Annotated in this window: 425 protein-coding genes, 4 tRNA genes, 3 rRNA genes and 3 pseudogenes (2 of these 435 only partly in view); 172 read left to right on the plus strand and 263 right to left on the minus strand. The window is 67.4% G+C overall.

Features of this window, described 5'->3' with window-relative positions:
• Nucleotides 1–508 carry the start of an asparaginase gene (locus ACEN9N_RS21390; protein WP_007836147.1) on the minus strand. It extends 563 nt beyond the left edge of the window, so the window shows 508 of its 1071 coding nt (coding positions 1–508); its start codon is at nucleotides 506–508; its stop codon lies beyond the left edge, outside the window.
• 195 nt (nucleotides 509–703) lie between these two features.
• On the opposite strand from ACEN9N_RS21390, the gene ACEN9N_RS21395 reads away from it, so the two are divergent.
• A complete protein-coding gene (locus ACEN9N_RS21395; protein ID WP_007836145.1) occupies nucleotides 704–1336 on the plus strand; it encodes a TetR/AcrR family transcriptional regulator in 633 nt (210 codons plus the stop codon).
• A 15-nt stretch (nucleotides 1337–1351) separates the two neighbouring features.
• Here ACEN9N_RS21395 and ACEN9N_RS21400 read toward each other — a convergent pair whose 3' ends face one another.
• The 6 genes from ACEN9N_RS21400 to ACEN9N_RS21425 all read right to left on the minus strand — a co-directional run bounded on the left by ACEN9N_RS21400 (nucleotide 1352) and on the right by ACEN9N_RS21425 (nucleotide 6523).
• Nucleotides 1352–1663 (minus strand): hypothetical protein, encoded by a 312-nt coding sequence (locus ACEN9N_RS21400; RefSeq protein ID WP_413315569.1) that lies wholly within the window; start codon nucleotides 1661–1663, stop codon nucleotides 1352–1354.
• Between the two features lie 119 nt (nucleotides 1664–1782).
• Nucleotides 1783–3906: an SdrD B-like domain-containing protein gene (locus ACEN9N_RS21405; protein ID WP_413315570.1), complete on the minus strand. Its 2124-nt coding sequence runs from the start codon at nucleotides 3904–3906 to the stop codon at nucleotides 1783–1785.
• A complete protein-coding gene (locus ACEN9N_RS21410; RefSeq protein WP_413315571.1) occupies nucleotides 3903–4730 on the minus strand; it encodes a COG1470 family protein in 828 nt (275 codons plus the stop codon). The genes ACEN9N_RS21405 and ACEN9N_RS21410 overlap by 4 nt, the downstream gene beginning before the upstream one ends.
• Nucleotides 4727–5191, minus strand: coding sequence for a hypothetical protein (locus tag ACEN9N_RS21415; protein ID WP_495654474.1), 465 nt, complete (start codon nucleotides 5189–5191; stop codon nucleotides 4727–4729). Before ACEN9N_RS21415 ends, ACEN9N_RS21410 begins: the two co-directional genes overlap by 4 nt.
• Nucleotides 5188–5823 (minus strand): hypothetical protein, encoded by a 636-nt coding sequence (locus ACEN9N_RS21420; protein WP_495654475.1) that lies wholly within the window; start codon nucleotides 5821–5823, stop codon nucleotides 5188–5190. The genes ACEN9N_RS21415 and ACEN9N_RS21420 overlap by 4 nt, the downstream gene beginning before the upstream one ends.
• 67 nt (nucleotides 5824–5890) lie before the next feature.
• The gene (locus ACEN9N_RS21425) at nucleotides 5891–6523 is read right to left on the minus strand and encodes a hypothetical protein (protein ID WP_413334957.1); all 633 of its coding nucleotides are present in this window, start codon (nucleotides 6521–6523) and stop codon (nucleotides 5891–5893) included.
• A 416-nt stretch (nucleotides 6524–6939) separates the two neighbouring features.
• Here ACEN9N_RS21425 and ACEN9N_RS21430 point away from each other — a divergent pair, with 416 nt between their 5' ends.
• The 6 genes from ACEN9N_RS21430 (at nucleotide 6940) to ACEN9N_RS21455 (ending at nucleotide 13183) form a co-directional block, all read left to right on the plus strand.
• Nucleotides 6940–8211: an amidohydrolase family protein gene (locus ACEN9N_RS21430; protein WP_495654476.1), complete on the plus strand. Its 1272-nt coding sequence runs from the start codon at nucleotides 6940–6942 to the stop codon at nucleotides 8209–8211.
• 25 nt (nucleotides 8212–8236) lie between these two features.
• Nucleotides 8237–9100, plus strand: a complete 864-nt coding sequence (locus ACEN9N_RS21435) for a creatininase family protein (protein WP_007836131.1) — start codon at nucleotides 8237–8239, stop codon at nucleotides 9098–9100.
• A gap of 71 nt (nucleotides 9101–9171) precedes the next feature.
• On the plus strand, nucleotides 9172–10155 hold the full coding sequence (locus ACEN9N_RS21440; protein ID WP_495654477.1) for an ABC transporter substrate-binding protein: 984 nt from the start codon (nucleotides 9172–9174) through the stop codon (nucleotides 10153–10155).
• A 12-nt stretch (nucleotides 10156–10167) separates the two neighbouring features.
• Nucleotides 10168–10998, plus strand: coding sequence for an ABC transporter ATP-binding protein (locus ACEN9N_RS21445; RefSeq protein ID WP_413334952.1), 831 nt, complete (start codon nucleotides 10168–10170; stop codon nucleotides 10996–10998).
• On the plus strand, nucleotides 10995–11804 hold the full coding sequence (locus tag ACEN9N_RS21450) for an ABC transporter permease (protein ID WP_007836125.1): 810 nt from the start codon (nucleotides 10995–10997) through the stop codon (nucleotides 11802–11804). The genes ACEN9N_RS21445 and ACEN9N_RS21450 overlap by 4 nt, the downstream gene beginning before the upstream one ends.
• A gap of 8 nt (nucleotides 11805–11812) precedes the next feature.
• Nucleotides 11813–13183: an FAD-binding oxidoreductase gene (locus tag ACEN9N_RS21455; protein ID WP_495654478.1), complete on the plus strand. Its 1371-nt coding sequence runs from the start codon at nucleotides 11813–11815 to the stop codon at nucleotides 13181–13183.
• 3 nt (nucleotides 13184–13186) lie between these two features.
• On the opposite strand, the gene lnt is transcribed toward ACEN9N_RS21455, so the two are convergent.
• The 4 genes from lnt to ACEN9N_RS21475 all read right to left on the minus strand — a co-directional run bounded on the left by lnt (nucleotide 13187) and on the right by ACEN9N_RS21475 (nucleotide 17043).
• Nucleotides 13187–14755: an apolipoprotein N-acyltransferase gene (gene lnt / locus ACEN9N_RS21460; RefSeq protein ID WP_495654479.1), complete on the minus strand. Its 1569-nt coding sequence runs from the start codon at nucleotides 14753–14755 to the stop codon at nucleotides 13187–13189.
• Nucleotides 14755–15633 (minus strand): CorC family transporter, encoded by an 879-nt coding sequence (locus tag ACEN9N_RS21465; protein ID WP_007836122.1) that lies wholly within the window; start codon nucleotides 15631–15633, stop codon nucleotides 14755–14757. The genes lnt and ACEN9N_RS21465 overlap by 1 nt, the downstream gene beginning before the upstream one ends.
• A gap of 98 nt (nucleotides 15634–15731) precedes the next feature.
• Entirely contained in the window at nucleotides 15732–16460 is a 729-nt protein-coding gene (locus tag ACEN9N_RS21470) for a GNAT family N-acetyltransferase (protein WP_007836121.1), read from the minus strand.
• A 109-nt stretch (nucleotides 16461–16569) separates the two neighbouring features.
• A complete protein-coding gene (locus ACEN9N_RS21475; protein ID WP_007836115.1) occupies nucleotides 16570–17043 on the minus strand; it encodes an Lrp/AsnC family transcriptional regulator in 474 nt (157 codons plus the stop codon).
• A gap of 142 nt (nucleotides 17044–17185) precedes the next feature.
• Between ACEN9N_RS21475 and hppD the strand changes: the two genes are divergently transcribed.
• The 5 genes from hppD (at nucleotide 17186) to ACEN9N_RS21500 (ending at nucleotide 22788) form a co-directional block, all read left to right on the plus strand.
• Nucleotides 17186–18313 (plus strand): 4-hydroxyphenylpyruvate dioxygenase, encoded by a 1128-nt coding sequence (hppD, locus tag ACEN9N_RS21480; RefSeq protein ID WP_413315582.1) that lies wholly within the window; start codon nucleotides 17186–17188, stop codon nucleotides 18311–18313.
• A gap of 31 nt (nucleotides 18314–18344) precedes the next feature.
• On the plus strand, nucleotides 18345–19148 hold the full coding sequence (locus ACEN9N_RS21485; protein ID WP_495654480.1) for a transporter substrate-binding domain-containing protein: 804 nt from the start codon (nucleotides 18345–18347) through the stop codon (nucleotides 19146–19148).
• Nucleotides 19149–19167: 19 nt separating this feature from the next.
• Nucleotides 19168–20043, plus strand: coding sequence for a phenylalanine 4-monooxygenase (phhA, locus tag ACEN9N_RS21490; RefSeq protein ID WP_495654481.1), 876 nt, complete (start codon nucleotides 19168–19170; stop codon nucleotides 20041–20043).
• 120 nt (nucleotides 20044–20163) lie between these two features.
• The gene (locus ACEN9N_RS21495) at nucleotides 20164–21855 is read left to right on the plus strand and encodes an AMP-binding protein (protein WP_495654482.1); all 1692 of its coding nucleotides are present in this window, start codon (nucleotides 20164–20166) and stop codon (nucleotides 21853–21855) included.
• Entirely contained in the window at nucleotides 21856–22788 is a 933-nt protein-coding gene (locus ACEN9N_RS21500; RefSeq protein ID WP_413315586.1) for an MBL fold metallo-hydrolase, read from the plus strand.
• An 82-nt stretch (nucleotides 22789–22870) separates the two neighbouring features.
• On the opposite strand, the gene rrf is transcribed toward ACEN9N_RS21500, so the two are convergent.
• The 5 genes from rrf to ACEN9N_RS21525 all read right to left on the minus strand — a co-directional run bounded on the left by rrf (nucleotide 22871) and on the right by ACEN9N_RS21525 (nucleotide 28125).
• Nucleotides 22871–22983: ribosomal RNA gene (gene rrf / locus ACEN9N_RS21505) — 5S ribosomal RNA — on the minus strand.
• A 128-nt stretch (nucleotides 22984–23111) separates the two neighbouring features.
• Nucleotides 23112–25987, minus strand: a 23S ribosomal RNA gene (locus ACEN9N_RS21510).
• A gap of 321 nt (nucleotides 25988–26308) precedes the next feature.
• Nucleotides 26309–26384 (minus strand) — tRNA-Ala (locus ACEN9N_RS21515).
• A 39-nt stretch (nucleotides 26385–26423) separates the two neighbouring features.
• Nucleotides 26424–26500: transfer RNA gene (locus ACEN9N_RS21520), tRNA-Ile, on the minus strand.
• Nucleotides 26501–26590: 90 nt separating this feature from the next.
• Nucleotides 26591–28125: ribosomal RNA gene (locus ACEN9N_RS21525) — 16S ribosomal RNA — on the minus strand.
• Together the 16S, 23S and 5S rRNA genes with 2 tRNA genes alongside form the textbook arrangement of a ribosomal RNA operon.
• A 720-nt stretch (nucleotides 28126–28845) precedes the next feature.
• On the opposite strand from ACEN9N_RS21525, the gene ACEN9N_RS21530 reads away from it, so the two are divergent.
• Nucleotides 28846–30744 carry an ATP-binding cassette domain-containing protein gene (locus tag ACEN9N_RS21530; protein ID WP_495654483.1) on the plus strand — a complete coding sequence of 633 codons (1899 nt, stop codon included), beginning with the start codon at nucleotides 28846–28848 and terminating at the stop codon, nucleotides 30742–30744.
• Nucleotides 30745–30832: 88 nt separating this feature from the next.
• The gene (locus ACEN9N_RS21535) at nucleotides 30833–32599 is read left to right on the plus strand and encodes a phospholipase D family protein (protein WP_495654484.1); all 1767 of its coding nucleotides are present in this window, start codon (nucleotides 30833–30835) and stop codon (nucleotides 32597–32599) included.
• 6 nt (nucleotides 32600–32605) lie between these two features.
• On the opposite strand, the gene ACEN9N_RS21540 is transcribed toward ACEN9N_RS21535, so the two are convergent.
• From ACEN9N_RS21540 to ACEN9N_RS21555, 4 genes are all read right to left on the minus strand, one after another.
• The gene (locus ACEN9N_RS21540; RefSeq protein WP_413313199.1) at nucleotides 32606–33517 is read right to left on the minus strand and encodes a copper chaperone PCu(A)C domain-containing protein; all 912 of its coding nucleotides are present in this window, start codon (nucleotides 33515–33517) and stop codon (nucleotides 32606–32608) included.
• A gap of 29 nt (nucleotides 33518–33546) precedes the next feature.
• Entirely contained in the window at nucleotides 33547–35832 is a 2286-nt protein-coding gene (locus ACEN9N_RS21545) for a TonB-dependent receptor (RefSeq protein WP_495656410.1), read from the minus strand.
• A 117-nt stretch (nucleotides 35833–35949) separates the two neighbouring features.
• Complete coding sequence (locus ACEN9N_RS21550; protein WP_495654485.1) at nucleotides 35950–36321, minus strand: DUF2946 family protein; 372 nt, start codon at nucleotides 36319–36321, stop codon at nucleotides 35950–35952.
• Between the two features lie 11 nt (nucleotides 36322–36332).
• Nucleotides 36333–37484: a TraB/GumN family protein gene (locus tag ACEN9N_RS21555; protein ID WP_495654486.1), complete on the minus strand. Its 1152-nt coding sequence runs from the start codon at nucleotides 37482–37484 to the stop codon at nucleotides 36333–36335.
• 64 nt (nucleotides 37485–37548) lie between these two features.
• Here ACEN9N_RS21555 and ACEN9N_RS21560 point away from each other — a divergent pair, with 64 nt between their 5' ends.
• Both ACEN9N_RS21560 and ACEN9N_RS21565 read left to right on the plus strand, forming a co-directional pair.
• Nucleotides 37549–37962, plus strand: coding sequence for a VOC family protein (locus tag ACEN9N_RS21560; RefSeq protein ID WP_007835960.1), 414 nt, complete (start codon nucleotides 37549–37551; stop codon nucleotides 37960–37962).
• A gap of 1 nt (nucleotide 37963) precedes the next feature.
• Nucleotides 37964–39127, plus strand: a complete 1164-nt coding sequence (locus tag ACEN9N_RS21565) for a toxin-antitoxin system YwqK family antitoxin (RefSeq protein ID WP_007835961.1) — start codon at nucleotides 37964–37966, stop codon at nucleotides 39125–39127.
• 86 nt (nucleotides 39128–39213) lie between these two features.
• Here the strand turns inward: ACEN9N_RS21565 and ACEN9N_RS21570 are convergent, their stop codons facing one another.
• Genes ACEN9N_RS21570 through ACEN9N_RS21580 form a run of 3 tightly spaced genes read right to left on the minus strand, consistent with a single transcriptional unit; the run spans nucleotide 39214 to nucleotide 42179 of the window.
• Nucleotides 39214–40188 (minus strand): Bug family tripartite tricarboxylate transporter substrate binding protein, encoded by a 975-nt coding sequence (locus ACEN9N_RS21570; protein WP_007835962.1) that lies wholly within the window; start codon nucleotides 40186–40188, stop codon nucleotides 39214–39216.
• A gap of 3 nt (nucleotides 40189–40191) precedes the next feature.
• The gene (locus tag ACEN9N_RS21575; RefSeq protein WP_007835963.1) at nucleotides 40192–40428 is read right to left on the minus strand and encodes a hypothetical protein; all 237 of its coding nucleotides are present in this window, start codon (nucleotides 40426–40428) and stop codon (nucleotides 40192–40194) included.
• The gene (locus ACEN9N_RS21580; protein ID WP_495654487.1) at nucleotides 40425–42179 is read right to left on the minus strand and encodes an FAD-dependent monooxygenase; all 1755 of its coding nucleotides are present in this window, start codon (nucleotides 42177–42179) and stop codon (nucleotides 40425–40427) included. Before ACEN9N_RS21580 ends, ACEN9N_RS21575 begins: the two co-directional genes overlap by 4 nt.
• Nucleotides 42180–42277: 98 nt before the next feature.
• On the opposite strand from ACEN9N_RS21580, the gene ACEN9N_RS21585 reads away from it, so the two are divergent.
• Complete coding sequence (locus tag ACEN9N_RS21585) at nucleotides 42278–43060, plus strand: helix-turn-helix transcriptional regulator (RefSeq protein ID WP_007835965.1); 783 nt, start codon at nucleotides 42278–42280, stop codon at nucleotides 43058–43060.
• Between the two features lie 9 nt (nucleotides 43061–43069).
• Here the strand turns inward: ACEN9N_RS21585 and ACEN9N_RS21590 are convergent, their stop codons facing one another.
• A complete protein-coding gene (locus ACEN9N_RS21590) occupies nucleotides 43070–44170 on the minus strand; it encodes a fumarylacetoacetate hydrolase family protein (protein WP_007835966.1) in 1101 nt (366 codons plus the stop codon).
• A 140-nt stretch (nucleotides 44171–44310) separates the two neighbouring features.
• On the opposite strand from ACEN9N_RS21590, the gene ACEN9N_RS21595 reads away from it, so the two are divergent.
• From ACEN9N_RS21595 to ACEN9N_RS21605, 3 genes are all read left to right on the plus strand, one after another.
• Entirely contained in the window at nucleotides 44311–45501 is a 1191-nt protein-coding gene (locus ACEN9N_RS21595) for a DUF3108 domain-containing protein (RefSeq protein WP_495654488.1), read from the plus strand.
• Nucleotides 45502–45606: 105 nt separating this feature from the next.
• Nucleotides 45607–45918 carry a BTH_I0359 family protein gene (locus ACEN9N_RS21600; protein ID WP_007835970.1) on the plus strand — a complete coding sequence of 104 codons (312 nt, stop codon included), beginning with the start codon at nucleotides 45607–45609 and terminating at the stop codon, nucleotides 45916–45918.
• A gap of 167 nt (nucleotides 45919–46085) precedes the next feature.
• Entirely contained in the window at nucleotides 46086–46937 is an 852-nt protein-coding gene (locus ACEN9N_RS21605; RefSeq protein ID WP_495654489.1) for a ChaN family lipoprotein, read from the plus strand.
• A 310-nt stretch (nucleotides 46938–47247) separates the two neighbouring features.
• Here ACEN9N_RS21605 and aptA read toward each other — a convergent pair whose 3' ends face one another.
• The gene (gene aptA, locus ACEN9N_RS21610) at nucleotides 47248–48582 is read right to left on the minus strand and encodes an omega-aminotransferase AptA (protein WP_495654490.1); all 1335 of its coding nucleotides are present in this window, start codon (nucleotides 48580–48582) and stop codon (nucleotides 47248–47250) included.
• Between the two features lie 70 nt (nucleotides 48583–48652).
• Between aptA and purU the strand changes: the two genes are divergently transcribed.
• Nucleotides 48653–49519: a formyltetrahydrofolate deformylase gene (purU, locus tag ACEN9N_RS21615; protein ID WP_007835977.1), complete on the plus strand. Its 867-nt coding sequence runs from the start codon at nucleotides 48653–48655 to the stop codon at nucleotides 49517–49519.
• A 9-nt stretch (nucleotides 49520–49528) separates the two neighbouring features.
• Here the strand turns inward: purU and ACEN9N_RS21620 are convergent, their stop codons facing one another.
• The 4 genes from ACEN9N_RS21620 to ACEN9N_RS21635 all read right to left on the minus strand — a co-directional run bounded on the left by ACEN9N_RS21620 (nucleotide 49529) and on the right by ACEN9N_RS21635 (nucleotide 56343).
• On the minus strand, nucleotides 49529–49900 hold the full coding sequence (locus ACEN9N_RS21620; protein ID WP_413313218.1) for a YXWGXW repeat-containing protein: 372 nt from the start codon (nucleotides 49898–49900) through the stop codon (nucleotides 49529–49531).
• Nucleotides 49901–50029: 129 nt separating this feature from the next.
• Complete coding sequence (locus ACEN9N_RS21625) at nucleotides 50030–51349, minus strand: SGNH/GDSL hydrolase family protein (RefSeq protein WP_495654491.1); 1320 nt, start codon at nucleotides 51347–51349, stop codon at nucleotides 50030–50032.
• A 64-nt stretch (nucleotides 51350–51413) separates the two neighbouring features.
• Nucleotides 51414–54707 (minus strand): carboxyl transferase domain-containing protein, encoded by a 3294-nt coding sequence (locus ACEN9N_RS21630; protein WP_495654492.1) that lies wholly within the window; start codon nucleotides 54705–54707, stop codon nucleotides 51414–51416.
• 10 nt (nucleotides 54708–54717) lie between these two features.
• On the minus strand, nucleotides 54718–56343 hold the full coding sequence (locus ACEN9N_RS21635; RefSeq protein ID WP_413313224.1) for an AMP-binding protein: 1626 nt from the start codon (nucleotides 56341–56343) through the stop codon (nucleotides 54718–54720).
• Between the two features lie 85 nt (nucleotides 56344–56428).
• Between ACEN9N_RS21635 and ACEN9N_RS21640 the strand changes: the two genes are divergently transcribed.
• The 3 genes from ACEN9N_RS21640 (at nucleotide 56429) to ACEN9N_RS21650 (ending at nucleotide 61771) form a co-directional block, all read left to right on the plus strand.
• A complete protein-coding gene (locus tag ACEN9N_RS21640) occupies nucleotides 56429–57118 on the plus strand; it encodes a TetR/AcrR family transcriptional regulator (protein WP_413313226.1) in 690 nt (229 codons plus the stop codon).
• A 26-nt stretch (nucleotides 57119–57144) separates the two neighbouring features.
• Nucleotides 57145–58398: a branched-chain amino acid ABC transporter substrate-binding protein gene (locus ACEN9N_RS21645; protein WP_495654493.1), complete on the plus strand. Its 1254-nt coding sequence runs from the start codon at nucleotides 57145–57147 to the stop codon at nucleotides 58396–58398.
• 154 nt (nucleotides 58399–58552) lie between these two features.
• Nucleotides 58553–61771 (plus strand): bifunctional cytochrome P450/NADPH--P450 reductase, encoded by a 3219-nt coding sequence (locus ACEN9N_RS21650; RefSeq protein WP_495654494.1) that lies wholly within the window; start codon nucleotides 58553–58555, stop codon nucleotides 61769–61771.
• A 15-nt stretch (nucleotides 61772–61786) separates the two neighbouring features.
• Here ACEN9N_RS21650 and ACEN9N_RS21655 read toward each other — a convergent pair whose 3' ends face one another.
• From ACEN9N_RS21655 to ACEN9N_RS21675, 5 genes are all read right to left on the minus strand, one after another.
• On the minus strand, nucleotides 61787–62566 hold the full coding sequence (locus tag ACEN9N_RS21655) for an esterase/lipase family protein (protein WP_007835991.1): 780 nt from the start codon (nucleotides 62564–62566) through the stop codon (nucleotides 61787–61789).
• 89 nt (nucleotides 62567–62655) lie between these two features.
• A complete protein-coding gene (locus ACEN9N_RS21660) occupies nucleotides 62656–63291 on the minus strand; it encodes a TetR/AcrR family transcriptional regulator (RefSeq protein ID WP_007835992.1) in 636 nt (211 codons plus the stop codon).
• A 22-nt stretch (nucleotides 63292–63313) separates the two neighbouring features.
• Nucleotides 63314–63742, minus strand: coding sequence for a phasin family protein (locus ACEN9N_RS21665; RefSeq protein WP_413313231.1), 429 nt, complete (start codon nucleotides 63740–63742; stop codon nucleotides 63314–63316).
• 52 nt (nucleotides 63743–63794) lie between these two features.
• On the minus strand, nucleotides 63795–64349 hold the full coding sequence (locus ACEN9N_RS21670) for a hypothetical protein (RefSeq protein ID WP_495654495.1): 555 nt from the start codon (nucleotides 64347–64349) through the stop codon (nucleotides 63795–63797).
• A 163-nt stretch (nucleotides 64350–64512) separates the two neighbouring features.
• Nucleotides 64513–66195: a WS/DGAT/MGAT family O-acyltransferase gene (locus ACEN9N_RS21675; RefSeq protein WP_495654496.1), complete on the minus strand. Its 1683-nt coding sequence runs from the start codon at nucleotides 66193–66195 to the stop codon at nucleotides 64513–64515.
• A 362-nt stretch (nucleotides 66196–66557) separates the two neighbouring features.
• On the opposite strand from ACEN9N_RS21675, the gene ACEN9N_RS21680 reads away from it, so the two are divergent.
• Both ACEN9N_RS21680 and rocF read left to right on the plus strand, forming a co-directional pair.
• The gene (locus tag ACEN9N_RS21680) at nucleotides 66558–68615 is read left to right on the plus strand and encodes a prolyl oligopeptidase family serine peptidase (protein WP_495654497.1); all 2058 of its coding nucleotides are present in this window, start codon (nucleotides 66558–66560) and stop codon (nucleotides 68613–68615) included.
• Between the two features lies 1 nt (nucleotide 68616).
• Nucleotides 68617–69537 carry an arginase gene (gene rocF / locus ACEN9N_RS21685; RefSeq protein WP_413313236.1) on the plus strand — a complete coding sequence of 307 codons (921 nt, stop codon included), beginning with the start codon at nucleotides 68617–68619 and terminating at the stop codon, nucleotides 69535–69537.
• On the opposite strand, the gene ACEN9N_RS21690 is transcribed toward rocF, so the two are convergent.
• The 15 genes and pseudogenes from ACEN9N_RS21690 to ACEN9N_RS21760 form a co-directional block, all read right to left on the minus strand.
• Nucleotides 69534–70076 carry a DUF805 domain-containing protein gene (locus ACEN9N_RS21690; RefSeq protein WP_495654498.1) on the minus strand — a complete coding sequence of 181 codons (543 nt, stop codon included), beginning with the start codon at nucleotides 70074–70076 and terminating at the stop codon, nucleotides 69534–69536. The two genes, rocF and ACEN9N_RS21690, sit on opposite strands and share 4 nt — an antisense overlap.
• Nucleotides 70077–70120: 44 nt before the next feature.
• Entirely contained in the window at nucleotides 70121–71482 is a 1362-nt protein-coding gene (locus tag ACEN9N_RS21695; RefSeq protein ID WP_495654499.1) for a DUF58 domain-containing protein, read from the minus strand.
• Nucleotides 71483–71600: 118 nt separating this feature from the next.
• Nucleotides 71601–72596 carry an AAA family ATPase gene (locus tag ACEN9N_RS21700; protein ID WP_007833282.1) on the minus strand — a complete coding sequence of 332 codons (996 nt, stop codon included), beginning with the start codon at nucleotides 72594–72596 and terminating at the stop codon, nucleotides 71601–71603.
• Between the two features lie 14 nt (nucleotides 72597–72610).
• On the minus strand, nucleotides 72611–73849 hold the full coding sequence (locus ACEN9N_RS21705; RefSeq protein WP_495654500.1) for a DUF4350 domain-containing protein: 1239 nt from the start codon (nucleotides 73847–73849) through the stop codon (nucleotides 72611–72613).
• Nucleotides 73846–74592, minus strand: a complete 747-nt coding sequence (locus ACEN9N_RS21710) for a DUF4129 domain-containing protein (RefSeq protein ID WP_413313243.1) — start codon at nucleotides 74590–74592, stop codon at nucleotides 73846–73848. Before ACEN9N_RS21710 ends, ACEN9N_RS21705 begins: the two co-directional genes overlap by 4 nt.
• Before the next feature lie 103 nt (nucleotides 74593–74695).
• Complete coding sequence (locus ACEN9N_RS21715) at nucleotides 74696–75433, minus strand: hypothetical protein (RefSeq protein ID WP_495654501.1); 738 nt, start codon at nucleotides 75431–75433, stop codon at nucleotides 74696–74698.
• On the minus strand, nucleotides 75417–76415 hold the full coding sequence (locus tag ACEN9N_RS21720; RefSeq protein ID WP_495654502.1) for a stage II sporulation protein M: 999 nt from the start codon (nucleotides 76413–76415) through the stop codon (nucleotides 75417–75419). Before ACEN9N_RS21720 ends, ACEN9N_RS21715 begins: the two co-directional genes overlap by 17 nt.
• Nucleotides 76412–77143, minus strand: coding sequence for an RDD family protein (locus ACEN9N_RS21725; RefSeq protein WP_413313248.1), 732 nt, complete (start codon nucleotides 77141–77143; stop codon nucleotides 76412–76414). The genes ACEN9N_RS21720 and ACEN9N_RS21725 overlap by 4 nt, the downstream gene beginning before the upstream one ends.
• A 16-nt stretch (nucleotides 77144–77159) precedes the next feature.
• Entirely contained in the window at nucleotides 77160–77678 is a 519-nt protein-coding gene (locus tag ACEN9N_RS21730) for an RDD family protein (protein WP_007833288.1), read from the minus strand.
• A gap of 54 nt (nucleotides 77679–77732) precedes the next feature.
• A complete protein-coding gene (locus tag ACEN9N_RS21735; RefSeq protein WP_495654503.1) occupies nucleotides 77733–78164 on the minus strand; it encodes a hypothetical protein in 432 nt (143 codons plus the stop codon).
• Nucleotides 78154–78738 (minus strand): annotated as a pseudogene (locus tag ACEN9N_RS21740) (FUSC family protein); the annotation flags it as partial. The gene ACEN9N_RS21735 and the pseudogene ACEN9N_RS21740, both read right to left, overlap by 11 nt.
• Nucleotides 78735–79205 (minus strand): MarR family winged helix-turn-helix transcriptional regulator, encoded by a 471-nt coding sequence (locus ACEN9N_RS21745; RefSeq protein WP_495654504.1) that lies wholly within the window; start codon nucleotides 79203–79205, stop codon nucleotides 78735–78737. The pseudogene ACEN9N_RS21740 and the gene ACEN9N_RS21745, both read right to left, overlap by 4 nt.
• A 43-nt stretch (nucleotides 79206–79248) precedes the next feature.
• Nucleotides 79249–79923, minus strand: coding sequence for a DUF2242 domain-containing protein (locus tag ACEN9N_RS21750; RefSeq protein ID WP_495654505.1), 675 nt, complete (start codon nucleotides 79921–79923; stop codon nucleotides 79249–79251).
• 82 nt (nucleotides 79924–80005) lie between these two features.
• Entirely contained in the window at nucleotides 80006–80659 is a 654-nt protein-coding gene (locus tag ACEN9N_RS21755) for a nucleoside/nucleotide kinase family protein (RefSeq protein ID WP_495654506.1), read from the minus strand.
• 33 nt (nucleotides 80660–80692) lie between these two features.
• A complete protein-coding gene (locus ACEN9N_RS21760) occupies nucleotides 80693–81967 on the minus strand; it encodes a Glu/Leu/Phe/Val family dehydrogenase (protein WP_007833298.1) in 1275 nt (424 codons plus the stop codon).
• Nucleotides 81968–82211: 244 nt separating this feature from the next.
• Here ACEN9N_RS21760 and ACEN9N_RS21765 point away from each other — a divergent pair, with 244 nt between their 5' ends.
• Both ACEN9N_RS21765 and ACEN9N_RS21770 read left to right on the plus strand, forming a co-directional pair.
• Nucleotides 82212–82544: a DUF4148 domain-containing protein gene (locus ACEN9N_RS21765; RefSeq protein ID WP_413313256.1), complete on the plus strand. Its 333-nt coding sequence runs from the start codon at nucleotides 82212–82214 to the stop codon at nucleotides 82542–82544.
• Between the two features lie 147 nt (nucleotides 82545–82691).
• The gene (locus ACEN9N_RS21770) at nucleotides 82692–83159 is read left to right on the plus strand and encodes an Lrp/AsnC ligand binding domain-containing protein (protein ID WP_007833308.1); all 468 of its coding nucleotides are present in this window, start codon (nucleotides 82692–82694) and stop codon (nucleotides 83157–83159) included.
• Nucleotides 83160–83171: 12 nt separating this feature from the next.
• Here the strand turns inward: ACEN9N_RS21770 and ACEN9N_RS21775 are convergent, their stop codons facing one another.
• Nucleotides 83172–83876 carry a YggS family pyridoxal phosphate-dependent enzyme gene (locus tag ACEN9N_RS21775; RefSeq protein ID WP_007833309.1) on the minus strand — a complete coding sequence of 235 codons (705 nt, stop codon included), beginning with the start codon at nucleotides 83874–83876 and terminating at the stop codon, nucleotides 83172–83174.
• Between the two features lie 51 nt (nucleotides 83877–83927).
• On the opposite strand from ACEN9N_RS21775, the gene ACEN9N_RS21780 reads away from it, so the two are divergent.
• From ACEN9N_RS21780 to ACEN9N_RS21790, 3 genes are all read left to right on the plus strand, one after another.
• Nucleotides 83928–84971 (plus strand): type IV pilus twitching motility protein PilT, encoded by a 1044-nt coding sequence (locus ACEN9N_RS21780; RefSeq protein WP_007833310.1) that lies wholly within the window; start codon nucleotides 83928–83930, stop codon nucleotides 84969–84971.
• Between the two features lie 136 nt (nucleotides 84972–85107).
• Nucleotides 85108–86244, plus strand: coding sequence for a PilT/PilU family type 4a pilus ATPase (locus tag ACEN9N_RS21785; protein ID WP_007833325.1), 1137 nt, complete (start codon nucleotides 85108–85110; stop codon nucleotides 86242–86244).
• 162 nt (nucleotides 86245–86406) lie between these two features.
• Nucleotides 86407–87315, plus strand: coding sequence for an NAD(P)-dependent oxidoreductase (locus tag ACEN9N_RS21790; RefSeq protein ID WP_042673388.1), 909 nt, complete (start codon nucleotides 86407–86409; stop codon nucleotides 87313–87315).
• A 147-nt stretch (nucleotides 87316–87462) separates the two neighbouring features.
• Here the strand turns inward: ACEN9N_RS21790 and ACEN9N_RS21795 are convergent, their stop codons facing one another.
• The 3 genes from ACEN9N_RS21795 to ACEN9N_RS21805 all read right to left on the minus strand — a co-directional run bounded on the left by ACEN9N_RS21795 (nucleotide 87463) and on the right by ACEN9N_RS21805 (nucleotide 89417).
• Nucleotides 87463–88269, minus strand: a complete 807-nt coding sequence (locus ACEN9N_RS21795) for a BON domain-containing protein (RefSeq protein ID WP_007837336.1) — start codon at nucleotides 88267–88269, stop codon at nucleotides 87463–87465.
• On the minus strand, nucleotides 88266–88910 hold the full coding sequence (locus ACEN9N_RS21800; protein WP_007837337.1) for an SIS domain-containing protein: 645 nt from the start codon (nucleotides 88908–88910) through the stop codon (nucleotides 88266–88268). Before ACEN9N_RS21800 ends, ACEN9N_RS21795 begins: the two co-directional genes overlap by 4 nt.
• A 129-nt stretch (nucleotides 88911–89039) precedes the next feature.
• On the minus strand, nucleotides 89040–89417 hold the full coding sequence (locus tag ACEN9N_RS21805; protein ID WP_007837338.1) for a YraN family protein: 378 nt from the start codon (nucleotides 89415–89417) through the stop codon (nucleotides 89040–89042).
• 46 nt (nucleotides 89418–89463) lie between these two features.
• On the opposite strand from ACEN9N_RS21805, the gene rsmI reads away from it, so the two are divergent.
• Nucleotides 89464–90414, plus strand: a complete 951-nt coding sequence (gene rsmI / locus ACEN9N_RS21810) for a 16S rRNA (cytidine(1402)-2'-O)-methyltransferase (RefSeq protein WP_413331627.1) — start codon at nucleotides 89464–89466, stop codon at nucleotides 90412–90414.
• Here the strand turns inward: rsmI and ACEN9N_RS21815 are convergent.
• From ACEN9N_RS21815 to ACEN9N_RS21840, 6 genes are all read right to left on the minus strand, one after another.
• Nucleotides 90411–91139, minus strand: a complete 729-nt coding sequence (locus tag ACEN9N_RS21815) for a glutathione S-transferase (protein ID WP_007837340.1) — start codon at nucleotides 91137–91139, stop codon at nucleotides 90411–90413. The two genes, rsmI and ACEN9N_RS21815, sit on opposite strands and share 4 nt — an antisense overlap.
• 83 nt (nucleotides 91140–91222) lie before the next feature.
• Nucleotides 91223–98131, minus strand: coding sequence for a beta strand repeat-containing protein (locus tag ACEN9N_RS21820; RefSeq protein ID WP_495654507.1), 6909 nt, complete (start codon nucleotides 98129–98131; stop codon nucleotides 91223–91225).
• Nucleotides 98112–105344: a hypothetical protein gene (locus tag ACEN9N_RS21825; protein WP_495656411.1), complete on the minus strand. Its 7233-nt coding sequence runs from the start codon at nucleotides 105342–105344 to the stop codon at nucleotides 98112–98114. The genes ACEN9N_RS21820 and ACEN9N_RS21825 overlap by 20 nt, the downstream gene beginning before the upstream one ends.
• A gap of 208 nt (nucleotides 105345–105552) precedes the next feature.
• The gene (locus ACEN9N_RS21830) at nucleotides 105553–108465 is read right to left on the minus strand and encodes a beta strand repeat-containing protein (protein ID WP_495654508.1); all 2913 of its coding nucleotides are present in this window, start codon (nucleotides 108463–108465) and stop codon (nucleotides 105553–105555) included.
• 128 nt (nucleotides 108466–108593) lie between these two features.
• A complete protein-coding gene (locus ACEN9N_RS21835) occupies nucleotides 108594–109187 on the minus strand; it encodes a hypothetical protein (RefSeq protein ID WP_495654509.1) in 594 nt (197 codons plus the stop codon).
• Nucleotides 109188–109643: 456 nt separating this feature from the next.
• Complete coding sequence (locus ACEN9N_RS21840) at nucleotides 109644–110624, minus strand: LysR family transcriptional regulator (protein ID WP_495654510.1); 981 nt, start codon at nucleotides 110622–110624, stop codon at nucleotides 109644–109646.
• A gap of 208 nt (nucleotides 110625–110832) precedes the next feature.
• Here ACEN9N_RS21840 and ACEN9N_RS21845 point away from each other — a divergent pair, with 208 nt between their 5' ends.
• Both ACEN9N_RS21845 and ACEN9N_RS21850 read left to right on the plus strand, forming a co-directional pair.
• Nucleotides 110833–111567 carry a response regulator transcription factor gene (locus ACEN9N_RS21845; RefSeq protein WP_495654511.1) on the plus strand — a complete coding sequence of 245 codons (735 nt, stop codon included), beginning with the start codon at nucleotides 110833–110835 and terminating at the stop codon, nucleotides 111565–111567.
• Nucleotides 111568–111642: 75 nt separating this feature from the next.
• A complete protein-coding gene (locus ACEN9N_RS21850; protein WP_495654512.1) occupies nucleotides 111643–113991 on the plus strand; it encodes a CHASE2 domain-containing protein in 2349 nt (782 codons plus the stop codon).
• A 15-nt stretch (nucleotides 113992–114006) separates the two neighbouring features.
• On the opposite strand, the pseudogene ACEN9N_RS21855 reads toward ACEN9N_RS21850, so the two are convergent.
• A pseudogene (locus tag ACEN9N_RS21855) lies at nucleotides 114007–114126 on the minus strand (tripartite tricarboxylate transporter substrate binding protein); the annotation flags it as partial.
• Here ACEN9N_RS21855 and ACEN9N_RS21860 point away from each other — a divergent pair.
• The 3 genes from ACEN9N_RS21860 to ACEN9N_RS21870 all read left to right on the plus strand — a co-directional run bounded on the left by ACEN9N_RS21860 (nucleotide 114104) and on the right by ACEN9N_RS21870 (nucleotide 117383).
• Nucleotides 114104–114382 (plus strand): helix-turn-helix domain-containing protein, encoded by a 279-nt coding sequence (locus ACEN9N_RS21860; protein WP_495656412.1) that lies wholly within the window; start codon nucleotides 114104–114106, stop codon nucleotides 114380–114382. The pseudogene ACEN9N_RS21855 and the gene ACEN9N_RS21860 sit on opposite strands and share 23 nt — an antisense overlap.
• 256 nt (nucleotides 114383–114638) lie before the next feature.
• A complete protein-coding gene (locus ACEN9N_RS21865; protein WP_495654513.1) occupies nucleotides 114639–115715 on the plus strand; it encodes a hypothetical protein in 1077 nt (358 codons plus the stop codon).
• A 129-nt stretch (nucleotides 115716–115844) separates the two neighbouring features.
• Nucleotides 115845–117383: an IS3 family transposase gene (locus ACEN9N_RS21870; protein WP_495654514.1), complete on the plus strand. Its 1539-nt coding sequence runs from the start codon at nucleotides 115845–115847 to the stop codon at nucleotides 117381–117383.
• Between the two features lie 332 nt (nucleotides 117384–117715).
• Here ACEN9N_RS21870 and ACEN9N_RS21875 read toward each other — a convergent pair.
• Together ACEN9N_RS21875 and ACEN9N_RS21880 are read right to left on the minus strand one after the other, a co-directional pair.
• Nucleotides 117716–117790, minus strand: a tRNA-Arg gene (locus ACEN9N_RS21875).
• Nucleotides 117791–117833: 43 nt separating this feature from the next.
• The gene (locus tag ACEN9N_RS21880; RefSeq protein ID WP_495654515.1) at nucleotides 117834–118508 is read right to left on the minus strand and encodes a TetR family transcriptional regulator; all 675 of its coding nucleotides are present in this window, start codon (nucleotides 118506–118508) and stop codon (nucleotides 117834–117836) included.
• Nucleotides 118509–118684: 176 nt separating this feature from the next.
• On the opposite strand from ACEN9N_RS21880, the gene ACEN9N_RS21885 reads away from it, so the two are divergent.
• From ACEN9N_RS21885 to ACEN9N_RS21900, 4 genes are all read left to right on the plus strand, one after another.
• Nucleotides 118685–119962 (plus strand): efflux RND transporter periplasmic adaptor subunit, encoded by a 1278-nt coding sequence (locus ACEN9N_RS21885; RefSeq protein WP_495654516.1) that lies wholly within the window; start codon nucleotides 118685–118687, stop codon nucleotides 119960–119962.
• A gap of 18 nt (nucleotides 119963–119980) precedes the next feature.
• Nucleotides 119981–123145, plus strand: a complete 3165-nt coding sequence (locus tag ACEN9N_RS21890; RefSeq protein ID WP_478179190.1) for an efflux RND transporter permease subunit — start codon at nucleotides 119981–119983, stop codon at nucleotides 123143–123145.
• On the plus strand, nucleotides 123138–124559 hold the full coding sequence (locus tag ACEN9N_RS21895; protein ID WP_495654517.1) for an efflux transporter outer membrane subunit: 1422 nt from the start codon (nucleotides 123138–123140) through the stop codon (nucleotides 124557–124559). The genes ACEN9N_RS21890 and ACEN9N_RS21895 overlap by 8 nt, the downstream gene beginning before the upstream one ends.
• Before the next feature lie 115 nt (nucleotides 124560–124674).
• Entirely contained in the window at nucleotides 124675–125277 is a 603-nt protein-coding gene (locus ACEN9N_RS21900; RefSeq protein ID WP_007837382.1) for a c-type cytochrome, read from the plus strand.
• A 75-nt stretch (nucleotides 125278–125352) separates the two neighbouring features.
• On the opposite strand, the gene ACEN9N_RS21905 is transcribed toward ACEN9N_RS21900, so the two are convergent.
• Genes ACEN9N_RS21905 through ACEN9N_RS21915 form a run of 3 tightly spaced genes read right to left on the minus strand, consistent with a single transcriptional unit; the run spans nucleotide 125353 to nucleotide 127416 of the window.
• Entirely contained in the window at nucleotides 125353–125916 is a 564-nt protein-coding gene (locus tag ACEN9N_RS21905) for a DUF2946 family protein (protein ID WP_007837384.1), read from the minus strand.
• A 19-nt stretch (nucleotides 125917–125935) separates the two neighbouring features.
• Nucleotides 125936–126964 (minus strand): YheT family hydrolase, encoded by a 1029-nt coding sequence (locus ACEN9N_RS21910; protein ID WP_413331644.1) that lies wholly within the window; start codon nucleotides 126962–126964, stop codon nucleotides 125936–125938.
• A complete protein-coding gene (locus ACEN9N_RS21915) occupies nucleotides 126964–127416 on the minus strand; it encodes a YybH family protein (protein WP_007837388.1) in 453 nt (150 codons plus the stop codon). Before ACEN9N_RS21915 ends, ACEN9N_RS21910 begins: the two co-directional genes overlap by 1 nt.
• Before the next feature lie 217 nt (nucleotides 127417–127633).
• On the opposite strand from ACEN9N_RS21915, the gene rutA reads away from it, so the two are divergent.
• The 6 genes from rutA to rutF are packed head-to-tail and all read left to right on the plus strand — an operon-like array spanning nucleotide 127634 to nucleotide 131940.
• Nucleotides 127634–128746 carry a pyrimidine utilization protein A gene (gene rutA, locus ACEN9N_RS21920; protein WP_007837390.1) on the plus strand — a complete coding sequence of 371 codons (1113 nt, stop codon included), beginning with the start codon at nucleotides 127634–127636 and terminating at the stop codon, nucleotides 128744–128746.
• A 14-nt stretch (nucleotides 128747–128760) separates the two neighbouring features.
• Nucleotides 128761–129552: a pyrimidine utilization protein B gene (gene rutB / locus ACEN9N_RS21925; RefSeq protein ID WP_495654518.1), complete on the plus strand. Its 792-nt coding sequence runs from the start codon at nucleotides 128761–128763 to the stop codon at nucleotides 129550–129552.
• 23 nt (nucleotides 129553–129575) lie between these two features.
• The gene (rutC, locus tag ACEN9N_RS21930; protein WP_007837393.1) at nucleotides 129576–129968 is read left to right on the plus strand and encodes a pyrimidine utilization protein C; all 393 of its coding nucleotides are present in this window, start codon (nucleotides 129576–129578) and stop codon (nucleotides 129966–129968) included.
• A 5-nt stretch (nucleotides 129969–129973) separates the two neighbouring features.
• Complete coding sequence (gene rutD, locus ACEN9N_RS21935) at nucleotides 129974–130780, plus strand: pyrimidine utilization protein D (protein ID WP_495654519.1); 807 nt, start codon at nucleotides 129974–129976, stop codon at nucleotides 130778–130780.
• On the plus strand, nucleotides 130777–131379 hold the full coding sequence (locus tag ACEN9N_RS21940) for a malonic semialdehyde reductase (RefSeq protein ID WP_007837396.1): 603 nt from the start codon (nucleotides 130777–130779) through the stop codon (nucleotides 131377–131379). The genes rutD and ACEN9N_RS21940 overlap by 4 nt, the downstream gene beginning before the upstream one ends.
• A gap of 12 nt (nucleotides 131380–131391) precedes the next feature.
• Complete coding sequence (rutF, locus tag ACEN9N_RS21945) at nucleotides 131392–131940, plus strand: NADH-dependent FMN reductase RutF (protein WP_413313302.1); 549 nt, start codon at nucleotides 131392–131394, stop codon at nucleotides 131938–131940.
• 155 nt (nucleotides 131941–132095) lie between these two features.
• Here the strand turns inward: rutF and rutR are convergent, their stop codons facing one another.
• Complete coding sequence (rutR, locus tag ACEN9N_RS21950) at nucleotides 132096–132800, minus strand: HTH-type transcriptional regulator RutR (protein WP_495654520.1); 705 nt, start codon at nucleotides 132798–132800, stop codon at nucleotides 132096–132098.
• 193 nt (nucleotides 132801–132993) lie between these two features.
• On the opposite strand from rutR, the gene ACEN9N_RS21955 reads away from it, so the two are divergent.
• From ACEN9N_RS21955 to ACEN9N_RS21985, 7 genes are all read left to right on the plus strand, one after another.
• Nucleotides 132994–133995: an isopenicillin N synthase family dioxygenase gene (locus ACEN9N_RS21955; protein ID WP_007838509.1), complete on the plus strand. Its 1002-nt coding sequence runs from the start codon at nucleotides 132994–132996 to the stop codon at nucleotides 133993–133995.
• Between the two features lie 4 nt (nucleotides 133996–133999).
• A complete protein-coding gene (locus ACEN9N_RS21960; RefSeq protein WP_413331651.1) occupies nucleotides 134000–134386 on the plus strand; it encodes a VOC family protein in 387 nt (128 codons plus the stop codon).
• A 68-nt stretch (nucleotides 134387–134454) separates the two neighbouring features.
• On the plus strand, nucleotides 134455–135564 hold the full coding sequence (locus ACEN9N_RS21965; protein ID WP_413313306.1) for a BMP family ABC transporter substrate-binding protein: 1110 nt from the start codon (nucleotides 134455–134457) through the stop codon (nucleotides 135562–135564).
• A gap of 23 nt (nucleotides 135565–135587) precedes the next feature.
• Nucleotides 135588–137114, plus strand: coding sequence for an ABC transporter ATP-binding protein (locus tag ACEN9N_RS21970; RefSeq protein WP_495654521.1), 1527 nt, complete (start codon nucleotides 135588–135590; stop codon nucleotides 137112–137114).
• A complete protein-coding gene (locus tag ACEN9N_RS21975) occupies nucleotides 137107–138231 on the plus strand; it encodes an ABC transporter permease (protein WP_495654522.1) in 1125 nt (374 codons plus the stop codon). Before ACEN9N_RS21970 ends, ACEN9N_RS21975 begins: the two co-directional genes overlap by 8 nt.
• A complete protein-coding gene (locus tag ACEN9N_RS21980; RefSeq protein WP_495654523.1) occupies nucleotides 138228–139160 on the plus strand; it encodes an ABC transporter permease in 933 nt (310 codons plus the stop codon). Before ACEN9N_RS21975 ends, ACEN9N_RS21980 begins: the two co-directional genes overlap by 4 nt.
• Nucleotides 139157–139831, plus strand: coding sequence for a cysteine hydrolase family protein (locus ACEN9N_RS21985; RefSeq protein WP_478179197.1), 675 nt, complete (start codon nucleotides 139157–139159; stop codon nucleotides 139829–139831). The genes ACEN9N_RS21980 and ACEN9N_RS21985 overlap by 4 nt, the downstream gene beginning before the upstream one ends.
• Here ACEN9N_RS21985 and ACEN9N_RS21990 read toward each other — a convergent pair.
• Nucleotides 139811–140587, minus strand: a complete 777-nt coding sequence (locus tag ACEN9N_RS21990) for a hypothetical protein (protein ID WP_007838490.1) — start codon at nucleotides 140585–140587, stop codon at nucleotides 139811–139813. The genes ACEN9N_RS21985 and ACEN9N_RS21990 overlap by 21 nt on opposite strands.
• A 46-nt stretch (nucleotides 140588–140633) precedes the next feature.
• Between ACEN9N_RS21990 and ACEN9N_RS21995 the strand changes: the two genes are divergently transcribed.
• The 3 genes from ACEN9N_RS21995 (at nucleotide 140634) to ACEN9N_RS22005 (ending at nucleotide 142767) form a co-directional block, all read left to right on the plus strand.
• Entirely contained in the window at nucleotides 140634–141233 is a 600-nt protein-coding gene (locus tag ACEN9N_RS21995) for a LemA family protein (protein ID WP_007838488.1), read from the plus strand.
• A gap of 86 nt (nucleotides 141234–141319) precedes the next feature.
• Nucleotides 141320–142231, plus strand: a complete 912-nt coding sequence (locus ACEN9N_RS22000; RefSeq protein WP_157632150.1) for a TPM domain-containing protein — start codon at nucleotides 141320–141322, stop codon at nucleotides 142229–142231.
• Nucleotides 142232–142236: 5 nt separating this feature from the next.
• Nucleotides 142237–142767 carry a TPM domain-containing protein gene (locus tag ACEN9N_RS22005; RefSeq protein WP_007830225.1) on the plus strand — a complete coding sequence of 177 codons (531 nt, stop codon included), beginning with the start codon at nucleotides 142237–142239 and terminating at the stop codon, nucleotides 142765–142767.
• A gap of 45 nt (nucleotides 142768–142812) precedes the next feature.
• Here the strand turns inward: ACEN9N_RS22005 and pdeM are convergent, their stop codons facing one another.
• A complete protein-coding gene (gene pdeM, locus ACEN9N_RS22010; RefSeq protein ID WP_495654524.1) occupies nucleotides 142813–143490 on the minus strand; it encodes a ligase-associated DNA damage response endonuclease PdeM in 678 nt (225 codons plus the stop codon).
• A gap of 77 nt (nucleotides 143491–143567) precedes the next feature.
• Between pdeM and trxC the strand changes: the two genes are divergently transcribed.
• A complete protein-coding gene (trxC, locus tag ACEN9N_RS22015) occupies nucleotides 143568–144017 on the plus strand; it encodes a thioredoxin TrxC (protein WP_007830221.1) in 450 nt (149 codons plus the stop codon).
• A 5-nt stretch (nucleotides 144018–144022) separates the two neighbouring features.
• On the opposite strand, the gene ACEN9N_RS22020 is transcribed toward trxC, so the two are convergent.
• The 20 genes from ACEN9N_RS22020 to ACEN9N_RS22115 all read right to left on the minus strand — a co-directional run bounded on the left by ACEN9N_RS22020 (nucleotide 144023) and on the right by ACEN9N_RS22115 (nucleotide 164980).
• On the minus strand, nucleotides 144023–146776 hold the full coding sequence (locus ACEN9N_RS22020) for a ligase-associated DNA damage response DEXH box helicase (RefSeq protein WP_495654525.1): 2754 nt from the start codon (nucleotides 146774–146776) through the stop codon (nucleotides 144023–144025).
• Nucleotides 146773–148428: an ATP-dependent DNA ligase gene (locus tag ACEN9N_RS22025; protein WP_495654526.1), complete on the minus strand. Its 1656-nt coding sequence runs from the start codon at nucleotides 148426–148428 to the stop codon at nucleotides 146773–146775. The genes ACEN9N_RS22020 and ACEN9N_RS22025 overlap by 4 nt, the downstream gene beginning before the upstream one ends.
• Nucleotides 148425–149552: a ligase-associated DNA damage response exonuclease gene (locus ACEN9N_RS22030; RefSeq protein WP_495654527.1), complete on the minus strand. Its 1128-nt coding sequence runs from the start codon at nucleotides 149550–149552 to the stop codon at nucleotides 148425–148427. The genes ACEN9N_RS22025 and ACEN9N_RS22030 overlap by 4 nt, the downstream gene beginning before the upstream one ends.
• A gap of 91 nt (nucleotides 149553–149643) precedes the next feature.
• A complete protein-coding gene (locus ACEN9N_RS22035) occupies nucleotides 149644–150171 on the minus strand; it encodes a DUF3617 domain-containing protein (RefSeq protein ID WP_007830215.1) in 528 nt (175 codons plus the stop codon).
• 77 nt (nucleotides 150172–150248) lie between these two features.
• The gene (locus ACEN9N_RS22040) at nucleotides 150249–150953 is read right to left on the minus strand and encodes a phosphatase PAP2 family protein (RefSeq protein WP_495654528.1); all 705 of its coding nucleotides are present in this window, start codon (nucleotides 150951–150953) and stop codon (nucleotides 150249–150251) included.
• Nucleotides 150954–150978: 25 nt separating this feature from the next.
• Entirely contained in the window at nucleotides 150979–152142 is a 1164-nt protein-coding gene (locus ACEN9N_RS22045) for a Gfo/Idh/MocA family protein (RefSeq protein ID WP_495654529.1), read from the minus strand.
• Between the two features lie 109 nt (nucleotides 152143–152251).
• Nucleotides 152252–153214: a substrate-binding domain-containing protein gene (locus ACEN9N_RS22050; protein ID WP_056589335.1), complete on the minus strand. Its 963-nt coding sequence runs from the start codon at nucleotides 153212–153214 to the stop codon at nucleotides 152252–152254.
• 61 nt (nucleotides 153215–153275) lie between these two features.
• Entirely contained in the window at nucleotides 153276–154307 is a 1032-nt protein-coding gene (locus ACEN9N_RS22055) for an ABC transporter permease (RefSeq protein ID WP_007830211.1), read from the minus strand.
• Nucleotides 154270–155808 carry a sugar ABC transporter ATP-binding protein gene (locus ACEN9N_RS22060; protein WP_495654530.1) on the minus strand — a complete coding sequence of 513 codons (1539 nt, stop codon included), beginning with the start codon at nucleotides 155806–155808 and terminating at the stop codon, nucleotides 154270–154272. The genes ACEN9N_RS22055 and ACEN9N_RS22060 overlap by 38 nt, the downstream gene beginning before the upstream one ends.
• Nucleotides 155805–156974, minus strand: coding sequence for an ROK family protein (locus ACEN9N_RS22065; protein WP_478179224.1), 1170 nt, complete (start codon nucleotides 156972–156974; stop codon nucleotides 155805–155807). The genes ACEN9N_RS22060 and ACEN9N_RS22065 overlap by 4 nt, the downstream gene beginning before the upstream one ends.
• 225 nt (nucleotides 156975–157199) lie before the next feature.
• The gene (locus ACEN9N_RS22070; protein WP_007830205.1) at nucleotides 157200–157619 is read right to left on the minus strand and encodes a F0F1 ATP synthase subunit epsilon; all 420 of its coding nucleotides are present in this window, start codon (nucleotides 157617–157619) and stop codon (nucleotides 157200–157202) included.
• 12 nt (nucleotides 157620–157631) lie between these two features.
• Complete coding sequence (atpD, locus tag ACEN9N_RS22075; protein ID WP_007830203.1) at nucleotides 157632–159032, minus strand: F0F1 ATP synthase subunit beta; 1401 nt, start codon at nucleotides 159030–159032, stop codon at nucleotides 157632–157634.
• 134 nt (nucleotides 159033–159166) lie between these two features.
• Entirely contained in the window at nucleotides 159167–159553 is a 387-nt protein-coding gene (locus ACEN9N_RS22080; protein ID WP_007830202.1) for a hypothetical protein, read from the minus strand.
• 89 nt (nucleotides 159554–159642) lie between these two features.
• Nucleotides 159643–160518, minus strand: coding sequence for a F0F1 ATP synthase subunit gamma (gene atpG / locus ACEN9N_RS22085; RefSeq protein WP_007830201.1), 876 nt, complete (start codon nucleotides 160516–160518; stop codon nucleotides 159643–159645).
• Between the two features lie 33 nt (nucleotides 160519–160551).
• Nucleotides 160552–162165: a F0F1 ATP synthase subunit alpha gene (gene atpA / locus ACEN9N_RS22090; protein WP_007830199.1), complete on the minus strand. Its 1614-nt coding sequence runs from the start codon at nucleotides 162163–162165 to the stop codon at nucleotides 160552–160554.
• 39 nt (nucleotides 162166–162204) lie between these two features.
• Nucleotides 162205–162735, minus strand: a complete 531-nt coding sequence (locus tag ACEN9N_RS22095) for a F0F1 ATP synthase subunit delta (protein WP_007830197.1) — start codon at nucleotides 162733–162735, stop codon at nucleotides 162205–162207.
• 8 nt (nucleotides 162736–162743) lie between these two features.
• Nucleotides 162744–163214, minus strand: coding sequence for a F0F1 ATP synthase subunit B (locus ACEN9N_RS22100; protein WP_007830193.1), 471 nt, complete (start codon nucleotides 163212–163214; stop codon nucleotides 162744–162746).
• A gap of 81 nt (nucleotides 163215–163295) precedes the next feature.
• Nucleotides 163296–163559 (minus strand): F0F1 ATP synthase subunit C, encoded by a 264-nt coding sequence (gene atpE / locus ACEN9N_RS22105; RefSeq protein WP_007830191.1) that lies wholly within the window; start codon nucleotides 163557–163559, stop codon nucleotides 163296–163298.
• A 61-nt stretch (nucleotides 163560–163620) separates the two neighbouring features.
• Nucleotides 163621–164490 (minus strand): F0F1 ATP synthase subunit A, encoded by an 870-nt coding sequence (atpB, locus tag ACEN9N_RS22110; protein WP_007830189.1) that lies wholly within the window; start codon nucleotides 164488–164490, stop codon nucleotides 163621–163623.
• Between the two features lie 4 nt (nucleotides 164491–164494).
• Nucleotides 164495–164980 (minus strand): ATP synthase subunit I, encoded by a 486-nt coding sequence (locus tag ACEN9N_RS22115; RefSeq protein ID WP_007830187.1) that lies wholly within the window; start codon nucleotides 164978–164980, stop codon nucleotides 164495–164497.
• A gap of 157 nt (nucleotides 164981–165137) precedes the next feature.
• On the opposite strand from ACEN9N_RS22115, the gene ACEN9N_RS22120 reads away from it, so the two are divergent.
• The 9 genes from ACEN9N_RS22120 (at nucleotide 165138) to ACEN9N_RS22160 (ending at nucleotide 173879) form a co-directional block, all read left to right on the plus strand.
• Nucleotides 165138–166031, plus strand: a complete 894-nt coding sequence (locus ACEN9N_RS22120; protein WP_478179202.1) for a D-amino acid aminotransferase — start codon at nucleotides 165138–165140, stop codon at nucleotides 166029–166031.
• The gene (locus ACEN9N_RS22125; RefSeq protein ID WP_007830185.1) at nucleotides 166028–166336 is read left to right on the plus strand and encodes a YbeD family protein; all 309 of its coding nucleotides are present in this window, start codon (nucleotides 166028–166030) and stop codon (nucleotides 166334–166336) included. The genes ACEN9N_RS22120 and ACEN9N_RS22125 overlap by 4 nt, the downstream gene beginning before the upstream one ends.
• A gap of 31 nt (nucleotides 166337–166367) precedes the next feature.
• On the plus strand, nucleotides 166368–167084 hold the full coding sequence (lipB, locus tag ACEN9N_RS22130; RefSeq protein WP_413313334.1) for a lipoyl(octanoyl) transferase LipB: 717 nt from the start codon (nucleotides 166368–166370) through the stop codon (nucleotides 167082–167084).
• A gap of 7 nt (nucleotides 167085–167091) precedes the next feature.
• Nucleotides 167092–168093 carry a lipoyl synthase gene (lipA, locus tag ACEN9N_RS22135; protein WP_007830183.1) on the plus strand — a complete coding sequence of 334 codons (1002 nt, stop codon included), beginning with the start codon at nucleotides 167092–167094 and terminating at the stop codon, nucleotides 168091–168093.
• A gap of 101 nt (nucleotides 168094–168194) precedes the next feature.
• On the plus strand, nucleotides 168195–169556 hold the full coding sequence (locus ACEN9N_RS22140; RefSeq protein ID WP_495654531.1) for a glycosyltransferase: 1362 nt from the start codon (nucleotides 168195–168197) through the stop codon (nucleotides 169554–169556).
• The gene (locus tag ACEN9N_RS22145; protein ID WP_413313338.1) at nucleotides 169553–170329 is read left to right on the plus strand and encodes a hypothetical protein; all 777 of its coding nucleotides are present in this window, start codon (nucleotides 169553–169555) and stop codon (nucleotides 170327–170329) included. Before ACEN9N_RS22140 ends, ACEN9N_RS22145 begins: the two co-directional genes overlap by 4 nt.
• Before the next feature lie 19 nt (nucleotides 170330–170348).
• Nucleotides 170349–171302 carry a Gfo/Idh/MocA family protein gene (locus ACEN9N_RS22150; RefSeq protein WP_495654532.1) on the plus strand — a complete coding sequence of 318 codons (954 nt, stop codon included), beginning with the start codon at nucleotides 170349–170351 and terminating at the stop codon, nucleotides 171300–171302.
• Nucleotides 171299–172405, plus strand: a complete 1107-nt coding sequence (locus ACEN9N_RS22155) for a DegT/DnrJ/EryC1/StrS family aminotransferase (protein WP_495654533.1) — start codon at nucleotides 171299–171301, stop codon at nucleotides 172403–172405. The genes ACEN9N_RS22150 and ACEN9N_RS22155 overlap by 4 nt, the downstream gene beginning before the upstream one ends.
• Nucleotides 172406–172451: 46 nt before the next feature.
• Nucleotides 172452–173879, plus strand: a complete 1428-nt coding sequence (locus ACEN9N_RS22160) for a glycosyltransferase family protein (protein ID WP_495654534.1) — start codon at nucleotides 172452–172454, stop codon at nucleotides 173877–173879.
• Nucleotides 173880–173894: 15 nt separating this feature from the next.
• Here the strand turns inward: ACEN9N_RS22160 and ACEN9N_RS22165 are convergent, their stop codons facing one another.
• Nucleotides 173895–174389, minus strand: a complete 495-nt coding sequence (locus ACEN9N_RS22165; protein ID WP_007830173.1) for a hypothetical protein — start codon at nucleotides 174387–174389, stop codon at nucleotides 173895–173897.
• 13 nt (nucleotides 174390–174402) lie between these two features.
• A complete protein-coding gene (locus tag ACEN9N_RS22170; protein ID WP_413313359.1) occupies nucleotides 174403–174645 on the minus strand; it encodes a GlsB/YeaQ/YmgE family stress response membrane protein in 243 nt (80 codons plus the stop codon).
• Nucleotides 174646–174840: 195 nt separating this feature from the next.
• Here ACEN9N_RS22170 and ACEN9N_RS22175 point away from each other — a divergent pair, with 195 nt between their 5' ends.
• The 9 genes from ACEN9N_RS22175 (at nucleotide 174841) to ACEN9N_RS22215 (ending at nucleotide 184722) form a co-directional block, all read left to right on the plus strand.
• On the plus strand, nucleotides 174841–176370 hold the full coding sequence (locus tag ACEN9N_RS22175) for a class I adenylate-forming enzyme family protein (RefSeq protein WP_495654535.1): 1530 nt from the start codon (nucleotides 174841–174843) through the stop codon (nucleotides 176368–176370).
• On the plus strand, nucleotides 176367–177827 hold the full coding sequence (locus tag ACEN9N_RS22180) for a sensor histidine kinase (protein WP_495654536.1): 1461 nt from the start codon (nucleotides 176367–176369) through the stop codon (nucleotides 177825–177827). Before ACEN9N_RS22175 ends, ACEN9N_RS22180 begins: the two co-directional genes overlap by 4 nt.
• Nucleotides 177812–179167 (plus strand): sigma-54-dependent transcriptional regulator, encoded by a 1356-nt coding sequence (locus ACEN9N_RS22185; RefSeq protein WP_495654537.1) that lies wholly within the window; start codon nucleotides 177812–177814, stop codon nucleotides 179165–179167. Before ACEN9N_RS22180 ends, ACEN9N_RS22185 begins: the two co-directional genes overlap by 16 nt.
• Before the next feature lie 149 nt (nucleotides 179168–179316).
• Complete coding sequence (locus ACEN9N_RS22190; protein WP_495654538.1) at nucleotides 179317–180069, plus strand: hypothetical protein; 753 nt, start codon at nucleotides 179317–179319, stop codon at nucleotides 180067–180069.
• An 18-nt stretch (nucleotides 180070–180087) separates the two neighbouring features.
• Entirely contained in the window at nucleotides 180088–181341 is a 1254-nt protein-coding gene (locus ACEN9N_RS22195; RefSeq protein WP_495654539.1) for an MFS transporter, read from the plus strand.
• Nucleotides 181338–182489 carry an SLC13 family permease gene (locus ACEN9N_RS22200; protein WP_495654540.1) on the plus strand — a complete coding sequence of 384 codons (1152 nt, stop codon included), beginning with the start codon at nucleotides 181338–181340 and terminating at the stop codon, nucleotides 182487–182489. The genes ACEN9N_RS22195 and ACEN9N_RS22200 overlap by 4 nt, the downstream gene beginning before the upstream one ends.
• 84 nt (nucleotides 182490–182573) lie before the next feature.
• Complete coding sequence (locus ACEN9N_RS22205) at nucleotides 182574–183284, plus strand: helix-turn-helix domain-containing protein (protein ID WP_495654541.1); 711 nt, start codon at nucleotides 182574–182576, stop codon at nucleotides 183282–183284.
• Between the two features lie 198 nt (nucleotides 183285–183482).
• On the plus strand, nucleotides 183483–184322 hold the full coding sequence (locus ACEN9N_RS22210) for a DMT family transporter (RefSeq protein WP_413316136.1): 840 nt from the start codon (nucleotides 183483–183485) through the stop codon (nucleotides 184320–184322).
• Between the two features lie 76 nt (nucleotides 184323–184398).
• Nucleotides 184399–184722, plus strand: a complete 324-nt coding sequence (locus ACEN9N_RS22215) for a hypothetical protein (RefSeq protein ID WP_007830158.1) — start codon at nucleotides 184399–184401, stop codon at nucleotides 184720–184722.
• Nucleotides 184723–184729: 7 nt separating this feature from the next.
• On the opposite strand, the gene ACEN9N_RS22220 is transcribed toward ACEN9N_RS22215, so the two are convergent.
• The 15 genes from ACEN9N_RS22220 to ACEN9N_RS22290 form a co-directional block, all read right to left on the minus strand.
• Nucleotides 184730–185731, minus strand: a complete 1002-nt coding sequence (locus tag ACEN9N_RS22220) for a fimbrial protein (RefSeq protein ID WP_495654542.1) — start codon at nucleotides 185729–185731, stop codon at nucleotides 184730–184732.
• The gene (locus tag ACEN9N_RS22225) at nucleotides 185728–188391 is read right to left on the minus strand and encodes a fimbria/pilus outer membrane usher protein (protein WP_495654543.1); all 2664 of its coding nucleotides are present in this window, start codon (nucleotides 188389–188391) and stop codon (nucleotides 185728–185730) included. Before ACEN9N_RS22225 ends, ACEN9N_RS22220 begins: the two co-directional genes overlap by 4 nt.
• A 20-nt stretch (nucleotides 188392–188411) precedes the next feature.
• On the minus strand, nucleotides 188412–189167 hold the full coding sequence (locus ACEN9N_RS22230) for a fimbrial biogenesis chaperone (protein ID WP_495654544.1): 756 nt from the start codon (nucleotides 189165–189167) through the stop codon (nucleotides 188412–188414).
• Nucleotides 189168–189318: 151 nt separating this feature from the next.
• A complete protein-coding gene (locus ACEN9N_RS22235; protein ID WP_007830143.1) occupies nucleotides 189319–189888 on the minus strand; it encodes a fimbrial protein in 570 nt (189 codons plus the stop codon).
• A gap of 170 nt (nucleotides 189889–190058) precedes the next feature.
• Nucleotides 190059–191102, minus strand: coding sequence for an NADP-dependent oxidoreductase (locus tag ACEN9N_RS22240; protein WP_495654545.1), 1044 nt, complete (start codon nucleotides 191100–191102; stop codon nucleotides 190059–190061).
• 118 nt (nucleotides 191103–191220) lie between these two features.
• Nucleotides 191221–192576: a HAMP domain-containing sensor histidine kinase gene (locus ACEN9N_RS22245; protein WP_007830141.1), complete on the minus strand. Its 1356-nt coding sequence runs from the start codon at nucleotides 192574–192576 to the stop codon at nucleotides 191221–191223.
• Nucleotides 192577–192614: 38 nt separating this feature from the next.
• A complete protein-coding gene (locus ACEN9N_RS22250; RefSeq protein WP_007830136.1) occupies nucleotides 192615–193313 on the minus strand; it encodes a response regulator transcription factor in 699 nt (232 codons plus the stop codon).
• A 50-nt stretch (nucleotides 193314–193363) separates the two neighbouring features.
• Entirely contained in the window at nucleotides 193364–193756 is a 393-nt protein-coding gene (locus ACEN9N_RS22255) for a hypothetical protein (RefSeq protein WP_007830132.1), read from the minus strand.
• The gene (locus ACEN9N_RS22260) at nucleotides 193750–194151 is read right to left on the minus strand and encodes a DUF4260 domain-containing protein (RefSeq protein WP_495654546.1); all 402 of its coding nucleotides are present in this window, start codon (nucleotides 194149–194151) and stop codon (nucleotides 193750–193752) included. The genes ACEN9N_RS22255 and ACEN9N_RS22260 overlap by 7 nt, the downstream gene beginning before the upstream one ends.
• 94 nt (nucleotides 194152–194245) lie before the next feature.
• Nucleotides 194246–194710 (minus strand): Spy/CpxP family protein refolding chaperone, encoded by a 465-nt coding sequence (locus ACEN9N_RS22265; protein ID WP_007838159.1) that lies wholly within the window; start codon nucleotides 194708–194710, stop codon nucleotides 194246–194248.
• A 53-nt stretch (nucleotides 194711–194763) separates the two neighbouring features.
• Nucleotides 194764–195138, minus strand: coding sequence for a hypothetical protein (locus ACEN9N_RS22270; RefSeq protein WP_007838158.1), 375 nt, complete (start codon nucleotides 195136–195138; stop codon nucleotides 194764–194766).
• 133 nt (nucleotides 195139–195271) lie between these two features.
• A complete protein-coding gene (gene ptsP / locus ACEN9N_RS22275; RefSeq protein WP_495654547.1) occupies nucleotides 195272–197080 on the minus strand; it encodes a phosphoenolpyruvate--protein phosphotransferase in 1809 nt (602 codons plus the stop codon).
• A 10-nt stretch (nucleotides 197081–197090) separates the two neighbouring features.
• A complete protein-coding gene (locus ACEN9N_RS22280) occupies nucleotides 197091–197360 on the minus strand; it encodes an HPr family phosphocarrier protein (protein ID WP_495654548.1) in 270 nt (89 codons plus the stop codon).
• Entirely contained in the window at nucleotides 197329–197784 is a 456-nt protein-coding gene (locus ACEN9N_RS22285; RefSeq protein ID WP_007838155.1) for a PTS sugar transporter subunit IIA, read from the minus strand. Before ACEN9N_RS22285 ends, ACEN9N_RS22280 begins: the two co-directional genes overlap by 32 nt.
• Nucleotides 197785–197916: 132 nt before the next feature.
• Nucleotides 197917–198462: a hypothetical protein gene (locus ACEN9N_RS22290; protein WP_495654549.1), complete on the minus strand. Its 546-nt coding sequence runs from the start codon at nucleotides 198460–198462 to the stop codon at nucleotides 197917–197919.
• 91 nt (nucleotides 198463–198553) lie between these two features.
• Here ACEN9N_RS22290 and ACEN9N_RS22295 point away from each other — a divergent pair, with 91 nt between their 5' ends.
• On the plus strand, nucleotides 198554–199051 hold the full coding sequence (locus ACEN9N_RS22295) for a TlpA disulfide reductase family protein (protein ID WP_495654550.1): 498 nt from the start codon (nucleotides 198554–198556) through the stop codon (nucleotides 199049–199051).
• A gap of 66 nt (nucleotides 199052–199117) precedes the next feature.
• On the opposite strand, the gene ACEN9N_RS22300 is transcribed toward ACEN9N_RS22295, so the two are convergent.
• Nucleotides 199118–199564, minus strand: a complete 447-nt coding sequence (locus ACEN9N_RS22300) for a c-type cytochrome (protein ID WP_495654551.1) — start codon at nucleotides 199562–199564, stop codon at nucleotides 199118–199120.
• Between the two features lie 158 nt (nucleotides 199565–199722).
• Between ACEN9N_RS22300 and ACEN9N_RS22305 the strand changes: the two genes are divergently transcribed.
• Together ACEN9N_RS22305 and ACEN9N_RS22310 are read left to right on the plus strand one after the other, a co-directional pair.
• On the plus strand, nucleotides 199723–200433 hold the full coding sequence (locus ACEN9N_RS22305; protein WP_007838150.1) for a cytochrome b/b6 domain-containing protein: 711 nt from the start codon (nucleotides 199723–199725) through the stop codon (nucleotides 200431–200433).
• Nucleotides 200430–201017: a GNAT family N-acetyltransferase gene (locus ACEN9N_RS22310; RefSeq protein ID WP_007838148.1), complete on the plus strand. Its 588-nt coding sequence runs from the start codon at nucleotides 200430–200432 to the stop codon at nucleotides 201015–201017. The genes ACEN9N_RS22305 and ACEN9N_RS22310 overlap by 4 nt, the downstream gene beginning before the upstream one ends.
• 84 nt (nucleotides 201018–201101) lie before the next feature.
• On the opposite strand, the gene ACEN9N_RS22315 is transcribed toward ACEN9N_RS22310, so the two are convergent.
• The 23 genes from ACEN9N_RS22315 to ACEN9N_RS22425 form a co-directional block, all read right to left on the minus strand.
• Nucleotides 201102–201608, minus strand: coding sequence for a peroxiredoxin (locus ACEN9N_RS22315; protein ID WP_007838146.1), 507 nt, complete (start codon nucleotides 201606–201608; stop codon nucleotides 201102–201104).
• A 75-nt stretch (nucleotides 201609–201683) separates the two neighbouring features.
• A complete protein-coding gene (rpsQ, locus tag ACEN9N_RS22320) occupies nucleotides 201684–201953 on the minus strand; it encodes a 30S ribosomal protein S17 (protein WP_007838145.1) in 270 nt (89 codons plus the stop codon).
• A gap of 9 nt (nucleotides 201954–201962) precedes the next feature.
• A complete protein-coding gene (gene rpmC, locus ACEN9N_RS22325; RefSeq protein WP_056589463.1) occupies nucleotides 201963–202172 on the minus strand; it encodes a 50S ribosomal protein L29 in 210 nt (69 codons plus the stop codon).
• A gap of 55 nt (nucleotides 202173–202227) precedes the next feature.
• On the minus strand, nucleotides 202228–202644 hold the full coding sequence (rplP, locus tag ACEN9N_RS22330) for a 50S ribosomal protein L16 (RefSeq protein ID WP_007838137.1): 417 nt from the start codon (nucleotides 202642–202644) through the stop codon (nucleotides 202228–202230).
• 29 nt (nucleotides 202645–202673) lie between these two features.
• A complete protein-coding gene (gene rpsC, locus ACEN9N_RS22335) occupies nucleotides 202674–203585 on the minus strand; it encodes a 30S ribosomal protein S3 (protein WP_007838135.1) in 912 nt (303 codons plus the stop codon).
• 17 nt (nucleotides 203586–203602) lie between these two features.
• Entirely contained in the window at nucleotides 203603–203935 is a 333-nt protein-coding gene (gene rplV, locus ACEN9N_RS22340) for a 50S ribosomal protein L22 (RefSeq protein WP_007838134.1), read from the minus strand.
• Nucleotides 203936–203944: 9 nt separating this feature from the next.
• Nucleotides 203945–204223, minus strand: coding sequence for a 30S ribosomal protein S19 (gene rpsS / locus ACEN9N_RS22345; protein ID WP_007838132.1), 279 nt, complete (start codon nucleotides 204221–204223; stop codon nucleotides 203945–203947).
• Nucleotides 204224–204233: 10 nt separating this feature from the next.
• A complete protein-coding gene (gene rplB / locus ACEN9N_RS22350; RefSeq protein ID WP_007838130.1) occupies nucleotides 204234–205058 on the minus strand; it encodes a 50S ribosomal protein L2 in 825 nt (274 codons plus the stop codon).
• A 2-nt stretch (nucleotides 205059–205060) separates the two neighbouring features.
• Nucleotides 205061–205396 (minus strand): 50S ribosomal protein L23, encoded by a 336-nt coding sequence (gene rplW, locus ACEN9N_RS22355; RefSeq protein WP_007838129.1) that lies wholly within the window; start codon nucleotides 205394–205396, stop codon nucleotides 205061–205063.
• On the minus strand, nucleotides 205393–206013 hold the full coding sequence (gene rplD, locus ACEN9N_RS22360) for a 50S ribosomal protein L4 (protein WP_007838126.1): 621 nt from the start codon (nucleotides 206011–206013) through the stop codon (nucleotides 205393–205395). Before rplD ends, rplW begins: the two co-directional genes overlap by 4 nt.
• Entirely contained in the window at nucleotides 206013–206693 is a 681-nt protein-coding gene (gene rplC, locus ACEN9N_RS22365) for a 50S ribosomal protein L3 (protein ID WP_056589466.1), read from the minus strand. The genes rplD and rplC overlap by 1 nt, the downstream gene beginning before the upstream one ends.
• Before the next feature lie 224 nt (nucleotides 206694–206917).
• Nucleotides 206918–207472 (minus strand): hypothetical protein, encoded by a 555-nt coding sequence (locus ACEN9N_RS22370; protein WP_413316123.1) that lies wholly within the window; start codon nucleotides 207470–207472, stop codon nucleotides 206918–206920.
• Between the two features lie 21 nt (nucleotides 207473–207493).
• Entirely contained in the window at nucleotides 207494–208882 is a 1389-nt protein-coding gene (locus ACEN9N_RS22375; protein WP_495654552.1) for a hypothetical protein, read from the minus strand.
• A 388-nt stretch (nucleotides 208883–209270) separates the two neighbouring features.
• Nucleotides 209271–209585 carry a 30S ribosomal protein S10 gene (gene rpsJ, locus ACEN9N_RS22380; RefSeq protein ID WP_007838118.1) on the minus strand — a complete coding sequence of 105 codons (315 nt, stop codon included), beginning with the start codon at nucleotides 209583–209585 and terminating at the stop codon, nucleotides 209271–209273.
• A 21-nt stretch (nucleotides 209586–209606) separates the two neighbouring features.
• Nucleotides 209607–210800 carry an elongation factor Tu gene (gene tuf, locus ACEN9N_RS22385; RefSeq protein WP_108143266.1) on the minus strand — a complete coding sequence of 398 codons (1194 nt, stop codon included), beginning with the start codon at nucleotides 210798–210800 and terminating at the stop codon, nucleotides 209607–209609.
• Between the two features lie 142 nt (nucleotides 210801–210942).
• A complete protein-coding gene (gene fusA / locus ACEN9N_RS22390; protein ID WP_007829590.1) occupies nucleotides 210943–213042 on the minus strand; it encodes an elongation factor G in 2100 nt (699 codons plus the stop codon).
• Nucleotides 213043–213138: 96 nt separating this feature from the next.
• Nucleotides 213139–213612 carry a 30S ribosomal protein S7 gene (gene rpsG, locus ACEN9N_RS22395; RefSeq protein WP_007829591.1) on the minus strand — a complete coding sequence of 158 codons (474 nt, stop codon included), beginning with the start codon at nucleotides 213610–213612 and terminating at the stop codon, nucleotides 213139–213141.
• Nucleotides 213613–213762: 150 nt separating this feature from the next.
• Entirely contained in the window at nucleotides 213763–214140 is a 378-nt protein-coding gene (rpsL, locus tag ACEN9N_RS22400) for a 30S ribosomal protein S12 (protein ID WP_013543948.1), read from the minus strand.
• Nucleotides 214141–214343: 203 nt separating this feature from the next.
• Nucleotides 214344–215513, minus strand: a complete 1170-nt coding sequence (locus tag ACEN9N_RS22405; RefSeq protein ID WP_495654553.1) for a D-alanyl-D-alanine carboxypeptidase family protein — start codon at nucleotides 215511–215513, stop codon at nucleotides 214344–214346.
• 40 nt (nucleotides 215514–215553) lie between these two features.
• Nucleotides 215554–216186 (minus strand): alpha/beta hydrolase, encoded by a 633-nt coding sequence (locus ACEN9N_RS22410; RefSeq protein ID WP_413315658.1) that lies wholly within the window; start codon nucleotides 216184–216186, stop codon nucleotides 215554–215556.
• A gap of 36 nt (nucleotides 216187–216222) precedes the next feature.
• Nucleotides 216223–216576, minus strand: coding sequence for a (2Fe-2S) ferredoxin domain-containing protein (locus tag ACEN9N_RS22415; RefSeq protein ID WP_495654554.1), 354 nt, complete (start codon nucleotides 216574–216576; stop codon nucleotides 216223–216225).
• A 44-nt stretch (nucleotides 216577–216620) separates the two neighbouring features.
• Nucleotides 216621–217751: a VanZ family protein gene (locus tag ACEN9N_RS22420; protein WP_413315656.1), complete on the minus strand. Its 1131-nt coding sequence runs from the start codon at nucleotides 217749–217751 to the stop codon at nucleotides 216621–216623.
• Nucleotides 217752–217763: 12 nt separating this feature from the next.
• Entirely contained in the window at nucleotides 217764–218192 is a 429-nt protein-coding gene (locus ACEN9N_RS22425) for a CopD family protein (RefSeq protein ID WP_056522085.1), read from the minus strand.
• A 365-nt stretch (nucleotides 218193–218557) separates the two neighbouring features.
• Here ACEN9N_RS22425 and hemB point away from each other — a divergent pair, with 365 nt between their 5' ends.
• Entirely contained in the window at nucleotides 218558–219544 is a 987-nt protein-coding gene (gene hemB, locus ACEN9N_RS22430) for a porphobilinogen synthase (RefSeq protein WP_413315660.1), read from the plus strand.
• Between the two features lie 11 nt (nucleotides 219545–219555).
• A complete protein-coding gene (locus tag ACEN9N_RS22435) occupies nucleotides 219556–220698 on the plus strand; it encodes a magnesium transporter CorA family protein (protein ID WP_413315655.1) in 1143 nt (380 codons plus the stop codon).
• Nucleotides 220699–220789: 91 nt separating this feature from the next.
• Here ACEN9N_RS22435 and ACEN9N_RS22440 read toward each other — a convergent pair whose 3' ends face one another.
• Nucleotides 220790–221155 (minus strand): DUF4148 domain-containing protein, encoded by a 366-nt coding sequence (locus ACEN9N_RS22440; protein WP_495654555.1) that lies wholly within the window; start codon nucleotides 221153–221155, stop codon nucleotides 220790–220792.
• A 303-nt stretch (nucleotides 221156–221458) separates the two neighbouring features.
• Here ACEN9N_RS22440 and ACEN9N_RS22445 point away from each other — a divergent pair, with 303 nt between their 5' ends.
• Nucleotides 221459–222364, plus strand: a complete 906-nt coding sequence (locus ACEN9N_RS22445; protein ID WP_413315653.1) for a LysR family transcriptional regulator — start codon at nucleotides 221459–221461, stop codon at nucleotides 222362–222364.
• Nucleotides 222365–222382: 18 nt separating this feature from the next.
• Here ACEN9N_RS22445 and ACEN9N_RS22450 read toward each other — a convergent pair whose 3' ends face one another.
• Together ACEN9N_RS22450 and ACEN9N_RS22455 are read right to left on the minus strand one after the other, a co-directional pair.
• A complete protein-coding gene (locus tag ACEN9N_RS22450) occupies nucleotides 222383–223066 on the minus strand; it encodes a dienelactone hydrolase family protein (RefSeq protein WP_007829612.1) in 684 nt (227 codons plus the stop codon).
• A gap of 50 nt (nucleotides 223067–223116) precedes the next feature.
• Entirely contained in the window at nucleotides 223117–223722 is a 606-nt protein-coding gene (locus ACEN9N_RS22455; RefSeq protein ID WP_007829614.1) for a 2-hydroxychromene-2-carboxylate isomerase, read from the minus strand.
• Nucleotides 223723–223795: 73 nt separating this feature from the next.
• Between ACEN9N_RS22455 and ACEN9N_RS22460 the strand changes: the two genes are divergently transcribed.
• Both ACEN9N_RS22460 and ACEN9N_RS22465 read left to right on the plus strand, forming a co-directional pair.
• The gene (locus ACEN9N_RS22460) at nucleotides 223796–224542 is read left to right on the plus strand and encodes an SDR family oxidoreductase (RefSeq protein ID WP_007829617.1); all 747 of its coding nucleotides are present in this window, start codon (nucleotides 223796–223798) and stop codon (nucleotides 224540–224542) included.
• Nucleotides 224543–224544: 2 nt separating this feature from the next.
• Entirely contained in the window at nucleotides 224545–225198 is a 654-nt protein-coding gene (locus tag ACEN9N_RS22465; RefSeq protein ID WP_007829619.1) for a MarC family protein, read from the plus strand.
• A gap of 5 nt (nucleotides 225199–225203) precedes the next feature.
• Here ACEN9N_RS22465 and ACEN9N_RS22470 read toward each other — a convergent pair whose 3' ends face one another.
• From ACEN9N_RS22470 to purT, 10 genes are all read right to left on the minus strand, one after another.
• Nucleotides 225204–225665, minus strand: coding sequence for an EVE domain-containing protein (locus ACEN9N_RS22470; RefSeq protein ID WP_413315651.1), 462 nt, complete (start codon nucleotides 225663–225665; stop codon nucleotides 225204–225206).
• 167 nt (nucleotides 225666–225832) lie between these two features.
• Nucleotides 225833–226999 carry an ABC transporter substrate-binding protein gene (locus ACEN9N_RS22475; RefSeq protein WP_007829622.1) on the minus strand — a complete coding sequence of 389 codons (1167 nt, stop codon included), beginning with the start codon at nucleotides 226997–226999 and terminating at the stop codon, nucleotides 225833–225835.
• Nucleotides 227000–227032: 33 nt separating this feature from the next.
• Nucleotides 227033–228889, minus strand: a complete 1857-nt coding sequence (locus tag ACEN9N_RS22480) for an AMP-dependent synthetase/ligase (protein ID WP_495654556.1) — start codon at nucleotides 228887–228889, stop codon at nucleotides 227033–227035.
• A gap of 5 nt (nucleotides 228890–228894) precedes the next feature.
• On the minus strand, nucleotides 228895–229668 hold the full coding sequence (locus tag ACEN9N_RS22485) for an ABC transporter ATP-binding protein (RefSeq protein WP_007829626.1): 774 nt from the start codon (nucleotides 229666–229668) through the stop codon (nucleotides 228895–228897).
• Complete coding sequence (locus ACEN9N_RS22490; RefSeq protein WP_495654557.1) at nucleotides 229665–230483, minus strand: ABC transporter ATP-binding protein; 819 nt, start codon at nucleotides 230481–230483, stop codon at nucleotides 229665–229667. The genes ACEN9N_RS22485 and ACEN9N_RS22490 overlap by 4 nt, the downstream gene beginning before the upstream one ends.
• A gap of 145 nt (nucleotides 230484–230628) precedes the next feature.
• Complete coding sequence (locus ACEN9N_RS22495; protein WP_413331669.1) at nucleotides 230629–231705, minus strand: branched-chain amino acid ABC transporter permease; 1077 nt, start codon at nucleotides 231703–231705, stop codon at nucleotides 230629–230631.
• 6 nt (nucleotides 231706–231711) lie between these two features.
• Nucleotides 231712–232587, minus strand: a complete 876-nt coding sequence (locus ACEN9N_RS22500) for a branched-chain amino acid ABC transporter permease (protein ID WP_413315647.1) — start codon at nucleotides 232585–232587, stop codon at nucleotides 231712–231714.
• Between the two features lie 15 nt (nucleotides 232588–232602).
• Entirely contained in the window at nucleotides 232603–233433 is an 831-nt protein-coding gene (locus ACEN9N_RS22505; protein ID WP_413331670.1) for a helix-turn-helix domain-containing protein, read from the minus strand.
• A 111-nt stretch (nucleotides 233434–233544) separates the two neighbouring features.
• Complete coding sequence (gene lipP1 / locus ACEN9N_RS22510; RefSeq protein WP_495654558.1) at nucleotides 233545–234486, minus strand: LipP1 family hormone-sensitive lipase; 942 nt, start codon at nucleotides 234484–234486, stop codon at nucleotides 233545–233547.
• Between the two features lie 83 nt (nucleotides 234487–234569).
• Nucleotides 234570–235772: a formate-dependent phosphoribosylglycinamide formyltransferase gene (purT, locus tag ACEN9N_RS22515; protein ID WP_478180168.1), complete on the minus strand. Its 1203-nt coding sequence runs from the start codon at nucleotides 235770–235772 to the stop codon at nucleotides 234570–234572.
• A gap of 186 nt (nucleotides 235773–235958) precedes the next feature.
• Here purT and ACEN9N_RS22520 point away from each other — a divergent pair, with 186 nt between their 5' ends.
• The 3 genes from ACEN9N_RS22520 to ACEN9N_RS22530 all read left to right on the plus strand — a co-directional run bounded on the left by ACEN9N_RS22520 (nucleotide 235959) and on the right by ACEN9N_RS22530 (nucleotide 239113).
• Nucleotides 235959–236807 (plus strand): 3-hydroxybutyryl-CoA dehydrogenase, encoded by an 849-nt coding sequence (locus tag ACEN9N_RS22520; RefSeq protein WP_007829644.1) that lies wholly within the window; start codon nucleotides 235959–235961, stop codon nucleotides 236805–236807.
• A 130-nt stretch (nucleotides 236808–236937) separates the two neighbouring features.
• Nucleotides 236938–237753, plus strand: a complete 816-nt coding sequence (locus ACEN9N_RS22525; RefSeq protein ID WP_413331673.1) for a crotonase/enoyl-CoA hydratase family protein — start codon at nucleotides 236938–236940, stop codon at nucleotides 237751–237753.
• 22 nt (nucleotides 237754–237775) lie between these two features.
• Nucleotides 237776–239113, plus strand: coding sequence for a serine hydrolase domain-containing protein (locus tag ACEN9N_RS22530; RefSeq protein WP_495654559.1), 1338 nt, complete (start codon nucleotides 237776–237778; stop codon nucleotides 239111–239113).
• 13 nt (nucleotides 239114–239126) lie between these two features.
• Here the strand turns inward: ACEN9N_RS22530 and ACEN9N_RS22535 are convergent, their stop codons facing one another.
• Nucleotides 239127–239912: a type III pantothenate kinase gene (locus tag ACEN9N_RS22535; RefSeq protein ID WP_056516467.1), complete on the minus strand. Its 786-nt coding sequence runs from the start codon at nucleotides 239910–239912 to the stop codon at nucleotides 239127–239129.
• A gap of 135 nt (nucleotides 239913–240047) precedes the next feature.
• Here ACEN9N_RS22535 and lysM point away from each other — a divergent pair, with 135 nt between their 5' ends.
• Nucleotides 240048–240509, plus strand: coding sequence for a peptidoglycan-binding protein LysM (gene lysM, locus ACEN9N_RS22540; RefSeq protein WP_413315642.1), 462 nt, complete (start codon nucleotides 240048–240050; stop codon nucleotides 240507–240509).
• 178 nt (nucleotides 240510–240687) lie between these two features.
• Here lysM and ACEN9N_RS22545 read toward each other — a convergent pair whose 3' ends face one another.
• From ACEN9N_RS22545 to ACEN9N_RS22560, 4 genes are read right to left on the minus strand one after another with little or no spacing between them, the layout of a single operon-like run.
• Entirely contained in the window at nucleotides 240688–241098 is a 411-nt protein-coding gene (locus ACEN9N_RS22545; protein ID WP_413315641.1) for a rhodanese-like domain-containing protein, read from the minus strand.
• 34 nt (nucleotides 241099–241132) lie between these two features.
• A complete protein-coding gene (locus ACEN9N_RS22550; RefSeq protein WP_413315640.1) occupies nucleotides 241133–241561 on the minus strand; it encodes a DUF6691 family protein in 429 nt (142 codons plus the stop codon).
• 20 nt (nucleotides 241562–241581) lie between these two features.
• A complete protein-coding gene (locus tag ACEN9N_RS22555) occupies nucleotides 241582–242019 on the minus strand; it encodes a YeeE/YedE family protein (protein WP_495654560.1) in 438 nt (145 codons plus the stop codon).
• A 2-nt stretch (nucleotides 242020–242021) separates the two neighbouring features.
• Entirely contained in the window at nucleotides 242022–242345 is a 324-nt protein-coding gene (locus ACEN9N_RS22560; RefSeq protein ID WP_413315639.1) for an ArsR/SmtB family transcription factor, read from the minus strand.
• A 75-nt stretch (nucleotides 242346–242420) separates the two neighbouring features.
• Between ACEN9N_RS22560 and ACEN9N_RS22565 the strand changes: the two genes are divergently transcribed.
• A complete protein-coding gene (locus tag ACEN9N_RS22565; protein ID WP_007829654.1) occupies nucleotides 242421–243332 on the plus strand; it encodes an MBL fold metallo-hydrolase in 912 nt (303 codons plus the stop codon).
• A 4-nt stretch (nucleotides 243333–243336) separates the two neighbouring features.
• On the opposite strand, the gene ACEN9N_RS22570 is transcribed toward ACEN9N_RS22565, so the two are convergent.
• Entirely contained in the window at nucleotides 243337–245391 is a 2055-nt protein-coding gene (locus ACEN9N_RS22570) for a PEP/pyruvate-binding domain-containing protein (RefSeq protein ID WP_495654561.1), read from the minus strand.
• Nucleotides 245392–245534: 143 nt separating this feature from the next.
• On the opposite strand from ACEN9N_RS22570, the gene ACEN9N_RS22575 reads away from it, so the two are divergent.
• Nucleotides 245535–247466, plus strand: a complete 1932-nt coding sequence (locus tag ACEN9N_RS22575) for a DUF6600 domain-containing protein (protein ID WP_495654562.1) — start codon at nucleotides 245535–245537, stop codon at nucleotides 247464–247466.
• A gap of 77 nt (nucleotides 247467–247543) precedes the next feature.
• Nucleotides 247544–248902, plus strand: coding sequence for a glutathione-disulfide reductase (gene gorA, locus ACEN9N_RS22580; protein ID WP_495654563.1), 1359 nt, complete (start codon nucleotides 247544–247546; stop codon nucleotides 248900–248902).
• Here the strand turns inward: gorA and ACEN9N_RS22585 are convergent.
• Together ACEN9N_RS22585 and ACEN9N_RS22590 are read right to left on the minus strand one after the other, a co-directional pair.
• Nucleotides 248899–249795 (minus strand): ketopantoate reductase family protein, encoded by an 897-nt coding sequence (locus tag ACEN9N_RS22585; protein ID WP_495654564.1) that lies wholly within the window; start codon nucleotides 249793–249795, stop codon nucleotides 248899–248901. The genes gorA and ACEN9N_RS22585 overlap by 4 nt on opposite strands.
• A gap of 54 nt (nucleotides 249796–249849) precedes the next feature.
• Nucleotides 249850–250764: a LysR substrate-binding domain-containing protein gene (locus ACEN9N_RS22590; RefSeq protein ID WP_413315634.1), complete on the minus strand. Its 915-nt coding sequence runs from the start codon at nucleotides 250762–250764 to the stop codon at nucleotides 249850–249852.
• Nucleotides 250765–250933: 169 nt separating this feature from the next.
• On the opposite strand from ACEN9N_RS22590, the gene ACEN9N_RS22595 reads away from it, so the two are divergent.
• The 8 genes from ACEN9N_RS22595 to ACEN9N_RS22630 all read left to right on the plus strand — a co-directional run bounded on the left by ACEN9N_RS22595 (nucleotide 250934) and on the right by ACEN9N_RS22630 (nucleotide 259062).
• Nucleotides 250934–251719: an ABC transporter permease gene (locus ACEN9N_RS22595; protein WP_413315633.1), complete on the plus strand. Its 786-nt coding sequence runs from the start codon at nucleotides 250934–250936 to the stop codon at nucleotides 251717–251719.
• Nucleotides 251716–252744, plus strand: coding sequence for an ABC transporter ATP-binding protein (locus ACEN9N_RS22600; RefSeq protein WP_495654565.1), 1029 nt, complete (start codon nucleotides 251716–251718; stop codon nucleotides 252742–252744). The genes ACEN9N_RS22595 and ACEN9N_RS22600 overlap by 4 nt, the downstream gene beginning before the upstream one ends.
• Nucleotides 252745–252766: 22 nt before the next feature.
• A complete protein-coding gene (locus ACEN9N_RS22605) occupies nucleotides 252767–253846 on the plus strand; it encodes an extracellular solute-binding protein (RefSeq protein ID WP_413315631.1) in 1080 nt (359 codons plus the stop codon).
• A gap of 5 nt (nucleotides 253847–253851) precedes the next feature.
• Complete coding sequence (locus tag ACEN9N_RS22610; protein ID WP_413315630.1) at nucleotides 253852–254673, plus strand: ABC transporter permease; 822 nt, start codon at nucleotides 253852–253854, stop codon at nucleotides 254671–254673.
• On the plus strand, nucleotides 254624–255172 hold the full coding sequence (locus tag ACEN9N_RS22615) for a TIGR00725 family protein (protein ID WP_495654566.1): 549 nt from the start codon (nucleotides 254624–254626) through the stop codon (nucleotides 255170–255172). Before ACEN9N_RS22610 ends, ACEN9N_RS22615 begins: the two co-directional genes overlap by 50 nt.
• A gap of 117 nt (nucleotides 255173–255289) precedes the next feature.
• A complete protein-coding gene (locus tag ACEN9N_RS22620; protein ID WP_042672838.1) occupies nucleotides 255290–256807 on the plus strand; it encodes an AMP nucleosidase in 1518 nt (505 codons plus the stop codon).
• Between the two features lie 125 nt (nucleotides 256808–256932).
• Nucleotides 256933–257943: a Bug family tripartite tricarboxylate transporter substrate binding protein gene (locus ACEN9N_RS22625; RefSeq protein WP_495654567.1), complete on the plus strand. Its 1011-nt coding sequence runs from the start codon at nucleotides 256933–256935 to the stop codon at nucleotides 257941–257943.
• Nucleotides 257944–258054: 111 nt separating this feature from the next.
• Entirely contained in the window at nucleotides 258055–259062 is a 1008-nt protein-coding gene (locus tag ACEN9N_RS22630; protein ID WP_007829680.1) for a Bug family tripartite tricarboxylate transporter substrate binding protein, read from the plus strand.
• A gap of 12 nt (nucleotides 259063–259074) precedes the next feature.
• On the opposite strand, the gene ACEN9N_RS22635 is transcribed toward ACEN9N_RS22630, so the two are convergent.
• A complete protein-coding gene (locus ACEN9N_RS22635) occupies nucleotides 259075–259767 on the minus strand; it encodes an ArsR/SmtB family transcription factor (protein WP_413315627.1) in 693 nt (230 codons plus the stop codon).
• A gap of 82 nt (nucleotides 259768–259849) precedes the next feature.
• Here ACEN9N_RS22635 and ACEN9N_RS22640 point away from each other — a divergent pair, with 82 nt between their 5' ends.
• Nucleotides 259850–261034: a cytochrome P450 gene (locus ACEN9N_RS22640; protein ID WP_413315626.1), complete on the plus strand. Its 1185-nt coding sequence runs from the start codon at nucleotides 259850–259852 to the stop codon at nucleotides 261032–261034.
• Here the strand turns inward: ACEN9N_RS22640 and ACEN9N_RS22645 are convergent.
• Both ACEN9N_RS22645 and ACEN9N_RS22650 read right to left on the minus strand, forming a co-directional pair.
• A complete protein-coding gene (locus ACEN9N_RS22645) occupies nucleotides 260992–261993 on the minus strand; it encodes a flavin-nucleotide-binding protein (protein ID WP_495654568.1) in 1002 nt (333 codons plus the stop codon). The two genes, ACEN9N_RS22640 and ACEN9N_RS22645, sit on opposite strands and share 43 nt — an antisense overlap.
• Nucleotides 261990–262640 (minus strand): glutathione S-transferase family protein, encoded by a 651-nt coding sequence (locus ACEN9N_RS22650; RefSeq protein ID WP_495654569.1) that lies wholly within the window; start codon nucleotides 262638–262640, stop codon nucleotides 261990–261992. The genes ACEN9N_RS22645 and ACEN9N_RS22650 overlap by 4 nt, the downstream gene beginning before the upstream one ends.
• A 114-nt stretch (nucleotides 262641–262754) precedes the next feature.
• On the opposite strand from ACEN9N_RS22650, the gene ACEN9N_RS22655 reads away from it, so the two are divergent.
• Entirely contained in the window at nucleotides 262755–263645 is an 891-nt protein-coding gene (locus ACEN9N_RS22655; RefSeq protein WP_413315222.1) for a LysR family transcriptional regulator, read from the plus strand.
• Nucleotides 263646–263657: 12 nt separating this feature from the next.
• On the opposite strand, the gene ACEN9N_RS22660 is transcribed toward ACEN9N_RS22655, so the two are convergent.
• From ACEN9N_RS22660 to ACEN9N_RS22670, 3 genes are read right to left on the minus strand one after another with little or no spacing between them, the layout of a single operon-like run.
• The gene (locus ACEN9N_RS22660; RefSeq protein WP_495654570.1) at nucleotides 263658–264239 is read right to left on the minus strand and encodes a hypothetical protein; all 582 of its coding nucleotides are present in this window, start codon (nucleotides 264237–264239) and stop codon (nucleotides 263658–263660) included.
• Nucleotides 264236–264916 carry a hypothetical protein gene (locus tag ACEN9N_RS22665; protein ID WP_413315223.1) on the minus strand — a complete coding sequence of 227 codons (681 nt, stop codon included), beginning with the start codon at nucleotides 264914–264916 and terminating at the stop codon, nucleotides 264236–264238. Before ACEN9N_RS22665 ends, ACEN9N_RS22660 begins: the two co-directional genes overlap by 4 nt.
• A complete protein-coding gene (locus ACEN9N_RS22670) occupies nucleotides 264913–265755 on the minus strand; it encodes a hypothetical protein (protein ID WP_413315224.1) in 843 nt (280 codons plus the stop codon). Before ACEN9N_RS22670 ends, ACEN9N_RS22665 begins: the two co-directional genes overlap by 4 nt.
• Nucleotides 265756–265940: 185 nt before the next feature.
• On the opposite strand from ACEN9N_RS22670, the gene ACEN9N_RS22675 reads away from it, so the two are divergent.
• Both ACEN9N_RS22675 and ACEN9N_RS22680 read left to right on the plus strand, forming a co-directional pair.
• Nucleotides 265941–266888, plus strand: a complete 948-nt coding sequence (locus ACEN9N_RS22675; protein WP_007829692.1) for an ATP-binding cassette domain-containing protein — start codon at nucleotides 265941–265943, stop codon at nucleotides 266886–266888.
• A gap of 118 nt (nucleotides 266889–267006) precedes the next feature.
• Complete coding sequence (locus ACEN9N_RS22680; RefSeq protein ID WP_495654571.1) at nucleotides 267007–267834, plus strand: ABC transporter permease; 828 nt, start codon at nucleotides 267007–267009, stop codon at nucleotides 267832–267834.
• A 21-nt stretch (nucleotides 267835–267855) separates the two neighbouring features.
• On the opposite strand, the gene ACEN9N_RS22685 is transcribed toward ACEN9N_RS22680, so the two are convergent.
• A complete protein-coding gene (locus ACEN9N_RS22685) occupies nucleotides 267856–269463 on the minus strand; it encodes a glycosyltransferase family 39 protein (protein ID WP_042674346.1) in 1608 nt (535 codons plus the stop codon).
• A 123-nt stretch (nucleotides 269464–269586) separates the two neighbouring features.
• On the opposite strand from ACEN9N_RS22685, the gene ACEN9N_RS22690 reads away from it, so the two are divergent.
• The 4 genes from ACEN9N_RS22690 to ACEN9N_RS22705 all read left to right on the plus strand — a co-directional run bounded on the left by ACEN9N_RS22690 (nucleotide 269587) and on the right by ACEN9N_RS22705 (nucleotide 272905).
• Nucleotides 269587–270042 carry a MarR family winged helix-turn-helix transcriptional regulator gene (locus ACEN9N_RS22690; protein ID WP_413315229.1) on the plus strand — a complete coding sequence of 152 codons (456 nt, stop codon included), beginning with the start codon at nucleotides 269587–269589 and terminating at the stop codon, nucleotides 270040–270042.
• Nucleotides 270043–270134: 92 nt separating this feature from the next.
• Nucleotides 270135–270560 (plus strand): organic hydroperoxide resistance protein, encoded by a 426-nt coding sequence (locus tag ACEN9N_RS22695; protein WP_007838334.1) that lies wholly within the window; start codon nucleotides 270135–270137, stop codon nucleotides 270558–270560.
• 160 nt (nucleotides 270561–270720) lie between these two features.
• Nucleotides 270721–271836, plus strand: coding sequence for a DUF2855 family protein (locus ACEN9N_RS22700; protein WP_495654572.1), 1116 nt, complete (start codon nucleotides 270721–270723; stop codon nucleotides 271834–271836).
• 34 nt (nucleotides 271837–271870) lie between these two features.
• Complete coding sequence (locus tag ACEN9N_RS22705) at nucleotides 271871–272905, plus strand: serine/threonine protein kinase (protein WP_007838336.1); 1035 nt, start codon at nucleotides 271871–271873, stop codon at nucleotides 272903–272905.
• On the opposite strand, the gene ACEN9N_RS22710 is transcribed toward ACEN9N_RS22705, so the two are convergent.
• Complete coding sequence (locus ACEN9N_RS22710; RefSeq protein ID WP_413315231.1) at nucleotides 272902–273882, minus strand: LysR family transcriptional regulator; 981 nt, start codon at nucleotides 273880–273882, stop codon at nucleotides 272902–272904. The genes ACEN9N_RS22705 and ACEN9N_RS22710 overlap by 4 nt on opposite strands.
• A 92-nt stretch (nucleotides 273883–273974) precedes the next feature.
• Here ACEN9N_RS22710 and ACEN9N_RS22715 point away from each other — a divergent pair, with 92 nt between their 5' ends.
• The 3 genes from ACEN9N_RS22715 (at nucleotide 273975) to ACEN9N_RS22725 (ending at nucleotide 277930) form a co-directional block, all read left to right on the plus strand.
• The gene (locus ACEN9N_RS22715; RefSeq protein ID WP_413315232.1) at nucleotides 273975–275669 is read left to right on the plus strand and encodes an acyl-CoA dehydrogenase family protein; all 1695 of its coding nucleotides are present in this window, start codon (nucleotides 273975–273977) and stop codon (nucleotides 275667–275669) included.
• A gap of 36 nt (nucleotides 275670–275705) precedes the next feature.
• Complete coding sequence (locus ACEN9N_RS22720; RefSeq protein WP_495654573.1) at nucleotides 275706–276683, plus strand: Bug family tripartite tricarboxylate transporter substrate binding protein; 978 nt, start codon at nucleotides 275706–275708, stop codon at nucleotides 276681–276683.
• 107 nt (nucleotides 276684–276790) lie between these two features.
• Nucleotides 276791–277930, plus strand: a complete 1140-nt coding sequence (locus ACEN9N_RS22725) for a CaiB/BaiF CoA transferase family protein (protein WP_413315234.1) — start codon at nucleotides 276791–276793, stop codon at nucleotides 277928–277930.
• Here the strand turns inward: ACEN9N_RS22725 and ACEN9N_RS22730 are convergent.
• Complete coding sequence (locus ACEN9N_RS22730; RefSeq protein WP_495654574.1) at nucleotides 277916–279262, minus strand: UDP-glucose dehydrogenase family protein; 1347 nt, start codon at nucleotides 279260–279262, stop codon at nucleotides 277916–277918. The two genes, ACEN9N_RS22725 and ACEN9N_RS22730, sit on opposite strands and share 15 nt — an antisense overlap.
• Nucleotides 279263–279359: 97 nt before the next feature.
• Here ACEN9N_RS22730 and ACEN9N_RS22735 point away from each other — a divergent pair, with 97 nt between their 5' ends.
• The 4 genes from ACEN9N_RS22735 to ACEN9N_RS22750 are packed head-to-tail and all read left to right on the plus strand — an operon-like array spanning nucleotide 279360 to nucleotide 283321.
• A complete protein-coding gene (locus ACEN9N_RS22735; protein ID WP_495654575.1) occupies nucleotides 279360–280385 on the plus strand; it encodes a glycosyltransferase family 2 protein in 1026 nt (341 codons plus the stop codon).
• Between the two features lie 34 nt (nucleotides 280386–280419).
• Nucleotides 280420–281439: a hypothetical protein gene (locus ACEN9N_RS22740; RefSeq protein ID WP_495654576.1), complete on the plus strand. Its 1020-nt coding sequence runs from the start codon at nucleotides 280420–280422 to the stop codon at nucleotides 281437–281439.
• Nucleotides 281429–282196 carry a hypothetical protein gene (locus ACEN9N_RS22745; RefSeq protein WP_007838046.1) on the plus strand — a complete coding sequence of 256 codons (768 nt, stop codon included), beginning with the start codon at nucleotides 281429–281431 and terminating at the stop codon, nucleotides 282194–282196. Before ACEN9N_RS22740 ends, ACEN9N_RS22745 begins: the two co-directional genes overlap by 11 nt.
• Nucleotides 282197–282199: 3 nt before the next feature.
• The gene (locus ACEN9N_RS22750; RefSeq protein ID WP_495654577.1) at nucleotides 282200–283321 is read left to right on the plus strand and encodes a glycosyltransferase family protein; all 1122 of its coding nucleotides are present in this window, start codon (nucleotides 282200–282202) and stop codon (nucleotides 283319–283321) included.
• On the opposite strand, the gene ACEN9N_RS22755 is transcribed toward ACEN9N_RS22750, so the two are convergent.
• The 6 genes from ACEN9N_RS22755 to ACEN9N_RS22780 all read right to left on the minus strand — a co-directional run bounded on the left by ACEN9N_RS22755 (nucleotide 283311) and on the right by ACEN9N_RS22780 (nucleotide 290893).
• Entirely contained in the window at nucleotides 283311–284969 is a 1659-nt protein-coding gene (locus tag ACEN9N_RS22755; RefSeq protein ID WP_495654578.1) for a hypothetical protein, read from the minus strand. The genes ACEN9N_RS22750 and ACEN9N_RS22755 overlap by 11 nt on opposite strands.
• 150 nt (nucleotides 284970–285119) lie before the next feature.
• Complete coding sequence (locus ACEN9N_RS22760; RefSeq protein ID WP_495654579.1) at nucleotides 285120–286106, minus strand: Bug family tripartite tricarboxylate transporter substrate binding protein; 987 nt, start codon at nucleotides 286104–286106, stop codon at nucleotides 285120–285122.
• A gap of 77 nt (nucleotides 286107–286183) precedes the next feature.
• The gene (locus ACEN9N_RS22765) at nucleotides 286184–286741 is read right to left on the minus strand and encodes a hypothetical protein (protein WP_495654580.1); all 558 of its coding nucleotides are present in this window, start codon (nucleotides 286739–286741) and stop codon (nucleotides 286184–286186) included.
• Nucleotides 286738–288774 (minus strand): molecular chaperone HtpG, encoded by a 2037-nt coding sequence (htpG, locus tag ACEN9N_RS22770; RefSeq protein ID WP_495654581.1) that lies wholly within the window; start codon nucleotides 288772–288774, stop codon nucleotides 286738–286740. The genes ACEN9N_RS22765 and htpG overlap by 4 nt, the downstream gene beginning before the upstream one ends.
• A gap of 117 nt (nucleotides 288775–288891) precedes the next feature.
• On the minus strand, nucleotides 288892–289926 hold the full coding sequence (locus ACEN9N_RS22775) for an ABC transporter substrate-binding protein (protein WP_495654582.1): 1035 nt from the start codon (nucleotides 289924–289926) through the stop codon (nucleotides 288892–288894).
• A gap of 52 nt (nucleotides 289927–289978) precedes the next feature.
• The gene (locus tag ACEN9N_RS22780; RefSeq protein ID WP_495654583.1) at nucleotides 289979–290893 is read right to left on the minus strand and encodes a LysR family transcriptional regulator; all 915 of its coding nucleotides are present in this window, start codon (nucleotides 290891–290893) and stop codon (nucleotides 289979–289981) included.
• Between the two features lie 99 nt (nucleotides 290894–290992).
• On the opposite strand from ACEN9N_RS22780, the gene ACEN9N_RS22785 reads away from it, so the two are divergent.
• Nucleotides 290993–292006, plus strand: a complete 1014-nt coding sequence (locus ACEN9N_RS22785) for a zinc-dependent alcohol dehydrogenase family protein (RefSeq protein ID WP_478180380.1) — start codon at nucleotides 290993–290995, stop codon at nucleotides 292004–292006.
• Between the two features lie 183 nt (nucleotides 292007–292189).
• Nucleotides 292190–292897, plus strand: a complete 708-nt coding sequence (gene aqpZ / locus ACEN9N_RS22790) for an aquaporin Z (protein WP_042674266.1) — start codon at nucleotides 292190–292192, stop codon at nucleotides 292895–292897.
• A gap of 32 nt (nucleotides 292898–292929) precedes the next feature.
• Here aqpZ and ACEN9N_RS22795 read toward each other — a convergent pair whose 3' ends face one another.
• The 5 genes from ACEN9N_RS22795 to ACEN9N_RS22815 all read right to left on the minus strand — a co-directional run bounded on the left by ACEN9N_RS22795 (nucleotide 292930) and on the right by ACEN9N_RS22815 (nucleotide 297488).
• Nucleotides 292930–293268 carry a hypothetical protein gene (locus ACEN9N_RS22795; RefSeq protein ID WP_007838066.1) on the minus strand — a complete coding sequence of 113 codons (339 nt, stop codon included), beginning with the start codon at nucleotides 293266–293268 and terminating at the stop codon, nucleotides 292930–292932.
• A 142-nt stretch (nucleotides 293269–293410) separates the two neighbouring features.
• Nucleotides 293411–294790 carry a sensor histidine kinase gene (locus ACEN9N_RS22800; RefSeq protein WP_495654584.1) on the minus strand — a complete coding sequence of 460 codons (1380 nt, stop codon included), beginning with the start codon at nucleotides 294788–294790 and terminating at the stop codon, nucleotides 293411–293413.
• A gap of 28 nt (nucleotides 294791–294818) precedes the next feature.
• Nucleotides 294819–295475, minus strand: coding sequence for a response regulator (locus ACEN9N_RS22805; protein ID WP_007838070.1), 657 nt, complete (start codon nucleotides 295473–295475; stop codon nucleotides 294819–294821).
• 85 nt (nucleotides 295476–295560) lie between these two features.
• Nucleotides 295561–296688 (minus strand): winged helix DNA-binding domain-containing protein, encoded by a 1128-nt coding sequence (locus tag ACEN9N_RS22810; RefSeq protein WP_495654585.1) that lies wholly within the window; start codon nucleotides 296686–296688, stop codon nucleotides 295561–295563.
• Nucleotides 296655–297488: a pseudouridine synthase gene (locus ACEN9N_RS22815; RefSeq protein WP_007838072.1), complete on the minus strand. Its 834-nt coding sequence runs from the start codon at nucleotides 297486–297488 to the stop codon at nucleotides 296655–296657. The genes ACEN9N_RS22810 and ACEN9N_RS22815 overlap by 34 nt, the downstream gene beginning before the upstream one ends.
• Nucleotides 297489–297571: 83 nt before the next feature.
• On the opposite strand from ACEN9N_RS22815, the gene ACEN9N_RS22820 reads away from it, so the two are divergent.
• From ACEN9N_RS22820 to ACEN9N_RS22845, 6 genes are all read left to right on the plus strand, one after another.
• The gene (locus tag ACEN9N_RS22820; RefSeq protein WP_495654586.1) at nucleotides 297572–298642 is read left to right on the plus strand and encodes a bifunctional nicotinamide-nucleotide adenylyltransferase/Nudix hydroxylase; all 1071 of its coding nucleotides are present in this window, start codon (nucleotides 297572–297574) and stop codon (nucleotides 298640–298642) included.
• 67 nt (nucleotides 298643–298709) lie between these two features.
• Nucleotides 298710–300155, plus strand: coding sequence for a nicotinate phosphoribosyltransferase (locus tag ACEN9N_RS22825; RefSeq protein ID WP_413315248.1), 1446 nt, complete (start codon nucleotides 298710–298712; stop codon nucleotides 300153–300155).
• 90 nt (nucleotides 300156–300245) lie between these two features.
• A complete protein-coding gene (locus ACEN9N_RS22830) occupies nucleotides 300246–301400 on the plus strand; it encodes an MGDG synthase family glycosyltransferase (RefSeq protein WP_495654587.1) in 1155 nt (384 codons plus the stop codon).
• On the plus strand, nucleotides 301397–301900 hold the full coding sequence (locus tag ACEN9N_RS22835) for a hypothetical protein (RefSeq protein ID WP_413315249.1): 504 nt from the start codon (nucleotides 301397–301399) through the stop codon (nucleotides 301898–301900). The genes ACEN9N_RS22830 and ACEN9N_RS22835 overlap by 4 nt, the downstream gene beginning before the upstream one ends.
• Nucleotides 301897–302469: a dual specificity protein phosphatase family protein gene (locus ACEN9N_RS22840; protein ID WP_495654588.1), complete on the plus strand. Its 573-nt coding sequence runs from the start codon at nucleotides 301897–301899 to the stop codon at nucleotides 302467–302469. Before ACEN9N_RS22835 ends, ACEN9N_RS22840 begins: the two co-directional genes overlap by 4 nt.
• 87 nt (nucleotides 302470–302556) lie before the next feature.
• The gene (locus ACEN9N_RS22845; protein WP_007838086.1) at nucleotides 302557–303687 is read left to right on the plus strand and encodes a zinc-binding dehydrogenase; all 1131 of its coding nucleotides are present in this window, start codon (nucleotides 302557–302559) and stop codon (nucleotides 303685–303687) included.
• A 31-nt stretch (nucleotides 303688–303718) separates the two neighbouring features.
• Here the strand turns inward: ACEN9N_RS22845 and kdpE are convergent, their stop codons facing one another.
• Genes kdpE through ACEN9N_RS22890 form a run of 9 tightly spaced genes read right to left on the minus strand, consistent with a single transcriptional unit; the run spans nucleotide 303719 to nucleotide 312501 of the window.
• Nucleotides 303719–304417, minus strand: coding sequence for a two-component system response regulator KdpE (kdpE, locus tag ACEN9N_RS22850; protein ID WP_413315252.1), 699 nt, complete (start codon nucleotides 304415–304417; stop codon nucleotides 303719–303721).
• A gap of 4 nt (nucleotides 304418–304421) precedes the next feature.
• Nucleotides 304422–307178 carry a DUF4118 domain-containing protein gene (locus ACEN9N_RS22855; protein WP_413331702.1) on the minus strand — a complete coding sequence of 919 codons (2757 nt, stop codon included), beginning with the start codon at nucleotides 307176–307178 and terminating at the stop codon, nucleotides 304422–304424.
• A gap of 12 nt (nucleotides 307179–307190) precedes the next feature.
• On the minus strand, nucleotides 307191–307322 hold the full coding sequence (locus ACEN9N_RS22860; RefSeq protein ID WP_007838092.1) for a hypothetical protein: 132 nt from the start codon (nucleotides 307320–307322) through the stop codon (nucleotides 307191–307193).
• Nucleotides 307312–307689: a hypothetical protein gene (locus tag ACEN9N_RS22865; RefSeq protein ID WP_007838094.1), complete on the minus strand. Its 378-nt coding sequence runs from the start codon at nucleotides 307687–307689 to the stop codon at nucleotides 307312–307314. Before ACEN9N_RS22865 ends, ACEN9N_RS22860 begins: the two co-directional genes overlap by 11 nt.
• Nucleotides 307690–307705: 16 nt before the next feature.
• Nucleotides 307706–308344 (minus strand): potassium-transporting ATPase subunit KdpC, encoded by a 639-nt coding sequence (gene kdpC, locus ACEN9N_RS22870; protein ID WP_495654589.1) that lies wholly within the window; start codon nucleotides 308342–308344, stop codon nucleotides 307706–307708.
• A 13-nt stretch (nucleotides 308345–308357) separates the two neighbouring features.
• Nucleotides 308358–310457, minus strand: a complete 2100-nt coding sequence (gene kdpB, locus ACEN9N_RS22875) for a potassium-transporting ATPase subunit KdpB (RefSeq protein WP_495654590.1) — start codon at nucleotides 310455–310457, stop codon at nucleotides 308358–308360.
• A 10-nt stretch (nucleotides 310458–310467) separates the two neighbouring features.
• Nucleotides 310468–312267 carry a potassium-transporting ATPase subunit KdpA gene (kdpA, locus tag ACEN9N_RS22880; RefSeq protein ID WP_495654591.1) on the minus strand — a complete coding sequence of 600 codons (1800 nt, stop codon included), beginning with the start codon at nucleotides 312265–312267 and terminating at the stop codon, nucleotides 310468–310470.
• 1 nt (nucleotide 312268) lies between these two features.
• Nucleotides 312269–312367 carry a K(+)-transporting ATPase subunit F gene (gene kdpF, locus ACEN9N_RS22885; protein WP_019657711.1) on the minus strand — a complete coding sequence of 33 codons (99 nt, stop codon included), beginning with the start codon at nucleotides 312365–312367 and terminating at the stop codon, nucleotides 312269–312271.
• Nucleotides 312364–312501: a hypothetical protein gene (locus ACEN9N_RS22890; protein WP_495654592.1), complete on the minus strand. Its 138-nt coding sequence runs from the start codon at nucleotides 312499–312501 to the stop codon at nucleotides 312364–312366. The genes kdpF and ACEN9N_RS22890 overlap by 4 nt, the downstream gene beginning before the upstream one ends.
• Nucleotides 312502–312744: 243 nt before the next feature.
• Here ACEN9N_RS22890 and ACEN9N_RS22895 point away from each other — a divergent pair, with 243 nt between their 5' ends.
• Both ACEN9N_RS22895 and ACEN9N_RS22900 read left to right on the plus strand, forming a co-directional pair.
• Nucleotides 312745–313410: a helix-turn-helix transcriptional regulator gene (locus ACEN9N_RS22895; protein WP_495654593.1), complete on the plus strand. Its 666-nt coding sequence runs from the start codon at nucleotides 312745–312747 to the stop codon at nucleotides 313408–313410.
• A gap of 31 nt (nucleotides 313411–313441) precedes the next feature.
• Nucleotides 313442–314023 carry a superoxide dismutase gene (locus ACEN9N_RS22900; RefSeq protein WP_495654594.1) on the plus strand — a complete coding sequence of 194 codons (582 nt, stop codon included), beginning with the start codon at nucleotides 313442–313444 and terminating at the stop codon, nucleotides 314021–314023.
• A 25-nt stretch (nucleotides 314024–314048) separates the two neighbouring features.
• On the opposite strand, the gene ACEN9N_RS22905 is transcribed toward ACEN9N_RS22900, so the two are convergent.
• From ACEN9N_RS22905 to ACEN9N_RS22925, 5 genes are all read right to left on the minus strand, one after another.
• Nucleotides 314049–314426 carry a VOC family protein gene (locus ACEN9N_RS22905; protein ID WP_413315263.1) on the minus strand — a complete coding sequence of 126 codons (378 nt, stop codon included), beginning with the start codon at nucleotides 314424–314426 and terminating at the stop codon, nucleotides 314049–314051.
• Nucleotides 314427–314572: 146 nt separating this feature from the next.
• Entirely contained in the window at nucleotides 314573–315118 is a 546-nt protein-coding gene (locus tag ACEN9N_RS22910) for a hypothetical protein (protein WP_157632289.1), read from the minus strand.
• 90 nt (nucleotides 315119–315208) lie between these two features.
• A complete protein-coding gene (locus ACEN9N_RS22915; protein ID WP_495654595.1) occupies nucleotides 315209–315760 on the minus strand; it encodes a hypothetical protein in 552 nt (183 codons plus the stop codon).
• Nucleotide 315761: 1 nt separating this feature from the next.
• Nucleotides 315762–317612 carry a LysM peptidoglycan-binding domain-containing protein gene (locus tag ACEN9N_RS22920; protein WP_495654596.1) on the minus strand — a complete coding sequence of 617 codons (1851 nt, stop codon included), beginning with the start codon at nucleotides 317610–317612 and terminating at the stop codon, nucleotides 315762–315764.
• Between the two features lie 15 nt (nucleotides 317613–317627).
• Nucleotides 317628–320390 carry a type VI secretion system Vgr family protein gene (locus ACEN9N_RS22925; protein WP_495654597.1) on the minus strand — a complete coding sequence of 921 codons (2763 nt, stop codon included), beginning with the start codon at nucleotides 320388–320390 and terminating at the stop codon, nucleotides 317628–317630.
• A 323-nt stretch (nucleotides 320391–320713) separates the two neighbouring features.
• Between ACEN9N_RS22925 and ACEN9N_RS22930 the strand changes: the two genes are divergently transcribed.
• On the plus strand, nucleotides 320714–321691 hold the full coding sequence (locus ACEN9N_RS22930; protein ID WP_413331710.1) for a Bug family tripartite tricarboxylate transporter substrate binding protein: 978 nt from the start codon (nucleotides 320714–320716) through the stop codon (nucleotides 321689–321691).
• 132 nt (nucleotides 321692–321823) lie between these two features.
• Here ACEN9N_RS22930 and ACEN9N_RS22935 read toward each other — a convergent pair whose 3' ends face one another.
• The 4 genes from ACEN9N_RS22935 to ACEN9N_RS22950 are packed head-to-tail and all read right to left on the minus strand — an operon-like array spanning nucleotide 321824 to nucleotide 324169.
• Nucleotides 321824–322081: a hypothetical protein gene (locus ACEN9N_RS22935; protein ID WP_495654598.1), complete on the minus strand. Its 258-nt coding sequence runs from the start codon at nucleotides 322079–322081 to the stop codon at nucleotides 321824–321826.
• A 26-nt stretch (nucleotides 322082–322107) separates the two neighbouring features.
• Nucleotides 322108–322872 carry an SDR family NAD(P)-dependent oxidoreductase gene (locus tag ACEN9N_RS22940; protein WP_495654599.1) on the minus strand — a complete coding sequence of 255 codons (765 nt, stop codon included), beginning with the start codon at nucleotides 322870–322872 and terminating at the stop codon, nucleotides 322108–322110.
• Nucleotides 322873–322931: 59 nt separating this feature from the next.
• Nucleotides 322932–323402: a hypothetical protein gene (locus ACEN9N_RS22945; RefSeq protein ID WP_495654600.1), complete on the minus strand. Its 471-nt coding sequence runs from the start codon at nucleotides 323400–323402 to the stop codon at nucleotides 322932–322934.
• Nucleotides 323399–324169: a Crp/Fnr family transcriptional regulator gene (locus tag ACEN9N_RS22950; protein WP_007830562.1), complete on the minus strand. Its 771-nt coding sequence runs from the start codon at nucleotides 324167–324169 to the stop codon at nucleotides 323399–323401. The genes ACEN9N_RS22945 and ACEN9N_RS22950 overlap by 4 nt, the downstream gene beginning before the upstream one ends.
• Nucleotides 324170–324211: 42 nt before the next feature.
• Here ACEN9N_RS22950 and ACEN9N_RS22955 point away from each other — a divergent pair, with 42 nt between their 5' ends.
• From ACEN9N_RS22955 to ACEN9N_RS22985, 7 genes are all read left to right on the plus strand, one after another.
• The gene (locus ACEN9N_RS22955; protein WP_007830561.1) at nucleotides 324212–326209 is read left to right on the plus strand and encodes an AMP-binding protein; all 1998 of its coding nucleotides are present in this window, start codon (nucleotides 324212–324214) and stop codon (nucleotides 326207–326209) included.
• Nucleotides 326206–327039: an ABC transporter ATP-binding protein gene (locus ACEN9N_RS22960; RefSeq protein WP_495654601.1), complete on the plus strand. Its 834-nt coding sequence runs from the start codon at nucleotides 326206–326208 to the stop codon at nucleotides 327037–327039. Before ACEN9N_RS22955 ends, ACEN9N_RS22960 begins: the two co-directional genes overlap by 4 nt.
• A gap of 15 nt (nucleotides 327040–327054) precedes the next feature.
• On the plus strand, nucleotides 327055–327984 hold the full coding sequence (locus ACEN9N_RS22965; protein WP_495654602.1) for a branched-chain amino acid ABC transporter permease: 930 nt from the start codon (nucleotides 327055–327057) through the stop codon (nucleotides 327982–327984).
• 3 nt (nucleotides 327985–327987) lie between these two features.
• On the plus strand, nucleotides 327988–329052 hold the full coding sequence (locus tag ACEN9N_RS22970; RefSeq protein ID WP_495654603.1) for a branched-chain amino acid ABC transporter permease: 1065 nt from the start codon (nucleotides 327988–327990) through the stop codon (nucleotides 329050–329052).
• Between the two features lie 54 nt (nucleotides 329053–329106).
• The gene (locus ACEN9N_RS22975) at nucleotides 329107–330438 is read left to right on the plus strand and encodes an ABC transporter substrate-binding protein (RefSeq protein WP_007830557.1); all 1332 of its coding nucleotides are present in this window, start codon (nucleotides 329107–329109) and stop codon (nucleotides 330436–330438) included.
• 87 nt (nucleotides 330439–330525) lie between these two features.
• Nucleotides 330526–331338: an ABC transporter ATP-binding protein gene (locus tag ACEN9N_RS22980; RefSeq protein ID WP_007830556.1), complete on the plus strand. Its 813-nt coding sequence runs from the start codon at nucleotides 330526–330528 to the stop codon at nucleotides 331336–331338.
• Between the two features lie 252 nt (nucleotides 331339–331590).
• Entirely contained in the window at nucleotides 331591–332841 is a 1251-nt protein-coding gene (locus ACEN9N_RS22985) for a phenylacetate--CoA ligase family protein (protein WP_495654604.1), read from the plus strand.
• On the opposite strand, the gene ACEN9N_RS22990 is transcribed toward ACEN9N_RS22985, so the two are convergent.
• Both ACEN9N_RS22990 and ACEN9N_RS22995 read right to left on the minus strand, forming a co-directional pair.
• Nucleotides 332832–333839 carry a hypothetical protein gene (locus ACEN9N_RS22990; RefSeq protein ID WP_495654605.1) on the minus strand — a complete coding sequence of 336 codons (1008 nt, stop codon included), beginning with the start codon at nucleotides 333837–333839 and terminating at the stop codon, nucleotides 332832–332834. The two genes, ACEN9N_RS22985 and ACEN9N_RS22990, sit on opposite strands and share 10 nt — an antisense overlap.
• A gap of 122 nt (nucleotides 333840–333961) precedes the next feature.
• Nucleotides 333962–334531, minus strand: coding sequence for a type 1 glutamine amidotransferase domain-containing protein (locus ACEN9N_RS22995; protein WP_007830552.1), 570 nt, complete (start codon nucleotides 334529–334531; stop codon nucleotides 333962–333964).
• A gap of 305 nt (nucleotides 334532–334836) precedes the next feature.
• Here ACEN9N_RS22995 and ACEN9N_RS23000 point away from each other — a divergent pair, with 305 nt between their 5' ends.
• Nucleotides 334837–335811, plus strand: a complete 975-nt coding sequence (locus tag ACEN9N_RS23000; protein ID WP_007830551.1) for a tripartite tricarboxylate transporter substrate-binding protein — start codon at nucleotides 334837–334839, stop codon at nucleotides 335809–335811.
• Between the two features lie 109 nt (nucleotides 335812–335920).
• Here the strand turns inward: ACEN9N_RS23000 and ACEN9N_RS23005 are convergent, their stop codons facing one another.
• The gene (locus tag ACEN9N_RS23005; protein ID WP_495654606.1) at nucleotides 335921–338035 is read right to left on the minus strand and encodes a PQQ-dependent dehydrogenase, methanol/ethanol family; all 2115 of its coding nucleotides are present in this window, start codon (nucleotides 338033–338035) and stop codon (nucleotides 335921–335923) included.
• Between the two features lie 143 nt (nucleotides 338036–338178).
• On the opposite strand from ACEN9N_RS23005, the gene ACEN9N_RS23010 reads away from it, so the two are divergent.
• Nucleotides 338179–339450, plus strand: a complete 1272-nt coding sequence (locus ACEN9N_RS23010; RefSeq protein ID WP_007830549.1) for a helix-turn-helix domain-containing protein — start codon at nucleotides 338179–338181, stop codon at nucleotides 339448–339450.
• A gap of 4 nt (nucleotides 339451–339454) precedes the next feature.
• Here ACEN9N_RS23010 and ACEN9N_RS23015 read toward each other — a convergent pair whose 3' ends face one another.
• From ACEN9N_RS23015 to ACEN9N_RS23035, 5 genes are all read right to left on the minus strand, one after another.
• Nucleotides 339455–340618 carry an ROK family transcriptional regulator gene (locus ACEN9N_RS23015; RefSeq protein WP_007830543.1) on the minus strand — a complete coding sequence of 388 codons (1164 nt, stop codon included), beginning with the start codon at nucleotides 340616–340618 and terminating at the stop codon, nucleotides 339455–339457.
• A 1-nt stretch (nucleotide 340619) separates the two neighbouring features.
• The gene (locus ACEN9N_RS23020) at nucleotides 340620–341417 is read right to left on the minus strand and encodes an ATP-binding cassette domain-containing protein (RefSeq protein WP_007830541.1); all 798 of its coding nucleotides are present in this window, start codon (nucleotides 341415–341417) and stop codon (nucleotides 340620–340622) included.
• Between the two features lies 1 nt (nucleotide 341418).
• The gene (locus ACEN9N_RS23025) at nucleotides 341419–342609 is read right to left on the minus strand and encodes a sugar ABC transporter permease (RefSeq protein WP_007830539.1); all 1191 of its coding nucleotides are present in this window, start codon (nucleotides 342607–342609) and stop codon (nucleotides 341419–341421) included.
• A gap of 96 nt (nucleotides 342610–342705) precedes the next feature.
• Entirely contained in the window at nucleotides 342706–343728 is a 1023-nt protein-coding gene (gene xylF, locus ACEN9N_RS23030; protein WP_007830537.1) for a D-xylose ABC transporter substrate-binding protein, read from the minus strand.
• 188 nt (nucleotides 343729–343916) lie between these two features.
• Nucleotides 343917–344681, minus strand: coding sequence for an SDR family oxidoreductase (locus ACEN9N_RS23035; RefSeq protein ID WP_042673002.1), 765 nt, complete (start codon nucleotides 344679–344681; stop codon nucleotides 343917–343919).
• Nucleotides 344682–344804: 123 nt separating this feature from the next.
• Between ACEN9N_RS23035 and ACEN9N_RS23040 the strand changes: the two genes are divergently transcribed.
• On the plus strand, nucleotides 344805–345731 hold the full coding sequence (locus ACEN9N_RS23040) for a LysR family transcriptional regulator (protein ID WP_007830533.1): 927 nt from the start codon (nucleotides 344805–344807) through the stop codon (nucleotides 345729–345731).
• A 66-nt stretch (nucleotides 345732–345797) separates the two neighbouring features.
• The gene (locus tag ACEN9N_RS23045) at nucleotides 345798–346826 is read left to right on the plus strand and encodes a Bug family tripartite tricarboxylate transporter substrate binding protein (RefSeq protein ID WP_413315511.1); all 1029 of its coding nucleotides are present in this window, start codon (nucleotides 345798–345800) and stop codon (nucleotides 346824–346826) included.
• Between the two features lie 119 nt (nucleotides 346827–346945).
• On the opposite strand, the gene ACEN9N_RS23050 is transcribed toward ACEN9N_RS23045, so the two are convergent.
• Nucleotides 346946–347269: a DUF1840 domain-containing protein gene (locus ACEN9N_RS23050; RefSeq protein WP_495654607.1), complete on the minus strand. Its 324-nt coding sequence runs from the start codon at nucleotides 347267–347269 to the stop codon at nucleotides 346946–346948.
• A gap of 11 nt (nucleotides 347270–347280) precedes the next feature.
• Complete coding sequence (locus ACEN9N_RS23055) at nucleotides 347281–348549, minus strand: class I SAM-dependent methyltransferase (RefSeq protein WP_413315510.1); 1269 nt, start codon at nucleotides 348547–348549, stop codon at nucleotides 347281–347283.
• A 131-nt stretch (nucleotides 348550–348680) separates the two neighbouring features.
• Here ACEN9N_RS23055 and ACEN9N_RS23060 point away from each other — a divergent pair, with 131 nt between their 5' ends.
• From ACEN9N_RS23060 to ACEN9N_RS23085, 6 genes are read left to right on the plus strand one after another with little or no spacing between them, the layout of a single operon-like run.
• Nucleotides 348681–351056, plus strand: a complete 2376-nt coding sequence (locus ACEN9N_RS23060) for a bifunctional salicylyl-CoA 5-hydroxylase/oxidoreductase (protein WP_495654608.1) — start codon at nucleotides 348681–348683, stop codon at nucleotides 351054–351056.
• 1 nt (nucleotide 351057) lies between these two features.
• The gene (locus tag ACEN9N_RS23065) at nucleotides 351058–351540 is read left to right on the plus strand and encodes a MarR family winged helix-turn-helix transcriptional regulator (RefSeq protein ID WP_009124835.1); all 483 of its coding nucleotides are present in this window, start codon (nucleotides 351058–351060) and stop codon (nucleotides 351538–351540) included.
• Nucleotides 351537–352391, plus strand: a complete 855-nt coding sequence (locus ACEN9N_RS23070; protein ID WP_495654609.1) for an enoyl-CoA hydratase family protein — start codon at nucleotides 351537–351539, stop codon at nucleotides 352389–352391. The genes ACEN9N_RS23065 and ACEN9N_RS23070 overlap by 4 nt, the downstream gene beginning before the upstream one ends.
• A 4-nt stretch (nucleotides 352392–352395) precedes the next feature.
• Nucleotides 352396–353589, plus strand: a complete 1194-nt coding sequence (locus ACEN9N_RS23075; RefSeq protein ID WP_009124831.1) for an acyl-CoA dehydrogenase family protein — start codon at nucleotides 352396–352398, stop codon at nucleotides 353587–353589.
• 5 nt (nucleotides 353590–353594) lie between these two features.
• Complete coding sequence (locus ACEN9N_RS23080) at nucleotides 353595–355217, plus strand: AMP-binding protein (RefSeq protein ID WP_495654610.1); 1623 nt, start codon at nucleotides 353595–353597, stop codon at nucleotides 355215–355217.
• Nucleotides 355214–355612 carry a RidA family protein gene (locus ACEN9N_RS23085; RefSeq protein ID WP_056516702.1) on the plus strand — a complete coding sequence of 133 codons (399 nt, stop codon included), beginning with the start codon at nucleotides 355214–355216 and terminating at the stop codon, nucleotides 355610–355612. Before ACEN9N_RS23080 ends, ACEN9N_RS23085 begins: the two co-directional genes overlap by 4 nt.
• Before the next feature lie 107 nt (nucleotides 355613–355719).
• Here the strand turns inward: ACEN9N_RS23085 and ACEN9N_RS23090 are convergent.
• The 18 genes from ACEN9N_RS23090 to rplN all read right to left on the minus strand — a co-directional run bounded on the left by ACEN9N_RS23090 (nucleotide 355720) and on the right by rplN (nucleotide 364650).
• Nucleotides 355720–355796: transfer RNA gene (locus tag ACEN9N_RS23090), tRNA-Met, on the minus strand.
• Nucleotides 355797–355814: 18 nt separating this feature from the next.
• Nucleotides 355815–356213: a 50S ribosomal protein L17 gene (rplQ, locus tag ACEN9N_RS23095; protein WP_009124828.1), complete on the minus strand. Its 399-nt coding sequence runs from the start codon at nucleotides 356211–356213 to the stop codon at nucleotides 355815–355817.
• A gap of 91 nt (nucleotides 356214–356304) precedes the next feature.
• A complete protein-coding gene (locus tag ACEN9N_RS23100; RefSeq protein ID WP_009124827.1) occupies nucleotides 356305–357294 on the minus strand; it encodes a DNA-directed RNA polymerase subunit alpha in 990 nt (329 codons plus the stop codon).
• 142 nt (nucleotides 357295–357436) lie between these two features.
• On the minus strand, nucleotides 357437–358060 hold the full coding sequence (gene rpsD, locus ACEN9N_RS23105; RefSeq protein ID WP_009124826.1) for a 30S ribosomal protein S4: 624 nt from the start codon (nucleotides 358058–358060) through the stop codon (nucleotides 357437–357439).
• A gap of 130 nt (nucleotides 358061–358190) precedes the next feature.
• On the minus strand, nucleotides 358191–358595 hold the full coding sequence (gene rpsK, locus ACEN9N_RS23110) for a 30S ribosomal protein S11 (protein ID WP_009124825.1): 405 nt from the start codon (nucleotides 358593–358595) through the stop codon (nucleotides 358191–358193).
• A 12-nt stretch (nucleotides 358596–358607) separates the two neighbouring features.
• Nucleotides 358608–358973, minus strand: a complete 366-nt coding sequence (gene rpsM, locus ACEN9N_RS23115) for a 30S ribosomal protein S13 (RefSeq protein WP_013544105.1) — start codon at nucleotides 358971–358973, stop codon at nucleotides 358608–358610.
• A 23-nt stretch (nucleotides 358974–358996) separates the two neighbouring features.
• Nucleotides 358997–359110 carry a 50S ribosomal protein L36 gene (gene rpmJ, locus ACEN9N_RS23120; RefSeq protein WP_013544106.1) on the minus strand — a complete coding sequence of 38 codons (114 nt, stop codon included), beginning with the start codon at nucleotides 359108–359110 and terminating at the stop codon, nucleotides 358997–358999.
• Between the two features lie 64 nt (nucleotides 359111–359174).
• Nucleotides 359175–360488, minus strand: coding sequence for a preprotein translocase subunit SecY (secY, locus tag ACEN9N_RS23125; protein ID WP_009124822.1), 1314 nt, complete (start codon nucleotides 360486–360488; stop codon nucleotides 359175–359177).
• Nucleotides 360489–360515: 27 nt separating this feature from the next.
• Nucleotides 360516–360947: a 50S ribosomal protein L15 gene (gene rplO / locus ACEN9N_RS23130; protein ID WP_009124820.1), complete on the minus strand. Its 432-nt coding sequence runs from the start codon at nucleotides 360945–360947 to the stop codon at nucleotides 360516–360518.
• An 11-nt stretch (nucleotides 360948–360958) separates the two neighbouring features.
• Complete coding sequence (gene rpmD / locus ACEN9N_RS23135; protein ID WP_009124818.1) at nucleotides 360959–361144, minus strand: 50S ribosomal protein L30; 186 nt, start codon at nucleotides 361142–361144, stop codon at nucleotides 360959–360961.
• A 35-nt stretch (nucleotides 361145–361179) separates the two neighbouring features.
• Nucleotides 361180–361698: a 30S ribosomal protein S5 gene (gene rpsE / locus ACEN9N_RS23140; RefSeq protein WP_009124813.1), complete on the minus strand. Its 519-nt coding sequence runs from the start codon at nucleotides 361696–361698 to the stop codon at nucleotides 361180–361182.
• An 18-nt stretch (nucleotides 361699–361716) separates the two neighbouring features.
• Nucleotides 361717–362082 (minus strand): 50S ribosomal protein L18, encoded by a 366-nt coding sequence (gene rplR / locus ACEN9N_RS23145; RefSeq protein ID WP_042672913.1) that lies wholly within the window; start codon nucleotides 362080–362082, stop codon nucleotides 361717–361719.
• A 14-nt stretch (nucleotides 362083–362096) separates the two neighbouring features.
• A complete protein-coding gene (gene rplF / locus ACEN9N_RS23150; protein ID WP_009124809.1) occupies nucleotides 362097–362630 on the minus strand; it encodes a 50S ribosomal protein L6 in 534 nt (177 codons plus the stop codon).
• Between the two features lie 24 nt (nucleotides 362631–362654).
• Nucleotides 362655–363050 carry a 30S ribosomal protein S8 gene (gene rpsH / locus ACEN9N_RS23155; protein ID WP_009124808.1) on the minus strand — a complete coding sequence of 132 codons (396 nt, stop codon included), beginning with the start codon at nucleotides 363048–363050 and terminating at the stop codon, nucleotides 362655–362657.
• Nucleotides 363051–363070: 20 nt separating this feature from the next.
• Nucleotides 363071–363376, minus strand: a complete 306-nt coding sequence (gene rpsN, locus ACEN9N_RS23160; protein WP_009124806.1) for a 30S ribosomal protein S14 — start codon at nucleotides 363374–363376, stop codon at nucleotides 363071–363073.
• Between the two features lie 8 nt (nucleotides 363377–363384).
• A complete protein-coding gene (rplE, locus tag ACEN9N_RS23165; protein ID WP_009124804.1) occupies nucleotides 363385–363924 on the minus strand; it encodes a 50S ribosomal protein L5 in 540 nt (179 codons plus the stop codon).
• A gap of 11 nt (nucleotides 363925–363935) precedes the next feature.
• Nucleotides 363936–364268 (minus strand): 50S ribosomal protein L24, encoded by a 333-nt coding sequence (gene rplX / locus ACEN9N_RS23170; RefSeq protein WP_009124803.1) that lies wholly within the window; start codon nucleotides 364266–364268, stop codon nucleotides 363936–363938.
• A gap of 13 nt (nucleotides 364269–364281) precedes the next feature.
• On the minus strand, nucleotides 364282–364650 hold the full coding sequence (gene rplN / locus ACEN9N_RS23175; protein WP_009124801.1) for a 50S ribosomal protein L14: 369 nt from the start codon (nucleotides 364648–364650) through the stop codon (nucleotides 364282–364284).
• 227 nt (nucleotides 364651–364877) lie between these two features.
• On the opposite strand from rplN, the gene ACEN9N_RS23180 reads away from it, so the two are divergent.
• Together ACEN9N_RS23180 and proC are read left to right on the plus strand one after the other, a co-directional pair.
• Nucleotides 364878–366029 (plus strand): esterase-like activity of phytase family protein, encoded by a 1152-nt coding sequence (locus ACEN9N_RS23180; protein WP_495654611.1) that lies wholly within the window; start codon nucleotides 364878–364880, stop codon nucleotides 366027–366029.
• Nucleotides 366026–366883 carry a pyrroline-5-carboxylate reductase gene (gene proC, locus ACEN9N_RS23185; RefSeq protein ID WP_009124798.1) on the plus strand — a complete coding sequence of 286 codons (858 nt, stop codon included), beginning with the start codon at nucleotides 366026–366028 and terminating at the stop codon, nucleotides 366881–366883. Before ACEN9N_RS23180 ends, proC begins: the two co-directional genes overlap by 4 nt.
• 2 nt (nucleotides 366884–366885) lie before the next feature.
• Here proC and ACEN9N_RS23190 read toward each other — a convergent pair whose 3' ends face one another.
• From ACEN9N_RS23190 to ACEN9N_RS23220, 7 genes are all read right to left on the minus strand, one after another.
• Nucleotides 366886–367356 (minus strand): MaoC/PaaZ C-terminal domain-containing protein, encoded by a 471-nt coding sequence (locus tag ACEN9N_RS23190; protein WP_413331880.1) that lies wholly within the window; start codon nucleotides 367354–367356, stop codon nucleotides 366886–366888.
• 10 nt (nucleotides 367357–367366) lie between these two features.
• The gene (ubiA, locus tag ACEN9N_RS23195; protein WP_495654612.1) at nucleotides 367367–368266 is read right to left on the minus strand and encodes a 4-hydroxybenzoate octaprenyltransferase; all 900 of its coding nucleotides are present in this window, start codon (nucleotides 368264–368266) and stop codon (nucleotides 367367–367369) included.
• The gene (locus ACEN9N_RS23200; protein ID WP_009124795.1) at nucleotides 368256–368831 is read right to left on the minus strand and encodes a Dps family protein; all 576 of its coding nucleotides are present in this window, start codon (nucleotides 368829–368831) and stop codon (nucleotides 368256–368258) included. Before ACEN9N_RS23200 ends, ubiA begins: the two co-directional genes overlap by 11 nt.
• Before the next feature lie 140 nt (nucleotides 368832–368971).
• A complete protein-coding gene (locus ACEN9N_RS23205) occupies nucleotides 368972–369937 on the minus strand; it encodes a LysR substrate-binding domain-containing protein (protein WP_009124794.1) in 966 nt (321 codons plus the stop codon).
• A 193-nt stretch (nucleotides 369938–370130) separates the two neighbouring features.
• The gene (locus ACEN9N_RS23210; protein WP_495654613.1) at nucleotides 370131–371453 is read right to left on the minus strand and encodes a hypothetical protein; all 1323 of its coding nucleotides are present in this window, start codon (nucleotides 371451–371453) and stop codon (nucleotides 370131–370133) included.
• Between the two features lie 95 nt (nucleotides 371454–371548).
• Nucleotides 371549–373765 (minus strand): LamG-like jellyroll fold domain-containing protein, encoded by a 2217-nt coding sequence (locus tag ACEN9N_RS23215; RefSeq protein WP_495654614.1) that lies wholly within the window; start codon nucleotides 373763–373765, stop codon nucleotides 371549–371551.
• Between the two features lie 7 nt (nucleotides 373766–373772).
• Entirely contained in the window at nucleotides 373773–374006 is a 234-nt protein-coding gene (locus tag ACEN9N_RS23220; protein WP_413316455.1) for a hypothetical protein, read from the minus strand.
• 499 nt (nucleotides 374007–374505) lie between these two features.
• Here ACEN9N_RS23220 and ACEN9N_RS23225 point away from each other — a divergent pair, with 499 nt between their 5' ends.
• From ACEN9N_RS23225 to dctA, 5 genes are all read left to right on the plus strand, one after another.
• Nucleotides 374506–375366 (plus strand): HTD2 family dehydratase, encoded by an 861-nt coding sequence (locus ACEN9N_RS23225; protein ID WP_495654615.1) that lies wholly within the window; start codon nucleotides 374506–374508, stop codon nucleotides 375364–375366.
• A 30-nt stretch (nucleotides 375367–375396) separates the two neighbouring features.
• Entirely contained in the window at nucleotides 375397–376587 is a 1191-nt protein-coding gene (locus tag ACEN9N_RS23230) for a CaiB/BaiF CoA transferase family protein (RefSeq protein WP_495654616.1), read from the plus strand.
• 10 nt (nucleotides 376588–376597) lie between these two features.
• Nucleotides 376598–377602, plus strand: a complete 1005-nt coding sequence (locus ACEN9N_RS23235; protein WP_495654617.1) for an HpcH/HpaI aldolase/citrate lyase family protein — start codon at nucleotides 376598–376600, stop codon at nucleotides 377600–377602.
• Nucleotides 377487–378794 (plus strand): class-II fumarase/aspartase family protein, encoded by a 1308-nt coding sequence (locus ACEN9N_RS23240; protein ID WP_495656413.1) that lies wholly within the window; start codon nucleotides 377487–377489, stop codon nucleotides 378792–378794. The genes ACEN9N_RS23235 and ACEN9N_RS23240 overlap by 116 nt, the downstream gene beginning before the upstream one ends.
• A gap of 86 nt (nucleotides 378795–378880) precedes the next feature.
• Nucleotides 378881–380215, plus strand: a complete 1335-nt coding sequence (gene dctA / locus ACEN9N_RS23245; RefSeq protein ID WP_413316391.1) for a C4-dicarboxylate transporter DctA — start codon at nucleotides 378881–378883, stop codon at nucleotides 380213–380215.
• Between the two features lie 22 nt (nucleotides 380216–380237).
• Here the strand turns inward: dctA and ACEN9N_RS23250 are convergent, their stop codons facing one another.
• Nucleotides 380238–381191, minus strand: coding sequence for a LysR family transcriptional regulator (locus tag ACEN9N_RS23250; RefSeq protein WP_413316393.1), 954 nt, complete (start codon nucleotides 381189–381191; stop codon nucleotides 380238–380240).
• Between the two features lie 150 nt (nucleotides 381192–381341).
• Here ACEN9N_RS23250 and ACEN9N_RS23255 point away from each other — a divergent pair, with 150 nt between their 5' ends.
• The gene (locus tag ACEN9N_RS23255) at nucleotides 381342–382313 is read left to right on the plus strand and encodes a tripartite tricarboxylate transporter substrate binding protein (protein ID WP_495654618.1); all 972 of its coding nucleotides are present in this window, start codon (nucleotides 381342–381344) and stop codon (nucleotides 382311–382313) included.
• A gap of 2 nt (nucleotides 382314–382315) precedes the next feature.
• Entirely contained in the window at nucleotides 382316–384340 is a 2025-nt protein-coding gene (locus tag ACEN9N_RS23260) for a 4-oxalomesaconate tautomerase (RefSeq protein WP_495654619.1), read from the plus strand.
• Between the two features lie 71 nt (nucleotides 384341–384411).
• On the opposite strand, the gene ACEN9N_RS23265 is transcribed toward ACEN9N_RS23260, so the two are convergent.
• The 8 genes from ACEN9N_RS23265 to ACEN9N_RS23300 form a co-directional block, all read right to left on the minus strand.
• Nucleotides 384412–385203, minus strand: a complete 792-nt coding sequence (locus ACEN9N_RS23265) for a transporter substrate-binding domain-containing protein (RefSeq protein ID WP_413314009.1) — start codon at nucleotides 385201–385203, stop codon at nucleotides 384412–384414.
• A gap of 220 nt (nucleotides 385204–385423) precedes the next feature.
• Nucleotides 385424–385681, minus strand: coding sequence for an MbtH family protein (locus ACEN9N_RS23270; protein WP_413314010.1), 258 nt, complete (start codon nucleotides 385679–385681; stop codon nucleotides 385424–385426).
• A 24-nt stretch (nucleotides 385682–385705) separates the two neighbouring features.
• Nucleotides 385706–387436 carry an acetyl/propionyl/methylcrotonyl-CoA carboxylase subunit alpha gene (locus ACEN9N_RS23275; RefSeq protein WP_495654620.1) on the minus strand — a complete coding sequence of 577 codons (1731 nt, stop codon included), beginning with the start codon at nucleotides 387434–387436 and terminating at the stop codon, nucleotides 385706–385708.
• Between the two features lie 10 nt (nucleotides 387437–387446).
• Nucleotides 387447–389039 (minus strand): 5-oxoprolinase subunit B/C family protein, encoded by a 1593-nt coding sequence (locus tag ACEN9N_RS23280; RefSeq protein WP_495656414.1) that lies wholly within the window; start codon nucleotides 389037–389039, stop codon nucleotides 387447–387449.
• A 2-nt stretch (nucleotides 389040–389041) separates the two neighbouring features.
• On the minus strand, nucleotides 389042–389809 hold the full coding sequence (locus tag ACEN9N_RS23285; protein ID WP_495654621.1) for a LamB/YcsF family protein: 768 nt from the start codon (nucleotides 389807–389809) through the stop codon (nucleotides 389042–389044).
• Between the two features lie 17 nt (nucleotides 389810–389826).
• Entirely contained in the window at nucleotides 389827–390498 is a 672-nt protein-coding gene (gene pcp / locus ACEN9N_RS23290) for a pyroglutamyl-peptidase I (protein WP_495654622.1), read from the minus strand.
• Nucleotides 390499–390507: 9 nt separating this feature from the next.
• Entirely contained in the window at nucleotides 390508–391464 is a 957-nt protein-coding gene (locus ACEN9N_RS23295; RefSeq protein WP_413314014.1) for a DUF979 domain-containing protein, read from the minus strand.
• Nucleotides 391465–391466: 2 nt separating this feature from the next.
• Nucleotides 391467–392207 carry a DUF969 domain-containing protein gene (locus tag ACEN9N_RS23300; RefSeq protein WP_413314015.1) on the minus strand — a complete coding sequence of 247 codons (741 nt, stop codon included), beginning with the start codon at nucleotides 392205–392207 and terminating at the stop codon, nucleotides 391467–391469.
• A 292-nt stretch (nucleotides 392208–392499) separates the two neighbouring features.
• Between ACEN9N_RS23300 and ACEN9N_RS23305 the strand changes: the two genes are divergently transcribed.
• Together ACEN9N_RS23305 and ACEN9N_RS23310 are read left to right on the plus strand one after the other, a co-directional pair.
• Nucleotides 392500–393204: a GntR family transcriptional regulator gene (locus tag ACEN9N_RS23305; protein WP_495654623.1), complete on the plus strand. Its 705-nt coding sequence runs from the start codon at nucleotides 392500–392502 to the stop codon at nucleotides 393202–393204.
• A 44-nt stretch (nucleotides 393205–393248) separates the two neighbouring features.
• The gene (locus tag ACEN9N_RS23310) at nucleotides 393249–393881 is read left to right on the plus strand and encodes a LysE family translocator (RefSeq protein ID WP_413314017.1); all 633 of its coding nucleotides are present in this window, start codon (nucleotides 393249–393251) and stop codon (nucleotides 393879–393881) included.
• A 6-nt stretch (nucleotides 393882–393887) separates the two neighbouring features.
• On the opposite strand, the gene recG is transcribed toward ACEN9N_RS23310, so the two are convergent.
• The 3 genes from recG to ACEN9N_RS23325 are packed head-to-tail and all read right to left on the minus strand — an operon-like array spanning nucleotide 393888 to nucleotide 398192.
• Nucleotides 393888–396068, minus strand: coding sequence for an ATP-dependent DNA helicase RecG (recG, locus tag ACEN9N_RS23315; RefSeq protein ID WP_495654624.1), 2181 nt, complete (start codon nucleotides 396066–396068; stop codon nucleotides 393888–393890).
• The gene (locus ACEN9N_RS23320) at nucleotides 396028–397521 is read right to left on the minus strand and encodes a TIGR01777 family oxidoreductase (protein WP_495654625.1); all 1494 of its coding nucleotides are present in this window, start codon (nucleotides 397519–397521) and stop codon (nucleotides 396028–396030) included. The genes recG and ACEN9N_RS23320 overlap by 41 nt, the downstream gene beginning before the upstream one ends.
• The gene (locus ACEN9N_RS23325) at nucleotides 397518–398192 is read right to left on the minus strand and encodes a DUF4166 domain-containing protein (protein WP_495654626.1); all 675 of its coding nucleotides are present in this window, start codon (nucleotides 398190–398192) and stop codon (nucleotides 397518–397520) included. Before ACEN9N_RS23325 ends, ACEN9N_RS23320 begins: the two co-directional genes overlap by 4 nt.
• Before the next feature lie 126 nt (nucleotides 398193–398318).
• Here ACEN9N_RS23325 and queA point away from each other — a divergent pair, with 126 nt between their 5' ends.
• On the plus strand, nucleotides 398319–399362 hold the full coding sequence (gene queA, locus ACEN9N_RS23330) for a tRNA preQ1(34) S-adenosylmethionine ribosyltransferase-isomerase QueA (protein WP_495654627.1): 1044 nt from the start codon (nucleotides 398319–398321) through the stop codon (nucleotides 399360–399362).
• Nucleotides 399363–399367: 5 nt separating this feature from the next.
• Nucleotides 399368–400540, plus strand: coding sequence for a tRNA guanosine(34) transglycosylase Tgt (tgt, locus tag ACEN9N_RS23335; RefSeq protein ID WP_009124762.1), 1173 nt, complete (start codon nucleotides 399368–399370; stop codon nucleotides 400538–400540).
• Between the two features lie 9 nt (nucleotides 400541–400549).
• Here the strand turns inward: tgt and ACEN9N_RS23340 are convergent, their stop codons facing one another.
• Nucleotides 400550–400915, minus strand: coding sequence for a hypothetical protein (locus ACEN9N_RS23340; protein WP_413314022.1), 366 nt, complete (start codon nucleotides 400913–400915; stop codon nucleotides 400550–400552).
• A 137-nt stretch (nucleotides 400916–401052) separates the two neighbouring features.
• On the opposite strand from ACEN9N_RS23340, the gene ACEN9N_RS23345 reads away from it, so the two are divergent.
• Nucleotides 401053–401829, plus strand: coding sequence for an SDR family NAD(P)-dependent oxidoreductase (locus ACEN9N_RS23345; RefSeq protein ID WP_495654628.1), 777 nt, complete (start codon nucleotides 401053–401055; stop codon nucleotides 401827–401829).
• Between the two features lie 132 nt (nucleotides 401830–401961).
• On the opposite strand, the gene ACEN9N_RS23350 is transcribed toward ACEN9N_RS23345, so the two are convergent.
• From ACEN9N_RS23350 to ACEN9N_RS23380, 7 genes are all read right to left on the minus strand, one after another.
• Complete coding sequence (locus ACEN9N_RS23350; protein WP_009124759.1) at nucleotides 401962–402339, minus strand: DUF3597 domain-containing protein; 378 nt, start codon at nucleotides 402337–402339, stop codon at nucleotides 401962–401964.
• A 92-nt stretch (nucleotides 402340–402431) separates the two neighbouring features.
• A complete protein-coding gene (locus ACEN9N_RS23355; RefSeq protein ID WP_009124758.1) occupies nucleotides 402432–403547 on the minus strand; it encodes a K+ transporter in 1116 nt (371 codons plus the stop codon).
• A gap of 18 nt (nucleotides 403548–403565) precedes the next feature.
• Nucleotides 403566–404357: a DUF2145 domain-containing protein gene (locus tag ACEN9N_RS23360; RefSeq protein WP_495654629.1), complete on the minus strand. Its 792-nt coding sequence runs from the start codon at nucleotides 404355–404357 to the stop codon at nucleotides 403566–403568.
• Nucleotides 404354–404812 (minus strand): hypothetical protein, encoded by a 459-nt coding sequence (locus ACEN9N_RS23365; protein ID WP_413314025.1) that lies wholly within the window; start codon nucleotides 404810–404812, stop codon nucleotides 404354–404356. The genes ACEN9N_RS23360 and ACEN9N_RS23365 overlap by 4 nt, the downstream gene beginning before the upstream one ends.
• A gap of 27 nt (nucleotides 404813–404839) precedes the next feature.
• Nucleotides 404840–405346, minus strand: a complete 507-nt coding sequence (locus ACEN9N_RS23370) for a YiaA/YiaB family inner membrane protein (RefSeq protein WP_009124752.1) — start codon at nucleotides 405344–405346, stop codon at nucleotides 404840–404842.
• A 150-nt stretch (nucleotides 405347–405496) separates the two neighbouring features.
• Nucleotides 405497–407452, minus strand: coding sequence for an MFS transporter (locus ACEN9N_RS23375; RefSeq protein ID WP_413314026.1), 1956 nt, complete (start codon nucleotides 407450–407452; stop codon nucleotides 405497–405499).
• Nucleotides 407453–407466: 14 nt separating this feature from the next.
• Nucleotides 407467–408330, minus strand: coding sequence for a hypothetical protein (locus ACEN9N_RS23380; protein ID WP_413314027.1), 864 nt, complete (start codon nucleotides 408328–408330; stop codon nucleotides 407467–407469).
• A gap of 146 nt (nucleotides 408331–408476) precedes the next feature.
• On the opposite strand from ACEN9N_RS23380, the gene ACEN9N_RS23385 reads away from it, so the two are divergent.
• Nucleotides 408477–409211: a helix-turn-helix domain-containing protein gene (locus tag ACEN9N_RS23385; protein ID WP_009124743.1), complete on the plus strand. Its 735-nt coding sequence runs from the start codon at nucleotides 408477–408479 to the stop codon at nucleotides 409209–409211.
• Between the two features lie 106 nt (nucleotides 409212–409317).
• Here the strand turns inward: ACEN9N_RS23385 and pyrF are convergent, their stop codons facing one another.
• From pyrF to ACEN9N_RS23410, 5 genes are all read right to left on the minus strand, one after another.
• Nucleotides 409318–410139, minus strand: a complete 822-nt coding sequence (pyrF, locus tag ACEN9N_RS23390) for an orotidine-5'-phosphate decarboxylase (RefSeq protein WP_009124742.1) — start codon at nucleotides 410137–410139, stop codon at nucleotides 409318–409320.
• A gap of 115 nt (nucleotides 410140–410254) precedes the next feature.
• Complete coding sequence (locus tag ACEN9N_RS23395) at nucleotides 410255–411037, minus strand: uracil-DNA glycosylase family protein (RefSeq protein ID WP_495654630.1); 783 nt, start codon at nucleotides 411035–411037, stop codon at nucleotides 410255–410257.
• Nucleotides 411034–411576, minus strand: coding sequence for a ribosomal protein S18-alanine N-acetyltransferase (rimI, locus tag ACEN9N_RS23400; protein ID WP_009124740.1), 543 nt, complete (start codon nucleotides 411574–411576; stop codon nucleotides 411034–411036). The genes ACEN9N_RS23395 and rimI overlap by 4 nt, the downstream gene beginning before the upstream one ends.
• Before the next feature lie 4 nt (nucleotides 411577–411580).
• Nucleotides 411581–412291 carry a tRNA (adenosine(37)-N6)-threonylcarbamoyltransferase complex dimerization subunit type 1 TsaB gene (gene tsaB / locus ACEN9N_RS23405; protein ID WP_495654631.1) on the minus strand — a complete coding sequence of 237 codons (711 nt, stop codon included), beginning with the start codon at nucleotides 412289–412291 and terminating at the stop codon, nucleotides 411581–411583.
• 34 nt (nucleotides 412292–412325) lie between these two features.
• Nucleotides 412326–413093 (minus strand): DeoR/GlpR family DNA-binding transcription regulator, encoded by a 768-nt coding sequence (locus ACEN9N_RS23410; protein ID WP_495654632.1) that lies wholly within the window; start codon nucleotides 413091–413093, stop codon nucleotides 412326–412328.
• Between the two features lie 79 nt (nucleotides 413094–413172).
• On the opposite strand from ACEN9N_RS23410, the gene ACEN9N_RS23415 reads away from it, so the two are divergent.
• The 3 genes from ACEN9N_RS23415 (at nucleotide 413173) to ACEN9N_RS23425 (ending at nucleotide 416922) form a co-directional block, all read left to right on the plus strand.
• Nucleotides 413173–413760 carry an NUDIX hydrolase gene (locus ACEN9N_RS23415; protein ID WP_009124720.1) on the plus strand — a complete coding sequence of 196 codons (588 nt, stop codon included), beginning with the start codon at nucleotides 413173–413175 and terminating at the stop codon, nucleotides 413758–413760.
• 7 nt (nucleotides 413761–413767) lie between these two features.
• Complete coding sequence (gene dacB / locus ACEN9N_RS23420; RefSeq protein WP_478178915.1) at nucleotides 413768–415189, plus strand: D-alanyl-D-alanine carboxypeptidase/D-alanyl-D-alanine endopeptidase; 1422 nt, start codon at nucleotides 413768–413770, stop codon at nucleotides 415187–415189.
• A gap of 170 nt (nucleotides 415190–415359) precedes the next feature.
• On the plus strand, nucleotides 415360–416922 hold the full coding sequence (locus tag ACEN9N_RS23425) for an alpha/beta hydrolase family protein (protein WP_495656415.1): 1563 nt from the start codon (nucleotides 415360–415362) through the stop codon (nucleotides 416920–416922).
• Between the two features lie 222 nt (nucleotides 416923–417144).
• Here the strand turns inward: ACEN9N_RS23425 and ACEN9N_RS23430 are convergent, their stop codons facing one another.
• From ACEN9N_RS23430 to purE, 3 genes are read right to left on the minus strand one after another with little or no spacing between them, the layout of a single operon-like run.
• Nucleotides 417145–418146: an L-threonylcarbamoyladenylate synthase gene (locus tag ACEN9N_RS23430; protein WP_413331899.1), complete on the minus strand. Its 1002-nt coding sequence runs from the start codon at nucleotides 418144–418146 to the stop codon at nucleotides 417145–417147.
• Nucleotides 418143–419345 (minus strand): 5-(carboxyamino)imidazole ribonucleotide synthase, encoded by a 1203-nt coding sequence (locus ACEN9N_RS23435; protein ID WP_495654633.1) that lies wholly within the window; start codon nucleotides 419343–419345, stop codon nucleotides 418143–418145. Before ACEN9N_RS23435 ends, ACEN9N_RS23430 begins: the two co-directional genes overlap by 4 nt.
• The gene (purE, locus tag ACEN9N_RS23440) at nucleotides 419342–419893 is read right to left on the minus strand and encodes a 5-(carboxyamino)imidazole ribonucleotide mutase (RefSeq protein ID WP_007829046.1); all 552 of its coding nucleotides are present in this window, start codon (nucleotides 419891–419893) and stop codon (nucleotides 419342–419344) included. Before purE ends, ACEN9N_RS23435 begins: the two co-directional genes overlap by 4 nt.
• 36 nt (nucleotides 419894–419929) lie before the next feature.
• Here purE and ACEN9N_RS23445 point away from each other — a divergent pair, with 36 nt between their 5' ends.
• Nucleotides 419930–420850: a tetratricopeptide repeat protein gene (locus ACEN9N_RS23445; RefSeq protein WP_007829048.1), complete on the plus strand. Its 921-nt coding sequence runs from the start codon at nucleotides 419930–419932 to the stop codon at nucleotides 420848–420850.
• Nucleotides 420851–420981: 131 nt separating this feature from the next.
• A complete protein-coding gene (locus ACEN9N_RS23450) occupies nucleotides 420982–421434 on the plus strand; it encodes an META domain-containing protein (RefSeq protein WP_007829050.1) in 453 nt (150 codons plus the stop codon).
• 19 nt (nucleotides 421435–421453) lie between these two features.
• Here ACEN9N_RS23450 and ACEN9N_RS23455 read toward each other — a convergent pair whose 3' ends face one another.
• From ACEN9N_RS23455 to ACEN9N_RS23465, 3 genes are all read right to left on the minus strand, one after another.
• The gene (locus ACEN9N_RS23455; RefSeq protein ID WP_007829052.1) at nucleotides 421454–422359 is read right to left on the minus strand and encodes a phosphoribosylaminoimidazolesuccinocarboxamide synthase; all 906 of its coding nucleotides are present in this window, start codon (nucleotides 422357–422359) and stop codon (nucleotides 421454–421456) included.
• Nucleotides 422360–422547: 188 nt separating this feature from the next.
• The gene (fba, locus tag ACEN9N_RS23460; protein WP_007829054.1) at nucleotides 422548–423612 is read right to left on the minus strand and encodes a class II fructose-bisphosphate aldolase; all 1065 of its coding nucleotides are present in this window, start codon (nucleotides 423610–423612) and stop codon (nucleotides 422548–422550) included.
• A gap of 117 nt (nucleotides 423613–423729) precedes the next feature.
• On the minus strand, nucleotides 423730–424215 hold the full coding sequence (locus ACEN9N_RS23465; RefSeq protein WP_042672759.1) for an Lrp/AsnC family transcriptional regulator: 486 nt from the start codon (nucleotides 424213–424215) through the stop codon (nucleotides 423730–423732).
• Between the two features lie 136 nt (nucleotides 424216–424351).
• Here ACEN9N_RS23465 and ACEN9N_RS23470 point away from each other — a divergent pair, with 136 nt between their 5' ends.
• On the plus strand, nucleotides 424352–425368 hold the full coding sequence (locus ACEN9N_RS23470; protein WP_007829058.1) for a 1-aminocyclopropane-1-carboxylate deaminase: 1017 nt from the start codon (nucleotides 424352–424354) through the stop codon (nucleotides 425366–425368).
• A gap of 79 nt (nucleotides 425369–425447) precedes the next feature.
• Here ACEN9N_RS23470 and pyk read toward each other — a convergent pair whose 3' ends face one another.
• The 3 genes from pyk to ACEN9N_RS23485 all read right to left on the minus strand — a co-directional run bounded on the left by pyk (nucleotide 425448) and on the right by ACEN9N_RS23485 (nucleotide 429175).
• Nucleotides 425448–426896 carry a pyruvate kinase gene (gene pyk / locus ACEN9N_RS23475; protein ID WP_007829060.1) on the minus strand — a complete coding sequence of 483 codons (1449 nt, stop codon included), beginning with the start codon at nucleotides 426894–426896 and terminating at the stop codon, nucleotides 425448–425450.
• Nucleotides 426897–426984: 88 nt separating this feature from the next.
• Nucleotides 426985–428178 (minus strand): phosphoglycerate kinase, encoded by a 1194-nt coding sequence (locus tag ACEN9N_RS23480; protein ID WP_495654634.1) that lies wholly within the window; start codon nucleotides 428176–428178, stop codon nucleotides 426985–426987.
• A gap of 91 nt (nucleotides 428179–428269) precedes the next feature.
• Nucleotides 428270–429175, minus strand: coding sequence for a LysR family transcriptional regulator (locus tag ACEN9N_RS23485; protein WP_495654635.1), 906 nt, complete (start codon nucleotides 429173–429175; stop codon nucleotides 428270–428272).
• Nucleotides 429176–429268: 93 nt separating this feature from the next.
• Here ACEN9N_RS23485 and ACEN9N_RS23490 point away from each other — a divergent pair, with 93 nt between their 5' ends.
• The 6 genes and pseudogenes from ACEN9N_RS23490 (at nucleotide 429269) to ACEN9N_RS23515 (ending at nucleotide 434772) form a co-directional block, all read left to right on the plus strand.
• Complete coding sequence (locus ACEN9N_RS23490) at nucleotides 429269–429805, plus strand: VOC family protein (protein WP_413314042.1); 537 nt, start codon at nucleotides 429269–429271, stop codon at nucleotides 429803–429805.
• A complete protein-coding gene (locus ACEN9N_RS23495; protein ID WP_495654636.1) occupies nucleotides 429798–430919 on the plus strand; it encodes an alpha/beta hydrolase family protein in 1122 nt (373 codons plus the stop codon). Before ACEN9N_RS23490 ends, ACEN9N_RS23495 begins: the two co-directional genes overlap by 8 nt.
• 7 nt (nucleotides 430920–430926) lie before the next feature.
• Nucleotides 430927–432580, plus strand: a pseudogene (locus tag ACEN9N_RS23500) (FAD-dependent oxidoreductase).
• A complete protein-coding gene (locus ACEN9N_RS23505; protein ID WP_495654637.1) occupies nucleotides 432577–432795 on the plus strand; it encodes a DUF2783 domain-containing protein in 219 nt (72 codons plus the stop codon). Before ACEN9N_RS23500 ends, ACEN9N_RS23505 begins: the two are co-directional and overlap by 4 nt.
• Entirely contained in the window at nucleotides 432792–433757 is a 966-nt protein-coding gene (locus ACEN9N_RS23510; protein WP_495654638.1) for an MBL fold metallo-hydrolase, read from the plus strand. The genes ACEN9N_RS23505 and ACEN9N_RS23510 overlap by 4 nt, the downstream gene beginning before the upstream one ends.
• A 40-nt stretch (nucleotides 433758–433797) precedes the next feature.
• Nucleotides 433798–434772: a Bug family tripartite tricarboxylate transporter substrate binding protein gene (locus tag ACEN9N_RS23515; protein WP_413331905.1), complete on the plus strand. Its 975-nt coding sequence runs from the start codon at nucleotides 433798–433800 to the stop codon at nucleotides 434770–434772.
• A gap of 96 nt (nucleotides 434773–434868) precedes the next feature.
• Here ACEN9N_RS23515 and ACEN9N_RS23520 read toward each other — a convergent pair whose 3' ends face one another.
• The 5 genes from ACEN9N_RS23520 to def are packed head-to-tail and all read right to left on the minus strand — an operon-like array spanning nucleotide 434869 to nucleotide 437941.
• Nucleotides 434869–435180: an AzlD domain-containing protein gene (locus ACEN9N_RS23520; RefSeq protein WP_126021278.1), complete on the minus strand. Its 312-nt coding sequence runs from the start codon at nucleotides 435178–435180 to the stop codon at nucleotides 434869–434871.
• A 32-nt stretch (nucleotides 435181–435212) separates the two neighbouring features.
• Nucleotides 435213–435953, minus strand: a complete 741-nt coding sequence (locus ACEN9N_RS23525) for an AzlC family ABC transporter permease (RefSeq protein ID WP_495654639.1) — start codon at nucleotides 435951–435953, stop codon at nucleotides 435213–435215.
• Complete coding sequence (gene fmt / locus ACEN9N_RS23530) at nucleotides 435953–436912, minus strand: methionyl-tRNA formyltransferase (RefSeq protein ID WP_495654640.1); 960 nt, start codon at nucleotides 436910–436912, stop codon at nucleotides 435953–435955. The genes ACEN9N_RS23525 and fmt overlap by 1 nt, the downstream gene beginning before the upstream one ends.
• On the minus strand, nucleotides 436909–437418 hold the full coding sequence (locus ACEN9N_RS23535) for a hypothetical protein (RefSeq protein ID WP_413334302.1): 510 nt from the start codon (nucleotides 437416–437418) through the stop codon (nucleotides 436909–436911). The genes fmt and ACEN9N_RS23535 overlap by 4 nt, the downstream gene beginning before the upstream one ends.
• Nucleotides 437419–437422: 4 nt before the next feature.
• Complete coding sequence (gene def, locus ACEN9N_RS23540) at nucleotides 437423–437941, minus strand: peptide deformylase (protein ID WP_056592978.1); 519 nt, start codon at nucleotides 437939–437941, stop codon at nucleotides 437423–437425.
• A gap of 159 nt (nucleotides 437942–438100) precedes the next feature.
• On the opposite strand from def, the gene ACEN9N_RS23545 reads away from it, so the two are divergent.
• From ACEN9N_RS23545 to ACEN9N_RS23555, 3 genes are all read left to right on the plus strand, one after another.
• Nucleotides 438101–439318, plus strand: a complete 1218-nt coding sequence (locus ACEN9N_RS23545; RefSeq protein ID WP_007829086.1) for a LysM peptidoglycan-binding domain-containing protein — start codon at nucleotides 438101–438103, stop codon at nucleotides 439316–439318.
• 34 nt (nucleotides 439319–439352) lie between these two features.
• Entirely contained in the window at nucleotides 439353–440498 is a 1146-nt protein-coding gene (dprA, locus tag ACEN9N_RS23550) for a DNA-processing protein DprA (RefSeq protein ID WP_495654641.1), read from the plus strand.
• A 150-nt stretch (nucleotides 440499–440648) separates the two neighbouring features.
• Nucleotides 440649–441167, plus strand: coding sequence for a Smg family protein (locus tag ACEN9N_RS23555; protein WP_007829088.1), 519 nt, complete (start codon nucleotides 440649–440651; stop codon nucleotides 441165–441167).
• Between the two features lie 19 nt (nucleotides 441168–441186).
• On the opposite strand, the gene ACEN9N_RS23560 is transcribed toward ACEN9N_RS23555, so the two are convergent.
• Nucleotides 441187–443563: the 3' portion of a DUF1631 family protein gene (locus ACEN9N_RS23560; protein ID WP_495654642.1), read on the minus strand. The gene runs 2 nt beyond the window's last position; only the last 2377 of its 2379 coding nucleotides appear in the window; its start codon straddles the right edge of the window (only 1 of its three bases is visible, at nucleotide 443563); its stop codon occupies nucleotides 441187–441189.

Below are 443563 nucleotides of genomic sequence, written 5' to 3' on the forward strand. Positions count from 1 at the left end.
TGCTGCCCGCCACGTTCACCGCGTTGTACAGGTTGAGCGCGCCGTCGGCCGACAGCGCCGTGCCCGGACGCATCGAGCCGACGACGATGATCGGCTTGCTGGTGTGCACCGTCAGCGTCAGGAAGTAGGCGGTTTCTTCGAGCGTGTCGGTGCCGTGCGTGATGACGATGCCGTCCACGTCGGCTTGCTTCGACAGCGCCGACACGCGCTTGGCCAGCGTCAGCAGGTTGTCGTTGGTGAGGCTTTCCGATGCGACCTGGAACACCTGTTCGCCGCGCACGTTGGCCACCTTGGAGAGCTCCGGCAGGCCGGCGATCAGCTTCTCGACGCCGACCTTGGCGGCCGCGTAGGTGGCGCTGTTGACGGCCGAGGCGCCGGCCCCGGCGATGGTGCCGCCGGTGGCGAGGATCACCACGTTGGGCAGCGCCTGCTGCGCCTGCGCGAGCGCGCTGGCCGCCAGCATTGCGGCGCCGGCCGCAAAGGCACGGAAACGGGGAGAAAGGTACATGGAGAACTCCTGTGTTGAGGTGGAATCTTTCGAGGCGGCGAGGAAGATACATGAATCGTGCCGGCATGCCCTGCGCGTTCATGCCGGCATGGCATGTGGTCATGCGCGAGGGATTACCATCGGCCGCGCGCACCGCGCCTTCCCGCCATCATGACCGCCGATCCAGCCGCCCTCCCCGTTTCGACCGCCCGGGAAATGCCCGCCCCCGACGGCCCGCTGTCGCGCGCTCGGCCCGGGCGCGAACGCATCATGGCGGCGATCCGCGCCGCGGCGGTCACCGAGTTCAGCCTGCACGGGCTGAAAGGCACCTCGACTCAGGCCATCGCAGCGCGCGCCGGCCTCACCAAGCCCCAGCTGCACTACTACATCGCCGGCAAGGAAGAGCTCTACGAAGAGCTGCTGATGCAGGTGCTGCATGCGTGGAAGGTGGTGTTCTCCTTCGAGGACGCGAGCGACCCGGCCACGGTGCTCGGCGGCTACATCCGCAAGAAACTCGACCACGCCTTCGACAGCCCCGAGATGTCGCGCATCTTCACGCGCGAGATCCTCGACGGCGGCCGCAACCTCGACCGCTACTGGCCCAACGCACGGGCCTGGACGCAGAAGAAGATCGACGTGATCAACGGCTGGATCGCGCGCGGGCAAATGCGCCCGCTCGACGCGCGCATCCTGCTGATGCACATCTGGGCCATGACCCAGAGCTATGCCGACTACGCGATCCAGACGCGCGTGATGCTCGGCCTGCCGCCCGACGCGCCGATCGATCGCGAGCCGATCGCACGGGAACTCGTGGCCTTCGTGTTGAACGGTTGCGGCATCGAGGGCTGAGCGGACCGCCCATTTCTACAGCCCGTGAACAATCCACGCGCCCGCCGCCGGGTTGCGCAGGCTCAGCGTGTTCTCGCCGAGATTGGAAAAACGGTACTCGCGCCCGCCGAGCATGATCGACTTCATGTTGGTCCAGACGCGGTATTGGTAGCCCTCGGCGGTCGGCGTGACCTGCAGCACGCGGAACACGGGCGGCACGGTCACGGTGATGCGCAACCGCGCCGTCGCGGCATTGCTCCCAGAGCCGTTGTCAGCCACGCACAGCATTGGCGCGAGCAGCAAGGCGGCCAGCGCGCCGCGCCCCGAGTGAAGCCAGCTTCCCGTCATAAGGCCCGATCCCTCGTAAGAACATGGGGGTCGGGCGCTGCATGGGCGCCCGATCTCCGGATATCGGCAGCAACGGGGGGAAATATAGGCCGGGAACGGCTTTCTTGCTTGGGTCTTTGCTAGCGGTCCTTCTGGATCGCGAAATCGGACACGGCGGTGCCGCGCACGCGGATGTCGACGCGCTGCGTGGACGAACCCGGGCTGCTCCAGGGCAGGGGCAGGGTGTCCTGGACCAGTTCGACCTCGTGGCTGCCGCCGGCCACCGACGGGAAGCTGTAGAAGCCCTGCGCATCGGTCTGGGTCACGTAGCGGCGATCGATGCGCACGGTGACGCCGCCCACACCGCCCTCGTTGGCTTCGCGCCGGCCGTTGTTGTTCTGGTCGAAGAACACGCGGCCTTCGAGCCGGCCGTCGCCGAGGCCTGGCGCGCCGCCGATGGGGGCGCTGGCCGAGCCGGCGCGGCCTTCGTAGCGCAGCACCAGCATGAACGAGCGGGTGGAAGGCACGATCAGCGTCGGCTGCAGCGTGGCGGCCGTGAGGGCCGAGACCACCGCAGGGTCGAGCGCCTCCTGTCCGCGCGACGCGGTGGCCTGGGTGATGAACGACCAGCCGCGGCCCAACGGCCAAGCCAGCCGCGCGTTGGCGCTGAGAAAGCGCGTGCTGTTGCCGCCGAGACCGTTGCTGCCGCGCAAGCTCAGGTCGAGCCTCGCACCGGCCACCAGCGGAGTCGTGCCGAGCACGCCCCAGTGCACGGTGCGCAGGCTCCCGCCCGATCGGTTCGATTGCTCGACGGCCAGCGAAGTCGAGAACGTCTGCGCCTCCCCGACGCGCCAGGCGTGGTCGATGCCGGTGCGCAGGACGCGCAGGTCGACGCCGTGGGCCGCGTCGGTACGCCATTGTGTATAGCCCCAGTCGGACTGGTGCTCCCACGTCACCTGCGCCGACTGCGCGGCGAAGGAGCCGCTGCGTGCGGCCACGTTGCCCGAGACCGCATCGCGCGAATCGAAGCGGTAGCGGCCGAACATGTTGGCGTAGAGCGAGCGGCGCTGAGTGCCGCTCACGCTGTCGCTCAGTTCGACATTGCCGCCCAGTTGCCATTGGCGGGTGGAGATGTCGCCGCGCCACGAGGCGCCGCGCAGATTGTTGGGCAGCGTGTCCGAGCCCCAGCGCAGCGAAGGCTGGAAATAGAACATCGAGGCGCTCTGCTGCAGCCAGTCGGTGCGCCAGGCCGCGTCGAGCCAGCCGCCTGTGGCCGAGTCGAAGGGCGCTTGCGAAGACGCGTCCGACGGCCGCCCCGCGCTGTGCACGAGGTTGGCCTGCACGCGCATGCCACCGATGCGGTCGCCGATACCACCGGTGCCGCTGCCGATCGTGTCGGCCCAGGGCGCGAGGCCCTGCCACGAGACTGCGCTCCACAGCGTGCGGGTATCGCGCGCGTATCCGGTCAGGCCGCTGGTGTTGACGTTGCGCGCCTCGACGAACTGCACCGCTGCGTCGGTGCGCCCCAGAGCCATGGGGCCGTCGCCGCCAGCGATCTGCGTCTGCGCGCCGACACTGGCAGCCGTACCGCGGCCGGCCGAGAAGCCTTGGAAGGCCAGCCCGTCGAAGTAGCCGAGCCGCCCGGCCGAGGCATTGAACTGCGTGCGGCCCGGCTGCTCGATGCTCACGGACGCGCCCTCGATCGGCAGGCTCGGCAGGAACACCCGGCCGATGCCGCGTGCCAGCGGCGTGCTGCCCATGTTGATGTTGCCGACCGAACTGTTGCCGAACCAGCCGCCGTCGAAGGGCATCGCGCGCTGATCGACGCGCCAGGTGCTGCCGTTGCGTGCGGTGAAGGGCACCACGCTGTACGGCGAGCCGCTGCTGCCGAACACGCCGTAGCCGTACACCGGTGCCGGGTTGCGGTTCAGGTTGAGGTTGGCGGAAAAGGCGCCGTAGTTGGGCGTGTCGAGGAAACCGGAGAAGGTCAGCGTCTGGCTCTGCGTCTTGACGGCGCTGTTGCTCTGCCGGTTGGATTGCAGCTCTGCGCTCCAGCCGCGCGGCCAGCCGGTGCTGGGTTCTTCGGCCTGCGGGGCCTCGGGCACGACGGGACCCTCTTCGAGCACGCGATCGACATACGCGGCGGCGACGGCCGGAGGCGGGTTGCCCGCCGTTGCCGGCACCTGGGCCCACGCCCCCGCGCCGGCCAGGGCGGTGCCCGCGCCGCAGAGTCCTAGCGCGGTTTGCAGGGCCCGCTTCTTCATTGACCGAAGCGTTCGTTGACTTTGAATGAGCCGCTCTTGCCCCATTCGAGCGAACCGGTCACGGTGACCGGAAAGCGCACCGTGACGGCCGCATCCGTGTCGCCAGGCCGGGTCGCGGTGAGCGCAATCTCGCGTGTCTCGCCCGGCATGACCGGCGTGGTGGCAGGCTGGAATTCGAGCCGCGCGCCGCTGGCATCGGTGCCGTTGAGGAAGCCCGCGAGCCGGCCGTGCGCCGTGCCGGTGTTGCGGATGCGCAGCACCGGCAGGTCCTTGCCGTTCACGGTCTTCACGGCAGTGCCGGCGATGTCGAGCACGGGCTGAACATCGCCGATCGCCACGTAGGCGATCACGCCGATGCGCGCGGCCATCGCCACCGGCGTGCCGGGCGCGTTGGTGTGCTCCTTGCCTTCGATCAGCACGGCGAAGCGGCACTCCACCGGCGGCGTACCGGCCGGCGGCGTGACCTCGAAACGGTAGCGATAGGGTTTGCCCGCGGCGATGCTGAGTTCGCGGCGCTCGATGGCCACCCAGGGCCGGCAGCTGCCCGGCGCCAATTCGTCGCTGAAGTCGACCGAGCCGTCGGGCTTGAGCGTCCAGTCGGCGGTCTTGAAGGTGTATTCGCCCTGTCGAGCGTCCGAGTGGCTGAGCTCGATCACGTCGCGCACGCGCTCGCCGGGCTTGCCGCTCAATTCGAAGCGGGGGGGCGAGACGGCCAGCGCGAACTGGGCCTGCGCGCCGGTGCCCACGAAGGCGGCCGAGGCGGGGAATGCCACCAGCGCCAGTACGCGCAGGAGGCGGGAAGAAAAGCCGATCGCGCGCATCATGGCGTCATCTCGATCTCGAAGTTGAATTGCAGCGACTGGGCGCGCTCGAGCGCGCGTCCGTCGGCCGTGAGATTCAGCAGGATGGTTTCCTGCAGGAAGGGTTCGCGCACCATGCCCTCGAAGACCAGCACGCGGTCGCCGCCGCGCATGGAGCCCGGCAGCAGCCGGCCCTGGGTGCGCCAGGTGGCGACCAGCCGTTCGTTCTCGGTGGGAGCCAGCAGCATGTAGATGCGGGCTTGGCGCATCACCCACTGCGACAGGTTCAGGCGCAGTGCGACGGAGACCTGTCCCTCGACGGTGTTGTCCGCAACGCGGCCGGGCACGGGCTGGCGCCAGCGCATCGGCGTGACCGGCTGACCGACCACCGTGCCGGTGTCGTCGACGCGGTAGGTGGCAGCGCCGGCCTGTGCGGCGAGCAGCGCCAGCAGGGCGGCGGCGAGCGCGCGGCATGCGTTCTTCATGGGGCCGTCAACGTGTAGGTTGCGGTGCCGGTGAAGGTGCCGGACGGCACCATGCCGGGATTGGTGTAAGTGAACAGCAGGCAGCTTTCAGACCAGGTGTTCTTGGCCACGGAGACCAGCGTGAGCAGGGTGCTGCTGAACGAACCGCTCGGAATCTCCGAGTCGTACTGGCCGCTGCCGGTGCCGGTCCAGGAGATGGTGCTGAATGGAATGGTGGCGCTGCCGCTGGACAGGTTCGCCGGCGTGCTCACGGTCAGCGTCGCGCTGTTGTTGGAAGAACCGGTGGTGCGAAAGAAGCTGCCGACATAGACCTTGCCGGCCGGGGTGCAGTAGGCTGCGCCGTCGATCGGGCTGTTCATGACGGTGCTGTCGGTGTTCATCGTCTGCGCGGCGCCGCTGGTGAACAGTGCCGCCACAGGCACGGTCGCGGTCACGTTGTTCTGCGTCGAGTTGTTGCCGGCGGAGTTGGGATTGCCCTGAGCCATGTTGCCCGCGCCGACTTGCAGGTACAGCGAGCGCGATGCGGAGGCAATGCCCACCGTGTAAGCGTGCGCAGGCATCAGCGCGCCGGAGGCGGCCACGAGGCACGCCGCGAGACGGAGCTGTTCGAAGGAGGGACGGCGCAATGTCAAGGGGTTCTCCCGAGGCTGGAAAAAAGGCGGCGCCAGGCCGCCTTTTTCCCATGGCGACGGCGCAGGGTCAGGGCGAGGTGAGCGTGTAGGTCACGACGCCGTTGTTGGCCACCGTGGCACCGTACGTACCGGGCGCGTAGACGCCGGTATTGTCGTACGCGAAGGTCCACTTGCTTTCCTGGCGCACCACCGTGTTCACCGAAGTGAAGGTCGTGGCGGTCGGACCCGCGCCCGAGGTCGTGCTGAAGGCCGGGTGGGTGATGGCTGCGTTGGTGAAGCCCGCGGTCATGCCGGCGGTGAGCGGCGCCGCCGTCACGGTGATGGCGCTCCAGGGGATGGTGCTGCTGCCGTTGCTCAGCTGGCCGGTCACGCCGGATTTGAGCGACAGGTCGCCGGCATTGCCAAGCACGCGAACCGTAACCGCGCCCGCACCCAGATCACCGCCCGTGCCGGCGATGGTGCCGCCCGCGCCGACCGATGCGCCCGGCACCGTGAAGGCCAGGTTATCGACCGTGCCCACGGTGCTGAAGTTGGTACCGGTACCGACCTGCAGATACATCACGCGCGGAATCGTCACCGTGAAGTTGAGGCGCGCCGTGGCGGTCAGCGTGCCCGATGCCGCGCTCACGAAATTGGACTCTGCTTGCGCAGCGAAAGGAAGGGCGCCTGCGATGGCTGCAACCAGGAGTAGTTTTTTCAAGATGAGCTCTCGGTGAATCGAATGGTTGATAAAGAAAACGAAACTGAGGTCCAAAGTTCACATTTTTGGAAATGTGGATTTTAGTTAACAATTTATAAAAAAGGTGCGCCGATGTTACGTAAAGACTCGGGATCGCCGGCCAGTCCGTTGCGTTTTCACGAATTTCTGTGACTTCTGTTACGAAACACAACTGAGGTGAAAGCGGTTTCTGAGGCCATCGCGCAACTCGACCGCTCTAGAACCAAACCGGTGCGCCCGCACTGGCACGTCGCTTGCATTACCTGACCACTTGCTCTGATTAAGCGGTCAAACATCATGTACGTGCTCTTCGCCTGCGACCATCCGGTCGAAACCAGCTTCCATGCTGCGCCGCACCAAGAGGTGCTGAATTTGCGCGCCGCCGCGCACGAGGTGGCATGAACGCTCCCGCCCTGCTCGACAACGTGCGTCTGCCGCGCTGGCTGCTGCCGGTGAACTGGCCGCAAGGCGACGGTGTGCCTGTGCTGGCGCGCATCGCGATCGAGGCCGGGCGCGTGCAGTCGGTGCGCCCTGCGATGGGGATCGACGCCCAGGCAACGGGCTGGAATCTCGCCGGCACGCTGGCGCTGCCCGGCTTCGTCGACGCCCACACGCACCTCGACAAGGCCTTCACCCTGCCGCGCATGAAGCAGGTGCAGCCCGGCCTGCTAGGTGCCATCGACGCGATGCTGAGCGACCGTGTGCACTGGACGCCCGCCGACGTGCGCGAACGCGCCGCGCGCGGCCTGCAGTGGGCTTGGGAATGCGGCACCACACACCTGCGTACGCACGTCGACTGGTGGGAGCCCGATACCGTGCCGATGGCCTGGCCGGTGATGGCCGAGTTGGCGCAGGAATGGGCTGACAAGCTGCGGCTGGAACAGGTGAGCCTCATCAAGCTGCCGCTGTTCGAAGACGCGGCGCAGGCGATGCGGCTCGCGAAGCAGGTCAAGGCCACCGGGCCGCACGCGTTGCTCGGCGGCTTCGTGCACTCCACCAACTGGAGCGAGAGCGCGCTGCGCAACCTGCTGGTGTCGGCGCAGGCCTGCGACCTCGACATCGACCTGCATGTCGACGAAGAGCTCAACGCCTCGGCGGTCGGCCTGCAGACCACGGCCCGCATCCTGCGCGAGATCGGCTACGAAGGCCGCGTGGTCTGCGGCCACATCTGCGCGCTCGCGGCACAGCCCGAGGCGCAGGCCTTCGCCACGCTCGATGCGGTGGCGCGCGCGCCGATCACGGTGGTGTCGCTGCCCGCCACCAACCTGCTGCTGCAGGACGCCGTCACCGGCCGCACGCCGCGCCTGCGCGGCATCACGCTGGTGAAGGAAGCACGCGAGCGCGGCATTCCGCTGCTCTTCGCCAGCGACAACGTGCAGGACCCGTTCTGCCGCGTCGGCAGCTTCGACCCCGTCGAAGCGCTGGGCACGGCCGCGCTGGTGGCGCAGCTCGACGAGCCTTTCGACGAATGGTCGCAGGCGCTGTGCCGCGGCGACTGGCTGCGGCGCGAAGCCCCGGACGCCGAACCCACGCTGGTGGGCCAGGGAGCCGACCTCGTGCTCTTCACCCAGGCCGACCGCCACGGCTGGCCCTCGCGCACTGCCGGCCGCGTGGTGCTGCGGGAAGGCCGCGTCACGCACGGCGACCCGGCGCCCTTCGTTCCCCAATAACGACTCCCTCCACAAGGACTCTTCCATGCTCCACGGCTACATCCCGCCCCACCGCTTCCTGCCCTACCTGAGCTGGACCGAAATCGCCGCGCTGCCCGACCGCGAGAACACCGTCATCGTGCTGCCCTGCGGCGCGATCGAGCAGCACGGGCCGCACCTGCCCTGCTCGGTCGACAGCGTGATCTGCTCGGGCGTGATGGGCAAGGCGCTCGAAAAGCTCCCCGCCGAGGTGCGAGCCTTCGCGCTGCCGACCATCACCTACGGCAAGTCGGAGGAGCACCTGCACTTCCCCGGCACGATGACGCTGACCGGCACCACGCTGCTTTCGACCGTGATCGAGATCGGCGAGTCGGTCTACCGCTCAGGCTTTCGCAAGCTGTTGTTCGCCAACGGCCACGGCGGCCAGCCGCAGGTGCTCGAGATGGCAGCGCGCGAACTGCGCCTGCGTCATGGCGACTTCGTGGTGGTGCCGCACGGCGTGTCGCGCCTGCCGAGCGCGGCCAGCAAGCAGGTGAGCGAGCAGGAGAAGAAGCTCGCGATGCACGCCGGCCATTCCGAGACCGCGCTGATGCTCGCGCTCGCGCCCGAGACAGTGCACATGGAGCACGCGGTCGCCAACTTTCCGCCGCCCTTCCCGATCAAGCTGCTGTCGGCCGACGGCCGCCCGGCCTGCGCCTGGACCTCCCGCGACTTCGGCCCGAGCGGCGTGATCGGCGACCCCACCACCGCCACGCGCGAACAGGGCAAAGAGATCCTCGACACGCTCTCCGACAGCTGGGCACAGGCGCTGACCGAACTGCATGCGCTGCGTTGGGTGGTGCGCGAAGAAGCCACCTGGGAGCGTGGGCACCAGCAGGGCTTCATCCAGCAGAGCTTCGACCCCGCCTGAGCCTGTTTCTTGCAACTGCCCCTTCGCTTTTCTCGCTTCTTCAACTCCCCAGCCTTCGAGAGGTTCCCACCATGCGCTCCTTCGCACTGTCCGTCGCCGGCGCCACCGCCATCGCTTTTCTCGCCACCGCGCCCGCGCAGGCCGAGGACAAGTTCACCTACATGACCAACTGGTACGCGCAGGCCGAGCACGGCGGCTTCTACCAGGCGCAGGCGCTGGGCATCTACAAGAAGTACGGCCTCGACGTGACCATCAAGATGGGCGGCCCGCAGGTCAACATCACGCAGATGATGGCCGCCGGCCAGGCCGACTGCATCATGGGCTCGAGCGACATCCAGATGATGCAGGTGCGCGAAGGCGGCGTGCCGGTGGTCAACGTGGCGGCCTTCTTCCAGAAGGACCCGCAGGTGCTGATCGCGCACGACGACGTCAAGAAGTTCGAGGACCTGAAGGGCAAGACGCTGCTGATCGGCGCGCAGGCCCAGCGCGGCTACTGGCCGTGGCTGAAGGCCAAGTTCGGCTTCACCGACGAGCAGACCCGCCCCTACACCTTCAACATCCAGCCCTTCGTGGCCGACAAGAACAGCGCGCAGCAGGGCTACCTGACCTCGGAGCCCTACGCCATCCAGAAGGCCGGCGTGAAGAGCACCGTGCTGATGTTCAGCGACCACGGCTTCCCGGCCTACGCGACCACCGTGTCGTGCATGGAAAAGACGGTGAAGGACCGCAGCAAGCAGGTCGCCGCCTTCGTGAAGGCCTCGGCCGAGGGTTGGAAGAGCTACCTCGCCGACCCGGCGCCCGCCAACGCCCTCATCAAGAAGGACAACCCCAACATGACCGACGATCAGCTGGCCTACAGCGTGGCCAAGCTCAAGGAGATGGGCATGGTCACCGGCGGCGACGCGGCCAAGCTCGGCATCGGCGTGATGACGGATGCGCGTGCGAAGGCCAGCTACGACTTCCTGGTGAGCGCGAAGCTGCTCGACCCCGCCAAGGTCGAACTCGCCAAGACCTACACGACCGAGTTCGTCAAGGACGCCAAGGTTCTGCCCTGAGTCTTCCGCTTCATGAATCGCATCGAACCCAACACCCTCGCGCCGCCAGCGGAGCCTGCCGTGCCCGCGGTGGAAGTGCTCTCGGCGGAGAAGACCTACCCCAACGGCACGCAGGCGCTGCTGCCGGTGGACCTGTCCATCGCCGAAGGCGAATTCGTCACGCTGCTCGGCCCCTCGGGCTGCGGCAAGAGCACGCTGCTGAAGATGGTGGCAGGCATGCTCGAACCCAGCGACGGCCGGCTGCTGGTGTGGCGCAAGCCGGTGGCGCAGATCCACAGCTGCCCGCACAAGCTGTCGTTCGTGTTCCAGTCGCCCACGCTGATGCCGTGGGCGAGCGTGCAGACCAACGTGCGCCTGCCGCTGGACCTGGCCGGCGTGCCGCGCAAGGAAGCCGATGCGCGGGTGACGGAATCGCTCGCGCTGGTGGGGCTCGAAAAGTTTGCCGATGCGCTGCCGCGCGCGCTCTCGGGCGGTATGCAGATGCGCGTGTCGATCGCGCGCGGCCTCGTCACGCAGCCCGACCTGCTGCTGATGGACGAGCCCTTCGGCGCGCTCGACGAGATCACTCGCCACAAGCTCGATGCCGATCTGCTGGAGCTGTGGCGCAAGAAGAAGCTCACGGTGATCTTCGTGACGCACTCGATCCACGAGGCGGTGTTCCTGTCGAGCCGCGTGGTGATGATGGCGGCGCGGCCGGGTCGGGTGGTGGAAGAGCTCCGCATCGACGAGCCCTATCCGCGCAGCGCCGATTTCATGGTGACGCCCGAATTCGCACGCTACGCGAAGCAGCTGCAGGACAGCCTGCTGCGCGCCAGCAGTGCCGATGAGGAGACCGCGCGATGAAGAAGACAGTCAAACCTCTGCTGAGCCAGCCGCGCGTGCAGCGCGTGCTCTACCCGGTGCTGATCGGCGTGGTGCTGGTCGCGCTGTGGCAGTGGATGGTGGTGGCGATGGAGCTGCCGCCCTACCTCGTGCCCTCGCCCTACCTGATGATGCAGACGCTGGTGACCGACTGGGCGCCGCTGGGCAATGCGCTGCTGGTCACGCTGAAGATCACGGTGCTGTCGTTCCTGCTGGCCACGGTGGCGGGCGTGCTGGTCTCGTTCCTGTTCGTGCAGAGCAAGCGCATCGAGACCGCGCTCTTTCCGTACGCGGTGCTGCTGCAGGTGACGCCCATCGTGGCGGTCGCGCCGCTGATCATCATCTGGGTGAAGAACCCGGTGGCCGCCATGACGGTGTGCGCGGCGCTGGTGGCGCTGTTCCCCATCATCAGCAACACCACGCTCGGCCTGCGCAGCATCGACCCCGACCTGCAGAGCTACTTCAAGCTGAACCGCGCCACGCGCTGGCAGCAGCTGGTGCGGCTGCGCATTCCGAGCGCGCTGCCGTATTTCTTTGGCGGGCTGCGCATCTCCAGCGGCCTCGCGCTGATCGGCGCGGTGGTGGCGGAGTTCGTCGCGGGCACGGGCGGCTCCGGCGCGGGGCTGGCCTACCAGATCCTGCAGGCGGGCTTCCAGCTGAACATCCCGCGCATGTTCGCCGCGCTGCTGCTCATTTCCCTCACCGGTGTCGCGCTCTTCGTGCTGATGGCCTGGCTCACCAAGGTGGCGCTGGGCTCCTGGCATGCGAGCGAACTTTCCCAGGATTGAACTTGACCATGAATGCTCCCGTTTCCGCTATCGAGCAATTGCTGCTCGAACTGCCCGACCTCGACTGGATCAGCGATGAGAGCCGCGTGACGCGGCTGTCGCAAGACTTTTCCTGGTTCAGCCCCGTGCTCAACCGCCAGCTCAAGGACAAGCGCGCCGACGTGGTCGTGCGCCCGCGCACCGAGGAAGAGATCCGCACCGTGGTGGGCGCCTGCGCGCGCCGCGGCGTGCCGATCACCATCCGCGGCAGCGGCACCGGCAACTACGGCCAGACGACGCCGCTGGCCGGCGGCGTGGTGCTCGACATGACGGGCTACAACAGCTGCCTGTGGGTACGGCCCGGCGTGGCGCGCGCGCAGGCCGGCATTCGCCTGGGCGAGTTGGAAAAGCAGGCCAAGCCCACGGGCCAGGAGCTGCGCTGCGTGCCGTCGACCTATCGCAGCGCGACGCTGGGCGGCCTTTTCGGCGGCGGCTTCGGCGGCGTGGGCTCGATCAACTACGGGCCGCTGGGCGCACCGGGCAACGTGCTCGGCATCCGCGCGATGAGCATCGAGGCGGAGCCGCAGGTGGTCGAGCTGCGCGGCGCCGAGGCAATGCGCATGCACCACCTGTGGGGCACCAACGGACTGGTGCTGGAGCTGGAAATTGCCCTGGCACCCGCGCATCCATGGCTGGAGACGCTGGTCACTTTCGACAGCTTCGAGGGCGCACTGCACTTCGCCGACAAGCTCGCGAACGCGCCGGGCATCGTGAAGCGCGAAGTGGCGTTCTTCGCCGCGCCCATCTCGGACCACCTGGCGCAACTCGCGGCGCACCTGCTGAAGGGCTGCCACACGGTGCTGTCGCTGGTGGCGGAATCGTGCGAGCCCGCGCTGCTGCAACTGGCCGAGGCGCACGGCGGCACGGTGAGCTACCGCAAGACGGCGGCCGAGGTGCAGAAGAGCAACCGCACGCTGATGGAGTTCACCTGGAACCACACGACGCTGCACGCGCTCAAGAGCGATCCGACGCTGACCTACCTGCAGAGCGGCTTCGTGCCGGGCCGGCATGTCGAGCAGGTGATCGAGATGGAAAAGCTGCTGGGCGGCGAGGTGATGATGCACCTGGAGTTCATCCGCAACGTTGCGGGCCTCATGACCTGCAGCGGACTGCAGCTGGTGCGCTTCAGCACCGAGGAGCGGCTGCAGGAGATCATGCGCATCCACCGCGAGCACAACGTGCACATCAACAACCCGCATGTGAACATCGTGGAAGACGGCAAAGCCGGCGGGCCGCTGCCGCCCGAGGTCATCGCGGTGAAGAAACGCTTCGATCCGATGGGGCTGCTGAATCCCGGCAAGCTGCGCGACTGGCCGGTGAAGGGCGCACGGGGCGCCTGAGGCTCAATCGCGGCGGCGGCGGCGCAGCACAAAGGCTGCGGCCACGATGGCCATCGCCAGGATCCACAGCGGCCACAGACCGAAAGGCGCGACCCAGCGCGCATACGGCGTGAGGCCACGCCGGCCTTCGACGCTGGCTTCGAGCACGCCGCGCGTGAGGCGCGGCAGTTCGTGCGTCACGCGGCCGTCGGCATCGATCACCACGGTCGCACCGGTATTGGTGGAGCGCACCATCGGCCGCGCGAATTCGAGCGCGCGCATGCGCGAGATCGACAGGTGTTCGTCGATGGCCACCGTGTCGCCGAACCATGCGATGTTGCTCACGTTGAGCAGGATGGTGGGGGCCGTGGCCTCGTCCGTGAAGTTCGCCCCGATCTCGTCGCCGAACAAGTCTTCGTAGCAGATGTTCGGTGCGATGCGCTGGCCCTGCCAGACGAATGGCGCCTGCGCGAGCCCGCCGCGTGCGAAGTCGCCGAGCGGGATGTTCATCATCTGGATGAACCAGCGGAAGCCCGGGGGAATGAATTCGCCGAAGGGCACCAGGTGGTGCTTGCTGTAGACGTAGGGCCGCGCGGCGCCAGGCTGGAAGCCGAGCACTGCATTGCTGTACGTGCCCTGCCCTCCCATCGGCAGGCCGACGATGGCGGCCTGCGTGCCCTGGCTGTAGCGCGCCTCGATCATTTCGAGATAGCCGGCCGGCAACTGCTGCGGCAGGAGCGGCAAGGCAGTCTCGGGCGTCACGACGAGCGATGCCTTGGCGTCGCGCAATTGCTCGCCGTACCAGCGCAGCGCGGTTTCGATGCCGCCGCCGGGAATGAATTTCTCGTCCTGCGGGATGTTGCCTTGCAGGAGCGCGAGCTGAAGATTGCCGGCCGAGCCCTTGATGCCTTGTACGTCACTGCGCAGCGGCGCAACCAGTTGCGGCGCGGCGAACACGAGCGCGATCAGCACCAGGCCTTGCACGAGCTCGGCGACGCGCGGCGGCCGATGCAGCACGACCAGCGCAACGACCAGCGCCGCTGCGGCACCGATGCCGTAGACACCGACCCACGGCGCCAGCGCGGCCAGCGGACCTTCGACATGCGCATAGCCGCCGGCGCCCCACGGGAAACCCGTGAACCAGCTGCCGCGCACGAGCTCGGCCAGCGTCCACAGCGCCGCGAAGACGAGCGCGCCTGTCACCCGCCCCTGCGGTCCGCGAACAACGAACCACGCAGCCGCGACCGCGTAGTACAGCCCGAGCGCCGCGGCCAGTGCCAGCACGGCGATGGCCGCGAGCGGCGCCGGCAGCCCGCCATAGGTGTGCATCGAAATGAAGAGCCACCAGAAGCTGCCGGTGAGCCAGGCGGTCGAGAACAGCCAGCCATGCAGGCCGGCGCGACGCCAGCCCGCGCCCTGCGCGCGCAGGCCGTCGAGCAGCCACACGAACGCACCGAGCGACAGCAGCTGCAGCCACCACAGCGGCTTGCCGCCCACGGGCGAGGCCATCGAAAGCGCCTGCGCGAGCCCGGTGGCACCGAAGCCGAGCAGGCGGAACAGGTTGGCGGAAGGAGAAGCCGGCGCGCCGCGCATCAGTCGGCCGCGTCGCCGCCGCGGGCCGGGGACACCTTGAACCAGCGCACCGCGCCGCCCTTGGTGTGCAGCACCACGAAGTCGAAGCCGCCGATGGCGTGGTGCTCGCCGCGCTTGGGCACGTGGCCCATCTCGTGCGCGATCAGGCCGCCGATGGTGTCGAAGTCTTCGCTCAGCTGTTCTTCGTCGAACACGATGCCGAAGGCCTCGGCCACGCGCTCGATGGGCGTGTCGCCCGAGACGCGGTAGGTGTGGTCGGCCAGGCCGAAGATGTCGCCTTCGTCCTCGGCGATGTCGAACTCGTCCTCGATCTCGCCGACGATCTGCTCGAGCACGTCCTCGATGGTGATGAGGCCGGCCACGCGGCCGAACTCGTCGATCACGATCGCCAGGTGGTTGCGGTTGCCGCGGAACTCGCGCAGCAGGTCGTTCAGGCCCTTGCTCTCGGGCACAAAGGTGGCCGGGCGCAGCAATGCGCGGATGTTGAGGCCCGGCGCGCGCTGCAGCTTGAGCAGATCCTTCGCGAGCAGGATGCCGATGATGTTTTCTTTTTCGCCCTCGTACACCGGGAAGCGCGAGTGCGCGGTGTCGATGATGAGGTGCAGCAGCGCGTCGAACGGTGCGTCGATGTTCACCAGGTCCATGCGCGGCGCGGCAACCATCACGTCGCCCGCGGTCATGTCGGCCATGCGCAGCACGCCTTCGAGCATCACGCGCGATTCGGCACCGATCACCTCGTTGTCCTCGGCATCGGCCAGGGTTTCGATCAGCTCGTCGCGCGAGTCGGGACCGGGGTGGATGAATTCGGCGAGCTTCTGGAGAAAGCCGCGCTTGTCTTCCCGTTCGACGGGAGCGCGTTCAGGGTGAGGGTCGGCCACTGCGGGAGGGCTTAGTTGAGGAAAGGCAAGGATACCGGATTGCGTGTGACACGCTCTACCGCATGGCCCCCGCCAGCCGTTGGGCCCGCCGCCAGGCCTCAGGGGGCGGACTTCTTGCGGGCATCACGCATGCCGCTGCGCACTTCCTGCACGCTCGCCAGGAAGGCCCAGAACTGCTTGGCACGGCTCTTGAGCGCGAAGTCGACCGCGGCGTAGTGCTCCAGGGCGATCTCGCTCATGCGGCTGTCGAAGGTGGCGCTGGGCAGTTCGAGGTGGGCCTCGGCCTCCGAGCCGCTGCGCACCACCGTCGCGCCGGCGTTGCGGGCGATTTTCAGCATGGCGGCGTTTTCGCTGAGCGCATGGATGAAGAGCATGCCCACGCCTTCGTTGCGGGCCACGACCACGGCGCGCTCGAACAGGCGGGCGCCGTAGCCCCGGCCGCGAGCATGCGCCGAGACCGACACGCCGAATTCGGCGCAGTCGCTGTGCTGGTCGCCGGGCGCGAAGGCCAGGTGCGCCATCGCGATCAGGTCGAGGCGGCGGTTGTAGATGCCGAAGAGTTCATCGCGCTCGAAGTCGAGACCGTCGACGTAGCTCTGGACCTGCTCGTCGCCCGCCGCATAGCCGAAGCGCAAATAGCGGTCGTGCGGGGAGAGTTCGAGCAGGTGGCGAGCGATGCGCTCGCGTTCGCGCGGGCCGATCGAGCGGATCGGCACCATGACGGGTTGAGGCGCGCTGACTGCGCGTGGTTGCGCCTCAACCATCGGCGCTTTCAGGAAAGAGCCGAGGCCGAGAGACGCTTTGAGAAGGGTCTTGGCGGTAAGCATGGCTCGAATGTAAGGGTTTTCCCTTAAACAACAAGTCCACAGGGTCAATCACGGGACACATTTGTGTCCTAGTACCAAGCTGCGTGGCGCTGGCGCAACCGCAATGTGGCTAAACCGGCACAGCTGTGGTGGCCTTGACACGGTCGAGCACGAAGCTGGTCTTGCAGTCCTCCACGCTCGGATGCTTCAGCAGTGTGTCCATGATGAAGCGGCTGTAGTGGGCCATGTCGGCCACGACCACCCGCAACAGGTAGTCCATGTCGCCGGTGAGAGCCGCGCATTCGACCACCTCGGGCCATGTCTGCACGCTTGCGCGGAACAGGTCCATCGGGTTGCGCTTGTGGCTCTCGGTGTGCTTTTCGAGTCGCACATTGAGATAAGCGGTCAGCCCCAGGCCGATGGCTTCGGGCTGGACCAGCGCGACGTAGCGGTCGATCACCTTGTGCTCTTCGAGCCGCTTGACCCGCCGCAGCACGGCGCTGGGCGACAGGCTGACCTGCTCCGCGATCTGGTCGTAGGTGGCACGCCCATCTGCTTGCAGCGTGCGCAAAATCAGCCTATCGATCTTGTCCAGTGCTTCCATATCGCCATTCTTGCAGTTTTATTGCGCAATGGCCATCCCGAGCGCCCGGAAACGCAGAAAACCTGAGAGGCATCCGCCCTACATTGCATGACCGGCCGATTTCGCGCCTTATTCATCCAGCCCCACCTACCGGAGACCGCACATGAGCCATGCCGACGCACCCGCCTTCACGCCCTGGGAGAACCCCATGGGCACCGACGGCTTCGAATTCATCGAGTACGCGGCACCCGATCCGGCCGCCATGGGCAAGGTGTTCGAGCGCATGGGCTTCAAGGCGGTGGCGAAGCACCGCCACAAGAACGTGCTGCTGTACCGCCAGGGCACCATCAACTTCATTCTGAACGCGGAGCCCGATTCCTTCGCGCAGAAGTTCGCGCGCGAACATGGCCCGAGCGTCTGCGCCATCGCCTTCCGCGTGCAGGACGCCAAGCAAGCCTACGAGCGCGCCACATCACTCGGCGCATGGGGCTTCGCCGACAAGGCCGGCCCCGGAGAGCTGAACATCCCAGCCATCAAGGGCATCGGCGACAGCCTGATCTACCTGGTGGACCGCTGGCCCGGCAAGAATGGGGCGAAGCCCGGCGACATCGGCAACATCGGCTTCTACGACGTGGACTTCGAGGCGCTGCCGGGCGTGTCGTCGCAAGACGCGCTGGCGCGCAAGGGCAACGGCCTGACCTACATCGACCACCTGACGCACAACGTGTACCGCGGCCGCATGGACGTATGGGCCAACTTCTACGAGAAGCTCTTCAACTTCCGCGAGGTGAAGTACTTCGACATCGAAGGCCAGGTGACGGGTGTGAAGAGCAAGGCCATGACCAGCCCCTGCGGCAAGATCCGCATCCCGATCAACGAAGAAGGCAAGGAACAGGCCGGCCAGATCCAGGAGTACCTGGACATGTACAAGGGCGAGGGCATCCAGCACATCGCCATGGGCTCGGACAACCTGTACGAAAGCGTCGACGCGCTGCGCGCCAACGGCGTGACGCTGCTGGACACCATCGACACGTACTACGAGCTGATCGACAAGCGTATTCCCGGGCACGGCGAAAGCGTGGCCGAACTGAAGAAGCGCAAGATCCTGATCGACGGCAAGAAGGACGCGCTGCTGCTGCAGATTTTCAGCGAGAACCAGCTGGGCCCGATCTTCTTCGAGTTCATCCAGCGCAAGGGCGACGACGGTTTCGGCAACGGCAACTTCAAGGCGCTGTTCGAGAGCATCGAGCTCGACCAGATGCGCCGCGGCGTGCTGAGCGCCGCAAAATAAGGGCTTCTTTCTTATTGCCCAGGAGCCCGGTATGCGCAGTTGCATGTCTTCGATCGGTTTGACCTTCATCGCGGCGGCAGCCGCCGTTCTCTCGGGTTGCGCCATGGCGCCGGCGAGCACGCCGGCGGCCGGCTCGCACCTCGATGCCGTGCAGAAGGCGGCGGTGCTGCGCATCTGCACGCCGGGCGACTACAAGCCCTTCAGCTTCCAGAAGGCTGAGGGCGCCTTCGAGGGCATCGACGTCGACCTGATGACGGGCTTCAGCGCCAGCCTCGGCGCGAAGCCCGAGTGGGTCAAGACCACCTGGGCCAACCTGCTGCCCGACCTGAACGCCGGCAAGTGCGACATCGCCGTGGGCGGCGTGTCGGTCACCACCGACCGGCAGAAGCGGGCCTTCTTCAGCACGCCCTACATGGTCAACGGCAAGACGCCCATCGCGCGCTGCGCCGACGTGGCCAAGTACCAGAGCGTGGCCGCCATCGACAAGCCTTCGGTGCGCGTCATCTTCAACCCGGGCGGCAGCAACGAGCGCTTCGCCCGGGCCAATTTCAAGCAGGCCAAGCTCACGCTGCACGGCGAGAACGTGACGATCTTCGACGAGATCCTCGCCAACCGCGCGGACGTGTTCGTGACCGAAGCGGCCGAGGCCATCACGCAGCAGAAGCTCAAGCCGGGCCTGTGCGCGGTCAATCCCGACAAACCGCTGCAGTACGGCGAAATGGCCTGGATGCTCCCGCGCGACGACGTTGCCTTCAAGTCATACGTCGACCAGTGGCTGCATCTGCAGCAGGCCGGCGGCGACTTCCAGCGCACGATGGACCGCTGGCTCAAGTAACTCTCAAGAATCGTTTCTCATGGACACTCCTGCCGCCGCCGTTGTCACCCCCGCCGTCTACGGCGCTTCCGATCGTCCGCCCCGGGGCGACTATTCGCGCGGCGGCAAGGTGATGGCCGACTACACCTGCCCGCAGGACTGGGCCAGCTACACGCCGGCCGACCACGACACCTATCGCCGGCTCTACGAGCGCCAGGCCGCGCAGTTGCCGGGGCTGGCCTGCGACGCCTTCATCAAGTCGCTGCCATCGCTCGGCGTGAAGGACCGCATTCCGCGCTTCGAGGAGCTCAACGAGCGGCTGCATCGCGCGACCGGTTGGGAGATCGTCGCGGTGCCGGGGCTGATTCCGGAGCTGCCGTTCTTCACGCTGCTGGCGAACCGCAAGTTCCCGGTGACCGACTGGATCCGCAAGCCAGAGGAGTTCGACTACATCGTCGAGCCCGACGTGTTCCATGACCTGTTCGGCCACGTGCCGATGCTGTTCGACCCGACCTTCGCCGACTACGTGCAGCGCTACGGCGCGGGCGGCATCAAGGCGCACGAACTGGGCGCCGGCGAGAAGCTCGCGCGGCTTTATTGGTACACGGTGGAGTTCGGGCTGATCCGCCAGCCGGACGGCCTGCGCGCTTACGGCGCCGGCATTCTGAGCTCGGTGGGCGAACTGAAGCACGCGGTGCTCAGCGATGGGCCGCACCGGCTGCCGCTGGACCTGCTGCGCACCATGCGCACGCGCTACAAGATCGACACCTACCAGGCCAACTACTTCGTGATCGACAGCTTTGCGCATCTGTTCGACCTTACGGCGCCCGACTTCACGGCGCTGTACGAATCGCTGGAGGTTGCGACCGACATCGAGGCCGGGGTGCTGCTGCCGGGCGAATCGGGCAAGGCCTGAATTTCTGAGGGCTGCGCCGCGCAGCTATCGCGCGCGCGACAGCGCACGCCCGCTCCCTAGGACAAGCCCGCTGGCGGCGAAGGCGCACTGCCTCCCACAATCCGCGCCAAAGGAGCTTGCATGCAGACATCCGCGCGACAGAACTATCCGGCCGGCGTACCGCACGAGATTCATCCCGAGCAGTACCGTTCCTTGCCTCACATGTTCGACGAGGCCTTTGGCCGCTACGCCGACAGGCCGTTCTCGGTCTGCATGGAGCGCTGGATGTCCTATGGCGAACTCGACACGCTGTCGAAGGCGCTGGGCGCCTGGCTGCAATCGCTCGGACTGGAGCCGGGTGCGCGCGTGGCCATCATGCTGCCCAATATTCCGCAGTTTGCGGTCACCATGTGCGGCGTGCTGCGCGCGGGCTATACGTGCGTCAACGTCAATCCGCTGTACACCGCGCGGGAGCTGGAACACCAGCTGAAGGACTCTGGCGCGACGGCGATCGTCATCCTCGAGAACTTCGCGGCAACGCTCGAGAAGGTGATCGAGCGCACGCCCGTGAAGCATGTGGTCGTGACGGCGATGGGCGATCTGCTGGGCGGGCTGTATGGCGCATGGATCACGATGGCAGTGCGTCATCTGGCGAAGATCGTGCCGGCGTACAAGCTGCCGCTGAGCGATGGACGCACGGTCACGCCGTTCACTCAGGCGATCTCGGAGGGCCGAGGCCGCATGCTGGGGCCCGACCGGAGCACGCTCGATTCGATCGCGTTCCTGCAGTACACGGGCGGGACGACCGGCCTGTCGAAGGGCGCGGTGCTGACCCATCGCAACATCGTTGCGGCCACTCTGCAGGCGGAGGCCTGGTTCACACCTGCGCTGTCGCGCGCGGGCGATCTGGCGAAGGTCAACAGCATCGCGGCGCTGCCGCTGTATCACATCTTTGCGCTGACGCTGTGCTTGCTGGTGATCCGCCAGGGCTCGCACATGACGCTGATCCCGAACCCGCGCGACTTCAACAAGTTCATCGCGGTACTGAAGAAGCGGCCATTCCACATGCTGCCGGCAGTGAACACGCTGTTCAATGCACTGCTGATACACCCGGAGTTCAAGTCGATCGATTTCTCCACGCTGTTCGTGTCGCAGGCGGGAGGCATGGCGGCATCGGAAGGTACCGCGCGCAAGTGGTTCGAGGCCACGGGCTGCCCGATGATCGAAGGCTGGGGGATGAGCGAAACCTGCGCCATCGGGACCAACAACCCGGTGTCGAATACCGAGTTCACCGGGACGATCGGCTTGCCTTTGCCAAGCATCGAGATCGCAATCAAGGACGATGACGGCAATTCGCTGCCGGCAGGCCAGCCGGGTGAGCTTTGCATCAAGGGACCGAACGTGATGGCGGGCTACTACAACCAGCCCGCCGAGACGGCGGCGGCCTTCACCGCCGATGGCTTCATGCGCACCGGCGATATTGCGGTGATGCAGGAAGACGGCTACAGCCGCATCGTCGACCGCAAGAAGGACATGATTCTGGTGAGCGGCTTCAACGTGTTCCCCAACGAACTCGAGAACGTGATTTCCCTGTGCCCAGGGGTCGTGGAATGCGCGGTGGTGGGCGTACCGGACGAGAAGCAGGGCGAGGCCATCAAGGTCTTCGTCGTCCGCAGGGACCCGGCGCTGACTGAAGACGCAGTGCTGCAGTACTGCCACTCGCAGCTCACGGGCTACAAGCGGCCGAAGCACATCGAGTTCAGGGAATCGCTGCCGAAGACCAACGTGGGAAAGATCTTGCGCCGCGAACTGCGCACCAGTGCGGGCGCCTGAATGAGCCATTCGTCGGCGAGTGCCGGGCTGCCAGCGAATGTCGTGGTATTCGAGCGGGGTTGGCTGTCTTCGAACAATGTTCTGTTCATCGGCAGCGAAGAAACCGCGGTGGTCGACACGGGGTATGCAACGCATGCTGAACAGACGCTGGCGCTGGTCGAGTCGGTGCTGGGGGAACGGCCACTCGATCTCATCCTGAATACGCATCTCCACAGCGACCATTGCGGTGGGAATGCCGCATTGCAAGAACGCCATCCGTTGGCTCGTACGGAAATCCCGCCCGGCGAAGCTGGCTTGGTGGAACGCTGGGATCAAAGGGGCCTGAGTTTCTTGGCGACGGGGCAGACGTGCCGCAGGTTCCGTTTTACGGGGCTGCTGCGGCCCGGGACGGAACGCATGCTCGGCGATCGGTCGTGGCAAGTGCATGCGGCGCCTGGCCACGATCCCCATTCGATCATTCTGTTCGACGCAGCGTCACGGACACTGATTTCGGCGGATGCCCTGTGGGAGAACGGATTTGGTATCGCTTTCCCCGAACTGTCCGGTGAGCCGTCGTTCGAAGATGTAGGCGCCACGTTGGATCTGATCGAAACGCTTGCTCCCCGGCAAGTGATTCCAGGGCATGGCGCTGTATTCGACGATGTCGGCAAAGCTCTGTCCGTAGCGCGTCGCCGGCTCGACGGTTTGCAGCGCGATCCGGTGAAGCATGCACGTCACGCCATCAAGGTACTGATGAAATTCAAGCTGCTGGAGGTGCAGTCGATCTCTTTTGCGGATTGGCAGGCGTGGCTGCGAGGCGCAGCATACATCGACGTGATCCGATCACGCTTTTTCAGCGCGATTGAATTGGATCAATTGGCGGGGGACATCCTGGCGGAGCTGGTTGCGGCCGGCGCGGCAGAGATGAGCACATTTGGCGTCCGCAATATCTAGCACGCTCTTTATTCGTCTTCCAGCCCCTAAAAAGCAAAAAACCCCAGTCAGATCACTGACTGGGGTTTTTTGGGCTGTAAGAGCCTGACGATGACCTACTTTCACACGGGAACCCGCACTATCATCGGCGCTGAGTCGTTTCACTGTCCTGTTCGGGATGGGAAGGAGTGGGACCAACTCGCTATGGTCATCAGGCATAAAGGGTTGTTCTGTTGATCACATGATCAAGAGAACGAATTCATAGAGTTTGGAATCAGCTTGTGGCGAATTATTTTGAATGCGTCAACTTGGCATAACACCTTGATCGGATTGATCAAAGTTATAGGGTCAAGCCGCACGAGCAATTAGTATCAGTTAGCTTAACGCATTACTGCGCTTCCACACCTGACCTATCAACGTCCTGGTCTTGAACGACTCTTCAGGGGGCTCAAGGCCCCGGCAGATCTCATCTTGAAACGAGTTTCCCGCTTAGATGCTTTCAGCGGTTATCTCTTCCACACTTAGCTACTCGGCAATGCCACTGGCGTGACAACCGATACACCAGAGGTGTGTCCACTCCGGTCCTCTCGTACTAGGAGCAGGCTTCCTCAAATCTGCAGCGCCCACGGAAGATAGGGACCAAACTGTCTCACGACGTTTTAAACCCAGCTCACGTACCTCTTTAAATGGCGAACAGCCATACCCTTGGGACCGGCTACAGCCCCAGGATGAGATGAGCCGACATCGAGGTGCCAAACACCGCCGTCGATATGAACTCTTGGGCGGTATCAGCCTGTTATCCCCAGAGTACCTTTTATCCGTTGAGCGATGGCCCTTCCATACAGAACCACCGGATCACTATGTCCTGCTTTCGCATCTGCTCGACTTGTCAGTCTCGCAGTTAAGCACGCTTATGCCATTGCACTATCGTCACGATGTCCGACCGTAACTAGCGTACCTTCGAACTCCTCCGTTACGCTTTGGGAGGAGACCGCCCCAGTCAAACTGCCTACCATGCACTGTCCCCGATCCAGATAATGGACCTAGGTTAGAACCTCAAACACACCAGGGTGGTATTTCAACGTTGGCTCCACAAGATCTAGCGACCCTGCTTCAAAGCCTCCCACCTATCCTACACAGATCTGTTCAAAGTCCAATACAAAGCTACAGTAAAGGTTCATGGGGTCTTTCCGTCTTTCCGCGGGGAGATTGCATCATCACAAACATTTCAACTTCGCTGAGTCTCAGGAGGAGACAGTGTGGCCATCGTTACGCCATTCGTGCAGGTCGGAACTTACCCGACAAGGAATTTCGCTACCTTAGGACCGTTATAGTTACGGCCGCCGTTTACTGGGACTTCAATCAAGAGCTTGCACCCCATCATTTAATCTTCCAGCACCGGGCAGGCGTCACACCCTATACGTCCACTTTCGTGTTTGCAGAGTGCTGTGTTTTTAATAAACAGTCGCAGCCACCGATTTTTTGCAACCCATTCATGCTTCGTTGTTCACTACACACTAATAGGGCACACCTTCTTCCGAAGTTACGGTGTCAATTTGCCGAGTTCCTTCTCCTGAGTTCTCTCAAGCGCCTTAGAATACTCATCTCGCGCACCAGTGTCGGTTTGCGGTACGGTCGTTGTTAGCTGAAGCTTAGTGGCTTTTCCTGGAACCTCGTTCAGTCACTTCACGGACAAGTCCGCTCGATCGTTGGCCTCGGTATATGTGCACCGGATTTGCCTAATGCACGCCTACATCCAACTAAACCAGAATAATCCAATAACTGGATGACCTATTAAGATCCGTCCCCACATCGCACTAACAATCGGTACAGGAATATTGACCTGTTTCCCATCAGCTACGCATCTCTGCCTCGCCTTAGGGGCCGACTCACTCTACGCCGATGAACGTTGCGTAGAAAACCTTGCGCTTACGGCGAGGGGGCTTTTCACCCCCTTTAACGCTACTCATGTCAGCATTCGCACTTCTGATACCTCCAGCACGCTTTACAACGCACCTTCACAGGCTTACAGAACGCTCTCCTACCACTTGCAATAAATTGCAAATCCGCAGCTTCGGTAACTGGCTTAGCCCCGTTACATCTTCCGCGCAGGACGACTCGATCAGTGAGCTATTACGCTTTCTTTAAATGATGGCTGCTTCTAAGCCAACATCCTGACTGTTTTAGCCTTCCCACTTCGTTTCCCACTTAGCCAATTTTAGGGACCTTAGCTGGCGGTCTGGGTTGTTTCCCTCTTGAGTCCGGACGTTAGCACCCGGTGCTCTGTCTCCCAAGCTGTACTCATCGGTATTCGGAGTTTGCCTTGGTTTGGTAAGTCGCCATGACCCCCTAGCCAAAACAGTGCTCTACCCCCGATGGTAATACTTGAGGCACTACCTAAATAGTTTTCGGAGAGAACCAGCTATTTCCAAGTTTGTTTAGCCTTTCACCCCTATCCACAGCTCATCCGCTAGTTTTGCAACACTAGTCGGTTCGGACCTCCAGTACCTGTTACGGCACCTTCATCCTGGCCATGGATAGATCACTTGGTTTCGGGTCTACACCCAGCGACTGATCGCCCTATTCGGACTCGATTTCTCTACGGCTTCCCTATTCGGTTAACCTTGCCACTGAATGTAAGTCGCTGACCCATTATACAAAAGGTACGCAGTCACCCCTTACGAGGCTCCTACTTTTTGTAAGCACGCGGTTTCAGGATCTATTTCACTCCCCTCCCGGGGTTCTTTTCGCCTTTCCCTCACGGTACTAGTTCACTATCGGTCAATGATGAGTATTTAGCCTTGGAGGATGGTCCCCCCATATTCAGACAGGATTTCTCGTGTCCCGCCCTACTTGTCGTTAGCTCAGTACCACACAGGTCATTTCACGTACGGGGCTATCACCCGCTATGGCCAGCCTTTCCAAGCTGTTCCGTTATGTCTTGTGCTATCACTAACAGGCTTCTCCGATTTCGCTCGCCACTACTTTCGGAATCTCGGTTGATGTCTTTTCCTCGAGCTACTGAGATGTTTCAGTTCACCCGGTTCGCCTCGCATGACTATGTATTCATCATGCGATACCTTTGCAGGTGGGTTTCCCCATTCGGAAATCTCCGGATCAAAGCTAATTTGCCAGCTCCCCGAAGCTTATCGCAGGCTATCACGTCCTTCGTCGCCTATCATTGCCAAGGCATCCACCACGTGCTCTTATTCACTTGACCCTATAACTTTGAGCTCTCCTCGCGGAGATCCAAAATCGTTTCAAGGAATTACCAGGTCTTTCACCTGGCGCGTTATGCCGTTACATTCAAAATTCGATTTGACTCGAAATTGAAGTTTCTTTTGACGCAATCAAAAATTCTATGCTGCTGATGGCACGGTCTGCACTAAACCTTTACGAATGTGCAGTTTCCATCAGCAGCGCTGATTCGACTCTATGAATTTTTAAAGAACAGCCGATTGATCAAGAGATCTTGATCAACAACAAAGAAGCCTCATGCTTTCACACGAAGCCGCTTTGGTGTTGAATTAAGTATCGTTATTGGTGGAGGATGACGGGATCGAACCGACGACCCCCTGCTTGCAAAGCAGGTGCTCTCCCAGCTGAGCTAATCCCCCGTGAACACTTCAATGTTCCAAACGCGTCACAGGAAGATTTGGTGGGTCTAGTTGGGCTCGAACCAACGACCCCCGCCTTATCAAGACGGTGCTCTAACCAGCTGAGCTACAGACCCATTCGCCAATCATCTTCAAAAAATGAAGACAACCGACTTCTTCCAACAACCGATAAGTGTGGGCGTTTAAATTAAATTGCTTGTTTCCAGAAAGGAGGTGATCCAGCCGCACCTTCCGATACGGCTACCTTGTTACGACTTCACCCCAGTCACGAACCCTGCCGTGGTAATCGCCCTCCTTGCGGTTAAGCTAACTACTTCTGGCAGAACCCGCTCCCATGGTGTGACGGGCGGTGTGTACAAGACCCGGGAACGTATTCACCGTGACATTCTGATCCACGATTACTAGCGATTCCGACTTCACGCAGTCGAGTTGCAGACTGCGATCCGGACTACGACTGGTTTTATGGGATTAGCTCCCCCTCGCGGGTTGGCAACCCTTTGTACCAGCCATTGTATGACGTGTGTAGCCCCACCTATAAGGGCCATGAGGACTTGACGTCATCCCCACCTTCCTCCGGTTTGTCACCGGCAGTCTCATTAGAGTGCCCAACTGAATGTAGCAACTAATGACAAGGGTTGCGCTCGTTGCGGGACTTAACCCAACATCTCACGACACGAGCTGACGACAGCCATGCAGCACCTGTGTTACGGTTCTCTTTCGAGCACTAAGCCATCTCTGGCGAATTCCGTACATGTCAAAGGTGGGTAAGGTTTTTCGCGTTGCATCGAATTAAACCACATCATCCACCGCTTGTGCGGGTCCCCGTCAATTCCTTTGAGTTTCAACCTTGCGGCCGTACTCCCCAGGCGGTCAACTTCACGCGTTAGCTTCGTTACTGAGTCAGTGAAGACCCAACAACCAGTTGACATCGTTTAGGGCGTGGACTACCAGGGTATCTAATCCTGTTTGCTCCCCACGCTTTCGTGCATGAGCGTCAGTACAGGTCCAGGGGATTGCCTTCGCCATCGGTGTTCCTCCGCATATCTACGCATTTCACTGCTACACGCGGAATTCCATCCCCCTCTACCGTACTCTAGCTATGCAGTCACAGATGCAGTTCCCAGGTTGAGCCCGGGGATTTCACAACTGTCTTACATAACCGCCTGCGCACGCTTTACGCCCAGTAATTCCGATTAACGCTTGCACCCTACGTATTACCGCGGCTGCTGGCACGTAGTTAGCCGGTGCTTATTCTTACGGTACCGTCATTAGCCCTCTTTATTAGAAAAGGCCGTTTCGTTCCGTACAAAAGCAGTTTACAACCCGAAGGCCTTCATCCTGCACGCGGCATGGCTGGATCAGGCTTGCGCCCATTGTCCAAAATTCCCCACTGCTGCCTCCCGTAGGAGTCTGGGCCGTGTCTCAGTCCCAGTGTGGCTGGTCGTCCTCTCAGACCAGCTACAGATCGAAGGCTTGGTGAGCCTTTACCTCACCAACTACCTAATCTGCCATCGGCCGCTCCATTCGCGCAAGGTCTTGCGATCCCCTGCTTTCATCCGTAGATCGTATGCGGTATTAGCACAGCTTTCGCTGCGTTATCCCCCACGATTGGGCACGTTCCGATGTATTACTCACCCGTTCGCCACTCGCCGCCAGGATTGCTCCCGCGCTGCCGTTCGACTTGCATGTGTAAGGCATGCCGCCAGCGTTCAATCTGAGCCAGGATCAAACTCTATAGTTCGATCTTGATTTTTGCGCCTGACCTCGCGGTCAAGCAAAACTCATAAAAAAAGAATTAAAGTGAACTTCACTTCTATCTCATGAGCGTTTTTAAGTCTTGCGACTTGTTCCGAAGAACTTACGCAATTACCTTCAAACGCCCACGCTTATCGGCTGTAAATTTTTAACGAACCCCGAAGCAACTTTCGTCTGCTTCGTTTTGCTTTGCTGCGATCAGCGAAGCCTTGTAGTCTATCACGATTTTTAAAGAATCGTCAAACTTTTTTCGCTTTCAACATCTTCTTTATTCGCACCCCGCAACCTTCGTTGCAAGCTGCTGAAGCCGTTTCAGCGGAGCCTTGTAGTCTAGCACGACTTTTGAAGTCTCACCAAACTTTTTCAACCCTTTTCGCTTTCAACCAGCCCTTCATCGCAACCCGCAACTTTCATTGCAAACCACTGAAGCCGTTTCAGCGAAGCCTTCGATTATGCACCGGTTTTTTAAGACCAGTCAAACTTTTTGAAGACTTTCTTTGCCGACTCGCAAGCAGAACCCCTGGGAGGACTGCTTGCCTCGAACACCTTGCGGTATTCATCAGCGAAGCCCACGAGTATATGACAGTTTTCGGACCTTGCAAGGCTGCCCGCAAGAAACTTGAAGAAGGCCCCTCAAGCCCCTCACATGGGGTGGCCTCCTCCACCACCAGGCCCTGACATCGGCTCCTCCGATAATCCGCGCCACATGGCACTCATCACACTCCTCGACGCCCAGCTCGCGTTCGGTCACGTCCCGCTGCTGGATCATGCGGACTTCTCTCTTCTCGAATCGGAGCGTATCGGCCTGATCGGCCGCAACGGTGCTGGCAAGTCTTCCCTGCTCAAGATACTGGGAGGCCTGGAGAAGACCGACGACGGCACTCTCCAGTTGCAGCAGAACCTCCGTGTGGCTTATGTCGCCCAGGAACCCTTGCTGGACATGGACGCGGATGTATTCACCGCAGCCAGCCAGGGCCTGGGCCCCGTCATTGCCATTCGCGATCTCTATCTCTCCGGTGCGGACGGCCTCGATCTGGACGCGCTGCAGTCCCAGATCGAAGCCTTCGACGCCTGGAACTGGGAGCAGCGCGTGGAAGAAACGCTGCACCGCCTCCACCTGGACCGCGACGCCCGCGTCGGGTCGCTCTCCGGCGGCACCCGCAAGCGCGTCGCACTGGCCCAGGCGCTGGTGGCCGCGCCCGACGTGCTTCTATTGGACGAACCCACCAACCACCTGGACCTCGACTCCATCGAATGGCTCGAGCAGTTGCTGATCGACTTCAAGGGCAGCGTCGTCACCGTCACCCACGACCGCAGCTTCCTGAACCGCGTCGCTACCCGCATCGTCGAGCTGGATCGGGGCAAGCTGAGCTCCTACCCCGGCAACTTCGAGCAGTATCTCCTGCAGAAGGAAGAGCAGCTCGCCCAGGAAGCCGTGATCAGCGCCAAGGCCGACAAGCTCCTGGCGCAGGAAGAGATCTGGATCCGCAAGGGCGTCGAAGCACGCCGCACCCGCAGCCAGAGCCGCATCAACCGCCTGCAGGAACTGCGCGCCACGCACGCCGCCCGCCGGAACGTGCAAGGCAGCGTCAACATGGACGTGGCCTCGGGTCAGTCCAGCGGCAAGATCGTGGCCGAGCTCACCGATGCCACCAAGTCCTTCGGCGAGAAGACCGTCATCCGCAAGTTCAGCAGCACCATCTTGCGCGGCGACAAGGTCGGCCTGCTCGGGCCGAACGGCGCGGGCAAGACCACACTGCTGAAGCTGATCCTGGGCGAGCTCGAGCCCGACACCGGCAAGATCCGCCGCGGCACCAACCTGCAGGTGGCGTACTTCGACCAGATGCGCGACAAGCTCGACCTCGACGCCACGCTGGAAGACTTCATCAGCCCCGGCAGCGAGTGGATCGAGATCGGCAGCCAGAAGAAGCACGTCAAGAGTTACCTCTCGGATTTCCTCTTCTCGCCGGCACGCGCCAACTCCCCGGTCCGCTCCCTCAGCGGCGGCGAGCGCAACCGCCTGCTGCTGGCCCGCCTGTTCGCCCGCCCGGCCAACGTGCTGGTGCTGGACGAACCCACCAACGACCTCGACATCGACACCCTCGAGCTGCTCGAAACCCTGCTGCAGGATTACGACGGCACGGTGTTCCTGGTGAGCCACGACCGGACCTTCCTCGACAACGTGGTGACCAGCACCATTGCCTACGAAGGCGACGGCAGCTGGCGCGAGTACGAAGGCAGCGTGCAGGACTGGCTGATCCAGTCCAGGCGCGCCCGCGAGATCGCCGAGCAACGCCTCGCCGCAGCACCCGCTCCAGCACCTGCGCCCGCCCCGGCCGCGGAACCCGCGGCAGCGCCCCGGACAGCCGTCGCCCGCAAGAAGCTCTCTTATAAGGAGCAGCGCGAACTGGACGCCCTCCCCGCGCAGATCGAAGCCCTCGAAGCCGAGCAGAAGCGCATTACCGAGATGCTCGAACTCGACGGTGGCGCCATCTACGCCACCGATGCCTCTCGCGCCGCCGAGCTGGCCGAGCGCCACGCCAACATCGACGACGAACTGCTCGCCGCCCTGGAGCGCCAGGAAGAGCTGGTCGCCGGGCGCTGACGCCCATGCCGGTCGTCCGCCTGTCCGACGCGCGGCAGGCGCCGACTAGGCTATACATGCTGCTCATCTCAACACCGGGAGAAGCCGCATGCCTTCCTCCTTCCAGGCGTTCTGCCGCCGATCCGCGACGCTTCCCGCGCTCGGCGCGTTCCTGGCGCTCCTGTTCCTCTGCGGCTGCGCGCAATTGCCGCAGAACGTCGAGCGCCCCATCTCGACCGCGATCACCTCGCCAGCCAGCGGCACCGCGCTGGCCGACCTGGTGCAGCAGCGCCGGCAGGCCGACAAGGCCCGCTATGAATCCGGCTTCATGCTCATGGGAGGCCCGCAAGCGGCGTACGGCAGCCGGCTGGCACTGATCGAGGGTGCCCAGAAGACGCTGGACCTGCAGTACTACGCCATCCACGCCGATGCCAGCACCGGCCGCCTGATGCGCGGCCTGCGGGGAGCTGCCGAGCGCGGCGTGCGGGTGCGCGTGCTGCTCGACGACTTCCACACTACCGGCCGCGACGCGGCGGTGCTGGGGCTGGCCTTCATTCCCAATATCGAGATGCGGCTGTTCAATCCGATCGCGGGCTCGCGCGATTCCCGCATCAGCCGCTTCCTCAATTCGATCGACGACGCTTCGCGCATCCAGCAGCGCATGCACAACAAGCTGTTCATTGCCGACAACGTGCTCGCCGTCACGGGCGGGCGCAATCTCGGCGATGCGTATTTCGGCAATGCGGCCAACGCCAACTTCATCGATGTCGACGTGCTGGCGGCCGGTCCCATCGTGCAGGATCTCTCGCGCAGCTTCGACAGCTACTGGAACAACGAGCGCGCCTACCCCGTGCAATCGCTGATCACGCGCGAGGAGCTGCAGGCCATGCGCGACCGCGCGCGCAAGGCCGATCAGGAACTGGCCGAGGAATCGGCCCGCGCCCAGGACGCGAACGGCAACCCGAAACCGCCGGACGGCGAGCCGCGCCCCAACGCGCCTCCCACCGCCGTCCAGCGCGCCCGCGCCTGGGACGAAAAGCCGCTGGACCTGCGCACCGCCACCTTCGTCTGGGCTCCGGCCGTGATGCTGGCCGACAAGCCCGGCAAGATCCCCGCCGACTCGGATCCCACCAATGCGAAGGCACCGGGCCTCGTGGTCAGCCGGCCCGATGACAAGGCCGGCACCTCGCGCGGTGCGGCGTCGCTGGAAGCCGCCTCCGACCGGGCGGCCAACGGCGACACGGTGGTCGAGGGCCTCCTGCAGCTGATCGGCCAGGCGCGCACCGACCTGGTCATCATCTCGCCCTACTTCGTGCCCGGCAAGGACATGCTGCGGGCTTTTTCCGAAGCCCGCGGGCGGGGCGTGCGCATCCGCGTGCTGACCAACTCGCTGGCCTCGAACGACGCACCGGTGGCGCACGTGGGCTACGCGCGCCATCGCGAGGAACTGCTCAGGATGGGCGTCGAGCTCTACGAACTGCGCAGCGAGCAGGCGAGCCTCGGCAATGTCTTCGGCTCTTCGGTCGGCGACAGCGCTCCCGGTGAATCGCGCGCGATGCTGCACTCCAAGGTGCTGGTGATGGATGGCCGGCTGCTGGTGGTCGGCTCAATGAACCTCGATCTGCGCTCGCAGCTGCAGAACACCGAGCTCGCGCTGCTGATCCGCAGCAACGAACTCTCGCGCGCAGCGTCGGAGCAGATCGAGCGCGGCATGCGCGAGCGCTCCTGGCACGTCGATCTGGTGGACGGATCGCTGCAGTGGCACGCGCCCGAAGGCAGCAACCTGAAGGACACCCGCACCGAGCCAGACGCCAGCGCCATGCTGCGGCTGATGCTCAAGCTCTTCGGGCCGCTGGCGCCCGACCAGCTGCTTTGAAGAGGCTCAGTGCTTGTGCTGATGCGCCGGGCCGGCCGCATCGGCACCTTCGGGCGCGCCCACCGGCAGCGCTACGTCCAGCGCGGTCTTCACGCCCTTGGCGTCCTCGAACTTCAGCGTCATCGGCACGCTCGCGCCCTTGGCCAGCGGGCCCTTCAGGTCCATCATCATCACGTGATAGCCGCCGGGCTTGAGCTCGACGGTCTGGCCCGCGGGCAGGTCCAGGCCGCCGGTGAGTTCGCGCATCTTCATGGTGTCGCCTTCCATCTTCATCTCGTGCACTTCGGCGATGCCGGCTGCCGGGGTCGAGATGCCGACCAACTTGGTGCCGGTAGGTGCGGTGAGCTTCATGAAGGCGCCGGTGCCGCTCTGGCCCGGCACCGACTGGCGCACCCAGCCATCGCGTACGTCGACGGTGGCTACGCCCTGCGCCACCACTTCGAGCTTCGCGGCGGGGCTCTTCAGCCCCTTGGTCGAATTGCCCGAGGCCGGCACCTCGGCCCAATCGGCCACGCCAACGTCGCAGGTCTGCAGCACCTTGAACCACAGCGTGCCCGGCGCCGCGGGCATCTTGCCGCGCAGCACGAACTCGGCGCGCTCGCTGCCGGGCAGCGCGTTCTCGGGCTTCTCGGCGGTCCAGCGCACTTCGCCATCGCCGCCCGTTCCGCCCTTCTGCACGTCGAGCTTCCAGCCCTTGCGCGCCTGTGCGTCGCTCAGCACGAAGCCCTTTGGCAGGCGCACGGCGAGGCCGGTGGTGGCCTTGGCGCCTTCGCAGGCGTGGCCGACGCGGAAGGCGGCGTTGTAGTCGCTGCCCACGGTGGCGCCGCCCGGCGGCAGCGTGACATGCGCGGAGGCGGCCGCAACGCCCGTCAGCATGGCGCAGGCAGCGAGAGTCTTGAGAGTGGTCGAGGCATTCATGGCGAAAGATCCTTGAAGTGGAAAGAGGGTCAAAGGTCGAACTTGAGTTCGGCCACGTAGGTGCGCTGCGGGTATGGGTGGAAGGCCCAGTACCTGTTGTTGTTCAGGTTGTCGATGCCGAAGGACGCGCTCCACTGCCGGTCGATCCGGTAGCGTACGCGCGCGTCGACCACGAAGAACTTCGAGAAGCCCATGTACGCGGCGCCGTTGGGGTCGCTGTTGTCGAGCGTGCCGTACTGCCTGCCGCTGTAGCGCGCGCCGACGGTGTAGCTCCAGCGGGCGTCGGGGCGGTAGGTGGCGAGCAGCGTGGCGCGCACCTTGGGCACGCGCGGCTGGTCGCGGCCGATGCTGGCCGCAAAGCCGCTGTTGGCGGTGATCTTCGAGCGGGTCAGCGTGAGGCTGCCGCTCAGGTCGAGCCCCCGCACGCCCACGTCGACCGCGTTCATCGCCACTTCGAGCCCGCGCGTGCGGATGGCATCGACGTTCTGCACCGTGCTCACGAGGTTGGTGAGTGCCTGGGTGTAGAGCGCGTCCTTGGTGTTCTCGAAGAACAGCGTGGTGCGAAGCACGCCGTCGAGCCCCCAGCCCTTCATGTCGCGCTCGGCGCTGAGCTCGGTGGTCCACGAGCGTTCAGGGCGCAGGTTCGGATTCGTGTTGACGATGCGGTTGCCGTCGATCGAGCCCTGGTAGAGCTCGCTCACCGTCGGCATGCGCACCGCACGGCCGGTCGAGGCCTTGAAGAGCCAGTCGGACGTGGCCTGCCACGCGATGGCGGCCTTGGGCGAGTCGTAGCTGTTCTTGCGCGGCGTGAAGTTCAGCAGCGTGCTTGCGTTGCCGAGCTGGCCGCCGTAGGCCTGCCAGCGCTCATGGCGCAGGCCGAGCGTGGTCTTCCAGTCCTTTGCGAAGCGCCAGGTGTCCTGCGCGTAGAGCGACTGCAGCCGGGTGTTGCCGTTGAAGGCCGAGAACGGCGTGACGGGAGAGCCGTCGATCCAGTCGAGCGTGTTGCCGACGCTGGTGCGCAGGCGCGCCGTGTCCTGCTGGAAGCCGAAGTCGACCACGTGCGCGCCCACGCCTTCGGCCGAGCCGGTGGGCCGCCAGGTGCCGGCCGCCTTGAAGGTGTTCCAGCCGGAACCGCCCATGTCGGTGGTGCGGCCCGGGCCGCCGTTGAAGGCACCGGGCAGCGGTGTGGTGGGCGTGCGCGAGGTGTCGCGCGAATAGTCGAACAGGCTCGCCGCCACCTCCCAGTCGAACACGCCGCCGGTGTGGCTCTTCACCGAGAGGCCGTGCATGTAGTGCGTGAGCGCGGTCTCGGTCGGTGCGAGCGCAGCGCTCGGCGAATCGAGGTTGTAGCTGCGCCCGCCGATGTTCACGCGCCCGCCGTACACCGGCCGCCCGAAGGCGTCGCGCAGCCAGGTGTCGACGCTGCCGTGCGTGGTGTTGTTCCATGCACCCAGCGTGTAGGTGGCGCGCACCGCAGGCGAGAGGTCGTAGGCCACCTTGAGCTTGGCCTGTTCCTGCGTGGTGTCGTAGAGGGTCGAACCGCCCACCAGCCACCACGGCTGGTTCGATGGATTCAGCCCGAGTACGGCGCCGGTCACCGGCGTGCCCGCGCTGCCGACCGTGCCCGCGCTCACCAGCCGGTTGCCGAACACCAGCGCCTGCCCCTTGCTATGGGTGCGCGACGCGCTGAGCCACCACGACCAGTCGCCGCTGCGGCTGCCCAGCGACAGGTCGAGCTGCTGGCCGGCCGGCGACGAATGGCTGTTGTACAGGTCGAAGTTCGACGCGAAGCCGCTGAGCTTGACGTGCGCCTCCAGCTGCGTGGGCATGCGCGTCACGTAGTCGACCACCGCGCCCACCGAGTTGCCCGGGTACGCGGCCGAGAACGGCCCGTACAGCACGTCGACCCGCTCGATTTCTTCCGGCGACACCATGCCCCAGCGCGGCGCGTAGGTGGCGCCGTTGCCCAGCGGGTTCGACAGCATGATGCCGTCGGCGTACACCATCGAGCGCGCGCTGTTGCCCGTGCCCGAGGCGCGGGTGGCGAGCACGGCGTGGTTGAAATCGCCGATGTAGCGCTTGCGCACGACCAGGCTCGGCAGGTATTTGAGCGCGTCTTCGCTGTCGGTGGCGTTGACGGTTTCGACGACCTGCTCGTGCGTCACGCCTTCGATGGTGGTCGGGATCTGCGTCGGAAGCGAGGTCGGGCGGCCGCCGGTCACGGTGATGGTGCTGAGCGCGCGGCCACCGGTGCCGCTTTCAGGCGTCTCGGCGGACTGCTGTGCCAGGGCAGGCGCGCCGAAGGGAAATGCCATGGCGATCGCCAGGGCGCGGGAGTGCTTTTTCAAGAGGAACCTTCTCCACGAAACTTCAAGCCGGACAGGCCGCACATGCGCTTCGGTCGCGCGCATGCAGCTACGGTTTTGAGAGCGTCAGGAGAAAGCCGGGGGCCCGCGCGCCGGCAACGGCGCCGCGGTGGCCGCGGCCAGGCGCGCGGCGGGAATGGACTGGACCACGCGGCCCAGCGGCAGGGGAAGATCGAAGACGGGAGCGGCCACAGCCGGCGGCGGTGCGCCGCTCAGCACGCACAACGGGCAGTCCATGTGCGAGGCGCCCATTTCCTGCGTGCCGTCTTCGGTGTGGACCACCACCTTGATCGAGCCGGCGCTGGAACACACCAACTCCATGGCCTGCGGGTTCACCAGCGGCGATGCCACCGCCACGCCCAGCGACAGCACGAACCACAGCAGCACCCAGCGGCCGGCGAGGCCGAGGAAGCGGGTGGGGTGGCGCAGCATGTGCATGGCGGTCGCGATTATCTGCGCACTTTGCCCTTGGCAGGCGCCTTGCCCCCTTTGGCGGCAGGCACAGCCTTTGCCGATCTACCGCCCTTTGCTGCGGCAGCAGGCGCACCCTTCTGACCACGCTGACCCTTGGCGGCCCTGCCGCCGCGCACGGCCTTCGGCGCTGGCGAAGGCGCCGCAAGCGCCGGCATCGGCACCGCCGTCTGCGCCTGTGCATCGGTCAGCACCGCCGTCACGGTGAAGCCGCGCGCCGCCATCAGCGCGGGCAATCCCTGCGGGCCGATCATGTGCAGTGCACCGACCGCCGCGAACACGCGCTTGCCACCGAAGTGCAGGCGCTCGATGCCGTCGGCCAGGTTCGGGTTGCGGTCGTCGAGCAGGCGCTTCATCAGCCGCTGCTCGGCGGTCGTCTTGAGGCAGTCGCACCACTCGGGGTAGCGGGCGAGCCTGGCCGCGTCGCTGCGCGCCCAGACGTCGGCCAGCTCCTTGAGCTGGCCGCGCAGCTTGCCCGATTCCAGTTCGTCCAGCGCCGCATCGACCTGCTCTGCCTCCTCGGCTTCGGATTCGCCGGTCAGCGCCTTCAGCTGCTCGGCCGCGCTTTCGAGCGCGACGACCGGCTTGTTGCCGTTGCGGGCGGAAACCGCCAGCGTCTCGTCCACGCCGAATTCCGGGTACAGCCCGTCGGCCCGTCCCGCCAGGCCGGCCAGTGCCGTGACCTGCAGGATCGGCTGCAGCTTCGACAGCGTGCCAGGCGGCACGCAGGCCTCGGTGTTCTGGCGCTCGAGACGGCGGGCACGCTCGCCGCTGAGCATGCGTGCCAGCAGTGCCGGGTCGGCCGGCTGGCCCATGACCTGGGCAGTAGCCTCGTCGCGCAAGTCGAGCTCCAGCGCAAGGGTGTCGCTCTGCGCGAGCGCTTTCTGGATGGTCGGACCGGGCCGCACCCAGTCGCCGCGGCCGACGTGGATGGTGCCGTAGAGCCACGAGCTGCGCCCGTCGCGCTCGATGCGCCAGAGCACCCCGCGGTCGACGCCATTGCGCACGCCCATGCCCGGCTTTTCGAGGCTGGCGATGGCCGAGGGGGGGCAGGCGGCATGCGCAGCCGCGAAAGTGAACAGAAGAGCGATGCCGCACATCCGCGCGGCGAAGATCCGGAGTATCCGCAAGGCTTGCTCCACGATAAAAGAAAGTCCGGCATTCTCACAGCACCGCTGCCCATAATCCGAAACCATGCAGAGCATCTTCCACCTGGCCTTCAACGTCCGCGACCTCGACGTCGCCCGCCGCTTCTATGGCGGCGTGCTCGGCTGCGCCGAAGGCCGCAGCACCGGCACCTGGGTCGATTTCGACTTCTTCGGTCACCAGGTTTCGCTCCACCTCGGCGAGCCCTTCGCCACCGCCCGGACCGGCCGGGTCGGCGACGTGATGGTGCCGATGCCGCACTTCGGCCTCGCGCTGGCCCTGCCCGACTGGCAGGCGCTGGCCGCGCGGCTCGAAGCCGCCGGCACCGAGTTCGTGCTGAAGCCGCAGGTGCGCTTCGAGGGCCAGCCGGGCGAGCAGTGGACGATGTTCTTCCTCGACCCGTTCGGCAACCCGATCGAGGTCAAGGGTTTCCGCTCGCTCGACACGCTTTACGACAAGTGACATGACCCCGCGCCGGACCGCCCTCCGCGGCGCCGCCGCATTGCTCGCGTTGCTCGGCGCCGCGACGGCGCACGCGCAGCTGGACTGCGAGCTGAACGGCCGCAGCGTGAACCCGGCCGACGGCAGCAGCACCGCGGGCAAGACCGGCCTGCTGCGCTGCAAGGACCGCGCAACCGGCGAGCTGCAGCGCGAGGAACAGGTGCAGAACGGCGTGTCGATGGGTCTGGTGCGCATCTACGAGAAGGGCAAGCTCGCCAAGGAGCACACCCTCAATGCCAAGGGCAACCTGCAGGGCCGCGCCCGCGAGTTCTCGCCCACGGGCCGCGTGCTGCGCGACGCCACCTACGACGACGGCCAGGAGCGGGGGCTCGTGCGCAGCTTCTACCCCGACGGCAGACTTCGGCGCGCCATCTTCTATCCCGACACCGGCAGTGGCAGCGAACGCGCGTCGGTCGAATTCACCGAGCACGGCCAACTCTCGGCCCTGCGCTGTGCCGACGCGCCCACGCTGGCCCCGGTGGTCGATGACGCCAGGCTCTGCGGCTTTACAGGCACCGGCCCGTCGCAGGTCGAACTGTTCGACTCGCGCGGCACCCTGCGCTCGCGGCTGTCGTACGTGTCGGGCAAGCGGGTGCGCTCGCAGAGCTTCTACGACAACGGCAAGACCGCGGCGATCGACGAAATCGTCGGCAACCAGCGCACCGAGCAGAACTATTCGTCCGAGGGCGTCAAGCGCCGCGAGGCGGTATACCTGCTGGTCGAGCGCGCGAGCGTGCGCCTGCGTGAGCAGGCCTTCTCCGAAAAAGGCGCGCTGGTGCGCGACCAGCGCTGGAACAGCGCGGGCGAGCCGATCGTCGACGACAGCTACTACCTCAACGGCCAGCCGAGCAGCAAATCCGCCTACAGCGGCAGCGGCGACACGCGCACGGTGGAGATCACCGAGTTCTACGACAGCGGCCAGCGCGCCGCGCAGGGCCGCTACCAGGTGGTGAGCCGCGGCCGGCAAATCCCGGTCGGCACCCACCAGCGCTTCAGCGAAAAGGGAACGCTGCTGGCTGAATCCACCTTCGACGCCAAGGGCCGCGTGACGCGCGAGCGCGCCTGGGACGAGAACGGCGAGCTGCAGCGCGACGACGAGGTCTTCGAGGACGGCTCGAAAAAATAGGCTCGCCCCCTACCGGGGCAACACCAGGGGCCCGGCAACGCCGGTTCCTCGGTGTTTCACGAAGGGAGAGAGTCCCCTCTGCGGCTTCAGTCCAGCTTGATGCCGGCCTGCTTGATGATCGGGCCCCAGCGCCTGGACTCGGCGCGCGACAGCGCCGCGAACTGCGCCGGCGTGCCGGGCATCGCTTCCATTCCGAAATCATCGAAGCGCTTCTGCACGGTCGGCGTGCCGAAGGCCTTGTTGAGGTCGCCGTTGAGCTTGTTCACCACCGCCGCCGGCAGGCCCGCCGGGCCCAGGATGCCCTGGAAAGCGAACACCTCGGTGTTGGGCACACCCACTTCGGCCAGCGTCGGCACGTTGGGCAGCAGCTTGCTGCGCGCACCCGAGCCGATGGCCAGCACACGCACCTTGTTGCCCTGCATGATCGACAGGCCCGAAGCCAGGTCGAGGAACATGCAGGGCACCTGCCCGCCCATCACGTCGGCCATGGCCGGCGCCGCGCCACGGTACGGAATGTGGGTGATGAAAGTGCCGGTGCGCACCTTGAACATCTCCATCGCGAGGTGGTGCGGCGAGCCGTTGCCGGGCGAGGCGTAGTTGACCTTGCCGGGGTTGGCCTTCACGTAGGCCAGGAACTCCTTGAAGTTCTTCGCCGGGAAGTCCGGATGCACGACCAGTGCCAGCGGGAACTTGCCGATCGCACCGATGTAGGTGAAGTCTTTCTCGGGGTTGAACGGCAGCTTGCTGAACAAGTGCTCGTTGAAGGCCAGCACGGCGTTGTCGGCCGACATGATCGTGTAGCCGTCGGGCTTGCTCTTGGCGACGATGTCGGCGCCGATGTTGGTCGAGGCACCGGGGCGGTTATCGACCACGATCTGCTGGCCCAGCGTCTGGCGCATCGATTCGGCCAGCACGCGCGCGATCACGTCGGTGCCGCCGCCCGCAGGGTACGGCACCACCCACTTGACGAGTTGCGCGGGGTACTCCTGTGCATGGGCGAAAGGCGTGGCGGCCACGGCGGCGCCGGATGCGAGCGTGGCGAGAAGGGTGCGGCGATCCATGGATCAGTCTCCAGTCGTTGTTTGTGATTCGGAAGCGGACAGCGATGGTACGGGCAGCGCGTGCAACGCGTCGGCCAGCGCGGCGCGGCAGCGCGCCTCGTCGCCGACCTGCTCGAACAGCAGCAGCGCAAGCCGCGCGAGGAACAGCGATTCGCGCTCGGCGCCCGCCTCGGTGATGGCGCGCGCGCACTCGGCGTAGAGGCGGTCGCGGGCGTCGGGGTTCAGCGGTGTCGTGCTCATGCGGGGAGCTCCTGGGCCGCGCGGGCCAGTGCGGGTTGCAGGGCGCCGGGCGGCAGGCGATGCCAGCGCGCGGCCACGTGGCCGTCGGGGCGCAGCAGGTAGACCGCGCCGTCCTGTGCGCCGAGCGCTTCGAAGACGGCAGGGGATGCATGCGCATCGGCGCCACCGGAGCCCGGGCTCGCAATGCTGCGAACGACGAAGGGCAGCGCGCCCTGCCGTGCCTGCGCGACGTCGGCCGCGGGCGGCGTGGCCACCTCGGGCTGCAGCACCAGCAGCGTGAAGGCCGGCGCGACCCAGTCGGTGAGATGGCCTTGTTCGAGTTGCTGCTCCGGCATCACTTCGCCCGGCAGCGGGCCGGCCGGCAATGCATCTCCTTCGCCCGACGACAGCGGCGAATCGGCGTAGCGCACGGCCTGCGTCTGGCGCGGGTTGATGAGTTGCGCGATGCCGCGGTGCCTTTCCGACAGCGACAGCGCCGCCTCGCGCAGCAGGTCGAAGCCGCGCGACGGCGGCGACATGAACTCGGTGCTGCGCATCGCGTTCTCGGCGTTCACGTGGAAGGCCGCGATGCGCTCCTGCGAGTACGAGTCGAGCAGTGCCGCATCCGACAAGCCCCTGGCGACGAACGCCAGCTTCCACGCGAGGTTGTCTGCGTCGTCGAAGCCCGAGTTGAGCCCGCGCACGCCGAAGATCGGCATCGCATGCGCCGCGTTGCCCGCGAACACGACGCGGCCGTGGCGGTAGCTGTCGAGCGTCATCGCGCCGGCGCGGTAGACCGAGGTCCACACCGTCTTCCATGGCAGGTGGCCTTCGCCGATGGCGTCGAGGTGGCGCTGCACGAACTCGGCCACGGCTGGTGGCTGCAGCGCCTCCTCGGTGCTCTGGCCGGGGCGCAGCTGGTAGTCGATGCGCCAGATGTCGTCGGGCTGGCGGTGCATCAGCACGGTCGAGCCCGGGTTCCACGGCGGGTCGAACCACGCGCGGCGCTCCGTCGGGTGCCTGCTCTTGAGCTCGATGTCGATGATCACGTAGCGGCCTTCGTAGCCCGTACCTTCGAGCGCGAGCCCCATCGCCTTGCGCACGAAGCTCTGGCCGCCGTCGCAGGCTGCGAGCCACTGGCCGTGCAGCCGGTATGCGCCTTCGGCGTTGCGCACGTCGAGCGTCACGCCGTCGTCGTGCTGCGCGAGGCCGGTGAGCTCGGTGCCCCAGCGGATGTCGATGAGCCCCGGCGTCGCCTCGTTGCGGCGGAAGATCTCTTCGAGCAGGTAGTGCTCGGCGTAGTACTGCTCGAGGTTGATCATCGGCGGCAGCTTCTGCTGCGCGTCGTGCGGCATCTCGAAGCGGAACACCTCGGCCGTCTTGTAGAAGCTGCGCCCGCCGGTCCACGGCAGGCCCTTGCCCATGAAGCCGCGCAGCACGCCGAGCCGCTCCATGATCTCGAGACTGCGGCGCGAGATGCAGGCCGCGCGGCTGCCCACGCACACGGTGTCGTCGGCTTCGAGGATCACGCAGCGCACACCGTGGTTCGCGAGCCCCAGCGCCAGCGCCATGCCGACAGGGCCGCCGCCGGCGATCACCACCGGGTGGCTGCCGGCTTCAACGCCGCCAGGGCCGAGCGCGGGCGTTCGGGCTCCGTAGCGCGTGTAGTGGAACGCGCCGACCGAGGGCGGCAGTCCGGCGTCGGCGCCGGACTTCGGCGGCACGGGGCCGCTGGCGGCATCGCCGAGGGTGGCAGCGGGAGAGTTCATCATCCGGCGGGATTGTCCCGATGCGGGAGGAGCGGCAATGTCATAACTTCGTACGAGGTAGTTACCCGTATGTGCGCCCTTTTCTTCTTCTTTCCTCCCGCATGAGACGCTGGCGCATCCACCCCGCCGAAGACACCGCGCTGGCCGCCGCCGTGGTCGGCGACGTGCTCTCCGGCGTGGGCACGCCGCTTCTGGCGACCAGCTATCTCAAGGCCATGCAGCGCGTGATGCCGGTGACTTTCTGCACCGTGTTCGTGGTCGATGCCGCCGGACGCATCGAGCTCGTGTCTGCCGCCAGCAGCTACGGCAGCACGGCCGAGCGCACGTCCGAACGCTACGTGGCGCAGCGCTTCGATTTGCTCGACCCGAACATGGCCTGGCTGGCGGCGCGCAAGCTGCCCAGGCGTGCGCAGCTCTGGATGGGGCACCAGCGCGCCGACGAAGTGGCCGACCCGGTGTACCGCGCCGCCTGCTACGGCGACGTGGGCATTCGCGAGCGCGCCTCGGTGCTGTTGCTGCAGCCCACGGGCCAGCGCGTGGCCGTGAGCTTCTACCGCAGCCTTGCGCAGCCGGAGTTCGGCGCGGCCGACTTCGCGCGCATCGAGGCGCACGCCACGCTCCTGGCCGATGCCACCGCCGCGCACGGCCGCAGCGCAGTGGCCGCGCGGGAACCGGTGGAACCCGTCCTCGCCTCGCGGCTGCTGAAGCTGAGCCTGCGCGAGCGCGAGGTCATCGGCCACCTGATGGCGGGCCGGACGGCCAAGGAAGCCGCGCGCGAGATCGGCGTGGAGCTGACGACGGTGCGCACCCACCAGTACCGGGCGTTCCGGCGGCTGGGGATACGGTCGCAGAAGGAGTTGCTGCGCGGCGCGGGGCCGCACTGAGCCGGCCCCTCAGTCTTCGGAAGCTTCCTGCTCCGGCCGTGGCTCGTCCGGCGCCCCGCCCTGCTGCGGCTTCACCAGCGACACCGGCGCCTCCTTCGGCCGCCCCGCCGTGGACACGATCTCCTGATCGATCGCCCCGAACAGCGAGCGCCCGTCCAACCCCTTCATCTCGATGCGGATCGTGTCGCCGAACTTCATGAACTCGGTGTAGGGCTGGCCGGTCTGGATGGTCTCGATGCAGCGCTTCTCGGCGATGCACGAATAGCCCTTGGGCCAGTCCATGTGACCGTTCTTCTCGACGCCCTTGTTGCTCACGGTGCCGCTGCCCACGATGCTGCCGGCGCGCACGTTGCGCGTCTTGGCGATGTGGGCGATGAGCTGGCCGAAGTGGAAGGTCATCTCCGGGCCGGCGTCGCACAGGCCGACCTTGCGGCCGTTCCAGCTGCTTTGCAGCGCGAGGTGTACGCGGCCGTCCTGCCACGCCTCGCCGATCTCGTCGAGCGTGACGGCCACGGGGCTGAAGGCGGTGGCGGGCTTGCTCTGGAAGAAGCCGAAGCCCTTGGCCAGCTCGGCCGGAATGAGGTTGCGCAGGCTCACGTCGTTGGCCAGCATCACGAGGCGGATGCCGTCGAGCGCCTGGTCGGGCGTGGCACCCATGCGCACGTCGCCGGTGATCACCGCGATCTCGGCCTCGAAGTCGATGCCCATGGCTTCGCTGGGCACGACCACGTCGTCGGTCGGGCCTAGGAAGTCGTCGCTGCCGCCCTGGTACATCAGCGGATCGGTGTAGAAGCTCTCGGGCACCTCGGCGTTGCGCGCCTTGCGCACCAGCTCCACGTGGTTCAGGTAGGCCGAGCCGTCGGCCCACTGGTAGGCGCGCGGCAGCGGGGCCATGCACATCGACGGATCGAAGGGAAAGGAATGGCGTGCACGGCCGGTGTTGACGGCGTCGTACAGGTCCTGCAGCTGCGGGCTCATGAAGCCCCAGTCGTCCAGCACCTGCTGCAGCCGGCTTGCGATGCCGGTGGCGTAGTGGGCGAGCGTGAGGTCGCGCGATACGACGACGAGCTGGCCGTCGCGCGAGCCGTCCTTCAAGGTGGCGAGTTTCATGATGCGGTGCGTGCGTGAGAACAGGGACGGGGCGCCGGCACGGGCCGGTCGCCGCTCCCACTTAAACTGGTTGAACGGGCGGCAGTTTACCGAGGTGGTCTTTCGTGAACCTCCGGGCCGGCGCCTCACTCCACATACCGATGCCGACGCTCGTCGCCCCCTCCTCCTCGCCATCGCTGCCTCCCGGGCTGCCGGGGCGTCCGTCGTGGCGGGTTCTGATCGGGCTGACGCTGCTGGTGGGGCTGGTCCATCTGTTGCTGCTCGGGCTGGCGCCGATGGCGGTCGGGCCGGAACCCTCGCCGCTGGCTAGCAAGTTCAGCACGCGCACCATCGTGATCGCACCACCGGCGTCCGAGGCGCCCGCTCCGGCGGCCGCACCCGCCGAAGCGAAGCCGCCTCCGCCACCCAAGCCGCGGCGTCCCCGTGAAGCGTCTGTGCCCAAGCCGAAACCGGCCGTCGTCAAGCCTGCGCCCGCGCCGGAGCCGGATGCCTCCACACCTTCAGCCCCCGAAACGCCCGACCTGACAGCCCAGGCCGCTACCAATTCAGGAGCAACACCGCCGGAAGCAGCGGCCAGCGCCCCGACCGGCGCGGTATCGCCTTCCAGCGGCACAGGAACCGGCACCACCGCGGCGGCCGGTGGCGAGGCCTCGGGCACCATCGCCGGCACCCAGGCGATGAAGATCCCCGGCTCGGTCACGCTGGACTTCGAGGCCACCGGCCAGTCCGGCGCCTCCCCGCAGCGTGGCGTGTTCGGCGAACTGGTCTGGCTGCAGGATGGCAGCCGCTACGACGGGCGGCTGACGCTCAAGGCGGTGTTCTTCACCTTGCTCAACTGGCACAGCACCGGCCGCATCGGTCCCTCGGGGCTGGAGCCCGAGCGGTACTCCGAAAGCCGCAAGTCAGAGGTGGCTTCTCATTTCGTACGCGAGCAGGGGCAGATCGTGTTCAGCAACAACGCGCCACCCGTGCCCCTGCTGGCCGGCGCGCAGGACCGCATGAGCGTGATGATGCAGCTCGGCGGCCTGCTGGCGGCCAGCCCAGGGCGCTATCCGGCAGGCACCCGGATTTCGGTCCAGACCGTGGGGCCGCGCGATGCCGACGTCTGGGTCTTCGTGGTCGGTGACGAAGAAAAAGTGAGCCTTCCGGCCGGCGAATACGTCACGCGCAAGCTCACCCGCAATCCTCGGCGGGAGTTCGACCGAAAACTCGAGCTTTGGCTGGCGCCAGCGTACGGCTACCTGCCAGTGCGCATCCGGCAGACGGAACCCAACGGGGACTTCGCTGACGCCCAATTGCGCAAACCCCTACCCGCGGCCCCCCCGAACTGAGGAGAAGGTCGTTCCATCGGAGCAAAGCCAAGAAAATTAGCCCGTTGGTTTTACAAGAATGACAACCTGTCTTGAAACTGGCGCGTTGATTGCTATGTATCCCCCATGAACGCCATCGACATCCTCACAGGGCCCGCCATGAACATGCTTTATGACTCGGAGTCTTTCGTCGTCGTCCACGTGCAGCCCAATGAAGGCGACGAACCCGCGCAACCCAACGTGCCGGTTCTGGAGCGCCACGGCTTCGAGATCGTGGACAAGCGTTCGGGCAAGGAGGTCTACCTTGACGGCTCGTGGGCCGAACTGTTCCAGCAGCAGATCGCCGCGTGGCAGCTCAACACCCCCACCCAGGAAGAAGTCGAGGACACGCTCGAAGGCTACGCCGAGCTGGCCCACACGCCGGTGCTGGTGCACTGACGCAAATTCGGCCTCCAACGACAAAGCGCCCTGTCCGGGCGCTTTTTTCATGAAGCACCGGCAACGGCTCCCATGAACCTCAGGTCAGCGAAGAAACCGAAAGAGACGACAGGGAAAAGCGGAAATGGACGGCACGGCGGGCGTGTGCCGGGGCATAGTATGGCGTGATGTCCCCTCCAAACCGGCCCCTGCGGACTCCCTGGCGCCTGCTTCTTCCCCTGCTCGCCACCACCGCATTCGGGGGCTGCTCGGTGCTGCCTCCCGGCGCCGATGCACCCATCGCGCGCCGCATCGCAGCACTCCAGCCGGTCGACGCCCTCCTGCTCGGCGAGCAGCACGACGCCCCCGAGCACCACGCCATCGAGCGCGAAGCCGTCGAGGCGCTGGTCGCGCGCGGCCATCTCGCCGCGCTTGCGCTCGAAATGGCCGAGGAAGGCCGCAGCACCGCGCGCATCGCCCCCTCCGCCACCGAAGCGCAGGTGCAGGCGGCCCTCGACTGGAGCGACAAGGCCTGGCCCTGGGCCAGCTACGGCCCCACCGTGATGGTGGCCGTGCGCGCGGGCGTGCCCGTGGTCGGCGCCAACCTGCCGCGCACGCGCATGAGGGACGCCATGGCCGACGTCTCGCTCGACGTGCAGCTCAATGGCGAGGCCTATGCCGTGCAGCAGGACGCCGTGCGGGAGGGCCACTGCAAGATGCTGCCCGAGTCCCAGATCGTCCCGATGACGCGCATCCAGGTGGGCCGCGACCGTGCAATGGCGCAGGCCATCGTCAAGGCAAGGCGGCCGGGCCAGACGGTGCTGCTGATCGCCGGCGCGGGCCACGTCGTGCGCACGCTCGGCGTGCCGCAGCATCTACCCGACGACATCAAGGTTGCCACGGTGCAAATGCGCGCCGCTGCCGCTGCGGCGGACGTGGCGGCGGGCGATTACGACAGCACATGGCAAACGCCGCCATTGCCCGAGAAAGACTATTGCGCCGAGTTCAAGCGGCTGGCCAGGCCGCAACCGAAGGCTTGAACGCGTCCGTCGACCCTATTCACCGAACCAGAACAACAACCAGGCGCCGACAGAGCCGAGTGTCACGGTGACGAGAAGAGCCTGACGACCCACGAAAAGCGGCTGATTCATCCAGCGCTCGATTTTTTCCGACATCGTCATCTCCAGCCCCGTGGTGAGGGCTGAAGAATGAAGCTCCCGCTGGCTTCTGTCAAAGCGCTAAAAATGCTTCGTCGACAGTCAGTTCAAAACGAAAGTCGCATGATTTCCGGCGCCGCGATCCTGCGAACGGCCTTCGCGTCGCCGGCTTGCGCAAGGGCCGCCGCCCCGCTCAAGCGTGCTTTCTGATCGAATCCGCCAGCGTATTCACCAGCGTCTCGATGTGCGACTTTTCCACGATGTACGGCGGTGCGATCACCAGCACGTCGCCCGCCGGCCGTACCAGTGCACCCTTGTGGAAGCAGTCCAGGAAGATGTCGTAGGCGCGCTTGCCCGGCGTGCCCGCGATGGGCGCGAGTTCCACCGCCGCGGCGAGGCCCAGGCTGCGGATGCCGATCACGTTCGGCAGGCCCTTGAAGGCGCTGTGGAAGGCATCGCCCAGCACCTTGCCCATTTCGCCGGCGCGCGCGAACAGGTTCTCCTGCTTGAAGAGATCGAGCGTGGCGATGGCCGCGGCGCAGGCCACCGGGTGGCCCGAGTAGGTGTAGCCGTGGAAGAACTCGACCACGTGTTCGGGCGCGTCGGTCTTCATCATCGCGTCGTAGAGCTTGTCGCGGCAGATCACGCCGCCGAGCGGAATGACGCCGTTGGTCACGCACTTGGCGAAGTTCAGCATGTCGGGCACCACGCCGTAATAGTCGGACGCGAAGTTGGTGCCCATGCGGCCAAAGCCGGTGATGACCTCGTCGAAGATCAGCAGGATGCCGTGCTTGTCGCAGATCTCGCGCAGGCGCTTCAGGTAGCCCTTGGGCGGCAGGTACCAGCCGGCCGACCCGGCCACCGGCTCGACGATGATCGCGGCGATGTTGCTCGCATCGTGCAGCGGCAGGATGCGCGTTTCGAGCTCGACCAGCGGGTCTTCGGCCCACACCGGCTCCTCGTTGTGGATGTAGGCGTGGTTCACCGGATCGTGGATGAAGCGCATGTGGTCCACGCGCGGCAGGAAGGCCGAGCCGAACACCTTGCGATTGCCGGGAATGCCGCCCACCGACATGCCACCGAAGCCCACGCCGTGGTAGCCCTTCTCGCGGCCGATGAACACGTTGCGGTGGCCTTCGCCGCGTGCGCGGTGATAGGCAAGCGCGACCTTCATCGAGGTGTCTGCGGCTTCCGAGCCCGAGTTGCAGAACAGCACCTTGTTGAGATCGCCGGGCGCGAGCGAGGCGATCATCTCGGCCGCCTTGAAGGCGCGGTCGTTGCTGACCTGGAAGGCAGTGGCGTAGTCGAGCGTGTCGAGCTGCTTCTTGATCGCCTCGTTGATGGGCTTGCGGTTGTGGCCCGCGCCCACGCACCACAGCGAGGAGATGCCGTCGATCACCTTCTTGCCGTCGTGCGTGGTGAACTCCATGCCATCGGCCGCCACGAAGACGCGCGGGTCTTTCCTGAAATGGCGGTTGGGAGTGAAGGGCAACCATTGGTTGTCCATGTTGAAGTCCTGCTGGGCCATGTCTCGCTCCTGCGGTTATGTGGTCGAGGAAAATCGCGATTCTGGCACCCCTGCGACAATCACGCCCCTGATGACGACCACTACGCCCACCTCGCCCGCCTACATCCTGAACCTCTCTTGCCCCGACCGTACGGGCATCGTGCACGCCGTGTCGGGCTTCCTGCTCGAACGGGGCGCCAACATCGAAGAGGCCGCCCAGTACAACGACCACGACACGGGCCTGTTCTTCATGCGGGTGCGCTTCGCCTGCGGCGAGCACAGCGAAGCCACGCTGCGCGAGGAATTGAAGACCTTCGCCGCCGGCTTCGGCATGGCGCTGCAGCTGCATGCCGCCGCCGAGCCCATGAAGACCGTGATCCTGGTCAGCAAGGAAGGCCACTGCCTCAACGACCTGCTGTTCCGCTGGAAGAGCGGCCTGCTGGCCATCGACGTGCGCGCCATCATCTCGAACCACCGCGACTTCTACCAGCTGGCCGCCAGCTACAACGTGCCGTTCCACCATATCCCGGTGACAGGCGCGACCAAGGCGCAGGCCGAGGCGAAGCAGCTGGAAATCATCGAGGCCGAGGGCGCCGAGCTCGTGGTGCTCGCGCGCTACATGCAGATCCTGAGCAACGACCTGTGCCGCAGCCTGGCTGGCCGTGCGATCAACATCCACCATTCGTTCCTGCCCAGCTTCAAGGGCGCCAAGCCCTATTACCAGGCCCACGACCGCGGCGTGAAGCTGATCGGCGCCACCGCCCACTACGTGACGGCCGACCTCGACGAAGGCCCGATCATCGAGCAGGACGTGGAACGCGCCGACCACACCGACACGGTCGAAGACCTCACGGCCCGCGGCCGCGACACGGAGAGCCAAGTGCTGGCGCGGGCGGTGAAGTGGCACAGCGAACACCGCGTGCTGCTGAACGGCCACCGCACCGTCGTGTTCCGCTGAACCCTGCCGTCAGTTGCGATTCGGGTCGTCCGGCCGGCGGTCGTAGCGGTTCGGCACCCCGTCGCCATCGCGGTCCCAACCGCCCCTGTGGTATTGCCAGCGGTCGCCGTCCTGGCGCCATTCCGGCGGACGGTAGGCATAGCCCGGACGCTCGCGCACCCAGTAGCCGCGGACCCACACGTGGCGGCCACCGTGCCATTCATAGTGCCCCGGCGACCACACATAGCCGCGGCGCGGCGGCGGCATGCGTTCGAACCGCGGCGGGGGCGGCGCCACCTCGATGGCGACGGGCTGCGCCTGAGCGGCCGTGGGAACAGCCAACGTGCCCACCGACAGAAGCGAAGCAGCGCCGATGGAAAGAGCCAATGCGATCTTTTTCATGAAGTACCCCTCATGAGTTGTAGGAGCCTTCATGCTGCCCAGCCCATGTGAAGCGCCTGTAAGCGGTGCACGAAATCTTGTGTAGAGCTGTGACCCGCCTTTCGCTGCTCCCTCAGCCCTTGCGAGCACTCACTCCTGCAATTCGTGCAGGTCGATGGCCGCGGCCATCGCGGCATGGCCGGCCTTGTTGGGATGCAGATGGTCGCCCGAGTCGAACAGCGGGTTCAATGCCTGCGGGTCTGCGGGGTCACGCAGCGCCGCATCGAAATCGACCACGCCGTCGATGTCCTGCCGGCCGCGAATCCAGCGGTTGACGGCTTCGCGCATGGCATCGTTGGCCTCGTTCCAGTAAGGCGTGTTCCTGAATGGCGGCACCGTGCCGAGCAGCACCTTCACACCCTTGGCGCGAGCCTGCTTGACCAGTTGCTCCAGTCCGTCGGTGATGCGCTCGGCGGTCGGCATGTCGCGGGCCTTGATCTCGGCGCCGGGCACGTTGGCGAACAGGGTGCGGCCGATGTCGTTGGTGCCGAGCAGGACGATCGCGTGCGTCACGCTGCTCTGCCGCAGGGCGTCGCGCTCGAAACGCGAGAGGCCGCTGGGCCCCATGCCGTCGGCCAGCAGGCGGTTGCCGCCGATGCCGGCATTGAGCACCGCTATGTCGTTTCCGGCGCCCTGCGTATCGCGCAGGCGCGTGGCCAGCATGTCGGGATAGGCCCCGAACTTGGCCTCCGCGGTGCCCGACGTGATGGAGTCGCCGAAAGCCACGACGGTGCACACGGACTTCGTGGTGAGCACGTCGAGCCCGGTCACGATCTGGTTCAGCACCAGCGGCGTGGGGCTCTTCAGCTTCGGCGCCATCACGGCATTGCCGGCAGTCACCCAAGTCGTTCCCGGCTCGAGCATGGAAACCGTGGAAAACGGCGCGGCGCGGTCGAAGAAGGCACTCACGACCACGGTTTGCCCCGCCTGAACCGGCAGGTCGACACCATCGCTCCAGGCGTCCGCGCCGGGGGCGATCGTGAGGCTGGTGCGCCCGCCGAACCGCAGCACGCGCAGCGTGGCCGGCGAGAACGCATCGGCGCCGGTGCCGCGTGCCGCACTCGCGGCGGCAATGCGCAGCGGCGTCTTGCCGAAGCGGTTCGAGAAGCGGATGCGGATGCGCTGGCCGTCCAGCGACAGTTCGACCTGCTGGCGCAGCGTCTGCCCGCGCAGGTCATTCCCGGCGGGCGATGAATAGCCCGCGCCGCCGGGGCTTGCGGCCAGCTCGCCGAACTCGACCGGCGCCACGGCCCAGCTCGCCACCCAGTGCGCCTCGGCGGGCTGGCGGGGATGGCTGCCGGGAGTGACGGCCTGCACGCCGACGGCCAGCACTGCGAGGCAGAGGGCCGCCACCCAGTGCGCCGTGGCCACGTCGCGGAGGTGGGCTGCCCAACGAGAAACCAGTTTCATTCGCGCAAAGCGGCCCAGTTTACGGAGCCATGATCTCCCGCGCGTGACGAGGTCTAAAGCCGGGTTACCAAGTGTCTACATAGGCAGCGGCCGCGCCAGGCGCCTTCGTCGCAGAGGACAGCCCACGCACCAGCCAGGTGCGTGTGTCGGCCGGATCGATCACTGCATCGATCTCCAGCGTCTGCGCCATGTGGATCGCCTCGCCGTTCGCGTACTGCTGCGCCACGAGCTTCCTGAACAGCGCATCGCGCTCGCCGCCCTCCGGGACGGCCGCCAGTTCCTTGCGAAAGCCCAGACGCACAGCACCTTCGAGCCCCATCGCACCGAATTCGCCAGTGGGCCAGGCCACGGTGAAAACGGGTGCGTCAAAACCGCCCGCCGTCATCGCCTGCGCGCCCAAGCCATAGCCCTTGCGCAGCACCACGGCGAAGAACGGCACGCGCAGGTGCGAGGCCACCATGAACATGCGGCACACGTGGCGCACCTGCGCCTGCGCCTCGATTTCGGGCCCGACCATGAAGCCGGGCGTGTCGCACAACGAAACAATTGGAAGGCCGTGCGCATTGCACAGCTGCATGAAGCGCGCGGACTTGTCGGCCGCTTCCACGTCGATCGCGCCGCCAAGGTGGTGCGGGTTGTTGGCCATCAGGCCCACCGGCCGGCCCTCGATGCGCGCGAGCGCCGTGACGATGCCCGCGCCGAAACCCGCGCGCAGTTCGAGCAGCGAGCCGGTGTCGGCCACGCCGCGCATCGCCGCTCGCACGTCGTACACGCGCAGCCGGTTCTCGGGCACGACGTGGCGCAGCGTGCGCGGGTCTGCGCATTGCCAACCGGTGGTCGCACCCTGGAAGTAGGACAGGTACTGCTTCGCCGCGGCCACTGCGGCGGCTTCGTCTTCCACGAGGATGTCGATCACGCCATTGCGCGACTGCACGCTGCTCGGGCCGATCTGTTCGGGCGCAAAGGTCCCGAGGCCGCCGCCTTCGATCATCGCGGGGCCGCTCATGCCGATGTTGCTGCTCCTGGTGGCGATGATCACGTCGGCGCAGCCCAGCAGCGCCGCGTTGCCCGCGAAGCAGCGGCCGTGCACGATGCCGACCACGGGCACCTTGCCCGAGAGCGCCGCGAACTGGCTGAAGGTATGGTTGTTGAGCCCCGCGACGATCGGCATGTCCGTATCGCCGGGACGACCGCCGCCACCCTCGGCGAACAGCACCACCGGCAGCTTCAGCTGATGCGCGACCGCCAGCAGCCGGTCGGTCTTGTGGTGGTTGCGCATGCCCTGCGTGCCGGCCAGCACGGTGTAGTCGTAGGCCAGCACGGCGCAGCGCGACACCTCGGGGCCGAACTGCTTCGCATTGATGCTGCCCAGGCCCGTGACCATGCCGTCGGCGGGCGTGTTGGCGATCAGGTCCTCGAGCGTGCGGCGGCGCGTCTGTGCGGCGATGGCGAGCGCGCCGTACTCGATGAAGTTTTGGGGGTCGGCAGCGGTGTCGCACAGGTCGGCGATGTTCTCGCGCGCGGTGCGGCCGCCCTGCGCGTGGCGCTTGTCGACGGCGGCCTTGCGATTGATGTCGAGCGTGGGCGCGTGGCGGTCGATGACCTTTTGCAGGTCGGGGCGGATCGCATCGAGGTCGTGCTCGGCGCGCGCCTCGGCCTCGACGGCTTGCGCATCGACGGCTTCGAGCTGCACCAGCGACTGGCCTTCGACGAGGTAGTCGCCGGGCGCGGCCAGCAGCGCGACCACGCGGCCGGCCACGGGCGCGTGCAGCAGGTGCTCCATCTTCATGGCCTCGAGCACGCCGAGTTGCGCGCCGGCGGGCAGCACGTCGCCGATGTCCACTTCGAACTGCAGGAGGCGGGCCGGCATCGGCGCCTTGACGGTCAGTTCGTCCGAACCGTCGTCTTCGACGGCGGGTTGTGTAGCCGGCGCGGCCGCCGTCTTCTTCGCATGCTTTTCAAACGAGGCCGCGGCGGCCAGCAGATCGCCCAGATGCGCCTCCACGAAGCGCGTGTGCACCGCCTGCGTCGCGAACTCGGGCCGCGCTGCGATGGCGCGCAGCAGCGGCAGGTTCGTGGCGATGCCGTCGATGTGGCATTCGTCCAGCGCGCGCAGCGAACGGCGCAATGCATCTGCGAAACGCGGCGATGGCGAATGCACGATGAGCTTGGCGAGCAGCGTGTCGTAGTGCGGCGAAGGCGCAAGGCCCGCATAGCCGTGCGTGTCGACGCGCACGCCCGGCCCGGCCGGCAGGTCGAAGCGCGCGAGCGTGCCGCCCGAAGGCCGCGCGTTGCCTTGCGCATCGAGCGTCTCGGCGTTGATGCGCCACTGCACCGCGAAGCCGCGCTGCGGCGCGGTGCGATCGGCGTCCACGCCCAGTTCATCCAAGGGCTGGCCCGCTGCGACAGCGATCTGCAGTTGCACCAGATCGAGACCGGTCACCGCTTCCGTCACCGTGTGCTCGACCTGCAGCCGCGGGTTCGCCTCGATGAAGACGAAGGGCAGCGTCGTCGATCCGGCATCGACCAAAAATTCGAACGTGCCCAGCCCGCGATAACCCACCGCCTTCGCCATGCGCAGCGCAGCCTGCGTGACCCGCGCGCGCAGGGCCTCGGGCAGCGAGGGACTCGGTGCAATTTCCACCAGCTTCTGGAAGCGCCGTTGCAGCGTGCATTCGCGCTCGCCGAGGCTGGCGACGGACTGCCCGTCGCCCAGCACCTGCACCTCGATGTGCCGCGCATTGCGCATCAGCCGTTCGACGTACACGCCCTCGATGCCGAAGGCCGCCCTGGCTTCGGACATGCAGCGGGCATGTGCCTCGGGCAGTTCGTTCACATCGATCACCGCGCGCATGCCGCGCCCGCCGCCGCCGCCAATGGCCTTGACCATTACGCCCGCGCCCTGCGCGTGCTGCTCGGCGAAGAAGGCCTGCGCCTGCGCAAGCGTCACCGCGCCGGCGCTGCCGGGCATCACCGGCACATCGCATTGCGTGGCCAGGGCGCGCGCGCGTGCCTTGTCGCCGAACAGGCCCAGCTGCTCGGGCGTCGGTCCGATGAAGACGAGGCCTGCCTCGGCACAGGCCTGCGCGAAATCGGCGCGCTCGCTGAGAAAGCCGTAGCCGGGATGCACCGCATCGCATCCTTGCGCCTTTGCAACGGCAATCAGCGCGGCCACGTCGAGGTACGCGGAAGGCCCGGTCGCATCGAGTGCGACGGCCGTGTCGGCCAGCTGCGCGTGCAGCGCCGAGACGTCGTCGCGCGCATGCACCGCCACGCTGGCGATGCCCAGGTCGCGCAGGGCGCGCATCAGCCGCACGGCGATCTCGCCGCGGTTGGCAATCAGAACTTTGGAGAACAAACAGAACCTCTCAGCTTTGGTCTTTGAGCAGGCGGCGCAGCACCTTGCCCGCGCCGGTGGTCGGCAATGCATCGATGAAGCTCACGGCGCGCGGCGCCTTGTAGCTCGCCATGTTGTCTCGCGCCCAGGCAATCAGCGCATCGGCCTCGAGCGCGGCGCCGGGCTTGCGCACGATGAAGGCCTTCACGACCTCGCCCTTCTCGGCATCGGGCTGCGCGATGACGGCCGCCTGCGCGACCGCCGGGTGCTTGATGAGGATGGTCTCTACCTCTTCGGGGAACACGCTGTAGCCCGAGACTTTGATCATTTCCTTGAAGCGGCCGATGAAGGTGAGGTAGCCATCGGCGTCGAGCTTGCCCATGTCGCCCGTGTGCACCCAGCCATTGCGCAGCGTGGCAGCGGTGGCCTCGGGCTTGTTCCAATAGCCCTTGAAGACGCCGGGGCTGGTCAGCACGATCTCGCCGACGTCGCCCGTAGGCATGTCGGCCTGCGTGTCGCCATCCTTGTCGGGATTGACGATGCGGATCGTCACGCCCGGCACCGGCACGCCCTGCGTGCCCCAGCGCGGCGCATGGTGCGGCGTGTAGGTGTCGCAGGTGTGCGTTTCGCTCAAGCCGTAGGCCGCCTCGAACGAGGTGCAGCTGGGCGCGTGCGAGCGCCACTGGCGCGCCAGCGTTTCGGTGAAGGTGATGCCGAAGCTCGTCACCGGGTTCATCTTCAGGCTGCCCAGGTCGAAGCTCGCGATGTCGGGCACCTGCATGCAGGCCACGTTCATCGGCGCGATGCTGTACCACCAGCTCACCTTGTACGCGGCGATGGCCTGCAGCGCGGCGCGCGGGTCGAAGCGGTGCATCAGCACCGAGGTTGCGCCGCTGAGCACCGGCACGTTGACGCCCATCAGCATGCCCGCGATGTGATACAGCGGCGCAATGGACAGCAGCACGTCATCGGGCCCCACGCCATTGCAGTCGGCCGCGGCGCGCGTCTTGAAGAGCGCGTTGCCATAGCTCAGCATCGCGCCCTTCGGCAGGCCGGTGGTGCCCGAGGTGTAGGTCATGAGCGCAACGTCGTCCATGTCGATGGCGACGGCCTGCGGCTTCGCGCCAGCCTTCATCACGGCGAGGAAGTCTTCGCAGCCTTCGGGTACGGTGCGTTCGGACTTGCGCTCCGCGGCGAGTTCGAGCGGAAGGTCGAGCGCGGGATGGGCAGGCAGCAGATCGGCGTAGTGCACCACGAACACATGTTCGAGCGCGCTCTGCGGCTGCACCTTGCGCACCACCGGCAACAGCGGCGCGGCCGCGACGATCACGCGCGCCTTCAGGTCGTTGACCTGGTAGGCCAGCTCGTGCTCCTTGTTGAGCGGCCCGCTCGGGCAGACGATGGCGCCGATTTTCTGAATGCCGAAGTGCGCCACAAGGTATTGCGGGCAGTTGTTGAGGAAGAGCACCACCGGCTCTCCCTTCTTCACGCCGAGCGCCTGCAGCCGCGCGGCGAAGGCGTCGCTCGCGCGATCGAGCTCGGACCAGCTCATCGCCTGGCCGTACCAGAGACAGGCAGTGCTGCCGCCGCGCTCGCGTGCGTGGGTGCGCAGGTACTCGTGCAGGGGCTGCTGCGGGCGGTCGGGCAATGTCTCCATGGCGTCACTTCCTCAGGGTTATCGATAGCCGCACGCACCGGGCTGGCGCTTGCCAATGGCGCATGGTGCACGAACAATCCTACCCATGGGTATAACTTCCGCGACACGGCACAAACCCTCTGGAGGCCAGAGCGGCACCGCTGCACAGCCGCACCTGCCGCAAGGCACGGGCCGACAGCGCGCAGCCACGCAGGGCACCGACCTGCAGCGCGAGCGCATCCTGCAGGCGGCTGCGCAGCTGTTCGCGGCGCAGGGCTATGCCAACACCACCATGGCGCAGATCGTGCGCGCGCTGGGCGTGACCAAGCCCTTCGTGTACTACTACTTCCGCGACAAGCAGGAGATTTTCGAGACGCTCTCCTGGCGCCCGGCTGTCGATTGCTTCACCGCGCTCGACTTCGCAGCCACCGACCCGCGCCGCGCCAGCGAGAAGGTGATCGACGGCATCGAGCGGCTGATTCGCGCGACCATTGCGCATCACCCCGTCGCCTTCTTTCCTTATCGCGAGCCGCAGGTGTACCGGCCCGAGTACATCGCGGCGCAGAAGAAGCTCGCCCGCCACTTCTACGACCTGCTGTGCCCGCTGCTCGAAGAAGCGCGGCGCGACGGCGACCTCGACTTCGCCGAGACCAAGCTCACCGCGCTCGCGGCCTGCAGCCTGCCGGGTTTTCTCTACAGCTGGTACCGCCCGAACGGGCGCCTCTCGCCCGACGAGGTGGTGGCCGAACTCACGAAGCTGGCCGGCCGCGTGATCGGGCTGCAAGCGAAGAACTGACCGACAACCATCCCCGGAGACAAACCATGAAGTTCAACCGTGCGCCATTGGCGCGGATCGCCCTTGCCTGCCTGCTGGCCACCGCCGGCGCCGCTCACGCGCAGCAGACCTACAAGGTCGCCTACATCGATCCGCTCTCGGGTCCTTTTGCCAACGTCGGCGAGCTGATGCTGATGCACACGCAGTACGCCATCGAGGACATCAACGCCAGGGGCGGCGTGCTCGGCGGCACGAAGCTGCAGCTGCTGCAGTTCGACAGCAAGCTCTCGGCGCAGGAAAGCCAGAGCGCGCTGCAGGCGGCCATCGACCAGGGCGCGAAGGCGATCGTCACGGGCGGCTCGGGCTCGTCGGTGGTCACGGCGCTGGTGCAGTCGGTGGCGCGCTGGAACCAGCGCAACCCGGGCAAGGAGCTGATCGTGCTGAACCACTCCTCCATCGACCCCGAGATGACGGGCAAGGGCTGCAGCTTCTGGCACTTCCAGACCGAGGCCAACACGGCGATGAAGATGAAGGCGCTGGCCAACTACATCAAGAAGACGCCCGACGTGAAGAAGGTCTACCTGCTCAACCAGGACTACGCGCACGGCAAGCAGTGGGCCAGCTACGGCAGGCAGCTGGTGGGCCTGGCGCGGCCCGACGTCCAGTTCGTGGGCGAGGCGCTGCACCCCATCGGCCGCGTGAAGGACTTCGCGCCCTACATCGCCAACGTGAAGCAAAGCGGCGCTGATTCGGTCATCACCGGCAACTGGGGCCAGGACATGACGCTGCTGCTGAAGGCCGCGGGCGACGCGGGCTACAACCTGCGCTACTTCAACCACAGCGCGGGCTCGGTGCCGGGCACGGTGACGGCCGTGTCGCAGGCGAAGCTGGGCCAGTTGACCTGGGTGGCCGAATGGCATCCGGGCGAGGCCGACACGCCCAAGGTGGACGCGCTGGCCAAGGCCTACAAGGCCAAGACCGGCAAGGACTTCCTCGCGCCGCGCATCGACATGACGCCGCGCCTGCTGGCTGCCGCCATCGACAAGGCCGGTTCGACCGACACCGTCAAGGTGGCTCGCGCGCTCGAGGACCTGAGCTTCGACTCTGTGGTGGGCTCGGTGCGCATGCGTGCCGAAGATCACCAGCTGCTGCTGCCGCAGGTGGTCAACACCATCGTGCCGGTGGACGGCAAGACGGTGAAGACGGGCTGGGAAGGCACTAACTACGGTTTTCGCACCGACGCGGTGTATACCGGGAACGAGCTGGCGCAAGGTACGGAGTGCAAGATGGTTCGGCCATGACTTGCCTCGGGGCGCGCGCGAAGGCCACCGGGTGCTCCCCTCCGCGAATGTCCTAAGGGAAACCCCGTCCTGCCCACCTCCCGTGCCGTCGGGATACTCCGGCTTCCATACCCCGGTATCCGAAGCGGGTCCACTCCGAAGGCACAACAAGACCATGGCAGGCAAAAACTCGCTCCACCCGATCCCGCATCCGGCGAAGAAGCCCTTCGTCGGGAACCTGCTGTCGATCGGCTCCGACTCCCCCGTGCTCGACATGTGGAAGATCGCGCAGGACCTCGGCGGCATCTACTGGCTGGACATGCCGGGCATGCCGGTGATCGTGGTTTCGTCGCCCGCGCTGGTGGACGAACTCTGCGAGGAAGCGCGCTTCGACAAGAGCACGCGCGGCGCGCTGCGCCGGCTGCGTGCCGCCTCGCACGGACTGTTCACTTCGGACACGCACGAGGAGACCTGGTCGAAGCCGCACAACATCCTGTTGGCCAACTTCAGCCAGCGCGCGATGCAGGCCTACCACCCGATGATGCTGGACATCGCGGGGCAGCTGGTCACCAAGTGGGAGCGGCTGAACTTCGATGAAGAGGTGGACGTGGTGCGCGACATGACCGCGCTCACGCTCGACACCATCGGCCTGTGCGGCTTCGGCTATCGCTTCAACTCGTTCTACCGCGAAGGCTTCCATCCTTTCGTCGATGCGATGGTGCGCACGCTGGAGACGGTGCAGAACCGCCGCGGCCTGCCGCTGGAAGAGCTGATGCTGAAGAAGGAGCTCGCGCAACAGCGCAAGGACATCCGCTTCATGCACAAGATGGTGGAAGACATCATCGAGGAGCGGCGCGCGAGCGGGGCCGACATCGCCACCAAGCCCGACCTGCTGAGCTACATGATCGCTGGCGTGGACAAGAAGAGCGGCGAGCAGCTCACCGACAAGATGATCCGCGACGAGTGCATCGAATTCCTCATCGCGGGGCACGAGACCACCAGCGGCCTGCTCTCGTTCGCCATCTACTTCCTGCTGAACAACCCCGAGGCGATGGCCAAGGCGCAAGCCGAGGTGGACAACGTGTTCGGCCCGGACACCTCGCAGAAGCCGACCTACGCGCAGGTCAACCGGCTGCAGTACGTGATGCAGGTGCTGAAGGAATCTCTGCGCCTGTATCCGACCGCGCCCGCGATCTCGATGCGCGCCAAGGAAGACACGAAGATCGGCGGGCTGTACACGATCAAGAAGAACAACATGGTCATCATGCATGCGCTGGCGCTGCACCGTGACAAGGGCATCTGGGGCGAGGATGCCGACCAGTTCAACCCCGACCACTTCAGCCGCGAAGCCGAGCGCGAGCGGCCGGTGAACGCGTTCAAGCCCTTCGGCAACGGGCAGCGCGCCTGCATCGGGCGGCAGTTCGCGCTGCAGGAAGCGGTGCTCACGCTGGGCATGATCCTTCAGCGCTTCAACCTCGTGGACCACACGGGCTACAAGCTGAAGATCAAGGAAGCGCTGACGATCAAGCCCGAGAATTTCAAGATCAAGGCACTGCTGCGCGACCCGGCCACGCGCCCGCGCGGCAACATGAGCGACGCGGCCGCCGCGCCCGTGCAGCCCACGCAGCCAGCACAGCGCAAGCAGCAGGCGGCGCGCCACGGCACCTCGCTGCTGGTGCTGCAGGGCTCCAACCTCGGCACGGCCGAAGACCTCGCGCGGCAGCTGGCCGAGGCCGGCGAGACGCGCGGCTTCTCCACCCAGCTGGCGTCGCTCGACGACTATGCCGAGCGGCTGCCGGCCAACGGCGCGGTCGCCATCGTCTGCGCCTCGTACAACGGCGTGGCGCCCGACAACGCGGCCGAGTTCCACCGCTGGCTCGACAAGGCCGACGATTCGCTCAACGGCGTGCGCTTCAGCGTGTTCGGCTGCGGCAACACCGACTGGGCCGCCACCTACCAGGCGGTGCCGCGCCGCATCGACGAACGGCTCGAGGCGCTCGGCGCCACGCGCGTGCATCCGCGCGGCGAAGGCGATGCGCGCGAGGACATGGACGGCGCCTTCCAGGACTGGAGCGATGCGCTGTGGCCCGAGCTGGTGAAGGCCTTCGACATCAAGACCGGCGCCGACTCACCCGCGCAGAGCGAGCCGCTCTACACGCTCGAGGAGCTGCCGCCGCCGCAGAAGAACGCGATCGTCGACGCGCTGGGCGCGGTGGCGCTGCGGGTGATCGAGAACCGAGAGCTGCAGAACGGCGGCAACGGCGAAGCAGGCCGCTCCACGCGCCACGTCGAGCTGATGCTGCCCGAGGGTCTGGTCTACCGCGCCGGCGACCACCTGAGCGTGGTGCCGCGCAACAGTCCGGCCCAGGTCGAACGTGCGATGGCGCGCTTCGGCTTCGACCGCGACGCGCATGTGCGCCTGCATGCCGGCTCGGGCCGCAAGGCGGCGCTGCCGGTGGAGCAGGTGATCGCGGTCGACCGCCTGCTGGGCGACTACGTCGAGCTGCAGGACGTGGCCACGCGCAAGCAGATCGCCACGCTCGCGGCGTACACCGAGTGCCCGTTCACCAAACCCAAGCTCGTGGCCCTGTCGGGCAGCGACGAGTCTTCGCAGACGGCGTACAAGACAGAGGTGCTGCACAAGCGCAAGTCGCTGCTCGACCTGCTGGAAGAGCACCGCGCCTGCCAGGTACCGTTCGCGGTGTTCCTCGAAATGCTGTCGCCGCTGTCGCCGCGCTACTACTCGATCTCTTCTTCCCCGACGATGACGCCGGGCAAGTGCAGCGTGACGGTGGGCGTGGTGAGCGGCCCCGCCAGGTCGGGCAGCGGCACCTTCGAGGGCGTGTGCTCCAACTTCCTGGCGCGCGCCGAAGCCGGCGACACGGTGCACGGCGTGGTGCGAGAGACCACGGCCGAGGGCTTCCGGCTGCCCGACGATGCGGCCCGGCCGCTCATCATGGTCGGACCAGGCACCGGCCTCGCGCCGTTCCGCGGCTTCCTGCAGGAGCGCGCGGCGCAGATCGAAGGAGGTAACCCGCTCGGCGAGGCGCTGCTTTTCTTCGGCTGCCGCCATCCCGAGCAGGACTTCATCTATGCCGACGAACTCCAGGCCTGGGCGCACCGCGGCGTGATGAAGCTGCACACCGCGTTCTCGCGCGCGGGCGAGCGCAAGGTCTACGTTCAGGACCTGATCCGCGAGCAGGCCGCCGATGTGTGGAAGCTGCTGGAAGCGGGCGCGGTGGTCTACGTGTGCGGCGACGGCTCGCGCATGGAGCCCGACGTGCGGCGCACGCTGAGCGACCTCGCGCGCGAGCACGGGCACGACAGCAAGGCGTGGATGGACAAGATGATCGCCGACCAGCGCTACGTGCTGGACGTGTGGGCCGGAAGCTGAGGAGCCCGCTGGGGCTCAGATATCGCGATCGGGATCCGGATAGACCAGCGGCCCCAGCAGCCCTCGGTTGAAGGGCTTCCACTCGCCCTCGGGCTGCGCCAGCCGGTCGGCCACCGCATAGAGCACCGCAGGGTGCGCGCCCAGTCCCAGGTGGCTGGCGACGACTTCGATGTTCTCGGACTGCGGCCCGGTCTTCTCGATGCTGCAGCGCCAGGCAACGACACCGTCGGTGCGGCTGAAGATCGAGGTGGTCGGCACCGGCGGCGTGGGCTGCACGAACTTCATGCGGCGCGGGTCATGCGAACTCTGGCCGCTCACGCCTTCGTACACGCGCCATGCGTTGGTGGCGCGCGGGCTGCCTGAGAAGGGGCTGCCCAGCGTGATGACGTTGCGGATCATGGGCGCATAGGAAGACGCCAGCAGCCGCGCATACACGCCGCCCAAACTCCAGCCGATCACGCTGACCTTCTGGCCGCTCTTGTCGTGCAGGGTCTTCAGCAGCTCGACCATGGCGTCTTCCACGCCTTCGCGCGGACCGAAATTGCGGCCCTGGCCCCAGCCGTGCGCGTCATAGCCGCGGCTGCACAGGTAGCGGCGCAGCAGCAGCGTGGAGCCGTCACCCGCCACCAGGCCCGGCAGCACGAGCACCGGGTGTCCATCGCCGCGCGGCGTGAGCTGCAGCAGCGGCCACATGGCGATGCCGGCGCCGGTTTCCCAGAGCGCGCGGGCTTCGGCCAGCAGCAGCAGGCGCGACGGTGGCGCGACAGGTTCCTTGGCGTAGGTGGCAGTGGTCATGATGAAGGATGGCTCCTTTGTGGTTTTTATCTGCTTCAAGACGAACATGAGGCCGACGGAATCAATGCCCCGTCGGACGACAGCGACATTTAACCGAGGTATTTGCGCCTCAGGTAATCAAGGTAAGCCCTCGATTCGCTGGAAACATACGGAGAAACCAGCGTGAGCGTGTAGAAAGCCGCCAAACCGGGGTCGGCCTGCGCCAGCGCGTCGCGCCCCGGCACGAGCCGCTCGAACGACAGCCAGCAGGTGGTGGTGAAGACCATCTGCAGCGCCAGGATGCGGGCCTGCTCGGCACTGGTCTCGATCACGCCGGAGGCCACCAGGCCTTCGCACAGCGTTTGCGCAGCCAGCAGGTTCTGCGCGGTGAGGGCCTGCGCGCGCTGGCCCAGCGCCGGGTATTCGCTGGCCAGGAAGGCCATGTCGCGGTAGATGAAGCGGTATTCGTCGATGGCCTCGAAGCGCAGGTGCAGCGCAAGCCAGAGGTCGTCGATGGCGGCGATCGATGCCGACGAACCGTTCAGGGCCTCGAGCCGCTGCTCGAAGCGCCGGAACAGCCATTCGACGATCAGCTGCTTGGCCTTGAAGTGGTAGTGCAGGTTGCCCGGGCTGATGCCGAGCTCGGCCGCGATCTTGTGGGTCGACACGGCCGCGAGGCCTTGCGCGTTGAACAGCGCGAGGCTGGCCTGCAGGATGCGGTCGCGTGTGGTGTTGGAACTGGCCACAACCGGCTTGTCGGGTTGTCGCTCAGCGTTTGGCGCGGCCACGGGGGGCGGCGGCGCCGGTGCCTTCGAGTTGCGCCACGCGTGCGCGCAGTTGCGCGACCTCGTCGCGCAGGGCCTGCACTTCTTCTGCGCCGGGCATGCCCAGGCGCTGCATGGCGGTGGCGACGCGCTGGTCGAAAACGTCCTCGAACTTGCGGATGCCGAAGCTGTCGAGCCCGGGGACCTTGCCCTGCCCGATGCCGAGCAGGCCCTCGATCACGTTGGCCTGGCGCTTGGCGACGTCGTTGCGCACGTTGTCCAGTGCCTTCAGGCCGGCGCGCAGCAAGACTTCAGCCTTGCCGGGCTCCGCGGACTTCTTGGTTGCCGCGGTCGCCTTCCTGGCAGCCGGCATCTTCTTCGCAGGCGCCGCCCTCTTCTTCAGCTTTGCAGTTTCGTCAGGACGGGTCGCCATGCAGTGCTCCAGATGCCGGAAAAAAGAAAAGGGCGCTTCACGCGCCCCGGGGTCAGGCCGCCTTGCGGGCAGCAGCGCGGCGAACCGGCTTCTTGGCGGCGGCGGCCTTGGCCTTCACCGTGCGAACGGGCCTGGCTTCTTCGGCGCCGCTCACGCGGGCTTCGATCTGCTTCGTGCCGGCGGCGATCTTGTCGGCGATCTGCACCGAGACGGCGGCGATCGGCTGGTTCAGCGCGCCCAGGGCATTGATCACCGAGGTGGCGACCGGCGACTCGACGCGGGCCACGCGGCCAGCAACGGCTTCGATGCCGCTGGTGGTGCCGGCTGCAACGCGGTCCATCACGGACACAATGCGGCTGGTGTCGATATCCAGGCGGTCGGCCAGGAAACCATTGATCCTTTCCTGCGCGCCGATCAGGTTGGCCTTGACCTGCTCGCTCACCAGCGGAATCTGGCGGCTGCCGAGGAACTCGCTGTAGCGCGAAGCGGCACCGCCCAGGAGCCGATGCACGCCGGTGCGGTAGGCGCCGACCAGGGTCTTGCCGGCGTCGTTGTACTGGCCGACGACATGAACGGCTGCGGAAGCGATGGTGGTTTGCGTGGACATGAGAGTGATTTCCTTGAAGTTGATGGGCTCGCGAAGGAAACGGGTGTGTCTGTCGCGATGGGCCTATCTTCTTCCGCGGAGCCTAGGCCTGAAAAACTAGAACGGTCGGAAAACTAGTCCAACTGCCCCAATTTTCAGCAGGCCGCAGGGCCCCGTGCGCCGATCATGCCGCAGCGGCCCGGGGGGTGCCGGAGCGTTTGGCCGGAGCGGCCTTGCGGGCCGGTGGCTTGGGCGCGACCTTGATGGGCGCCTTCTTCACGGCAGCCTTCACGGGAGCCTTCCTGGCCACGGCCTTGACCGGCGGCGCCTTCTTGCGCGCGGCAGGCTTCTTCTTCGCGGCAACGGGCGCGGGCGTGGGCGCGGCCTCGTCCGACGGGTCTTCGGCCATCTTCGCCGGCACCGGCGCGGGCGCCGCACCGGTGGCCGCCGGATGCTTCTGCGTCAGCTCCATCAGCAGCTTGTGCTCGGCCAGCATGTAGTCGCCGATCTCGGTGATGTCGGGTACCGCGCGGCGGCAGGCGATCAGGCCGTAGTCCATGCGGCCGTTGTAGCTCTGCACCGTCACGTTGAGCGCCGTGCCGTGGCTGGCGATCGACACCGGGTAGTAGCAGGTGACGAGCGCGCCCGCGAAGTACATCGGGAACGGCGCCCCGGCCACGTTCGAGATGGCCACGTTGGCCGCCGGCGGCAGCAGGTTGACGATGCCAGAGCGCCCCACCATCGAGGCAATGCCCGACATCAGCCAGGGCGCGGCGAAGGTCGGGAAATCGTCGAGGATCACCGCCTTGAAGCGGTTCATGGTCGACTTCGACGAGGTCGACGACGCGTTGATCGCCTTCAGCCGCTGCACCGGGTCGGTGATGTCGGTGGCCAGGCTCACGAGGATCATGCTGGCCTGGTTGTTGGCCGTCTGGTCGCCGGCCTCGCGCAGGCTGACCGGCACGCCGGCCACCAGCGGCTTGGCCGGCAGTTCGTTGTTGTCGGCCAGGTAGTGGCGCAGGGCGCCGGACACGGTGGCCATGACCACGTCGTTGAGCGACACGCCGAAGTGCTTGGCGATGTACTTGGTCTCGGCCAGCGAGATGGTGCGCCCGGCGAAGGTGCGCTGGTTGGTGATCGACACGTTGAGCGAGGTTCGCGGCGCGAAGAGGTTGAACTTCTTCGGCGCGGCGGCCGTGTCCTTCTCGGCCGCCTTCTCGTCGGGCTTGGCCAGCCCGCCGATGGCACGCGCGATGGCCGGCGCCATCTTGAAGAGCTTCACGTACTGCTGCGCGGTGTTGCGCAGCGCCGCGGTCGCAAGCTCCGCCATGCCCAGCTGGTAGCCGCTGCCGCGCGGGCGCGAACGCGGCGGCTTCACCACGCGGCCGGTGGCCTCGAGGTCGAAGATGGCCTTGCCCACTTCCACGCCGGCCTGCCCGTCGATGCCCGCGTGGTGCACCTTGGTGTAGAGCGCCACCTGCCCGCTCTTGAGGCCGTCGATGATGTAGAACTCCCACATCGGCCGGCTGCGGTCGATGAGCGAGGAATGCAGCCGCGCCACGTACTGCTGCAGCTGGCGGTTGGTGCCGGGCTTGGGCAGCGTGATGTGGCGCACGTGGTAGTCGAGGTCGATGTCGTCGTCCTCGACCCACACCGGGTTGCTCATGTCGAAGGGCATCAGCGCGAGCTTGCGCGTGAACACGTCGGCCAGGTGGATGCGGCTGGCCATGAAGCTCTTGGCGTCTTCGTAGAAGTCGCCCTTGTAGCCCTTGGGCAGGTCGAGCACGTTCAGGGAGCCCACGTGCATCGGCATTTCCGGCGTTTCCATGTGCAGGAAGGTGGCATCAAGACCGCTCAGGTGTTTCATGTGTTGTCTCTCCTTGGTGGGGCATGCGCCGCTAGGGTCTGTCATCAATCAAACGCCCTCGCGAACCCCTGCTGCGCGGTGCAGTGCAAGGCGCCCTGAACGCCGCGTAGCATCGCTACGCAAGTGAAGGGCAACGCCGCATGGCGGGGCCAGCGCGAGGGCGTTTGATTGATGACAGACCCTAAGCAGGATAGCGCGGGCACTGCATTCGTGGGCCCCGCGTTCTTCAGTGTTTCCACCGGGGGGAAGGCATCGGCGCGACAGGGGTTTGCCCGAAGTAGCGAAAAAGTGTCGGGCGCCTGGCGGGCATGCGGCAACTGCTCACAAGGCCCTCTTTCACACGGGCTCCGTACACTGAGGCCATGACATCCAGCCTCCCCCCGCAGCATCCGCAAGACGAGCAGCTCTGGCTCGAAGACATCGACGGCGAGAAGCAGCTCGCCTGGGCCCGCGAACAGAACGCGATCACCGTGCAGGCCTATGCGCAGTCGCCCGCGTTCGAGGCGCTCCAGCAGGGCATCCTCGAGGTGCTCGACTCGGACGACCGCATTCCGATGGTGCGCAAGATCGGTCCCTTCTTCTACAACTTCTGGCGCGACAAGGAGCACCCCAAGGGCCTGTGGCGCCGCACCACGCTGGACGAGTACCGCAAGCCGCAGCCCGCGTGGGAGAGCGTGCTCGACCTCGACGCGCTGGCCGCGGCCGACAAGGAGAACTGGGTCTGGCACGGCGCCGACTGCCTGGAGCCCGACTACAAGCGTTGCCTGGTCTCGCTGTCGCGCGGTGGCGCCGATGCCGACGTGGTGCGCGAGTTCGACCTCGAATCGAAGCAGTTCGTCGAAGGCGGCTTCTCGCTGCCCGAGGCCAAGAACCACGTGGGATGGAAAGGCATCGACCAGCTCTACGTGGCCACCGACTTCGGCCCCGGCTCGATGACCAGCTCCAGCTATCCGCGCATCGTGAAAGAGTGGCGGCGCGGCACGCCACTCGCGAGCGCGGCCACGGTGTACGAAGGCCTGCACGAGGACATGTCCATCAGCGCCTACCGCGACAACACGCCCGGCTTCGAGCGCGACTTCGTCTCGCGCCAGATCGACTTCTACGAGAGCGAGACCTGGCTGCGCGGCGCCGACGGCACCCTCGCCAAGATCGACGTGCCCGACGACTCGCTGGCCGAGATCACGCGCGAGTGGATGCTGATCGAGCCGCGCACCGACTGGACCGTGGGCGGCGCCACCTACAGGTCGGGCTCGCTGCTGGCTGCGAAGTTCGACGACTACATGGCCGGCCGGCGCGAGCTCACGGTGCTGTTCGAGCCCGACGACACCACCGCGCTCGACAGCCACTCGTGGACGCGCCATCACCTGATCGTCAACGTGATGCACGACGTGGTGAACCGCCTCGAGGTGCTCACGCCTCCCGCCGACGGAAGGGGGCCATGGAAGCGCGAGAGCCTGGGCGGCGCGCCCGAGCTCTCGACCATCGCCGCGGGCGGCATCGACGAGGACGAGAACGACGACTACTTCCTCACGGTGAGCGGTTTCCTGCAGCCGACCACGCTCTACATCGGCACCATCGGACAGGGCGAGCCCCAGGTGCTGAAGGACAGCCCCGCCTTCTTCGATGCCTCGCGCCATCGCGTGAGCCAGCATTTCGCGACCTCGAAGGACGGCACGCGCGTGCCCTACTTCGAGATCGCCGCGAAAGACCTGCAGGCCAACGGCCGCAACCCCACGCTGCAGTACGCCTACGGCGGCTTCGAGATTTCATTGCAGCCGAGCTACAGCGGCAGCATCGGCCGCGCGTGGCTCGACAAGGGCGGCGTGTACGTCATCGCCAACATCCGCGGTGGCGGCGAGTACGGCCCGCGCTGGCACCAGGCCGCGCTGCAGGAAAACCGGCTGCGCACCTGCGAAGACTTCGCGGCCGTGTCGCAAGACCTGTTCGCGCGCGGGATCACCTCGCCCGCGCACCTTGGCGCGATGGGCGGCAGCAACGGCGGCCTGCTGATGGGCAACATGCTCACGTTGTATCCACAGCTCTACGGCGCCATCGTGAGCGAGGTGGCGCTGCTCGACATGCGGCGCTACACGCACCTGTCGGCGGGCGCCTCGTGGATCGCGGAATACGGCGACCCCGACCAGCCCGAGGAATGGGAATGGATCAAGACCTTCTCGCCCTACGAGAACGCGAAGCCGGGCCAGGCCTATCCGCCCGCGCTGTTCACCACCTCCACGCGCGACGACCGCGTGGGCCCGGTGCATGCGCGCAAGATGCACGCAAAGCTGTCCGCGCTGGGGTACGCCAGCAGCTTCTACGAGAACATGGAAGGCGGCCACAGCGCGGCCGCGGACAACAAGGAGTCCGCCTTCATGGACGCGCTGGGCTATGCGTACCTGTGGCACCACCTGAGGAGTTGAAATGAGCAACGCCAACGTCACCCTCGAACTGATCGGCGCGCCGACCGACGTCGGCGCCAGCGTGCGCGGTGCCGGCATGGGCCCCGACGCCCTGCGCGTGGCGGGCCTGCCGGAAGCGCTGGCGCGGCAGGGCTACGTCGTCGTCGACCGCGGCAACCTCGCGGGCCCCGCCACGCCGTGGGCGCCGCCGGCCAACGGGCTGCGCCATCTCGACGAGGTGATCGCCTGGAACCGCTCGGTGTACGCGGCCGTCGACACCGCGCTGGGCGCCAGCCATGTGCCGCTGATGATGGGCGGCGACCACTGCCTGGCCATCGGCTCCATCAGCGCGGTGGCATGGCATGCGCGCAAGCGCGGCAAGAAGCTGCGCGTGCTGTGGCTCGACGCGCACTCCGACGTCAACACCGAGACCACGAGCCCCAGCGGCAACCTGCACGGCATGCCGGTGTCGTGCCTGCTGGGCCACGGGCCCGCGGTGCTCACGGGCTGGAGCGGCGAGCGCGCGGCGCTGCACCACGACGCCATCCGCTTCATCGGCATCCGCAGCGTCGACAGCGACGAGAAGGAGGCCATCCGCACGCTGGGCCTGAGCGTGTTCGACATGCGCCACATCGACGAGCACGGCATGCGCACGACCATGACCGAGGCGCTGCAGGACGTGGACGACGACACGCATCTGCACGTGAGCTTCGACCTCGACTGCCTCGACCCGGCCGACGCGCCCGGCGTGGGCACCGGCGTGCGAGGCGGGCCAACCTACCGCGAGATGCAGTTGTGCATGGAAATGATCGCCGACACCGGACGGCTGGGCTCGCTCGACGTGGTGGAGCTGAACCCCGCGCTCGACGTGCGCAACCAGACGGCCGAGGTGGCGGTCGAACTCATCGAGAGCCTGTTCGGCAAGTCGACGCTGGTGCGTTAGGGCTTGGCGGCCTGCGCGGCCTTGGCCTTGACCGTGTACTGCTGGTAGGCCGGCAGCGCGATGGCCGCGAGGATGCCGATCGCCGCGATGACGGGAAGAAGCAAGGCGCCGATGATGACGCCGACGCCGTTCGGCGGTGGCGGCGCGCCGAAGCGATTGACGCCCTTCGTACCGGGGTTGAACACCCAGACCAGGCTCACGAGCGGAATGAGGCACAGCAGCACGGTCCAACCGGTCCATCCCATGTCGTGGCTGCGCTGGATCGAAAGCAGCGTGAAGAACACGAAATAGGGAATGACGATCAGCAGCGGCAACAGCGACGCGAGGGTCGAACTCAATGAGCTCGCGAAGATCGCAACGATCACGCCGACCACGATCGCGAACAGCAAGTAGCCCACGAGGCTGTAAGACAGATAGCGCAGCCGCCCGATCCGCCCCTTGGAGGACAACAGCTTCACGGGCTGCACTCGGGCTTCGCCGCCATACACATCGGCCACTTCCGCCCTCGGCGCGGCATAGGGATTCACCATCTCTGTCATGCGCTTCTCCTCTGTTGTTGAACGAACATTGTGAACAAGGGTGCCTACAAAAGGCCAGCCCTTTTGACTGCGTGATAGCGATTCACCAACGCCACCGCAAGGTCGGCCGGTTCCACGTCGACCGACAGCGGATCGTTGCCGACCACGCGCGCAAAGGCGTCGCGGCGCGACTGCTCGAACAGGTGCGCCGCGGCCACGTCGACCGCGTCGCGCGCATGCACCAGCGGCTGATTGGCGATGCGCCCGAGCACCCGCTCGCGCAGGCTCGCGACCAGCACGAGATGCTTGCGGCGCAGCAGCTTGATGGCGGGGCGCAGTTCGGCGGAATCTTCGTCGCGGAAATTGGTCAGCACGATGACCAGCGCGCGCCTTCTCTGCACGCGCAGCAGTTCCTGCGCGGCCAGCAGGTAGTCCGAATGGGTGGCGCCGGGCTGGATGTCGTGCAGCCGGTTCATCAGCGCGTTGAGGGTGGCGGTGCCCTTGCGCGGGGCGAAGTCGCGCCGCTCCTCGGCAAGGCAGCCGAAGGTCATGGCGCCGACCTCGTCGCCCTCCTTCAGCGCCACGTAGCTCAGCAGCATCAGCGCATTGAGCGCCTCGTCGAAATGGCTGCCGGCCTGCTGCGCCAGCGCGCCTTCGTCGGCACGCATGCGGCGGCCGCAGTCGAGCAGGAACAGCACGCACTGGTCGCGATCGTCCTGGAACTCGCGCACGATCGGGCGGCGCTGGCGCTGCGTGGCCTTCCAGTCGATGTGGCGCAGCGAATCGCCGGTCTTGTAGTCGGCGAGCTGGCGGAAGTCGGTGCCGAGCCCGCGCTGCGCGTAGGTCTTGATGCCGATCTGCGCCAGCCGCCGGTCGCCCGACAGCCAGGCGTAGCGCGCCAGTGCGGCGAAGTTGGGGTACACGCGCAGCCGGCGCGGCTCGCCCAGCGTCTGGCGCATGTCGAAGCAGCCGAAGCGCGTGCGCCAGCGCAGCTGGGTGGCGCCGAACTGCGCAACGCCGCGCTGCGTCGCGGTGGCGGTGTAGCGCAGTGCGACGTGCGAGAGCGCCGGCACGGCGACCGTCTGCGGCAGGCCCTCGAAGGCGAAGTGCGCGTCGAGCTCGTCGAACACCGACACCTGCCAGGCCCGCGCGCCTTCGTTCACCAGCGTGAGCGTGAGCACCGTGGGCACGCCGAGCGAGAACGCGCCGGGCAGCTTGCGCTCGATGCGCAGCGGCGCGGCGCGCCAAAGGCGCAGGCTGTGCCAGAGGTCGACGCCCGCAAGCACGAGCCCCGCCGCCAGCAGCGCGCCCGCCACGGCGGCGACGTATCCCACCGGCGCGCCCAGCAGCAATGCCACCGAGGCGGCCACGGCCAAGCCGGCCAGCGCCAGCACGGCCGCGCGCGCGGGGATTGGCAGCAGGCGCATCAACGGAGCACCGCCCCTTCGGGAAACACCGCGGAACCGGCTTCGCCGGGCCGCAGGTGTTGCCCCCGGCAGGGGGTTGGCGAAGCGACACGAAGTGCGCGAAGCCTGGGGGGGAGTGTCATAACCTCGGGGCTTCCACGCTGTCGCGCGCGGCGCGCAGCAGGGTGTCGACGCCCAGGCCTTCGAGCTGCGCGTCGGGCGAGATCATCACGCGGTGCCGCAGCGCCGGCAGCGCCTGGCGCGCCACGTCATCGGGGGTGATGAAGTCGCGCCCGGCCATCAGCGCGGCGGCGCGGGCGGCGCGCACCAGGGCCATGGCGCCGCGCGGCCCGGCGCCGGAGGAAAGGCCCGGCCAGTCGCGCGTGGCGCGTGCGATGCGCACCGCGTAGTCGATCACGCGCTCGTCGGCCTGCACCAGGCAGGCCAGCCGCTGCAGTTCGAGCACCTGCGCCTCGTCGAGGCAGGGGCGCACGGCCTCGAGCGGAAACTGGTTGCCTGCGCGGTGCCGCGTGGTCAGCTGCACGATGGCGTTCTCTTCGCCGTGGCTCGGAAATCCGATGTCGATCTTCAGCAGGAAACGGTCGAGCTGCGCCTCGGGCAGCGGGTAGGTGCCCTCGGTGTCGATCGGGTTCTGCGTGGCCATCACCATGAAGGGCTTCGGCAGCGGCATGGCCGTGCCTTCGAGCGTGACCTGGTACTCCTGCATGACTTCGAGCAGCGCGCTCTGCGTCTTGGCGGGCGCGCGGTTGATTTCGTCGGCCAGCAGGAGGTTGGTGAACACCGGCCCCTGGTGCACGCGCAGCGTGCCGAGGCTGCTTTCGCCGCGCGTGGCGAGGTCGAGCACCGCGTGGCCCGTGATGTCGGAGGGCATCAGGTCGGGGGTGAACTGCACCCGCGCATAGCGCAGCGTCATCGCCTGTGCGAGGGCCCGCGCGAGCAGGGTCTTGCCGAGCCCCGGCACGCCTTCGATCAGCACGTGGCCCGAGGCGACCAGCGCCACCAGCGTCTGGTCGACCGCCTCGATCTGGCCGACCACGGCCTGGCCGACCTCGGCGCGCAGCGTCTGCAGCCACTGGGCCGCGCGCGTGAGTTCTTCGGGTTGGATGGCTTGCATGGACGTCTCTCGGTTCAGGATGTGGAGGAAGAATCGGATGAAGGCATGAACGGCCCGTGGGCATCGAGCCGGCGGCGCGCGGTTTCCAGCACCTCCAGGTCGACCGACATGGCGCCGGCATGGCGCGCTCGCGCGGCCATCGCCCGCACGAGCATCGCGGGCTCCAGGCCGGTGGCCTGGGCGATGGCCGCGGCGCGTGCCGACGCATCGCGGCGCGCGTAGCCGCGCAGCTGGCGGCCGGCGGACTCGTGCAGCGCGCGCAGTTGCGCCGCATGCAGCGCGTCGGCGCCATGCATGTGCAGGAAGCCGGCGGTGCCGCGCACCTGCTCGGCCATGGAGCGCCGGTGCGTGCCAACCGAGGGCATCAGCGGCCCGAAGCGCACGGCCGCGCGCCAGAGCGCGGCGGCCAGCGCGAGCATGCCCACGATCAGTGCCGCCCAGCCCTTGTGCCAGAGCCAGCGCAGGAAGGGTTCGCGCGTTTCCTCGGCGACGAACCAGACTTCGGCGCCGCTGCGCGCCTGCACCGCGGCGGCGGTGAGCAGCGCGTTGTCGGCGCGTGTCAGGCCCTCGTTGTGCCACAGGCCCAGGGGCATCACGGTGACGGTCCCGCGTCCGGCCTGAACGCGGATCGCCTCGGTGCCGCGCTTGCCCGCCACCGCCCACAGCGGCGGCTGCTGCTTGTCGGCGGGCCGGTAGCGCGCCGCGGACGCCCAGGTGCAGATCCGGAAGCCGCGGCCGCCGGCGAAGCTCGCGGGCACGGTCTCGGGTTCGGTCACCGCACGGCAATCCGCGTCCCTGGCGGGTTCGGCGAATGGCGACCTGGGCAGTCTCGTCCTCGGTACGGGTGGCTCTTTCTCTTTCTTCTCGTCCGCCGCTGCCGGCTTTTCCTTGACCAGCGGAATCCAGCTTTCCAGCAGGTCGCTGTCGACCAGATGGCTGGGCATCACGAGGTGCCCGCCCTGCTCCACCCACTCGCGCAGGCGCCGCTCGCGCTCGGGGAACATGTCCCAGTGGCCGGAGGCGAGCACCAGCCGTGCCTGTGTGGGGGGCATGGCGTCCAGGTCGTCGCGCTTGACCACCTGCATGCCGAGTTCGCGCAGCATCGCCTGCGCCGCATAGAAGGAATTCGTCCTGGCCTCGCCGCTCGCGGGTGTCGGCACCTCGGTGTCGGCCCATTCGGTGGCCCAGACCAGCCAGAAGCCGATCAGTGCCAGCACGAGCACCGAGCCGATGCGGACCAGCCAGGCGCTCATGCGGCCACGCCTTTCGGACTGCCGGCCGGCGCGGTCGCGGGCAGGCGCAGGTCGAACTCGCTGCAGACCGCCAGCACCTGTGCGGTGGAAGGCAGCCGCCCGCCGTACGCCCCCAGTTGCCAGGCCCCGACCAGCCGCACGAAGAAAGCCTGCGAGTCAGGCGCCAGCCGGGTCGCGGAGAGCTGCATGCATTCGCCCTCGGTGCTCGCGGCCCGCACCGGCACTTCGTGCGCATGCACGAGGCGCGACAGCGCACCGCGGTACAGCAGCGACAGCGCGGGCCTGTGCTGGCCGCGCTGCCATAGCGCGGCGGCGGCATTGCCGATGTCGTCGGGCAGGCTTTCGGGCCGGATGTCGAGGCTGCCGACATGGCTGGGCAGCAGCGCCTTGCCGGGCCGCGCGCCGCCGGCACGCACCTGCATCCATCGGTGAAGGCGAATCGCCAGCCAGGCCAGCGCCAGCGCGCCCAGCCCCCACACGAGCCAGCGCGCCCCTTCGGCCGCCGCCTTCACGAAATCGCGCAGCCAGTCGAGGCTATCGGACTTCTTCTCGGCTTCGTCTTCCTCGTCGTCCCGTTCCTTGAAGCGGAGCTTCTTCTCGGTTTTGGTGCCGGGCATGTTCGGATCGGCGCGCACCTTGTCGACCGCAGCCTTCACCTGCTCGCGCGTCGGCGATGCCTCAGTTGCGGCCACGGCTGCCGGCAGCGCCCCTGCGCCCCACAACACGAGCAATGCGACGATCAACCCTCTTCCAGGGCTACCGCGGAACCGGCTTTGCCGGGCCGCTGGCATCGCCCCCTGAAAGGGGGAAGGCGCAGCGACACGAAGTGCGCGAAGCCTGGGGGTGTCACAGGAACCCACGGCGGAACTCCTGTTCGATGTCCCAGGCCTCGAGTTCCACCCGGCGGTTGAGGTACATCGCGAAACCCGCCGCCACGTAGAACGGCTCCAGCACGCCGACGACCAGCGCATAGGCCCCCGCGGTCAGCAGGCTCTGCAGCGAACTGTCCGATTGCGTGAGCCAGCCGAACAGGTCCCTCACGCTGCCTTCCGGCGCAAACCAGAACAGCAGCGACAGCAGGCAGATGTCGAGCGACATTTCCACGTTCGCGAGCACCAGCTGCATTCCCGTGGCCGCGCCGCGCCGCCCGCGCAGCAACTGCGTGCGCCGCTTGCGCCGGGCGCTGCCGCGCTGGCCTTCGAGCTGCTCGATCGACTGGGTGAACGAGCGCCAGGGCGAGAAGCGCCGCCACACCAGCGTGCGCAGCAGCTGCCCGCCCCACACGGCGCGGCGGTTGTGCCACAGGTCGGCCCAGCGCGTCTCCTGCCCGAACACCGCGCGCGAATGAACGAACAGCAGGCTGCGGTCGAACCAGGGCTTGAGCCAGAAGATCAGCAGGCTGGGCAGCCAGCCGGCGATCTCGAACGTGCACAAGGCCAGCAGCACAGTCACCACATACACCGGCAGGAAGGTGCGCCACACCGAACGCGCATGGTTGCGCACCAGCTGGACGCCCAGGTCGGCGGCCTCGGCCATGGGGCGCGGCCGCAGTGCAATGGCGAGGCCGTCAACCTGCATGTTCATCGGCCTTTGCGACAGCAGCAGCAGCGGCGCGCGGCCGGCCTTGCCAGCCCAGGTATGCCAGCACCAGTGCCCAACAGGCGCCGCCCACGCCGTACTTCACGGCCGGCGCGATCCAGCGCGCCGACGACCAGAAAGCCTCGACCGCGGCAGCGATCAGCAGCAGCCCGATGACGCCGTAGACGATCACCACGGCATGGCGCGCGGCCAGCCGCAGGGCCTCGAGCCGCGTGTGTCTTCCGGGCGCGACCCACGAATAGCCGAGCCGCAGGCCGGCCGCGCCGGCCAGCACGATCGCCGTGAGCTCGAAGGCCGAGTGCGTGACCACGAAGGAGCAGAAGTTCCCGGCATGCCCCGAGGCGATCAGGTAGCCGCCGACCGCTCCGATCTGGACGCCGTTGAACACCACCACCGCGGCGCTGCCCACGCCGGCGAAGATGCCGGCCGCGAAGCAGCGAAAGCCGATGCCGATGTTGTGCATCACGTAGAAGCCGAACATCTGCCAGTCGTCGCTTGCATTGCGCGTGCGGCCCAGCGACTCGGCGCTATCGCCGTACATGGAATCGAACTGCCGAACGGCGCTGGCGTCGAGCAGGTGCAGGATGAAGCCGGGGTCGCGATAGGCCGCCCAGCCGGCGGCCAACAGGGGCAGCACGAACATCAGCGCCGACACCAGCAGGTAGCCGCGGTGCGCCCGCACCGCCTCGGGAAAGTCGACCAGCGCCAGCCGGGCGAAGCGTGCCAGGCCGTAGTCGTGCTGCCGGTAGATCAACCGGTGCGCGCTCTGCGTCAAGCCCTCGAGCCGCTGCGTGAGGTGGATCGGGTAGGCGCGCGCCTGCGCCAGCGCCAGGTGCTCGCACACGCGGCGGTACAGCGTGGCGAGCCGCGCGCCGTCGAATTTGCGTCGGGTCTCCGCGACGCGGACGACGGCTTCGAGTTCGGCCCACAGCGGCGCATAGGCGGCTTCGAAATCGATCGGCGTCATGGCCCTCTTCCTTCTGCTGCTCCTCGCGCATCGGCGCCGGCGCGGCGGCCCAGCACCCACTGCGCCACGCCGAGCAGGCGCTGCGACGCGGAAGCGCCGGAAGTGTCGGGGCCCAGCACCGGTTCGGCGACGCGTGCGAGTTCGTCGAAGCGCTCCGGGGTCAGGCGCGTCGCGCGCCCGGCCCACGACACGATGGCCACCTGCTCGCGCGCCGTCAACGGCCGCGCGGGCGCCTGCGGTTCGGCTGCGGGCACGCTGCCATGCAGGCTCACCTGGTCGCTGAACACCACCAGCGTGCCGGCCGCAAGATCGCCCAGCCGCTTGCTGTCGCGCCGCCACAGCATCGACACGATGCCCGCGCCATAGAAGGACGGCACGAAGTCGGCCGCGCGCAGCAGGTTGCGGGTCAGCGCGGCGGCGGGCGTCACCGGCAGGCCCGAGTCCATCACCACGCGCAGCCCCATCGCGCGCTTGCCGGGCGTGGCCGCGGCGCGCGTGAGCTCGAAGACCACCGGGTAGAGCCACTCGAGGCAGAAGTAGCTGATCAGCAGGATGCCGACACCCATCTTGCCCAGCATGCCGGCGGTGATCGAGATCGCGACGAAGATGCCGAGCCGGATCGCGAAGTCGATGAGGTACGCCAGCCCGCGCGCGACCAGGCCGGCCGGGCGCAGCGAGAGCGCAATGCCTTCCGGGGTCTCGGCGGTGTAGAGCGTGTCGAGGCGCACTGGCGTGGCGCTCAGCTCAGGCCTGCAGCACGACGGTGTCGGCGATCTGGTCGTGCAGGCAGCGGCGCGATGCACGGAAGATGAAGAGGCAGTCGACGAGCATGTAGATCGGCCCGAGCAGCGGCCAGATGCTCATCACGAACATCGGGCTGTCGCGCAGGCCGAGGATGCGGCCGATCGGCGCCTGCGTTCCGTCGGGCCGGGCAATGCGGATCCTGAACAGCGCCTTGCCGATGGTCTGGCCGCGTGTGACCAGCAGGTAGCCGTGCAGCACGAGGTAGAGAACGATGCCGGCGGCCGCATCGGCGGGCCGGGGCACCCAGAGGCCGAGGCCGTCGTCTTCCCAGAGATTGATCGGCGTGAACTTCGCGAGGAGCCAGATCGCGGCGATGGAGATGCCGCCATCGAGCATCGCGGCCAGGAAGCGCCTGCCGCGCGATGCAAGTTCTCCGGGCTGCGCCCGGCCCGGTTGCAGCACGTCCTCCACATGGGATTGCGGCGGCGCGTAGCGCGCATCCTGCGACTGGTCTTCCATGCCCGTCCCTCTCCGAAACGATTGATTTTCGGAAGATTCTAGGGCTTGGGTCCGTCAGGCGGATGACGGCGAGCGGGCTCCGAGCACGTGCTGCAGGCGGCGCAAGTCGTCGAAGAGCAGGCTCAGCGGCACGGCCAGGAGCGCATTCGACGGCACGCTGCGCGACGCCTGCGCACAGCGGCCGAGCCCGTCGAGGTCGGGCGGGGTGCTCCTTCCCGCGAGCGCATCGGCCATGCCGGCGATGGCGGTGCCGGCAGCCTGTGCGGCTTCTCGCCACGTGGCGTCGGCCGCCGTGTCCCGCGCTTGCCGGAACACGCGATCGAGCACCACGGCGTCCTGGAAGATGCGCGCCGCCAGCCGGGCCTTGTCGCGGTAGGGGCCGCGCGCGGTGATGCCACCGCGCCTCCAGGTCCGCGCCGTCGGCCAGCACGGCCAGCCGGCCCAGCGCGACGCGCGTGCCTGAGTGGATGCGCTCCGCCTCGGCATCGGCGGGCTGCCGCGCGGCCACCATGCGCTTCGCGATGCCGTGCAGCAGCGCGGCGCAGCTCTCGTCGAAACGCGCACCCGCGTGGTATTCGGACACGACCGTGGAGACCGCCAACGCCACCCCCACCCCGATGCCGATCTGCGCCATGCGCAGCAGCGCCACCTGCAACGCCGATTGGCCGGGGATGCCGCCGGCCGACAGGATGATCAACGCAGCCACCGGCGCGCTGCGCAGGCCCGGCGCGGCCGCGCTGGCAAAGGACAGCAGCATGACGACGGCCAGCGTGCTCGCGAGCGCCGGTGTGCCGTGGTGCTGCATCCAGACGCCGGCCAGGCCGCACAGCGCGCCGGCGGCCGTGCCGCGCACCCGGTTCCATCCGGCGTCGAGCGTCGAACCGGCGCTCGGGCGCATGACGATCAGCACGCTCATCACCGCCCAGAAACTTTCGGGCAGATGCAGGACGACCGCCACGCCCCAGGCGATGGCCACTGCCGCCGCCAGCTGTACGCCCGGACGCCAGCGGCCGTGGCGCCAGGGGTCCGTCAGGCGTTGGAGAGCCGGGGCGCCGATCATGACTCGGCTGCCGCTGAACCGCTGTCCAGCGCGGCTGCGATGCCATCGATGAGCCCGCAAGCCTGCAGCAGCAAGGCACGCTGGCCGACATCCAGCGTGGCGCCGATCGCCTCGGCCAGCGCCGCCTCGCGCCTGCGCATGAGCGCCTTGAGACGGCGCACGCCCTCGGCCGTGAGCGACAGCAGCCATTGGCGCCCGTCGCTCGGGTGGGGTGCGCGGCCGATCCAGCCTTCGGCCTCCAGTTCGGCCAGCAGCCGGGTCAGCGATTGGAGCTTGACGCGTTCGAGCCCCGCCAGCGCGGTGGGTGTGCACGGCCCGTGCCGATGCAGCTGGCCGAGCACGCTGAGCTTGGCCACGCTCGGGCCATCGGGCCCGGCGCCGCCGCTGCGCAGCTGGCGCGACAGCAGCGACACCGAGGCGCGCAGGCGCGAGGCGCATTGCGCCGGATCCGGGATGGGGGAAGCCATGTCCGGATTGTAAGACGCATCTTTGTACTTTGGCGTCCGGGCGTCAGCCCCGGTTGGGTGACGAGTTCACGGGATACGTGACGGCGGGCGCCGCGGCAGGCGGTGAAGCGACCGGCGTTTCCGCGGGTGCCGCGGCTTCGCCCTCTCCTTCCGGGCCGTCGAGGAAACGGTCGAGCAGCGCGAAGAAGCGGTCGTAGAAGCGCTCGTCGGTCAGCGTCTCGCTCGCGACCTTCACCATCGCGTCGTCGCTGCTCGAGAACGGCAGCGAGAGCGAGCCGATCGCGCCCACGCCGAGGCTGGCGGAGTTGTTCACCTTCTTGATGCCGTAGCGGTCCTGCAGCGCGGTCGCGAAGGCCACGGTGCTCTTGCTGGCCTTGCCGCCCCTCGTGTTCTCGCGCGCGCAGACCACGCGGAACTCGACCTCCACGTGCACCTCGGCCGCAGGCTGGAAGCTCTTGCGCCCGGTCACGAGGTCGGTGTTGGCGGCCGTGATCATGTAGCCCTGGCTCAGCAGCGCGCGGCGCGCGGCCTCGCAGGTCTGGGCCTCGGTGGCCTCGTAGTCGCGGGTGTGGGTGGTGGTCGAGCCGAAGGCCTCGGGCTCGTACGACACGCGGTGCGAGGCGCTGCCGCAGCCGGCGAGCACGAAGGCGGACAGCAGGCCCAGCACGAGGACCGGGGCGCGGGCAAGAGAGAAGCAGGTGGGGTGCGTGGACGGCATGGAGCGGCGAATGCTAACCGGCGGCTCGCCGGCATGGCTTCGAGCGCGCCGCCGCGCTTGCGTTCCCTGTCGCGCGGGATTTTCAGGACCAGGGCAGCACGTGGTGCGCGCGCATCCGCGTCGCCGCGATCAGGCGCGCGTTGGGTGCGTCGGTGCTCGCCACCCAGGCGCGCGCTTCCTCGGCGCTGCGGCCGAACTGCTGGTGGCGCCGCACCAGGCGCTCTTCGCGCACCGCGTCGTCGATGTCCACGTACCAGACCTCGTCGAGCATCGCCGCCGCGCCGGCCCAGGGGCCGTCGTCGTGCAGCAGGTAGTTGCCTTCGGTGATGACCAGCTGCGTCGACGGCAGCACGGCAATGGCGCCGGCGATCGGCTCCTCGATCTCGCGGCGGAACTCGGGCGCGTAGACGATGCCGCCGTCGGGCCGCTGCTCGCGCAGGCGCTGCAGCAGCGCAACATAACCGGCGCTGTCGAAGGTGTCGGGGGCGCCCTTGCGGGCAGTGCGGCCGAGCCGCTGCAGCTCGACGTTGGCCAGGTGGAAGCCGTCCATGGGAACGACCTGGGCGCGGTCGGCGCCCACCGAGCGGAGCAGCGCTGCAGCTAGCGTGGACTTGCCTGCGCCCGGCGCGCCGACGAGGCCCAACAGCTTGCGCCGCCCGCTGGCCATGAGAGCCTGCAGACGGGCCAGGCCATCCGCGGGAATGGAAGGGAGGTTCTGCGCGGGCATGGTGGTCATGCCCCGAGCGTACTGCCTCTTCCTGTCAAAAAATCATGGGTACAGACCGCGTTCCTGGCGTGCCATGAGGATTCGTTCGCAGGCCACCGCATAGGTGGCCGTGCGCAGCGTGATCTTGTGCTTGTCCGCCGTGTCCCAGATGTGGTTGAGCGCGTTCATCATGATGCGGTCGAGGCGCACGTTGATCTCGTCCTCGTCCCAGAAGAAGGACGAGAAGTCCTGCACCCATTCGAAGTAGCTCACCGTCACGCCGCCGGCGTTGCAGATCACGTCGGGCACCACCAGCACGCCGCGCTCGGCGAGGATGTCGTCGGCGATCGGCACCGTGGGGCCGTTGGCGCCTTCGAGCACCAGCTTGGCGGTGGTCTTCTGTGCGCGTTCGGCCGTGAGCTGGCCTTCGAGCGCGGCCGGGATCAGGATGTCGCAGGGCGTTTCCCAGAAGTCCTCGTTCGGCACGATGTCGCCGCCGGCCTTGAAGCCGACCACGCCGTCGGTGCGCGAGATGGGCACCAGCTTGGCCAGGTCGAGGCCGTTGCTGTTGACGATGGTGCCGGTGTGGTCCTGCACCGCAACGATCTTGGCGCCGGCTTCGGCGAAGAGTTCCGCCGCGACCGAGCCCACGTTGCCGAAGCCCTGCACCGCGATGCGCGCGCCGCGCAGGTCCATGCCCAGTCGGCGAGCGGCTTCACGGCCGGTGACGAACACGCCGCGGCCGGTGGCCTTCACGCGGCCCAGCGAACCGCCCAGGTGCAGCGGCTTGCCGGTGACGACGCCGGTGGCGGTGCCGCCGACGTTCATCGAGTAGGTGTCCATCATCCACGCCATGATCTGCGCGTTGGTGTTCACGTCGGGCGCGGGGATGTCGGTGTGCGGGCCGATGATGATGCCGATCTCGCTGGTGTAGCGGCGCGTGACCTTCTCCAGCTCCTGCAGCGAGAGCTTCTTCGGGTCGACGCGGATGCCGCCCTTGGCGCCGCCGTACGGCAGGTTGACGGCCGCGGTCTTGATGGTCATCCAGGCCGACAGCGCCATCACCTCTTCCAGCGTGACGTCGGGGTGGAAGCGCACGCCGCCCTTGCCCGGGCCGCGGCTCATGTTGTGCTGAACGCGGTAGCCCTCGAAGTGGGCAATGGTGCCGTCGTCCATCTCGATCGGCACGTCGACGATCAGCGCGCGCTTGGGGCGCTTGAGTGTCTCGACCCAGCGGGCCAGCGGGCCGAGGTACGGCACGACGCGGTCGACCTGCGAAAGATACGTGCCCCACGGGCTGTTGGCGGTCGGGCTGACGAAGGAGAGTTTTTCGCTCATGGGATATCCCTTGGTTTGTTCGGGTGGGCGCAACGATAGACCTCTACCGCGCGTCGCGCCATGGCTTATGCGCGCCGCGCTGACGGTTATGCAAGAGACGTTGGGACCACGCATTGCGCCGAAGTAATCGCGGCGTGCGGCACCTGACGGCCTGCCTCCCTAGATTCGACCGGCATGCCGGCCCAGGCCTGGCATGGCTGGCGCCATGTCGGCGACGGCGAACAACCAAGGGACATCCATCACCATGCTGCACCGCACACTTCTCTTTCCCCTTCTCGCCGTGGCCGTTTCGGCCGCCGCGCTGGCGCCCCTGGCCGCTTCGGCCGCGAGCGAATACCACTTCGCGCCGACCGAGGCCGGCGTGACGCGCCACCCCGACCATGCCAGGCTGGATCCGTCGCGCGATCGCGTCGTCGCCGAACTGGAGACGGCGCGCAACCAGCCCGCATGGAGCGCCGTGAGCCAGGGCGCACCCTGGCCCGTGGCGCGCACCGGCCAGCCCGCCACGCGCGAAGCCGTGGAGGCCGAGGCCATCAAGGCCATGCGGGAGGGAACGATTCCGTCCGGCGAGCGATAGGCACCGCGGCTCATCGACCCCGCAGATGCGGCGCGTTGGGTAGGCAAGGGTAGGCCGCCGGCAACTCCCTGGTTCTATTTCCTATGGCCAGCGCCCATAGGCCGCATCTTCTGCAAGAAATTGACATTCGAGCCGGATAATCCTCCGATGCTCGACCTGGACCGCATCGATCTCCGGCTGCTGAAGATCCTTCAGGAGGATGGCCGCATCACCAACCTCAAGTTGGCCGAGGCGGTGGCGCTCTCGCCCACCGCGGTGCTGGCGCGGGTGCAGCGGCTCACGCGCGACGGCTTCATCCTGGGCTACGAGGCGCGGCTCGATCCGCACAAGCTGGGCCGCGGCTTCACCGTCTTCGTCGAGGTGCTGCTGGACCGCACCACGCCCAACGTGTTCGACCAGTTCAAGGCGGCCGTGCAGGTGCGCGACGAGATCATGGAATGCCACATGGTCGCAGGCGGCTTCGACTACCTGCTCAAGACCCGCATGGCCGACATGGCCGCCTATCGTGAGTTCGCGGGCACCGTGCTCTGGCAATTGCCCGGCGTGCGCGAGACGCGGACCTACGCGGTGATGGAAGAAGTGAAAAGCAGCGCGCGCCTGCCGCTGGGGATCTGAAACACGGGCCGGTCAGGCCGGCTTGCCGTACGAGCGGCCGCCGAAAATGGCCGTGCCGACGCGCACCATCGTGCTGCCGGCGCTGATCGCAGCTTCAAGATCGGCGCTCATGCCGAGCGACAGCGTGTCTAGCGCGATGCCCGCGTCGCGGATCGACTGGTACACCGCATGCGCGCGCAGGCACAACGCGCGCTGCGCTTCGAAATCGGCCGCCGGCTCGGGGATCGCCATGAGCCCGCGCAGCCGCAGATGTGGCAAGACCGCCACAGCGCGCGCCAGCGCGAGCGCCTCTTCGGGCGGCACGCCGGACTTGTTCGCGCCGCCGTCCACATTAACCTGAAGGCATACATCGAGCGGCGGCAGGTGCGCCGGCCGCTGGGCAGAAAGTCGCTCGGCGATCTTCAGCCGGTCGATGCTGTGGACCCAGTCGAAGTGCTCGGCCACGGGCCGCGTCTTGTTGCTTTGCAGGGGGCCGATGCAGTGCCACTCGAGGGAAGCGCGCAGGTCGGCGAGGGCTTCGATCTTGTCCAGGCCTTCCTGCACGTAGTTCTCGCCGAAGGCCGACTGGCCCGCCGCATGCGCCTCGCGCACGGCCTGCGGCCCGAAGGTCTTGGACACCGCCAGCAGCCTCACCTCGGCGGGCGCGCGGCCGGCCGTTACACATGCCTTTGCGATCCGGTTGTTTACTTGCTGGAGGTCGTCGCCAATCATCGTCATAATCGTCCAAAATCGTATCAAAACGTCACCAGAACCGAGCCGAGGAGCCCCGTGGACATCACCCAATTGCTGGCGTTCAGCGTCAAGAACAAAGCCTCCGACCTGCACCTTTCCGCAGGGTTGCCGCCCATGATCCGCGTCAACGGCGACGTGCGCCGCATCAACGTCGATGCGCTCGATCACAAGGGCGTTCACGCCATGGTGTACGACATCATGAGCGACACGCACCGCAAGCACTACGAAGAGTTCCTGGAGGTCGACTTCTCCTTCGAGATCGACGGCCTCGCGCGCTTCCGCGTGAATGCCTTCAACCAGGCGCGCGGCGCGGCCGCGGTGTTCCGGACCATTCCCTCGAAGATCCTGACGCTGGAGCAGCTCAATGCGCCGAAGATTTTCGGCGAACTCGCCCTCAAGCCGCGCGGACTGGTGCTGGTGACGGGCCCCACGGGCTCGGGCAAGTCGACCACGCTGGCGGCCATGGTCAACTACCTCAACGAAAACGAGTACGGCCACATCCTCACGGTGGAAGACCCGATCGAGTTCGTGCACGAATCGAAGAAGTGCCTGATCAACCAGCGCGAAGTGGGCCCGATGACGCTGTCGTTCTCGAACGCGCTGCGCTCCGCACTGCGCGAAGACCCCGACGCCATCCTGGTGGGCGAGCTGCGCGACCTGGAAACTATTCGCCTCGCCATGACCGCGGCCGAAACGGGCCACCTGGTGTTCGGCACGCTGCACACCTCGTCGGCGGCCAAGACCATCGACCGGATCATCGACGTGTTCCCCGGCGAGGAAAAGGAAATGATCCGCGCCATGCTGTCGGAGTCGCTGCAGGCCGTGATCTCGCAGACGCTGTGCAAGACCAAGGACGGCCAGGGCCGCGTGGCGGCGCACGAGATCATGCTGGGCACGCCGGCCATCCGCAACCTGATCCGCGAGGCCAAGGTCGCGCAGATGTACTCCACCATCCAGACCGGCCAGGGCTCGGGCATGCAGACGCTCGACCAGAACCTGACGGAACTGGTGCGCCGCAATACCATCTCGGCTGCAGAAGCCCGCGGCAAGGCGAAGATCCCAGAGAACTTCCCAGGCTAGCCATGAAGCCCCCCGGCTTTTCACTTCGCTGCGCTGCGTGTAACTCCACCCCCCAAGGGGGAGGCGCGGCCGCCTTGGGGCGGCCCGGCGGTCGGCCGCCGGCAGCATCAAACTAAACAGATCAAGGAGCGCTCTCATGGAACGCGATCAAGCCAGCCAGTTCATCAACGACCTGCTCAAGCTCATGGTGAGCCGCAGCGGCAGCGACCTGTTCATCACCGCCGACTTTCCGCCGGCCATCAAGGTCGACGGCAAGGTCACCAAGGTGTCGCAGCAGGCGCTGGGTGCGCAGCACACGCTGGCGCTCACGCGCTCGATCATGAACGACCGCCAGACGGCGGAGTTCGAGCGCACCAAGGAGTGCAATTTCGCAATCTCGCCGACCGGCATCGGCCGCTTCCGCGTGAACGCCTTCGTGCAGCAGGGCAAGGTCGGCATGGTGATGCGGACCATCCCCGCCAAGCTGCCGACCATCGACGGGCTGGGCATGCCGCAGATCCTGAAGGATGTGTCGATGACCAAGCGCGGCCTGTGCATCCTGGTGGGCGCCACCGGCTCGGGCAAGTCGACCACGCTGGCCGCGATGATCGACTGGCGCAACGAAAATTCGTACGGCCACATCGTCACGGTGGAGGACCCGGTCGAGTTCGTGCACCCGCACAAGAACTGCGTGGTGACGCAGCGCGAGGTGGGCATCGACACCGACAGCTGGGAAGCCGCGCTGAAGAACACGCTGCGCCAGGCGCCCGACGTGATCCTGATGGGCGAAATCCGCGACCGCGAGACCATGGAGCACGCAGTGGCCTTCGCCGAAACCGGCCACCTGTGCATGGCCACGCTGCACGCCAACAGCGCCAACCAGGCGCTGGACCGGATCATCAACTTCTTTCCCGAAGAGCGCCGCGCGCAGCTGCTGATGGACCTGTCGCTGAACCTGCGCTCGCTGGTGTCGCAGCGCCTGGTGCCCACCGAGGACGGCACGGGCCGCGTGGCGGCGGTGGAAGTGCTGCTGAACACGCCGCTGATTTCCGACCTGATCTTCAAGGGCGAGGTGGGCGAGATCAAGGAGATCATGCGCAAGAGCCGCAACCTGGGCATGCAGACCTTCGACCAGGCGCTGTTCGACCTGTTCGAGAGCCACTCGATCAACTTCGAGGACGCGATCCGCAACGCCGACTCGGCGAACGACCTGCGGCTGCAGATCAAGCTCAACAGCCAGCGCGCGCGCAGCACCGACCTGTCGGCGGGCACGGAGCACTTCGCAATTGTGTAAGGGCTCGCCCCCAGGCTTCGCGCACTTCGTGTCGCTTCGCCTTCCCCCTGCCGGGGGGCGACACCTGCCGCCCGGCGAAGCCGGTTCTGCGGTGTCTCGCGATTGGATCGCGCGGGTTTCATGCCTGAGGGGATCGGCTTTCTTTGGCTTTAAGCTGTGGCCATGAGCAGCATCAACCCCCGCACCTACGAATCCGTTCCCGCCCAGACGGTGGCCTTCCTTGGCCTCGGCGTCATGGGCGGGCCCATGGCCGGACACCTGGCCAAGGCCGGCCATACAGTCACGGTCTACAACCGCACGCCCGCCAAGGCGCAGGCCTGGGCCGCCGAATTCGGCGCACCCGGGCGCCACGCCCCGACGCCGCGCGAAGCCGCGGCCGGCGCCGACATCGTGTTCTGCTGCGTCGGCAACGACGACGACCTGCGCTCCGTGGTGCTGGGCGACGACGGCGCTTTCGCCGGCATGAAGAAGGGCGCGGTGCTGGTCGACCACACCACCGCCTCGGCCGACGTGGCGCGCGAGCTCTCCAAGGCCGCTCAGGCGCTGGGCCTGCACTTCATCGACGCGCCCGTCTCGGGCGGACAGGCCGGCGCGCAGAACGGCGCGCTCACCGTGATGTGCGGTGGCGATGCGGCTGTGTTCGAGCGCATCAGGCCGGTGGCCATGGCGTTCTCGCGCGCGGTCACGCTGCTGGGCGACAGCGGCGCCGGCCAGCTCGCCAAGATGGTGAACCAGATCGCCATCGCGGGCCTGGTGCAGGGCCTGTCGGAAGCCATCGCCTTCGGCCAGCGCGCGGGGCTCGACATGGAGGCGGTGCTCGGCGTCATCAGCAAGGGCGCAGCCCAGAGCTGGCAGATGGAAAACCGCGGCAAGACCATGATCGAAGGCAAGTTCGACTACGGCTTCGCCGTCGACTGGATGCGCAAGGACCTGGGCCTGGTGCTCGACGAAGCCAAGCGCAACGGCGCGCGCGTGCCGGTGACGGCGCTCGTCGACCAGTTCTACGCCGACGTGCAGCAGGCCGGCGGGCGGCGCTGGGACACGTCGAGCCTCATCATCCGATTGAAATAGGCTCGCCCCCAGGCTGCGCGCACTTCGTGTCGCTTCGCCTTCCCCCTACCGGGGGCAACACCTGCGGCCCGGCGAAGCCGGTTCCGCGGTGTTCCACGAAAAATGCCTGCAACGAGCAGCGGGCATTTTTGATTCGGCGCTCGTTCTTCAGCGGATCGGCGACGTCGTCGCGCCGCTTGCGGGCAGCGGCTCCATCGGCGGCAGCGGCACGCGCGAGCTGGAGGAAGAAGGCGCTGGCGACGGCGAAGGCGCGGACGGCGTTGCCGAGGTCACCGGCGCCGGACCCGTGCCGCCGCGCTGCGCCGCAGCCTGGTTTGCCGCCTGGCTGGCCGCCAGATCCGCCTCGCTCACGACCTCGACCACGCGCACGACCTTCACCACGCCCGACACACCGCGCGTGATGTCGGTGGCGCGGTCGGTTTCGCGCCGCGTCGCGATGCCCATCAGGTAGACCACGCCGCGCTCGGTCACCACCTTGAAGGAATTGGCGAAGATGTCCTTGGCGTCGAGCAGCGAGGCCTTCACCTTGCCGGTGATGTAGAGGTCGTTCGAGCGGTCCTGGAAGGTGCTCGAGGAGCCGACGGTCAGCTCGTTCACCACCGAGCGCACGTTCACGATGCGGCTCACTTCCTCCTCGACGCGGCGGCGGTCGGCTTCGCTGCCCACGGCGCCGGTCAGCAGCACCTGGCGGTTGTAGCTGGTGACGCTCACGTACATCTGGTCGTTGGCGATGTCGCGCACGCGGGCCGCGGCGCGCAACTCGATGCCCTGGTCGTCCAGCTGCGCGCCGGAGCTGCGGCGGTCGGTGGCCACCATGCCCACGCCCATCACGGCCGCACCGCCCACGACGAGCGGCACGCAGGCGGAAAGGCCGGCGACCAGCGCGGCACCCAGGGTGAGGGCCAGGGCGAAACGCCGGGTCGATGATGTCATCGTCATGGTCGTCATGGTCATGAGGAAGCTTCCTGTTCTCCGAGTAACTGGGCATCCACGCCGTCGCACAGGCAATGCAGCGCGATCTGGTGGATTTCGTGGATGCGCGCCGCACGCTCGTGCGGCACGCTGATCTGGACATCGGTCTCGCGCAGCGCACGGCCGATGGCGCCGCCCGAACCGCTGCTGCCCGCAGCCGGCGCCGAGGGCGCCCCCGAGACGGCGTTGCCGAGCAGCGCGACCACGGTCATGTCGCGTTCGTGCGCGGCTGCCACCGCGGCAAGCACCGACGCCGACTGTCCGCTGGCGCTCAACGCCAGCAGCACGTCGCCGGCCTGGCCGAGCGCGCGCACCTGGCGGGCGAAGCGGTCGACGTCCGTCGCGCTCGCGCTGTCGGCCTCGGGGTCGGTGGTGTCCCCGGGCAGCGCGATGGCGCCGAGCTCGGGCCGCTCGCGTTCGAAGCGGCCCACGAACTGCGCGGCGAACTGGGCCGCCAGCAGCCCCGACACGCCAGCACCGCAGGCGAGCACCTTGCCGCCGCTGGTCACGCACGCCAGGATGGCCTGCATCGCTTGAGAGATGGGTTTGCTGAGGACCGGTCCGGTCTGGTACTTGAGGTCGGCACTGTCGATGAAGTGCTGCTGAATCCGTTGCTCGAGCATGAGGCGGGATGATAACTGGGGGTTGTGAAACAAGACGTTTTGAAATGCCCCACCCCGAATCTCCGCGCACTTCGTGTCACTTGCGGGTGCCCGGCATGGGATGGGTTGCTCCACGGGTGTTCGATTGGATCAACTCGCGTCGAAGGCGCCCGGGAGCCAGGTGATTGTCTCCTCGACCAGCACCACGTCGAAACGGCATGGCGGTACCGTGCGCAGCCGGCTCAGGTAATGCTGCGCGGCGAACACGATGCGTCGCTGCTTCAGTCCGGTGATGCTGCCGCCCGCGCCGCCGTGCGTGCCGGTGCTGCGCTGGCGGACCTCGACGAACACCAGGGTGCCCTGCGGCGAATGGCGCGGATCGCGCATGATCAGGTCGATCTCGCCGCCGCCGCGCCCGGGCGTCCGATAATTGCGCGCGACCAGCACGAGGCCGGCGTCCTGCAGATGGTCGAGCGCGGCGTCTTCCGCCGCATCGCCGCGATGCTTCGTTGTGGTGTCTGTCTTCATGGCTCCCTGCCTGCAATCTTCTTGTTCGTTCTGACGGAGAAACCCCTTGGCTTCACTCGCCCCTGCTTCATTCGGCGCCGCTCTCGCGGCCGCGCGCGACGCCGCGGGTGCGCAGCATTATCCGCAGGGCACGCTCTACGTGGTCGCCACGCCCATCGGCAACCTGGCCGACATCACGCTGCGCGCGCTGCATGTGCTGCAGCTGGTGGACGCCATTGCCTGCGAGGACACGCGCCACACGCAAAGCCTGCTGCGCGCCTACGGCATCGACCGCCCCGGCGCACAACTGCTGGCGGTGCACCAGCACAACGAGGCCGAGGCCGCACAGGCCGTGGTCGCGCGGCTCGCGCAGGGCGAGCGCATCGCCTACGTCAGCGACGCCGGCACGCCCGGCGTGAGCGACCCCGGCGCGCGGCTCGCTGCGGCCGTGCGCGCGGCCGGGCAGCGCGTGCTGCCGCTGCCCGGTGCGAGCAGCGTGACCACCCTGGTGGGCGCGGCGGGCCTGGTGGCCGAAGGCGGCGACGCCAACGCCAGCAGCAGTGCCTTCGTCTTCGCGGGCTTCCTGCCGAGCAAGGCCGGCGAGCGCGACACGGCCGTGCAGGCGCTGTCGCAGGAGCCGCGCGCCGTGGTACTGCTCGAAGCACCGCACCGCATCGAGAACCTCGCGCGCGCACTGGCCACGCTGGGCGAGCGCCGCATCACCGTGGGCCGCGAGCTCACCAAGCAGTTCGAGGAAATCGCAACGGTGGCGGCCAGCACCCTGCCCGACTGGTTCGGCGCCGACCGCGACCGCATTCGCGGCGAGTTCGCGCTGGTGCTGCACCCGGTGGCGGTGAGCGGCGACGGCGGCGCGGAAGGCGAACGCGTGCTGCGCCTGTTGATGGCGGAACTGCCGGTGAAAACGGCGGTGAAGCTGGCTGCAGAGATCAGCGGCGCGCCGCGCAACACGCTGTATGAATTGGCGCTGCGCATACGCAACGAGGCCGGGGAAGGCTAGCCGTCCAATTCAGCGTAGCGCCTGAAGATGCCGTCCTCGTTGAACGCGACGCGGCGCGGGCTCTGCAGGTAGTCGTGCACGCGCTGCCGCCGCCTGACGTTGGCATGCAGCTTCTCGACCGCGGGCGTTGCAGCCAGCGCCCGCGCCGTGGCCTTCGGGAACGCGTAGTGCAGACCGTCCACCAGCTGGAACAGCGACAGGTCCGCATAGGTCAGCACGTCGCCCACCAGGTGCAGGCTGCCCGCGGGGTTGCGCTGCAGCACGCGCTCGAACCAGTTCAGGAACTTGGGGATGCGCTCGTTGCGAAAGGCCTGTGCGCGCAGCACGGCCGCGTCGCGCTGGTCTTCGTAGTAGGCGCCGGTCGAGATCGGATGGTGCGTGTCGTGCGCCTCGGCGACCACGTCGGCAATGGTGAGCTGCAGCTGGTGCGTCCATAGTCCGTCTGATTCGCCCACGCCCGACAGCCCGAGCCGGGGCCCGAGGTAGAGCAGGATCGCGGCCGTCTGTCCGACCACGATGTCGCCGTCGACGAGGAAGGGCGGCGCGAACGCGGGCCGCGCGCTGTCGGGGTCGCCCAGCCGCCGGCCCAGCGCGGACTCGCCGCCGCCCTCGGCTTCAGGCAGGCGCGCCACGTCGACGTAGTCGGCACCGGCCGCCTCGAGCGCGAGCCGCACGAATTCGCCGCGGCCCTGGATGGTGGGCCAGTAATGCAGTTGGTAGGGCATGCGGGCATGGTGTCATGAGGCCGGGGCGGTTGCAATCGCGCCCGCCGGCAGCGCCGGATTATTCGGCCCGCATCTCTTCGGCCTCAGTTCACCTTGACCGTGAAAAGAACAGCCCCCGAAGCACCCGGGTCCAGCGGTCCCGTGAATTGCCAGCTCAGCGCCCCCGTGCCTCCCGCGGTCTGCGCCGTTGCGCAAGCCTCCGTGGCCGCCGGAATCGGATTGGCGGGCGTGCGCTTCTGGCAGTTCGCGAGTGTCGCCGGCGTCGTGCCCGCCTGCGCCGTGACGAAGGCGGTGAACTGCGGCGTCGTGTCGTTGACCGTCATGCCGCTGATCGGGCTGGAGCCGTTGTTGGTGTAGGTGATGCGGTACTCCAGCACCTCTCCAGGCTTCGCCTGGTTGTTGATGCCGAAGCTGCCACCCTGCGTCACGTTGCGCACTTCCTTCTTGAGCTCCAGCGCGCTGGTCGAGACGGTCGTGGTGTCGGTCACCGTGTAGGTGGCGCTCAGGGCCGGGCCGGCATTGGTGAACACGAAGCTGGCCTGCACGACGCTGGCGTTGCCGTTGCCGGTCGCCGCGTTGGCGGGAATGAACTCCTGCATCAGGATGCAGACGCTCTGCCCGGCCACGACGTTCACCGGCGCGGCCGGCGGGTAGAGCAGCGCGGCGCCCGCCTGCAGCGAACCGGTGCAGCCCACGTCGGCAAAGATCTTCCCGCTCCAGCCGCTGACGGCAGGCGTGTCGATCGAGCTCGGGATGTCGAAACTCACGGCACCCGCGGTCCGGGCCATGAAGGTGTGCGGATAGCTCACCGTGCTGCCGGGCTGGCCGGTCTTCGCGCCGTCGGCCGCGAGCGTGTTGCGGTCCACGTCGCCGAAGTTGAGCCCCGCGTGGCCGGTGCCGTTCCAGGTGAAGGCGATGCGATCCGGCGTGCCGCTGCGGGTGTAGGTGTAGCTGATGCCGGCGATGGCGACGGCCTGGCCGGAGCGCAGCGGGACGCTGCCCAGCGAGGCGCCCGTGGAGATGCGCGAAGCGGCGTTGGTCTCTTCCACGCACACCGGATCGTTCAAGCCGAGGCCGAGGGGCGCTCCCAGCGCGTACTGCCCGCTGCCGTTCGTGATCGTCGTTGCGAGCGTGGTGGCGCCGCAATCGGTCAAGCGCACGGTGATGCCAGGGATGCCGGCCTCGCCGCCGTTGATCAGGCCGTCGTTGGCGATTCCGGCGCCCACGCCGTTGTCCAGGAACACCCGGCCGGTCACGCTCCTGGGGTAGCCATTGACGAAGGTGCAGGTGATGGCCGCCCCGGCCACCATGTTGGCAGCAGGAATGCTCAGCTGGTTGCCCGTGAGCGTGCCGAACTTGGCGGTCGGCGTGCCGCTGTTCGCGTCCACGCAGCTGGCGCTCATCGGATTGGCGGGCCAGCCGTCCGGCGAGCTTTCCCGGATGGTGACGCCGGTTCCTGCGGTGCCCGTGATGTTGGCGGCGCCGTTCGCGCTGCCTTCGCCCGTCACGGTGATGCTGTCGGTCGCCGTTGAAAGGCCGCTGAGCGCAAAGCCGAAGAGATTGGCGCCGACGCCGCCGACGGTGGTCTTGACGATCTGGACCCGGGGAAACGGCGGCGAATAGGTGTTGGTGAAGGTACACGCGATGTTGCTGCCCGGTGCCGTGGCGGCGGCGTTCAGCGTCACCTTGCGGTTCGGCAGATCGGGCGTGGCGGCTCCGCCGGCACCCAGGCCGGTACAGCTGATGCCCGTCAGCACGTAGTCGGCCGGCAGCGGATCTTCCGTGATGGTCGTCGCCACGCCGGGCGTGGTCAGGGTCTGGGCCGCGCCCGCGGCGGGCGTGCCGGCGGCCGTGGTGGTGATGCTCTGCGCCGCCAGGCCGTTGTCGCCCGTGAAGCCGAAGGTGCCGGTGGTGCCCACGGAAACCTTGCGGATGGTCACACTCGCAGATGCGGCATTCGTGAACACGCATTGCAGCGACTTGCCCAGCTGCACGCTGGCCGCCGGGATCGTGTAGGTCCGGCCGCTCGCCCCGGTGCCCAGGCTGCCCACCGGCGTGCCCGCGTCGGTACAGGTTGCACCGGCCAGGTTCCAGCCGGGCACCGCGGCTTCGGTGATGCTGATGACCGCGCCGTTCGCGCTGGCGGTGAAGGCCTGCGTGCCCGCGGCTGCCGTGTTGCCGTCCACCTGCGCCGGCGTGCCGGCGGCCACGGTGCTGACGCTGCCGGCTGCCTGGGTGGTGTTGGTCAACGTGAAGTTGAAAGGGCCGTCGGTGCCGCCGGTCGTGGTCTTCTGCAAGGTGACCGTGGCCGGCGAACAGAGCGCGCTGGTGGTCGCCTGGGCGAGAAAGCCCTGGTAGGGGGCGCCGCTCTTGATGTGGACGACCACCGTGTTCGACCCGGACTGCCAGTTGCTCGCCAGCGTCGCGCTGGCCGCGGCACCCGGGTCGAAGCCGCGGAAGGTGTACGGGGTCGCCCCGCCCTGCGGCACGCCTCCAACGCTCTGCAGCACGCCGTTGACGTAGATCTCCGCGACCGAATTGTCGGAATAGAAGTCCAGCTTCAAAGAAAAGCTCGCCGGGTTGACCGACGCCGCCATGTTGAAGGTGAAGCGGTGGTAGATGTCGACATTGCCGGCGTGCGTGGTCTGGTACTGCGAGATCCAGTTGGCATTGCCGAAGGGCGAGGCGATCCAGGCCGTCGGCGCCTTGTTGCCGACGTAGGAGCGCGCCCAGGTGGCGACAGTGCCGGGCCCGCCCGTCGCCGCGCCGATACCCGACTCCCATACCGGATCGCGGCCCGTCGTCAGCGGTGGTCCGACCGGGCCGTCGAAGCCCGTGTTGAAGATCGCCGCATTGGTCGAGCACATCACCGTCGGCGCGATGGGCGGCGAAGGCGGATTGGTGTCGGCGGTGTTGGTGAAGGTACAGACGATGTTGCTGCCGGGCGCGGTCGCAGCTGCGTCCAGGGTGAGCACGCGTCCGTTGCGCGAGGCCGTCCCGCCGGCGCCCATGCCGGTGCAGGAGGCATCGACCAGCGCATAGGTCCCCGGCGGCACGCCCTCGGTGATGGTCGTGGCGGTGTTGGCTGCCGCGAGCGAACGCGTCGCCGCGCTGGCCGGCGTACCGTCCACCGTGGTCGTGATGTTCTGGGTCGCCGCCAGGCCGTTGGTGCCCGTGAAGCTGAAGGTGCCGGTGCCGCCGAGCGAGGTCTTGCGGATGGTCACCGTCGGCATGGTTCCGAACCTGTAGGGCTGCGGGCTGGGCAGGTAGCTGTTGGCGCCGACGCTGAAGCTGCCGCTCAGGACCGCGCCGCCCACCGTCACCTGTGTCGTGCTGTAGACCGCGGCCACGGTGGAGGTGGCCGTCACCTGACAGGTCGCGGCCGCCGTGGTCGTGCAGCTGCCGGCGGCGCCCACCGCGCCGCCGTTGAAGGCGACGTTCGGCGTCGCGCCGAAGCTCACCACCGTGCCGGCCTGGACCGGGTTGCCGGCCGCGTCGCGGATGAAGACCTCGAGCACGTCCTGCGCCGCGCCGTTGGCAAGCTGGTTGTCGGTGACGATGCGCAGGCCCGATTGGCTGGCGGTGCCGGAGCCGACGACGATGCTCGTCTGGGCGCTGTCACAGCTCACGCCGTTGCCGGACACGCAGCCCGCGCCGGCTGCCGTGGCTGGCGCACCCACGCCGCTCGTGCTGGTACTGGCGTAGTTGGTGAGCACCGTGCCGGTTGCCGCGATCGGCGCGGTCGCGTTCAACGTGAAGCCGCGCACACCGGTGGAGGCCGGGATGCCGCCGGCAGGCAGCGTCATCGTGCAGCTGAGCAGTGCACCGGCGGCGCTGGGCAGCGTGCCGCAGTTCACCGAGGTGACGCCGGTGCCGGCCACGGCCGACGTGGCCACCACGCCCGGCGGCAATTGCTCGCTCACGACGAGCGAGGTGCCCGAGTCCACCGCGCCCGTGTTGGCCAGGTTCAGGCCGTAGGCGATGTTGCCGCCGGCTGCCACGGTCGCGGGCGCGGTCTTGTCCACGGCAATCACCGGGGCCGCGGTGTTGGTGAAGGTACAGGTGATGGCCGCGCCGGACCGCATCACGCTCGCGGGCAGGGTCGCGGTGTTGCCGGCGAACGTCGCCAGCTCGGTCGCGGGATTGCCGCTGGTCGCGGCCGCCGAGTCCAGGCAGGACGCCGAGACCGGATTGGCCGGCCAGCCCGCGGGCACGCTCGACTCCTGCACCGTCGCCGCGATTCCGGCCGTGCCCAGATGGACCGTGGCCGAGGCCTGCGGCGTGAACAGCGCCGTCACGTCGATGCTGTCCGCCGGATTGGTGACACCCGTGAGCGTGTAGCCGAAGGTCTGGGTGCCCGTCACGTTGGTCTTGGTCTTGCGCACCGTGATGCGGGGCTGCGCGAGCACCGGAGTCGTCACGCTGCTCGTGCAGTTGCCCGCGGCGTTGCAGGCCGGATCGCCGCCGCCGCTGGCGGTCGCGGTGTTGTCCACGCTCGGCACCGCGCCGGCCAGCGGCGTGACCGGAATGACGAAAGAGACGCTGCCAGTGGTGGCCGCGAGCCCCGCGGGCACCGTGCAGCTCACGGCCTGTCCGGTGGCGGTGCAGCCGGCGGGCATGGTGCCGAGCGTCAGCGTCGCAGGCACCGTATCGCTGATGGTGGCCACGGCGGTCGTGGCGACCGGGCCGTTATTGGCGAGTGTCAGCGTGTAGCTGGCCGGCGTGCCGACCGCGAAGCTCGGCGCGCTGGCGGTCTTGGTCAGATTGAGCTGCGGCTCGATCGAGTTGGTGAAGGTACAGGCAATGTTGCTGCCCGCCGCAGTGGCAGCGGCATTCAGCGCGACGGACCTCGTTGCGAGGTCCGGCGTGGCCGTGCCGCCGGCGCCCATGCCGGTGCAGACGATGCTCTTGAGCTTCCAGCCGGCGGGCGGCGCGTCTTCCGTGATGGTGGTGGCAGCCCCCACGGTGGTGAGGCCCGATTGCGCACCGGCCACGGGCGTGCCGGCCGCTGTGGTCGCAATGCCCTGCGCGGTGAAGCCATTGGTGCCGCTGAAGCCGAAGCTGCCAGTGCCGCCTTCGGTGACCTTGCTGACGGTCACGGCCACGCGGGTGTAGGTGAAGGTGCAGAAGATGGTGGCGCCGTAGTCGGTGGCGGCCGCATCGAAGGTCACTCTTCGGGTCGAGAGATCGTAGGTCGCGGTGCCGCCCGGCGCCATGCCGGTACAGCTGATGCCGGTCAGCACGAAGCCGGCTGGCGCGGAGCTCTGCAGGATGAACGTCGAGGTTGCGGGCGTGGTCAGAAACTTGGCGGGTCCGGAGGCCCCGACACCTGGCGAAGTCGTGACGATGGGGCTGGCGGCCGCGCCGTTGTTGCCGAGGTAGCTGAACGACCCCACGCCGCCGTTCGAGACCACGGTGGTCGTGATGCTGGGCGCCACCTTGGGCGGCGTGTTGTAGGCGAGCACGAGGGTCGCCGTTTCATTGACGTTCACGCCATCGTCGTTGTTCGGATTCGCGTCGTTGGGCACCGTGCAGAAGTGCGTGGCGCCAGGCGTCGCGGCCTGCACGCACACCTTGGCGCCGTTGGGAACCGAGTAGCTGCCGGTCGCCACGCTGGGCTGCGGGAACACGGGAATGTCGAAGCCGACCTCGCCGCCGTCCGTCAGGTTCGGGCCGCTGGAAGCAGCCAGCGGCGTGGGGTTCACCTGGCAGGTCACCACCACGGGCGAACCGGCCTTCGCGCAGTTGGCGGGCAAGGTGCCCGTGTCCCATCCGGCCGGAAGGGTCAGCACCGCGGTCGAGTTGTCTGAGCCCGTGGTCGGCGCGGGGCCGAAGTTCTTGGCGATGAGCCTGACGTTGCGCTGCTGGCCGTAGCTGGTCCAGCCATCGCTCGGCACGACCACCTGTACCTGCAGGTCCGGACGGCCGGTGATGATGTTCGAGCAGGTGTAGTCCTCGTTGGTGCCGAGCGCGTGCGCGGTCGCGCAGGTGCCGGTCTTCGAGTAGCTGTTGGTGTTGGTCCCGGTCGGCGGCAGGGCGTTGCCGCTGTAGTTGGTGCCCGCGGAGGTGTAGGTCTCGTAGGTCTGCTGGTAGCGCGCCGTGTTGTTGGAAACGCCCGGCGGATAGAAGACCACGCCGGCAACGCTCGGGCGCCAGGCGGCCGTGTTCGTGCTGCTGCCGAGCGTCTGGTCCCACGCGTAATTGACGAAACTGATGCGCTGCGAAACGCGCGCATCGGGAAACTTGCCGCTCACGCCGGAGAAGCCGTCGATCAGTTCACCGCCGCCGGTATCGACCAGGCCGCTGCAGGTGCCCGTCGCGGAAAACGGGCAGACCGTCTTTTCGGCGTTCACGGGCCCGGGCACCGCGGAGCCCGGCCCCGTGCCGCCGTCGTCCGCGGTGAGGCCTAGCGTAAAGTTCGCGCCGCCGCTGGACGCCGCCTGGAACCAGTCGCCCGCGGTGACCATGACCGGACGGCAGACGAAGGTGATCTGCGTCGGATAGATGTTGCCCGAGGCGCCGTTGAACATGCGGTCGAAGCCGCCGAGCACGGCAATCACGGTACCGGCCGGACAGACCTGGGGACCGCGCTGCGTCATGCCGTTGATCGGTCGGCCCCACCATCCCGCCGAGGCCGACGAGCCGAACGCGATGGTCGCCGCGCCAGCGCCTTCGCTCACGGTGAATGGCGTGCAGCCGAATTCGACCGCGCGCAACCCGCCGGTCAGGTTGGCGAAGGTGCCGCTGACCTCGGGGCCGTTGATGCGCTCCCACATGGTCAGTCCTGTGGGGAAGCCGTTGGCGCAAACCGTCTGCACGACCTGGCCGTCGTTGGTGCCCACCACGGTACCGTTGAGCCTTACCGCCCCCTGCGGCACGAGCACCTGCTGCGCATGTCCGAGAAGCGGAAAGACCAGCAGCCAGGCTGCGAGCAGCAGCCATCGCCGCGCGGCGGCCGCATGCGAGCGCAGCCTATTCTTGAGTCTTTGCATGTTCGCTTGCCTGATCCGTGTTTTTTCGAGAGGCCGATGCGGCGGGGGCGCTGGCCGACGCGAAGCCCAGCCCCGTCTCGTCGAACTTGAAGCGCAGCCGGATGTAGGCACCCTTGCTGGTGTATTCGTTGGCCGTCAGCTCGCGGTCGCGCAGGCCGACGAAGTTGTAGCCGGCCGAGACCCACAGGTCCTTGGCCACCTGGTAGCCGAGCTCGACGCCCGCGGTCTTCTGCAGCGCGCCGCCCTTGCCGTAGAGCACGCCGGCCTGCACGCCGAAGTCCCAGTCCTTGTTGATGTCGCGCGTGTAGCGCGCATGCAGCAGATGGGCCCAGTAGCGGCTCGCCAGGAAACCGTCGTCGGCGCGCGAGATCTTGCCCGCGTAGCGCGCACTGAGAACGCTGCCGCGCTGCGGGTTGTAGTTCAGGTGGGCCGAGACGATGTCGGCGCTGGTGCTGCCCGGCAGGCTCCTGTTGCCGGAATCGCTGCCGAAGGCGCTGCCGCCGTTCAACGCGCCAGCCGCATTGCCGCCCCCCACGATGCGCTCGGAGCGGCGCTCGTAGCGCAGCAGCGCGTTCCAGCTGTCGGTGTCCACCGGGCGGTAGGCGAGGCCGATCTGGTGGCGCTGAAGGTGGCGCTCGTTGCCTGCGTTGGTGCCCTGCCCTTCGCTGTCGCTCACCACGCTGCGCGCCAGCAGGCTCCAGGCGGGGCTGATCTTGTAGCCGAAGCCGGCGCTGAAGAGCCGGGTGTCGGCATCGTCGCCCTTGCGTCCTTCGAGGATGCCGCTGAGCTTGTAGGTGTCGGTGAGGTACTCGACCCCGGCGGTGATGGCGGTGGACTGGCCGAGACCGCCCGCATAGCCGGTGCCGCTGTTCGCGCTGTTGGCGTAGCCGCCCAGCTGGCGGGTGTGCTCGAGCCCGCCGGTCACGCTGAAGCGGTCGGTAAGCTTCACGGTGTTGCGCACGCCGGTCGCCGCCTGCGCGGCCCGGCCGTCGATGCTGTCGGCGAGCCGGAACTCGTTGTAGACGCGGCCGCCCTCCATGTAGTTGCTCTCGATGCCCAGGATGCCGACGTTGTTGGATTGCGTCGCGCTCAGCCCGTCGGTGCCGTAGAGGCTGGAGACGAGTTCGTAGCGGCCGTAGACGCGGGTTTTGTCGGTGATGGCGTAGTTGCCGCCAACGGCCAGCGTGCGGCGAGCGGAATCGTGCAGGTCCTGCTCGCCTTCGACGAAGACCTGGGCCAGCGGCACGCCGGGCACCTGCGCCGACAGGCGTGCGCGCACGGTGGTCAGGCTCTCGCTGTCGGCATTGGCGGTGGCCGCCGCACCGAGTGCGGTCACGTTGTTGGCACCCACGCGGCTGCCGAGGCTTGCGTTGGAGGTGGAGACCTCGCCGTAGTCGAATCCGGAGCCGGAGGCGAGGCCGCTGCTGCGCTGGCCTTGGCGCAGGCCCACTTCGGCGACCAGGGTGTCGCCGAACTTTTTCTGCACGCTCGCGGTGGCGCCCTTGCGGTCGCCTTCGAGCAGGGCGTCCTTGCTGTAGATCATTTCGGCGCGCACCGCAGTGCTTGCGTCGATCTTGTATTCGGCGCGTACGGAGGCTTCGGTGCGGCCTGCGGAAAAGCTGGCGCCGGGGTTGTCGAAGCCCGCGCTGGTCTTGCCGGCCAGCGCCACGACCGCGAGCTTCTCGTCCTGGTGACGCACTTCGAGGCGGGTGCCCTCGCCCTTGCCCTTCTCATCGGAGTCGGTGCGAACCAGCTCGGCTGCGGCCGTGGTGTTGTCGCCGATGCGGGCCACCGCCGTCAGGGCGCGCAGCTTGCGATGGTTCTCGGGATTCTGGTCGGTGCTGGCGACCACGCCCAGCTGCAGGCGCTCCGCCACCTTGACCTGCACGTCGGTGCCGGCCACCGTGAACTTGGGGCCTCCGCTGTCGACTTCGTACGTGACGCGGATCGACTGCGGGTTCAGGTTGGCATCGGCCGACGCGATCGCATGGGTGAACAGGATGCGGCGCGTGAGCGGCTCGACCGTGTAGTCGACGAAGCGCGTGACCGGCGTGCGCTGCAGCACGACGTCGGGCTGGTTGCGGTCGCGCACCACGACCTCGACCTGCTCGCTGTTGTCGACGAACTCGCCGCTGGTGGCGCTCAGGTAGTAGGGGCCGGAAGTGCCGACGGCGCGGAATTCCTCCACCTGCTGGGTCTGCGCGGTGCGCGAGACATAGCTGGTCGCGCGCACGTTGCGGTCTTCGTACACGTGCTTGAGGCCGGTCAGCGAGCGGTTGTTCTGGCTCAGGTTGCGCACCTCGGTGCTGCTCGCGGTGGTGAAGTCGCCGTACAGCAGGAAGGAGCGGTTCTTGTCGATGCGCACGTAGAGCTTTTGCGTGCTCTGCGCGTCGAAGCCCTTGACCGACGAGTCGCCGTACACCGGGTAGAACTCGTCGGGCCGGATGTCGCGGAACAGCCGGTCGTCGCGCGTCTTGTCGGAATCGAAGGCGGCAGTGAGCAGGTAGTCGCCCTTGACGGCACCCTTGAAGAAGAAGGCGGCGCGGGCGCCGGCGCGGCGGTCCTTGCGCTCGTCGGCAAGGCCCGTCAACTCTGCCTCGAACGCGGCGCCGGCAGGCATGGCGCCGAGCGGCACGCTGCCGCGCCTGGTGAAGTCCAGCACGCCTTCGACAATGCCCACGCCGAGCATCGGCCGCATCTCGGGCAGCAACGCCAACCGCACTTCCTTCACAAAGCTGCCGGCGCTCACGCGCAGGCGCACGTCGCCCGGCTCGCCGGGCGGCAGCAGGCGGAACTCCGCCGCGCCGCCGTCCATGAAGACCTGCGTGCCGGGTTCGGCGGGGTTCAGGTCCTCGTCGAGCCAGCGGCCGCGGTCCGTCTCCAGGGTGAGTTGGGTGCGCGCGGTCACCGGCACGCCGGCCGCGTCGACCAGCCGCACCTTGACAGCCACGGGGGTGCGCAGGTCGGCATATGCAAGCTCGGGCAAGTCGACCTGGATGGCGCCGAGCTTGTCCGGCGCGACGATGCCGATCCGCTGCGTGGCGCGCACGTTGCCGAAATCGTCCACCGCCTCGAGCTGCAGGCGGTTGGCCCCGGGCTGCAGAACCACGCCGATGTATTCCCAGGCGCCGAGGTTCTTCGACGGCAGCTGCGTCTTCTTGCCGACGCGCCGTTCGTCGATGGCCTGGCCGTTGACCGAGAGGCGCAGCGCCACGCCGGACTCGCCCTTGACGCGCACGTTGATCGACTGGCCGGGAACGGTGTCGCCTTCCTTCAGGTCGAGGAAGCCGAGGGTGTTGCCGTCGAGCTCGGGCAGCAGCACTTCCAGCTCGATCGGGCTGGGCGCGGCCTGCGGCAGCAGCGGCGCGCTGCGCGGCGCCAGCATGGCGGCGGAGGTGTTGACGGGCCGGCTGGCGAAGGCGCCGATGCCGGCCGCCGTGCCACCCGCGGCCGAAGCGCCCTGCGCAGCGGCCGGCAGGCCGTTGAGCGCGGCGAACAGGCTTCCGGCCGGGGTCGCGGCCGCCGGCGCGGTGGCGCCCAGCGTGCCGCTCATGCTGCCCGAAGCGGCACCGACGAAGCTGCTGGCGTTGGCCGGCGCATCGGGCATCGCGATCAGCGGCGCCGACGACGCCATGGTCGAGCCGCTGCTGCCGCTCGCAAGCGCCTGGCCGCTGGCCGGCAGCGAGCGGAGATCGCCCACTGCAACGATCTGTCCTTCCGGATTCAGGCGCAGCCGCACCTGGGCCTCGGCCTCGGTGTCCGGGATCGCGGCAATGGCGGCGCGGCGCGCCACCACGTCGGCCACCACGGCCTGGTCGCCGCAATTGCCGATGATGAAGTTGGCCTTGTGGAACTCCCCCTTCTTCAGGTCGACGAATCGGCTCTCGGGGCGGCCGGCATTGCGGTTGTCCAGCAGCTCCAGGCGGGCGCCGGGCGGCAGCGTGGTCTGGTCCAGGCGCAGCACGTGGGTGAGCGGCTTGAGGCCGTAGAGGCTCCACTTGCCTTCCACGTCGGTGACGACGTTGGTGCCGTCCTCCATGAACAGGCGCACGCCGGGCACGCCGATCTCGTCGGCGCCTTCCTGCCTGCCGTCCGCCTTGCAGTCCATGTAGACCTTGCCGAACAGGAAGGCGTCGTCGGAAAACACGCCGCCCGTGACGCGTACCGTCCAGTTCGCGAGGTTGGACTGCAGCGGCCCCGAATAGGCGCGCGCACGATTGACGGCGTCGCCATTGGTGGGCGCACCCACGCCGATGCGCACGCGGTAGCGCACCACGGCCGCCTGGTCGATACCCAGGGTGAGCGTCGGGTAGTCGAAGACCAGTTGCGGGCCCGCGCCGCCCGCCGGGTTGCCGGCCGCGGCGGTGTTGAGGCGCGCACTGTTGGCCACGTAGGCGAAGCCCGGCGGCAGGCTGTCGCTGAAGCGCACGCCGGTGACCGGGAATCCGGTCTTGTTGGTCACGGTCAGTGCGTAGTCGATGAAGTCGCCGAACTCCACCTGGCGCTTGCTGCCGTCCTTGCGCAGCACCAGCCCGAGCACGTTGCCCGGGTCGAGCGGGATGTGGTTGTGCACGATGTCGCAGGCCGCGCCCGAGGCATTGAAGCCGGCGTTGACGGAGAAGTAGTGGGTCGTCGGATCGGCACCCTTGGGCGGCGTGGCGTTGGGCGCGATCTGGCCGCAGCCCGAGAAAGTGCCGGCCGTGACCGGGATCAGCTGCGACGGGTAGACATAGCCGGTGCCCGCCGGCGGCACCACGCCGAGCGAGTAGGTGCACATGCTGGTGACCGGCGGCGACTGCAGGAAGAACTGGTAGATGCCGTCGGCGCCCGTGGTCATCGAGACGCTGCCGTTCGTATTGAATGTATAGGCGCCCGACGAGCCGCCAAAGATCTCCCCCGCGGTGATCGGCGTCGCGGCCCCGCTGCTGCAGGACTGCCGCGTGAAGGTGACCACCGCGCCGGCAACGGGCTCGCGCGTCACCGCGTTGTAGACCGTGCCTGCCGGATCGGCCAGCAGCGACTGCACCGAGCTCGCGCTGGCCGCCACCAGCATGGCGGGCGTGACGTTGATGGTGTTCTGGTCGAAGGCCGCGGCCCAGGCCTTGTTGGTGACCGCCACGCGGCTGCCCACCGCACCGGCCTTCTCGGTGATGCGCACCGTGAAGCCGATCTGCTCGCTCTGGCCCGGCGCCAGGCCGCGGTTGCCGTCGCTCAGGCTGAGCACCGCCTCGGTCGGCAGCTGGAAGGGATCGCTGCTGGCGAGCGCGCCGCGGTTGCAGGTAGCGCGGCCGGTGAAGCTTCCCGCGACGTCGAGCAGTCCGCTGCGAGCCTTGGGCGCACCGACCAGCTCCCAGGACGCGACCGAGCCGTCCGGCTTGTCCATGTCGAAGGTGCAGTTCAGGTTGTCGATCACGCGCACGTGCGGTGCCGGGGCGATACCGGTGTTGGTGACCAGCAGCCGGTAGTCGAGTTCGTACACGCCCTGCCCGATGCGCCGCGGCAGCGAGACACTCTTCACGAGCGTGAGCGAGGGAAGCTCCATGGACACCGGCGTTGGCGAGCTGTTGTTGTTCGGGTTGCCGTCGCCGTCCGGGTCCGGGTCGGCGCCATCGACCGAATCGTCGAAGGCCACGGGCGCGCCGCCGGGCGTGAGCGCGCCCTGTGCGCGCACGCTGTTCAGCAGCGTGCCGGTGCGGCCGCTGAGGTTGATGCGCAGGTCGAACTGCACGGTGAACCGCGCCCCGACCGGCAGCACGGCCCCGGGTGCCAGCAGGTTCTGCGCGGCCGGCGTGCCGGTGAAGGCAGCGTTGGCCGCAGCCACGGTGCCGCTCACGCCATTGCCCTGGTTGCCCGCGATGCCGATCGAGCCGGTCACCACCGTGTACTGGTTCGGCCCCGGTACCGCCGCGGTCGTGTAGCTGCCGAACTGAGTGGCACCGCTGCCTTCGAGCAGGTCGGCCGCCTGCACGCCGTAGAGCCACACGGCGCCGTAGTTGCGGATGTCCACGCTGAAGCGAACCGTGGCGGTTCCGTCGAGCAGGCCATCGGCGCCGCGGTTCGGGCGCGGCGCCGACGCGGCCTTGGCAACGCCGATGCGGCTCTGGCTCGTGGTGATGAGCACCGTGTTGGACGGCGACACCGCCAGCGCGACGCCGTCGTTGTAGTAGCTCTGCGCGGTGTTGCGGATGTCGCCGGTCTGGTCCGGCCTGACCCGCACGGCGAACTGCATCGCGATCGATGCATTGCGCGACACGGGAGTGGGTACGCCGATCGCCACCTCGATCGCTGCGGCATCGTCCGCGGTGCGGTAGCTGAAGGCCGGATCGCCCGGCAGGCGGAACAGGCGCACCGCGCCCGCGGCAGTGCTCTGCAGCGTGCCGGCGATGTACTGCGTGCCGGCTGGCACCAGGTCGCGCACCAGCACGAGGCTGGCCGGCGCGCCGTTCACCAGCACCGGCGTGCCGGCCGGCGCGGCGCTGTTGGCGGGCTGCGCATCGCGGGCGCCGATGTTGGTGCCGGAAACGGTGAAGTCGATGCGCGTCTGCCCCGGCACGACGATGCCGGGATAGCTCGCGGCCTTGGTGATGGAGATCACCGCGACGTCGCCGACGGTCACGACGTCGCGGTTGGTGGCGCTCAGGTTCTGCAGCGCGGTGGTGGCCGTCAATGCGGCGCAGGCGACACCGTTCGCGCTCGCCGGGATCGTTCCCTGCACCAGCAGCGCGGCCGTCTCGCCGGGCTGCAGCGCCAGCGCACCGCCGGCGCCGAGCGGAAGCACCGGATCGGCGGGGTCCACCACGCCGTTGTTGTTGGTGTCGCGCACCACCCGCAGGGCCGAAAGGTCCAGCGTGTCGGCCGCGCAGCCGCCGGCGTTGTTGGCAAAGCCCAGCATGTAGCTCGACGGCACGTTGCCGGTGTTGGTGAGCAGGTGGCTCAGCGTGACGACGGTGGCGGGCGGACGCGTGACGGTCTGGTCCTGCGTCAGCACCAGCGCCTCGACCGGCAGCACGTTCGCCACCACGCTGTTGGAGCTGGAAGTTTCGGTCTGGGCAAATCCGGCCGGCACGTAGGTGGCCGTTGCCACGTTGCGGATCACGGTGCCGCCGGGGGCGGGGGCGGCCAGCACCGCAGCCGGAGCAAGGAGGAATGCCAGCCCGATCGCGAGCGTGGCGCGGGCGCGGCGCCATCGATGCGAGCTGCCGCTCACGCTCATTGAATCAGACAAGAATTGCACTCCGCGAAACCTTCCGTCGGCCCCTCCGGGCCGTGAATGACTGGATCTTTTTCCGCTGCCGCTTCCGCGCCGATGCGCATGCACGGCGCACGAAAGCGGCAGGGGAAAAAGGCGAAGCGCGGCCGACAGGGCGGCGCTTCGCTCAAAGCCGGCGGACCCCGAGGCCCGCCGGCGACTCAATCGCGCATCACTGGTTGATCCGTACGGCGAAGGTCAGGGTGGCCGTGCCGCTCGGGGCCACGGTGTTGGCCGCGCTGCCGCAGCTCACCGCGGTGGCGGTCTGCGCGTAGGCCAGGGCCGTTCCGCTCACACCCGTGGAGACGCACCGCGTGGCCACCGGGGGCTGCGTGGGGCTCATCGTGGTGTACGCGGGCGCCGCATCGTTGATCGCGATGTTGGTGACCGGCGCGCTGCCTTCGTTGGTGGCAACGATCTGGTAGACGATGCACTGGCCGGGCTTCAGCGACAGGGGCGTCGCGGCGAAGGCGGCGTCCGCCGTGCCGTCGCAGGCGACGTCGGGGGCCTGCGTCTTGACGACGCGCAGCTGGCCCGTGATCACGGTGCTGACGTCGGTGGCCGACGGCGCGCCGCAGTTCGGGGCCGGGTCCGTGAACGTCGCCGTCACGGTCGCGGTGTCGGTCGCGCCCGCGCTGGCACCGCCCGGAGCGAACACGCGCACCAGCAGCTTCTGCGTTGCACCGGCCGCGAGCGGCCCTGCGATCGGGCCGGTGACCAGGGTGTCGCCCGCATTGATCTGGCCGTCGCCATTGACGTCGAGGTAGATCGCGGTGGTCCAGCCCAGCGTGGCATCGCCCGCCGGCACGGTGGCCGTGAGCTGGTACGCGCCGCAGCTCTGGTTGCCGGTGTTGGTCAGCGTGTGCGCATAGACGACCGTGCCGCCGGGAGCGACCTGGCCGACGTTGTTCGGCGTGAGCGTTGCGCCCAGCGTCTGTGCGGTGGTCACGGTCACGGCGTCGAGCTTGACGTCGGACACGAGCACGCCGGTCGATGCCACGGCAGTGGATTGCACGCGGAAGTAGATCGCCTGGGCGGTCACCGGCGTCTGCGTTGCTGGCGGCGTCACGCAGGCGTCGACCTGCTGCTGCGCGCCGGCAGCCACGGACACACTGGTGATCGCTGCAGCGGTACAGGTACCGCCCGCGGCCACGAACTTCACGCTCCAGCCCGCCGGCAGCGTGCCCGGGAAGCTGGTCGACTGGCTGGCTGCCAGGCTGTAGGTCTGCGTTGCAGGGCCGGTTCCATCGTTGTTCTTGACGAACAGCGTGAAGATCGTGCCGGTGCCCGCTGGCGTGGTGTTGGTCGTGGTCGGCTGCGGGCTCGGGCCCGGGCCAAGGTCACCGCCGCCGACCGAACCGGAACCAGTACCGGCAGCGCTGTTGGTCAGGTCGACGAGTGAACCGACAACCACCGTGACGCGGTCGAGCGTCGCATCGAGCTTGGTCGCATCGCCCGCGGAGCGGCCGGTGACGACCGCGTCGAACGGACCGGAACCTACCGTGGCGCTGGCCGGCACATTGGCCTGCACGACGACGTTGACGCTGCCGCCGACCGAAATCGGGCCGGTGTCGGGAACGCCGTCGCCCGTGGTATCGAGCAGCGGCGTCACGCCGTCGGCCGCGAACAGCAGGAAGGTCGTGCCTGCCGGGAAAGTCCCGTTCGCGATGCTCAGGTTGACGCTGTCCACGCCGCTGCCGGCGTTGAACACGGTCTGCGCGAACTTGACGCTGCCGCCGGCAACGACCGAAGGCCGCGTGGTGGTGTCCGCCGCGGTGCCGTTGGGCGTGCCAGCCACCGTGTCGACCGCCGTCGCGGCCGTCGAGGGGTTGGTACCCAGCACGATGCCGTAGCTGGCCGTGACCGTGTAGGCCGCCGGATTGGTGCTCGAACCCAGGGTGCCGATGGCCGCGGCCGTGGCGGCCGGGGAATCGGTCGGGTTGTACTGGCCCACGTTGGTGGTGGTCGAGGTGCCGACCACCGCCGTGTTGTTCACCAGCACCACGAAGCTGATCGTCTGCGTGACGTTCTGGCCCAGCGAAGCGACCACGGCGTTCAGCGTGTTGCCGGTCACCTGGAAGTCGATGCCGGCCGGATCGCCGGCGGCACCGTCACCCAGCGCGACGCCTGGTGCACTGCTCCAGACGGCGGAGCCCGCAACATACGTGAGGCCCGATGGCAGCGTGTCCGACAGGGCGAACTTGCCGGGCGCTCCGCCGGTGTTGTTGAAGCTGAGCGTGTAGACCGTGTACTTGCAGGTGGCGCTCGAAGCCAGGCCGGCCGCCCACGTCGTCGAGCAGGTAGCCGACGAGGAACGCGGACCGCCGGTGCTCGCGAGCGGCCAGGCCGCACCGCCGGGACCGGCGACAGCCGGGGCACCGATCGACTTGGTGGCATTGAACGCAGCCACGGTGGTCAGGTTCACCTGGTCCTTGTCCGCCGCCGAGGTGTTCGGCGCCGTGTACAAGGCCGGCGTGCCGGGAACGGCAGTGATGGTGGCCGTGTCGAAAGGCGTCGTCGGCGTGGTGGCCGTGCCAGGAATGGTGTACGCCACCACGAACTGGAAGGTGCCGTTGTTCCCCGGCACATTCTGCGCGGGCACGTTGCAGACCGCGGCGGAGGTGGCGGTACACAGCGGCGTGGTGCCGTCGGGTACGCCGTCGCCGTTGGTGTCGGGGTAGACCTCGACCTTCGAGAAAGCGTTGGTATCGGCGTCCACCGTGATGGTGAAGCTGTCCGTGCCGTTGCCGGTGTTGGTCAGGGTGTGTGGCGCGTAGACCACCGAGCCCGCGGCACCCAGCTTGGTGTTGACGACCGTGGTCGTGACCTGGTTGACCGTGTCCAGCGTGAAGGAGCCCACCTGCTGCACCGTGGTCTGCACCAGGTTGGAGGTTGCCAGCTGCGTTGTCCCGGCGGAATCCGAATAGGTGGCCGAAGCCTGGTTACCGATGACGGTGTTGGCGGGCGGCGGCGCGGCAAGGACGCTCGAGCTTCCGAACAGGAAGCCCAGCGACAAAACTGCGGCGCCCGCCCAGGTGGCGTTCGGCCTGAAGCCGACGCCCTTGGCTGGCGAGATGGGACTCACGTGGTTTCTCCTCGGTTGTTGTCAAAAAAAGGGACAAAAAAATCCCGGCCCCGTCCGCGAACGGAACATCAGCCGGGTTGCGTGCGATCAGCGGAATGAACTCAAGAAAGAGACCGCTGTCCGGGTGATCAGCGCGCGGGAGCGGGCTGCACCGTGACGGCGGGTGCCTGCACTGCCGCGGCGGCGGCCTTGGGAGCAGGCGGCACGACGACCTCGACCTTGGCGCGCGCGCTCACGGCAGTCACGCCGTTGGCGGGCAGCTGGCCGAGCGTCCAGCGCAGCGCGCGGTAGTCGCTGTAGGGCACCGGTTCGGTCTTGTTGCCGTCGGCCTTGCGCATCAACGGCTCGGCCCCGTAGACGCCATCCTTGGCGGCCGCCTTGACCAGCGCCGCGCCGGGCTTGGCACTGCGGGGCAGGTACTCGAGCCCCTCGGGAATCGGCAGGTCGGCAACCAGGCCGGAAACCGCCTTGCCGGTGTTGTTGGTGTACGTGGCGCGGTATTCGAGGATGTCGCCCGGCTTCACCGAGGAGGCTTCCAGCAGTTGCTCCTTGCCGTCGGCGGTCTTCACGACCTTGTGCTGCGTGAGCGCCACGGCAACGGTCTTGCTGCCGGCACCAGCCTCCGGCGAGGCGACGCGCTGCGCCGCCGCAGGCGCCATCAGGCAGGCCGCCGTGAGCACGCCGGCCGCCATGCGGACCGCAAGTCCCGGGAAACCGCCCATGCGGGGGCGGAAAAAGGATTGAGTAGATTTTTCAGTGGGCACGAATGCTTGCTCCGGGTTCGAAAGTCACAGGCATGCCGGTCCATCGCCGGCGAGGGAAACAGCAGCTCGGGCTGCAAGGGACAGGAATTTCTTTGCGATTCAGAGGGCAGGAAGGGCTCGCCTTCGGCCCAGTTGATACATTTATTTCCAACTGTTAATTATGTAAGCGATCTACCATTTTTCTACTAGAAAAGTTCCACTTTTGGATCGGGACCCATGGTTCCAGCCAGAACAACCAAGCACGGGCCTCTAGAAAATCGGGCTAAATTCCCTCAAATCCCTCACTTTTGCCTCCAAACTTCGTCATCGAGAGAGGTCGGTCACGGCATCGCTGGTTGACGCAAACGCACAACAGCGCGCGCGGAATAGCAGTCAACGACTTTGCGGAAAAAATGTGAAAAAAACGCATTTCCTTCAAGCACCCGATGACGGGCGACCGGCCGGCTGCTTCAGGGCGCCAAGCAGGTAATCGGCAAAAGCCCTGACCTTCCGGGAATTTCGCTTGCCCGGGAGATACATGAGATCGAATTCCATCGGCCTCAATTCGAGCGTCGGAAATGCAACCTGAAGCGATCCGTCTTCTATATTGGGTTTTGCCAGAATCAGGGGAATCAAGGCAATGCCCTTGCCCGCGCAGGCAAGCCTCAAAAGCAATTCCGGATCGTTGGAGCGGAACAGGCCGATGGGCTGCACGCTGTGCTCTCGGGAAACAATCGGAATGATCATTTCCTGGCCGGCGCGCTCGGTGTCGCAAGTCAGGAAAGTGTGCTGCGCCAGGTCTTCCAGATCATTGATTTCGGGACGCCGTTCGAGGTAGGACGGCGCTGCGCACAGCACGAGCGGCTCGCTCGCGACGCGGCGCGCCACGAGGTCTTCGCACCCTTCGCGGCTCGCCCGGATGAGCACGTCGGCCTCCTCGCGGGAAAGATCCACCTTGTGGGATCCCAGGCGCACCGTGATTTCGAGCCGGGGATGCGCGGCCATGAAAGCGGGAAGATGCGGGGCCAGCAGAGCCCGGCCGAAATAGCTGGAGGCCGAGACGCGAAGCCGCCCCCTGAGGTCGTCGCTCGTGCTCGCGCGCTGCGCCATTGCATCGTCGACCGCGATAAGAATGTCGCGCGCAGCCGATAAAAAAGAGCGCCCTTCGTCGGTCAATCCAAATCGATGCGCACTGCGGTGCATCAATAAATGCCCGAGCGTCGATTCAAGTCTTTTAAGTTGCCTGGATGCGGTGGCTTTGGGAATTCCCAGCGCCCCGGCTGCGTGCGTCAAGCCCCCGGCCTCAACCGCTTTCACGAAAAGGCGGACATCCGGCAATATCAAATCCTGCGCGCTTGACTTCGAATTCGAATTTTCGGCTCGAACGTCAACATCATTTAAAGACATCTTCATCATCTCTCAGTGATCCAATGGCTTCCCATGCCTGGATGGTCTCAAGAGCGATTTGGTTCGTCTTACAAATGTGAGATTTGGTGATAAACTATTAACAGTTGTTACCACTCACTTCTTTTGCCTGGTCACCGCCAGTCTTCGTGGGCGCCAAGGCTGCAGCCGCTCGCAGTCGAGGCTCCGCATTCGGTACCGGACACCGACAACCGAACCCATGCGTATCGCCGTACTCGAAGACGAGCCCGACCAGTTGGCTCAATTGGTCCGCGTGCTGCAAGAGCAGTTCACGCAGGGAGACGTCACCAGCACCTGCGTTGCGTTCGCCGACGGGCGTTCGCTGCAGCGAACGCTGCGCCGCGAAACCTTCGACCTGATCGTGCTGGACTGGAACGTGCCGGGGCTTGACGGCGCCGAGCTGCTGCAGTGGCTGCGCACCTGGCAGAAGAGCCCGGTGCCCGTCCTGATGCTGAGCTCGCGGTCATCGGAGCGCGACGTGGCAAAAGCCCTGGGCCTCGGCGCCGACGACTACATGGTCAAGCCTGTGCGCCTGCTGGAACTGCGGGCGCGCCTGCAGCGCCTGCTGAAGAGAAGCCACTCGCTCGAGCCGTCCGACCGAAGACATTTCGGGCGCTGGGAGTTCGACCAGGTTTCGCACAGCGTTCTGATCCATCCGGAGCACGACGACGGCGCACCGCCGCGGCGCCAGGAACTTTCGAGCCGCGAGTTCAAGCTCGCGCTGATGCTGTTCCAGAACATCGGCCACGTGGTTTCGCGCGCGCACCTGCTCGAAAGCGCAGGCTACGACGGAGACCTGCCCTCGCGCACGCTGGACATGCACATCTACCGGCTGCGCAACAAGCTCGAGCTCGAAGCCGCGCAGGGGCTCACCTTGCGCACGGTCTACGGGCGAGGCTATTGCCTCGACGCCACGCTGGAAGCGGCCGCCTGAATCGTGGACCCGCGAAACTCGATGCAGCGATCGAGTGATCGCGAGCGCCTCCCCACCCGAACGCGCGCACGTGCAATGGTCGCGCGGCTGCTGATTGCGCTGCTGCTGCCCGCCGCCATGCTGTGGCTCGTCGATCGGCCCGGCTGGCTGCAAATGCTCGACACGATGGTCTACGACTCCGTGCTGCCGCTCGCCGCGCCCCCGGCGTCGCCGGACATCCTGATCATTGCGATCGACGAGCGAAGCTTGCGCGAGTTGGGACGCTGGCCCTGGCGGCGCGAAACCTATGCACGGCTTCTGGAACAACTCGCACCGGCAGCACCCCGAGCAGTGCTGCTCAATCTGTTCCTGACAGAACCCAGCCCCGATGCCGGAGACGACGAGCAGTTGGCCCGGGCCATGGATCGCTTGCCCGTCTACCTGCCGATGCTGCGCGACAGCGGCACTGCGCCTTCGCCGGGCCGCTGGCCGGGCTTCCTGCCGCCCTTGCCGGTGTTCGCCGCCCATGCGCGCGGTGTCGGCCATGCGGAGCTGGCGCTCGATGGGGACGGCGTGTCGCGCACGCTGTATCTGCGCGAAGGTCCGGCTGGCCGTGGTCAATATTACGTGGGCGCGCTGATGGCCGGGTACGGGTCGGCGGCCGAGCTCGAAGCCGAGCCTGCAGCGATCGCGCCTGGCGCCTGGAAGCACGAGCAACCCGTGCGCATGTTCTTCGCCGGGGCCCGGGGCAGCTACCGCACGGTGTCCTATGCGAGCGTTCTGCGTGGCGAGGTTCCGGCGGCGCTGCTGCAGGGCAAGCTGCTGCTGGTCGGCGCCACGGCGCACGGCCTGGGCGGCCAGGTGCCGACGCCGAACGCGGGCGTCGCCGCACTGCCGGGCATCGAGGTGCATGCCAACCTGATCGACGGACTGCTGCACGGCCGCAACGTGCGCATGCCGGCACCGCTGGCATATGCCGCCTGGACCACTTTGCCGATCTGGCTGGTGCTGTTGCTCCTGGTGCATGCCAGGCGCCATGCGCTGGTATTCATTTCCGGCCTCGCGCTCTCGTGGTTGCTGCTCTGCGTGCTGGCCATGCCGTTGCTGCACTGGTGGCTCCCGCCGGCGGCCCCCATCCTCGGCATGCTGGCGCTCTACCTGCTGTGGAGTTGGCGCCGGCTCGAATCGCAGTTCGTCTACTTCCGCCAGCGCGCGAGAACACTCGACAGCCTGCCAGCGAGCGCTTTCCAGGCGCTGGCGGCCCTGGCCCTCCCGATGCAGGCTCCGCCGGCAAATCCGCAGCAGGCGCTCGACCGCGCGATTGCGCGAATCGGCCGCATGCAGACGCTGATGGACGAGGCGCTCCAGATCATGCCGGCAGCCGTGCTGATCTGCGATGACACCGGCTGCATCGGTTCGAGCAATGCCGCGGCGCAGCGGCTGCTCGACGAAACCTTGCGCGCCACCATGCACGCCCCGGCACGGCCGCCCCATGGCATGCACCTGCCGACCCTGCTCGGCAGCCTTGGCGGCGTTGCGAGCGAGGGCATCGAAGCCGTCGGCGCCCACTGGAGCGAGGATCTGCGGCGCGAGTACCGGACATCCGACGGCCGCATCTTTCAGCTCGAAGCCGAAGCCTTCGGCACCACCGAAGCCGGCGATCGCAACTGGATCGTCGTGCTGCCCGAAATGACCGCCGAGCGCGAGGCGCAGAACCAGCGGGAAGAATGGCGCCGCCTGCTGTCGCACGATCTGCGCAGCCCCCAGATGACGATCCTCAGCCTGCTGTCGATGTACAGGCCCACGGAAAGCATCGACGTGCTGCTGCACGCGGTGCGCCGCGAAGCCGAGCGCACCGTGAGCCTGGCGGAAGGATTCATGGACTTCGTGGAAGCAGGCTCCGACGACTACAGCATGGAAGACACCCACCTCGGCACCGTGCTGCTCGACGCGCGCGACCAGGTCTGGCCGTATGCGCGCGCCAGCCAGGTGCAGATCGAGACCCGCATCAGCGACGCCGATGAACTCGCCATGCATGCCGACGGTGTGCTGCTCACTCGCGCGATCGTGAACCTGCTGAACAACGCCATTCGCCACAGCGCCGCGGGCGGGCGCATCACGCTCTGCCTCGCGGCCGAGCCCGGCGCCGGGGCAGAGAAAGATGCGCGGGCCTTCATCGCGGTCAGCGACGACGGCGAGGGCATGTCCCATGCGCAACTGAGCAGCCTCCTGAACGGAACGCGGCCGCCGCGCAGCAACGACGACGTGATGCATGGTTCGGCCGATGAGCCCCATGCACCCATCAGGCGCCGGGGCATGGGACTGGGCTTTGCGGTGGTGCGCACGGTGCTGCGGCGCCATGGCGGGCACATCGAGGCCGCGAGTGCGACCGGCGCGGGCACGACCTTCTGGATCAGCCTTCCGCTTCGCGGCAGCTTGCCCTGAAATCGTGCGGCGGCCTCACTCCGGCTGGATCCCCGCCTCCTTGACGACCTTGCCCCACTTGGCGAGATCTGACTTGATCAAGGCGGCGTATGCCTGTGGCGTTCCGCTCTGGATCTCGACGCCGACAGCAGGCAAGACGCAGGTAGCTTTGGCCTACGACGCCGAAATCGAACGGTCGCGGATATCCAAGCTCGAAGGGGGCTACATCAATCCCTCTTTGATGACCCTGGCGACGCTGTGCCACAGCTTGGACACAACACTGCCTGTGCTTTTCGAGGGGATCGTTGCTACTAACGCCCCGACATCGGAGGGCGGTTTGCTGCGAAGAAAGAACCAGGCCGTACTAAACAAGCCGATGAAGCCTGCACGCAAACCCTCCCGCAGAAGCTAGAGCGCAGGTGCTTGCCTATACGAAAAGCAAGCTGACCCGCCAAGCAGGGACGATCTTCGGGCATACACAGAAAGTTTTTCAATGGCCACTCCCGCAAGATCAGTTGCCAACAAGCGCGGCTTGAGCCTGAGCGGCTATGCTCATGTATGCCTTACTCATGCATCCGATTTAGGTTTTCAAAGGCGATGACTACTCGATCGGACGCGGCCGATTTGGTGGACGCGTCTCAGGATCAAGCGCCGAAGGGCGGTCTCGCATGATCCGTAGTAAAGCACGACGCACCGAGCGCTTGCAGGTTCGGCCTATCGCTTGGTGGATTCAGCACTTCCAGCAGACCCCTATCGCCACTCTCTCCGCTCTCGCGCTGGCGACGGGGGGCCTTGTCCTGCTGGGCTTCTTCCTTCGCATCAGATTTATGCCGGACGTAGATCTCGCCGGATCGACCGCGTTGCTAATGGCTGCCGCGCTCGTCGGTCTGGGGACCATGTGCGCCGCTGTGTTCGTGCTGGCCGTGCCGGGACTGACGACCCGTCACATGATGGATGACGTTCGCCTTGAAGTGAGTGGAACAATCCTGGCGACCGCCATCGTCCCGTCTCTACTTTCGATTGCCTTCATCATCGTCGATGCAGTCCTTTTTAAGGACTCGCCGCTTTTGAGCGAGCAGGCCACGACGGCGGCGATGGGCGGACTACTGGTCGCTACAGCGCTTATCAGCGCTCACGTCTTGCCCGTTGGAATGCAGCCGTCGGACCATCCTGCGCCTTCCTATATCGGTAAGGTCTGGGCACTTGCGTCCACCAGCTTCATGTGGCTTCTCGGCATGCTTATGGCCGTGCATTTTGCGCTCCAGTTCGCAGCCGATAGCGATCATGCGGATTGGTTGATCCTTGGCCTGATCGGTGCTTGGCTGCTATTCGTTATCGGCTTCAATGTCATGACGGCCAGACTGCCGACGAGAGGGGCTTGGTTGGCTGGGCCTGCAATGAGTCTCGTAAGTCTTCTTGTTTTGGTACTCATGACGGGAAGCTTCACTACCTTTTCCGCAATCACGGTCCGTGCTTTGGGGTTTGGCGAGTTGAAGGATGTCGATCTCGTCCTTTCCGCTCCAGCGTGTGACGCGCTGCGTTCGAGCGCAGCGACCAGTCTTCGCTGTGCTGGAGCGCCCGGAGCGCAAGGCATCCTCAGAAACGTCTTTCTTCGTTCGCGAATAGGCGGTCAGATCGTGGTGGAGCCAAGAGCGGCGATAGCTGGAACGAGTGATCGTTTGATCCTCCGAAAGGAGGACGTCGTGATATGGGCAGTTCGCGGCAAGCCGACAAAGGCGAGGTGACGAGCAACTTGCGAATTCGAGTAAGGGCGGAAACGCGCTCACGTCGCTGGACGATCCTCGTGTTGGATTCCGCCGATCTCTGATCCTAGGGGGGTGCGGACGAAAACTTGGACTACCAGGAGGTAGTTCGTGTATTCCTACGAAGATCGGATTCGAGCCGTTGAGCTCTACATCAAGCTTGGCAAACGCGTCAGACCCACCATCCGCCAGCTGGGTTATCCAACAAAGAATTCTCTGAAGGGCTGGTACAGCGAATACCAGCAGAAGCTCGACTTGCCAGCGGGCTATGCGGGCCGGAGACCCAAGTTCTCGCAGGAACAAAAAGCGGCAGCTATCGAGCACTACCTCTCTCACGACCGCTGCATTGCTGCCACCATGAGGGCATTGGGCTACCCCGGCAGAGGGACACTGACCGCGTGGGTTCGCGAGGCCCTTCCTGAGGCTAGAAGAACAGTCGTCGGCAGTGTGGGGCGACGAAGATATTCCGGGGAGCTGATGCAAGCGGGAGTCATGGAGCTTTGCACGCGTGAGGCAAGTGCGCAAGCTGTAGCCGACAAGTTCGGCGTGTGCCGGCCAACGCTGTACAACTGGAAGAATCAACTTCTGGGACGTGAGGCACCCGCATCCATGAAAAGTACCAATCAATCTCCGCCGTCGCAAGAGCGCGACGAGCTCGAGCGCCAGGTTGAGTCACTGCGCCGCGAAGTCAGGCAACTGCGCCTCGAGCAGGATCTCTTGAACAAGGCCAACGAACTGTTAAAAAAAGGCCTGGGCGTCGACCTGCAGCTCCTGTCCAACCGGGAGAAGACACTGCTGATTGACGCCCTCAGGGAGCACTATGGCCTGCCAGAGCTCCTTGCACAGTTGGATCTTGCGCGTAGCTCGTACTTCTACCATCGGGCCCGCGCAGCGGTGGGCGACAAGTACCTGGAGGTGCGGCAATCCATCACCGACATCTTTGAGTCGAACCATCGCTGCTATGGCTACCGCAGGCTGCAAGCTTCGCTCACCAGACAGGACGTCGCGATCTCCGAGAAGGTCGTGCAGCGGTTGATGAAGCAGGAAAGCCTGGTTGTTCCAAAGCCCAGGAAGCGTAGGTATGCGTCATACCTTGGCGAGATCAGTCCAGCGCCTGAGAACCTCATCAACCGCGACTTCCAGGCCGCAGTCCCTAATGAGAAATGGCTTACGGATATCACGGAGTTCCAGATCCCGGCTGGCAAGGTGTACCTCTCGCCGATCATCGACTGCTTCGATGGAATGGTCGTCAGCTGGACGATTGGGACCAGTCCGGACGCCGAGTTGGTCAACACGATGCTGGATGCAGCCATCGAGACAGTGGCCGAAACGACAGACCGGCCTGTGGTTCACTCCGATCGGGGCGGCCACTACCGCTGGCCTGGTTGGCTATCAAGAATGAGCGACGCGAACCTCACACGCTCGATGTCCCGCAAGGCATGCTCACCTGACAACGCCGCTTGCGAAGGCTTCTTCGGTCGACTGAAGAACGAGCTGTTCTATCCTCGGGACTGGAAGAATGCCACCATTGAGCAATTCATCGAGGCGGTCGACTCGTACATCCGCTGGTACAACGAGAAGAGAATCAAGATCTCTCTCGGCTCCCTCAGCCCCATCGAATACCGGGTGAGCCTTGGACTTGCAGCATAAAACCAGTCCAAGTTTTTATCCGCACCCCCGCTGGGTCAATTTTCGACGGTAAACAACAGCCAATCGGCTGTTTGTAGAGAACGGGGCAAAGCAAGCCTCCATACGAACCCGGCTTTTTAAGGTGACCACCGGCATACGTCCGACTGTAAGGCATGTAACCAAATAGTCTCAGAGATTAGTGGCATCGAGGTACATCATCGAGCTCCAACCGGGTACCTACATAAGTTCCGGGAAAGTACCGACAGGTGTACGACGTGAGCCGGTGACGGACAAAGAAAAACCCGCCGTGCCTATGAAGCACGCGGGTTGTGAGACGGAATGAAGCTGGTATCTGGTCCCGCCGCCAGGAATCGAACCTGGATCTCAGCCTTCGGAGGGCCGAATTCTATCCGTTGAAATACAGCGAGGAATCTGGGCTCCGGCAGAACCGGAGCCACGCATTATCGCCCATCAGGCGGCGACTTCTTCAGCTTCGTTTCCGATGCCCGCCGCCAAGTTCCGCGCAAAGCCCAGTCCGGCCAGGTAAACGTTGAAGGTGCGCCGGCCGGTGGGCACCAGGTCGAAGGCGGTGGGGTCGAGCAGCCAGTTCTGGATGAGCCCGCTGATCAGCGCGTGCAGGCCCTGGGCCGCCACGTCGCCGGGCACGGGCAGCTTGATGCGGTCGCGCCGCGCGGCCAGGCGCAGGGCTTTTTCGAAATCGCTCACGCAGGCGTTGCGCGCGCTCAGGTGGCGCTGCTGCACCGAGGCCATGTCGTGGGTGTATTCGACCTTGTGGGTGGCCACGTCGAACACGCGGCGCACCTGGGGGTCGGTGGTCATGAGGGTGAGGGCGTGCACCATGCCCTCCTCTATTTCGGCCAGGGGGTCGTCGTCAATGCCCACGGCCGCGGCGGCGGCCCGGGGGCCGGCCTCCAGCGGGAGGATGACGCGCTCCATCATCGCGTTGAAGAGGGCGGCCTTGTCCTTGAAGTGCCAATAGATGGCGCCGCGCGTGGCCCCGGCCTGCTGCGCAATCTGCTGCAGCGAGGTCTGCGAGACGCCTTGCGCCTGAAACAGCAGCTCCGCGGCATCGAGCAAGCGATTCCGCGTGGCCAGTGCCTCTTCCTTCGTACGACGTGCCACCAAGTCTCCCAATTTGCAAAGCCAAGCCCTTTCCGATTCGTGGGGCCATTCGATGCTGTCACTATACATCCATGAATGTATGTAAACTACCGGGCTTCCCCGATGGCCCGGCTGTTTATGCTGGCTTTCCGTTCGCTCCGCGAACGCGCCATCTCCCGTCTTTGCTTCAAAGGATTCGCATGCCTCTCCTGCATGTTTCGCGTCATTCCTCGTTTTCGCCGCGCCTCGCGATCGTGGCCGCTGCTGTGGTGTTGGTGCTCGCGGCCTGTTCCAAGGGCGATGCGCCTGCCGGCCCGGGTGGCGGTGCCGGCGGCGGCGCCCGCCCCGCGCCAGAGGTGGGGGTGGTGGTTGCCACACCGGGCGACGTGGGCCTGGTGACCGAACTGCCGGGCCGGCTCGAAGCCTCGCGCGTGGCGCAGGTTCGCGCCCGCGCCTCGGGCATCCTGCTGAAGCGCGAATTCCGCGAAGGCAGCGACGTGAAGGCCGGCCAGCTGCTGTTCCGCATCGACCCGGCACCGCTGGTGGCGGCCGCACAGAACGCCCAGGCCACGCTGGCGCGCGCCGAAGCCAACGCGGTGCAGGCCAAGGCCCTGGCCGAGCGCTACAAGCCGCTGGTCGAGGCCAATGCGGTGAGCAAGCAGGAATACGCAACGGCCGTGGCCTCGCAGAAAACGGCCGAAGCCGACGTGGCCGCCGGGCGCGCCGCGGTGCAGACGGCCAAGATCAACCTCGGCTATGCCGACGTGACCTCGCCCATCGCGGGCCGCATCGGCCGCGCCCTCGTCACCGAAGGTGCGCTGGTGGGCCAGGGCGACGCCACCGAGCTCGCGGTGGTGCAGCAGATCAACCCGCTGTACGTGAACTTCACGCAGTCGGCCTCCGACGCGATGAAGCTGCGCCGCGCGGTGGCCGCCGGCCAGTACAAGCGCGCGAGCGGCGAGGAAGCCGCGAGCATCCGCGTGGTGCTGGAAGACGGCAGCGACTACCCGCTGGAAGGCAAGCTGCTGTTCTCCGACCTCACGGTCGACTCCACCACCGGCCAGGTCACGCTGCGCGCCGAAGTGCCCAATCCCAAGGGCGAACTGCTGCCCGGCCTGTATGTGCGGGTGAAGCTCGAACAGGCGCAGGCCACCAACGCGATCACGCTGCCGCAGCAGGCCGTCACGCGCACCCAGCAGGGCGACACGGTGTCGGTGGTCGACAAGGACGGCAAGATCAGCAAGCGCACCGTGAAGATCAGCGCCGCCAAGGACAACCAGTGGGTGGTGCTCGATGGCCTGAAGGCCGGTGAGCAGGTGATGGTCGACGGCTTCCAGAAGCTGCAGATGATGCCGCCCGGCACGCCGGTGAAGGCAGTGCCGTGGACCAAACCCAACCCGAATGCCGCAGCCGCGCCCGCCGCTGCGGGGGCCGCACCGGCGGCGGCTGCCGCGGCCGAGAAGACCGACAAGAAGTAATCAGGAAAGCGCCCGCAAATGGCCAAATTTTTCATCGACCGCCCGATCTTCGCGTGGGTGATCGCGCTGTTCATCCTGGTGATGGGCAGCGTGGCAATCACCCAGCTGCCGATCTCGCAGTACCCGCCGGTGGCGCCGCCCGCCATCGTCATCAACACCGCCTATCCCGGCGCCTCGGCGCAGACGCTGGAGGACAGCGTGCTGTCCGTCATCGAGCGCGAGATGAACGGCTCGCCGGGCCTGATCTACATGGAATCGGTGGCCCAGGCCGACGGCACCGGCTCCATCACGATCAGCTTCGAAGCGGGCACCAACCCCGACCTCGCGCAGGTGGATGTGCAGAACCGGCTCTCGCGCGCCACGCCGCGCCTGCCGGCCGCCGTGACACAGCAGGGTGTGCGCGTGGACAAGTCGCGCAACAACTTCCTGCTGTTTGCGATGCTGTCTTCGGACAACCCGAACTTCGACCCCGTCGCGCTCGGCGACTACGCCTCGCGCAACATCGTGCCCGAGCTGCAACGCGTGGTGGGCGTGGGCCAGGCCCAGCTGTTCGGCACCGAGAACGCGATGCGCGTGTGGATCGATCCGGCCAAGCTGCAGGGCTTCAACCTGTCGGCCACCGACGTGAACAACGCGATCAAGGCGCAGAACGCCCAGGTGTCCTCCGGCACGATCGGCGACCTGCCCAACATTCCCGGCCAGGCCATCGCGGCCACCGTGGTGGTGAACGGCCAGCTCGCCAACGTGGAGCAGTTCAAGAACATCGTGCTGCGCGCCAACACCGACGGCTCGACCGTGCGGCTGAAGGACGTGGCACGCGTCGAGCTCGGCGGCCAGTCGTATGCGACCTCGGCGCGCCTGAACGGCGTGCCCGCGGTCGGCATCGGCGTGCAGCCCACGCCGAACGGCAATGCGCTGCAGTCGGCCAAGGCGATCCGCGCCAAGATGACCGAGCTCGAGCGCTTCTTTCCGCCGGGCGTGAAGTGGAACATTCCATACGACAGCTCGCGCTTCGTGCAGATCTCGATCACCGAAGTGGTCAAGACGCTGCTGGAAGCCGTGGCGCTGGTGTTCATCGTGATGTTCCTGTTCCTGCAGAACTGGCGCTACACGCTCATCCCGACCATCGTGGTGCCCATCTCGCTGCTGGGCACGTTCGCCTCGCTGCTCGCACTCGGCTTCTCGATCAACGTGCTGACCATGTTCGGCATGGTGCTGGTGATCGGCATCGTGGTGGACGATGCCATCGTGGTGGTGGAGAACGTCGAGCGCATCATGAGCGAGGAGGGGCTCTCGCCGCTCGAAGCCGCGCGCAAGGCCATGAGGCAGATCTCCGGCGCCATCATCGGCGTGACGGTGGTGCTGATCTCGGTGTTCGTGCCGCTCGCGTTCTTCGCGGGTTCGACGGGCAACATCTACCGCCAGTTCTCGGCGGTGATGGTGACGTCGATCGGCTTCTCGGCCTTCATGGCGCTGTCGCTCACGCCGGCGCTGTGCGCCACGCTGCTCAAGCCAGTGGAAGCCGGCCACCACCATGAGAAGACCGGCTTCTTCGGCTGGTTCAACCGCGGTTTCACGCGCACGGCCAAGGGCTACGAAGGCATCGTCGCGCGCATCCTGCGCCGCGCCGCGCGCTACCTGGTCATCTACGTCGCGATCATCGGCGCGGTGGTGTTCACCTACACGCGCCTGCCGAGCTCCTTCCTGCCGGAAGAAGACCAGGGCAACATCATCGTCAACGTGCAGCTGCCGCCGGGTGCGACGCAAGAGCGTGCGCTGTCGGTCATGCAGCAGGTCGAAGGCTTCATCCTGAAGCAGCCCGAAGTGCAGAGCATGGTGGGCGTGATGGGCTTCAGCTTCTCGGGCCAGGGCCAGAACGCGGGCCTCGCCTTCGTGACGCTCAAGGACTGGGAAGAACGCAAGGATCCGGCCCACTCGGCCAGCGCGCTGGCCGGACGTGCCTTCGGGGCGCTCTCGGGCATCCGCGACGCCTTCATCTACCCGTTGAGCCCGCCGCCCATTCCCGAACTGGGCAACGCGAGCGGTTTCAGCTTCCGGCTGCAGGACCGCTCGGGCGCAGGCCACGAGGCGCTGATCAACGCACGCAACCAGCTGCTGGGCATGGCTTCGCAGAGCAAGATCCTGACGCAGGTTCGCCCCGACGGCCTGGAAGACGCGCCGCAACTGCAGATCGACATCGACCGCGACAAAGCCAGCGCCCTGGGCGTGACCTTCGATGCGATCAACGCAACGCTGTCGACGGGCCTGGGTTCGAGCTACATCAACGACTTCCCGAACCGCGGCCGCCTGCAGCGCGTGGTGGTGCAGGCCGATGCGCCCGCACGCATGCAGCCCGACGACCTGCTCAAGCTGAACGCCAGCAACACGCAGGGCCAGCCGGTGCCGCTGTCGGCCTTCGCGACCACCAAGTGGGTCACGGGCGCCACGCAGACGGTGCGCTACAACGGCTATCCCGCGATCCGCATCAGCGGCTCCGCCGCCGCGGGCTTCAGCACGGGCGCCGCCATGGCCGAGATGGAAAAGCTGGCCAAGCAGCTGCCGCAAGGCTTCGGCTTCGAATGGACCGGCCAGTCGCGTGAAGAAAAGCTCGCGGGTTCGCAGGCCATCATCCTGTACGGCTTCGCGATCCTGGCGGTGTTCCTGTGCCTGGCCGCGCTGTACGAAAGCTGGACGATCCCGCTGTCGGTGATTCTGGTGGTGCCGCTCGGCGTGCTGGGCGTGCTGCTGGCCACGATGCTGCGCGCCTATTCGAACGACGTGTACTTCCAGGTGGGGCTGATCACCATCATCGGCCTCTCGGCGAAGAACGCGATTCTGATCATCGAGTTCGCCAAGGATCTGCAGGCGCAGGGCAAGGGCGTCATCGAAGCGGCGCTGGCCGCGGCCCATCTGCGTTTCCGCCCGATCATCATGACCTCGCTGGCCTTCGGCCTGGGCGTGGTGCCGCTTGTGATCGCCTCGGGCGCCGGTTCGGCCAGCCAGCGCGCCATCGGCACGGGTGTGCTCGGCGGCATGGTGACGGGTACGGCACTCGCCGTGATCTTCGTTCCGGTGTTCTTCGTCGTGGTGCGCACGCTGTTCAAGGGCAGTGCGCGCCAGCATGAGGTCGACAAGCGGCATGCGGAAGCCGCCGGCATCACGGAAGAGAAAGCACATGACTAAAAAATTGATTCCCACAGCCCTGGCCGCGGCAATGCTGCTGGCTGGCTGCTCGCTGATTCCGACCTACGAGCGTCCCGCGGCGCCGGTGCCGACCACCTTCCCGGGCGACCCGGCGCAACCGCCCGGCCAGGCCGCGGCCAACCTGCCCTGGCAGGACTTCTTCACCGACCCGCGGCTCGCGGGCCTGATCCAGACGGCGCTCACGAACAACCGCGACCTGCGGGTGTCGGTGCTCAACATCGAGCAGGCGCGCGCGCAGTTCCAGATCGAGCGCTCGAATCTGTTCCCGGCACTCGGCCTGACGGGCAGCGGCTCGCGCTCGAGCCCCAACCCGGCTCAGGTCTACAACAGCAGCGCCGGCAGCGTGGCCTCGCAGTACAGCGTCAGCGTCGGCTTCACGTCCTGGGAAATCGACTTCTTCGGCCGCATCCGCGCGCTGAAGGACCAGGCGCTGGCGCAGTACCTCGCCACGGACGAGACGCGCAAGGCGGTGCAGATCAGCCTGATCGCGTCGGTCGCCAACGGCTGGCTCACGCTGTTGGCCGACGACGAGTTGCTGGAGATCACGCGCCAGACGATGGTCACGCGCGAGGAGTCGGTGCGCCTCACGAAGATGCGCTTCGACAACGGCGTGTCGTCGGAGCTCGACTTCCAGGCCGCGAACTCGCTGCTGGAAACGGCGCGCGCTTCCTATGCGCAGCAGCAGCGTGCGCGCCTGCAGGACGAGAACGCCCTCGCCCTGCTGCTGGGCGCGCCGGTGCCGGCCGAAGCCACGTCGGGCGGAATCAAGGGCCTCGACGGGATCAAGCCGATGCCCGACGTGCCGGCTGGCCTGCCTTCGGACCTGCTGGCCGAGCGGCCCGACATCCGTTCGGCCGAGCAGCAGCTGATCGCGGCCAACGCCAACATCGGCGCCGCGCGCGCGAACTTCTTCCCGCGCGTGTCGCTGACGAGCTCCATCGGCACCGCGAGCAGCGAGTTCTCGGGCCTGTTCGACCGCGGCTCCAAGGCCTGGTCGTTCGCGCCGTCGGTGACACTGCCGATCTTCAATGCCGGCCGCAACATCGCCACGCTCGACTCGGCCAAGGCCGGGCGCGAGATCGCGGTGGCGCAGTACGAGAAGTCGATCCAGACGGCGTTCCGCGAAGTGGCCGATGCGCTCGCGGGCCGCGCCACGCTGGGCGAGCAGGTGCGCGCGCAGCGTGCGCAGGCCGACGCGGAAGCCGTGCGCTTCAAGCTCTCCGACTTGCGCTACCGCAACGGCATTGCCAGCGCGCTCGATCTGCTCGACGCGCAGCGCTCGCTGTTCACTGCGCAGCAATCGGCCGTGACGACACGCCTGCTGCAGTTGCAGAACCAGGTCACGCTGTACAAGACGCTGGGCGGCGGCTGGGCCGCACGCGACAAGGGTTGATGCGCCGAGGCGCTCGATAAGGGTGGTCCCTTGTCCCTTCGGGCAAGGGGCCTCTCTATAATCGCCGGTTGGTTAGGAAAAGCCCCCCGACGAGCCCCCGTTATTGAGGACGCCAATGAGCGCAGACCCGCATTACCAGGCCACAGAAGAAGCCCACACCGGGCCGATCAAGAACCCGAAGCAACTGCTGCTCGCGGTATTTTTCTCCTTCATTGCCCCGATCCTGATCATCGTGGGTCTTGTCTCCTACGTGGTCTCGGGCACCAAGCCCGCCGGCACCGCGGAAGGCGACAACATGGCGCTCTACGGCGTGACCAAGGAAGCGCGCGACCGCGAAGTGGCCGAACGCCTCAGGAAGGTCGGCACCATCGAGATCCGAGACGCCAACCGCCCGCTCGCTGCAGGCGAGGCCGTGTTCAAGGCCCAGTGCGTCGCCTGCCACGGCGCGCCCGGCATTCCCGGCGCACCGCACTTCCAGGACGCGGCCGCCTGGGGCCCGCGCATCGGCCAGGGCTATGCCACCCTCCTCGAACATGCCCTGAAGGGCAAGGGCGCCATGCCCGCGCAAGGTGGCGGCGACTTCGAAGACCTCGAAGTGGGCCGCGCCGTGGTCTACATGGCCAATGCCGGCGGCGCCAAGTTCCCGGTGCCCGACCGCCCGGCAGCCGCAGCCCCCGCTGAAGGCGCAGCCTCTGCGGCCAGTGCTCCTGCCAAGTAAGCGTTTCCCCTAGTCACACGAAGAAGCCGGCCCAGCGCCGGCTTTCTTCATTGGCGGATCGGCAGGCTGCGGAGTTCAGGGCTTCGCCGGCGCGGAAGCCGTGCCGGCATGGCGCTGCGCCGGGCTCAGCACATGGCCGAAGCGGTCGGGCAGTTCGCTGGCCTGCACCGCCTCCGGCGTCCACAGGCCTCGCTCGACCGCCTCGGCGGCGATGCCCACGTCCTGCGTGTGCACCAGTCCAAGCCCGAGGGGCGAGACCAGATAGAGCCGGCCTTCACCATCGAGCAGGCAGCCCGATACCTCCACCGCCTTGCCGGTGTGGGACGTGACGGTGAACCCACCGCCCTCCTTTTCGGCCACGCGCCACACCAGCGGCGCAGCCTCCAGCTCCACATACACGCGCTGCGGCCCGTTCTGGAAGAACCACTGGCCCTCGTCGTCGTGCTCGTAGTTGCGGTGGATGAAGTCGATCAGCTTGTCGTGCCTGAGCATCGAGCCCTTGGCCGCGCGGAACGGGCCCATGGCCTGGGTGCGGTCGTCGCGCATGTACCAGTTGCCGCGCGCGTCGAGGCCGAGCCAGCCGTAACAGTGCGGCACGTTGGGCCATTTGGCGAGGGCTTGTTTGACGATGTCGTCCATCGCGCTATTTTGCTCGCCCTCAGACGTGCGTTGCCAGCCAGCCGCCGACCCGCTCCGGCATGCCGCGCACATGCCCCGGCGGCGGGCCCATTGGAAAGCCGACGTGCCCGCCGTGCGCGGGCTGCCACAGCGTGACATGCGCGCCGACCTCGCCGGGCTTCGGCAGGCTCGCCGCGGGAATGAACGGGTCGTTGCGGGCGTTCACCACCAGTGCGGGCACGCGCACCGAGGCCAGGTGCGGCTTGGCCGAGCCGCGCGTCCAGTAGTCCTCGGTATCGCGAAAGCCGTGCAGCGGGGCGGTGAAGACGTTGTCGAAGTCGTAGAGGTTGCGCGACGACATCAGCCGCTCGCGGTCGAACAGCCCCGGGAACTGCTCCAGCTTGGCCAGCGCCTTGGGCTTCATGGTCGCGAGGAACATGCGCGTGTAGACCAGCCGGTTGAAGCCCTGCCCGATGGCTTCGCCGCCCGCCGCGAGGTCTAGCGGCGCGCTGACCGATGCCACGGCGCTCACCACGCCGGAGGCGCTCTCGCCCGCCTCCGAGGCCCAGCGCATCAGCGCATTGCCGCCGAGCGACACGCCCGCCGCCAGCACCGGCCCGCCGCCCTTGCGTGCATGCTGGTCGCGCATGCGCGCGAGGATCCAGCCGATCTCCTCGAAGTCGCCCGAGTGGTAAGCGCGCGGCGCCAGGTTCAGCTCGCCGCTACAGCCGCGGAAATGCGGCACGGCGAAGGCCATGCCGCGAGATGCGGCGAATGCGGCAAAGGCTTCGGCGTAGTGGCTGCGCGACGAGCCTTCGAGCCCGTGGAACAGCACCAGCAACGGCCTCGGGCCCGGCATTGGCGCATCGACGAAGTCGACGTCGATGAAGTCGCTGTCGGGCGTGGGCCAGCGCTCGCGCCGGTAGACCGGGGCCGGCCCGTCAAAGCGCTTCGCATAGAGCGCGGCCCAGATGGTCTGCAGGTTGCCGCCGGGCAGCCAGCGCGGCGCCGCGTAGTCCAGCGGCTGGGGCGCGGAAACGGGACCGGAGGTGGCGACGAAGGAAGACATCAGTGCAGGACCTGCGGCGGATCGTTCGCTTCGTCCGGTTCGCGCGCACTGCCCGGGCTTGCATGGTGCGCCACCATGCGCCAGCCCTGGACGGTCTTGTGATAGACGTTGGTGGCCAGCACGAAGGCATGGCGCGGGCCCTCGGCCGTGAGCACCTCGATGCGTTCAAGCACGTTGTGCACGGCGCTGGCGAGCGACTCGATCTTGCGCACCCGCGCCGGCGTGGCGTGGATCGCGCCGTTGCCGAACATCTGCTCGAAGGCCGCGCGGATCGCCACGGCCCCCACCAGCCGCGGGCCGCCGGGATGCACGCAGAACACCTCGTCCTCGTCGGCCCAGCAGGCCATCAGCGCGTCGATGTCGCCGCGCTGCAGCGCTTCGTAGAAGGCCGCTTCGACGTCGTCGGCAGTGCCGCCGATGGCCGCGGCGGCGCGGAGTGGGGTCTTGGGCATGGCGTGATTTTGCCGCGCCGTGCGTGACGGCGGCACTGCACCGCTTTGGTCCATGCTGCACCGTGCTGCCGCAATCCCGGCAGAACACCTGCTCCACTTTGGACCAAATGGTCAAAACGTGGATGCAATTTTTCCCTAACCCATTGATTCAAAACAACTTATTCAACTGGCACGGCGCATGCAAGGAGCTTCGCAACCTCGCAACAGGAGCGCTTCCATGAACGTCGGCATCTTCATTCCCATCGGCAACAACGGCTGGCTGCTTTCCGAAAACGCGCCACAGTACAAGCCCAGCTTCGAACTCAACAAGCAGATCACCCTGAAGGCCGAGCGCTACGGTGTCGACTTCGTGCTGTCCATGATCAAGCTGCGCGGATTCGGCGGCAAGACGGAGTTCTGGGACCACAACCTCGAATCCTTCACGCTGATGGCCGGCCTCGCCGCCGTCACCAGCAAGATCAAGCTGTTTGCCACGGCCGCCTCGCTGGTGATGCCACCGGCCATCGTGGCGCGCATGGCGTCGACCATCGACTCCATTTCCAATGGCCGCTTCGGCCTCAACCTCGTCACCGGCTGGCAGCGGCCCGAGTACTCGCAGATGGGCATGTGGCCCGGCGACCAGTTCTTCGGCACACGCTACCAGTACCTCAGCGAATACATCCAGGTGCTGCGCGACCTCTGGGGCACCGGCCAGTCCGACTTCAAGGGCGACCATTTCAAGATGGACGACTGCCGCCTGAGCCCGCAGCCGCAGGCCGACATGAAGGTGATCTGCGCCGGCCAGAGCGACGCGGGCATGGAGTTCTCGGCCAAGTACGCCGACTACAACTTCTGCTTCGGCAAGGGCGTGAACACGCCCAAGGCCTTCGCGCCCGCGGCCGAGAAGCTCATCGAGGCCACCGCGAAGACCGGCCGCAGCGTCACCACCTACGTGCTGATGATGGTGATCGCCGACGAGACCGACGACGCCGCGCGCGCCAAGTGGGAGCACTACAAGGCCGGCGCCGACCATGAAGCGATTGCATGGCTGGGCCAGCAGGGCGCAGCCGACACCAAGTCGGGCGCCGACACCAACGTGCGCCAGATGGCCGACCCGACCTCCGCCGTCAACATCAACATGGGCACGCTGGTCGGCTCCTACGCCACCGTCGCGCGCCTGCTCGACGAAATGGCAGAGGTGCCCGGCACCGAAGGCGTGCTGCTGACCTTCGACGATTTCGTGCAGGGCGTCGAAGCCTTCGGCGAGCGCATCCAGCCGCTCATGAAGAGCCGCGCGCATGTGCAGAGCCCCGTGCCTTCGCAGGCCGAGCCCGAGCGCCTCGCGGCCTGAGCAGGGAGCATCACGTGAGCACTTCCGCACGCAACACGACTCTCACATCGAACATCCCCGTTGGCGCACCGCGGCTGCCCAGCGCCCCCGCACCGCAGGTGCTGCCCGCGCGCCCCGAGCCACTGGCGCTGCACGCGACCGATTCCGCGCTGATCGTCGTCGACATGCAGAACGCCTACGCCTCCATCGGCGGGTATGTCGACTCGGCAGGCTTCGACATCTCGGGCGCGCAAGGCACCATCGCGAACATCGCGCGCACCATCGCAGCGGCACGCGCGGCCGGCATGCTCGTTGTGTTCCTGCAGAACGGCTGGGACGCGGCGTACATCGAAGCCGGCGGCCCCGGCTCGCCGAACTGGCACAAGTCGAACGCGCTCAAGACCATGCGCGCCAGGCCCGAGCTGCAGGGCAAGTTCCTCGCCAAGGGCGGCTGGGACTACGACCTCATCGAAGAGATGAAGCCACAGCCCGGCGACATCGTCGTGCCCAAGACGCGCTACAGCGGCTTCTTCAACAGCACGCTCGACAGCACGCTGCGTGCACGCGGCATCCGCCACCTGGTGTTCACCGGCATCGCGACCAACGTGTGCGTCGAATCGACGCTGCGCGATGCCTTCCACCTCGAATACTTCGCCGTGATGCTCGAGGACGCCACGCACGAACTCGGCGGCCCTGCGATCCAGAAGGCATCGGTCTACAACGTCGAGACCTTCTTCGGATGGGTCTCCACGGTAGACGACTTCTGCCGCATCTTCGCGCCTTCATCGATCACCCAACCCGCACCGGCCGAAACGGCCATCGCCTGATTCACTTCAAGGAGCCTCCTCTCATGCCCAAGCAAGCCATCATCCCGCCCGGCACCGGCGTTCCGCTCGCCCCCTACGTCCCCGGCACGCTCGCCGACGGCGTGCTCTACGTGTCGGGCACGCTGCCCTTCGACAAGGACAACAACGTGGTCCACGTCGGCGACGCGAGCGCACAGGCAAGGCATGTACTCACCATCATCCAGGGCGTGGTCGAAGCCGCGGGCGGCACCATGGACGACGTGACCTTCAACCAGATCATGCTCAAGGACTGGGCCGACTACGCGAAGATCAACGCGGTGTATGCCGAGTTCTTTCCCGGCACCAAGCCCGCGCGCTACTGCATCCAGTGCGGCCTCGTGAAGCCCGATGCGCTGATCGAGATCGCCTCGATCGCACACGTCGGCAAGAAGGCCTGACACTCATGCCGTCGCTGCACTACGAAGTGCATGGGCCGGCCGATGCGGCGGCCACCGTGCTGCTGTCGTCCGGCCTCGGTGGCTCGGCGGGCTTCTGGCAGCCGCAGCTCGGCGCACTGGTCGCCGCCGGGCACCGCGTCATCGCATACGACCAGCGCGGTACGGGCCGCAGCCCCGCTGCGCTGCCCGATGCGTATGCCATCGAACACATGGCGCAGGACGTGCTCGACATCCTCGATGCCACGAAGACTTCGCAATGCCACTTCGCGGGCCACGCGCTCGGCGGCCTGGTGGGCCTGCAGCTCGCGCTGGATGCGCCCTCGCGCATCGCGAGTCTCGTGCTCATCAATGCATGGTCCCGGCCCAATCCGCATTCGGCGCGCTGCTTCGACGCGCGGCTCGCTCTGCTCGGCGCCTGCGGCCCGCGCGCATACGTGGAAGCACAACCGATCTTCCTGTACCCGGCTGCCTGGTGCGCCGAACACGCGCAGCGCGTCGCCGACGAAGTCGACCACGCCTTCGCGCATTTCCCCGGCGAAGCCAACATGCGCGCGCGCATCGCCGCGCTGCGGGCCTTCGACATCGACGCGCGCCTCGCCGACATCGCCGCCCCTGCATTGGTCGCCGCAGCCAAGGACGACGCGCTCGTGCCCTGGACCTGCTCGCAGCGCCTGGCCGATGGCCTGCGCGACGTCACGCTCGACTTCATGCCGCACGGCGGCCATGCCCACAGCGTAACCGAGGCCGAAGCCTTCAACCGCAGCCTGCTCGACTTTCTTTCCCGGGTCAGCGCACCCGCCATTCCCGCATGACCCAAACGCTTTCCACCACTCTCGACGACGCCGCGCTGTCGCTGCTTTTCACCGGCGCGCGCAGCCACAACGGCTGGACCGGCGAACCGGTCACCGATGCACAACTGCAGCAGATCTACGCGCTCGCAAGCCTCGGCCCGACCTCTGCCAACTGCTCGCCTGCCCGCTTCGTGTTCGTGCGCACGCCTGAAGGCAAACAGCGCCTCGCGCCGGCGCTCTCCAAGGGCAACCTCGACAAGACAATGGCCGCACCCGTCACGGTCATCGCCGCATGGGACCGCAGGTTCTACGACAAGCTGCCCACGCTGTTCCCGCATGCCGACGCGCGCAGCTGGTTCACCGGCAGCCCCGAGGCCGCGCACGAGACCGCCTTCCGCAATGCCAGCCTGCAGGCGGGCTACCTGCTGCTCGCCGCGCGCGCGGTCGGCCTCGACGCCGGGCCGATGTCGGGCTTCGACAAGGCGAAGGTCGATGCCGCCTTCTTCGAGGGCACCGACTGGACCACCAACTTCCTCATCAACCTGGGCCACGGCGATGCGTCGAAGGTGTTCGGCCGCCTGCCGCGGCTGCCCTTCGACGAGGCCTGTGTGCTGGCCTGAAAGAGTCACGACATGCTGAACGCCATGGCCTCCCACCCTGCAGCATCGAACCCACCCGGCCTGCCTACGGGCCTGCCGAAGGCCGACTACCGCAATGCAATGGCGCGCCTGGGCGCCGCGGTGAACATCATCACCACCGACGGCCCCGCAGGCCGCGCCGGCTTCACGGCCTCGGCCGTGTGCAGCGTGACCGACGAACCGCCGACGCTGCTGGTGTGCCTGAACCGCTCGGCCTCGGTGTATCCGGCGTTCAAGGCCAACGGCGTGCTGTGCGTGAACGTGCTGGCCGCGGGGCACCAGTCGCTCTCCGCGCTGTTCGGCGGCAAGACGCCGATGGACGAACGCTTCGCCGCCGGCAACTGGAGCCACAAGACCACGGGCTCGCCGATGCTCGACGACGCGGCCGTGTCCTTCGACTGCCGCGTGGTGCATTCAACGAGCGCGGGCACGCATGACGTGCTGTTCTGCGAAGCGGTGGCGATTGCCATCGGTGGCGCGGCGCAGGGGCTGATCTACTTCGACAGGAGCTATCACGAGATCGCTGCGCCGCCGCAGCACTGACGCTTCTTACCCTTCTGCATTCGCAGGCAATGCCTTTGAATTGCTCCTTCCCCCTCTGGGGGAAGGCTGGGATGGGGGCAGGCAGAGCGCTCGATGGACACGCTGCTTGCCCCCATCCCAACCCTCCCCCAGAGGGGGAGGGAGCAAGGCAAGATTCAGCGGGGCGCAACGCCTTGCAGCACGATGCGCTGAACGCTCTCCACGGTCTGCTCGAAGAACACCGCATCGTCCAGCGTGTGGCCCGTCAGCGCCTGCACCTGCACGCCGAAGTCCGCGTAGTGCTGCGTCACCGCCCACAGCGCGAAAATCAGGTGATGCGGGTCGACCGGCGCCAGCTTGCCGGCCTCGATCCACGCGCGAATCACTTCCGATTTTTTCTCCACCAGCGTGCGCAGCTCACGGTCGAGTTCATCGCGCAGCAGCGGCGCGCCCTGGATCATTTCAAGGCAGAACAACCGCGACGCATCGGGCCGGTCGCGCGACACCACCAGCTTGCGGCGGATGTAGCCGCCGATGGCCTCGCCCGGGTCCTGCTCGGCGCTGAAGCCGCGCAGCGGTTCGAGCCACAGCGCCAGCAGGTCGCGCAGCACATTGACGTAAAGCTCTTCCTTGTTCGCGAAGTAATAGAGCAGGTTGCTCTTCGACACATCGGCGCGCGCCGCCACTTGGTCGATCGACGTGCCGTGCAGGCCGAAGCGCGAGAACAACCCCAGCGCCGCGCCAAGGATCGCACTGCGCTTGTCCTCGATCTGGCGCAGCCGGCGGTTCACCGCCGACGCGCTGCGCACCGCGGGCTTGGCGCGCTTGCGCACCGGGCTCTCTTTGCTGGCGCTTGCGGCCAGCGCTTTGGTCTTCGGCATCTTCCCTCGCTCTTGTTCATGAATCGGCAGACGGCGCACCACTGTAAGGCCACGGTGCATCGCCTTGCGCCGCAGTTGCCTTCGCGGCGCAAGGTTGCGCACCATGCTGACGCGACGGATGCGTTTTGTCCATTTGGTCCAACTGGCACAGACGTTGCATGGCGAAAGGCATGCCAAGCATGAGGAACCTGCCATGACCCTGCTGTCCGTCCCCATCATCGATCTCGCGCCCTACTTCGCCGGCACTGCCGAAGGCAAGGCCGAGGTCGCGAAGAAGGTCGATGCGGCCTGCCGCAGCATCGGCTTCCTGGTCATCACCAACCACGGCATTTCGCCCGAGCTGATCTCGCGCGTGTCGTCGCTCTCGCGAAGGTTCTTCGACATGCCGCTGGGCGAGAAGCGCAAGGTCGATCGCCCGCGCGAAGACGCGGTGCGCGGCTACAGCGCAGTGGGCGAGGAAGGCCTTTCGTACAGCCTCGAAGAAGCGGCGCCGGGCGACCTGAAGGAATCGTTCTCCATCGGCCCGTCGAACGTGCCGAACGACGATTACCACCGCGGTCCCGCCGCCGGACCGCACTTCGAGCCCAACAGCTGGCCGCCCATCGAAGGTTTCCGCGAAGCCTATGAAGGCTACTTCGAGGCGATGAGCGATCTTTCGCGCTCGCTGATGCGCGTCTTCGCGCTCGGCCTGTCGCTGCCCGAGACCTTCTTCGACGACAAGATCGACAGGCACATCAGCATGTTCCGCGTGCTGAGCTATCCGCCCCAGCGCGAACAGCCGCTGCCCGGCCAGCTGCGTGCGGGCGCGCACAGCGACTACGGCAGCCTCACCATCGTGCTGCCCGACGACAAGGGCCTGCAGGTTTTCAACAAAGCCGGCCAGTGGGTCGACGTGCCGCAGGTCGAAGGCGGCCTGGTGGTCAACATCGCCGACCTCATGATGCAGTGGACCAACGACCAATGGGTGTCCACGCTGCACCGCGTGATCAATCCGCCGTTCGAGGTGGCGAGCACCAATCGCCGGCAGTCGCTGGTGTTCTTCCATCAGCCCAACTACGACGCGATGGTCGAGTGCCTGCCGAGCTGCCTCGCGCCGGGCGAAGAGGCGAAGTACGCGCCCATCTCCTCGGGCGACCACCTCACATCGAAGTTCGTCAAGCAGACGACCTTCGGCGGCACCAAAGTGACGGCCTGAACGCATGGCCCACCTGTCTTACGTCAACGTCTTCGCGAAGGACGTGGTCGCACTCAGCGGCTTCTACCAGCGCGTGTTCGGCTTCGCCGAGATCGAGGCGATCCGCTCGCCGATCTTCCGCGGGCTGGACACCGGCAAGTCGAGCCTGGGCTTCAACGCGCTCGATGCCTACGAACTGCTGCACCTCGCCGAGTTCTCCGACACGCGCGGCGTCAAGTTCCTGCTGAACATCGACGTCGACAGCCAAGCCGACGTCGACCGCATGGTGCCCGTTGCGCTCGAAGCGGGTGCCACGCTCGTCAAGCCGCCGTACGTCACCTACTACAACTGGTACCAGTCGGTGCTGCTGGACCCCGAGGGCAATGTGTTCCGCATCAACTTCATGATGTGACGCGCACTGCCCGTTTTCGATTTTCTCGTCCCTCCCTTTCTTCAAAGCCCCTCACCAAAGGTAGTTCCATGCAGCAGCTGCGCACCCTCACTCCCGGCCTGGGCCTCGCGATGACCATCGCGGCCGGCGGCGCGTTCTTCACCACGCTGCCCGCCGCGGCCGCCGATGGCTTCACGCTGAAGGACAAGCCGAAGATCGCGATGCTCTACTTCGGCCCGAAGAACGACGGCGGCTGGACGCAGGCCTTCGACGAAGCCCGAGCGAAGGTCGAGAAGGAAATCGGCCAGAAGATCCAGTTCGTCGAGAACGTGCCGGAAGACGCCTCGGCCATCAAGCCCGCGGCCGAGAAGTTCATCCAGCGCGGCGCCAACATCGTGATCGGCACGGCCTTCGGCTACTCCGACAGCTTCAAGGACCTGGCAGCCAAGTACCCCGACGTGGCCTTCCTCAACGGCTCGGGCACCACCAACGGCAGCAACCTCGAATCCTTCTACGGCCGCACCTACGAGAGCCAGTATCTCTGCGGCATGGCGGCCGGCGCGGCGTCGAAGACCGGCAAGCTCGGCTTCGTCGCGGCCAATCCCTTCGGCGTGGTGAACTGGACCATCAACGCCTTCGCTCTCGGCGCGCAGAAGATGAACCCGAACGCCACGGTCAACGTGATCTACACCGGCGCCTGGAACGACCCGGTGAAGGAGCGCGCCGCCGCCGCCGCACTGATCGACCAGGGCGCCGACGTGATCGGCCAGCACGTCGACAGCCCCACGCCGCAGATCGTCGCGCAGGAACGCGGCGTGTACGGCACCGGCCACCACCGCGACCTGCGCCAGTTCGCGCCCAAGGCCACGCTGTGCTCGTCGGTGTGGGTGTGGGACCGCTTCCTGACACCCGAACTGAAGAAGGTGATGGCGGGTGGATGGAAGCCTTCGCCATACGGAGCCTTCATCGAGATGAAGGACGGCGGCACCGACATTGCGGGGTTTGGCCCCGCGGTGCCCAAGGACAAGGCCACGCTCATCACCGCCGAGCGCGACGCGATCATGAAGGGCAAGCAGGTCTACGCCGGCCCGCTCGCCGACCGCGACGGCAAGGAGCGCGTGGCCAAGGGCGCGGTGCTGTCCGATGCGGACCTGTGGAAGATGGACTGGTTCGTCAAGGGCGTGGTTACGCAGAAGTAAGCAAGCAAGGCCTCCGGAACCTCATGCCCAATGCGCTCGAACTCACCGGCATCCGCAAGTCCTTCGACGGCTTCGCGGCATTGACCGACGCTCACTTTGCCGCACGCTGGGGCGAGGTGCATGCACTGCTGGGCGAGAACGGCGCGGGCAAGTCTTCGCTGATGAACATCGCGGCCGGGCTCTATGCGCCCGAGGCCGGGCAACTGATGGTGGACGACAACGCGGTGCGCTTCGCCGGTCCGCGCGACGCAGCGAAGCACCGTATCGGCATGGTTCACCAGCATTTCAAGCTGGTGCGGCCTTTCACGGTGGCGCAGAACATCCTGCTCACGGCACCGCCGCCGGCCGAGTTTCAAAGCCATGGCGAGCGGCTTCGCGAGATCGAGCGCGACATTCGCAACAAGGCCTCGGAGCTGGGCTTCGACATCGATCCGTCGAAGCGCATCGATGCGCTTTCGATTGCCGAACAGCAGCGCGTCGAGATCCTCAAGGTGCTGCTCGCGGGCGCACGCATCCTGATCCTCGACGAGCCCACGGCCGTGCTGACCGACCAGGAGGCCTCGCGCCTGCTGCAAACGGTACGAGGGCTGGCGCGCGCCGGGGCGGCCGTGGTGCTGGTCACGCACAAGATGGCCGACGTGAAGACGTATGCCGACCGCGTGACGGTGATGCGCGGCGGGTGCACGGTGGCCACGCTGCGGCCCAACGAAGCCTCTGTTGCCGAGCTGGTGAAGCTCACGGTGGGTGAGTCGGTTGCAATGCAAGGCTTCCAGGCCTCGACCATATCGCGTGGCCCGGTGCGCTTGTCCGTGCGCGGACTGCGCACGCCGGCCTCGCCCGAAGGCCGGCGCGTGCTCGACGGCGTGGATCTCGAACTGCACGCCGGTGAAATCTACGGCCTCGCCGGTGTCGGCGGCAACGGACAGGGCGAGCTGGCGGGCGCGATCATGGGCCTGCCGGGCGAAGCCACCGAAGGCGAGATCCGGCTCGAGGGCCATGGCGACCTGAAGACCATGGCCGCATCCGCGCGCCGCGGCATCGGCATTGCCGCCATTCCGGCCGACCGCTACGGGCTCGCGCTCGCGGGTGGCCTCTCGGTGGCCGAGAACTACGCCATCGGCCGCGTGCACACCGGCCGCTACGGCCCCGTGTGGCGCCTGCGCCGCAACCGCATCCAGAGCGACACGCAGGAAGCCGTGCGCGCCTTCGACGTGCAGGGTGTGCGCTCGGTCGCGCAGAAGGCCGCGCTGCTGTCGGGCGGCAATGCGCAGAAGCTCGTGCTGGCGCGCGAGTTCGGCAAGTCGCCCACGCTGGTGCTCGCGCACAGCCCCAGCCGCGGGCTCGACGTGCGCGCCAGCGCCGAGGTGCATGCGCGGCTTCGCGCCGCGCGCGCCAGCGGCGCGGCGGTGCTGCTGATCAGCGAAGACCTCGACGAGGTGCTGCAGCTGGCCGACCGCGTGGGCGTGATGGCGCGCGGTCGCATCGCCGGCGAATTCGCGCAGCCCGCCGACCGGCAAGCCATCGGACAGGCGATGGTGGACCATGGCTGAAGCAGCGTTGGCAGCCGACATGGCACATCCTCCCAAGACCCCGCCGCTCGCCGGCCGCCGCTACGCGCTCGAAATCCGCCAGCACATGGCCTGGCGCTGGCAGGCGCTGATCCTCGCGGCCGCCCTGCTCGTGGGCTTCGCCATCTCCGCCGCGATCCTCGTGGCGGCGGGCGTACCAGCCGACGAACTCGCGAACGAGTTCGTCATGCAGACCTTCTTCGACGGCCAGAACTTCCGCGCCGTGCTGTTCCAGGCCGCGCCGATGATCCTCGTCGGCCTCGCGGGCTGCGTCGCCTTCCGCGCGCGCTTCTGGAACCTCGGGCTCGAAGGCCAGATGATCTGGGGCGCCATCGGCGCGACCACCGTCTCGATGTGGCAGATCGGCCCCGAAAACCTGCGCCTGCCGCTGATGTTCGCGGCTGCCATCGGCTGCGGCCTGCTGTGGGTGCTGGGGCCTTCGTGGCTCAAGCTGAAGCTCGGCGTGAACGAGATCATCTCGACGCTGATGCTCAACTACATGGCGGCCAACTTCCTGCTGCATCTGGTCTATGGCAGCTGGAAGGACCCGAAGGACAACTTCCCCTACTCGCCGCAGTTCCGCGCCTTCGAGCGGCTGCCCGAGCTGGGCGCCGGCGTGGGCAGCTCGATCCTGCTCGCGGGCGTGGTCGCGCTGCTGGCGTGGTGGCTGGCGAGCGTGAGCCGCGTGGGGCTGTATCTGCGCTTCGTCGATGCCAACCCGCGCGTGGCGCATGCCAACGGCGTACCGGTGCGGCGCACTATTTATGGCGCGGTGCTGCTGTCGGGCGCGATGGCCGGGCTCGCGGGCTTCGCGGTGGTCGCGGGGCAAGAGGGCCGGCTCACGCAGGCCTTCTACCAGGGCTATGGCTTCTCGGGCATCCTCATTGCCTTCCTCGCGCGCAACAACCCGCTTGCGGCCACGGTGGTGGCGCTGCTGGTGGCGGCGCTGTTCGTCACCGGCCGCAGCCTGCAGGTGTTCTACCAGGTGCCGTTCTCCATGGTGCAGCTGATCCAGGCGGTCATCGTGGTGTGCGTGGCGTCGAGCGACTTCTTCATTCGCCACCGGCTGCGCCGGGTGGGCGGGGAGGCCGCAGCATGAGCGTCAGCATCGTTCTCAACTGGCTCGCGAGCACGCCGGACTTCGCCGTGCCGTATGCGCTGGCCGCACTGGGCCTGATCATCAGCGAGCGCGCGGGCGTGCTCTCGCTCGGCGCCGAAGGGCTGATGCTGGTCGGCGCGCTGGCCGGCATCGGCGCGCAGATCGCCATCGGGCAGCCGGCGGTGTCGCTGGTGCTCGCGATGCTGGCGGCCGGCATGGTGTCGGTGCTGTTCGCGGTGATGGTGATCTGGTTGCGCGTGAACCAGGTGATTGCCGGGCTCGCGCTGGTGTTCTTCTGCCAGGGGCTCACGGCGTTGGTGGGCTCGATGGCCGACTGGACCAACCACGCGACCGAAGGCATCGGCGCGATGGGCCTGTGGCCGCTGTCGATGCTGCCGGGTGTGGGCAAGCTCTTCGAGCAGAACGCGATGGTGTGGCTCACGCTGCCGATCTTCGGCGCGGTGGCGTGGTTCTTCGCACGCACCACCACCGGCCTGCGGCTGCGCGCCGTGGGCGAGAACCCGCAGGCGGCGGACGCGGCCGGCATTCGCGTGACGGCATGGCGCTTCGCTGCCGTGCTCGCAGGCTCGGCCCTCGTGGGGCTGGCGGGCGCGTACATCTCGGTGGTCAGCACCAAGCTGTGGATCGCGGGCATGACGGGTGGGCGCGGCTGGATCGCGGTGGGCCTGGTGATTTTCGCGCGCTGGTCGCCGTGGAAGGCGCTGGCGGGCGCCGTGCTGTTCGGCTGCATCGAAGCGCTGATTCCGCAGCTGGCCGCGGCCGGCGTGCAACTGCCGCAGTACTTCGTGATGATGACGCCGTATGCGGTGACGCTCGGCGTGATGGTGTGGGTCGCTCTCTCGCGGCGCGGCGCCGATGAACAGCCCGGTGCGCTGGGTCAACCCTATGTGAGAGAAGAACGGCGATGAAGGCCTGGGTCTACAACGAGGAGCGCGAACTCGACGCGGCGCGGTTCGCCGACTACCTGAACCCCGCGACCACGGCAGTCGTTTCCATCGACATGCACCGCGGCCACCTCGACGACAGCCCCGACTGCCCCTGCCCCGCGCCCCGGGCGCGCGACGTGGTGGCGCCCATCGACAGCTTTCATGACGAGGTGCGCGCGCTGGGCGTGCGCATCGTGCACATCAAGTCGGTGCTGCGCCCCGATGGCGTGGACGACATCCGCGGCATTCCGTCAGCGTGGCGGCGCACCTTTCCGCTGCACGTGGGCGAGATTCCGAACGCCGATGCGCACGCCATCGAAGGCTCGAAGTGGACCGAATGGGTCACGCGCGTCGAGCCCGGCGACATGCGCGTGGACAGCAAGCGCCGGCTGTCGGCGTTCTACCCGACCGACCTCGACTTTCTGCTGCGCAACCAGCGCATCGAGACGGTGGTGCTCAACGGCGGCTTCACCGACTGCTGCGTGCTCAACACGGCCTTCGACGCCAACAACCACAACTACCGCGTGATCGTGCTGCGCGACCTCGTGCGCGGCACCGACCCGCATCTGGAAGGCGCGGCGCTGGCGATGGTGTCGCTGCACCTCGGGCTGGTGGTCGATTCGGCCCAGCTGCTACGCCAATGGCGCGGCTGAAGCGGCAGGACTGAGCCAGCGCTCGGCCACCGCCAGCATGTCGCCCTGCGCGGCCTGCCACACCATCTCGGGCGCGGCCACGTGCACGCCCGGCGGCGCGATGCGCAGCGCCACGTCGACCAGCTCCGCCACCTTCGACGCGCGCACCGGCTGCTCGCTGCTCGGCACCATGAAGCGCACGACGGACAGCATCCATGCGGCCAGCCGCTCGAGGGGATTGGCGAACTTCGCGTTCGCCGGCTTGCGCGCCGAGCGCAGGAGGATCACGCGCTCGAAGCCGCAGGCCACCACCGCCTGCTCGTCGAGGCTCGCGAGTCCGCGCTTGAGCGCCTCGGGCAGCCGGCCCTGGTCGTGCGGCTGCACGATGGCCAGCGTCTGCACGCCGCTGGCGCGCAGCCAGCGCGCCAGCGCGGGCAGGTCCGAGGGCTCGGGCACCCACAGCGCGCGTTCGCGGTCGTGGTACAGCCGCGGCGGGTCGAAGGCGACGATGGCCGTGTGGGCGGAGGTGAGCGGCCATTGCGCGATCGGCTCGGCCGGGCTCAGGCAGGTCTCGACGCCGCGCAACCCGTCGCGGATCGGCTCGCGCGCCAGCACGCGCGTGTGGGCATGGCGGTGGCTGCCCGCGAGCCGGCGCAGCAGTTCCGCCCCCAATGCGCCAGTCGCACCGGCGACCAGCAGGGTGCCGAAGGCGTCGGAAGCAACGGGCAATACCGCACGGTTGGCGGCCTGCAGGGCGTGGAGGGGATCGAGGGACATCGAGCCACCTATGCTACCTTCCGCATCTTCTGCGGAGGTAATGCAAATGATGATGAAGCGCTGGCTATTGATCCTTGCGGCTGTCGTGTCCCTGAGCGGCTGCGGCTACAACCAGTTCCAGTCCCTCGACGAGGCCAGCAAGTCGGCCTGGAGCGAGGTCCTCAACCAGTACCAGCGGCGCGCCGACCTCGTGCCCAACATCGTGGCCACCGTGAAGGGCGAGGCCAGCTTCGAACAGGACACGCTCACCAAGGTGATCGAGGCGCGCGCCAAGGCCACCTCGATCCAGGTCTCGCCCGAGACGCTCAACAACCCCGAGGCCTTCAACAAGTTCCAGCAGGCGCAGGGCGAGCTCTCGTCGGCGCTGTCGCGGCTGATGGTGGTGGCGGAACGCTACCCCGAGCTCAAGGCCAACCAGGCCTTCCGCGACCTGCGCGTGACGCTCGAAGGCACCGAGAACCGCATCACCGTGGCGCGCAACCGCTACATCGAGAGCGTGCAGGAGTACAACGTGCTCGCACGCAGCTTCCCGACCAACATCACGGCCAAGATCTTCAGCTACGCGCCGAAGCCGAACTTCTCGGTGCAGAACGAGGCGCAGATTTCCACGCCGCCGACGGTCGACTTCAGCACGCCGAAAAAGTAACTCCCCCAGTCTTCGTGCACTTCGTGTCACTGCGCCTCCCCCCTCGCCGGGGGCAACACCAGCGGCCCGGCAAAGCCGGTTCCGCGGTGTTTCTGGAATGGGGCGCGCGCCTCCTGGCGGCACTCATGCTGCTGACGATGGGCGGCGCATTCGCGCAAGGCCTGCTGCCGGTGCCCGCACTCACCGCACGCGTGATTGACCAGACCGGCACGCTCGATGCCGCGCAGCGCAACGGCCTCGACACCAAGCTCGCGGCCTTCGAGCAGCGCAAGGGCTCGCAGATCGTGGTGCTGATGGTGCCGACCACCGCGCCCGAGGACATCGCCAGCTATACGCAGCGCGTGGGCGACGCCTGGAAGATCGGCCGCAAGGACGTCGGCGACGGCCTGCTGGTGGTCGTGGCCAAGGACGACCGCAAGATGCGCATCGCCACCGCCAAGGCGCTCGAAGGCGCGGTGCCCGACCTTGCGGCCGTGCGCATCATCGACGAGGAGATGAAGCCGCGCTTTCGCGGCAACGACTTCGCGGGCGGGCTGAACGCGGCGGTGGACCGGCTCATCGGGCTGGTCGACGGCGAGCCGCTGCCCGAGCCCTCGCGCGACACGGGCAGCCACGGCGGCGGAGGCGGCGGTGGCTTCGACTGGGAGAACCTCGCGATCTTCCTGTTCGTCGGCGTCTTCATCGGCGCGCCGATCGCGCGCGCCATCCTCGGCAAGAAGCTGGGCACGGTGGTCGTGGGGGGCGGCGTCGGCGTGGTCGTGTTCTTCATCACCACCAGCATCGCCATCGCGGTGATCGCGGCGCTTGTCGCGCTCATCGTCTCGCTGGTCGCAGGTGCCGGGCGGATGGGCGGCGGCGGTGGGGGCGGCTGGAGTTCCGGTGGCGGCGGAGGCTGGAGCGGTGGTGGTGGTGGTGGTGGTGGTGGCGGCGGCGGCGGAGGTTTCAGCTCCGGCGGCGGCGGCAATTTCGGCGGCGGCGGTGCGTCGGGGGACTGGTGAACACGATGACGGCAACCGACGCAACCTTCTTCTCGAAGCTCGGCCGCATCTGGCGCCACCGCTGGATCGACGAGTCCGAGGTTCGCCGCGCGCTGCCCGCAGCCGCGCTGGAGCGCCTCGCAGGCCGCGTCGCCGCGAGCGAGCGGCGCCACAGCGGCGAGATCCGCATCTGCGTCGAGGCCGGCCTGCCGATGTCGTACCTGTGGCGCCATGCACCGCCGCGCGAGCGCGCCGTCACGCTGTTCGGCAAGCTGCGCGTGTGGGACACCGCGCACAACAACGGCGTGCTGATCTACCTGCTGCTGGCCGAGCACGCGATCGAGATCGTGGCGGACCGCGGCATCAACGCGCGCGTCGATGATGCCGAATGGGCCGCGATGGCGCAGCGCATGGGCGCGGCCTTCCGCGAGGGCCGCTTCGAGGACGGGCTCACGCAGGCGCTGGAAGAAATCTCGGCCCTGCTGGTGCAGCACTTTCCGCTGGGCGAGAACGAAATCGACGTGAACGAACTGCCGGACGAGCCGGTGGTGCTCTGACTTTCTCTTTCTTTCTCCCTCCCCCGCTGGGGGAAGGAGCCCAAATCATTCCTGCTCGGGCAGCGCCCACACCGCGTCGCCACCCACTGCATGAAAGCGCCGCCCCGGCGCCTGCTCCATCAGCCACCCGCCCGTGAACTCGCCGAAAGCCGGCAGCACCGCCTGCTGCGCATCGCTCACGAAACACGGCAGCCGCACGCTGTCGCGCCCCGGGCCGTGGAGCCTGCAAACGGGGTGCAGGTGCCCCGCGAGCACGAAGTGCGTGGCATGCGTCTGCGGATGGTGGCAGCAGGCGAACGGCCCGAGCAGAAAGGGCTCGTCGACCACGTCGATGCCGAGCGCATCCGGCGGATCGCCCGCACGGCCGTCGTGGTTGCCGCGCACCAGCGTCATCGCGATGCCGGCATGGCGCGTCCTCCAGGCCTCCACCGCGGCGAGCACCGTGCGCGCCTGCGCCGCATGCAGGAAGTCGCCGAGGAATACGATGCGGTGCGGGGCCAGCCGGGCCATCAACGCATCGAGCCGCGCAAGGTTTTCCTGCGTCGTGCCGCCCGGCACCGGCTGGCCGAGCGCGCGGTAGGCCGCGGCCTTGCCCAGGTGCAGGTCGGCCACGAACAGCACGCGCGCATCGGGCCACCACAGCGCCCGCTCGGGCAAGAGCTGCAGCAGCTCGCCCGCCCAGCGGAGCGGAAACGGCGACGGGAAAGAATCGGAATGGCTCACGGGCTGGAAGTGTCGCAAAAGACGCAGGTTCGCGCGGCCGCCTTGCAATCGGCCCTGGCCGTCCCCAGTTCCTGCACATGACCGAATCGCCCCCGCTGCACATCGTCTGTCCGCACTGCCACACGACCAACCGCGTGCGCGCGGCGCAGCTGGACAGCGCGCCCGACTGCGGCAGCTGCCACCGCCCGCTGTTCGCCGGCCATTCCACCGCGCTGCCGGACGAAGCCACCTTCGACCGCCACATCGCGCGCAACGAGATCCCGGTGCTGGTCGACTTCTGGGCGCCCTGGTGCGGCCCCTGCCGCCAGATGGCGCCGGGCTACGAACAGGCCGCGGCCCAGCTGGAACCACGGGTGCGGCTCGCCAAGGTCGACACCGAGGCCGTGCCTGCCCTGGGTGCGCGCTTCAATATCCGAAGCATCCCGACGCTGGCGCTGTTCCGCGGCGGCCGCGAGGTGGCGCGGCAGGCCGGCGCAATGGGCGCGGCGGACATCGTGCGGTGGGTGAAGGCGCACGGCGCGGGCTGACCGGCTCACAGCGGCGGCAACGGGCGTGACGGCCTGCGCCGGTCGCGCCGCTGCCCCACGGGCTTAGGCGGCTTGCCCGGCCCCTCCTGGCCGAAGGACAGCGTGCCCTTCACGCGCTCGACGCCGCCGGCCGTGACCACGCCGCCCGCGGCCTTCTCGAGCTGCTCGACCATGCGGGCGATGCGGTCCGCCACGTTCTCGTTCGACAGCTTCTCGCGGAACAGCTCGACCATCAGCGGAAACGAAAACGGCGTCGGCCGCGCGAGCGGCTTCAGCACGAGCTGCTGCGCGGCCATGCGCGCGAGGCTGGCGCGCAGGCGGCCGATCTCGAGCTCCTGCGCGAGCAGCTCCTGCTCGGCCTGCTGCAGCAGCCTGTTGCCGGGGTCGTACTTGCGGAACACCTCCCAGAACAGCGAGGACGAGGCCTGCAGCTGCTTGCTGCTGCGCTTCTCGCCTGGGTAGCCCTGGAAGATCAGCCCCGATACGCGCGCGATCTCGCGGAAGCGCCGCTGCGCGAGTTCGCCCGCGTTGAGCGAAGCCAGCACCTCGTGCAGCAGCACCGCGGGCGCTTCGCCTTCCGGCGGCCTCAGCACCTGCGGCAGCAGCACGGCCCAATCGACCCCGGTCGCGCTCAGCAGCTCGAAGCCGTAGTCGTTGACCGCGATGGAAAAGGTGCGCGCCTCGTGCTGCGCGACACGCCAGGCCAGCAGGCTTGCCAGCCCGAGGTGCACATGCCGGCCCGCGAATGGATAGAGGAACAGGTGCGAGCCTTCGCGCGTGTCCAGCGTTTCTGCCAGCAGCGTCTGCGGCGTCGGCAGCGCCGACCACTGCTGCTGTATCTCGAGCAGCGGCCGCACGCACTGCAGCTCGGGCGAGTCGTAGCGCCCCTCGCCGGCCAGCGCCAGCTGCTGCACCACCGCATCGGCCAGCGTGTTCGACAGCGGCATGCGCCCGCCGTTCCAGCGCGGCACCGCGGGCCGCTTGCCGCTCGCGCGCCGCACCCAGGCGGTCATGTCGTGGATGCGCACGAGCTCGAGCAGCCGGCCGCCGAACAGGAAGCAGTCGCCGGGCTTCATGCGCGCGACGAAACTCTCTTCGACGCTGCCGATCTTCGAGCCGCCGAGGTACTGCACCGACATGCTCGCATCGCTCACGATGGTGCCGATGTTCGTGCGATGCCGGCGCGCGAGCCGCGCGTCGGGCACGCGCCACACGCCCTCGGCATCGGGCACGGCGCGCCGGTAGTCCGGGTAGGCCGCGAGCGAGGGGCCGCCTTGCGAGACGAAGTCGAGGCACCACTGCCAGCTCTCGCGCGAGAGGCCTTGGTACGCGGCCGTGCCTCGCACCTCGTCGTACAGGTCATCGGGCATGAAGCCACCGCCCAGCGCCACCGTCACCAGGTGCTGCACCAGCACGTCGAGCGGCTGGTCGGGCGAATGGCGCGCCTCGATATGCCCCGCCGCGATGGCCGCGCGCGCGGCCGAGCCTTCGACCATCTCGACGCTGTGCGTGGGCACGAGCGTGATGCGCGACGGCCGCCCCGGCGCATGGCCCGAACGGCCGGCGCGCTGCAGCAGCCGCGCCACGCCCTTGGGCGAGCCGATCTGCAGCACGCGCTCGACCGGCAGGAAGTCCACGCCCAGGTCCAGGCTCGAGGTGCAGACCACGGCCTTCAGCTCGCCGCTCTTGAGGCCCAGCTCGACCCATTCGCGCACCTCGCGGTCGAGCGAGCCGTGGTGCAGCGCAATGAGGCCGGCCCACTCGGGCTTGGCCTCCAGCATGGCCTGGTACCAGATCTCCGACTGCGAGCGCGTGTTGGTGAAGACCAGCGCGGTCTTGCTCGCGGCAATCTCCGCGATCACCTGGGGCAGCATCGTGAGCCCGAGGTGGCCGCCCCAGGGAAAGCGCTCGGCGGTGCCGGGCAGCAGCGAATCGATGACGAGCTTCTTCGGCACCTGGCCCTGCACGAGCACGCCGTCCGCATGGCCCAGCAGCGAATGCATCGCCTCGTGCAGGTTACCCAGCGTGGCCGACATGCCCCAGATCGCGAGGCCGGGATTCCAGCGCTTGAGCCGTGCCAGCGCGAGCTGCACCTGCACGCCGCGCTTGTTGCCGAGCAGCTCGTGCCATTCGTCGACGACGGTCATCCGCACATGGCCGAGCACTTCGCTTGCATCGGCGCGCGAGAGCAGCAGCGACAGGCTTTCAGGCGTGGTGACGAGCACGCTGGGCAGGCGCTGGTTCTGCGCGCTGCGTTCGGCCGACGAGGTGTCGCCGCTGCGCACGCCGGTGCTCCACGGATGCACATCGGCGCCGAGGGCTTCGAGGGGCTGCTGCAGGGCACGCAGCGTGTCGGCCGCAAGCGCGCGCATCGGGGTGAGCCACAGCACAGTGAGCGGCGGGGCGGCGGGGTGTGCCGTTTCCTTGCGCGCTTGAGAGAAAGCCTGCAACGCACCGAGCCACACGGCGTAGGTCTTGCCCGCGCCGGTGGTCGCGTGAAGCAGGCCGGACCTGCCTTCGCCGATGGCTTTCCACACCTCGCGCTGGAACTTGAAAGGCTTCCACCCGCGTGCGGCGAACCACGCGTCGAGCGCAGGCTTCACGGACTTGGATTTGCTCCTTCCCCTGCCGGGGGAAGGCCGGGATGGGGGCAAGCGGCCTTCGACGACAGGCCGCTGGCTCCGGATACGCCGCTTGCCCCCACCCCTGCCCTCCCCAAAAGGGGGAGGGAGAAATTCGGGATCCATTGGGTCGGTCATGAGGGAAGCAACGCAGCGAGCGTCTGCAAGGTGTCCGCCTCCTCCACGGGCTTGTCCTCCCGCCAGCGCAGCATGCGCGGAAAGCGCACCGCAATGCCGCTCTTGTGCCGCGTGCTGCGCGCGATGCCCTCGAAGCCCAGCTCGAACACCAGCGTCGGCTTCACGCTCTTCACCGGCCCGAAGCTCTCCACCGTGGTCTTGCGGATGATCGCGTCCACGCGCGCCATCTCGGCGTCGGTAAGGCCCGAGTAGGCCTTGGCGAAAGGCACGAGCTTGCGGTCGGCTTGCTCGGGTGGAGCATCCCACACGGCAAAGGTGTAGTCACTGAAGAGGCTTGCGCGCCGGCCGTGGCCGCGCTGTGCGTAGATCAGCACCGCGTCGACGCTGAGCGGGTCGATCTTCCACTTCCACCACACGCCGACGTCTTTGGTGCGGCCCACGCCGTACTGCGCATCGCGGCGCTTGAGCATCATGCCTTCGACGCCCATGGTGCGCGCGGCCTCGCGCTGCCTTGCGAGATCGGGCCAGCCGGTGCCGGTGAGCATCGGGCTCGGCAGCAGCGAAGGGTGCTGCATCCGCGTGATCAGCTCGTCGAGCAACACGCGGCGCTCCGACTGCGGCAGCGCACGCAGGTCGCGTCCTTCCCATTCGAGGAGGTCATAGGCCAGCAGCACCACGGGAATGTCGCGCAGCAGCTTGGCGCCGAGCGTCTTGCGGCCGATGCGCTTCTGCAGCTCGGCGAAGGGCTGTACCTTGCCTTCACGCCACACGGCGATTTCGCCGTCGAGCACCGTGCCGTCAGGCAAGGCCTCGCCCAGCACGGCAAGCTCGGGGAAGCGCTCCGTCACCAGCTCTTCGCCGCGCGACCACACCCAGACGACGCCTGCGCGCTTCACGAGCTGCGCGCGAATGCCGTCCCACTTCCACTCGACGATCCAGCCGGACGGCGACCCCAGCACGGTATCGAACTGCTCGAGCGGAATGTTGAACGGATGCGCGAGGAAGAAGGGATACGGCTGGCCGCTGGTCTTCTGCACCTGCTCGGCGCTCGACTCGGGTGCGATGAGCGCGCGGTAGTCGTCGCCCCGGGGCCGTGCCCCGATGTGCGTGTAGCCCATGAGCCGCTGCGCGACACGCTTGGCATCGATGCCGCCCACCGCGGCGAGCGCCTGCGTCACCTGCAGCTTCGACACGCCCACGCGAAATGCACCCGTGATGAGCTTGAAGTACACCAGCCGCTCTTCGACCGCGAGCTGTCGCCACTGCGCGCGCAGCCGGTCGGCGAGCTGCCCGGGTGCCTTCTTCGCGGCTTCGCGCAATGGCAGCAGATGCTGCTCGACCCAACCCGCGAGACCGAGGTCGTGCACCTCGCTCGGCGGCGGCAACAGCAGCGCGATGGTCTCGGCGAGATCGCCCACGGCGTCGTAGCTTTCGTCGAACAGCCACTCGGGCAGGCCCGCAGCCTCCTGTGCAAGCAGGCGCAGCAGCTTGGTGGGCACGAGCTGGCGCGGCTTGCCGCCGGCCAGGAAGTACACCGCCCATGCGGCATCGGCCGCGTCGGCCTCGCGCAGGTACCGCTGCAGCGCGACCTGCTTGGCGAGGCTAGACGTGCTCGCATCGAGCTCGCGGTAGAGCGCGGCAAACGCTCTCACGGTATTTCTCCTTCCCCTTTTGGGGGAAGGTTGGGATGGGGGCTCGCGGCGTCTCCATCGAGCGCCGCAAGCCCCCTCCCCGACCCACCCCCGGAAGGGGAAGGAGTTTCCTGATCGTCTTCGTCGCCGTACTCGGTCTTGAAGCCCTGCGCATCGAGGCCGCTCTCCGTGAGCCACCGCACCATCACCTGCACGCTGCCGTGCGTGACGAACACGCGCTCTGCGCCGGTGCCGGCAATCGCCTGCTGCAGGCCGGGCCAGTCGGCATGATCGGACATCACGAAGCCGCGGTCCACGCCTCTTCGGCGGCGCGTGCCGCGCAGCTGCATCCACCCGCTGGCGAACGCATCGGCGTAGTTGGCGAAGCGGCGCATCCATGGCGAGCCCTGCGCCGATGGCGGAGCGAGCACCAGCGAACGCTTCAGCAACGCGGCGTCGACACCCTCATCGTCCGCACGCAAGGTGGGCGGCAAAGAGACGCCCGCCGCCCGGTACACCGCATTGAGCGGCTCCACCGCCCCGTGCACGACGATCGGCCCGATGCTCGCATCCACGCCATGCAGGATGCGCTGCGCCTTGCCGAATGCATAGCAAAAAAGCACCGATGCGCGCCCGGCCTGCGCATTGGCGCGCCACCACGCGTCGATCTCCGCGAACAGCACGGCCTGCGTGGGCCAGCGGTAGATCGGCAGGCCGAAGGTCGACTCGGTGATGAAGGTGTCGCAAGGCACGGGCTCGAAGGGCGGGCAGGTGCCGTCGGGCTCGGTCTTGTAGTCGCCCGAGGCCACCCACACGCGAGCGCCATGTTCGAGCCGCACCTGCGCCGAGCCCAGCACATGGCCGGCCGGATGCAGCGAGACGCGTACGCCACGGTGCTCGATGGCCTCGCCGTAGGCCAGCGTCTGCAGGTCGATGCCGCTGCCAAGGCGCGCACGCAGCGTGCCGGCGCTGTCGGTGTGGGCCAGATAGCGTGCGTGTCCGGCGCGCGCATGGTCCGAATGCGCATGCGTGATGACGGCGCGCGCCACCGGCCGCCACGGGTCGATGTAGAAATCGCCGGGTGGGCAATAGAGGCCCTCGGGCCGGGCGACGACGAGGAGGTCTGCTTCCTGCTGTGCGGGCATGGCACGCCATCGTAGGCGCAGCGACGGTTTCCCGCCGCGCCACGGCGGGCGCAAAGCGCTGTGGGCCGGCGCCTACCCGGCGTGCAGCGGGCTACGGCTTCTTCGGCCGGTTTTTCGCCATGTCGAGCACGTTCATCTTCATGCCGTTGGACATGACCATGTCGCCCGGCTTCTGGTCGGCCTTGCAGGGGCCGATCCACCTGGCCTCCATGACGCTCGCGCCTTCGGCACGGCCCATCAGCGGCGGGTTGTAGGTCGACTTGCTTTCCATGCGGTAGGCCGTGCCGAAGTCGCCGCTCAACACCGCATGCGAGGTGGCGACCGTGTTGCCGATCTTGCAGACCGAGTCCATCACCAACTTGCCGCCGTCGGAACGCAGCTCCTGCTTCGAGCACATGTCCTTGCCCATGCCCTGGCCCATGTCACGCAGCGCCTTGTCGCTGGCCGCGTCGATGCACTGCTGCACGGTGTGGCCGGCGCCGGGTCCCTTGCCCGTGCCGTCCCCGGTCTGGATTTCCCACAGGCCGGGTTTGCGCGAGGGAAAGTCGAGGGCGAACGCAGGGCATGCGACGGCACCGGCCGCGATGCAGGCTGCGAGGGAGGACAAACGAATCTTCATGGCGGGCTCCCGCACCGGTGGACGACGATGCCCGGGTTGTACCGCGCACCCCGCCGCGGCGGAATACCGCAATCGGCCTACGCCGGTCGCGCGTGCACCGGTGCGAGCGCCGGGCCGCGCTGCCGTGCGGCGACACCAAGTGCCACGCCCAGCGCCAGGCCGCCCAGCACGTCGATCAACACATGCTGGCGCACCGCCATCGTCGAGTAGACGATGCCGACGGCCCAGGCCATGTTGGCGATGCGCAACCAGCGCGGCGCCCCCACTTCGCGCAGCTGCCGCGCCAGCGCGACGCAGGTGAACACCGAGAACGAGACGTGCAGCGAAGGAAAGGCGTTGCCCGCCGAGTCGACCATCTTGAGGAACTGCAGCGAGGTGCCCGGCGCGGTGTCGACCACGAAGTTGGGAATCGCCGTGGGCACGAACCAGAACACGAGCAGCGCGAAGACCGTCATCGCCGCGCAGCCGAAGGAAAAGCTCGACAGCTCGCGCTTGTCCTTGGCCAGCAGCACGGGCAGCGCGATGTAGCCCCAGAGCGAGAGGTACACCGGCAGCAGCGCTGGCCAGAAGGCGATGAGATGGTCGACGGCCGTGAGCGGCAGCACCCAGGCCTGCCCGGCGTGCTTCATGATCCAGAAGTACAGGGGGAAGAAGCCGAGAGTGGCGACCGTGTTGCCGACCAGCTTCAACGGGAACAGCGTGATGCAGCGCCGCCACAGGGCAGCCACCCAGGGCTGCTGTGCCGTCGATGAAGAAGATGCGTCGGAGGCGGAAGGTGTCATGGAGGCCTGTGCAGCGCGCAGCGCGCTACCAGGGCGTCCACTTTAATTCGCTTTTCGCCGAGGCCACAGTGCGCTCGATGAACCGCACGCCGCGCGCGCCGTCCTCCACGCGCGGGTAGTCGGCGTCCAGCGGGTCGGCCGGCTGACCCGCCAGCCGCGCGCGGATGTCCGCCGCCACGCCCGCATAGACATTCGCGAAGGCTTCGATGAAACCTTCGGGATGCCCCGCCGGCAGCCGGCTCGCGCGCTTCGCGGATTCGCACAGCCAGGGCGCGCCGCGCGTCAACACGCGCTTCGGTCCGTCGTGCGGCAGATGCATCAACTGGCTCGGCTGCTCCTGGCGCCACTCGAGCGTGCCCAGCGTGCCGGAGACGCGCAGGCGCAGGTCGTTTTCCAGGCCGGTGTTGATCTGCGAGGCGATCAGCACGCCGCGCGCACCGCCCTCGAAGCGCAGCAGCAGGCTGCCGTCGTCGTCGAGCATGCGGCCCGGCACCAGCGCGCTCAGGTCCGCGCACAAGCTGTCGATCTGCAGCCCGGTGACGGTGGCGACGAGGTTCTCGGCATGCGAGCCGATGTCGCCGATGGCACCCGCCGCACCGCTCTTCGCGGGGTCGGTGCGCCAGTCGGCCTGCTTGTTGGTGCCGCCTTCGACGTGGCTGGCGAGCCAGCCCTGGTTGTATTCGACGACGACCTTGCGCACCTCGCCGATCTGGCCCGAGCGCACCATCTCGCGCGCCTGCCGCACCATCGGGTAGCCCGTGTAGTTGTAGGTAACGCCGAACACCGTGCCCTGCTTCGCCACGGCGGCGACCAACGCCCCGGCCTGCGCGAGCGTGTGCACCAGCGGCTTGTCGCACACCACATGGAAGCCGGCTTCGGCAAAGGCCTGCGCCACCGGAAAGTGCACGTGATTGGGCGTGACGATCGACACGAAGTCGATGCGCTCTTCCAGCGGGCGCTTCAGCTCGTCGGCCAGCAGCGACTGCCAGTCGCCGTGGTTGCGGCCGTCGGCCAGGCCGAGGTCGCGGCCCGAGGCGCGCGCCTTGTCCGGGCTCGACGACAGCGCGCCGGCCACGAGTTCGATCTGGCCGTCGAGCGCCATGGCCTTGCGGTGCACGCCGCCGATGAAGGCGTCGCGGCCGCCGCCGACCATGGCATATCGGAGCTTGCGAAGAGAGGTATCGGTCATGTCGTGTTCTTCAAGGAACACCGCGGAACCGGCTTCGCCGGGCCGCAGGTGTTGCCCCCGGAAGGGGGTTGGCGTAGCGACACGAAGTGCGCGAAGCCTGGGGGAGAACTCAGAACGGCGAGTTGGGGTGGTAGAAGTCCTTGGCGTTTTCCTTCGTGATCAGCACCGAAGGAATGATCGTCGTCGCCGGCAGCTTCTCGCCCTTCAGCCGCGCCTCGGCCGTCAGCTTGATCGCGTCGTAGATGAACTTCGGCGAGTAGCTCACGTCGGCGGTAATGCGCTTGTCCTTGCCGTCCATGATGGTCTTGACCATGCCCTTGGCGCCCGCGCCGCCGAAGATGATCTTGATGTCGTCGCGCTTGGCCTGCTCGATGGCCTTGAGCACGCCCACGGCCATGTCGTCGTCGGCCGCCCAGATGGCGTCGATGTTCTTGAAGCGCGTCAGGTAGTCCTGCGTGACCTTGAAGGCGTCGTCGCGGTTCCAGTTGGCGTACTTGGCGTCGAGCAGCTTGATGTCGGGGCTGCCCTTGAGCACGGCGTTGAAGGCGTCCATGCGCTCGTTGTCCAGCGTGGTCGCGATGCCGCGCAGCGCCACCACGTTGCCCTTGCCGCCGAGCTGCTTGACGATGTACTCGGCCGGGATCTTGCCGAAGGCGGTGTTGTCGCCCGCCACGTACGCATCCTGCGCGCTGGTGTCGGTCAGGCCGCGATCGACCACGGTGACGTACGCTCCCTTGGCCTTGACCTGCGCGACCGGTTTCGTCAGTGCGGCCGATTCAAACGGGAACACGACCAGCGCGTTGATCTTGGTGACCGTCGAAAGATCCTGCAGCTGGTTGGCCTGCTCGGGCGCGTTCGCCGCAGTCTTGATCGTGATCTTCAGGTCCTTGTGTTCCTTCTCGAGGTCCTTCTTCGCCTGGTTGGCCCAGTAGTTGATGCCGCCCATGAAGCTGTGCGTGGCCGCGGGAATCGAAACGCCGAGGTTGACCTTCTCCGCGGCGAGCGCGGGCAGGCTGGCGAATGCAGCAGCGGCAACTGCCGTGAGTGCGATGCGTCGGGTGAAAGTCGTCATGCTGGATGTCTCCTCTTTGGTGGATGGAACGAACGTACGAACGGGAACAACGAGAAACGGTCTACCGGCGGCCGCGCTGCAGGAAGGCCACGATGATGATCACGAAGCCCTGCACCGCCGCATTCAGGTACACGCTGATGATGCTGGTGAGGTTCAGGATGTTGCTGATGACCGAGAGCAGGATCGCGCCCACCACGGTGCCGGTGATGCTGCCCGCGCCGCCCTTGAGCGCGGTGCCGCCGACGATCACGGCCGCGATGGCCTCGAGTTCCCACAGCAGGCCGGTGGTCGGCGATGCCGAGCCCAGGCGCGGCACGTACAACAGGGTGGCGATGCCCACGCACACGCCGAGCAGCACGTAGGTCAGGATCTTCACGCGGTCGACGTCCACGGCCGCATAGCGCGCCACCTGCTCGTTGGAGCCGATGGCCTGCACGTAGCGTCCATAGGCCGTGCGATTCAGGATCACGCCGCCGATGATCGCGACGATCACGAACACCCACACCGGCACCGGGATGCCCGCAAGGCTCGCGTAGTACACGGGCGCATAGAGGTCCGACAGCTCGTTGTCGAGCGTGAGCGCGCCGCCGTCGGCGAAGTACGTGAGGTAGGCACGGAAGATGCCGAGCGTGCCCAGCGTCACGATGAAGGGCTCGATGCGCCCCTTGGTGATCAGCAGGCCGTGCGCAAGGCCGAACACCGCGCCGAGCACCACCGCCAGCACCGCGCCCATCACCACCGCCAACAGCGGCGAGCCCGACGCCGGGCCGGCCCAGTTGATGAACATGATCACGCTGCCCGCGATGAGCGCGGCCATCGAGCCCACCGACAGGTCGATGCCGCCCGAGATGATCACGAAGCACATGCCCACCGCGATGATGCCGATGAAGGCGGTGCGCGTGAGCACGTTCATCGCGTTGTCGAGCGTGGCGAAGTCGCCGTTCAGCAGCGTGCCGGCAATGCACAGCAGCGCGAGTCCGATGACCGGACCGAGCCCGTGCAGGCGCTGCGTCCAGCGCGGCGCCGCCTCGCTGCGGTGCTGCTGCTGCGCGGCCTCAAGCGACTGCGGGGGAGTTTGCGGTTCCGGTGGCATGAGCGATGAGCTCCTCTTCGGTCAGATGGCCTGCATCGAGCGTGGTGACGAGCCGGCCCGCGCGCATCACCGCGACGCGGTGGCACAGGCCGATCAGCTCCATCAGCTCCGACGAAACGACGATCACCGCGAGCCCTTCGCGGGCGAGTCGCTGGATCAGGAAATAGATGTCGCGCTTGGCGCCCACGTCGACGCCGCGCGTGGGCTCGTCGAGCACCACCACCTTGGGGCGAGGTTGCAGCACCTTGGCGAGCGCGAGCTTCTGCTGGTTTCCGCCCGACAGCGACGAGGCCCTGACGTCGAGCGAGCCGGTGCGGATGCCGTAGTCCTTCACCGCCTCGGCCAGCGCGCCGCGTTCGGCCTCGGGCCTGAGCCATGGCTGTGCATAGCGCTCGAGCGCCATCAGCGTGAGGTTCTGACGCAGGCCGAAGTTGACGTGCAGGCCCTTGCCCTTGCGGTCTTCGCTGAGGTACGTGAGGCCGTGCCTCGCGGCATCGCGCGGGTTGCGCCAGCCCTTGCCGCCGGGCACCGGCTTTCCGAGCATCTCGACGCTGCCGCTCGCGGGGCGCAGGCCGAGCAGCCCTTCGAAGAGTTCAGTGCGGCCCGCGCCGACGAGGCCCGCAAAGCCAAGGATCTCGCCGGGGCGCACCTCGAAACTCGCATCCTGCGCCCAGCCGGACACGCTGAAGTTGCGCACGCGCATGGCGGGTGCATCGGCCGCCACGACCACGTCGCGCGGCGGGTAGAGGTCGGCCAGTTCGCGGCCCACCATGAGGTTGGCCATCTGCTGGCGCGTGACCTCGGCCGTGGGCGCGCGCGCGACGAAGCGGCCATCGCGCATGACGATCACTTCGTCGGTGACCTGCTCCACTTCGTCGAGCTTGTGCGAGATGTAGACGATGGTCACGCCGTCGGCACGCAGTTGGGCGATGAGCTTGAACAGGCGCTCGGTTTCGCCCGGCGTCAACGTCGCGGTGGGCTCGTCCATGACGAGCAGGCGCGCGCGGCGGGCGATGGCCTTGGCGATCTCGACGAGCTGCTTCTCGGCGACGATGAGGCGACGGACCTTGGTGCGCGGGTCGATCTTCAGCCCGACCGCGGCGAGTGCCGTGGCGGCGTCGCGCTCCATCGATGCGTCATCGAGCAGCCAGCCCTTCTTCTTTTCATGGCCCAGGAAGATGTTCTGCGCCACGCTCAAGTCTTCCGCGAGGTTGAACTCCTGGTGGATGAGCACGATGCCCAGCGCCTCGGCGTCGCGCGAACTCCCGAACTGCTGCGGCTGGCCGTTGATGCGCAGCGTGCCGCCGCTCAACGATTCATAGCCCGCGAGGATCTTCATCAGCGTCGACTTGCCCGCGCCGTTCTCGCCGAGCAGCCCATACACGCGGCCGGGCGCGAGCGCGAAGCTCACGCCGTGCAAGACCTGCACGGGGCCAAAGGCCTTCACCACGCCGTCGAACTCGACGGCCACGCTGCCCTTGCCGGTGCCTGCCGCCGTCATGGCGCCACTCCTCGGACCTTCAGCGTCTCGTGCATCGCGAGCACACCCGCGCCGACGAGGCCGCCCTGCGTGCCGAGCGGGGTGTACTGGATCTCGAGATGCCGCGTGGAGAGTGCCAGCGAGCGCTGGTACACGCTCTGCCGCACGGCCGCGAGGAACAGCGGGCCGATGCGCGTGATGCCGCCGCCGATGAACACGTGCGACGGGTTGAAGAAGTTGACGACCGACGCAAGCATCTGCCCGATCAGGCTGCCTGCGCGCTGGATGATGGCGTTGGCCGCCGTATCGCCGCCGCGGCTGGCCTGGCCCACATCGATCGCGTCGATACGGCCGTGCACGCGCAGGCACTCGGCGAGCGCCGCGCTTTCGCCGGCTTCGGCCGCCTGCATCGCCATGCGCGTGATCGCGGGGCCGGCGGCCATGGCCTCGACACAGCCGAGGTTGCCGCAGTGGCAGCGCGGGCCTTCCTGGTCGACGCAGATGTGGCCCACGTCGCCGGCCGAACCGGCGGCGCCGCGGTACACCTCGCCGTGGCACACGATGCCGCAGCCGATGCCGGTGCCGATCTTGATGACGAGGAAGTTGCTCAGCGAACGCTTGAGGCGCCAGAGTTCGCCGAGCGCCATCAGGTTCACGTCGTTGTCGACGAAGACAGGCGCCGCGTAGTCCTCGCGCAGGTAGTCGCGGATCGAGAAGCTGTCCCACGCCGGCATCAGTGGCGGGTTCACGAGCTGTCCGATCTCGAAGTTCACGGGGCCGGGCACGCCAATGCCGATGCCGAGCACGTCCCTGGCGCCCACATTGCAGCGGGCCAGCAGTTCGCGCATGAGCGTGCGCACGCGCGCCAGCACCACGGCCGGGCCTTCGCGCACGTCGGCTGGTTCGTCGTGCTGCGCGAGCACAGTGAGGTCGGGCCGCAGCACGGCCACATCGAGACTGGTGGCGCCGATGTCGATGCCGACGAGCACGCCGAGCCCGGCATTCAGCTGGAGATTCTCGGCGCGGCGCCCGCCCGAGGAGCGCTGCAGGCCGGCTTCGGCAAGCAGGCCCTGGTCGACGAGGCCGGCGATCAGCCCGTTGGCCTTGCTCTTGGAAAAACCGAGCTGTTCGGCCATGGCATGGCGCGAACCGCCGGCCGACCAGAAGGTCGTTTCCAGCAGCCGCATCTCGTCCGCAGTGATGCCACTCCAACGTGCCACGCGTCTTGTCTCCGGTGTTCTTGTCTTCGCCGCGCCCTGGTTGGGGCGAAGGCGAATACTAGGCGGAGGCCTTTAGCCGGACAAGGCTGAACTTCGACCAAATTCAGATCGAAGCGAGGCGGGCGATACGAGCTTCAAAAGCAAAAAGCCGCCCCGAGGGCGGCTTCTTGACCGAGCAATCGGGAAGGCCGATTACTTTTTCTGGCGGTACTTGCGCAGCGCAGCGATCTGGGCGGCCATCACGGCCAGCTCCGATTGCGCCATCGCGATGTCGATGTCGCTCTTCGCATTCTTCAGTGCTTCCTCGGCTGCGGCCTTGGCCACATTGGCCTTTTCGTCGTCGAGGTCCTTGCCGCGGATCGCGGTGTCGGACAGCACGGTGACGGCATTCGGCTGCACTTCGAGAATGCCGCCGGCCACGAAGACGAACTCCTCGCCGCCGTCGGCCGTTTCGATGCGCACGGCGCCGGGGCGGATGCGCGTGATCAGCGGGGTGTGGCGCGGGTAGATGCCGAGCTCACCGGCTTCACCGGGCAGCGCGACGAACTTGGCTTCGCCCGAGAAGATCGACTCTTCCGCGCTGACCACGTCCACATGAATGGTGCCTGCCATGGTGATTCCTTCTTAAGCGACCTTCTTGGCCTTTTCGAACGCCTCGTCGATGCTGCCCACCATGTAGAACGCTTGTTCCGGCAGGTGGTCGGCTTCGCCGTTCACGATCATCTTGAAACCACGGATGGTTTCGGCCAGCGGCACGTACTTGCCAGGCGAGCCCGTGAACACTTCGGCCACGTGGAACGGCTGCGACAGGAAACGCTGGATCTTGCGGGCGCGGGCCACGGCGAGCTTGTCGTCGGGAGCCAGTTCGTCCATGCCCAGGATGGCGATGATGTCGCGCAGTTCCTTGTAGCGCTGCAGCGTGCCTTGCACGGCGCGGGCCACGTTGTAGTGCTCTTCGCCGACCACGTTCGGGTCGAGCTGGCGCGAGGTCGAGTCCAGCGGGTCCACGGCGGGGTAGATACCGAGCGAAGCGATGTCGCGCGACAGCACCACGGTGGAGTCCAGGTGGGCGAAGGTCGTTGCGGGCGACGGGTCGGTCAAGTCGTCGGCAGGGACGTACACGGCCTGGATCGAGGTGATCGAGCCGACCTTGGTCGACGTGATCCGCTCCTGCAGGCGGCCCATTTCCTCGGCCAGCGTCGGCTGGTAGCCCACGGCGGAAGGCATGCGGCCCAGCAGAGCCGACACTTCGGTACCGGCCAGCGTGTAGCGGTAGATGTTGTCCACGAAGAACAGCACGTCGCGGCCTTCGTCGCGGAACGACTCGGCAATGGTCAGGCCGGTCAGCGCCACGCGCAGACGGTTGCCCGGGGGTTCGTTCATCTGGCCGTAGACCATGGCGACCTTCGAGTCTTCGAGCTTCTCGAGGTTCACCACGCCGGAGTCGGCCATCTCGTGATAGAAGTCGTTGCCTTCGCGGGTACGTTCACCCACACCGGCGAACACCGACAGACCCGAGTGAGCCTTGGCGATGTTGTTGATGAGTTCCATCATGTTCACGGTCTTGCCCACGCCGGCGCCGCCGAACAGGCCCACCTTGCCGCCCTTGGCGAACGGGCACACCAGGTCGATCACCTTGATGCCGGTTTCCAGCAGGTCTTGCGAAGGCGACAGTTCGTCGTACGCGGGAGCCTTGCGATGGATCGAAGCGGTGAGCTCCTGGCCGACCGGGCCGCGTTCGTCGATGGGCGCGCCCAGCACGTCCATGATGCGGCCGAGCGTGGCCTTGCCCACGGGCACCGTGATGGGTGCGCCGGTGTTCTTCACGATGATGCCGCGGCGCAGGCCGTCGGACGAGCCCAGCGCAATCGTGCGCACCACGCCGTCGCCGAGCTGCTGCTGGACTTCGAGAGTCAGCGCGCTGCCTTCGAATTTCAAGGCGTCGTACACCTTGGGCATCTGGTCACGCGGGAACTCCACGTCGACCACGGCGCCGATACATTGGACAATTTTTCCTTCAGCCATGGCGTTTCCTTCTGGATGGATCTCAATAAATTTGCGACAGGTTCTTGCAGAAGCGTCCTGGTGCCGAAACGGGCCGCTTTTGCAAGAATGCCGGACGGGCCGGCACCCTTGAGTTTCTTGTCGTCGTCAGCTCATCAGCACTTCATGGCCGTTGCTTGCGCAGCGAAGGCGTCCGAAGCTGCCTTGCAGGCCTGGCCCAGTGCAGCCTTGTCCGCGCCCATCGAAGCCCAGGTGGCCTTCGTCTGGTCGAGGTTGGCCTTCATCGCGTCGGCGGCAGCACCGCTTTGCGAAGAAACGCACGCCTGCACCTTGGCGAGGTAGTCGTTGCACTCCTGCGGCAGGTCGGCCGATGCTGTCGGGGCTGCTGCGGCGGGAGCGGCCGGCGCTGCTGCGGGAGCTGGGGCCGGAGCGGGCGCTGCGGGTGCAGCGGCGGGAGCCGGTGCAGGCGCAGGCGCCTCTTCCTTCTTGGAGCAGGCAGTCAGGGCGGCGGCAACCGCCACCAGGGCAAGAATCTTCTTCATTTTGCGCAGAGTCCCCTAAAAATAGGCCTTGGATTAGCGAACGCGCAGAGCGCGTCCGATCAGCAACGCGGCCTGTTGCATTGCCTCGATCAAACGCCTGCGGCCGCAGCCGCGCCGGACACGATCTCGGACAGCTCCTTGGTGATGCCGGCCTGGCGGGTCTTGTTGTAGACCAGCTTCAGTTCGCTGATCACGTTGCCCGCGTTGTCGGTCGCAGCCTTCATGGCCACCATGCGCGCCGAATGCTCGGACGCCATGTTTTCGGCCACGGCCTGGTACACCAGCGATTCCACGTAGCGCACCAGCAGCTCGTCGATCACGCTTTGCGCGTCGGGTTCGTAGATGTAGTCCCACGAATGATGGCCCGACTCGACCTGCAGCGTCTCGGCCTTCAGCGGTAGCAGTTGCTCCACCATCGGCTCTTGCTTGATGGTGTTGATGAACTTCGTGTAGCACAGGTACACAGCCGACAGCTTGCCTTCGGCATAGGCGTCGAGCAGCGTCTTGACCGGCCCGATGAGCTTGTCGAGATGCGGCGTGTCACCCAGATGCGTCACATGCGCCACCACGCGGGCGCCGATGCGGTTCAGGAAACCCAGACCCTTGCTGCCGATGGCAACCGACTCGACCACGTTGCCCGCTGCCTGCGCTTCGCGCAGCTTGGCCGTCACGGCACGCAGCAGGTTGGTGTTCAAGCCGCCGCACAGGCCCTTGTCGCTGGTCACGATGATGAAACCGACGCCCTTGGCCTCGGTCGTCTTCATGAACGCGTGGGTGTACTCCGGGTTCGCCTTGCCGAGATTGGCCGCGATGTTGCGGATCTTTTCGCTGTAGGGGCGAGCGGCGCGCATGCGTTCCTGCGCCTTGCGCATCTTGGAAACCGAGACCATTTCCATGGCCTTGGTGATCTTCTTGGTGTTTTCCACCGATTTGATCTTGCCGCGGATTTCCTTACCAGCTGCCATGAGAGCTCCTTCTTGCGTCGATCAAGGCGTCGATCAGGCGAACGACTTCTTGAACGAAGTGGCGGCGGCCAGCAGTTCGGCTTCCGCGTCCTGGCAGACCTTCTTGAAAGCCTTCTTCTCGTCGCTGTCGTCGGCCTTCGCGGGCTTCGGGTCCCACTTGGCGCCGTTCTTTTCCATCGTGGCCAGCAGGGGTGCGTGGCTCGACTTGAGGAACTGGTGGAAGCCGTGTTCGAACGAGAGAACCTTCTTGACGTCGATGTCGTCCATGAAGCCCTTGTTCACCGCGAACAGCGTGGCGCTCATCAGCGAGATGGGCAGCGGGCTGTACTGGGTCTGCTTGAGCAGTTCGGTCACGCGGGCACCGCGGTCGAGCTGCTTGCGGGTGGCTTCGTCGAGGTCCGAGGCGAACTGGGCGAAGGCCGCGAGTTCGCGGTACTGCGCCAGGTCGGTACGGATACCGCCGGACTGGTTCTTCACCAGGTTGGTCTGCGCCGACGAACCCACGCGCGACACCGAAATACCGGCGTTGATGGCGGGACGGATACCGGCGTTGAACAGGTTGGTTTCCAGGAAGATCTGGCCGTCGGTGATCGAGATCACGTTGGTCGGCACGAAAGCGGACACGTCGCCGGCTTGCGTTTCGATGATCGGCAGTGCGGTCAGCGAGCCGGTCTTGCCCTTGACTTCACCCTTGGTGAAAGCTTCGACGTAGTCGGCGTTCACGCGGGCTGCGCGCTCGAGCAGGCGGCTGTGGAGATAGAACACGTCGCCGGGGTAGGCTTCGCGGCCTGGCGGGCGGCGCAGCAGCAGCGAGACCTGGCGGTAGGCCACGGCTTGCTTGGACAGGTCGTCATAGACGATCAGCGCGTCCTGGCCGCGGTCGCGGAAGTATTCACCCATCGTGCAGCCCGAGTAGGCCGACACGTACTGCATGGCCGCCGATTCGGAAGCCGATGCCGCCACCACGATGGTGTAGTCCATCGCGCCGGCTTGTTCGAGTGCGCGCACCACGTTCTTGATCGACGAAGCCTTCTGGCCGATCGCAACGTAGACGCAGGTCATGTTCTGACCCTTCTGGTTGATGATCGCGTCGATGGCGACAGCCGTCTTGCCGGTCTGGCGGTCGCCGATGATCAGCTCGCGCTGGCCACGGCCGACGGGCACCATCGAGTCGACGGACTTCAGGCCGGTCTGCATCGGCTGGTCGACGGACTTCCGTGCGATCACGCCGGGAGCGACCTTTTCGATCACGTCGGTCATCTTGGCGTTGATGGGACCCTTGCCGTCGATCGGCTGGCCCAGGGCATTCACCACGCGGCCGATGAGTTCAGGACCCACGGGCACTTCCAGGATGCGGCCCGTGCACTTGACGGTGTCGCCTTCGGAGATGTGCTCGTACTCGCCCAGAATCACGGCGCCGACGGAGTCGCGCTCGAGGTTCAGTGCGAGGCCGAACGACGGGGTGCCGTCTGCGCTCGGCGGGAATTCAAGCATTTCGCCTTGCATCGCGTCCGACAGGCCGTGCACGCGCACGATGCCGTCGGTCACCGAAACCACGGTGCCTTCGTTGCGGATGTTGGCGCTGACCCCGAGGCCCTCGATGCGGCTCTTGATCAGTTCGGAAATTTCTGCGGGATTGAGTTGCATGACTCTTTCCTTCTTTCTTTGTAAGGCGATGGAGACCGGTCAGGCCGCCAGCGCAACTTTCATTTGTTCAAGGCGCGCTTTGACGGAGGTGTCGAGCACCTCGTCGCCGACCACCACACGAATGCCACCGATCAGTTCCGGCTCCTGCTGGACCGTGACCTGCAGCTTGCGACCGAAGCGCTTTTCGAGCGCGGCCGCCACACTGGCCAGAGCCGAGACTTCGATCGGGAAAGCGCTGTAGACCACGGCGTCGGACGAGCCGCTCTTCGCGTTGGACAGTGTCCGGAACTGCTTCGCAATTTCCGGCAGCACCGAGAAACGCCCGTTCTCGAGGAGCGCAGCCAGGAAGTTCTGGGCCATTGCGGGCAACGGCGCAGCGAATGCACCGGCGACCACGCCGAGAACCTGCTCGGCCGTAACCTTGGGGTTGTCGGCGAGTTGCTGGAGCTCCGGATTGGCTCCGATGGCGGCAAGCTTTTCGAGCCAGACGCTGGTTCCGGCGACGTCGGACGACGACGCCTTGAAAAGCGCCTCGGCGTAGGGGCGTGCAATGGTGGCGAGTTCAGCCATGGCTTCTATCAGAGTTCGGTCTGCAGGCGGGCGAGCAAATCGGCGTGAACGCCCGCATTCACTTCCTTGCGCAGAATCTGCTCTGCGCCCTTGACGGCCAGTGCAGCAACCTGCTCGCGCAGGGCTTCACGGGCCTTCAGTGCCTGCTGGTCGGCTTCGACGCGTGCGGCTGCAACGATCTTGTTGCCTTCCTCGGTCGCGCGGGCCTTGGCCTCTTCAACGATGGCCTGGGCGCGACGTTCGGCGTCGGCAAGACGCTGTGCGGACTCGTTGCGCGCCTGGCCCAGTTCGGCTTCCACGCGCTTGTTGGCGGCGGACAGCTCGGACTTGGCCTTGTCGGCGGCAGCGAGGCCTTCGGCGATCTTCGCAGCGCGGTCGTCCAGCGCTTTCGCGATCGGCGGCCACACGAACTTCATCGTGAACCCGACCAGGATCAGGAACACGATCATCTGAACGATCAGGGTACCGGTAATGCTCACTTTTCACCCTCTCTTTGGGATTGAATCGAAGCCATTCGCTAGGGGACTAGGGAACGACGACGCAGGTCCGACGAGAAAGACTTACTTCGGCAGGTTGGCGATCTGAGCCAGGAACGGGTTGGCCGTTGCGAACCACAGAGCGATACCGGTGCCGATAATGAAAGCGGCGTCGATCAGACCAGCCAGCAGGAACATCTTGGTTTGAAGTTCGCCCATGAGTTCAGGCTGACGTGCGGCCGACTCGAGGTACTTGCTGCCCATGATGCCGATGCCGATACATGCGCCCACAGCGCCCAGACCGATGATCAGGCCGGCGGCCAGTGCAACAAAGCTAATAACTTCCATGATGACTCCTAGAGGACTTTGGTTGAAGAGAAAACGAAAAACAAAAAACGAAAGCGGATGATCAGTGGTGATCGTGGGCCTGGCCGATGTAGACCAGCGTCAGCATCATGAACACGAAGGCTTGCAGCGTGATGATCAGGATGTGGAAGATGGCCCAGGCCGTGCCCGCGATGATGTGGCCGATGGCCAGGCCGATGCCGGTGGCCGACACGGACCAGGCACCGCCCATCAGGGCGATCAGCAGGAAGATCAGTTCGCCGGCGTACATGTTGCCGAACAACCGCATGCCGTGCGAGACCGTCTTGGCGATGAACTCGATCATCTGCATGGCGAAGTTGAAGGGGTACAGCGCCCAGTGGTTGCCGAAGGGTGCGGTGAACAGCTCGTGGATCCAGCCGCCGGCGCCCTTGATCTTGATGTTGTAGAAGATGCAGATCAGCAGCACGGCCACCGACATGCCCATCGTCACCGAGAGGTCGGCGGTAGGCACGACGCGCAGGTAGGCGTGGTGCGGGTCTTCACCCGCGATGTGGAAGATCTTGGCCCAGATCGCCGGGAACAAATCGACCGGAAACAGGTCCATTGCGTTCAGCAGGAAGATCCACACGAAGATGGTAAGGGCCAGCGGTGCGACGAACTTGCGGCTCGTGGCGTTGTGGACGATGCCCTTGGCTTGCTGGTCGACCATTTCAACCAGCAGTTCGACGGCAGCCTGGAAGCGGCCCGGAACGCCCGACGTGGCCTTGCGTGCAGCCAGCCAGAGCAACCAGCAGCCCAGGACACCCAGAGCGATGGAGAAAAACAGCGAATCGAAGTTGAAGACCGAAAGATCGGCCACACCTGCAGGCTTGGAGCTTTGCAGATGCGTCAAGTGGTGAACGATGTATTCACCAGCGGTCTGACCATGTTCCGCAGCGTTTTCAGCAGCCATTCCGTTACTCGTCTCGTTGTTGCCGGCGCCGGGGCGAGAACATCACCGCCAACCAGGCCGCCTTCATTGTCACCACCAGGCCGATCAGCATTGCTGGCCAGCTCAGCGCCGTTATCAGCCTCGGCGCGGCGATCAGCATCGCCACGGACAAGGCCATCTTGACCATTTCCCAGAGGAAGAATCCGAACACCGCAGTGCCTGGATTCAGGGAAGAGAACCTGCCGGTCAACCCGCGTGCGAACACCGCCGCCGGAATGACCACCGCGATCGCGCCATAAGCGGCGGACCAACCCAGATTTTGCCTCCCCGTCAGTCCCCAGGCGGCCAGAGCCACCACCAGACCGACAACCAACTGCCCCGCGACCACCCGCCATGGGGAGACCGAAGGGTTCTTTGCCCGCAGTTCACGCGCCTCATCGGCGGTCAACGGCTTGAATTCTGCGTCGAGGTCTTCAGCGACCTCCGAGTCTTGACGGGCGATTTTTTTCATTTCGAATGAAGCCCGGATGACGACCCAGAATTTCTACAAAGCCATTGATTATAAGTAAAAACCCAGCCTGTCCCGCCACCCGTGCTGCCGCGCATGCAAATCGATGCCGCATTCCCTGACGCGAACCCGACGCGGCGCACGCAACCATAATTCCGGCATGCACCCTATCACCGATGCCCTGCCCGCCACGCTTTGTTACCTCGATGGCGAATACACCGCCCTGCGCGACGCGAAGATCAGCGTCCTCGACCGAGGCTTCATTTTCGGCGACGGCATCTACGAATACGTCCCCGTCTACTTCGGCCAGCCCTTCTGCTTCGAGGAGCACATGGCCCGCCTCGACCGCTCGCTCGCCGAACTGCAGATCGAGAACCCGCTGTCGCTCGCGCAGTGGCGCGAGATCGTGATGCGGCTGGTCGCGCCCGGCGGCAACGCCCCCCAGTCCGTTTACTTTCAGGTGACGCGCGGCGTGGCCCCGCGCGACCACGCGATGGTGCGCGGCATCCGCCCGACGGTGTTCGTGATGGTGAACCCGCTGCCGCCCATCTCCGATGCCATCCGCGCCAAGGGCGTGGCCTGCGTCACCGCGGCCGACTTCCGCTGGCAGAAGGCCCACATCAAGAGCACCAGCCTGCTGGGCGCCGTGCTTGCGCGCCAGATCAGCGTGGAAGCCGGCGCGACCGAGACCATCATGTTCCGCGACGAATGGCTCAGCGAGGCCTCGTCGAGCAACGTGTGGATCGTGAAGGACGGCACGCTGGCGGGCCCGCCGAAGAACAACCTCGTGCTGACCGGCATCCGCTACGGGCTGCTCGAGCGCCTGTGCAAGGCGCAGGGCATTGCGTTCGCGCTGCGCCCTATCTCGCGCGACGAGGTGTTCGCCGCCGACGAGCTGCTGATCTCCTCGGCCAGCAAGGAGCTGCTGCCCGTCGTGAGCCTCGACGGGCAGGCTATTGGCAATGGCCGCCCCGGCCCCATCTACCAGAGCTTGTATGCGGCCTACCAGCAGGCCAAGCAACACAACGCACAGAAACACGGAGCCCCGGCATGACCGACAACACGACCACCACCGACACCACCGCGATCCCCGATCCGCGCAAGGAATCGCTGATCGAGTACCCCTCGCAGTTTCCGATCAAGGTGATGGGCGCCAAGGTCGACGGCTTCGTGCACGCCGTCACCCAGATCGCCGAGCGCTTCGATCCCGCCTTCGACGCCACCACCGTCGAGCTGCGCGACAGCAAGGCCGGCAACTACCTCGGCGTGACCATCACCGTCACGGCCACCAGCCGCGAGCAGCTCGACGACATCTACCGCGCGCTGTCGGCGCATCCGATGGTCAAGGTCGTGCTTTGACCCCCGTGCCGTCCGCACGGCGAACCACGCCATGACAGGCACCGCCGCCATCGAGCTGCGCCCGCTGGGCCGCGTCGATTACGCCGACACCTTCGCGGCAATGAAGCAGTTCACGCAGGAGCGCACAGCGGACACGCCCGATGCACTATGGGTTTGCGAACACGCCCCGGTCTTCACGCAAGGCATTGCGGGCAAGCAGGACCACATCCTGAACCCCGGCGCCATTCCCGTCGTGCAGACCGACCGCGGCGGCCAGGTCACGTTCCACGGCCCCGGCCAGGTGGTGGCCTACCCGCTGATCGACCTGCGCCGCGCGGGCTACTTCGTCAAGGAATACGTCTATCGCATCGAGGAATCGGTGCTGCGCACGCTGGCTCATTTCGGCGTCACCGGCCACCGCGTGGCGAGCGCACCGGGCATCTACGTACGGCTGGACGACCCGTTCTCGCACGCGATGCTGAAAGCATCGCCTTCAAACGGTTCGGCGCTGGCCGGCCCGCTGCCTGCGGGCGACCCGTTTCGCGGTCTCGGCAAGATCGCCGCGCTGGGCATCAAGGTGAGCCGCCACGCCACCTACCACGGCGTGGCGCTCAATGTCGAGATGGACCTCGAACCCTTCTCCCGCATCAACCCATGCGGGTATGCGGGGCTGCAGACGGTCGACCTTTCTACAATCGGCATCCAAACCACATGGGAAGAAGCCGCCACGGTGCTGAGCCAGAAGCTCGGCGCCTTCCTCGCGCCTTGACACACCAATGAGCACCACAGAAGTCGTCCGCGACGCCCAAAGCGCCGAAAACTACAACCCGCTGGCCAAGCAGAAGGCCGCGGCCAAGCTCTCGCGCATCCCCGTCAAGGTGGTGCAGCAGGGCGAGGTGCTCAAGAAGCCCGAGTGGATCCGCGTCAAGGCCGGCAGCCCGACCACGCGCTTCTACGAGATCAAGCAGATCCTGCGCGAGAGCAACCTGCACACGGTCTGCGAAGAGGCCTCGTGCCCGAACATCGGCGAATGCTTCGGCAATGGCACGGCCACCTTCATGATCATGGGCGACAAGTGCACGCGCCGCTGCCCGTTCTGCGACGTGGGCCATGGCCGCCCCGACCCGCTCGACAAGGACGAGCCGCTCAACCTGGCCAAGACCATCGCCAAGCTGCGCCTGAAGTACGTGGTGATCACCAGCGTCGACCGCGACGACCTGCGCGACGGCGGCAGCCAGCACTTCGTCGACTGCATCCGCAACATCCGCGAGCTCTCGCCGACGACGCAGATCGAGATCCTCGTGCCCGACTTCCGCGGCCGCGACGACCGCGCCCTTGAAATCCTCAAGGCCGCGCCGCCCGACGTGATGAACCACAACCTCGAGACCGCGCCGCGCCTGTACAAGGAAGCGCGCCCCGGCAGCGACTACCAGTTCAGCCTGAACCTGCTGAAGAAGTTCAAGGCGCTGCACCCCGACGTGCCGACCAAGAGCGGCATCATGGTGGGCCTCGGCGAGACCGACGAGGAGATCCTGCAGGTCATGCGCGACATGCGCGCGCACGGCATCGACATGCTGACCATCGGCCAGTACCTGTCGCCGTCGGGCTCGCACCTGCCGGTGCGCCGCTACGTGCACCCGGACACCTTCAAGATGTTCGAGGAAGAGGCCTACAAGATGGGCTTCAGCCACGCGGCCGTGGGCGCGATGGTGCGCTCCAGCTACCACGCCGACCAGCAGGCAGGACACGTTCTGGCCGGCGCGCCCTCGCTCGATTGAACGCCGCGGCGACCGTCCCAGCGGCGGACGCGCCGCAGTCAGGCAGGCCCCTGCACATCCTGCTGGCGATGTGCTATCTCGTGCATCGCACGGGGGCGGAAATGTTCACCCGCGACCTGGCGCTGTGGCTGCGCCGCCGCGGCCACGCCGTCACGATCTTTGCAACGGCCTTCGGGGACATGGCCGACGAACTGCGCTTTGCCTCGATTGCCTGCGTCACCGAACTGAGCGACATTGCGGCGCGGCCGGACGTGATCATCGGCAACACCCACCACGAGACGGTTCGCGCGCTGCTGCATTTCCACGACGTGCCGGTCCTCACGATATGCCACGACCGAAGCGCCGAACACGGACGCCCGGCGCAGTTCACGCAGGTCGTATGCCATGTGGCCGTCGACGAGAACTGCGCCGAGCGCCTGGTGCACGAGTTCGGCATCGCGCGCGAACGCATCGAGCTGATCCAGAACGGGATCGATCTTTCGCGCTTTCCGCGGCGCGGCGGGCTGCCGGCCCGGCCCCGGACGGCGCTGGTCTTCAGCAACTACGCCTCGCACGACGCGCAGCTCGAGGAAATCCGCGCCGCCTGCGTGCAGCGCGGACTGTCGCTGGACGTGATCGGCAGCGGCACCGGCAACCACCTGCCCGACCCGGCCGAGGCACTCGGCCGCTACGACATCGTCTTCGGCAAGGGGCGCTGCGCCACCGAGGCACTGTGCACCGGCAACGCGGTGGTGGTGCTCGATCCGAGTTCGGGCATGGGCGAGATGGTGACGGCGGCCACCGTGGCCCACGCGCGGCGCTGGAATTTCGGCCGGGCGCTGCTGATCCGGCCGATCACGCGGGAGAACGTGGGCGCCGAACTCGATCGATACGACGCCGAGGATGCGGGCAAGGCCGGCGAATGGATGCGTGCGCATGGCGGCCTCGACGCAACGCTCGGCGCGCTTGAGCGCTGCGCGCAGCGCATGGCCCTGCAGCACCCCGTGATCGAGGTGCCCGCAAGCCAGCGCGCGAATGAGGTGGCCCGCTATATGGAGGACTGGATCCGGCGCGGCAACCCGTCGGCGGCGCATCTGGCTGTTGCGTCCTTGCAGCAGCACATCGGGTGGCTTCAGCAATCCTTCAACGACCATCAACGCATGCATCAGGCTCGAATCGACGCGCTGCAGGCAGAGCTGCAACGCCAGGCCGAAGAGGCACGCCGGCAGATGGAGCTCGCCGCCATGCAGGCCGCAGCGCAGATCGCCATGCAGACCGCCGCGCAGGCTGCACAGGCGGCGCAATCGAACGCCGACTGCAACGCACGGCTGGCCGAAGCCGAGCAGCAGACCCGGCAGGCGCGCACCGAACTCGCCCTGCTCCAGGCACAGCTGCGCGAGGTCTACGCCAGCCGTTCGTGGCGTGTGACCGGACCGCTGCGGCGGGTATCAACCCTCGTCCGGCCCGGCAGTCCGCGCGCATGAAGGCGCTGGTGATCGCCGCCCATTCGGGGCACGAACTGCTGCTGTGGAAGTGGCTGCGCAACGAGCGGCCGGATTTCGTGGTGCTGACCAACGGCGCCGGTTCGAGCGGCGTGCCGCGGCTCGAACCGACGATCGACAACCTCGCACGCGCGGGGGCCCGCTGGATTGCGGATGTGGTGCAGCCGGTTGCCGATGCCGACATCTACCGGGCGCTGCTCGAAGGCGACACGCGCCTGTTCACGCAGTGGGTCCACGCCTTGACGACGCACGTCGTGGAGCAAGGCATCGACTGCATCGTTGCCGATGAAGCCGAGGACTACAACCCTTCGCACGACCTGTGCCGCCTGCTGGCCAACCAGGTCGCCGCGCACGCCGTGGCGCGCGGCCGCACGGTCGTATCGCTCGGCTATCCCACCGTGGGCCATCCGAGTCCACCGGCACGGCTGGCTTCCGAGCGCCATGTCATGGTCGAGCTCGACGGCCCCGAGTTGCAGGCCAAGCTCGACGACATGCACGGTTACGCGCACAGCTTCGGCGGCCAGCTGGAACGCGAGCTGGCGGGCTTCATCGCCGAGTTCGGCGCCCAGGCTTACGGCCGGGAATGCCTCTTCGCCGCGCAGCCCACGCGCTATGAACTGGCGGAGGCCCCCGCCACCAAACCCGCCTTCGAAATCTTCGGGGAGGAACGCGTCGCGGCCGGCGTCTACAAGCACGTCATCCGCGGCGCGCATCTGCAGGCCGTGGCGGATCGGCTGCGCGACGCGATGCGATGACACATCCATCGATGCCTCGATGACCTTCACGACGCCAGCCCGCGACGACAGCACGACCGCCATCGCCGCCGATACGGCGGCCGCGAGCCCAGTCGACGCCGCACTGGCCCATGCGATCGTGGGCCTTGGCCGCTTCGGCAGCATCCACGCCCGAAAGCTCCTCGCCCTGCGCGGCTTCCAGCTGCGCGCCCTCGTGGATTGCTCGTCGTCGGCCCGCGCCGGCGCAGAACTCGCGGCGCTGCCATTGCTGTCCAGCCTTGACGACCTGCCGCCGGGCATCGCGTCGGCCACCGTTGCCACCAGCGACGACGCGCACGCCGAGCTTGCCCTGTCGTTGATGCGGCGCGGCTGCCACGTGCTGGTCGAAAAGCCGCTTTGCATCGACCGGCACGACGGTGCCCTGATGATCCGCACGGCGCGGCAATGCGGCGTGACGCTGAGCACCGGCCACATCGAGCGCTTCAACCCCGTGTTCGGCACCGTGCTCCTCGCCCGGCTGCGCAATGCCGCGGCAAGCCACCGCCAGGACCAGCGTCCGTTCATGCGGTTTCGCCGCTATTCGACGCGCGTTGCCATGGCCAGGGACAGCGTGCTGGACCTGATGGTGCACGACCTCGACCTGCTCGCCTGGCTGTGCGCGATTCCCGCGGAAGCGCCAATGGAAGTGCTCGCACGGCACATCGACGTGCACAGCGTGCGTGCGCGCGTGCGGCTGGGCACGTTGGTCGCCGAATTCGAGAGCGGCTACGCCAGCACGCCGGCAATCGCTCGATTGCAGGTGTGCGACGGCCACCGGGAGCAGTTGCTGGACCTGCGCAGCGGCGCGCGTTCGACGACGACGACAGGCGACGACGCCCTGGCACGGCAGTACCACGGCTTCAGGCGCGCCATCCTGGGCCAGGCCAGCCGCGTCGCGTCGGGTGCCGATGGCCTGGCGGCCGTGACCCGGGCTTGCCAGATACTGCACGCATGAAGATCCCGCTGTTCCGGTCGGCCGCATCCACCGAGCCGAAAGCGGCGCACCTGGCCCAGTCCCTCGCCGCAGTGCTGCGCAGCGGCGTGTACATCCTCGGTCCGCAGGCCGAGGCTTTCGAGGCACGGCTGTCCGGCCTGCTGCAAGGCCGCGAGACCGTGGCGGTGGGATCGGGCTCCGAAGCGCTTCTGCTGGCCTTCAAGAGCCTCGGCATCGGAAGCGCGGGCGGAGGAGACGCGCTGGACGAGGTCCTGCTGCCGAGCTACACCTTCGTCGCCTGCGCGGAAGCGGTGCTCGCCGCGGGCGCGCGGCCGGTCTTCGTCGACAGTGCGCCGGACGACTTCCTGCCGACGCTCGCGCATTTCCGCGACGCCCGCACGCCGCGCACCCGCGCAATCCTCGCGGTCGGCCTCTTCGGCGACCCGAGCGGCCTGCCCGAACTGGCCGCCTACTGCCGCGACGAGAAGCTGTGGCTGGTCGAGGACGTCGCGCAATGCCTGGGCGCCCATGCCGCCGGCACCTGGGGCGACGCCGCGGCAATGAGCTTCTATCCGACCAAGACCCTCGGCGCCGCCGGCGACGCCGGTGCGCTGGCCTTCAGGGATCCGCAGCATGCCCACAAGGCGCGGCTGCTGCGCAACCACGGCTACGCCGACGGCCGGCACCACTGCCTCGGACACAACAGCCGCATGGACGAATTGCAGGCCTGTCTGCTCAATGCCGCGCTGGACGACTTTCCGGACAACATCGCGCGACGGCGCGCCATCGCAGCGCGCTACATGGCGGCCTGGGCGGACCGTCCGATCGGTTTGCCGCGAGGCTCGGCGGGCCACGCGTGGAACTATTTCGTCATCACCCTGCCCGGCCCCCGCGAACGCGCGGCCTTCGCGGCGCAGCTGGCGGCATCCGGAATCGCCACCCGGATCTACTACGAGCAACCGCTGCACCTGCACGAGGCGCTGCGGCCCTGGCACGGCACCCGCGCCCTGCCGCACAGCGAAAAACTGGCCGGCTGCTCACTCGCATTGCCGCTCTATCCGATGCTCGGCGACGAGGAAATCGAGTACATCATCGGCGTCGTACGGCAAGCTTCCGACGCATAGCGGCAGCCAACGCCGCGGGACCACATCGAAAGGGAGAACGGATCAGATGGCCACCATCCTGACCACGCTGGCCACACGCCCTGTCGAGGGCCTGGTCGAGAACCACGCAGCCTATGCGCGCCGGTACGGCTATGCGCACCGCATCGCCGACAGCACCCATGTGTGGGGTCCGCGCCAGCCGGTCTTCTTCCGCTACCACGCGATCTACCAGCACCTGGCGCAAGCCGACGAGGGCAGCCTGCTGCTGGTACTCGACCAGTTCGCTGTCGTCTACTGGCCCCGATCGCTGGAAGAGGTGTTCGACGGCATCGACGCGCTGGTCTGCGCGCAACCCGACGACGACGCGCTCTGCAACACCAGCATGCTGCTGCTGCGCAACACGGCCGCGGTGCGCGAGCAGGTGCGCCAGTTGGTCGACCATGTCTCCCATTGGGCAGTGCGCATCCTGGAGGACAACGAGCAGCCCGAGAACGCGCTGGTCGCCCATGTCTTCCCGCCCCGCCCCTGCGCCCTTCCCCTGCCCAACGGCATCCACGCCAATGTGCAGGCCAACTGGCCCGCGGGCAGCTACTACGAATCGATCCAGGGGGTGCGCCCGCTGGTGGCCAGCGACGCGCCCACCTGGCGCCGCGCAGGCGCCGGAAACCAGTGGACGCCGGCGCTGGACTACGACTTCCGCGGCGTGCAGAACCTCGTGGAGGACGCCGCGGCCCTGGCCGCCGACGAACGCCCGCCCTTCCTCTTACTCGCCGGGACCACGCCCCCACCCGGGGACGACCTGCACCTGAACCCCGGCGCGCGCATCGCCTTCGTCAGCATCTACACGCACCACATCGCCAGCTACGGCCGCATCCACGAAGAAAGCCTCGCGCGCTACTGCCTGCGCCATGGCTACGGCTACCACCTCTACCGCAAGGTGCCCGGCTTTGCAAACGGCCTGACAGGCTCGTGGGCCAAGCCGCACGTCATGCGGCGCCACCTCGCGGAGCACGAGTTCCTGCTGTGGATCGATGCGGACATCCTGGCCATGAACCAGTCGCTGCGCATGGAGCCGCTGGTCGACGGCCGGCAGGCGCTGGTGGGCAACGACCACACGGCCTGGAACATGAACTCCAGCGTGGTCGGCGTGCGCAACACGCCCGCGATGCACGCGCTGGTGGAAGACATCTGCCGGCAGATCGAGGCCGCGCCCGACCGCTCGTCGGTGCACGCCAACGGCGGCGACCAGACCTACTTCGCGAATGTCTTCAATGCCCACGGCCTCGTCACCGAAGCCCAGGTGGTGGACACGCTGTCGCTGGACGCGCCCGCGATCTACGCGACCGCCGACAGCCACTTCGTGCATTTCCCGACGCAGCTGACGCCGCAGCGTGCGGCATCCATGCATTTATGGAACCGGCGCAGCCTGGCGCGCGATGCGTACGAATGCGGCGGCGACACGGCGCAGCCCGAAACAACCGAGTCGTCCCGCTGACGGGGCCGCGCAGCCTCAACCGCGCGTGGCGTTCTCCTTCATCTTCGCCAGCGCGATGGCAATCGCCGCGCCGCCCAGTGTCTTGATCAGCCCCGAGTGCTGCGCATAGAACCGGCTCACCTCGTCGATCACGCCCGCGTGCTGCTGCTCGGCATGCGCGGCAATCTCGGTCACCTGCGCAGGCGACAGCTGCGAGGCCTGGTCGGGCGTGACCTGCGTCTGCCCCGGCTGCAGCATGCGGCCGAGCACGCCGCCGGCCAGCGCCGAGGCCGCTGCCGGGCCCAGCGTGGCCAGGATCTGGTTGAGCACGCCGGCCTGCTGCTGCGGCGACGACTGGCCGAACAGCTTGCCCACCATGTCGCCGAAAGGCGGCGTCTGGTCGGATCGCATGGCCGCGGCGAGCCCCGCACCGACTTCGTCGGTCGATGCCTGCTGCGTGACCTTGTCGAGGTGGGCCTCGGGGCTGCCGTTGCCGCCGATGGCCTGCTGGAGGATGTCGAGTAAACCCATGGAGATCTCCTTGTTACCGGGCCACGAGATGCCAGACCCCGAGCAGCAGGGCCGCGCCGATCACCGAGGCGATGAAGCCGGCGCCCGCGCCCGCAGCGTACAGCCCCAGGGCCTGTCCTGCATAGGTCGCCACCAGCGACCCGGCAATGCCCAGGACCACGGTGAGGATGAACCCCATGGAGTTGTTGCCCGGAAAGATGGCGCGGGCGATCAGCCCCGCGATGAAGCCGATCAAGATGGTCCAGATGATGTGCAAGAGAGACTCCCTGTCTGTTGAAAAAAGATGATGCGGGATCGTTGCCCGCCCATCCTGAGCGCGGCCTGACGGTACGCCCTCCGACAGCCGCGCGGTCGCCAAGGAGCTGGCCGAAAGCGGCAGCATTTCGCTATCCTGCCGGCTGCTCAAGAAGAAGGAATGACCTTGCAAACGCGCCCTGCCGTTCAAGCCGAAATGGAACGCAATTTCGGCGCCATTGCCGATCTGGTCCGCCTCCATGCGCAACACACGCCCGACCACGCCGCGCTGGCCGATGCCGGGCGCACGCTGGACTACCGCGCACTCGACGCGCTCATGGACCGCGTCGCGGCCAGCCTGCAGCGCGACGGGCTCCAGCCCGGCGATGCCATCGCCATCTGCGCCTCGTCGTCGGTGAACTACGCGGCGGTGTTCCTGGGCGCGCTGCGCGCGGGCGTCGCGGTGGCCCCGCTGGCGCCAGGCTCCACGCCCGCCAGCCTGGCCCGGATGATCGAGGATGCCGATGCGCGCATCCTGTTCAGCGACGCCTCGGCCGCCGAGGTGATCGGCCCCGCGAAGGAAGGCGGCATTGCACGCATTGCGCTCGACGGCTCGAACGTGGGCCGCGACTTCGAAGGCTGGCTCGCGCCGGCAGGTGTGCAGCCCAAGGCCGTGGAGACGCAGCCTTCGTGGCCCTTCAACATCATCTATTCGTCGGGCACCACGGGCGAGCCCAAGGGCATCGTGCAGGGCCACGGCATGCGCTGGGCCCACGTACAGCGCGGCGCCAAATACGAATACGGTCCCGACACCGTCACGCTGCTGTCAACGCCGCTGTACTCCAACACCACGCTGGTGGTGTTCTTCCCCACCATCGCCTTCGGCGGCTGCGTGGTGCTGATGCCCAAGTTCGACGCGCTCGGCTACCTGCAGCTGGCCGAGCAACGCCGCGTGACGCACACCATGCTCGTGCCGGTGCAGTACCAGCGGTTGATGGCGCATCCGCGCTTCGACGCGCACGACCTGTCGTCGTTCCGCTTCAAGTTCAGCACCAGCGCGCCCTTCAACGCCGCGCTCAAGGCCGACGTGCTCAAGCGCTGGCCCGGCGGGCTGATCGAGTTCTACGGCATGACCGAGGGCGGCGGCACCTGCATCCTGGAGGCGCACCTGCACCCGACCAAGCTGCACACGGTAGGCCAGCCCGCCGAGGGCAGCGACATCCGCCTGATCGACGAGGAAGGCAACGAACTGCCGCGCGGCAACACCGAGGTGGCCGGCGAGGTGGTGGGCCACTCGGGCGGCATGATGACCGGCTACCACCGCCAACCCGAGAAGACGCGCGAGGCCGAATGGTTCGACGCCACCGGCAAGCGCTTCATCCGCACCGGCGACGTGGGGCGCTTCGACGCCGACGGCTTCCTCACGTTGTTCGACCGCAAGAAGGACATGATCATCAGCGGCGGCTTCAACATCTACCCGAGCGACCTCGAGGCCGTGCTGCGCGGCCATGCGGCGGTGGCCGACGTGGCGGTGATCGGAGTGCCGTCGGAGCAATGGGGCGAAACGCCAGTGGCCTTCGTGGTGCGCCGCGAGGGTGACAGCACAACCGAGGACGCGCTGCTGCAATGGACCAACGCCCAGCTCGGCAAGACGCAGCGACTGGCACGTCTCTCCTTCATCGAGGAGCTGCCGCGCAGCGCCATCGGCAAGGTGCTCAAGCGCGAACTGCGTGAACGCGGTGGATGAAATCCCTTCGCGGTCAGCTGGTCTTCTTCTGGATGCTTCTGTTCGGCATGTGCGCCGCCCTGGCCGTGGTGATGCTCACGCTCTACCGAAGCAGTGCCGGCGCGCAGGTGGCTGCGGGGCGCGCTGCGACCGAGCAGTCGTGCCGCGCGATCGCGGCGCGCTATGCCAGGTCGGCGGCCGCACCTTCCCCGGCGCAGCCGCAAGTCGATCTGCTGCAGGTGCTGCTGCAGCTGGTGCTGATCGAATCGCCCCATGTCGAGGGCGGCGTGTGGCAGGCCGCCGGCGGACAGCTGGCCTATGCCTACCCCACCTACGAAGGCAGCGGCGTCAAGCGCGACGTGCCCGTGGCCGAGCAGCCGCTGATCGCCGAGATGGCACAGCTCGCGGCGCGCACCCGGCAGCCGCAGACCGATGTGGTGCGCGGCAGCCGTGAGGCGCTGATCGTCTCGGCCTGCCCGCTGGCCGCGCCGAGCAACGACCTGGCGGCGTGGACCATGACTCGCACCAGCAGCGGCGCGCTGGCCGCGCAGGACAGCCTGCGCACCGGCCTGAGCGTCCTGCTGGCGCTGGTGCTGGCATCGGGCCTTTGGCTTGGCTTCATCCTTCGACGCGGACTGCGCCATGTGCAGCGCCTCGAAACCCGGCTCGCGCAGGCCGATGCGGACGGCGATGCCATGCCCGAGCTGCCGCGCACCGGCGTGCACGAACTCGACCGCATCGTCGACGGCTTCAACCGCTACCGCCTGCGCTTCGAGGAGGCGCGCATGAACGTGCGAGCGGCCGCTCAGCAGCACAGCCGCGACCAGCGCCTGGCGGCGCTCGGCCGCATGACCGGCGGCATCGCCCACGAGATCCGCAACCCGATCGCCACGATGCGGCTGAAGGCCGAGAACGCACTGGCCGCCGCGCCCGAGCGGCAGGGCCAGGCGCTGCAGGTCATCGTGGGGCAGATCGACCGGCTCGACGGCCTCGTGCAAAGCCTGCTCGCGCTAGTGCAGCCGGTAGCCCTCGCACCGGCCGAGGTGGCGCTTCATCGCTGGCTCGAAGAGCGCGTGGCCGCCGTCGCGCCGAAGGCAGCGGCGGGCGGCGTGCAGATCTCGCTGCATCACGACTTGCCCGCCAGCGCCGTGTTCGACCCGGTACACCTTGCGCGCGCCGTCGACAACCTGCTCGACAACGCCGTGCGCCATGCGCCGCGCGGCGGCCACGTGGTGCTGGCCGTCGTGCAGCCCGATGCGCGCATGCTGCTCATCCGCGTGGACGACGACGGCCCGGGCGTACCCGAACCGCTGCAGGCCAGCCTCTTCGAGCCCTTTGCCACCGGCCGCGCCGACGGCACCGGGCTGGGCCTGGCGCTGGCGCGCGAAGTGGCGCTGGCGCACGGCGGCGAGCTGCATCATGTTCCCATGCAACCGGGCACCCGCTTCGAACTGGAGCTTCCGTGGCGCACATCCTGATCGTCGACGACGACAACGCCTTCCGCGACACGCTTGCCGAAACACTGCAGGGCCTCGGCCACGGCGTGGTGGCGACGGCCAGCGGCGCCGAGGCGCTGGAAACGCTGTCGTCGTCGCGCGAGCGCTTCGACGCCGTGTTCCTCGACCACCGCATGGCCGGCATGGATGGCCTGCAGACGCTCGCAGCCATGCAGGCCAGGCTCGTGCGCCTGCCGCCGGTGATCGTGCTCACGGCGTTCGCGAGCGCGGGCAACACCATCGAGGCGATGCGCCTGGGCGCCTTCGATCACCTGGCCAAGCCGATCAGCCGCGAGGCGGTGCGCGAGGTGCTGGAACGCGCGCTGCAGCAGCACGCGGCAGCGTCGCCCTCCGGTGTGCCGCAGGACGGCGACGGCAGCAACCTGATCGGCCCGAGCCACGCGATGCGCGAGGTGCACAAGCGCATCGGCCTGGCCGCCGCCAGCGCGATGCCGGTGCTGGTCCTCGGCGAAACCGGCACCGGCAAGGAAATGGTGGCGCGCGCGCTGCACCGCCATTCGGCCCGCGCCGGCCGGCCCTTCGTGGCCGTCAACTGCTCGGCGATTCCGAAGGAGCTGCTCGAAAGCGAACTCTTCGGCCACGTGCGCGGCGCCTTCACCGGCGCGAGCGGCGAACGCCCCGGCTGCTTTCGCGCGGCCGATGGCGGCGTGCTGCTGCTCGACGAGATCGGCGACATGGCACTGGACGTGCAGGCCAAGATCCTGCGTGCGTTGCAGGAGGGCGAGGTCACGCCGCTGGGCAGCCACCGGACGGTGAAGGTCGACGTGCGCGTGATCGCCGCGACGCACCGCGACCTGGCCGCCGCCGTGCGCGAGGGCCGTTTTCGCGAAGACTTGCTGTACCGGCTCGACGTGCTGTCGATCCGCATGCCGCCGCTGCGCGAGCGGCTGGCCGACATCATCCCGCTGGCCGAGCACTTCCTGCGCCGCGCGGCCGCATCCGATGCGCCGAAGGCGCTGTCGGCCGAGGCCGCGCAACGGCTGCTGAGCCACCCATGGCCCGGCAACGTGCGCGAACTGCGCAACGTGATGGAGCGCTGCCATGCGCTGGTACGGCACCGCGTGATCGGCGCGGCGGACCTGGCCATCGGACCCGGGGCCGCGCCACGCGGCGAAGCGTCCGACACGGTGCCGGCCGAGTGGCTCGAAGGCGAACTGCCCGCCGCCGTCGAAAAGCTCGAGCGCCTGCTGATCGCCCACGCGCTGGCCCAAACGCAGGGCAACCGTGCCGAGGCCGCACGCCGCCTGGGCATTCACCGTCAATTGCTCTATCGCAAGCTGACGCAGTACGGGATCGACTGAGACGAAGCGTCCGGAAAGCGGACGCATGGTGTCCCCGGATCATGCGGCCGCCGCCCGCACGGTGCGCGCAAGTCGTTGATTTCAAAGGGTTCATGCGCTGGCACGTTGTGTGAGATGTCGATGGGGTCTCCATTCCACAAGGAACCGTCATGACCTCCCGCCTCGCCCTCACCGCCGCCTGCCTGCTGGCCGGCAGCGCCGCCTTCGCCCAGCTGCCACCCGCGCCGCCGCACGGGCCCATGCCCCCGCCGCACGGCGCCATCGCATTCCAGGCCGGGATGGTTGCCACCGGCCGCGTGCAGCAATGGCTGATCAACCCGAACGGCGAGGCCGATGGCCTCTTGCTTTCCGATGGCACGCAGGTCGCCTTTCCACCGCACCTCTCGGCCGCCATGATGCAGATGCTCAGGCCCGGCGACACGGCGCAGGTCAGCGGCTGGCGCGCCCCCAGCGTGCCGGTGGTGCGCGCACAGACCATCGGCGCCAACGGCCGTAGCGTGACCGACCAGCCGCCGATGCCGGGCATGGCCCCGCCGCCGCTGCGCGACCCGGGCACGCTCGTGGCCATGTCGGCGGGGGGCCGCATCGAGCGCCTGCTGTACACCGACCGCGGCGACGTGCACGGCGTGGTGCTCGCCGACAAGACCATCGTGCGCTTCCCGCCGCACATCGGCGCGATGTACGGCGCCCAGCTGCAGCCCGGCGCGCAGTTGCATGCGCGCGGCTGGGGCACGCGCGGCGCACAAGGCACCGCCCTCGAAGCGACGAGCCTCGGCCCGACCGCCGACACGGTGCGCGAAGTGTTCGGCGGGGCCGGTGTCCCCTGGGGTCCGCGCGGCGCCGGTCCCATGCCGCCCGCCGCGCCGATGATGATGCCGCCCCCGCCAGCGCCCGCTTCCTGATCCCCGCACCGGCCCGCCATGACCACCGCCGCCCCCTCCCGCCGCAGCCTGCGCGCACTCGACGCACTCGCCTTCTTCGCGCCCGACATCCAGGGCGGCGTCGGTCCGTTCCTGATCGTCTTCATGGCCGGCACGCTCGCCTGGAATCCGCAGCGCATCGGCACCGTGATGTTCGTCTCGGCGCTGGTCGGGCTGGCGATGCAGGCGCCGGCCGGCGCGCTGATCGACAGCGTGCGGCACAAGCCGCGCTGGATCGCCGGGGCCATCGCGCTCATCGCGAGCTGCCTCGTGGTCATGGCGAACTGGCCGGGATACGGCGTCATCCTCGCGGGACAGTCGCTGATCGGCGCGGCCGGCACGCTGGTTGCGCCCGCCATCGCCGCCATCAGCCTGGGCATGGTGGGCCGTGCGGGGCTGGATGCCCGCATCGGCCGCAACGTCGCGATCACGGCGGCCGGCACGGTGCTGTGGGCACTGGGCACCGGCTGGGTGGGCCATGCCTTCGGGCCGCATGCGATGTTCTTCTATGCGGTGGCGATGGCGCTGCCGACCATCGCGGCGGCGCTCGCGATCCGCCACCGAGACATCGACCTGCGCCTTGCGCGCGGCGCCGATGCGCACGCCGGCGGTGCGCCCTCCACGGCACGCTGGCACGACCACCGCCTCTTCGTGCTGCTCGCCTGCGCCTTCCTGTTCCACCTGGCCAATGCCGCGATGCTCACGCTGGTGGCGCAGAAGGTCGGCACGCAGTCCGGCAGCTCAGCCACGCTGTGGCTCTCGGGCGGGGTGATCGTCACGCAGCTGGTGACCATCCCGATCGGCCTCGCGGTCGGTCGCTGGGCGCCTCGGCTCGCGCGCAAGCCGATCTTCCTGGTCGGCTTCGCGGTGCTGCCGGTGCGCGGGCTGCTCTACCTGCTGGCCGACAGCCCTGCCGCGCTGCTGGCGCTGCAGGTGCTCGACGGCATCGGCGCGGCCGTCTTCGGCGCCATGTTCACACTGATGATCGGCGACCTGACGCGCGGCAGCGGCCACTTCAACTTCGCGCTCGGCCTCGGTGGGGCCTGCGTGGGGCTGGGCGCTGCGCTCAGCAACCTGGTCGCGGGCACGGTCGCGCACCTGGCCGGCTACGGCACGGCATTTGTCATGCTCGCGGGCATTGCGGCCGGGGCCCTGACGCTGTTTGCCCTGGCAATGCCCGAAACTCGCCACCGGCCTCGTTCTTCTCCCGCGAGCGCGCCGGCCGCCTCCGCCCTGACCACCACCGCCCCATGACCAAAGACACTGCGCCCGTCCTGCCTCCTGCCGCCCCCGACGACAACGCCCCGTTGCCGCACGAAAGCGGCGGCAATGGCCTGCTCTGGGTGCTGCTGGCGGTGGCTGTGGTGTTCGCCTTCTTGCGGCCGCGCGCACCGATGGACTGGCTCGCGCTGGTCGACTGGCAGACCGTGGGAGCCCTGGCCGGGCTGCTCGCGATCACGCAGGGGGTGGAGAGGAGCGGCATGCTGCAATCGGCCGCGCAGCGCCTGCTCGCACGCACCACCAACCTGCGCCAGCTCGCGCTGCTGCTCACCGCCACCGCCGCCGTGCTGTCGGCGCTCGTCACCAACGACGTGAGCCTGTTCCTGCTGGTGCCGCTCACGCGCGTGCTGGCCACGCAGGCGCACCTGCCGCTGGCGCGGCTGGTGGTGCTGGAAGCGCTGGCGGTGAACGCGGGCTCTGCCCTCACGCCCATCGGCAACCCGCAGAACCTGTACCTGTGGCACCGCACCGGCGAGAGCTTCGGCGGCTTCATGGCCATGATGGCGCCCACGGTGCTCGTCATGCTGCTCTGGCTGGTCGTGGCCGTGTGGCTGCTGGCGCCGCGAACGCCGATCGCGCTCAAGCCCGCCGCCGAGCCTGCCGCGGTGCGGCCGCGCCTGCTGGCGCTGTCGGGCGTGCTGTTCGTGGGCTTCGTTGTCGCACTCGACCGGCACTGGCTGCTGGCGGGCCTGGCCGTGGTGTTCGGCGCCTACCTGCTGTTCCAGCGCCGCGTGCTGCGCGATGTCGACTGGGCGCTGCTGGCGATCATCGCGCTGATGTTCGTCGACCTGCGCCAGCTCGCCGAGCTGCCAGCCGTGGCCGCGACCGTGGGGCGGTGGCCGATTGCCGAAGGCTGGCGCGCATACTTCGCGGCCATCGTCACCTCGCAATTCATCAGCAACGTACCGGCAACCATCCTGCTGGACCGCTACGTGCACGACCTGCCCGCGCTCGCGGCCGGCGTGAGCGTGGGCGGCTTCGGCTGCGTGCTGGGCTCGCTGGCCAACCTGATCGCGCTGCGGCTGGCCAAGGTGCCGCACGGGCTGCGCGAGTTCCACCGCATCAGCATTCCGTTTCTGATCGTGTGCGCGGCGTCGGCGGTGCTGCTGCGGCTCGGTTGATGGCGCCGCGCGCGCCTATGGCGTGGCGTGCCGCGGCCGGCAGCCGGCCGCCTCGAAGAGGCTGCGCGGACAATACGCAAGAACATGTACACCCCTGCCTCTTCCCCGCCGACGAGCCACGCACTCTCGCTGCGCAACTACGGCGACTCGCACGGCAGCCACGCGCACGACCATTTCCAGGTGCTGATCGGCCTCGACGGCGTGCTGGAGATCGAAGTGGAAGGCCGCGGTGCCGGCATCGGCGTGGGCGAGGCGCAGGTGGTCGCACCCGGCGACCGGCACGACTTCAGCGCGCGCAAGCAAGGCAGCGTGTGCCTGGTGCTCGACACCACACACGCGGCATGGGCCCGCTGCGCCGAGCGCGCACCGCCCGGTGCGCCGCAGCTGCACACGCTGGCGCGCTACCTGGCGCAATGCCTGCGGCAGCCGAAGGCCTCGGCCCTTGCCCTGCAGAACGGGCCCGCGCTGCTGCTGGAAGCCTGGAACCCCGAGCCGCCCTCTCATTCGGATTCACGCCGCCGTCGCATCGACTGGCCTGTGCTCGCCGACTGGGCCCGCGCCCGCTGGCACGAACCGCTGGGCGTGGCCGACCTGGCCGGTGCCGCCTGCCTCAGCCCGAGCCAGTTCGCGCAGCGCTGCCGAGACGAACAGGGCATGGGCGCGATGCACTGGCTGCGCTCGCTGCGGCTGGCGCATGCACGCGAGCTGCGGCTCGGCGGAATGAGCGTGGCGGAGACGGCGCGCCGCACAGGCTATCGCTCGCCATCGGCGCTCACGGCGGCGCTTCGCTGCTGACTTCGGCATTTCTCCCTCCCCCGCTGTGGGAGGGCCGGGGTGGGGGCACGGCGGCTTCGGAAACGGCGCAGCACCTGCTCCAAGGCCTGCCCCCATCCCGACCTTCCCCCAGAGCGGGAAGGAGCAGGAGAGAAAACCATCGTTGCGCGACGACGAACCGTCATTGCACGACGAGCGCATCGCGTAGCCTCGGCGTCCATGTCGTCGACCGTCTACGCCCTTCTCGCCATCGCGCTCTGGACCACACTCGCCTCGCTCGGCACGGCCTTGTCCCACCTGCCCCCGTTCCTGCTCACCGGCCTCGCGCTCATCATCGGCAGCGTGCCGAGCTGGCCGCTCGTGCTGCGCGACCGCCGCGCCTGGAAGGTGCCGCCGCGCACGCTGGCGCTGGGCATCTACGGCTTGTTCGGCTATCACTTCCTGCTGTTCATCGCGCTGCGCTACGCCCCGCCGGTCGAGGCCAACCTGGTCAACTACCTGTGGCCGCTGCTCATGGTGGTGTTGGCGCCGGTGCTGCTGCCGGGCGTTTCGCTGCGGCCGCTGCATCTGGTGGCGGGCTTGCTGGGCTTCGCGGGCGCGGCTGCCGCGATCCTCGGCGCAAGGGTTGGCGCCACGGCCGTCGCCGGCTACTGGGGCTTCCTGCCGGCGCTGGCCTCGGCTTTCGTCTGGGCCAGCTACTCGCTGTGGACGAAGCGCGTCGCGGCCTTCCCGACCTCGGCGATCGGGCTGTTCGGGCTGGTCTCGGGCCTGCTCTCGCTGGCCTGCCATGCGGTGCTCGAACCTTCCGTGACGCTGTCGGGCCGCGACTGGCTGCTGCTCGTGCTGTGCGGCCTCGGTCCGCTGGGCGCGGCCTTCTTCGTGTGGGACATGGCGCTCAAGCGCGGCGACGCGCGGCAGATCGGCATCCTGAGCTATATCACGCCGCTGGGCTCGACTGCGCTGCTGCTGCTCGTCACCGGCAGGCCGCTGACCTGGACCATCGTGCTCGCGGCCTGGCTCATCATCTCGGCCGCAATCATGGGCACCCGCGCACGCTGAATCAGGCTGTATCCGACGGATTGCCCGCTTTTTTCTGGCTAGAGTGGGGGCCAAGGAAAAAAAGGAGCCAATTCCCATGGACAGCAAGAACAAGAGCGAGGATTTCGAGATCACGCCCAAGCTGGTGTTCGACCTGAACCTGGCGCTGTACCTCGACCTCGTGGCCGCGCTGGAGGGCGCGGGCGCCGTCACCTACCGCCAGATGGCGGCCCGGGTGCTGAACATCAGCATGGACGCGCGCAGCGACGGCGAAACCGGCCTGTCGACGGTGCTCGAAGGCATCGCCAAGGGTTTCGCCGGCCACGGCGAAGGGCTGTCGATCGAGCTGCTGAAGGCCGCGCGCGGCCTGCGCGAGGACGAGGCGATGGGCGACATTCCCATGCGCCCCGACGAAAACTGAGCGCAGGCTATTTGTAGTCGAGGGTGAAGGTGGCCGTGCCGTCCGCACGCCCCGGCGTCACCTTGTTGCCCGTCTGGTAGTAGCGCGCGGTGTACGGCAGCACATAGTCGCCATTCTTCGACGGGCCGACCAGCGTGTCTTCGCCGAACTTCACCGGCACGCCCTGGTTGTCGACCACCTGGATGCCCACGCCAGTGGCGGTGCCCGAGCCGCCCTGGGTGATCTTCAGGACGCCCTGTTCGTTCGACGGGTCCTGCGTCGCATCCATCCGCAGGTAGACGGTGTTCTGCGTGTTCTGCCCGGCCTGGCAGCTGAGCTTGATGTTGAAGTTGCGGTCGCCGGTGGTGGAGCCCCTGCCCTTGAAGTTGCTCTGGGGCACCCTCCCGAACTGCACCGAAACGTTCCGGGAGCCCAGGTCCACCGAGCATGAAGGCGCGGCGATGGTGATGCCATTGCCGGAGAGCACGGTAGTCAGCATCGACACACCGTCGCCGTCACCGTAGTAGCGGGTATAGGTCCCCGAGGCCAGTGCCCCGCTTCCTGTAACGGCCGCTGTTTTTATCAGCTCGACCTGGAACTGCGTTCCCAGCGGAAAGTAGATGTAGAAGGGTCCACGCGGAAGCCGGTGCGGGTAGTTCACGGTCAAGGTTGCGTCGATCACTCGCGACAAGCGGATGCCGATACCTGGCACCGCCGTCGAGTAGGTCGTCGGATCGCTCGGTATCGGTGCTCCCAGCAGCATCTCCCCGATGAGCGTGCCGCCGCCCCGGGTGCAGTCGAACATGTACTCCGACGTGCCCCTGGTTGGAATAGGAAACACCTTCCTCGCAATCACGGCTCCGACAGGCAGATCATTGGAAATGATCACTTTGCCCATGTCCATGGTGATGAACTTCTCCGCCGCACCTGGGTAGCGCGTGCACGCCGCCCAGGCGCCTTGCGCGCCGAGCAGCGCCGCCGCTGCTGCAACGGCGATACGCATGAGGCCAGAAGAAATGCTGTGGCTCATTCCGTTCCCTTTGGTTGTTTGTCGTTTGGCGTGGGCGCGGTTGTGGTGGTATCGCATTGCCCGCTCAGCTCGCGGATCGGCGGTGGGTTCTTTTCTTCGGGAAGGCTGTAGGGCACGACGCACTGGTCGGCCTTGCCGGTCCCCCACCGCACGGTCAGGCGGCCGGTGCTGCCCGCGCCGGTGACGAAAGCCTGCCCCTCGGGACCGACCACGCCGACTTCCTGGCCCGCCTCGTTCTCGACCTTCGAGCCCAGGGGCAGCATGCGGCCGCCCGGATCGGTCAGCGTCATCAGCAGGCGGAAGCCCACCGAGGTCTCGAACTTCGCGTGCACCACGGCGCCGCGCGTGGGCACCACCTCGGTCGCGGCGTTCTTCACTTCCACCGTGTCGCCGAGATCGGCCGTGCGGATGGCCAGGCGGTTCAGGCGGTACGGCGTCAGGTTGGGAACGACGGCATTGCCGGCCCGGTCGGTTGCCACGCCGGGCTGCGACTCGAAGCCCACGCCCTGCGCCCCTGGCGCCCGCACCAGCGCCACGGTTTCGCCGAGCGGCTGCGACAGCGTGACGCCGCCGCCATGGAACAGCACCCCACCGGCCATGCCGAAGGTGCTTTGGCCATAGCCGCGGCCCGTCGAGTGGCCGACGTCGAAACGCCCGACCGGCGACAGGTAGCTCGCACCCGCGCTGCCGCTGTCGCTACCGCCCCCGTTCGCATGGCCGGCCGTCACGTTGTAAGTCAGGCGGCTGTCTTCGAAGGCCGAGCCATAGACGCTGGCCTGCTGGTTGACGCGGCTGCTGCCGTCGCGGGTCACGGCGTACTGGGCGCTGGCGCGGGTGTCGCCGAGCGGAACGGTCAGCGTGAACATGATCTGGCGGCTTGCCGGCCGGTTCAGGCTGGTGGTGTGGTTGTAGAACACGCTGTAGCCGAACTGCTTGTAGTTGCCCGAGTAGCCCAGCTGCACCAGCCGGTCCTTGGCAGCGGTGCCCCAGTAGCTCTGCTGGCGTGCGGACGCGTACACCGTGCCTTGGTCGCCGAGTTGCTGCGAGAGTTCGAAGCGCACCTCGTTGCGGCGGCTGTTGAACGATTCGAAGGGTTGCAGGTCCTGCATCTGCACCGCCTCCTGGAAGGTGCGGTAGCCGCTGGTCGAATAGCGGTAGCCGGCCACGCGGAAATTGGTGCCCGAATCGAGAAAGGCTTTCGAATAGAGGAAGCGCAGCGACTGCCCGCCGTATGTCCTCACGCCTTGGGCGCGGGTGCGGTCGGTGGTGCGCGCGCTCGACAAGTCGACCGACACGGCCCCGAAATCGCGCAGGTTCTTGCCCACGCCCACGAGCAGCGACTGGTACATGTTCGCCATCAGCGCGCCGCCGTAGAGCGAGAACTCGTTGCCCAGGCCGCGCGCCAGCGTCGCCTGCATGAAAGCCGGCTGCGAGAGGGAACGCCGCATGCCCGGTGTGCCGCCGTGATAGCCGTTGCGGTATTTGCCCGCGGTGGCCGAATAGCGCCAGGTACCTTCGCGCAGCAGCGTGGGCACGGCCGAGAAGGCCTGGGTGTACCGGGTCTGCCGGCCGTCGGCCTCGGCGATGGTCACCTCGAGGTCGCCGCTCGACGCGGTCGGATAGAGGTCGTCGATGACGAACGGGCCCGGCGCCACGAAGGTGCTGTAGACGACATAGCCGTTCTGGCGCACCGTGACGCGTGCGTTGGTCTGCGCCACGCCGCGGATGGTGGGCGCATAGCCTTGCTGGCTGTCGGGCAGCATCGCATCGTCGGACGACAGCTGCACACCGCGAAACGGCAGGCTGTCGAAGAAGTTGCCCGGCGTGTTGCCGTCGCCGATCAGCAGCCGGCCGTGGATGGAGGCGAGGTCGCGTTGCGCGTAGGTGCTGATGCCCTGCCAGCGGCTGCGGCCGTCGATGCCCCGGTTGTAGGTCGAGAAGTGGCGCAAGCGCCAGTCGCCGTGGTTGAAGCCGGCGCGCAGGCCCGCGAACAGGGTGTTGCGCTGGAGGATGTTCCTGTTGCGATCGGCAAAGGGGTTGCCGTCGAACACGCTCTGCGGCACCGCAAAGGGGTTGGCATCGTTGCGGTAGCGGTTGCCGCTGTAGCGCGCGAAATTCAGCTGGTAGTCGAACATGCCGGCGGTGATGCCCCTGTCCCATTTCTCGGGACCGACCGCGCCGCGCGCCGAGCGCTTCAGCGCCGCCTGCGGAATGCTGACGAACAGGCGCTGCTTGCCGCCGTCGTAGGTGAACGCCGCATCGGGAATGGTCGCAGCCAGGTCGACGCAGGCATCGTCCGCAACGTTCGCCAGCGCGGGGAACACCGACACGTTGACACCCCAATCGTCGAGCATGGGGCGCGTGAGGCAGGGCACGGCGTCGTTCCTCCCATCCTTCTCGACGAAGCGGATTTCGGTCTGTCCGGCGCCGCGTTCGTTGAGCGACACGTCGACCATGTACTTGCCGGCCAGCACGCGGTTGCCGAAGGAGAAAAGCGACAGGTCCGCATGCGGCTGGTCGCCGCCGATGCCGAGGAACTCTTCATTGAAGCTGGAGCCGGCCACCTGCTGCTGCGCATGGCCGGGCAGGCCCATGGCGCCCAGCAAGGCGGCGCATATCGTCAGCCGGAACAGCGCGTGGAAAGCGGGTGAGCAACGCATGGCGGTTCATCCCTCGCGTCTCAAGGCTTCGCACTGCGCGCGGGCAGCGGCACCGGCTCGGCACCTGCGGGCACCTTGACGAACTCTTCGGGCGACTCGCCGCCGTAGTCGTTGAGCGTGGTGAAGCTGACCTGGACCGCCTGCGGCGTCTTCACGGCGCTCAGCGGATACGCCATTTCGCCGAACGGCGGCACCATGTCGGCATTGATCAGCTGCTGGCCGTCGTTGACGTTCAGCGCGGTGAAGGTCACGTGGTAGGCCGTGGGGTTGCCGACCTTGAGCACGGCGCCCTGCCCCTGCGCACCGGCGCCGACCGCCCACTTGAGCTGGGCGCGCGATTCCTCGGGCTTGCCCGCGAGCTTCGCAGGCCGGTAGAACAGCTTGATGCGGCTGCGCACCGCAATCTGCAGCACGTTTTCTTCCTTCGGCTTCTCGGGAATCTCCTTGACGTTGAGCCAGAACACCGACTCGCGGTCGGCCGGCAGTTCGCCGCCCACTCGCATGATGCGCAGGATGTTTTCCATGCCGGGGTCGAGCCGCGACAGCGGCGGCGTGACGAGCAGCGGGGTCTTGTTCCTGCCTTCGCCGGCATCGATCCAGGCCTGGACCACGTAGGGCGTGGTGCCGGTGTTCTTCACCGGAATGGAAGCTTCGCGGTCCTTTTCACCGAGGATCACGCGGGTGCCGCCGAGCATCACGCCCGCGCCGGCCGGCCACTGGAGACCCAGCATCAGCAGGACGGCAAGAGCCCAGCGGAAGCGATTGTTGCTGCACATGAGAAAAAGTCCTTGGCGCGAGCGAGATGCGCAACGCACGCACCCCGGCACGGCGGCGCATCGCGGCACCGCCGAGAAAACGGGAAAAAGGGAAATGCCGGCGCCGGCCGGGGACGCGGAGTCCGGGCTCGGCGCCGGCGAAGGGGGCTACTTACTTGTAGGCAACCGTGAACTGCGCGACCGAGTTGGCCGGGCCGACCGTCACGGCCGTGCGGGTCGCGACGTACGCAGCCTGGAACTTCAGCGAGTTGTCACCGAGGCCCAGGACGTATTCGCCGGACGGCGAACCCAGCGCGATCTTGGTGCCGGCGGAATCGCCAAGCTCGATCGCCACGCCCGAAGCCGCGCCCACGCCCACCTGGCCAGAGTTGGCCACGCGCAGATAGCTGGCGTCGTCGAGGTCGGCGGTGCCCGAGAAGGTCACGGTCGCACCCTTGGCGGTCGCGCCGCAACCCAGCAGGTCGATCGTGAAGTGGGCGGGCGTGGACTTCTTGCCGATCGTCGCGGTGCTCACGGGCGGCGTACCGCTGACAGTGCCGAACACGGTGCGCGAAACCTTGCCCAGCGGCACGGTCATGTTCTGGCTGTTGGGCGAAATCGAGCAAGGCGCGTCGACGATCTCGCCGGTGAAGTTGACGGTGCCGTCCGCCGCGAAAGCGCCTTGCGACAGCATGCCGGCCACGGCCAGCGTTGCGAGTTTGACGAAGATGGTCTTTGGCATTTGCGTTCCCTGAGTATTGATATGACTATGTAACTACCTGCTTTTCGGCAAGGCAGCCGCAGTCTAGGGACTCAAAAACGCAAAATGGGTGAAGTTAGTGGAGTTAACTATAGTTAATAGTCTCTTTCGAATAACCGTGAAATAAGCCACCGCTACCGGAAATCGGGACGCTATTCGTCAGCCACCTGCAGCACCAGCTTGCCGAAGTTCTCTCCGGCGAACAGCTTGTTGAGCGATTCCGGGAAGGTGTCCAGGCCCTTCACCACGTCTTCCTTGCTCTTCATGCGCCCGTCTTTCAGGTAGCCGGCCATTTCGGCGATGGCGATGTGATAGCGGTCGGCGTAGTCGAACACCACGATGCCTTCCATGCGCGCGCGGTTCACCAGCAGGCTCAGGTAATTCTTCGGGCCGGCCGCCGGCATGCTGTTGGCGTTGTTGTACTGGCTGATGGCGCCGCAGATGATGATGCGGGCCTTGCGCGCGAGCCGCGCCAGCACCATGTCGAGGATCTCGCCGCCGACGTTGTCGAAGTAGATGTCCACGCCCTTCGGGCAATGGGTCTTGAGGCCTTCGCGCACCGCACCGGCGCCGGCCTTGTAGTCGATGCAGGCGTCGAAGCCCAGCTCCTTTACCACCCAGTCGCACTTGGCGGCGCCGCCGGCAATGCCGATCACACGGCAGCCCTTGATCTTGGCCAGCTGGCCCACGGTCTGGCCCACGGCACCGGCCGCGCCGGAAACCACCACGGTCTCGCCCGCCTTGGGCATGCCCACGTCCATCAGGCCGAAGTAGCCGGTCATGCCGGGCATGCCCAGCACGTTGAGCCACTGGGTGATGCTGCCCACGCGCAGGTCGATCTTCACCAGGCCGTTGCGCTTGACTTGGTCTTCGGGGATCAGGACGTATTCCTGCACGCCCAACGTGCCGTAGACGGTGTCGCCCACCGCGAACTGCGGGTTCTTCGAGGCGACGACGCGGCCGACGCCGCCGGCGCGCATCACTTCGTCGATGCCCACGGGCGGGATGTAGCTCTTGGCGTCGTTGAGCCAGCCGCGCATGGCCGGGTCGAGCGACAGCGACAGCGTCTTGACCAGCACGCCGCCCTCGGCCGGCTCGCCGACGGGTTCGGTGGTGAATTTCCAGTTCTCGCGCGTGGCCGCGCCTTCGGGACGTTTGGCGAGGCGGACCTGGTGGTTGGTGAGGGGGCTGCTCATGGTGTCTCCTTGACCTTGAATGCCGGACGCTGGCACGGAGGCGCATCGTAGCCGCGGGCCACAGGCGCGCTGGTAGCGCAGGCGACAGCACCCGCCGGCCCGCCAGCTCCGCCGGGCGTCAGGCCAGCCGGACGACGATCTGCAGCCCGGGCTCGGCGTTGCGCACGGTCAGCTCGCCGCCGTGCGCTTCGGCGATCAGCCTGCACAGGTACATGCCAAGGCCAACGCCGCCGGTGGCGCGCGCCCGCGCGCCGTCGGTGCGGTAGAAGGGCTCGGTCAGGCGCCCGAGCTGTTCGACGTCCACGCCGGGGCCGTGGTCGCGCACCTCGATCTCGATGCCCTGCTTCTTGCCGTCGAGTACCGCGCGCAGCGACACGCACGGCGGCCGCGGTGCGTCGGCGCTGTAGCGCAGCGCGTTGTCCAGCAGGTTGCGCACCAGCAGGCGGATGCGCATGCGGTCGACGGCATGCGGCGGCAGGCCATCGGCCAGGTCGAGGTGCACGTGCTGCGCACCAGGCATCTCGGCCACGATCTCGCGGATCAGCGCCGCGAGGTCGACCGGCTCGCGCAGCAGCGCCACGTGCGGGCTCGCGAGGCGTTCGCTTTCGAGCAGGTCGCTGATGAGGTCGCGCATCTCGTTCAAGTCGCGCAGCAGTGCCTCGCGCTCTGCCTGGCCTTCGGGCGTGGCCGGCAGCAGCTCGGCATTGAGGCGCGCGCGCGTGAGCGGCGAGCGCAGTTCGTGGCTCAGCGCGAGCAGCAGGCCGCGCTTGGCATCGAGCATCGCCTGGATGTCGTCGGCCATGGTGTTGATGTGCTGCGCGAGATCGCCCAGGTCGTCGTTGCGGCGCACCGGAATGGGCTGCGTGAACTCGCCGCGGCCGAAGCGCTGCGCGCCTTCGCGGATGTCGATCAGCGGCCGCAGCAGCCGGCTCACGTAGGCATATGCCAGCAGCACGCAGGACAGCAGCACGCCCAGCGTGGCCCAGCCGATGACCCGCGGCGCGAGCTGCCAGAGCTTGGGCGCCCAGCCGAAGATCACGCGGTGTCCGTCGGCGGTGGGCCGGATGAACCACTTGTCGCCTCCGAACGCCTCTTCGCGGTCGTGCATCCAGCCGCCCGGGCTGCTCGCGCCGCGGGGGTTGGAGTCCCAGTTGACCTTGGGGCCGACGATGCGGATGGTGATCGGCAGCCGCGCCACCAGCGCCTGCGCCCGCGCCACGTCGGGCGGCGTGCCGATCTCCGCGACCAGGCGGTCGGTGTAGTCCGTGAGCATCGGCTTGGCAGCCTCGGCCCAGCCGGTGGAAAAAGACTTCTTCATGCCGACCATGAAGACCGCCGCCATCACCAGCGCGAGCATCACGAACATCATCACCAGCCGTATGCGCAGCGAGCGGCGCCAGCGGCGCTTGCCCTGCACCTTCTCGTGCCACTGGGCATGCCATTGCCTGTGCAGCTCGTCACGGCGGCAGGCCATTTCGCGCCACGCCTTGCGCAAACCTCCCCGGCGAGATCTCATGCGGGCTCGCTGCGCGCAACCGCCAGCGCGTAGCCGGCGTTGCGCAGTGTCTTGATGCAGTCCAGTGGCTCGAGCTTCTTGCGCAGCCGGCTCACCACGATGTCGACCGCGCGCGTGTAGAGCTCGGCCTCGTGGCCACGCAGGCGGTTGAGGATGTCGTCGCGGCTGAACACCTTGCCGGGCTCGGCCGCCAGCAGCGCCAGCAGTTCGAACTCGGTGCCGGTGAGCTCTACGCGCTCGCCGTGGCGCAGCACCTGGCGCCGGTCGAGGTCGATAGCCAGGCCGTCGAACACGCGATGCTGCGTGCCGTTGGCCACTGCCTGCGGCGCGGCGCTGCGCTGGCGGCGCAGGATGGTCTGCACGCGCGCCACCAGTTCGCGCGGCTCGAACGGCTTGGGCACGTAGTCGTCGGCGCCGAGTTCGAGGCCGACCACGCGGTCCATGACCTCGCCGCGCGCGGTGAGCATCACGATGGGAATGTCGCTTTCCTTGCGGATCTCGCGGCACAGCTCGAAGCCGTCCATCTCGGGCAGCATGACGTCGAGGATGGCGGCGTCGTAGGTGCCTGCACGCAACTTGGCGAGGCCTTCGCTCGGGCGAACGGCGCTTTCCAGCGTGCAGCCGAAGCGTGCGAAGTAGGTGGTCAGCGGCGCGGCGAGATGTTCGTCGTCGTCGATCAGCAGGATGCGCGGCATGGCGGGATTGTGCCTCCGGACAAGAAGGTGGCGAATGACCTCGCTGACCATCAGACCCGCCGGCATCGCAGCGCCCAGGTCAGGCCCGTCACGAGGATGGAAAGCAGCAGCGCGTGGTAGACCACGTCGGGCACCGTGCGCGGGCCGATGCCCGCGATGATGGTGCCAAGCCCGACCAGCGTGCCCAGCAGCGCGAAGCCCTGGCCGAAGATGGCCGCGCGGCGCGCATGGTGGGGTCGCAGCCAGGTCTCGACCGAGGCCAACACCAGCACGGTGGCGATCACCGCCTCTGCGGTGCGGGCTGCCGGATGCGCGTAGCCGGGCGCGAGGAACCCCGCATGCACCATCGACGCGATGCCCAGCGCGAGCGCCTCTGTCAGCATCCATGCGCGCGCGGCAGGCGCGTGCATGGCATGGGAAGCGCCGTCATCGCGGCTCACCATGGATCAGCCCTGCCGATGCGGCCCAGGTGCGTGGCGGCGAAGCCGGTCGCGTATTTGAGCCCGTAGCCGAGCGCGTGGTCCATGCCGATGTGGGCCAGCCAGATCAGGCTGCCGGCCACCGCCCACGGCATGGCCGCGAACACGCCGAGCGCCAGCAGCAGCACCGGACCGACGTACGAGTGCGCGGCGTTGTAGAGCGCCGCTCCCGTGCGCGGTCCCGCGAGGTAGCCCAGCAGCGAGAGATCGGGCGCGAGCAGCCACAGCGCGAACACGCCCCAGCCCGCCCCAAACCGGGCGTAGGCGGCGAGCGCCACGCCCAGCACCACTGCGCCTTCGAGGCGCAGCAGGGTGCGCACGCCGCCCGCGGCGGGCGCCGCGGCCTCTTCGGGAGACACCGTGGAACCGGCTTCGCCGGGCCACTGGTGTCGCCCCCGGAGAGGGGGGTGGCGCAGCGACACGAAGTGCGCAAAGCCTGGGGGTGAGCCGGTTTCAGCCACGGTGACTCCAGCGGCGGCCGCCGCGCTCCATGAAGTCGCGCACCTTCTGCTGTTGCGCCGCATTCAGGTTGTCATAGAAGTCGGCGGCGGCGGCAATGATCTCGGGGCTGCCGTTGCGCACGGCGGTGGTCTTCTCGTCGACCAGGCGCGCGGCGCCGGCCTGGTCGAGCTTGTTGCCCGCGAACAGCGCCTTGAACTGCGAGCGCGGGTCGCCCGAGCCGCCGGCGCCGCGCATGGCTTCGCGCTGCGCCTGCAGCTTCTCGGCGAGCACGGTGAGCTTCTGCTTCTGGTTGGCGTCGAGTTCGAGCTTGCTGCCCACGCGCTCGACCATCTTCGCGCGGAAGTCGGCGCTGTCGCCGCCCCAGCCATGTCGCTGGCCGGCGCAGCCGGCAATGCTGCCGGCGACCATCGCGGCGCCCGCGAATCCGAAAAGAGTGCGTTTGATCCAGTGCTTCATGATGATTCCTTGCTCGCCCTCGAGTCGCCCGAGGGCATCGTTGGGGGGAGGTCTTACAGCCGGCTGCTCTTGGCGCTGGCGGCTGCGGCGCGCGCGTCGACCGGGTTCTGCATCGTCGAGACGACCCGGCTGTTCACGCGCGAGCCGGACGTCACGTTCTGGTCGGGTGCGGCGGCGGCGCGCACGGCTTCGGCGACGACGCGTGCGCGCTCGGTCGACACGGCCATGCCCTCTGCGCCGCGCGAGCCGCGCACCACGTTCTGGTCGGGTGCCGATGCGGTGCGCACGGCTTCGGCGTTGACGTCGGCGCGGCTCTTGGCCGACACGGCGGGTTGCACGCCCTCGTAGCTTTCGGCCTTGGCGCCCGCGGCGGCGAGCATGGCGAAGGAGCCGACGGCAACGAGCTGGGTCAGGGAGAGAGATTTCATGATGCAGGTCTTTCTTTCGGGGTTGAAGAGAAGACCTGATCGTGCTCGCGGTGCTGCCGCAAGTCCTTTCGCCGCGGTTTCGGCGTGTTTCGTTTCTTTTCACCCGCCGCCGGACGCGGATGAAAAAGTACGCTCAACCCGCCATGGCTGCGGCGGGATCGTCCGATTCGAGAACGCTCTTCGCCCACGCTTCGAGCTTGCCGGTGTCGGCGCGCAGCACCTCCTGCTTGACCGCGAGGATGCGCGAGGGATGCATCGAGAAGCTGCGCAGGCCCAGGCCCAGCAGCAGCCGCGTGAAGGCCACGTCGCCCGCCATCTCGCCGCACACGGCCACGCCCTTGCCCTGCCGCCGGCACTCGGCGATGGTGTCGGCCACGAGGCGCAGCACCGCCGGGTGCGCGGGGTCGTAGAGGTGCGCCACCGACTCGTCGGCGCGGTCGATGGCCAGCGTGTACTGGATCAGGTCGTTGGTGCCGATCGACAGGAAGTCGAAGTGCTTCAGGAAGATGCGCAGCGTGAGCGCGGCCGCGGGAATCTCGATCATGGCGCCGAGCTTCACCGGGCCGTACACCGCGCCGCGGTTGTCGAGCTCGGTGCGCGCGAAGTCGATCAGCGACAGCGTCTGGCGGATCTCGCTCGCGTGCGCGAGCATGGGAATCAGCAGGTGGATCTCGCCGTGCGCCGCGGCGCGCAGGATGGCTCGCAGCTGCGTGAGGAACATCGCCGGGTCGGCCAGGCTCCAGCGGATGGCGCGCAGGCCGAGCGCGGGGTTCAGGTGCTCCTGCTTGTTGGCCGTTTTGCCGTCCAGCGGCTTGTCGGCGCCCACGTCGATGGTGCGGATGGTGACGGGCATGCCCTGCATGCCCTCGACCGCACGCTTGTAGGCCTGGTACTGCTCCTCTTCGTCGGGCAGGCGGGTCTGGCGCGTGGTCGACTCGCGGCCCATGAAGAGGAATTCGCTGCGAAACAGCCCCACGCCCACCGCGCCGGCCTTGACGGCGCCCACGGTGTCTTCCGGCATCTCGATGTTGGCGAGCAGCTCCACGCGCTGGCCGTCGAGCGTGACGGCGGGCTTGTGGCGCAGCCGCGCGAGCCGGCCGCGTTCGAGGTCGCCCTGGCGCTGCTTGAAGCCGTATTCGGCCAGGATGATCGGAGAAGGGTCGACGATCACCACGCCGGCGTCGCCGTCGATGATGACCCAGTCGTCCTGGCGCACCAGCTGGCTCGCGGTGCGCGCACCGACCACGGCCGGGATGTCCATGCTGCGCGCCACGATGGCGGTATGCGAGGTGCGACCGCCCACGTCGGTGACGAAGCCGGCGAACACGCTCTTCTTGAACTGCAGCATGTCGGCCGGCGAGAGATCGTGCGCGATGAGCACCAGCGGCACGTCGATGCCGTCGCCCGCGGTGGGATCGTCGTTGTCGTTGTCGTCGTCCTGGGAGGTGGCGCGCTTGCGGCGAGGCGGGCTCGGCGCGAGCACGGCGGCCGTGCCCTTCATGCGGTGCAGCAGGCGCTCGACCACCTGCTCGAGGTCGGCCTTGCGCTCGCGCAGGTACTCGTCCTCCATCTCGTCGAACTGGCGCGCGATGATCTCGAGCTGTGTGGTCAGCGCCCATTCGGCGTTGTAGAGCCGCTCGGTGATCCAGTGCTTGACGCCGCCGGTGAGGACCTCGTCCTGCAGCAGCATCTGGTGCACCTCGAGCAGCGCCGAGAGTTCGTGCGGCGTGTCGTTCGGGCCCATCTGCGCAACATTGGCCTGCAGCTTGGTGAGCTCGTCGGCCACCGCGTTGCGCGCGGTGCGCACGCGGTCGATCTCGGTCTCGATTTCTTCAGGCTTGATGAAGTAGTGGGCCACGTCGATGCGGCTCGACACCACCAGCACCGCGCGCCCGATGGCAATGCCACGGGCGACGGGAAGGCCGTGGACTGCAAAAGTCATGGGACGGTCCTTATTCGCCTTCGCCGAACTTGTCGTCCATCAGGAGCACGATGGCCTTCATTGCTTCATCTTCCTGCTCGCCGTTGGTTTCGAGCTCGACGGTGCTGCCCAGTCCGGCGGCCAGCATCATGACACCCATGATGCTCTTGGCGTTGATGCGGCGGTCGCCGCGGGAGAGCCACACCTCGCAGGGAAAGCTGCCTGCGAGCTTGGTCAGCTTGGCCGACGCGCGTGCATGCAGGCCCAGCTTATTGCTGATGGTCACGGATTTCTTGATCACTGTGCTTTCTTTTTGCCTGGTTCTGGGGAGCCGCCACCGCCACCTGCATGACGCCGGCGGTGCCGCCCGCGAGGGCGCGCTGCACCAGCGTATCCAGGGGCTCGTGCCGATAGGTGACGGCGCGCAGCAGCATCGGAAGATTGACCCCCGCCACCAGCCGCGACCGGACGCCGTCCACCAGCTTCTGCGCCACGTTGCAGGGCGTGGCGCCGAACACGTCGGCCAGCACCAGCACCTGCGAGCGCGGCGTGTGCAGCTGCTGCGCGAGCGTGATGCGCGCGGCGGCCAGCGTTTCTTCGGGCGACACGTTGGGCAGGACGTCGAGCGCGACGATGGCCTGCTCGCAATCGGGAAACACATGCAGCGCGCACTGCCGCAGCGCGTGCGCGAACGGTGAGTGGGCGATGATGAGGATGCTGTTCATGCGAGGCGGAGGGCGACGCATCGATTATGCGGGGGCGCCCAGGGGAAGTAGATATACGACACAACGCAGCAGCCCCGAAAAACGGACAGTGCCGCCAGCCGGGTAGCTATCAGAACCATAGCAGATCGGCCTTCATGGAAGCCGCAAGCTCTCGAAGAAGGTTTTCGATGCTTCGGGCGAAGAAGGCTTGCCCAGCACGGTGGCCTGGTAGAGCGCCACGGTGCCGTCTTTCTGCGACTGGGCAAACCAGAGCACCTGTACCGGCGCCGATGCGCCCTGCTGCTGCTGCCGCGGCTGGGCATCGAGCCGCAGCGGCGCCGGCGCGGCGGTCGCGCGCTGGACGCTGGCGGGAGTTTCCGCTACCTGCGCCTCGCCCAGTTGGCCGCGGGTGGCGGCGTGCCATGCGCGGAGCCAGGCCTCGGCCTGCTCGGGGCCGCTGGCGGAGGCGTGCGCGATGGCGAAGGTCGCACCGCCGGCTTCGCAGCCCGTCATGTCGACCTGCACCGATTCGGCACCCAGCGGCAGGGCGCGGTTCGCGCGGTCGGCCTTGCAGGGCAGCAGCACGATCAGGCCGGACTCGGCGACCGGCACTTCGCGCCAGTTGAAGGTCGGGCTGCAGGCGGCGAGCAGGGCTGCCGCTGCCAGCACGAACCGGAAATGGAGGACGGGAAACGGCATCGGAGAACGATTATCGAGCCGCGCCCAGGCCCCGCGAGCACGATCCGGCGGGCGGAACTAAAATCGCGCCGCCCTTGTCTTCCGTGTTGCTATGAAGAAATACATCGTCGCTGCCGCCGTCGTCCTCGCATTGGCCACCGGCGTGGGCGTGTACCTCGGCTCCGGCGCCACCGCCGCACCGGCCTCGACCTTCGTGCTGCTCGACGGCACGCAAAAGAGCACGGCAGACCTGAAGGGCAAGGTCACCCTGGTCAATTTCTGGGCCACGAGCTGCGTGACCTGCGTCGGCGAAATGCCCAAGGTCATCGCGACCTACGACAAGTACAAGGCGCAGGGCTACGACACGTTGGCAGTGGCCATGAGCTACGACCCGCCGAGCTATGTCGTCAACTTCGCGCAAACGCGCAAGCTGCCGTTCAAGGTAGCGATCGACAACACCGGCAGCGTGGCACAGGCCTGGGGCGACGTGAAGCTCACGCCGACCACTTACCTGGTCAACAAGCGCGGCGAGATCGTGAAGCGCTATGTGGGCGAGCCCGATTTCGCCGAACTCCACAAGCTGATCGAGAAGCTGCTGGCCGAGGCCTGATCTTCCGCTCCTCCCGCAAGAAGGCGCTCCCGAAAGAGCGCCTTTGTTTTTTCGCGAGGCGACGGCTTACTGGTTGCGGAAGCTGTCGTGGCAGGCCTTGCAGCTCGCTGCGGTCGGACCGAACTGGGCCTTGAGCGCGTCGAGATTGCCGGCCTTGGCGGCAGTCACCAGCTTGGCGGTTTCGGCGATCAGCTTCTCCTGGCGCTCCTTGAACTTGGCGTCTTCCTTCCAGATTTCGGGCTTGGCCTTGCCGCCCTCGGTGCTGGCGCCGAAGGCCGTCCACGGCAGCTTTGCCATGTCGGCGACCATTTCGGCGTTGGCCGCGGCAGCCGAGGCGTCGTAGGTCGCGCGTCCGTTGGCCATGGCGCCGAGGCGGCCGAAATGCTGGCTCATCACGAACAGCGCGCTCTGGCGGTACTTGATGGCGTCCTCGGGCTTGGCGAACTGCGCTGCCGCGGGCAGGGACAGGACAGCGCAGGCGGCTGCAAGGGCGAACGAAGCAAGTCGGGTCATCGGGGGTCCTCATTGTGGGGAAAACGCCGTCGAGCGCGGCGCAGCGGCCGAGTGTAGGGGCTGCCTGCGACAGCCGCATAGCAACAACCCGAAGCAGGCCGGGGCCTGGACTTTGCTAATCTGCGCCTTCCGCAGCATTGCGCCCCGCGCCCTTCTCGATGACCGATTCTTCCGTGGCTGCCTTCCCGGCGGCCTCAGGCTCCAGCGCCCGCACGCGGGTCTGGGACCTGCCGACACGCCTTTTCCACTGGGCTCTGGCCGCAGCCGTCATCGGCATGATCGGCACCGGGTTGAACGATGCCATGGAATGGCACTTCCGCCTGGGGTACGCGGTGCTCGCGCTGCTGTTGTTCCGGCTGCTCTGGGGCTTCGTGGGCGGACGCTGGTCACGCTTTGCAGCCTTCGTCTACGGCCCGGGGTCGATGGCGGCCTATCTGCGCGGACGAGCGCGCCCGGACCATCTGATCGGGCACACGCCTCTGGGCGCACTGTCGGTGTTCGCGGTGCTGGCGATCCTGGCCTTGCAGGTGGCAACCGGGCTGATGGCGGACGACGAAATCTCGGCATCGGGGCCGCTCACACGTTTCGTCTCGGGCGAGCTCGTGAGCCTGGCCACCGGTTGGCACAAGGCGCAGGGCAAGTGGATCGTGATCGCCCTTGTGAGCCTGCACCTGCTGGCGGTGCTGTTCTACGTGCTGGTCAAGCGGCACCGACTGGTGCGGCCGATGGTGACGGGCGACAAGCTGGTTTCCGCCGAGAACGCCGAGGTGGCGCCGAGCCGCGACGACGCGGCGTCGCGCTGGCTGGCGCTGGTGCTGTTCGCACTGTGCGCGGGCGTGGCGTACTGGGTTTCCTCGCTGCGCGTATGAGCTTTTCTGTTTCACGCCCCCTGCCGCTGTCGGACATGCCGGCGGTCGTGCTGCTCACGCCCGAAGAAGCTCACGAGATCGAGGCCACACGCGCGATCTTCCGCGACTACGCGGCCTCGCTGGACATCGACCTGGATTTTCAGGATTTCGACGGCGAACTGGCGCAGCTGCCGGGCGAGTACGCCGAACCGCGCGGCCTGCTGCTGCTGGCGCTGGTCGATCCGGCCAACGTGAAGGAAGACGCCGGGCGCGAGGCGCCGACCCTGCGGCGCGCCGACGGCACGCTGGCGCATGTGGCGGGGTGCTGCGCGCTGCGCCCGCTCGACAGCGCGGACTACGCGAACGCCGCCGAGATGAAGCGCCTGTATGTGCGCCCCGGCTTCCGCGGCCTGGGCCTGGGCCGGCAACTGGCCGAGGCGATCCTCGATGCCGCACGCAGCGCGGGATATGGCTGCGTGCTGCTCGACACACTCGACGACATGGAATCGGCGCGCGCCCTCTATGAAGACCTGGGCTTCGCAGAAGTACCGCCCTACTATCACAACCCCGTCGCCGGGGCCCACTACCTGAAAGTGGAGCTTTAGCTCGACCCCAGGCTGCGTGCACTTCGTGTCGCTACGCCCCTGCCGGGGGTGGGCGGGGAGGCCCCTCGAAAGATCCGGGTTTATTTAACCGCGGGCTTGGGCCAGCAGCGTGTCGGCGTCGCTGACTTCGAACTTGCCCGGTCCTTCGACGTTGAGCGTCGCGACCTTGCCATCCTTCACGAGCATCGAGTAGCGGTTGCTGCGCAGGCCCATGCCGCGGCCGGTCAGGTCCAGCGTGAGGCCGGTGGCCTTGGCGAAGTCGGCGCTGCCGTCAGCCAGCATGCGCACCTTGGTGCCAGTCTTCTGGTCGCGCGCCCAGGCGCCCATCACGAAGGCATCGTTCACGCTCACGCACCAGATCTCGTCCACGCCAGCGGCCTTGAAGTCGTCGAAGTGCTGCACGTAGCCCGGCACGTGCTTGGCCGAGCAGGTGGGCGTGAAGGCGCCGGGCAGCGCGAACAGCGCGATGGTCTTGCCCGCCGAAGCCTTGGCCACGTCCACGGCGTTCGGGCCGATGCTGCAGCCTTCGCCCTCGACTTCGGAATATTCCTGCAGGGTGGCCGAGGGAAGGGTGTCGCCGACTTTGATCATTGAAAGTGCTCCTGAAAAAGAAAAACGGCCCACATTGTGGGCCGTTTCCGGATGGGCTGTAGCGAGCCGGGGAGATCAGACCAGAACGGCCTTCTCGACCAGACGGGTCACGACCCAGTTCTTGGTCTTCGAGATCGGACGGCTTTCCGTGATCTCGATGGTGTCGCCCAGCTTGTACTCGCCCTTTTCGTCATGAGCGTGGTACTTGCTCGTCTTGGCCACGATCTTGCCGTACAGCTCGTGCTTCACACGGCGTTCGACCAGCACAGTCACGGTCTTGGCACGCTTGTCGCTGACCACCTTGCCGATCAAGGTGCGCTTGAGGGATTTTTTAGGTTCCGTCATGTTCACTCCTTACTTGGCGGCGGGGGTTTCTTGCTGCTTCTGAGCAAGAATGGTCTTTGCGCGAGCGATGTCGCGACGCGTCACGCGCAGCGTCGAGGTGTTCGACAGCTGTTGCGTGGCCTTCTGCATGCGCAGACCGAAATGGGCCTTCTGCAGATCCTTGATTTCGGCTTGCAGGCCTGCGACGTCCTTCGTGCGCAGGGTTGCGGCCTTCGTCACCTTGGCCGGAGCCGCGGTTTCTTTTTTCTTACGGGTTGCCATCAGTGTTCTCCTCTCAGGCGCCGAGCTGGCGAGCGACGAACGTCGTACGCAGCGGAAGCTTGGCGGCGGCCAGGCGGAACGCTTCGCGGGCGAGTTCTTCGGGCACGCCGACGATCTCGAACACGATCTTGCCAGGCTGGATTTCGGCGACGTAGTACTCGGGGTTGCCCTTACCGTTACCCATCCGCACTTCAGCGGGCTTGGTAGAGATCGGCTTGTCCGGGAACACGCGGATCCAGATACGGCCACCGCGCTTCACGTGACGCGAGATCGCGCGGCGAGCGGCTTCGATCTGGCGCGCCGTGAGGCGGCCGCGGTCGGTGCATTTGAGACCGAAGTCACCGAACGCAACCGAGTTACCCGTGGTTGCGATGCCGGTGTTGCGGCCCTTTTGTTCCTTGCGGAACTTTCTGCGTGCAGGTTGCAGCATGTTTTGTTACTCCGTAGTTCTAAGACCGATCACTCGGTCTTGGCACCGTCAGCTGCTGCAGCTGGCGCGGCTTTGCGGACGCGCTTAACGGCGGGTTTCGAGTCACCGGCACCGCCGGTTGCTTCTGCAGGCTTGTCGCTGCCATCGGCCGGAGCGGTGTTGCCACCGATCGGGCCACGGGCACCGGCGCGCGGGCCGGGACCACGACGGTCCGAACCCGGACGGTCGCCACCCGGGCGGCCATCGCGGCGCGGACCGCGCGGACGACGTTCTTCTTCGGGACGCGGCGTTTCGACGGCCGGCAGGTCGTTACGACCCAGCGTGTCGCCCTTGTAGACCCAGACCTTGACGCCGATGACGCCGTAGGTGGTCTTGGCTTCCGAGGTGCCATAGTCGATGTCGGCGCGCAGGGTGTGCAGCGGCACGCGGCCTTCGCGGTACCACTCGGTACGCGCGATTTCGATGCCGTTCAGGCGGCCAGCCGACATGATCTTGATGCCCAGGGCACCCAGACGCATGGCGTTCTGCATGGCGCGCTTCATGGCGCGGCGGAACATGATCCGCTTTTCGAGCTGCTGCGTGATGCTGTCGGCGATCAGCTGCGCATCGATTTCGGGCTTGCGCACTTCTTCGATGTTGACTGCAACCGGCACACCGAGCTGCTTGCCCAGTTCGCGCTTGAGGTTCTCGATGTCTTCGCCCTTCTTGCCGATCACGACGCCCGGACGTGCCGAGTAGATCGTGATGCGTGCGTTCTTGGCGGGACGTTCGATCATGACGCGCGAGACCGAAGCGTTCTTCAGCTTCTTCTTCAGGTATTCGCGAACCTTGATGTCTTCGGCCAGCATGCCCGCGAAATCGCGGTCGCTTGCGTACCAGCGGCTGGACCAGTTACGGGTGACCGCAAGGCGGAACCCGGTTGGGTGGATTTTCTGTCCCATATTTCTTCCAGGCCTTCTTAGTTGCCGACCGTCACGTACACATGGCACGTGGGCTTGCTGATGCGATTGCCGCGACCCTTGGCCCGAGCGGTGAAACGCTTGAGCGTTGCACCTTGCTCGACGTAGATGGTCTTGACCTTCAGCTCGTCGATGTCGGCACCGTCGTTGTGCTCGGCGTTGGCGATGGCCGACTCGAGCACCTTCTTGATGATCACAGCGGCCTTTTTCTGCGTGAATTGCAGAACGTTGAGCGCTTGATCGACCTTCTTGCCGCGGATCAGGTCCGCGACCAGACGGCCCTTGTCGACCGACAGGCGGACACCGCGGAGGACTGCACGTGTTTCAGACATGGTCGTTCCTTACTTCTTCTGGACTTTTTTGTCCGCGGGGTGCCCCTTGAACGTACGCGTGAGCGCAAATTCGCCGAGCTTGTGGCCGACCATCTGGTCGGTGATGTACACGGGCACGTGTTGCTTGCCGTTGTGCACAGCGATGGTCAGACCGATGAACTCGGGCAGAACCATCGAGCGGCGCGACCAAGTCTTGATCGGCTTCTTGTCCTTGGTCGTCACGGCCTTGTCGGCCTTGGCCACGAGGTGATGGTCGACGAAAGGACCCTTTTTGAGAGAGCGAGTCATTGGCTATCCCTTACTTCTTGCGACGCGACACGATGAAGACCTGCGTGCGCTTGTTGTTACGGGTGCGATAGCCCTTGGTCAGATTGCCCCATGGGTCGACAGGGTGGCGGCCTTCGCCAGTCTTGCCTTCGCCACCACCGTGCGGGTGGTCGACCGGGTTCATCACCACGCCGCGAACGGTCGGGCGGATACCCATGTGACGCTTCACACCGGCCTTGCCGAGTTGGCGCAGGCTGTGCTCTTCGTTGGCCACTTCGCCGATGGTTGCACGGCATTCGATGTGGATGCGGCGCACCTCACCCGAACGCATGCGGACCTGGGCGTAGACGCCTTCGCGAGCCAGCAGCGTGGCCGACGTGCCGGCCGAACGCGCGATCTGCGCGCCCTTGCCGGGTTGCAGTTCGATGCAGTGGATCGTCGAGCCGACCGGAATGTTGCGGATCGGCAGGGTGTTGCCGGCGCGGATCGGGGCTTCAGCGCCCGACAGCAGCGTTGCACCAGCTTCCAGACCGCGCGGGGCGATGATGTAGCGGCGCTCGCCGTCGGCGTAGCACACCAGGGCGATGTGGGCGGTGCGGTTCGGGTCGTACTCGATGCGTTCGACCTTGGCCGGGATGCCGTCCTTGTTGCGTACGAAGTCGACAACGCGGTAGTGGTGCTTGGCACCGCCGCCACGATGACGGATCGTGATGTGGCCGTTGTTGTTGCGGCCGGCCTTCTGGAACTGGGGTTCCAGCAGGGGAGCGTGAGGAGCACCCTTGAACAGGTGGTCACGCGAGATCTTCACCGCGCCGCGTTGGCCCGGCGAAGTGGGTTTCATCTTGATGACGGCCATGATTAAGCGCCTTCCCCGACGAGGTTGAGCTCTTGACCGGGCTTCAGGGTCACATAGGCCTTGCGAACGTTGTCGCGGCGGCCGATGGACTTGCCAAAGCGCTTGGTCTTGCCCTTGGTGTTGAGCACCGACACGCCCTGGACTTCGACCTTGAACATCAGTTCGACAGCGGCCTTGATCTCGGGCTTGGTGGCGTCTTGCAGCACCTTGAAAGTGACAGCGTTCGACTTCTCGCCGACCATCGTGGCCTTTTCGGACACGATCGGGGCGACCAGCACCGCCATCAGGCGGCCTTCTTCGAACGTACGTTCAGCGGCGGTAGGGTTCACGCGGCTCATGCGAACATCTCCTTGAGCTTGTCGACGGCACCCTTGGTGACCAGCACCTTCTTGTAGTGAACCAACGACACCGGATCGGCGTAGCGGGGTTCGACCACGAGAACGTTCACCAGATTGCGCGAGGCAAGGTACAGGTTTTCGTCGACTTCTTCGGCGATCACGAGCACGGACTCGAGATTCATTGCCTTGAAACGGGCTGCCAGCGGCTTCGTCTTGGGCGAATCCACGGTCAGCGAATCCACCACGGCTAAACGGCCTTCGCGAGCGAGCTGCGAGAAGATGGCGGCCATGCCAGCGCGGTACATCTTCTTGTTGATCTTCTGCGAGAAGTTTTCGTCAGGCATGTTCGGGAAGATCCGGCCACCCCCGCGCCACAGCGGCGAGGACGTCATACCGGCACGGGCGCGGCCCGTTCCCTTTTGCTTGAAAGGCTTCTTGGTCGAGTGCTTGACCTGCTCGCGGTCCTTCTGGGCGCGCGTGCCTTGGCGGGCGTTGGCCTGGAACGCAACGACGATCTGGTGGACCAGGTCTTCGTTGTAGTCACGGCCGAACACGGTCTCGGGGGCGTCGTACTTCGACGCGGCCTGGCCTTGTTCGTTCAGGAGTTCGAGTTCCATTACTTCGCTCCTTCAGCCGCTTGCGGCTTGGCCTTGATGGCGGGACGCACGGTGACGAAGCCACCCTTCGAACCCGGAATCGCGCCCTTGATGAGCAGCAGTTGACGTGCTTCGTCGATGCGGAACACGTCGAGGTTTTGCGTCGTGCGCGTGACGTCGCCGAGGTGGCCCGTCATGCGCTTGCCGGGGAACACGCGACCGGGGTCTTGTGCCATGCCGATCGAGCCGGGAACGTTGTGCGAACGGCTGTTACCGTGCGACGCGCGTTGCGAGCTCATGTTGTGACGCTTGATCGTGCCAGCGTAGCCCTTGCCGATGGAAGTGCCTTGCACGTCCACCTTCTGGCCCACGGAAAACACGCTGCTGGCCGCGATCACGCCGCCAGCCTTGTGCTGACCTGCGGTATCTGCGGTAACGCGGAATTCCTGGATGATTTCGCCAGCTTCGACACCCGCCTTGGCGAGGTGGCCGGCTTCGGGCTTGGTCACGCGCGATGCTTTGCGCGAACCGAACGTCACCTGCAGGGCGACGTAGCCATCGGTCTCTTGGGACTTGATCTGGGTCACACGGTTGTTGGACACATCCACCACCGTGACAGGAACTGCGTCCCCGTCATCGGTGAAGAGACGCATCATCCCCACCTTGCGGCCCAGCAACCCGAGGGAGTTGCTCAGACTCATTTGTTTTCTCCAAAAATGGAAGACTTCCTTCGCCGCTGCCACTTCAATTGGCGACAGCGTTTGGCCGATTCCCCAAGGTTCCCGGCCTGCGAAAGAAGGTTGATAAATCTCTGCCCGAACTACGCCCGCATGGACGCACCAAGGGCAGAGCCAGCGATTATAGCCCGCGATGCGGGCCCATTGCAAGGACGATTGTTGCGCCCGTTTGGGGCCCTATTTGGGCCCTATTTGGGCTCTTTTGGCTCTTTGGCGGGCAAGGAGATGATCTTTTCGCCCTCGTCGGACGATTTCACCTCGCCGGCGCCCTTCATGGCCGGCACCGCCGATCCGGTCTGCACAGGGATCGCGACGATGCTCATGGCGCCGTTCTGCGTGACAAAGACGTTCAGGTAGGCAAGGCCCTCGCGGTCGCTCGTCACCGTGGCGGTGGCGGTCGTACGCTGGCCGGCCGGGAGAGCCAGGCTGCTGCTCGTCGTCAGGGTCAGGCCGGCATCCGTCGTCAGGCGCGCGGTGGCCCCGGCCGGATCGCTCACGCCGTCGAACTGCAGAACGACAGAAACCGGCCGGCCGATCTGGGCCCTGCCGTCGACCCTGTACTGGATCACGACACCGGAATCATTGGGCTTGCGCGCCGCGACCGTCATGGCCGCATGGCGCGAAGAAGCAGCGTGCTTGGCCGCTCGGGGCGTGGGCACGCCGTCCGCGAAAACCGGCGCCGACATGGCAGCGAGCGTCAGCCATGCCGCAGCGGCAATCATCGAGCTGGAACGGGGGTTCATGGTGGCCTTCCTCACTGCTATTTATTGAATGGTTACGTTGAAACACGTGCTAGCAGCGGAGTTATTGAGATCGTTGACAACCAGGACATAGTCGCCGGCCGAAAGGTTGACCGAACTGGTATTGCGGCTCACCACACCACCTTTATAGATCGCGAAATTGGCGCTGGCACCCACCGGCGGGGAGACCACGAACTGGTAACTGCGGCTGGCCGGAGCCGTAAACCTCAAGTACGCAAAGCTGCCCAGCTTGTTGCCATCGCGCTGCGGATCGGCGGCATTCGTCACACAAGCTTGTGTAATCGAGCCGCCGATCGCTGCCGACTTGTACATCGGCAGCACGATCGGCAAGCCGCCATCATTGCTTTCCGATGAGCCATAGGCATCGCTGCCGCCCGCAATGTTCTGCCCCGCCAGCAGCGAGGCCAGCGCCTGCGCATTGCCTGGCGCCGTCGCATTGAAGGCCGCCGCGAACGGATGGATCGACGTGACCGGTGCACCACTGCGGAACTGGAATCCTGTCATCGTGTCGTGGATCGGCTTGAACCCGACCTGCTGGTTGAGATTCCAGAAGATCGACTGGATCGAGGATTCGCGGAACCAGCCCGGGTTGGATGCCGGCCCCCTCGTAAGGTCGAGACTGCCGCCCTGGGCTTGGCCGGGCCCACCCGAATCGACATAGTTGCTCCGCCCCAGCGCGATGCCTGACCAGCCATTGCCCCATCCTTCGGAGAAGGCAAGCCGACGATCGATGAGCTCGCTCGTGGAATGGGCGCCGCCCGTCGAATCATCCCGGCTGAAGGAGGCCTGGTAGTAGTGCCCCCACTCGTGCGCGATCACCGGCGCATCGAATTCGTCGGTGTCCACATCCTCCTTGCCGAGCACATAGATTTCCGCCCCCGAACTCCTGCCGACGAAGAACGTGGTGCCGATCTGTCCCAGCGCGATGCTTCCGCTGTGGTTCGTGTTGTTGACGCTCCAGAACACCTTCAGCGACGGAAACGCCGTCGCCGGCGCCACCGACAGCACCTTCTGCATCGCGGTGTAGATCGTGTCCATCACGGCGAACGGCCCGGACACGCGCTGGCTGGTGTAGCTCGATCCACCCCAGCCGCTGCCGGCGCGCAGATCGCGGGTGAGTGCCGCACCTCCCGTGGAGAACGCTGACGACTGCATGGAATAGATCGCGTTCGACCGGGTGTTGTCGCGCACGGTGACGTCCCAGCTCGGCGCCGAGCCGGTGCGGGTCAATTGGGCCCGCACCCGTACGATGACAGCCGTGTTCGCCGGAACGGTCACAGCATAGGCGCCGCTGTCGTCTGTGGAGGTCGTGGCCAGCTGGCTGCCGCTGGTGGCATCGAGCACTTCGACAAAAGCGCCACGCACCGGCTTGACCGAGGTGTCGGCGTACACGAGAGGGCCATTCGGATTGGGTACAAACTCATAGGTAGTCGTACCGCTCAAAGCGACTTGCGTCGTTGCCACAGGAGGCACGGGCACATCACCACCGCCGCCTCCTGTTGCCGCAGGAGGCAGGGACAGCACGGGAAGGCCCCCACCGCCCCCTCCTCCTCCACCGCCGCAAGCGGCCAACAACGCCGCCGTGATGCACGCCATCAAACCCGACGCAAAAGAGATGCCTTGTCTCATAGCTGTGCTGCCCTCGTTTCAGCTGCATTGCGCCCCGCCCCATGGGGGCCGCAGACCGGCGAGGATGCCACATTCGTGAGACAAAAAACAAAGCCCGCCTGCATTTCTGCAGGCGGGCTTCGTCAGTAACCGCGGCGCGAAGCCGAATGGATTACTGCAGCTTGATTTCGACGTCCACGCCGGCCGGCAGGTCGAGCTTCATCAGCGCGTCCACGGTCTTGTCGGTCGGGTCGACGATGTCCATCAGGCGCTGGTGCGTGCGGATTTCCAGCTGGTCGCGCGACGTCTTGTTGACGTGCGGCGAACGCAGGATGTCGAAGCGCTTCATGCGGGTCGGCAGGGGCACGGGGCCCTTGACGATCGCGCCGGTGCGCTTGGCGGTGTCCACGATTTCAGCGGCCGACTGGTCGATCAGCTTGTAGTCGAATGCCTTCAGGCGGATGCGGATTTTTTGCTTGGTAGCCATGGTGATTCCTTTGCGTCCGGCTTAGATGTCGAGGATCTTCGCCACGACGCCCGAACCCACGGTGCGGCCGCCTTCGCGGATGGCGAAGCGCAGGCCTTCTTCCATCGCGATCGGGTTGATCAGCTTCACGGTGATGCTGACGTTGTCGCCGGGCATGACCATTTCCTTGTCCTTGGGCAGCTCGATCGCGCCGGTCACGTCCGTCGTGCGGAAGTAGAACTGCGGACGGTAGTTGTTGAAGAACGGCGTGTGACGGCCGCCTTCGTCCTTCGACAGGACATACACCTCGGCGGTGAAGTGCACGTGCGGCTTGATCGAGCCGGGCTTGCACAGCACTTGGCCGCGCTCGACTTCTTCGCGCTTCGTGCCGCGCAGCAGCACGCCGACGTTGTCGCCAGCCTGGCCCTGGTCCAGCAGCTTGCGGAACATTTCCACGCCGGTGCAGGTGGTCTTGACGGTCGGGCGGATACCGACGATTTCGATTTCTTCGCCGACCTTGATCACGCCGCGCTCGACAGCGCCGGTCACGACGGTGCCGCGACCCGAGATCGAGAACACGTCTTCCACGGGCATCAGGAAGGTGCCGTCCACGGCGCGCTCGGGCGTCGGGATGTAGGTGTCAAGGGCTTCGGCCAGCTTCATGATGGCGCCTTCGCCCAGCTCGCCCTTGTCGCCTTCGAGGGCGAGCTTGGCCGAGCCGTGGATGATGGGGGTGTCATCGCCGGGGAATTCGTACTTGTCGAGGAGTTCGCGGACTTCCATTTCGACCAGCTCGAGCAGTTCCTTGTCGTCGACCATGTCGCACTTGTTCAGGAACACGATGATGTAGCCCACGCCCACCTGGCGAGCCAGCAGGATGTGCTCACGGGTCTGGGGCATCGGGCCGTCAGCGGCCGAGCACACCAGGATGGCGCCGTCCATCTGGGCGGCGCCGGTGATCATGTTCTTCACGTAGTCGGCGTGGCCGGGGCAGTCGACGTGTGCGTAGTGGCGGTTGGCCGTTTCGTACTCGACGTGCGCGGTGTTGATCGTGATGCCGCGCGCCTTTTCTTCGGGCGCAGCATCGATCTGGTCGTAGGCCTTGGCTTCGCCGCCGAACTTGGCCGACAGCACCGTGGCGATCGCCGCCGTCAGCGTGGTCTTGCCGTGGTCGACGTGACCGATCGTGCCCACGTTCACGTGCGGCTTGGTGCGGGTGAATTTACCTTTTGCCATTTTTCAATCCTTGAAAGAGCATGTCCCGTGTGTTGGTTTTATGTCTGCATCCGATTGCTGGTTCGCCTCGCACGGGAACGTGGCGGCACCGGATCGCAGACAACGAGGGCCACGCACTGCGCGGCCCTGCATTCTTGAAAACTTACTTTGCGCGAGCAGCCACGATGGCTTCGGCAACGTTGCGCGGAGCTTCAGCGTAGTGCTTGAACTCCATCGTGTACGTGGCACGGCCTTGCGACATCGAGCGCAGCGTGGTCGAGTAGCCGAACATTTCCGACAGCGGCACTTCGGCCTTGATGGACTTGCCGCCACCGATCATGTCGTCCATGCCCTGCACCATGCCGCGGCGTGAGGACAGGTCGCCCATCACGTTGCCGGCGTAGTCTTCGGGCGTTTCGACTTCCACGGCCATCATCGGCTCCAGGATCACGGGGCTGGCCTTGCGGGCGCCTTCCTTGAAACCGAAGATCGCGGCCATCTTGAACGCCATTTCGTTCGAGTCCACGTCGTGGTACGAACCGAAGTGCAGCGTGACCTTGACGTCGACGACGGGGTAGCCCGCCAGCACGCCTTGCGTCAGCGCTTCGACAACGCCCTTTTCCACTGCGGGGATGTATTCGCGAGGAACCACACCGCCCTTGATGGCGTCGACGAACTCGAAACCCTTGCCCGCTTCCTGCGGCTCGAGCTTCAGGATCACGTGACCGTACTGGCCCTTGCCGCCCGACTGGCGAACGAACTTGCCTTCGGCTTCTTCGACGGTCTTGCGGATCGTTTCGCGGTAGGCCACTTGCGGCTTGCCGACGTTCGCTTCCACGCCGAATTCGCGCTTCATGCGGTCCACGATGATTTCGAGGTGGAGCTCGCCCATGCCGGCGATGATGGTCTGGCCCGATTCTTCGTCGGTCTTGACGCGGAACGACGGGTCTTCCTGAGCCAGGCGCTGCAGGGCGATGCCCATCTTTTCCTGGTCGGCCTTGGTCTTGGGTTCGACGGCCTGCGAGATCACCGATTCCGGGAACACCATGCGCTCGAGCGTCACGACGGCTGCGGGATCGCACAGGGTTTCGCCCGTGGTCACTTCCTTCAGGCCCACGCAGGCGGCGATGTCGCCGGCGCGGATTTCATTGACTTCTTCGCGGTTGTTCGCGTGCATCTGCACGATACGGCCGATACGTTCCTTCTTGCCGCGCACCGGGTTGTAGACGCTGTCGCCCTTGGTCAGCACGCCGGAGTAGACGCGCACGAAGGTCAGCTGGCCCACGAACGGGTCGGTCATCAGCTTGAATGCCAGGGCCGAGAACTTCTCGTTGTCGTCGGCCTTGCGGGTGACGGGCGCTTCGTCTTCGTCGGTGCCGTTGACGGGCGGAATGTCGGTCGGTGCCGGCATGTATTCGACGACGGCGTCGAGCATCGCCTGCACGCCCTTGTTCTTGAAGGCCGAGCCGCAAAGCATCGGCTGGATTTCGCCGGCGATGGTGCGCTGGCGGATGGCCTTCTTGATTTCTTCCTCGGTCAGCTCGTTACCTTCGAGGTACTTGTTCATCAGCTCTTCGCTGGCTTCGGCAGCCGCTTCGACGAGCTTTTCGCGGTATTCGTTGCAGACATCGGTCAGGTTCGCGGGGATGTCACCGTAGGTGAAGGTCACGCCCTTGTCTTCGTCCCAGATGATGGCCTTCATCTTCACGAGGTCGACGATGCCCTGGAAGTGCTCTTCGGCACCGATCGGGATCTGGATCACGACGGGGTTGGCCTTCAGGCGATCGACCATCATCTGGCGCACGCGCAGGAAGTCGGCGCCGGTGCGGTCCATCTTGTTGACGAACGCGAGGCGGGGCACCTTGTACTTGTTGGCCTGGCGCCAGACGGTTTCCGACTGGGGCTGCACGCCGCCGACGGCGTCGTACACCATGACGGCGCCGTCCAGCACGCGCATCGAGCGCTCGACTTCAATGGTGAAGTCCACGTGGCCGGGGGTGTCGATGATGTTGATGCGGTGTTCTTCGAACTTGCCAGCCATGCCCTTCCAGAAGCAGGTGGTGGCAGCCGACGTGATCGTGATGCCACGCTCTTGCTCTTGCTCCATCCAGTCCATCGTGGCGGCACCGTCGTGCACTTCACCGATCTTGTGGTTCACACCGGTGTAGAACAGGATACGTTCGGTCGTCGTGGTCTTGCCAGCGTCAATGTGCGCGGAGATACCGATGTTGCGGTAGCGCTCGATGGGGGTCTTGCGGGACATGATTTACTTTCGGGTTAAATGCGTTGAGCGCTGGTTCTCGAGTACGGACGACATCGCCCGACACTCAAGATCCAACGCCCAAGCTGTGTCTGATTTTTAGAAGCGGAAGTGGCTGAATGCGCGGTTGGCTTCTGCCATGCGGTGCACTTCGTCGCGCTTCTTCATGGCGCCGCCACGGCCTTCCGTGGCTTCCATCAGTTCGTTGGCCAGACGCAGGGCCATCGACTTCTCACCGCGCTTGCGGGCAGCTTCCTTGATCCAGCGCATCGACAGGGCGAGGCGACGGACGGGACGGACTTCGACCGGTACCTGGTAGTTCGCACCGCCAACGCGGCGCGACTTCACTTCGACCATCGGCTTCACGTTGTTGATGGCAACGGTGAAAGCCTCGAGAGGGTCCTTGTCCGGGTTCTTCTTTTCGATGAAGTCGAGGGCACCGTAGATGATGCGCTCGGCAACAGCCTTCTTGCCGCCTTCCATGATCACGTTCATGAATTTGGACAGCTCGACATTGCCGTACTTGGGATCCGGCAGGATTTCACGTTTGGGGACTTCGCGACGACGTGGCATTTTTCTAACCTCTTTGCTTCAGTTGGCATCGTTTCCGATACCGCGAGAGCCAGTCAGGACTCTCACTTACTCGACCCGGGATTGGGTCACTTCGTTCGACAAGCCCGCCAAGGCCATCGAACACCGCTTGTTTTTTTACAACAGGAAGGCTTAAGCCTTCTTGGGACGCTTCGCGCCGTACTTGGAACGCGACTGCTTGCGGTCTTTCACGCCTTGCAGGTCGAGCGAACCGCGCACGATGTGGTAACGCACACCGGGCAAGTCCTTGACACGGCCGCCGCGAACCAGCACGACGCTGTGTTCCTGCAGGTTGTGGCCTTCGCCGCCGATGTAGGAGATGACTTCGAAGCCATTGGTCAGACGGACCTTGGCAACTTTACGAAGCGCCGAGTTGGGCTTCTTTGGCGTCGTGGTGTAGACGCGGGTGCAGACACCGCGACGTTGCGGCGAGTTCTGCATGGCAGGGCTCTTCGAATTGATCTTTTCGACCGTTCGACCCTGACGCACCAGTTGATTGATGGTTGGCATGAATGAATTAGTCCCAAAACGCCCCGGCCTTGGCTGTGAAACCGTCCTTGTCCTTGTCGTGACGCAAGGCAGGGAAGCCGGGAATAACGAAAACGTGAAACCCTTCGGAAATTTCCGAAAAGCCCACGAGTATAGCAAACGAGCATGAAACAGCAAGGTCAGCCGTGGCGGCTGGCCGCCGACGGCCTTGCAATCCCACTGATTTACTTGATCCAGAGCCGCACGGCATCCCAGGCTCGGCCGAATATCCCTGCCTGCTCGACGGGCTCCAGGGCGACCAGCGGCACATCCGCGACCGGCTGGTCGTCCAGGGTGACCTTGAGCGAACCGACGGGCTGGTACTTGGCGAACGGAGCCACCAGCGGATCGGGGCGCGACACCTGGGTCTTGATCTTGGCGGCGGTGCCGGCCGGCACCGCGACCACGATGGCCTCCGGACGGCCCAGCTTCAGGATGTTGGCCTTGCCCTTCCAGACGGCCGGAGTGGCAGCCGGCTGGCTTGCGTCGAACAGGCGGACCGCGTCGTAGGCCGTGTAACCCCAGTTCAGCAGCTTCTGCGACTCGTTGGCGCGCACGGTCTCGCCGGTGGTGCCCAGCACGATCGACAGCAGGCGGCGCCCACCGGTCAGGTTCGGGAAGTCGCGCTTGGCGGTGGCGATCATGCAGTAGCCAGCCGCTTCGGTGTGGCCGGTCTTCAGGCCGTCGACGGTCGGGTCGCGGAACAGCAGCAGGTTTCGGTTGGTGTCGTTGGTCGACGGGGTGCCCGGATAGCGGTACTTCTTGATGGCGTAGTACTTGGCTTCCTCGGGGAAGTCGCGCACCAGGCGGGTCGCCAGGATGCTCAGGTCGCGGGCCGTCGTGGTGTGACCGGGGGCCGTCAGGCCTTCGGGGTTCCTGTAGCTGGTGTTCTTCATGCCCAGGGCCTTGGCCTGGGCGTTCATCATTTCGACGAAGTGCTCCACCGTGCCGCCGACGCCCTCGGCCAGCGCCACCGTGGCGTCGTTGCCGGACTGCACGATCAGGCCCTTGATCAGGTCTTCCACCGGCACCTGCATCTTGGGGTCGATGAACATGCGCGAGCCGGGCATCTTCCATGCGCGCGGGCTGACCGGCATCGTCTGGGTCAGCGTGATCTTCTTGGCGCGCAGCGCGTCGAACACCACGTAGGCCGACATCAGCTTGGTGAGCGAAGCCGGCTCGACTGGGCTGTCGATGTCCTTCTGCGCCAGGATCTGGTTCGCGGTCACGTCGAGCAGCAGGTAGCTGCGCGCGGCGATTTCGGGCGGCGTCGGCACCTGGGCGACGGCGATCAGGCTGACGGATGCAGCGGCGGTAAGGACCAGCGCGCGGAGCGCGCCAAGAAAACGATTCATGGGGAGTTCGGAAAGAGACGAAAACAAGCCTGCGAGGCTTTCACGCGATGTCCGCGCGCAGATGGCGGACCACGAGACTTTTGAGCAGCGGCAATTGTCCGTGAAAGAAATGGCCGCCCCCGGGAACGACTGTGACAGGAAGTGACTGGGGCCGCGCCCAGTCCATCACGGCGGAGAGCGCCACGGTGTCGTCGGCTTCGCCATGAACCACCAGCATGCGCTCGTGCGCCTCGGCCGGCAGCGTGGCCACGGTGTTGCGCGCGGCGGCCGTGCCCACCAGCACGATCTGCCGGATGTCGCGTTCGGCCCAGAGTCTTGCGGCGGCGCCGCTCGCGACGAAGGCACCGAAGGAAAAGCCGGCGATCGCCAACGGACCTTCGGACGCCAGCTGGCCCACGACATTCAGCATGTCTTCCAGCTCACCGCGCCCCTCGTCGTGCACGCCTTCGCTGGCACCCACTCCGCGGAAGTTGAAGCGCACAGTGGTCCAGCCGCAGGCGACGAAAGCGCGCGCCAGCGTCTGCACCACCTTGTTGTCCATCGTGCCGCCGAACAGCGGGTGCGGATGGGCAATCACGGCAATGCCGCGCGCAACACCGGCAGGCTGGTCGCGTTGAACCTCGATCGCGCCGGCGGCGCCCTGGAGGCTGATCTTTTCGGTCTGGGAGTTCATTGGCGCAGGGTACGAGCGGAGAGCCGGTGGAAAAGTTCAGCGTCCGACATCGGGAGGCAGCACCAGCCGCTCGACGACCTGGCCGTTCTTCAGGTGCGACTCGATGATTTCGTCGATGTCCTCGCTGTCGACGAAGGTGTACCAGACGGCTTCGGGGTACACCACGGCCACCGGCCCGCCCGCGCAGCGGTCGAGGCAGCCGGCCTTGTTGACGCGCACCTTGCCAGGCCCTGCGAGCCCCTGCTCCTTGACCTTCGCCTTGCAGCGATCGAAGCCCTCCTGCGCGTTGTGCATGGCGCAGGAGTCTTCGCCGTTCTTGCGCTCGTTGAGGCAGAAGAAGATGTGGCGACCGTAATAGCCGGACGGCTTGGCGGGAGAGGAACTGGGCATCGGCAGATTTTAGTGACCGCCTCCCGGCGCCGTGGCCCGGACGCTCAGACCGTCGCGACGGCGGCGGGCCGGCTCCGCCGCGACAAGGCGGCCACCACATACGCCAGCACGGCAAATGGCCAAGTCCAGCCGAGCCACTGCGCCAGTCCGTGGAAGCGGATGAAGCGCCCCTGCTCCCAGGTGGCCAAGGTCTGGGCGAAGTACGCGCTCTCGGGCGCCTGGTTCAGCAGGCTCAGCTGCAGCACGAGCCCCACCAGCAGCAGTGCCGCGCAGAGGCGGCGCGGTGCGAAAAGCAGCAACACGCCGGCGAACAAGGCCGCGGCCATGCCGACCTGCACCGGCAGGTCCAGCCATGCCCATGCGTGCTCGGGCCCGTAGCTCAATGCAGCCGACAGCGCCGAGGCCGCGACGCCGGTCAGCAGCGTCAGCGGCAGCAGGACCGCGCGCTGGGCCATGGAGCGCGCCACCAGGTAGCCCAGCAGGCACGGCACCAGCGCGCCGAGCATCACGCACAGCAGTTCCACCGCGGGCACCAGCGGTTCGAGCTCGAACTGCCGCAGCGGAAGCCAGTCGATGAAGGGCGTGTCGAGCAGCCATTCGGAGATCGCCACTTCGAGCCGCTCGAACACCTGCCCGAGCCCGAAGGTGACGGCGGCCGGAAACAGCAGCGCGAAAGGCCACAGCGCGAGCAGCACCAGCGCGCCGCGCGACTCCTCGACGAACCACTGCGAACGCGCGCGGCTCCAGTGCGCAACCGCGCCCAGCCGCTCCAGCCCCGCCGCCAGCACCGCGCCGAGAACGGTGCCGGTCGTGTTGAGCCCCAGGTCCACATTGGAAGGGATGCGCGCAGGCAGATAGCTCTGCAGCGTCTCCATGGCGAAGGCGATCGCCGCACCCGCTATGACGGCTCGCAGCACGGCATGCCAGACGGCAGCGGTCCGGCCCGTGCGCAGTGCCGCCAGGGCGCATAGGAATCCGAAGGGCATGTAGCCCACCACGTTGACGGCGAAGTCGAAACCCGTCCAGTACTTGGGCCAGGGCGCCGACAGGTAGGCCCAGGGCGCGATCCCCTGGTCGCGCCAGTCGGCGAACGGATAAAGGCTGGCGTAGACGATCAGCGCCGCATAGGCGAGCGCCAGGGGGAGCGCGGTTGACTTGTGCGGCCTCTCCACCATGTGCACCGGGCTTCAGAACGGCTTGACGACCACCAGGATCACGATACCCAGCAGCAGCAGCACCGGCAGTTCGTTGAACCAGCGGAACCAGCGGTCGTTACGCCGGTTCTCGCCCGCCACGAAGCGGCGCAGCAGCACGCCGCAGCCATGGTGGTAGCCGATGGCCACCAGCACCAGCGCCAGCTTGGCATGCATCCACCCGTTGCCCGGGCCGCGCCCGATGCCGTAGCCCAGCCAGAGCCACAGGCCGAAGCCGAGCGCCGGAACTGCCAGGAAAGTCGTGAACCGCATCAGCTTGCGCGCCATCAGCAGCAGCCGTTCACGCTCGGCCACCGACTCGGGCGGCACCATCGCCAGATTGACGAAGATCCGGGGCAGGTAGAACAACCCCGCGAACCAGCTTGCAATGAAGACGATGTGAAGAGATTTGACCCAGAGCATGGCGGCAGTTTAGTGGCGCCCTCTCGCCGGCCCGGGTTTTTGCGGCAGTGCCTCCGCACGGCGGGCAAAAAAAAGCCCGACGTCTTCACGCCGGGCTGGGAAGCCCTTTTGCTGTCACACATCAAGGCACCCGCTCAGGGAGGAAAAGCGGGGAGCGGCAAGCCGCCCGCTTCAGAATTTAACAAAGACGAAACAAGGTTTCAAGCGACTGAGGCACTTTCTTTGACATTTATGGCAAAAATTTAGAACCTTGGTTCTACGATTTTCCGTAGTTGTCAGACAACCGCCTCCTTCGAACGGACGCGGCGAAATGTCGCTTCAGGCACAATTTTGGATATATGACGTCATCATCTTCCCCCTTGGCCATGTTCCCCGCCGGGCGGCCGCGGCGCCTGCGCCGCGATGCCTTCACCCGCAACCTCGTGCGGGAGCACGCGCTGACGGCCAACGACCTGATCTACCCGGTGTTCGTGCAGGAAGGCGAAAAACGCCGCGATGCCGTGCCTTCGATGCCCGGCGTGGACCGCCTGAGCCTCGACCTGCTCTTGCCCGTGGCCGAGCAGTGCGTCGCCGCCGGCATCCCGGTGATGGCGCTGTTCCCGGTGATCGACGCCAGCCTCAAGACACCCAACGGCGACGAGGCCTTCAATCCCGACGGGCTGATTCCCCGCGTGGTGGCCACCCTCAAGGCGCGCTTCCCCGAACTGGGCGTGATGACCGATGTCGCGCTCGACCCCTACACCAGCCACGGCCAGGACGGCCTGCTCGACGACACCGGCTACATCCTCAACGATGCGACCGTTGAAGTGCTGGTGAAGCAGGCGCTCACACAATCGCAAGCCGGCGTCGACATTGTGGCGCCCAGCGACATGATGGACGGCCGAATCGGCGCCATCCGCACCGCGCTCGAGGCCCGCGGCGACGTGCACACGCGCATCATGGCCTACAGCGCCAAGTACGCCAGCGCCTTCTACGGCCCCTTCCGCGACGCCGTGGGCTCGGCCGCCACGCTCGGCAAGAGCAACAAGAAGGTCTACCAGATGGACCCCGGCAACAGCGACGAGGCCCTGCGCGAAGTGGCCATCGACATCGCCGAGGGCGCCGACATGGTGATGGTGAAGCCCGGCATGCCCTACCTCGACATCGTGCGCCGCGTGAAGGACCAGTTCCACGTGCCGACCTTCGCCTACCAGGTGAGCGGCGAATACGCGATGCTCAAGGCGGCCGCCCAGAACGGCTGGCTCGACCACGACGCCGTGGTGCTCGAAAGCCTGCTGGCCTTCAAGCGTGCCGGCGCCGACGGCGTGCTGACGTACTTCGCGCTCGACGCCGCGCGCCTGCTCCAGAAGTAGCGCGCACCGGCATGCGCATCTTCGAAATCAATCGCTCGCAGGTCAGCGAGCACTCCGCACTAACGCCGTTGACTGTGCCGGGCGCGTGTGGCGCAGGCGGCTACCTGTGGATCTCGCTCACGCGCGAGGAATTTCGGACTTCGCTGGCCGAGGTGCAGCAGATCCTGCAGACCTTGTGTCTCACGCAGCTGGTCGACCTGCACGTGGCCGACCTGCTCAACGATCAGCTGCCTTCACACTACGACTACACGTCCCAATACGACGTGCTGGTGTTCCGGCGCCTTGCCAACGGGAACGGGCAGGGCCAGGAGGCCCCGGCGGGTGGCGCGGCGCCGCGCCTGCCCCGCAGCGGCCCGCCCGTGCTGCGCCGCGTCGACACCCGTCCGGTCGGCTTCGCGGCGTTCGACCGCGTGCTGCTGTCGGTGCACCCGGAAGACGGCGCGGTGCGCGACGCCTTCGCCGCGCGGCTGCTGGCGGCCGGCTCGCCCGACGACCGCGGCGCGCCAGCACTCGACGTGCGCGCCACCTCGGCCCGCGTGCCGGCCAGCCCTTCCGACCTGATGCTGCGCGTGATCAACCAGATCGTCGACGGCTACCTCGACCTGCGGCGCGAACTCACCAAGCAGCTCGACCACTGGCAGACCGAGCTGATCGACCCGCGCAGCCGCTTCACCAATTGGGGGGCGCTGATGGAAGCGCGCCAGTCGCTGCACCACCTGGACGAGATCTGCGAGGACCAACGCGCCGCCATGCAGGACTGGATCGACTCGCTCGAGACCCTGCCCGTGCCCAAGGGCGAGACCGAGCGGCGCGAGCGCGAACTCATCATGATCCGCAGCCGCGACGTGCTCGAGCACATCGAGCGCGTGGTGCACCACGTGCACCGGCTGGAGCAGAACGCCGAAACCGCGGTGCAGATGCACTTCAGCGTGCAGGGCCACCGTGCCAACGACATCATGCGGGTGCTGACGGTGCTCACTGCCGTGTTCCTGCCGCTCAACCTCATCGCGGGCATCTTCGGCATGAACTTCGAGTTCATCCCGCTGGTGCACAAGGCCGACGGTTTCTGGATCGCGATGACGTCGATGCTGGTCATCGCCGTGCTGCTGGTGCTGATCTTCTGGCGCAAGCGCTACCTCGCCCGCACGCGCTGACTCCCCTATATATCAGCGGCAAAAATGCAAAAAGGGCCACGCTTTCGCGTGGCCCTTTTTGCATTTGGGCAACCCCGAGGGGCCGCTTCGATTACTTGGCGATAGCGCCCGAACCTTGCTGCGCCTGGAGTGCGTCAGCCGGGTTGGCCATCGTCGAGATGACCTTGCTGTTGACGCGCGAACCCGAACTCACGTTCTGGTCGGGAGCGTAGGCGGTGCGAACGGCTTCGGCTTCGACGATCGAACGGTCCTTCGACACGGCGACGGTTTCCGCACCGCGCGAACCGCGCACGACGTTCTGGTTCGGAGCCGACGCGGTGCGTGCAGCTTCGGCGTTGACGTCGTCGCGGCTCTTGGTCGAGACGGAGGTGTTCACGCCTTGGTAGGTTTCGGCTTGGGCGCCAACGGCGGCAAGCAGGGTCAGGGCGGCAGCGGCGAGGATTTGCGAGGTCTTCATGTTCAGTTCTCCTAGTGTGTTCGTCGGATGGTTCGTCCACCAGGCTTGCTGGTTCGCTTGCCTGTGCGGCGAGTTTCCGGGCGAACTGCACTGCCAGAACACTCGGATCAGAGACACCGTGTTTCCTCTATTGAAACAATGCGAGCATCAAGGCACGCCAGTAGAAGAAAGCGGCCGGTTCCGGAACGGCCCAGCCGTGGCTGGCAACGTCGGCGTAACCACAGTGTCGCGGGAGCCGACTAAGAAAAACCCCGGAGAATCGAACCATCGCGTTCCCAAAACGGAAACAATGGGCTCATTCACATGGACAGTCTCGACCTGATCAGAACCTTTCGGGAAGTCGCCTCGCAAGGCAGTTTTTCCCAGGCGGCCAAGAGGCTCAACATGTCGAAGGCCACCGTCAGCAAGTACGTGGCCGAGCTGGAAACCCGCTTCGGCGTGCGTCTTCTCAACCGCTCCACGCGCTCCGTGAGCCTCACCGACGCCGGCCAGCTGCTGCTGGAGCGCAGCACGCCGGTGCTCGAGATGGTCGAGCTCACCCAGTCGGAACTGCAGGACCGCGCCAGCCAGCCCGGCGGCCGGCTGCGCATCTCGGCCCCGCACGGCATGGGCAACGGCGAGTTTCCGAACCTGCTGGCTGACTTCATGCGCTACTACCCCGACGTGACGATCAGCCTGCAGCTGACCAACCGCACCGTCGACCTCGCCGAGGAAGGCATCGACGTCGAACTGCGCAGCGGCCCGGTGGAAGACGCCAACCTCATCGTGCGCAAGCTGCGCCTGATGAACATGGTGGTCTGCGCCTCGCCGATCTACTGGAAGAAGCACGGCAGGCCCGAGCACCCGCGCGACCTGTCAGGCCACGACGCGCTGACGTTCTCGCTGCTGGGCCAGCAGCCGGTGTGGCGCTTCGACGAGAACGGCACGCCGCTCGACGTGCAGGTCAAGAGCCGCATGGACTGCACCGAGGCTGCGCCGCTGATCCGCGTGGCGATGCACGGCTTCGGCGTGATCTACCTGCCGTCGATCCTCGTGCAGTCGCACCTCGACCAGGGCGAACTCGTGCCCGTGCTGCAGGACTACGCGCGCAAGGACATGTGGCTGTCGGCCGCCTACCTGCAGCGGCGCCACAACAGCGCCGCGCTGCGCGCGCTGCTCGACTTCCTGCAGACGCGCGTGGGTCCGGAATCGGCGCGAAGAAGCAAGTAAGGGCGCCGAGGCGCTGCCTCAGCCGACGTGCTTCGCAAAGAACGCCAGCGTGCGTTCCCGTGCGAGCTTTGCCGCGTCGGCGTCGTAGGAGCCGCGCTGGTCGCAGTTGAAGCCGTGGCCGACCGGGTACACGTGCACTTCCACCTCCGGATGCGCCTTCTTGAACGACTCGACGGTGTCCAGCGGAATCCAGTGGTCCTGGTTGCCGAAATGCGCGAGCACCGGCACCTTGGGCTGGCGTGCCGTTTCCTCGGGCGTGGTCATGCCGCCGCCATAGTAGGGTGCCGCTGCTGCCAGGCCCGGCAGCAGCGCCGCTGCGCGCCACACCAGCAGGCCGCCCCAGCAGTAGCCGACGATGCCGACCTTGCCGGCCTTCGACGCGTAGGCGATGGACGCCTCGATGTCCTGCAGCACGCCCGGCGCCGGCAGCGCCTCGACCGCCGTTTTCAGGCCGAAGCCGTTCTTCATGTCGTCGTCCGAATAGCCCAGCTCGACGCCGGGCTTGACGCGGTGGAAGGTCGACGGCGCCACGGCGAGGTAACCCTCCGCCGCGTAGCCGTCAGCCACCGCGCGGATGTGCGAGTTGACGCCGAAGATTTCCTGCACCACGACCACCGCGCCGCGCGGCTTGCCCGCCGGCTCGGCCACGTAGGCGGGGAAGATGAAGCCGTCCTTGGCCTTGAGATCGATGAATTGACCCATGTTGTCTTGCTCCTTGATGGCAAATAGATGAATGAATGAATGCCCGGGGGTCAAGGGCGCAGCGCCCGCTCGACAAAGTCGAGGCGGTCCTGGCCCCAGAAGATCTCGCCGTCGATCACGTAGCTCGGCGCGCCGAACACCTGGATGTCGATGGCCTCCTGCGTGTAGGCCTCGTAGCGCTCCTGCACCGCCTGGCTCTGAGACTGCTCGGCGCGCTTGGGCGAAAGCCCGCATTCGATGACCAGCGAATCGAGCACCTTCGGATCGCCGATGTTGCGCTCCTGCACCCACACGGCCGCGAACACCGCCGCGCACATGCGCATGGCGGCCTCGGTGCCGTCGTGCATGTCGACCGCGATGATGAGCCGGGCCGCATCGTCGCTGGCCACGGGAAAGAACTTCGGCCGGGTGTTCAGCGGCAGGCCGAGGTGGCGCGAGAAGCGCGCCAGGTCGACCAGCCGGTACGCCTGGCGCTGCGGTGCGCGTTTGCCCAGCGGCAACCCGCCCGACACAGGGAACACGCTGCCCATGTCGATGGGCCGTACGCGCACCGCGGCACCCGCGGCCGCGGCAATCGCCGCGAAGCGGGAATGCCCCAGATAAGTCCATGGGCTCTGTGGCGCAAAGTAGTAGTCGATGGTTCTGTTGGTGCTCATGCGCGTGCCCCCGATGATGTAATCCAAGCCAACGGTTTTAACTGACACGCAGTTTCTCTGCAGGAGGTAGGTTTTGGACCAAGTGCTCTTGATCACGGGCGGCGGGCGCGGCATCGGCGCCGCCACCGCCGTGCTCGCCGCGCAGCGCGGCTACGCGGTGGCCGTCAACTACGCCAGCAACTCTCTGGCCGCCGACGAGGTGGTGCGCACCATCCGCGCGGGCGGCGGCACCGCCATGGCCGTGCAGGCCGACGTGGGCGACGAGGCGCAGGTGCTCGCCATGTTCCAGAAGGTCGACGCGAGGTTCGGCCGGCTGACGGCGCTGGTCAACAACGCCGGCGTGGTCGACGTGCAGGCACGCGTCGACGAGATGAGCGTGGCCCGGCTGGAGCGCATGTTCCGCATCAACGTGATCGGCAGCTTCATCTGCGCGCGCGAGGCCGTGCGGCGCATGAGCACGCGCTACGGCGGCGCGGGCGGCGCCATCGTCAACATCTCCAGCGCCGCCGCGCGGCTGGGCTCGCCCGACCAGTACGTCGACTACGCCGCGAGCAAGGGCGCCATCGACACCTTCACCATCGGGCTGGCCAAGGAAGTGGCGGCCGAAGGCATCCGCGTGAACGCAGTGCGCCCCGGACTGATCGATACCGAGATCCACGCCTCGGGCGGCATGCCGGACCGCGCCTTCGATCTCGCGCCCACCGTGCCCATGCAGCGCACCGGCAGCGCAGAGGAAATCGCGGGCGCCATCCTGTGGCTGCTGTCCGCCGAGGCCAGCTACACCACCATGGCCCTGCTCGACGTCGCCGGAGGCCGCTGACCATGAGCACCTCGATGGACCTGATCAAGCCGCTGGTCACGCTGGTGGCCATCGTCAACCCGCTGGCCATCGTGCCGTTCTTCATCCACTACACGCAGGGCTACAGCGATGCGCAGCGCCGCCACACGGTGCGCATGTCGGCCTTCAGCGCTTTCGTGGTGATCGCGGTGAGCGCGCTGCTCGGGCTGCAACTGCTGTCCTTCTTCGGCATCTCGATCGCGAGCTTCCAGGTCGGCGGCGGCCTGCTGCTGCTCATGAGCTCGCTGTCGATGCTGAATGCCAAGCCGGCCGAGAGCAAGACCAACGTCGAGGAGCTGCGCGCCACCGAAGTGAAGGCCTCCATGGGCGCGTCCATCGCGGTGGTGCCGCTCACCATTCCGCTGCTCACCGGGCCGGCCACCATTTCCACCGTGGTCATCTACGCGGACAAGACGCAGCACCTGTGGGAACTCGCGGTGCTGGTCGGCTACGGCGTGGTGGTCGCGCTGGCCACCGCGGTGGCCTTCTCGCTCGCGCAACCCATTGCGCGCGTGCTCGGCAAGACGGGCATCAACATCATGACGCGGCTCATGGGGCTGATCCTCGCTGCGCTCGCGGTAGAGGTGATGGCCGATGGGCTGGGGAAGCTGTTTCCGATCCTGCAGCGCGTGGGCTGATTCATTCAGCCCAGCATCTTCTCGATGATCTTCCAGTGCGCCGGCTCCACCGGCGTGATCGACAGCCGGTTGCCCTTGCGCAGCACGACCAGGTCGGCCAGCTCGGGCCTGGCGCGCAGCTCGGGCAGCGAGAGCAGCCGCGTCTTGCGCAGCGCCTGCACATCCACCAGCAGCCAGCGCGGATCGTCCTTCTTCGAGGCCGCGTCGTAGTAAGGCGACTTCGCATCGAACTGCGTCGGATCGGGCTTGATGCCCGAGGCCACCCGCGCGATGCCGGCGATGCCAGGCTCCGGGCAGCTCGAGTGATAGAACAGCACGCCGTCGCCGACCTTCATGCCGTCGCGCATGAAGTTGCGTGCCTGATAGTTGCGCACGCCGGTCCAGGCTACGGTGGCATCGGGCGCGGCGAGCGCGTCGTCGATCGAGACCTCGTCGGGCTCGGATTTCATCAACCAGTACTGTGGCATTGCGGTCTCTTCACCGGAGGAATTCGCCGCAAATATAAACCCGCACCAGACTGCGCGCCTTCATCGCGGAACACCGCGGAACCGGCTCTGCCGGGCCGCAGGTGTTGCCCCCGGCGAGGGGGTGTGCGTAGCGACACGAAGTGCGCGAAGCATGGGGGAGCGCCGGGTCAGGGTGTCACATAGTCGGACACGACCACCCACTTGCCATCCTTGATCTGCGACAGGCGCGACAGGTCGTTGCCCAGGCGCTTGGTGGCGGTGTAGCTGCTCTTCGGACTGCCGAACATGTCGGGCTCGAAGGTCATGCTGTCCATCGCCTTGATGAAGCTGTCGGTCGTGAGGTTCGGCCCGGCCTTGGTCGCCGCCTTGATGAACGAGTCGATGATCACGTAGCCATACACCGAGAACACGGTCGGGTCTTCGTTGAACTTGGTCTTGTACTTGTTGGCCCAGAAGCGCAGCGGCTGCGACTGCTCGTCGGTGTACGGGTTCTGCACCGTCATGGTGGCGTAGATGCCGTCCATCGCCTTGCCGCCCAGCTTGTGGATCAGGTCGGTGTAGGCCGCGCTCGAGCCCAGGAAGGTCGGGTTGAAACCCGTCTTGCGCGACTCGCCCACGGTGCCGATGGTCTCGCGGATGATGGTGCCGAGCACCACGAGGTCGCAGTTGGCGGCCTTCATCTTGGCGACCTGCGAGCTGAAGTCGGTGGCGCCGCGCTTGAACGAGGTCTTCTCGGCCAGCTCCATGCCGGCGGTCTTCAGGCCCGCCTCGGCGCCGCGCAGCACCTCGAGGCCGAACTCGTCGTCCTGGTAGATGGTGCAGACCTTCTTGGCGCCCTTCTCCTTGATCATCTTGGGCAGGGCCAGGCGGATCTGGTCGTAGTAGGTGGCTGCGAACGAATACTTCAGCCGATTGAGCGGCTCGTACATTTCGCGCGCTGCGGTGATCGGCATGAAGTTGACGATGTTCTTCTCGAACTGCACCGGCATCGCCGCCATGTTCTGCGCCGTGCCGATATGGCCGGCCATGATGAATATCTTTTCCTGGTTCACCAGCTTCTGCGCCGCCAGCACGGCCTTCTTCGGGTCGTAGCCCGAGTCTTCGACGAAGAGCTTGAGCTTGCGCCCATTGAGGCTGCCCTGCTCGTTGAGTTCGTCCACGCGCAGCTGCATGCCGTTGCGCGCCTGCTTGCCGAAGCCCGCGAGCGGACCCGACAGGTCCTGGATCGTGCCGATGCGGATCTCGTCCTTGCTCACGCCCTGCTGCTGAGCGGATGCGAGCGTCGCGATCAGGCCCAGCACGGCCAGCGTCGTCAGTGTCTTGAGCTTCGTCATAGCGGTGTCTCCTCGGGTTGGCAAAAAAGAGGGTCAGCGGTACATGGCGTCGATGCGGCCGGCGTACTTGGTCTGCACCAGCTTGCGCTTGAGCTTCATCGTGGGCGTGAGCTCCTCGTCCTCGGCGCTGAGCTGCGTTTCGAGCAGAAAGAACTTCTTGATCTGCTCGACGCGTGCGAACCTGGCGTTGACGCGATCGATCTCGCCCTGGATCAAATCCTGCACTTCCTTCGTGCGCGTCAGGCTCTCGTAGTTGCTGAACGGCACGTCGTGGTCCTGCGCAAACTTCTCGACGTTCTCCTGATCGATCATGACGATCACCGTGAGGTACGGCCGCTTGTCGCCGATGACCACGGCATCGGTGATGTAGGGGCTGAACTTGAGCTCGTTCTCCAGCTCGCTGGGCGTCACGTTCTTCCCACCCGCCGTGATGATGATGTCTTTCATCCGGTCGGTGATGCGGAAATACCCGTCCTCGTCCATCGTGCCCACGTCGCCGGTGTGCAGCCAGCCGTCGGCGTCGATGGTCTCGGCCGTCTTCTCGGGCAGGTTGAGGTAACCCATGAAGACATTGGGGCCGCGCACCAGGATCTCGCCGGTGGCGGGGTCGAGGCGCACCTCGTTGTAGCCGGTGGCCGGGCCGATGGAGCCCGGCTTGATGCGCGTGGCCGGCACCGCGGTCGAGGCGCCGCACGACTCCGTCATGCCCCACACCTCCAGCATCGGCACGCCCAGCGCGAGATACCACTTGACCAGCTCGGGCGAGATGGGCGCCGCGCCCGTCACCAGGAAGCGCGCGCGGTGGATGCCGATGAGCTTGCGCGCGTTGTCCAGCGCGAGCATGCGCGCGAGCCTGAACCTGAACTTCAGCGACGAGCTCACCGGCTCGCCCGCCAGCACGCGGTTGGCGATCTCCTCGCCCACGCCGATGCTCCACCTGTAGGCCGCCTGCTGCAGCGGGCTCGCCTCCTTCAGGGCGATCATCACGCCCGAATAGAACTTCTCCCACACGCGCGGCACGGCCGTGAACACCGTGGGTGCGATCTCGCGCACGTTCTCCGGCACGGTCTCGGGGTTCTCGACGAAGTTGAGGATAGCGCCGGTGTACATCGCGAAGTACTCGCCGCCCATGCGCTCGGCGATGTGGCACAGCGGCAGGAAGCACATGCGCTCGTCGGTCTGGTCCTGCGCGACGAGCGTGTTGTAGCCGCGCGCGGTGTACACGAGCCCGCCATGGCTGTGCATGGCGCCCTTGGGCTTGCCGGTGGTGCCCGAGGTGTAGACGAGGATGGCGAGGTCTTCAGGGCGGCAGGCGGCAACCGTACGTTCGACCGCCTGCGGATCGGCGGCCAGGTGCTGGCGCCCGAGCGCACGCAGCGCGTCGAGGCTCATCACCGCCGCATCGTCGAGGTCGCGCAGGCCTTCCATGTCGAACACGACCAAGCAGCGCAGGCGCGGCAGGCCGGCGCGCACCTCGAGCGCCTTGTCGAGCTGCTCGTCGTCTTCCACGAAGAGCACGGTGGTGCCCGAGTCTTCGCAAAGGTAGTGCACCTGCGAGGCCGCGTCGGTCGGATAGATGCCATTGGAGACACCGCCGCAGCTCAGCACCGCGAGATCGGCGAGCACCCATTCGATGACGGTGTTGGACAGGATCGACGCGCACTCGCCCGGCGCAAAGCCGATGGACTGGAGGCCGGCCGCGATCTCGCGCACCGCGTCGGCGGTCTGGTGCCAGCTCCAGCTGCGCCAGATGCCCAGTTCCTTCTGCCGCATCCAGATGTTGTCGCCGCGCTGCTTCACGGCGTTCCAGAACATCGCGGGAATGGTGTCGCCGGGCACGACGACGTCGAGCCGGGGTGCGAAGGCGTCGAGGTCCCAGAGTCCTTGCATGGCGGCTATCTCCAGGTTTTCTTCTTTTTCCAGCGCCGCTCGCCGCGCACGCCGTCGTCCTTCACGCCGAGGTAGAACTCCTTGATGTCTTCCTTCTCGCGCAGGCGTTCACAGGTGTCTTCCATCACGATGCGGCCGTTCTCCAGCACGTAGCCGTGGTCGGCGGCGTTGAGCGCCATGTTGGCGTTCTGCTCGACCAGCAGGATGGTGGTGCCGCGCTCGCGGTTGATGCGCACGACGATCTCGAAGATCTCTTTCGTCAGCTTCGGACTCAGCCCGAGGCTCGGTTCGTCCAGAAGAATCAGATGCGGCGCGGCCATGATCGCGCGCGAGATGGCGAGCATCTGCTGCTGGCCGCCCGACAGCAGCCCCGCGTCCTGCGTGGCCCGCTCGCGCAGGATCGGGAAGTAGGTGTAGACCGTCTCCATGTCCCGCGCCACGCCGTCGCGGTCCTTGCGGGTGTAGGCGCCCATCAGCAGGTTGTCCTTCACCGACAGCAGCGGGAACACCTCGCGGCCTTCGGGCACGTGGCTCAGCCCCTGCTGGACGATGTGGGCCGGGTCCTTGGCAGTGATGTTCCTGCCCTGGAATTCGATGCTGCCCTTGCGGGGGTCGATGATTCCGGAGATGGTCTTGAGGATGGTCGTCTTGCCTGCGCCGTTCGAACCGAGCACGGTCACGATCTCGCCCTGCCTGACTTTCAGGCTGACGCCACGGATCGCCTTGATCGGACCGTAGGCGCTCTCTACATTGAGAAGCTGAAGGACTGCGTCGCTCATGCCGCCGTCCTCCTCAAGCTGCTCACGTCGTCCACGGTCCCGAGATAGGCCTCGACAACCCGCGCATCGGCTTGCACCTCGCGAGGAGAGCCGGTAGCCAGCACCTCGCCCATGTTCATCGCCAGCACCCGGTCGGACACCTTGGAAACAAGCGACATGTCGTGCTCGACCATCAGCACAGACACGCCCAGCTCATGCTGGATGTCCTGGATCCAGAACGCCATGTCCGCCGTCTCTTCCACATTGAGCCCCGAAGAAGGCTCATCGAGCAGCAGCAGCTTCGGCTCCGCGCACAACGCACGTGCCAGCTCGACGACCTTGCGAACGCCATAAGGCAACCCCGCCACCATCGAATCGCGATGGTGCTGCAGGTCCAGCAGCTCGATCACCTGCTCCGCCTTCTCGCGCGCCTCGATCTCCGCGAGCCGCGTGGCGGGCGTGAAGAACACCTCGCTCCAGAACCCCGTCTTCCGGTGCGTATGACGGCCGATCAGCAGGTTGTGCAGCACCGTCGCGTGCTCGAACAGTTCGATGTTCTGGAAGGTGCGCGCAATGCCCAGCGCGGCAATCGCATGCGGGGCCTGCTGGGTCAGCGCAATGGCGCCGCCCTCCTCGCCATGCCACGTGATCTCCCCCATGGTCGGCGTGTAGATGCGGCTGATCAGGTTGAACACCGTCGTCTTGCCCGCCCCGTTCGGCCCGATCAGCGTGAACACCTCGCCACGCCGCACATCGAAGCTCACCTTGTTGACCGCCAGCACCCCGCCGAAGCGCACGCTCAGCTCCTTGGCCGAAAGAAGAATGTCGCCGCTCATCTCTGGGCTCCGTCACTCGCCGGCGCGCAGGACTGCCGCACCCCGTTCGCAGGACACCGCGGAACCGGCTTTGCCGGGCAGCAGGTGTCGCCCCCGGCGAGGGGGTTGGCGAAGCGACACGGAGTGCGCGAAGCCTGGGGGAGTGTCATCTCAGCCGGTCCGACTTGGTGAACGACTTCTGCCGCTTGAACAATCCGCGGCGATAGAACGGAAAGAGCTGCAGCCATGTGCGCACCTTGAGCCATCGGCCGTACAGCCCAAGCGGCTCGAACAGCACGAAGGCGATCAGCACCAGGCCATACACCAGCCCCTGAAGCCCCGGTGCCTGCCCGATGACCGCGGGCAGCCAGTCCTTGCCGATGGAAATCAGCTGCGGCATCGCGATCAGGAAGATCGCGCCAAGGAACGCGCCGTGCACCGAGCCGAGACCGCCGATCACCACCATCAGCAGCAGGTCGATCGACTGCAGGATGCTGAACTGGTCCGGCGAGATGAAGCTGAGCTTGTGCGCATACAAGGCCCCGCCCAGGCCCGCGAGCGCCGCCGAGATCGCGAACGACATCGTCTTGTAGCGTGCGAGGTGAATGCCCATGCTCTGCGCCGAGATCTCCGAATCGCGGATCGCGACAAAGGCGCGCCCCGTCGGCGAGCGCAGCAGGTTCAGGATGCCCAAGGTGGAAATCACCGCAACCACCAGGCACAGGAAGTAGAAGCCATCGCCCGAGCCCAGCGACCAGCCGAATATCTCCGGCGCCTTCACATGCAGGCCGGCATTGCCGCCCGTCACGCTCTCCCACCGCGCGAACACTTCCTCGACGATGAAGCCGAACGACAGCGTTGCGATGCCCAGGTAGATGCCCTTCACGCGCAAGGCCGGCAGCGCGACCACCACGCCCACGGCCGCCGACAGCGCCGCGGCCGCGATCAGCGCAACCGGAAACGGCACACCGGCGTTCGTCAGCACGCCCTGCGTATAAGCGCCCGCGCCAAGAAACGCCGCATGCCCGATCGAGAACTGCCCCGTGAACCCGGCCAGCAGCATGAGCCCCAGGCCGACGATCCCGTAGATCAGCACGAAGGTCAGCTGCGCGAGCCAGTATTCGTCGATCACCCATGGTGCGACGACCAGGAACGCCACCAGCAGGCTGTACCAGAACACATGCCCGCCGTGCCGGGCAAGGCGGATGTCCTGGTCGTAGCTGGTCTTGAAGATGAAGCGCATGAACGATCAAACTTTCTTGCGCAGCTTCTCGCCGAACAGACCGTTCGGCTTGATCATGAGCATCAACAGCACCACGATGTACGGCGCCGTGTCCTTGAAGCCATCGGGCAGATAGAAGCCCGCGAACGACTCGACGATGCCGATGACCAGCCCACCGACGATGGCACCCGGCAGGCTGCCGAAACCGCCGACCACCGCCGCCGGAAAGGCCTTGAGCCCGATGAAGCCCATGTTCGCGTGCACGAAGGTGATGGGCGCGAGCAGCATGCCCGCGATGGCCGCGACCGCCGCCGCCAGGCCCCACACCAGCCCGTTGAGCCGCTTCACCGGAATGCCCATGTAGTAGGCCGCCAGCTGGTTCTGCGACGAGGCCTGCATTGCGATGCCGAGCTTGCTGTAGCGGAACATCGCGAACAGCAGGGCGCAGAGGATGGCGGTGGCGATGATGATCGCGAGCTGTTCGAGGTTGACCACCAGCTCGCCCAGTTTCCAGATCTGGTCCTTGTAGGGCACGGGGAGCGTGTGGGTGTCGGTGCCGATGCCCGGCACCATGGTGATGAGCCCGCGCGCCACGTAGGCGATGCCGATCGTGAGCATCACGATGGAGAACTGCGGCTGCCCGAGGATCGGCCGGATCACCACCAGTTCGAGCAGCACGCCGAAAGCCGCCATCGCCACCACGGCAAGGATCGCCGCGAGCCAGAACGGCAGGCCGAACAGCGACATGCCCGCGAACGCACCGAAGGCCCCGAGCATCATCAGGTCGCCCTGCGCGAAGCTCACGGTTTCGGTGGCCTTGTAGATCAGCACGAAGCCCAGCGCGATCAGGCCGTAGATGCAACCTTGCGCAATGCCCGACAGCAGGAGTTGGAGGATCTGCATGGGGCCTCTTCGCGCCTACTGCCTGAAGCCGCCCGCCGCGTCGTGCAGCGCAAGCCGGCGCGATCCGGCCACGATGTCGCTGGGCTTGAGGCCGTAGACCTGGCGGATCGAATGGCTGAAGTGCGTCGAGTCGGGGTAGCCGGTGTCCAGCGCGATGTCGGTCAGCGTGCCGGCCTGGCGCACGTAGCGCAGCAGGCTGCGCGCGCGCTTCCAGGCCCGGAAGGCGCGAAACGCCATGCCGGTCTCCTGCTTGAACAGATGCAGGAAGCGCGAGAACGACAGGTGCACCGAGGCCGCGCAGTCTTCGGCCGAGGCGGGCGCGGCGGGGTCGGCGACGAGGGTGTCGATGACCTTGCGGATGCGCGCGTCGATCGGTCGCGGCGCAAGCACCTCGCCGAAGAACAGCGCATCGAAATCGAAGCCGTCGAATTCCGAGCCGCGGCCCGAGGCCGCGAGCAGGTGCGCATGGACCTCGCGCACACGCCGCGCGAAGGCGGGCGCATCGACCGGGCCGCAGTGCCGCATGAACGCCGGCAAGCGCGCGGGGTCGACCGATTCCGATTCGATCAACAGGTTGAAGATCAGCGGATGCTCGCTCTCGACATGGTGCGGCACCTGCGGCGGCACCACGATCAGCTCGCCCGCCTGCCAGGCGCCGCCGCCGATGCGGATGCGGATCGGCGGCACGCCCGCGGGCGACAGGTACACGCCGTGCCCGCCCATCGTGCGCTCGGCGGCCGCGCCGAGCAGCCCGGCGTAGAACACGCGCTGCGGCGTGAGCCACATGAGGCGTTCACCCTGTGGTGCGCCGCCGTTGTCCGACGGCGCAGTCCTCGTTCGCTGCATGGTGCCTGTCTCCTGCATCGGGGTCGATTGCCAACGGTGGATGGTGTCGCGCTCGCTGGATCGTAGCGGCGCAGGCCGGCGGCGCGGCGTGCATTTGCGCGGGGACTTTCCCTAGGCCCGTGCGAACGCGCGGCGCAGCTCGGCGGCACAGAGCGCGACCGCGGTGCCGGCCTCGTCGAGCACCTTGCCCATGGTGATGAAGCCATGGATCTGGCGCTCGAAGCACACGTACGCAGCGCTGTTGCCGGCGGCCGTGAGCGCCTCGGCATACGCGGCGCCTTCGTCGCGCAGCGGGTCGTAGCCGGCCGTGACGACGAGCGCCGGCGGCAGGCCCGCGAGGTCGGTGTGCAGCAGCGGCGAAGCACGCCAGTCGAGGTCGTGATCCGGGTCGGTGATGTAGTGGTCGTGGAAGTACGTCATCGTGTCGCTGGTCAGCAGGTAGCCCTGCCCGTTGGCATGGTGCGATGGATGGCCGCGGCGCATGTCGGTGGCCGGGTAGATCAGCAGCTGGTAGGCGATGGGCAGGTCGCCGGCATCGCGTGCGGCGATCGACACCACGGCCGCGAGGTTTCCGCCAGCGCTGTCGCCGCCCACCGCGAGACGGCTCGCATCGAGCCCCAGCGCGGCGGCCTCGCGGCGCACCCAGCGGGTGGCGGCGAGCACGTCGTCCACCGCTGCGGGAAAGCGGTGCTCCGGGCCCATGCGGTAGTCGACCGCGACCACGGCGCAGCCGGCGCCGTTGGCCAGTTCGCGGCACAGCACGTCGTGCGTGTCGAGGTCGCCGATGACCCAGCCGCCGCCGTGGTAGTACACCAGCACCGGCAGCGGACCGGCGCCCGAACCCAGGGGCCTGTACAGACGCACCGGGATGGGGCCGTGCGGCCCTTGCGCGGCCAGGTCGCGCACCTCGGCCACCTCGGCCGGCAGCGGCTGCAAGGCGGCGCGGCGCTCGCGATAGAAGGCCCGCGCGTCGGCAGGCGAGAGGGTGTGAGTCGGCGGAATGCCGCGCGCCTCGATGAAGTCGAGCAAGGCGCGCGCCTGGGGATGCAGCATGGTGTCTCCGGGAGGTCGAGCGGGCGTCGCTCGATCTCCCCGCACCATGCCCGCGCCGCTGCGGCGCGGCTTGCGGAAACTGGCTATGCCTTGCGCGGCTTCACGCGCGAGGCGGCTTCCTTGGCGAGCCTGCGGGCGGTGCCGGTGTCGGCTGCATGCACCAGCGCCACGCCCATGCGGCGCTTGGTGAAGCTCTCGGGCTTGCCGAACAGGCGCACGTCGCTGCCGGGCACCTGCAAGGCCTCGGCCACGCCGTCGAAGGCGATGCCGGTGGCGTCCACGCCGCCGTAGATCACGGCGCTGGCGCCCGGGCTCTTGAGCGAGGTATCGACCGGCAGGCCGAGGATGGCGCGCGCATGCAGCTCGAACTCGTTCTGCCACTGCGTGGCCATGGTGACCATGCCGGTGTCGTGCGGGCGGGGGCTGACTTCGCTGAACCAGACTTCGTCGCCCTTCACGAACAGCTCGACGCCGAACAGGCCCTGCCCGCCGAGGTCGGCCGTGACGGCCTGCGCGATCTGCTGCGCCTTCTGCAGCGCGGCGGGCGCCATGGGGTGCGGCTGCCAGCTTTCCACGTAGTCGCCGCTCACCTGCACATGGCCGATGGGGTCGCAGAACCTGGTTTCCACGGCGCCTGCGGCATCCTTGGCGCGCACGGTCAGCAGCGTGATCTCGTAGTCGAAGTCGATGAAGCCCTCGACGATCACGCGGCCGTGGCTCACGCGGCCGCCGGCCATGGCGTAGTCCCAGGCCTTCTGCACGTCGGCCGGGCCGTCGATCTTGCTCTGGCCCTTGCCGGAGCTGCTCATCACGGGCTTGACGATGCAGGGGTAGCCGATGCCTGCGTCGATGGCCGCCTGCAGTTCGGCCAGCGAGTCGCAGAACTTGTAGGGGCTGGTGGGCACGCCCAGCGTCTCGGCGGCCAGGCGGCGGATGCCTTCGCGGTCCATGGTCAGGCGGGCGGCGCGGGCGGTGGGAATCACGCGCACCACACCCGCGTCTTCGAGCTGCTGGAGCATGGGCGTGGCGATGGCCTCGATCTCGGGCACCACCAGCGCGGGCTTCTCGGCCTCGATCAGCGCCTTGAGTTGCTCGGGGTCGCTCATGGTGATGGTGCGCGCGTGGTGCGCCACCTGCTGGCCGGGGGCGTTCTCGTAACGGTCGACCGCGATGGTCTCGACGCCGAGGCGCTGCAGGGCGATCAGCACCTCCTTGCCGAGTTCGCCGGAGCCGAGAAGCATCACGCGGGTTGCCGAGGGGGAAAGGGGGGTGCCGAGGGTGGTCATGGTCGGAGGTCGGAGAAAGCGGTGGAAAGCGGGGGAAAAAGCAACCGCCGCACTGTAAGCCACCGGCGGGCCGACGGTGTCGCACGCGGCAACGGCGCGGCCCGGGGGCTGCTTCACAATCGAAGTTTTCGCCGCGGCGCCAGCCTCGCGCACCCTTCTTTTCGTTTTCTCTCAAGGAGTTTTCTCATGGCTATTCAGACTGTCGGCATCATCGGCGCCGGAACGATGGGCAACGGCATCGCGCAGGCCTGCGCGGTGGCCGGCGTGAAGGTGGTGATGGTCGACATCGCCCAGGCGGCGGTCGACAAGGGCCTGGCCACGGTGTCGGGCAGCCTCGACCGCCTGATCAAGAAAGAGAAGCTCACCGCCGAGCAGAAGACCGCCGCGCTGGCGCTCATCAAGGGCTCGACCAACTACGACGACCTGAAGAGCGCACAGCTGGTCATCGAGGCGGCCACCGAGAACCACGCACTCAAGCTGAAGATCCTCAAGCAGGTCGACGACATGCTGGCACCCGAGGTGATCATCGCCTCGAACACCTCGTCGATCTCGATCACGCAGCTGGCCGCCGCCACCTCGCGCCCCGACCGCTTCATCGGCATGCACTTCTTCAACCCGGTGCCGATGATGGCGCTGGTGGAGCTGATCCGCGGCTACCTCACGAGCGACGCCACGCACGACACGGTGAAGGAACTGGCCGAGCGCCTGGGCAAGTCGCCCATCACCGTGAAGAACGCGCCGGGCTTCGTGGTCAACCGCATCCTGGTGCCGATGATCAACGAGGCCTTCTTCGTGCTGGCCGAGGGCATCGCCACGGCGGAAGACATCGACGCCGGCATGAAGCTGGGCTGCAACCAGCCCATCGGCCCGCTGGCACTGGCCGACATGATCGGGCTGGACGTGTGCCTGGCGGTGATGGAGGTGTACCTGGAGCAGTTCGGCGACTCCAAGTACCGCCCCTGCCCGCTGCTGAAGGAAATGGTCGCCGCGGGCCAGCTGGGCCGCAAGACGGGCCGTGGCGTCTACACGTACTGACACTGGCTCGCCCCCAGTCTTCGCGCACTTCGTGTCGCTTCGCCAACCCCCTACCGGGGGCAACACCAGCGGCCCGGCAAAGCCGGTTCCGCAGTGTTCCTTGAAAAGATAAGAAAAGGAGACCGCTCACATGACCGCCACGCCCACCACCCCGCCCGCCGAAGGCTGCATCGACACCGAGGTGCTCGGCCACGTGCTGCTGATCGGCATCAACCGCCCCGCCAAGCGCAACGGCTGGACGCCGCCGATGTTCAGGCAGCTCGCCGAGGCCTACACCCGGCTCGACGACGACCCGAACCTGCGCGTGGGCGTGCTGCACGCCTTCGGCGACCACTTCACGGCAGGCCTCGACCTGCCGGCGGTGGCCGAGTACATGAAGCGTGGCGAGAAGGCGGTTCCGCAGGGCCTGGTGGAGCCGCACGACTTCGGGCTCGAAGGCTACCGCCGCCGCACCAAGCCGATGGTGGCTGCCGTGAAGGGCATCTGCTTCACGGTCGGCATCGAGCTGATGCTGGGCGCCGACATCGTGGTGGCAGCCGACGACTGCCGCTTCTCGCAGATGGAAGTGCAGCGCGGCATCATGGCCACGGGAGGCGCCACGCTGCGCATGGCCGAGCGTGCCGGCCTGGGCAACGCGATGCTGCACCTGCTCACGGCCGACGAGTTCGACAGCGCCGAAGCCTATCGCCTCAACTTCGTGCAGAAGGTGGTGCCGGCCGGCCAGGAGCTCGACGCGGCGCTGGCCATTGCGCAGCGCATCGCCGCCCAGGCGCCGCTGGCGGTGGTGGCCACGCGGCTCAACGTGCTGAAGGCCATCGAGCATGGACCGCTGGCCGCGGTGTCGGAATTCATCGAGACGCAGAAACGCCTGTCGAACAGCGAGGACGCCGCCGAGGGCGTGCGCTCTTTCGTCGAACGCCGGCCGGCGCGCTTCAGCGGCCGTTGATCCTTTCACCGAGAACAACAACATGCCCTTTTTCGTTCGCACGGCGCTCGCCGCCGCATTCACCCTGCTCGCCGTGAACACCACTTCCGCACAGACGCCCACGCCTCCCGCGCTGCCCGACCCCGCGGCCACCTCGGTCGACGCGCTGGGCTGGATGAAGGGCTTCCCGCCCGCACCGGACAAACTCATCACCTTCGACAACCCGGCCGGCGGCGTGTTTCCGCGCACGCGCTGGAGCTTCTCGCACGTGCGCGAGACCGTGCCCACCGCCAACGTGTGGCGCGGCAGCGGCGCGGCCAGCCCGCTGCCGGCGGCCACGTCACCCGTCCAGATCGAAGCCGTGACGTTCAAGCCTCTTGGAAGTGCAGGCAGCGACCAGACGCTGAACTTCGCCCAGATGATCTCCGGCACCTACACCGACGGCATCCTCGTGATGCACCGCGGCAAGGTGGTCTACGAGAAGTACTTCGGCGCACTCACGCCCGAGCGCCCGCACATCGCGATGTCGGTCACCAAGTCCTTCGTGGGCACGCTGGCCGCCATCCTCGCGGACGAAGGCAAGCTCGATCCGGCCGCACCGGTCACCAAGTACATCCCCGAGCTCAAGGGCACGGCGTACGGCGACGCCACCGTGCGCCAGGTGATGGACATGACCGTCGGCGTGCACTACTCCGAGAACTACGCCGACCCGAAGGCCGAGATCTGGGACTACGCCCGTGCCGGCGGCATGCTCACGCAGGGCCAGAACTACATCGGACCCAAGTCGTTCTACGAATTCCTCGTCACGCTGAAGAAGGAAGGCGAGCACGGCGACGCCTTCGCCTACAAGACGGTCAACGCCGAGGTGCTGGCCTGGATCGTGCGCCGCGCCAGCAACCAGTCGCTGGCCGACCTGCTGAGCGAAAAGATCTGGCGCCGCATCGGCGCCGAGCAGGACGCCTACTTCATGGTCGACCGCATCGGCACCGAGTCGGGCGGCGGCGGCCTCAACACCGTGCTGCGCGACCTCGCGCGCTTCGGCGAGACCATGCGCAACGGCGGTCGCGCCTCCAACGGGCAGCAGGCCATTCCGAAGGCGGTGGTGGAAGACATCCAGCGCGGCGGCGACCCGGCGAAGTTCGTGAAGGCCGGCTATGCGCTGCTCAAGGGCTGGTCGTACCGCGACATGTGGTGGGTGTCGCACAACCCGCACGGTGCCTACATGGCGCGCGGCATCCACGGCCAGAGCATCTACGTGGACCCGAAGGCCGAGGTGGTGATCGTGCGCTACGCCGCGCATCCGGTGGCGGGCAATGCGGGCAACGACCCGCTGACGCTGCCGGCGTTCCATGCCGTGGCCGAGGCGCTGATGCGCCCCTGAGCCGCTTCTCTTTCTAGGCGGCCGCCCGCTCGCGGGCAATCACGAGCAGCCCGTCCATGATCAGGCTCTCGACCAGCTCGAAGTGCCCGTTCATGACCGGCGCCATCTTCCAGCCCGCGCCGCCGGTCATGTAGCAGGCCGGATCGGCGCCGCAGTGCGAGCGCACGTGCTGCACCATGCGCTCGACCGCGCCGGCGATGGCGTAGGTGCCGCCGCTGGTCAGCGCATCGCTGGTGTTGGTGGGGAATTCGCGCACCTCGCCGGTCGGCACGTGCAGCCCGGCCGTGCCCGACTCCAGCGCGCGCAGCATGATGCCGTGGCCCGGCAGGATCAGCCCGCCGAGGAACCTGCCGTCCGCGTCGATCGCCTCGACGGTCACGGCGGTGCCGATCATCACCACCACCATCGGCCGCGGCGGCTGTCCCGGCCTTGCGGCGAGCATGCGGTGGCGCGCGCCGATCATCGCCACGAAGCGGTCGGCGCCCAGGCGGGTGGGATGGTCGTAGCCGTTCACGATGCCGGCCTCGCCCGCGCTGGACATCACCCAGCGCGGCGCGCAGTCGAAGCGCTCGACGATCTGTTCCTCGGCACGCCGGCGCACCGCGTCCCCGGCCACCACGCAGCCCAGCATGGAACCGGGCGCCGGCAGGTCGGCCCAGGGGCCGTCGGCCAGCCGTTCGATGTGGTCGAGGAATTCGGCGCCGTGCGCCTGCAACTCGGCGCCGGGGCGGGCCGAGTCGTAGAGCGCCCATTTGAGGCGGGTGTTGCCGATGTCGATGGCGAGGAAGGGGGATGGCATGCGCGGGATTATTGCGACTTTGTCGTTATTCCTGCTGGCACCTCGTCGACACGCGGCGTGGGCCTACGCGGCGCTGCCCCGTCGCGCCGGTAAATTGGCAGGTCCATCCACCAACTACGGCACAAGGAGAACACCATGGGTTTGCTCAGTTTCATCAAGGAGGCGGGTGAAAAACTGTTCGGCGGCTCGTCGGCGCAGGCCGCCACGCCAGACGCCAACCAGGCCGCCGCCGCGGCCATCAAGACCTACATCGAAACGCAGAACCTCGGCCTCACGGGGCTCCAGGTGACCTATGCGGCGAGCAGCGGCGTGGTCACCCTCGCGGGCCAGGCGCCATCGCAGGAGGCCAGCGAGAAAGCCTCGCTGGCAGCAGGCAACGTGGCGAACGTGACGAGCGTCGAGAACAACCTCGTCGCACCGGCCGCGCCGCCCGCGCAGTACCACGACGTGGTGAAGGGCGACACGCTCTCGGCCATCTCGAAGAAGTACTACGGCGATGCGAACAAATACAACGCGATCTTCGAGGCGAACAAGCCGATGCTGAGCAGCCCCGACAAGATCTATCCGGGGCAGAAGCTGCGCATTCCGCCGCTCTGAACTGGCGCTCGAAGAGGGCAGTCTCGAGGCCTGCCGAGGAATCGGTGGGCCTTTTTGCTTCTTTCGGGGTGCGTGCGAATGGCACCGGGTGCTCCCCTGCGCGAATGCCCCCCGCCTTCGGCTCCTCCTTTATTTCGCTGCGGGGAGCCCCGTCGGCGTGAGCACACCCCCGAACGACTCAGTTCTGCTTCCAGGGCAACCCACGCTTGCGCCAGCCGCCGATGAGTCCGCGATGCCCCTGGTCGTCCGGATTCCCCTCGAAGCCTTCGAGGATGTTGTAAGCCTCTGCGCCCAGTTCGGTCGCGCGCTTGGCGGCCGCGATGGAGCGCACACCGCTGCGGCACAGCAGCACCAGCTTCTTCCGGCCTTCGGCGGCGGCACGGATGCCGTCGTCGAACGCGGGGTTCATCGCCATGCCCGGCCACTGTTTCCAGGCCAGCGGCACGGCGCCGGGTACGTAGCCGACCCATTCGCGCTCGGCGTCGGTGCGCACGTCGATCATCACGGCCTCGCCGCTGGCCATCCATTGCGCCGCCTGCTCGGGCGTCACGTCGCCAGCGTAGCCTTTGTTCTCCACGGATTCGGTCATTTCCTTGCTTCCTTCCTTTTCTGCGACGCGGTTTTCAATCACTGGAATTCTTCATCTGTTCGATCAGTTCGAACAGGCCCATGCCCAGCAGCATGGCGCCCACGAAGACCACGGCCTTGAACTCGCCCGTGCCGAGCGAGACCAGCGCGGGGCCGGGACAAAAGCCCGCTACACCCCAGCCAACGCCGAACAGCAGGCTGCCGCCGACGAGGCGACGGTCGATCCGGCGCGCGGTGGGCAGCATGATCGGCGCGCCCAGCAGCGACAGCTTGCGCCGGCGCGCGAACAGGAAGGCGGCGGCGCTCACGATCACCGCCCCGCCCATCACGAATGCGAGCGAGGGGTCCCAGGCGCCGGCAAGGTCGAGAAAACCGAGCACCTTGGCCGGATTGGCCATGCCGGAGACGATGAGGCCGAGCCCGAAGACCAGGCCGGCGAGCAGGGAGGCGATGACGGTCGGCATGAGGGCGAATCGCTCCTTCATCACAGGTTCAACAGATGACGCGCCACGAACACCGTGGCGAATCCGGTGGCCATGAAAGCCCCGGTGGCGGCCAGCGAACGCGGCGACAGCCTCGCCACGCCGCACACGCCGTGGCCGCTGGTGCAACCCGCACCGTAACGCGTGCCCACGCCCACCAGCAGGCCGGCCAGTGCGAGCGCGCCATAGCCGGCATCGATCCGTGCCGCGGGCAGCACGGCAAACAGCCCGCAGGCGGCGGGTGCACCGATCAGTCCGAGCACGAAGGCCGCGCGCCAGGCCACGTCGCCCTTCACGGGGCGCAGCAAACCGCCCAGCACGCCGCTGATGCCCGCGATGCGCCCGTTGAGCAGCACGAACATCGCCGCGGCGATGCCGATGAGAACGCCGCCGGCCAGCGCGGCCCATGGCGTGAAACGCGGCCAGTCGATGGCGGCCATCTTCAGTCCTCCTTCGGGCAGTAGAGACGGTAGAGCACCGCGAGGATGTCGAGCAGCGCGGCATCGGCGACGCTGTAGTAGATGTTCTTTCCCTCGCGGCGGGTGCTGACCACGCCTTCCGCGCGCAGCACCGAGAGTTGCTGCGACAAGGTGGGCTGGCGGATGCCCAGCGCGCTTTCGAGGTCGCTCACGCACATCTCGCCCTGCGAGAGCTGGCACAGCAGCAGCAGCCGGTCTTCGTTGGCCAGCAGCTTGAGCACCGCGACCGCCTGGCGGGCACCGCCGCGCAGCACTTCGGGATCGATGATGAGGGTGGAAGCCTTCATGGAGGGCAATGTCGGTTAGTTCGCCAATATTATATCTATTCATATAATATCAACGACTTGACTGAAGGAGTGCCCATGACGACGACCGCAGCGCCCCGCCGCACCACCACCCAGGCATTCTTCGATCCCGTGACGGGTACGGTGTCCTACGTGATCTGGGACCACGCCACGAAGCACGCCGCGATCATCGATCCGGTGCTGGAGTACGACTTCAGGTCCGGCCACACCAGCACCGCCTCCGCCGACCGCCTGCTGGCCTATGTGCGTGAGCAGGCGCTGCAGGTCGACTGGATCCTGGAAACCCACGCACACGCCGACCACCTCTCGGGCGCGCGCCATGTGCAGTCGCAGGCCGGCGGGCGCATCGCCATCGGCGAGCACATCCGCACGGTGCAGGCCACCTTCCGCGCGCTCTACAACCTGGAGCGCGACTTCCTGCCCGACGGCAGCCAGTTCGACCATCTCTTCAAGGACGGCGAATCCTTCCGCATCGGCGACGCCGAGGCGGTCGCGCTCCTGGTGCCCGGCCATACGCCGGCCGACATGGCGTACCTCGTGGACGGCGCGGTCTTCGTCGGCGACACGCTCTTCATGCCCGACCTGGGCAGCGCGCGCGCAGACTTCCCCGGCGGCGACGCACGCCAGCTCTATCGCTCGATGCACCGGCTGCTCGCCCTGCCGCCCGGGACGACCATCTATGTCTGCCACGACTATCCGCCCGCCACGCGCGAGCCCCGCTGGCAGAGCAGCGTGGCGGAACAGCGCGCCCACAACATCCATGTGCGCGACGGCATCGGCGAAGAAGAATTCGTGCGCATGCGCACCGCGCGCGACGCCACGCTCGACGTGCCGACGCTGATCCTGCCGTCGATGCAGGTCAACGTGCGCGCCGGGCGATTTCCGCCGCCCGATGACAACGGGGTGGCCTACCTGCGCATTCCGCTGAATGCCCTTCCGGTCCATCGAGGCGCGGCCGCCCCGCAGTGATGGCTCAGCGCCGCCGCTCCACGTATGGCCGCGCCTGCAGCAGCACGATGCGGTCGCCCACGGTGGCCCACTCGATGTCCTGGTCCACCGCGTTGAAGGTGCGCTTCACAGCCGCGCCCACGTTGGCGAGGCGCACCACCAGCTCGTCGGTCAGCACATTGCGGCCCACCTCCACCGGCACTTCCTTCACGCCGCCTTCCTTGTCGAGCTGCAGCGACGTTTCTTCGGCCGAACGGCTCAGCACCTGGATCGCCTTCGACCAGCTCGAATACATCACCTGCTCCGCCACCCGCTGCCCCTCGACCACGCGGATGCCGATGCCGCGCTTGGCCGAGATGTAGGTGACGTGCGGATGCCCCGCATCGAACGGGTCGCGGGTGATCATGACGCCAGCGTTGGTCGAGTCGATGGCGGTCTGCACGAACACCCCCATCAGCACCGACTCGGCGCCGAAGCCCGCGGCGCTGCGTGCCTCCCAGGCCTCGGGGTTGAAGACCGAGGCCCAGACCTTCTTCACTGCGACCTCGAGCGCATCGCCGGTCTTGACGTTGGGCACCGTGGTGTAGAGCCCCGCGCCGCTGAAGCCGGGCAGGTCTTCGGAGTTGGACGAGCTGCGCACGAACACGCCGCCGCCGCCCAGTTGCGACTGCCACGCGGCGCGCCATGCGGCGGCGGTGGCCGCGTCAACCGGCCATTGCACGATCTCGTCGCGCAGTTGCGCCAGCGCCTTCTGCCGGGCCTTCGGATCGCTCGCGAAGCCCGGCTGCTGCTGCATGCGCGCGATGCGTTCGGCCAGGCCGTTGGCGCGCATGAAGCGGTCGTAGTGCGCGAACGGAATGCAGAAGCCGTCGGGCACCGAAGTGCCCGGAATGTGCGCGGCCAGCATGGCGCCGAGGTTCGCGGCCTTGGTGCCGCACTGCGCGCTGTTGCGCGCGCGCAGCGAGGCCAACGGCAGGAGACGGGTTTCGTGCAGGTCGGGCCTGATGGCGCGCGCGCTGCCGGGCGTCGCGCCGGTGGCGGCGGTGCGCACGGCGCGCGGCGGCAGGGCGGCGATCTCTTCGGGCGCGAGGCGGCGCACCTGGTAGCCCGAGGCCGCGACCTTCAATGCCACCCACTGGCCCGCGTGTGCCTTCAGCACCGTGGCGGCATCGCGCACGTAGGCGTTCGGAATGCCCCATCCCTTGGCCAGCAGGTTGACGTGCGACAGCGCGGTCGACGGCCGCTCGGTCAGCACGCCCGCCACCGGCGGCAGGCTGATCGGCACCTGCCGCAGCACGGCGATGTCGTCGGGCAAAAGTGCGAGCTGGGCGTTGATGCCCGATTCGTCGTCCACGATGCGCACGCGGCCGGTGGCGGTGCCGAGGTTCATCGGCAGAAATGGCTGCTCGCGGATCAGCGCCTCCTGGCTCACGAAGTCGATGCCGGCTTCCTTCGCCACGCGTTCGTGCAGCGTGGAGTTGGTCTTGAACTTCACGGGCGCGAAGAAGCTGGCCTTGACGTGCGCGTCGGCCTGCCGCAGCAGCGGCGCAGTGAGCCGGTCGCCCTCCCAGAACTCGTAGGTGAAGGTGCCGATGTTCTGCTGCCAGCTCAGCGTGCCGAACAGGAAGCGGCGGTCGGGCACGAGGTAGTTGCGGTCGATCTCGCGCTTGATCGTGTTCGGCGTGAGCCGGGTGTCGCGCAGGAAGCGTACGTGCAGCTGGTAGCGCGGCGTGTCGATGTAGTACATGCGCGCCGGCTTCGCCTGCCGGTCGACGGCGAACAGCACGTGCGCGAGCTGCATCGGCGTGCCGGCGTCGTAGACGCGCGCCAGCTGGTCGAAGTCCCCCTGGCTGCGCAGCGCGGGCAATGACGACGGCACCGCGGGGCGCGGCGCGAGCTGCGCGGCCGGGCCGTCGGGCAGAGGCTGGTTTTGCTGCTGGTAATACGAGGGCTTGCGCGCCAGCTGGGCCGCGGCGGGCATGGCCGCCAGAACCATGGCGAGCGCTGCGCAAAGCGCGATCAAGCTATCGGTTTCGGAGCGCATGGCGCCCGTGGGGCGTGCGCGATCCTGGTTTTTCATGGGGGATTTCTTCCTTACAGCCGGTTGCCGAATGCACGCGCGCTTCACCAAGCAGCGGGTTGGCGATGACAGCGGCAGCGGATTCTCGCGCGTTACATATTCAGCGCTTTCGCATTGTCCCAACGACCGGGGAGAACAACGCCATGAGCCCATCCGCCATTTCCATGCATTCCGCCACGCTGCGCCGCTGGCTGCTCGGCCTGGCCATGCTGTGCGTCGGCCTCGCGGCCAGTGCCCAGCAGGACCCGCCGGGCCGCGTGGCCCGTCTCAACTTCCACCAGGGCACCATCAGCTTCGCGCCGGCCGGCGACGACAGCTGGTACGACGCGCAGCCCAACCGCCCCATCACCACCGGCGACCGCCTCTGGACCGACCGCAATGCCCGCGCCGAGGTGTACATCGGCTCGGCAGCCCTGCGGCTCGACGGGCAGACGCACGTGGAGTTCTCCGAGCTCGACGACGACACGGCGCGCATCACCTCGAACCAGGGCAACCTGCAGCTGCGGGTGCGCGACGAGCTGGCAGGCCAGCGCTTCGAGGTCGACACCGGCAACCTCGCGGTGGTGATCGACGCGCCGGGCGAATACCGCATCGCCTCCGATCCGGCCGCCGGCACCACCTGGGTGGCCGTGGCCTCGGGCCGCGCCACGCTCTATGGCGAGAACGGCCAATCGCAGTCGCTGGCCGCGCGCCAGCAGCTCACCGTGTCGGGCCGCGACCTCGCGGCCGTGGGCGGTGCGCCGCTGCAGGCTGGCGGCTTCGACGCCTGGGTGGCCGAGCGCAACCGCATCGAGGACCAGTCGGTCTCGGCGCGCTACGTGTCGCGCGAAGTGGTCGGCTACCTGCAGCTCGACAACTACGGCGACTGGCAGAACGACGCCACGTACGGCGACGTCTGGTTCCCGCGCAACGTCGATGCCGACTGGGCGCCGTACCGCGACGGCCAGTGGGTCAACGTCGCGCCGTGGGGCCTGACCTGGGTCGATGCCGCGCCTTGGGGTTTCGCACCCTTCCATTACGGCCGTTGGGCGCGCGTGGGTTCGCGCTGGGGCTGGGTGCCGGGGCGGACGAGCGGCCGGCCGGTGTATTCGCCGGCGCTGGTCGGCTTCGTGGGCGGCGGTGCGAACGCGGGCGTCCAGATCGGCAACGGCCGCAGCGGCGTGGGCTGGTTCCCGCTGGCCCCGGGCGAGCAATGGCGCCCCGGCTACCACGCGAGCCAGCGCTATGTGGACCAGGTGAACCGCATGGCCATCTACAACCGTCAGGCCGGGCCGCGCAACGACTTCTATGCCAACCAGCAGATGCCGGGCGCCGTGACCGTGTTGCCCGCCGACCGCTTCGGCCGCGGCCCCTTCGGCCGTCGTGACCTCGTGCGGCTGCCGGACGACCGCTTCGCGCGCGTGCCGGTGGCTCCCACGCCGGGCGTCGCGATCAACGGCTTCGGCGGCGGCTTCGGCCGGCCCGCCGCAGCGGTCCCGCCGGCTGCGGCGCTGATGGCGCGGCAGCAGCAGATCCAGCTCCAGCAGGCGCAGCAGCAGCAACAGTTGCAGCAACGACAGCAGATGGAATGGCAGCGCCACCAGGACGGGCGTCCGCAACAGGAATGGCGCCAGCAGCAGGATTGGCGAGCCCAACATGACGGGCGCCAGCGCGGCGAACAGGAACGCTGGCAGCAGCAACAGCAACAGCAACAACAGCAGGCGCCGCGCCAGCAACAGGAAATGCAGCAGCGCGCGGCGCAGGCGCAGGCGCAAGCTCAGCAGCAGCAGCAGCAGATGCTTCAACAACAGCAACAGATGCAGCAGCAGCAGCAACGCGCGACCCAGCAGCAGGCCCAGCAACAGCAACAGCAGCTTCGCCAGCAGCAGGAAATGCAATTGCGCGCCGCACAGGCGCAGCAGCAGGCGCAAGCCCAGCTTCAGGCCCAGCAGAACGCGATGCGGCAGGCGCAGGAGGCCCAGTTGCGCGCGATCCAGCAGCAGCGCGGCATCGCGCCAGCGCCGCAGCAGCCGCAGCCGCAAGGCCAGCGCAGCGACGATCCGCGCAGGCTCTGGACCTCGCCCGACTCGCGCTGAACGCCAGCCGCCGCGCAAGTCCCGCCGGAAGCGCTTCCTTCGGCCCGCCGCTACAGTCGGCGGCCAAGGAGCCTTTCATGCCCACATTCGACTTCGATCTCTTCGTCATCGGCGGCGGCAGCGGCGGCGTCCGCGCCGCGCGCATGGCCGCGCAAACCGGCGCGCGTGTCGCCATCGCCGAGGCCGCCGAACTCGGCGGTACCTGCGTCAACGTGGGCTGCATACCGAAGAAGCTCTACAGCTACGCCGCCGGCTATGCCGAATCGTTCGAGGAAGCCGCCGGCTACGGCTGGAAGCTGCCGCAGGCGCCGCAGTTCGACTGGGCGCACCTGAAGTCGCAGCGCGCAAAAGAGATCACGCGGCTCAACGGCATCTATGCCTCGCTGCTGAAGAACGCGGGCGTCACGCTCGTCACCGGCTGGGCGCAGCTGGCCGACGCCCACACGGTGGAAGTCGACGGCAAGCGCCACACCGCGCGTCACCTGCTGGTGGCCACCGGCGGCACGCCCTACGTGCCCGACATTCCGGGCCGCGAACACATCGTGAGCTCCGATGCGATGTTCGACCTCGACCCCTTCCCCAAGCGCCTGCTGGTGGTGGGCGGCGGCTACATCGCCTGCGAATTCGCATCCATCTTCAACGGCCTCGGCGCCCAGGTCACGCAGCTGCACCGCCGCGCACACCTGCTCACCGGCTTCGACGACGACGTGCGGCAGTTCCTTGCGAACGAGATGGGCAAGGCCGGCGTCGACGTGCGGCTGAACTGCGAAGCCACCTCGGTCACGCGCGGGCCGCACGGGCTTGCCGTCACGCTGGCGCGCGGCCAGCAGATCGAGGCGGACACGGTGCTCTTCGCCACCGGCCGGGTGCCCAACACACAGGGGCTCGGCCTCGAGGCGGCGGGCGTGAAGCTCGACGAGCGCGGCGCCATCGCGGTCGATGCGCACTACCGCAGCTCGGTGCCGTCGATCCATGCGGTGGGCGACGTGTCCACGCGCGTGCAGCTCACGCCGGTGGCGCTGGCCGAGGCGATGGTGGTGGTCGACGAACTCTTCGGCAAGGGCAAGCGCCGGCTCGACTACGAGTTCATTCCCACAGCCGTGTTCACGCACCCGAACATCGGTACCTGCGGCTACACCGAACTCGAAGCGCGCGCGAAGTTCGGCGAGGTCACGGTGTTCTCGAGCGAGTTCAAGTCGCTGCGCCACACGCTGTCGGGCCGCAGCGAGCGCACCTTCATGAAGCTGGTGATCGAGAAGGCCACCGACCGCGTGGTGGGCCTGCACATGGTGGGCGCGGACGCGGGCGAAGTGGTGCAGGGCTTTGCGGTGGCGATGCGCGCGGGTGCGACGAAAGCGCTGTTCGACAGCACCATCGGCATACACCCGACTGCGGCCGAGGAGTTCGTGACGATGCGCGAGCCGATGCCAGGCTAGCGCTGCTTGCCTTCGAGCAGCTTCACCATCACGAACAGCACGCGGTTCGCCGGCGTGGGAACGCCGAGCGCCTCGCCGCGCCGCACGACCAGGCCGTTGAGGTGGTCGATCTCGCTGAGCTTGCCGCGCGCGAGGTCCTGCGCGGTGGACGAGTACTGCGAAGGCATGGTCTGCGCGATGCCGCGCACGGCGGCGTCGGTGTCGCCGGGCACCACAACGCCCTCGGCTTTTGCGACGGCGAGGCATTCGGCCACCACGTCGCGGATCACCTCGGCCACGCCCTCGCCTTTGACGAGCACACCGTAGGGCAGCTGCGTGACGGCGGACAGTGCGTTGTAGGCGCAGTTGAGGATCAGCTTGGCCCACAGCGAGCCACGCACGTTGTCGGAGATTTGCGTGGGCACGCCTGCGGCGGCCAGATGCCGAGCGACCTGTTCGCTCATGCGCGAAGGCGCAATCACCAGTTCGCCGCGCCCGTGGTGCTTCACATGGCCCGGCCCCGCCATCTCGGTGGCGACGTAGACCACGGCCGCTGCAACCTCATTCGACGGCAGCACCGGTCGCACGCGCTCGTCGTTGTCCACGCCGTTCTGCAATGTGAGCACCAGCGCGCCGGGAGAGAGGTGCGGCTTGATCTGCGCGGCGGCCGATTCGCTGTCGGTGGACTTCACGCAGAACAGAACGAGGTCGGCGCCGTGCACTGCGCTGGCTTCGGTGCTGGCTGCCACCTTCACGAATTCGTCGAAGGCCTTGGTCTCCAGCCGAAGCCCGCTGGCGTTGACGGCCTCCACATGCGAGGGCCGCCCGATCAGCACCACCTCGTGTCCGGCGCGCGCCAGCATGGCGCCGTAGTAGCAGCCGACTGCGCCGGCGCCCATGACTGCGACTTTCATCGATCGTGTCCTTCGTTGTCTGTTCGGACCACGAGGTTACTCAACACGGCCGTTTCATGCTTCGGCCTCCACGCCGCGCGAGGCCGCTCCCTCTTGCAGCAGCCATTCGCGGAACGCCACGAACGCCGGCAGGTCGAGCCGGTCCGGCCGATAGCAGAGATAGTGCCCCTGGTTCACGCTCACCGGCGTGCCGCAGGGACTCAGCAGCGAGCCTTCCGCCAGTTCTTCCTGCACCAGCAGCCTGGGCACGAGGCCGATGCCCAGGCCGTTGAGCGCTGCCTGGATCAACGCGGAGTACTGCGCGAAGCGCGGGCCGGCCACGGTCTGCACCTCCGGCACGCCGTGTTGCGCGGCCCACTGGCGCCACGCGGTCGGCGCGCCCTCGTGGTGCAGCAGCGTGTGGCCGAGGATGTCGGCGGGCTGCGCGATGCGGTGCCGCCCTTCGACCAGCAAGCGCGCCACGATCAGCACGAACTCGCGCCCCGCGATGTATTCGGACACCACGCCGGGCCAGCCGTCGGGGCCGTAGCGGATCGCGGCGTCCACGCCGGCCGGAATGCCGTCGCTCGGCTCCAGGTGGCGGCTGAAGCTCAGCATCACGTGGCGGCTCTTCTGGCTGAAGGCGGGCAGGCGCGGAATCAGCCACTTGGTGAGGAAGGTGGGCACGCTCGCCAGCGTGAGAAGTCCGGCGCCCGCATCGCCCGAGCGCGCCTCGAAGGTCGCCGTTTCAATCGCTCGCAGCCCACCCGAAATCTTCTGCCAGTACACGCGCCCCTGGGGGGTCAGCTGCACGCCGCGTCCGTTCTTCTGCAGCAGTTCGCGGCCGAGGAAAGCTTCGAGCCCCGCAATCTGCTTGCTGACCGCGCTCACGGTGATGCACAGGGCGCCGGCCGCGAGCGTGATGCTCTCGTGGCGCGCCACGGCGTCGAAGGCCAGCAGCTCCTGGATGGTGGGGCAGTCACGCTTCATGCTGCATGGCTCCGGTTGATGAAAGCTGAATGAAAAACGCTTTCCGATTGCTCAAGTGTCGTCATCCAACTTTCACCCATAAGTTCGCATGCGCTTCCTAGAATTCGAAGCATCGCGGCGGCATGGCCGGCGCAGACAGTAGCGCATCCGGAAAGTATGCCGGGTGCCAATGACACTGGAGACAACCTTGGTTCGCGGCATCTCGCTCATCTACGGCCTGTACCTGCTGCTGCCCATCGCCCTGCTGCTCGTCGGCAGCGTGGGCGGCAACTGGACCAACACGCTGCTGCCCACGGGCATCACCGGGCAGTGGTATCTCGACCTCTGGCTCGACACCTCCTTCCGCAAGGCCTTCGTGAGCAGCCTCGTGGTCGCCATGGCGGCCTGCGCCATCAACACCGTGCTGGCGCTTCCGCTGGCCTATGCGCTGTACCACGGCGCGCGGCGCGGCGGCAGCCTGGCGGCGCGGATCGTGAGCGCCACGCCGGTGGCGGTGCCGGCCATCACGCTGGCCTTCGGCTACATGATCGTGTTCAACACCGACCTCGCGCCCTGGTTGGGCTCGATGCCGCTGCTGATCGCGGCGCACGCGATCCTCACGCTGCCCTATCTCACCAACACGCTGCTGACCGACCTGCGCCACCTCGACCTGGGACGGCTCGAGCAGGCCGCGGCCACGCTCGGCGCCTCGGGCTGGCAGCAGTTCACCGGCATCGTGCTGCCGAGCCTGCGCCAGAGCCTGATCAGCGGGCTGGTGATGGTGGCCGCGATATCGGTGGGCGAGTTCGGCGTGTCGAACCTGCTCACGAGTTTCCAGAACCGCACCTACCCAGTCGTGCTGCTGCAGGCCTTCTACGGCGCAACGGGCTTTGCCTGCGCGGCCACAGTGATCCTTCTTGTGCTGGCCAGCGCGTCGGCGCTTCTTTCTTCTTCCCTTGTAAAGCAGCGCGCATGAGCCTCTTGTTCAACAACGTCAGCTACAACTACCCCGGCAGCACGCACGGCCTGCACGACGTGTCGCTCGACGTGCGTACCGGCGAACTGGTCGCGGTGATCGGGCCCAGCGGGTCGGGCAAGTCGACGCTGCTCAAGCTGGTGGCGGGCCTGGAGACGGGCCACGCCGGTCGCATCATGCTTGGCGGCGAAGACATGTCGCGCACGCCGGTGCACCAGCGCCACATCGGCATGGTGTTCCAGAGCTATGCGCTGTTTCCGCATTTGAGCGTGCTCGACAACGTGGCCTACGGGCTCAAGCTGCGCAAGGTGGCAACGGCCGAGCGGCGCAAGCGCGCGCAGGAGTTGCTCGACATCGTGGGGCTGGGCGAGTTCTCGCAGCGCGCCGTGGCGCAGCTCTCGGGTGGGCAGCAGCAGCGCGTGGCCCTTGCCCGCGCGCTGGCCATCGACCCGCGTGCGCTGCTGCTCGACGAGCCGCTGTCGGCGCTCGACGCCAGCGTGCGCGGCCACCTGCGCGACCAGATCCGCTCGATCCAGCAGCGCTTCAACGCCACCACGCTGCTCGTCACGCACGACCAGGAAGAAGCGCTGGTGATGGCCGACCGCGTGGCCATGCTGCAAGACGGCCGGCTGCTGCAGATCGCCACGCCACGCGATATCTACGAGAACCCCGCGAGCCGCGCGGTGGCCGAGTTCGTGGGGCTCTCGACGATCCTGCCCGCGAAGGTGGCCTCGCCGGGCCGGCTGGACCTGGGCTTTGCCGAGCTCTTCGCCGAGACGGGCAGCCGCTCCTTCGGCACCCCGGTGCATGTGCTGGTGCGCCCCGAGCACATCCAGCCCGACCCGGCGCCCAACGCCATGAACCGCCTCGCGGGCCGCACCGGCGCACAGCGCTACCTGGGCGCGCTCACGCGCTACGACTTCGAAGTGCAGGGGGCGCCCAAGCCCTTCCTCGCCGAGTCGCCCGCGCCGGCCAACGAAGCCATTGCCGTCGCGCCCGAACACCTCCGTTTACTCGACCACTGACCTTTTCCTTCAAGGAGCCACCATGCAACGCAGACATCTGATCCAGGCCGCCGGCGCACTGCCGCTGGCCTCTCTCGCGGCACGCACCGCATTCGCCTTCGACGGCCCCGAGCTCTACGCGGGCGAGAAGGCGCTGTACGCCGAGGCGCAGAAGGAAGGCCTGTGCGTCTCCTTCGACACCGGCCCCGAGTGGGCCAACTGGAAATCGCTGTTCCGCGACTTCAAGAAGCGCTACCCCGAGATCGAGCTGACCTACAACGACATCGGCTCCGCCGCCACTGTGGTCGCACTCGAAAAGACCAAGCGCCGCCCGCAGGCCGACACCGCCTATTACTTCGCGGCCTCGGCCGTCGATGCCGCGAAGAAGGACGTGGTCGCGCCCTTCAAGCCCGTCAACTTCGACAAGCTGCCGCCCGTGTTCCGCGAGGCCGAGGGCCGCTGGTTCACCATCCACACGCTCAACATCGCCTTCCTGGTCAACAAGAAACTGGTGAAGACCGTGCCCACCGGCTGGGCCGACCTGCTCAAGCCCGAGTTCAAGAGCACGGTGGTCTACCTCGACCCGCGCTCCACCGGCATCGGCCAGGTGCTGACCTTCGCGGCGGCGTATGCCAACGGCGGCAGCGTCGACAACGTGCAGCCGGGCACCGACTACCTCGGCAAGCTGCATGCGGCCGGCAACGTGCTGCGCGTGGAAGGCACCACGCCGTATGCCAAGTTCCTGAAGGGCGAGATCCCCGTGTGGATCAGCTACGAGAACGACGGCCTGAAGGCCAAGCACGTCGACGGCATGGGCGATGCGGTGGAAGTCGTGATCCCGAAGGAAGCCAGCGTGGCCGCGCCCTACGCCATCAGCCTCGTGAAGAACGGCCCGAACCCGAACGCCGGCAAGCTGTGGCTCAACTTCATCATGAGCGAGGCCGGCCAGTCGCTGTTCGCGCAGGGCTTCGTGCGGCCCGCCGTGCCGGGTACGCCGCTGTCGGCCGATGTCGCGGCCAAGATGCCGGCCGCGCCGCAGATCCGCCCGCTCGACGTGGTGAAGGCGTCGGAGCGCAAGGCCGAGGTCGACAAGCTCTGGGCCCAGGCTGCATTGGGGAAGTAATCAGCATGCGACGCTTTGGCGCCTGGCCCGCATGGGCCTTCATGGCGCTGTTCTTCGCGGTGCCGCTCGCGGCGCTGCTGCCCGAGGCCTTCGGCGAGGGCGGCAGCGCCTTCGGCCGGCTGTTCGGCAACCCGCTGTTCTTCGGCGCGCTGCGCAACACGCTGGCGCTCGGGCTCGCGGCGGGTCTCATGTCGGCGCTGGTGGGCACTTGCATCGCGATCGAACTCGCTCGCCAGCCCGAGGGCCGGCGCCAATGGATGATGACGCTGCTGGGCCTGCCGCTGGCTTTCTCGGGGCTGGTGATCGCCTACGGCTTCATCCTGGCCTTCGGTCGCGCCGGCTTCGTGACGCAGCTGCTCGCGGGCCTGGGCGCAGACCCGGCGGCCATCGGCAGCTGGATCTACAGCGTGTCGGGCCTGGGCTTTGCATACGCCTACTACCTGATTCCGCGCGTGGCGCTGTCGCTGTACCCGGTGTTCGCGAACCTCGACCTGCGCCCGGCGCAGGCGGCGCGCACGCTGGGCGCTTCGCGCTCGCGCGCCTTCCGGGACACGGTGGTGCCCGAGGTGCTGCCCTCGGTGTTGTCGAACGCCTGCATGGTGGCCGCGATAGCGATGGGCACCTACGGCACGGCGCTGGCGCTGGTGGGCACGCAGCTCAACATCCTGCCGCTGATGCTGCTCGCTCAGGTGGGCGACGGCGGTTCCGATTTCGCGGTGGCGGCGGCCTTGTCGCTGGTGCTGATGGTGGTGTGTGTGATCGTGATGGGAGTGGGCGATGTCTTTACGCGAAGGCGCGAGCGCGGTGCTGTCGGCGCCGGTCACTGAGGCGCTGACGCGCCTGGCGCAGAAGCAGTGGGGGCCGGCGCGCCACCGCCAGCCGGTGGCCATCATCGGTCCCGGCGACGGCGGCCCGGCAGAGTGCGAGGCGGCCTATGCCGTGGCGCACGCGCTGGCCGGCGCAGGCATGGCAGTGGTCTGCGGCGGGCGCGGCGGCGTGATGGCCGCAGCCTCGCGCGGTGCGGTGGAAGCCGGCGGCATCGCCGTGGGCATCCTGCCCGAGGACGACGACCGCAATGCCAACGAATGGCTCAGCGTGGCGATCCCGACCGGTATGGGCGAGATGCGCAACGGCATCGTCGCGCGCAGCGGCGTGTGCCTGGTCGCCATCGGCGGCAACATGGGCACGCTGTCGGAGATGGCGATGGGGCTCAAGTGGGACAAGCCGGTGTTCGTGATGCACGGCGATATCGAGCTGCCGGGCGCGGTGCAGGCTGCGGATGTGAACGACATGCTGGGCAAGGTGCTGGGCTGCCTGCTGGCTTGAGAGGCCGTGCAGGGGACATTCGCGGAGCAAGGCACCCCGTCGGCGTGAGCGCGCCCTGAACAACGCGCCCCAACGCGGCCCCAAGGCAAACACCGCAGGCATTGCACAATGACAGGCATGCCCTACATGCCCACCTTCGTCGCCCCCGCCCGCTTCACCGACGCTGCCGCCGCACTCGAACAGGTCAAGACCATCTACCAGGGCGGCCTGGCCCACCTGCGCGAATCGATGCTGCGCTTCGTTGCCGGCGAGGCGCTGCCGGGCCGGGTGCGGGCCTGCTACCCCTTCGTGCGGGTGCACACCCACACCGTCTCGCGCCACACGCCGCCTGCCAACGCCGGGCTGAGCTACGGCTTCGTCGCCGGACCCGGCCGCTACGAGACCACGCTGACGCGGCCGGACCTGTTCTCGCGCTACTACCTCGACCAGTTCCGCCTGCTGCTGGAGAACCACCAGGTCGAGCTCGAGGTGGGCACCAGCACGCAGCCCATTCCGATCCACTTCTCCTTTGCCGAGAACGACCACATCGAAGGCACCATGAGCGCCGAGCGCCGTGCCCTGATGCGCGACGTGTTCGACCTGCCCGACCTGGGCGTGATGGACGACGGCATCGCCAACGGCACCTACGAGGCGCGCGATGGCGAAGCGCAGCCGCTGTCGCTGTTCACGGCCGCGCGGGTGGACTACTCGCTGCACCGCCTGCGCCACTACACGGGCACCGCGCCCGAGTGGTTCCAGAACTTCGTGCTGTTCACCAACTACCAGTTCTACATCGACGAGTTCGTGCGCCTGGGCCACGAGGCGATGGCCGACGAGAACAGCGAGTACGTCGCCTTCATCGAGCCCGGCAACGTGGTCACGCGCCGGCGCGGGCTGCCGGCCGGTTCGAGCAGCACCTACGGCCACCTGCTCGACGGCAGCCAGGGCACCGCGCCGCCGCGGCTGCCGCAGATGCCGGCCTACCACCTGGTGCGCGAGGACTGCAGCGGCACCACCATGGTCAACATCGGCGTCGGCCCGGCCAATGCCAAGACCATCACCGACCACATCGCGGTGCTGCGCCCGCATGCCTGGATGATGCTGGGCCACTGCGCCGGCCTGCGCAACACGCAGCAGCTTGGCGACTACGTGCTGGCCCACGCCTACGTGCGCGAGGACCACGTGCTCGACGAGGAGCTGCCGCTGTGGGTGCCGATTCCGGCGCTGTCGGAAATCCAGCTCGCGCTGGAAAAAGCCGTGGCCGACATCACGCGCTACGAAGGCCCCGACCTCAAGAAGATCATGCGCACCGGCACCGTGGCCAGCACCGACAACCGCAACTGGGAGCTGCTGCCCGGCAACCAGCCGCAGCGCCGCTTCAGCCAGAGCCGCGCGGTGGCGCTCGACATGGAAAGCGCAACCATCGCGGCCAACGGCTTCCGCTTCCGTGTGCCCTACGGCACCCTGCTGTGCGTGAGCGACAAGCCGCTGCACGGCGAGATCAAGCTGCCCGGCATGGCCAACCACTTCTACCGCGAGCGCGTGGAGCAGCACCTGCGCATCGGCATGCGCGCCATCGACATCCTGCGCGCGGAAGGCTCGACACGGCTGCACAGCCGCAAGCTGCGCAGCTTCGACGAGGTGGCATTCCAGTAAGAAGAAGGGCTCCAGCAGGGCCCTGGGAGAGCGCGGGCCTCAGGGTTTGTCCTGCCCGCCGCGGCGCGGGATTGCCGCGTTTCGCGGACATCATCTGGCTGGCCCTACAGACAACCGGAAAAAAGATGCCCCAGTCGCCTTCCGTTCCCCTCTCCCGCCGCAGCTTCTCGGCATGGATCGCGGCCTCGGCCGCAGCAGCCGGCGGAGGGCATGCCGCCCTCTGGCCGCGCGCCGCGCACGCCGCCGACGCGCCCGTGAGCAGCAAGCTGCGCATCGTGATTCCCGCCAACGAAGGCGGCGGCTGGGACCAGACCGGTCGCGCGCTCGGTGCCGCGATGCTGGCCTCCGGCGCGGTCGGCAGCGTGGTGTACGAGAACGTCGGCGGCAAGGGCGGCACCATCGGCCTGGCGAAGTACGCCGAGAAATACGATGCCGACCCCGACACGATCCTGATGAGCGGCATGGTCATGGTCGGCGCGGTCGCGCTGCAGAAGCCCGCCGTCACCATGGCCCACGTGGCACCCATCGCCCGCCTTACCAGCGACTACGAGGTGGTGGCGGTGAAGGCCGACTCGCCCATCAGGACGCCCAAGGACCTGATCGCGCAGCTGCGCGCCGATGCGGCCAACACCGTCATCGCGGGCGGCTCGGCCGGCGGCGTGGACCACATGTACGCCGGCATGCTGGCGCGCGTGGCCGACGCCTCGCAGACGCTGGTCTATCAGGCGCATCCCGGCGGCGCCGAAGTGGTCGAGGCGCTGGAAAGCGGCAAGGCCGCGGCGGGCATCTCGGGCTACAGCGAGTTCAGCGAAGGCCTGGCCAGCGGCAAGCTGCGCGCCATCGGCGTGTCGTCGAAGCGGCCGTTCCAGGGCATTGCGTCGGTGCGCGAACAGGGCGTCGATGCCGATCTCGCCAACTGGCGTGGCGTGCTCACCGGCCGCAAGGTACCGCCCTACCGCAAGGCGGCACTGCTGACGGTGGTGCGGCGCGCCACCGCCACCGACCTGTGGCAGAAAACCATCAAGCAGAACAACTGGGACCCCTTCTGGATGGAGGGCAAGGACTTCGAGAACTTCCTCGAACTCGACACGGCGATGGCCGGTCCGCTGATCTATCTGCTCAAGCTGAAAGCCTGAGGGGCAACGGCCGCCACTCAACTCCAAGGGTTTTCCCTAGATGTAAAACCCGAGGAGGCTGCTCGTTTTTCGGACATCATCCGGTTACCTTTATAGACAACTGGAAACAAAATGCCGCATCCCGTGCCAGCAGGCTTTTCTCGCCGCAGCCTCGCTGCATGGTTGGCATCGGCCGTCGTCGCGGGCGTGGTGCCGGAAGCGTTCTGGCCCCGGTTGGCTGGCGCGGCCGAACCGCAGCTGATCCCCAAGCTGCGCATCGTGATTCCCGCCAACGAAGGCGGCGGCTGGGACCAGACCGGCCGCGCGCTTGGTGCCGCGATGGTGGCGTCGGGTGCGGTGGGCGATGTCGCCTACGAGAACATCGGCGGCAAGGGCGGCACCATCGGCCTGGCGAAGTACGTAGAGAAATACGATGCCGACCCCGACACCCTGCTGATGAGCGGCATGGTCATGGTCGGCGCGGTCGCGCTGCAGAAGCCCGCCGTCACCATGGCGCAGCTCGCGCCGGTGGCGCGGCTCACCAGCGACTACGAGGTGGTGGCGGTGAAGGCCGACTCGCCCATCAGGACGCCGAAGGACCTGATCGCGCAGCTGCGCGCCGATGCCGCCAAGACGGTCATCGCCGGTGGCTCGGCCGGCGGCGTGGACCACATGTACGCCGGCATGCTGGCGCGCGTGGCCGGCAATGCGGCCGCGCTGGTCTACCAGCCGTACCCCGGCGGTGCGCAGGTGGTCGAGGCGCTGGAAAGCGGCAAGGCGGCCGCCGGCATCTCGGGCTACAGCGAATTCAGCGAAGGCCTGGCCAGCGGCAAGCTGCGCGCCATCGGCGTATCGGCCAAGCGCTCGTTCATGGGCATTCCGGCAGTGCGCGAACAGGGCGTGGACGCCGACCTCGCCAACTGGCGCGGCGTGCTCACCGGCAAGAAGGTGCCGGCCGAGCGCCGCGCGGTGCTGCTCGAAGCCGTGCGCCGCGCCACCATGGCCGAACTCTGGCAGAAGACCATCAAGCGCAGCAATTGGGACGCGTACTGGATGGCGGGCAAGGACTTCGAGAGCTTCCTCGAACTCGACACGGCGATGGCCGGCCCGCTGATCTACCTGCTCAAGCTCAAAGCCTGATCGCCCGGCGCTTCAAGAAAAAAGCTCCGGCATCTCGCGCTGCGCCTTCGGCGTGAGCGTGAGCGCCCGCCCGTCCAGCTCCTGCCGTACCCATCCCCGGCGCAGCGACAGCTGCAGCCATGCGGCACCCAATGCGCCGCCCAGGTGCGGCCGGCGTTCACTCCAGTCCAGGCAGGCGCAGGCAAAGCGCCGGCGCGAGCGGCGCACTGCATCGACCTCGACACCCAGGCTCTCCAGCGCGATCGCGCCTTCGGGCGTGAGCTCGTACGAGCCGCTTTGCAGGCCGCTGAGCCAGCCCTGGGCATGCAGCCGGTCGTGCAGCGCAACGCCCGCCGTGCCCGCCATGTGGTCGTAGCAGGTGCGCGCACTGCGCAGGCGGCTCGGCGTGCTCGGCTCGAACCCGGGCGTGCGCGGCGTGCCGGCCACCACCATCAGGCTTTCGAGCGCGGCGGCGACGTCGTCGCTGGCGAGGCGGAAGTAGCGGTGCTTGCCCTGCACCAGCAGCTCGACCAGCCGCTCGTCCTTCAGGCGCGCGAGGTGCGCGCTGGCGGTCGACGCGGCCACCTCGGCGACGGTGGCCAGCTCGGTGGCGGTGCGTGCATGGCCGTCCATCAGGCAGCTCAGCATGCGGGCGCGCGCCGGTTCGGCGATGGCGCCGGCCAGGCGGGCCAGCTGGAAATCGGCGGAGGAGGAAATGGAGTCCATGCGCGCATCGTAGAACGGCGCTGCATCCGACACTTCGTTCGCGGGCGAAGTGTGATGGCGGCTTCGATCGCACACTGCGGCCATGAACGAAAGCAACCGCCCCGTCGACATCGACATGCCCGCCGACCCGGTCGCAGCCGCCACGCATGCCGACCCCTATCCCTGCTACGCCACCCTGCGCGACGGCCCGCCGCTCGCGTGGAACGAGAAACTGCGCCTCTGGGTCGCAAGCCGCGCGGATGTCATCGAGCAGGTACTGCTCGCGCATGGCGCGCTGCGCGTGCGGCCGGCCGCCGAGCCGGTGCCGCGCGCCATCGCGGGCAGCGCGGCCGGCGAAGTGTTCGGACATCTGGTGCGCATGAACGACGGCGCGGCGCACCAGGCGCATCGGCCCGGGCTGCAACGCGCTCTGGCCGGCCTCGACCTGAACGCCGTGCATGCAGCCGCCTTGCGGGTGGCGCAGCGCGTGCCCGGGCAGCAGCCGCTGTCCGACACGCTGTTCTCGATGCCCGTGCAGGCCGTCGCGCACCTGCTGGGTTTTGCCGACGATGCGCTGGCGCAGGTGGACCGGTGGCTGCGCGACTTCGTGGCCTGCCTGTCGCCGTTGTCCACGCCCGAGCAGCTGGAGCGTGCGAGCGCCGCAGCGGGCGAACTGATGGCGCGCTTTGAAATGCTGGCAGCGGTCGCGCCGCCGCGGCACGGCACGTTGCTCGCGGCTGTGCTTGCCGAGAGCGCGGGCGATGCGCGCGTGTCGCGCTCTCTGCTCGCGAACCTCGCGGGCCTGCTCTCGCAGACCTGCGACGCCACGGCGGGCCTGGTCGGCAACAGCCTGATCGCGATGATGCGCGAGCCTTCCCTGCCGAGTGCGTCGACCCGCACGCGCGACGGCCTGCAAGCCATCGTCGAGGAGACCGCGCGCCACGACCCGTCGGTGCAGAACACGCGGCGCTTTGCCGCCGAGGCCGTCGAGATCGCCGGCACCCCGCTGGCGGCCGGCGATGCGGTGCTGGTGCTGCTGGCCTCGGCCAACCGCGACCCGGCACTCAACCCCGACCCCGATCGCTTCATGCCCGTGCGCGCCCGCCGCCGCATGCTCGGCTTCGGCCACGGCATGCACGCGTGTCCGGGGCAGGCGCTGGCCTGCACGCTGGCGGCGGCCAGCCTCGGTGCCCTGCTGCCGCGCCATGCAGCCGACCTCGATGCGCAGCGCGTGCGCGGCTGGAGCTATCGGCCGTCGGTCAATGGGCGCATCCCCGTGTTCCACTGACCCGTGCCCGCCAGGTGGGGCGACAGTTGTGCATCACCCCAGCGCAGCGGCAACGCCGCCGGACGACGCAGGGCGTGCGTGACCCGAAAGCGCATCAGCCGCTCCGCACCTTCGAACGCGGCCACTTCGGGACCGTCCCACACGATCTCTGCCGTGACCGCCACGTGCAGCAGGTCGCCGCTGTCGAAGTCGACGAACAGCAGCCCCGCGCGCGGATGCGCCGCCAGGTTGCCGAGCGTGTTGAAGAAGCGGTTGCCGTTGAAATCCGGCACGGTGAGCACGTCGCCTTCGTGGTCGTTGTCGATGCGCACGAAGCCCGGACGGCCGCCGCGGTGCGACACGTCGACGCCGTGCGAACTCGCATCGGCCTCATCGCCCGCCGCCGCTTCGTTCGGATAGGCGGTGGCGATGAACAGCGTATCGGCGCTGCCGATCAGGCGATGCGCCGCCAGGTCGAGTTCGTCGAGCCACTGCACCTGCGGCGCCGCATCGCTGCGCGGCGATGCGAACACCGGCTCGCGCGCCTGGATGTAGCGCGGGCAATTGCCGAAGCTCTGCTGCACCGCGACCATGAAGCCCGAACCATCGAGCGCCCCGACCGTGCCGTTCATGCGGTTGCGCCGCCGCGTGTGCGGCTGCATGCCGAGCAGGCCCAGCGTGGCGCCCTGCTTCAGCTGCCCGGCGAGCGGATCGCCCGCCGCCGGCAGCGCATCGACGCGCAGGTGCGTGGCATCGGGTGAATGCACAAAGCCGGCGGACGCCGCGAGCACGCTGGCCCACGGCTGTAGTTCCGCATCGAGACTGCCGACCACGAGGAACGGCAGCAGCCCGAAGAATTCGCGGTGCTGGTCGGGCATGTAGTCGCGAATGACGCGCGGGCCCGCCACCTCCATCTGCTCGCGCGAGCCTGCCAGGGCCTGCATCGCGCGCTCGCCCGCATGGAACGGCGCGGCGATCATGCAACCGCCCCGAGCCCGATGGGCGTGCGCACCATCGGCACGAACCCCGGCAGGGCTTCCACGCGTTCGAGCCAGCCGCGCAGGTTCGGATAGGCGTCGATCGACACGCTGCCTTCGGGTGCATGCGCCACGTAGGCGTAGTTCGCGATATCGGCGAGCGTTGCGTCGTGGCCGGCGAGGAAGGGCTGCTGCTGCAAATGCATTTCCATTACCGAGAGCAGCGCATGCGAACGCGCGACGATCTCCGCCGGGTCGGTGTCGCGGCCGAACAGCGCAATGACCCGCGCCGCCGCCGGACCGTAGGCCAGCGGGCCGGCCGCCACCGAGAACCAGCGCTGCACGCGCGCAGCACCGACGGGATCGCGCGGCATCCAGCGCGCGGGGTCCGGCGCATAGCGTTCGTTGAGGTAAACGAGGATGGCGTTGGAATCGGCCAGCGCGAGTTCGCCGTCCTCGATCACCGGCACCTGGCCGAAGGGGTTGCGCGCCAGGAATTCGGGCGTGCGGTTCTCGCGCCTGCGCATGTCGATCTCGATGTTCTCGAATGGGAGGCCGAGCATCGCGAGGAACAGGCGCACGCGATGCACGTGGCCCGAGATGGCGGAACCGTAGAGCTTGATGGGCTGGGCGGGGCGGGCGGTGGTCATGGAAACTCCTTGTTTGAGGATGGCGGGGCGTTGCCTGGATTGTTCTCTCTTGCATCAGATGAATGAATAGCCAATTCGGTATTTGACTGCTGCGTTTTCCGGTTTAATCGCGCCATGGATCGTTTCAAGGCCATGCAGACCTTCGTTCAGATTGCCGACCAGGGCAGCCTGACTCGCGCCGCCGAGGCGCTCGGCAGCTCACTGCCGGCAGTGGTGCGCTCGCTCGCCGCGCTGGAGGCGCACCTGGGCGTGCGACTGTTCCACCGCACCACGCGCCGGCTGTCGCTCACCGAGGAAGGCCGCCACTACCTGCCGAGCGCGCGCGAAGTGCTGCTCGCGGCCGACGCCGCCGACCTCGCGCTGAAGGCCGAGGCGCGCGAGCCGGCGGGCCAGCTCACGATCACCGCGCCGGTGCTCTTCGGCCACATGTACGTGGCGCCCGCCATCGTGCGCTTCATGCAGCGCCACGAAAAGGTGCGCTGTAGCGTGCGCCTGTACGACCGCACCGTGAACCTGCTCGAGGAGGGCATCGACGTGGGCATCCGCATCAGCCCGCTGGAAGATTCGTCGCTGGTGGCGCAGACGCTCGGCACCATCCGCCGCGTGGTGGCCGCGAGCCCTGCGTACCTCGCGCAGCACGGCACGCCACGGCATCCGCGCGACCTGGCCGGTGCGCCCTGCGTGCGCGGCCGCATCGACGCACCGGCGCAGTGGCTGTTCCGCGACGGCGGCAAGACGATCAGCGTGACGCCGAACAACCGCCTGGAGTTCAACCACCTGGCCCCGGCCATCGAGTCGTGCGCGGCGGGCATGGGCTTCGGCACCTTCTTCTCGTACCAGGTGATGCCGCACGTGGTGCAGGGCCGGTTGAAGCTGGTGCTCGAAGACTTCGAGCCGCCGCCGCGGCCGGTGAGCGTGATCTATCCCAACGCGCGGCTGCTGCCCGCGCGCACGCGGGCGTTCATCGAGTGGATGAAGATGGAGTTCAGCGGCCTCAGGCTCTGAGCCCGGGCGGCGTCAAGCGGCGCTGCCCGGCCAGCCGTCGTCGAGCGATTCGCGGCTGTCGTGCAGGCAGATCTCGCTGTCCTGCTTCAGCGGCAGCCAGCCTTCGCGTTCCAGCTGGCCAGCCAGCGCCGCCACCCGGGCCTTGAACCCGGCCAGCGGCTCGCGGCTGCGCAGCGTGACGAAGCGCATGCCGGTCTCGCCCATGAGGCTGTTGCGCGACAGCCGCGCACCGTGCGTCTCGCACAGGTGCTGCAGCGCGGATGCGTTGTGCAGCAGCAGCTTGCCGCGCCACTCGAAATACTGGTCGGGCTGGCTCAGCCGCTCCCAGCCCTGGACCGACGCCTCGATCTTCACGCGCCGCACCGCCATGCCCGCGCGCGCCAGCCATTGCCCCAAGGCCATGGCCTCGGCCTTCGCTTCCTCGAGCGTGCCGCGAAGCCAGCCGGTGGCGATGGGCTGCTGCTTCTGCTCGCCGTGGGCGAGGTCGATCAGCATCGGCTTGAGCCCGACTTGCTCGCACACCACGACGAAGGCCGCCATTTGCGATTCCTGCAAAACGCCGCACGTCAGGTGCAGCTTCAGCGCGCGCTTCATGGCGCACCCACCGGCTCGGGCAGCGGCCTGCCGTCGCAGAGCGAGGCGGCGTCGATCGCCATGCCGCGCACCGCTTCTTCAAGGCCGAGGTTCAGCACCGACATGAACTCGCCGTTGGCGCTGGTCCAGTTGGTGCGCGTGCCCATGCCGTGGTACTGGCGCGCGGCGGTCCCGCCACCGGGCAGGCGGTAGCTCACCTTGAGCACGACATGCGAAACCAGGTTCAGGTTCACCGACCACGCATGGGCGAGGCGCAGCGCAACGTCGGCCACAGCCTGCCTGGCGCCACTGTCGCCTGCGGGCGGCGCCCCCGGCACCGCCTGGAGTCCATAGCGGCCCAGCGACTGCAGCGCCCCGCGCGTCCACGCCGTCGCGTCGCCGCTGCGCAGCGACTGCACCGACCGGGGCGTGGCGTGCACCGTCGGCATCATCACCGTGAGGTTGCCGGCGTTGACCTTGTTGCTGCGCGTGTCCTCGATCGCGGACAGGTACAGCGTGCAGTCGCGCGCGAGCCGCAGCGGTGCGGCCGGTACGCCGTTGGGCCGCTCGGCCGGTTCGGGCGCCGGCTCGAAGACCATGGAGAGCGGCTCGCTCTCGGTGAGGGCGTGCGAGAGGGTGGGCAGGGCGCAGAGCGCGGCGAATGCAGCAGCGGCGAGTTGTTCTTGGCACAGCCTCATGGCGCGGCGCTCCTGACCGAATACATGGCGCCGTCCTGGTCGCGGAACAGCACGCGGCCCGGCTGCTCGTCGAAGCCCTGGCCGGCCAGCGTCACCCACGAGCCGTTGACGTTGAAGCGCGCGGTCTTCACGCCGCCGGAGCGGGCGCCGGCAATGTCCAGCGCCACCGCATGCAGGGTCTGCGCCATCGACTCGCGCATCACGCCGCGCAGCACCTGCCCGTCGTTCGCCGTCAGCCGCCGCAGCACGGCGGCGCGCGCCGTGCCGCCGATGGGTGTCTGGAAGATGGCGGCGGCGCGGTAGCTCGGCTCGCTGCGGCCGTCCTGCCACAGCAGGGCCGAGGTTCGCGTGGTGAAGGCGCCCAGGCCGGGCTCCAGCGCGTACTGCAGCAGCAGCACCATGTAGGCGGGACCTGCCTTCGTGGCGGCGATGCGGGCCTCATGCTCGACCTTCGCCGGCATGGCCGCGAGCACCTGCGACGAGCGGATCTTCAGCGGGAACGAACTCGGCTCGGCCAGCAGCGTGCCGAGGGCCTTGCCCGCCTCCACGCGGTAGTCGTAGTCGAGCAGCGGTCCGACGATGGCCTGCACCTCGGCGCTCATGTCCTTCTGGCGCGATTGCTGCACCGACGAATCGATCAGCGCGCCGATCAGCCCGCCGCCCGTGGCCGCGCTCACGCCGGGGGGCTGCGCGGAGAACATGAAGCTCTCCTGCGCAACGACGACGCGCACGTCGACTTCCTGAACCTTGTCGCGGTCCGCAACCGCCAGCGGCCGATGAAAAGGTGCGCAGGCGCCGAACAGCATCAGCACCGGCAGCGCCAGCCAGAAACGCAGCATCTTTGGGCCTCCCACCGCACAAACGCCATTCTTGGCGTCGATTGTGCCGCCGCCGGCGTGCGGTTCGACCCGGGTTATCGAGGGTCCGCCGGACGCGCCCGCCATGTAGTGGCCCCGAACACGCGCGGTTGTCCATCGATTGAAGCGATGGGGCGCCCGCGGCACGGCTGCGTCAGAATGGCCGCGTGCCACCCACACAATCCTCCATTCAGTCTCCGCTCTTCCACGCCAGCCATCTGCACAAGCGCTACGGCGGCACCACCGTCGTCGACGACCTCTCGTTCGAGATCGCGCCCGGCGAGTGCCTGGGCGTGATCGGCCCGAACGGCGCGGGCAAGACCACCACCATCCGCATGTGCCTGGGCCTCACCGCGCCGGACGGCGGCGACATCTCCGCGCTGGGGCTGCAGATGCCGCGCGACGCGCTGGCCATCAAGGCGCAGCTCGGCGTGGTGACGCAGTTCGACACGCTCGACCCGGATTTCAGCTGCGCCGAGAACCTCGTGGTGTACGGCCGCTATTTCGGCTTCGGCAAGGCGCAGGTGCGCGCTCGCGTGCCGCAGCTGCTGGAGTTCGCGGCGCTGTCGCACAAGGCCGATGCGAAGCCGGGCGAACTGTCGGGCGGCATGCGGCGGCGGCTGTCGCTGGCGCGCGCGCTGGTCAACGATCCCAGGCTGCTGCTGCTCGACGAGCCGACCACCGGGCTCGATCCGCAGGCGCGGCACCTCATGTGGGAGCGGCTGCAGGTCTTGCTGCAGCAGGGCAAGTCGATCTTGCTGACCACGCATTTCATGGACGAGGCCGAGCGTTTGTGCTCGCGCCTGCTGGTGCTCGACCACGGCCGCAAGATCGCCGAAGGCCGGCCGCGCGACCTGATCGCCGAGCACCTGGAACCCGACGTGGTCGAGGTGTACGGCAACGGCGCGCTGTCGCTGGCCGACTCACCCGAACTGAAGGCGATGGCAGCACGCGTGGAGGTCAGCGGGGAGACCGTTTTCTTCTACACGCAGGACGCGCGGCGGCTGCTCGATGCGCTGACGCGACACAGCGGCCTGCGCACTTTTCATCGGCCCGCGAACCTGGAGGACCTGTTCCTCAAGCTTACCGGCAGGCAGATCCGGGAGGACGGCTAAGAATGCGGCACACCCCCAGGCTTGCCCACTTCGTGTGGCCTCCTACCCCCTCGCCGGGGGCAATACCAGCGGCCCGGCAAAGCCGGTTCCGCGGTATTCCTGAAATGGAGAGGAAATCATGAACAACATTGCGACCGCTGCGTCGCCGCCTGCGCCTTCCGTGTGGCGCGCGCCCGAACTCTCGCTGCGCTGGTGGCCCGTGTTCCTGCGCAACCTGCTGGTGTGGCGCAAGCTCGCCATTCCGAGCCTGATCGGCAACATCGCCGAGCCGCTCATCTGGCTCGTCGCCTTCGGCTACGGCATGGGCGCGCTGGTGGGGCAGGTGTCGGTCGACGGCATGAAGGTGCCGTACATCCTGTTCCTGGCGAGCGGCTCGATCTGCATGAGCGCGATGAACGCGGCGAGCTTCGAGGCCCTGTACTCGGCGTTCTCGCGCATGCATGTGCAGAAGACCTGGGACGGCATCATGAACGCGCCGGTCGGTCTCGACGACATCGTGCTGGCCGAGATGCTGTGGGCCGCGTTCAAGTCGATCTTCACGGTCACGGCGATCCTGTTCGTGATGCTCGGGCTGGGCATCAGCCACAGCCCGAAACTCGTCGTCGCGTGGATGGTGCTGGTCGGCGCCGGCATCACCTTCTCGTCGATCGCGCTGATCTTCAATGCGCTGGCGAAGGGCTACGACTTCTTCACGTACTACTTCACGCTGTTCATGACGCCGATGATGTTCCTGAGCGGCGTGTTCTTTCCGCTGGAGCAATTGCCCTCGGCGGTGAGGGCCGTGGCGGCGTGGCTGCCGCTGACCAACGCGGTGGCGCTGGTGCGGCCCCTCTTCATGGACCAGTGGCCGACCGGCTGGTGGGTGCACGCGGCGGTGCTGGCCGTCTATGCGGTCGTCGCCTTCTGGATCGCGCTGGCGTTGACGCGCAAGCGGTTCAGGGGCTGACGGGCCCCGGCGGCGTCGGCGTCATTGACGCGCGTGCGCCCCGCAGTTCTTCGCCCCATGCTCGCCGTGCGGCAGCACGATGCCCCAGCGCACGCGCAAGCTGTTGCGCTCGTCGGTGCCGGCCCAGGGAATGTCCAGCGTGCCGCGGCAATCAGCCTGCGCGAGCCGGGGTTCGAGCAAGGCGCCCTCGGAGCGGAACTCCTGCGTGTCGAGGATCAGCACCATGCCGCCTTCACGCTCCAGCGCGCCGGGGGCCAGCCAGGGGGAGTTGCGCTCGTCGCCGTCGATCAGCAGCTGCATCGACGGGTCCATCTTCAGCGCCACCGCGCCCGCGAACCAGGTGTCGCCGACGAGCAGCCTGAACGGCCGGTCGCCGGCGCGGTCGTGCCAGATGGCGCGCAAGGCATCGGCGACTGCCCCGGCCGGCAGGTTGGCGCGCGTGATGTAGCCGAGCCGCCTGCTCAGCACACCGTCGACCCACCCCTGGCCGAGCGCGCCGGCCACATGCAGCACCACCACGGTGGCCACGACGCCGCGCCACCGGCGGCGGCTCCAGCGCTCCGCCTCGAGGCCGGGCAGCACGGCCACCGCCCACAGCGCCGCCGGCAGGAAGAAGGTGGTGAGCCAGGACGCAGCCAGCGGGATCTTCAGCAGGATGGCCGCGGGAAACACCAGGCACGCGGGCCCGAGCGTGGCCCAGGCCAGAAAGCGCCGGTCGAACGCACTCAGTCCCGGCGTGGCGGCCGAGGACAGCGGCGGCGGCGCCACGGAGGCGCGTGTGAACCAGGCCCAGCCGGCCAGCAGCAGCATCGGCGACAGCCGGGCCACCTGCACCACGAACACGTGCACCAGATGGCGCAGGCCGTACCCGTGCCCACCCGCCGGTTGGACGGAATGGCGCGCGTAGGCGATCGTCCGCGCGGAGTGCTCCAGCACCCACCACAGGTGCGGCGCCATTAGCAGCAACGCCACGCCGCCCGCCAGCAGCAGCCCGCGCCGCACCTGCGCGTCGCGCCACTGGCCCTGCCTCACGATGAAGGCCGCGCCGACCGCGAACTGCACCACCGCGCTGTACTTGGTGAGCATCGACAGCGCCGCAAAGACACCGAGCCAGGCCCAGTCCCGCAGCCTTGACGACGACGGCGCATGCAGCACGCGCCACAGCATCCACCAGTAGCCGGCCAGCGGCAGCAGCTGCACGGTGTTGTGGTTGTAGACGACCGCGCGCTGCACGTGGTAGGTCACCAGCGAGCCGAGCAGAACGGCCAGAGCCGCGCGGGCCGGATGGACCAGCGCGGTCGACCAGCGCCAGACGAGGTAGAGCGCGCCCACCCCGCAGCCGACGCCGGCGGCATAGGTCAGCCAGGGCTGGCGTCCGCCCAAGTGGATCAGCACGCCCATCAGCCAGCTCGGCAGCGGCGGATGCTTGTAGTAGCTCCATTCGAAGCTGCCGCCCCAGAACAGCTCCTCGACGTTGTCCCAGGGCGGGGTCGGGTAGAACCCGGCGATCGAGAGGGTCCACAGCAGCAGCATTGCACCCAGGGCCCACAGGATGTCGCGATGCGCGGCGGGAGACGGAACAGCGCGGGCCGGAATGGTTCCTGCCGAAGGAATCGGAGAGGGGCGCATACGGAATCGGGCGGGGTGCTGGGCGGAACGGAAAGCGGGAGCGAAACCAAAGCCTTAAGTGTGGCACGCCGTTTACCTTGTCTTTACATTGCACACAATTCAATTGCTCGCTACAATTCGCCCATGCGCTCCACCCCAGCCCCCGCCGACGAAATGCTCAAGCTGGACAACCAGCTGTGTTTCGCCGTGTATTCCGCTTCGCTGGCCATGACGCGGCTCTACAAGCCGGTGCTGGAAAAGCTGCAGCTCACCTACCCCCAGTACCTCGTGATGCTCGCCCTGTGGGAGCAGGACGGCCCCACGGTCTCCGCGCTCGGGGATCGCCTGTCTCTGGACTCCGGCACGCTCACGCCGCTGCTCAAGCGCCTCGAGGCCAACGGCTATGTGGCCCGCGTGCGCGACGTGGCCGACGAGCGCCGCGTGCACATCACGCTGACATCCGCCGGCCGCAAGCTCAAGGGCCGCGCGGCCGGCGTGCCCGAGTGCCTGATGGCGGCGGCCCAGTGCTCGGTGCCCGAGCTGATTTCGCTCACCCAGCAGATCCAGGCCCTGCGCGACCGCATCAGGAAAGCGGCCTGACGCAGCGCAACTTTTTCTCCCGCTTCGATCGCCCCCTCGGGAAAGAACGAAGCTTTTCACCACCCTCCTCCATCATCACCAAAGGAATCACCATGACCACCAAGCTCGACAAAGTGCTCTACACCGCAGAAGCCCACACGGTCGGCGGCCGTGACGGCGCAGGCAAGTCCAGCGACGGCGCCATCGACGTCAAGCTGAGCTCGCCCGGTTCCGGCAAGCCCGGCACCAACCCCGAGCAGCTGTTCGCGGTCGGCTACGCCGCCTGCTTCATCGGCGCGATGAAGGCCGTGGGCCCGAAGATCGGCGTGAAGGTGCCCGAGGACGTCGCCATCGACTCCAGCGTTTCGCTCGGCCCGACCAACGGCGGCGCCGCCTACGGCATCGCCGTGAAGCTGGCGATCACGCTGCCCGGCCTGGACACCGACGCCAAGCAGAAGCTGGTCGACGCCGCTCACCAGGTGTGCCCGTATTCGAACGCAACGCGCGGCAACATCGACGTCGAATTGACGATCGCCTGACCGCTTGCTGCACACGCGAAGAAGCGACCTGGCCACAAGCCGGGTCGCTTTTTTCATGCCCGCCGATGTCTCACGGGTGACGCGCAAACGCGCCGCGCGGTGGCGCCTTTCATCGAGGCTGGCTAACGTAGCCGCATACCAACCGCCCGGAGCCTCGCTCATGAGCACCACCAGCCTTCTCATCCGCAAAGACCAGCTCGCCACCACGCGCCTGCACACCGCCAGCGACGAGCCGCTCGCCGACGGCCAGGTGCGCGTGCGCATCGACAGCTTTGCGCTCACTTCCAACAACATCACCTACGCCGCCTTCGGCGAGGCGATGAGCTACTGGCAGTTCTTTCCGTCCGAGGAAGAAGGCTGGGGCAGCATTCCGGTGTGGGGCTTTGCGAGCGTGGTGCAGTCGCTGCACCCCGGCGTGGCGGTGGGCGAGCGGCTCTACGGCTACTGGCCGATGGCCTCGAGCGCGGTGCTGAGCCCCGACCGGCTGTCGGTCGCGCGCTTCACCGACGCCGCCGCGCACCGCGCCGAGCTGCCCGCGGTCTACAACCAGTACTTCCGCTGCAACGCCGACCCGCTCTACACCACCGAAACCGAAGACCTGCAGGCGCTGCTGCGCCCGCTGTTCATCACCTCGTGGCTCATCGACGACTTCATGGCCGACAACGACTTCTTCGGCGCGAGCACCATGCTGCTGTCGAGCGCATCGAGCAAGACGGCCTTCGGCACGGCCTTTCAGCTGCACCAGCGCAAGGGCATCGAGGTGATCGGCCTGACCTCGCCAGCCAACGTCGCTTTCTGCGAAAGCCTGGGCTGCTATCACCGCGTGGTGACCTACGACGCGCTCGACGGCATCGCGGCGGACACGCCTTGCGTGTACGTCGACTTCGCCGGCAACGGCGGGCTGCGCAACGCCATCCACGAGCGCTTCACGAATCTGAAGTACAGCTGTTCGATCGGCGGCACGCACGTGGAGCAACTCGCCTCCAAGGGCGCGGGCAAGGCCCTGTCGGGCCCGCGCGCCACACTGTTCTTCGCACCGGCGCAGATCAAGAAGCGCACCGCCGAATGGGGCACGGACGAATTCGGCCGGCGCATGGTGGCGGCCTGGCGCAACGTCCTCGCCACGGTGACCGACGTCAACAACCCCTGGCTGCACGCCGAGCACCACCACGGCGGCGAAGCCGTGCAGGCCGCCTACGCGCAGGTGCTGGCCGGCAAGGGCGACCCGCGCACCGGGCATATCCTTTCGCTTTACAAGCAACCGGGCGGGCTGTAACGCCCCCCGGGGCCCGTGTGGCGACAATCGCTGCATGACCCCTTCTCCCGCAGCGCCCGCCAACACCCATCCCTACGAGAGCCTCACGCCCGACGTGGTGCTCGACGCGCTCGCGACCCTCGGCCTGCACGGCGACGGCCGGCTCACCGGCCTGAACTCCTATGAAAACCGGGTCTACCAGGTCTACCTGGAGGATCGCTCGGCGGTGGTGGTCAAGTTCTACCGCCCCGGCCGCTGGAGCGAGGCCGAGATCCTCGAGGAGCACGGCTTCTCGCTCGAACTGGCCGCGGCGGAAGTGCCCGCGGTGGCGCCGCTGGCATTCGACGGCCGCACCCTGCACAACCACGCCGGCTTCGGGTTCAGCGTGAGCCCCTACCGCGGCGGCCGCGCGCCCGAGCTCGACGACTTCGAAGTACTCGAATGGGTCGGCCGCTTCCTCGCGCGCATCCACACCGTGGGCAGCGCCAAGCCTTTCGAGGCCCGCCCCGCGCTGGACCTGCAGACCTTCGGCCTCGATTCGCGCGACTGGCTGCTCGAGAACGACAAGATCCCGCTCGACGTGCAGCGCGACTGGGAAACGGCCTGCAACGCGGCGCTGGACATGGTCCGCGCAACCGCTCTCGCACTGCAGCCGCCGGCCTCCGATTTCAAGCCCCGCAAGCTGCGCCTGCACGGCGACGTGCACCCCGGCAACATCCTTTGGACGCCCACCGACCGCCCTGGCGGCGGCCCGCACTTCGTCGACCTCGACGACGCGCGCACCGGCTTCGCGGTGCAGGACCTGTGGATGCTGCTGTCGGGCGACCGCGCACAGCGCACCTCCCAGCTGTCGGGCCTGCTCGACGGCTACGAGCAGTTCCGCGAATTCGACCGGCGCGAGCTGGCGCTGATCGAGCCGCTGCGCACGCTGCGGCTCATTCACTACAGCGCGTGGCTGGCACGGCGCTGGGAAGACCCGATCTTTCCGATCAACTTTCCGTGGTTCGGCTCCAGCGACTACTGGAAGGGGCAGATCCTCGTGCTGGAAGACCAGTGCGAGCAGATGGCGGAAGAGCCGCTCTACGCCTAGGGATGCCGGCCCCCCGGCTTTTCACTTCGCTTCGCTGCGTGTAATTCGCCACCCCCCGTGGGGGAGGCCCGGCCGCCTTGGGGCGGCCCGGCGGCGGCCGGTTGGACGTCGGCCACGCCCTGCAGCAGACGCTCGACCAGCACGTTGCTCGGCCCCGCGCGCCAGATGCCATAGGCCTCCGACTGCGCCACCACCCGGTCGAGCGGCCTGAACACCGCGCCGCGCAAGGCCGAATGCCGCATCGCCTGCGGCACCAGCGCCACGCCCATGCCCTGCGACACCAGCGAGACCACGGCCAGCCAGTGGCGCACCTCGTGCCGCACCTCGGGCAGGAAGCCCGCGTCGGCGCAGATCGACAGGATGCGCTCGTGGTAGTCGGGCGAGGCCTCGCGCGAGAACAGCACGAAGGGCTGTTCTCGCAGGTCGGCCGGCGCCAGCACGCGCTTGCGGGCGAGCGCATGCCCGGCCGGCAGGCAGGCAACGAAGGGCTCGGACAGCAGCAGCCGGTGCTGCAGTTCGAGGGGCACGCGGCGCGTGTGGGCAAAGCCGAGGTCGAGCCGGTCGTTCAGCAGCTCGGCGATCTGCACGCCGGAGTTGAGTTCGCTCAGCGTGATGCGCACCGCCGGGTGCTTCGCCTGAAAGGCACGCAGTGCCTGCGGCAAGCCCCGGTACAGCATCGCGCCGACAAAGCCGATGCGCAGCCGACCCGCCGAGCCCAGCGCCACATCGCGCGCCTCGATGGCGGCCTCTTCCGCCTGCAACAGCACGCGCCGCGCCGAGATGCGCAGCGCCTCGCCGGCAGGCGTGAGCCGCACTTCCTTGCTGTTGCGTTCGAACAGCCGCGCGCCCACGTTGTCCTCCAGCTGCCGGATCGCCACCGACAGCGGCGGCTGCGAGATCGACAGGCGCCGCGCCGCGCGCCCGAAGTGCAGCTCTTCGGCGAGCACGGAGAAGTAGCGCAGGTGCCGCAGTTCCATGGATAGTCAGATCGAATCGAACAAGACCAAATTGATATTAGACACGGATCGTTGCGGCTTCAACAATGCGGCGAACCAAGGAGACAAAGCGCATGTCCGCAGAGCACGCCCACCCGATTCCCGATCGCCACGGCCAGAACCTGTTCACCACCGATGCCGAGCTGCACGCCCTGCTCGCGCTCTACCTGCCCGACGACCTGCGGCAACATATGCGGCCGCACTTCGAGCGCCTGGGCGGCCTCGCGGGCGGCCTGCTCGACGAGCTGGCCGGCACCGCCGACCGCAACCCGCCCACGCTGAAGCAGCGCACGCGCACCGGTCTCGACGAGCAGAAGGTCGTCAAGCACCCCGCGTACGTGGAAATGGAGCGCCTCGCGCTCGCCGAGTTCGGCCTGGCCGCCATCTCGCACCGCGACGACACGCTGGGCTGGAAGGGCAAGATGCCGCCGCTCGTGAAATACGTGCTGACCTACCTGTTCGTGCAGGCCGAGTTCGGCCTGTGCTGCCCGGTGTCGATGACCGACTCGCTCACGCGCACGCTGAAGAAGTTCGGCAGCCCCGCGCTGGTCGCCAGGTACCTGCCACGCCTGACCTCGCTCGACTTCGACGAACTCGCGCAGGGCGCGATGTTCATGACCGAGCAGGCCGCCGGCTCCGACATCGCTGCCACCGCCACCATGGCGCACGCCGAAGCCGATGGCAGCTGGCGCCTTACCGGCGACAAGTGGTTCTGCTCCAACCCCGACGCCGACTTCGCGATGGTGCTCGCACGCGCCGACGATGGCGCGGCGGGCATGAAGGGCGTGTCGCTGTTCCTGCTGCCGCGCCGGCTCGACGATGGCAGCCTCAACCACTACCGCATCATCCGTTTGAAGGACAAGCTCGGCACGCGCTCGATGGCCAGCGGCGAGATCCGCCTCGAAGGCGCGGTCGCGTACCTCGTGGGCGAAGCGGGCCGCGGCTTCGTGCAGATGGCCGACATGGTCAACAACTCGCGCCTGTCGAACGGCGTGCGGGCCGCCGGCCTGATGCGCCGCGCGGTGGCCGAGGCCGAGTTCATCGCCTCGGAACGCCGCGCCTTCGGCCGCACGCTCGAGCAGATGCCGCTGATGCAGCGCCAGCTCGACAAGCTGCGCCTGCCCGCCGAGCAGGCACGCACGATGGTGTGCCAGACCGCCCTGGCGCTGGCCCGCTCCGATGCCGGCGAGCCCGACGCCTATGCGCTGCTGCGCATCCTCACGCCGCTCATCAAGTTCCGCGCCTGCCGCGATGCGCGCAAGGTCACGGGCGACGCGATGGAAGTGCGCGGCGGCTGCGGCTACATCGAGGAGTGGAGCGACGCGCGCCTCGTGCGCGACGCCCACCTGGGCTCGATCTGGGAGGGCACGAGCAACATCGTGGCGCTCGACGTGATCCGCGCGGTGAAGCGCGAAGGCTCGCTGCCGGTGCTGCGCGCGCACTGCGAGAAGCTGCTCGACGACGCGGCGCTCGCCCCCGGCTTCGCCAAGGCGCTGCGCGATGCGCTGGAGCGCGCCGCCGCGCTGGCCGAAACCGCCGCGCGCGAAGGCGGCGACGTGCTCGCGCGCCAGGCCGCCTCGGCGCTCTACCACTGCACCAGCGCCATCGCGATGGCCTGGGAGGCTGCGCACGGCGGCTCCGCTGCGCGCCTGCGCTGGGCCCAGCTGGTGCTGCTGCACCGCGTGCTGCCGCGCGACCCGCTCTCGCCCGATGCCATGCCCGCGGACTGGAACGCCGCCGCGGTGCGCCCTGCGAAAGCGCTCGCCTGAGCCTCTTTGTCAATTCACAAGAATCGGAGACATCCCTTGAAACGCCTCACCTTCCTGCTGGCCGCCTGCGCCACGTTCATCACGGCACTGCCGGTCGTTCACGCGGCCGATGCCTTTCCCACCAAGCCGCTGATGCTGGTCGTCCCCTTCCCGCCTGGCGGCCCCACCGACGCGATGGCGCGCACGCTCGCCGCCGGGATGAAGGACCGTCTCGGCCAGCCCATGATCGTGGAGAACCGTGCGGGCGCGGGCGGCAACATCGGCGCCGAGTACGTGGCGCGCGCCGAGGCCGACGGCCACACACTGATGTTCGGCACCTCGGGCCCGCTGGCCATCAACGCGAGCCTGTACCGCAAGATCAACTACGACCCGGTGAAAAGCTTCGCACCGGTGATCCAGGTCGGCTACCTGCCCAACATCCTGGTGGTGAACCCCGCGCTGCCGGTGAAGAACGTGCCCGAGCTCGTGGCCTACACCAAGGCCAACCCCGGCAAGCTGAGCTATGCCTCGTCGGGCAACGGCGCGTCGTCGCACCTCGCGGGCGTGCTGTTCAACTCGGTGGCGGGCACCGACCTGCAGCACATTCCGTACAAGGGCACGGGCCCCGCGCTCAACGACCTGCTGGGCAACCAGGTGAGCATGACCTTCACCGACATCCTCACCGCACTGCCCTACGTCAAGGCCGGCAAGCTGCGCGCGCTGGGCGTGGCCACCGTCGCGCGTTCGCAGGCGCTGCCCGACGTGCCGACGATTTCGGAGCAGGGCTACAAGGGCTACGACGTGAGCGTGTTCTTCGGCATCGTCGCGCCGGCCGGCACGCCCGCCGACCGCGTGACCAAGCTCAACCATGCCTTCGCCGAGGTGCTCAACTCGCCCAAGGTGAAGCAGATGTTCGCGTCCCAGGGCCTCGAGGTGCCCGCCGATACGTCACCGCAGAAGCTCGGGCAGTTCATTGGCGCCGAGTCGGCCAAGTGGAAGGACGTGGTGAAGAAGTCTGGGGCTCAGCTCGATTGATACCGCTGTCGTTCGGGGCGCGCTCACGCCGATGGGGGACATTCGCGCAGGGGAGTACCCGGCGGCCTGTGCACGCGCCCCGAAAGACAAGACAAAAGGAACAAGAAATGACACAAGCCCTAGGCGCCCTCGCAGGCATCCGAGTCCTCGACATCTCCCGCATCCTCGGCGGTCCCTACTGCGGCCAGATCCTCGGCGACCACGGCGCCGACGTGCTCAAGGTCGAGCCGCCGCAGGGCGACGACACGCGCACCTGGGGCCCGCCGTTCAAGGAAGGCGTGGCTTCGTATTACCACGGCCTGAACCGCAACAAGCGCGTGCAGCACCTCGACTTCTCGACCGAAGAAGGCCGCGACGCACTGCTCGCTCTGGTGGCCGAGGCCGACGTGCTGATCGAGAACTTCAAGACCGGCACCATGGAGCGCTGGGGCATCGGCTACGAAGCACTGTCGAAGCGCTTCCCCCGCCTGGTGTGGTGCCGCGTGTCGGGCTTCGGCGCCGATGGCCCGCTGGGCGCGCTGCCGGGCTACGACGCCGCCGTGCAGGCCATGACCGGCATCATGAGCATCAACGGCGAGGCCGACGGCGGTCCGCTGCGCGTGGGCCTGCCCGTGGTCGACATGGTGACGGGCCTCAACGCGGTGATCGGCGTGCTGCTCGCGCTGCAGGAGCGCAACCGCAGCGGACGCGGCCAGTTCGTGGAGGCGGCGCTGTACGACAGCGGCCTCTCGCTGCTGCATCCGCACGCCGCCAACTGGTTCATGGACGGCACCGCGCCGCGCCGCACCGGCAATGCGCATCCGAACATCTATCCCTACGACGCGCTGGCCACCGGCACCGATCCCGTGTTCGTCGCGGTCGGCAACGACCGGCAGTTCGCGAGCCTGTGCCGCTGCATCGGCCTGCCCGACCTGGCGGACGATCCGCTCTACCGCACGGCCGGCGCGCGCTCGGTGCACCGCGACGGACTCAAGCAGCAGCTCGAAGCGGCTATGGCCGTGTTCGACGGCCGCGCGCTCGTCGAGCAGCTGATGGCCGCCGGCGTGCCCGCCGCGCCGGTGCTGCCGGTCGATGCCGCGCTCCAGCACCCGCACACGCTGCACCGCGAGATGGTGGTCGAGATGCCCGGCGGCTACCGCGGCATCGGCGCGCCGGTCAAGCTGAGCCGCACGCCGGCAAGCTACCGGCATGCGCCGCTCACGCCGGGCGAGGCGTTCCTTCCCCTGGGCGATTCAACGCAACAGTGAAGATCGCCCGCGGCCGATGCCGTAGTACGCGATGCCCGCGGCTTCGGCCTCGGCCTCGGCCGCGTCGTAGAGATTCCGGCCGTCGAAGATGGCCGGCGTGCGCAGCTCCTTCGCAATGCGCGCGAAGTCGGGCCGGCGGAACTCCGGCCACTCCGTGACGAGCGCCAGCACGTCGGCGCCGCTCAGCGCCTCCTGCGCCGTGGCGCACCAGCGCACATCGTCGCGCTCGCCGACGAGGCTGCGCGCATTCGGCATCGCCGCCGGGTCGTAGGCCTGCACGCCCGCGCCGGCCGCCCGCAGGCGCTCCAGCAGCACGAGGCTGGGCGCGTCGCGCATGTCGTCGGTGTCGGGCTTGAAGGCAAGGCCCCACACGGCGATGGTCTTGCCGGCGATGCGGCCTTCGAAGTGGTGCACCATCAGATCGAACAACCGGCCCTTCTGCGCGTGGTTCGTCGCCTCGACCGCCGAGAGGATGCGCAGCACGTGGCCGTCGCGTTCGGCCGCATGCGTCAGCGCCCGCACGTCCTTCGCGAGGCACGAGCCGCCATAGCCCACGCCGGCCTGCAGGAAGTCGGGCCCGATGCGGCGGTCCGCGCCGATGCCACGCCGCACCATCTCGATGTCGGCACCCGCATGCTCGGCCACGCGCGCCATCTCGTTCATGAAGCTGATGCGGGTGGCGAGCATCGCATTGGCCGCGTACTTGGTCAGTTCGGCCGAGCGGCGGTCCATCACGAGCACCTGCCTGGGGTCGTGCACGAACGGTGCGTAGAGCCGGGTCAGCAGGTCGACGGCCCAGGGGTCTTCGCTGCCGATCACCACGCGGTCCGGCCGCCGGCAGTCGCGCACGGCCGAACCTTCGCGCAGGAACTCCGGGTTCACGGCCACCGCGATGCGAGGCGCAACGCCGCGCCGCGAAAGCTCGCCGTTCAGCACGGCCTCGACCTGCGCCGCCGTGCCCACGGGCGCGGTCGACTTGCACACGACCACCGCCTCTCGGTCGCGGTGCCGCCCGATGCCGGCCGCCACCGCGATCACGTGCCGCAGGTCGACCCGCCCATCGGCATCGGCCGGCGTGTTCACCACGATGAAGAGCACGTCGCCGTGCAGGCAGGCGTCGCGCTCGCCGGCAGTGAATCGCAGTGTTCCGGCGGCCAGGCCGGCGACGACCAGCGCCTCCAGACCGGGCTCGTGCAGCGGCATCAGGCCGCGCTGCAGGCCCTCGATGCGCGCCGGGTCGGCGTCCGCGCAGAGCACCTCGTGGCCCGCTTCGGCCAGGCAGGCGGCGAAGCCCAGGCCCACGTAGCCGGCGCCGAAGATGCTGACCTTCATGGGCGGGCCCACGGCGCCCGACGCTGGTGGAGGGCGCGGTTGTGAGATAAAAGCAGGATGCAAGCCTTCAAAACAAATGTCCGGACAGGAAAATTCGATGATGCCCGATGAAGTTGCTGCGCGATGCGCTCTGGTGCTGGAGACCAACAACCTGCGCGGCGGACCCGATGCCGAAGCCAGGGCGGGCAGCAGCCTGCAACGCCTGGTCGCCCTGCTGGCGAAGCAGAAGCTGCCGCTCGGCGCGCTCGCTCAGGTGGTCATCACGCACGACGGGCTGAGCCCCGCCACCTGCGAGGCCGTGAGCGCGCTCGCGGGCCGCCCGGTCGACTTCGTGCGCATCGACGCGAGCACCGGCTACTATGACGCCAAGAACGCCGGCTTCGCGGCCACCGATGCGCAGCGCTGCACGCACGTGGTGTTCGCCGACGCTGACTGCCTGCCCGACGACGACTGGCTGCTGCAGATGCTGCTGCCCTTCACCCGGGCCGATGCCCCCGCCGTGGTGGCCGGCCGCACCAGCTACGCCGCGAACGTGGTGGGCACCGCGCTCACGACCATCGACTTCATGTACTTTCCCAACGCCGGCCACGCCGGCGCAACGAGCAACTTCTACGCGAACAACGTGGCCTTCCGCCGCGAAGTGTTCGAAGAGCACAGCTACCAGGCGCTCGACGGCGTGTACCGCGCGCACTGCCAGGTGCTGGGCATGCGGCTGAAGACGGCGGGCGTGCCCATCCACTACGCCGCGGCGGCCCACACCGAACATCGCCTGCCCGACACGCGCGCCGAGGCGCTCAAGCTGCGCTGGATGCGCGGACAGGACACGTACTCGCTCACGCCGCACCTGCTGCGCAGCTATGTGTCGCCGCGCTGGCAGTGGCTCGCCAGGAGCGGGCCGATCGGGCCGCTGTGCGTGCTGTTCACGCGGCTGGGTTTCAGCATGAAGGCGCTGAACCACCAAGACCTGCCGCCGCTGCGCGGACTGCGCTGGCTGGCGGGCGTGGCACTCATCCTCGGCTTCTCGGCCGTCGATATGCTGGGCGCGTTCGCGCGCGGCATCGGCTGGCACACCACGGGCCGCACCAACGCCGACGCGCAGGCGCTTTCGTATCACCGGCCCTGATCGCCGCTGTCCAGAAGAACAACAACCAAAGACCATGCACATCCTCTCTTCGCTTTCCGTTCGCCGCGCGACGCTGGGCCTCGCGCTCGCGGGCGCCTTCACCCTTGCCAGCGCCGCCGACTTCACCGGCCGCGGCGTCTTCAATTTCAGGTCCGAAGCCGGCTGCCCCTTCGCCGCGCTCGCGGGCGCCGGCAACGACTGCAACCGCCTCGCCCTCGACGACCCCGACACGCGCGCCGCGCTCGACAGCGCCGCGCACACCATCCGCTTCACCAACACCCGCAGCTACGCCGGCAAGACCATCGTCGGCGACGTGCTGCTGCAGGGCTCGGGCCAGGCGCGCAACGGCCAGCGCGTGCCGCTGACCTTCCATGCGCTGCTGAGCCGCTCGGGCAGCGACTGGTCGGTGAGCAGCCATGCGCACTCGCCCGTCGGCGACGAGTTCAGCGACATCAGGATCGACCCCTATCAGGTGGTCGTGAGCGAGGCGAAAAACGCCGAGCGCGTGGTGCTCACGGCCGACCAGGTCGTCGCGGCGCTGGCCAGGCCTTCGCTGACCGCGCGACTGGCCAACGTGCTGGTGCAGGTCGACGACAACCGCACCGATGGCGCAAAGGATGCCGACATCACCATCGGCCTCGGCCTGGGCAAGGCCTCGAAGTCGGTGGCGCGCGCACGCTTTCGCGCACCGGGCGCCAAGGGACGCGAGCTGGCCGAGGCCATGCAGCAGGGCAACTGGACACTGGAGCTGCAGGCCCTGAGCGGCCAGATTCCGCGCCAGGTGGTGCAGCGCGACCTGTTCCTGTACGGGCTCGAATCGCAGTCGCTGCTTCAGCCGCTGCTGCAGCGCGGCTTCCACAAGAACGAGAAGCTGGTGCTCGGCGCTGTCAACGGCAAGGGCTACGTGCGCTACGACGGCCAGCAGCGCGAGTTCGCAGGCGCCGACGCCGCCGCGCGCGCCTTCCTGCAGGACAGCTTCATCGGGCTGGTGCTGGGCTGGCAGCAACAGCACCAGCGGCAACAACCCGCGAAGGCCGGGGCCAATGGCCGCTGACCCGGTCGGCGCCGCGCCCGGCTTCGATTGCCTCGCCCCGCCTTCGTTGCGCGGCTGGCCCGCCCTGCAGGCGCGCCTCGTGCACCACGTCAAGCGCGCCGCGCTGCGCCAGCTGCACGCGAGCAACGCGGGCGAGATGCTGCTGCTGCGCTTCTACCTCGTGGGCGAGGAATCGTCCGAGCAGGCGCTGCAGCGCGAGCTGCGCATCGCCCCGCCCGAGTGGCTGGTGCGCCAGCTCGACCAGCACCTGGCCGACGAGCAATTGCATGCGCGCCTGTTCGCCGAAGCCATCGTCGAGCGCGGCGGCAGTGCGCTGGCCGCCGCATCGCCCGAAGAGGCGCCGCAGCCCGACTGGTTCAGCCGCCGCAAGCTCGCGCGCTGGCAGGCGCTCATTCGCCGCCATGCACCGCACTTCGCGCACGGCGGGCTGGTGCCGGCCTATGCCATCGGCCTCGCGGCCGAGCAGATGGCTTCGCGCATCCTGCAGCGCCATTGCGCGCTGATCGGCTCGCAGCATGCGCTGCACCCGCTGCTGTCGCGCGTGCTGGCCGACGAGGATCGCCACATCCGCCTGTGCAGCCGCACGCTGCAGCGCTGCGTGGCGCCGCACGAGCAGGCGCGGCTCGTGCAGCTGATGCGCGAGGTGCGCGACACCGAGCGCGGCTTCGGCATCACCGGCGCGGCCGGCATGTGGCTCGCCGGCATGGCGCTGCGGCTGCGCCCCGGCGCAGCGCGGCCCGTCCGGCACCACGCCTGAGCGATGCCGCCGCGCATCCTCTACCTCGCGACCGCGGACGCGCGCGGCCACCTGATGCGCGCGCAGCTGCTTGCGCATGCGCTGCGCGCGGCCGGCGCGCAGGTGCAGGTGCTCACCACGTCCGACGAAGGCGCGCGCTTCCTCGCCGGCTTCGGCATCGATGCACCGGTGCTTTCGCACCACTATGCGGTGCAGTTCGACGCGCAGCAGAACATGCTGCGCCGCGAGACCGACCGCAACGTGGCGCACTACATGTTCCGGCCCGAGCGCATGCTGCGCGACGTGTGGCGGCTGCGTGGGCATTTCCGCGATGCCGACCTGGTGGTGAACGACTCTTTCCACCCCGCGCTGCTGCTGATGGGCTGGCTGCCGTTCTGGCGGCGCAAGGTGGTGCACGTGTACGGCGCCAGCCTGCGGCGCGCGCTCGAAACCAACTTCAAGGGCCGCATGCCGGACGCCGTCGCGAAGCTGTTCGGCGGCATCGTGGCGTGGCAGATCGACCGCAGCCTCGCGCGCATCGAGCACGACTTCGCGTACGGCGAGCCGCAGCACGACGGGCATGGCCGCCACCGGCTGGCCACACCCGTCGCGGTGGTGGACGCCGTGGACCGGAGCGATGCCGCGGAGCATGCCGCCGCCGTGTACCTCAACCCGCATTTCAGGGACCCGGCATTGGCCGACGGCCTCGAACAGGGCCTCGCCGACGCGGGCCTGCCCGCGCACTTCGTCGGCGAAGGCTACGCCCACCGGCCGCACTGGCATGCGCGCGACGAGCGCTGGATCGAGGCGGCCGCGCACAGCGCCTTCATCGTCTCTGCGCCAGGCATGGCGGCGCTGTCCATCGCGGCGGTCTACCGCAAGCCGATCCTGCTGCTGCTGACCGACCAGCCCGAGCAGGCGATCAACGCGGGCCGCGCGGCACAACTCGGCCTGGCGCACCGCGTGGTGGTGTGGCGCGGCGATGCCCCGAAGTTCGCGCGGGCCGTGGCTGCTGCGGCCAGCGAGCTGCGCGCCACTCCGACGGATGCATCGCATGCCGTCGAGGGTCGCCAGGCGGCCATCGACCGGCTGCAGCATTGGGTCGCGCTGCTGTTGCGCCTGGCGGCCGCGCCGGCTACCCGGTGACCCCGCGCGCCGAATCGACCAGCGCGCGGAATGCACGCGTCATCGCGCGCACCGGGGACATCTCGGACCACCGTGCGGGCCTGGCCTGCGGCGGTGCCGAGATCACGCCCCGGCCCATGCGCAGCGACACCTGCAGCTTCCTGAGCGTGAAGGCCGGCCGCACTGCGCCCCGGCGCGCGCTGCCGCCGAGCCCGGTGCCGGCGACGACGAATTGCAGCACCAGGCACTTGCGCCCCGCTACCGGGTGGATCTCGAACACCAAGCTGCGCCGCCGCGCGCCCGTGACGCGCTGGCCGGGCAGCACCACGCCGTCGAACATGGCGTGAACACCGGTGGCCTTGGCATTGCTGCGGTAATCGATGCGCACCTCGACGCGGTGCGGCTGCGGGTGCGTCAGTGCGGGCAGCGGCACGACGAGGCAGGCCAGTTCTCCCTCGCTGCGCGCGCCCTCGCCATCGAAACCCGACCAGCCGTAGCTCAGCCAGCTCGTCGCGGGGCTGCCGGGGTGGAACAGATAGGGGCGGCCCGGCTGCAGCCCGGCCACTTCCGGCAGGCCGTGGGCCTGGTCGTCGAGGCCCCAGCGCAGCAGGAAGGCGCGATCGATCGCCGCCGCCGGCCAGGCCGGGAAGAGCTTCGGCGCGGCATCGCCGTTGACGCCGCTCATGCCGCAAGCCGCCGCCATGAAGTCCATCGACCCCAGCGCGGCGCCCACCGGCATCCAGTCCGAGCAGGCTGCGGGCAGCAATGCGGCCGCGCTGCGGTCGGCGCAGATCAGCGCGTGGGCGGGCTTGCGGAAGTAGCGCGCCTCAGTCAGCACGCTCGACGACAGGCTGGCGGCGAAGTGCACGTTGGCCGCCGACAGCAGCGCGTAGGTGTTCCCCTGCGTCCACGCCACGTTGGGAATGGCGCGCGCGATGGGCGCCAGATCGTGCAGTGCGGGCTCGTAAGGGTGCGGCTTGATGACCAGCAGGTCCACGCCGCTCGCCAGTTCGCGCAGCGGCGCGATCACGCCGGCCGGATGCATGGTGCGCCCGCCGCTGACCAGTGACAGGTCGACCAGGCTCTGGCCGAAGAACAGCCCCACGCGCAGGCGCGCATCGAACAGCGAAGCCATGCCGTGGCGCGCGAAGCGGCCCTGGAGCGCGCTCGCGTGGTTCCAGAACAGCTCTTCGTCCACGCGGAGCGCCCGCAGCGCTGCCTCGATGGCCGGGTCGTTGGTGCGCGCGCAGAAGTGCAGGTGCTCCGTGAAGCGGCGCGGATCGATCTCGATGTCGAGGTAGCTCGCACCGCTGCCGTCGATGAAGTGCTGCAGCGCGGGCGTGAGGCCCCAGCCGATCACGAGGCAACCGGGTTCGAGCATCGGCAGGCCTTCGCGCCCGGCCAGCGGCAGCAGGTCGGCGATGCAGGCGCGCGCCCAGCCGGCCGGGGTGCAGGGAAGTTCCAGCCTCTTCATGAGGCGCGCGACGTCGATATCGCCGCCGTCGGACAGCGGCGCGATCTCGCGCACCGGCAGGCCCAGCCGGCCCAGCGCGGTGTCGAAAAAGCCCCGCAGGAAGCGCCGGTTGGCCGCGTGGTGCTGAAGCCCGTTGGCAGGAGAGCGGAAGAAGTCGTCCGCAAGAATGACTTGATGGAACCGGCGAGTGGTCATGGGCCTCGGGAGGACCGGCCTGCCCTTTTGCAAGCCGTCTCGCCGACCTTTTTCTGTGCGATGCACCAATCTAGGCAGCGACTCTTAGCCCGCCGTGAGAAAGGTGCCGCGCCTGCGCAAAGCTGGCGTAAAGAGCAAGCCTTGCAGGCTTCAGTCCAGCGACAGGTTGAGGTCGCGGATCAACGGATGCCAGCGCGCCGACTCTCCCTGCAGCAGCGCCGCGAACTGCGCGGGTGCGTCGCCCACGGGCTCGACGCCGAACTCGGCGAGCTTGCGCTGCACGGAGGGATTGTGGATGGCGCTGGCCACCGATCGCTGCAGCCGCGCCACGATCTCGCCCGGCGTATTGGCCGGCACTACCAGCCCCATGAGCGCGGCGGCCTCCACCCGCGGCATGCCAAGCTCGGCAAAAGTCGGCACGCCGGGCAGTTGCGCGAGGCGCGTGGGATGCGCCACCGCGAGCGCGCGCAGCTTGCCGCTCTGGATGAAGCGGCGTGACGCGGCCAGGTCGCACATCATCACCGGCAGCTGGCCGCCGGCCACGTCGGCCAGCGCAGGCGCGGTACCGCGGTAGGGCACGTGCACCATCTGCAGCCCGGCCTGCCGCTCGAGCAGCTCCATCGCAAGGTGCTGCGGGCTGCCGGTGCCGGCCGAGGCGAAGCTGACCTTGCCGGGAAAGGCCCGTGCATCGTCGATGAAGGCCCGCGCGTCCTTCACGCCGCTGGACGGGCCGACCAGCAGCACCATCGGCAGCCGCCCCAGCAGCGTGACGGGCGCAAAGTCGCGCGAAGGGTTGTAGCTGAGGTTGCGGTACAGCGCCGGGTTGAACACCAGCGTGCCGTTGTCGGCCGACAGCAGCGTGTAGCCGTCGGCCGGCGCGCGCGCGGCCTCGACAGCGCCAAGCGCGGTGTTGCCGCCCGCGCGGTTCTCGATGGTCACCGGCTGGCCCGCGTCGATGGCGAGCTGGGTGCCGATGGTGCGCGCGACGATGTCGGCCCCGGCCCCGGCGGGGTACGGAACGATCCAACGGATGGGCTTGGCGGGATAGGCCGACTGCGCCTGCGCCGCGCGGGGCAGCGCCGCCGCCGCAAGGGCGGCCACGGCCAGGAAATGCAGCAGCAGCGGGCGGCGAGTCATGGGCGGGGCGTCTCCGGCTCGATGTTAGGCCGGGTTCGGGCGGCCCTGCTGGTCTCGAGGCCTTGCCGCGCCGCGCCTCAGGGGGCGACGGGATTGCCGGGCGTGCCTGCTTCGCGCAGCGAGCCTGGCGCAGCGACCGGCGTGCGGTAGGTGACGTTCACGGCCGGCGCCTGGGGCTCCGGCGGCGGCCGTGCGATCTTGACGAGAGGCGCCCTGGCCGCCGTGGCGGGTGCAGCGGACGCGATCGACGGCACGGGCTGGACGGGCTGGGCGGGTGCAGGAGCCGGTGCGGCGGCCACCGCGCCCGGCGCCACGGTGCCCGCCGGCGCCGCCTTGGGGTCGTAGAGCACCGTGCCCTTGCTGACCCCCGCGCCCACCGGCCCCACCCCGACGCCCACGCCGGCCGAGCCCGACACCTGCCCGCCGTTGTTGACGGCCACGCCGGCGCCGAGCGGACCGAAGCCGGTGTTGAGCCCCACCGAGAAATTGCCGTCCTTGGTGGCGCCCAGCCCGAGCGAGAGCCCGGGCACCAGCGGAATGCCGATGTGATAGTGCGAACAGCCGCCCGTCAGAAGCAAGAGCAGCGCGGCCGGAACGACCGCCGCTGCGCGAAGGACGCGCGGCCGGGTGTTCACACCAGCAGCGCGTTGACGCGCCTCACGTACGCGGCAGGATCGGCCGGCAGCCCGCCTTCAGCGAGCAGCGCCTGGTCGAACAGGATGTTCGCGAGGTCGTCGAAGTGCGAGGAGCCTTCGAGCTTCTTCACCAGCGGATGCTCGGCGTTCACTTCGAGCACCGGCTTCAACTCGGGCGCGGGCTGGCCGGCCTGCTTGAGCATGCGCGCGAGCTGCGTGCTCATGCCGCCGTCCTGCACCACGAGGCAGGCGGGCGAGTCGACCAGTCGCGTGGTCACGCGAACGTCCTCGGCCTTGTCCTTGAGGGCTTCCTTGAGCTTCTCGAGCATGGGCTTGAACGACTCGGCGGCTTCCTCGGCGGCCTTCTTCTCGGACTCGTCCTGCAGCTTGCCGAGGTCGACCGCGCCCTTGGCCACGCTCTGCAGCGGCGTGCCGTCGAATTCGTTGAGGTAGTTCAGCGCCCATTCATCGACGCGATCGGTCATGAGCAGCACCTCGATGCCCTTCTTCTTGAAGACCTCGAGCTGCGGGCTGTTCTTCGCGGCGGCGAGCGTGTCGGCCGTGATGTAGTAGATCGCGTCCTGGCCTTCCTTCATGCGCGCCTTGTAGTCGGCGAAGCTCACGCTCACCGCATCGGTGGTGGTGGAGGCATAGCGCAGCAGCTTGGCGATGCGGTCGCGGTTGCCGAAGTCTTCGCCCAGGCCTTCCTTGAGCACGGCGCCGAACTCGGCGTAGAACTTGGCGTACTTGCCCGATTCGTCGGCGGCCGCAACGGCGGCCTCAGCGGCGGTCGGCGCGTTCTTGTCGACCACGTCGGTCACTGCCTCGGTCGGCTCGGGCGCGGGCACCGATTCGCCCGAGCCCACGTCGATCCTGCCCTCGCCGCTCTCGGGCGCGGTCTTCTGCTTCTTCGCCAGGTCTTCCAGCATGCCGAGCACGCGCTTGGTGCTGCCTTCGCGGATCGCCTTCACGTCGCGGCTTTCCTGCAGCAGCTCGCGGCTCACGTTGAGCGGCAGGTCGGCCGAGTCGATCACGCCCTTCACGAAGCGCAGGTAGCTGGGCATCAGCGCCTCGGCGTCGTCCATGATGAAGACGCGCTTCACGTAGAGCTTCACGCCCGCGCTCTTCTCGCGGTTCCAGAGGTCGAACGGGGCCTTGGCCGGAATGTAGAGCAGCTGCGTGTACTCGGTGCTGCCTTCCACGCGGTTGTGGCTCCAGGCGAGCGGTGCCTCGTAGTCGTGGCTGATGCTCTTGTAGAACTCCTCGTACTGCTCGGCGGTGATGTCCTTCTTGGGGCGGCTCCACAGGGCGTTGGCCTTGTTGACGGTTTCCCACTCGCCGGTCTTCACCATGTCGCCGGGCTGGTCGTTCTCGCCCTCTTTCCACTCCTCCTTTTCCATCAGGATGGGCAGGGAGATGTGGTCGGAGTACTTGCCGACGATCTGCTTGATCTTCCAGGCGTTGAGGTATTCGTCGGCGTCGTCGCGCAGATGCAGCGTGATGCTGGTGCCGCGCGCGGCGCGCGTGATGTCGGCCACCTCGAAGTCGCCGGCGCCGCCGCTGGCCCAGCGCACGCCCTGGTCGGCCGGCAGGCCCGCGCGGCGCGATTCGACCGTGATCTTGTCGGCCACGATGAAGCCCGAGTAGAAGCCCACGCCGAACTGGCCGATCAACTGCGCATCGGCCTTCTGGTCGCCGCTCAGGCGGCTCATGAAGTCCTTGGTGCCGCTCTTGGCGATGGTGCCAAGGTTGTCGATGGCCTCCTGGCGCGACAGGCCGATGCCCTTGTCGGTGATCGTGAGCGTGCGCGCGGCCTTGTCGAACGACAGGCGCACGTCGAGCTCGGGCTGGTCTTCGTACAGCTCGGGATGGTCGAGCGCCTCGAAGCGCAGCTTGTCGCATGCGTCCGACGCGTTCGAGATCAGCTCGCGCAGGAAGATTTCCTTGTTCGAGTAGAGCGCATGCGTGACGAGGTGCAGCAGTTGCGCGACTTCGGCCTGGAACGGGAGTTTGGTGTTGGAGGAGTCAGCCATGGGGAAAAAAGATATCGAACAAAAAATTCTAAGTCCAGCCGCCAGGATCGGGCCGGGCTCGCCAAATTCGTGATCTGGGGCCTGTGTCCGGGAAAACAACAGGCTCCTGCGAACGGCCTACCGCGGCTGCGACTCGACTTCGCGCGTCCAGCGGTCGATCAGCCGCTTGCGCTCGGCCGCCTTTCCGTACTTCTCGAAGTCGTACTTGATGAGCTTCACGTCGGCCATCGAGGGGATGCGGGGGTCCGGCTTGAAGGTCTTGTTGGCCGGCGACTGCAGGCTGCCGACGGTTCCACCGATGGCCTGGCCCGCCGGGCTCATGAGCCAGTCGTAGTAGCGCTTTGCGTTCTCCTTATTGCGCGCGCCCTTCACGAGCGCGATGCCGCCGACCTCGTAGCCCGTGCCTTCGCAGGGCGCGGCGGTCTTCACGGGAAATTTGTCGTAGCGCCAGCGCTCGAAGCCGAAGATGAAGCTCACGCCGATGGCCACTTCCCCCTTGGCCACGTTGGGCGCCTGCGCCTGCCCGCTGCGGGTATAGCTGGTGATGTTGCGATGCAGCTTCTTCAGGTACTCGAAGGCCGCGTCCTCGCCCATCTGCTGCACCAGGCCCGCAATGATGGTGTAGGCCGTGCCGCTGGAGGCCGGGTGCGAGATCTCGATCTCGCCCTTGTACTCGGGCCTGACCAGATCGGCCCAGCACCTCGGCTCGCGCAGCTTCTTTTTCTTCAGCAGGTCGGTGTTGAAGCCGAAGCCGATGGCGCTCGTGTAGAAGCCGCCCACCATGTTCTGCGACAGCGCGTACTGCCGCACCGCCCAGTCGTGCAGGTCGTTGATGTAGGCCGGGCGATAGGGTTCGAGCAGGCCCTGCTCGGCCGCCTGCAGGAACGGGTCGCCGGTGCCGCCCCACCAGATGTCGGTCTTGGGGTTGGCGGCTTCCGCGCGCAGTTGCGCGCCGATCTCGCCGGTGCCCTTGTGCGCCTGCTGCACCTTGATCCCGGTCTCGCGCGTGAAGGCGGTGGCGGCCGCCTCGCACCAGCCGGCGTCGGTGCTGCACAGCGCGTTGACGGTGCCCTGCGCCGCGGCGTTCGGTGCGCCCAGGAGGGCCGTTGCCGCAACGCATGCGGCAGCGGCAATGTGTCGGATGGGGTGCATGCGCGGGTCTCCTCGTGGTTCTTCGAAGGCGCAGGATAGCGCCCGCGGGCGTTCAGCGCGCGGCCAGCAGCGGCAGCAGGTGCTCGGCCAGCCAGTCGGTCACCACGCGCGTCTTCAGCGGCAGGTAGCGGCTGCGCGAGCGGATCACGTGCAGCGCGAAGCCGAAGGGCTGCGGCTCGTCGAACACGCGCACCAGCGTGCCGGCCGCGAGCGCATCGGCCGCGAGCCAGGCCGGCAGTCGTGCAAGGCCCATGCCGCCGACGGCGGCCTCGAGCAGCACTTCGGCGCTGTCGCAGCGCAGCCGCGACGGCGGCGTCAGGTCGACGAGCCGGCCCCCGGCATCGTGGAAGCGCCAGGACGAGACCAGCCCGTCGCGCGCATAGAGCACGGCCTCGTGCGGTTCCTTCATCAGGTCGCCGATGTTCGCGGGGCGCCCGCGCTCGGCCAGGTCGGCCGGCGCGGCGCACAGTGCCATCCACTGCGTGCCCACCGGCCGCGCGACCAGCTCCGCGCTGTCGGCCAGTTCGCCGCTGCGGATCGCGAGGTCGAGCCCCTCTTCCACGAGGTCCACGCGCCGGTCGTTGAACGCGAGTTCGAGCGACAGCTGCGGATGTTGCCGCGCCAGTGCCAGCAGCAACGGGCCGACCTTGAGCCGGCCGAGCATCGCCGGCATGCTGATCCGCACGACGCCGGTCGCGGTGCTGCGCGCCACATCGGTCAGCGCTTGCGCCGCATCGAGTTCGTCCAGCACGCGCCGGCAGCGCTCGTAGTAGCCGTGACCTTCCTCGGTGAGGCTCTGGCTGCGCGTGGTGCGCAGAAACAGCCGCGTGTTCAGCCGCGCCTCGAGGCGCGCGATGCTCTTGGCGACCGCCGAGCGGGTGACATGCAGGCGCTGCGCCGCCAGCGCGAAGCTGCCGGCCTCGACCGCTGCGACGAACTCTTCGATGCCTTGGAGACGCTGTCCCATTGGATACTTTCAAGCACCAGTGAAGAGAAAATTATCCACCACCGGATACCTCGCATCCTCAATAGCATGGCGGCTTCCTGTCATTCGTGGAGCCTTTCAATGCAAGAACCCGACACCCTGCGCCGCTGGCAACTGCCCCGGCTGGGCCGCACTCACCTCGCACAAGCCGAAGCGCCGATGCCCACGCCGGGCCCGGGCCAGATCCTGGTGAAGGTCGGTGCGGTTGCACTCAACTACCGCGACCTGCTGATGATTCGCGACGGCATGGGCATGTCGCTCGACCTTCCCTTCACACCCGGCTCCGACATGGCCGGCACCGTGGTGGCCGCCGGCCCCGGCGTGACCCGTTTCGCCGTGGGCGACCGCGTGGTCAACACCTTCTGGGGCGGCTGGATCGACAGCCACTGGCACGCCGACACCACGCTGTTGGGCGGCCCCGGCCCGGGCATGCTGGCGTCGCATGTGCTGATCGACGCGGCCTGGGCCGTGGCCGCACCCACCACGCTGAGCCTGTCCGAAGCGAGCACGCTGCCGTGCGCGGGCCTCACAGCGTGGTTCGCACTGGCCGAGACCGGTGGGCTGCGCGCCGGCGAGACCGTGTTGATCCACGGCACCGGCGGTGTCGCGCTGTTCGGACTGCAGCTCGCGCGGCTGCATGGCGCGCAAGCCATCGTGGTCACGGGCAGCGAGGACAAGCGCGCACAGGCGCTCGCACTCGGTGCCACGCACGTGCTGGCGCGCGACGATGGCGAGTGGCCCGCCGAAGTGCGCCGGCTCACCCGCGGGCGCGGCGCAGATCACGTGCTCGAACTCGCGAGCGGCCCCAACCTCGACCGCTCGCTGCAGGCCGTGAAGCAGGGCGGGCGCGTGTCGATCATCGGCATGCTCGGCGGCGAGACGCTGGGCGCTTCCTTCTACGCAATGGTGCTGGGCCGCGTGACGGTGCAGGGCATCGGCGTGGGCCACCGGCGCGCGCTGGAGGACCTGGTGCGCGCCGTCGACGCGAATGCACTCAAGCCGGTGATCGCTGCGCGGTACGGATTCGACGCTCTGCCCGCTGCGCTCGATCACCTCGAACGCGGAGCGTTCGGAAAGGTCGTCGTAACGCTCTGAACGCCTTGAAGACAAGGCCTTTCGAAAACGCAACGCGATCGCGCAATTGCACAAAAACCGAGCCATCCGTGAATAGGTCGCACTAGTGCAAAAGACGTGCTCGACGCCCCCTCCGGCCGTTCCTAGAATCCGCCCGCGCCTGGGCTCGCGCCCTCGCGTTTTCGCAACTTAAGAATGGAATTTATGGAACACAGTACCTACAAAAAATGGTCCGCGGAGTTCATTGGTACTTTCTGGCTCACGCTCGGAGGCTGCGGAAGCGCAGTTCTGGCCGCGGCCTTCCCGGGTGTCGGCATCGGCCTGCTCGGAGTCTCTCTTGCCTTCGGCCTCACGGTGGTGACGGGGGCCTATGCACTGGGCCCGATCTCGGGGGGGCACTTCAACCCGGCGGTGTCGATCGGCCTCGCGGCTGCGGGCCGCTTCAAGGCCTCGCAGCTCGCGGGCTACATCGTGGCGCAGGTGCTCGGCGCCATCGCGGCGGCCGGCGTGCTCTATCTCATCGCCACGGGCAAGCCGGGCGCGGACATCGGCGGCTTCGCCACCAACGGTTTTGGCGAACACTCGCCAGGCAAGTACGGCATGACGGCCGCGCTGCTGTGCGAAGTGGTGATGACGGCCGTGTTCCTGATCGTGATCCTCGGGTCCACCGCCCGGCGCGCGGCCGGCGGCTTCGCGGGCCTGGCCATCGGCCTGTGCCTCACACTGATCCACCTGATTTCGATCCCGGTGACCAACACCTCGGTCAATCCGGCACGCAGTACGGGGCCGGCCCTGTTCGGTCCGTCCTATGCCGTGTCGGAACTGTGGCTGTTCTGGGCGGCACCCATCGCGGGCGCCATCATCGGCGCAGTGATCTACCGCGCACTGCTCAGCAGCGGCAACGACGACTGATCGTCGTCAGTGGCGGCGGTGCAGCTTCTACTTCAGCTGCCGCTGCCCGACTTCACCATCGGCAGCGAGGTCGACTGCCCGATCGGCTCGGTGCCGGTCGCATGCGACGCCGCATAGGCGCCGGCCTGGACGTCGGCCACCGGCAGCGTCGAGTTCATGGCGGGTGCGCTGGTCGACTGGCCGACGGCTTCGGTGCCGCTCGGACGGGCCGCGGCCATCGCGCCGGACTGGACTTCGGGATTCTCTGGCGAATTCATTTGCAGCGGATGGAAGTCCGAGCCATCGGTGGTCTCGGCCGATGCGGTGACGGCGCCCATCGCGGCCAGCGCAGCGAAGGAACCGACGGCGAGTAGCTTGAAAGAAATGCGCATGACTTGCTCTCCTGAGGACAGGTTGTCTCCGGTCACCCGGCACGCGCGAACTGCGCGTGGCAGGACCTGAACGCACTCTAGGCAGCCAGACTGAGGCGCAGGTGAGCGATGTGTTAGCGGCGCGTGAGCGGTGCGCTGCCCGCTACGCCGCCGCCGAGGGCAGATGCACGCGCGCCATCAGCCCCGGCCCATCGGCGCGATTGCACAGCTCGATGCGCAGGCCGTGCCGCTCGGCCGCCGTGCGCGCGATCGCGAGCCCCAGCCCGCTGCCGCCTGCCACGGCACCCGGCACGCGGAAGAAACGGTCGAACACGCGGCCGATCGCGGCCGGCGGAATGCCCGGGCCGTTGTCCAGCACGTCGACCACCGCGTGGCCTTCGGCCTCGTGCAGCTTCACGTCGACCACGCCGCCTTCGGGCGCATAGCGCAGCGCGTTGTCGATAAGGTTGTCGAACACGCTGCGCAGCTCGGCCGCGGGCGCGAACACCACCGCGGCGATGCTGCCCTCGAAGCCGATGTCCACGCGCCGCGCATCGGCCAGCACCATCAGCTGGCTCACGCTTTCGCGCAGCAGCACCTCGACGTCGACGCGCTCGCGCGCATCGCCGCCCTGCGGCGCGTCCTGCCGCGAGAGGTGCAGCAGCTGCTCGATCAGGTGCTGCGCGCGCGTGACGCCGGCTTCGAGCTGGTTGAAGCGCTCGGTGGCCTCGCCGGCCGGCACGTGCGCGCGCAGGTTCTCGATCTGCAGGCCGATGGCGGCCATCGGCGTGCGCAGCTCGTGGGCCGCGTCCTGCACGAAGCGCCGCTGCGTGGCGAAGGCGCTGCGCACGCGCGACAGCAGGTTGTTGAAGGCACCCACCAGCGGCGCGATCTCGTCAGGCACGCGCGCCAGCGAGAGCTCGGTGGGACTGCGTTCGTCCTGCGAGGCCACGTCGCGCGCCACCGCGCGCAGCGAGCGCGAGGCGGCCGACACGATGATCCACAGGATCAGCAGCGCCAGCGGCAGCAGCAGCGTGATCGGCAGGCCTTCGAGCAGCGCGCGGCGCAGGGCGCGGCGGCGGCGGTAGTCCTCGTTCTGCAGCACCTGCACGCGCGGCTGGTCGGCACGCGTGCCGGGCGGCGCGGTGAACACGCGCCAGGCGGAACTCGCGTGCGTACCGGTGTTCACGTCGCCGAAGCCGGGCTGGGCCTGCAAGGGCACCGCGAGCACGGGCCATGAGGTGGCGCGCAGCGTGTGGCCGTCGGCGCTCCAGATCTGCACGATGAAAGCGCCGCGCGAGAAGGCCGCCTCGCCGTTCATCGGGCGCGGCAGCTTCGCCGGATCGCTGCCCGCGTACGACTCGGCCACGAGGCGCATCTGTTCGTCCAGCGCGTTGTGCACGAGGTTGCCGTAGGCCACGAACGAGAACCAGGCCGTGAGCATCGCCGCACCCAGATGCAGCGTGACGAGCCACAGCAGCAGCTGCGTGCGCAGCGAACGCGGCCGCCACCAGCGGCCGGTGCCGCGCGAAGCTCCGTTCATTGGCAGGGCAGCCTGGGGGCGAGCATCATCATGCGGCGACGCGCCAGCCGAGCCCGCGTACGTTGCGGATCGATTCGGCGCCGAGCTTGCGGCGCATGCCGTGGATGAGCACGTCGATCGCGTTGCTCGTGACTTCCTCGCCCCAGCCGTAGATGCGGTTCTCGAGCTGCTCGCGCGAAAGGATGGCGCCGGGCCGCTCCAGCAGCGCGTGCAGCAGGGCGAACTCGCGCGCGGTGAGTGCCTCGCGCGCACCGTTGGCCACCACTTCGCGCGTGGTGAGGTCGAGCTGCAATGCACCGCTGCCGACCAGCGAATGCGCCGCGCCGTCGCGGCGCCGCACCACGGCGCGCATGCGCGCGAGCAGCTCGCGGAACTCGAAGGGCTTGAGCAGGTAGTCGTCGGCGCCGAGGTCGAGGCTGTGGATGCGGTCATCGAGGCCGTCGCGCGCCGTGAGCACCAGCACCGGGGTGGCGTCGCCGCGTTCGCGCGCGCGGCGCAGCACTTCGGTGCCGTCGTGCTTCGGCAGCCCGAGGTCGAGCAGCACGCAGGTGTAGCCGCCGTCGCCGAGCGCGCTCTGCGCCAGTTCGCCGTCGCGCACCCAGTCCGCGGACCAGCCCGCGCCCTCGAGCGCCTGCTTCAGGCTGCGCCCGATCATTTCATCGTCTTCCACCAACAGCACGCGCATCGCGGCAACTCCTTCGGCCGCAAGGTAGCACGCGACCGGGATGATCGGAAGAGCCTGCGCCGTGGCGCAGCGTAGTGGCGCAGAGTTACGTGGGTCTTAAGGGCCCGCGCACGGCATGGTGTTCGCCCTCGCCGTCGGAGGTGAAGGCCAGCAGCTCCAGGGCCTCTTCCTCCACACCGAGACGGTCGGCCTTGGACCAGCGCGTGAACGGCTCCAGCACCACGGTCGCGGTGTTCTTCGCGCGCTCGATCTTCCAGACACCCGCCACGAACCCGTCGAGCAGCACCGTGCCGCGCACGATGCCGTTGACGGTGAACACGCGGGCCCGGTGCACTTCGCTCAGCACGCGGCTGCGGTCGGCGTGCGCAAGCAGCAGGCTGTCCCACTCGGCCACGAGGCGCGGCGGCGCGGGCGTGTCGGGGTCGGGGCGCGGCGCGCGGGGCAGGTCGAACAGCTCCTGCCCGCCTTCGCCGACGAACACGCGCAGCTGCGGCCGCAGGCGCTCGGCCACCGCCTTCCAGCCCGTGAGGCCCGACCATGCGCCAGCATCGGCCAGCGTGGCGGGACCAAAGGCGCCGAGGTAGCGCAGCAGCAGATCGTCCTGCGTGGCCCGGGGTGCCTCGACGCTGCCCAGCCAGTCGCCCAGGGGCTGCAGCAATGCACTCTGGTGCGAGTTCCAGCTGCCGGCCGGCGGCAGGTGCACCAGCGGCAGGTTGTTGCGGATCAGCGCGGCGAGCGAGGCGGTCTCGCAGCCCTTCCATCGCATGCCGAGGGCCTGGCCGAGTTCGGCGCTGGTGTGCGGTTTCTCGCCGAGCAGCGCGCGCGCCGCCGCCACCACCGCCTCGCGGTCGAGGCCTTCGAGCGCGCGCTTGTGGGTGCCAAGCAGGCCGCGCTGATGCACCGGCTCCAGCAGCGGACGCCATGCCAGCGCATCGCGCGCGGTCATCAGGTGCAGGGTGGAGCGCATCGTCGACATGCGCACGATGCGGCGCCTGCGCATTGCCTCGGTCAGCTGCTCGCGCTCGAAGCCTTCGAGCCGGCTCCAGAGGCCGATGTAGGGCGGGTTGGGTGCCTGCGCCTGCAGCCCGGCAAGCCGTTCGACGGCCTGCACCGCCGTGAGCTTGCGCCGCGCCAGCAGCATCTGCCGTGCCAGCGTGGCGCGGTTCAGCGCGCGCAGGCTCAGAACTTCTCGTGCGGTCCGAGGTAGCGCCATTGCCCCAGCGGCAGGTTGCCAAGCATCACCTTGCCGATGCGCACGCGCTTCAGCCCCACCACCTTCAGGCCGACCAGCTCGCACATGCGGCGGATCTGCCGCTTCTTGCCTTCGGTGAGCACGAAGCGCAGCTGCTCGGGGTTCTGCCATTCGACCCGCGCCGGCTTCAGCGCCTGGCCGTCGAGGCTCAGGCCGTGGCGCAACTTCGCCAGCATGGCCGGTGGAAAGACCGCCTGCACGTTGGTGGTGACGGGATCGTCGTCGTCCATGCGCACCAGCTGGCCCGTGGGCGCGGGCTGGCCCAGGCCGTGGTAGGCCACGCGCACGAGGTATTCCTTCTCCATCACCGAGTCTTCGCCGATCAGCTGGCGCGCGATGCGGCCGTCCTGCGTCATGACCAGCAGGCCGATGGAGTCGATGTCGAGCCGCCCGCACGGCGCGAGGCCGCGCAGCTGCTGCGGGCTGAAGAAGAAGCGCGCGTTGTCGTCGGCCCAGCGGTTCTGCGGCGTGAACAGCGTGACCGCGGGCTCGTGGCCGTCTTCGGCCTGCCCGCTCACGTAGCCGATGGGCTTGTTGATGAGGATGGTGACCTGGTTGGCCTGCTGGCCCCTGGCCGCCTTGTCGATCTCGATGCGGTCGGACGGCACGACCTTCACGCCCATCTCGGCCGGCTTGCCGTTGACCTTCACCCAGCCGTTGGCGATCCATTCGTCGGCCTCGCGGCGCGAGCACATTTTCAGTTCGGCCATGCGCTTGTTGAGGCGCACGGCACCAGTGGGGGAAGTGGAGGGCTCGGTCATCGGAAGGCTTGATCAATGTGCGGCACCGATGCTATCCTGAACGCAAGCGCGAGTTGATCGCGCCCTTTTTGGGGGATTCCCAAGTGAGCACACGCAAGTTTCAATACGCCATCGTCATCGGGCGTTTCCAGCCCGTCCATTTCGGACATCAACGACTCATCGAAGAAGGCCTTCGCGCCGCCGATCGGGTCATCGTGGTGGTCGGCTCCGACCGCAAGCCACGCAGCGTCAAGAACCCCTTCACCTTCGACGAGCGCGAACGCATGGTGCGCGCCTGCCTGCGCGGCACCGAGCAGATGCGCGTGAGCGTGGTGGGCGTGGGCGATTCGCCCTACAACGACCAGATCTGGATCGCGTCGATCCAGTCGGCGGTCGAGCGGCTCATCACGCAGGACGGCCACGCGCCGGCCAAGGCCAGGGTTGCACTGGTGGGCCACCTGAAGGACGCATCGAGCTACTACCTGAAGCTCTTCCCGCACTGGGAATTCGCCGGCCAGAACAGCGTGGAGAGCCTCAACGCCACCGACGTGCGCAGCCTCTACTTCGACCCCGAGAACCGCGGCCAGCTGGCACGCGCCGACCTGCCCGACGGCACCGCGGCCTTCCTCGAGCAGTTCTCGAACACCGCCGACTACGCCGAGCTTTGCGAAGAGCGCGCGTTCCTCGCCGACTATCGCGACAAGTACCGCTATGCGGGCAGCAGATTTCCGCCGATCTACACCACGGTCGACGCGATCGTGGTCGAGGCCGGCCACATTCTGCTCGTGCAGCGCAAGTTCCATCCCGGCAAGGGCACCTGGGCGCTGCCCGGCGGCTTCGTCGGCCAGCACGAGCGCCTGCAGGACGCGGCCATCCGCGAGCTGAAGGAAGAAACCCGGCTCAAGGTGCCCGTGCCCGTGCTCAACGGCAGCATGAAGGCCAGCCACGTGTTCGACGCGCCCGACCGCTCGCAGCGCGGGCGCACCATCACGCATGGCTTCTTCTTCGAGCTGGCGCACAACCAGTGGACGGGCCTGTCGGAGGTGCGCGCCGACGACGATGCGGCCGAGGTGCGCTGGGTGCCGATCGCCGAGTTCCTCGACATGCAGGAGCGCATCTACGAAGACCACTTCTTCATCGCGAATCATTTTTTGGGTGGCCTGGGCAAGAACTGAACGACCAGGCTTTGTCAGCAAGAACGGCCCCGGTTGACGGGCGCCACAGTGAAAGGAGCTTTCACACATGAACCGCAATCTCACCTCCACGCCCCTGGGCAACAACCTGCTGCTTCGCACCGACTCCTATAAGGTGTCGCACTGGATGCAGTACCCGCCCGGCACGCAGACGGTGTACAGCTACATCGAATCGCGCGGCGGCATCTTCAGCCACTCCCTCTTCTTCGGCCTGCAGGCCTACCTGCGCGAATACCTGCAGACGCCCGTGACGCTGGCCGACGTGGAGGAAGCCGCAGCACTCATGGCCGTGCACGGCGAGCCCTTCAACCGCGAAGGCTGGCTGCGCCTGATCGAGAAGCATGGCGGGCTGATGCCGGTGCGCATCCGCGCGGTGCCCGAGGGCAGCGTGCTGCCGGTGCACAACGTGCTCGCGACCATCGAGAACACCGACCCCGAGTTCTTCTGGGTCACGAGCTTTCTCGAGACCGAGTTGCTGCGCGCCATCTGGTATCCGACCACGGTGGCAACCCTCTCGGCCGCCGCGCGCACCACGCTGCTGCGGTACCTCGAAGCGACCTGCGACGACCCGCAAGGGCAGATCGCCTTCAGGCTGCACGATTTCGGCGCGCGCGGCGTGTCGAGCCTCGAATCGGCCGCGCTCGGCGGCATGGCCCACCTGGTGAATTTCATGGGCACCGACACGCTGGCCGCGCTGGTGGCCGCGCGCCGGTATTACGACTGCGACGTGGCGGGCTTCTCGATTCCAGCCGCGGAACACAGCACCATCACGGGCTGGGGCCGGGAGCACGAAGCCGACGCGTACAGCAACATGGTCGACCAGTTCGGCAAGCCCGGCGCGACCTTCGCGGTGGTGAGCGACAGCTACGACATCTTCAACGCCTGCGCGCGCATCTGGGGCGGCGAGCTGAAGGCGAAGGTGGTGGCTTCGGGCGCGACGCTGGTGGTGCGGCCCGACTCGGGCGACCCGGCCGAGACCACGCTCAAGGTGGCGCAGATCCTGGCCGAGCGCTTCGGCACGACGACCAATGCCAAGGGCTTTCGCGTGCTGAACAACGTGCGCATCATCCAGGGCGATGGCGTGAACCTCGACTCGCTGCGGCTGTGCCTGTCGAACTTCTTCCACAACGGCTTCTCGACGGAGAACATCTCCTTCGGCATGGGCGGCGGGCTGTTGCAGCAGGTCAACCGCGACACGATGCAGTGGGCGATGAAGTCCTCGGCCATGCAGGTGAACGGCGAGTGGCGCGACGTGTACAAGTCGCCGGTGGGCGATGTGGGCAAGGCCTCGAAGAAGGGACGGCTCGCGCTGGTGAAGAACGCGCGCGGCGAGGTGCAGACATTGCGCGAAGAGGCGCTCTCGGCGGGGCAGAGCGATCTGCTGCAGACGGTGTTCGAGAACGGTCGCATCGTCGAGAGCACTACGTTTGAGGCTGTTCGGGAGCGGGCGGCCATTGGGGTGAATCAGTTCATTACCTCTCGGGCGCCGCTCTGAGGCGCGGTCTTTCGGGGCGTATGCACAGGCCCCGAAGACCGCAGCGAGTGCCACAAGGCATCGCCATAATCCGCGCAACTTCCGGATTTCATGACCAAACTCCTGATCCTCAGCGTGAGCGCCGGCAACGGCCACGTGCGTGCAGCACAGGCGCTTGCCGCCACCGCCCAGACCCTCGCCCCGCCCTGCACTGCGGTCCACATCGATGCGATGGCCCACGTGGCCGGCGGCTTTCGCAAGGTCTACACCGACTGGTACATCCAGCTCGTGAACCGGGCACCCGAGCTGTGGTCGTACCTGCACCAGCGCACCGACACCACGCCGCACCACGCGCCCTCGCAACGCCTGCGCCGCGGCATCGAACGGCTGAGCACCGGCGCGCTCGTGAAGGAGATTCGCCGCGAGAAGCCCGATGCTGTGGTCTGCACGCACTTCCTGCCGGCCGAGCTGCTGATGCGCGAGCGCAACCGCGGCCGCATCGACTACCCGGTGTGGCTGCAGATCACCGACTACGACCTGCACAACATGTGGCTGGTGCCGGGCATGGCCGGCTACCTGGCCGCGACGGAAGAGGTGGCGTTCCGCCTGCGCGCGCGCGGCATTCCTGCAGACCGCATCCACGTCACCGGCATTCCGGTGATGCCGGCGTTTTCCGAACCCGATGTGCCGGCGCTCGCACGCCACACCTGCGTGGCGGAACTCGGCCTCGATCCTTCTCGGCCCGTGCTGCTGATGGCGTCTGGCGGCGCGGGGGTCGGCGACCTCGCGAGCATGGTCGAGCGCGTGCTCGGCCTCGGCGGCGAAGGCAACTTCCAGGTCATCGCCGTGGCGGGCCGCAACGTGGAAGCGCACGGCAAGCTCGAAGCCCTGGCCAGGCGCCACCCGGGCCGCGTGGTGGCCATCGGCTTCACCAACGAGATGCACAAGATGATGGCCGCGGCCGACCTCGTCGTGACCAAGCCCGGCGGCCTCACGGTGTCCGAGTGCCTGGCGCTCGGCAAGCCGATGCTGCTGATCTCCCCCATTCCGGGGCAGGAAGAACACAACGCCGGCTTCCTGATGGAGGAAGGCGCGGCCTGGCTCGCCTACGACGCCATCGGGCTCGACTACAAGGTGGCGCGCCTGATGGCCGACCCCGCCAAGCTCGCGCACATGGCCTCGCGCAGCCGGGCGCTGGGCAAACCGCAGGCCGCGCGCACGGTGCTGCAGCACGTGCTGGCTGCGCCGGCGGGAACGACGGCGTGAGCGGCGCCGCCGAAAAGACGGGCGTGGCCCGCACGCTCGGCTATCTCGCCTGGGTGGCTGTCATGGCCTTCTTCTTCGCCAACGCCGAGATCCAGATCGAAGGCGGCGCGGGCTGGGCCACCTCGCTGCCGACCTGGCGCATCGAGAACAGCATCTGGCTCGATCTCTTCTGGGGCGGCCGCGCGATGACGGGCTACCACGCCTGGGTGTTCACCTTCATGGCGCTGGTGTTCTTCTCGCCGCTGGCCTTCAACGGGCGCTGGACGTGGCGCGACGTCGGGTTGGCGGTGGCAGGGCTCATCGTGTTCTGGGTGTGCGAAGACTTCCTGTGGTTCATCATCAACCCGGCCTTCGGCTGGGCGCGCTTCAATGCGGTGGATGCGTTCTGGCACAAGCACTGGGTGTGGGGCGCACCGGTCGACTACTGGGGCGGGCTCGCGGTGGCGGCGCTGATCCTGGGGACGCGGCACTGGCGGCGCGAGAAGAAGAAAAAGCAATGACGAAGAAGCACTGGACAGCAGCAGCAACAGCGGAAGAAGGCATCGCCGACCCGCGCCCCGGCCACTGGGCCGACCCGCTGGACGAACTGCAGGTCGAGAACCTGCACCGCATCACGCCCACGCTCTACCGCAGCGCGCAGCCGCGGCGCGCCAACATGGCGGCGCTGCAGTCGCTGGGCATCCGCACCGTGGTGAGCCTGCGCTCCTTCAACGACGACAGGAAAGTGTTCGCGGGCACCGGCATCCGGCTGGTGCGCGTGCCGATCAACACCTGGTCCATCGACGACGCCAAGGTGCTGCGCGCGCTGGTGGCGATCCGCGAGGCCGGGAAGCATGGCCCGGTGCTCATCCACTGCATGCACGGCGCCGACCGCACCGGCGTGATCGCGGCGGTCTACCGCATGGCGGTGCAGGACTGGGACAAGGACAGCGCACGCAACGAAATGCTGCGCGGCGGCTACGGCTACCACACGCTGTGGCGCAACATTCCGCGCTATATCGAGCGGCTCGACCCGGTGAAGATGCGCCACGCGCTGGCCCATGCGCCGGTGGTTCCCGTGGTGTCCTGAAGGCGCCTGCAGCTTTCGCACCGCGCTCCTATACTGGCCGCCCCGTGGCCACAGGCCATCTGCGAACCGTCTGAAAAGGGGCCTCCCATGGCACTGCAAATCCGCTCCCTCATCCGCGCCAACGGCGAACTCGAACTCTCGCTGCACGACGACCCGATCCCCGAACCGCAGGCCCACGAAGTCGTGATCCGCGTCGAGGCGTCGCCGTTGAACCCGTCGGACCTCGGCCTGCTGTTCGGTGCGGCCGACATGAGCACCGCCAAGGCCTCGGGCACCGCCGAGCGCCCGGTCGTCACCGCCACGGTGCCCGAGCGCGCGCTTCCCGCCATGGCGGCGCGGCTCGACCAGTCGATGCCGGTCGGCAACGAAGGCGCGGGCGTGGTGGTCAAGGCCGGTTCGTCGCCGGCTGCGCAGGCGCTGCTCGGCAAGACCGTGGCGGCCATCGGCGGGGCGATGTACTCGCAGTACCGCTGCCTCGCCGCTGCCCAGTGCATGGAACTGCCCGAAGGCACCACACCGGCCGAAGGCGCGTCGTGCTTCGTCAACCCGCTCACCTCGCTGAGCATGGTCGAGACCATGCGCATGGAAGGCCACAAGGCGCTGGTGCACACGGCCGCCGCGTCGAACCTGGGCCAGATGCTCAACAAGATCTGCCAGAAGGATGGCATCGCGCTCGTCAACATCGTGCGCAAGCAGGAGCAGGAAGACCTGCTGCGCGGCCTGGGCGCGAAGTACGTGTGCAACGCGACCTCGCCCACCTTCCTCGAAGACCTGACGCAGGCATTGGTCGAGACCGGCGCCACGCTGGCCTTCGACGCCACCGGCGGCGGCAAGCTCGCCGGGCAGATCCTCGGCTGCATGGAAGCCGCGATCAACCGCACGGCCAAGGAATACAGCCGCTACGGTTCGACCACGCACAAGCAGGTGTACATCTACGGCGGCCTCGACCGCAGCCCGACCGAGTTCGTGCGCAACTTCGGCATGGCGTGGGGCATGGGCGGGTGGCTGCTGTTCCCGTTCCTCGGAAAACTCGGCGACGAAGGCACCAAGCGTTTGAAGGCGCGCGTCGTCGCGGAGCTGAAGACCACGTTCGCGAGCAAGTACACGCGTGAGGTTTCGCTGGTCGAGGCGCTGCAGCTCGATGCGATCGGGGTTTATGGGAAGCAGGCTACGGGGGAGAAGTTCTTGCTGAATCCGAACAAGGGTGTTGCTGTTTGAACGTTGCGCCCTGAACGCACGCACCCGAGAGCTAAACAACCAGCCGATACCCCACAGCCGTCTCGGTCAGCAGATGCCGAGGCTGCGCCGGATCGTCTTCGAGCTTCTGCCGCAGATGCCCCATGTAGATCCGCAGGTAGTGGCTCTGGCCGGTGTGCGACGGGCCCCACACCTCGCGCAATAGCTGGCGTTGCGTCAACACGCGGCCTGCATTGGCGACCAGCACCGACAGCAGGCGGTATTCGGTCGGCGTCAGGTGCACCTCGGTGCCCGCACGACGGACGAGGCGCGCGGCGCGGTCGAGCTCGATCTCGCCGAAGCGGAACAGCGCCTCGGGCGCCTCGTCCGCGCTGCCGCCCACCGCACGCGGACGACGCAGGTTGGCGCGAACGCGCGCCAGCAGCTCACCTGTGCCGAAGGGCTTGGTGAGGTAGTCGTCGGCCCCCGCGTCGAGCGCGGCGATCTTGTCGGCCTCGTCGCTGCGCGCGGACAGCACGATGATCGGCACGGCCGACCAGCCGCGCACGTCGCGGATCAGCGAGACGCCGTCGCCGTCGGGCAGCCCCAGGTCGAGCACCAGCAGGTCGGGCTGGCGCGTGCCCGCTGCGGCGAGCCCGTCGCGCAAACTGCCGGCTTCATGCACCACCCAGCCCTCGGCCTCGAGCGCACCGCGCACGAAGCGGCGGATCTGCGGCTCGTCTTCGATCACGATGGCGGTGGGGGCTGGCATGGGGTCAGAGTTGGGCTTCGGCCGGCTCGGGTGGCTCGCGGCGCGGCAGGGTGACCGTGAATTCTGCACCGCCGTCGCGCGCGTTGCCGGCCGCGATTTCACCGCCGTGCGCACTCACCACCGCCTTGCAGATCGCCAGGCCCAGGCCCACGCCCGGCGTGGCGGATTCGGCCTCGCCGCGCGTGAACTTGTCGAAGAGCTTCTGTTCGTGGCCCAGCAGCGCGGCCGGCAGGCCGGGGCCGTGGTCGCGCACCGTCAGCACCAGCGCGCCGGGCTCGGCACGCGCGCCGACCACGATGGGCGGCGCGCCGTACTTGATGGCGTTCTCCAGCAGGTTGACCAGCACGCGCTCGATGAGCACGGCGTCGAACTCGACCAGCGGCAACTCCGGGTCGAGCGCGGTCTGCACCACGGTGCTGCCCAGCGAAGTGCGCGCCGCGCGAATGGCAGAGCCCACCACTTCCTCCACCGACTGCCAGTCGCGCCGCAGGTTCACAGCGCCGCCGGCGATGCCGCTTTCGAGCCGCGCCATGTCGAGCAGGTTGCTCACCAGCGCATGCAGCTCGTGCGCCTGCGCGACGATGGCGCGCGCGGCCTCGGCGTGCTCTCCGGGTGGCAATGTCTGCAGCGACTCGGCCAGCGCGATGAGCGCGGTGAGCGGCGTGCGCACGTCGTGCGAGATGGCACCGAGCAGCGCATTGCGCAAGCGCTCCGACTCCATCTCGACCACGGCCTGCTGCGCCACTTCGACGTAGTGCACGCGCTCCAGCGCGATCGCGATCTGCCGCGCCAGCGTGTCGAGCTGCTGCGCCTGCTCGGGAATGAGCAGCCAGCGCGGCTGCGCGGGCGACAGCGCGAGCACGCCGCGCACACGCATCGGCGCCTGCAGCGGCACGTAGTGCCAGGGCTGCGCGGCCAGCGTGGCCGTGGCGAGTCCTGCCGGCTGGCCGTGGCGGAAGGCCCAATCGGCGACCTGCGGGTCGAAGCCCTGAGGCGGGTCGGAAGGCTGCACCAGCTGATCGGATGTATCGGTCACCAATACGAGCGCATCGCCACCGAAGTGGCCCCGCACGGCAGCGGCGCCGAGCGCGATCACCTGCGAGCTTTCGAGCGCGGCGGACAGTTCGCGCGTCAGCTCGAACAGCGAGCGCGCGCGCCGCTCGCGGCTGGTCGACACGCCGGCCGCGAAGCGCAGGCCCGCCATGAGCTGGCCCACCAGCAGGCCGACGCCGAGCATGACCGCGAAGGTCAGCACGTACTGCACGTCGCTCACCGCGAACGACAGGCGCGGCGGCACGAAGAAATAGTCGAAAGCCGCGACGTTGAGCAGGGCGGCCAGTGCCGAGGGCCCGCGCCCGAAACGCATCGCCACGCCCACCACGCCGAGCAGGAACAGCATGACGATGTTCGACAGCTCCAGCACGCCGACCAGCGGCGTGCACGCCAGCGTGAGCGCGATGCTGGTGGCCGCCGCCCATGCGTAGCCGGGCCAGTAGATGGGCGCCTTCTCGTGGTCGTCGCTGTCGATGCTCGCGCCCTGCAGCGGCGCGCGCGACAGGCGGCGCGAGCTTTCGGCGGGCGCCACTTCCATGATGTCGAGCGCCGGCGCGCGCTGCGCCAATGCGCGCGCGAGCGGCACCGCCCTCGCGGACCACCAGCGCCGCCAACCGGCCTCGGGCTGCGAGCGCCCGAGCACCAGCGTGGCGCAGTTGAGCCGCCGTGCCTGTTCGGCGAGCTGCTCGGCCACGTCGGAGCCGGTGAGCACGGCCGTGGCCGCGCCCAGTTCTTCCGCCAGCTTGAGCACCGCGAGGATGCGGTCGCGCTCCGCCGCGGCCAGCCGCTGCAGCCGGGGCGTCTCGACGTACACCGCGTGCCAGCGCACGTTGAGCTGTCCCGCGAGCCTCGCGGCCGTGCGCACGGTCTGCGCCGCGCCCTCGTGCGGGCCGACGCACGCGAGGATCGCCCCCGATGTGTTCCAGGCCTGCAGGCCGGGGCCCTTGCCGTTTGCGCCCGCGCCGCCCGGGCCCGACTGCTCCACGCGCCAGCCGCGCACGTCGTCCTCCACGTGCTCGGCGGTGCGCCGCAGCGCGATCTCGCGCAGGGCGATCAGGTTGCCCTTGCGGAAGAAATTCTGCGCGGCGCGCTCCGCCTGCTGCGGCAGGTAGACCTTGCCGGCCGCGAGCCGCGCCGTGAGCTCGTCGGGCGTGACGTCGACCAGCACCACCTCGTCGGCCTCGTCGAGCACGGTATCGGGCACGGTCTCGTGCACGCGCACGCCGGTGATGGCGCCGACCGTGCCGTTGAGGCTCTCGAGATGCTGCACATTGAGCGCCGACCACACCTCGATGCCGGCGGCCAGCAGCTCCTGCACGTCCTGCCAGCGCTTGGCGTGGCGCGAGCCGGGGGCGTTGGTGTGGGCCAGTTCGTCGACCAGCAGCACGGCGGGCTTGCGCGCGAGCGCGGCGTCGAGGTCGAACTCGGCGAGCGTGCGCCCGCGGTAGTCCAGTTCGCGCAGCGGCAGCGCCTCCAGCCCCGAGAGCAGCGCGGCGGTCTCGCTGCGGCCATGGGTCTCGACCACGCCGATCAGCACGTCGCGCCCGGTGGCACGCTCGCGCTGCGCGGCGCTGAGCATGGCCCATGTCTTGCCGACGCCCGCGCTGGCGCCGAAATAGATGCGCAGCTTGCCGCGCTGGGCGCGCGCCTCGTCGCTGCGCAGCTGCGCGAGCAGCGCGTCGGGATCGGGGCGGAGCACTTCGTTCATCGGCGGCACAGGTTAGCGCATCGGGCGATCCTTGCGGCGGCCTGCATGGCGCCGAGCGGTGCGCGACAGCACCCACCAGGCAAAGCCCAGCGGCACGAACAGCGCCGCCATGGCCAGCAGCGCCATCAACAGGTCAGTGACCATGGCGCAGGCCGCAGCGCGCGAGGTGTTCGCGCCAGCTCACGAGCCGGCCGATCTCGCCCGAAGGCACGCATTCGATCAGCCGGTGCAGCACGTCGGCATAACGCGCGAGCGGCAGGCGGATCATCAGGCGCACGCAGGGCGCGTCGCTTTCCTGCGAGCTGCAGGCATGCAGCAGCGGCTCGCAGCGCACCACGCCGGCCTCGGGGCAGCCGGCGATGCTGCGGCGCACGCGCAGCGCGTCGGCGCAGCAGACCGTGACGTCGAGCACGTAGAACGCGCTGCTTCCATTTCTGCCGTTGCCTTGCTTGTTCAGGGGAGCGTGCGTTCTCTGCACGCCGGGGTGTTCTCGATAGGCGGCATAGGCCATGGTTGGTTTTTTCTCCTCAACGCGGAACCGAAGGGCTGAAGGAACCCGAAGCGGCATCGAGCGCGATGTTCAACGCCAGCACATTGACGCGCGCCTCGCCCAGAAAGCCCAGCAGCGGCTTCTGCGTGTTCCTGTCGGTCAGCGACTGGACCTCGGACAGCGGCATGCCGCGCACGCGCGCCACCCGCGCCACCTGGTACTGAGCGGCGGCGAGGCTGATGTCGGGATCGAGCCCGCTGGCCGAGGCCGTGACCAGGTCGACGGGCACCGGCGCAGTGTTGTCCGGATCGGCCGCGCGCAACGCTTCCACGCGCGCCTTCACCGCATCGGTCAGCGCGGGGTTGAGCGGGCCCTGGTTGGAGCCGCCCGAAGCGCTCGCGTTGTAGGGCTGCGGCGCGGTGGCCGAGGGGCGGCTCCAGAAGTGCTTCGGATCGCTGAAGTTCTGGCCGATGAGCTTGGAGCCCACCACGGTGCCGTCGAGCACGATGAGGCTGCCGTCCGCCTGCGCGGGGAACGCCGTCTTCGCAACGCCGGTGACGGCCATCGGATAGATCAGGCCGGTGAGCGCGCTCAGCAGCACGAAGAGCACGAGCGCGGGGCGGACGATGCCGCCCTCGCTGCCATTGCCGTTGCCATTGACGATGTTGTTGTTCATGACGGAATACTCCTCAGACGAGATGCACGGCGACAAGCAGCCAGTCGATCAGCTTGATGCCGATGAAAGGCACGAGCAGGCCGCCCAGGCCGTAGATGGCCAGGTTGCGGCGCAGCAGCGCGGCGGCGCCCACCGGCCGGTAGCGCACGCCCTTGAGCGCCAGCGGAATCAGGAACACGATCACCAGCGCGTTGAAGATCACCGCGCTCAGGATCGCCGACGACGGGCTCGCCAGCCGCATCACGTTGAGCGCGCCCAGCTGCGGATAGGTCGAGATGAAGATCGCCGGGATGATGGCGAAGTACTTCGCCACGTCGTTCGCGATCGAGAAGGTGGTGAGCGAGCCGCGCGTCATCAGCAGCGCCTTGCCGGTCTCCACCACTTCCAGCAGCTTGGTCGGGTTGGAGTCGAGGTCGACCATGTTGCCGGCCTCCTTCGCGGCCTGCGTGCCGCTGCCCATGGCCACGGCCACGTCGGCCTGCGCGAGCGCGGGGGCGTCGTTGGTGCCGTCGCCGGTCATGGCCACGAGGCGGCCTTCGGACTGGTACTGGCGGATGAGCGCGAGCTTGTCCTCGGGCGTGGCCTCGGCCAGGAAGTCGTCCACGCCGGCTTCGGCGGCGATGGCTGCTGCGGTGAGCTTGTTGTCGCCGGTGATCATCACCGTCTTGATGCCCATGCGGCGCAGCTCGGCGAAGCGCTCCTTGATGTCGGTCTTGACGATGTCCTTGAGCTCGACGATGCCGAGCACGCGGTTGCCCTCGGCCACGGCCAGCGGCGTGCTGCCGCGGCGGGCCGTTTCCTCGGCCGCGCGAAGCACCTCTTGCGCCGCCGTGCCGCCGATGGCCTCGACGTGGCGGCGCACCGCGTCGACCGCACCCTTGCGCAGCAGCACGAGGTCGGTGTCCAGGCTGTTCGGCGCGGCCGGCAGATCGGCGCCGCTCATGCGCGTCTGCGCGGTGAAGGCGACGAAGCGGGCACCTTCCACCGGCGTCGGCTCCAGGCCTTCGCGGCGCGCGAGCTCGACGATGCTGCGGCCCTCGGGCGTCTCGTCGGCCAGCGAGGCCATCATCGCGGCGCGCGCGAGGCGCGCCTTGGTCACCCCCGGCGCGGGCAGGAATGCGCTGGCCTGGCGGTTGCCGTGCGTGATGGTGCCGGTCTTGTCGAGCAGCAGCACGTCGACGTCGCCAGCCGCTTCCACCGCGCGGCCCGAGGTGGCGATCACGTTGGCCTGCATCATGCGGCTCATGCCGGCCACGCCCACGGCCGACAGCAGCCCGCCGATGGTCGTCGGAATGAGGCACACCAGCAGCGCGACCAGCGCGGTGAGCGACACCACGGTGCCGGCGCCCGCGGCCTCCACGCTGAAGATGGAGAACGGCAACAGCGTGACCGTGACCATCAGGAACACGAGGGTGAGCGCGATCAGCAGGATAGTCAGCGCGATCTCGTTCGGCGTCTTCTGCCGCTTGGCGGCCTCGACCATGCCGATCATGCGGTCGAGGAAGGACTCGCCCGGGTTGACCGAGATGCGCACCACCAGCCAGTCCGACAGCACGCGGGTGCCGCCGGTGACGGCCGAGAAGTCGCCGCCCGATTCGCGCACCACGGGCGCCGACTCGCCGGTGATGGCGCTTTCATCGACCGAGGCCACGCCTTCGATGACTTCGCCGTCGAGCGGAATCACGTCGCCGGTCTCGACCAGCACGACGTCGCCCTTGCGCAGGTTGGGCGCCTGTTCGGGAAGCCACTGCGCGCCGTGATGCGGCTCATGGAGCTTCTTGGCCCAGGTGTCCTTGCGCAGGCCGCGCAGCGAAGCCGCTTGCGCCTTGCTGCGGCCCTCGGCCAAGGCTTCCGCGAAGTTCGCGAACAGCACGGTGAACCACAGCCAGATGGTCACGGCCAGCACGAAGGCGGGCTTCATGCCGGTGTCACCGGGAAAGCTCAGCGCGTGCACCCAGAGCAGGCTGGTGAGGATGCTCCCGATGTAGACGATGAACATCACCGGGTTGCGCCACTGGGTGCGCGGATTCAGCTTGGCGAAGGCGCCCCACAGGGCGGGCTTGACCAGCGCTGCGTCGAACAGCGAAAGAGATGTTTTGGTGTGGACAGTCATGGTGCGCTCCTTATTTCCAGAGCACGAGGTGTTCGACGATCGGCCCGAGGGCCAATGCCGGCACGTAGTTGAGCAAGCCGACCAGCAGCACCGTGCCGATCAGCAGCGAGACGAACAGCGGGCCGTGCGTGGGCAGCGTGCCGCTGGTGACGGGCAGGCGCTTCTTGGCCGCGAGCGCGCCGGCCACGGCGAGCACCGGCACGATCATCGCGAAGCGGCCGAGCCACATGGCCAGCGCGAGCAGCCCGTTGTAGAACGGCGTGTTGGCCGACAGGCCCGCGAAGGCGCTGCCGTTGTTGTTGGCGGCCGAGGTCAGCGCATACAGGATTTCGGAGAAACCATGCGCGCCGGGGTTCGCGATGCCGGCCTTGCCCGCGCCCGCGATCACCGCCACCGCCGTGCCCGCCAGCACCAGGATCGGCGTGACCAGGATGGCGATGGAGATCAGCTTCATCTCGCGCACCTCGATCTTCTTGCCGAGGTACTCGGGCGTGCGGCCGATCATCAGGCCGGCGATGAACACCGCGAGCATCGCGAAGACCAGCATGCCGTACAGGCCCGAGCCCACGCCGCCGAACACCACCTCGCCGAGCTGCATCAGTACCAGCGGCACCATGCCGCCCATCGGGGTGAGCGAGTCGTGCATGCCGTTGACCGCGCCGCAGGAAGCGGCCGTGGTGATGGCGGCGAAGAGCGAGGAGGCATCGATGCCGAAGCGCACCTCCTTGCCTTCCATGTTGCCGCCGGCCTGCAGCGCGCCGTGCATCTGGTCGACGCCCAGCGAAGTCAGCAGCGGGTTGCCGGCCTGCTCGGCGGGCGTGATGACGATGACGGCAACGACGAACATCACCGTCATCGCCGCGAGCACGGCCCAGCCCTGGCGCATGTCGCCCACCACGTGGCCGAAGGTGAAGCACAGCGCCGCCGGAATCAGGAAGATGGCGAGCATCTGCAGCAGGTTCACCAGCGCCGTCGGGTTCTCGTACGGGTGCGCCGAGTTGGCGTTGAAGAAGCCGCCGCCGTTGGTGCCGAGCATCTTGATGGCTTCCTGCGAAGCGACCGGGCCCATGGCGAGCGTCTGCGTCTTGGTGGTGGCGTCTTCCATCACCGGCTGGCCCTTTTCATCCTTCAGTGGCTGGCCGTCGGCACCGTTCTTCGGCTGTTGGAAGGCGGTGGTTTCGAGCGTGCTCACCTCCTTGTAGCCGTCGAAGTTCTGGATCACGCCCTGGCCGACGAAGACCACGGCGAGCACGAAGGAGATCGGCACCAGCACCCACAGCGTGACGCGCGTGATGTCGGCCCAGAAGTTGCCCACCAGCCCCTTGCCGTCGCCGCGGCGCGCGAAGCCGCGCACCAGCGCGAAGGCCACGGCGATGCCGGTGGCGGCGGAGAAGAAGTTCTGCACCGAGAGCCCGAGCATCTGCGTGAGATAGCTCATGGTCGACTCGCCGCCGTAGCCCTGCCAGTTGGTGTTGGAGACGAAGCTCACCGCGGTGTTGAAGGCCGAGTCGGGCGACACGGCCGCCATGCCCGCGGGGTTGAGCGGCAGCCACGCCTGCAGGCGCTGCAGCGCATAGACGAAGATCGCGCCAATGGCATTGAAGGCCAGCAGCGCGAAGGCATAGCGCAGCCAGTGCATCGGCTGCTCGGGCTTGGTGCCGGCGAGCTTGTAGAGCGGCGCCTCGACGCGCTGCATCCAGCGCGGCACGCGCTCGTTGCACAGCGCGGCAAGGAACTTGCCCACCGGCCATGCGAGCAGGCCCAGCAGCACCAGGAAAAGGGCCAGCAGGCCCCAGGCGGAGGAAGTCATTTCAGAATTCCTCCGCGCAGATCAGCGCGAACACCAGGTACGCGAAAAGAACCACGGCGATCAACGCGCCGAAGCCGTAAAGAACTTCGAGGCTGATCACGACGCGGCTCCATCGGCGGCGTTCGACGCCTTGTTCGACGGGTTCTTCGGCGCATCGAGCCTGTTCAGCCCGACCACCATGGCCCCCACCACGGCCCACAGCGCCACCAAGGCGCCCATCCAGACGATGTCCATTCATCAACTCCTGCAGCGAAATTCAAGACCTTCAGTCTCGGCAGCGGTGCATAAAAACGGGGAACAGAGTCCGTGGGGCCGCATAAAGAAAACGTAAAAACGCGCCCCCGTCCCCGATAGCCCCGCGGCCTGCCGAGGTCATCGCGCCGCAGTCCTCGACAGCGTTCGCGGCCTTGCTCAATAATCAAAGCGTTTGCTTGATAAATGGCAGGTCGATCCTGCGCATCCCCCACGAAGCCGTCCATGCCCGTCCCCATCGACGCCAAGCCCGCCTGGTTGCCGCACCAGCCGGCCGACCGCATCCTGTCCACGCTCAAGACGCGCGGGGCGCTCGGCATTCCCGACATCGCCAAGGTGCTGAAGGTCACGGTGGAAGCGGTGCGCCAGCAGATGGTCAAGCTGGAGGCCGACGGCCTGGTCGATGCGCAAAGCCGCCCCGGCGGGCGCGGGCGGCCGACGCAGATCTGGCGGCTCACCGGCGAAGGCCACAAGCGCTTTCCCGACACGCATGCCGAGATGACGGTGCAGATGATCAGTGCCGTGATCCGCGTGTTCGGAAACACCGGCATGGACCAGCTCATCGCCGCGCGCGAAGACACCATGCGCGCCAACTACGCCGAGGCCCTGCGCGGCGCGCGCAGCCTCCAGACGCGGCTGGAGCGGCTGGCCGACATTCGCAGCCGCGAAGGCTACATGGCCGAGTTCCGGCCCGAGGGCGACGGCTTCCTCTTCATCGAGAACCACTGCCCCATCTGCACCGCGGCACAGGCCTGCACAGGCTTTTGCCGCAGCGAACTGCAGCTTTTCGACGCGGTGCTGGGGCCCGACGTGAGCGTCAGCCGCGTCGAGCACGTGCTCGCAGGCGCGCGGCGCTGCGCCTACCAGGTCAGCCCCAGGCAGGGCACCTGATTTTTTTCATCACCACCAAAGGAAACCCACCATGGAACACATGCTCCCTCCCTTGCCGTACGCCCTCGACGCACTGGCGCCCGAGTATTCGAAGGAAACCCTCGAATACCACTACGGCAAGCACCACAACGCCTACGTGGTGAACCTCAACAACCTGCAGAAGGGCACCGAGTTCGAATCGATGACGCTCGAGGAGATCGTCAAGAAGTCCAGCGGCGGTATCTACAACAACGCCGCACAGATCTGGAACCACACCTTCTTCTGGAACTGCATGAAGCCCCAGGGCGGCGGCGCTCCGACCGGCGCCCTGGCCAAGGCCATCGATGCCAAGTGGGGCAGCTACGACGCGTTCAAGGAAGCCTTCGTGAAGTCGGCCGTAGGCAACTTCGGCTCGGGCTGGACGTGGCTGGTGAAGAAGGCCGACGGGTCGGTGGACATCGTGAACACGGGCGCCGCGGGCACGCCGCTGACCACCGGCGACACCCCGGTGCTGACGGTGGACGTGTGGGAACACGCCTACTACATTGACTACCGCAACCTGCGCCCGAAGTTCGTCGAGACCTTCCTGGCCAAGCTGGCGAACTGGGACTTCGCGGCGAAGAACTTCGGCTGAACCGGGTTCGGGCGCGGCATCCTCATCAGCCGTTGATCAGGTTGAGGATGTTGCCGTCCGGGTCCTTGAACCAGGCGACCTTCATGTGGTCCATGACATGGATGTCGCCTTCGAGCTTCATGCCGGGCATGTCGTAGTGCTCGAAGCGCACGCCCTTGGCCTTGAGCGCCGCCACGAGCCGCTCGATATCGCCATCGACCGACCAGGTCACGGCCGTGGCCTGGTTGGTGCCGGCGAATGAGGAACGGTAGACGTTGATCCGCGTAGTGCCGCTGCGATAGACGATCACCTCCTCGCCTTGCGCATCGACCTGCGTCAGGCCCAGCGTGCCTTCGTAGAAGCGGCGCGCCACGGCCAGGTCTTTCACCGCGAGGTTGGCCACGGCGTTGATGTTTCCGAGCATGGGAGTCTCCTGTGAAGCCCATTGCGCGGTGGACGCGCGGCGGGCGAGCCAAAAATACTCAACCATTCGGTGAAGTATTTGCCTCGCGGCGGCCGGTGTCAATACCGCGCTAGTTGCTCGCACGAGCCGTGGAGCGATCGAAAGCTCTACGGCGCGCGGGTTGTGGGAGGCAAAAGCACGCAAAACGCTTCTTCGACATCTTGAGCCTTAACCAAGGAATTGTTCGAAGCCAACGAGTAGCTTTTGATCTTCTTCCTACCTCTTATGAAATTCATCATGCGAGCCCCACCTTTGCTGGAGTAAACCACGACGCCATCCAATCCTTCATCCGCCCCAATTTCGGGATCTTTGAACGATTTTAGCAAGTGATTCAAACGCTGAAGCGATGGCCTGTCTTTTTCAATAAAAACCTTTCGAATCAGATCATCAGTAATTCCATCAGGGCGCTTCCTCATATACAAGGTTGACCCCCACTGCTCCCAGCGCACGCCGCAACTCGAATCAACTCGACCTGAATGTATGAAATCATGAATTACCTCATCAACATTCAACCCCTTGCCCCCTCTCTCCAGGTTCACCCAAACCACCAGTCGATCATCCCTATATCCCGCAAATGAGTTCAAAGAAAAACCAAACAAAAAGGCCGCCCAAGATGCAAAAACCACACTTTTGAAGAACAAAAAATTCGTCACACTCAGCTCCCGTTACGAAATTCATCATATGCGACCCACCTTTATTGGAGTAAACCACCACCATCCCATCTCTTCCAATCCAATCCAATCCTACGGCGCGCGAGTTATTGGAGGGAGGAGTGCACAGAACGCATCTTCTATGTCCTCCTTCGCAGGACGATTACCATGCGACGCAATGGTTACGGATTCAATTTTATTTTTCCCCGTTGTCAAGCTCATCATTTTTGCGTCGCCTTGAGTCGTATACGCAATAATGCCATCAAGGCCGTCGTGGTGATGAAAATCAATATCCCTATAATTCCTCAATGCGAAGTTCAATCGTTTTTTTTGAGCACTGTTTTTTCTCAAAAAAACACCCTCAACTAAATCATTATCAATCAATGGAGGGCGCTTCTTCATATACAGTAAAGAATCCCCCATTTTCCACTGTCCATCGCAGTTAACTGCCTTACTCGTCGCGTAATCAGCAATCACCCCATCGATCCTCCTTTTGTCGGGAGAATGATCAAGATTTACCCATACGACATAAGGGCCACCAGCATATCCTGCAAAAGCAAAGGAAGTAGATTTAAAAAGCAAGGCAAAAAATGTCGTCGCCTTCCATAGCAATCGCTGCAGTGATGACCGCCAAAAATAAGTCATGTCAAGTGAGTGTTGGGGTTTCTTTATTCGCATTAGATTTTCCAGCATCGATTCCCATTCTTTTATTTATTTCGACTGCTTTCATCTCTTCCAGCCCAGGGTCAGAAATATCCTTCTTAGCCTGCTCATAATATGCAATTGGCACGAAGTACTTCAAATGATTAGGGTCACCTTTATGCACGACCTTCTTCCCATCTTTATTTTTTGTTGTACGCGCAGCAACAGGCGCGATATTGAAGTACGAAAAATTTATTTGCTGATCTTGATTCCCGCCAAGCAATATCAACCCATTGGAGCCGTTTTTTGCATATACAAATCCCACATGATGCCCGTGATCAGATTTTGATGTAACCATTGCAATGGCGCCATATATTGGCTTGTCCAGCTCAACAAACAAGGGATTTCGGATCATGCGCGCTGTTTTTTCTGACTTCTCTTTGGGACCGTCTACTTCATAAAAACTGTGCGCACGTGCCTTCGCAGCTTTGTGATTGGGAAAACCGATATTGTCGATCGGATATTTTGCCTGCGACAGACACCAATTGACAAAAGCAGCACACCACGCGTTGCTGTTCCCGTTCAGAGATTTCAAGCCATCGTTGATTTCGACGTGATAATTTATTTTTTCTTGCAGAGTAGATTCGGTTTCACCAGCTCTAAGCTTCGCCTCCACAATCGCAATAGGCATCCACGGCGCTCGCCCAGGCCACGGATTGATCAGTGCCAAGACCTTTCCCGTTCCCTCCTTGGATCGTTCCGAATCCGAGGGTTGCGTGCTTGACGGAATAGGCGCTGCTGGCGGAGCAGCACGAGGTCGGGCTTTCGGAATTAGTGGCGTGCTTGCTGATGCAGCTTTTGGTGCGGTGGAAATTGAAGCCGACTGTGCTGCGCCAGGCTCCTTGCCCCTCCCACCAATCAGCAGCACTTCGCCAGGATAGATCCGGTCGCTGCTCAACTCGTTGGCATCCTTGATTGCGGCAACGCTGGTGCGATACAGCTTCGCGATCTTTCCCAGGCTGTCTCCGGGCTGCACCACGTAGCTCATCGGCTTCTTTTGGTCCAGCGTGGAACTGTTGATCTTCTCCGACCCAGCGACACCTTTCCATTTTCTGAACTTCGCCAGAAGATTGAAGTCCTGCCCGGTGTCGCCTTGAATCGTCCCGACCTTCACGGGCTCCTTGGTCTTCGGGTCTGTGACCTTGACGTGCACAGCGGCCTTGTCCGAAGGATGGATCACCAACGGGAAGCGGCCTGTGGCATCGGATTTGACCTTTTCCTCCCTGCTTCCTCTTTGCAGGATGATTTCCGTGTCGGGCAAGGGCTGGCTGCCATTGGTGGCGTTGATCGTGCTCACGACCACCCATGTTTCCTTGCGGGTTTCAGGCTTGGCGTGGTAGCCCTCGATTTCCGAGATGCTGTCCACTATCTTTTCGAGCTCGGCGTCGGTGCATTCGCTGAGCTTCCGGTCGGCCGGAATGCCGCTCGTGCGGAGCAGGTCGTTTGCGTATTTTTCCGTGTTGTTTTCCCCCTTGGGGGCATAGACAGGAATGGCTTCGGGGATGGTTCGATCGCCGTGCAAGCGTTTCAGGTTTGCCTTCAGCTCTGCTCGCCCGGAATCCTCATCGGGAAAGATCAGGAAGGTTCTGCCGGACTTGGTCGTGGCAAACCCCACATAGCCTTTGGCCTTCCTGGGGGCGGGCGCGCCACCTACCATTCGAGCCGTCAAGTCGCCGGGGTTGTTGATTCGCCATGGCAGTGTTCCACCGGAGCGCAGCAAATGGCGGCCATCCTCACAGATGAACTCCGCGACTTCGATGTTGGGGTGATAGGTAGCGGATATCAGCTTTGACATGTCATATCCAAGAACTCAGGCCAGTCCATTCAGGTGGGCTTCCACCGCGGATTCAGAAAGAAAATGGTTGAGGCCAGAACCGACTCCTGATTGGGCGTACTTTGAGTTTTCGACGGTGTCCAAGCCGTCGTCCACGCCATCGCTCTCGACGGCCTCCTGGCTTTCTATTTCGGCGGTATTGGGATCGCTCTGCCGCGTGCGAATCGTGGGAACTGGGTTCCAGTCCCACGTCTCTTCGCCCACGATCAACGTCGCCTCGTCGGGCGTCTCGAAGGTGATTCTTGGAAGTCGTCCGTCGTCCGGAATGATCCCTTCGGCCGTGATGGCTTGCCGCTCGTCAAGGATTTTGTAAGGCAGCCCTGCCATTTCCACATGCTTGAAGACTTCGTCGCTGCCAAGAGGGGCGAAGCGAACGCTGTATTTGTCGTCGTGACCGACGCCTTGCATCCGCAGAAGTTTTTCCATACTCATAGGCCCCGCAAAGCTGTGGACCCCCGCATGCTCGCGCCAAAGCCCGCGGGTGCCATGCACGATCCCCGAGGCGTTCCACCTGGTAAAGCTGCTGCCCCCGTTGATCAGGATCTCTTCCTTGGCGGTGATGCTGATCTTTTCGGCCTCCAGCTTGATGTCGAGCTTCGCCAGGAGGTTGATGCTGTTTTGCAGGGCGACGATGTCGATGCCGGCGGTCGCCGCAGTCAGGCGGATGGACTTGTAGGCGAACAGGCGCACGGCTTCCTTCACGCTGGCCAGGAAGCTCTTGCCCGCGCTGATGCTGGTGTGGCCACCGCTGCTCAATGCGTTGTGGGTGATGCTGGCGATGTGCGTGGCGCCTGCCGCCGTGCTCTGGATGCCCGCCGCACTGGCGATCACCAGATGGGGTTCGTCGAGCTCCGGAAACCGGCCCTCCTGCCTGTCGCCACCCCTGCCCTTGATGGCGTCGTTCTGTTCCTTCAGCGCTTGGGTGACGGCGTCCTGATCGCCCGCCCCGTGCGCCTTGGCCTGCTGGGCGGTCTGGCTCTGGCGTTCATGCAGATCGCGCGCGGCCGTCAGGCGCGCGACCGTTTCGCCCAGATCGGTGATGTGGCCCTGCGCATGGGGCCGTGTCTCGGTGGTGAGCAGCAGGCCCCTGGCTGCGCGCACCGCGGCATGGCCATCGGTGCGCAGTTCGGCGCCCTGGCCTCGGTCGTCTTTGCGGCCTGCCGTGTCGTCGATGCGGCCGATGTGGCCCAGGCTCAGGCTGCTGCTGAGGTGATCGCTCTTGAGCTGGGCCTGGATTTTTCCGGGATGGTCGTCCAGCGCCAGATGATTGCCGCGCGTCCCGCCAGAACTGCCTTCTGGACTCAGTTCGCGGCTGCGAATGCCCGAGAGGTTCTTCTGATCGGGCAGGTGCCACGCGGGCATGTTCTCGGCATTGAACACACGCCCTGTGATGATGGGGTAGTCCGGATCGCCGCTCAGGAAATCGACGATGACTTCCTGGCCGATGCGCGGCAAGGCCGCGGTGCCGAAGGTCGCGCCGGCCCAAGACATGGCCACGCGCACCCAGCAACTGGAGTTCTCGTTACGCTGACCCAGACGATCCCAGTAGAACTGGATTTTGACGCGGCCGTACCGATCGGCCCATATTTCTTCGTTCTCCGGGCCGACCACGATGGCCGTCTGCGGGCCACGTGTGCGCGGCCTGGGCGTGGTGCGCGGCGGTCGCCATGCGTAAGTCACGGGCTGCGCCTTGAAGGCGAAGCGCTGAACGGAGCCTTCGGAGGCGTCGGCACCTTCGCTGGCTTGAAGATTTTCCTGCAGCTCGTACTCGACGCCCGTCAGAAGGTATTTCTGATTCTGGTCTTCCCTCGGGTGGCTGGCGAGCTGGAAGGTGTGGCCCGGCGCCAGATCGCGCCTGTTGGAATGCCCGCTCGCAGCACTGCGCTCGCTCAACTGTTCTTCAGTACGGATGCGCGCGTAGGCTTCGCCGTCGTTGTGCTGCTTGTAGCCACCAGGCCATTCGTACAGTTCGAAGGAGTCATGGGCATGGCCTGGGGGCATTTGACGTTGGTTGGAAAGGTCCGCCCTGGGCTTGAGGGGGTCGTAGTCGTTGGTGAAATGAAACCCCGGGCGGATTTCTTCGCCGGACTGCCATTCATAGATGCACTCGCTCGGACTTGAGCCACCTCCGGTCATGCCCGCTTTCTCCAGCGGGTGGAAGCGCACGGTATCGCCTCCGGGCAACGGATCGTGGGAGATGGCGATGTCGTCCGCGAACATCAGCACGTGCCGCTCTGCTTCGTGCCTGAAGTAGTAGTAGATGCCTTCCAATTCGCACAGGCGCGAGATGTACGAAAAATCGCTTTCGTGATACTGCACGCAGTAGTCCCACGACCGGTATTCGCGGCTGAGCCTCTTCTCGATGGGGTAGCCGTAGCTGTCGAGCACTTCGGTGAGGATGTCGGGGACGGTTTTGCCCTGGAAGACCCGGAAGTCGCTCCGACGTGTTGCCAGCCACAGCCATGGACGCAGCTTCATCTCGTAGAAGGACTGGCGCGCGTCTTCTTCGATCAGGCCGAAGCAGGTGACGATGCCGCCGAGATAACGCAGGTCGCCGCGCTCGGTTTCCATCGCCACGGTGGCCGTCTTGCCGAGCAGGGCTTTCGGGTCGATGGCGTTGCTGTGGCCCAGCAAGTCGACGTCGAATTCGAAGAGCTGGTGCAGCGCTTCGCGCCCGGCCAGGCGATGGAACTGCAACGCGTCGCCCAAGGGCGAGCGGAGGGTGACGCGCCTTTTCACGGGCGCGGGCGAGCACGCGCACTCGCACGATCGAAGATGAACATGAGACTCCCTGATTGGCCGCCCTCAGGGTCTGGGGGGCCGTTTTGTTGGATTATGTAACCCGCTCTGGCCACCCCGAAAGCAACCCAAAGTAGCCATCGCGTGCGCACGTGCGCAATTCGTGAAGCAATGCACGTTGCGGAGCCGCCGCAGCCCGAGAAGAGGCCCTTCGCGAACCACGAAAACCCTGCGGCTCCGCTTCCGGCACACTGCACCCCGGTGCAGTGCCCGACGAGGCCTCAAGTCTGCAACCCGATTCGCCCCCATACAGAGACAACCCCATGATCCGCAAACTCATCCGCTCGCTGGCCCTCGCGCTGGCACTTCCCCTGGCCTTTGCCACGGCTGCACAGGCGCAGTCCTACCCCGCCAAGCCCATCCGCATGATCGTGCCCTTCCCGCCCGGAGGCGGCACCGACATCCTGGCGCGCCTCGTGGCCCAGAAGCTCACCGAGGCGAACCACTGGACCGTGGTGCCTGACAACCGCGCAGGTGCCGGCGGCACCATCGGCATTGCCGAGGCCGCGCGCGCCGCGCCCACGGGCTACGACATCGTGATGGGCCAGAAGGACAACATGGTCGTCGCGCCCTGGCTCTACAAGAACCTGAGCTACAACCCGGTGAAGGACCTGACCGCCGTAGCCCACGTGGCCTACACGCCGGTGGTGATCGTCACGCAGGCCAACTCGAAGTTCAAGACGCTGAACGACGTGGTCACGGCTGCGCGCGCCGCGCCCGACACGGTCACCTACGGCTCGCCAGGCAACGGCACCACCATCCACCTGGCCGGCGAGATCTTCAACGGCGCCGCCAAGATCAAGATGCGCCACGTGCCCTACAAGGGCTCCAACGCGGCCATGATGGACGTGCTCGCTGGCAACGTCGACCTGATGGTGTCGTCGGTGCCCTCGGCCATGGCCCAGATCAAGGCCGGCAAGCTGCGCCCGCTGGCGGTCACCTCCGCCAAGCGCAGCACCTCGCTGCCCGACACGCCCACCGTGGCCGAGCTGGGCTACAAGGACTTCGACGTGAGCACCTGGTACGGCGTCTTCGTGCCGGCCGGCACGCCCAAGGACGTCGTCGCCACGCTGAATGCAGCGATCAACAAGCTACTGGCCACGCCCGAAATGAAGGCGGCCATCATTGCCCAGGGCGCAGAGCCGCAAAGCATGACGCCGGAGCAGTTCGGCGCGCTGCTGAAGACCGACTACGAGAAGTGGAAGGGGATCGTGCAAGCCTCGGGCGCGACGATCGAATAGCCCTTCTCGCCACTTCCCCCTTTGGGGGAAGGTGGGGATTGGGGGTTGACGGCGCCGAACATGCCATGAGCGATGGATGCGCCGCTTGCCCCCACCCCTGCCCTCCCCCCGGAAGGGGGAGAAATACCGGGCTCAGTCCGGCGTGAACTTCCTGTTGAAGATTTCCACGTCCGCCGCGTCCTCGAACGTCGCCACCTGCCCCATCTTCCCGTCGCTCATCCTGCAGGCCGAGAACAGGCTGTAGCGGCCCTTGAAGTAGAACTCATCCATCACGATCAGCGCGTACGGATACGGCACGAAGACCTGATGCTCGAAGACGATGCGATGCACGTTCCTCGGCGACGGGAAGAGCTTGTAGTCGTTGGCGTCGATCGACTTGGCGGTGGCCATGGTGTGCTCGCTCGCTTCTTCTGCGTTCAGGCCGGATCGCGCACATCGGCCACGGGGTTGTTGCCGAAGTCTTCGCGCGCCAGGTAGTTGAGCACCTTGGCCGCCGCGGTGGCGGGGCTGTCGAGCCGGCCGTCCTCCTTCATGCTCACGAAGCGCGTGCGGTCCGGAAACTTCTCGGCCGATGCGCCGCGCAGCTGCACCTGCATGTCGGTGTCGACGATGCCAGGCGCCAGCGAGACGATGCGCGCACCGTTCGGTGCATTCGCTTCTTCCAGCGCCACGGCGCGCGAGAAATGGTCCATGCCGGCCTTGGACGCGCAGTAAGGCGCCTGGCTGCCCATGGCGTTGCGGCCCAGGCCCGACGAGATGTTCAGCACCTTGCGTGCACCACGCCATTCGCGCGTCGCGCCCAGGAACGCGGCCGTCAGCAGCATCGGCGCTTCGAGGCCGATGCGCAGGGCCAGCGACAGCTCGGCCTCGACGGCGCTGGACAGCGGCGCGGGGTTGCCGACGGTGCCGGCGTTGTTGATGAGCGTGACGCTGTCGAAGCGTTGCGCGTCAATGGTCTTGAGCCAAGCCGACACGCGGGCTGCCGCGGCGACCGGGTCGGACAGGTCCTGCTCCCATTGCACGAGTTCGGCGCCGGCGGCCTTGGCTACCTCAGCAAGCGCCGGATCCTGCTTGCGCGAGATGCCCAGCACCGTGTGGCCGGCCTGCAGCAGCTGTTCGGCCATGGCACGGCCCAGGCCACGCGAGGCGCCGGTGATAAGGGTGAGGCGGGAAGCGGTCATCGGAAGCTCTTTCTTGAACGAAGGCGGGGAGGTTAAGCGGTATCGAGAGGCCCTGGTGCTCAACCGGTACGGAACTGCTTGCGCAGGAAGTTGCGGTGGCGGGCGATGTGCTGCAGCTGCGCGGGCGCGATGGTGCCGTCGAGGTCGACCTCGTCTGCGCCGTTGAGTACCGCATTGGCATTGGCCATGGCACGCGCGACGACTTCTTCCTCGCTCACGCCGAGCTGCGCCGCAAGGTCGAGCGCCACGCGTCGCATCGCGCGCTGCGAGAGCATCCACATCGCGCCGAAGCGGTCCCACGCGAGCGCGGCCTCTTCGGACTTCTCGCGGTCGGCCAGAATTTCGCTGAGCGGCTTGGCCAGTATTTCGTTGAGCGCATCGAGCTTCTCGTTCAACGCCTCGTTGCGTTCGATGGCCTCCTGCAGCGTCGGGTCGGCGTCCTCGGCCTTCGTCTTCGGCGCCTCTGACGGCGAGATGAAGGCGGCTTCCGCGTTCGCGGGCACCACCTGGAGCTGGTCTTTGAGGGTCATGTGTTTTCCGTTTCCGCCGAGGCGTTCTTCTTGTTCGACATCGCGGTCGCGCGCAAGCCCGGCAGGTCGAGCACGCGCAGCCCACCGTACTCCACGCGGATCAGGCCCTGTGCCGAGAGGCCGTTCAGCGCCTCGTTCACGCGCTGGCGCGAGAGGCCGACCAGGTAGGCCAGCTCCTGCTGCGTGATGCGCAGCACCTCGCCTACGCCCGGGTACAGCACCGGATTGAACAGCGACACCAGGTTGCGTGCCACGCGCGCGTCAGGGTTGTTGAGCCGGTCGATCTCCAGCGCCGCGATGAACTGGCCCAGCCGCTCATTCAGCTGGTTCATCACGAAGCGGTTGAAGCCGATGGAGTGGTCGAGCAGCCAGTGGAAGCTTTCGATCGGCAGCCCCGCCACCAGGCTGCGCCGCAGCGCCTGGATGTTGTAGCGGTAGGGCTCGCGCTTCATCACCGTGCCTTCGCCGAACCAGCCGCCTGGCGGCACGCCGGTGTAGGTGACCGAGCCGCCGTCGGCGTTGTCGTTGCTCATCTTGAGCAACCCCTCGACCACGCCGAACCAGTAGGTGGGCGAGCGCCCGACGCGGCACACCAGGTCGCCGGGCTCGGCCTCGCCCACAACCAGCGCGGCTTCGGCGCGGCGGCGCTCGGCGGGCGTGAGCGTGGGCAGCCAGGGGATGCCTTCGAGTTCCGCGGCATTGGCGGGACGCACGCGATCCTTGATCGAACCGCCGAGCACGTTGTGGTTGAGATTGCCGTGAGGCATCGGGAAACTCCGGGGAGTAGTGTCCCTAGGATTGTCGTTGGAATGACAACCGGGCGTCAAAGTGAGACCTACGATCCGCCCACTGTGCAAACAACCGCCCCCACCTTCCCCCGTCTGCTGCTCGCGCATGCCGAGGCCCAACCCGAGGCGCCCGCCGTGCGCGAGAAGGACCTCGGCATCTGGCAAACCTGGACCTGGAACGCCGTGGCGCAGGAAGTGCGCGAAATGGCCTGCGGCCTCGCGAGCCTCGGCTTCAAGGCCTTCGACAACCTCGCCATCGTCGGCGCCAACCGGCCACACCTCTACATGGCGGTGATCGCCGCGCAAAGCCTGCGCGGCGTGCCGGTGCCGCTGTACCAGGACGCGGTGGCGAGTGAAATGGTCTTCATGCTGCAGGACGCGGCCGTGGAGTTCGTGGTCGTCGAAGACCAGGAGCAGGTCGACAAGCTGCTCGAGTGCCGCGAGTTGCAAAAAGACCAGCAGCACGGCATCCGCCACATCATCTACGACGACCCCAAGGGCCTGCGCCACTACGACCAGCCGGGGCTGATGAGCTACGAACAGCTGCGCGCGCTGGGTCGCGAATTCGACAAGGCCAACCTGGGCTACTACGACCGCGCCGTGGCCGGCGGCGAAGCCACCGACGTGGGCGTGATCCTCTACACCTCGGGCACCACCGGGCGCCCCAAGGGCGTGTGCCAGACGCATGCGAGTTTCATCGCAGCGGGTCGCGGCGGCGTGGAGACCGACAGGCTCGGCCCCGGCGACAACATCATGAGCTACCTGCCGATGGCGTGGGTGGGCGACCACCTGTTCTCGGTGGCGCAGTGGCTGGTGGGCGGCTTCACGCTCAACTGCCCCGAGTCGGCCGAGACGGTGATGAACGACATGCGCGAGATCGGCCCGAGCTACTACTTCGGCCCGCCGCGCACCTTCGAAGGCTTGCTCACTGCAGTGTCGATCCGCATGGAAGACGCGGCGGCGCCCAAGCGCTGGCTGTACGCGAAGTTCATGGCCCTGGCACAGCGCGTGGGCGCGGACATCCTCAACGGCGCGCCCGTGGGCACCGGCGACCGGTTCATGTACAGCCTGGGCAACCTGCTGATCTATGGGCCGCTGCGCAACGTGCTGGGCATGAGCCGCATCCGCGTGGCCTATACGGCCGGTGCCGCCATCGGGCCCGACCTGTTCCGCTTCTACCGCTCCATCGGCGTGAACCTCAAGCAGTTCTACGGCCAGACCGAGACCTGCGCCTACGTGTGCCTGCAGCAGGACGGCAAGGTCAAGCTGCAGACCGTGGGCACGGCCGCGCCGGGCATCGAGCTGAAGATCGCCGAGGACGGCGAGGTGCTGGTGCGCGGCGTGTCGGTGCTCAAGGAGTACTACAAGCGCCCCGACGCCACCGCCGAGGTGCTCGATGCCAACGGCTACTTCCACACCGGCGACGCGGGCGTGCTCGACAGCGAGGGCCACCTGCGCATCATCGACCGCGCCAAGGACGTGGGCCGGCTCGTGGGCGGCGCGATCTTCGCGCCCAACTACATCGAGAACAAGCTCAAGTTCTTCCCGCAGATCAAGGAAGCCGTGTGCTTCGGCAACGGCCGCGACGAAGTGTGCGCCGCCATCAACATCGACTACGAGGCCGTCGGCAACTGGGCCGAGCGCCGCGGGCTGGCGTACGGCGGCTACGTCGACCTGGCCGGCAAGCCCGAGGTTCTGGCGCTGGTGGCCGACTGCATCGCCAAGGTGAATGCCGACCTTGCAAGCGAGGACGGCATGGGCGAGACGCAGATCGCGCGCTTCCTGGTGCTGCACAAGGAGCTCGATCCCGACGACGACGAGCTGACCCGCACGCGCAAGGTGCGCCGCGGCTTCATCGCCGAGAAATACGCGGTGCTGGTCAGTGCGCTCTACGGCGGCAAGACCGAGCAGTTCATCGAGACGCAGGTCAAGTTCGAGGACGGACGCACGGGCTCGGTGAGTGCCACGCTGAAGATCGTCGACGCGAAGCGCTTTCCACTGGTCAAGGCGGCCGCATGAACGCGCACAACCACACCGAGGCCTCCATGCTTGCAACAACGACCCGAGGCGGCCGCAAGGACGGCGAGGTCATCCTCGACGTGCAGAACATCTCGCTGAGCTTCGGCGGCGTGAAGGCGCTGACGGACATCAGCTTCAACGTGCGCGAGCACGAGGTGCGCGCCATCATCGGGCCGAACGGCGCGGGCAAGAGCTCGATGCTGAACTGCATCAACGGCGTGTACTGGCCGCAGCAGGGCTCCATCACCTTCCGGGGCCAGACCTTCAAGCACATGAACTCGCGCCAGGTGGCCGAGATGGGCGTGGCGCGCACCTTCCAGAACCTGGCGCTGTTCAAGGGCATGAGCGTGCTCGACAACATCATGACGGGGCGCAACCTCAAGATGAAGAGCGGCCTGTTCGCGCAGGCGCTGCGCTGGGGCCCGGCCGAGCGCGAAGAGCTCGCGCACCGCGAGTTCGTCGAGCACATCATCGACTTCCTGGAAATCCAGGCGCACCGCAAGACGCCGGTCGGCCGCCTGCCCTACGGCCTGCAGAAGCGCGTCGACCTCGGCCGCGCGCTCGCGATGGAGCCGCAGGTGCTGCTGCTGGACGAGCCGATGGCGGGCATGAACGTGGAGGAGAAGCAGGACATGAGCCGCTTCATCCTCGACGTGAACGACGAGTTCGGCGCGACCATCGTGCTCATCGAGCACGACATGGGCGTGGTGATGGACATCTCCGACCGCGTGGTGGTGCTGGACTACGGCAAGAAGATCGGCGACGGCACGCCGGATGAAGTGCGCAACAACGAAGACGTGATCCGCGCCTACCTCGGCGTCGAGCACTGATCACGAAAGAACACGATGGGCTTTTTTCTTGAAACCCTCTTCGGCGGCCTCATGGTCGGCATGCTCTATTCGCTGATCGCCATCGGCTTCGTGCTGATCTACAAGGCCTCGGGCGTCTTCAACTTCGCACAAGGCGCGATGGTGCTGTTCGCGGCGCTGGCCATGGCACGCTTCTCCGAGTGGTTCCCGCTGTGGTTCGGCTTCCAGAACCAGATCCTTGCGAACATCCTGGCATTCGTTGCCGCGATGGCGGTGATGGTCTTGGTGGCCTGGCTGATCGAGCGGCTCGCGCTCAGCAAGCTGGTGAACCAGGAAGGCATCACGCTGCTGATGGCCACGCTGGGCATCGCCTACTTCCTCGACGGCGTGGGCCAGACGATCTTCGGCAACGACATCTACAAGATCGATGTGGGCATGCCCAAGGAGCCGCTGATGGTGCTCGAAGGCACCTTCCAGGGCGGGCTGCTGCTGAGCCAGGAAGACCTGATCGCCGCGCTGGTGGCGGCAGGGCTCGTGGTGGTGCTGGCGATCTTCTTCCAGAAGACGGCCACGGGCCGCGCCCTGCGCGCGGTGGCCGACGACCACCAGGCCGCGCAGTCGATCGGCATCCCGCTCAAGCGCATCTGGGTGATCGTGTGGTCGGTGGCCGGCTTCTCGGCACTGGTGGCCGGGATCATCTGGGGCTCCAAGCTGGGCGTGCAGTTCTCGCTCTCGCTGGTGGCGCTGAAGGCGCTGCCGGTGGTGATCCTCGGCGGGCTCACATCGATTCCGGGCGCCATCATCGGCGGCCTGCTGATCGGCGTGGGCGAGAAGTTGTCCGAAATCTATCTCGGCCCCATGCTTGGTGGCGGCATCGAGATCTGGTTTGCTTATGTGCTGGCACTGGTCTTCTTGCTGGTTCGCCCGCAAGGCCTGTTCGGCGAAAAAATCATCGATCGGGTCTGAGCAATGTTCTATAGAGAAAACGGCCAGTTCAAGTCGAGCTACCGCGCCGACCAGCAGATCTTCCCGATCGCGCAGGACCGCCTCGCGATCCTCGTGCTGCTGCTCGTGGCTTTCGTCGTGGTGCCGATCGGCGTGTCCGACTACTGGATGCGCGCCATCCTCACGCCCTTCCTCATTCTTTCGCTCGCGGCCCTGGGCCTCAACATCCTCGTGGGCTACTGCGGGCAGATCTCGCTGGGCACCGGTGCCTTCATGGCGGTGGGCGCGTACGCGGCCTACAACTTCCAGGTGCGCATCGACGGCATGCCGCTCATTGCCTCGCTGCTGCTGGGCGGCCTGTGCGCGACGGTGATCGGTGTGCTGTTCGGCATTCCGAGCCTGCGCATCAAGGGCCTGTACCTTGCAGTCGCCACGCTGGCCGCGCAGTTCTTCACCGACTGGGCGTTCCTGCGCATCCAGTGGTTCACCAACAATTCGTCCTCGGGTTCGGTGAGCGTGGCGGGACTCAACGTGTTCGGCGTGCCCATCGAGTCGCCGGTGCAGAAGTACCTGTTCTGCCTGATCTTCGTGGCGGTGTTCGCGCTGCTTGCAAAGAACCTGGTGCGCAGCGCCATCGGCCGCGAGTGGATGGCGATGCGCGACATGGACGTGGCCGCCGCCGTGATCGGCATCCGACCGGTGTACGCCAAGCTCACGGCCTTCGCGGTGAGCAGCTTCATCGTCGGCGTGGCCGGCGCGCTGTGGGGCTTCGTGCACCTGGGTGCGTGGGAGCCGGCGGCGTTCAGCATCGACCGCTCGTTCCAGCTGCTGTTCATGGTGATCATCGGCGGGCTCGGCTCGATCATGGGCAGCTTCTTCGGCGCCGCATTCATCGTGCTGCTGCCGCTCTTTCTGAACCAGCTGCCGGGGTGGCTGGGCTTCTCGATCTCCACCGCGCTGGCCTCGCACCTGGAGACCATGATCTTCGGTGCGCTGATCGTGTTCTTCCTGATCGTGGAGCCGCACGGGCTGGCGCGCTTGTGGTCCACGGCCAAGGAGAAATTGCGGCTCTGGCCCTTCCCCCACTGAATTCCCGTTCGTACGTAAAAACCGGCACCGAGGTGCCCACATAAGGAGACAGGCATGAAACTGAAATCGCTCGCTCTGACCGCCGCCCTGGTGGCCAGCACCCTCGGCGCCCTGCTGGCGCCCTCGCTCGCGCAGGCACAGGCCAAGGAACAGTTCTTCCCGCTGCTGGTGTACCGCACCGGCCCCTATGCGCCCAACGGCACGCCCTGGGCCAACGGCAAGCAGGACTACATCAAGTACATCAATGCCACCGGCGGCATCAACGGCGTGAAGATCGCGTACGAAGAGTGCGAGACCGGCTACGCCACCGACAAGGGCGTGGAGTGCTACGAGCGCCTGAAGGGCCACCCCGGCGTGGCGTTGTTCGACCCGCAGGCCACCGGCATCACCTTCGCGCTGACCGACAAGGTGCCGACCGACAAGATTCCGCTGATCACGCTGGGCTACGGCCTCTCGGCCTCGCAGGACGGCGGCGTCTTCAAGTGGAACTTCCCGCTGATGGGCTCCTACTGGACCGCGGCCGACATCCTGATCCAGCACATCGGGAAGAAGGAAGGCGGCATGGACAAGCTCAAGGGCAAGAAGATCACCCTCGTGTACCACGACTCGCCGTTCGGCAAGGAACCGATTCCGCTGCTGCAGGAGCGCGCGAAGCAGAACGGCTTCGAGCTCTCGCTGATCCCGGTGACCGCACCCGGCGTGGAGCAGAAGTCGGCCTGGCTGCAGGTACGCCAGCAGCGGCCCGACTATGTGCTGCTGTGGGGTTGGGGCGTGATGAACTCCACCGCGCTCAAGGAGGCCGTGGCCACGGGCTACCCGCGCGAGAAGATGTACGGCGTGTGGTGGGCCGGCGCGGAACCCGACGTGAAGGACGTGGGCGCCAACGCCAAGGGCTACAACGCGCTCGCGCTCAACACCTCGGGCACGCAACCCAAGGTGATCCAGGACATCCTGAAGCAGGTGCATGACAAGGGCCAGGGCACGGGGCCGAAGGAAGAAGTGGGCTCGGTGCTCTACACGCGCGGCGTGATCATCCAGATGCTCGGCATCGAGGCCGTGCGGCGCGCGCAAGAGCGCTTCGGCAAGGGCAAGGTCATGACCGGCGAGCAGGTGCGCTGGGGCATGGAGAACCTCGCGCTCGACCAGAAGAAGCTCGACGCGCTGGGCTTCTCGGGCGTGATGCGCCCGGTGAGCACCTCGTGCCAGGACCACATGGGCTCGACCTGGGCGCGCGTGCACACCTGGGACGGTGCCAAGTGGGGCGGCATGTCCGACTGGTACGAGGCCGACAGCCAGATCATCAAGCCGATGGTGAAGGCCGCCGCCGACAAGTACGCAGGCGAGAAGAAGCTGACGCGCCGCGAAGCGGCGGACTGCAGCTCCTGACGCGCAGCTGATCCGTGGCGGCTCGCGAGAGCCGTCATTCGAAAGAGCAGCGTCGTCGTTGTTCTTTCGAATGCTTCGGACCACACCATGAGCGAACCCAACATCCTTCTCAACGTCAACGGCATCGAGGTCATCTACAACCACGTGATCCTCGTGCTCAAGGGCGTGTCGCTGACCGTGCCCGATGGCGGCATCGTGGCGCTGCTCGGCGGCAACGGCGCGGGCAAGACGACCACGCTGCGCGCGGTGAGCAACCTGCTCGCGGGCGAACGCGGCGCCGTCACCAAGGGCACCATCGAGCTGCGCGGCGAGCGCATCGAGGCGCTGTCGCCGGCCGAGCTTGTGAAGCGCGGGCTGATCCAGGTGATGGAAGGCCGCCACTGCTTCGCGCACCTGACGATCGAAGAGAACCTGATGACCGGCGCCTACACGCGCACCGATGGCAAGGCCGCGGTGCAGCAGACGCTGGAGAAGGTCTACGCGTACTTCCCGCGCCTGAAGACGCGGCGCACTTCGCAGGCGGCCTACACCTCGGGCGGCGAGCAGCAGATGTGCGCCATCGGCCGCGCGCTGATGGCCAATCCGAGCATGGTGCTGCTCGACGAACCCTCGATGGGCCTGGCGCCGCAGATCGTCGAAGAGGTGTTCGAGATCGTGAAGGACCTCAACGCCAAGGAGCGCGTGACCTTCCTGCTGGCCGAGCAGAACACCAACATGGCGCTGCGCTATGCCGACTACGGCTACATCCTGGAGAACGGCCGCATCGTGATGGACGGCGCGGCGCAGAGCCTGCGCGAGAACGAGGACGTGAAGGAGTTCTACCTCGGCGTTGGCGGTGCGGACCGCAAGAGCTTCCGCGATGTGAAGAGCTACAAGCGGCGCAAGAGGTGGTTGGCTTGACAGATGTGCGTGGTTCTTCGGGGCGCGCTCACGCCGACGGCGTGCTTCTTTTCTCGAATGTCCCCCGCCCTTCGGGCTCCTCCTTTATTTCGCGAAAAGAAGCCCACCGCCGACGTGATCGTTCAGAGCAGTCGTTGAGGAGCCCGAAGTGCGGGGGACATTCGCGGAGGGGAGTACCCGGCGGCCTGTGCACGCGCCCCGCACAACCCCAGCGTAGTTGGAAAACCGAATTGAAAGACAAAGGGGACGGACATGACCGACCACTACGACAAGCTTGAAATCCGCGACCCCGCCGAACGCGAGCGCGACCTTCTGGCCGCATTGCCGAAGCAGATCGCGCAAGCGCAGACCGCCGCACCGGCGTTCGCGAAGATCCTCGACGGCGTCAAGCCCGCCGACATCACCACGCGCGAAGCCCTCGCCAAACTGCCTGTCACGCGCAAATCCGAACTGCTCGAGCTGCAGAAGGCACGCCGCGCGGACGATCCGTTCGGTGGCTTTGCCTCCATCGTGCGCGGGCCTCGCATGCTGCGCATCTTCGCGAGCCCCGGCACCATCTACGAACCCGAGGGCGAGGCCCGCGACTACTGGCGCACCGCGCGCGCGCTGCATGCGGCGGGCTTTCGCGCCGGCGAACTCATCCACAACAGCTTCAGCTACCACATGACGCCCGCGGGCTCCATCATGGAAAGCGGCGCGCGCGCCATCGGCTGCACCGTGTTCGCGGGCGGCACCGGCCAGACCGAACAGCAGCTCGAGGCCATCGCCGACCTGAAGCCCGAAGGCTATGCGGGCACGCCGAGCTTCCTGAAGATCCTGCTTGAGAAAGCTGCGGAGAAGGACATGAAGCTGCCCTCGCTCACCAAGGCGCTGGTGTCGGGCGAAGCCTTTCCGCCGAGCCTGCACGACTGGATTGCCGCGCATGGCGTGAAGGGCACGCAGTGCTACGCCACGGCAGACCTCGGTCTCATCGCCTACGAAACCAGCGCGCGCGAAGGCCTGGTGATCGACGAAGGCGTGCTGGTCGAGATCGTGCGCCCCGGCACCGGCGATCCCGTGCCCGACGGCGAGGTCGGCGAGATCGTCGTCACCAGCTTCAACCCCGACTACCCGCTCGTGCGCTTCGGCACCGGCGACCTCTCGGCCGTGCTCGCGGGCACCTGCCCCACCGGCCGCACCAACAAGCGCATCAAGGGCTGGCTCGGCCGCGCCGACCAGACCACGAAGGTGCGCGGCATGTTCGTGCATCCCTCGCAGGTGGCCGAGATCGTGCGGCGCTTTCCCGAGGCGCGGCGCGCGCGGCTTGTGGTGTCGGGCGAGATGGGCGACGACAAGATGACGTTGACGCTCGAATGCGCGGGCGCCGTGCCCATAGGGTTTCAGGCCCGCGTGGGCGATGCGATTCGCGAAGTGACCAAGCTACGCGGCGAAGTGGTCGTCGTGGGCGCAGGCGAACTGCCCAACGACGGCAAGGTGATCGACGACGTGCGCAGCTACAAGTAGCGGCGGTACAGCCCGCGCGTGGTGGCGCGCATCAGCACCACCACGAGCACCGAATAGGCCAGCACGAGCGCCAGGGCGAAGCCGATGAGCCCGCCCGCGGAGTCATGGCCGCGCGCCCACATCGACAGTACCAGCCACGCCAGCGCGATGGCGATGCAGCTCGCCTGCACCAGCACGAAGGCCAGCACCGCCGCCGCCACGGCCCTGAAAGGGCGCACACGCACCAGCCCGGCGCTGGCGCCGAGCCACCCGCCCCACAACGCGAGCGCGAAGGCCACCAGCGGCGGCACCATCCAGGCGAGCAGCAGCTCGAGCCCCTCCATGCCGCTCGCCACGGAAGTCCAGCGGCTCACGACCACACCGCTCCACATCTGCAGCGACGCGAACAGCGAGGCACCCACCAACGCCACGGCGCGACGTGGCGATGAGCCGATGGCTTCGTCGTCTTGCATGGCAGAGGGTGCGGCACGGCCTGCCCTCAGCGCGAACCAGGCTGCAACCCACACACCGAGCACGAGCACGATCAGCTGGACAACGGACTGCAGGAACATGAACGCGGCCATCGCAGTGCGCATGGAATCCGGGCCAAAGAAGTCCTGCAGGCGGCCGCCCGGCATGAAGAGCAGTTGCACTTCGTAGAGCAGCGGGCTCAGCGCGTAGAAGTTCAGCACCAGCACCACCGCGTATGCCGCGCCATAGCGGCTGCGGAGATGGGACAGCTGCGCCACGCTGTCCACGCCGCGCTTTTCGAGCGCGTTGCGCCCATGGCTCCAGGCCAGCGCCGCTGCCAGCAACCAGGCCATGCCGACGCTGAACACCATTGGAATCCACACGCCCGGAAGGGCATAGGTGCTGCGCAGCTGCTCGCTGTCAGGCGAGTCGGGCCAGAGCAGCATGACCATGTTGACCGCCAGCATCGCGGCACCGATGGCCACGGTGACGAGCGCGAGATCGCGCGGCAGTCGCCGCGCACGTGCGTGAGAAGGGGTTGCCGTCATTGGAATACTTTCGCCTTGCAGGGCGCATGCCGCTGCATGCGAAGAGAGCAAGGGTATCGGATGACGGCGCGTGTGCGGTGCAGGTTCAGTGCACGAATGCGCCACGCGGCCAGCCGCGTCGGTCAATGAAGCTCAGGCTCGTGCGCCAGCTCGAAGAGCTTCGTCATCTCGCGGTTGAATGCCGGCAGGTCGTCGGGCTTGCGGCTCGTCACGAGCGCCTGATCGACCACGACATCCTTGTCGCTCCACTTCGCTCCGGCGTTCTTCAGGTCGGTGCGCAGCGAAGGCCACGAGGTCATCTTGCGTCCCTTGACGCCGCCCGCCTCGATGAGCGTCCACGGCCCATGGCAGATCGCCGCGATGGGCTTGCCCGCTTCGACGAAGGCGCGCACGAACGCCACGGCCTTCTCGTCGATGCGCAGCGCGTCGGGGTTCATGACGCCACCGGGCAGCAGCAGCGCGTCGAAGTCACCTGCGTCGGCGCGCTTCAGCGGCACGTCGACCGCAAAACTGTCGGCAGGCTCATGGTGGTGCCAGCCGCGCACGGTGCCGGCGAGCGGCGAGACGATCTGCGTCTGCGCACCGGCACCGTCGAGCACCTTGCGCGGCTCGGTCATCTCGACCTGCTCGAAGCCGTCCGACACGAGGATGGCGACCTTCATTCCGTCGAGGGAAGAGGAGGTGATGGGCATGAGTGAATCTCCTTCGGGGTTGCTGCATAAAAAAAGCAATGAAGATTCACCCTAGGCCACGCCCACCTCGCCCGCATCGTCCTGCGCCGGATCCGCCTGTCGGACAGTTCGACAGGCGGCAAACTCCTCTTACGAGCCGCAGGATTTGTTTGCCCGATTCCGCAGGGCAGACATATTTCACCCGAAGGAATCGTCGAGCCCGGGCGCCCTCGGCCCCCGGGCCGCCTCTAAGGGCTATCCGGTATAGGTCAGGCTGTGGTCAGCCTTTAAGATCGCGGCCTTTTTATCCCCCTCCCGGAGACGTCATGAAGAAACTGTTCGCCCTCGCGGCGATTGCCGCCGCAGCCGCCGGTGTCCACGCCCAGGATTTCCCTGCGGGCAAGACCGTCACGCTGGTGGTGCCTTTCGCGGCCGGCGGCCCGACCGACCGTGTCGCACGCGACCTGGCGGAAGCCATGCAGAAGACGCTCGGCACCACCATCGTGGTGGACAACACCGCGGGCGCGGGCAGCTCCATCGGCACCGCCAAGGTAGCGCGCGCCGCGCCCGATGGCTACACGCTGCTGCTGAACCACATCGGCATGTCGACGATGCCGGCGCTCTACCGCAAGCTGCCCTTCAACGTCGAGAACGACTTCGAGTACCTCGGCATGGTCAACGAAGTGCCGATGACGCTGATCGGCAAGCCCGGCCTGCCCGCCAACAACTACAAGGAACTGACGGCCTGGATCGCCGCCAACAAGGGCAAGATCAACCTCGGCAACGCCGGCCTGGGCGCCGCCTCGCACCTGTGCGGCCTGCTGTTCCAGAGCGCGCTGAAGGTCGAGATGACGCCCGTGCCGTACAAGGGCACGGCCCCGGCCATCGCCGACCTGCTGGGCGGCCAGATCGACCTGCTGTGCGACCAGACGACCAACACCACCTCGCAGATCGAGGCCAAGAAGGTCAAGGCCTATGCGGTCACCACGAGCAAGCGCCTGACCACGCCGGCCCTGAAGGACCTGCCCACGCTCGACGAGTCGGGCCTCAAGGGCTTCGAGGTGACGATCTGGCACGGTGTGTATGCGCCCAAGGGCACGCCCGCGCCGGTGCTGAAGAAGCTCAACGAGGCCATCAAGGCTGCGATGAAGGACCCGGGCTTCGTCAAGCGCGAAGAGGCGCTGGGCGCGGTGATCACGACCGACAAGCGCACCGAGCCGGCCGAGCACAAGAAGTTCGTCTCGGCCGAGATCGCCAAGTGGGGCCCGATCATCAAGGCGGCTGGCGTGTACGCCGACTAGCTGTTGCTCGCCCCCCAGGCGGCGCGGCAAAGCCGGTTCCGCGGTGTTCCTGGATTTGAATTCGCAGAAGCCGCCGTACTCTTGAGGACGGCGGCTTTTTTCGTTGCGGCTACTTCGGCCGGATGGCGTCAGCCGTCCCCTGGATGAAGGCCTTGATGCTCTCGATCTCGTCGCCCGAGAGCTTGCCCGTGAAGTCAGGCATGCCGCGCGCCATGGCCGGGCCCTTCAGGATGAACTTGTCGAGGTTCTCGATGTAGGCCGCATCCATGTAGCCGAGGTTCGGAATGTTGCCGCCGCGGTCCACACCGGGCACGCCGTGGCAGAAGACGCAGTTGCTCACGTACAGCATGGTGCCGGCCTGCACTTTCGCGGGGTCGTACTTCACGCCCTGCACCAGCTTGTCCATGCGGTACTGAACGAAGTCCGGCATCTTCGCCGTGCCGCCGACCGCGAAGGTGTAGACCGTGCCGGGCCCCTGACGCTCGGTGGCACGCTGCGCGAGGCCGTACACGCCGCCCCAGCCCACCGCGACCGACACGTACTGCTTGCCGTCGACCATGTAGGTCGAGGGCGCCGCCACCACGCCGGTGCCGGTGGGCGTTTCCCACAGCTTCTCGCCCGTCTTCGCGTCGTAGGCCAGCAGGCGACCGTCGGCCGTGCCCTGGAACACGAGATTGCCCGCGGTGGTGAGGGTGCCGCCGTTCCATGGCGAAGCGTAGTCGACGCCCCACGCTTCCTTCTGCGCGACCGGGTCCCAGGCCACGAGACGGCCGAAGGGCTTGCTCTTGGGCGGCTCGGCATTGGCGAACTTGCCGAGGTTCCAGCCGAGGCCCGAGTGCGGTCGGCCCGGCACGTCCTCGTTGAACTTCCAGTCCTTGTCGTCCATCAGGTTGATCGGCACGTGCTGCGCAGGCAGGTAGGCGAAGCCGGTCTGCGGGTTGAACGACATCGGGTGCCAGTTGTGCGCGCCGAACGGCCCCGGAATGGAGTCACCGGGCTTGGTGGTGTCGCGCGCCGCGGCGATCTCGATGGGACGGCCGTTCTTGTCATAGCCCGTGGCCCAGTTCACTTCGACGAAGTTCTTCGCCGAGATGAACTTGCCGTTGGTACGGTCGATGACGAAGAAGAAGCCGTTCTTCGGCGCATGCAGCAGCACCTTGCGCGGCTTGCCGCCGAGCTTCATGTCGGCCAGGATCATCGACTGCGTGGAGGTGTAGTCCCAGTTGTCGCCCGGCGTCTCCTGGTAGTGCCACACGTACTTGCCGGTGTCGGGATTGAGCGCCACCACCGAGCCGAGGTACAGGTTGTCGCCGCCCTTGGGACTGCGCGCCTTGTGCGACCAGGGCGAGCCGTTGCCGGTGCCCACGTACATCAGGTTGAGCTCGGGGTCGAAGGCGAAGCTGTCCCACGCGGTGCCGCCACCGCCGGCTTCCCAGTACTTGCCGCTCGGGTCCCAGGTCTTGGCGGCACGCGCCATCGATTCGTCCTCGAAGGGCTTGGCCGGGTCGCCCGGCACCACGAACCAGCGCCACCTCTGGTCGCCGGTCTTCGCGTCGTAGGCGGTGACGTAGCCGCGCACGCCGTACTCGGCGCCGCCGTTGCCGATGATGACCTTGCCCTTGAACACGCGCGGCGCGCCGGTGATGGTGTAGCTGCCCTTCTGGCCCTCGATGGTGTTCTTCTCCCAGACCTTCTGGCCGGTGGCCGCGTCGAGCGCGATGAGCCGCCCGTCGTAGGCCGCCACGTAGACCTTGCCCTCGTGGATCGCCACGCCGCGGTTCACCACGTCGCAGCAGCCCCTGAAGCCCTTGGACTTGTCGACCTGTGGATCGAAGGTCCACAGCTTCTGCCCGGTACGCGTGTCGATGGCATGCACCACGCTCCACGAGGCGGTGACGTACATGATGCCGTCCACCACCAGCGGCGTGGCTTCCACGCCGCGCGTGGATTCGAGGTTGTAAGACCAGACCAGTCCCAGCTGCTTCACGTTGCCGGCGTTCACCTGGTCGAGCCTGCTGAAGCGCGACTCCGAATAGTCGAGGCCGACGCTGGGCCAGTCGGGCGTCTTCTTCTGCGCCGCGTTGGCGCGGATGAAGCTGCCGTCGACGCGCTTGGTGGCAGCGGCTGCGCGGTCCTGTGCGTTCTGGGCCGAGGCCGTGATCGATGCGCCCAGGCACAGCAAGGCGCCGGCCAGCATGAGCAGCCCGGAGTGTGTTTTTTTCATCGCAGGTCTCCTTTGTCCCTCAAGGATCGTGCGCGCGGGCTCCGGGTTCACCCCCGGGATTTCCCCAGGCCGGCGCTGTTCCATTGCGGAACACATTCAGCGCTGGTCCCGACCCCGACCCCACCCAGGGAGGCAGCGAACCCATGGCCCTCGACAGAATCGGCACGCCGGACGCGCCGCGCCAGCTCTTTGCCAACACGCCCGCACAGCGCGTGGCGCTCGCGCGGCAGCAGTTCTTCGAGGAAGGCGTGCGCCCCTCGGGCCTCGTGGGCGAGGCGGTGATCCAGTCGTGGATGCGCTGCAGCCGCACGCACACCGACCGCCAGCGCATCGTGACCTTCGACGCGGTCACGCCGAGCCGCCTGCACGCCACGCTCGCGCGCAGCCGCGAGCTGCTCGATGCGGCGCGCCAGGAACTGGCGCAGATGGAGCATGCACTCGCGGGCACCGACTGCCGCGTGATCCTCACCGACCGCGAGGGCGTGGTGGTGCACGTCACGCAGCAGCCCGCCGCCGCGCACCAGCCGGTGCTGCGCAAGACATCGCGCGTGGGCGTGAACATCTCCGAGCGCGTCGTCGGCACCACGGCGCCGGGCATCGTGGCGAGCACCGGGCAGGCCTGCGCGGTCGATGGCGCCGAGCACTATTTCGACGTGCTGGGCCACATGCAGTGCGCGGCGGCGCCGATCCGCGACGTGGCGGGGCAGCTCGCCGGCGTGCTCGACCTCACGGTGGAGGCGCGCCGCTTCGGCTTCGACGCGGCGTCGATGGTAGCGCTCCATGCCACGACGATCGAGAACCGGCTGCTGCAGGCGCAGTCGCGCGACCACCTGATCCTGCGCTTCCAGGCCAGCCCCACGCTGCTGGGCACGCCGCTCGAAGCGCTGGCGGGCGTCGCACCCGACGGCACGATCGCCTGGCTCAACAACGCGGGCGCGCGGCTGCTCGGGCGGCTGCCCGAGGCGGCGGACGAGCGCGACGTCGAATACCTGCTGGGACACGACCTCGCGAGCCTGCTGCGGCTCGGGCGGCGCGAGGCGGCGCAGCCGCTGCGGCTTGCGAGCGGGCTGGGCGTGTGGGTGCAGGCACGGCTGAAGGGCGCGGACGGCGCGGACTTCAGGCATGCGGTGGCGATGCCCGGCGAGGCGGCACCATTGGCCATCGAGCGGCAGGACGATGCGCGGATGCAGGCGCCCGAAGCCTGCGAGTGCACGAACCTTGTCGAATCCGCGTCTCCTGCGCAGGCGACGCTGCGCGAGCACAGCCGCAAGCTGATCGAGGAAACGCTCGCCGCGCATGGCGGCAATGTGTCGCAGGCGGCACGGCAGCTGCGCGTGTCGCGCGGCACGCTCTATCGGCGGCTGCACGGCTGGCGCGACAACAACGGCGCGGAAGAAGGCGCGTCGCCGGCCTGATCGATCAGGCCGCGGCGCGCGCCAGCGCACGCGCGCGGCGTGCCTTTGCGTCGGGCTGCAGCGGCCGCAGGTACTCGTGCAGCGCCAGCGCGGCCGCGCCCACTGCGGGCGCCAATGCGCCATAGCGCGCGGTGCGCAGGTCGGGCGGAGGCATGCCGGCACCGTCGGCGTGGCGCTTCACGCTCTCGAACGCTGCCTGCGCAAAGCCGCGATGGTCGGCGCAGGCCTTGCCGCCGAGCACGATCGCGCGCGGATTGAAGGTGACCCACAGGTTCTGCAGCAGCACGCCGAAGAAGGCCGCGGCGCGCTGCATGTCGGCGCCCTCGCGCTCCAGCACGCGCGAGCCGAAGAAGGCCTCGGCGCAGCCGCGGCGGCCGCACGAGCACAACGGCCCGTCGAGTTCGAGGATGGTGTGGCCGATCTCCCCGGCCATGCCCTGCGCGCCGGTGAAAAGCCGGTCGTTCAGCACCACGCCGGCGCCCACGCCCACGTCGCAGTTGACAAAAATCAGAGGGTCTTCGCCGTCCTGGCCTTCACTCGCCGCGAACTCGTACTCGCCAAGCGCGGCCGCATCGGCGTCGTTCTGCAGTTGCACGGTGACGCCGGGCAGGCCGACGGCGGCAAAGGCTTTCTCCAGCGCAGGCAGCAGGCTCACGTTGCGCCAGCCGAAGTTGGGCGCGAAGCGGACCACGCCGGTGCAGTCGTCCACCGCGCCCGGCACGCACACGCCGATGCTCGACAGGCGCAGGCCGAGCCGCTCGAGCACCACGTGCGCGGCGGCGGCCATGCGCGCGACCTGCGCGCACGCGCCGGCCGGCGAGCCGTCGGTCAGCGCACGGGTGTCGGCGTGCAGCACCTCGCCCTGCAGCGATACGCACACGAGGCGCACGGTCTCGACGGCGATCTCCACGCCCATCAGCGCGCGCACGCCGACGTTGATCTGCAGCGGCGTCGAAGGCCGGCCCATGCCGTCGGCCACCGTCGCGCCGGCCTCGCTGAGCCAACCTTCGTCGAGCAGCTCGCGCACCAGCAGGCTGACGGTCGACTTGGTGAGCCCGCTCTCGCTCGCCAGCCGCGCGCGCGACAGGCCGGGCTGCGCGCGCAGCAGCCGCAGCAGCACGCTGCGGTTCATGCGCTTCAACAGTTGCTGGTCGCCGATGGTGGTCACATCAGGAGAGCGCTGCAGTCTCGGCGTGATGGGCCTGCTCTTTGCCCTCGGGCCGCTTGCCGGCAATGATCATCCCGAGCACTTCGTCCTCGGTCACATCGGTGGTGCGGTAGGTGCCGACCAGCTTGCCGTTCTTCATCACCGCGAGGCGATCGCTCAGCGAGAACACGTCGGGCATGTCGTGCGTGATCAGGAAGATGCCCACGCCGTCGGCCTTGAGCTGCTTCACGAGCCCGCCGACCATCGCGGTTTCTTCCGGGCCGAGCGCGGCGCAGGGCTCGTCCATGATGAGGATGCGCGCATTGAAGTAGAGCGCGCGCGAGATCGCCACCACCTGCCGCTGCCCGCCCGAGAGCCGGCGCACCGGCACGCGGATATTGGTGAAGTTCCTGTTGAGGCGATGGAATACCTTGCGCGCCTGCACTTCCATGAAGTGATCGTCGAGCGTGCGCCACGGCGTCATCTTCTCGCGGCCGAGGAAGAGGTTCGACACCGAGTCGAGGTTGTCGGCCAGCGCGAGCGTCTGGTAGATGGTCTCGATGCCCTGGGCCTGCGCTTCGGCGGGCGTGCGGATGTGGACCTTCTCGCCCGCGATCAGCGTGTCGCCCGAGTCGATGGGGTAGGCGCCCGCGAGCATCTTCATCAGCGTGGACTTGCCGGCGCCGTTGTGGCCCAGCAGCGCGACCACTTCGCCCGGATAGAGGTTCACGCTCACGCCATCCACGGCCTTGACGCCGCCGAAGGCCTTGCGGATCTCGCGCAGCTCGACGAGCGGTTTTGTCTTGTCGATGTCGGCCATGTCAGTTCTCCCCGAACTTGCGGCGGTACAGAACGTCGAACACGACAGCCACGATCAGCACCTGCCCGATGATGACCATGCGCTTGCCGATCGGCACGTCGAGCAGCAGCATGCCGCTGTCGAGCGACTGCATGATCAGCGCGCCCAGCACCGAGCCGAAGATCGAGCCGCTGCCGCCCGCCAGCGCCGTGCCGCCGATCACGGCCGCGGCGATCACGTACAGCTCCATGCCCGTGCCCAGCGAATTGGTGCCCGCGTTGAGCCGCGCGATCGACACGATGGCCGCGACCGTGACCAGCACCGCCAGCAGCGCGAACAGCATCAGCGTGACGCGCTTGACCGGAATGCCCACCAGCGCCGCGGCATCGGGGTTGCCGCCCATCGCGAACACATAGCGCCCGAAGCGCGTGCGGTGCACGATGAACGACAGCACGATCGCCACCACCGCCCAGATCAGCACCGGGATCGGAATGCCCTGCGGCTCGCTCTTCGACGAGATCTGGTAGTTGTTCATGACCCACGCGAAGCCGAACACCACCGCCACCGGCACCGCGGTGATCAGCACGTCGAGCCACAGCGCCTCGGTCGGCATCTCGTAGCGCTGGCGCGCGCGGCGCTTCTGCAGCATGCGCCCGAACAGCACCAGCGCGACCAGCCCTGCGAGCACCCAGCTCGCCGTGACGCCGATGCCGCCGTCGTAGCCGCCGCCCAGCCGCTGGAAGAACTCGTCGTTCACCGGCTGCGTCTTGCCGTCGGCCACGAGGAAGGCCGCGCCGCGGAACGACATCAGCCCGCCGAGGGTGACCACGAACGAGGGCACGCCGAGCACCGCCGTGAGCCAGCCTTGATAGATCGACACGAGGAGTGCCACGGCAAGCCCCGCGAGGCAGGCCGTGGGCCACGACCAGCCCGAGGTGTATTGGAGGTACGCGATCAGCACGCCGACGAAGCCCATCACCGAGCCGACCGACAGGTCGATGTGGCGCGCGACGATGACGAGCACCATCACGGTCGAGACGATGCCGACCACGGCCGTCTGCTGCGCGACGTTGTAGAGGTTCTCGGGCGACAGGAACACGCCGCCCGACATGACGCTGAACACCACCGCCATCACGGCCAGCAGCACGCACATCAGGATCAGCCGCAGGTCGATGCCCGTGCGGCGCCACCAGCCCGGAGTTTCATTGCTCATTTTTGAAGGTGCCCCTTGGAACGGCAGGTGCGCGACCGCGTACCGGCCAGCCCCAGGGGCCGGCCGGACGCCGCGTGGCGCGGATTGGCAGACTCGTTACTTGCAGGCGGCGGGCGCGCTCGCACCCGTGGCGCCCTTGCAGAGCTCGTCCTTATTGATCCAGCCGGCCTTGACGACCACGTCGAGGTTGTCGCGCGTGATCGGCACCGGTGTCAGCAGGCGCGAGGACAGCGAGATCTTCTTGGCGCCGCCGGCCCACGGTGCGGCCTTGTCGACCGGCTTGCCGGCGGCCAGCGCCATGGCGGCGGAGGCGGCTTCGCGGCCGAGTTCGCGCGAATCCTTCCAGACGGTGGCGGTCTGCGTGCCCAGCGCAATGCGGTTGAGCGCCGCGAAGTCGGCGTCCTGGCCCGACACCGGGATGCCGCGCAGGCCCTTGGCGGTGAGCGCTGCCACCGCGCCGCCGGCCGTGCCGTCGTTGGCCGCGACCACCGCGTCGACCTTGTTGCCGTTCTTGGTGAGCATCTGCTCCATGTTCTTCTGCGCGACCTCGGGCTTCCAGCCATCGGTGTATTCGTCGCCGACGATCTTGATGTCGCCCTTCTTGATCGCGGCGTCCAGCACTTCCTGCTGGCCGGCGCGCAGGAAGTCGGCGTTCGGGTCGCTCGGCGAGCCCTTGATGATCACGTAGTTGCCCTTGGGCTTGACCTTGAAGACTTCGCGCGCCTCCATGCGGCCGACCTCGACGTTGTCGAAGGTGATGTAGAACACGCCCGGCGCCTCGATCAGCCGGTCATAGGCCACCACGGGCACCTTCTGGCGCGTGGCCTTGGTGATGGCGGGCAGGATGGCGTCCTTGTCCATCGCCAGCACGATGAGCGCCTTGGCGCCCTTCGACATCAGGCCCTCGATGTCGCCCAATTGCTTCTCGGGCGAGCCGCCTGCATCGGCACTGATGTACTTGGCGCCGAGCTTCTCGAGCTGGGCCTTGATGGCGGCCTCGTCGGTCTTCCAGCGTTCTTCCTGGAAGTTGGACCAGCTCACGCCGACCACGGTTTGCGCCAGGGCGCCCACGGCCGTGAAACCGAAGGCCATGGCGGCCAGGGTGTGTTTCAGTTGCATCGATGTCTCTCCAGTGTTGGTGCGCCCCGCAGGAACCAGCGGTAAGAAATTAGTTAGTTTGAAGGGCGAACTAACTATCCCATCGGGGCGTGCCTCTGGGCATCCGGGAATTCCCGGAGCGCCATCCGGGCGAAGGCGCACGCGAAAAAGGCCGGGAGGTCCCGGCCTTCTCGTGAGCTCGCCCCGCTTCAGGCGGCGAAGCCACCGTCGATGTTCAGGCTGGCGCCGGTCACGAACGCGGCTTCCGGGCTGGCCAGGTAGCCGACCATGCCGGCGATTTCTTCGGGGCGGGCGTGGCGGGCGAGCGCCATCAGGCCGTGCATGGCAGCGGCGTTGGGGCCGTCGACCGGGTTCATGTCGGTGTTGACCGGGCCCGGCTGCACGTTGTTGACCGTGATGCCGCGCGGACCGAGGTCGCGCGACAGGCCCTGCACCAGGCCGACCAGCGCCGACTTGCTCATGGCATAGGCGCTGCCGCCGGGCCAGGGCATGCGCTCGGCGTTGGTGCTGCCGATGTTGATGATGCGGCCGCCTTCGCCCATGTGGCGCGAGGCTGCCTTGGCCGCGACGAACACGGCGCGCACGTTGACGTTCAGCGTCTTGTCGAAGTCCTCGAGCGAGAAGTCGTCGAGGGTGCCGCCGAGGAACACGCCGGCGTTGTTCACAAGGATGTCGATCTTGCCGAGCGCGCGGGCCGCTTCGTCGATGCCGGCGGTGAGCGCGGCGGCATCGGCGCTGTCGATCTTCAGCGCAAGGGCACGGCCGCCTTCGGACTGAATGCTGCGCACCAGTTCCTCGGCCGGGGCGCTGGAACTGGCGTAGCTGAAGGCTACGGCGGCACCGTCGCGCACCAGCCGGCGCACGATGGCAGCGCCAATGCCGCGCGAACCGCCGGTGACGAAGGCGACCTTGCCGGCCAGGACAGGAGAAGAAGAAGCAGTGTTGGAGGCCATGATTTTTCCGTGCAGGTGGAGGAGGAAGGCCTTCAGTGTCGGCAATTCATTCCTGTGGCGGTAGCCATCAATCGAGGCAATCAAATTCAACCCGGAGTTGAAGATGGGAATGACAATGCGGCCATGGAACCGCTCAGTCACCTCGAATCCTTCGTGCAGAGCGCCGAGGGCGGCAGCTTCTCGGCAGCGGCCCGGCGCCTGGGGCTGACGCCGGCGGCCGTGAGCAAGAACGTTGCACGGCTCGAAGCACGGCTGGGCGTGCGGCTGTTCCAGCGCAGCACGCGCCGCCTCACGCTGACCGAGGGCGGCGAGCGCTTCCTGGCGCAGGTCGGCGGCGCGCTCGCCACGCTGCAGGAGGCGGTGGCCGGCATCGACAAGGACGACGGCCAGCCCGCCGGCACGCTGAAGGTGAGCATGGGCCAGGCCTTCGGGCGCGAGCACGTGCTGCCGATGATGGGCGACTTCCTCGCGCGCTACCCGGCCATCCTGCCGGACTGGCATTTCGACAACCAGCAGGTGGACCTGGTGGGCGAGGGCTTCGACGCGGCCATCGGCGGCGGCATCGAACTCGCGGCCGGGTTGATAGCGCGGGAGCTGGCGCGCATTCACGTGGTGGCCGTGGCATCGCCGCGCTACATGGAGGGGCGCGAGCGGCCCCGGCATCCCTCGGACCTGGCGGCGCTCGACACGTTGCTGCGCCGGTCCTCGCCCACGGGCCGGCTGCGCGGCTGGACGCTGCGGCATGCGCGCGGCGAAGAGGCCACGGTGGAGCTGCCCCGGCCGCGCGCGATCTTCAACGACCCCGAGGCCATCGCGCATGCAGCGTTGATGGGTCTGGGCGTGGCGATGCTGCCGATGCCCTTCGTGGAGCGCGGCCTGCGCAGCGGCGAGCTGCTGCGGCTGCTGCCCGACTGGCACCAGGATGCGGGCGCGGTGTGGCTCTACTACCCGAGCAAGAAGCTGCTGCCGCCGAAGACGCGCGTGTTCATCGACTTCGTGCTCGAACGTTTTCGCGACGAGCGGTTTGCGCAGCGGATGCAGGTGGCCTGAGCGGCCTGCCGGCCCACGGGGTTTTCACCCGCGACGTGCGCGGCGCGCGCCTGTACAAACGCGCGCATGACTTCTTTCTTCTGCTCTTCCTTCCGGACCCATCGCCGCGCCGCGCTGGCCGCTTCCGTCGCCACCGCCCTCACGCTGATGGCCGCTCCTTCGTGGGCCCAAGGCACCTGGCCGACCAAGCCCGTGCGCATCGTCGTGCCCTTCGCGGCCGGCGGCACCACCGACATCCTGGCGCGCGCCGTCGCGCCCGAGCTGTCGAAGGCCTTCGGCCAGCAGTTCATCGTGGACAACCGCGCGGGCGCGGGCGGCAACGTGGGCGCCGAGCTTGTGGCCCGCGCGCCGAACGACGGCTACACGCTGCTGATGGGCACGGTGGGCACGCACGGCATCAACCGCGCGCTGTACCCCAAGCTGCCCTTCGACCCGATCAAGGACTTCGCGCCGATCACGCTGGTGGCCGCCGTGCCGAATGTGATGGAGATGAATGCCGACAAGGCGAAGACGCTGAACATCCGCAATGTGCAGGACTTCATCAAGTACGCCAAGGCCAACCCGGGCAAGCTCAACATGGCGTCGAGCGGCAGCGGCACGTCGATCCATCTCGCCGGCGAACTGTTCAAGAGCATGACCGGCACGTTCATGGCCCACATCCCGTACAAGGGCTCGGGCCCGGCGCTGCTGGACATGGTGGGCGGCAACGCCGACGTCATGTTCGACAACCTGCCCTCGTCGATGGCACAGATCAAGGCCGGCAAGCTCACCGCGCTGGCCGTGACGAGCGCGCAGCGTTCGCCCGCGCTGCCGGACATTCCGACGGTGGCTGAAGCGGGAGGCCCGTCGCTCAAGGGCTACGAGGCAAGCTCGTGGTTCGGGCTGCTGGCCCCGGCCGGAACCTCACCGGAGATCGTGAACCGCATCCAGCAGGAAGTGGCCAGGTCGCTGGGCACGCCGGCCATCAAGGAAAAGATGCTCGCGCAGGGCGCGATCCCGAGCGGCAATTCGCCCGCCGACTTTACGAAGCTCATTGCGAGCGAGCACGTGAAGTGGGCCAAGGTGGTCAAGGACTCCGGCGCGAAAGTTGACTGACCCCCAGGCTTCGCGCACTTCGTGTCGCTGACGCCAACCCCCTTGCAGGGAGCAACGCCTGCGGCCCGGCAAAGCCGGTTCCGCGGCGTTTCGCGACTGGAACCGTTCGATCTGGTCGATCAGGTCTTCCAGGTCACGTCTTTTTTCTCGGCCAGCGAATCCTTGAGCATGTGCAGCAGCGGGATCGCACGCTGGTGCAGCCCGACATGCTGCTTCTCGGCCTCGCTGGCGTGGCCTTCGACCGCATAGTCGTCGTTGTTGTGCACGTTGGAGGCCTCGCGCGCCAGCGCGGCTTCGAGGGCCGCAATGGCGCCCGGGATCTGCTCGACCGTGATGATGCCTTGCGGCGCAATCGCCTTGCCGACGATGTCGAACAACTGCCGGGCATGCACTTCGAGCATCACGAAGTCGGGAGAGGCTCGGGACTGGAATCGATAGAGCATGGTGTTCTCACTCACTTGTAGATGTAGTCACGGGCAAAAGGGTACACCGATTGCGCGCCGCGCAGAACGCCGTGTTCGACCTTGCCGTCTGGCTTGGTGGACAGCATCTGGTGCAGCGAGATCCAGCCCTGCTCGAAACTCATGGCCGAGCCTGCGAGGTAGAGACGATAGGCCCGCAGGATGCGCTCGGCGTTGTCGCTCTGGCGGCCGCCGCTGCGCCGCAGCACTTCGCGCGCGGCGTCGAGCTGCGCCTCCAGCGCGTCCGACCAGGCCCAGAGCGTGCGCGCATAGTGCGGGCGCAGGCTCTCGGTATCGACCATCTCCAGGCCGGCCGCGGCCGTCTCGCGCAACACGTGCGTCACGTGCAGCAGTTCGCCGCCCGGGAAGATGTACTTCTCGATGAAGTCGCCCATGCCGGCGCCGAGCTGGCGATAGTTGAGTTCGCCCGAGGTGATGCCGTGGTTCATCACCAGCCCACCCGGCCTCAGCAGCGAATGGATCTTGCGGAAGTAGGTCGGCATGTTGGCCGCGCCCACGTGCTCGAACATGCCGACCGAGGAAATCTTGTCGAAAGGCTGGCCGACCGACAGCTCGCGGTAGTCGCGCAGTTCGACGCGCACGCGGCCTTGCAGGCCCTTTTCCTCGATCAGGCGCTGCACGTACGCGTGCTGGTTCTTCGACAGCGTGATGCCGGTAGCGTCCACGCCGTAATGCTCGGCCGCCCACAGCAGTAACGCGCCCCAGCCCGAGCCGATGTCGAGATAGCGCTCGCCCGGCTGCAGCATGAGCTTGCGGCAGATGTGGTCGAGCTTGGCTTCCTGCGCCTGCGCCAGCGTGAGATCGGGCGTACGGAAGTACGCACATGAATAGACCCGGCGCGCGTCGAGCCACAGCGCGTAGAAGTCGTCGGACACGTCATAGTGGAACTCGATCTGGGCCGCATCCTTGCGCAGCGAATGCGAGCCGTGCGACTTGGCCATGTGCTGAAGGCGGCTCCACCAGCCTGTGTCGGTTTCGGCCGGGTTGCCGGGCAGCATGCCGACCGTGGCGTCGATCAGGTCGCGCATGGCCCCCTCGATCTGCACCTTGCCCTCGACATACGCCTCACCGATGGCGCCCACCTGCCGCGCTGCCAGCTTGGCGAGCACGGCCCACTCCTTGAAGGCCAGCGTGACGCGGGCTCCCGCCTGGGCAACACGCCGGCCATCGGGCAGTTCCAGCGCGATGGGGACAGGCAGCGAAGCCAGCTGCGACTCGATCTTGGGTATCAAGTTTTGCATGGAGCCCATGGTATTGATTTTTCAAAGTTTTTGCATGACGGCCCTTGTCGGCCGAAGCCGCGACCCGCGCGCCGGACGGCCGTTACGAATCGCCATTGACAGCAGATTGTTTATGTCTAAACTATTGAACCATGAACAGCCTAAGCCCGGTCAAACCCGCTCCCGCCTCGGACCTCCAACGCATCCTGTGCATCGGCGGCGGGCCGGCGGGCCTGTACTTCGCCCTGTTGATGAAGGCGCGCAACCCCGCGCTGCAGATCACGGTGGTGGAACGCAACCGCCCCTTCGACACCTTCGGCTGGGGCGTGGTGCTGAGCGACCAGACGCTGGGCAACCTGCGCGCGGCCGATGCGCCAACCGCGGCGCTGATCGGCAACGAGTTCCACCACTGGGAGGACATCCAGGTCTTCTTCAAGGGCCGCCAGGTGCGCTCGGGCGGCCACGGCTTCTGCGGCATCGGCCGCAAGCGGCTGCTGAACATCCTGCAGGAGCGCTGCCTGGCACTGGGCGTCGAGCTGGTGTTCGAGACCGACGCCACCGACGACCAGGCGATCGCCGCGCAGTACAAAGCCGACCTCGTGATTGCCAGCGACGGCCTCAACAGCCGCATCCGCCAGCGCTATGCCGACGTGTTCAAGCCCGACATCGACCTGCGCAACTGCCGCTTCGTGTGGCTGGGCACGCACCAGACCTTCGACGCCTTCACCTTCGCCTTCGAGCAGACCGAGCACGGCTGGTTTCAGGCGCATGCCTACCAGTTCGACGACAAGACCTCGACCTTCATCGTCGAGACGCCCGAGGCCGTGTGGAAGGCCCACGGTCTCGACCAGATGGAGCAGCCCGAGGCCATCGCCTTCTGCGAGAAGCTCTTCGCCAAGTACCTGGGCGGCCACCCGCTCATCAGCAACGCCACGCACCTGCGCGGCTCGGCCAACTGGATCCGCTTTCCGCGCGTGGTGTGCGAGCGCTGGACGCACCGCATCGACGTCGAAGGCCGCTCGGTGCCCGTCGTGCTGATGGGCGACGCCGCGCACACGGCGCATTTCTCGATCGGCTCGGGCACCAAGCTCGCGCTGGAAGACGCGATCGACCTGGCCAACGAGTTCGCGCAGGGCGGCACGGTCGACCATGTGCTCGAAGGCTACGAGGCGCGCCGCAGCGTCGAGGTGCTGAAGATCCAGAACGCCGCGCGCAACTCCACCGAGTGGTTCGAGAACGTGCCGCGCTACACGGGCATGCAGATCGAGCAGTTCGCCTACTCGCTGCTCACTCGCTCGCAGCGCATCAGCCACGAGAACCTGCGCGTGCGCGACACGCAGTGGCTCGGCGGCTACGAGCAGTGGCTCGCAGGCGGCAAGGCGATGGCGCCGATGCTCATGCCCTACAAGGTGCGCGGGCTCACGCTGAAGAACCGCATCCTCGTGTCGCCGATGGCCACCTATAGCGCGGTCGACGGTGTGCCGCAAGACTTCCTGCTGGTGCACCTGGGCGCACGCGCGCTCGGCGGCGCCGCGATGGTGTTCGTCGAAATGACGAGCCCGACGCCCGAAGGCCGCATCACGCCGGCATGCACGGGCCTGTACAACGACGCGCAGCAGGCCGCCTTCAAGCGCATCGTCGATTTCGTGCACACGCAGTCAAGCGCGAAGATCGCCATGCAGCTCGGCCACAGCGGCCCCAAGGGCTCGACCCGCGTGGGCTGGGAAGGCACCGACGAACCGCTCGAAAGCGGCAACTGGCCGGTGCTCGGCGCAAGTGCCGTGCCTTACGGCGAGCAGAACCAGTTGCCCGCAGCGATCACCCGCTCCGAGATGGACACGCTGCGCGAGCAATTCGTAGCCTCCACCCGCCGCGCCGCCGAATGCGGCTTCGACTGGCTCGAGCTGCACTGCGCGCACGGCTACCTGCTGTCGGCCTTCATCAGCCCGCTCACCAACCTGCGCACCGACGAATATGGCGGCGACATCGAGGCGCGCTGCCGCTACCCGCTCGAAGTGTTCCGCGCCATGCGCGCGGTGTGGCCCGCCGACAAGCCGATGAGCGTGCGCATCTCCGCGCACGACTGGGCGCCCGGCGGCAACACCGATGCCGATGCGATCGTGGTCGCACGTCTTTTCAAGGAAGCCGGCGCCGATTTCATCGACGTGTCGTCGGGCCAGACCACGCGCGCCGCGAAGCCGGTGTACGGGCGCATGTACCAGACGCCGTTCTCGGACCGCATCCGCAACGAGGTCGGCATCTCGACCATCGCCGTGGGCGCCATCACCGACGCCGACCAGGCCAACAGCATCATTGCCGCCGGCCGCGCCGACCTCTGCGCCGTGGCCCGCCCGCACCTCGCCGACCCCGCGTGGACGCTGCACGAGGCCGCAAAGCTGCAGAGCCGCGACGTCGATTGGCCCAAGCAATACCTGAGCGGCCGCGACCAGATGTACCGCGAGATCGCGAAGCAGCAGCAGATGGCCGCGGCTGCAGTGACGGCACAGAACAACGAGGAGACGCACTGACATGGACCTCGAAGCCCGCGCCCACAGCGAACACCCCGAGGCCCTGCGCCTCTGGCTGCGGCTCCTGACCTGCACCCAGCTCATCGAGAAGCAGGTGCGCAACGAACTGCGCTCCCAGTTCGCCACCACGCTGCCGCGCTTCGACCTGATGTCGCAGCTCGAGCGCTCGCCCGACGGGCTGAAGATGAACGAGCTCTCGCGCCGCATGATGGTGACGGGCGGCAACGTGACCGGCATCACCGACCAGCTCGTGGCCGAAGGACTGGTCGAACGAATCAACGTCGAAGGCGACCGGCGCGCGTGGCGCGTGCGGCTCACCGCGCGCGGGCGCAAGCTCTTCAACGAGATGGCGCAGCAGCATGAAGACTGGATCGTCGAGGCCTTTGCGGGCCTCAGCGGCAAGGAGATCGCGCAGCTCCACAAGCTGCTCGGCAAGGTCAAGCAACACTCACACAACCAACTATTGATGGCGGAGACCGAATGAAGCACTACATCGGCGCAGGCAACCCCATGCGCGCGCAATTCGAGGCGAAGGCGGCCTACAAGGCCGAGCACTTCGCGTGGAGTTTTGAAGCCGGTGTCGGCACCATCACGCTGAACCGGCCCGAGCGCAAGAACCCGCTGACCTTCGACTCGTACGCCGAACTGCGTGACCTGTTCCGCGCACTGGCCTACGCCACCGACGTGAAGGTCATCGTCGTGACCGGTGCGGGCGGCAACTTCTGCTCGGGCGGCGACGTGCACGAGATCATCGGCCCGCTGACCGGCATGCGCATGCCCGAGCTGCTGGAGTTCACGCGCATGACGGGCGACCTGGTCAAGGCGATCCGCGCCTGCCCCCAACCGATCGTCGGCGCCATCGACGGCGTGTGCGCCGGTGCCGGCGCGATGATCGCGCTGGCCTGCGACCTGCGCTACGGCTCGCCCGCCACGCGCACCGCATTCCTGTTCACGCGCGTGGGCCTGGCCGGCGCGGACATGGGCGCGTGTGCACTGCTGCCGCGCGTGATCGGCCAAGGCCGTGCGTCGGAACTGCTGTTCACCGGCCGCGCCATGACCGCGCAGGAAGGCCACGCCTGGGGCTTCTTCAACGCCCTGCACGAAAGCGATGCGTTGCTCGAAGCCGCCATCAAGGTGGCGCGCGACCTGGCGGAAGGTCCGACCTTCGCGCATGGCATGACCAAGACCATGCTGGCGCAGGAATGGTCCATGACCATCGACCAGGCCATCGAGGCCGAGGCGCAGGCGCAAGCGATCTGCATGCAGACCGAAGATTTCAAGCGGGCGTACGAGGCCTTTGCGGCCAAGCGCAAACCCGTGTTCGGTGGAGATTGACGCGATGATGACCAAAGCACCTGCACCGCCATCGACCGCGCACCTCGCGCTGCCGTTCTTCGACGATGCACATCGCGCATTGGCCGATGGCCTGCTACCCTGGGCCGCCGCACAGGAGGTGGACGAGCGCGACGACCGCGCGGCGTGCCGGGACTGGGTGAAGCGGCTCGGCGACGGCGGCTGGCTGCGCTATGCCGTGCCCGGCAGCGCTGGCGGTGCGCTCGAGCGCCTCGACTCGCGCGCACTCGTGCTGCTGCGCGAGACGCTGGCCTTCCATTCGCCGCTCGCCGACTTCGCCTTCGCCATGCAGGGTCTCGGCAGCGGCGCGATCACGCTCGCTGGCACGCCAGAACAGCATGCAAGCTACCTGACTGCCGTGGCGAAGGGCAGCAAGATCGCGGCCTTCGCGCTCAGCGAACCCGAGGCAGGCTCCGACGTGGGTGCAATGGCCATGCGCGCCGAAACGACCGCCGACGGCTGGCGCCTGAACGGCGAGAAAACCTGGATCAGCAACGGCGGCATCGCCGATTTCTACTGCGTGTTCGCGAAGACCGATCCCACGGGCGGCACGCGCGGCATCACGGCCTTCATCGTCGACGCGACGACGCCCGGCCTCGACACCTCCGCGCACATCGACGTGATGGCACCGCATCCGCTCGCCACGCTGCGTTTCGAGAACTGCATCGTGCCGCGCACGGCGCAGCTCGGCGAACTCAACGGCGGCTTCAAGCTCGCGATGCGCACGCTCGACATCTTCCGCGCCTCGGTGGCGGCGGCAGCGCTCGGCATGGGTCGCCGCGCACTGGCCGAAGCCATCTCGCATTCGAAGAACCGCCGCATGTTCGGCCAGACGCTCGCCGACTTCCAACTCACGCAGGCCAAGCTTGGCGAGATGGCCGCGCTGATCGACAGCGCGGCGCTGCTCACCTACCGCGCCGCATGGATGCGCGATGACGCCGAGCAGCGCGGCGCGCCTGCGGTCGGCGATGTGTCAGCCGCTGCCGCAATGGCCAAGATGTGCGCCACCGAGAACGCCAGCCGCGTGATCGACATGGCACTGCAGATGCATGGCGGCCTCGGCGTGAAGGTTGGCACGAAGATTGAGAGCCTCTACCGCGACATTCGCTCGCTGCGCATCTACGAAGGCGCGACGGAGGTTCAACAACTGATCATTGGCAAATCCGTTCTGCGGGGATAAACACCGTGTCTGCCCAAGTCGACCGCTTCGTTCACGACCGCCTGCCGCCCGCCGAGCAGCTGCCCGTCTTTCGCTACGACCTGCCCGAGCTGCAGTTGCCCGACCAGCTGAACCTGGTCGAGGAACTGCTCGACAAGGCCGCGTCGAAGGGCTTCGGCGACAACCCGATGCTGCGTTCACCGCAGGGCACGCTGACGTATGCGCAGGCCGCCATCGAAGTCAACCGCATTGCGCAGGTGCTGACCGAGGATCTCGGACTCGTGCCGGGAAATCGCGTGCTGCTGCGCGGTGGCAACTCGGTGGCCATGGCTCTGTCGTGGCTCGCGGTGGTGAAGGCCGGACTGATCGCGGTGGCGACGATGCCGCTGCTGCGCGCAAAGGAGCTGGGCGACATCATCGAGAAGGCGCAGCCCGTTGCTGCGCTGTGCGATGGCCGCCTGCTCGACGAACTCGCGATCGCACAGCGCGAGCACCCCGTGCTGGCCACCGTGATCGCATTCAACAGGCCCGAAGCGCCGGACTCGCTCTCCGCGCGCGCGGCGAAGAAGAGCGGCGTGTTCACGGCCTGCCCCACGGCTTCCGACGACATCGCGCTGCTGGCCTTCACCTCGGGCACCACGGGCAAGCCCAAGGCGCCCGTCACCACGCACCGCGACGTGCTCGCAATGTGCGAGACCTGGCCGCGCCACGTGTTGCGCGCGCGCAGCGACGACATCGTGATCGGCTCGCCGCCGCTGGCTTTCACCTTCGGGCTCGGCGGGCTGCTCGTGTTCCCGATGTGGGCCGGCGCTTCGGTGTACTTTGCCGACGCGCCGTTCTCACCAGAAGGGCTGGTGAAGCTCATCAACGAGGTGGGCGCGACGATCTGCTACACGGCGCCGACCTTCTATCGCCAGATGGCGCCCTTCGTGAAGCAGCACGGCATGCCCAGCCTGCGCATCAGCGTGAGTGCGGGCGAGGCGCTGCCCGACGCCACACGCCAGCTGTGGAAGGAAGCCACCGGCATCGAGATGCTCGACGGCATCGGCGGCACCGAGGTGTTCCACATCTACATCTCCGCCGCGGGCGGCGACGTACGCCGCGGCGCGGTGGGCAAGGTGGTTCCCGGCTTCACCGCCAAGGTGGTGGACGACGAAGGCAACGAAGTGCCGCGCGGCACGGTTGGCAAGCTTGCGCTGCAAGGCCCGGTGGGCTGCCGCTATCTCGACGATCCGCGCCAGGCCGACTACGTAAAGAACGGCTGGAACTACCCGGGCGATTCCTTCGTGCAGGACGACGACGGCTATTTCTTCTACCAGGCGCGCGCGGACGACATGATCATCACAGCCGGCTACAACGTCGGCGGGCCGGAGGTCGAAGACGCGCTGCTGAAGCACCCGGCGGTCGCCGAGTGCGGCGTGATCGGCAAGCCCGACGCCGACCGCGGCATGATCGTGAAGGCATTCTGCGTGCTCAAGCCAGGGCACGAAGGCGATGCGGCCCTCGTGAAGGCGCTGCAGGACCATGTGAAAGCGACGATCGCACCGTTCAAATACCCGCGGGAGATCGAGTTCGTCGCGGTGCTGCCGCGCACCGAAACCGGCAAGCTCCAGCGATTCAAACTGAGACAACTCAACACCACACCATGATCAACAAACTCCTGCAGCCTGAAGGCTGGCTGCCTCCCAAGGGCTATGCAAACGGTGTCGCTGCACGCGGCACGATGCTGTTCGTCGGCGGCCAGATCGGCTGGAATGCACAACAGCAGTTCGAGTCGGACGACTTCATCGAGCAATGCGGCCAGGCACTGCGCAACATTGCCGAGGTGTTGCGCGCAGGCGGCGCGGGCCCCGAGCACATGGTGCGCATGACCTGGTACGTGACGGACCGCGACGAATACAGCCGCCGGCTCTCCGAGCTCGGCCCCGTCTATCGCGATGCCATGGGCCGCAACTTCCCGGCCATGACCTGCGTGCAGGTGGCGGCGCTGGTCGAGCACCGCGCAAAGGTGGAGATCGAAGTCACGGCAGTCGTTCCCGACTGATTGGGCGGCAATGGCCGGCGGAAATAAAAATGCCCTCTTCGAGAGGGCATTTTTTTATTCACCGACAAAAGAAAAAGGCCCTTTGAATTTCAAAGGGCCTTTTAAATTGGTTGCGCGAGCAAGATTTGAACTTGCGACCTTTGGGTTATGAGCCCAACGAGCTACCAGGCTGCTCCATCGCGCGGCAAGATAGAATTATAACTTATTCTGCAGCGCTTTGCTCGGCTGCTTCTTCTTTAATTTCAGCACGGTCGACCAGTTCGACGAGCGCCATCGGGGCATTGTCGCCCACGCGGAAACCCATCTTCAGGATGCGGGTGTAGCCGCCCGGACGCGCTGCGAAACGCGGGCCGAGTTCGCCGAAGAGCTTGACGACGCTGTCGCGGCTGCGCAGGCGGTCGAAGGCCAGGCGCTTGTTGGCGAGCGTGGGCTTCTTGGCGAGCGTGATCATCGGTTCGATGACGCGGCGCAGTTCCTTGGCCTTGGGGACCGTGGTCTTGATGACTTCGTGCTCGATGAGCGAATTCATCATGTTCTGCAGCATCGCGAGGCGGTGCGAGCTGGTGCGGTTGAGTTTGCGGAGTCCGTGTCCGTGACGCATGGTGCTTTCCTTTACTTTATAAAAACAGGCAGCCGTGTCAGGTACTGCCCGGTGCACTGGCCCTTTCAGGGGCCAAATTCAAAAATTCAAATCAACGCTTGTCAAGACCGGCCGGCGGCCAGCTTTCGAGCTTCATGCCCAAGGTCAGGCCGCGCGAAGCGAGGACTTCCTTGATTTCGTTGAGCGACTTGCGACCCAGATTCGGGGTCTTGAGCAGCTCGTTTTCGGTGCGCTGGATCAGATCACCGATGTAGTAGATGTTTTCGGCCTTCAGGCAGTTGGCCGAACGCACCGTCAGTTCGAGTTCGTCGACAGGGCGCAGCAGGATCGGATCGAATTGCTGTGCGCTGCGCGGTGCGGGTGCATCGAATGCAGCGAGTTCGCCACCTTCGAGCTGCGCAAACACGGCGAGCTGTTCGACCAGGATTTTAGCCGAAGCGCGCACGGCATCTTCGGCGGTGATCGCACCGTTGGTCTCGATTTCGACCAGCAGCTTGTCCAGGTCGGTACGCTGTTCGACACGGGCGCTTTCGACCGTGTAGCTCACGCGCTTGACCGGCGAGAACGAGGCGTCCAAGACGATGCGGCCGATCGACTTGGTCGGCTCGTCGGCGTAGCGGCGCATCGTGCCGGGCACGTAGCCGCGACCCTTTTCAACCTTGATCTGCATGTCGAGCTTGCCGCCTTGCGACAGGTGCGCGATCACGTGGTCGGGGTTGATGATCTCGACGTCGTGCGGGGTCTGGATGTCCGATGCCAGGACCGGACCTTCGCCGTCCTTGCGCAGGCTCAGCGTGACTTCGTCGCGGTTGTGGAGCTTGAACACCACGCCCTTGAGATTCAGCAGGATGTTGACGACATCTTCCTGCACGCCGTCGATCGACGAGTACTCATGCAGAACGCCGGCGATCGTGACTTCGGTGGCCGAGTAGCCCACCATGGACGACAGCAGAACGCGACGCAGCGCGTTGCCGAGCGTGTGGCCATAGCCGCGCTCGAAAGGCTCGAGCGTCACCTTGGCCTTGTTGGCCGCAAGTTGCTCGACCTGAATGGTCTTGGGTTTCAGCAGGGTGGTTTGCATGCAGACTTCCTCTCAATACCCCCGGCTCGTTACACCGGTAAGGCTGGTGAAGCACCTGATCCGCGACGAAGCGCGGAGCAGGAACGTGAACAACAATAACAATCTCCCGCACGCGCCGAAGGGCGGGTGCGGGTAGAAAAAATCAACGCGAATACAGTTCGACGATCAGCGATTCGTTGATGTCGGCTGCGAATTCGTCGCGATCGGGCACCTTCTTGAACGTGCCTTCGGCCTTGTCGGCATTCACATCGACCCAAGCCGGGATACCGACTTGCTGGGCGAGTTGCAGCGCTTCGACAATGCGGTTCTGCTTCTTGGACTTGTCGCGCACGGCGATCACGTCACCGGTCTTGACCAGGTACGACGGGATGTTGACCGACTGGCCGTTCACCGTGATCGCCTTGTGCGACACGAGCTGGCGTGCTTCAGCGCGGGTCGAGCCGAAGCCCATGCGGTAGACGACGTTGTCCAGGCGCGATTCGAGGATGAACAGCAGGTTGGCGCCGGTGTTGCCACGGCGGCGATCGGCTTCTTCGAAGTAGCGGCGGAATTGCTTTTCGAGCACGCCGTACATGCGCTTGACCTTCTGCTTTTCACGCAGTTGCAGGCCGTAGTCGGAAGTGCGCTGACCCGAGGTGCGACCGTGCTGGCCGGGCTTGGAGTCGAACTTGGCCTTGTCCTGGATCGAACGGCGGGCGCTCTTCAGGAACAGGTCGGTGCCTTCACGGCGGGAAAGTTTGGCCTTGGGGCCGAGGTAACGTGCCACGATTCTTCCTTTGTGTATCTGCCGCAGTTGCCTGCGGGAGCCACTTGCGAAACGCGAGTGGCGGTGGGCTTAGATAAAAAACAAATGCGCAGCCGCTATTCAAAGCCGGCTGCGCCTTGCGGACTGACGATCAGATGCGGCGACGCTTCTGGGGACGGCAGCCGTTGTGCGGAACGGGCGTCACGTCGGCAATGGAATTGATCCGGATGCCGAGCGCAGCCAGTGCGCGCACCGACGATTCGCGACCGGGGCCCGGGCCCTTGATCTCGACGTCGAGGTTCTTGATACCTTGTTCGACAGCAGCACGGCCGGCCACTTCGGAAGCGACCTGCGCAGCGAACGGGGTCGACTTGCGCGAGCCCTTGAAGCCCTGGCCACCCGACGAAGCCCACGACAGGGCGTTGCCCTGGCGATCGGTGATCGTGATGATGGTGTTGTTGAACGAGGCATGCACGTGGGCGATGCCGTCCGCAACGTTCTTGCGAACCTTCTTGCGAACGCGCTGTGCGGCGTTGTTTGCAGGTGCTTTAGCCATGCTTGTCTATCCTTATTTCTTCAGGGACTGCGCTGCCTTGCGCGGACCCTTGCGGGTGCGGGCATTGGTGCGCGTGCGCTGGCCGCGCATCGGCAGGCCGCGACGGTGACGGAAGCCGCGATAGCAGCCGATGTCCATCAAACGCTTGATGTTCATCGTCGTCTCGCGACGCAGATCGCCTTCGATGGTGAACAGAGCGATCTGGTCGCGGATCTTCTCGAGATCGGCGTCGGTCAGATCCTTGATCTTCTTCGAATATTCGATGCCGCTCGCTTCGCAGATCTGACGGGCGCGGGTGCGACCGATGCCGAAGATGGCGGTCAGGCCGATTTCAGCGTGCTTGTGCGGCGGAATGTTGATGCCAGCAATACGTGCCATGTGCGTCCTCTAATACTCTTCAATCAACCCTGGCGCTGCTTGTGGCGCGGGTCGGTGCAAATCACACGCACCACACCTTTACGGCGGATGACCTTGCAATTACGGCAGATGGTTTTGACCGAAGCCGAAACTCTCATTTCATTCTCCTAAAACTGTTTAACGTGGCGGTCTACCGCCCGGACTCAATACTGCAACACAGCCCTACGATGTCTTGAAGTTCGCCTTCTTCAGCAGCGATTCGTACTGCTGGGACATCATGTAGTTTTGCACCTGGGCCATGAAGTCCATCGTGACGACCACGATGATCAGCAGGGAGGTACCACCGAAGTAGAACGGCACGTTGTACTTCAGGATCAGGAACTCGGGCAGCAGGCAGACGAAGGTGATGTACACCGCGCCGGCCAACGTCAGGCGAACCAGAATCTTGTCGATATAGCGAGCGGTCTGGTCACCCGGGCGAATGCCAGGAATGAATGCACCACTCTTCTTCAGGTTGTCGGCCGTTTCCTTGCTGTTGAACACGAGTGCCGTGTAGAAGAAGCAGAAGAAAACGATCGCGGCAGCATACAACAGCACGTAGATCGGCTCGCCAGGACGCAGTGCGCCGGCAACGTCCTTGATCCAGCGGAAACCGCCTTCACCGGTGCTGAACCAGCCAACCACCGTTGCGGGCAGCAGGATGATCGACGAAGCGAAGATCGGCGGAATCACACCGGCCATGTTCAGCTTCAAGGGCAGGTGCGACGATTGGCCGCCATAGACCTTGTTGCCGACCTGGCGCCGCGCATAGTTCACGAGGATCTTGCGCTGGCCGCGTTCCACGAACACCACGAAGTAGGTGACCAGCACCACGACAGCGATGATGAAGAGCGCAATGATCGGATTCATCGCACCGGTCGTCACCAGCGAAGCCAGGCCGCCGATGGCGTTGGGCAAACCGGCCGCGATACCTGCAAAGATCAGGATCGAGATGCCGTTGCCCAGGCCGCGCTCGGTGATCTGTTCGCCGAGCCACATCAGGAACATCGAACCTGCCGTCAGGCTCACCATGGCGGTCAGGCGGAAGCCGAAACCGGGGGCGATGACCAGACCGGCCGACGACTCGAGGGCCACTGCGATGCTGAACGACTGGAACAGTGCCAGACCCAGCGCGCCGTAGCGCGTGTACTGCGTGATCTTGCGGCGGCCGGCCTCGCCTTCCTTCTTCAATTGCTCGAAGGTCGGAAGCACGTAGGTCATCAGCTGCATGATGATCGACGCCGAGATGTACGGCATGATCCCCAACGCGAACACGGTGAAGCGCGACAGCGCACCGCCCGAGAACATGTTGAACAGGCTCAGAATGCCGCCCTGCTGGCCCTGGAACAACGCCGCCAGCTGGTCCGGGTTGATACCCGGCACAGGAATGTGCGCGCCAATCCGGTAGACCACGAGCGCGAGCAGCAAAAAGACGAGCCGACGACGGAGGTCGCCGAACTTGCCTGTTTTTGCGATCGTTGCCGCGTTAGTTGCCACGAAGAACTTCTTTCAGTCCGATGGTGATCAGGCGATGCTGCCGCCGGCCGCTTCGATAGCAGCCTTGGCGCCAGCCGTTGCGCCCACGCCCGTCAGCTTGACGGCCTTGGTGAGTTCACCGGTCTTGACGACCTTGACGACCTTGGCGAGCTGGCCCACGAGGCCGGCTTGCTTCAGCGCCAGGACATCCACTTCAGCCAGACCGAGCTGCTCGAGGGCAGTCAGCGTGACTTCGGCGTTGAACTTCAGCAGGTGCGACTTGAAGCCACGCTTCGGCAGGCGACGCTGCAGCGGCATTTGACCGCCTTCGAAGCCGACCTTGTGGAAACCGCCTGCGCGCGACTTCTGACCCTTGTGACCGCGGCCTGCGGTCTTGCCGATGCCGGAGCCGATACCGCGGCCGACGCGACGCTTCGCGTGCTTGGCGCCGGCTGCCGGCTTGATGCCATTGAGTTCCATATCAGTCTCTCTTACAGAACCTTGACCAGATAACTGATCTTGTTGATCATGCCGCGCACCGCCGGGGTGTCCTGCAGCTCGCTCACGCTGTTGAGCTTGCGCAGGCCGAGGCCACGCACGGTCGCGCGATGCGATTCCTTGGTGCCAATCGGGCTCTTGACCAGTTGCACCTTGAGGGTTTGTTGTTGCGTCGTCATTTGAATGCTTCCTTCAGCCTTGCGAGAGCTTGCGCTCAGGCGAAGATTTCTTCGACGGTCAGGCCGCGCTTGGCAGCCACATCGGACGCGGTCGTCGAGTTCTTCAACCCGTCGAGCGTGGCGCGAACCATGTTGTAGGGGTTCGACGAACCATGGCTCTTGGCCACGATGTCGGTGATGCCCATGACTTCGAACACGGCGCGCATCGGGCCGCCGGCGATGATGCCAGTACCCTTGGGGGCGGGGATCATGACGACCGAAGCGGCGCCATGGTGACCCGTCACGCGGTGATGCAGCGTGCCGTTCTTGATCGGAGCCTTGAACAGGTTGCGACGGGCTTCTTCCATTGCCTTCTGCACTGCAGCAGGCACTTCCTTCGACTTGCCCTTGCCCATGCCGACGCGGCCGTCGCCGTCGCCCACGACGGTGAGTGCTGCGAAACCGAGGATACGACCACCCTTCACCACCTTGGTGACGCGGTTGATCGCGATCATCTTCTCGCGCAAACCGTCTTCAGGGCCTTCGTTCTGCGTTCTTGCTTGAATCTTTGCCATTTTGAATCTCGTGTCCGGTTAGAACTGCAGACCGGCTTCGCGAGCCGCCTCGGCCAGCGCCTTGACGCGGCCGTGGTACGCAAAACCTGCGCGGTCGAAGGCGACCTTCTCGACGCCGGCAGCCTTCGCCTTTTCAGCGATGCGCTTGCCGACGGCGGTCGCAGCAGCGGCATTGCCGCCCTTGCCCGAACCGCCGAGCGAGGTACGCACTTCGGCTTCGGCCGTCGATGCGGTTGCAATCACCTTGGTGCCGTCGTCGGAGATGACGGTGGCGTAGATGTGCAGGTTGGTGCGGTTCACCGTCAGACGGGCCACGCCCTGCGTCGCGATGCGGATGCGGGTCTGGCGCGAGCGGCGAAGACGCTGTGCTTTTTTGGTCAACATCATTTTGCTGCCCCTTACTTCTTCTTGGTCTCTTTGATCACGATCTTCTCGTCCGAATAACGGATGCCCTTGCCCTTGTAAGGCTCAGGCGGACGAACAGCGCGGATCTCAGCGGCGATTTGACCAACGCGCTGACGGTCAGCACCCTTGATCACGATTTCGGTCGGGGTCGCGGTGGCCACCGTGATGCCTTGAGGCATGTCGATGTTGACCGGGTGCGAGTAACCGACTTGCAGGTTCAACTTGTTGTTGGAGGCTGCAGCCTTGTAGCCGACGCCGACCAGGTTGAGCTTCTTCTCGAAGCCCTTGGTCACGCCAACCACCATGTTGTTCACCAGCTGGCGGATCGTGCCGCTCATCGCATTCGCTTCACGCGATTCGTTGGCGGGTTCGAAATTCAGCTTGCCGTCATTGCTGACGATCTTGACCAGTGCATTGCGCGCGAGGTTGAGCGTGCCGCCCGTGCCCTTGACGCTGATCTGGTCTTCCTTGATCGACACATCCACGCCAGCGGGGATGGTGATCGGCATTTTTCCTACTCGGGACATTTCAGTGACTCCTCGATGTCTCGGTTAGGCGACGTAGCACAGAACTTCGCCGCCGACACCGGTGGCGCGCGCCTTGCGGTCGGTCATCACGCCCTGGGGGGTCGTAACGATCGCAACGCCGAGGCCGTTCTGGACTTGCGGAATGGACGAGCTTGCCTTGTAGACGCGCAGGCCGGGGCGACTCACGCGCTCGATGCGCTCGATGACCGGACGGCCAGCGTAGTACTTCAGAACAATTTCAAGTTCGCTCTTGCCGGCTTCGGTCTTGACCTGGAAGCCGTCGATGTAGCCTTCGTCCTTCAGGACTTGTGCGATCGCGACCTTCACCTTGGAAGACGGGACCGACACGGTGGGCTTCGCCACCATCTGCGCGTTACGGATACGCGTCAGCAGGTCGGCAATGGGATCACTCATGCTCATGTTGTTTGCTCCTGCCTGGCTTACCAGCTGGCCTTGGTGACACCGGGGATGTCGCCAGCGAAGGCCAGTTCACGGATCTTGGCGCGAGCCAGACCGAATTGACGGAAGGTGCCACGGGGGCGACCAGTGATTTCGCAACGGTTGCGCTGACGCGTGGGGTTCGCGTTGCGCGGGAGCTTCTGCAGGCCCAGGCGGGCAGCAGCGCGCTCTTCGTCGGTCTTCTTCACGTCGTTGGAGATCGCCTTCAGTTCCGCGTGCTTCGCAGCGAACTTGGCAACCAGCTTGTCGCGCTTGAGTTCGCGCTGGATCAGGGATTGTTTTGCCATGATTCGCCTCAGTTCTTGAACGGGAAACGGAAACCAGCGAGAAGAGCCTTGGCTTCTTCGTCGGTCTTGGCCGTCGTCGTGATGCTGATATTGAGACCGCGCAGGGCGTCGACCTTGTCGTACTCGATCTCAGGGAAAATGATCTGTTCCTTGACGCCGATGTTGTAGTTGCCACGACCGTCGAAGGCACGACCCGAAATACCGCGGAAGTCACGAACGCGCGGCAGCGCGATGGTCACGAAACGGTCCAGGAATTCATACATCTGAACGCCGCGCAGCGTGACCATGCAGCCGATCGGTTGCATTTCGCGAATCTTGAAGCCGGCAATGGCCTTCTTCGACTTGGTCACCACGGGCTTCTGGCCAGCGATCTTGGTCAGGTCGGCGACAGCGTTGTCGAGAACCTTCTTGTCGGCGACTGCTTCACCCACGCCCATGTTGAGCGTGATCTTGGTGAGGCGCGGAACCTGCATCGGCGACTTGTAGCCGAACTTTTCCGTCAGGTCTTTCGCGATCTTTTCGCGATAGTGTTGTTGGAGACGTGCCATGTGAGTACCTCTTAGGCGAACTTGATTTCGTCGCCGCTCGACTTGAAGACGCGAACAGCCACGCGCTTGCCGTCGGCACCCTGGGTGATCTTGATGCCCACGCGATCGGCCTTGCCGGTCGCGGCATTGAAGATCGCCACGTTGGATTGGTGAATGGGCATGGACTTCTCGACGATGCCACCGGTCGTACCCTTGAGCGGGTTCGGCTTGGTGTGCTTCTTGACGAGGTTCAGGCCTTCGATGACGACGTGCGAGTCATCCTTGCGCAGCGAGATGACGCCCCGCTTGCCCTTGTCACGACCGGCCAACACGATGACCTGGTCGCCTTTGCGAATCTTGTTCATGGCGTTGTTGTCCTTACAGAACTTCGGGTGCCAGCGACACGATCTTCATGAACTTCTCGGTGCGCAGTTCGCGCGTGACCGGTCCGAAGATGCGGGTGCCGATGGGCTCCAGCTTGGCGTTGAGCAGCACGGCGGCATTGCCGTCGAACTTGACGAGCGAACCGTCGGCGCGACGGATGCCCTTGGCGGTACGGACCACCACTGCACTGTAGATCTCGCCCTTCTTGACGCGACCACGTGGAGCGGCTTCCTTGATGCTGACCTTGATGACGTCGCCCACGCTGGCATAACGCCGCTTGGAGCCACCGAGCACCTTGATACACAGGACGGATTTCGCGCCCGTGTTGTCGGCCACTTCGAGCCGGGATTCAGTTTGGATCATTTCTTGATATTCCCAACTTGTACCGATGTGCCTCCAGGAGGGAGGCACCGCGGTCAGTCTTGGGCCCGTCGTCCATGCCTCGAACCACTCGAGGCACTTCCGCTTTGGGCTGAAAGCTTCGCCTTTTGAAAGCGAAGCCAGCGATTGTGGCACGCACTACTGCCGATGTCAACAACCCCATTACATCACCGCGCGCTGGTACTAGACTCCAGGCGGTGCGCGACGCCTTGAATTCCTACCTTCCCCAGCCGAAGCGTCGGCGCGTGCTGGCGGGCGCGGCCGGCCTGCTGGCGTTGGGCCTGGCCGGCTGCCAGAGTGCCGCGCCGAACCCGGACCCCGGCCGGCTGCGGCGCATCGCGGAGGCCCGCTGGGCGCACCGCTTCGATATAGAGGGCACCGTGGCCGGAGGCCTCTCGGGCATCGACTACGACCCAATCCGAGGTGAGTACCTGCTTATCAGCGATGATCGATCGGACCTCGCGCCTGTGCGCTACTACATCGCCCGATGGCCCCAGCCGCAAGCCGCGCGCCCCGAGCCCCTCGGCGTGGTGCAGCTGCAACGCCCCGGCGGCGGCCCCTGGCCCAACAGGCGCCGGGCGGTCGAGGGACTTCCGGTTCCCGACCCCGAGGCATTGCGGCTGCGGCCTGCAACCAACACCTTGCTGTGGACCAGCGAGGGCGACATCGCCCGCGGCTTCGGCCCGGCGCTGTACGAGTCGGCTCGCGACGGCCGCTTTCTGCGTGAATTCTCCCTTCCGGCCATGTTCAAGCCCGACCCCGCCCAGCGCCGCGGCCCGCGCGACAACCTGACGCTCGAAGGACTGGCCCTCACGCCCGATGGCCGCTTCGCCTGGCTCGGCATGGAAAACGCCCTGATCCAGGACGGTCCCGAGCCCACCACCGGCGCCCCAGGCGGGCCTTGCCGCTTCACCCGGATCGATCTGGAAACCGGCCAGGCCGACCGCCAGATCGCCTACGTTCCCGACGCCATCCCCCTGCGCCCGCTGATTCCCGGCAGCTACGCCGACAACGGCGTGAGCGAGATCCTGATGCTCGATGCGGACCGCATGCTGGTGCTGGAGCGCGCCTACGCCACCGGCGCCGGCAATTCGCTGCGCCTGTATGAAATCGACACCCGTGCCGCCAGCGACGTGCTTGCCATCGACGCACTGGCGCCGGGCAACCACCGGCCGGCGGCCAAGACCCTGGTGGCCGACTTCGCCGCGCTCGGCCTGTCACGCCTCGACAACACCGAGGGCATGTGCTGGGGACCACCCCTGCCCGATGGCAAGCGCATGCTGGTCGTCGTGAGCGACGACAATTTCAATCGGCTTCAAATCACCCAGTTCGCCGCCTTCGAATACGCCGACCGACCATGACCATCGCCGTGACCTTCCTGCCCCGCACCGGCCCCGCGCCGCTGCCCCCCGTCGCCTTCATCGGAGGCGGCAACATGGCCAGCGCCATCATTGGCGGCCTGATCCAGCAAGGCACCCCGGCGGATGCGTTCGAGGTGGTCGAGCCCTTCGAGGAGGCCCGCACCAAGCTGGCCCAGTCCTTCGGCATCGCCGCGAAGGCCGACGCGGGCGAGGCGCTGTCGCGCTGCGGGGTGGTGGTGTGGGCAGTCAAGCCCCAGGCCTTTGCCGAAGCAGCCCGTCCGGTGCGCGGCTTCACTGAAGACGCGCTGCACCTGAGCGTGGCCGCGGGCATCCCGTCCGACAGCATCGCCCGCTGGCTCGGAACGGAGCGCGTGGTGCGCGCCATGCCCAACACGCCGGCACTCGTGGGCAAAGGCATGACGGGCCTGTACGCCCGACCCGGCGTCGAAGGGGCCGACCGCTCGCTGGTCGGGCAGCTGCTGGCGCCGACCGGCGAGCTGATCTGGGTCGACGCCGAATCGGCACTCGACGCCGTGACCGCCATGTCAGGCTCGGGTCCGGCGTACGTCTTCTATTTCATCGAGGCGATGACCGAAGCCGGCGTCGAGATGGGCCTGACGCCCGAGCAGGCCCAGCGGCTGGCGATCGGCACCTTCACCGGCGCCTCGGCGCTGGCGCACAGCGCAACCGAACCGCCGTCGGTGCTGCGCGAGCGCGTGACCTCCAAGGGCGGCACCACGTACGCGGCCATCACCTCGCTGCAGCAGGCCGACGTGAAGGCGCAGTTCAAGACCGCGATCCGCGCCGCGCAGAAGCGCGCCGCCGAACTGGGCGAGGAATTCGGCCGCGGCTGATTTCAGGCCGGCGGCAGCGCGCCGGGCCCGAGGAAGAACAGCCACTCGGCGGCCAGCGTGACGGTGCCGTCTTCCAGCTCGAGCAGCACCTCCTCCTTCACCATGAAGCTGTCGCCGGGCTTGGGCGTCACGTCCACGATGCGCACGCGCGCCCGGAAGCGCGCGCCCACCGGCATCGGCCGCACGAAGCGCAGGCGGTCGAAGCCGTAGTTCAGCGCGTAATTCGAATCGAAGGGCAGCAGCGTGCGCATGGCCTCGCCGGTCAGCCGGACCAGGTGCGAGACCTGGAAGAAGCCTTGCACGATAGTGCCGCCGTAGTCCGCCTCGCGCGCCGCGCGCTCGGGATCGAGATGGATCCACTCGCCTTCGCCGTCGCCCGACAGCTCCGAATAGCGCTGGACCATCTCCTGCGTGATGAAGTGCCATCCGGAGAAGCCCTCCTGGCCGATCTTTCGCTTCAACTGTTCCAGCATGCGGGCACTCTCAGCGGACGGCGTAGCCGGCCACGACGCCGGCGAACACCGTGAAGCCCAGCCAATGGTTCAGGCGGAAGGCCTTGAAGCAGCCCTCGCGCGTGCGCTCGCGGATCAGCCGCCAGTGCCACAGCGCCTGCACCGCGGCCACGGCGATGCCGGCGTAGAACAGCGTGCCCAGCGAGTTGCTCGCGCCGGCCCAGGTCCAGACCGCGAGGAAGATCGCGTAGCTCGCCATCACCGCCGCCACATCGAAGCGGCCGAAGGTGATGGCTGAGGTCTTCATGCCGATCTTGAGGTCGTCGTCGCGGTCGACCATCGCGTACTCGGTGTCGTAGGCCAGCACCCAGAACAGGTTGCCCGCCAGCAGCCACGCGGCGAAGACCGGCACGGTGGACTGCACCGCCGCGAAGGCCATCGGAATGCCGAAGCTGAAGGCAATGCCCAGCACCGCCTGCGGGACCGAGACGAAGCGCTTGGCAAACGGGTAGATCAGCGTGATGGCCAATGCCGCGAACGACCACAGCACCGTCGTGCGGTTGGTCGTGAGCACCAGCCCGAAGGCCGCCAGCGCCAGCACCACGCCCAGCCCCAGCGCCTCCTTGACCGACATCGCGCCGCTGGTGACGGGCCGCTGCGCCGTGCGCTTCACATGGCGGTCGAAGTCGCGGTCGGCCACGTCGTTGACGCAGCAGCCCGCGCTGCGCATGAGGAAGGTGCCGAGCGTGAATACCACCAGCAGGTGCCAGCCGGGCCAGCCGCCCGCCGCGAACCAGAGCGCGCCCAGCGTGGGCCACAGCAGCAGCAGCCAACCCGCCGGACGGTTCCAGCGGATCAGGTCGAGGTACAACGCAAAACGCCCGCGAGGAGGCGCGGGCGCGGTGGTGGGGGGAGCGGACTCAGTCTTCAAGGAGCGAACGCAGCATCCAGGCCGTCTGATCGTGCACCGTGCAGCGCGCGGTCAGCATGTCGGCCGTCGGGTCGTCGCCTGCTTCTTCGGCGACGGGAATGAATTCGCGCGCGATGCGCGACACGGTTTCGTGGCCCTTCACCAGGATGCGCACCATCTCCATCGCCTTGGGCGGGGTCTGCGGCACGTCGGGCACGGTGGCGATCTTGCTGAACTCGGCGTACGAGCCCGGCGCATAGTGGCCCAGCGCGCGGATGCGCTCGGCCAGCACGTCGGTCGCGCCCCACAGCTCGGTGTACTGGCCCATGAACATCGCATGCAGCGAGTTGAAGTGCGGGCCGGTCACGTTCCAGTGGAAATTGTGCGTGGTGAGGTAGAGCGTGTAGGTGTCGGCCAGCACGCGGCTCAGGCCTTCGGCGATGGCGGCGCGGTCCTGGCGCTCGATGCCGATGTTGATGATCGGCGCATTGCGGCTGCCCGACTCCTGCGCGACCACCGTGCCGCCCTTCTTGGGCACCTTGCCGGCGGAGGAGGCGGACGACGATTTCTTCGAGGCTTTGGCCATGGCGGGAAGTCTTTCTTCAAATTGGGAGGAGTGGACACCCCGATTCTGAAAGCCGGCATGCGGCTTCGCAACAGCGCCACTCTATCTCAGCGATCAACGATTCAGAACGGCCGGCGCGCAGGCCGACCCCGCAAATGCTGCTACGAAAGGCGCTTCACGCCCGGCAGCTCGCAGGCATAGATCGCGTTGCGCAGCGCCGCGATCGCCTCGTAGCGCGTGAAGGTGCGCCGCCATGCGAGCACCACGCGGCGCGTGGGCGGGTCGCGGTCCTGCGCGTCGCGCACCGGCAGGTAGCGCACCATCTGCTCGAGTTCCTTGCGGCCCTTGAGCTTGGGCTTGAGTGCATCGGCAGGCACCGACAGGCGCGGCACCAGCGTCACGCCCATGCCCGAGGCCACCATGTGCTTGATGGTCTCCAGCGACGAGCCTTCGAAGCTCTTGCGGATGCCCTCAGCGTTGCTGGAGAAGCGCGCGAACTCCGGGCACACCTCCAGCACGTGGTCGCGAAAGCAGTGGCCGGTGCCCAGCAGCAGCATGGTCTCGCTCTGCAGCTCTTCCGAGGTGATCGATTCGCGGTCGGCCAACTTGTGCTTGTTGGGCAGAGCCGCCATGAAGGGCTCGTCGTACAGCGGCGCCATCGCGAGGCCGGTGTCGGGAAAGGGCTCGGCCATGATGGCGCAGTCGATCTCGCCGGCGCGCAGCATCTCGAGCAGCTTGACGGTGAAGTTCTCCTGCAGCACCAGCGGCATCTGCGGCGTGCGCGCGATCACCTGCCGCACGAGGTCGGGCAGCAGGTATGGCCCGATGGTGTAGATCACGCCCAGGTTCAGCGGACCGGCCAGCGGGTCTTTGCCGCGCTTGGCGATCTCCTTGATGCTGGCCGCCTGGTCGAGCACGCTCTGGGCCTGCTGCACGATCTGCTCGCCGAGCGGCGTGACGGTCACTTCGCCGGCGCTGCGCTCGAAGAGCTTGACTTCGAGCTCGTCCTCGAGCTTCTTGATGGCGACCGACAGGGTCGGCTGGGAAACGTAGCAGGCCTCGGCCGCCTTGCCGAAGTGCCGTTCGCGGGCCACTGCGACGATGTATTTGAGTTCGGTGAGAGTCATAGCTTGCGTCAATTATGCGCAAGGGTTTGTGACCCGACCGTATAGGGTTTTAGGAGCGCTCATCACGAGTCCCCTTCAAGCGGATATGGTCGACGAGATCAAGGGATTGGCCTTGCTGCTTGCCTCCCCCGCTTCTGTCATTCCTGTCGATGGGGCACCACCGCGCGGTAGAGGCCCCTTCGACGGGAAACCGCTACTTCAAGGCAGCACCGCTTCCCGCGAGGTACTGCGCTGAAAGACGCGCGAACTGACCGCCATCCGTGCTGATCGAGGTCTGGTGGCTGCCTCCTGCGCTGAAGACGATCCCGAAGGTGTGCATATCGCCGTATTCCTGGGTATTGCGCAGCATGTAGTCGACGTGGTTGTCGCGGTAGTGCTGGTCGGTGCCGCCGGGCGTGTCGGAAGGCACGCCCATCGGTGTCTGCCACCACAGCATCGGCAGGCCGTTGCCCAGCGCCGCGCGGTAGTCCGAATACTGCTTCTGCGAATCGTGGAAGTTCGGGCTGGTCTTGTTGCTCGCGTCCCAATAGAACGGAGCGCTTCCGTTCTGGCATTCCGCAGGCGGCGATGCGGCTTCCCTGCAGCCCGCGTCACGGTCGCTGGTCTGGGCGACGATGAAGTCCGCCTGGTTCGCCCCGGCCGTGCGCATCTGGGCGGCAATCTCCGCAGGCGTACCGCTCCAGAAGGCGGGCGGGAATCCGAGCAGCGCCTTGGGCGCGACCTTCCGGCCCATCTGCACGAAGCACTGGCCGAGACCCGCGACGGTGTTCGGCAGCGTGCTGCATTCCGGCTGGCCGCTCACGGCGGCGGCCATCTTCGTCAGATCGCGACCAGGCGCCTGCGACGCGGCGAAGCCCCAGAAGTCCGGCTCTACATTGACCAGGGCAGGTTTGCCCCATTCCGCGATGCGCTGGTACATCAGCCGGACCTGCCCCCAGTACTTGTCCATGAAGGTCGCATCGCTGATGCCGCTCAGATTGCCCTCGCCGTTCGCCGTCATCTGGTAGAGCGTGAACATGGGAACCGCACCATAAGCCTCGGCGGCTTGCGCGGAGAAGGTGACGTAGGCCCCATCGGGACTGTTCCACGTGGGCCACGACCCCGCGCCGACGCCCACCAGATAGCGCTCCACGATGTCAGGGTGAATGTCCTGGCTCTTCATGTCGTCGATGGAAGTGGCGCCCAAGCCAACCAGCACGCGAGAGGGCTTGCCAAGCTTCGCGACCAGGGCGGCCGACGCCGCAACGGGTGCAGCGTCGCCGCCCGGGTTGCCCGTAGTGCCACCACCGGTCTGAGTACCACCGCCAGTCGTGCCGCCACCGCCAGTCGTGCTGCCACCGCTGCCTTGGCTGCCGCTCTGGCCGGCATTGGATGGACCGCCGCTGCCGGACTGACCTGTCGGGCTGCCGACCAGCGCAACGCCGGCTCCGCTACCGCCCCCGCCTCCGCCGCCACAGCCGAAAAGCAGCAGCGAAGTCATCAGTGCGCAAGCGCATCGTCGAGAAGCAAAGTTCATGGGAAAGTCTGTTTAGGTGGAAGAATGCCCCGGCGCGCCCAGGAACGCGCGCGCGGGTCGGTTGTCGGTTGCGCCGCGCGGCTATCCGGCAGCCGTCAGCGGGCGAGGTCCGCGATGAAGGCCGCGTCCTGCGCGCCGCTGTAGATGCGGAAGTCCTGCATGCGGCCCTTGAAGTACGGATCGCCGCCATACTGCGAACGGCCCAGCCAGGTCCGGGTGGTGTTGCCCAGCTGGAAGGGATTGACCCAGATGCCGTCCGCGGTGGCGACCTGCGCGCCGTCCATGTAGAGCGTGCCCACGGTGCCCGACAGCGTGACCGCCAGGTGCACCCAGCGCCCGGTGGGCGTCTCGCCGCCGGCTACCGACTCTTCCTTCCAGAACTGATTGCGCGAGGCTGAAAAGCGCAGCTGTTTGTTCTGGTCGCGCAGGATCAGGATCATGTAGGCCACGTCGTTGGAACCGAAGTCGAAAACGCGCGCGATGACCGAGGCCGTATCCCAATAGACCCACACCGCGATCGTGAAATCGCCCAGGCCCGACACGGCCCCGTCGGGCAGCTGGACGTGGCCGCTGCGGCCGTCAAGCTGCACGGCGCTTCCGCCGTTGCGTCCTTCGCCCCAGCTCGTGCCGCCCTTCAATTGCGCATGCAGGCCGCGGCCGCTGGCATCGTTGGCATCGCCGCTGAGCGGCAGGTGCAGCCACAGTTCGCCGGGGACCGCCACGCGCAAGGTATCCGCACCGGTCATCTCCCCGGCGTCGGTCACCGCGTCAATCCGGTAGTACCAGGTGCCCTGGCCAGGGTCGTCGGTGTAGGTGCGCGGCTCGGTGACCGGCGCGAGGGTCGTGAAGGGACCGTTCGGCGAGGCCGCGCGCTGCACGAGGTACTGCGAAGCGCCTGCGGTGCCCCACCACGACAGCTGCACCTTTCCATCGTTAAGGAACGCGCTCAGCCCGCTGGGCCTGGCGGCAGGGACCGGATCGCGCGCATAGAGGAGTGTGCCGATGCCCGGCTGGTCGCCGCCGTCGACGCGCTCGGGCCGGATCTTGTCGAGCATCGCCTTACTCCAGGGTGCCGAGAGTCCCTTGCGGCTCACATAGTGGCTGTAGATGAGGTCCCAGTTGGGCCGCAGGCTGTTCGTGCCCGCAGCAGCGGTCCCCGATCCGTGGACGCCCTCGTAGGGGGCGAACGGCATCGTGTACAGCGCGTTGCCATTGGCATCCGCGAGGTTCGTCTTGGCCACGTACTCCGCGCCGGCCAGCAGCCGGTTGTTCCAGTAGCCGAAGAGGTCCTCGCCCTGGTTCCAGGCCATTTGACACAACATGCCGGCCAACGAGATGCCGAGGGTCGAGTGGCCCTGGTCGCGATGGCTCTCCTGCCATTGCCCCAGATAGCCGGGATGCACGTGGTAGACGTTGTTGGCGCTCGCGCCGTTGCCGCGGCCGCTTTTGTAATAGTTGCTCGCTTCGGCGACCAGGTCGGGCCGGTCGCAGAACACACCGATCGCGTAGACGGCGCAGATGTTGGCCAGGTCCCAGTTGGCCCAGTAGTGGGTGACCTTCCTGATCTCCGTGCCGTTGTGGTTGATCAGGAAGTCGTGGGCCTTCGGGTAGAACACGTTCAGCAGCATGGCCTGGAAGCGCGCGACGTCTTCCTTCGCCCAGCCGGAATAGGTCCGCATTAGTTCCGCGGCGTTGGCCCACTGGTTGCCGTAAAGGCCCGAGGCCAGGTAGACGTTCGAGTTGCCGCCCAGCTCGGTCAAGGTCGAAGACCATGCGTTGAGGAACTCCACCGCCTTCTTCGCGTAGCTCTCGTCGTTCGAGATCTTCCAGCGCAATGCGAGGTGAAGGGCGCGCACCATGTCGCCGATCATCTGCCAATAGTTCTCGCCGTCCACACCCCGCGTCACCAACGCCAAGGGGCGCGGCTTCGCATCGAGGTTCGTGTTGTTCGTCTTGAGCATCATGTTCAAGCCGCCCACCCAGGGCTCCGCATTGGCGGCTAGCTTGTTGCGGATGCGCTGCAGGTCGTCTTCAGTGACGAGCAGGCCGGGGTGCACGATCTTGCGTACTGCGGGCTCGGGGGTGGTCGGCTCGGCCGCAGGGGTTTCGGGGGTATTGGGGGAATCGACACCGGCGACCGCAGCAGGTGTCAGCTGCGGCGGCGTCTGCTGTGCGGCCGCCCCACCTATGGGCGAGAAGCTGCTGCCCCCGCTTCCTCCGCCGCAGGCCGTCGTTCCCAGTGCCAGCGCACTCGCCGTACCAAGGAAGAAGGTGCGTCGATCCAGCAGAAAGTCACTCTTGTCATCTCTCATGAATGTGTCATCTCTCGTGAGTGTGTAAAAAAGTAATTCCGCAATCTGCATGCCACTCGCCCCGATCGCTCGATGCGATCGAATTGGTAAATCCGATGGATGCATTGCGCGCGGCGCGAGCGACATGCAACGACAGGAAGTGACATTCGTTGTCACCTGCGATGCGCGCAAGGCCACTGAATGTCATCGCTCGCCGTCTTGCTCGTGCATGTTCGACCGGCACGATCAGCGGCTTCGCCATGCAGCGCTCGGACGCGAGCTCGCACGACGACACGCGCCTGCCACACTGCACGCGTCGATTGCATCGCCAGCTCGATCAGGTTGCGGAGTTCACTCCCAAGTTCGCGCAGGGCTCGACTCGCGCCGGCGCCTGCTTGTCTGAGGAAAGAGCCGATCCTGAAGCCGGACCGGACTGGCTCAAGGGAACCTCCATCGGGCGACTAGTGTGGCCTACAAGATGAAGAAATCGCCCGCCGGATTGCCTCTGAAAATGAGCGGCTGAATTTCATTTTCAGAATGACGCATGCGCCGGTTCGCAAATGCATCGCCGCGGCACGGTGCGACACCCTCTTCAATGAACCGCGACCGCACTGGGTCGATATGCATTGGTGGGCTCTTTCGTTATTCCATCGATTGCATCAATAGCCTCAAATAATGCAATTCACTTGGCGTTCGATGCGCCGCACACTCCGTTCCCAGTCCTGCTGCCGCTGGGTGCAGCAAACCAAGGAGACACGAGAGTGGACGTACATCCGGATCAGTTGCAGTCATGGATCGGGCGCAGCGAGCGCCTCGAGGACACCATCCATCCCACGCCCGTGGCGGCCTTGACGGCGACGCTCGACCACCCGGCCGCACCGATGCTGGCCGGCACGGCGCTGCCGCCTCTGTGGCACTGGCTCTACTTCCTGCCCATGCACCGCCAAAGCGAGATCGGCGCCGACGGCCACGCCAGGCGCGGCGGGTTCCTGCCGCCGGTGCCGCTGCCCCGTCGCATGTGGGCCGGCAGCCAGTTCGAGTTCCGCGCGCCGATCCGCGTGGGTGACCGGGTCGCGCGCACCTCGACCATCGACGACGTCACGCTGAAGGAAGGCCGCACCGGCAAGCTCGTGTTCGTCAAGGTGCGCCACGAGATCCGCTGCAACGGCGAGGCCACGCCCGCGCTGGTCGAGTTTCACGACATCGTCTATCGCGAGGCCCAGGCGCCTGGCGACGTGCCCCCTCCTCCGCAGGCTGCGCCCACGGACGCGGCGTGGCGCCGGCAGATCGTTCCCGACGACGTGCTGCTGTTCCGCTATTCGGCGCTCACCTTCAACGGCCACCGCATCCACTACGACCGCCAGTACGTCACGCAGGTCGAGGGCTACCCCGGCCTGATCGTGCACGGTCCGCTGATCGCCACGCTGCTGATGGACCTGCTGCGCCGCCCGCTGCCTGATGCAGACGTGGCGAGCTTCCGCTTCAAGGCCGTGCGGCCCACCTTCGACCTCGACGCCTTCCACGTCAGCGGCCAGCCGCAGGCCGACGGCAAGACCATCCGGCTCTGGGCCTCGGACCACGAGGGCTGGCTGACGATGGACGCCACCGCCGTCCTGCGCTGACTCGTTTCGCAACGCAGAAGGAAACACGCCATGCAGCCACTCAAGGGCATCACCGTCGTCACGCTGGAGCACGCGATCGCGGCTCCCTTCGCCACCCGCCAGCTCGCCGATCTCGGCGCACGCGTCATCAAGATCGAGCGTCCCGGCTCGGGCGACTTCGCCCGCGGCTACGACGAGCGGGTCCGCGGCCTGGCGTCGCATTTCGTCTGGACCAACCGCTCCAAGGAGAGCCTCACGCTCGACGTGAAGCATCCCGAGGCCGCCCGCGTGCTCGAGCGCCTGGTCATGGAAAAGGCCGACGTGGTCGTGCAGAACCTGGCACCCGGCGCGGCTGCGCGCCTGGGCCTGGGCTTCGACCGGCTTTCGCGCGCCAAGCCAGGACTCATCATGTGCGACATCTCCGGCTACGGCGACGATCCCGAGCGCCCCGGGCCGTACCGCGACAAGAAGGCCTACGACCTGCTGATCCAGAGCGAAGCCGGCTTCGTCTCCGTCACCGGCACGCCCGAGGAGCCCTGTAAGGCGGGCCCCTCGATCGCGGACATCGCCGCGGGCATGTACGCCTACAGCAACATCCTCGCCGCGCTGCTGCAGCGCGGCCAGACCGGCAGGGGCCAGCGCATCGACATCTCGATGCTGGAGTCGCTGGCGGAGTGGAACAGCTACCCGCTCTACTACGCCTTCGAAGGCGCGGAGCCGCCGCCGCGCACCGGCGCCAGCCACGCGACCATCTACCCGTACGGCCCATTCCCGGCCGGCGACGGCACCACCGTGATGCTGGGCCTGCAAAACGAGCGCGAGTGGGCAAGCTTCTGCGACAAGGTGCTGCAACAGCCCGAGCTCGCGAAAGACCCGCGGTTCACCGCCAACTTCAAGCGCGTGGCGCAAAGGGCCGCACTGCGCGAGATCATCGTCGAGGCTTTCGCCTCGCTCAGCGGCAGGCAGGTGGTCGAGCGGCTGGAACTCGCGCAGATCGCCAACGCCCAGGTCAACACGATGAAGGAGGTCTGGGCCCATCCGCAGCTGCAGGCGCGCGGCCGCTGGAGCGAAGTGGCGACGGCGAAGGGCCCCGTGCCCGCGATGCTGCCGCCCGGCACCTGGGACACCGGTCCGCGCATGGACCCGGTGCCTGCGCTCGGCGAGCACACCGATGCGATCCTCGCGGAACTTGGCTACGGCGATGCCGAGATCGCCGCCCTGCGCGCGTCGAACGCCGTCTGAAGGCCGCACCATGTCTGGTGAACATAGGCATTCCGCCCGCACCTACCTCTTCGTGCCCGGCACGCATCCGGATCGCTTCGGCAAGGCGCTGGCCAGCGGCGCCGACCGGATCGTGCTCGATCTCGAGGACGCCGTCGCCCCTGCCGACAAGGCCGATGCGCGCGCCATCGTCGTGACGTGGCTGCAGGGTGTGAGCCCTGCCGACAGGTCGCGCACCGTGGTGCGCATCAACGACGCCGGCTCGCCGTGGTTCGCTGCCGACCTCGCCGCGCTGGGCGACGCGGCAGCGGCCGAGGTGCTCTTGCCCAAGGCCGAATCGGCCGCGCAGATCGCCCGCGTGCGTGCCGCGCTGCCTGGCGCGGCCGTCCTCGCCCTCATCGAGAGTGCCCAGGGCGTGGCGCAGGTGGAATCCATCGCGGCCGCCGGCGTGCAACGCCTGGTGTTCGGCACGCTCGACTTCGCGCTCGACCTCGACATGGACATCGCGACGGACGCGCGCGGCCTCGCCTACGCGGCCAGCCGCATCGCCATCGCCTCTCGCGTGGCGAGCCTGCCCGCGCCGGTGGCGGGTGTCACGCCGCAGCTGGACGACAAGACTCGCCTCCTGTCGGATCTTGCCGAAGCGCGGCAGACGGGCTTCGGCGCCAAGCTGTGCATCCATCCGCGCCAGGTGCAGCCGATCCACGCGGCCCTGCAGCCGAGCACGCAGGCGCTGGACTGGGCGCGGCGCCGCCGGGCGCCGCGCGGCTGGACGGCCGCATGGTCGACCGGCCCGTGGTGCTGCAGGCGCAACGCACGCTGGCGCTGGCCCGCGACTGATTTCATTCACCCACCTCCATCGCAGAAGGAGACAAAGCACCATGGCTTCCACCATCATCGATTCGCGGATATTCGGCGACATGTTCAGCGACGCGCGCATGCGCGAAGTCTGGTCCGACGAGAACCGGACCGCGAAGTACCTCGACATCGAGCGCGCCCTTGCCAAGGTCCAGGGCGAGCTCGGCATCATTCCTAAGGAAGCGGCCGACGAGATCGTCCGGAACTGCAACCTCTCGCAGATCGACTGGGCCAAGCTGAAGGCCAAGACAGAGCAGATCGGCTATCCCATCATCGCGGTGGTCAACCAGATCAACGCCAACTGCCGGGACAAGCTCGGCGAGTACTGCCACTGGGGCGCGACCACGCAGGACATCACCGACACGGCTGCGGTGCTGCAGATGCGCGAAGGGCTCGCCCTCGTCGAGCAGGACCTCGACGAGATCGGAGACGCCCTCGCGGCCCTGGCGCGCAAGTACCGCGACACGCCGGTCATCGGCCGCTCGAACCTGCAGCAGGCCACGCCCATCACCTTCGGCTACAAGATGGCCAGCATCCTGGCCGGCATCGACCGCCATCGCGAGCGCCTGCAGCAGCTCAAGCCACGCGTGCTGATGGGCGAGTTCGGCGGCGCATCGGGCACGCTCTCCTCGCTGGAGAAGGGCGCGATGGAAACCCAGGCAGGGCTGATGAAGGAGCTCGGCCTCGCCCAGCCGCTGATCTCATGGCACACGGTGCGCGACACCGTCGCGGAGGTCGGCGCATTCCTCGGGCTGGTCGGCGGTTCGCTCGGCAAGATCGCGATGGACGTCAAGCTGATGATGCAGACCGAAGTGGCCGAGGTGTTCGAGCCCTTCGCGCCGGGCCGCGGCTCGTCGTCGACCATGCCGCAGAAGCGCAACCCCATCTCCTGCCTCTACATCCACGCCAACATCTCGGTGGCCCGCCAGCACGCCGCCGCCTTGATGGACGCGATGGTGGCGGACCACGAGCGCTCCACCGGCCCCTGGGAGATCGAGTGGGTGTCGCTGCCCGAGATCTTCTGCCTGATGTCGGGCGCCCTGAAGCAGACAAGGTTCATCCTGAAGGGCCTGGAGGTCGACTCCACGCGCATGCGCGCGAACATCGACATCACCAACGGCCTGGTGATGTCCGAGGCCGTGATGATGGGCCTGGGTCCCTACATCGGCCGCGAGTACGCGCACGACCTGGTGTACGACCTGTGCCGCCAGGCGATCGCCGAGAACCGGCCACTGATCGAGATCCTTGCCGCGCACACCGAGATCGGCAGGCACGTGACGCGCGCGCAGCTCGAGGCCATGTGCGAGCCGGCCAACCACCTCGGCCAGGCCGGCGTCATGGTCGACCGCGTGCTGGCCGCGCGCGGCTGAGCGCCGCCCTCGCCTTCTTCACCGCAGCAGACGGAGCCGGCGCAGACCGGCATGCATTCGTGCGCCCCCACCCCGGAGACAAGGTCATGAACATCCGCAAGCTCTCGAAACTTCTCTATGTGCAGGTTCTCGTCGGCCTGATCCTCGGCATCGCGGTGGGCCACTACTGGCCCGAGTTCGGCGCCGCGCTCAAGCCGCTGGGCGACGGCTTCGTCAAGCTGGTCAAGATGATGATCGCCCCGGTGGTGTTCTGCACCATCGTGAGCGGCATCACCTCGCTGGGCGACTCCAAGGAAATCGGCAAGACCCTGCTCAAGGCGATGGGGCTCTTCTATGCGCTGACGGTCCTTGCGCTCCTCACCGGCCTGGTCACCGTGTTCCTGCTGCAGCCGGGCGCCGGAATGCACATCGACCCCAGGAACCTCGACGCCTCGGTCGCCACGCGCTTCGCGAACCAGGTCCACATCCACGGGTTCACCGACTTCGTGATGCACATCATCCCCAACGCCTTCGTCGGCGCGTTCGCCGAGGGCGAGGTGCTGCCGGTGCTGCTGCTAGCGGTGCTCTGCGGATTCGGGCTCACCCGCATAGGAAGTTCCGCCAGGCCCGTGCTCGACGGCATCGACGGGTTCTCCCACATGCTCTTCGCGGCCTTCGGCATCATCATGCGGCTCGCGCCGATCGGCGCCTTCGGTGCGATGGCCTTCACCGTGGGCCGCTACGGCATCAAGTCGATCGGATCGCTCGGCCTGCTGATCGGGACTTTCTATGCCGCCTGCGTCTTCTTCGTCGTCGTGATCCTCGGCGCGCTCGCGCGCCTGCACGGCTTCAAGCTGTGGCAGCTGCTGCGCTACATCAGAGAAGAGCTGCTGGTGGTGCTGGGCACCTCATCGAGCGAGCCGGTGCTTCCGCGGCTCCTGCAGAAGCTCGAACGGCTCGGCTGCAAGAAGGGCGTGGTCGGTCTGGTGCTGCCGACCGGCTATTCGTTCAACCTCGACGGCACGGCGATCTACCTCACGCTGGCGTCGATGTTCATCGCCCAGGCCTGCGACATCCACCTGTCGTGGATGCAGATCGGCTCGATGCTGGGCATCATGCTGCTCACCTCCAAGGGCGCGGCGGGCGTGACGGGCAGCGGCTTCGTCGCGCTGGTGGCCACGCTCACAGTCATGCCCGACCTGCCCGTGGCCGGCGTCGCGCTGATCGTCGGAATCGACCGCTTCATGTCCGAGGCGCGCGCACTCACCAGCACCATCAGCAACGCGGTGGCCTGCATCGTGGTCTCCATCTGGGAGAAGGCGTGCGACCGGGAGGTGCTGCAGCGCGAGCTGGCCGCGAACTACGCCAGGACCGAGCACGAGCTCGAAGAAGGCCCGAAGGACTTCGCCGCGCCGCTGGGGCACGCCGGCCCGACGCCCTGATCGCCCAGCCGGCCGGCGGGCCTCAGGCGCGCGTGCCCTCGGCCTTTGCAGTCTCCGCGCGGCGGCCTCCCGACTTGCCGCGCTTCGCCTTCATCTCGGAGAAGAAGGCGTAGAGCTGCTGCGCAGCCGGGGAAAGGCTTCGCCCCTTGCGCCGGATGAGGCCGATCGTGCGGGTGATGGCGGGGTCGTGGAGCGGAACGCTCACCAGCAGCGGATGGTCTGCGTCCGGCATCGCGATCGAAGGGACCGCGGCGACCCCGAGACCCGCCTCGACGAGACCGAGCATCGTCGTCACATGCTGGGTCTCGTAGATGCTCTGCGGGCGGCCGGCCACCCCCGAGAGCGCCTGGTCCAGCAGCAGGCGATTGCCGGACGCCTTGCTCACCGAGATGTAGTCGTACTGCGCCAGCTCGGTCCAGCTCACTCGGCGCTTCTTCGCGATCGGATGGTCGCGCCTGCAGGCCGCGACGAAGCGCTCTTCCAGCAGCGGCCTGAACTCGATGTCCGGCTCCTGTCCGCCCACGAAGTTGAGCCCGAAGTCGGCCTCCCCGCTCGATACGGTCGCCAGCACCTCGTTCGCGCTCGCGTCGAGTACCTTGACCCGGATCTTCGGGTAGCGCTCGTGGTAGCGCGAGATCACCTGCGACAGGAAGTAGTAGACCGTCGAAGGCACGCAGGCGATCTTGACCTCGCCCATGCGCGTGGCCGCGACGCCGCGGATGCCCAGCAGCGTGTGGTCGAGGTCGTCCAGCAACTGCTGCACCTTGCGGTCGAATTCGCGCCCTACGGAGGTCAGGTTCACGCGGCGCGTGGTGCGATCGAGCAGCTTCACGCCCAGCGCTTCCTCCAGCTTCTCGATGCGGCGGCTGAACGCAGGCTGCGAGACGTGCAGCGCCTCGGCGGCCTTGCGAAAGCTGTTGAGTTCCGCCACCGCGCGGAACGCCTGCAGGTCGTTGAGATTGAAGTTGATGGCCATGGCTGTGCTCCGACTCAATCTGATTGATAGACAGTGTGCATCAATCGATCTTAAACATGCAATTTACAGAACACAGGCCCCGGAAGAACATGCGCACCAGGGCCACGCAAGAGCTTTTCGAGCATTCAGAAATCCACCGGAGCAGACAAATTGAAGACCCAGAACATTCGCCTCCTCGGCACCGTCGCGCTGGCGGCATCGCTCGCCTGCGCAAGCGCGGCGGCCGCCTTTCCTGAAAAGCAGATCACGCTGATCGTGCCGACGGCCGCGGGCGGCGCCAACGACGCCATGGCGCGCGTCGTCGGCCAGGCCATGTCAGCCATCCTCAAGCAGCCCGTCATCGTCGACAACAAGGCGGGCGCCAACGGTGCCATTGCCAGCGAGTACGTGATGCGCGCGGCGCCCGACGGCTATACGCTCATGCTCGGCTACATCGCAACGCACGCGATGAACCCGGCGCTGCAGAAACTTCGCTACGACCCGGTCAAGGACTTCGAACCCGTCGGCATGGTGGGATCGTCGGCCACCGTGATGGTGGTCAATGCAGCCGTCAAGGCCGGCACCGCGACGGAACTCGTGACGATGCTCAAGGCCGCACCGGACAAGACGAGCTATGCCTCGGCCGGCAACGGCACTGCTCCGCACTTCGCTGCCGAGATGTTCAAGCTCTCGACGGGCACCAGCATGCTGCACGTTCCCTACAAGGGCTCCGCGCCGGCCATCACCGACACCATCGCCGGCCAGACGCAGGTGATGTTCCCCAGCCTTTTCACGGCCGTCCCCTATGTCAAGGCCGGCAAACTGAGGGCGCTGGGCGTCGCCGGGGTCAAGCGCTCGGCGCTCATGCCGGACGTCCCCACGCTGCAGGAGCAGGGCATCGCGGACGTCGACATCTCCCAGTGGTACGGCATCTTCGCGCCGGCGAAGACGCCCGCGCCCGTCATCGCGCAGCTCAACAAGGTCCTGAACGAAGTGCTCGCCGACAAGAGCGTGATCAAGCGCCTGGAGGACCACGGCGCCGAGGTCTCGACCATGACCCCCGAGCAGATGCGCACCTACGTGGCGCAGGAGCAGGTCAAGTGGAAGAAGGTGGTCCAGGCCGCCAGGATCAGCGCGGACTGAAGATGAACAGGTCGATTCCCTGCGTGCTGATGCGCGCCGGCACCTCGCGCGGGCCGTTCTTCCTGCGCGAATGGCTGCCGGACGGCGACGAGGCGCGCGACCAGGCGCTCATCGGCGCGATAGGCGCATCCGACCCGCTCCAGCTCGACGGCGTGGGCGGCGGAAGCACCCTGAACAGCAAGGTGGCCATCGTCTCGCGTTCGTCGCGGCCTGAATGCGACGTCGACTACCTGTTCGCGCAGGTGGGCGTCGGGCATCGCTCGGTGGACACGCGGCCGAACTGCGGCAACATGCTATCGGGCGTCGCGCCTTTCGCGATCGAGCAGGGCCTGGTGCCGGCCAGGAACGGCACCACCCTCGTTCGCGTGCACAACGTCAACACCGGCTCGCGCATCGACGTGACGGTGCACACCCCTGGCGGTCGCGTGACGTACGAAGGCGATGCGCGCATCGACGGGGTGGCGGGCACGGCGGCGCCGATCCTGCTGAACTTCCTGGACGCCTGGGGCGCGGTCACGGGCCAGGTCTTCCCGACCGGCAGGCGCATCGACACGATCGACGGCGTGGAGGTGACCTGCATCGACGCCGCCATGCCGTTGATGATCGTGCGCGCCAGCGACCTGGGCCTCACCGGGCGCGAGAAGCCCGCCGCGCTCGACGCCAACATCGGACTGCTCGAGCGCCTCGAGACGCTGCGACTGGAGGCGGGCCGCAGGATGGGCCTGGGCGACGTGTCTGACAGCGTCGTGCCAAAGCCGGTGCTCGTGAGCGCGGGCGATACGGACGACAGCATCACCTCGCGCTACTTCACGCCGCGCAAGTGCCACGCCTCGCATGCAGTGACGGGCGCCATCGGCGTCGCGAGCGCCTTCGCGCTGCCGGGAACGGTCGCCAGCGGCGTCGCGCGCGCCGCCGGAACCCACAGGCTGGTCGTGCTGCATCCGGCGGGGCAGATCGACATCGAGGTCGAGCTCAAGGGCACCGGCGACACCGCCGCGGTGGATCGCGCCGCGCTCCTGCGCACGGCGCGCAAGATCATGCAGGGCGAGATGTACCTGCCCGACTACGTGTTCTCGCGGCCGCAGCCGCAGGCCGCGAGCACTTCCCGGTTCCCGCACAAGGCGCTGACGATCATCGTGCCCACGCGCGCAGGCGGCGGCAACGACACGATGGCCCGCATCATCGCGGCGAAGCTCGGGCCGCTGCTCGGCCAGGATATCCTGGTCGACAACCGCGCCGGAGCCAACGGAGCCATCGCCAGCGAGTACGTGGCCAGGGCAACGCCGGACGGCCACACGCTGATGTTCGGCTATGTCGGCACCCACGCGATGAATCCCGCACTGCAGAGGCTGGACTACGATCCGGTCGCCGACTTCGAACCCGTCGGGCTTGTCGGTTCTTCCTCGACCTTGATGGTCACTCACCCGGGCGGAGGAATACTGGACGCGCACCAGTTGGTCGCGCAGTTGAAGAAAACGCCTCGCAGCCTGAGCTACGCATCCGCCGGCGACGGGACGCCGCCGCATTTCGCTGCCGAGCTCTTTCAGCTCAGCAGCGGGACTTCGACGGCCAGCACGACCTACGAGGGTGCAGCACCTGCAATCGCGGAAGTGGTCGAAGGCCGCTCGCAGATCATGTTCCCCAGCTTGTTCACGGCGTATCCGTTCATCCGGACGGGTCAGCTGCGTGCCTTGGCTGTGGCAGGCCCGAAGCGCCTTGACGCTCTTCCTGACGTGCCGACACTCGCGGAACTGGGCATCGCGGGAGTGGATGTCGTCCAATGGTATGGGCTGTTTGCTCCGGCCGGCACGCCTCCTTCAGCCATCGAGCGCCTCAATCAAGCTCTCAACAAGGTGCTGACCGATCCGGAAGTTGTCCAACGCTTTGAAAGCCATGGAGCGCTGGCCGAACCGGGCAGATCCGACGCGCTCGCACAAAGGATGCAATCGGATCTGGCGCGCTGGCGTCGGGTCGTGAGCCAGGCCGGCATTGCGCCGAAGGAGCAGCGTCAGTTCGCCCTGGACTGACGCATCGCCGTTACGGACAAGCGCCCGAGCTCGGCGACGAGCACCTTCAACCGTGTCGTGGCGATTCGGATCTACTGCGGCAGCTCGCCCGCCGGGCGCTCCAGCCATTTCATCGACAACTTGTCCAGTTCGCCGTTCTTCTTCGCCTCGTCGATGATGCCGTTCACCCTCAGCCGCAATGAATCCTCACCCTTGGCCACCCCGATGTAGTTCGGGCTCTCTTTCAACAGCAGCTTGTAGGTGATGCCGAGCGAGGGATTGCTGCTCATGACGGTGTTCGCGACGGATGCCCCCGTGGCGATCAATTGGGCCTGTCCGGACACGAAGGCCGCGACGGTTCTGGTGTTGTCGTCGAAGCGCCTGATATCAGCACCCGCTGGCGCAACCTTGTTGAGTTCCTGGTCTTCGACCGAGCCGCGCGTGACTGCGATCGACTTCCCCGACAGGTCGGCGAAGTTCTTGATGCTCAAGGTCTTCGCACCGAAGATGGCTTGATAGAAAGGCGAATACGCGGCGGCAAAGTCGATCTGCTTCTCGCGATCCGGATTCTTGCCCAAGGTGGCGATGACCAATGCAGCTTTTCTTTTCTGCAGATATGGAATGCGATTGGCACTGGTCACGGGTATCAGGTCGACCTCCACACCGAGCTTGGCCCCGATGTAGTTGGCCATGTCGATGTCCAGGCCATGCATCTTGAAGTCCCGGTCCATGGATCCATAAGGCGGGAAATCAGGAGGCACCCCGATTGCGATCTTCTTGTTCTTCAGGATGGTGTCCAACGCGCTTTGCGCATGGACTGCGCCGGTTGCCATGAGACCGCTGAGCGCGAGTCCCAGAACGATTTGCAATCTGCTGAATTTCATGATTCCTGAACAAAGAAGAGTAGTTGTGGGTTTGATCTCGAGCGCACGCCTGGTCGCCAAAAGGCCGTGCCATCCCCGAGCCGCATGAATCATGCCAGTGGTATACAAGGCTCATGCACCCATGTCGAAAACAAATGTGGTGCGCAAGATGCGAGCCGCCCCGATTCGGGGACCGTCGCCCCATATTGGGCAGCACCACGCCGATGCAGGGCGAATGCCCTCATGCCTTGGTGGCGTCGCGGTCCTCGGCCACGAGGGACCGCGGCCGCATGCCGATCCAGTTCGCCTCGATGAAAGCGCTGCAGGCCGCCCTGTCGGTCGCGGCCAGCGCAATCTCCCAGCCGGTGGGCACTGCAATGAAGCTCGGCCACAGCGAGTGCTGCCCTTCTTCATTGACCAGCACGAGGAAGGTGGCGTTCTTGTCGTCAAACGGATTGCTCGATGCAACAACTGCGTCAGCGGCGAGTAGGGTTTTCATCACTGCCCAAGCCGGCTCGCGATGTCAGCCGATGGTTGCAATGGCGGCGCCAGCGGCCACGTATCCACCCGCGGCGACCGAGAAAGCGATGCGCCCCGCCCGGTGCGCGAGCACCTGCATTTCCATCTTCATCGCCTCCATCACGGCGATGACGCTGCCTGCCGCGACCTCGTCGCCATCGGCCACCTTCCAGCCTTGCACCGTGCCCGATACCGGCGCGGCCACGGCGGCGGCGTCTGCCACTGCCGGTTCTGCCGTTGCGATGCCCGCACCGCCAGCAGCCGCAGACGACAAACCACTCAACAGCACGGCCGGCAAGCCCAGCGACATCCGCCGCCCATCCACTTCGATCGCCGTGCGCAACAGCGCCGTGCCGGGCATCGGGTCAGGTCGCATCGCAGCGGCCTCGCCATTCGCGAAGTCGGTCTCGATCCAGCGCGTGTGCACCTTGAACGCATCGCCCGACACGAAGTCGGGGTGCGCCATCACGGCGCGGTGGAACGGCAGCACCGTGGGCAGGCCCTCGATGCGGAACTCCTTGAGCGCACGGCGCGCCCGCGCGACAGCCTGCTCGCGCGTGGCGCCGGTGACGATGAGCTTGGCCATCAGCGAATCGAAGGTGCCCGGCACCTGCGAGCCGGCATCGACGCCCGCGTCGACGCGCACACCGGGGCCCGAAGGCGCATCGAACACCTTGACCGGCCCCGGCGAAGGCATGAAGCCGCGCCCCACGTCTTCGGCGTTGATGCGGAACTCGAAGGCATGGCCGCGCGGCACCGGTGTCTGCTTGATCGACAGCGGCAGGCCTTCGGCGATGCGCAGCTGCTCGATCACGAGGTCGATGCCCGTGGTTTCCTCGGTCACCGGATGCTCGACCTGCAGCCGCGTGTTCACCTCGAGGAAGGAGATCGCGCCGCTCGCGCTCAGCATGAACTCGACCGTGCCTGCGCCCGTGTAGCCGGCTTCCGCGCAGATGTCGCGTGCCGACTGGTGGATGCGTTCGCGCTGCGCGTCACTCAGGAAGGGCGCGGGCGCCTCTTCGACCAGCTTCTGGTTGCGCCGCTGCAGCGAGCAGTCGCGCGTGCCGAGCACCACCACGTTGCCGTGCGTGTCGGCCAGCACCTGCGCCTCGACGTGGCGCGGGCGGTCGAGGAACTGCTCGACATAGCACTCGCCGCGGCCGAACGCCGTCACCGCCTCGCGCACCGCCGATTCGTAGAGGCCTTCCACCTCGTCGAGCCGCCACGCCACCTTGATGCCGCGGCCGCCGCCGCCGAACGCGGCCTTGATCGCGACCGGCAGGCCGTGCTTCTCGGCGAAGGCGAGCACCTCGCCAGCGTTCTTCACCGGATCGGCCGTGCCCGCGACCAGCGGCGCGCCGACCTTCATCGCGAGCTTGCGGGCCTGCACCTTGTCGCCCAGCATCGCGATGGCCGCGGGCGAGGGGCCGACCCACGTGAGGCCGGCGTCGATGACAGCCTGCGCGAACGCCGCGCTCTCGGAGAGAAAGCCGTAGCCCGGGTGCACCGCGTCGGCGCCACAGCGCTTGGCCACTGCCAGCAACTTGGCGATGTTCAGGTAGGTGTCTGCGGGCTTGTTGCCGTCGAGCCCGTAGGCCTCGTCGGCCATGCGCACGTGCAGCGCATTCAGGTCGGCATCGGCGTACACCGCGACCGATTGCACGCCGTGGTCGGCGCAAGCGCGTGCGATGCGCACGGCAATTTCGCCGCGGTTGGCGATCAGGAGTTTTTTCATCGGGAGGCTCTCACGGTGCAAGGGTTTCAACAAAGCCGGCGTCGGCCATCGGCTTGAAGCGGACGCGCGCATTCACGGGGATCTGCCCCGCGCGGTCCAGGTGATGGGTGGCGACGGAGGCGATCACGGGATAGCCGCCGGTCAGCGGATGGTCGGCCAGGAACAGCACGGGCTGGCCGCTGGGCGGCACCTGGATCGAGCCGCGCGCCGTGCCCTCGCTGGGCAGCTCGGCGTGATTGGCGCGCGCCAGCGGCACCTCGCCCGCGAGCCGGATGCCGACGCGGTTCGATTGCGGCGTGACCGCCCACGGCTGGCTGCACAGCAGCTCGACCGCATCGGGCGTGAACCAGTCGGTGCGCGGGCCGAACACGATGTCGAGCACGATTTCTTCCTGCACGGTGGGCAGGTCCGCCGGCGGCGTTTCGGGCGCACCGACCACGGCGCCGGTGGCCACCGTGCGCACGGGCAGCACGTCGCCCGTGGCAATGGCTGGCGGGCCGACGCGGGCCAGCGTGTCGGTCGAGAGACTGCCGAGCACGGGCGAGATGTCGAAGCCGCCGCGCACGGCGATGTAGCTGCGGATGCCGGCCTGCGGCTCGCCCAGCGCCAGCACGTCGCCATCGGCCAGCGCGATGGGCTGGTAGCGCGGCAGCGGCCACTTCGCGCCATCGGCGCGGGTCAGCGTGACGGGGCCGTCCGCGCCGGTGATGGCGACCACCGCGTCGCCACGGCATGCAAGCTGGAAGCCGCCATAGGCGATCTCCACGCAGGCCATGTCCGATGCGTTGCCGACCAGCCGGTTGGCCGCCTGCAGCGAGCGCTGGTCCATCGCGCCGGAGGCCGACACGCCCTGACCGGCCTGGCCGTGCCGGCCGCCATCCTGCAGCAGCGCCTGCAGCCCCGCAGCGCGAATCTCGAAGGCGCAGCCGCCTTCCATAGCAGCGGGTTGCGAAGGCGCGGACGCCGCGGCCACAGGCACAGCCTGCGGCAATCCGGTGACATCCACGAAGCGCACCGCGTCGCCCGGCTGCAGCAGCGCCGGCGTCTCGCGCGCCAGGTCCCACATCGGCGCATCGGTGATGCCGATGATCTGCCAGCCGCCGGGGCTGGCCTGCGGGTAGACGCCGCTGAAGCTGCCCGCAAGGCCGACCGCGCCCGCCGGAATGCGCGTGCGCGGCACCGTGCGGCGCGGCACGTTCAGGCTCGGGTGCCCGCCTGAAAGATAAGCAAAGCCCGGCGCGAAGCCGGTGAAGGCGACGGTGTAGTCGCTGCCGGTGTGGCGGCGAACCACCTCCTCGGGCGAGATGCCCAGCAGGCTCGCCACCTCGGCCAGGTCTTCGCCGTCGTAGCGCACGGGAATCTCGATGCGCTTGTCGATGCGCGTCTCGCGCGCGTCGAGGCTGCGCCCGCCGACCTGCCGCACGAGTTCATCGGCCGCAATCGCCGCCGGGCGGAAAGTGATCAGCAGCGTGCGCGCGGCAGGAACCAATTCTTCGATGCCCGCGACGGGTTCGGCGCGCAACGAGGCCAGCAGCGCGAGGGTCTGCGGCAGGTCGTCGAGTTCGACCAGCACCGCATTCAGGTTGACCGGCAGGAAGCGCATCGTCATGCGGCTGAATCCACGAAGGAGCGGATCGTCACGCCTGCCTGTTCGAGCCGCGCGCGCACCTGGCGCGCCATCTCGACCGCGCCCGGGCTGTCGCCGTGCACGCAGACCGACTCGGCCTCGATGCGCACCGTGCTGCCGTCGATGGCCGTGACCACGCCGTCGGTGGCCAGCCGCAGCATGCGCTCGGCCACTTCGTCGGCATCGTGCAGCACCGCACCGGGTTCACGGCGCGACACCAGCGTGCCCTGCGGCGTGTAGGCGCGGTCGGCAAAGGCTTCGGCCACGGCGCGCAGGCCTTCGCCGCGCGCCCAGCCCAGCAGCGGCGAGCCCGCCAGCGCCACCAGGCACAGGCCGGGATCGATCTCGCGGATGGCAGCGATCACGTCGCGCGCCTGGCGCTCGTCGTGGGCGATGGTGTTGTAGAGCGCGCCATGCGGCTTCACGTAGCGCACGGTGGTGCCGGCGGCGGCGGCAAGGCCTTTCAGTGCGCCGATCTGGTAGATGACGTCGGCGCGCAGGTCGGCGCTGTCGACGTCCATATTGCGGCGCCCGAAGCCCACGAGGTCGCGGTAGGCCACGTGGGCGCCGACGGCAACGCCGCGCTCCTTCGCCTGGCGCAGGGTGCGCAAAATGCCGGCCGGGTCGCCCGCATGGAAGCCGCAGGCCACGTTGGCGCTGCTCACGAGAGAAAGCATGGCGGCGTCGTCGCCCATGCGCCATACGCCCAGGCTCTCGCCGAGGTCGCTGTTCAAGTCGATGTTCATCGTTGGTCCCAGGGTCATCAATGCAGGCGGCCGGCGGTCTCGCGCACGTCGTCGCGCACGGTGAGCGCGGTGCGTATCGCCACGCGGAAGGCTTCGACCTGCGTGGCCAGCGCCATGCTGGCCACGCCCGGCTTGGAGGCCGCCTGCTCGGGCAGATAGGGCACGTGCACGAAGCCGCCGCGCGTGTGCGCGAGCGCCGGGCTCGTCGCGATGCGGTGCATCAGCGCATAGAAGATGTGGTTGCACACGAAGGTGCCGGCGCTGTTCGACACCGCCGCAGGCAGCCCCGCCGCGCGCATGTCGCGCACCATGGCCTTGATGGGCAGCGTCGAGAAGTAGGCCGCCGGACCTCCCGCGACCACCTCGGTGTCGATGGGCTGGTAGCCGGCGTTGTCGGGGATGCGCGCGTCGTCGACGTTCAGCGCAGCGCGCTCCAGCGAGATCTCGGTGCGCCCGCCTGCCGCGCCGATGCACAGCACCAGCCGTGGCGCCGGCCCCACCAGCGCCTCGTCGAGCGTGTCGATGGCGCGGCCGAACACGCAGGGCAGCTGCACCGCCTGCACCACGGTGCCTTCGCAGGTCCAGCCGTCGAGCGATCGCGCGATTTCCCACGCCGGGTTGACGGGATCGTTTTCGAAAGGCTCGAAGCCCGCGACCAGCACCCGGGGTGCCTTGTCATCGGTGGTCATGCAGGCGCCTCAGCGGAACATCAGGAAGTACATCAGGAAGATGTTGACCACCAGCAGCGCGGCCGCGGTCGGTATCTGCACCTTGATCACCGCGTTCTTGTCGGGCAGCTCCAGCAGCGCCGCCGGCACGATGTTGAAGTTGGCTGCCATCGGCGTCATCAGCGTCCCGCAGTAGCCCGAGAACATGCCGATGGCAGCCATCACCGCCGGGTCGCCGTGGTACACGCCCACCAGCACCGGCACGCCGACACCGCCCGTCATCACCGGGAAGGCCGCGAAGCCGTTGCCCATGATGATGGTGAACAGCGCCATGCCCAGCACGTACACCGCAACGGCGACAAAGCGGACGTCCATGTTGATGTAGCTCGTGGTGATGTACGCCACGGCCTTGCCCACGCCCGCGTCGGAGAACACCAGGCCCAGCATGCCCAGCATCTGCGGCAGCACCACGGCCCAGCCCAGCGCGTCGGTCAGGCGGCGCGACTCGCGCATGCCCTGCACCGGCGTCTCGCGCGTCAGCCAGCAGGCCAGCGCCAGCGCCACCACGCAGCCCACGCCAAGGCTCACCAGCGTGGTGTTCTTGGGGTCGAGCAGGAAGGCGTCGCCGATCTTCACCTTGCTCATCAGCACGGTGCCGATCACCGTGACCAGCGGAATCGCCAGCGCCGGCATGAAGAGCTTGTTGCCCAGGCGCTTGGCGCTGGTTTCGTACTCGGCCGGCGTGGGCTCCTTGTGTTTGCCCGCGCCGACGCCGCGCAGGCCGGCAATGACGGCCATGCCGATGGCGCCCGCGCCGACCCATGCGGGCGGCAGCTTGTCGCCGACCAGGAAGACCAGCGAATAGAGCCCCCAGAACAGCGCGCTGGTGTAGCGCTTGGGGTGCTGGCGGTCGGCCAGCGTCATGACCGCCGTGATCGCGAGGATCAGGCCGACCAGGATGTACAGGTGCTGGATCGAGAGAATCATGATCAGCGGCCTTCCTGCGTGGCCGGAACGGCGGGCGCATCGGACGCCGGTGCACCACCCAGTTCACGTGCCAACGACTGGTCGAGCCGGCGCAGGCGCCAGGCGTGGATGATGAAGGCGGCAATCGCGGTCGGAATGCCCCACAGCGCGATGTGCAGCGGCTCGACGTCGATGCCGGCCTCGTGCAGGAAGGTGCTCATCAGCACGATGGCGCCGAAGGCCACGAAGATGTCTTCGCCGAAGAACAGGCCCACGTTGTCGGTGGCCGCCGCATAGGCGCGCAGCTTGTGGCGGATGCGGTCGGGCAGCTTGCCGTAGCGGGTTTCGGTGGCGCCTTCGGCCATGGGCGCGAGCAGCGGTCGAACCATCTGCGGGTGGCCGCCCAGGCTGGTCAGGCCAACTGCCGCCGTGAGTTCGCGCGCCGCGAGGTAGACGATCAGCAGGCGCCCGGCGGTGGCCGACTTGATGCGGCTGATCCAGTTCTGCGCGTGCTGGCGCAGGCCGTGCCGCTCGAGCAGCCCGATCACCGCCAGCGGCAGAAGAATGATCAGCGGCAGGTTGCGGGTCTTGATGAACCCGGTGCCGATGGCCGTGAGGATCGCCATCGGGCCGAAGCCCGCGGCGATCGCCGTGGCGATGGCCGTGACGATCACCACCAGCATCGGGTTGAAGCGCAGGATGAAGCCCGCAATGATCACGGCGACGCCGATCAGCGGCCACAGATGAGGGATGTCAGAAGTCATGTTGGTCTTTCGTTTCTGGATTCGGAGACACCTTGCGCGGGGGCGCCGGCAAGCCGCTTCATGCAAACTGCGTGCCAATGAATGAGCAATTCAAATCATCTGAACCACTCATTTCTCATAAATTGTTGAACAATTTGTGTGAGTGTGCCCAACAACAGTGCTTGACTGACCCCATGAAAACCCTGAGCGTGTCAGCACTTGGTGCATCGGGCAGCGGCCGCGCGGGTGCCGTCCGACGGGGAAAACCTGCTACAAACGCCCGGACTCCCCGCTCCTCTCACCCCTTCCCGGCATGACTCCACTGGCCTCCCCGACTTCACCCGCTTCGCCAGCCGCCGGCGCGCAGACGCTCAACGACCGGGTGGCAGAACTCATCCGCCAGAAGATCGTGAAGGGCGAGTTCTCGCCGGGGCAGCGGCTGTCGGAGGCCGCGCTGGCCGACAGCTTCGAGATTTCGCGCAACACCCTGCGCGAGGTGTTCCGCACGCTGACCAAGGAAGGGCTGCTCAAGCACGCACCGAACCGCGGCGTGTTCGTGGCAGTGCCGAGCATCGCGTCGATCATCGACATCTACCGGGTGCGCCGCCTCATCGAATGCCAGGCGCTGGCGCAGGCCTACCCGCGCCACCCGGCCAAGAAGCACATGCGCGACGCGGTCGAGATGGCGCTGAAGTGCCGCGACGCAGGCGACTGGCTGGGCGTGGGCACGGCCAACATGGAGTTCCACATGGCGATCGTGGAACTGGCCGACAGCGAGCGGCTGAACAACCTGTTCGCGCACATCCTCGTCGAGCTGCGGCTGGCCTTCGGCCTGCTCAAGGACCCGGAGTTCCTGCACGCGCCCTACGTGGACATGAACACGAAGCTGCTCGAACTCATCGAGGCCGGCAAGTTCGCCGAGGGCGCGGCGGCTCTCAACGACTACCTCATCCACTCCGAGCGCATCGTGCTGGCAGTCTACGCGCGGCGGATGCCCGAGGGTGGCGTCGACAGCTAGAGCCTGCAGATAATGGCGAGCCCACCTCCATCGACGGACACGCCATGACCCTGTCTGCCTACCTGCTCTTCCTGCCGGCCTGCTTCGCCATCAACATGGCTTTCGGCCCCAACAACCTGCTGTCGGTGACCAATGGTGCCAGGCACGGCGTGTCGCCGGCGGTGATCGCGGCCAGCGGCCGGCTCGCGGCCTTCGCGATCATGATCGCCATCGCGGGGCTGGGCATGGGCGCGGTGCTGGTGGCGTCGGAACTGGCCTTCGACGTCATCAAGTACATCGGCGCGGCGTATCTCGTATGGATCGGCATCCGCCTGCTGCGCGCACCGGCGCCCACGGCCGAGGTGCAGGCGCGCGACGCATCCGCGCCGCCCTCCATGCGCGCGCTGGCGCGGCAGGAGTTCACCGTGGCGGCGGGCAATCCGAAGGCCATCCTGGTGTTCACTGCCTTCTTCCCGCAGTTCGTGGTGCCCGGTGCCTACGCTTCCAGCTATCTGCTGCTGGGCGCGACCTTCCTGGTGTTCGAGCTGGTCGCTATCGCGCTCTACGCGATGCTCGGTGCGCGCATGCGCCGGCTGGCCGACGGCAGCCGCGCGATGCGCTGGTTCAACCGGGTGAGCGGCAGCATGATGGTCGGCTTCGGGCTCATCCTGGCCTTCACGCGTCGTCCCGCAGCCTGAAGCGCCTCAGGCTTTCAGATACTCGGCCTTGGTGCCGAGCCAGCGGTCGATGTGGCGCTGTGCCAGTTCGGGATGCTTCTGCAGCATCACCGGTGCCAGTTCGCGCGCCCAGTCGAGCAGCAGCGTATCGGTCGTCAGGTCGGCAAAACGCAGCAGCGGTGCGCCCGACTGCCGCGCGCCCAGGAACTCGCCGGGACCGCGAATCTCCAGGTCGCGCCGCGCGATCTCGAAGCCGTCGCCGGTCTCGGCCATTGCCTTGAGCCGCGCGCGCGCCGCTTCGCCGACACGGCCGCTGTCGCCCGGCGCATAGAGCAGCACGCAGGCCGAGGCCGCCGCACCGCGTCCCACGCGGCCGCGCAGCTGGTGCAGCTGCGAGAGGCCGAAACGCTCGGCATGCTCGATCACCATCAGCGAGGCGTTGGGCACGTCGACGCCCACTTCGATCACGGTCGTGCTCACCAGCACCTGGATCTCGTTGGCGGTGAATGCGGCCATCACCGCCTGCTTCTCGGCCGTGGGCATGCGCGAATGCAGCAGGCCGACCTGGATGGGCTCGCCGAGCGTGTCGGCCAGCTCGTCGCGCGTTTCGGTCGCGTTGCGCAGGTCGACCGCCTCGCTCTCCTCGATCAGCGGGCACACCCAGTACACCTGCCGGCCCTGCGCGATCTGCGCGTGGATGCGGTCGATGACCTCGTCGCGCCGATGGTCGGCCACCAGCTTGGTGACGATGGGCGTGCGGCCCGGCGGCAGCTCGTCGAGCGTGGAGACGTCGAGGTCGGCGTAGTAGCTCATCGCGAGCGTGCGCGGGATCGGCGTGGCGCTCATCATCAGCAGATGCGGCTCCAGGTGCCCGACGGCCTTGCCGCGCAAGGCCAGGCGCTGCGCCACGCCGAAGCGATGCTGCTCGTCGATGATGGCCAGCGCAAGATTCTTGAAGCGAACCTTCTCGGAAATGACCGCGTGCGTGCCGATGACCAACGCGGCCTGGCCGCTCTCCACCGCCGCCGACATCTCGTCGCGCTCCTTCTTCCTCTGGCTGCCCGTGAGCCACGCCACGCGCAGGCCGCGCGCAGCGAGCAGCGGATCGAGCCAGCCGACCAGCTTGCCGAAGTGCTGGGCCGCGAGGATCTCGGTGGGCGCCATCAGCGCGCACTGGAAACCCGCGTCGATGCAGCGCGCCGCCGCCAGCGCCGCCACCACGGTCTTGCCCGAGCCCACGTCGCCCTGCAGCAGGCGGTGCATCGGGATCTGGCGGTGCAGGTCGGCCGTGATCTCCTCGCCCACGCGCTGCTGCGCACCGGTCAGGCCGAAGGGCAGCACCGCGAGCAGCTGCGCATGCAGCGAAGTGGCGACCGGCTCGGTCGGCGCAGGCAGCACCGGCGCACGCTGGGCCGCGCGCTCCAGCCGGGCCTGCAGTTGCGACAGCTGCTGCGCCAGCAGTTCCTCAGCCTTGATGCGCTGCCATGCCGGGTGGCTGTGGTCTTCGAGCGCGGCAATCGACACGTCGGGCGTCGGGTAGTGCAGGAAGCTCAGTGCGCTGCGCAGATCCCACACGCCGCGCAGACCGATCTGCACCGGAATGGTCTCGTCGAGCACCGCGCGCGCCAGGCCCGAACGCACCTCGCGCCGCAGCACCGGCTGCGCGAGCCCGGCCACGGTGGAGTAGACCGGCGTGAGCGCATTCGGCAATGCGGTGCCGGCCGCCTTCACGGTCGGATGCATCATCTGCCGCCCCACGAAGCCGCCGCGCACCTCGCCGCGCACCCGCACCCGCGCGCCGACCGCCAGTTGCTTCTGCTGCGAGGGATAGAAGTTGAAGAAGCGCAGCTGGCAGGTGTCGCTGCCGTCGTCGATGGTCGCCAGCAGTTGGCGGCGCGGGCGGTACACCACCTCGCATTCGGTGATCACGCCTTCGACCTGCGCCATGTCGCCGTCGCGCGTGTCGGCCAGGCGCACGATGCGCGTCTCGTCCTCGTAGCGCATCGGCAGGTAGAGCGCGAAGTCGATGTCGCGCACGAGGCCCAGCTTGCGCAAGGCGCGCTGCACCTGGCTCAGGCCGCTGCCGGGCGGGCCTGCGGGCACCGGCGCGGCGGCACTCGCGGAAGCTGCAGGGGACGGGGCTTTCTTGGAAGGCACGGACGGGCTTCTAGCGCGGGCGGCAAAGGTCCGCCAAGGCGCTGCGGGCATCGGGGAACATGAACTGGAAGCCGGTGCGCAGCAACTGCGCGGGCACCACGCGCTGGCCTTCGAGCAGCAGGTCGGCCTGCTCGCCGAGCAGCAGCCTGACGGGCGCCGCAGGAGTCGGCATCCAGCAGGGGCGGTGCAGCACGCTGGCGGCGACGCGGGTGAATTCTTCCTGGCTCAGCGCACCGGGCGCGGTGAAGTTGAAAGCCTGCGCCGTCGCGGGGGCCGTGGCCCGTTCGGCCACGCTCCACACATGCGCCATCGCGCGGACCAGGTCATGCACATGCACCCACGACAGCCATTGCCGCCCGCTGCCCAGCCGCCCGCCCATGCCGAGCCGGACCGGCATCAGCAACTGCGGCAGCGAGCCCTGGTGGCCGAGCACGAAGCCGAAACGCATGCAGGCCACGTGCACACCGTGCGCGACAGCGGCGCGTGCCGCCTGCTCCCAGCGCTGGCACAGCTGCGACATGAAGATTTCTTGCGGCGGTGCATCTTCGGCGAGTTCGGCGGCGTGGCCCTGCGGCTGGACGCCGTAGTAGCCGATGGCGGAGCCCGAGAGCAGCAGCCACGGCTTGCGTGGCCGCGTGGCGATCCATGCCACCAGCTGCTGCGTCAGCCCTTCGCGGCTCCTGAGCAGCTGCTGGCGTCGCCGTTCGCTCCAGCGCATGCCCAGGATGCGCGCGCCCGCGAGGTTGACGACCACGTCGACATCGTCGGCCGCCGGGACCTGGTGGAGCGATTGCACGCAGCGCACCGCGCCGCCGAAGTCCCAGGCGGCCGAGCGCGCATCGCGCGTCCAGACCGTCACCGCATGGCCGTCGGCCAACAGGTGGCGCACGAGGATCTGGCCGATGAAGCCGGTACCGCCCGTGACCAGCACATGCTGCGGCTTGGTGCCGAAGCGCACCGGCGCCAGGGCATCGCGCGCCTGCGCCTGCTTGTGCTGCCCGAACAGCGCGCGCGCCGCGAAGCCATCGCGCAGGCCCGAGAGACCCACGCCCACGCCGCACAACGCCAGGAACGCGCTGAGCCAGCCGTGCGGCTGCCACACCATCGCGGTCGGCTGCGCGGCCCAGCCGACCGCGCTCATCGCCAGCAGCGCGATGAACGCGCCGGCGTTGATGGCCAGCACCGTGTGCGTGACCCGTTCGGTGGGCGGCAGCAGGCGGCTGCCGTCCTCGACCACGAAGTCCCACAGCGTGAGCACGATCTCGACGCCGAACACCGCGAGCAGCACCCACGCCCACGCGCCGTGCCAGGCCCACGCCGACAGTCCGAGGAACAGCGCGCAGTAGATGGACGAGCGCGTCGCGTGGATCGCCAGCTCGCGCGCCGCCGTGCCGCGCCGCGGCAGTGCCTCTGTGCCCTCGTGGTGGTAGAGCGTGTCGAAAGCGCCCAGCACGCCCTGGGCCGCCATGAGCTGCAGGGCCAGCAGGTGCGTGTCGAGCGTCATGCGGCCACCGCCTGCGGCTCGGCCACTTCCTCGAACACGCCGACCTGCGTGAAGGTGGTACCCATCAGCCAGTGGCGGATCTCGATGCGGATGTTGAAGCGCTCGGGCGTCTCGTTGTGGTGCCAGAGAAAAGTCTTGCCCGGCGTGAAGAGGCCCGGCAGCGGAATGCGCCAGCCGAACACGTCCCAGAAATAGCCGTCGCTCTGGAAATGCAGGCTGCCGTTCTCCACGCTCAGCACCAGCTTCATGCCCAGGCCCATGCCGACGTACTCCAGCACCTCGCCGCGCTCGCTCTCGCGCATGAAGCTGGTGAACTGGATCGGCTTGCGCCCGTGCAAGCGGTAGATGCGCCGCTTGTAGATGGCGGGGTCGCCGGGCTTGGCGTAGACCTGGATCTCCACGGGGAAGTGGCTGTCGCTGTAAGGGATCAGTGCGCCCTGGATCATCGGCTGCGTGAGGTGCCCCAGCAGCTTGCCGAAGCGCGAGCAGCGCAACTCGCTGAGCGCGCCCAGGTAATGCAGCGCCTTGCCGGGCGAGGGGTTCTTGTCGAAGCGCCGGCGGATGTCGGGGTGCAGTCCCATCCAGGCGCCGCCCAGGATCTTCTTGAAGAGCTCGCCTTCGGAAGGAGGAGCAGGGGCTGGCGGGACGCGCGCGACGTAGGAATCGACCATGCGTCGATTCTGCCTCGGCAACCCCCTGCCGAGCCCGTGATTCCAGCCCATGGGACAATCGCCCGCTTCCTGCATCCTTCTCTTCCCATGCCTCCTTGGCACGGGCCCGTCCGGCCCTCAAGCACCATGCGCGCCTTCACGCTTTCCGATTTCGATTTCGCCTTGCCGCCCGAGCTGGTGGCGCAACACCCGGCCACCGAACGCACCGCCTCCCGCCTGCTCGACGGCACGGGGCCCGCGCCAGTCGATCGCATCTTCAAACACCTGCCTTCGCTGCTGCGCGCGGGCGACCTGCTCGTCTTCAACGACACGCGCGTGGTCAAGGCGCGCCTGTTCGGCGAGAAGCCGACCGGCGGCAAGCTCGAGCTGCTGGTCGAGCGCGTGCTGCAGGGCCACGAGGTGGTCGCCCACATGAAGGTCAGCAAGAAGCCGCCCGTGGGCACCACGCTCGAGATGGTCGGCGGCTTTCGCGCCACGCTGCTGGGCCGCTGGCCGGACGAAGACGGCGCGCTGTTCCGCTTCGGCTTCGAGAGCGACGCGGGCGAAGACCCGTACGCGCTGATGGCCCGCTGCGGCCACGTGCCGCTGCCGCCCTACATCACGCACACCGATTCGGCCGACGACGAGAGCCGCTACCAGACCGTGTTCGCACGCGTGCCCGGCGCGGTGGCCGCGCCCACCGCCGCACTGCATTTCGACGAGGCACTGCTGGCCGAGCTCGATGCGCACGGCGTGCAGCGCGCCAGCGTCACACTGCACGTGGGCGCCGGCACTTTCCAGCCGGTGAAGACCGAGAACATCGCCGAACACACGATGCACGCCGAGCGTTATGAGGTGCCCGAGGCCACGCAGCGCGCGATTGCCGAATGCAAGGCACGCGGCGGCCGTGTCGTTGCGGTCGGCACGACCACGGTGCGCACGCTCGAATCGTGGGCCAGGAGCGGCGAAGCCACGGGCGACACGCGCATCTTCATCACGCCGGGCTTCGTGTTCGAACACGTCGACTTGCTGGTGACGAACTTCCACTTGCCGAAGAGCACGCTGATGATGCTGGTCTCGGCCTTCGCGGGCTACGAGCACGTGATGGCGCTGTATGCCCATGCCATCGCCAACGGCTACCGCTTCTTCAGCTATGGCGACGCCATGCTGCTCGCGCGACAAACGGACTGAACGACATGCTGAACTTCGAACTCCTCAAGACCGACCCCGACAGCCACGCGCGCCGCGCCACGCTCACGCTCAACCACGGCAAGGTGCAGACGCCGATCTTCATGCCCGTGGGCACCTACGGCACCGTCAAGGGCGTGATGCCGCGCAGCCTCGAGGAGATGGGCGCGCAGATCATCCTGGGCAACACCTTCCACCTGTGGATGCGCCCCGGCCTGGACGTGATGGCGAACTTCGGCGGGCTGCACCAGTTCGAGAAGTGGGACAAGCCCATCCTCACCGACTCGGGCGGCTTCCAGGTGTGGTCGCTGGGCGCGATGCGCAAGATCAGCGAGGAAGGCGTGAAGTTCGCCTCGCCCGTCAACGGCGACAAGCTGTTCCTCACGCCCGAGGTCTCGATGCAGATCCAGACCATCCTGAACAGCGACATCGTGATGCAGTTCGACGAGTGCACGCCCTATGACACCAAGGGCCATATCACGACGGAGGCCGAGGCGCGCATCTCGATGGAGCTGAGCCTGCGCTGGGCCAGGCGCTGCCAGAGCGAATTCGCACGGCTGGAGAACCCGAACGCGCTGTTCGGCATCGTGCAGGGCGGCATGTTCGAGAACCTGCGCGAGGAGTCGCTCGCCGCGCTGGTCGACATGGACTTCCCGGGCTACGCCATCGGCGGCGTGAGCGTGGGCGAGCCCAAGGAAGAGATGCTGCACATCATGGGCCACACGCCGCACCGGCTGCCCGCGAACAAGCCGCGCTACCTGATGGGCGTGGGCACGCCCGAGGACCTGGTGCAGGGCGTGGCCGATGGCGTGGACATGTTCGACTGCGTGATGCCCACGCGCAATGCGCGCAACGGCACGCTGTTCACGCGCTTCGGCGACCTGAAGATGCGCAACGCACGCCACAAGAGCGATCCGCAGCCCATCGACCCCAGCTGCACCTGCCATGCGTGCGCCGGCACCTCGGGCGTTTCGTGGAACGACGGCGGACGCGAGGGCTTCAGCCGCGCCTACCTGCATCACCTCGACCGTTGCGGCGAAATGCTCGGGCCGATGCTCACGACCATCCACAACCTGCACTATTACCTGAACCTGATGCGCGAGATCCGCGCGTCGCTCGACGCGGGCTCGTTCACCGAGTTCCGCGCGCGCTTCAAGTCGGAGCGGGCACGAGGCGTCTGAGGCTTCTTCTTACTTCGGGGCCTGGATGGGCAGCGGGGTGGCGTAGGGCTCGATACGCAGCGCCTCGTTCTTGAAGACCACGATCTGCCTGAGCGGCGCCTGTACCAGCGCGCCGCCCGAGTCCTTGTGCGAGGCGTACTGCCACAGCGTGAGCTGGCCCTTGGCGGCCAGCTGCGCGGCCAGCCGCTCCACGGCGGGGCCGGAGCCCGCGCCGAGCAGCGCCGCGTCGGCGCCCACGATCACCTCGTCGCGCGGCGAGACCACCTTGAAGAGCTGCACGGGCGCCGGCGCCTGTGCGCGCACGGAACGCACCGCCAGGGCGGCGGGAAGAAGCGCGAGCGCCAGGACGGCGCGGCGGGGAAAGGTGTTCGTCATGGGGCAGGAGCGTAGCCACGCCCGTCGGCGCTGCCCATTCGCCGGAAGCCATACGCCGACCGGCAACCCCGGGCTCGCCGGGGGCCCGCTCATCCGCTACGCTTGCCTTCCGTTCCCACTGCTGTTGCCGCATTCCCATGACCAACGCATCTTCTCCCTACACCGCCCGCTATCCGTCGCTGGCCGGGCGCACCGTGTTCATTTCCGGCGGCGCCAGCGGCATCGGCGAATCGCTGGTGCAGGCCTTTCACGCACAGGGCGCGAGGGTCGGCTTCTGCGATCTCGACACCGCCGCCGGCAACGCGCTCGCGGCGCAGCTGCAAGGCGAGCACCCTGCGCTGTTCCAGGCCTGCGACGTGACCGACACGGCCGCGCTCGGCGCCGCCATCGACGCGGTGCGCCAACGCTTCGGCCCGATCGCCGTGCTGCTGAACAACGCAGCCAACGACCGCCGCCACGAGATGGCCGACGTGACCAGCGAGGACTTCGACCGCCTCGTGGCCGTCAACTTCAAGCACCAGTTCTTTGCCGCGCAGGCAGTGGCGGACGACATGCGTGCGCTGGGCGGCGGATCGATCATCAACTTCGGCTCGATCAGCTGGATGATCAAGGGCCGGGGCTATCCGGTGTACCAGGCCTGCAAGGCGGCCGCGCGCGGCCTCACGCGCTCGCTGGCGCGCGACCTGGGCAAGCAGAACATCCGCGTGAATTCGATCGTGCCGGGCTGGGTGATGACCGAGCGGCAGATCAAGCTGTGGGTGAAGCCCGAATCGGGCGCGGAGATCGATGCGGCCCAGTGCCTGCCGGGCCGCGTGATGGCGGAAGACATCGCGGCAATGGCGCTGTTCCTCGCGGCCGACGATTCGCGCATGTGCACCGCACAGGACTACGTGGTGGATGCGGGCTGGACCTGAAACAGGCTCGCCCCCAGGCTACGCGCACTTCGTGTCGCTTCGCCAACCCCCTACCGGGGGCAACACCTGCGGCCCGGCGAAGCCGGTTCCGCGGTGTTTCTGGAAAAAGAAAATTCCCGGGTACCGATCTTCTTAGTCGCGCAGTTCGGCTGGCAGCGTGCCGCCATTGGCGGCGATGCGGCTCATCACCTGCTTGTGCAGGCCGATGTTCCATTCGGCCGAACCCGGCTCGCCATCGCTGTAGAGAATTTCGCTGGCCAGTTCCTTGCGCGCGGCGAGGCTGCTGTCCAGGCCCAGCAACTTGAGCAGGTCGACGATCGAGGTGCGCCAGTTCAGGCCGGCGGCACCAGGCATCGCGTCCAGGACGGCGGGCACGTCGCCCAGCGGGATCGCAGGCGGCGGTGCGGCAGCGGCCGGCGCGCCCGGTGCAGCCGCCGGCGGTGCGGCGACGACTTCAGCGGCGTTGGCCGACGGAAAAATCTTGGAAAAAATCTTGCCGAAAATGCTCATGGGTGTACTCCGTCAATGTGAATGGGAAAACCCGCGGCACGGCGTTGCGTGCCGCAGCCCTGGGGTTGTAGCACGCCCGTGCGGCGGTTCCGCTACGTGGCCGGCAGAACCGGGGCACCCGGCGTGACCGATTGCGCAGTGCCGGTCACAGGTGTGTGCGGCGACTGCGTCTGCGCGCCCGCCGAGGTTCCGCAGGCATGGCAGAACTTGGAGAACGCGCTCTTGCGCGTCTCGCACTGGCCGCAGTGGTCGAACAGGCCGATGCCGCAGTGCGGGCAGAAGTCGATCTCGTTGTTCTTCAGGTCGACCGGCCGTTCGCAGCCGGGGCATACGCTCTTGCCCAGGCGCGCCAGGGCGACGTCGTAGCTCAGCTCCTCGCGGCGCACCTGGTCGGGCTGCTGCTCGGCGAGTTTCTGGCGCGCCAGGTAGCGGTTGAGCGCGATGATGGCGTAGCGCCCCACCAGCACGGTGAGCAGGATGCCCACCACGTAGCGCACATAGCCGCCGTAGCTCGGCAGGTAGGGCACCAGCTCGACGAAGAAGGCGAACAGCGCGAAGAAGATGAAGCCCCACACGAAGGGCCACCAGGTGCTCTTGCGCTTCTTCACGAAGAGCCAGCCGGCCACGACGAGCAGCGGCAGCGTGAGCGCCAGCCGGTAGGCGAATACGCGCAGTTCGATGCGGCGGTACTCGGCGTCGAGCTTGAGCTGCGCGTCGCGCTCCAGCACCGACAGCGCTTCGGAGGCGCGCTGCTCGGCCTGGCGCGCGTCGAGCGCGATCTTCTGCTGCGCGTTGACCTTGCGCTGCAGCTCCTCCTCCTTCTGCTTGAAGGCGTCGAGCGCCTTGGTGCGCGCGATGAGCTCGGTGTCCTGATCGGGCTGCGCGGTGGCGCGCCGCGTGGAGATCCAGTTGCCGAAGGTCTCGCGCGCATTGGCGCTGGCCTGCTGCGCGGCGTTGAGCTGCAGGCGGATCTGGTCGAGGTCGCGCGCGGCCTGCAGCTCGGCGGCTTCCGAGGCCTTGACGGTGGCGCGCAGCGGCTCGGCCGCCGGCTTGTCGATGAAGTCGTCGATGCCGCGCACGCGCTCGACCTGGGGCAGGTCGCTCACGACGGTGCTGCCGAGCCCGATGAGGAAGCTCGCGAACACCAGCGCCACCAGCCAGAGGCCGCGGCGGAACCATTTTTCGGAAAGGCGCAAGGATTTGCTCATGTTGTTTTCTCCACGTTCTTATTGAAGCTTCAAGGTCACCGGCGCCGCGCCAAGCCCGGCACGCGGCAACCATGCGAACACAGAATCGACCGTCACGGTCTCGATGCGGTCCGAGAAGCGCTTGTCGTTCGGATGGTCGTCGAAGGCCACGTTGGCCGAGCCTACGCGCCCGCCCAGCCGGGTGAGCGGGCCGAGCTTCAGCACGGTTGGCTCGTAGCCTTTGAACTGCAACCAGGCCTGCGCCTGCGCGCGGCTGCCGATGGTGGCGGGCTCCATGGCGGCGGCCAGCGTCTCGACGGCCCACTGGTTCGACTGCTGGTACTTCTGGCCCCAGGCGTAGCTCACGATGCTGTAGGGCGCGGTGTGCAGCCGCACGATGCGCGCGGGCGGTTCGTTCAGCGCGGCCAGCAGCTGCGCCTGCACCTGCGGCGTGGGCACGGCCCAGGCGGCCTCGTAGCGCCACAGGTCGTCGAGAAAGAACTCGCCGAGCCCCTGGCGGTAGACGGCGGCCACCGCGGTCCCGCACTGGTTGAGCTTGTGCACCACGCGCCACGGGCCGGCATCCGTCTTGTAGGCGATGCCCAGGTGCGAGTAGCGCAGGCCGTACTTGCTCAGGTCCTGCCCCGCGCGCGCCAGGATCACGACGCGCGCGCCGCTGGCGTCGAGCGCCTGCGAGGTGCGCTCGGCCAGTTGCATGCCCTTGACGATCACTTCAGGCGTTGGCTTGACCTGCCCGCACGAGCGGCCGGCCTGCGCCTGCATCGGCAGCAAGACCGCCAGTCCGAGCAGCAGCGGCAGTGCCCGGTTCACGACAACCTCTCGTTGTGGAGCAGCGCGCGGCCGATGGCGTTGGGCACGAAGGCCAGCACCTCGCCGGCGGCCGACAGCACCACCCCGGTGCCGATCACGCTGACGAGGACGCTGGTGCCCACGGCTTTCGACACGCCGTCAGCCGCGCGGCCCGCGACCTTGATGCTGGCGCGCGCGCCGTCCGAAGCGCGTTCGAGCAGGTACACCGTGCCGTCGGCAGAGGCTTCGACCGCGATCACGGTGAGCGTCGAGCCGCCCACAGACAGCGCGGCAGGCACGGCGACCGCCGCGGTGGCCGAGGCCCCCACCGCAGAGGCGGCGACCACCACCGATGCCACAGGCATCAGCGAGAGGGCGACCGAGGCGTCGCTCTGCGCCTGGGCACGCAGGGGAGCCGAGATGCCCGCGAAGGCGGTGCAGGCGGCGACGAGAACGGCGGCAATCGACTTTTTCATGATGGGCTTTCGTTGATCGGACGCGGGTTATTCGGCAGCAGAAGCAGCAGCCTCGGCACGGGCCATGCGGCGGCCCTGCAGGCGGGCTTCGGCCATGTCGGCTTCATGGCGGTCGCGCAGCGTCTTGGCCAGCGTGAAGGCCGAGCTGATCAGGAACAGCCAGCTCACGCCCAGGAAGGCCTTGTAGGCCTCGTTGATCTCCATGCGCACGAGGCCCCAGCCGGTCAGGCCCATCGCGGTGAAGAAGCTGCCCCAGACGACCAGCTTCCACATGGGCACGTCGCGCGTCGCTTCGGCGCTGCGCTCGGCGGCCTGCTGGCTGTCGCGCACGAACTTGGCCAACATGAAGGCGGTGCTCAGGCAGAACACGTAGCCCATCACCATGAACGCCCGGTCCAGCGCCTCCCCCGGCAGCCAGCTCAGGCCGGTGGCGCACAGGAAGACGGCGATCGCGAACGAAGCCCAGGCCTGGAACTGCCAGGCCCGCGTGTCGCGCTGGATGAAGACGGTCGTGGTCGATGAGAGGGGTTGCATGTGTGCCTCGCGGCGTAGTGAAGGTGGGCGAATGATGGTTCGCTCCCGCACCGCGGGGCTTGAATGCTTGCACCAGTTGCGGTTTTCAGCGCCGCCGGTATCTGCAGTCGATACTTTCCGGCGCCTTGCGCGCCGGAAAGGAGCCGCGCCTCAGGCGGCCAGCAGGGCGCTCACACGCTGGCGCAGCGACTCGGGCTGCACTTCCACCGGCGGCACTGGACCGCCGACGTTAAGCCCCACGCGGCTGAAGAAGCCGCGGCGAAACGGCTTGGCCATGGCCACGCGCTCGCCGCCGCGCAGTTCGATGCGGCTGAAGTACGAGCCCCAGAGATTGGTCAGCGCCATCGGGATCACCGGCGGCTCGATGCCCTGGGCGCGCGCGCCTTCAAGGATCTTCATCACGCCGCCCTTGAACGGCTGCAGCTCGCCGTCGCGCGTGATCGCGCCCTCGGGGAAGATCGCGAGCAGGTCGCCCTCGCGCAGCACGCCGATCGCCTTGGCAAAAGCCGCTTCGTAGGCCGCGGGGTCTTCCTTCTGCGGCGCGATCGGAATGGCCTTGGCCAGCTTGAACAGCCAGCCCAGCACCGGCACCTTGAAGATGCGGTGGTCCATGATGAAGCGGATCGGCCGCGGGCTTGCCGCCATCAGCAGCACCGCGTCTATGAAGCTCACGTGGTTGCACACCAGCACGGCCGCGCCCTCGGTGGGAATGTGCGACTCGCCCTTGATGTCGAAGCGGTAGACGAAGCGCGACAGCACCCAGGCCACGAAGCGCAGCAGGTACTCGGGCACCAGCATGAAGATGTAGAACGCCACCACCGCGTTGGCGATGCCGGTGAACAAGAAGATCTGCGGAATGGTGAAGCCCGCGCCCAGCAGCGCGCCCGCGATGACCGAGCTGCCGATCATGAACAGTGCATTGAGGATGTTGTTCGCCGCGATGATGCGCGCGCGGTGCGTGGGCTGGCTGCGCAACTGGATCAGCGCGTACATCGGCACGCTGTAGAGGCCCGCGAACAGCGACAGCAGCGCCAGGTCGGCCATCACGCGCCAGTGGGCGCCCTGGCGCACGAAGGCGCCGATGCCCATCTCGGGCACGGCTGGCAGGCCGCGCGACGCAAAGTAAAGGTCGACGGCGAACACGCTCATGCCGATGGCGCCCAGCGGCACCAGGCCGATTTCCACCTGCCGGCGGCTCAGCGTCTCGCACAGCAGCGAGCCGACGCCGATGCCCACCGAGAACACCACCAGCAGCAGCGAGGCCACCTGCTCGTCGCCGTGCAGCACTTCCTTCGCGAAGCTCGGGAACTGGCTCAGGAACACCGCCCCGAAGAACCACATCCACGAGATGCCCAGCAGCGAGCGGAACACCACCACGTTCTGGTTCGCGAGCTTGAGGTTGCGCCAGGTTTCGCTGATCGGGTTCCAATTGATGACCAGCCCCGGGTCGGTGGCCGGCGCCTTTGGTATGGCCTGCGCCACGCCCCGGCCGACCAGCGCCAGCAGCACGCAGCCCACGGCCACGCTCATGTGGCCGATCTGCGGCACCGCCACCAGCAGCCCGCCCGCCACCTGCCCGAGCAGGATGGCGACGAAGGTGCCCATCTCGACCATGCCATTGCCGCCCGTGAGTTCGCGCGCGTCGAGCACCTGCGGCAGGTAGGCGAACTTGACCGGCCCGAACAGCGTGGAGTGCAGGCCCATGAGGAACACGCAGCCCAGCAACACCACCGCGTCGGCCCGCACGAAGCCCCAGGCCGCGAGCACCATGATCGCAATCTCGAGGTTCTTGACGAAGCGGATCATCTTCGTCTTGTCGAACTTGTCGGTGAGCTGGCCGGCCGTGGCAGAGAACAGCAGGAACGGCAGGATGAACAGCGCGCCGATCACCAGCCCCGCCATGGCCGGCGGCATCCAGCCCAGCTGCAGCTGGTAGGTCACCATGACGGTGAAGGCGAACTTGAACAGGTTGTCGTTCGCCGCACCCGCGAACTGGGTCCAGAAGAAAGGCGCGAAGCGCCGCTGCTTGAGGAGGGCGAACTGGTTGGCGTGGGCGTTCGCTTCGTGGGCCACGGGTGTGGCTGCGGCAGCGGCGGGATTTGTCATTCGAAGAGTGCTCCTCAGGCGGCCACGGCGGCGGCGCCCGGATTGTGCCGTAGTGCGGCTTCCCAGCGCATTTCGAGCTTGTGGAGCGCGAGCACCACGGGCAGCCCGGCGAGCGAGGCCGTCAGATGCTTCAGCGTATGGCCCGAAACCGTGTGCCGCGTGAATTCATAAATCTGGTGGTCGGCCAGTTCGAAAGCCTTGGCCAGCACGTAGAAGAAGATGACCCAGCCCAGCTTCAGCCCGACCGACTTGCGCATCGGCGTGGCCAGCGCCAGCGTCACCACCAGCGCCATGCCGCCGAACTGCACCAGCGCCCAGGGCATGACGTTGCCGGTCTCCTGGAACACCTCGGCCGAGAGCAGGCCGGCCGTCAGCGCGAACCAGGCGGCGGGCCAGCCGGCGCGCTGGCTCACCCGCTCGCAGACCGCCACGCCGATCAGCCCGGCGAAGGCCACCGCCATGCCGGCGCGGTCCGCGGCGAGCCGGGGGGCGTCGGGCACGAGGTGGAAGAAGGCCGAGCCCGCGGCGGTGGCGATCAGGCCGGCGAAGAAGAGCCAGGCGCAGTCGAGCGTGTTGTCCGGCGGATCGCTGGCGGGCGGGGCCAGCGGGAACTGCGACAGCGCCTCCTGGTGCGAGCGGTCGATGCGGTTGAGCCGGTACAGGCCCCACAGGCCGATCACGACGAAGGGGATGTTGCTCAGCACGTCCATGGCGTTGGGCAGTCCGTGCCAGGCGCGGTTGTCGGCGAACACCGAAGCGATGGCAACCTCGGCGGCGGGCAGCGCGGGGCCGAAGAAGGCGACCAGAGTGAGCAGCGCGAAAGTGAAAAGCAATCCGCGTTCGCGGCGGCTGAGTCGGCTGGCAAGAGACAGGAGCATGGCGGTCCTCGGTGGGTGGATCGGTATGGGCCGCGAATTTAGGCGCGGGCCGCTCCACAGGCATCGAGAATCGATACGAGGCACTAATTCACTCCTTCCGGTATCTCCAATTGATACTTGCAGGCGCCCGTGTACGCTTCCGGGCCATGAGCACCACCGTCGATCTCGTCCAAGCCCTCAAGAACGAACTCAAGAGCGCCCGCATGACCTACGCCGACCTGGCGCGGTCGCTCGACATGGCCGAATCCAGCGTCAAGCGGATGCTGGCCAAGAGCGACATGCCGTTGTCGCGCGTGGACGCCATCTGCCGCGCGCTGAAGATCGATTTCGCCGAACTGGCGCGCCGCGTGGCCGACGCCCAGCCGCTGCTGAAGGAGCTGACGCACGAGCAGGAAAAGGCCGTGGTCAGGGACAAGAAGCTGCTGCTGGTGGCCATCAGCGTGCTGAGCCAGTGGACGCTGGAGCAGATCGTGGCCGCCTACCGCGTGAGCGAGGCCGAGTGCATCGGCTTCCTGGCCCAGCTGGACCGCATCGGCATCATCGAGCTGCGCCCACTCAACCGGTATCGCCTGAAGCTCGCCAAGACCTTCCGCTGGCGGCCGCATGGCCCAGTGATGGAGTTCTTCCGCGAGAACGTGGTGCTCGACTACTACAAGGGCGGCTTCGACGGCCCGGCCGAGGGCCTGCTGCTGGTGCACGGCCAGATCAGCCGCTCGCTGGCGCCGGCCTTCCTGGAACGCCTGCAGCGCGTGGCGCAGGACTTCGCCCAGCAGCACCAGACCGACCAGAAGCTGGCCGCCAAGGACCGCGAGGGCTACACGCTGCTGCTGGGGATGCGGAACTGGGAATTCGAAGCATTTACCCGCCTCCGTCGAGCCTGAGGCTCAATCCAGGAACACCGAGGAACCGGCTTTGCCGGGCCTCAGGTGTTGCCCCCGGTAGGGGTTGGCGAAGCGACACGAAGTGCGCGCAGCCTGGGGGCGGGCCTTACTTGGCGGCTTCGAGCGTGTCGCGCATCGTGCGCGCGGCGCTCTTCGCCGCATCGGCGAAGTCATCGCCCGACGACGCGTAGATGATCGCCCGCGACGAGTTCACGATGATCGGCGCATCGGCGCGCCAGCCGGCGCGCACGGTGGCGACCGCATCGCCGCCCTGGGCGCCGACGCCCGGAATCAGCAGCGGCACGGTTGGCGCGAGTTCGCGCACACGCTCGATTTCCGCCGGGTAGGTCGCGCCCACCACCAGTCCGAGTTGGCCGTTGAGGTTCCACGGGCCTTGCGCCAGGCGAGCAACGTGTTCGTACAGGAAGGGCTGCCCCTCGACATCCGCCAGCCGCTGGCCCTGCAGGTCGGAACCGCCGGGGTTGCTGGTGCGGCACAGCAGGAACGCGCCCTTGCCCTCGTGCTTGAGGTACGGCGCCACCGAGTCGAAGCCCATGAAGGGCGACAGCGTCACCGCATCGGCGCCGTAGCGCTCGAAGGCCTCCAGGGCGTACTGCTCGGCGGTGGAGCCGATGTCGCCGCGCTTGGCGTCGAGGATCACGGGCACGTGGGGCGCATTGCGGCGCATGTGCTCCATCAGCTGCTCGAGCTGGGCTTCGGCGCGGTGCGCCGCGAAGTAGGCGATCTGCGGCTTGAAGGCGATGACCAGGTCGGCCGTCGCGTCGACGATGCGCGCACAGAAGTCATAGATGCGGCTGGCGTCGCCCTTGAGATGCCCCGGGAACTTGGCCGGCTCCGGATCGAGCCCCACGCAGAGCAAGGAACCGTTTTTTTGCTGTGCGGCGGCCAGCTTGTCGAGGAAAGTCATGGGGTCCGATTTTAAGGATGCCAGGAAACACGCCCCCGGTTCGAGCGTGAAACGCCGCGGAACCGGTTTTCCCGGGGCCGCTGGTGTTGCCCCTGCAAGGGGCTGGCGAAGCGGGTCAACCCTGTTCAGCGGCCAGGCAGAGGTCGGTCCAGGCGCGTGCCTTGTCGGCGGGATTGCGCAGCAGGTAGGCGGGGTGATAAGTCGCCACCACCGATGCGCCGCCGGCGGAAGCCAGCGGCACGGCGCGGCCGCGCAGCTTGCCCAGCGGGTCGCCGCTGCGCATCAGGCTTTGCGCGGCCAGCGGGCCCATTGCCAGCACGATGCGCGGTGCGAGCGCCGCGGCATGCTCGTCGAAGGCCTCGTCCATGGCGCGCGGGCTGCCGGGCTGGCCGGCGGCCACGCCGCGGTGGGTGCGCATGAGGTGCACGGGGGTCTTGCCGTCGTGCAGCTTCAGCGCACGCAGCATGTTGTCGAGCAGGCGGCCGGCGTCGCCCGCAAAGGGTTCGCCGTGGCGGCCGTCGGCCTCGGGCGGCATGTCGGCCACGACCAGCCAGCCGCCCTGCGTCGATTCGGTGCCGGCGTCGGCATAGAGACGGCAGGGCGCCTCTACCAGCACGGCGGCGCCTCCGGACAGTGGCGCAGCGGCCGGGCGAACGACCGGTGCGGGGGGCGGCACGGGTGCCGCGACGGACCGGGCCGCGGGCGGCGGCGGTGCGGCCACCGGCATTTCAGCCTGCACGCGCTCGCGGACGACCGCCACCTCTTCGGTGGCTGCTGCGGAAGCCGTTCCAGGCGCCGCCTCGGCGGCCTCGGGCACCGGCCACCAGACCTTCACGCCCATCTCGTCGAGCATCGCGCGCTGGCGGGCGTCGAGCTTCAATGTCTGCACCGCGCTCATCGCAAGGCTCCCCAGGCGCTGCCTGTTTCATTCAAGCGCAGGCTCATGACGACCGCGTCCTCGCGCTTGCCGTCGTGCGCCGGGTAGTAGCCCTTGCGTACGCCGACGCTGCGAAAACCGTTACGCAGGTAGATGTCGAGAGCGCGCTGGTTGCTCCGGCGCACTTCGAGCCAGAGCCACTGCGCGCCCTCGGCCCGCGACCAGCCGCCCAATGCCTCGAGCATGAGCGGCGCCCAGCCCTGGCGCTGGAAGGCCGGCGCCACGGTGATGTTCAGCAGGTGCACCTCGTCGACGCCCTTCATGGCGACGAAGTAGCCGATCAGCGTCTCGCCCAGTTGGGTGAGCGGCGAGCTCACGCCGGGTGCCATGCCGGGCGCCAGAAGGCACTGGCAGTGGTAGCCCACGGCCATGGAGTCGGTGAAGTTGGCGCGCGTCCACGGATGGCTGTAGGCCGTCTGCTCGACCGCGCAGACGGCATCGATCCGCTCGACGGTGAGCGGTTCGAGGCGGGCTTCGACGGGCTGGAGGACGGCACTCATGCGATCAATGGGCTGCGGCTGCGGCCGCCTTGATGGCGGCGCGCTCTTCGGTGGTTTGCGCCACTTTATCGCGAACATAGAGCGGCCAGGCCTGTGCCGCCGGCACGGTGCGCCCGGCCGCGAGCAGCGCGGGGGCGAGCCGCAGCATCGCGGTGGCGCTCGGCAGCGCGTCGTGGCGGGCGGCGGCCGGGGCCAGGCGCGGGCCGTAGGCGGCGAAGGCGTTGCCGGCGAGCGCCCAGCCGGCGGGCACTTCAAGTGCCTCGGGCGACAGCAGCAGGGGCTCGTCGTTTCCGCCGAGCGGGCCGTCGGCCTCGAAGTCGTAGCGCGCGGCGTAAAGCTGGTCCATGCGCGCATCGAGCACGGCGACCACCTGCTTCGCGCCGAAGGCGTGGCGCGCTTCTTCGGCCACGGCGAGCAGCGTGTCGACTGGCAGCAGCGGCACGTTGGCGCCGAAGGCCAGCCCCTGCGCCACGGAGCAGGCGGTGCGCAGGCCGGTGAAAGAGCCGGGGCCCCGGCCGAAGACGATGGCATCGAGTTCGCCTAGCGCGAGCCTGGCTTCGCCCAGCAGTTGCTGGATCAGCGGCAGCAGGGTGGTCGATGCTTGCGCGCCGCCCACGCCGTTGTGGGCGTGCAGCGTGTCGCCGTGCAGCACGGCCACCGACAGGTGCTCGGTGCTGGTGTCGAAGGCGAGCAGCTTGGGCAAGGCGAGGGGCATCCGCCGATTATCGAGGGGCGGCCAATTCCCGGGCTCACGCGCCGTTATCGCTGCGCAGAATCGCCAGCCCCGCCTTGCGCAGCGGCGCCAGCGCCCGGGCCGGCACGTCCGGCGACACCAGCATGCTGGTGGCCGAGGCCACCGGGTTGACCACCCACGCCGACGCCGCCCCGATCTTTTCGGACGAGGCCAGCACCACCGTCTCGGCCGCCGACGCCATCAGCGCGCGCTTGATCTCGGCCTCTTCCAGGTCGCCCGTGGTCAGCCCCGCCTCGGCGTGCACGCCGGTGACACCCATGAAGTACGTGTCGGCATGGATGCGCGCAATGGCCGCCATTGCCGCCGAGCCGACCGCCACCACCGAATGCTTGAAGAGGCGCCCGCCGATCAGCACCACCTCGATGCCGGCATGCGCCACCAGCTCGACGGCCACCGACGGGCTGTGCGTGACCACGGTGGCCTGCAGGCTCGCCGGCAGGTGGCGCGCGAGCTGCACGGCGGTGGTGCCGCCGTCGATGAACACCACCTGCCCCGGCTTCACGAGGCGCGCGGCCGCGCGGCCGATGGCCACCTTTTCGTCGGGCGCGAGCTGCTGGCGCCGCGCGAAGTCGGCTTCGGCCGCCGCGACCGGCAACGCACCGCCGTGCACGCGCTGCAGCAAACCTTCGGCCGCCAGCTCGCGCAGGTCGCGGCGGATGGTGTCTTCCGACAGGCCGAGTTCGTCGCTGAGCGCCTTCGCGACGACGTTGCCGTCGCGCTTCAGGACCCAAAGGATGTGTTGCTTGCGCTGGCTGGTGAGCATTGCCCGATGGTACCGGCGTGGCCGATGGACTGCACGTTTTTTATTGTTTTTGCACGAATATGCACGTATGCTCGCAGCCATGACCATCCAAGACCGCGTCCGGGTGCACGAAGTCACCCTCCTTTCCGACAACTGGTACACGCTGCGCACCACCGCCTTCGACTGGCGCCGCAACGACGGCCAGTGGCAGCGGATGCACCGCGAGACCTACGACCGCGGCAACGGCGCCACGCTGCTGCCCTACAACCTCGCGCAGCGCAGCGTGCTGCTGACGCGGCAGTTCCGCTACCCGGCCTTCGTCAACGGCCACGACGGCCTGCTGATCGAAGCCGCGGCCGGCCTGCTGGACAACGCCGCGCCCGAGGAGCGCATCCGCGCGGAGGTCGAGGAAGAGCTCGGCTACCGCCTCGGCGCGGTGCAGAAGATCTTCGAGAGCTTCATGAGCCCGGGCTCGGTCACCGAGAAGCTGCACTTCTTCGTCGCGCCGTACGAGTCCTCGATGCGCATCGGCGCAGGCGGCGGGCTGGCGGAAGAGGGCGAGGACATCGAGGTGCTGGAGCTCGGCATCGACGAGGCGCTGGCCATGGTGGCCGACGGCCGCATCGCCGACGCCAAGACGGTCATGCTGCTGTACCACGCGAAGCTGCACCTGTTCCCGCCGGGATAATCGGCGGATGCCTTTTGCCTTCCGCCGCGCCGCCCTCGCACTGACCCTCGCAACGCTGGCCTCGGCCGGCGCATCCGCCCAGCAGGCCCTCCCGACCCAGGTCGACGCCGCCCTCGCCCGCGCCAAGGTGCCGCGCGAATCCGTGACCATGCTGGTGGCCGAAGCCGACGGCACACGCCCGCCGCGGCTGGCCTGGCGCACGCAGGCGCCGGTGAATCCGGCGTCGATCATGAAGCTGGTGACCACCTACGCCGCGCTGGACCTGCTCGGCGCGGCCTACAGCTGGACCACGCCGGTCTATGTCGACGGCACGGTGAACAACGGCGTGCTCAACGGCAACCTGTACATCAAGGGCCAGGGCGACCCCAAGCTGGTGCTGGAGCGCGTGTGGCTGCTGCTGCGCCACGTGCAGGGGCTGGGCATCACCACGGTGAGCGGCGACATCGTGATCGACCGCAGCGCGTTCGAGACCACGGTCGAGGGCGACCCGTCGGCCTTCGACGGCGAGCCGCTGCGGCCCTACAACGCCTCGCCCGATGCGCTGCTCGTGAACTTCAAGTCGGTCAACATGAGCTTCGCGCCCGACCGCGCGGGCCAGATCGCGCGCGTGAGCTACGAGCCCCCGCTCGCGAGCGTGGCGATGCCGCCGACCGTGGCGCTCGTGCCCGGCGAATGCGGCGACTGGCGCGCCGCGCTGCGGCCCGACTTCAGCGACGTGAACCGCATCCGCTTCAACGGCGGCTTTCCGGCCGCCTGCGGCGAGAAGAACTGGGCCGTGGCCTACGGCGACCCGCGCACCTACGCCATGCGGGCCATCGGCGGCATGTGGGCCGAGATGGGCGGGCGCGTGGGCGGGCAGATGCGCGAAGGGCGCGCGCCGGCGGGGCTGAAGCCGGCCTTCGAGTTCGAGTCGCCGCCGCTGGCCGAAGTGATCCGCGACATCAACAAGTACAGCAACAACGTGATGGCGCAGCAGTTGTTCCTCACGATCGGGCTCACGCAGAAGAACCGCGGCACCTTCGAGGCTTCGCGCGCGGCGCTGGGCCAGTGGTGGCGCGAGCGCATCGGCACGGGCGAGGCGCAGCCCGTGTTCGAGAACGGCTCGGGCCTGTCGCGCGACGAGCGCATCAGCGCGGCTGCGCTCGGCAAGATGCTGCAGGTGGCATGGCGTTCGCCGGTGATGCCGGAGCTGATGTCCTCGCTGCCCGCCATGGGCGTGGACGGCACGCTGAAGAAGCGCACGCTGCGCTCGGGCGGCTCGGCCCACCTGAAGACGGGCACGCTGCGCGATGCCTCCGGCGTGGCCGGCTACGTGGACGGTGCGAGCGGCCGGCGCTACGTGCTGGTGGCCATCGCCAACGGCGAGAACGCGGGGGCGGCGCGCGCCGCGTTCGACGCACTGGTCGACTGGGCCTCGCAGGACAACTGACGGCAGGTGGCGGGCCTGCGCGACCCTGCCAGGTACTGAAATCTTCTGATGGCAAATGCCGCTTGCGCGCGGCCATGGCACTGCACAGAATCGGACGGCCGTTCTATTCAGTACAAATCCAACGCAGGAGACATGCCTTGACCAAGCCACGCCCCCACTCGTTCGTCCTGATGCGCAAGACAGCCGCCTGGACGGCGCTCGCAAGCGTAACCTTGCTGCTGCTCTCCGCCTGCGGCGGCGGGGATGGTGGCGGAGTAGGCATCGGCGTTGGCTTTCCGCCGCCCGTAGCCGACACCGGCCGGGGCTCGGTGGTCACCAACCCGCCCGAGCAGACGGCCAAGCTGACCGCCGACCAGTTCCAGGCCAACCTCCAGGCCAGCGACCAGGGCAGGTCGGTGCTGCAGGTGGCCGGCACGCCCAAGTGCGGCATCGACGTGCGCTACCTCGAATACCGCACCATCGGCGCGAAGAACGAGGCGACCAACGCCACCGCCGCGATCATGGTGCCCACGGGCACCGACGTGGCCTGCGGCGGCCAGCGGCCCGTGGTGCTCTATGCCCACGGCACCACCGCCGCCAAGGCCTACAACCTCGCCAAGTGGACCGACAGCACGCAGCCGGCCGCAGGCGAGGGCCTGATGATTGCCGCCATGTTCGCGGCGCAGGGCTACATCGTGGTGGCGCCCAACTACGCGGGCTACGACAAGTCGACGCTGCCCTACCACCCGTACCTCGACGGCGACCAGCAGGGCAAGGACATGGTCGACGCGCTCACGGCCGCGCGCAAGACCTTCTCGGGCATCGACGCGAACGACGCCGGCTCGCTGTTCATCACCGGCTATTCGCAGGGCGGCTATGTCGCGATGGCGGCGCATCGCGAGATGCAGGCGACGGGCAAGACGGTGACGGCCTCGGCGCCGCTGTCGGCGCCCTCGGCCATCAGCCTGTTGTCCGACTACACCTACCTGGGCTGGCCGGCGCTGGGCTCCACGCTGTTCGTGCCGCTGCTGTCGACCAGCTGGCAGCAGCAGTTCGGCAACGTCTACAACGCCACCAGCGACATCTACGAAGCGCAGTACGCCACCGGCATCGACACCCTGCTGCCGAGCCTGACGCCCGGCACGCTGTTCTCCAGCGGCAAGCTGCCGCAGCTGGCGCTGTTCCCGGCGAATGCCACGCCGGGGCCGGTGAGCCCCTCGCTGTCGATCTTCTACGGCGCCAACAACCTGATCAAGCAGAGCTTCCTGACGCAAGCGGCCGGCGACATCCTGGCCGCGCCCTGCCCCGGCAACGCACTGCCGGCCACGGCGGCGTCGCTGAGCACGACCTCGCCGCTGGACTGCAAGCCGGCGACAGGTTTCCGCAAGGCGGCCGTCGCCAACGACCTGCGCAACTGGGTGCCGACCCGGCCGATGCTGATGTGCGGCGGCGCCAACGACCCGACGGTGAACTTCCTCAGCACCCGCGCCACCTCGGGCTATTTCCGCGCCAAGGGCGTGCCGGCCGCAGCGCTGGCGGTGGTGGACCTGGAGGATTCGACCGCGATCGACGCCTACTCGACCGCGCGCGCCGGCTTCGCGCAGGCCAAGGACCTGCTGGCGCAGAACACGCCGGGCAGCGCGTCCGACAAGGCGCAGGCGGTCATGCTCGCGTACCACGGCACGCTGGCGCCGCCGTTCTGCCTGGCATCGGCGCGAGGCTTCTTCCAGGGCGTGCTGGCCGCCGGCGGCTGAGCAAAGGAAGAGCCGGCCCCTTCCAGGAATACCGCGGAACCGGCTTTGCCGGGCCGCTGGTATTGCTCCCTGCAGGGGGTTGGCGCAGCGACACGAAGTGCGCGAAGCCTGGGGGTGAGTTCGAAGCCTTCGCGGAACCGGCTTTGCCGGGCCGCAGGTATTGCCCCCTGCAAAGGGGGTTGGCGGCCACACGAAGTGGGCGAGCCTGGGGGTTAGCCTGGATCAAGCCGCAGATGCGCGCTGCAAGCGATCTCGCACGCCTTCCCACTCGTGCGTGTCGGGCGGCGACTCGACCCAGATCAGCTTGACGCCCTGCGCATCGAACTCGCGCAGCACCGCGAACAGCAGCTGGGCGCTCGCCGCCGCGTCGTCGGGCATGCGCCGCAGCACCACGCGCTGCGAGCGGCTGCGCATCGGGGCTCGCGACCAGACGGCGATGTGCGCGGCGTTGGCGCCCAGCACGTCGAGGCCGGCCTGGATGGCCTTGGCGTCCATCAGGCGCACCTTGGCATTCGGGGCGTAGTGAGCCTCCAGCGTGCCCGAGGCCCGCGGGTCGGGTGTTTCGAGCACTTCGCGGTCGGCGAGCTTCTCGCCGCAAGCCGCCTCGATCTGCGCGCGCGTGATCACGCCCGGCCGCAGCAGCACGGGGGCGCCGCGGCTGCAGTCGACGATGGTCGACTCGATGCCGACCTCGCACGCGCCACCGTCGACAACCAGCAACGCATCGCCGAACTCGTCGAACACATGCTGCGCCGTGGTCGGGCTGACCCGGCCGAAGCGGTTGGCGCTCGGCCCCGCGAGGCCGGGCACGCCCTGCTCGGCGCAGGCTTCGAGCAGCGCCTGCGCCACGGGATGCGAAGGGCAGCGCAGGCCGATGGTGTCCTGCCCGCCCGCCGCCGCCGCGCCCACGCCGGGCTGGCGCGTGACGATCAACGTGAGCGGGCCGGGCCAGAAGACCTGCACGAGCTTCTGCGCGAAAAGCGGCAGCGGCTGGGCGAAGCGCGACAGCGACTCGGTGCCCTTGATGCCGGCCGCCACGTGGACGATCAGCGGGTGGTCGGCGGGCCGCCCCTTGGCCTTGAAGATGCCGGCGACGGCCATGTCGCTGCTCGCGTCTGCGCCCAGCCCGTAGACGGTCTCGGTCGGGAACGCGACCAGCCCGCCCGCGCGCAGCACGCGCGTGGCCTCGGCGATGGCTTCGGGGGAGCGGCCGTCGAGGATCATGCGAGGTCGGCGGTGGTCACCGCCGGCAGGCCCAGCAGCTGCGCGGCCTGCGAGGCCGTGGTGCGCACGGCTTCGAGCGTGGCGCCGGTGAGCGTGAGGTGGCCCATCTTGCGGCCGCGCCGCGGGTCGATCTTTCCGTAGAGGTGCAGATGCACGCCCGGCAGCGCAAGCACTTCGCTCCAGCGCGGCGATACGGGCTTGGCGGCCTTGTCATCGCCCGCGGGGAACCACAGGTCGCCCAGCAGGTTCAGCATGATCGCGGGACTGTGCTGGCGCGGCGCGGCCAGCGGCAGGCCGGCGAGCGTGCGCACCTGCAGCTCGAACTGCGACACGTCACAGGCTTCCATCGTGTAGTGGCCGCTGTTGTGCGGGCGCGGTGCCATCTCGTTGACGACCAGCGAGCCGTCGGCCAGCGCGAAGAACTCGACGCACAGCACGCCGACGTAGTCCAAACCGTTGGCGATGCTCTTGGCCGAATTGACCGCGCCCTGCGCCACCGTCTTCGGCATGTTCTGCGGATGCACCTCGGTGACGGCGAGGATGCCGTCGCGGTGCAGGTTGCGCTGCGGCGGGAAGTGCACGATCTGGCCGTCGCGGCTGCGCGCGAGGATGACCGAGCATTCGAATTCGAGCGGCAGCATCTTCTCGAGCACGCAGGGCACGCAGCCCGTGGCCTGCCAGGCATCGACCAGTTCGGCGCGCGTCTTCACGCGCTGCTGGCCCTTGCCGTCGTAGCCCAGCCGCGCGGTCTTCAGGATGCCGGGCAGCAGGCCGTCGTCGACGGCGGCGAGCTGCGCCGCGGTCTCGATGGCCGCGTAAGGTGCGCAGGGCACGCCGCAGCGGGTGAAATGGGCCTTCTCGGCGATGCGGTCCTGCGCGATGGCGATGGCCGAGGCGTCGGGCGACACCGGCCGCGCGACCGCGAGGTGCTCCAGCGAGGGCGCCGGCACGTTCTCGAACTCGGTCGTCACCGCGTCGGCCAGGCCCGCGAGCCGGGCGAGGCCGTCGATGTCGTCGTAGTCGGTGTGGATGTGATGGTGGCTCACGCGGCCGGCGGGGCTGTCGGTGTCGGGGTCGAGCACCGCCGTGAAGTAGCCCATGCGCTGGGCCGCGTGGGCGAACATGCGCCCCAGCTGGCCGCCGCCGAGCACGCCGAGCGTGGCGCCCGGAAGAATGGGCAGGTCGCCGTTCTGGCTCACAGGGCACCTCCGCCTTGCGGCGAGAAAGGAGAAACGGGGGGCGTCTCCGCGGCGGGGGCCGGCGGCAGCGTCATGGCCTCGGCGGCGGCGGTCTGCGCCGTGCGGAAGGCGTCGAGCTTCGCGCGCAGCGCCGGATCGTTCACCGCCAGCATCGACACCGCGAACAGCGCCGCGTTGGCCGCGCCGGCATTGCCGATGGCGAAGGTGGCCACCGGCACGCCCTTGGGCATCTGCACGATGCTGTAGAGCGAATCGACGCCCTGCAGGTGGCGGCTGGCCACCGGCACGCCGAGTACCGGCACCGTGGTTTTCGAGGCCAGCATGCCCGGCAGGTGCGCCGCGCCGCCCGCGCCCGCGATGATCGCCGTGAGCCCGCGCCCGGCGGCGCTTTCGGCGTATGCGAACAGCGCATCGGGCATCCGGTGGGCCGAGACCACCTTGGCTTCGTGCCCGATTCCGAATTGCTGGAGAATCTCGACCGCGTTGCGCATCGTCTCCCAATCGGAGTTCGAGCCCATCACTACACCGACCTGAATGGTTTCGTTCATGGTTTCAATTTTACGTTTCACCCTCAGTTGGTTCCGATGATCGACATCACTCTCGAAAATTTCCAGGCCGAACTGATCGAAGGCTCCGTCGCCACGCCGGTGCTGCTGGACATCTGGGCCGAATGGTGCGGCCCCTGCAAACAGCTCGGCCCGGTGCTCGAAAAGCTCGAGGTCGAGTACGCCGGCCGCTTCACGCTGGCCAAGCTCGACGCCGACAAGGTGCCGCAGATTTCTTCGCAGCTGTCGGAGATGTTCGGCGTGCGCAGCATCCCGTTCTGCGTGATGTTCAAGGACGGCCAGCCGGTGGACGGCTTCGTCGGCGCCATCCCGGCCGAGAAGATCCGCGAGTTCCTCGACAAGCACGTGCCGGGCGCCGACGAAGCCGAGGCCGCCTCGGAGGAAGCCGCCGCGCAGGAAGCTCTGGCCGAAGGCGACACCGGGGGCGCCCTCGAAAGACTGCAGCACGCCGTGGCCACCGACCCGGCCAACGACGACGCCCGCTTCGACTACATCAAGCTGCTGCTGCAGGAAGGCCGCCACGACGACGCCAAGGTGGCCTTTGCGCCGGTGATCGCCAAGACCACGCTGGTGCGCCGCTTCGATGCGCTGCAGCGCTGGATGGACGCTATCGATTTCGCAGCACCACCTGCAGGCACGGCGCCCGCGATGGCTGATTTCGAGGCGAAGATCGCCGCCAACAAGCGCGACTTCGACGCTCGCTTCGGCCGCGCCCGCCTGCTGATGGCCGCGCAGCGCTGGACCGACGCCATGGACGAGCTGCTCGACATCCTGATGCGCGACAAGACCTGGAGCGAAGACCTCGCCCGCAAGACCTACATCGCGATCCTCGATGTGATCGAGCCGCCGAAGGTGAAGGTGGCCGACGGGCAGATTCCGCCGGACGATCCGGTGGTGGCAACCTACCGGCGCCGCCTGAGCAGCGTGGTGCTGAGCTGATGCGAAAGCGGCCTGCGGGCCGCTTTTTTCATGGCCTCGCCATGAACGCGGCGGCATTGGCGAGCGGGGCCTCGTCGCATACGATCACGCCCGATTCAACTTGTTGCAAATTCGAAAAGGAAAGACCGGCCATGCGTTCCTTCGTCCGCCTCGCCCGCCGCACCGCGCCCCCCGTTCTCGCCGCGACGGCACTGCTGGCCGTCCTGACAGGCTGCGGGAGCGGCATCAGCCTCGACGAGCCGATCGAAGGGCCCGCCTGGCAACTGGTTCAGCTGGGCGACGAGCCCGTCGCGCCCGGCAGCGGCGCGCAGGTGCAGTTCGACCGCAGCAGCGGACGCCTCAGCGGCTCGGGCGGCTGCAATCGCCTTTCGGGCACGTTCACGCGCAGCGGCATCTCCCTGAAGATCGGCCAGCTGGCCTCGACCCGCATGGCCTGCGCCGACCCGGCACGCGGCGCCAACGAGGCGCAGTTCATTTCCGCCCTGCAGAGCACCGCGAGCTACAGCCTTGCGGGCCCCGAACGCCTTGCGCTGCTCAACGCCAGCGGGCGCGCCGTGGCAACGCTGAGCACCAGCGGGCGCTGAAAGAAGAAAAAGCCCGGAATCAGCCCGTCAGGCGCTCCAGCGCCTCGCGGTACTTGGCCGCCGTCTTCTCGATGACCTCGGCCGGCAGGCGCGGCGCCGGGGGCGTCTTGTCCCAGGGCTTGCCGTTGATCTTGGTGGCTTCGAGCCAGTCGCGCACGAACTGCTTGTCGTAGCTCGGCGGGTTGGTGCCGGCGGCCAGCGCGGCCTCGTAGCCCTCGACCGGCCAGTAGCGCGAGCTGTCGGGCGTGAGCACCTCGTCCATCAGCACCAGCGTGCCGGCTTCGTCCAGGCCGAACTCGAACTTGGTGTCGGCAATGATCATCCCCTTGGCCAGCGCGATCTGAGCGGCGGTTTCGTAGATCTCGATGCTGGTCTCGCGGATCTGCTGGGCCAGCTTGGGGCCGACGATCTCGACCACGCGCTCGTAGCTGATGTTCTCGTCGTGCTCGCCGGCCGCGGCCTTGGCTGCGGGCGTGAAGATCGGGCGCGGCAGCTTGCTGGCGTTGGTCAGGCCTTCGGGCAGCGGCACGCCGCAGACCGAGCGGCTCTCCTGGTATTCCTTCCAGCCGCTGCCGGCGAGGTAGCCGCGCACCACGGCCTCGACCGGGATCGGCTTCAGCCGCTTGACCAGCATCGAGCGGCCCGTGACCTGCGGCACCTCGTCGGGCGTGACCGCGCTCTCGGGCGCATCACCGGTCAGGTGGTTGGGACACAGCTGGCCGAGCCGGTCGAACCACCACAGCGCCATCTGCGTGAGGATCTCGCCCTTGCCGGGAATGGGCTCGCCCATGATCACGTCGAAGGCGCTGAGCCGGTCGCTCGCGACCATCAGGATGCGGTCTTCGCCGACGGCGTAGTTGTCGCGCACCTTGCCGCGCGCAAGCAGGGGCAGGCTCTGGATGGAGGAGGTGTGGACGGTGGTCATGAGGCAGTTGCGGTGAAAACGGGATAGCGGAATTCGGATTGTGCGCGCAGAAAAAAGCCACCATCGACGGTGGCCCGCAGATCGCGAAAAAAGCCCCCGATCATTCGGGAGGGCCGCCGCGCACGGCCGCCCCCGGTAGGGGGTAGGCGAAGCGACACGAAGTGCGCGCAGCCTGGGGGCGAGCTTGGTTAAATGACTTCTTGCGCCAGTTCGCCCTTGGCGTACTTGGCAGCGACGACTTGCAGGCTGTCGCCCTTGATCTTGGCGCCCTGGCCTTCGCAGCCGAACTCGATGTAGCGCTGCTTGCAGATCTGCTTGGCGGCTTCGCGCGCGGGCTTGAGCCACTCGCGGGCGTCGAACTTCTCGGGGTTCTCGGCCAGGAACTTACGCACCGCGCCGGTCATGGCCAGGCGGATGTCGGTGTCGATGTTGATCTTGCGCACGCCGTACTTGATGGCTTCCTGGATTTCCTCGACCGGCACGCCGTAGGTTTCCTTCATGTTGCCGCCGTGCTTGCGGATGATTTCCAGCAGGTCCTGCGGCACCGACGACGAGCCGTGCATCACCAGGTGGGTGTTGGGCAGGCGGGCGTGGATTTCCTTCACGCGCGAAATCGACAGGATGTCGCCCGTGGGCTTGCGCGTGAACTTGTAAGCGCCGTGGCTGGTGCCGATGGCGATGGCCAGCGCGTCGAGCTGCGTGGCCTTGACGAACTGGGCGGCTTCTTCCGGGTCGGTCAGCAGGGCCGAGTGGTCGAGCACGCCTTCGGCGCCGATGCCGTCTTCTTCACCGGCCAGGCCGGTTTCGAGCGAACCCAGGCAACCCAGCTCGCCCTCGACGGTCACGCCGACCTTGTGTGCCAGCTGGACCACCTTGCGGGTCACGTCGACGTTGTAGTCGAACGAGGCCGGCGTCTTGCCGTCCTCGTGCAGCGAGCCGTCCATCATGACGGAGGAGAAGCCCAGGTCGATGGCGCCCTGGCAGATGGCCGGGCTCTGGCCGTGGTCCTGGTGCATCACCAGCGGGATGTTCGGGTACTGCTCGATGGCGGCCTGGATCAGGTGCTTGATGAAGGCTTCGCCGGCGTACTTGCGCGCGCCTGCACTGGCTTGAAGGATGACGGGCGCGCCCGTTTCCTTGGCGGCCTCCATCACGGCCTGGACCTGTTCGAGGTTGTTGACGTTGAAGGCCGGAATGCCGTAGCCATTGGCTGCGGCATGGTCGAGCAGTTCGCGCATCGAGACGAGTGCCATGGGGAAATACCTCGCTGGAATTAGGGGAAGAAGAAGGCGGGAAGACGAGAGAAAACTGCCGCAATTCTACCGAGCCCCCTTGTGGGACGGCACTGACGCCGATTTGGCGCCCGCACCTCAGATCGGCAGCTGCGTGGTCGACAGCACCTGCTTGAGCACCACGAAGGTCCTGATCTGCCGCACGCCCGGCAAGTACAGCAGCTGCTCGGCATGCAGGCGGTTGAAGCTGTCGCTGTCGCGCGTGCGCACGAGCATGAAGTAGTCGAACTCGCCCGTGACCACGTGGCATTCGAGGCAGCCCGGCACCTTCTGCGCGGCCTTCTCGAAGTCGGCGAAGGAATCGGGCGTGGAGCGGTCGAGCACCACGCCGATCATCACGAGCATGCCGAGGTCGAGCGCATCGGGGTCGAGCAGCGCGACGATGCCCTTGATGAGCCCCGCCGCCTTGAGCCGCTCGACGCGGCGCAGGCAGGCGGCGGCGCTGAGGTTGACCTTGGCGGCCAGTGCCACGTTCGACAGCGAGGCGTCGCGCTGCAGGGCGCGAAGGATGGCGCGGTCGGTGCGATCCAGCTCCGGCGGAATACGCAATTTTGTTGTGCTCATTACTTTTTCTACGGAATAAAAACATTCGATCTGGTCATCGTGCATTTTTTTGTCGATTGAATCCAGAAAATTTCGCAAGCACGTTGCGAGCCGTTCTTCCTACGATCGAAGGCCTCAACGCACTGGAGCCTCCGTCATGAACCTCAAGAAGTTTCCCCGCCACGCCCTGACCTTCGGCCCCTCGCCGATCCACCCGCTGAAGCGGCTGAGCGCGCACCTCGGCGGCAAGGTCGACCTGTATGCCAAGCGCGAGGACTGCAACAGCGGCCTGGCCTTCGGCGGCAACAAGACGCGCAAGCTCGAGTACCTGATTCCCGAGGCGCTCGAGGGCGGCTACGACACGCTGGTGTCCATCGGCGGCATCCAGTCGAACCAGACGCGGCAGGTCGCCGCCGTGGCCGCGCACCTCGGGATGAAATGCGTGCTGGTGCAGGAAAATTGGGTCAACTACTCGGATGCGGTCTACGACCGGGTCGGCAACATCGAGATGTCACGCATCCTCGGTGCCGACGTGCGGCTCGATGCGGCGGGCTTCGACATCGGCATCCGCAAGAGCTGGGAAGACGCGATGGAAAGCGTGCGCAAGGCCGGCGGCAAGCCGTTCCCGATTCCCGCGGGCTGCTCGGAACACCCGCGCGGCGGGCTCGGCTTCGTGGCCTTCGCCGAGGAAGTACGCCAGCAGGAAGCCGAGCTGGGCTTCAAGTTCGACTACGTCGTGGTCTGCTCGGTCACCGGCAGCACGCAGGCCGGCATGGTGGTGGGCTTCGCGGCCGACGGCCGCGCCGACCGCGTGATCGGCATCGACGCCTCGGCCAAGCCGCAGCAGACCTACGACCAGATCCTTCGCATTGCGAAGAACACGGCCGAGCTGGTCGAGCTGGGCCGCGACATCACCGAAAAGGACGTGGTGCTCGACCGCCGCTTCGGCGGCCCCGAGTACGGGCTGCCGAACGACGGCACGCTGGAGGCCATCCGCCTGTGCGCGCGCTTCGAAGGCATGCTGACCGACCCCGTGTACGAGGGCAAGTCGATGCACGGGATGATCGAGAAGGTGCGGCTGGGCGAATTCCCGGCCGGTTCGAAGGTGCTGTACGCGCACCTGGGCGGCGTGCCGGCCCTGAACGCCTACAGCTTCCTCTTCAGAAACGGTTGAACGCCAGGAACACCGCGGAACCGGCTTTGCCGGCCCGCAGGTGTTGCCCCCGGCGAGGGCGCGAAGCCTGGGAGAGTGCCTAGCTCGCCCTGCAGATCTTGAGCATGTTGGTGCCGCCCGGGGCACCCATGGGTTCGCCGCAGGTGATCGCGTAGACGTCGCCGCTCTGCACGATGCCGCGCTTCTTCAGATGGGCCTCGGCCTGTTCGAGCGCGGTGTCGCGGTCGGTCTGCGAGTCCATCAGCAGCGGGCGCACATTGCGGTACAGCGCCAGCTTGCGCTGCGTGGCCAGCCGCGAGGTCAGCGCGTACATGGGAATGTGCGCGCGGTGGCGGCTCATCCACAGCAGCGTGGCGCCCGATTCGGTCAGCGCCACGATGGCCTTGGCACCCAGGTGGTGGGCCGTGAACAGCGCACCCATGGCGATCGACTGGTCGATGCGGCTGTAGGTCTTGCCGCTGAAGTCAGCGTCGAGCGTCTTGTCCTCGGCCCCTTCGGCGGCTTCGCAGATGCGGCTCATCTCCTGCACGGTTTCGAGCGGATAGCGCCCCGAGGCGGTCTCGGCCGAGAGCATCACGGCGTCGGTGCCGTCGAGCACGGCGTTGGCCACGTCGCTGACCTCGGCGCGCGTGGGCACGGGGTTGGTGATCATCGACTCCATCATCTGGGTCGCGGTGATCACCACCTTGTCCATGTCGCGCGCCATGCGGATCATCTTCTTCTGCAGCGCCGGCACGGCGGCATTGCCGACTTCCACCGCGAGGTCGCCGCGCGCGACCATGATGCCGTCGCTGGCGCGCAGGATTTCCTCCAGCTTCGGAATGGCCTCGGCGCGCTCGATCTTGGCGATCATGCCGGGCTTGTGGCCGAACTCGGCCGCCGCCACGTTGCACAGCTGGCGCGCCATCTCCATGTCGGTGGCGTTCTTCGGGAAGCTCACGGCCACGTAGTCGGCCTGGAAGCTCATCGCGGTCTTGATGTCCTCCATGTCCTTGGCCGTGAGCGCGGGGGCGGTGAGGCCGCCGCCCTGCTTGTTGATGCCCTTGTTGTTCGACAGCTCGCCGCCCAGCTTGACGGTGGTGTGCACGGCCTCGCCCTTGACGGCGTCCACCGTGAGCACGATCAGGCCGTCGTTCAGCAGCAGCCTGTCGCCTGGCTTCACGTCGCGCGGCAGGTCCTTGTAGTCGAGGCCCACGGCATCGGCGTCGCCGGGCTCGGTGCGCGAGGCGTCGAGCACGAACTTGGCGCCCGGCTCCAGCCAGACCTTGCCCTGCGCGAACTTGCCGACGCGGATCTTGGGGCCTTGCAGGTCGGCCATGATGGCCACTTCGCGGCCCGTCTTGCGCGCGGCTTCGCGCACCATGGCGGCGCGGTCGATGTGGTCCTGCGCCGTGCCGTGGCTGAAGTTCAGCCGCACCACGCTGACCTTGGCCAGGATCATCTTTTCCAGCAGTTCCGGCGTGTTGGACGCCGGACCGAGCGTGGCAACGATCTTGGTGGCGTGGCGGGGGATGCGGTCCGTGCTCATGAAGGTAGTCTCCGTTTTGTATTCGCTACTGTATACACTTTGTGTGTCTGACGGAAGTCACCCTCGTGAGATTCCCCGCCCGCCGGGATCAACCCGCCGCGCGCTTGGCCAGGATTTCGAAGGCCGGCAGGGTCTTGCCTTCCAGCACTTCGAGGAAGGCACCGCCGCCGGTCGAGATGTAGCCGACCTGCTTCTCGATGCCGTACTTGGCGATGGCCGCCAGCGTGTCGCCGCCGCCGGCGATCGAGAAGGCGCTGCTCTCGGCGATGGCCTGCGCGATGGCCTTGGTGCCGCCCGCGAAGGCGTCGAACTCGAACACGCCCACCGGGCCGTTCCAGACGATGGTGCCGGCTTCGCGCAGCTGCGCGGCCAGGATCGCGGCGGTCTTGGGGCCGATGTCCAGGATCAGGTCGTCGTCGGCCACGTCGTTCGCATCCTTGACGGTGGCGGCCGCATCGGCCGCGAAGGTCTTGGCCGTGACCACGTCCACCGGGATCGGCACGTCGGCACCGCGCGCACGCATCGCCTCGATCACCGCCTTGGCCTGGCCGACCAGATCGGGCTCGGCCAGCGACTTGCCGATCTTCAGGCCGGCCGCCAGCATGAAGGTGTTGGCGATGCCGCCGCCGACGATCAGCTGATCGACGTTGGCCGACAGGCTCTTGAGGATGGTGAGCTTGGTGCTGACCTTCGAGCCTGCCACGATGGCCACCAGCGGCCGCTTGGGCTGCGCCAGCGCCTTGCTGATGGCGTCCATCTCGGCCGCCAGCAGCGGGCCCGCCGCGGCCACCTTGGCGAACTGCGCGATGCCGTAGGTGGTGGCTTCGGCGCGGTGGGCGGTGCCGAAGGCGTCGTTCACGTAGATGTCGGTGAGCGCTGCGAGCTTGCGGGACAGCGCCTCGTCGTTCTTCTTCTCGCCCTTGTTGACGCGGCAGTTCTCGAGCAGCACGACCTGGCCGGGTTTGACGTCGACGCCGTCGACCCAGTTGGCCACCAGCGGCACATCGCGGCCGAGCAGTTCGCCCAGGCGCCTGGCGACGGGGGCCAGCGAGTCCTCGGGCTTGAACTCGCCTTCGGTCGGGCGGCCCAGGTGCGAGGTGACCATCACGGCCGCGCCGGCGTCGAGCGCCAGCTGGATGCAGGGCACGGAAGCGCGCACGCGCGTGTCTTCGGTGATGTTGCCGGCGTCGTCCTGCGGCACGTTGAGGTCGGCACGGATGAAGACGCGCTGGCCGGCGGCCTTGCCCTGTGCGCAGAGGTCGGTGAATCGAATGACGTTCATGGGTCTGGAGGAGATGGAAGACGGGTCGGCCTGCATTGTAGATTTGGCCCCGTCGCCGCCCTGAGCGGCTGTTACCGCGGGCCGATGCTTTTCAGGCCTTTTGCTGCGCCCTGGCGAACTGTTCGAGGATCTCGACAAAACCCGTGGCGGCCGGCGAAAGGCTGCGCCGCGCCGCGCTGTAGACGCACACCTCGCGGTGGAAGTCGGGCGATTCGAGCCGCACCATCTGCAGGCCATGCGCGCGCACCAGCGGCGCGGAGTAGGTCGGGCACACCGTGAGCCCGAGCCCCGAGGCCACCATCCCAAGCGCGGTGGTCATGTACGACACCTCTTGCGTGCCGGGACGCAGCATGTAGTCGCGCTCGGCCGGCGCCAGTTCGGGCAGCACGCGCTGGCGGAAGTCGCGTGTGGGAGCGATGAAAGTGTAGGGGCCGAGCTCGTGCCAGCGCACCTTGCGACGCTTGGCGAAGGCGTGGTCGGGCGGGCAGATCAGCCAGTGGCGGTCGCGGAACAGGGTACGGCGCTCGATGGCGCCGTCCACGGCCACGTCCTGGCCCACGGCCAGTTCCACGTCGCCGGCCATCACGCCCACCAGCAGGCTCTCGGGCAGCGTGTCGGCCAGGCGCACATCGACGTCGGGGTACTGCGCGCGATAGACCGCGATCACGCGCGGCATCAGCGTGCAGGCCATGAGTTGCGGCGCCGCAAGCCGCAACAAGCCTTTCTTCTTGTCACGAAGATCGGTGACGCCGGCCACCGCGCTCGTCAGGTCGCCGAGCAGGCGGTGCACCGACGGCAGGAACTCACGCCCGGCTTCGGACAGCTGCACGCTGCGGGTGTTGCGGTCGAGCAGCTGCACGCCCATTTCGCGTTCGAGCTCGCGCACCAGCACGCTGAGTGCCGACTGCGTGAGGTGCAGCTGCTGCGCCGCGGCGGTGAAGCTGCCGCTTTCGGCCACGGCGGCGAAGGCTCGCAGCTGGCGCAGGGTCAGGTTCATATATATGGTTATTTCATCAATTGATGAATTAATTTCGATTGCATCATAAGACGCCGCATCGCCCAATCGGGGGCTTACCGGAGAACACGAGCCATGCCGACCCCACCACCCGTGCGCGGGCTGCACCATTTCGCCTGGCGCTGCCGCGACAGCGAGGAAACCCGCCGCTTCTACGAAGACCTGCTGGGCCTGCCGCTGGCCCACGTCATCAAGAGCGACCACGTGCCGAGCACGGGCGAGTACTGCCCCTACGTGCACATCTTCTTCCGCATGCGCGACGGCTCGTACATCGCCTTCTTCGATCTCGGCGACGACGTCGCCGCGCTGCCCTCGCCCAACACGCCCTCGTGGGTGAACCACATCGCGCTGCGCGTCGATTCGGTGGCCGACCTGCTGGCCGCCAAGGCGCGGCTCGAAGGCGCGGGCGTCGAGGTGCTGGGCGTGACCGACCACCACATCATCGAGTCGATCTACTTCTTCGACCCCAACGGCATCCGCGTGGAGCTGACCACGCCGACCGTGCCGCAGGCCGAGATGGACGCGCATGCGCTGCGCGCCCATGCGGACCTCGATGCATGGACCGCGCGCAAGGCCGAGCTGCGTGCTGCAAGGGGTGCATCGAATGCCTGATCTGCAACTCGCCGTCATCGACGTGAAGCCCGGCGCGGCCATGGAGAGTCAGTCGGGCCTGCAGCTGCTGCGCCCCCGCATCTACGGCGCCTATCGCGCGCCGCAGGGCCCGAAGAAGATTGCCGCCATCGTGATGCACCCCACGAGCAACTTCATGGGCCACTACCTGATCGGCCCGCTGGCCGAGCGCGGCATCTGCTGCATGGGCCTCAACTCGCGCTTCGTGGGCAACGACACCGTGCTGCTGATGGAGCGCGCCATCCAGGACCTGGGCGCAGGCGTGCAGCACCTGCGCGCGGCCGGCTACGAGAAGGTGTTCCTCGTCGGCAACTCGGGCGGCGCAGCGCTCTCGGCCTTCTACCAGGCGCAGGCCGAAAAACTCACCGCCACGCACCTGCCCGACGGCGACCCCACGCACCTGCACCCGAGCGACCTGCCGCCGGTGGACGGCATCGCCCTGTGCGCCGCGCACCTGGGCCGCACCCGGCTGATGCGCGACTGGATCGACCCCTCGGTCACCGACGAGCACGACCCGCTCTCGGTCGACCCCGAGCTCGACATGTACGACGCGCGCCATCGCGTGCCCTACGACAGCGACTTCCTCGCCCGCTTCAGCGCCACGCAGAAGGCGCGGCTCGACCGCATCGAGCAGTGGTGCCTCGACCGCCTCGCGCTGCTGCGCAACACGCCCGGCGCGCCGCGCGACCAGACCTTCATCGTCTACCGCACGCACGCCGATCCGCGCTGCGTGGACCTCTCGCTCGACGCCAACGACCGCCTGCCCGGCAGCGTGTGGGGCGACGCGCGGCAGGTGAACTACTCGGCCAACGCGATGGGGCGCACCACCTCGCTCACGGCCTTTCTCTCGCAATGGTCCTCGCGCTCGCAGGCCGACGGGCCGACGAATCTCGCGCGCACCACGGTGCCGAAGCTGCTGCTGACCTACACGGGCGACCAGTCCACCTTCCCGAGCACGCGCGGTGCGTGGATGGCCGCGGGCGGCTCGCGCATCCGCAACGTCGACATCGTCGGCGGCAACCACTATCTCGCGGGACAGCCGGAGCTGGTTCCGAAGGCGGCGGATGCCATCGCCGAGTTCGCGCACGCGCTGTAGGGCACGCATGGAAAACTTCGCTTTCGCGCCGGCCTACGAGCTGCCGGCCTGGCCCTTCACCCCGCCGCCCGAGTTGGGCAACACGAAGCCCGCGCGCCATCCGATCGTGATCGTCGGCGCCGGCCCCTCGGGCCTCACGCTGGCCTGCGACCTCGCGCAACGCGGCGTGCGCGCCGTGCTGCTGGACGAGGACGACACCGTCGGCGTGCGCGGCGCCTCATCGCGCGGCATCTGCTACGCGCAGAAGAGCCTGGAGATCTTCGAGCGCCTGGGCATCTACGAGCGCATCGCGGCCAGGGGCATCACCTGGTCCTTCGGGCGCACCTTCTCCGGCGAGCAGGAGGTCTACAACTTCAACCTGCAGGCCAACAGCGTCTCGCGGCAGCCGCCCTTCATCAACCTGCAGCAGTTCTACATCGAGTGGTTCCTGGTCGAGCGCATCATCGAACTGGGACTGACCGACCTGCGCTGGAAGAACCGCGTCACGCGCGTGGAGCAGCTCGCCGACGGCGTGCGCCTGGAAGTCGAGACGCCTGCCGGCAGCTACACCATCGAGGCCGACCGGCTGATCGACGCCACCGGTGCCAACAGCGCGATCCGCACGCAGCTCGACATCGAGACGCACTCCTCGCGCAGCACCGACCGCTGGTGCATCAGCGACGTGCGCTTCAAGAAGCCGTTGCCCACCGAGCGCTGGACCTGGGTGGATGCGCCCTTCAACGAAGGCCGCGGCGTGTGGCAGCACCTGATGGCCGACGGCGTGTGGCGCATCGACTACCAGATGCCCGAGGACTGCGACACCGCCTACATCAGCAAGCCCGAGGTGGCGGGGGCGCGGCTGCGCGAGCAGCTCGGGCCGGACGTGGAGTTCGAGTTCGTCTGGATCGGCCCCTACGGCTACCGCGACCACCTGCTCGACAGCTTCCGCCACGGCCGCGTGTTCTTCATCGGCGACGCGGCGCACGTGGTGAGCCCCTTTGGCGCGCGCGGCGGCAACAGCGGCATCCAGGACGCGGCCAACCTCGGCTGGAAGCTCGCGCTGGTCGCGCAGGGCAAGGCCGGCGACGCGCTGCTCGACAGCTACGACGCCGAGCGCCAGCCCGCCGCGAAGCAGAACCTGCAGGTGACGAGCCGCTCGGCGCGCTTCCTCGCGCCGCGCGTCGCCGGCCGAGCACACGCTGCGCCGCGCGGTGGTCGCGCTAGCGGCGCGCCATCCTTTCGCGCGGGCGCTGGTGAACACCGGCCGCATGTCGGTCGCCAACGACTACCCCGCCGCGCCGCTGCTGCCCGAAGGCGCGCGCTCGGTGCAGAACCTGCCGCTGTGTTGGTCCGACGGCCGCGAGACCACGCTGATGCAGCTGCTGGCCGAGGGCACGCATTGCATCGGCCTGTGGTTCGCGCCGACGCGCGGGCAGGCGATGGCGGCGCTCGACGCCACGGCCTCCTTGCCGCTGCGCCTGCTGGCCGTGGGCGGCGACAGCGGCCTGCCCACGCTGCAGGCCGACGAGAAGCTCGCGGCCCATCTCGGCGCTGGCGACGCGGGCAGCTTCGTGCTCGTGCGTCCCGACGCCTACCGCGCCGCGGTGCTGGCGAACGCCACGCCCGACGCCATCGCCAGCGCCGTACGCACCGCACTGGCCTCCAACGACCGCAATCCATGATCACCGAGCCCCGCATCCCCGACCCCGACGGCTTCTACGCCGCGCTGCTCGCCGCCTACGAAGGCCGCAGCGAAGCGCAGAGCGCCGATCTCAATGCCCGCCTCGTGCTGCTGCTGGCCAACCAGTGCGGCGACCAGGACGTGCTGCTCGCCTGCATCCGTGCGGCGGCCGAAGAAGAACCCACGACGACAACGGACGACGACAACACCCCATGACCACGACCGTTTCCTTCGCATCCGCCTCCGACACGCGCGAGCAGAAGCCCCGGCTGCAGGAGCTCGGGCCCGGCGCTTATGGCTACATCAGCGACTTCGATCCCAACTGCGGCTTCGTCGTCGGCGACGAGCACGTGGTGCTGATCGACACGCGCCCCACGCCGCGCATGGCGCGCGACTTCCTCGCAGCCATCCGCACGGTGACCGACAAGCCCATCCGCACCATCGTGCTCACGCACTACCACGCGGTGCGTGTGATGGGCGCGAGCGCCTTCGCGGAGGTGCGCGACATCGTCGCCAGCAGCGGCACCCTCTACTGGATACGCACGCGCGGCCAGGCCGATTTCGATTCGGAGGTCGGCCGCTTTCCGCGCCTGTTCGCGGGCGTCGAGGAAATACCGGGCCTGACCATTCCCACGACGGTCTTCGATCGCGAGACCACGCTGCCGCTGGGCGGCGGCCGCGAGCTGCGGCTGATGTCGCTGGGCCGCGGCCATTCGGGCGGCGACGCGGTCGCGTGGCTGCCCGACTGCGGCGTGCTCTTCTCGGGCGACGTGGTCGAGAACCGCTGCGGCGTGTATGCCGGCGACGCCTACATCGGCGACTGGGCCGGCACGCTCGACGCGGTGGCGGCTCTGAAGCCGCGCGTGCTGGTGCCAGGCCGTGGCGCGGTGCTGCAGGACGAGGCCGCATGCGCCGAGGCCATCGGGCTCACCAAGGCATTCCTCTCGACGCTGCTGGAGAGTGTGAAGGCCGGCATCGCGGCGGGTGAGACGCTCAAGGGCTGCTTCGCGCGCGCCGAGGCGGCGATGACGCCGCGCTTCGGCGACTGGCCGGTGTTCCAGCACGTGCTGCCCTTCGACGTTTCGCGCGCCTACGACGAGCTGCGCGGCATCGAGCACCCGGTGGTGTGGACCGCCGAACGCGACCGCGAGCTATGGCAAATCTTGCGCGGCGAATGACCTGAACCGATTTCAAAACAAGCAACGGAGACAAGAGACGATGAAGCGATTTTTTCTTCCCCTGCTGGCCTCGGCCTTCGCGCTGGCCGCCGGCCTCGCGTCGGCGCAGCCGGCGGCCTATCCCGCCCAGCCGATCAAATGGATCGTGCCCTACGTGGCCGGCGGCGGCACCGACAACCTCGCGCGCACGCTGGCCGAGGCGATGCAGCCGTCGCTCGGGCAGCCGCTCATCATCGACAACCGGCCGGGCGCCTCGACCAACATCGGCGTGGGGGTGATGATGCAGGCCAAGCCCGACGGCTACACCATCATGCAGGCGGAGAACGCCGCGCTGCTCTTCAACGAGCACATGTTCGCCAAGCTGCCCTATAAGCCCGCGAGCGACTTCACCTACATCGGCACCATCGGCCGCTTTCCGGTGGCGCTGGTGGTGCACCCCGACTTTCCCGCAAAGAACGTGGCGGAGTTCGTGCGCTACGTGAAGGCCAACCCCGACAAGGTGAGCTACGCCTCGCCCGGCAACGGCTCGCCGCACCACATGGCGATGGAACTCTTCAAGCAGAAGGCCGGCCTGAGCATCACGCACGTGCCGTACAAGGGCGCCGCGCCGGCCATGACCGACGTGATGGGCGGCCAGGTGCCGACGATGATGCTGGACTTGGCCTCGGGCCTGCCGATCATCAAGTCGGGCAAGGTGCGGGTGCTGGCCATTGCGCTGCCGCAGCGCGCGGGCGCCCTGCCCGAGGTGCCGACCTTCGTCGAGGCCGGCTTTCCCGACGTCAACGCCTATGCCTTCCACGGCCTGATCGGTCCGGCCGGCATGCCGCCGGAAGCGGTGGCGCGGCTCAACGCCGAACTGCACAAGGCGATGAAGGCACCGAAGGTGGTGAAGCTGTTCGCGGACTTCGGCTTCGAGGCGCTGCCGGGGACGCCGCAGGACTTCTACAAGCTGTCTCGCGCGGAGAGCGAGCGCTGGGGCAACATCATCAAGACGGCCGGCGTGAAGCTCGATTGACGAACCGAGAGCCCCGGCTTTTCACTTCGCTTCGCTACGTGTAACTCCACCCCCGAGGGGGAGGCGCGGGCCGCCTTGGGGCGGCCCGGCGGCGGCCTACCAGCCCAGCCCGAGGTGCAGCGGCAGGTACACAGCCATGCCCGCGAGCATCGTGCCGAGCACGCCGCGCCGCCAGTAGAAGTACGCGGCGCCGACCACCGCCGCGTACAGGCGCGCGTCGTGCAGCGTGGTGATGAGGTGGCCCTGCGTCATGACGATCTCGGGCGCGATCACGCCCGCGAGCGCGGCGGCCGGCGCGTAGTGCAGCGCGCGGTGCGCCCACTCGGGCAGGCCCCAGGGCCGGTCGAGGATGAAGAAGAAGCAGCGCGTGAGCACGGTGACCAGGGCCAGGCCGACGATCACGGCCATGGTCCACCAGTCGGTGGTCGCGCCGGCGCTGCTCACTTGTCGTCCTCCGCGTTCGGGTCGAGCCCGAGCTGCTTCTCGAGCCAGAAGCACAGCAGCACCGCCACGCCGATGGCGGCCACGATGTTGAGCTTCAGCGGCAGCGCGTAGGCCGCCACCGCCGTGGCGCCGGCGATCAGCGCGGCCAGCACGCGCAGGCGGGTCGTCGCCATCGAGCAGACGATGGCCACCAGGCTCAGCACGCCCGCGAAGCCCAGGCCCCATTTCTGCGGAATGAAGTTGGCCAGCGCGACGCCCAGCAGGCTCATGCCCATCCAGGCGCACCAGGTGACGAAGTAGTTGCCGGTGAGGTAGGCCTCCTGGGCTTCCTGCTCGGCGATGGTCAGCGGCGGCTTCGGGTACTTCTTGGTGAAGAGCGCGTAGCTCATGTCCGCCGTAAGGTAGCCGTGCAGCATGCGGCGCCAGCGCGGCATGTGCATGAGGTAGGGGCGCAGGTGCAGGCTGAACACCACGAAGCGCAGGTTCACGCAGAAGCCCGTGGCCAGGATCACCCAGGCCGGCGCGCCCGCGAACAACAGCGGAATGGCCGCGAGCTGCGAGCTGCCCGCGTAGACCAGCAGGGTCATCGCCACGGCCTCGAGCACGCTCATGTTCGACTTGACCATGGCCACGCCGGTCATCAGCCCCCAGGCGCCGATGCCGAGCGCCACCGGAGACATGTCGCGCATGCCGATGCGGAATTCCGGTCGGCCGCGGATGCTTTGCGAGAGAAACATCAGCCGAACACCTGCCCGGGCTTCAGGTCGAAGCCGCGCAGGAAATCGGCCACGGCGAGGCGCTTGCCGCCCGGCCGCTGGAGTTCGGTGACGGCGACAACCGAATCGGCAGCCGCCGCCACGGCCACGCCGGCATCGCTGACGGCGAGGATCGTGCCCGGCGCGGCCGATGCCATGGGTGACGGCACCGCATGGGCCGCCCAGAGCTTGATGGTTTCGCCATCGAGTGGGCTGTTGGCGCCGGGAAAGGGGTCGAAGGCGCGGATGCGGCGCACGATGGCGTCGGCCGGCTGGGCCCAGTCGATCAGCGCCTCGTGCTTCTCGACCTTGCTGGCGTAGGTGACGCCTTCGGCTGGTTGCGGCGTGCGCACGAGCGCGCCGATATCCGCAAGCGCCTCGACGATCATCCTTGCGCCCAGTTCGGCCAGCCGGTCGTGCAGGCGGTCGGTGTTGTCGTCGCCGATGTCGACGGCCTCGCGCAGCAGCATGTCGCCGGTGTCGAGCCCGGCGTCCATCTGCATGATGGTGATGCCGGTCCGTGCGTCGCCGGCCTCGATGGCGCGGTGGATCGGCGCGGCGCCGCGCCAGCGCGGCAGCAGGCTCGCATGGATGTTGAGGCAGCCGTGCACCGGCAGGTCGAGCACCCACTGGGGCAGGATCAGGCCGTAGGCCGCGACCACCATCACGTCGGGCCTGGCGGCCAGCAGGGTGTCGCGCGCGGCCGAGGCTTCGTCGGGATACTTGCCATCGAGCCGCAGGCTGCGCGGCTGGGCCACGGGCCAATTGTTGGCGACCGCGCATTGCTTGACGGGCGACGCCTGCAGCTTCATGCCGCGGCCGGCGGGCCGGTCGGGCTGGCTCATTACCAGCACCACGTCATGGCCGGCGGCGGCAATGGCCTCCAGCGCGACGCGCGCGAACTCGGGCGTGCCCGCGAAAACGACTCTGAGGCGGCTCAATCGCGGATCCGATCGAGCTCGAGATCGTCCCCCGTGTGATAGCGCCGGACCACGCCGGTCGGATCGATGTAGATGTACAGCATGCGGCGCTCGTTCACGGCCTTGTAGCGCCAGGTCCAGACGACACCGTCGAAGGAGCTGACGCGGGTGATTTCATAGGGGCGGCCGTAGAAGGCCACCACATCGTTCTGGCGCCACTGGTCGACCTTGATGTCCTGGCCGAAGCGCGCCTCGCTGAGCACCTGCGTCACCGAGACCACCTTGCCCGAGGCGTCGACATCGATGTCGGTCACCTCGAAGCCGGCTGGCATGCGCGAGTACTGCAGCCGCTCGCCGCCGCCCGTCAGCGGGTAGCGCCCCGTGGGCGCGCCCAGGCGCTGCAGGGTGTCGGCGGCCGTGGCGCCCGGCTGGATGCGCGTGGGCTCGTTGGCGCAGCCGGCAAGACCCAGGGTGGCGACGGCGACGACCGCCTGTGCGGCAAGGGAACCGAAACCGCGTGCGCGCATGGGATCAGGCCCGTTCGCGCAGGTCTTCGCGCTGCTGCTTGAGCAGCTTGCTCTTGATGCGGTTGCGTTTCAGGGGGGAAAGGTACTCGACGAACACCTTGCCCAGCAGGTGGTCGAGCTCGTGCTGGATGCACACGGCGAGCAGGCCGTCGGCCTCGATGGTGCGCGATTCGCCGTTCTCGTCGAGCGCCTGCACCTTGACCGAGGTGGATCGCATCACGCCGTCGTAGATGCCGGGCACCGAGAGGCAGCCCTCTTCGTTCAGCACCTTCTCGTCGCTGGCCCAGGTGATCTCGGGATTGATCAACACGATCGGCTGGTTGCGCTCCTCGGAAATGTCGATGACGACGACGCGCTCGTGCACGTCGACCTGGGTCGCCGCCAGGCCGATGCCGCTGGCGTCGTACATGGTTTCCAGCATGTCGGCGACCAGCGCCTTGACGCGCGCGTCGACGCCCTGCACCGGCTTGGCCACCGTGTGCAGGCGTTTGTCCGGGTAACTCAGAATGATTCGTTTGGCCATGAAATCGGGGGAAAGTTGTGGCTATTTTCGCCAATTCCGCGACTCAAGGCGCCGCAGGAGCCCGAAATCGTTGCCCTCCAAAGGGCTTCAGCGCAGAATTCGTAGCAAATTGTGAGATTCGTATGCGCCGCGCTACCGTGGGCGCTCACCCATCCAGACATGAAAAAGCTCAGACTCACCGAACGCCAGCGCCCCTCCCTCCTCGCCACGCTGACAGCCCTGGCGGTCATCGGCAGTTGCGGCGCCACGACAGCCTGGGCCCAGAACTACCCCGTCACCCCGCAGCAGCGCGCCACGGCGCAGCAGACCGCCCAGGCCGGCGTGCCGCTGAGCGAACTGTCGCCCAAGGCGCCGGACGAATACACCGTCAAGCCCGGCGACACGCTCTGGGCCATCTCCCGCCTCTACCTGCTGCGCCCCTGGCGCTGGCCGGAGCTGTGGGGCATGAACATCAATGAAATCGCCAACCCGCACCGGATCTATCCGGGCCAGGTGCTCTACCTGGACAAGAGCGGCGGCCGCGCCCGCCTGACCACCCGCCGCGGCGGCTTCAGCGGCGACGGCGGAACCATCAAGCTGTCACCTCGCACCCGTTTCGACTCGCTGGCCGGCATGGCACTGCCCACGCTCAACCCGAGCATCATCGAGCCCTTCCTCAGCGAACCCATCGTGGTGGACGCCGGCACGCTGGAAAGCGCGCCGCGCATCGTCGCGGGCAACGACAGCCGCGTCCTGTTGTCGCGCGGCGACCGGGCCTATGCCCGCGGCAGCGCCGAAGCGCCGCTGGTCGAGGTGCCGGGACCGGTGCAGAACTTCCGGATCTTCCGCAACGCCACGCCGCTGAAGGACCCGGGCACGGGCGAAATCCTCGGCTACGAGGCGCAGTACCTGGGCAAGGCCCGGCTGCAGCGCGGCGAGTCGACCACGGTCGAGACGGTGGAAGACAAGGACGTCATCACGGTGGTGCCTGCCAGCATCGACATCGTCGCGTCGCGCGAGGAAATGCGCGCCGGCGACCGCCTGCTGCCCGAGCCGCCGCGCCAGCTGCTGAGCTACGCGCCGCGCGCGCCCTCCACCCAGGTGGACGGCCGCATCGTGTCGGTCTATGGCAACGCGGTGCAGTTCGCGGCACAGAACCAGGTGGTGGCCATCAACAAGGGCACGCGCGACGGCATCGACAACGGCCATGTGCTGGCCATCCTGAAGAACGGCGAAACCATCCTCGACCGCACCGGCGCCCGCAAGGAAACCATCAAGCTGCCGAACGAACGCATCGGCCTGCTGATGGTGTTCCGCACCTTCGAGAAGGTGTCCTACGCGCTGGTGCTCGAAATCAACGACACTCCGCGCGCCGGCGACTTCCTCGTCAACCCCTGACCAGCGACCCCGGCTTCATTCCTCGCACATTCGTTTGGAACGCGCAGAACTCGCAGGCTGGCTGCGGCTTTCATTGACGCCCGGCATCGGTGACGGTGCCGCACGCCGTTTGCTCGCGGCCTTCGGGCTGCCCGACGGCATCTTTGCGCAGCCCCCTGCCGCGCTGCGCGAGGTCGTCTCCTTGGCCCAGGCCGAAGCGCTGCTGCAGCCGCCTCCCGGCCTGCAGGCGCAGATCGACCAGACCTGGCAATGGCTGCAGGCGGCCGATGGCGGCGTCTCGCGCCGCATCGTGACGCTGGGCGACAGCGGCTATCCGGCCTCGCTGCTTGAAATGGCCGACCCGCCGCTGATGCTCTACGTGCTCGGTGCCGCGGACTTCGACCTCACGCAACTCGGCCACAGCATCGCCGTCGTGGGCAGCCGCAATCCGACGCCGCAGGGCGCCACCAACGCGCGCAGCTTCGCGCGGGCGCTGGGCGAGGCGGGGCTGCCCGTTGTGTCGGGCCTCGCGCTGGGCGTCGACGGCGCGGCGCACCAGGGCGCGCTCGATGCGGCCGGCGATGCGCCCCGGCTCGCAACCGTGGCCGTGGTGGGCACGGGGCTCGACCGGGTCTACCCCGCGCGGCACCGCGACCTGGCGCACCGCATCACGCTGCAGGGGCTGATCGTGAGCGAGCTGCCCCTGGGCACGCCGCCGCTCACGCAGAATTTTCCGAAGCGCAACCGGCTCATCGCCGGGCTGGCACGCGGCACGCTGGTGGTCGAGGCGGCGCTGCAGTCGGGCTCGCTGATCACGGCGCGGCTCACGTCGGAGCAGGGCAAGGAAGTGTTTGCGATCCCGGGCTCGATCCATTCGCCGCAATCGCGCGGCTGCCATGCGCTGATCCGCCAGGGCGCGAAGCTCGTGGAATCGGTCAGCGACATTCTCGAGGAGCTGCCGCCCCTGCAGTCGCGAGCGGCGGCGGCGCCCGCGTCCGGAAACGGAAGCACGGCTGCCGTCGCCACCGACGAAGATCCGCTTCTGGAAGCCCTCGGCCACGACCCGGTGAGCCTCGATGCCCTCAGCGCGCGCACCGGCTGGAGCGCCGCGGCACTCCAGGCGAAGATGCTCGAGCTCGAGCTGGACGGCCATATCGCACGCCTGCCCGGCGGCCTCTTCCAGAGAACGGCCATCGGCTGATTCCCGGGCCCCAGGCCGCGCCTTTTTTTGCGGGGGCCGCCGCGCACTGCCGCCCGAAGCGGCCGGCCCGCCCCCGGCAGGGGGAAGGAGAAGTGACACGAAGTGCACGAAGCCTGGGGGTGAGCCACCTTACTCGGCTATATTGAGCTCATGTTCGAAGTGCTTGTTTTTGTGTACGAAAACTATTGGCGCGGCGATGCCTGTCCCGAACCCGATCAGCTGGGCCGCAAGCTCAGCGCACACGGCTTCGAGGCAGAGGAAATCCGCGAGGCCCTTCACTGGCTCGACGGCCTGAGCCTTGCCACGCAAGGCATGCAGATCGAGCGCAGCGCCAACGACGAGGGCAGCGCCACGGTCGTTCTCCGGGGCACCCCCGAAGCGGCCATGCCGCAGTCCGCCGATGCGATGCGCATCTACTCGCAGGCCGAGCAGGAGCACCTCGGCGCCGAGTGCCTCGGCTTCATCCGCTTTCTCGAATCGTCGAACGTGCTGCCCTGCGGCCTGCGCGAGATCGTCGTCGAGCGTGCCATGGCGGCGCCCGGCGACCCGGTCGCACTCGACGAGTTGAAAATCATCGTATTGATGGTGCACTGGAGCACGGGCATCGAACCCGATGCGCTGGTGCTCGATGAGCTCTGCGAGTCGCGCGAGGGCCGCACGGCACACTAGCCGCCGCAGGAGCTGGCTGCTAGTTCAGCAGCCGCTCGGGATTCGCATCCAGCTTCGCCAGCGCTTCGCGCGTGGCACGCACCGTGAGCGTTTCTTCTTCCGCCGGCACCAGCAACCCGGCCTGCAGGTAGGTCGCCAGCCGCCCCGCCTGGATCAGGAAGCTGCGTCCATCCGACGACGCGAACAGGTGCAGCTGCTTGCGATCGCTGCGCCAGACGAACTGCACCTGGCTCACGCGGTCGTTGTGGTCCAGCATGAACCAGTTGCCCACCTGCAGCTCATGCGCCCAGGCGAGCATGTCCTCGGGCACCTTGGTGCCGGCGGCGTCGGGAATGACCTCGATCGAGGCCGCATCCACGCCCAGCAGCAGCTCGATGCTGTGGGCATCGAGCGGCAGGTCGGCGGTGCCGCCCACGTCGGTCACGAAATCTTCCAGGTGTGCCAGCCGCTCGGCCATCGCCTCGATCTTGGCCTGCGGGATCGCCTCGGTCTTCGACAGGAAGGCGTCGGACAGCGTAGCGCCGATGGTCTTGATGTGCGCCTCCTGCGGCTCGTCCACGATGCCGAGCAGGGCCATCCCCTGGCGCAGTCGCTGCAGCAGCTGCGGCAGGTCCTGGATCACGCGGGCGCGGTCGGTTCGGTTGGGCTTGGCGCTCGCGGCCCATACCAGCTCCGAAGCCACGCGCTTGAGCATCACGGTCTGTTCGCCCTGCGCGCCGTAGCGCAGCGCGGCAATGGCGAGAACCTCGGCCCAGACCTTGAAGAGAAACTCCCGGATCTCGTCGCGCACCGGCATGTCGTTGAGCATCTTGCGCAACTCGATGGTGTACTGGATCGCCATCGTCTCCTTCTGCTCGACCTGCTGCGCCACGCTCATCACGCGCTGCGTGGTGTCGCTCTGGGTCAGGTAGCGGTTGAGGAAGGCGACGAATTCGTCGAACACCAGCTTGAACACGCGCTGGCCGGTTTCGGGATACTGCTCGATCACCTGCACGACGCGGCGGATCTCGCCTTCAAGCGCGCTGCCGGTGATGGCGGCCGCATCGAAGCCCATCACGCAGGAGCCCATGCGGTCGATCAGCATGCGCGCGGGGTGCTGCAGCGTGCCGAAGAACTCGGGCTCGGCGATGGCCACGCGCAGCACCGGCATCTGCAGGCGCGCGAACCACACGCGCGCCGAGAACGGAATGCGCTCTTCGGCCAGGATGGCCTGGAACATCAGCGCCACAATCTCGACCGTGGCCTTGTCGGCCGTGGTGGGCGCGCGCTTCTTGAGTTCGGTGGAGCGCCGGCGCAGGTCGACGGCGGTCTGCTGGATCAGCGTGGCCTGTTCGCCCGCGCCATCCATGTACTGCGTGGCGGCCATCCGGTAGGCGACCTCGGCGTCGGCGATGGCGCCGGCGAAGGTCCTGGAGAACACGCGGGGCGCCGCGCCGCCGCCCTGGCCCGGTTGGCCGCCGCCGCCCGTGGCGCGCCCTTCCGCACCCCCGGTCTGGAACTGTGCGGCGGCACCGCCCGCGTCGCCGCCGATGCGCGCAGTCACGAAGCGCTTGAGGCTCAGCAGTGCGGTCTGCGCACGTTGCCGCGCGATCATCAGCGGCGAGCCGCCGGTGGTCGACGTGGGCGCCATGGTCGAGGGCATGGACGCCTGCTGATGTCCTTCGAATCCGTACCCGGGGCGCTGCGCAATGGTAGAACCGCCGGTCATGCCGCTGTCGACCGGCGCGACGCCCGATCCGCCGCCGCCTGCATTGCCCGTGCGCCGGACAAAGCTCTTGAGATCGATCTCCTGCATCACGCCATTGGCGATCAGATAGGCATTGGCGCTCTCGTAGGCCTTGACGATCACCTCGACCAGCCCCTGCTGCACCGTGTCCTGCACGCGGGCCCACAACCCGCGGCTCAGGCCTGCCGCCAGCCACTGGTCGACCAGCAGCTTGGCCAGCGTCTCGGGCTTGAGCACGTCCTTGGCGTCGAGCTCGGTCGTGCCTTCGAGGTGCTGGATGCGCAGGCGCAGGTCGCTGAGCTCGAAGCTGGCCTTGTCGTGGATCATCTGCGCGAGGCGCGAGGAGAGGATGTTGCTCTCCACCACTTCATTGCCGATCAGTTCGAGCCGCAGCGCCGCAGGCGCGGTCATGGCGCCGGATGTGGTGCCCAGCGCCTTGCGCCAGCCGGCCTGCGCGAGCGTCACCCATTGCGTGGCGTGGCCCTGGAACGCGACGAAGTCGTCGCGGTTTTCCTGCATGGAACGGGCGTTGCCGACCTCGGAGGCCAGGGCCGTCAACCGGTCCCGGATCGCGCCGGCCAGCGGCGCAATGGCGCCCTCGGTGGCCGATACGAAACGCTCACGCGTCTCGCGTGCGAGCTGCAGGGAAGAGGCGGACCGCGCAATGCTC

The organism is Variovorax sp. Varisp46 (assembly GCF_059491885.1).

Excerpts from the sequence above, each read along its gene's own strand:
- ACEN9N_RS21395 (WP_007836145.1), top strand. The coding sequence starts at position 704 with ATGCCCGCCCCCGACGGCCCGCTGTCGCGCGCTCGGCCCGGGCGCGAA.
- ACEN9N_RS21400 (WP_413315569.1), bottom strand. The coding sequence starts at position 1,663 with ATGACGGGAAGCTGGCTTCACTCGGGGCGCGGCGCGCTGGCCGCCTTG.
- ACEN9N_RS21405 (WP_413315570.1), bottom strand. The coding sequence starts at position 3,906 with ATGAAGAAGCGGGCCCTGCAAACCGCGCTAGGACTCTGCGGCGCGGGC.
- ACEN9N_RS21410 (WP_413315571.1), bottom strand. The coding sequence starts at position 4,730 with ATGATGCGCGCGATCGGCTTTTCTTCCCGCCTCCTGCGCGTACTGGCG.
- ACEN9N_RS21415 (WP_495654474.1), bottom strand. The coding sequence starts at position 5,191 with ATGAAGAACGCATGCCGCGCGCTCGCCGCCGCCCTGCTGGCGCTGCTC.
- ACEN9N_RS21430 (WP_495654476.1), top strand. The coding sequence starts at position 6,940 with ATGAACGCTCCCGCCCTGCTCGACAACGTGCGTCTGCCGCGCTGGCTG.
- ACEN9N_RS21435 (WP_007836131.1), top strand. The coding sequence starts at position 8,237 with ATGCTCCACGGCTACATCCCGCCCCACCGCTTCCTGCCCTACCTGAGC.
- ACEN9N_RS21440 (WP_495654477.1), top strand. The coding sequence starts at position 9,172 with ATGCGCTCCTTCGCACTGTCCGTCGCCGGCGCCACCGCCATCGCTTTT.
- ACEN9N_RS21445 (WP_413334952.1), top strand. The coding sequence starts at position 10,168 with ATGAATCGCATCGAACCCAACACCCTCGCGCCGCCAGCGGAGCCTGCC.
- ACEN9N_RS21450 (WP_007836125.1), top strand. The coding sequence starts at position 10,995 with ATGAAGAAGACAGTCAAACCTCTGCTGAGCCAGCCGCGCGTGCAGCGC.
- ACEN9N_RS21455 (WP_495654478.1), top strand. The coding sequence starts at position 11,813 with ATGAATGCTCCCGTTTCCGCTATCGAGCAATTGCTGCTCGAACTGCCC.
- lnt (WP_495654479.1), bottom strand. The coding sequence starts at position 14,755 with ATGCGCGGCGCGCCGGCTTCTCCTTCCGCCAACCTGTTCCGCCTGCTC.
- ACEN9N_RS21470 (WP_007836121.1), bottom strand. The coding sequence starts at position 16,460 with ATGCTTACCGCCAAGACCCTTCTCAAAGCGTCTCTCGGCCTCGGCTCT.
- ACEN9N_RS21475 (WP_007836115.1), bottom strand. The coding sequence starts at position 17,043 with ATGGAAGCACTGGACAAGATCGATAGGCTGATTTTGCGCACGCTGCAA.
- hppD (WP_413315582.1), top strand. The coding sequence starts at position 17,186 with ATGAGCCATGCCGACGCACCCGCCTTCACGCCCTGGGAGAACCCCATG.
- ACEN9N_RS21485 (WP_495654480.1), top strand. The coding sequence starts at position 18,345 with ATGCGCAGTTGCATGTCTTCGATCGGTTTGACCTTCATCGCGGCGGCA.
- phhA (WP_495654481.1), top strand. The coding sequence starts at position 19,168 with ATGGACACTCCTGCCGCCGCCGTTGTCACCCCCGCCGTCTACGGCGCT.
- ACEN9N_RS21495 (WP_495654482.1), top strand. The coding sequence starts at position 20,164 with ATGCAGACATCCGCGCGACAGAACTATCCGGCCGGCGTACCGCACGAG.
- ACEN9N_RS21500 (WP_413315586.1), top strand. The coding sequence starts at position 21,856 with ATGAGCCATTCGTCGGCGAGTGCCGGGCTGCCAGCGAATGTCGTGGTA.
- ACEN9N_RS21530 (WP_495654483.1), top strand. The coding sequence starts at position 28,846 with ATGGCACTCATCACACTCCTCGACGCCCAGCTCGCGTTCGGTCACGTC.
- ACEN9N_RS21535 (WP_495654484.1), top strand. The coding sequence starts at position 30,833 with ATGCCTTCCTCCTTCCAGGCGTTCTGCCGCCGATCCGCGACGCTTCCC.
- ACEN9N_RS21540 (WP_413313199.1), bottom strand. The coding sequence starts at position 33,517 with ATGAATGCCTCGACCACTCTCAAGACTCTCGCTGCCTGCGCCATGCTG.
- ACEN9N_RS21545 (WP_495656410.1), bottom strand. The coding sequence starts at position 35,832 with ATGGCATTTCCCTTCGGCGCGCCTGCCCTGGCACAGCAGTCCGCCGAG.
- ACEN9N_RS21550 (WP_495654485.1), bottom strand. The coding sequence starts at position 36,321 with ATGCACATGCTGCGCCACCCCACCCGCTTCCTCGGCCTCGCCGGCCGC.
- ACEN9N_RS21560 (WP_007835960.1), top strand. The coding sequence starts at position 37,549 with ATGCAGAGCATCTTCCACCTGGCCTTCAACGTCCGCGACCTCGACGTC.
- ACEN9N_RS21565 (WP_007835961.1), top strand. The coding sequence starts at position 37,964 with ATGACCCCGCGCCGGACCGCCCTCCGCGGCGCCGCCGCATTGCTCGCG.
- ACEN9N_RS21570 (WP_007835962.1), bottom strand. The coding sequence starts at position 40,188 with ATGGATCGCCGCACCCTTCTCGCCACGCTCGCATCCGGCGCCGCCGTG.
- ACEN9N_RS21575 (WP_007835963.1), bottom strand. The coding sequence starts at position 40,428 with ATGAGCACGACACCGCTGAACCCCGACGCCCGCGACCGCCTCTACGCC.
- ACEN9N_RS21580 (WP_495654487.1), bottom strand. The coding sequence starts at position 42,179 with ATGATGAACTCTCCCGCTGCCACCCTCGGCGATGCCGCCAGCGGCCCC.
- ACEN9N_RS21585 (WP_007835965.1), top strand. The coding sequence starts at position 42,278 with ATGAGACGCTGGCGCATCCACCCCGCCGAAGACACCGCGCTGGCCGCC.
- ACEN9N_RS21590 (WP_007835966.1), bottom strand. The coding sequence starts at position 44,170 with ATGAAACTCGCCACCTTGAAGGACGGCTCGCGCGACGGCCAGCTCGTC.
- ACEN9N_RS21595 (WP_495654488.1), top strand. The coding sequence starts at position 44,311 with ATGCCGACGCTCGTCGCCCCCTCCTCCTCGCCATCGCTGCCTCCCGGG.
- ACEN9N_RS21600 (WP_007835970.1), top strand. The coding sequence starts at position 45,607 with ATGAACGCCATCGACATCCTCACAGGGCCCGCCATGAACATGCTTTAT.
- ACEN9N_RS21605 (WP_495654489.1), top strand. The coding sequence starts at position 46,086 with ATGTCCCCTCCAAACCGGCCCCTGCGGACTCCCTGGCGCCTGCTTCTT.
- aptA (WP_495654490.1), bottom strand. The coding sequence starts at position 48,582 with ATGGCCCAGCAGGACTTCAACATGGACAACCAATGGTTGCCCTTCACT.
- purU (WP_007835977.1), top strand. The coding sequence starts at position 48,653 with ATGACGACCACTACGCCCACCTCGCCCGCCTACATCCTGAACCTCTCT.
- ACEN9N_RS21620 (WP_413313218.1), bottom strand. The coding sequence starts at position 49,900 with ATGAAAAAGATCGCATTGGCTCTTTCCATCGGCGCTGCTTCGCTTCTG.
- ACEN9N_RS21625 (WP_495654491.1), bottom strand. The coding sequence starts at position 51,349 with ATGAAACTGGTTTCTCGTTGGGCAGCCCACCTCCGCGACGTGGCCACG.
- ACEN9N_RS21635 (WP_413313224.1), bottom strand. The coding sequence starts at position 56,343 with ATGGAGACATTGCCCGACCGCCCGCAGCAGCCCCTGCACGAGTACCTG.
- ACEN9N_RS21640 (WP_413313226.1), top strand. The coding sequence starts at position 56,429 with ATGGGTATAACTTCCGCGACACGGCACAAACCCTCTGGAGGCCAGAGC.
- ACEN9N_RS21645 (WP_495654493.1), top strand. The coding sequence starts at position 57,145 with ATGAAGTTCAACCGTGCGCCATTGGCGCGGATCGCCCTTGCCTGCCTG.
- ACEN9N_RS21650 (WP_495654494.1), top strand. The coding sequence starts at position 58,553 with ATGGCAGGCAAAAACTCGCTCCACCCGATCCCGCATCCGGCGAAGAAG.
- ACEN9N_RS21655 (WP_007835991.1), bottom strand. The coding sequence starts at position 62,566 with ATGACCACTGCCACCTACGCCAAGGAACCTGTCGCGCCACCGTCGCGC.
- ACEN9N_RS21665 (WP_413313231.1), bottom strand. The coding sequence starts at position 63,742 with ATGGCGACCCGTCCTGACGAAACTGCAAAGCTGAAGAAGAGGGCGGCG.
- ACEN9N_RS21670 (WP_495654495.1), bottom strand. The coding sequence starts at position 64,349 with ATGTCCACGCAAACCACCATCGCTTCCGCAGCCGTTCATGTCGTCGGC.
- ACEN9N_RS21675 (WP_495654496.1), bottom strand. The coding sequence starts at position 66,195 with ATGAAACACCTGAGCGGTCTTGATGCCACCTTCCTGCACATGGAAACG.
- ACEN9N_RS21680 (WP_495654497.1), top strand. The coding sequence starts at position 66,558 with ATGACATCCAGCCTCCCCCCGCAGCATCCGCAAGACGAGCAGCTCTGG.
- rocF (WP_413313236.1), top strand. The coding sequence starts at position 68,617 with ATGAGCAACGCCAACGTCACCCTCGAACTGATCGGCGCGCCGACCGAC.
- ACEN9N_RS21690 (WP_495654498.1), bottom strand. The coding sequence starts at position 70,076 with ATGACAGAGATGGTGAATCCCTATGCCGCGCCGAGGGCGGAAGTGGCC.
- ACEN9N_RS21695 (WP_495654499.1), bottom strand. The coding sequence starts at position 71,482 with ATGCGCCTGCTGCCAATCCCCGCGCGCGCGGCCGTGCTGGCGCTGGCC.
- ACEN9N_RS21700 (WP_007833282.1), bottom strand. The coding sequence starts at position 72,596 with ATGCAAGCCATCCAACCCGAAGAACTCACGCGCGCGGCCCAGTGGCTG.
- ACEN9N_RS21705 (WP_495654500.1), bottom strand. The coding sequence starts at position 73,849 with ATGAGCGCCTGGCTGGTCCGCATCGGCTCGGTGCTCGTGCTGGCACTG.
- ACEN9N_RS21715 (WP_495654501.1), bottom strand. The coding sequence starts at position 75,433 with ATGAACATGCAGGTTGACGGCCTCGCCATTGCACTGCGGCCGCGCCCC.
- ACEN9N_RS21720 (WP_495654502.1), bottom strand. The coding sequence starts at position 76,415 with ATGACGCCGATCGATTTCGAAGCCGCCTATGCGCCGCTGTGGGCCGAA.
- ACEN9N_RS21730 (WP_007833288.1), bottom strand. The coding sequence starts at position 77,678 with ATGGAAGACCAGTCGCAGGATGCGCGCTACGCGCCGCCGCAATCCCAT.
- ACEN9N_RS21735 (WP_495654503.1), bottom strand. The coding sequence starts at position 78,164 with ATGCCGAGGCGGAGCGCATCCACTCAGGCACGCGCGTCGCGCTGGGCC.
- ACEN9N_RS21745 (WP_495654504.1), bottom strand. The coding sequence starts at position 79,205 with ATGGCTTCCCCCATCCCGGATCCGGCGCAATGCGCCTCGCGCCTGCGC.
- ACEN9N_RS21750 (WP_495654505.1), bottom strand. The coding sequence starts at position 79,923 with ATGCCGTCCACGCACCCCACCTGCTTCTCTCTTGCCCGCGCCCCGGTC.
- ACEN9N_RS21755 (WP_495654506.1), bottom strand. The coding sequence starts at position 80,659 with ATGACCACCATGCCCGCGCAGAACCTCCCTTCCATTCCCGCGGATGGC.
- ACEN9N_RS21760 (WP_007833298.1), bottom strand. The coding sequence starts at position 81,967 with ATGAGCGAAAAACTCTCCTTCGTCAGCCCGACCGCCAACAGCCCGTGG.
- ACEN9N_RS21765 (WP_413313256.1), top strand. The coding sequence starts at position 82,212 with ATGCTGCACCGCACACTTCTCTTTCCCCTTCTCGCCGTGGCCGTTTCG.
- ACEN9N_RS21770 (WP_007833308.1), top strand. The coding sequence starts at position 82,692 with ATGCTCGACCTGGACCGCATCGATCTCCGGCTGCTGAAGATCCTTCAG.
- ACEN9N_RS21775 (WP_007833309.1), bottom strand. The coding sequence starts at position 83,876 with ATGACGATGATTGGCGACGACCTCCAGCAAGTAAACAACCGGATCGCA.
- ACEN9N_RS21785 (WP_007833325.1), top strand. The coding sequence starts at position 85,108 with ATGGAACGCGATCAAGCCAGCCAGTTCATCAACGACCTGCTCAAGCTC.
- ACEN9N_RS21790 (WP_042673388.1), top strand. The coding sequence starts at position 86,407 with ATGAGCAGCATCAACCCCCGCACCTACGAATCCGTTCCCGCCCAGACG.
- ACEN9N_RS21795 (WP_007837336.1), bottom strand. The coding sequence starts at position 88,269 with ATGACCATGACGACCATGACGATGACATCATCGACCCGGCGTTTCGCC.
- ACEN9N_RS21800 (WP_007837337.1), bottom strand. The coding sequence starts at position 88,910 with ATGCTCGAGCAACGGATTCAGCAGCACTTCATCGACAGTGCCGACCTC.
- ACEN9N_RS21805 (WP_007837338.1), bottom strand. The coding sequence starts at position 89,417 with ATGAAGACAGACACCACAACGAAGCATCGCGGCGATGCGGCGGAAGAC.
- ACEN9N_RS21815 (WP_007837340.1), bottom strand. The coding sequence starts at position 91,139 with ATGCCCTACCAACTGCATTACTGGCCCACCATCCAGGGCCGCGGCGAA.
- ACEN9N_RS21820 (WP_495654507.1), bottom strand. The coding sequence starts at position 98,131 with ATGCAAAGACTCAAGAATAGGCTGCGCTCGCATGCGGCCGCCGCGCGG.
- ACEN9N_RS21825 (WP_495656411.1), bottom strand. The coding sequence starts at position 105,344 with ATGAGCGTGAGCGGCAGCTCGCATCGATGGCGCCGCGCCCGCGCCACG.
- ACEN9N_RS21835 (WP_495654509.1), bottom strand. The coding sequence starts at position 109,187 with ATGGGCGGTTTCCCGGGACTTGCGGTCCGCATGGCGGCCGGCGTGCTC.
- ACEN9N_RS21840 (WP_495654510.1), bottom strand. The coding sequence starts at position 110,624 with ATGATGAAGATGTCTTTAAATGATGTTGACGTTCGAGCCGAAAATTCG.
- ACEN9N_RS21845 (WP_495654511.1), top strand. The coding sequence starts at position 110,833 with ATGCGTATCGCCGTACTCGAAGACGAGCCCGACCAGTTGGCTCAATTG.
- ACEN9N_RS21850 (WP_495654512.1), top strand. The coding sequence starts at position 111,643 with ATGGTCGCGCGGCTGCTGATTGCGCTGCTGCTGCCCGCCGCCATGCTG.
- ACEN9N_RS21865 (WP_495654513.1), top strand. The coding sequence starts at position 114,639 with ATGATCCGTAGTAAAGCACGACGCACCGAGCGCTTGCAGGTTCGGCCT.
- ACEN9N_RS21885 (WP_495654516.1), top strand. The coding sequence starts at position 118,685 with ATGCCTCTCCTGCATGTTTCGCGTCATTCCTCGTTTTCGCCGCGCCTC.
- ACEN9N_RS21890 (WP_478179190.1), top strand. The coding sequence starts at position 119,981 with ATGGCCAAATTTTTCATCGACCGCCCGATCTTCGCGTGGGTGATCGCG.
- ACEN9N_RS21895 (WP_495654517.1), top strand. The coding sequence starts at position 123,138 with ATGACTAAAAAATTGATTCCCACAGCCCTGGCCGCGGCAATGCTGCTG.
- ACEN9N_RS21900 (WP_007837382.1), top strand. The coding sequence starts at position 124,675 with ATGAGCGCAGACCCGCATTACCAGGCCACAGAAGAAGCCCACACCGGG.
- ACEN9N_RS21905 (WP_007837384.1), bottom strand. The coding sequence starts at position 125,916 with ATGGACGACATCGTCAAACAAGCCCTCGCCAAATGGCCCAACGTGCCG.
- ACEN9N_RS21910 (WP_413331644.1), bottom strand. The coding sequence starts at position 126,964 with ATGTCTTCCTTCGTCGCCACCTCCGGTCCCGTTTCCGCGCCCCAGCCG.
- ACEN9N_RS21915 (WP_007837388.1), bottom strand. The coding sequence starts at position 127,416 with ATGCCCAAGACCCCACTCCGCGCCGCCGCGGCCATCGGCGGCACTGCC.
- rutA (WP_007837390.1), top strand. The coding sequence starts at position 127,634 with ATGAACGTCGGCATCTTCATTCCCATCGGCAACAACGGCTGGCTGCTT.
- rutC (WP_007837393.1), top strand. The coding sequence starts at position 129,576 with ATGCCCAAGCAAGCCATCATCCCGCCCGGCACCGGCGTTCCGCTCGCC.
- rutD (WP_495654519.1), top strand. The coding sequence starts at position 129,974 with ATGCCGTCGCTGCACTACGAAGTGCATGGGCCGGCCGATGCGGCGGCC.
- ACEN9N_RS21940 (WP_007837396.1), top strand. The coding sequence starts at position 130,777 with ATGACCCAAACGCTTTCCACCACTCTCGACGACGCCGCGCTGTCGCTG.
- rutF (WP_413313302.1), top strand. The coding sequence starts at position 131,392 with ATGCTGAACGCCATGGCCTCCCACCCTGCAGCATCGAACCCACCCGGC.
- rutR (WP_495654520.1), bottom strand. The coding sequence starts at position 132,800 with ATGCCGAAGACCAAAGCGCTGGCCGCAAGCGCCAGCAAAGAGAGCCCG.
- ACEN9N_RS21955 (WP_007838509.1), top strand. The coding sequence starts at position 132,994 with ATGACCCTGCTGTCCGTCCCCATCATCGATCTCGCGCCCTACTTCGCC.
- ACEN9N_RS21960 (WP_413331651.1), top strand. The coding sequence starts at position 134,000 with ATGGCCCACCTGTCTTACGTCAACGTCTTCGCGAAGGACGTGGTCGCA.
- ACEN9N_RS21965 (WP_413313306.1), top strand. The coding sequence starts at position 134,455 with ATGCAGCAGCTGCGCACCCTCACTCCCGGCCTGGGCCTCGCGATGACC.
- ACEN9N_RS21970 (WP_495654521.1), top strand. The coding sequence starts at position 135,588 with ATGCCCAATGCGCTCGAACTCACCGGCATCCGCAAGTCCTTCGACGGC.
- ACEN9N_RS21975 (WP_495654522.1), top strand. The coding sequence starts at position 137,107 with ATGGCTGAAGCAGCGTTGGCAGCCGACATGGCACATCCTCCCAAGACC.
- ACEN9N_RS21980 (WP_495654523.1), top strand. The coding sequence starts at position 138,228 with ATGAGCGTCAGCATCGTTCTCAACTGGCTCGCGAGCACGCCGGACTTC.
- ACEN9N_RS21985 (WP_478179197.1), top strand. The coding sequence starts at position 139,157 with ATGAAGGCCTGGGTCTACAACGAGGAGCGCGAACTCGACGCGGCGCGG.
- ACEN9N_RS21990 (WP_007838490.1), bottom strand. The coding sequence starts at position 140,587 with ATGTCCCTCGATCCCCTCCACGCCCTGCAGGCCGCCAACCGTGCGGTA.
- ACEN9N_RS21995 (WP_007838488.1), top strand. The coding sequence starts at position 140,634 with ATGATGATGAAGCGCTGGCTATTGATCCTTGCGGCTGTCGTGTCCCTG.
- ACEN9N_RS22005 (WP_007830225.1), top strand. The coding sequence starts at position 142,237 with ATGACGGCAACCGACGCAACCTTCTTCTCGAAGCTCGGCCGCATCTGG.
- trxC (WP_007830221.1), top strand. The coding sequence starts at position 143,568 with ATGACCGAATCGCCCCCGCTGCACATCGTCTGTCCGCACTGCCACACG.
- ACEN9N_RS22020 (WP_495654525.1), bottom strand. The coding sequence starts at position 146,776 with ATGACCGACCCAATGGATCCCGAATTTCTCCCTCCCCCTTTTGGGGAG.
- ACEN9N_RS22030 (WP_495654527.1), bottom strand. The coding sequence starts at position 149,552 with ATGCCCGCACAGCAGGAAGCAGACCTCCTCGTCGTCGCCCGGCCCGAG.
- ACEN9N_RS22035 (WP_007830215.1), bottom strand. The coding sequence starts at position 150,171 with ATGAAGATTCGTTTGTCCTCCCTCGCAGCCTGCATCGCGGCCGGTGCC.
- ACEN9N_RS22040 (WP_495654528.1), bottom strand. The coding sequence starts at position 150,953 with ATGACACCTTCCGCCTCCGACGCATCTTCTTCATCGACGGCACAGCAG.
- ACEN9N_RS22045 (WP_495654529.1), bottom strand. The coding sequence starts at position 152,142 with ATGACCGATACCTCTCTTCGCAAGCTCCGATATGCCATGGTCGGCGGC.
- ACEN9N_RS22050 (WP_056589335.1), bottom strand. The coding sequence starts at position 153,214 with ATGACGACTTTCACCCGACGCATCGCACTCACGGCAGTTGCCGCTGCT.
- ACEN9N_RS22055 (WP_007830211.1), bottom strand. The coding sequence starts at position 154,307 with ATGCCACCGGAACCGCAAACTCCCCCGCAGTCGCTTGAGGCCGCGCAG.
- ACEN9N_RS22060 (WP_495654530.1), bottom strand. The coding sequence starts at position 155,808 with ATGACGGCGGCAGGCACCGGCAAGGGCAGCGTGGCCGTCGAGTTCGAC.
- ACEN9N_RS22065 (WP_478179224.1), bottom strand. The coding sequence starts at position 156,974 with ATGCGGCTGCTGGAAACGACCTTCTGGTCGGCCGGCGGTTCGCGCCAT.
- ACEN9N_RS22070 (WP_007830205.1), bottom strand. The coding sequence starts at position 157,619 with ATGGCAGGCACCATTCATGTGGACGTGGTCAGCGCGGAAGAGTCGATC.
- atpD (WP_007830203.1), bottom strand. The coding sequence starts at position 159,032 with ATGGCTGAAGGAAAAATTGTCCAATGTATCGGCGCCGTGGTCGACGTG.
- ACEN9N_RS22080 (WP_007830202.1), bottom strand. The coding sequence starts at position 159,553 with ATGAAGAAGATTCTTGCCCTGGTGGCGGTTGCCGCCGCCCTGACTGCC.
- atpG (WP_007830201.1), bottom strand. The coding sequence starts at position 160,518 with ATGGCAGCTGGTAAGGAAATCCGCGGCAAGATCAAATCGGTGGAAAAC.
- atpA (WP_007830199.1), bottom strand. The coding sequence starts at position 162,165 with ATGCAACTCAATCCCGCAGAAATTTCCGAACTGATCAAGAGCCGCATC.
- ACEN9N_RS22095 (WP_007830197.1), bottom strand. The coding sequence starts at position 162,735 with ATGGCTGAACTCGCCACCATTGCACGCCCCTACGCCGAGGCGCTTTTC.
- atpE (WP_007830191.1), bottom strand. The coding sequence starts at position 163,559 with ATGGAAGTTATTAGCTTTGTTGCACTGGCCGCCGGCCTGATCATCGGT.
- atpB (WP_007830189.1), bottom strand. The coding sequence starts at position 164,490 with ATGGCTGCTGAAAACGCTGCGGAACATGGTCAGACCGCTGGTGAATAC.
- ACEN9N_RS22115 (WP_007830187.1), bottom strand. The coding sequence starts at position 164,980 with ATGAAAAAAATCGCCCGTCAAGACTCGGAGGTCGCTGAAGACCTCGAC.
- ACEN9N_RS22120 (WP_478179202.1), top strand. The coding sequence starts at position 165,138 with ATGCACCCTATCACCGATGCCCTGCCCGCCACGCTTTGTTACCTCGAT.
- ACEN9N_RS22125 (WP_007830185.1), top strand. The coding sequence starts at position 166,028 with ATGACCGACAACACGACCACCACCGACACCACCGCGATCCCCGATCCG.
- lipB (WP_413313334.1), top strand. The coding sequence starts at position 166,368 with ATGACAGGCACCGCCGCCATCGAGCTGCGCCCGCTGGGCCGCGTCGAT.
- lipA (WP_007830183.1), top strand. The coding sequence starts at position 167,092 with ATGAGCACCACAGAAGTCGTCCGCGACGCCCAAAGCGCCGAAAACTAC.
- ACEN9N_RS22140 (WP_495654531.1), top strand. The coding sequence starts at position 168,195 with ATGTTCACCCGCGACCTGGCGCTGTGGCTGCGCCGCCGCGGCCACGCC.
- ACEN9N_RS22145 (WP_413313338.1), top strand. The coding sequence starts at position 169,553 with ATGAAGGCGCTGGTGATCGCCGCCCATTCGGGGCACGAACTGCTGCTG.
- ACEN9N_RS22150 (WP_495654532.1), top strand. The coding sequence starts at position 170,349 with ATGACCTTCACGACGCCAGCCCGCGACGACAGCACGACCGCCATCGCC.
- ACEN9N_RS22155 (WP_495654533.1), top strand. The coding sequence starts at position 171,299 with ATGAAGATCCCGCTGTTCCGGTCGGCCGCATCCACCGAGCCGAAAGCG.
- ACEN9N_RS22160 (WP_495654534.1), top strand. The coding sequence starts at position 172,452 with ATGGCCACCATCCTGACCACGCTGGCCACACGCCCTGTCGAGGGCCTG.
- ACEN9N_RS22165 (WP_007830173.1), bottom strand. The coding sequence starts at position 174,389 with ATGGGTTTACTCGACATCCTCCAGCAGGCCATCGGCGGCAACGGCAGC.
- ACEN9N_RS22175 (WP_495654535.1), top strand. The coding sequence starts at position 174,841 with ATGGAACGCAATTTCGGCGCCATTGCCGATCTGGTCCGCCTCCATGCG.
- ACEN9N_RS22180 (WP_495654536.1), top strand. The coding sequence starts at position 176,367 with ATGAAATCCCTTCGCGGTCAGCTGGTCTTCTTCTGGATGCTTCTGTTC.
- ACEN9N_RS22190 (WP_495654538.1), top strand. The coding sequence starts at position 179,317 with ATGACCTCCCGCCTCGCCCTCACCGCCGCCTGCCTGCTGGCCGGCAGC.
- ACEN9N_RS22195 (WP_495654539.1), top strand. The coding sequence starts at position 180,088 with ATGACCACCGCCGCCCCCTCCCGCCGCAGCCTGCGCGCACTCGACGCA.
- ACEN9N_RS22200 (WP_495654540.1), top strand. The coding sequence starts at position 181,338 with ATGACCAAAGACACTGCGCCCGTCCTGCCTCCTGCCGCCCCCGACGAC.
- ACEN9N_RS22205 (WP_495654541.1), top strand. The coding sequence starts at position 182,574 with ATGTACACCCCTGCCTCTTCCCCGCCGACGAGCCACGCACTCTCGCTG.
- ACEN9N_RS22210 (WP_413316136.1), top strand. The coding sequence starts at position 183,483 with ATGTCGTCGACCGTCTACGCCCTTCTCGCCATCGCGCTCTGGACCACA.
- ACEN9N_RS22215 (WP_007830158.1), top strand. The coding sequence starts at position 184,399 with ATGGACAGCAAGAACAAGAGCGAGGATTTCGAGATCACGCCCAAGCTG.
- ACEN9N_RS22220 (WP_495654542.1), bottom strand. The coding sequence starts at position 185,731 with ATGAGCCACAGCATTTCTTCTGGCCTCATGCGTATCGCCGTTGCAGCA.
- ACEN9N_RS22225 (WP_495654543.1), bottom strand. The coding sequence starts at position 188,391 with ATGCGTTGCTCACCCGCTTTCCACGCGCTGTTCCGGCTGACGATATGC.
- ACEN9N_RS22230 (WP_495654544.1), bottom strand. The coding sequence starts at position 189,167 with ATGTGCAGCAACAATCGCTTCCGCTGGGCTCTTGCCGTCCTGCTGATG.
- ACEN9N_RS22235 (WP_007830143.1), bottom strand. The coding sequence starts at position 189,888 with ATGCCAAAGACCATCTTCGTCAAACTCGCAACGCTGGCCGTGGCCGGC.
- ACEN9N_RS22240 (WP_495654545.1), bottom strand. The coding sequence starts at position 191,102 with ATGAGCAGCCCCCTCACCAACCACCAGGTCCGCCTCGCCAAACGTCCC.
- ACEN9N_RS22245 (WP_007830141.1), bottom strand. The coding sequence starts at position 192,576 with ATGGCCTGCCGCCGTGACGAGCTGCACAGGCAATGGCATGCCCAGTGG.
- ACEN9N_RS22250 (WP_007830136.1), bottom strand. The coding sequence starts at position 193,313 with ATGCCGCGCATCCTGCTGATCGACGACGACGAACATCTCGCCGCGCCG.
- ACEN9N_RS22255 (WP_007830132.1), bottom strand. The coding sequence starts at position 193,756 with ATGGTGAGCCGCGATGACGGCGCTTCCCATGCCATGCACGCGCCTGCC.
- ACEN9N_RS22265 (WP_007838159.1), bottom strand. The coding sequence starts at position 194,710 with ATGAAGCACTGGATCAAACGCACTCTTTTCGGATTCGCGGGCGCCGCG.
- ACEN9N_RS22270 (WP_007838158.1), bottom strand. The coding sequence starts at position 195,138 with ATGAAATCTCTCTCCCTGACCCAGCTCGTTGCCGTCGGCTCCTTCGCC.
- ptsP (WP_495654547.1), bottom strand. The coding sequence starts at position 197,080 with ATGACTTTTGCAGTCCACGGCCTTCCCGTCGCCCGTGGCATTGCCATC.
- ACEN9N_RS22285 (WP_007838155.1), bottom strand. The coding sequence starts at position 197,784 with ATGAACAGCATCCTCATCATCGCCCACTCACCGTTCGCGCACGCGCTG.
- ACEN9N_RS22290 (WP_495654549.1), bottom strand. The coding sequence starts at position 198,462 with ATGCCGTTTCCCGTCCTCCATTTCCGGTTCGTGCTGGCAGCGGCAGCC.
- ACEN9N_RS22295 (WP_495654550.1), top strand. The coding sequence starts at position 198,554 with ATGAAGAAATACATCGTCGCTGCCGCCGTCGTCCTCGCATTGGCCACC.
- ACEN9N_RS22300 (WP_495654551.1), bottom strand. The coding sequence starts at position 199,564 with ATGACCCGACTTGCTTCGTTCGCCCTTGCAGCCGCCTGCGCTGTCCTG.
- ACEN9N_RS22305 (WP_007838150.1), top strand. The coding sequence starts at position 199,723 with ATGACCGATTCTTCCGTGGCTGCCTTCCCGGCGGCCTCAGGCTCCAGC.
- ACEN9N_RS22310 (WP_007838148.1), top strand. The coding sequence starts at position 200,430 with ATGAGCTTTTCTGTTTCACGCCCCCTGCCGCTGTCGGACATGCCGGCG.
- ACEN9N_RS22315 (WP_007838146.1), bottom strand. The coding sequence starts at position 201,608 with ATGATCAAAGTCGGCGACACCCTTCCCTCGGCCACCCTGCAGGAATAT.
- rpsQ (WP_007838145.1), bottom strand. The coding sequence starts at position 201,953 with ATGACGGAACCTAAAAAATCCCTCAAGCGCACCTTGATCGGCAAGGTG.
- rplP (WP_007838137.1), bottom strand. The coding sequence starts at position 202,644 with ATGCTGCAACCTGCACGCAGAAAGTTCCGCAAGGAACAAAAGGGCCGC.
- rpsC (WP_007838135.1), bottom strand. The coding sequence starts at position 203,585 with ATGGGACAGAAAATCCACCCAACCGGGTTCCGCCTTGCGGTCACCCGT.
- rplV (WP_007838134.1), bottom strand. The coding sequence starts at position 203,935 with ATGTCTGAAACACGTGCAGTCCTCCGCGGTGTCCGCCTGTCGGTCGAC.
- rpsS (WP_007838132.1), bottom strand. The coding sequence starts at position 204,223 with ATGACTCGCTCTCTCAAAAAGGGTCCTTTCGTCGACCATCACCTCGTG.
- rplB (WP_007838130.1), bottom strand. The coding sequence starts at position 205,058 with ATGGCCGTCATCAAGATGAAACCCACTTCGCCGGGCCAACGCGGCGCG.
- rplW (WP_007838129.1), bottom strand. The coding sequence starts at position 205,396 with ATGAGCCGCGTGAACCCTACCGCCGCTGAACGTACGTTCGAAGAAGGC.
- rplD (WP_007838126.1), bottom strand. The coding sequence starts at position 206,013 with ATGGAACTCGAACTCCTGAACGAACAAGGCCAGGCCGCGTCGAAGTAC.
- rplC (WP_056589466.1), bottom strand. The coding sequence starts at position 206,693 with ATGAGTCTGAGCAACTCCCTCGGGTTGCTGGGCCGCAAGGTGGGGATG.
- ACEN9N_RS22370 (WP_413316123.1), bottom strand. The coding sequence starts at position 207,472 with ATGAACCCCCGTTCCAGCTCGATGATTGCCGCTGCGGCATGGCTGACG.
- rpsJ (WP_007838118.1), bottom strand. The coding sequence starts at position 209,585 with ATGGCTACCAAGCAAAAAATCCGCATCCGCCTGAAGGCATTCGACTAC.
- tuf (WP_108143266.1), bottom strand. The coding sequence starts at position 210,800 with ATGGCAAAAGGTAAATTCACCCGCACCAAGCCGCACGTGAACGTGGGC.
- fusA (WP_007829590.1), bottom strand. The coding sequence starts at position 213,042 with ATGTCCCGCAAGACCCCCATCGAGCGCTACCGCAACATCGGTATCTCC.
- rpsG (WP_007829591.1), bottom strand. The coding sequence starts at position 213,612 with ATGCCACGTCGTCGCGAAGTCCCCAAACGTGAAATCCTGCCGGATCCC.
- rpsL (WP_013543948.1), bottom strand. The coding sequence starts at position 214,140 with ATGCCAACCATCAATCAACTGGTGCGTCAGGGTCGAACGGTCGAAAAG.
- ACEN9N_RS22405 (WP_495654553.1), bottom strand. The coding sequence starts at position 215,513 with ATGAATCGTTTTCTTGGCGCGCTCCGCGCGCTGGTCCTTACCGCCGCT.
- ACEN9N_RS22410 (WP_413315658.1), bottom strand. The coding sequence starts at position 216,186 with ATGAACTCCCAGACCGAAAAGATCAGCCTCCAGGGCGCCGCCGGCGCG.
- ACEN9N_RS22415 (WP_495654554.1), bottom strand. The coding sequence starts at position 216,576 with ATGCCCAGTTCCTCTCCCGCCAAGCCGTCCGGCTATTACGGTCGCCAC.
- ACEN9N_RS22420 (WP_413315656.1), bottom strand. The coding sequence starts at position 217,751 with ATGGTGGAGAGGCCGCACAAGTCAACCGCGCTCCCCCTGGCGCTCGCC.
- ACEN9N_RS22425 (WP_056522085.1), bottom strand. The coding sequence starts at position 218,192 with ATGCTCTGGGTCAAATCTCTTCACATCGTCTTCATTGCAAGCTGGTTC.
- hemB (WP_413315660.1), top strand. The coding sequence starts at position 218,558 with ATGTTCCCCGCCGGGCGGCCGCGGCGCCTGCGCCGCGATGCCTTCACC.
- ACEN9N_RS22435 (WP_413315655.1), top strand. The coding sequence starts at position 219,556 with ATGCGCATCTTCGAAATCAATCGCTCGCAGGTCAGCGAGCACTCCGCA.
- ACEN9N_RS22440 (WP_495654555.1), bottom strand. The coding sequence starts at position 221,155 with ATGAAGACCTCGCAAATCCTCGCCGCTGCCGCCCTGACCCTGCTTGCC.
- ACEN9N_RS22445 (WP_413315653.1), top strand. The coding sequence starts at position 221,459 with ATGGACAGTCTCGACCTGATCAGAACCTTTCGGGAAGTCGCCTCGCAA.
- ACEN9N_RS22450 (WP_007829612.1), bottom strand. The coding sequence starts at position 223,066 with ATGGGTCAATTCATCGATCTCAAGGCCAAGGACGGCTTCATCTTCCCC.
- ACEN9N_RS22455 (WP_007829614.1), bottom strand. The coding sequence starts at position 223,722 with ATGAGCACCAACAGAACCATCGACTACTACTTTGCGCCACAGAGCCCA.
- ACEN9N_RS22465 (WP_007829619.1), top strand. The coding sequence starts at position 224,545 with ATGAGCACCTCGATGGACCTGATCAAGCCGCTGGTCACGCTGGTGGCC.
- ACEN9N_RS22470 (WP_413315651.1), bottom strand. The coding sequence starts at position 225,665 with ATGCCACAGTACTGGTTGATGAAATCCGAGCCCGACGAGGTCTCGATC.
- ACEN9N_RS22475 (WP_007829622.1), bottom strand. The coding sequence starts at position 226,999 with ATGACGAAGCTCAAGACACTGACGACGCTGGCCGTGCTGGGCCTGATC.
- ACEN9N_RS22480 (WP_495654556.1), bottom strand. The coding sequence starts at position 228,889 with ATGCAAGGACTCTGGGACCTCGACGCCTTCGCACCCCGGCTCGACGTC.
- ACEN9N_RS22485 (WP_007829626.1), bottom strand. The coding sequence starts at position 229,668 with ATGAGCGACGCAGTCCTTCAGCTTCTCAATGTAGAGAGCGCCTACGGT.
- ACEN9N_RS22490 (WP_495654557.1), bottom strand. The coding sequence starts at position 230,483 with ATGAGCGGCGACATTCTTCTTTCGGCCAAGGAGCTGAGCGTGCGCTTC.
- ACEN9N_RS22495 (WP_413331669.1), bottom strand. The coding sequence starts at position 231,705 with ATGCGCTTCATCTTCAAGACCAGCTACGACCAGGACATCCGCCTTGCC.
- ACEN9N_RS22500 (WP_413315647.1), bottom strand. The coding sequence starts at position 232,587 with ATGCAGATCCTCCAACTCCTGCTGTCGGGCATTGCGCAAGGTTGCATC.
- ACEN9N_RS22505 (WP_413331670.1), bottom strand. The coding sequence starts at position 233,433 with ATGCAGCGAACGAGGACTGCGCCGTCGGACAACGGCGGCGCACCACAG.
- lipP1 (WP_495654558.1), bottom strand. The coding sequence starts at position 234,486 with ATGCTGCATCCCCAGGCGCGCGCCTTGCTCGACTTCATCGAGGCGCGC.
- purT (WP_478180168.1), bottom strand. The coding sequence starts at position 235,772 with ATGACCACCCTCGGCACCCCCCTTTCCCCCTCGGCAACCCGCGTGATG.
- ACEN9N_RS22520 (WP_007829644.1), top strand. The coding sequence starts at position 235,959 with ATGGCTATTCAGACTGTCGGCATCATCGGCGCCGGAACGATGGGCAAC.
- ACEN9N_RS22525 (WP_413331673.1), top strand. The coding sequence starts at position 236,938 with ATGACCGCCACGCCCACCACCCCGCCCGCCGAAGGCTGCATCGACACC.
- ACEN9N_RS22530 (WP_495654559.1), top strand. The coding sequence starts at position 237,776 with ATGCCCTTTTTCGTTCGCACGGCGCTCGCCGCCGCATTCACCCTGCTC.
- ACEN9N_RS22535 (WP_056516467.1), bottom strand. The coding sequence starts at position 239,912 with ATGCCATCCCCCTTCCTCGCCATCGACATCGGCAACACCCGCCTCAAA.
- lysM (WP_413315642.1), top strand. The coding sequence starts at position 240,048 with ATGGGTTTGCTCAGTTTCATCAAGGAGGCGGGTGAAAAACTGTTCGGC.
- ACEN9N_RS22545 (WP_413315641.1), bottom strand. The coding sequence starts at position 241,098 with ATGACCGAATCCGTGGAGAACAAAGGCTACGCTGGCGACGTGACGCCC.
- ACEN9N_RS22550 (WP_413315640.1), bottom strand. The coding sequence starts at position 241,561 with ATGCCGACCGTCATCGCCTCCCTGCTCGCCGGCCTGGTCTTCGGGCTC.
- ACEN9N_RS22555 (WP_495654560.1), bottom strand. The coding sequence starts at position 242,019 with ATGGCCGCCATCGACTGGCCGCGTTTCACGCCATGGGCCGCGCTGGCC.
- ACEN9N_RS22560 (WP_413315639.1), bottom strand. The coding sequence starts at position 242,345 with ATGAAGGCTTCCACCCTCATCATCGATCCCGAAGTGCTGCGCGGCGGT.
- ACEN9N_RS22565 (WP_007829654.1), top strand. The coding sequence starts at position 242,421 with ATGACGACGACCGCAGCGCCCCGCCGCACCACCACCCAGGCATTCTTC.
- ACEN9N_RS22570 (WP_495654561.1), bottom strand. The coding sequence starts at position 245,391 with ATGAAAAACCAGGATCGCGCACGCCCCACGGGCGCCATGCGCTCCGAA.
- ACEN9N_RS22575 (WP_495654562.1), top strand. The coding sequence starts at position 245,535 with ATGAGCCCATCCGCCATTTCCATGCATTCCGCCACGCTGCGCCGCTGG.
- gorA (WP_495654563.1), top strand. The coding sequence starts at position 247,544 with ATGCCCACATTCGACTTCGATCTCTTCGTCATCGGCGGCGGCAGCGGC.
- ACEN9N_RS22585 (WP_495654564.1), bottom strand. The coding sequence starts at position 249,795 with ATGAAAGTCGCAGTCATGGGCGCCGGCGCAGTCGGCTGCTACTACGGC.
- ACEN9N_RS22590 (WP_413315634.1), bottom strand. The coding sequence starts at position 250,764 with ATGAAGCGTGACTGCCCCACCATCCAGGAGCTGCTGGCCTTCGACGCC.
- ACEN9N_RS22595 (WP_413315633.1), top strand. The coding sequence starts at position 250,934 with ATGACACTGGAGACAACCTTGGTTCGCGGCATCTCGCTCATCTACGGC.
- ACEN9N_RS22600 (WP_495654565.1), top strand. The coding sequence starts at position 251,716 with ATGAGCCTCTTGTTCAACAACGTCAGCTACAACTACCCCGGCAGCACG.
- ACEN9N_RS22605 (WP_413315631.1), top strand. The coding sequence starts at position 252,767 with ATGCAACGCAGACATCTGATCCAGGCCGCCGGCGCACTGCCGCTGGCC.
- ACEN9N_RS22610 (WP_413315630.1), top strand. The coding sequence starts at position 253,852 with ATGCGACGCTTTGGCGCCTGGCCCGCATGGGCCTTCATGGCGCTGTTC.
- ACEN9N_RS22615 (WP_495654566.1), top strand. The coding sequence starts at position 254,624 with ATGTCTTTACGCGAAGGCGCGAGCGCGGTGCTGTCGGCGCCGGTCACT.
- ACEN9N_RS22620 (WP_042672838.1), top strand. The coding sequence starts at position 255,290 with ATGCCCTACATGCCCACCTTCGTCGCCCCCGCCCGCTTCACCGACGCT.
- ACEN9N_RS22625 (WP_495654567.1), top strand. The coding sequence starts at position 256,933 with ATGCCCCAGTCGCCTTCCGTTCCCCTCTCCCGCCGCAGCTTCTCGGCA.
- ACEN9N_RS22630 (WP_007829680.1), top strand. The coding sequence starts at position 258,055 with ATGCCGCATCCCGTGCCAGCAGGCTTTTCTCGCCGCAGCCTCGCTGCA.
- ACEN9N_RS22635 (WP_413315627.1), bottom strand. The coding sequence starts at position 259,767 with ATGGACTCCATTTCCTCCTCCGCCGATTTCCAGCTGGCCCGCCTGGCC.
- ACEN9N_RS22640 (WP_413315626.1), top strand. The coding sequence starts at position 259,850 with ATGAACGAAAGCAACCGCCCCGTCGACATCGACATGCCCGCCGACCCG.
- ACEN9N_RS22645 (WP_495654568.1), bottom strand. The coding sequence starts at position 261,993 with ATGATCGCCGCGCCGTTCCATGCGGGCGAGCGCGCGATGCAGGCCCTG.
- ACEN9N_RS22650 (WP_495654569.1), bottom strand. The coding sequence starts at position 262,640 with ATGACCACCGCCCGCCCCGCCCAGCCCATCAAGCTCTACGGTTCCGCC.
- ACEN9N_RS22655 (WP_413315222.1), top strand. The coding sequence starts at position 262,755 with ATGGATCGTTTCAAGGCCATGCAGACCTTCGTTCAGATTGCCGACCAG.
- ACEN9N_RS22660 (WP_495654570.1), bottom strand. The coding sequence starts at position 264,239 with ATGAAGCGCGCGCTGAAGCTGCACCTGACGTGCGGCGTTTTGCAGGAA.
- ACEN9N_RS22665 (WP_413315223.1), bottom strand. The coding sequence starts at position 264,916 with ATGAGGCTGTGCCAAGAACAACTCGCCGCTGCTGCATTCGCCGCGCTC.
- ACEN9N_RS22670 (WP_413315224.1), bottom strand. The coding sequence starts at position 265,755 with ATGCTGCGTTTCTGGCTGGCGCTGCCGGTGCTGATGCTGTTCGGCGCC.
- ACEN9N_RS22680 (WP_495654571.1), top strand. The coding sequence starts at position 267,007 with ATGAACAACATTGCGACCGCTGCGTCGCCGCCTGCGCCTTCCGTGTGG.
- ACEN9N_RS22685 (WP_042674346.1), bottom strand. The coding sequence starts at position 269,463 with ATGCGCCCCTCTCCGATTCCTTCGGCAGGAACCATTCCGGCCCGCGCT.
- ACEN9N_RS22690 (WP_413315229.1), top strand. The coding sequence starts at position 269,587 with ATGCGCTCCACCCCAGCCCCCGCCGACGAAATGCTCAAGCTGGACAAC.
- ACEN9N_RS22695 (WP_007838334.1), top strand. The coding sequence starts at position 270,135 with ATGACCACCAAGCTCGACAAAGTGCTCTACACCGCAGAAGCCCACACG.
- ACEN9N_RS22700 (WP_495654572.1), top strand. The coding sequence starts at position 270,721 with ATGAGCACCACCAGCCTTCTCATCCGCAAAGACCAGCTCGCCACCACG.
- ACEN9N_RS22705 (WP_007838336.1), top strand. The coding sequence starts at position 271,871 with ATGACCCCTTCTCCCGCAGCGCCCGCCAACACCCATCCCTACGAGAGC.
- ACEN9N_RS22710 (WP_413315231.1), bottom strand. The coding sequence starts at position 273,882 with ATGGAACTGCGGCACCTGCGCTACTTCTCCGTGCTCGCCGAAGAGCTG.
- ACEN9N_RS22715 (WP_413315232.1), top strand. The coding sequence starts at position 273,975 with ATGTCCGCAGAGCACGCCCACCCGATTCCCGATCGCCACGGCCAGAAC.
- ACEN9N_RS22725 (WP_413315234.1), top strand. The coding sequence starts at position 276,791 with ATGACACAAGCCCTAGGCGCCCTCGCAGGCATCCGAGTCCTCGACATC.
- ACEN9N_RS22730 (WP_495654574.1), bottom strand. The coding sequence starts at position 279,262 with ATGAAGGTCAGCATCTTCGGCGCCGGCTACGTGGGCCTGGGCTTCGCC.
- ACEN9N_RS22735 (WP_495654575.1), top strand. The coding sequence starts at position 279,360 with ATGATGCCCGATGAAGTTGCTGCGCGATGCGCTCTGGTGCTGGAGACC.
- ACEN9N_RS22740 (WP_495654576.1), top strand. The coding sequence starts at position 280,420 with ATGCACATCCTCTCTTCGCTTTCCGTTCGCCGCGCGACGCTGGGCCTC.
- ACEN9N_RS22745 (WP_007838046.1), top strand. The coding sequence starts at position 281,429 with ATGGCCGCTGACCCGGTCGGCGCCGCGCCCGGCTTCGATTGCCTCGCC.
- ACEN9N_RS22750 (WP_495654577.1), top strand. The coding sequence starts at position 282,200 with ATGCCGCCGCGCATCCTCTACCTCGCGACCGCGGACGCGCGCGGCCAC.
- ACEN9N_RS22755 (WP_495654578.1), bottom strand. The coding sequence starts at position 284,969 with ATGACCACTCGCCGGTTCCATCAAGTCATTCTTGCGGACGACTTCTTC.
- ACEN9N_RS22760 (WP_495654579.1), bottom strand. The coding sequence starts at position 286,106 with ATGACTCGCCGCCCGCTGCTGCTGCATTTCCTGGCCGTGGCCGCCCTT.
- htpG (WP_495654581.1), bottom strand. The coding sequence starts at position 288,774 with ATGGCTGACTCCTCCAACACCAAACTCCCGTTCCAGGCCGAAGTCGCG.
- ACEN9N_RS22775 (WP_495654582.1), bottom strand. The coding sequence starts at position 289,926 with ATGCACCCCATCCGACACATTGCCGCTGCCGCATGCGTTGCGGCAACG.
- ACEN9N_RS22780 (WP_495654583.1), bottom strand. The coding sequence starts at position 290,893 with ATGGGACAGCGTCTCCAAGGCATCGAAGAGTTCGTCGCAGCGGTCGAG.
- ACEN9N_RS22785 (WP_478180380.1), top strand. The coding sequence starts at position 290,993 with ATGCAAGAACCCGACACCCTGCGCCGCTGGCAACTGCCCCGGCTGGGC.
- aqpZ (WP_042674266.1), top strand. The coding sequence starts at position 292,190 with ATGGAACACAGTACCTACAAAAAATGGTCCGCGGAGTTCATTGGTACT.
- ACEN9N_RS22795 (WP_007838066.1), bottom strand. The coding sequence starts at position 293,268 with ATGCGCATTTCTTTCAAGCTACTCGCCGTCGGTTCCTTCGCTGCGCTG.
- ACEN9N_RS22800 (WP_495654584.1), bottom strand. The coding sequence starts at position 294,790 with ATGAACGGAGCTTCGCGCGGCACCGGCCGCTGGTGGCGGCCGCGTTCG.
- ACEN9N_RS22805 (WP_007838070.1), bottom strand. The coding sequence starts at position 295,475 with ATGCGCGTGCTGTTGGTGGAAGACGATGAAATGATCGGGCGCAGCCTG.
- ACEN9N_RS22810 (WP_495654585.1), bottom strand. The coding sequence starts at position 296,688 with ATGGCGCTACCTCGGACCGCACGAGAAGTTCTGAGCCTGCGCGCGCTG.
- ACEN9N_RS22815 (WP_007838072.1), bottom strand. The coding sequence starts at position 297,488 with ATGACCGAGCCCTCCACTTCCCCCACTGGTGCCGTGCGCCTCAACAAG.
- ACEN9N_RS22825 (WP_413315248.1), top strand. The coding sequence starts at position 298,710 with ATGAACCGCAATCTCACCTCCACGCCCCTGGGCAACAACCTGCTGCTT.
- ACEN9N_RS22830 (WP_495654587.1), top strand. The coding sequence starts at position 300,246 with ATGACCAAACTCCTGATCCTCAGCGTGAGCGCCGGCAACGGCCACGTG.
- ACEN9N_RS22840 (WP_495654588.1), top strand. The coding sequence starts at position 301,897 with ATGACGAAGAAGCACTGGACAGCAGCAGCAACAGCGGAAGAAGGCATC.
- ACEN9N_RS22845 (WP_007838086.1), top strand. The coding sequence starts at position 302,557 with ATGGCACTGCAAATCCGCTCCCTCATCCGCGCCAACGGCGAACTCGAA.
- kdpE (WP_413315252.1), bottom strand. The coding sequence starts at position 304,417 with ATGCCAGCCCCCACCGCCATCGTGATCGAAGACGAGCCGCAGATCCGC.
- ACEN9N_RS22855 (WP_413331702.1), bottom strand. The coding sequence starts at position 307,178 with ATGAACGAAGTGCTCCGCCCCGATCCCGACGCGCTGCTCGCGCAGCTG.
- ACEN9N_RS22860 (WP_007838092.1), bottom strand. The coding sequence starts at position 307,322 with ATGGTCACTGACCTGTTGATGGCGCTGCTGGCCATGGCGGCGCTGTTC.
- ACEN9N_RS22865 (WP_007838094.1), bottom strand. The coding sequence starts at position 307,689 with ATGGCCTATGCCGCCTATCGAGAACACCCCGGCGTGCAGAGAACGCAC.
- kdpC (WP_495654589.1), bottom strand. The coding sequence starts at position 308,344 with ATGAACAACAACATCGTCAATGGCAACGGCAATGGCAGCGAGGGCGGC.
- kdpB (WP_495654590.1), bottom strand. The coding sequence starts at position 310,457 with ATGACTGTCCACACCAAAACATCTCTTTCGCTGTTCGACGCAGCGCTG.
- kdpA (WP_495654591.1), bottom strand. The coding sequence starts at position 312,267 with ATGACTTCCTCCGCCTGGGGCCTGCTGGCCCTTTTCCTGGTGCTGCTG.
- ACEN9N_RS22890 (WP_495654592.1), bottom strand. The coding sequence starts at position 312,501 with ATGGACATCGTCTGGATGGGCGCCTTGGTGGCGCTGTGGGCCGTGGTG.
- ACEN9N_RS22895 (WP_495654593.1), top strand. The coding sequence starts at position 312,745 with ATGCCCGTCCCCATCGACGCCAAGCCCGCCTGGTTGCCGCACCAGCCG.
- ACEN9N_RS22900 (WP_495654594.1), top strand. The coding sequence starts at position 313,442 with ATGGAACACATGCTCCCTCCCTTGCCGTACGCCCTCGACGCACTGGCG.
- ACEN9N_RS22905 (WP_413315263.1), bottom strand. The coding sequence starts at position 314,426 with ATGCTCGGAAACATCAACGCCGTGGCCAACCTCGCGGTGAAAGACCTG.
- ACEN9N_RS22915 (WP_495654595.1), bottom strand. The coding sequence starts at position 315,760 with ATGACTTATTTTTGGCGGTCATCACTGCAGCGATTGCTATGGAAGGCG.
- ACEN9N_RS22920 (WP_495654596.1), bottom strand. The coding sequence starts at position 317,612 with ATGTCAAAGCTGATATCCGCTACCTATCACCCCAACATCGAAGTCGCG.
- ACEN9N_RS22930 (WP_413331710.1), top strand. The coding sequence starts at position 320,714 with ATGATCCGCAAACTCATCCGCTCGCTGGCCCTCGCGCTGGCACTTCCC.
- ACEN9N_RS22935 (WP_495654598.1), bottom strand. The coding sequence starts at position 322,081 with ATGGCCACCGCCAAGTCGATCGACGCCAACGACTACAAGCTCTTCCCG.
- ACEN9N_RS22940 (WP_495654599.1), bottom strand. The coding sequence starts at position 322,872 with ATGACCGCTTCCCGCCTCACCCTTATCACCGGCGCCTCGCGTGGCCTG.
- ACEN9N_RS22945 (WP_495654600.1), bottom strand. The coding sequence starts at position 323,402 with ATGACCCTCAAAGACCAGCTCCAGGTGGTGCCCGCGAACGCGGAAGCC.
- ACEN9N_RS22950 (WP_007830562.1), bottom strand. The coding sequence starts at position 324,169 with ATGCCTCACGGCAATCTCAACCACAACGTGCTCGGCGGTTCGATCAAG.
- ACEN9N_RS22955 (WP_007830561.1), top strand. The coding sequence starts at position 324,212 with ATGACAACCGGGCGTCAAAGTGAGACCTACGATCCGCCCACTGTGCAA.
- ACEN9N_RS22960 (WP_495654601.1), top strand. The coding sequence starts at position 326,206 with ATGAACGCGCACAACCACACCGAGGCCTCCATGCTTGCAACAACGACC.
- ACEN9N_RS22965 (WP_495654602.1), top strand. The coding sequence starts at position 327,055 with ATGGGCTTTTTTCTTGAAACCCTCTTCGGCGGCCTCATGGTCGGCATG.
- ACEN9N_RS22970 (WP_495654603.1), top strand. The coding sequence starts at position 327,988 with ATGTTCTATAGAGAAAACGGCCAGTTCAAGTCGAGCTACCGCGCCGAC.
- ACEN9N_RS22975 (WP_007830557.1), top strand. The coding sequence starts at position 329,107 with ATGAAACTGAAATCGCTCGCTCTGACCGCCGCCCTGGTGGCCAGCACC.
- ACEN9N_RS22980 (WP_007830556.1), top strand. The coding sequence starts at position 330,526 with ATGAGCGAACCCAACATCCTTCTCAACGTCAACGGCATCGAGGTCATC.
- ACEN9N_RS22985 (WP_495654604.1), top strand. The coding sequence starts at position 331,591 with ATGACCGACCACTACGACAAGCTTGAAATCCGCGACCCCGCCGAACGC.
- ACEN9N_RS22990 (WP_495654605.1), bottom strand. The coding sequence starts at position 333,839 with ATGACGGCAACCCCTTCTCACGCACGTGCGCGGCGACTGCCGCGCGAT.
- ACEN9N_RS22995 (WP_007830552.1), bottom strand. The coding sequence starts at position 334,531 with ATGCCCATCACCTCCTCTTCCCTCGACGGAATGAAGGTCGCCATCCTC.
- ACEN9N_RS23000 (WP_007830551.1), top strand. The coding sequence starts at position 334,837 with ATGAAGAAACTGTTCGCCCTCGCGGCGATTGCCGCCGCAGCCGCCGGT.
- ACEN9N_RS23005 (WP_495654606.1), bottom strand. The coding sequence starts at position 338,035 with ATGAAAAAAACACACTCCGGGCTGCTCATGCTGGCCGGCGCCTTGCTG.
- ACEN9N_RS23010 (WP_007830549.1), top strand. The coding sequence starts at position 338,179 with ATGGCCCTCGACAGAATCGGCACGCCGGACGCGCCGCGCCAGCTCTTT.
- ACEN9N_RS23020 (WP_007830541.1), bottom strand. The coding sequence starts at position 341,417 with ATGGCCGACATCGACAAGACAAAACCGCTCGTCGAGCTGCGCGAGATC.
- ACEN9N_RS23025 (WP_007830539.1), bottom strand. The coding sequence starts at position 342,609 with ATGAGCAATGAAACTCCGGGCTGGTGGCGCCGCACGGGCATCGACCTG.
- xylF (WP_007830537.1), bottom strand. The coding sequence starts at position 343,728 with ATGCAACTGAAACACACCCTGGCCGCCATGGCCTTCGGTTTCACGGCC.
- ACEN9N_RS23035 (WP_042673002.1), bottom strand. The coding sequence starts at position 344,681 with ATGGCCTCCAACACTGCTTCTTCTTCTCCTGTCCTGGCCGGCAAGGTC.
- ACEN9N_RS23040 (WP_007830533.1), top strand. The coding sequence starts at position 344,805 with ATGGAACCGCTCAGTCACCTCGAATCCTTCGTGCAGAGCGCCGAGGGC.
- ACEN9N_RS23045 (WP_413315511.1), top strand. The coding sequence starts at position 345,798 with ATGACTTCTTTCTTCTGCTCTTCCTTCCGGACCCATCGCCGCGCCGCG.
- ACEN9N_RS23050 (WP_495654607.1), bottom strand. The coding sequence starts at position 347,269 with ATGCTCTATCGATTCCAGTCCCGAGCCTCTCCCGACTTCGTGATGCTC.
- ACEN9N_RS23055 (WP_413315510.1), bottom strand. The coding sequence starts at position 348,549 with ATGCAAAACTTGATACCCAAGATCGAGTCGCAGCTGGCTTCGCTGCCT.
- ACEN9N_RS23060 (WP_495654608.1), top strand. The coding sequence starts at position 348,681 with ATGAACAGCCTAAGCCCGGTCAAACCCGCTCCCGCCTCGGACCTCCAA.
- ACEN9N_RS23065 (WP_009124835.1), top strand. The coding sequence starts at position 351,058 with ATGGACCTCGAAGCCCGCGCCCACAGCGAACACCCCGAGGCCCTGCGC.
- ACEN9N_RS23070 (WP_495654609.1), top strand. The coding sequence starts at position 351,537 with ATGAAGCACTACATCGGCGCAGGCAACCCCATGCGCGCGCAATTCGAG.
- ACEN9N_RS23075 (WP_009124831.1), top strand. The coding sequence starts at position 352,396 with ATGATGACCAAAGCACCTGCACCGCCATCGACCGCGCACCTCGCGCTG.
- ACEN9N_RS23085 (WP_056516702.1), top strand. The coding sequence starts at position 355,214 with ATGATCAACAAACTCCTGCAGCCTGAAGGCTGGCTGCCTCCCAAGGGC.
- rplQ (WP_009124828.1), bottom strand. The coding sequence starts at position 356,213 with ATGCGTCACGGACACGGACTCCGCAAACTCAACCGCACCAGCTCGCAC.
- ACEN9N_RS23100 (WP_009124827.1), bottom strand. The coding sequence starts at position 357,294 with ATGCAAACCACCCTGCTGAAACCCAAGACCATTCAGGTCGAGCAACTT.
- rpsK (WP_009124825.1), bottom strand. The coding sequence starts at position 358,595 with ATGGCTAAAGCACCTGCAAACAACGCCGCACAGCGCGTTCGCAAGAAG.
- rpsM (WP_013544105.1), bottom strand. The coding sequence starts at position 358,973 with ATGGCACGTATTGCTGGCATCAACATTCCGCCGCACAAGCACGCTGAA.
- rpmJ (WP_013544106.1), bottom strand. The coding sequence starts at position 359,110 with ATGAGAGTTTCGGCTTCGGTCAAAACCATCTGCCGTAATTGCAAGGTC.
- rplO (WP_009124820.1), bottom strand. The coding sequence starts at position 360,947 with ATGGAACTCAATGGCATCAAGCCGGCAGCCGGCGCCAAGCACGCGAAG.
- rpmD (WP_009124818.1), bottom strand. The coding sequence starts at position 361,144 with ATGACGACGCAACAACAAACCCTCAAGGTGCAACTGGTCAAGAGCCCG.
- rpsE (WP_009124813.1), bottom strand. The coding sequence starts at position 361,698 with ATGGCAAAGATTCAAGCAAGAACGCAGAACGAAGGCCCTGAAGACGGT.
- rplR (WP_042672913.1), bottom strand. The coding sequence starts at position 362,082 with ATGTTGACCAAAAAAGCACAGCGTCTTCGCCGCTCGCGCCAGACCCGC.
- rplF (WP_009124809.1), bottom strand. The coding sequence starts at position 362,630 with ATGTCCCGAGTAGGAAAAATGCCGATCACCATCCCCGCTGGCGTGGAT.
- rpsH (WP_009124808.1), bottom strand. The coding sequence starts at position 363,050 with ATGAGCATGAGTGATCCCATTGCCGACCTGCTGACGCGTATCCGTAAC.
- rpsN (WP_009124806.1), bottom strand. The coding sequence starts at position 363,376 with ATGGCAAAACAATCCCTGATCCAGCGCGAACTCAAGCGCGACAAGCTG.
- rplE (WP_009124804.1), bottom strand. The coding sequence starts at position 363,924 with ATGGCACGTCTCCAACAACACTATCGCGAAAAGATCGCGAAAGACCTG.
- rplX (WP_009124803.1), bottom strand. The coding sequence starts at position 364,268 with ATGAACAAGATTCGCAAAGGCGACCAGGTCATCGTGTTGGCCGGTCGT.
- rplN (WP_009124801.1), bottom strand. The coding sequence starts at position 364,650 with ATGATCCAAACTGAATCCCGGCTCGAAGTGGCCGACAACACGGGCGCG.
- proC (WP_009124798.1), top strand. The coding sequence starts at position 366,026 with ATGACCATCGCCGTGACCTTCCTGCCCCGCACCGGCCCCGCGCCGCTG.
- ACEN9N_RS23190 (WP_413331880.1), bottom strand. The coding sequence starts at position 367,356 with ATGCTGGAACAGTTGAAGCGAAAGATCGGCCAGGAGGGCTTCTCCGGA.
- ACEN9N_RS23200 (WP_009124795.1), bottom strand. The coding sequence starts at position 368,831 with ATGGCCAAAGCCTCGAAGAAATCGTCGTCCGCCTCCTCCGCCGGCAAG.
- ACEN9N_RS23205 (WP_009124794.1), bottom strand. The coding sequence starts at position 369,937 with ATGACTCTCACCGAACTCAAATACATCGTCGCAGTGGCCCGCGAACGG.
- ACEN9N_RS23210 (WP_495654613.1), bottom strand. The coding sequence starts at position 371,453 with ATGAACTTTGCTTCTCGACGATGCGCTTGCGCACTGATGACTTCGCTG.
- ACEN9N_RS23215 (WP_495654614.1), bottom strand. The coding sequence starts at position 373,765 with ATGAGAGATGACAAGAGTGACTTTCTGCTGGATCGACGCACCTTCTTC.
- ACEN9N_RS23220 (WP_413316455.1), bottom strand. The coding sequence starts at position 374,006 with ATGGCGAAGCCGCTGATCGTGCCGGTCGAACATGCACGAGCAAGACGG.
- ACEN9N_RS23230 (WP_495654616.1), top strand. The coding sequence starts at position 375,397 with ATGCAGCCACTCAAGGGCATCACCGTCGTCACGCTGGAGCACGCGATC.
- ACEN9N_RS23235 (WP_495654617.1), top strand. The coding sequence starts at position 376,598 with ATGTCTGGTGAACATAGGCATTCCGCCCGCACCTACCTCTTCGTGCCC.
- ACEN9N_RS23240 (WP_495656413.1), top strand. The coding sequence starts at position 377,487 with ATGTTCAGCGACGCGCGCATGCGCGAAGTCTGGTCCGACGAGAACCGG.
- dctA (WP_413316391.1), top strand. The coding sequence starts at position 378,881 with ATGAACATCCGCAAGCTCTCGAAACTTCTCTATGTGCAGGTTCTCGTC.
- ACEN9N_RS23250 (WP_413316393.1), bottom strand. The coding sequence starts at position 381,191 with ATGGCCATCAACTTCAATCTCAACGACCTGCAGGCGTTCCGCGCGGTG.
- ACEN9N_RS23260 (WP_495654619.1), top strand. The coding sequence starts at position 382,316 with ATGAACAGGTCGATTCCCTGCGTGCTGATGCGCGCCGGCACCTCGCGC.
- ACEN9N_RS23265 (WP_413314009.1), bottom strand. The coding sequence starts at position 385,203 with ATGAAATTCAGCAGATTGCAAATCGTTCTGGGACTCGCGCTCAGCGGT.
- ACEN9N_RS23270 (WP_413314010.1), bottom strand. The coding sequence starts at position 385,681 with ATGAAAACCCTACTCGCCGCTGACGCAGTTGTTGCATCGAGCAATCCG.
- ACEN9N_RS23275 (WP_495654620.1), bottom strand. The coding sequence starts at position 387,436 with ATGAAAAAACTCCTGATCGCCAACCGCGGCGAAATTGCCGTGCGCATC.
- ACEN9N_RS23280 (WP_495656414.1), bottom strand. The coding sequence starts at position 389,039 with ATGCGCTTCCTGCCGGTCAACCTGAATGCGGTGCTGGTCGAACTCGAC.
- ACEN9N_RS23285 (WP_495654621.1), bottom strand. The coding sequence starts at position 389,809 with ATGAACATCGACTTGAACAGCGACCTCGGCGAGAGCCTGGGCGTATGG.
- pcp (WP_495654622.1), bottom strand. The coding sequence starts at position 390,498 with ATGACCACCGATGACAAGGCACCCCGGGTGCTGGTCGCGGGCTTCGAG.
- ACEN9N_RS23295 (WP_413314014.1), bottom strand. The coding sequence starts at position 391,464 with ATGATTCTCTCGATCCAGCACCTGTACATCCTGGTCGGCCTGATCCTC.
- ACEN9N_RS23300 (WP_413314015.1), bottom strand. The coding sequence starts at position 392,207 with ATGACTTCTGACATCCCTCATCTGTGGCCGCTGATCGGCGTCGCCGTG.
- ACEN9N_RS23305 (WP_495654623.1), top strand. The coding sequence starts at position 392,500 with ATGACTCCACTGGCCTCCCCGACTTCACCCGCTTCGCCAGCCGCCGGC.
- ACEN9N_RS23310 (WP_413314017.1), top strand. The coding sequence starts at position 393,249 with ATGACCCTGTCTGCCTACCTGCTCTTCCTGCCGGCCTGCTTCGCCATC.
- recG (WP_495654624.1), bottom strand. The coding sequence starts at position 396,068 with ATGCCCGCAGCGCCTTGGCGGACCTTTGCCGCCCGCGCTAGAAGCCCG.
- ACEN9N_RS23320 (WP_495654625.1), bottom strand. The coding sequence starts at position 397,521 with ATGACGCTCGACACGCACCTGCTGGCCCTGCAGCTCATGGCGGCCCAG.
- ACEN9N_RS23325 (WP_495654626.1), bottom strand. The coding sequence starts at position 398,192 with ATGGTCGATTCCTACGTCGCGCGCGTCCCGCCAGCCCCTGCTCCTCCT.
- queA (WP_495654627.1), top strand. The coding sequence starts at position 398,319 with ATGCGCGCCTTCACGCTTTCCGATTTCGATTTCGCCTTGCCGCCCGAG.
- tgt (WP_009124762.1), top strand. The coding sequence starts at position 399,368 with ATGCTGAACTTCGAACTCCTCAAGACCGACCCCGACAGCCACGCGCGC.
- ACEN9N_RS23340 (WP_413314022.1), bottom strand. The coding sequence starts at position 400,915 with ATGACGAACACCTTTCCCCGCCGCGCCGTCCTGGCGCTCGCGCTTCTT.
- ACEN9N_RS23345 (WP_495654628.1), top strand. The coding sequence starts at position 401,053 with ATGACCAACGCATCTTCTCCCTACACCGCCCGCTATCCGTCGCTGGCC.
- ACEN9N_RS23350 (WP_009124759.1), bottom strand. The coding sequence starts at position 402,339 with ATGAGCATTTTCGGCAAGATTTTTTCCAAGATTTTTCCGTCGGCCAAC.
- ACEN9N_RS23355 (WP_009124758.1), bottom strand. The coding sequence starts at position 403,547 with ATGAGCAAATCCTTGCGCCTTTCCGAAAAATGGTTCCGCCGCGGCCTC.
- ACEN9N_RS23365 (WP_413314025.1), bottom strand. The coding sequence starts at position 404,812 with ATGAAAAAGTCGATTGCCGCCGTTCTCGTCGCCGCCTGCACCGCCTTC.
- ACEN9N_RS23370 (WP_009124752.1), bottom strand. The coding sequence starts at position 405,346 with ATGCAACCCCTCTCATCGACCACGACCGTCTTCATCCAGCGCGACACG.
- ACEN9N_RS23375 (WP_413314026.1), bottom strand. The coding sequence starts at position 407,452 with ATGACAAATCCCGCCGCTGCCGCAGCCACACCCGTGGCCCACGAAGCG.
- ACEN9N_RS23380 (WP_413314027.1), bottom strand. The coding sequence starts at position 408,330 with ATGCTCCTGTCTCTTGCCAGCCGACTCAGCCGCCGCGAACGCGGATTG.
- ACEN9N_RS23385 (WP_009124743.1), top strand. The coding sequence starts at position 408,477 with ATGAGCACCACCGTCGATCTCGTCCAAGCCCTCAAGAACGAACTCAAG.
- pyrF (WP_009124742.1), bottom strand. The coding sequence starts at position 410,139 with ATGACTTTCCTCGACAAGCTGGCCGCCGCACAGCAAAAAAACGGTTCC.
- ACEN9N_RS23395 (WP_495654630.1), bottom strand. The coding sequence starts at position 411,037 with ATGAGCGCGGTGCAGACATTGAAGCTCGACGCCCGCCAGCGCGCGATG.
- rimI (WP_009124740.1), bottom strand. The coding sequence starts at position 411,576 with ATGAGTGCCGTCCTCCAGCCCGTCGAAGCCCGCCTCGAACCGCTCACC.
- tsaB (WP_495654631.1), bottom strand. The coding sequence starts at position 412,291 with ATGCCCCTCGCCTTGCCCAAGCTGCTCGCCTTCGACACCAGCACCGAG.
- ACEN9N_RS23410 (WP_495654632.1), bottom strand. The coding sequence starts at position 413,093 with ATGCTCACCAGCCAGCGCAAGCAACACATCCTTTGGGTCCTGAAGCGC.
- ACEN9N_RS23415 (WP_009124720.1), top strand. The coding sequence starts at position 413,173 with ATGACCATCCAAGACCGCGTCCGGGTGCACGAAGTCACCCTCCTTTCC.
- dacB (WP_478178915.1), top strand. The coding sequence starts at position 413,768 with ATGCCTTTTGCCTTCCGCCGCGCCGCCCTCGCACTGACCCTCGCAACG.
- ACEN9N_RS23425 (WP_495656415.1), top strand. The coding sequence starts at position 415,360 with ATGCGCAAGACAGCCGCCTGGACGGCGCTCGCAAGCGTAACCTTGCTG.
- ACEN9N_RS23430 (WP_413331899.1), bottom strand. The coding sequence starts at position 418,146 with ATGATCCTCGACGGCCGCTCCCCCGAAGCCATCGCCGAGGCCACGCGC.
- purE (WP_007829046.1), bottom strand. The coding sequence starts at position 419,893 with ATGAACGAAACCATTCAGGTCGGTGTAGTGATGGGCTCGAACTCCGAT.
- ACEN9N_RS23445 (WP_007829048.1), top strand. The coding sequence starts at position 419,930 with ATGATCGACATCACTCTCGAAAATTTCCAGGCCGAACTGATCGAAGGC.
- ACEN9N_RS23450 (WP_007829050.1), top strand. The coding sequence starts at position 420,982 with ATGCGTTCCTTCGTCCGCCTCGCCCGCCGCACCGCGCCCCCCGTTCTC.
- ACEN9N_RS23455 (WP_007829052.1), bottom strand. The coding sequence starts at position 422,359 with ATGACCACCGTCCACACCTCCTCCATCCAGAGCCTGCCCCTGCTTGCG.
- fba (WP_007829054.1), bottom strand. The coding sequence starts at position 423,612 with ATGGCACTCGTCTCGATGCGCGAACTGCTCGACCATGCCGCAGCCAAT.
- ACEN9N_RS23465 (WP_042672759.1), bottom strand. The coding sequence starts at position 424,215 with ATGAGCACAACAAAATTGCGTATTCCGCCGGAGCTGGATCGCACCGAC.
- ACEN9N_RS23470 (WP_007829058.1), top strand. The coding sequence starts at position 424,352 with ATGAACCTCAAGAAGTTTCCCCGCCACGCCCTGACCTTCGGCCCCTCG.
- pyk (WP_007829060.1), bottom strand. The coding sequence starts at position 426,896 with ATGAGCACGGACCGCATCCCCCGCCACGCCACCAAGATCGTTGCCACG.
- ACEN9N_RS23480 (WP_495654634.1), bottom strand. The coding sequence starts at position 428,178 with ATGAACGTCATTCGATTCACCGACCTCTGCGCACAGGGCAAGGCCGCC.
- ACEN9N_RS23485 (WP_495654635.1), bottom strand. The coding sequence starts at position 429,175 with ATGAACCTGACCCTGCGCCAGCTGCGAGCCTTCGCCGCCGTGGCCGAA.
- ACEN9N_RS23490 (WP_413314042.1), top strand. The coding sequence starts at position 429,269 with ATGCCGACCCCACCACCCGTGCGCGGGCTGCACCATTTCGCCTGGCGC.
- ACEN9N_RS23495 (WP_495654636.1), top strand. The coding sequence starts at position 429,798 with ATGCCTGATCTGCAACTCGCCGTCATCGACGTGAAGCCCGGCGCGGCC.
- ACEN9N_RS23505 (WP_495654637.1), top strand. The coding sequence starts at position 432,577 with ATGATCACCGAGCCCCGCATCCCCGACCCCGACGGCTTCTACGCCGCG.
- ACEN9N_RS23510 (WP_495654638.1), top strand. The coding sequence starts at position 432,792 with ATGACCACGACCGTTTCCTTCGCATCCGCCTCCGACACGCGCGAGCAG.
- ACEN9N_RS23515 (WP_413331905.1), top strand. The coding sequence starts at position 433,798 with ATGAAGCGATTTTTTCTTCCCCTGCTGGCCTCGGCCTTCGCGCTGGCC.
- ACEN9N_RS23520 (WP_126021278.1), bottom strand. The coding sequence starts at position 435,180 with ATGGCCGTGATCGTCGGCCTGGCCCTGGTCACCGTGCTCACGCGCTGC.
- ACEN9N_RS23525 (WP_495654639.1), bottom strand. The coding sequence starts at position 435,953 with ATGTTTCTCTCGCAAAGCATCCGCGGCCGACCGGAATTCCGCATCGGC.
- ACEN9N_RS23535 (WP_413334302.1), bottom strand. The coding sequence starts at position 437,418 with ATGCGCGCACGCGGTTTCGGTTCCCTTGCCGCACAGGCGGTCGTCGCC.
- def (WP_056592978.1), bottom strand. The coding sequence starts at position 437,941 with ATGGCCAAACGAATCATTCTGAGTTACCCGGACAAACGCCTGCACACG.
- ACEN9N_RS23545 (WP_007829086.1), top strand. The coding sequence starts at position 438,101 with ATGAAAAAGCTCAGACTCACCGAACGCCAGCGCCCCTCCCTCCTCGCC.
- ACEN9N_RS23555 (WP_007829088.1), top strand. The coding sequence starts at position 440,649 with ATGTTCGAAGTGCTTGTTTTTGTGTACGAAAACTATTGGCGCGGCGAT.